395 protein-coding genes, 7 tRNA genes, 6 pseudogenes and 1 riboswitch (1 of these 409 running past the window's edge) are annotated in these 451,839 nt (G+C 66.1%); of the genes and pseudogenes, 209 read left to right on the forward strand and 199 right to left on the reverse strand.

Annotated elements, in window-relative coordinates:
- The 9 genes from V8Z74_RS00250 to cbiE form a co-directional block, all read right to left on the reverse strand.
- Nucleotides 1–719, reverse strand: the 5' portion of a protein-coding gene (locus V8Z74_RS00250) for a TRAP transporter substrate-binding protein (protein WP_349707343.1). The gene continues 268 nt to the left of window position 1, outside the view; 719 of the gene's 987 nt are visible here — the first part of the coding sequence; it begins with the start codon at nt 717–719; its stop codon lies beyond the left edge, outside the window.
- Nucleotides 720–905: 186 nt separating this feature from the next.
- Nucleotides 906–2,408: a sodium/proline symporter PutP gene (putP, locus tag V8Z74_RS00255; RefSeq protein WP_349707344.1), complete on the reverse strand. Its 1,503-nt coding sequence runs from the start codon at nt 2,406–2,408 to the stop codon at nt 906–908.
- A 203-nt stretch (nt 2,409–2,611) separates the two neighbouring features.
- Complete coding sequence (gene putA, locus V8Z74_RS00260) at nt 2,612–6,613, reverse strand: trifunctional transcriptional regulator/proline dehydrogenase/L-glutamate gamma-semialdehyde dehydrogenase (RefSeq protein ID WP_349707345.1); 4,002 nt, start codon at nt 6,611–6,613, stop codon at nt 2,612–2,614.
- Between the two features lie 257 nt (nt 6,614–6,870).
- A complete protein-coding gene (locus tag V8Z74_RS00265; RefSeq protein ID WP_066479672.1) occupies nt 6,871–7,674 on the reverse strand; it encodes an HAD-IIB family hydrolase in 804 nt (267 codons plus the stop codon).
- 161 nt (nt 7,675–7,835) lie between these two features.
- On the reverse strand, nt 7,836–9,464 hold the full coding sequence (locus V8Z74_RS00270; protein WP_066479663.1) for a peptide chain release factor 3: 1,629 nt from the start codon (nt 9,462–9,464) through the stop codon (nt 7,836–7,838).
- 230 nt (nt 9,465–9,694) lie between these two features.
- Nucleotides 9,695–10,516 (reverse strand): precorrin-6A synthase (deacetylating), encoded by an 822-nt coding sequence (gene cobF, locus V8Z74_RS00275; RefSeq protein ID WP_349707346.1) that lies wholly within the window; start codon nt 10,514–10,516, stop codon nt 9,695–9,697.
- The gene (cobM, locus tag V8Z74_RS00280; RefSeq protein WP_349707348.1) at nt 10,513–11,343 is read right to left on the reverse strand and encodes a precorrin-4 C(11)-methyltransferase; all 831 of its coding nucleotides are present in this window, start codon (nt 11,341–11,343) and stop codon (nt 10,513–10,515) included. The genes cobF and cobM overlap by 4 nt, the downstream gene beginning before the upstream one ends.
- Nucleotides 11,340–12,122 carry a cobalamin biosynthesis protein gene (locus tag V8Z74_RS00285; RefSeq protein WP_349707349.1) on the reverse strand — a complete coding sequence of 261 codons (783 nt, stop codon included), beginning with the start codon at nt 12,120–12,122 and terminating at the stop codon, nt 11,340–11,342. Before V8Z74_RS00285 ends, cobM begins: the two co-directional genes overlap by 4 nt.
- Nucleotides 12,119–13,342 carry a precorrin-6y C5,15-methyltransferase (decarboxylating) subunit CbiE gene (gene cbiE / locus V8Z74_RS00290; RefSeq protein ID WP_349707350.1) on the reverse strand — a complete coding sequence of 408 codons (1,224 nt, stop codon included), beginning with the start codon at nt 13,340–13,342 and terminating at the stop codon, nt 12,119–12,121. The genes V8Z74_RS00285 and cbiE overlap by 4 nt, the downstream gene beginning before the upstream one ends.
- Here cbiE and V8Z74_RS00295 point away from each other — a divergent pair.
- The gene (locus V8Z74_RS00295) at nt 13,341–14,117 is read left to right on the forward strand and encodes a cobalt-precorrin-6A reductase (protein ID WP_349707351.1); all 777 of its coding nucleotides are present in this window, start codon (nt 13,341–13,343) and stop codon (nt 14,115–14,117) included. The two genes, cbiE and V8Z74_RS00295, sit on opposite strands and share 2 nt — an antisense overlap.
- Here V8Z74_RS00295 and cobJ read toward each other — a convergent pair.
- Genes cobJ through V8Z74_RS00315 form a run of 4 tightly spaced genes read right to left on the reverse strand, consistent with a single transcriptional unit; the run spans nt 14,069 to nt 17,622 of the window.
- Complete coding sequence (gene cobJ / locus V8Z74_RS00300) at nt 14,069–14,902, reverse strand: precorrin-3B C(17)-methyltransferase (RefSeq protein ID WP_349707352.1); 834 nt, start codon at nt 14,900–14,902, stop codon at nt 14,069–14,071. The two genes, V8Z74_RS00295 and cobJ, sit on opposite strands and share 49 nt — an antisense overlap.
- Complete coding sequence (gene cobI, locus V8Z74_RS00305) at nt 14,896–15,660, reverse strand: precorrin-2 C(20)-methyltransferase (RefSeq protein WP_349707354.1); 765 nt, start codon at nt 15,658–15,660, stop codon at nt 14,896–14,898. The genes cobJ and cobI overlap by 7 nt, the downstream gene beginning before the upstream one ends.
- A complete protein-coding gene (locus V8Z74_RS00310; protein WP_066479608.1) occupies nt 15,650–16,279 on the reverse strand; it encodes a precorrin-8X methylmutase in 630 nt (209 codons plus the stop codon). Before V8Z74_RS00310 ends, cobI begins: the two co-directional genes overlap by 11 nt.
- A complete protein-coding gene (locus V8Z74_RS00315; protein WP_349707355.1) occupies nt 16,201–17,622 on the reverse strand; it encodes a ferredoxin-like domain-containing protein in 1,422 nt (473 codons plus the stop codon). The genes V8Z74_RS00310 and V8Z74_RS00315 overlap by 79 nt, the downstream gene beginning before the upstream one ends.
- Before the next feature lie 135 nt (nt 17,623–17,757).
- Between V8Z74_RS00315 and V8Z74_RS00320 the strand changes: the two genes are divergently transcribed.
- The 5 genes from V8Z74_RS00320 (at nt 17,758) to V8Z74_RS00340 (ending at nt 23,675) form a co-directional block, all read left to right on the forward strand.
- On the forward strand, nt 17,758–19,014 hold the full coding sequence (locus tag V8Z74_RS00320) for an MFS transporter (RefSeq protein WP_349707356.1): 1,257 nt from the start codon (nt 17,758–17,760) through the stop codon (nt 19,012–19,014).
- Between the two features lie 7 nt (nt 19,015–19,021).
- A riboswitch (S-adenosyl-L-homocysteine riboswitch) is annotated at nt 19,022–19,101 on the forward strand.
- Between the two features lie 81 nt (nt 19,102–19,182).
- Nucleotides 19,183–20,598 (forward strand): adenosylhomocysteinase, encoded by a 1,416-nt coding sequence (gene ahcY, locus V8Z74_RS00325; RefSeq protein ID WP_066479599.1) that lies wholly within the window; start codon nt 19,183–19,185, stop codon nt 20,596–20,598.
- Nucleotides 20,599–20,780: 182 nt separating this feature from the next.
- The gene (locus V8Z74_RS00330) at nt 20,781–21,965 is read left to right on the forward strand and encodes a TlyA family RNA methyltransferase (RefSeq protein WP_066479592.1); all 1,185 of its coding nucleotides are present in this window, start codon (nt 20,781–20,783) and stop codon (nt 21,963–21,965) included.
- Between the two features lie 69 nt (nt 21,966–22,034).
- Complete coding sequence (metF, locus tag V8Z74_RS00335) at nt 22,035–22,862, forward strand: methylenetetrahydrofolate reductase [NAD(P)H] (RefSeq protein WP_066479589.1); 828 nt, start codon at nt 22,035–22,037, stop codon at nt 22,860–22,862.
- 69 nt (nt 22,863–22,931) lie between these two features.
- On the forward strand, nt 22,932–23,675 hold the full coding sequence (locus tag V8Z74_RS00340; protein ID WP_245633395.1) for a septal ring lytic transglycosylase RlpA family protein: 744 nt from the start codon (nt 22,932–22,934) through the stop codon (nt 23,673–23,675).
- A gap of 122 nt (nt 23,676–23,797) precedes the next feature.
- On the opposite strand, the gene V8Z74_RS00345 is transcribed toward V8Z74_RS00340, so the two are convergent.
- Nucleotides 23,798–24,664 carry a 23S rRNA (adenine(2030)-N(6))-methyltransferase RlmJ gene (locus tag V8Z74_RS00345; protein WP_066479583.1) on the reverse strand — a complete coding sequence of 289 codons (867 nt, stop codon included), beginning with the start codon at nt 24,662–24,664 and terminating at the stop codon, nt 23,798–23,800.
- Nucleotides 24,665–24,995: 331 nt separating this feature from the next.
- Between V8Z74_RS00345 and rplM the strand changes: the two genes are divergently transcribed.
- Together rplM and rpsI are read left to right on the forward strand one after the other, a co-directional pair.
- On the forward strand, nt 24,996–25,424 hold the full coding sequence (gene rplM / locus V8Z74_RS00350) for a 50S ribosomal protein L13 (RefSeq protein WP_003059004.1): 429 nt from the start codon (nt 24,996–24,998) through the stop codon (nt 25,422–25,424).
- A gap of 10 nt (nt 25,425–25,434) precedes the next feature.
- Nucleotides 25,435–25,827 (forward strand): 30S ribosomal protein S9, encoded by a 393-nt coding sequence (rpsI, locus tag V8Z74_RS00355; protein WP_066479580.1) that lies wholly within the window; start codon nt 25,435–25,437, stop codon nt 25,825–25,827.
- Between the two features lie 80 nt (nt 25,828–25,907).
- Here the strand turns inward: rpsI and V8Z74_RS00360 are convergent, their stop codons facing one another.
- Both V8Z74_RS00360 and V8Z74_RS00365 read right to left on the reverse strand, forming a co-directional pair.
- Nucleotides 25,908–27,101: an amidohydrolase family protein gene (locus tag V8Z74_RS00360; protein ID WP_349707360.1), complete on the reverse strand. Its 1,194-nt coding sequence runs from the start codon at nt 27,099–27,101 to the stop codon at nt 25,908–25,910.
- A 42-nt stretch (nt 27,102–27,143) separates the two neighbouring features.
- Nucleotides 27,144–28,121, reverse strand: a complete 978-nt coding sequence (locus V8Z74_RS00365; RefSeq protein WP_349707362.1) for a Bug family tripartite tricarboxylate transporter substrate binding protein — start codon at nt 28,119–28,121, stop codon at nt 27,144–27,146.
- 259 nt (nt 28,122–28,380) lie between these two features.
- Here V8Z74_RS00365 and erpA point away from each other — a divergent pair, with 259 nt between their 5' ends.
- The 5 genes from erpA (at nt 28,381) to V8Z74_RS00390 (ending at nt 36,199) form a co-directional block, all read left to right on the forward strand.
- Complete coding sequence (gene erpA / locus V8Z74_RS00370) at nt 28,381–28,746, forward strand: iron-sulfur cluster insertion protein ErpA (protein WP_066479575.1); 366 nt, start codon at nt 28,381–28,383, stop codon at nt 28,744–28,746.
- Between the two features lie 124 nt (nt 28,747–28,870).
- Nucleotides 28,871–30,298, forward strand: a complete 1,428-nt coding sequence (gene mdtD, locus V8Z74_RS00375; RefSeq protein ID WP_349707363.1) for a multidrug transporter subunit MdtD — start codon at nt 28,871–28,873, stop codon at nt 30,296–30,298.
- 331 nt (nt 30,299–30,629) lie between these two features.
- The gene (gene xdhA / locus V8Z74_RS00380; protein WP_349707364.1) at nt 30,630–32,243 is read left to right on the forward strand and encodes a xanthine dehydrogenase small subunit; all 1,614 of its coding nucleotides are present in this window, start codon (nt 30,630–30,632) and stop codon (nt 32,241–32,243) included.
- 17 nt (nt 32,244–32,260) lie between these two features.
- A complete protein-coding gene (gene xdhB, locus V8Z74_RS00385) occupies nt 32,261–34,717 on the forward strand; it encodes a xanthine dehydrogenase molybdopterin binding subunit (RefSeq protein WP_349707365.1) in 2,457 nt (818 codons plus the stop codon).
- Nucleotides 34,718–34,897: 180 nt separating this feature from the next.
- The gene (locus V8Z74_RS00390) at nt 34,898–36,199 is read left to right on the forward strand and encodes an NCS2 family permease (RefSeq protein ID WP_066479559.1); all 1,302 of its coding nucleotides are present in this window, start codon (nt 34,898–34,900) and stop codon (nt 36,197–36,199) included.
- A 128-nt stretch (nt 36,200–36,327) separates the two neighbouring features.
- On the opposite strand, the gene V8Z74_RS00395 is transcribed toward V8Z74_RS00390, so the two are convergent.
- From V8Z74_RS00395 to V8Z74_RS00405, 3 genes are all read right to left on the reverse strand, one after another.
- On the reverse strand, nt 36,328–38,802 hold the full coding sequence (locus tag V8Z74_RS00395) for a putative bifunctional diguanylate cyclase/phosphodiesterase (RefSeq protein WP_349707366.1): 2,475 nt from the start codon (nt 38,800–38,802) through the stop codon (nt 36,328–36,330).
- Nucleotides 38,803–38,906: 104 nt separating this feature from the next.
- The gene (locus V8Z74_RS00400) at nt 38,907–40,043 is read right to left on the reverse strand and encodes an anhydro-N-acetylmuramic acid kinase (RefSeq protein ID WP_349707367.1); all 1,137 of its coding nucleotides are present in this window, start codon (nt 40,041–40,043) and stop codon (nt 38,907–38,909) included.
- A 137-nt stretch (nt 40,044–40,180) separates the two neighbouring features.
- Nucleotides 40,181–41,560: a peptidoglycan DD-metalloendopeptidase family protein gene (locus tag V8Z74_RS00405; RefSeq protein WP_349707368.1), complete on the reverse strand. Its 1,380-nt coding sequence runs from the start codon at nt 41,558–41,560 to the stop codon at nt 40,181–40,183.
- Between the two features lie 221 nt (nt 41,561–41,781).
- On the opposite strand from V8Z74_RS00405, the gene tyrS reads away from it, so the two are divergent.
- Nucleotides 41,782–43,014, forward strand: a complete 1,233-nt coding sequence (gene tyrS, locus V8Z74_RS00410) for a tyrosine--tRNA ligase (protein WP_349707369.1) — start codon at nt 41,782–41,784, stop codon at nt 43,012–43,014.
- Between the two features lie 66 nt (nt 43,015–43,080).
- Here the strand turns inward: tyrS and V8Z74_RS00415 are convergent, their stop codons facing one another.
- Nucleotides 43,081–44,061 (reverse strand): LysR substrate-binding domain-containing protein, encoded by a 981-nt coding sequence (locus V8Z74_RS00415; RefSeq protein ID WP_349707370.1) that lies wholly within the window; start codon nt 44,059–44,061, stop codon nt 43,081–43,083.
- A 113-nt stretch (nt 44,062–44,174) separates the two neighbouring features.
- Here V8Z74_RS00415 and glmU point away from each other — a divergent pair, with 113 nt between their 5' ends.
- Both glmU and V8Z74_RS00425 read left to right on the forward strand, forming a co-directional pair.
- Nucleotides 44,175–45,605: a bifunctional UDP-N-acetylglucosamine diphosphorylase/glucosamine-1-phosphate N-acetyltransferase GlmU gene (gene glmU / locus V8Z74_RS00420; protein WP_349707371.1), complete on the forward strand. Its 1,431-nt coding sequence runs from the start codon at nt 44,175–44,177 to the stop codon at nt 45,603–45,605.
- 11 nt (nt 45,606–45,616) lie between these two features.
- Nucleotides 45,617–46,450: a sensor histidine kinase gene (locus V8Z74_RS00425; protein ID WP_349707373.1), complete on the forward strand. Its 834-nt coding sequence runs from the start codon at nt 45,617–45,619 to the stop codon at nt 46,448–46,450.
- 6 nt (nt 46,451–46,456) lie between these two features.
- On the opposite strand, the gene V8Z74_RS00430 is transcribed toward V8Z74_RS00425, so the two are convergent.
- Nucleotides 46,457–47,581 (reverse strand): diguanylate cyclase, encoded by a 1,125-nt coding sequence (locus V8Z74_RS00430; RefSeq protein WP_349707374.1) that lies wholly within the window; start codon nt 47,579–47,581, stop codon nt 46,457–46,459.
- Between the two features lie 198 nt (nt 47,582–47,779).
- Nucleotides 47,780–48,280, reverse strand: a complete 501-nt coding sequence (locus tag V8Z74_RS00435; RefSeq protein WP_349707376.1) for an Lrp/AsnC family transcriptional regulator — start codon at nt 48,278–48,280, stop codon at nt 47,780–47,782.
- Between the two features lie 135 nt (nt 48,281–48,415).
- Between V8Z74_RS00435 and glmS the strand changes: the two genes are divergently transcribed.
- Nucleotides 48,416–50,332 carry a glutamine--fructose-6-phosphate transaminase (isomerizing) gene (gene glmS, locus V8Z74_RS00440; RefSeq protein WP_349707377.1) on the forward strand — a complete coding sequence of 639 codons (1,917 nt, stop codon included), beginning with the start codon at nt 48,416–48,418 and terminating at the stop codon, nt 50,330–50,332.
- A gap of 146 nt (nt 50,333–50,478) precedes the next feature.
- Here the strand turns inward: glmS and V8Z74_RS00445 are convergent, their stop codons facing one another.
- On the reverse strand, nt 50,479–50,850 hold the full coding sequence (locus V8Z74_RS00445; RefSeq protein WP_349707379.1) for a hypothetical protein: 372 nt from the start codon (nt 50,848–50,850) through the stop codon (nt 50,479–50,481).
- Nucleotides 50,850–51,527 carry a GntR family transcriptional regulator gene (locus tag V8Z74_RS00450; RefSeq protein ID WP_066479522.1) on the reverse strand — a complete coding sequence of 226 codons (678 nt, stop codon included), beginning with the start codon at nt 51,525–51,527 and terminating at the stop codon, nt 50,850–50,852. Before V8Z74_RS00450 ends, V8Z74_RS00445 begins: the two co-directional genes overlap by 1 nt.
- Before the next feature lie 306 nt (nt 51,528–51,833).
- Here V8Z74_RS00450 and V8Z74_RS00455 point away from each other — a divergent pair, with 306 nt between their 5' ends.
- From V8Z74_RS00455 to V8Z74_RS00480, 6 genes are all read left to right on the forward strand, one after another.
- Nucleotides 51,834–52,553 (forward strand): DUF969 domain-containing protein, encoded by a 720-nt coding sequence (locus V8Z74_RS00455; protein WP_349707380.1) that lies wholly within the window; start codon nt 51,834–51,836, stop codon nt 52,551–52,553.
- Complete coding sequence (locus V8Z74_RS00460) at nt 52,550–53,503, forward strand: DUF979 domain-containing protein (RefSeq protein ID WP_349707381.1); 954 nt, start codon at nt 52,550–52,552, stop codon at nt 53,501–53,503. The genes V8Z74_RS00455 and V8Z74_RS00460 overlap by 4 nt, the downstream gene beginning before the upstream one ends.
- An 11-nt stretch (nt 53,504–53,514) precedes the next feature.
- On the forward strand, nt 53,515–54,180 hold the full coding sequence (gene pcp / locus V8Z74_RS00465) for a pyroglutamyl-peptidase I (protein ID WP_349707382.1): 666 nt from the start codon (nt 53,515–53,517) through the stop codon (nt 54,178–54,180).
- Between the two features lie 191 nt (nt 54,181–54,371).
- Nucleotides 54,372–55,130 (forward strand): LamB/YcsF family protein, encoded by a 759-nt coding sequence (locus V8Z74_RS00470; protein WP_349707384.1) that lies wholly within the window; start codon nt 54,372–54,374, stop codon nt 55,128–55,130.
- Nucleotides 55,131–55,147: 17 nt separating this feature from the next.
- A complete protein-coding gene (locus V8Z74_RS00475; RefSeq protein ID WP_349707385.1) occupies nt 55,148–56,767 on the forward strand; it encodes a 5-oxoprolinase subunit B/C family protein in 1,620 nt (539 codons plus the stop codon).
- Nucleotides 56,767–58,497 (forward strand): acetyl/propionyl/methylcrotonyl-CoA carboxylase subunit alpha, encoded by a 1,731-nt coding sequence (locus V8Z74_RS00480; RefSeq protein WP_349707801.1) that lies wholly within the window; start codon nt 56,767–56,769, stop codon nt 58,495–58,497. The genes V8Z74_RS00475 and V8Z74_RS00480 overlap by 1 nt, the downstream gene beginning before the upstream one ends.
- Nucleotides 58,498–58,548: 51 nt before the next feature.
- Here V8Z74_RS00480 and V8Z74_RS00485 read toward each other — a convergent pair whose 3' ends face one another.
- Nucleotides 58,549–59,448 (reverse strand): LysR family transcriptional regulator, encoded by a 900-nt coding sequence (locus V8Z74_RS00485; protein WP_349707386.1) that lies wholly within the window; start codon nt 59,446–59,448, stop codon nt 58,549–58,551.
- A gap of 144 nt (nt 59,449–59,592) precedes the next feature.
- Between V8Z74_RS00485 and V8Z74_RS00490 the strand changes: the two genes are divergently transcribed.
- The 3 genes from V8Z74_RS00490 (at nt 59,593) to V8Z74_RS00500 (ending at nt 63,183) form a co-directional block, all read left to right on the forward strand.
- The gene (locus tag V8Z74_RS00490) at nt 59,593–59,970 is read left to right on the forward strand and encodes a cupin domain-containing protein (protein ID WP_349707388.1); all 378 of its coding nucleotides are present in this window, start codon (nt 59,593–59,595) and stop codon (nt 59,968–59,970) included.
- 16 nt (nt 59,971–59,986) lie between these two features.
- On the forward strand, nt 59,987–60,541 hold the full coding sequence (locus V8Z74_RS00495) for a c-type cytochrome (RefSeq protein WP_349707389.1): 555 nt from the start codon (nt 59,987–59,989) through the stop codon (nt 60,539–60,541).
- Between the two features lie 149 nt (nt 60,542–60,690).
- Entirely contained in the window at nt 60,691–63,183 is a 2,493-nt protein-coding gene (locus V8Z74_RS00500; protein ID WP_349707391.1) for a heavy metal translocating P-type ATPase, read from the forward strand.
- Between the two features lie 283 nt (nt 63,184–63,466).
- Here the strand turns inward: V8Z74_RS00500 and V8Z74_RS00505 are convergent, their stop codons facing one another.
- From V8Z74_RS00505 to hglS, 6 genes are all read right to left on the reverse strand, one after another.
- On the reverse strand, nt 63,467–64,171 hold the full coding sequence (locus V8Z74_RS00505; protein WP_349707392.1) for a riboflavin synthase subunit alpha: 705 nt from the start codon (nt 64,169–64,171) through the stop codon (nt 63,467–63,469).
- Nucleotides 64,172–64,265: 94 nt separating this feature from the next.
- On the reverse strand, nt 64,266–65,141 hold the full coding sequence (locus V8Z74_RS00510) for a hypothetical protein (protein WP_349707393.1): 876 nt from the start codon (nt 65,139–65,141) through the stop codon (nt 64,266–64,268).
- Nucleotides 65,142–65,272: 131 nt separating this feature from the next.
- Nucleotides 65,273–65,509, reverse strand: coding sequence for a hypothetical protein (locus V8Z74_RS00515; RefSeq protein WP_349707395.1), 237 nt, complete (start codon nt 65,507–65,509; stop codon nt 65,273–65,275).
- Between the two features lie 33 nt (nt 65,510–65,542).
- Nucleotides 65,543–66,778 carry an aminotransferase-like domain-containing protein gene (locus V8Z74_RS00520; protein WP_349707396.1) on the reverse strand — a complete coding sequence of 412 codons (1,236 nt, stop codon included), beginning with the start codon at nt 66,776–66,778 and terminating at the stop codon, nt 65,543–65,545.
- 41 nt (nt 66,779–66,819) lie between these two features.
- On the reverse strand, nt 66,820–68,262 hold the full coding sequence (locus tag V8Z74_RS00525) for an FAD-binding oxidoreductase (RefSeq protein ID WP_349707397.1): 1,443 nt from the start codon (nt 68,260–68,262) through the stop codon (nt 66,820–66,822).
- Nucleotides 68,259–69,665 (reverse strand): 2-oxoadipate dioxygenase/decarboxylase HglS, encoded by a 1,407-nt coding sequence (gene hglS, locus V8Z74_RS00530; protein WP_349707398.1) that lies wholly within the window; start codon nt 69,663–69,665, stop codon nt 68,259–68,261. Before hglS ends, V8Z74_RS00525 begins: the two co-directional genes overlap by 4 nt.
- A gap of 172 nt (nt 69,666–69,837) precedes the next feature.
- Here hglS and V8Z74_RS00535 point away from each other — a divergent pair, with 172 nt between their 5' ends.
- Nucleotides 69,838–70,755 carry a LysR family transcriptional regulator gene (locus V8Z74_RS00535; protein WP_349707399.1) on the forward strand — a complete coding sequence of 306 codons (918 nt, stop codon included), beginning with the start codon at nt 69,838–69,840 and terminating at the stop codon, nt 70,753–70,755.
- 124 nt (nt 70,756–70,879) lie between these two features.
- Here V8Z74_RS00535 and V8Z74_RS00540 read toward each other — a convergent pair whose 3' ends face one another.
- Nucleotides 70,880–71,791 (reverse strand): transporter substrate-binding domain-containing protein, encoded by a 912-nt coding sequence (locus V8Z74_RS00540; RefSeq protein WP_349707802.1) that lies wholly within the window; start codon nt 71,789–71,791, stop codon nt 70,880–70,882.
- 387 nt (nt 71,792–72,178) lie between these two features.
- On the opposite strand from V8Z74_RS00540, the gene V8Z74_RS00545 reads away from it, so the two are divergent.
- From V8Z74_RS00545 to V8Z74_RS00565, 5 genes are all read left to right on the forward strand, one after another.
- Nucleotides 72,179–72,844, forward strand: coding sequence for a DUF2760 domain-containing protein (locus V8Z74_RS00545; RefSeq protein WP_349707401.1), 666 nt, complete (start codon nt 72,179–72,181; stop codon nt 72,842–72,844).
- A 2-nt stretch (nt 72,845–72,846) separates the two neighbouring features.
- Nucleotides 72,847–74,721 carry an Hsp70 family protein gene (locus V8Z74_RS00550; protein WP_349707402.1) on the forward strand — a complete coding sequence of 625 codons (1,875 nt, stop codon included), beginning with the start codon at nt 72,847–72,849 and terminating at the stop codon, nt 74,719–74,721.
- A 20-nt stretch (nt 74,722–74,741) separates the two neighbouring features.
- On the forward strand, nt 74,742–77,621 hold the full coding sequence (locus tag V8Z74_RS00555) for an Hsp70 family protein (RefSeq protein WP_349707403.1): 2,880 nt from the start codon (nt 74,742–74,744) through the stop codon (nt 77,619–77,621).
- A 31-nt stretch (nt 77,622–77,652) separates the two neighbouring features.
- Nucleotides 77,653–78,618: a Bug family tripartite tricarboxylate transporter substrate binding protein gene (locus tag V8Z74_RS00560; RefSeq protein WP_349707404.1), complete on the forward strand. Its 966-nt coding sequence runs from the start codon at nt 77,653–77,655 to the stop codon at nt 78,616–78,618.
- Between the two features lie 285 nt (nt 78,619–78,903).
- Nucleotides 78,904–80,355, forward strand: coding sequence for an NAD-dependent succinate-semialdehyde dehydrogenase (locus V8Z74_RS00565; RefSeq protein ID WP_066479479.1), 1,452 nt, complete (start codon nt 78,904–78,906; stop codon nt 80,353–80,355).
- A gap of 127 nt (nt 80,356–80,482) precedes the next feature.
- On the opposite strand, the gene V8Z74_RS00570 is transcribed toward V8Z74_RS00565, so the two are convergent.
- The 3 genes from V8Z74_RS00570 to V8Z74_RS00580 form a co-directional block, all read right to left on the reverse strand.
- On the reverse strand, nt 80,483–82,477 hold the full coding sequence (locus tag V8Z74_RS00570; protein WP_349707405.1) for an FUSC family protein: 1,995 nt from the start codon (nt 82,475–82,477) through the stop codon (nt 80,483–80,485).
- Complete coding sequence (locus tag V8Z74_RS00575) at nt 82,474–82,959, reverse strand: MarR family winged helix-turn-helix transcriptional regulator (protein WP_349707407.1); 486 nt, start codon at nt 82,957–82,959, stop codon at nt 82,474–82,476. The genes V8Z74_RS00570 and V8Z74_RS00575 overlap by 4 nt, the downstream gene beginning before the upstream one ends.
- Before the next feature lie 193 nt (nt 82,960–83,152).
- Nucleotides 83,153–84,250, reverse strand: coding sequence for a YeiH family protein (locus V8Z74_RS00580; protein ID WP_349707408.1), 1,098 nt, complete (start codon nt 84,248–84,250; stop codon nt 83,153–83,155).
- A gap of 135 nt (nt 84,251–84,385) precedes the next feature.
- On the opposite strand from V8Z74_RS00580, the gene V8Z74_RS00585 reads away from it, so the two are divergent.
- On the forward strand, nt 84,386–85,300 hold the full coding sequence (locus V8Z74_RS00585; RefSeq protein WP_066479454.1) for a LysR family transcriptional regulator: 915 nt from the start codon (nt 84,386–84,388) through the stop codon (nt 85,298–85,300).
- Between the two features lie 7 nt (nt 85,301–85,307).
- Nucleotides 85,308–85,526 (forward strand): hypothetical protein, encoded by a 219-nt coding sequence (locus tag V8Z74_RS00590; protein ID WP_066479853.1) that lies wholly within the window; start codon nt 85,308–85,310, stop codon nt 85,524–85,526.
- A gap of 52 nt (nt 85,527–85,578) precedes the next feature.
- Here V8Z74_RS00590 and V8Z74_RS00595 read toward each other — a convergent pair whose 3' ends face one another.
- From V8Z74_RS00595 to V8Z74_RS00605, 3 genes are all read right to left on the reverse strand, one after another.
- Nucleotides 85,579–86,070 carry a CreA family protein gene (locus tag V8Z74_RS00595; protein WP_349707409.1) on the reverse strand — a complete coding sequence of 164 codons (492 nt, stop codon included), beginning with the start codon at nt 86,068–86,070 and terminating at the stop codon, nt 85,579–85,581.
- 5 nt (nt 86,071–86,075) lie between these two features.
- Nucleotides 86,076–88,664 carry a cyanophycin synthetase gene (gene cphA, locus V8Z74_RS00600; protein ID WP_349707410.1) on the reverse strand — a complete coding sequence of 863 codons (2,589 nt, stop codon included), beginning with the start codon at nt 88,662–88,664 and terminating at the stop codon, nt 86,076–86,078.
- Nucleotides 88,665–88,731: 67 nt separating this feature from the next.
- Nucleotides 88,732–90,915 carry a cyanophycin synthetase gene (locus tag V8Z74_RS00605; RefSeq protein ID WP_066479443.1) on the reverse strand — a complete coding sequence of 728 codons (2,184 nt, stop codon included), beginning with the start codon at nt 90,913–90,915 and terminating at the stop codon, nt 88,732–88,734.
- A gap of 232 nt (nt 90,916–91,147) precedes the next feature.
- On the opposite strand from V8Z74_RS00605, the gene V8Z74_RS00610 reads away from it, so the two are divergent.
- The 3 genes from V8Z74_RS00610 (at nt 91,148) to V8Z74_RS00620 (ending at nt 94,609) form a co-directional block, all read left to right on the forward strand.
- On the forward strand, nt 91,148–93,442 hold the full coding sequence (locus V8Z74_RS00610) for a cyanophycin metabolism-associated ABC transporter (RefSeq protein ID WP_066479438.1): 2,295 nt from the start codon (nt 91,148–91,150) through the stop codon (nt 93,440–93,442).
- Between the two features lie 3 nt (nt 93,443–93,445).
- Nucleotides 93,446–93,958 carry a cyanophycin metabolism-associated DUF1854 family protein gene (locus V8Z74_RS00615; protein ID WP_066479435.1) on the forward strand — a complete coding sequence of 171 codons (513 nt, stop codon included), beginning with the start codon at nt 93,446–93,448 and terminating at the stop codon, nt 93,956–93,958.
- Between the two features lie 207 nt (nt 93,959–94,165).
- The gene (locus V8Z74_RS00620; RefSeq protein ID WP_066479428.1) at nt 94,166–94,609 is read left to right on the forward strand and encodes a hypothetical protein; all 444 of its coding nucleotides are present in this window, start codon (nt 94,166–94,168) and stop codon (nt 94,607–94,609) included.
- 83 nt (nt 94,610–94,692) lie between these two features.
- On the opposite strand, the gene V8Z74_RS00625 is transcribed toward V8Z74_RS00620, so the two are convergent.
- Nucleotides 94,693–95,139, reverse strand: a complete 447-nt coding sequence (locus V8Z74_RS00625) for an EF-hand domain-containing protein (protein WP_245633303.1) — start codon at nt 95,137–95,139, stop codon at nt 94,693–94,695.
- A gap of 81 nt (nt 95,140–95,220) precedes the next feature.
- Nucleotides 95,221–96,165 (reverse strand): 5'-nucleotidase, encoded by a 945-nt coding sequence (locus V8Z74_RS00630; RefSeq protein ID WP_349707412.1) that lies wholly within the window; start codon nt 96,163–96,165, stop codon nt 95,221–95,223.
- A gap of 205 nt (nt 96,166–96,370) precedes the next feature.
- Here V8Z74_RS00630 and V8Z74_RS00635 point away from each other — a divergent pair, with 205 nt between their 5' ends.
- Nucleotides 96,371–96,673: a DUF4148 domain-containing protein gene (locus V8Z74_RS00635; protein WP_349707414.1), complete on the forward strand. Its 303-nt coding sequence runs from the start codon at nt 96,371–96,373 to the stop codon at nt 96,671–96,673.
- A 69-nt stretch (nt 96,674–96,742) separates the two neighbouring features.
- Here V8Z74_RS00635 and gspF read toward each other — a convergent pair whose 3' ends face one another.
- On the reverse strand, nt 96,743–97,972 hold the full coding sequence (gspF, locus tag V8Z74_RS00640) for a type II secretion system inner membrane protein GspF (RefSeq protein ID WP_349707415.1): 1,230 nt from the start codon (nt 97,970–97,972) through the stop codon (nt 96,743–96,745).
- A 147-nt stretch (nt 97,973–98,119) separates the two neighbouring features.
- Here gspF and V8Z74_RS00645 point away from each other — a divergent pair, with 147 nt between their 5' ends.
- The gene (locus tag V8Z74_RS00645) at nt 98,120–98,869 is read left to right on the forward strand and encodes an SDR family NAD(P)-dependent oxidoreductase (RefSeq protein WP_349707416.1); all 750 of its coding nucleotides are present in this window, start codon (nt 98,120–98,122) and stop codon (nt 98,867–98,869) included.
- Between the two features lie 12 nt (nt 98,870–98,881).
- Here V8Z74_RS00645 and V8Z74_RS00650 read toward each other — a convergent pair whose 3' ends face one another.
- The 13 genes from V8Z74_RS00650 to gspG form a co-directional block, all read right to left on the reverse strand.
- Nucleotides 98,882–99,520, reverse strand: coding sequence for a glutathione S-transferase family protein (locus V8Z74_RS00650; protein ID WP_349707417.1), 639 nt, complete (start codon nt 99,518–99,520; stop codon nt 98,882–98,884).
- A 98-nt stretch (nt 99,521–99,618) separates the two neighbouring features.
- The gene (locus V8Z74_RS00655; protein WP_349707419.1) at nt 99,619–100,314 is read right to left on the reverse strand and encodes a helix-turn-helix transcriptional regulator; all 696 of its coding nucleotides are present in this window, start codon (nt 100,312–100,314) and stop codon (nt 99,619–99,621) included.
- Between the two features lie 12 nt (nt 100,315–100,326).
- Nucleotides 100,327–101,328 carry an LLM class flavin-dependent oxidoreductase gene (locus V8Z74_RS00660; protein WP_349707420.1) on the reverse strand — a complete coding sequence of 334 codons (1,002 nt, stop codon included), beginning with the start codon at nt 101,326–101,328 and terminating at the stop codon, nt 100,327–100,329.
- A 189-nt stretch (nt 101,329–101,517) separates the two neighbouring features.
- Complete coding sequence (locus tag V8Z74_RS00665; RefSeq protein ID WP_349707421.1) at nt 101,518–102,891, reverse strand: GspE/PulE family protein; 1,374 nt, start codon at nt 102,889–102,891, stop codon at nt 101,518–101,520.
- Between the two features lie 13 nt (nt 102,892–102,904).
- Nucleotides 102,905–105,310, reverse strand: coding sequence for a type II secretion system secretin GspD (gene gspD / locus V8Z74_RS00670; RefSeq protein ID WP_349707423.1), 2,406 nt, complete (start codon nt 105,308–105,310; stop codon nt 102,905–102,907).
- A gap of 3 nt (nt 105,311–105,313) precedes the next feature.
- Nucleotides 105,314–106,138: a type II secretion system protein N gene (gene gspN, locus V8Z74_RS00675; RefSeq protein ID WP_066473792.1), complete on the reverse strand. Its 825-nt coding sequence runs from the start codon at nt 106,136–106,138 to the stop codon at nt 105,314–105,316.
- 12 nt (nt 106,139–106,150) lie between these two features.
- Entirely contained in the window at nt 106,151–106,726 is a 576-nt protein-coding gene (locus tag V8Z74_RS00680) for a type II secretion system protein M (protein WP_349707424.1), read from the reverse strand.
- Entirely contained in the window at nt 106,723–107,952 is a 1,230-nt protein-coding gene (gspL, locus tag V8Z74_RS00685) for a type II secretion system protein GspL (protein ID WP_349707425.1), read from the reverse strand. The genes V8Z74_RS00680 and gspL overlap by 4 nt, the downstream gene beginning before the upstream one ends.
- Nucleotides 107,953–107,997: 45 nt before the next feature.
- On the reverse strand, nt 107,998–108,933 hold the full coding sequence (gspK, locus tag V8Z74_RS00690; RefSeq protein WP_502879416.1) for a type II secretion system minor pseudopilin GspK: 936 nt from the start codon (nt 108,931–108,933) through the stop codon (nt 107,998–108,000).
- Nucleotides 108,934–109,017: 84 nt separating this feature from the next.
- Nucleotides 109,018–109,716, reverse strand: coding sequence for a prepilin-type N-terminal cleavage/methylation domain-containing protein (locus tag V8Z74_RS00695; RefSeq protein WP_349707426.1), 699 nt, complete (start codon nt 109,714–109,716; stop codon nt 109,018–109,020).
- Between the two features lie 134 nt (nt 109,717–109,850).
- Nucleotides 109,851–110,210: a type II secretion system minor pseudopilin GspI gene (gene gspI, locus V8Z74_RS00700; protein WP_066473774.1), complete on the reverse strand. Its 360-nt coding sequence runs from the start codon at nt 110,208–110,210 to the stop codon at nt 109,851–109,853.
- A gap of 94 nt (nt 110,211–110,304) precedes the next feature.
- Nucleotides 110,305–110,736, reverse strand: coding sequence for a prepilin-type N-terminal cleavage/methylation domain-containing protein (locus V8Z74_RS00705; RefSeq protein WP_349707427.1), 432 nt, complete (start codon nt 110,734–110,736; stop codon nt 110,305–110,307).
- A gap of 268 nt (nt 110,737–111,004) precedes the next feature.
- Nucleotides 111,005–111,457 (reverse strand): type II secretion system major pseudopilin GspG, encoded by a 453-nt coding sequence (gspG, locus tag V8Z74_RS00710; protein WP_349707428.1) that lies wholly within the window; start codon nt 111,455–111,457, stop codon nt 111,005–111,007.
- 46 nt (nt 111,458–111,503) lie between these two features.
- On the opposite strand from gspG, the gene V8Z74_RS00715 reads away from it, so the two are divergent.
- Nucleotides 111,504–111,974 (forward strand): type II secretion system protein N, encoded by a 471-nt coding sequence (locus V8Z74_RS00715; RefSeq protein WP_349707429.1) that lies wholly within the window; start codon nt 111,504–111,506, stop codon nt 111,972–111,974.
- A gap of 123 nt (nt 111,975–112,097) precedes the next feature.
- On the opposite strand, the gene V8Z74_RS00720 is transcribed toward V8Z74_RS00715, so the two are convergent.
- The 3 genes from V8Z74_RS00720 to ilvA form a co-directional block, all read right to left on the reverse strand.
- Complete coding sequence (locus V8Z74_RS00720; RefSeq protein ID WP_349707430.1) at nt 112,098–112,664, reverse strand: histidine phosphatase family protein; 567 nt, start codon at nt 112,662–112,664, stop codon at nt 112,098–112,100.
- Complete coding sequence (gene cobS, locus V8Z74_RS00725; RefSeq protein WP_349707431.1) at nt 112,661–113,476, reverse strand: adenosylcobinamide-GDP ribazoletransferase; 816 nt, start codon at nt 113,474–113,476, stop codon at nt 112,661–112,663. Before cobS ends, V8Z74_RS00720 begins: the two co-directional genes overlap by 4 nt.
- Nucleotides 113,477–113,553: 77 nt before the next feature.
- A complete protein-coding gene (gene ilvA, locus V8Z74_RS00730) occupies nt 113,554–115,107 on the reverse strand; it encodes a threonine ammonia-lyase, biosynthetic (protein ID WP_349707804.1) in 1,554 nt (517 codons plus the stop codon).
- A 388-nt stretch (nt 115,108–115,495) separates the two neighbouring features.
- Here ilvA and V8Z74_RS00735 point away from each other — a divergent pair, with 388 nt between their 5' ends.
- Nucleotides 115,496–115,948: an OsmC family protein gene (locus V8Z74_RS00735; protein ID WP_066473748.1), complete on the forward strand. Its 453-nt coding sequence runs from the start codon at nt 115,496–115,498 to the stop codon at nt 115,946–115,948.
- Between the two features lie 57 nt (nt 115,949–116,005).
- Here V8Z74_RS00735 and coq7 read toward each other — a convergent pair whose 3' ends face one another.
- Nucleotides 116,006–116,623, reverse strand: a complete 618-nt coding sequence (gene coq7, locus V8Z74_RS00740; protein WP_349707432.1) for a 2-polyprenyl-3-methyl-6-methoxy-1,4-benzoquinone monooxygenase — start codon at nt 116,621–116,623, stop codon at nt 116,006–116,008.
- A 319-nt stretch (nt 116,624–116,942) separates the two neighbouring features.
- On the opposite strand from coq7, the gene V8Z74_RS00745 reads away from it, so the two are divergent.
- Entirely contained in the window at nt 116,943–117,980 is a 1,038-nt protein-coding gene (locus V8Z74_RS00745) for a porin (RefSeq protein WP_349707433.1), read from the forward strand.
- Nucleotides 117,981–118,199: 219 nt separating this feature from the next.
- Nucleotides 118,200–119,366: a porin gene (locus V8Z74_RS00750; protein WP_349707434.1), complete on the forward strand. Its 1,167-nt coding sequence runs from the start codon at nt 118,200–118,202 to the stop codon at nt 119,364–119,366.
- A 44-nt stretch (nt 119,367–119,410) separates the two neighbouring features.
- Here the strand turns inward: V8Z74_RS00750 and V8Z74_RS00755 are convergent.
- Nucleotides 119,411–120,257: pseudogene (locus V8Z74_RS00755) on the reverse strand (MurR/RpiR family transcriptional regulator).
- A gap of 245 nt (nt 120,258–120,502) precedes the next feature.
- Between V8Z74_RS00755 and tal the strand changes: the two are divergent.
- Together tal and pgi are read left to right on the forward strand one after the other, a co-directional pair.
- Nucleotides 120,503–121,465 carry a transaldolase gene (gene tal / locus V8Z74_RS00760; protein WP_349707435.1) on the forward strand — a complete coding sequence of 321 codons (963 nt, stop codon included), beginning with the start codon at nt 120,503–120,505 and terminating at the stop codon, nt 121,463–121,465.
- 10 nt (nt 121,466–121,475) lie between these two features.
- Nucleotides 121,476–123,086: a glucose-6-phosphate isomerase gene (gene pgi, locus V8Z74_RS00765; RefSeq protein ID WP_349707436.1), complete on the forward strand. Its 1,611-nt coding sequence runs from the start codon at nt 121,476–121,478 to the stop codon at nt 123,084–123,086.
- A 176-nt stretch (nt 123,087–123,262) separates the two neighbouring features.
- Here pgi and groL read toward each other — a convergent pair whose 3' ends face one another.
- Nucleotides 123,263–124,906 carry a chaperonin GroEL gene (gene groL, locus V8Z74_RS00770; RefSeq protein ID WP_066473725.1) on the reverse strand — a complete coding sequence of 548 codons (1,644 nt, stop codon included), beginning with the start codon at nt 124,904–124,906 and terminating at the stop codon, nt 123,263–123,265.
- 175 nt (nt 124,907–125,081) lie between these two features.
- Nucleotides 125,082–125,372 (reverse strand): co-chaperone GroES, encoded by a 291-nt coding sequence (gene groES, locus V8Z74_RS00775; RefSeq protein ID WP_066473722.1) that lies wholly within the window; start codon nt 125,370–125,372, stop codon nt 125,082–125,084.
- 397 nt (nt 125,373–125,769) lie between these two features.
- Between groES and V8Z74_RS00780 the strand changes: the two genes are divergently transcribed.
- Complete coding sequence (locus V8Z74_RS00780; RefSeq protein WP_349707437.1) at nt 125,770–129,861, forward strand: Pls/PosA family non-ribosomal peptide synthetase; 4,092 nt, start codon at nt 125,770–125,772, stop codon at nt 129,859–129,861.
- Nucleotides 129,861–130,442 (forward strand): 4'-phosphopantetheinyl transferase family protein, encoded by a 582-nt coding sequence (locus V8Z74_RS00785; protein ID WP_349707439.1) that lies wholly within the window; start codon nt 129,861–129,863, stop codon nt 130,440–130,442. The genes V8Z74_RS00780 and V8Z74_RS00785 overlap by 1 nt, the downstream gene beginning before the upstream one ends.
- A 54-nt stretch (nt 130,443–130,496) precedes the next feature.
- Here V8Z74_RS00785 and V8Z74_RS00790 read toward each other — a convergent pair whose 3' ends face one another.
- The 6 genes from V8Z74_RS00790 to V8Z74_RS00815 form a co-directional block, all read right to left on the reverse strand.
- Complete coding sequence (locus V8Z74_RS00790; RefSeq protein WP_066474068.1) at nt 130,497–130,802, reverse strand: H-NS histone family protein; 306 nt, start codon at nt 130,800–130,802, stop codon at nt 130,497–130,499.
- Between the two features lie 159 nt (nt 130,803–130,961).
- A complete protein-coding gene (locus tag V8Z74_RS00795; RefSeq protein ID WP_349707440.1) occupies nt 130,962–131,462 on the reverse strand; it encodes a GNAT family N-acetyltransferase in 501 nt (166 codons plus the stop codon).
- 69 nt (nt 131,463–131,531) lie between these two features.
- Nucleotides 131,532–132,722: a bifunctional nicotinamide-nucleotide adenylyltransferase/Nudix hydroxylase gene (locus V8Z74_RS00800; RefSeq protein WP_066473695.1), complete on the reverse strand. Its 1,191-nt coding sequence runs from the start codon at nt 132,720–132,722 to the stop codon at nt 131,532–131,534.
- A gap of 58 nt (nt 132,723–132,780) precedes the next feature.
- The gene (locus V8Z74_RS00805) at nt 132,781–134,484 is read right to left on the reverse strand and encodes an NAD+ synthase (protein WP_349707441.1); all 1,704 of its coding nucleotides are present in this window, start codon (nt 134,482–134,484) and stop codon (nt 132,781–132,783) included.
- A 13-nt stretch (nt 134,485–134,497) separates the two neighbouring features.
- Entirely contained in the window at nt 134,498–135,721 is a 1,224-nt protein-coding gene (gene pncB / locus V8Z74_RS00810; protein WP_066473690.1) for a nicotinate phosphoribosyltransferase, read from the reverse strand.
- A gap of 65 nt (nt 135,722–135,786) precedes the next feature.
- Nucleotides 135,787–136,632 (reverse strand): cysteine hydrolase family protein, encoded by an 846-nt coding sequence (locus tag V8Z74_RS00815; protein ID WP_349707443.1) that lies wholly within the window; start codon nt 136,630–136,632, stop codon nt 135,787–135,789.
- Between the two features lie 144 nt (nt 136,633–136,776).
- Between V8Z74_RS00815 and V8Z74_RS00820 the strand changes: the two genes are divergently transcribed.
- Complete coding sequence (locus V8Z74_RS00820; protein WP_349707444.1) at nt 136,777–137,460, forward strand: NUDIX hydrolase; 684 nt, start codon at nt 136,777–136,779, stop codon at nt 137,458–137,460.
- A gap of 15 nt (nt 137,461–137,475) precedes the next feature.
- Here V8Z74_RS00820 and V8Z74_RS00825 read toward each other — a convergent pair whose 3' ends face one another.
- The 5 genes from V8Z74_RS00825 to metK all read right to left on the reverse strand — a co-directional run bounded on the left by V8Z74_RS00825 (nt 137,476) and on the right by metK (nt 145,492).
- The gene (locus V8Z74_RS00825; RefSeq protein WP_066473682.1) at nt 137,476–138,501 is read right to left on the reverse strand and encodes a response regulator; all 1,026 of its coding nucleotides are present in this window, start codon (nt 138,499–138,501) and stop codon (nt 137,476–137,478) included.
- A 9-nt stretch (nt 138,502–138,510) separates the two neighbouring features.
- A complete protein-coding gene (locus tag V8Z74_RS00830; protein WP_349707446.1) occupies nt 138,511–141,468 on the reverse strand; it encodes an MHYT domain-containing protein in 2,958 nt (985 codons plus the stop codon).
- 209 nt (nt 141,469–141,677) lie between these two features.
- Nucleotides 141,678–141,887 (reverse strand): YbdD/YjiX family protein, encoded by a 210-nt coding sequence (locus tag V8Z74_RS00835; protein WP_066474063.1) that lies wholly within the window; start codon nt 141,885–141,887, stop codon nt 141,678–141,680.
- 17 nt (nt 141,888–141,904) lie between these two features.
- Nucleotides 141,905–143,986, reverse strand: coding sequence for a carbon starvation CstA family protein (locus tag V8Z74_RS00840; protein ID WP_066473672.1), 2,082 nt, complete (start codon nt 143,984–143,986; stop codon nt 141,905–141,907).
- A 318-nt stretch (nt 143,987–144,304) separates the two neighbouring features.
- Nucleotides 144,305–145,492 carry a methionine adenosyltransferase gene (gene metK / locus V8Z74_RS00845; RefSeq protein WP_066473669.1) on the reverse strand — a complete coding sequence of 396 codons (1,188 nt, stop codon included), beginning with the start codon at nt 145,490–145,492 and terminating at the stop codon, nt 144,305–144,307.
- Between the two features lie 132 nt (nt 145,493–145,624).
- Here metK and V8Z74_RS00850 point away from each other — a divergent pair.
- Together V8Z74_RS00850 and V8Z74_RS00855 are read left to right on the forward strand one after the other, a co-directional pair.
- Nucleotides 145,625–146,487 (forward strand): annotated as a pseudogene (locus tag V8Z74_RS00850) (lysophospholipid acyltransferase family protein).
- Entirely contained in the window at nt 146,484–147,362 is an 879-nt protein-coding gene (locus V8Z74_RS00855; RefSeq protein WP_066473656.1) for a lysophospholipid acyltransferase family protein, read from the forward strand. The pseudogene V8Z74_RS00850 and the gene V8Z74_RS00855 overlap by 4 nt, the downstream one beginning before the upstream one ends.
- Nucleotides 147,363–147,413: 51 nt before the next feature.
- Here the strand turns inward: V8Z74_RS00855 and V8Z74_RS00860 are convergent, their stop codons facing one another.
- Together V8Z74_RS00860 and yihA are read right to left on the reverse strand one after the other, a co-directional pair.
- Nucleotides 147,414–148,331, reverse strand: coding sequence for an alpha/beta fold hydrolase (locus V8Z74_RS00860; RefSeq protein WP_349707447.1), 918 nt, complete (start codon nt 148,329–148,331; stop codon nt 147,414–147,416).
- 50 nt (nt 148,332–148,381) lie between these two features.
- Nucleotides 148,382–149,113, reverse strand: a complete 732-nt coding sequence (gene yihA, locus V8Z74_RS00865) for a ribosome biogenesis GTP-binding protein YihA/YsxC (RefSeq protein ID WP_349707448.1) — start codon at nt 149,111–149,113, stop codon at nt 148,382–148,384.
- Between the two features lie 77 nt (nt 149,114–149,190).
- Between yihA and V8Z74_RS00870 the strand changes: the two genes are divergently transcribed.
- The 5 genes from V8Z74_RS00870 (at nt 149,191) to msrQ (ending at nt 155,638) form a co-directional block, all read left to right on the forward strand.
- Nucleotides 149,191–149,835 carry a c-type cytochrome gene (locus V8Z74_RS00870; protein WP_349707450.1) on the forward strand — a complete coding sequence of 215 codons (645 nt, stop codon included), beginning with the start codon at nt 149,191–149,193 and terminating at the stop codon, nt 149,833–149,835.
- Between the two features lie 211 nt (nt 149,836–150,046).
- A complete protein-coding gene (locus V8Z74_RS00875) occupies nt 150,047–152,224 on the forward strand; it encodes a cytochrome c biogenesis protein ResB (RefSeq protein WP_349707451.1) in 2,178 nt (725 codons plus the stop codon).
- On the forward strand, nt 152,221–153,567 hold the full coding sequence (gene ccsB, locus V8Z74_RS00880) for a c-type cytochrome biogenesis protein CcsB (protein WP_349707452.1): 1,347 nt from the start codon (nt 152,221–152,223) through the stop codon (nt 153,565–153,567). Before V8Z74_RS00875 ends, ccsB begins: the two co-directional genes overlap by 4 nt.
- 234 nt (nt 153,568–153,801) lie before the next feature.
- The gene (gene msrP / locus V8Z74_RS00885; protein ID WP_349707453.1) at nt 153,802–154,797 is read left to right on the forward strand and encodes a protein-methionine-sulfoxide reductase catalytic subunit MsrP; all 996 of its coding nucleotides are present in this window, start codon (nt 153,802–153,804) and stop codon (nt 154,795–154,797) included.
- Nucleotides 154,798–155,023: 226 nt separating this feature from the next.
- Complete coding sequence (gene msrQ / locus V8Z74_RS00890; protein ID WP_502879421.1) at nt 155,024–155,638, forward strand: protein-methionine-sulfoxide reductase heme-binding subunit MsrQ; 615 nt, start codon at nt 155,024–155,026, stop codon at nt 155,636–155,638.
- A gap of 12 nt (nt 155,639–155,650) precedes the next feature.
- Here msrQ and V8Z74_RS00895 read toward each other — a convergent pair whose 3' ends face one another.
- Both V8Z74_RS00895 and lptM read right to left on the reverse strand, forming a co-directional pair.
- Entirely contained in the window at nt 155,651–156,481 is an 831-nt protein-coding gene (locus tag V8Z74_RS00895) for an oxygen-binding di-iron domain-containing protein (protein ID WP_066473633.1), read from the reverse strand.
- A 103-nt stretch (nt 156,482–156,584) separates the two neighbouring features.
- Complete coding sequence (gene lptM / locus V8Z74_RS00900; protein ID WP_349707455.1) at nt 156,585–156,836, reverse strand: LPS translocon maturation chaperone LptM; 252 nt, start codon at nt 156,834–156,836, stop codon at nt 156,585–156,587.
- Nucleotides 156,837–156,848: 12 nt separating this feature from the next.
- On the opposite strand from lptM, the gene cyaY reads away from it, so the two are divergent.
- Complete coding sequence (gene cyaY, locus V8Z74_RS00905) at nt 156,849–157,187, forward strand: iron donor protein CyaY (RefSeq protein WP_349707456.1); 339 nt, start codon at nt 156,849–156,851, stop codon at nt 157,185–157,187.
- Between the two features lie 95 nt (nt 157,188–157,282).
- Here the strand turns inward: cyaY and V8Z74_RS00910 are convergent, their stop codons facing one another.
- Entirely contained in the window at nt 157,283–159,607 is a 2,325-nt protein-coding gene (locus tag V8Z74_RS00910; RefSeq protein ID WP_066473627.1) for a penicillin-binding protein 1A, read from the reverse strand.
- 372 nt (nt 159,608–159,979) lie between these two features.
- Here V8Z74_RS00910 and V8Z74_RS00915 point away from each other — a divergent pair, with 372 nt between their 5' ends.
- The 10 genes and pseudogenes from V8Z74_RS00915 (at nt 159,980) to V8Z74_RS00960 (ending at nt 169,787) form a co-directional block, all read left to right on the forward strand.
- Nucleotides 159,980–161,056: a pilus assembly protein PilM gene (locus V8Z74_RS00915; protein WP_066473625.1), complete on the forward strand. Its 1,077-nt coding sequence runs from the start codon at nt 159,980–159,982 to the stop codon at nt 161,054–161,056.
- Nucleotides 161,053–161,664 (forward strand): PilN domain-containing protein, encoded by a 612-nt coding sequence (locus V8Z74_RS00920; protein ID WP_066473622.1) that lies wholly within the window; start codon nt 161,053–161,055, stop codon nt 161,662–161,664. Before V8Z74_RS00915 ends, V8Z74_RS00920 begins: the two co-directional genes overlap by 4 nt.
- A complete protein-coding gene (locus V8Z74_RS00925; RefSeq protein WP_349707805.1) occupies nt 161,664–162,341 on the forward strand; it encodes a type IV pilus inner membrane component PilO in 678 nt (225 codons plus the stop codon). The genes V8Z74_RS00920 and V8Z74_RS00925 overlap by 1 nt, the downstream gene beginning before the upstream one ends.
- Nucleotides 162,338–162,887: pseudogene (locus V8Z74_RS00930) on the forward strand (pilus assembly protein PilP). The gene V8Z74_RS00925 and the pseudogene V8Z74_RS00930 overlap by 4 nt, the downstream one beginning before the upstream one ends.
- A complete protein-coding gene (locus V8Z74_RS00935; RefSeq protein ID WP_502879422.1) occupies nt 162,887–165,013 on the forward strand; it encodes a type IV pilus secretin PilQ in 2,127 nt (708 codons plus the stop codon). Before V8Z74_RS00930 ends, V8Z74_RS00935 begins: the two are co-directional and overlap by 1 nt.
- Before the next feature lie 119 nt (nt 165,014–165,132).
- On the forward strand, nt 165,133–165,666 hold the full coding sequence (locus V8Z74_RS00940; protein ID WP_349707458.1) for a shikimate kinase: 534 nt from the start codon (nt 165,133–165,135) through the stop codon (nt 165,664–165,666).
- Between the two features lie 127 nt (nt 165,667–165,793).
- Entirely contained in the window at nt 165,794–166,885 is a 1,092-nt protein-coding gene (gene aroB / locus V8Z74_RS00945; protein ID WP_349707459.1) for a 3-dehydroquinate synthase, read from the forward strand.
- Nucleotides 166,886–166,935: 50 nt separating this feature from the next.
- Nucleotides 166,936–168,114 carry a deoxyguanosinetriphosphate triphosphohydrolase gene (locus V8Z74_RS00950; protein WP_349707460.1) on the forward strand — a complete coding sequence of 393 codons (1,179 nt, stop codon included), beginning with the start codon at nt 166,936–166,938 and terminating at the stop codon, nt 168,112–168,114.
- Nucleotides 168,115–168,273: 159 nt separating this feature from the next.
- On the forward strand, nt 168,274–168,891 hold the full coding sequence (locus V8Z74_RS00955) for a DUF1415 domain-containing protein (protein ID WP_066473607.1): 618 nt from the start codon (nt 168,274–168,276) through the stop codon (nt 168,889–168,891).
- Nucleotides 168,891–169,787: a class I SAM-dependent methyltransferase gene (locus tag V8Z74_RS00960; protein WP_349707461.1), complete on the forward strand. Its 897-nt coding sequence runs from the start codon at nt 168,891–168,893 to the stop codon at nt 169,785–169,787. The genes V8Z74_RS00955 and V8Z74_RS00960 overlap by 1 nt, the downstream gene beginning before the upstream one ends.
- Nucleotides 169,788–169,814: 27 nt before the next feature.
- On the opposite strand, the gene V8Z74_RS00965 is transcribed toward V8Z74_RS00960, so the two are convergent.
- Nucleotides 169,815–170,072: a hypothetical protein gene (locus V8Z74_RS00965; RefSeq protein WP_349707462.1), complete on the reverse strand. Its 258-nt coding sequence runs from the start codon at nt 170,070–170,072 to the stop codon at nt 169,815–169,817.
- Nucleotides 170,073–170,126: 54 nt separating this feature from the next.
- On the opposite strand from V8Z74_RS00965, the gene V8Z74_RS00970 reads away from it, so the two are divergent.
- From V8Z74_RS00970 to V8Z74_RS00980, 3 genes are all read left to right on the forward strand, one after another.
- Nucleotides 170,127–171,557: an alkaline phosphatase gene (locus tag V8Z74_RS00970; RefSeq protein WP_349707463.1), complete on the forward strand. Its 1,431-nt coding sequence runs from the start codon at nt 170,127–170,129 to the stop codon at nt 171,555–171,557.
- Nucleotides 171,558–171,595: 38 nt separating this feature from the next.
- On the forward strand, nt 171,596–173,083 hold the full coding sequence (locus V8Z74_RS00975) for an alkaline phosphatase (RefSeq protein ID WP_349707465.1): 1,488 nt from the start codon (nt 171,596–171,598) through the stop codon (nt 173,081–173,083).
- A gap of 173 nt (nt 173,084–173,256) precedes the next feature.
- On the forward strand, nt 173,257–174,000 hold the full coding sequence (locus V8Z74_RS00980; RefSeq protein ID WP_066473600.1) for a hypothetical protein: 744 nt from the start codon (nt 173,257–173,259) through the stop codon (nt 173,998–174,000).
- Nucleotides 174,001–174,173: 173 nt separating this feature from the next.
- On the opposite strand, the gene V8Z74_RS00985 is transcribed toward V8Z74_RS00980, so the two are convergent.
- The 4 genes from V8Z74_RS00985 to V8Z74_RS01000 all read right to left on the reverse strand — a co-directional run bounded on the left by V8Z74_RS00985 (nt 174,174) and on the right by V8Z74_RS01000 (nt 177,996).
- Nucleotides 174,174–175,178, reverse strand: coding sequence for a Bug family tripartite tricarboxylate transporter substrate binding protein (locus V8Z74_RS00985; RefSeq protein ID WP_349707466.1), 1,005 nt, complete (start codon nt 175,176–175,178; stop codon nt 174,174–174,176).
- A 63-nt stretch (nt 175,179–175,241) separates the two neighbouring features.
- Entirely contained in the window at nt 175,242–176,444 is a 1,203-nt protein-coding gene (pcaF, locus tag V8Z74_RS00990) for a 3-oxoadipyl-CoA thiolase (protein WP_349707467.1), read from the reverse strand.
- A gap of 75 nt (nt 176,445–176,519) precedes the next feature.
- The gene (locus V8Z74_RS00995; protein WP_066473590.1) at nt 176,520–177,176 is read right to left on the reverse strand and encodes a 3-oxoacid CoA-transferase subunit B; all 657 of its coding nucleotides are present in this window, start codon (nt 177,174–177,176) and stop codon (nt 176,520–176,522) included.
- 124 nt (nt 177,177–177,300) lie between these two features.
- On the reverse strand, nt 177,301–177,996 hold the full coding sequence (locus V8Z74_RS01000; protein WP_066473585.1) for a 3-oxoacid CoA-transferase subunit A: 696 nt from the start codon (nt 177,994–177,996) through the stop codon (nt 177,301–177,303).
- Nucleotides 177,997–178,082: 86 nt separating this feature from the next.
- On the opposite strand from V8Z74_RS01000, the gene V8Z74_RS01005 reads away from it, so the two are divergent.
- The 4 genes from V8Z74_RS01005 (at nt 178,083) to V8Z74_RS01020 (ending at nt 186,189) form a co-directional block, all read left to right on the forward strand.
- A complete protein-coding gene (locus V8Z74_RS01005; RefSeq protein WP_349707468.1) occupies nt 178,083–178,949 on the forward strand; it encodes an IclR family transcriptional regulator domain-containing protein in 867 nt (288 codons plus the stop codon).
- A gap of 86 nt (nt 178,950–179,035) precedes the next feature.
- A complete protein-coding gene (locus tag V8Z74_RS01010) occupies nt 179,036–179,740 on the forward strand; it encodes a transposase (RefSeq protein ID WP_349707469.1) in 705 nt (234 codons plus the stop codon).
- 178 nt (nt 179,741–179,918) lie between these two features.
- Nucleotides 179,919–184,664, forward strand: coding sequence for a glutamate synthase-related protein (locus V8Z74_RS01015; protein WP_349707470.1), 4,746 nt, complete (start codon nt 179,919–179,921; stop codon nt 184,662–184,664).
- Between the two features lie 49 nt (nt 184,665–184,713).
- Nucleotides 184,714–186,189: a glutamate synthase subunit beta gene (locus V8Z74_RS01020; RefSeq protein WP_349707471.1), complete on the forward strand. Its 1,476-nt coding sequence runs from the start codon at nt 184,714–184,716 to the stop codon at nt 186,187–186,189.
- Between the two features lie 283 nt (nt 186,190–186,472).
- Here the strand turns inward: V8Z74_RS01020 and V8Z74_RS01025 are convergent, their stop codons facing one another.
- Nucleotides 186,473–186,826, reverse strand: a complete 354-nt coding sequence (locus tag V8Z74_RS01025) for a DUF3293 domain-containing protein (protein WP_349707472.1) — start codon at nt 186,824–186,826, stop codon at nt 186,473–186,475.
- A gap of 397 nt (nt 186,827–187,223) precedes the next feature.
- Between V8Z74_RS01025 and V8Z74_RS01030 the strand changes: the two genes are divergently transcribed.
- From V8Z74_RS01030 to tatC, 39 genes and pseudogenes are all read left to right on the forward strand, one after another.
- Nucleotides 187,224–190,034, forward strand: a complete 2,811-nt coding sequence (locus tag V8Z74_RS01030) for a bifunctional glycoside hydrolase/polysaccharide deacetylase family protein (RefSeq protein WP_349707474.1) — start codon at nt 187,224–187,226, stop codon at nt 190,032–190,034.
- Nucleotides 190,000–193,854, forward strand: a complete 3,855-nt coding sequence (locus V8Z74_RS01035; protein ID WP_349707475.1) for a tetratricopeptide repeat protein — start codon at nt 190,000–190,002, stop codon at nt 193,852–193,854. The genes V8Z74_RS01030 and V8Z74_RS01035 overlap by 35 nt, the downstream gene beginning before the upstream one ends.
- A 20-nt stretch (nt 193,855–193,874) precedes the next feature.
- Complete coding sequence (locus tag V8Z74_RS01040) at nt 193,875–194,426, forward strand: penicillin-binding protein activator LpoB (RefSeq protein WP_066473568.1); 552 nt, start codon at nt 193,875–193,877, stop codon at nt 194,424–194,426.
- 22 nt (nt 194,427–194,448) lie between these two features.
- The gene (locus V8Z74_RS01045; protein WP_349707477.1) at nt 194,449–195,819 is read left to right on the forward strand and encodes a PelD GGDEF domain-containing protein; all 1,371 of its coding nucleotides are present in this window, start codon (nt 194,449–194,451) and stop codon (nt 195,817–195,819) included.
- Nucleotides 195,812–196,831 carry a tetratricopeptide repeat protein gene (locus V8Z74_RS01050; RefSeq protein WP_349707478.1) on the forward strand — a complete coding sequence of 340 codons (1,020 nt, stop codon included), beginning with the start codon at nt 195,812–195,814 and terminating at the stop codon, nt 196,829–196,831. Before V8Z74_RS01045 ends, V8Z74_RS01050 begins: the two co-directional genes overlap by 8 nt.
- Nucleotides 196,828–198,375 carry a GT4 family glycosyltransferase PelF gene (pelF, locus tag V8Z74_RS01055; protein ID WP_349707480.1) on the forward strand — a complete coding sequence of 516 codons (1,548 nt, stop codon included), beginning with the start codon at nt 196,828–196,830 and terminating at the stop codon, nt 198,373–198,375. The genes V8Z74_RS01050 and pelF overlap by 4 nt, the downstream gene beginning before the upstream one ends.
- A complete protein-coding gene (pelG, locus tag V8Z74_RS01060; protein WP_349707481.1) occupies nt 198,375–199,748 on the forward strand; it encodes an exopolysaccharide Pel transporter PelG in 1,374 nt (457 codons plus the stop codon). The genes pelF and pelG overlap by 1 nt, the downstream gene beginning before the upstream one ends.
- 182 nt (nt 199,749–199,930) lie before the next feature.
- A pseudogene (locus V8Z74_RS01065) lies at nt 199,931–200,738 on the forward strand (amino acid ABC transporter substrate-binding protein).
- A gap of 199 nt (nt 200,739–200,937) precedes the next feature.
- On the forward strand, nt 200,938–201,591 hold the full coding sequence (locus V8Z74_RS01070; protein WP_066473552.1) for an amino acid ABC transporter permease: 654 nt from the start codon (nt 200,938–200,940) through the stop codon (nt 201,589–201,591).
- Between the two features lie 19 nt (nt 201,592–201,610).
- On the forward strand, nt 201,611–202,363 hold the full coding sequence (locus V8Z74_RS01075) for an amino acid ABC transporter ATP-binding protein (protein ID WP_502879423.1): 753 nt from the start codon (nt 201,611–201,613) through the stop codon (nt 202,361–202,363).
- A gap of 220 nt (nt 202,364–202,583) precedes the next feature.
- Nucleotides 202,584–203,408 (forward strand): ABC transporter ATP-binding protein, encoded by an 825-nt coding sequence (locus V8Z74_RS01080; RefSeq protein ID WP_349707483.1) that lies wholly within the window; start codon nt 202,584–202,586, stop codon nt 203,406–203,408.
- Nucleotides 203,405–204,187 (forward strand): lipid asymmetry maintenance ABC transporter permease subunit MlaE, encoded by a 783-nt coding sequence (mlaE, locus tag V8Z74_RS01085; RefSeq protein ID WP_066473542.1) that lies wholly within the window; start codon nt 203,405–203,407, stop codon nt 204,185–204,187. The genes V8Z74_RS01080 and mlaE overlap by 4 nt, the downstream gene beginning before the upstream one ends.
- Nucleotides 204,188–204,217: 30 nt before the next feature.
- The gene (gene mlaD / locus V8Z74_RS01090) at nt 204,218–204,718 is read left to right on the forward strand and encodes an outer membrane lipid asymmetry maintenance protein MlaD (RefSeq protein WP_066473539.1); all 501 of its coding nucleotides are present in this window, start codon (nt 204,218–204,220) and stop codon (nt 204,716–204,718) included.
- The gene (locus tag V8Z74_RS01095; protein ID WP_066473529.1) at nt 204,715–205,497 is read left to right on the forward strand and encodes an MlaA family lipoprotein; all 783 of its coding nucleotides are present in this window, start codon (nt 204,715–204,717) and stop codon (nt 205,495–205,497) included. The genes mlaD and V8Z74_RS01095 overlap by 4 nt, the downstream gene beginning before the upstream one ends.
- Before the next feature lie 73 nt (nt 205,498–205,570).
- A complete protein-coding gene (locus V8Z74_RS01100; RefSeq protein ID WP_349707485.1) occupies nt 205,571–206,209 on the forward strand; it encodes an MlaC/ttg2D family ABC transporter substrate-binding protein in 639 nt (212 codons plus the stop codon).
- A 26-nt stretch (nt 206,210–206,235) separates the two neighbouring features.
- Nucleotides 206,236–206,529, forward strand: a complete 294-nt coding sequence (locus tag V8Z74_RS01105) for an STAS domain-containing protein (protein WP_066473525.1) — start codon at nt 206,236–206,238, stop codon at nt 206,527–206,529.
- 90 nt (nt 206,530–206,619) lie between these two features.
- Nucleotides 206,620–207,546, forward strand: coding sequence for an ABC transporter ATP-binding protein (locus V8Z74_RS01110; RefSeq protein ID WP_066474031.1), 927 nt, complete (start codon nt 206,620–206,622; stop codon nt 207,544–207,546).
- Complete coding sequence (locus V8Z74_RS01115) at nt 207,543–208,298, forward strand: ABC transporter permease (RefSeq protein ID WP_066473516.1); 756 nt, start codon at nt 207,543–207,545, stop codon at nt 208,296–208,298. Before V8Z74_RS01110 ends, V8Z74_RS01115 begins: the two co-directional genes overlap by 4 nt.
- A gap of 77 nt (nt 208,299–208,375) precedes the next feature.
- The gene (locus V8Z74_RS01120) at nt 208,376–208,615 is read left to right on the forward strand and encodes a BolA family protein (protein WP_066473513.1); all 240 of its coding nucleotides are present in this window, start codon (nt 208,376–208,378) and stop codon (nt 208,613–208,615) included.
- Between the two features lie 84 nt (nt 208,616–208,699).
- Nucleotides 208,700–209,971, forward strand: coding sequence for a UDP-N-acetylglucosamine 1-carboxyvinyltransferase (gene murA, locus V8Z74_RS01125; RefSeq protein WP_349707488.1), 1,272 nt, complete (start codon nt 208,700–208,702; stop codon nt 209,969–209,971).
- Complete coding sequence (hisG, locus tag V8Z74_RS01130; protein ID WP_066473507.1) at nt 209,968–210,630, forward strand: ATP phosphoribosyltransferase; 663 nt, start codon at nt 209,968–209,970, stop codon at nt 210,628–210,630. The genes murA and hisG overlap by 4 nt, the downstream gene beginning before the upstream one ends.
- Before the next feature lie 33 nt (nt 210,631–210,663).
- Nucleotides 210,664–211,980: a histidinol dehydrogenase gene (hisD, locus tag V8Z74_RS01135; RefSeq protein ID WP_349707490.1), complete on the forward strand. Its 1,317-nt coding sequence runs from the start codon at nt 210,664–210,666 to the stop codon at nt 211,978–211,980.
- Between the two features lie 194 nt (nt 211,981–212,174).
- Nucleotides 212,175–213,035, forward strand: coding sequence for a hypothetical protein (locus V8Z74_RS01140; RefSeq protein ID WP_349707492.1), 861 nt, complete (start codon nt 212,175–212,177; stop codon nt 213,033–213,035).
- A 125-nt stretch (nt 213,036–213,160) separates the two neighbouring features.
- Nucleotides 213,161–213,448, forward strand: a complete 288-nt coding sequence (locus V8Z74_RS01145) for a DUF6364 family protein (RefSeq protein WP_066474029.1) — start codon at nt 213,161–213,163, stop codon at nt 213,446–213,448.
- Entirely contained in the window at nt 213,445–213,894 is a 450-nt protein-coding gene (locus tag V8Z74_RS01150; RefSeq protein WP_245633299.1) for a PIN domain-containing protein, read from the forward strand. Before V8Z74_RS01145 ends, V8Z74_RS01150 begins: the two co-directional genes overlap by 4 nt.
- Nucleotides 213,895–213,944: 50 nt before the next feature.
- Nucleotides 213,945–215,063 (forward strand): histidinol-phosphate transaminase, encoded by a 1,119-nt coding sequence (gene hisC, locus V8Z74_RS01155; RefSeq protein ID WP_066473496.1) that lies wholly within the window; start codon nt 213,945–213,947, stop codon nt 215,061–215,063.
- On the forward strand, nt 215,060–215,683 hold the full coding sequence (gene hisB / locus V8Z74_RS01160; protein WP_066473491.1) for an imidazoleglycerol-phosphate dehydratase HisB: 624 nt from the start codon (nt 215,060–215,062) through the stop codon (nt 215,681–215,683). The genes hisC and hisB overlap by 4 nt, the downstream gene beginning before the upstream one ends.
- Nucleotides 215,684–215,764: 81 nt before the next feature.
- Complete coding sequence (hisH, locus tag V8Z74_RS01165) at nt 215,765–216,442, forward strand: imidazole glycerol phosphate synthase subunit HisH (RefSeq protein ID WP_349707494.1); 678 nt, start codon at nt 215,765–215,767, stop codon at nt 216,440–216,442.
- An 84-nt stretch (nt 216,443–216,526) separates the two neighbouring features.
- Nucleotides 216,527–217,270, forward strand: a complete 744-nt coding sequence (hisA, locus tag V8Z74_RS01170) for a 1-(5-phosphoribosyl)-5-[(5-phosphoribosylamino)methylideneamino]imidazole-4-carboxamide isomerase (protein WP_066473485.1) — start codon at nt 216,527–216,529, stop codon at nt 217,268–217,270.
- Entirely contained in the window at nt 217,263–218,138 is an 876-nt protein-coding gene (locus V8Z74_RS01175; protein WP_349707496.1) for a D-hexose-6-phosphate mutarotase, read from the forward strand. The genes hisA and V8Z74_RS01175 overlap by 8 nt, the downstream gene beginning before the upstream one ends.
- Before the next feature lie 40 nt (nt 218,139–218,178).
- On the forward strand, nt 218,179–218,979 hold the full coding sequence (gene hisF / locus V8Z74_RS01180; RefSeq protein WP_349707498.1) for an imidazole glycerol phosphate synthase subunit HisF: 801 nt from the start codon (nt 218,179–218,181) through the stop codon (nt 218,977–218,979).
- 102 nt (nt 218,980–219,081) lie between these two features.
- Nucleotides 219,082–219,471 (forward strand): phosphoribosyl-AMP cyclohydrolase, encoded by a 390-nt coding sequence (hisI, locus tag V8Z74_RS01185; RefSeq protein ID WP_066473477.1) that lies wholly within the window; start codon nt 219,082–219,084, stop codon nt 219,469–219,471.
- A 135-nt stretch (nt 219,472–219,606) separates the two neighbouring features.
- Nucleotides 219,607–220,002 carry a phosphoribosyl-ATP diphosphatase gene (locus V8Z74_RS01190; protein WP_066473465.1) on the forward strand — a complete coding sequence of 132 codons (396 nt, stop codon included), beginning with the start codon at nt 219,607–219,609 and terminating at the stop codon, nt 220,000–220,002.
- A complete protein-coding gene (locus V8Z74_RS01195) occupies nt 219,999–220,394 on the forward strand; it encodes a DUF4870 family protein (protein ID WP_066473460.1) in 396 nt (131 codons plus the stop codon). Before V8Z74_RS01190 ends, V8Z74_RS01195 begins: the two co-directional genes overlap by 4 nt.
- Before the next feature lie 173 nt (nt 220,395–220,567).
- Nucleotides 220,568–221,599, forward strand: a complete 1,032-nt coding sequence (locus V8Z74_RS01200) for a patatin-like phospholipase family protein (protein WP_349707500.1) — start codon at nt 220,568–220,570, stop codon at nt 221,597–221,599.
- 169 nt (nt 221,600–221,768) lie between these two features.
- A complete protein-coding gene (locus tag V8Z74_RS01205; RefSeq protein ID WP_349707502.1) occupies nt 221,769–222,143 on the forward strand; it encodes a histidine triad nucleotide-binding protein in 375 nt (124 codons plus the stop codon).
- Nucleotides 222,144–222,261: 118 nt separating this feature from the next.
- Nucleotides 222,262–222,498 (forward strand): Sec-independent protein translocase subunit TatA, encoded by a 237-nt coding sequence (tatA, locus tag V8Z74_RS01210; protein ID WP_066473449.1) that lies wholly within the window; start codon nt 222,262–222,264, stop codon nt 222,496–222,498.
- Nucleotides 222,499–222,515: 17 nt separating this feature from the next.
- Nucleotides 222,516–223,019 (forward strand): Sec-independent protein translocase protein TatB, encoded by a 504-nt coding sequence (gene tatB, locus V8Z74_RS01215; protein ID WP_066473446.1) that lies wholly within the window; start codon nt 222,516–222,518, stop codon nt 223,017–223,019.
- A 236-nt stretch (nt 223,020–223,255) separates the two neighbouring features.
- Nucleotides 223,256–224,068 (forward strand): twin-arginine translocase subunit TatC, encoded by an 813-nt coding sequence (tatC, locus tag V8Z74_RS01220; RefSeq protein WP_066473435.1) that lies wholly within the window; start codon nt 223,256–223,258, stop codon nt 224,066–224,068.
- A 235-nt stretch (nt 224,069–224,303) separates the two neighbouring features.
- On the opposite strand, the gene V8Z74_RS01225 is transcribed toward tatC, so the two are convergent.
- Nucleotides 224,304–225,461, reverse strand: coding sequence for a S1C family serine protease (locus V8Z74_RS01225; protein WP_066473432.1), 1,158 nt, complete (start codon nt 225,459–225,461; stop codon nt 224,304–224,306).
- A 363-nt stretch (nt 225,462–225,824) separates the two neighbouring features.
- Between V8Z74_RS01225 and V8Z74_RS01230 the strand changes: the two genes are divergently transcribed.
- From V8Z74_RS01230 to pdxA, 3 genes are all read left to right on the forward strand, one after another.
- On the forward strand, nt 225,825–227,150 hold the full coding sequence (locus V8Z74_RS01230; protein WP_066473429.1) for an MFS transporter: 1,326 nt from the start codon (nt 225,825–225,827) through the stop codon (nt 227,148–227,150).
- Nucleotides 227,151–227,240: 90 nt separating this feature from the next.
- Entirely contained in the window at nt 227,241–227,993 is a 753-nt protein-coding gene (locus tag V8Z74_RS01235) for a Nif3-like dinuclear metal center hexameric protein (RefSeq protein WP_349707505.1), read from the forward strand.
- A gap of 62 nt (nt 227,994–228,055) precedes the next feature.
- Complete coding sequence (pdxA, locus tag V8Z74_RS01240; RefSeq protein WP_349707507.1) at nt 228,056–229,126, forward strand: 4-hydroxythreonine-4-phosphate dehydrogenase PdxA; 1,071 nt, start codon at nt 228,056–228,058, stop codon at nt 229,124–229,126.
- Between the two features lie 136 nt (nt 229,127–229,262).
- Here the strand turns inward: pdxA and mscL are convergent, their stop codons facing one another.
- Nucleotides 229,263–229,706: a large conductance mechanosensitive channel protein MscL gene (gene mscL, locus V8Z74_RS01245; protein WP_066473424.1), complete on the reverse strand. Its 444-nt coding sequence runs from the start codon at nt 229,704–229,706 to the stop codon at nt 229,263–229,265.
- A gap of 147 nt (nt 229,707–229,853) precedes the next feature.
- On the opposite strand from mscL, the gene petA reads away from it, so the two are divergent.
- From petA to V8Z74_RS01275, 6 genes are all read left to right on the forward strand, one after another.
- Nucleotides 229,854–230,456, forward strand: coding sequence for a ubiquinol-cytochrome c reductase iron-sulfur subunit (gene petA / locus V8Z74_RS01250; RefSeq protein ID WP_349707509.1), 603 nt, complete (start codon nt 229,854–229,856; stop codon nt 230,454–230,456).
- A gap of 14 nt (nt 230,457–230,470) precedes the next feature.
- Entirely contained in the window at nt 230,471–231,886 is a 1,416-nt protein-coding gene (locus V8Z74_RS01255; protein ID WP_066473419.1) for a cytochrome b, read from the forward strand.
- Between the two features lie 17 nt (nt 231,887–231,903).
- Nucleotides 231,904–232,659 carry a cytochrome c1 gene (locus V8Z74_RS01260; protein ID WP_349707511.1) on the forward strand — a complete coding sequence of 252 codons (756 nt, stop codon included), beginning with the start codon at nt 231,904–231,906 and terminating at the stop codon, nt 232,657–232,659.
- Nucleotides 232,660–232,759: 100 nt separating this feature from the next.
- The gene (locus V8Z74_RS01265) at nt 232,760–233,371 is read left to right on the forward strand and encodes a glutathione S-transferase N-terminal domain-containing protein (protein ID WP_066473414.1); all 612 of its coding nucleotides are present in this window, start codon (nt 232,760–232,762) and stop codon (nt 233,369–233,371) included.
- An 87-nt stretch (nt 233,372–233,458) separates the two neighbouring features.
- Nucleotides 233,459–233,965 (forward strand): ClpXP protease specificity-enhancing factor, encoded by a 507-nt coding sequence (locus V8Z74_RS01270; RefSeq protein WP_349707513.1) that lies wholly within the window; start codon nt 233,459–233,461, stop codon nt 233,963–233,965.
- Between the two features lie 82 nt (nt 233,966–234,047).
- Nucleotides 234,048–234,123: transfer RNA gene (locus V8Z74_RS01275), tRNA-Thr, on the forward strand.
- An 81-nt stretch (nt 234,124–234,204) separates the two neighbouring features.
- On the opposite strand, the gene V8Z74_RS01280 is transcribed toward V8Z74_RS01275, so the two are convergent.
- Nucleotides 234,205–234,510, reverse strand: a complete 306-nt coding sequence (locus V8Z74_RS01280; protein ID WP_066473409.1) for a hypothetical protein — start codon at nt 234,508–234,510, stop codon at nt 234,205–234,207.
- 300 nt (nt 234,511–234,810) lie between these two features.
- On the opposite strand from V8Z74_RS01280, the gene secA reads away from it, so the two are divergent.
- The 4 genes from secA (at nt 234,811) to V8Z74_RS01300 (ending at nt 240,835) form a co-directional block, all read left to right on the forward strand.
- The gene (secA, locus tag V8Z74_RS01285) at nt 234,811–237,567 is read left to right on the forward strand and encodes a preprotein translocase subunit SecA (protein ID WP_349707515.1); all 2,757 of its coding nucleotides are present in this window, start codon (nt 234,811–234,813) and stop codon (nt 237,565–237,567) included.
- A 296-nt stretch (nt 237,568–237,863) separates the two neighbouring features.
- Nucleotides 237,864–239,093 (forward strand): bifunctional glutamate N-acetyltransferase/amino-acid acetyltransferase ArgJ, encoded by a 1,230-nt coding sequence (gene argJ / locus V8Z74_RS01290; RefSeq protein ID WP_349707517.1) that lies wholly within the window; start codon nt 237,864–237,866, stop codon nt 239,091–239,093.
- 269 nt (nt 239,094–239,362) lie between these two features.
- Nucleotides 239,363–240,310: an ATP-binding protein gene (locus tag V8Z74_RS01295; RefSeq protein ID WP_174522894.1), complete on the forward strand. Its 948-nt coding sequence runs from the start codon at nt 239,363–239,365 to the stop codon at nt 240,308–240,310.
- A 45-nt stretch (nt 240,311–240,355) separates the two neighbouring features.
- Entirely contained in the window at nt 240,356–240,835 is a 480-nt protein-coding gene (locus V8Z74_RS01300; RefSeq protein ID WP_349707519.1) for an NUDIX domain-containing protein, read from the forward strand.
- A 128-nt stretch (nt 240,836–240,963) separates the two neighbouring features.
- Here V8Z74_RS01300 and V8Z74_RS01305 read toward each other — a convergent pair whose 3' ends face one another.
- The 6 genes from V8Z74_RS01305 to pilB form a co-directional block, all read right to left on the reverse strand.
- Nucleotides 240,964–241,170 (reverse strand): DNA gyrase inhibitor YacG, encoded by a 207-nt coding sequence (locus V8Z74_RS01305; RefSeq protein ID WP_349707521.1) that lies wholly within the window; start codon nt 241,168–241,170, stop codon nt 240,964–240,966.
- Between the two features lie 119 nt (nt 241,171–241,289).
- Complete coding sequence (gene zapD, locus V8Z74_RS01310; RefSeq protein ID WP_066473387.1) at nt 241,290–242,045, reverse strand: cell division protein ZapD; 756 nt, start codon at nt 242,043–242,045, stop codon at nt 241,290–241,292.
- Nucleotides 242,046–242,132: 87 nt separating this feature from the next.
- Entirely contained in the window at nt 242,133–242,771 is a 639-nt protein-coding gene (coaE, locus tag V8Z74_RS01315; RefSeq protein ID WP_349707523.1) for a dephospho-CoA kinase, read from the reverse strand.
- Between the two features lie 57 nt (nt 242,772–242,828).
- Nucleotides 242,829–243,710, reverse strand: coding sequence for a prepilin peptidase (locus V8Z74_RS01320; protein ID WP_349707525.1), 882 nt, complete (start codon nt 243,708–243,710; stop codon nt 242,829–242,831).
- A complete protein-coding gene (locus tag V8Z74_RS01325; protein ID WP_349707526.1) occupies nt 243,710–244,927 on the reverse strand; it encodes a type II secretion system F family protein in 1,218 nt (405 codons plus the stop codon). Before V8Z74_RS01325 ends, V8Z74_RS01320 begins: the two co-directional genes overlap by 1 nt.
- A 35-nt stretch (nt 244,928–244,962) precedes the next feature.
- Complete coding sequence (gene pilB, locus V8Z74_RS01330; RefSeq protein WP_349707528.1) at nt 244,963–246,705, reverse strand: type IV-A pilus assembly ATPase PilB; 1,743 nt, start codon at nt 246,703–246,705, stop codon at nt 244,963–244,965.
- A gap of 423 nt (nt 246,706–247,128) precedes the next feature.
- On the opposite strand from pilB, the gene V8Z74_RS01335 reads away from it, so the two are divergent.
- On the forward strand, nt 247,129–247,458 hold the full coding sequence (locus V8Z74_RS01335) for a helix-turn-helix transcriptional regulator (protein ID WP_349707530.1): 330 nt from the start codon (nt 247,129–247,131) through the stop codon (nt 247,456–247,458).
- An 8-nt stretch (nt 247,459–247,466) separates the two neighbouring features.
- Here V8Z74_RS01335 and V8Z74_RS01340 read toward each other — a convergent pair whose 3' ends face one another.
- From V8Z74_RS01340 to V8Z74_RS01350, 3 genes are all read right to left on the reverse strand, one after another.
- A complete protein-coding gene (locus V8Z74_RS01340; RefSeq protein WP_349707532.1) occupies nt 247,467–247,640 on the reverse strand; it encodes a hypothetical protein in 174 nt (57 codons plus the stop codon).
- A gap of 59 nt (nt 247,641–247,699) precedes the next feature.
- Nucleotides 247,700–248,173, reverse strand: a complete 474-nt coding sequence (locus V8Z74_RS01345; RefSeq protein WP_349707806.1) for a DUF6573 family protein — start codon at nt 248,171–248,173, stop codon at nt 247,700–247,702.
- Nucleotides 248,174–248,447: 274 nt separating this feature from the next.
- A complete protein-coding gene (locus V8Z74_RS01350) occupies nt 248,448–248,687 on the reverse strand; it encodes a hypothetical protein (RefSeq protein WP_349707534.1) in 240 nt (79 codons plus the stop codon).
- Between the two features lie 822 nt (nt 248,688–249,509).
- Between V8Z74_RS01350 and V8Z74_RS01355 the strand changes: the two genes are divergently transcribed.
- Nucleotides 249,510–250,310, forward strand: a complete 801-nt coding sequence (locus V8Z74_RS01355) for a hypothetical protein (protein WP_349707536.1) — start codon at nt 249,510–249,512, stop codon at nt 250,308–250,310.
- A gap of 484 nt (nt 250,311–250,794) precedes the next feature.
- Here the strand turns inward: V8Z74_RS01355 and V8Z74_RS01360 are convergent, their stop codons facing one another.
- The 6 genes from V8Z74_RS01360 to V8Z74_RS01385 all read right to left on the reverse strand — a co-directional run bounded on the left by V8Z74_RS01360 (nt 250,795) and on the right by V8Z74_RS01385 (nt 257,125).
- Nucleotides 250,795–252,036, reverse strand: a complete 1,242-nt coding sequence (locus V8Z74_RS01360; protein WP_349707538.1) for a hypothetical protein — start codon at nt 252,034–252,036, stop codon at nt 250,795–250,797.
- A gap of 723 nt (nt 252,037–252,759) precedes the next feature.
- Nucleotides 252,760–254,016 carry a DNA primase family protein gene (locus V8Z74_RS01365; protein ID WP_349707539.1) on the reverse strand — a complete coding sequence of 419 codons (1,257 nt, stop codon included), beginning with the start codon at nt 254,014–254,016 and terminating at the stop codon, nt 252,760–252,762.
- On the reverse strand, nt 254,013–254,234 hold the full coding sequence (locus V8Z74_RS01370) for a helix-turn-helix transcriptional regulator (RefSeq protein WP_349707541.1): 222 nt from the start codon (nt 254,232–254,234) through the stop codon (nt 254,013–254,015). The genes V8Z74_RS01365 and V8Z74_RS01370 overlap by 4 nt, the downstream gene beginning before the upstream one ends.
- Before the next feature lie 91 nt (nt 254,235–254,325).
- Nucleotides 254,326–255,927, reverse strand: coding sequence for a tyrosine-type recombinase/integrase (locus V8Z74_RS01375; protein ID WP_349707543.1), 1,602 nt, complete (start codon nt 255,925–255,927; stop codon nt 254,326–254,328).
- 152 nt (nt 255,928–256,079) lie between these two features.
- Nucleotides 256,080–256,156, reverse strand: a tRNA-Pro gene (locus V8Z74_RS01380).
- A 39-nt stretch (nt 256,157–256,195) separates the two neighbouring features.
- Entirely contained in the window at nt 256,196–257,125 is a 930-nt protein-coding gene (locus V8Z74_RS01385; protein ID WP_066473376.1) for a polyprenyl synthetase family protein, read from the reverse strand.
- Between the two features lie 237 nt (nt 257,126–257,362).
- Here V8Z74_RS01385 and rplU point away from each other — a divergent pair, with 237 nt between their 5' ends.
- The 4 genes from rplU (at nt 257,363) to proB (ending at nt 260,485) form a co-directional block, all read left to right on the forward strand.
- A complete protein-coding gene (gene rplU / locus V8Z74_RS01390; RefSeq protein ID WP_003058536.1) occupies nt 257,363–257,674 on the forward strand; it encodes a 50S ribosomal protein L21 in 312 nt (103 codons plus the stop codon).
- Between the two features lie 16 nt (nt 257,675–257,690).
- The gene (gene rpmA / locus V8Z74_RS01395) at nt 257,691–257,948 is read left to right on the forward strand and encodes a 50S ribosomal protein L27 (protein ID WP_066473374.1); all 258 of its coding nucleotides are present in this window, start codon (nt 257,691–257,693) and stop codon (nt 257,946–257,948) included.
- A gap of 171 nt (nt 257,949–258,119) precedes the next feature.
- Nucleotides 258,120–259,235 carry an Obg family GTPase CgtA gene (gene cgtA / locus V8Z74_RS01400; protein WP_066473364.1) on the forward strand — a complete coding sequence of 372 codons (1,116 nt, stop codon included), beginning with the start codon at nt 258,120–258,122 and terminating at the stop codon, nt 259,233–259,235.
- A 110-nt stretch (nt 259,236–259,345) separates the two neighbouring features.
- On the forward strand, nt 259,346–260,485 hold the full coding sequence (proB, locus tag V8Z74_RS01405; RefSeq protein ID WP_066473362.1) for a glutamate 5-kinase: 1,140 nt from the start codon (nt 259,346–259,348) through the stop codon (nt 260,483–260,485).
- 82 nt (nt 260,486–260,567) lie between these two features.
- Here proB and V8Z74_RS01410 read toward each other — a convergent pair whose 3' ends face one another.
- Nucleotides 260,568–261,290: an RNA pyrophosphohydrolase gene (locus tag V8Z74_RS01410; RefSeq protein WP_066473360.1), complete on the reverse strand. Its 723-nt coding sequence runs from the start codon at nt 261,288–261,290 to the stop codon at nt 260,568–260,570.
- A 105-nt stretch (nt 261,291–261,395) separates the two neighbouring features.
- Between V8Z74_RS01410 and V8Z74_RS01415 the strand changes: the two genes are divergently transcribed.
- Together V8Z74_RS01415 and V8Z74_RS01420 are read left to right on the forward strand one after the other, a co-directional pair.
- Nucleotides 261,396–263,138, forward strand: coding sequence for a proline--tRNA ligase (locus V8Z74_RS01415; protein ID WP_349707546.1), 1,743 nt, complete (start codon nt 261,396–261,398; stop codon nt 263,136–263,138).
- A gap of 12 nt (nt 263,139–263,150) precedes the next feature.
- The gene (locus V8Z74_RS01420) at nt 263,151–263,804 is read left to right on the forward strand and encodes a lytic transglycosylase domain-containing protein (protein WP_349707548.1); all 654 of its coding nucleotides are present in this window, start codon (nt 263,151–263,153) and stop codon (nt 263,802–263,804) included.
- A gap of 112 nt (nt 263,805–263,916) precedes the next feature.
- Here V8Z74_RS01420 and paeA read toward each other — a convergent pair whose 3' ends face one another.
- From paeA to hemA, 8 genes are all read right to left on the reverse strand, one after another.
- Nucleotides 263,917–265,290 carry a polyamine export protein PaeA gene (paeA, locus tag V8Z74_RS01425; protein ID WP_066473346.1) on the reverse strand — a complete coding sequence of 458 codons (1,374 nt, stop codon included), beginning with the start codon at nt 265,288–265,290 and terminating at the stop codon, nt 263,917–263,919.
- Nucleotides 265,291–265,401: 111 nt separating this feature from the next.
- Nucleotides 265,402–265,857 (reverse strand): ribonuclease HI family protein, encoded by a 456-nt coding sequence (locus tag V8Z74_RS01430; RefSeq protein WP_349707550.1) that lies wholly within the window; start codon nt 265,855–265,857, stop codon nt 265,402–265,404.
- 61 nt (nt 265,858–265,918) lie between these two features.
- Entirely contained in the window at nt 265,919–266,242 is a 324-nt protein-coding gene (grxD, locus tag V8Z74_RS01435) for a Grx4 family monothiol glutaredoxin (protein ID WP_349707552.1), read from the reverse strand.
- Nucleotides 266,243–266,373: 131 nt separating this feature from the next.
- Entirely contained in the window at nt 266,374–267,228 is an 855-nt protein-coding gene (gene prmC / locus V8Z74_RS01440) for a peptide chain release factor N(5)-glutamine methyltransferase (RefSeq protein ID WP_349707554.1), read from the reverse strand.
- Between the two features lie 15 nt (nt 267,229–267,243).
- A complete protein-coding gene (locus V8Z74_RS01445; RefSeq protein WP_349707555.1) occupies nt 267,244–267,783 on the reverse strand; it encodes an SUKH-3 domain-containing protein in 540 nt (179 codons plus the stop codon).
- 14 nt (nt 267,784–267,797) lie between these two features.
- Nucleotides 267,798–269,783 carry a PEP/pyruvate-binding domain-containing protein gene (locus V8Z74_RS01450; protein WP_349707557.1) on the reverse strand — a complete coding sequence of 662 codons (1,986 nt, stop codon included), beginning with the start codon at nt 269,781–269,783 and terminating at the stop codon, nt 267,798–267,800.
- 67 nt (nt 269,784–269,850) lie between these two features.
- Nucleotides 269,851–270,933: a peptide chain release factor 1 gene (prfA, locus tag V8Z74_RS01455; RefSeq protein ID WP_349707559.1), complete on the reverse strand. Its 1,083-nt coding sequence runs from the start codon at nt 270,931–270,933 to the stop codon at nt 269,851–269,853.
- Between the two features lie 155 nt (nt 270,934–271,088).
- Complete coding sequence (gene hemA, locus V8Z74_RS01460) at nt 271,089–272,411, reverse strand: glutamyl-tRNA reductase (protein ID WP_066473325.1); 1,323 nt, start codon at nt 272,409–272,411, stop codon at nt 271,089–271,091.
- Nucleotides 272,412–272,485: 74 nt separating this feature from the next.
- On the opposite strand from hemA, the gene V8Z74_RS01465 reads away from it, so the two are divergent.
- Nucleotides 272,486–272,761, forward strand: a complete 276-nt coding sequence (locus tag V8Z74_RS01465) for a hypothetical protein (RefSeq protein WP_066473323.1) — start codon at nt 272,486–272,488, stop codon at nt 272,759–272,761.
- Here V8Z74_RS01465 and V8Z74_RS01470 read toward each other — a convergent pair.
- Nucleotides 272,744–273,700, reverse strand: coding sequence for a LysR substrate-binding domain-containing protein (locus V8Z74_RS01470; protein ID WP_066473320.1), 957 nt, complete (start codon nt 273,698–273,700; stop codon nt 272,744–272,746). The genes V8Z74_RS01465 and V8Z74_RS01470 overlap by 18 nt on opposite strands.
- Before the next feature lie 141 nt (nt 273,701–273,841).
- Here V8Z74_RS01470 and V8Z74_RS01475 point away from each other — a divergent pair, with 141 nt between their 5' ends.
- The 3 genes from V8Z74_RS01475 (at nt 273,842) to V8Z74_RS01485 (ending at nt 276,954) form a co-directional block, all read left to right on the forward strand.
- Complete coding sequence (locus V8Z74_RS01475) at nt 273,842–274,831, forward strand: tripartite tricarboxylate transporter substrate binding protein BugE (protein ID WP_349707561.1); 990 nt, start codon at nt 273,842–273,844, stop codon at nt 274,829–274,831.
- A 77-nt stretch (nt 274,832–274,908) separates the two neighbouring features.
- Entirely contained in the window at nt 274,909–275,805 is an 897-nt protein-coding gene (locus V8Z74_RS01480; protein WP_349707562.1) for an N-formylglutamate amidohydrolase, read from the forward strand.
- A 159-nt stretch (nt 275,806–275,964) separates the two neighbouring features.
- Nucleotides 275,965–276,954, forward strand: a complete 990-nt coding sequence (locus V8Z74_RS01485) for a Bug family tripartite tricarboxylate transporter substrate binding protein (RefSeq protein WP_349707564.1) — start codon at nt 275,965–275,967, stop codon at nt 276,952–276,954.
- Nucleotides 276,955–277,159: 205 nt separating this feature from the next.
- Here V8Z74_RS01485 and ugpQ read toward each other — a convergent pair whose 3' ends face one another.
- The 5 genes from ugpQ to ugpB form a co-directional block, all read right to left on the reverse strand.
- Nucleotides 277,160–277,936, reverse strand: a complete 777-nt coding sequence (gene ugpQ, locus V8Z74_RS01490) for a glycerophosphodiester phosphodiesterase (RefSeq protein ID WP_349707565.1) — start codon at nt 277,934–277,936, stop codon at nt 277,160–277,162.
- A gap of 115 nt (nt 277,937–278,051) precedes the next feature.
- Nucleotides 278,052–279,059: a sn-glycerol-3-phosphate import ATP-binding protein UgpC gene (locus tag V8Z74_RS01495; RefSeq protein WP_349707566.1), complete on the reverse strand. Its 1,008-nt coding sequence runs from the start codon at nt 279,057–279,059 to the stop codon at nt 278,052–278,054.
- 53 nt (nt 279,060–279,112) lie between these two features.
- A complete protein-coding gene (gene ugpE / locus V8Z74_RS01500; RefSeq protein WP_066473298.1) occupies nt 279,113–279,964 on the reverse strand; it encodes a sn-glycerol-3-phosphate ABC transporter permease UgpE in 852 nt (283 codons plus the stop codon).
- A gap of 2 nt (nt 279,965–279,966) precedes the next feature.
- Complete coding sequence (gene ugpA, locus V8Z74_RS01505) at nt 279,967–280,848, reverse strand: sn-glycerol-3-phosphate ABC transporter permease UgpA (RefSeq protein ID WP_066473295.1); 882 nt, start codon at nt 280,846–280,848, stop codon at nt 279,967–279,969.
- Nucleotides 280,849–280,964: 116 nt separating this feature from the next.
- Complete coding sequence (gene ugpB / locus V8Z74_RS01510) at nt 280,965–282,278, reverse strand: sn-glycerol-3-phosphate ABC transporter substrate-binding protein UgpB (RefSeq protein WP_066473293.1); 1,314 nt, start codon at nt 282,276–282,278, stop codon at nt 280,965–280,967.
- A 477-nt stretch (nt 282,279–282,755) separates the two neighbouring features.
- On the opposite strand from ugpB, the gene V8Z74_RS01515 reads away from it, so the two are divergent.
- From V8Z74_RS01515 to V8Z74_RS01605, 19 genes are all read left to right on the forward strand, one after another.
- Nucleotides 282,756–286,670: a DUF3683 domain-containing protein gene (locus V8Z74_RS01515; RefSeq protein ID WP_066473289.1), complete on the forward strand. Its 3,915-nt coding sequence runs from the start codon at nt 282,756–282,758 to the stop codon at nt 286,668–286,670.
- Nucleotides 286,671–286,677: 7 nt separating this feature from the next.
- The gene (locus V8Z74_RS01520) at nt 286,678–287,118 is read left to right on the forward strand and encodes an HIT family protein (protein WP_349707568.1); all 441 of its coding nucleotides are present in this window, start codon (nt 286,678–286,680) and stop codon (nt 287,116–287,118) included.
- 75 nt (nt 287,119–287,193) lie between these two features.
- Nucleotides 287,194–287,610, forward strand: coding sequence for a gamma-butyrobetaine hydroxylase family protein (locus V8Z74_RS01525; RefSeq protein ID WP_066473283.1), 417 nt, complete (start codon nt 287,194–287,196; stop codon nt 287,608–287,610).
- A 231-nt stretch (nt 287,611–287,841) separates the two neighbouring features.
- The gene (gene ubiE, locus V8Z74_RS01530) at nt 287,842–288,573 is read left to right on the forward strand and encodes a bifunctional demethylmenaquinone methyltransferase/2-methoxy-6-polyprenyl-1,4-benzoquinol methylase UbiE (protein WP_349707569.1); all 732 of its coding nucleotides are present in this window, start codon (nt 287,842–287,844) and stop codon (nt 288,571–288,573) included.
- Between the two features lie 54 nt (nt 288,574–288,627).
- Nucleotides 288,628–289,623 (forward strand): Tim44 domain-containing protein, encoded by a 996-nt coding sequence (locus V8Z74_RS01535; RefSeq protein WP_066473276.1) that lies wholly within the window; start codon nt 288,628–288,630, stop codon nt 289,621–289,623.
- A 140-nt stretch (nt 289,624–289,763) separates the two neighbouring features.
- Nucleotides 289,764–290,378 carry a ubiquinone biosynthesis accessory factor UbiJ gene (locus tag V8Z74_RS01540; RefSeq protein ID WP_066473273.1) on the forward strand — a complete coding sequence of 205 codons (615 nt, stop codon included), beginning with the start codon at nt 289,764–289,766 and terminating at the stop codon, nt 290,376–290,378.
- Nucleotides 290,375–291,940, forward strand: coding sequence for a ubiquinone biosynthesis regulatory protein kinase UbiB (gene ubiB, locus V8Z74_RS01545; protein WP_349707570.1), 1,566 nt, complete (start codon nt 290,375–290,377; stop codon nt 291,938–291,940). The genes V8Z74_RS01540 and ubiB overlap by 4 nt, the downstream gene beginning before the upstream one ends.
- A 33-nt stretch (nt 291,941–291,973) precedes the next feature.
- Entirely contained in the window at nt 291,974–293,425 is a 1,452-nt protein-coding gene (locus V8Z74_RS01550; protein ID WP_349707571.1) for a high affinity choline transporter 1, read from the forward strand.
- 98 nt (nt 293,426–293,523) lie between these two features.
- A complete protein-coding gene (locus tag V8Z74_RS01555; RefSeq protein ID WP_066473259.1) occupies nt 293,524–293,799 on the forward strand; it encodes an FmdB family zinc ribbon protein in 276 nt (91 codons plus the stop codon).
- A gap of 14 nt (nt 293,800–293,813) precedes the next feature.
- Nucleotides 293,814–294,437: a DUF502 domain-containing protein gene (locus V8Z74_RS01560; RefSeq protein ID WP_066473256.1), complete on the forward strand. Its 624-nt coding sequence runs from the start codon at nt 293,814–293,816 to the stop codon at nt 294,435–294,437.
- Nucleotides 294,438–294,477: 40 nt separating this feature from the next.
- A complete protein-coding gene (aspS, locus tag V8Z74_RS01565; RefSeq protein WP_066473253.1) occupies nt 294,478–296,283 on the forward strand; it encodes an aspartate--tRNA ligase in 1,806 nt (601 codons plus the stop codon).
- A 138-nt stretch (nt 296,284–296,421) separates the two neighbouring features.
- Nucleotides 296,422–297,261, forward strand: coding sequence for a CsgG/HfaB family protein (locus V8Z74_RS01570; protein ID WP_349707573.1), 840 nt, complete (start codon nt 296,422–296,424; stop codon nt 297,259–297,261).
- A gap of 79 nt (nt 297,262–297,340) precedes the next feature.
- Nucleotides 297,341–297,895 carry a dihydroneopterin triphosphate diphosphatase gene (gene nudB, locus V8Z74_RS01575; RefSeq protein WP_349707574.1) on the forward strand — a complete coding sequence of 185 codons (555 nt, stop codon included), beginning with the start codon at nt 297,341–297,343 and terminating at the stop codon, nt 297,893–297,895.
- A gap of 14 nt (nt 297,896–297,909) precedes the next feature.
- Nucleotides 297,910–298,674 (forward strand): endonuclease/exonuclease/phosphatase family protein, encoded by a 765-nt coding sequence (locus tag V8Z74_RS01580; RefSeq protein ID WP_066473245.1) that lies wholly within the window; start codon nt 297,910–297,912, stop codon nt 298,672–298,674.
- 113 nt (nt 298,675–298,787) lie between these two features.
- Nucleotides 298,788–299,510: a GTP cyclohydrolase I gene (gene folE, locus V8Z74_RS01585; protein ID WP_066474018.1), complete on the forward strand. Its 723-nt coding sequence runs from the start codon at nt 298,788–298,790 to the stop codon at nt 299,508–299,510.
- Nucleotides 299,511–299,654: 144 nt separating this feature from the next.
- Nucleotides 299,655–300,545 carry an EamA family transporter gene (locus V8Z74_RS01590; RefSeq protein WP_066473242.1) on the forward strand — a complete coding sequence of 297 codons (891 nt, stop codon included), beginning with the start codon at nt 299,655–299,657 and terminating at the stop codon, nt 300,543–300,545.
- 4 nt (nt 300,546–300,549) lie between these two features.
- Nucleotides 300,550–301,413 (forward strand): DUF429 domain-containing protein, encoded by an 864-nt coding sequence (locus tag V8Z74_RS01595; protein ID WP_349707575.1) that lies wholly within the window; start codon nt 300,550–300,552, stop codon nt 301,411–301,413.
- On the forward strand, nt 301,413–301,637 hold the full coding sequence (locus V8Z74_RS01600; protein ID WP_066473236.1) for a hypothetical protein: 225 nt from the start codon (nt 301,413–301,415) through the stop codon (nt 301,635–301,637). The genes V8Z74_RS01595 and V8Z74_RS01600 overlap by 1 nt, the downstream gene beginning before the upstream one ends.
- A gap of 112 nt (nt 301,638–301,749) precedes the next feature.
- Nucleotides 301,750–302,397 carry a LysE family translocator gene (locus V8Z74_RS01605; RefSeq protein ID WP_349707576.1) on the forward strand — a complete coding sequence of 216 codons (648 nt, stop codon included), beginning with the start codon at nt 301,750–301,752 and terminating at the stop codon, nt 302,395–302,397.
- A gap of 132 nt (nt 302,398–302,529) precedes the next feature.
- On the opposite strand, the gene V8Z74_RS01610 is transcribed toward V8Z74_RS01605, so the two are convergent.
- The 5 genes from V8Z74_RS01610 to V8Z74_RS01630 all read right to left on the reverse strand — a co-directional run bounded on the left by V8Z74_RS01610 (nt 302,530) and on the right by V8Z74_RS01630 (nt 307,856).
- Nucleotides 302,530–304,020: an ABC transporter substrate-binding protein gene (locus V8Z74_RS01610; protein WP_349707578.1), complete on the reverse strand. Its 1,491-nt coding sequence runs from the start codon at nt 304,018–304,020 to the stop codon at nt 302,530–302,532.
- 153 nt (nt 304,021–304,173) lie between these two features.
- Nucleotides 304,174–305,013, reverse strand: a complete 840-nt coding sequence (locus V8Z74_RS01615; RefSeq protein WP_349707579.1) for an ATP-binding cassette domain-containing protein — start codon at nt 305,011–305,013, stop codon at nt 304,174–304,176.
- Nucleotides 305,010–306,053, reverse strand: a complete 1,044-nt coding sequence (locus tag V8Z74_RS01620; RefSeq protein ID WP_066473227.1) for an ABC transporter ATP-binding protein — start codon at nt 306,051–306,053, stop codon at nt 305,010–305,012. Before V8Z74_RS01620 ends, V8Z74_RS01615 begins: the two co-directional genes overlap by 4 nt.
- Before the next feature lie 16 nt (nt 306,054–306,069).
- A complete protein-coding gene (locus tag V8Z74_RS01625) occupies nt 306,070–306,897 on the reverse strand; it encodes an ABC transporter permease (protein WP_349707580.1) in 828 nt (275 codons plus the stop codon).
- Nucleotides 306,894–307,856, reverse strand: a complete 963-nt coding sequence (locus V8Z74_RS01630; RefSeq protein ID WP_349707582.1) for an ABC transporter permease — start codon at nt 307,854–307,856, stop codon at nt 306,894–306,896. Before V8Z74_RS01630 ends, V8Z74_RS01625 begins: the two co-directional genes overlap by 4 nt.
- Nucleotides 307,857–308,070: 214 nt before the next feature.
- On the opposite strand from V8Z74_RS01630, the gene V8Z74_RS01635 reads away from it, so the two are divergent.
- Complete coding sequence (locus V8Z74_RS01635) at nt 308,071–308,325, forward strand: YfhL family 4Fe-4S dicluster ferredoxin (protein WP_349707584.1); 255 nt, start codon at nt 308,071–308,073, stop codon at nt 308,323–308,325.
- 63 nt (nt 308,326–308,388) lie between these two features.
- Here V8Z74_RS01635 and pth read toward each other — a convergent pair whose 3' ends face one another.
- From pth to V8Z74_RS01670, 7 genes are all read right to left on the reverse strand, one after another.
- Nucleotides 308,389–309,009, reverse strand: a complete 621-nt coding sequence (gene pth, locus V8Z74_RS01640; RefSeq protein WP_066473211.1) for an aminoacyl-tRNA hydrolase — start codon at nt 309,007–309,009, stop codon at nt 308,389–308,391.
- Between the two features lie 123 nt (nt 309,010–309,132).
- A complete protein-coding gene (locus V8Z74_RS01645; protein ID WP_066473210.1) occupies nt 309,133–309,759 on the reverse strand; it encodes a 50S ribosomal protein L25/general stress protein Ctc in 627 nt (208 codons plus the stop codon).
- Nucleotides 309,760–309,920: 161 nt separating this feature from the next.
- The gene (locus tag V8Z74_RS01650; protein ID WP_066473209.1) at nt 309,921–310,880 is read right to left on the reverse strand and encodes a ribose-phosphate pyrophosphokinase; all 960 of its coding nucleotides are present in this window, start codon (nt 310,878–310,880) and stop codon (nt 309,921–309,923) included.
- A gap of 44 nt (nt 310,881–310,924) precedes the next feature.
- A tRNA-Gln gene (locus tag V8Z74_RS01655) sits at nt 310,925–311,001 on the reverse strand.
- 30 nt (nt 311,002–311,031) lie between these two features.
- Entirely contained in the window at nt 311,032–311,895 is an 864-nt protein-coding gene (gene ispE, locus V8Z74_RS01660) for a 4-(cytidine 5'-diphospho)-2-C-methyl-D-erythritol kinase (RefSeq protein WP_349707586.1), read from the reverse strand.
- An 80-nt stretch (nt 311,896–311,975) separates the two neighbouring features.
- Nucleotides 311,976–312,473, reverse strand: coding sequence for a lipoprotein insertase outer membrane protein LolB (locus V8Z74_RS01665; protein WP_066474010.1), 498 nt, complete (start codon nt 312,471–312,473; stop codon nt 311,976–311,978).
- Nucleotides 312,474–312,520: 47 nt separating this feature from the next.
- Nucleotides 312,521–314,308, reverse strand: coding sequence for a tetratricopeptide repeat protein (locus V8Z74_RS01670; RefSeq protein ID WP_502879417.1), 1,788 nt, complete (start codon nt 314,306–314,308; stop codon nt 312,521–312,523).
- A 50-nt stretch (nt 314,309–314,358) separates the two neighbouring features.
- Here V8Z74_RS01670 and mutM point away from each other — a divergent pair, with 50 nt between their 5' ends.
- The 3 genes from mutM (at nt 314,359) to mutY (ending at nt 318,614) form a co-directional block, all read left to right on the forward strand.
- The gene (mutM, locus tag V8Z74_RS01675) at nt 314,359–315,186 is read left to right on the forward strand and encodes a bifunctional DNA-formamidopyrimidine glycosylase/DNA-(apurinic or apyrimidinic site) lyase (RefSeq protein WP_349707590.1); all 828 of its coding nucleotides are present in this window, start codon (nt 314,359–314,361) and stop codon (nt 315,184–315,186) included.
- Nucleotides 315,187–315,538: 352 nt separating this feature from the next.
- A complete protein-coding gene (locus V8Z74_RS01680) occupies nt 315,539–317,542 on the forward strand; it encodes a dynamin family protein (RefSeq protein ID WP_349707591.1) in 2,004 nt (667 codons plus the stop codon).
- A 4-nt stretch (nt 317,543–317,546) separates the two neighbouring features.
- Nucleotides 317,547–318,614, forward strand: coding sequence for an A/G-specific adenine glycosylase (mutY, locus tag V8Z74_RS01685; RefSeq protein ID WP_349707592.1), 1,068 nt, complete (start codon nt 317,547–317,549; stop codon nt 318,612–318,614).
- 7 nt (nt 318,615–318,621) lie between these two features.
- Here the strand turns inward: mutY and V8Z74_RS01690 are convergent, their stop codons facing one another.
- The 7 genes from V8Z74_RS01690 to V8Z74_RS01720 all read right to left on the reverse strand — a co-directional run bounded on the left by V8Z74_RS01690 (nt 318,622) and on the right by V8Z74_RS01720 (nt 326,165).
- Nucleotides 318,622–318,882 (reverse strand): hypothetical protein, encoded by a 261-nt coding sequence (locus V8Z74_RS01690; RefSeq protein ID WP_066473190.1) that lies wholly within the window; start codon nt 318,880–318,882, stop codon nt 318,622–318,624.
- The gene (gene creD / locus V8Z74_RS01695; RefSeq protein ID WP_349707593.1) at nt 318,879–320,291 is read right to left on the reverse strand and encodes a cell envelope integrity protein CreD; all 1,413 of its coding nucleotides are present in this window, start codon (nt 320,289–320,291) and stop codon (nt 318,879–318,881) included. The genes V8Z74_RS01690 and creD overlap by 4 nt, the downstream gene beginning before the upstream one ends.
- Before the next feature lie 90 nt (nt 320,292–320,381).
- A complete protein-coding gene (creC, locus tag V8Z74_RS01700; protein ID WP_349707595.1) occupies nt 320,382–321,842 on the reverse strand; it encodes a two-component system sensor histidine kinase CreC in 1,461 nt (486 codons plus the stop codon).
- A gap of 4 nt (nt 321,843–321,846) precedes the next feature.
- On the reverse strand, nt 321,847–322,536 hold the full coding sequence (gene creB / locus V8Z74_RS01705; RefSeq protein WP_349707596.1) for a two-component system response regulator CreB: 690 nt from the start codon (nt 322,534–322,536) through the stop codon (nt 321,847–321,849).
- Between the two features lie 26 nt (nt 322,537–322,562).
- On the reverse strand, nt 322,563–323,474 hold the full coding sequence (gene rapZ, locus V8Z74_RS01710) for an RNase adapter RapZ (protein WP_066473181.1): 912 nt from the start codon (nt 323,472–323,474) through the stop codon (nt 322,563–322,565).
- Nucleotides 323,475–323,478: 4 nt separating this feature from the next.
- Nucleotides 323,479–325,266, reverse strand: a complete 1,788-nt coding sequence (gene recN / locus V8Z74_RS01715; RefSeq protein WP_349707597.1) for a DNA repair protein RecN — start codon at nt 325,264–325,266, stop codon at nt 323,479–323,481.
- Between the two features lie 2 nt (nt 325,267–325,268).
- A complete protein-coding gene (locus V8Z74_RS01720; protein WP_066473178.1) occupies nt 325,269–326,165 on the reverse strand; it encodes an NAD kinase in 897 nt (298 codons plus the stop codon).
- Between the two features lie 29 nt (nt 326,166–326,194).
- Between V8Z74_RS01720 and hrcA the strand changes: the two genes are divergently transcribed.
- The 3 genes from hrcA to V8Z74_RS01735 all read left to right on the forward strand — a co-directional run bounded on the left by hrcA (nt 326,195) and on the right by V8Z74_RS01735 (nt 327,511).
- Entirely contained in the window at nt 326,195–327,202 is a 1,008-nt protein-coding gene (gene hrcA / locus V8Z74_RS01725; protein WP_066473175.1) for a heat-inducible transcriptional repressor HrcA, read from the forward strand.
- A gap of 41 nt (nt 327,203–327,243) precedes the next feature.
- Nucleotides 327,244–327,320, forward strand: a tRNA-Ile gene (locus V8Z74_RS01730).
- Nucleotides 327,321–327,434: 114 nt separating this feature from the next.
- A tRNA-Arg gene (locus V8Z74_RS01735) sits at nt 327,435–327,511 on the forward strand.
- Between the two features lie 70 nt (nt 327,512–327,581).
- On the opposite strand, the gene V8Z74_RS01740 is transcribed toward V8Z74_RS01735, so the two are convergent.
- From V8Z74_RS01740 to V8Z74_RS01760, 5 genes are all read right to left on the reverse strand, one after another.
- A complete protein-coding gene (locus tag V8Z74_RS01740; RefSeq protein WP_349707598.1) occupies nt 327,582–329,945 on the reverse strand; it encodes a CHASE2 domain-containing protein in 2,364 nt (787 codons plus the stop codon).
- Between the two features lie 135 nt (nt 329,946–330,080).
- On the reverse strand, nt 330,081–331,880 hold the full coding sequence (locus V8Z74_RS01745; protein ID WP_349707599.1) for a FecR family protein: 1,800 nt from the start codon (nt 331,878–331,880) through the stop codon (nt 330,081–330,083).
- A gap of 67 nt (nt 331,881–331,947) precedes the next feature.
- Complete coding sequence (locus tag V8Z74_RS01750; RefSeq protein ID WP_349707600.1) at nt 331,948–332,664, reverse strand: response regulator transcription factor; 717 nt, start codon at nt 332,662–332,664, stop codon at nt 331,948–331,950.
- Between the two features lie 85 nt (nt 332,665–332,749).
- Nucleotides 332,750–334,054, reverse strand: coding sequence for a tryptophan--tRNA ligase (locus tag V8Z74_RS01755; RefSeq protein ID WP_349707601.1), 1,305 nt, complete (start codon nt 334,052–334,054; stop codon nt 332,750–332,752).
- 42 nt (nt 334,055–334,096) lie between these two features.
- Nucleotides 334,097–334,765: a site-2 protease family protein gene (locus V8Z74_RS01760; protein WP_349707602.1), complete on the reverse strand. Its 669-nt coding sequence runs from the start codon at nt 334,763–334,765 to the stop codon at nt 334,097–334,099.
- A 289-nt stretch (nt 334,766–335,054) separates the two neighbouring features.
- Here V8Z74_RS01760 and V8Z74_RS01765 point away from each other — a divergent pair, with 289 nt between their 5' ends.
- A complete protein-coding gene (locus tag V8Z74_RS01765; RefSeq protein WP_349707808.1) occupies nt 335,055–336,323 on the forward strand; it encodes a methyl-accepting chemotaxis protein in 1,269 nt (422 codons plus the stop codon).
- A gap of 131 nt (nt 336,324–336,454) precedes the next feature.
- Here V8Z74_RS01765 and V8Z74_RS01770 read toward each other — a convergent pair whose 3' ends face one another.
- Both V8Z74_RS01770 and V8Z74_RS01775 read right to left on the reverse strand, forming a co-directional pair.
- The gene (locus V8Z74_RS01770; protein ID WP_066473158.1) at nt 336,455–337,099 is read right to left on the reverse strand and encodes an L-threonylcarbamoyladenylate synthase; all 645 of its coding nucleotides are present in this window, start codon (nt 337,097–337,099) and stop codon (nt 336,455–336,457) included.
- Nucleotides 337,100–337,156: 57 nt separating this feature from the next.
- Complete coding sequence (locus tag V8Z74_RS01775) at nt 337,157–338,020, reverse strand: 3',5'-nucleoside bisphosphate phosphatase (protein ID WP_349707603.1); 864 nt, start codon at nt 338,018–338,020, stop codon at nt 337,157–337,159.
- Nucleotides 338,021–338,279: 259 nt separating this feature from the next.
- Between V8Z74_RS01775 and V8Z74_RS01780 the strand changes: the two genes are divergently transcribed.
- The gene (locus V8Z74_RS01780) at nt 338,280–340,043 is read left to right on the forward strand and encodes a methyl-accepting chemotaxis protein (protein WP_349707604.1); all 1,764 of its coding nucleotides are present in this window, start codon (nt 338,280–338,282) and stop codon (nt 340,041–340,043) included.
- Between the two features lie 10 nt (nt 340,044–340,053).
- Here the strand turns inward: V8Z74_RS01780 and V8Z74_RS01785 are convergent, their stop codons facing one another.
- The 16 genes from V8Z74_RS01785 to V8Z74_RS01860 all read right to left on the reverse strand — a co-directional run bounded on the left by V8Z74_RS01785 (nt 340,054) and on the right by V8Z74_RS01860 (nt 356,396).
- A complete protein-coding gene (locus V8Z74_RS01785) occupies nt 340,054–340,965 on the reverse strand; it encodes a type II secretion system F family protein (protein ID WP_349707605.1) in 912 nt (303 codons plus the stop codon).
- Between the two features lie 27 nt (nt 340,966–340,992).
- Nucleotides 340,993–341,982 (reverse strand): type II secretion system F family protein, encoded by a 990-nt coding sequence (locus tag V8Z74_RS01790; protein ID WP_349707606.1) that lies wholly within the window; start codon nt 341,980–341,982, stop codon nt 340,993–340,995.
- A gap of 14 nt (nt 341,983–341,996) precedes the next feature.
- Nucleotides 341,997–343,430: a TadA family conjugal transfer-associated ATPase gene (locus tag V8Z74_RS01795; protein WP_502879418.1), complete on the reverse strand. Its 1,434-nt coding sequence runs from the start codon at nt 343,428–343,430 to the stop codon at nt 341,997–341,999.
- 26 nt (nt 343,431–343,456) lie between these two features.
- Nucleotides 343,457–344,617: a CpaE/TadZ family protein gene (locus V8Z74_RS01800; protein ID WP_349707607.1), complete on the reverse strand. Its 1,161-nt coding sequence runs from the start codon at nt 344,615–344,617 to the stop codon at nt 343,457–343,459.
- Between the two features lie 15 nt (nt 344,618–344,632).
- Entirely contained in the window at nt 344,633–345,079 is a 447-nt protein-coding gene (locus V8Z74_RS01805) for a TadE/TadG family type IV pilus assembly protein (RefSeq protein WP_349707609.1), read from the reverse strand.
- Nucleotides 345,076–345,519 carry a TadE/TadG family type IV pilus assembly protein gene (locus tag V8Z74_RS01810; protein ID WP_349707610.1) on the reverse strand — a complete coding sequence of 148 codons (444 nt, stop codon included), beginning with the start codon at nt 345,517–345,519 and terminating at the stop codon, nt 345,076–345,078. Before V8Z74_RS01810 ends, V8Z74_RS01805 begins: the two co-directional genes overlap by 4 nt.
- Nucleotides 345,520–345,523: 4 nt before the next feature.
- Complete coding sequence (locus V8Z74_RS01815; protein WP_349707611.1) at nt 345,524–346,786, reverse strand: pilus assembly protein TadG-related protein; 1,263 nt, start codon at nt 346,784–346,786, stop codon at nt 345,524–345,526.
- Nucleotides 346,787–346,877: 91 nt separating this feature from the next.
- A complete protein-coding gene (locus tag V8Z74_RS01820; protein ID WP_349707612.1) occupies nt 346,878–347,105 on the reverse strand; it encodes a Flp family type IVb pilin in 228 nt (75 codons plus the stop codon).
- 164 nt (nt 347,106–347,269) lie between these two features.
- Nucleotides 347,270–347,602, reverse strand: a complete 333-nt coding sequence (locus V8Z74_RS01825; RefSeq protein ID WP_349707614.1) for a hypothetical protein — start codon at nt 347,600–347,602, stop codon at nt 347,270–347,272.
- A gap of 14 nt (nt 347,603–347,616) precedes the next feature.
- Nucleotides 347,617–349,182, reverse strand: coding sequence for a type II and III secretion system protein family protein (locus V8Z74_RS01830; RefSeq protein ID WP_349707616.1), 1,566 nt, complete (start codon nt 349,180–349,182; stop codon nt 347,617–347,619).
- 152 nt (nt 349,183–349,334) lie between these two features.
- A complete protein-coding gene (gene cpaB, locus V8Z74_RS01835) occupies nt 349,335–350,186 on the reverse strand; it encodes a Flp pilus assembly protein CpaB (RefSeq protein WP_066473128.1) in 852 nt (283 codons plus the stop codon).
- 66 nt (nt 350,187–350,252) lie between these two features.
- Nucleotides 350,253–350,843 (reverse strand): A24 family peptidase, encoded by a 591-nt coding sequence (locus tag V8Z74_RS01840; RefSeq protein ID WP_349707617.1) that lies wholly within the window; start codon nt 350,841–350,843, stop codon nt 350,253–350,255.
- A gap of 300 nt (nt 350,844–351,143) precedes the next feature.
- Nucleotides 351,144–352,859: a single-stranded-DNA-specific exonuclease RecJ gene (gene recJ, locus V8Z74_RS01845; RefSeq protein ID WP_349707619.1), complete on the reverse strand. Its 1,716-nt coding sequence runs from the start codon at nt 352,857–352,859 to the stop codon at nt 351,144–351,146.
- Nucleotides 352,856–353,836, reverse strand: a complete 981-nt coding sequence (locus tag V8Z74_RS01850) for a phosphoglycerate mutase (protein WP_349707621.1) — start codon at nt 353,834–353,836, stop codon at nt 352,856–352,858. Before V8Z74_RS01850 ends, recJ begins: the two co-directional genes overlap by 4 nt.
- A gap of 182 nt (nt 353,837–354,018) precedes the next feature.
- Nucleotides 354,019–355,344 (reverse strand): sulfatase family protein, encoded by a 1,326-nt coding sequence (locus V8Z74_RS01855; protein ID WP_349707623.1) that lies wholly within the window; start codon nt 355,342–355,344, stop codon nt 354,019–354,021.
- Nucleotides 355,345–355,388: 44 nt separating this feature from the next.
- Entirely contained in the window at nt 355,389–356,396 is a 1,008-nt protein-coding gene (locus tag V8Z74_RS01860) for a tripartite tricarboxylate transporter substrate binding protein (RefSeq protein ID WP_349707625.1), read from the reverse strand.
- Between the two features lie 117 nt (nt 356,397–356,513).
- On the opposite strand from V8Z74_RS01860, the gene V8Z74_RS01865 reads away from it, so the two are divergent.
- The 13 genes and pseudogenes from V8Z74_RS01865 (at nt 356,514) to V8Z74_RS01925 (ending at nt 371,926) form a co-directional block, all read left to right on the forward strand.
- A complete protein-coding gene (locus V8Z74_RS01865; RefSeq protein WP_245633296.1) occupies nt 356,514–357,017 on the forward strand; it encodes a MarR family transcriptional regulator in 504 nt (167 codons plus the stop codon).
- 272 nt (nt 357,018–357,289) lie between these two features.
- On the forward strand, nt 357,290–358,543 hold the full coding sequence (locus tag V8Z74_RS01870; RefSeq protein ID WP_066473106.1) for a lipoprotein-releasing ABC transporter permease subunit: 1,254 nt from the start codon (nt 357,290–357,292) through the stop codon (nt 358,541–358,543).
- A complete protein-coding gene (gene lolD, locus V8Z74_RS01875; protein WP_349707626.1) occupies nt 358,536–359,279 on the forward strand; it encodes a lipoprotein-releasing ABC transporter ATP-binding protein LolD in 744 nt (247 codons plus the stop codon). Before V8Z74_RS01870 ends, lolD begins: the two co-directional genes overlap by 8 nt.
- Before the next feature lie 162 nt (nt 359,280–359,441).
- Nucleotides 359,442–360,275: a TatD family hydrolase gene (locus V8Z74_RS01880; RefSeq protein ID WP_349707627.1), complete on the forward strand. Its 834-nt coding sequence runs from the start codon at nt 359,442–359,444 to the stop codon at nt 360,273–360,275.
- 99 nt (nt 360,276–360,374) lie between these two features.
- Entirely contained in the window at nt 360,375–360,911 is a 537-nt protein-coding gene (locus tag V8Z74_RS01885; protein ID WP_349707628.1) for a DNA-deoxyinosine glycosylase, read from the forward strand.
- 4 nt (nt 360,912–360,915) lie between these two features.
- Entirely contained in the window at nt 360,916–361,713 is a 798-nt protein-coding gene (locus tag V8Z74_RS01890; RefSeq protein WP_349707629.1) for a class I SAM-dependent methyltransferase, read from the forward strand.
- Nucleotides 361,714–361,757: 44 nt separating this feature from the next.
- Nucleotides 361,758–363,548, forward strand: a complete 1,791-nt coding sequence (gene tfpB, locus V8Z74_RS01895; RefSeq protein WP_349707630.1) for a type IV pilus assembly ATPase TfpB — start codon at nt 361,758–361,760, stop codon at nt 363,546–363,548.
- Nucleotides 363,549–363,694: 146 nt separating this feature from the next.
- Nucleotides 363,695–364,183 carry a tripartite tricarboxylate transporter TctB family protein gene (locus V8Z74_RS01900; protein WP_066473090.1) on the forward strand — a complete coding sequence of 163 codons (489 nt, stop codon included), beginning with the start codon at nt 363,695–363,697 and terminating at the stop codon, nt 364,181–364,183.
- 15 nt (nt 364,184–364,198) lie between these two features.
- Nucleotides 364,199–365,709 (forward strand): annotated as a pseudogene (locus V8Z74_RS01905) (tripartite tricarboxylate transporter permease).
- Between the two features lie 197 nt (nt 365,710–365,906).
- Nucleotides 365,907–367,211 (forward strand): DUF3422 family protein, encoded by a 1,305-nt coding sequence (locus V8Z74_RS01910; protein ID WP_066473086.1) that lies wholly within the window; start codon nt 365,907–365,909, stop codon nt 367,209–367,211.
- A 198-nt stretch (nt 367,212–367,409) separates the two neighbouring features.
- Complete coding sequence (locus tag V8Z74_RS01915; RefSeq protein ID WP_349707632.1) at nt 367,410–368,207, forward strand: SDR family oxidoreductase; 798 nt, start codon at nt 367,410–367,412, stop codon at nt 368,205–368,207.
- A 137-nt stretch (nt 368,208–368,344) separates the two neighbouring features.
- A complete protein-coding gene (locus V8Z74_RS01920; RefSeq protein WP_349707633.1) occupies nt 368,345–370,987 on the forward strand; it encodes a putative bifunctional diguanylate cyclase/phosphodiesterase in 2,643 nt (880 codons plus the stop codon).
- Between the two features lie 132 nt (nt 370,988–371,119).
- Nucleotides 371,120–371,926 (forward strand): NUDIX hydrolase, encoded by an 807-nt coding sequence (locus V8Z74_RS01925; protein ID WP_502879419.1) that lies wholly within the window; start codon nt 371,120–371,122, stop codon nt 371,924–371,926.
- A 70-nt stretch (nt 371,927–371,996) separates the two neighbouring features.
- Here V8Z74_RS01925 and V8Z74_RS01930 read toward each other — a convergent pair whose 3' ends face one another.
- Nucleotides 371,997–373,664 carry a Na/Pi cotransporter family protein gene (locus V8Z74_RS01930; protein ID WP_066473082.1) on the reverse strand — a complete coding sequence of 556 codons (1,668 nt, stop codon included), beginning with the start codon at nt 373,662–373,664 and terminating at the stop codon, nt 371,997–371,999.
- A gap of 240 nt (nt 373,665–373,904) precedes the next feature.
- Here V8Z74_RS01930 and V8Z74_RS01935 point away from each other — a divergent pair, with 240 nt between their 5' ends.
- Nucleotides 373,905–374,636 (forward strand): hypothetical protein, encoded by a 732-nt coding sequence (locus V8Z74_RS01935; RefSeq protein ID WP_349707635.1) that lies wholly within the window; start codon nt 373,905–373,907, stop codon nt 374,634–374,636.
- Nucleotides 374,637–374,687: 51 nt separating this feature from the next.
- Here the strand turns inward: V8Z74_RS01935 and lspA are convergent, their stop codons facing one another.
- The 3 genes from lspA to V8Z74_RS01950 all read right to left on the reverse strand — a co-directional run bounded on the left by lspA (nt 374,688) and on the right by V8Z74_RS01950 (nt 379,394).
- The gene (lspA, locus tag V8Z74_RS01940) at nt 374,688–375,200 is read right to left on the reverse strand and encodes a signal peptidase II (protein ID WP_349707636.1); all 513 of its coding nucleotides are present in this window, start codon (nt 375,198–375,200) and stop codon (nt 374,688–374,690) included.
- A 150-nt stretch (nt 375,201–375,350) separates the two neighbouring features.
- Nucleotides 375,351–378,215 carry an isoleucine--tRNA ligase gene (ileS, locus tag V8Z74_RS01945; protein WP_349707638.1) on the reverse strand — a complete coding sequence of 955 codons (2,865 nt, stop codon included), beginning with the start codon at nt 378,213–378,215 and terminating at the stop codon, nt 375,351–375,353.
- Nucleotides 378,216–378,332: 117 nt separating this feature from the next.
- Complete coding sequence (locus V8Z74_RS01950) at nt 378,333–379,394, reverse strand: bifunctional riboflavin kinase/FAD synthetase (RefSeq protein WP_349707639.1); 1,062 nt, start codon at nt 379,392–379,394, stop codon at nt 378,333–378,335.
- Between the two features lie 170 nt (nt 379,395–379,564).
- Here V8Z74_RS01950 and V8Z74_RS01955 point away from each other — a divergent pair, with 170 nt between their 5' ends.
- The gene (locus tag V8Z74_RS01955) at nt 379,565–380,122 is read left to right on the forward strand and encodes an HNH endonuclease (RefSeq protein WP_066473055.1); all 558 of its coding nucleotides are present in this window, start codon (nt 379,565–379,567) and stop codon (nt 380,120–380,122) included.
- 92 nt (nt 380,123–380,214) lie between these two features.
- On the opposite strand, the gene V8Z74_RS01960 is transcribed toward V8Z74_RS01955, so the two are convergent.
- The 4 genes from V8Z74_RS01960 to V8Z74_RS01975 are packed head-to-tail and all read right to left on the reverse strand — an operon-like array spanning nt 380,215 to nt 383,019.
- Nucleotides 380,215–380,694 (reverse strand): nucleoside deaminase, encoded by a 480-nt coding sequence (locus tag V8Z74_RS01960; RefSeq protein ID WP_349707641.1) that lies wholly within the window; start codon nt 380,692–380,694, stop codon nt 380,215–380,217.
- A 23-nt stretch (nt 380,695–380,717) separates the two neighbouring features.
- The gene (gene uraH, locus V8Z74_RS01965) at nt 380,718–381,053 is read right to left on the reverse strand and encodes a hydroxyisourate hydrolase (RefSeq protein WP_066473051.1); all 336 of its coding nucleotides are present in this window, start codon (nt 381,051–381,053) and stop codon (nt 380,718–380,720) included.
- Between the two features lie 50 nt (nt 381,054–381,103).
- The gene (locus V8Z74_RS01970) at nt 381,104–381,652 is read right to left on the reverse strand and encodes a hydroxyisourate hydrolase (RefSeq protein WP_349707642.1); all 549 of its coding nucleotides are present in this window, start codon (nt 381,650–381,652) and stop codon (nt 381,104–381,106) included.
- 29 nt (nt 381,653–381,681) lie between these two features.
- On the reverse strand, nt 381,682–383,019 hold the full coding sequence (locus V8Z74_RS01975; RefSeq protein ID WP_349707643.1) for an MFS transporter: 1,338 nt from the start codon (nt 383,017–383,019) through the stop codon (nt 381,682–381,684).
- Nucleotides 383,020–383,150: 131 nt separating this feature from the next.
- Between V8Z74_RS01975 and V8Z74_RS01980 the strand changes: the two genes are divergently transcribed.
- Nucleotides 383,151–384,083 carry a LysR family transcriptional regulator gene (locus V8Z74_RS01980; RefSeq protein ID WP_349707645.1) on the forward strand — a complete coding sequence of 311 codons (933 nt, stop codon included), beginning with the start codon at nt 383,151–383,153 and terminating at the stop codon, nt 384,081–384,083.
- Nucleotides 384,084–384,151: 68 nt separating this feature from the next.
- Entirely contained in the window at nt 384,152–384,703 is a 552-nt protein-coding gene (gene uraD, locus V8Z74_RS01985) for a 2-oxo-4-hydroxy-4-carboxy-5-ureidoimidazoline decarboxylase (protein ID WP_066473039.1), read from the forward strand.
- An 80-nt stretch (nt 384,704–384,783) separates the two neighbouring features.
- Here uraD and V8Z74_RS01990 read toward each other — a convergent pair whose 3' ends face one another.
- The 3 genes from V8Z74_RS01990 to V8Z74_RS02000 all read right to left on the reverse strand — a co-directional run bounded on the left by V8Z74_RS01990 (nt 384,784) and on the right by V8Z74_RS02000 (nt 388,057).
- Nucleotides 384,784–385,899: an acyl-CoA dehydrogenase family protein gene (locus V8Z74_RS01990; RefSeq protein WP_349707646.1), complete on the reverse strand. Its 1,116-nt coding sequence runs from the start codon at nt 385,897–385,899 to the stop codon at nt 384,784–384,786.
- A gap of 146 nt (nt 385,900–386,045) precedes the next feature.
- The gene (locus tag V8Z74_RS01995; RefSeq protein ID WP_066473037.1) at nt 386,046–387,227 is read right to left on the reverse strand and encodes an acyl-CoA dehydrogenase family protein; all 1,182 of its coding nucleotides are present in this window, start codon (nt 387,225–387,227) and stop codon (nt 386,046–386,048) included.
- Nucleotides 387,228–387,343: 116 nt separating this feature from the next.
- The gene (locus V8Z74_RS02000; protein ID WP_349707647.1) at nt 387,344–388,057 is read right to left on the reverse strand and encodes a YceH family protein; all 714 of its coding nucleotides are present in this window, start codon (nt 388,055–388,057) and stop codon (nt 387,344–387,346) included.
- A gap of 79 nt (nt 388,058–388,136) precedes the next feature.
- Between V8Z74_RS02000 and purN the strand changes: the two genes are divergently transcribed.
- Nucleotides 388,137–388,718 (forward strand): phosphoribosylglycinamide formyltransferase, encoded by a 582-nt coding sequence (purN, locus tag V8Z74_RS02005; RefSeq protein ID WP_066473032.1) that lies wholly within the window; start codon nt 388,137–388,139, stop codon nt 388,716–388,718.
- 25 nt (nt 388,719–388,743) lie between these two features.
- Here purN and V8Z74_RS02010 read toward each other — a convergent pair whose 3' ends face one another.
- Nucleotides 388,744–389,007, reverse strand: coding sequence for a DUF1653 domain-containing protein (locus tag V8Z74_RS02010; RefSeq protein WP_349707649.1), 264 nt, complete (start codon nt 389,005–389,007; stop codon nt 388,744–388,746).
- Nucleotides 389,008–389,146: 139 nt separating this feature from the next.
- On the opposite strand from V8Z74_RS02010, the gene V8Z74_RS02015 reads away from it, so the two are divergent.
- Both V8Z74_RS02015 and V8Z74_RS02020 read left to right on the forward strand, forming a co-directional pair.
- Nucleotides 389,147–390,478 (forward strand): RsmB/NOP family class I SAM-dependent RNA methyltransferase, encoded by a 1,332-nt coding sequence (locus tag V8Z74_RS02015; RefSeq protein WP_349707651.1) that lies wholly within the window; start codon nt 389,147–389,149, stop codon nt 390,476–390,478.
- 123 nt (nt 390,479–390,601) lie between these two features.
- On the forward strand, nt 390,602–391,834 hold the full coding sequence (locus V8Z74_RS02020; RefSeq protein ID WP_349707652.1) for a DesA family fatty acid desaturase: 1,233 nt from the start codon (nt 390,602–390,604) through the stop codon (nt 391,832–391,834).
- Here V8Z74_RS02020 and V8Z74_RS02025 read toward each other — a convergent pair.
- Nucleotides 391,809–392,195, reverse strand: coding sequence for a hypothetical protein (locus tag V8Z74_RS02025; RefSeq protein ID WP_349707654.1), 387 nt, complete (start codon nt 392,193–392,195; stop codon nt 391,809–391,811). The genes V8Z74_RS02020 and V8Z74_RS02025 overlap by 26 nt on opposite strands.
- A gap of 200 nt (nt 392,196–392,395) precedes the next feature.
- Between V8Z74_RS02025 and V8Z74_RS02030 the strand changes: the two genes are divergently transcribed.
- Nucleotides 392,396–393,910 carry an aminotransferase-like domain-containing protein gene (locus tag V8Z74_RS02030; protein ID WP_349707655.1) on the forward strand — a complete coding sequence of 505 codons (1,515 nt, stop codon included), beginning with the start codon at nt 392,396–392,398 and terminating at the stop codon, nt 393,908–393,910.
- A 59-nt stretch (nt 393,911–393,969) separates the two neighbouring features.
- Here the strand turns inward: V8Z74_RS02030 and V8Z74_RS02035 are convergent, their stop codons facing one another.
- From V8Z74_RS02035 to trxB, 4 genes are all read right to left on the reverse strand, one after another.
- Nucleotides 393,970–394,608, reverse strand: coding sequence for a hypothetical protein (locus V8Z74_RS02035; protein WP_349707656.1), 639 nt, complete (start codon nt 394,606–394,608; stop codon nt 393,970–393,972).
- A gap of 243 nt (nt 394,609–394,851) precedes the next feature.
- Entirely contained in the window at nt 394,852–395,022 is a 171-nt protein-coding gene (gene rpmG / locus V8Z74_RS02040) for a 50S ribosomal protein L33 (protein WP_066472974.1), read from the reverse strand.
- Between the two features lie 20 nt (nt 395,023–395,042).
- Nucleotides 395,043–395,276 (reverse strand): 50S ribosomal protein L28, encoded by a 234-nt coding sequence (rpmB, locus tag V8Z74_RS02045; protein ID WP_003058229.1) that lies wholly within the window; start codon nt 395,274–395,276, stop codon nt 395,043–395,045.
- 283 nt (nt 395,277–395,559) lie between these two features.
- Nucleotides 395,560–396,513, reverse strand: a complete 954-nt coding sequence (gene trxB, locus V8Z74_RS02050) for a thioredoxin-disulfide reductase (protein WP_066472972.1) — start codon at nt 396,511–396,513, stop codon at nt 395,560–395,562.
- A gap of 261 nt (nt 396,514–396,774) precedes the next feature.
- Here trxB and V8Z74_RS02055 point away from each other — a divergent pair, with 261 nt between their 5' ends.
- Both V8Z74_RS02055 and lolA read left to right on the forward strand, forming a co-directional pair.
- The gene (locus V8Z74_RS02055) at nt 396,775–399,135 is read left to right on the forward strand and encodes a DNA translocase FtsK (protein ID WP_066472970.1); all 2,361 of its coding nucleotides are present in this window, start codon (nt 396,775–396,777) and stop codon (nt 399,133–399,135) included.
- 58 nt (nt 399,136–399,193) lie between these two features.
- Nucleotides 399,194–399,829, forward strand: coding sequence for an outer membrane lipoprotein periplasmic chaperone LolA (lolA, locus tag V8Z74_RS02060; RefSeq protein ID WP_066472969.1), 636 nt, complete (start codon nt 399,194–399,196; stop codon nt 399,827–399,829).
- Nucleotides 399,830–399,832: 3 nt separating this feature from the next.
- On the opposite strand, the gene brnQ is transcribed toward lolA, so the two are convergent.
- On the reverse strand, nt 399,833–401,188 hold the full coding sequence (gene brnQ, locus V8Z74_RS02065) for a branched-chain amino acid transport system II carrier protein (RefSeq protein WP_349707659.1): 1,356 nt from the start codon (nt 401,186–401,188) through the stop codon (nt 399,833–399,835).
- A pseudogene (locus V8Z74_RS02070) lies at nt 401,178–401,450 on the reverse strand (hypothetical protein); the annotation flags it as partial. The gene brnQ and the pseudogene V8Z74_RS02070, both read right to left, overlap by 11 nt.
- Before the next feature lie 78 nt (nt 401,451–401,528).
- Here V8Z74_RS02070 and V8Z74_RS02075 point away from each other — a divergent pair.
- The gene (locus V8Z74_RS02075; protein ID WP_349707661.1) at nt 401,529–402,905 is read left to right on the forward strand and encodes a replication-associated recombination protein A; all 1,377 of its coding nucleotides are present in this window, start codon (nt 401,529–401,531) and stop codon (nt 402,903–402,905) included.
- A gap of 1 nt (nt 402,906) precedes the next feature.
- Here the strand turns inward: V8Z74_RS02075 and V8Z74_RS02080 are convergent, their stop codons facing one another.
- A complete protein-coding gene (locus V8Z74_RS02080) occupies nt 402,907–403,530 on the reverse strand; it encodes a uracil-DNA glycosylase family protein (RefSeq protein ID WP_349707663.1) in 624 nt (207 codons plus the stop codon).
- Between the two features lie 406 nt (nt 403,531–403,936).
- Between V8Z74_RS02080 and V8Z74_RS02085 the strand changes: the two genes are divergently transcribed.
- From V8Z74_RS02085 to V8Z74_RS02110, 6 genes are all read left to right on the forward strand, one after another.
- The gene (locus V8Z74_RS02085; protein WP_349707665.1) at nt 403,937–404,866 is read left to right on the forward strand and encodes a branched-chain amino acid ABC transporter permease; all 930 of its coding nucleotides are present in this window, start codon (nt 403,937–403,939) and stop codon (nt 404,864–404,866) included.
- A gap of 10 nt (nt 404,867–404,876) precedes the next feature.
- Nucleotides 404,877–405,956, forward strand: a complete 1,080-nt coding sequence (locus tag V8Z74_RS02090; protein WP_066472957.1) for an ABC transporter permease subunit — start codon at nt 404,877–404,879, stop codon at nt 405,954–405,956.
- Between the two features lie 16 nt (nt 405,957–405,972).
- Entirely contained in the window at nt 405,973–406,755 is a 783-nt protein-coding gene (locus V8Z74_RS02095) for an ABC transporter ATP-binding protein (protein WP_349707667.1), read from the forward strand.
- 1 nt (nt 406,756) lies between these two features.
- Nucleotides 406,757–407,533, forward strand: coding sequence for an ABC transporter ATP-binding protein (locus tag V8Z74_RS02100; RefSeq protein WP_502879420.1), 777 nt, complete (start codon nt 406,757–406,759; stop codon nt 407,531–407,533).
- Between the two features lie 503 nt (nt 407,534–408,036).
- A complete protein-coding gene (locus tag V8Z74_RS02105; RefSeq protein ID WP_066472946.1) occupies nt 408,037–408,684 on the forward strand; it encodes a DUF47 domain-containing protein in 648 nt (215 codons plus the stop codon).
- Between the two features lie 19 nt (nt 408,685–408,703).
- Nucleotides 408,704–409,714 carry an inorganic phosphate transporter gene (locus V8Z74_RS02110; protein WP_066472942.1) on the forward strand — a complete coding sequence of 337 codons (1,011 nt, stop codon included), beginning with the start codon at nt 408,704–408,706 and terminating at the stop codon, nt 409,712–409,714.
- Nucleotides 409,715–409,854: 140 nt separating this feature from the next.
- On the opposite strand, the gene V8Z74_RS02115 is transcribed toward V8Z74_RS02110, so the two are convergent.
- On the reverse strand, nt 409,855–410,340 hold the full coding sequence (locus tag V8Z74_RS02115) for a TM2 domain-containing protein (protein ID WP_349707670.1): 486 nt from the start codon (nt 410,338–410,340) through the stop codon (nt 409,855–409,857).
- A 303-nt stretch (nt 410,341–410,643) separates the two neighbouring features.
- Between V8Z74_RS02115 and rpsP the strand changes: the two genes are divergently transcribed.
- From rpsP to V8Z74_RS02145, 6 genes are all read left to right on the forward strand, one after another.
- Nucleotides 410,644–410,898: a 30S ribosomal protein S16 gene (gene rpsP, locus V8Z74_RS02120; RefSeq protein ID WP_066472908.1), complete on the forward strand. Its 255-nt coding sequence runs from the start codon at nt 410,644–410,646 to the stop codon at nt 410,896–410,898.
- A 124-nt stretch (nt 410,899–411,022) separates the two neighbouring features.
- Nucleotides 411,023–411,592 carry a ribosome maturation factor RimM gene (rimM, locus tag V8Z74_RS02125; RefSeq protein WP_066472905.1) on the forward strand — a complete coding sequence of 190 codons (570 nt, stop codon included), beginning with the start codon at nt 411,023–411,025 and terminating at the stop codon, nt 411,590–411,592.
- 38 nt (nt 411,593–411,630) lie between these two features.
- On the forward strand, nt 411,631–412,410 hold the full coding sequence (trmD, locus tag V8Z74_RS02130) for a tRNA (guanosine(37)-N1)-methyltransferase TrmD (RefSeq protein WP_066472903.1): 780 nt from the start codon (nt 411,631–411,633) through the stop codon (nt 412,408–412,410).
- Between the two features lie 139 nt (nt 412,411–412,549).
- Nucleotides 412,550–412,942 carry a 50S ribosomal protein L19 gene (gene rplS / locus V8Z74_RS02135; RefSeq protein WP_349707673.1) on the forward strand — a complete coding sequence of 131 codons (393 nt, stop codon included), beginning with the start codon at nt 412,550–412,552 and terminating at the stop codon, nt 412,940–412,942.
- A 117-nt stretch (nt 412,943–413,059) separates the two neighbouring features.
- Nucleotides 413,060–413,776, forward strand: coding sequence for a CoA pyrophosphatase (locus tag V8Z74_RS02140; protein WP_066472897.1), 717 nt, complete (start codon nt 413,060–413,062; stop codon nt 413,774–413,776).
- Nucleotides 413,777–413,824: 48 nt separating this feature from the next.
- Nucleotides 413,825–414,811 (forward strand): CobD/CbiB family protein, encoded by a 987-nt coding sequence (locus V8Z74_RS02145; protein WP_349707675.1) that lies wholly within the window; start codon nt 413,825–413,827, stop codon nt 414,809–414,811.
- Between the two features lie 116 nt (nt 414,812–414,927).
- Here the strand turns inward: V8Z74_RS02145 and rsgA are convergent, their stop codons facing one another.
- The 3 genes from rsgA to V8Z74_RS02160 are packed head-to-tail and all read right to left on the reverse strand — an operon-like array spanning nt 414,928 to nt 417,559.
- The gene (rsgA, locus tag V8Z74_RS02150) at nt 414,928–415,884 is read right to left on the reverse strand and encodes a ribosome small subunit-dependent GTPase A (RefSeq protein WP_066472891.1); all 957 of its coding nucleotides are present in this window, start codon (nt 415,882–415,884) and stop codon (nt 414,928–414,930) included.
- Nucleotides 415,885–415,896: 12 nt separating this feature from the next.
- Nucleotides 415,897–416,232 carry a 4a-hydroxytetrahydrobiopterin dehydratase gene (locus tag V8Z74_RS02155; protein ID WP_349707677.1) on the reverse strand — a complete coding sequence of 112 codons (336 nt, stop codon included), beginning with the start codon at nt 416,230–416,232 and terminating at the stop codon, nt 415,897–415,899.
- 19 nt (nt 416,233–416,251) lie between these two features.
- Nucleotides 416,252–417,559: a M48 family metallopeptidase gene (locus V8Z74_RS02160; RefSeq protein WP_349707679.1), complete on the reverse strand. Its 1,308-nt coding sequence runs from the start codon at nt 417,557–417,559 to the stop codon at nt 416,252–416,254.
- 30 nt (nt 417,560–417,589) lie between these two features.
- Here V8Z74_RS02160 and orn point away from each other — a divergent pair, with 30 nt between their 5' ends.
- Nucleotides 417,590–418,225 carry an oligoribonuclease gene (gene orn / locus V8Z74_RS02165; protein WP_349707680.1) on the forward strand — a complete coding sequence of 212 codons (636 nt, stop codon included), beginning with the start codon at nt 417,590–417,592 and terminating at the stop codon, nt 418,223–418,225.
- A 168-nt stretch (nt 418,226–418,393) separates the two neighbouring features.
- On the opposite strand, the gene V8Z74_RS02170 is transcribed toward orn, so the two are convergent.
- The gene (locus V8Z74_RS02170) at nt 418,394–418,522 is read right to left on the reverse strand and encodes a hypothetical protein (protein ID WP_349707681.1); all 129 of its coding nucleotides are present in this window, start codon (nt 418,520–418,522) and stop codon (nt 418,394–418,396) included.
- Between V8Z74_RS02170 and V8Z74_RS02175 the strand changes: the two genes are divergently transcribed.
- Nucleotides 418,521–420,629 (forward strand): DEAD/DEAH box helicase, encoded by a 2,109-nt coding sequence (locus V8Z74_RS02175; protein WP_349707683.1) that lies wholly within the window; start codon nt 418,521–418,523, stop codon nt 420,627–420,629. The genes V8Z74_RS02170 and V8Z74_RS02175 overlap by 2 nt on opposite strands.
- Nucleotides 420,629–420,835, forward strand: coding sequence for a hypothetical protein (locus tag V8Z74_RS02180; protein ID WP_349707684.1), 207 nt, complete (start codon nt 420,629–420,631; stop codon nt 420,833–420,835). The genes V8Z74_RS02175 and V8Z74_RS02180 overlap by 1 nt, the downstream gene beginning before the upstream one ends.
- 37 nt (nt 420,836–420,872) lie before the next feature.
- On the opposite strand, the gene V8Z74_RS02185 is transcribed toward V8Z74_RS02180, so the two are convergent.
- The 12 genes from V8Z74_RS02185 to V8Z74_RS02240 form a co-directional block, all read right to left on the reverse strand.
- Nucleotides 420,873–422,093, reverse strand: a complete 1,221-nt coding sequence (locus V8Z74_RS02185; RefSeq protein ID WP_349707685.1) for a multidrug effflux MFS transporter — start codon at nt 422,091–422,093, stop codon at nt 420,873–420,875.
- Nucleotides 422,094–422,182: 89 nt separating this feature from the next.
- Nucleotides 422,183–423,769: a cellulose biosynthesis protein BcsG gene (bcsG, locus tag V8Z74_RS02190; protein WP_349707686.1), complete on the reverse strand. Its 1,587-nt coding sequence runs from the start codon at nt 423,767–423,769 to the stop codon at nt 422,183–422,185.
- On the reverse strand, nt 423,766–426,351 hold the full coding sequence (gene bcsA / locus V8Z74_RS02195) for a UDP-forming cellulose synthase catalytic subunit (protein ID WP_349707687.1): 2,586 nt from the start codon (nt 426,349–426,351) through the stop codon (nt 423,766–423,768). The genes bcsG and bcsA overlap by 4 nt, the downstream gene beginning before the upstream one ends.
- Nucleotides 426,348–427,115, reverse strand: coding sequence for a cellulose biosynthesis protein BcsQ (gene bcsQ / locus V8Z74_RS02200; RefSeq protein WP_349707689.1), 768 nt, complete (start codon nt 427,113–427,115; stop codon nt 426,348–426,350). Before bcsQ ends, bcsA begins: the two co-directional genes overlap by 4 nt.
- Before the next feature lie 5 nt (nt 427,116–427,120).
- A complete protein-coding gene (locus V8Z74_RS02205; RefSeq protein WP_157081840.1) occupies nt 427,121–427,294 on the reverse strand; it encodes a hypothetical protein in 174 nt (57 codons plus the stop codon).
- Between the two features lie 9 nt (nt 427,295–427,303).
- Nucleotides 427,304–429,001, reverse strand: coding sequence for a BcsE family c-di-GMP-binding protein (locus V8Z74_RS02210; RefSeq protein ID WP_083526505.1), 1,698 nt, complete (start codon nt 428,999–429,001; stop codon nt 427,304–427,306).
- Nucleotide 429,002: 1 nt separating this feature from the next.
- Nucleotides 429,003–433,757 carry a cellulose synthase complex periplasmic endoglucanase BcsZ gene (bcsZ, locus tag V8Z74_RS02215; RefSeq protein ID WP_349707690.1) on the reverse strand — a complete coding sequence of 1,585 codons (4,755 nt, stop codon included), beginning with the start codon at nt 433,755–433,757 and terminating at the stop codon, nt 429,003–429,005.
- On the reverse strand, nt 433,750–436,053 hold the full coding sequence (bcsB, locus tag V8Z74_RS02220; RefSeq protein WP_349707692.1) for a cellulose biosynthesis cyclic di-GMP-binding regulatory protein BcsB: 2,304 nt from the start codon (nt 436,051–436,053) through the stop codon (nt 433,750–433,752). Before bcsB ends, bcsZ begins: the two co-directional genes overlap by 8 nt.
- A gap of 199 nt (nt 436,054–436,252) precedes the next feature.
- A tRNA-Lys gene (locus V8Z74_RS02225) sits at nt 436,253–436,328 on the reverse strand.
- 51 nt (nt 436,329–436,379) lie between these two features.
- Nucleotides 436,380–436,455: transfer RNA gene (locus tag V8Z74_RS02230), tRNA-Lys, on the reverse strand.
- Nucleotides 436,456–436,630: 175 nt separating this feature from the next.
- Complete coding sequence (locus tag V8Z74_RS02235) at nt 436,631–437,512, reverse strand: NAD(P)-dependent oxidoreductase (RefSeq protein ID WP_349707693.1); 882 nt, start codon at nt 437,510–437,512, stop codon at nt 436,631–436,633.
- Nucleotides 437,513–437,703: 191 nt separating this feature from the next.
- Nucleotides 437,704–438,681 (reverse strand): GMP reductase, encoded by a 978-nt coding sequence (locus V8Z74_RS02240; RefSeq protein ID WP_066472855.1) that lies wholly within the window; start codon nt 438,679–438,681, stop codon nt 437,704–437,706.
- A 389-nt stretch (nt 438,682–439,070) separates the two neighbouring features.
- Between V8Z74_RS02240 and V8Z74_RS02245 the strand changes: the two genes are divergently transcribed.
- Nucleotides 439,071–441,548, forward strand: coding sequence for a UvrD-helicase domain-containing protein (locus V8Z74_RS02245; protein ID WP_066472852.1), 2,478 nt, complete (start codon nt 439,071–439,073; stop codon nt 441,546–441,548).
- A 75-nt stretch (nt 441,549–441,623) separates the two neighbouring features.
- Here the strand turns inward: V8Z74_RS02245 and V8Z74_RS02250 are convergent, their stop codons facing one another.
- From V8Z74_RS02250 to V8Z74_RS02265, 4 genes are all read right to left on the reverse strand, one after another.
- Nucleotides 441,624–443,696 carry a PhoX family protein gene (locus V8Z74_RS02250; protein ID WP_349707694.1) on the reverse strand — a complete coding sequence of 691 codons (2,073 nt, stop codon included), beginning with the start codon at nt 443,694–443,696 and terminating at the stop codon, nt 441,624–441,626.
- A 250-nt stretch (nt 443,697–443,946) separates the two neighbouring features.
- Nucleotides 443,947–444,744, reverse strand: coding sequence for a BPSS1780 family membrane protein (locus tag V8Z74_RS02255; protein ID WP_349707696.1), 798 nt, complete (start codon nt 444,742–444,744; stop codon nt 443,947–443,949).
- 153 nt (nt 444,745–444,897) lie between these two features.
- Entirely contained in the window at nt 444,898–445,854 is a 957-nt protein-coding gene (locus V8Z74_RS02260; protein WP_349707698.1) for a homoserine kinase, read from the reverse strand.
- Nucleotides 445,855–445,964: 110 nt separating this feature from the next.
- Nucleotides 445,965–446,357, reverse strand: coding sequence for a hypothetical protein (locus V8Z74_RS02265; protein WP_349707699.1), 393 nt, complete (start codon nt 446,355–446,357; stop codon nt 445,965–445,967).
- 129 nt (nt 446,358–446,486) lie between these two features.
- Here V8Z74_RS02265 and polA point away from each other — a divergent pair, with 129 nt between their 5' ends.
- From polA to V8Z74_RS02285, 4 genes are all read left to right on the forward strand, one after another.
- Complete coding sequence (gene polA, locus V8Z74_RS02270; RefSeq protein WP_349707701.1) at nt 446,487–449,327, forward strand: DNA polymerase I; 2,841 nt, start codon at nt 446,487–446,489, stop codon at nt 449,325–449,327.
- A 189-nt stretch (nt 449,328–449,516) separates the two neighbouring features.
- Entirely contained in the window at nt 449,517–450,623 is a 1,107-nt protein-coding gene (locus V8Z74_RS02275) for a type 2 periplasmic-binding domain-containing protein (RefSeq protein WP_349707702.1), read from the forward strand.
- A 104-nt stretch (nt 450,624–450,727) separates the two neighbouring features.
- Nucleotides 450,728–451,450 (forward strand): AzlC family ABC transporter permease, encoded by a 723-nt coding sequence (locus V8Z74_RS02280; RefSeq protein ID WP_349707703.1) that lies wholly within the window; start codon nt 450,728–450,730, stop codon nt 451,448–451,450.
- On the forward strand, nt 451,447–451,776 hold the full coding sequence (locus tag V8Z74_RS02285; RefSeq protein ID WP_349707705.1) for an AzlD domain-containing protein: 330 nt from the start codon (nt 451,447–451,449) through the stop codon (nt 451,774–451,776). The genes V8Z74_RS02280 and V8Z74_RS02285 overlap by 4 nt, the downstream gene beginning before the upstream one ends.
- Nucleotides 451,777–451,839: the final 63 nt, after the last annotated feature.

The raw sequence follows: 451,839 nt of genomic DNA on the forward strand, positions 1-451,839 counted from the left end.
GCCATGGGTGCATAGACGTGAGCAGTCAGCGTCAGGTGCTTCTGCACCTGCCACAGCTTGGCCGAGCTCAGCACGGAGATCGGGTTCTCCTGGCCGTCGATGGTGCCCTGCTGCAGCGCGCCGATCACCTCGGGCCAGGACATGGGCGTGGGCGAGGCGCCCAGCGTGCGGAAGGCGGTGATGTGCACGGGGTTCTCGGTCACGCGGATCTTCAGGCCCTTGAGGTCGGCCACGGTGTTGACGGCGTGCTTGTTGTTGGTCAGGTGGCGAAAGCCCTGCTCGCCCCAGGCCAGAGCCACCAGGCCGCGTTTCTGGAACTTGGCCAGCAGCTCCTGGCCGAAGGCGCCGTCCATCACCGCGCGTGCATGCTGGGTGTCGCGGAACAGGAAGGGAATGTCCACCACGCCCACGTCGGGCACGAAGTTGCTCAGCGCGCCGGTGGAGACGATGGCCGCTTCCACGGTACCCAGCTGCAGGCCTTCGATCAGTTCACGCTCGCCGCCCAGGGCCGAGGAGGGGAACTGCTTGAACTTGTAGGCGCCATTGGTGCCTTTTTCCACGCCTTCGGCCCAGGCATTGGCGGCGGCGCCGTAGTGCGAGTTCACGGCCAGCGCGTAGCCAATCTTCACTTCCTTGGCCTGGGCAAAAACAGCACCTGCTGCAAGAGTGGCGGTTGCAGCCACGGCGGTGGCGACAAAGGTACGGCGGATCATGCGCATGGCACGGACTCTCCCTTGATATGTTGTTGGAAATGAACATAAAAATTGTAGTGAGTGCCAACCCTGGGTTTGCCCTTGGAGTGCAATCGTCTTGCGCGCCGGGTCGCATCGCGGATGGCGATGATGGAATGAAGAACGCCCGATGCGCGCATGCGTCATCGGGCGTGCTGCCGCGGCGCCGGAAGCTCAGCGGGCGCCGATCTGCGTGAACTCGCGCTCCACGGCTTCATGGGCGGCCAGCATGGCCGGCGAGGGCGGCGGGCCCATGCGGCTCACGGCCACGGCAGCGATCCAGGCCAGGATGAAGCCGGGAATGATCTCGTACAGGCCGAGCCAGCCGAACTGCTTCCACACCAGCACGGTGACCGCGCCGACGACGATGCCGGCCAGCGCGCCGCCGCGCGTCATGCGGCCCCAGAACAGCGACAGGATGAGCACCGGGCCGAAGGCCGCGCCGAAGCCGGCCCAGGCGTAGCTGACCATGCCCAGCACCTTGGCCTCGGGGTTGCTCGCGATGGCGATGGCCACCAGCGCCACCAGCAGCACCATGGCGCGGCCGACCCACACCAGCTCGGTCTGGCTGGCGTTCTTGCGCAGGAATACGCGGTAGATGTCCTCGGTCAGCGCGCTGGAGCACACCAGCAGCTGGCACGACAGCGTACTCATCACGGCCGCGAGGATGGCGGCCAGCAGCGCGCCGGCGATCCAGGGGTTGAACAGCTGCTTGGTGATCTCCATGAACACGGTTTCGGCGTTGGCGTTCACGGCGCCGGCGCCGGCTGGGTGGGCCGCGAAATACGGAATGCCGATGAAGCCCACGGCCACGGCGCCGCCCAGGCACAGGATCATCCAGGTCATGCTGATGCGGCGCGCCGAGGGAATGGTCTGCACCGACGAGGCGGCCATGAAGCGCACCAGGATGTGGGGCTGGCCGAAGTAGCCCAGGCCCCAGGCCATCAGCGACACGATGCCGGTGAAGCTGGCGCCGCGCAGCAGGTCGAACTTCTCGGCGGCCACGATGGCATGCAGGTCCTGGCCGGGCTGCAGCTGGCCCTGCACGGCCAGCCAGGCGATGACCGGCGCGAGGATCAGCGCGGTGATCATCAGCGAGGCCTGGATGGTGTCGGTCCAGCTCACGGCCAGGAAGCCGCCGATCAGCACATAGGCAATGGTGCAGGCCGCGCCCACCCACAGCGCCGTGGCGTAGGGCATGCCGAACATGTTCTCGAACAGGCGCGCACCCGCGACCACGCCCGAGGCGCAGTACAGCGTGAAGAACACCAGGATCACCAGTGCCGTCACGATGCGCAGCAGGTTGGCGCGGTCCTCGAAGCGGTTGGCCAGGTAATCGGGCAGGGTCAACGCATTGCCGGCGCGCTCGGTATACAGGCGCAGCCGCGCGGCGACCAGGCGCCAGTTCAGGTAGGCGCCCGCGATCAGGCCGATGGCGATCCACGATTCGGACAGGCCCGAGGCGTAGATGGCTCCGGGCAGGCCCATGAGCAGCCAGCCGCTCATGTCCGAGGCGCCGGCCGACAGCGCCGTCACGAAGCTGCCCAGGCTGCGTCCGCCGAGGATGTAGTCCGACAGGTTCTTGGTACCCAGGTAGCCGAGCCAGCCAATGGCCAGCATGGCCACCAGGTAGATGGCGAACATGATCGCCGTGGGATCGTTCCAGGAAAATTGCATGGAGTGTCCTAGTGTTGAGTTCGTTTGAATAAATAAGCGCAGTGATCACACAGGCTTGTCAGCCATGGATGACAAGCTATGGCAACTGCGTGGCCCAACTCAGAGACACCGAGGAAGGGCCGCCCCGCACCGAAGGTGTCGTCCCCCTCCCGCGTAGCGAGAGAGGGGGAAGCGGCGTAGCCGCTCAGGGGATGCTTAACCTTTCAGGCCATGGTCATCAGCTGCGCATTGCCGCCGGCGGCGGCCGTGTTGGTGCTGATCGACTGCTCGTGGCACAGCGCGGCCAGGTCGTAGCCGCGGCCCGCGTGCAGCTCGTCGCTGCTGCGCGCCTCGATGCGCACGATGGCGCCGTCGCGGGCGGCCACGGTGGTGGCGACCTGCAGCAGCGCATCGCCATCGCCCTCGAACAGCAGGGCGGCCATGGGGGCTTTCGCGTCGGCCAGCGTCTCGGCGCCGGCGCGGTGCAGCCACTGCGCGGCGCCGCCACAGGCCGTCAGCGCCTGCCAGAGTGCCGCGCACTCCGCATCGCCGTCGGGCAGCACCACATGGCAGGGGTTGCCGCTGGCCAGGGCCGCGGCCACCTGGGCGGCGAGGCCCAGCGGCGTGCGCGGCAGCGCCCAGACGGGGCCGCGCGGCAGCAGGCGGTAGCGGTTGGATTCACCGGTGGGGCCGGGCAGCAGCTGGCTGGCGCCCAGGCGCGAGGCCTCGCGGGTGGCCGCCAGCACCTGCCGGGCGGCCTGCGCGTCGGGGGCGGGCAGCGGCAGCTGCTGCAGCGCTTCGAGCAGCTGCAGCGCGGGCTGGCCTGCCGCATCGGCGTGCTCGAAGGGCGCCAGCGCCGCATTCGCCGGACCGTGCGCCAGGCGGTGCAGGTACAGCGGGCCGCCGGCCTTGGGGCCGGTGCCCGACAGGCCCATGCCGCCAAAGGGCTGCACGCCGACCACGGCGCCGACCACGTTGCGGTTCACGTAGAGATTGCCCGCATGCACGCGCTGGCTCAGGTGGGCAATGGTTTCGTCGATGCGGCTGTGCATGCCGAAGGTCAGGCCATAGCCCGTGGCGTTGATGCCGTCCACCAGCGCGTCGAGCTGGTCGCGCTGGAAGCGGATCACATGCAGCACCGGGCCGAAGACTTCGCGGGTCAGGCGCTTGGTGCTGTCGATCTCGATGATGGCCGGGGCCACGTAATGCCCGTTGAGGGGGCCGTTGAGCGCGCCGTCCTTGCGCTCGACGCGGGTGACCTTTTGGCCCGCCGCCGCCATGCGCGCGATGTGCGCCTCGATCTGGGCGCGCGCCGCGTCGTCGATCACGGGCCCCACGTCGGTGGACAGGCGGTCGGGGTTGCCCAGCGTCCATTCCTGCAGTGCGGCGCGCAGCATGGTCAGCGTGCGTTCGGCCACGTCTTCCTGCAGGCACAGCAGGCGCAGCGCCGAGCAGCGCTGGCCGGCCGAGTCGAAGGCCGAGGTCAGCACGTCGCCCACGACCTGCTCGGTCAACGCGGAGGAGTCCACGACCATGGCGTTCTGGCCGCCGGTCTCGGCGATCAGCGGTATCGGCCGGCCCGAGGGCGACAGGCGCGTGCTGAGCTGGCGCGCGATGATGCGCGCCACTTCGGTGGAGCCGGTGAACATCACGCCCGCCACCTGCGGGTGCGCGACCAGGGCCGCGCCCACGGTCTCGCCGGTGCCCGGCACCAGCTGCAGCACGTCGCGCGGCACGCCGGCCTCGTGCAGGATCGCCACCATGGCGGCGGCCGTCAGCGGCGTCTGCTCGGCGGGCTTGGCCAGCAGGGTGTTGCCCGCGGCCAGCGCGGCCACGGCCTGGCCGCAGAAGATGGCCAGCGGGAAGTTCCAGGGGCTGATGGCCAGCACCACGCCCAGCGGGCGCTGCGTGGCGTTGTCGAACTGCGCGGCCACCTGGGCGGCGTAGTAGCGCAGGAAGTCCACGGCCTCGCGGATCTCGGCCACGGCATTGGGCAGGGTCTTGCCGGCCTCGCGCATGATCAGGCCCATCAGCGGCTGGCTGCGCTGCTCCAGCAGGTCGGCGGCGCGCTCCAGCACGTCGGCGCGGGCCGCGGGCGGCGTGCCGGCCCAGATGGGCGCGGCCTGGGAGGCGCGGGCGGCGGCGGCCTGCACCTCGTCGGGCGTGGCCTCGCGCACCCAGCCCACGGTGTCGGACAGCTCGGCCGGATTGCGCAGGGGCTGCCAGCCCTCGGCCCGGGCCGGGTCGGCGGGCAGCTCGGCATCGGGCGGCGCGGCAAGGTAGGCCTGGCGCGTGCTGTAGAGCAGGGCAGCGGCCAGCGAGGCCAGCTGCTGCTCGTGCGCGAGGTTCATGCCCTGCGAATTCGCGCGCGCGGCGGTGCCCTGCCGGGCGAACAGCTCCGAGGGCAGCGCGATGCGCGGGTGCGGCGCGCCCAGGCGGCCCTCCTGGCGCGCGATCTGCAGGGCTTCTTCCACCGGGTCGGCCACCAGGTCGCCGATGGGCACGCTGGCATCGCCGATGCGGTTCACGAACGAGGTGTTGGCGCCGTTTTCCAGCAGGCGGCGCACCAGATAGGCCAGCAGCGTCTCGTGGCTGCCCACGGGCGCGTAGATGCGGCAGGGGCGGGCCAGCTTGCCGTCGGCCGTGGCACCGGTCACCTGCGAATACAGCGGCTCGCCCATGCCGTGCAGGCACTGGAACTCGTACTGGCCGCTGTAGTAGCTGCCGCCCACGGCCTGGGCCATGTGGTAGATGCTGGCCAGCGTCTGCGCGTTGTGCGTGGCGAACTGCGGGTAGACCGCATCGGGCGCCGACAGCAGCTTGCGGGCGCAGGCCAGGTAGCTCACGTCGGTGTAGACCTTGCGGGTGTAGACCGGGTAGCCGGCCAGGCCGTCCACCTGGGCGCGCTTGATCTCGCTGTCCCAGTAGGCGCCCTTGACCAGGCGCACCATCAGGCGGCGGCGGCTGCGGCGCGCCAGGTCGATCAGGTAGTCGATGACGTGCGGGCAGCGCTTCTGGTAGGCCTGGACCACGAAGCCTATGCCGCTCCAGCCCTTGAGCGAGGGCGCGGCGCACAGGGCCTCGAGCAGGTCCAGCGACAGCTCCAGGCGGTCGGCCTCCTCGGCGTCGATGTTCATGCCGATGTCGTAGTGCTTGGCCAGCTCGGCCAGGTGCAGCACGCGCGGCAGCAGCTCGCCCATCACGCGTTCGTACTGGGCGCGGCTGTAGCGCGGGTGCAGGGCCGAGAGCTTGATCGAGATGCCCGGGCCCTCGAAGATGCCGCGCCCGTTGGATGCCGCGCCGATGGCGTGGATGGCCTGCTCGTAGGCCTGCAGGTAGCGCAGCGCGTCGGTATCGGTGGTGGCGGCCTCGCCCAGCATGTCGTAGCTGTAGCGGAAGCCCTGCTTCTCATAGGCGCGGCTGTTGGCCAGCGCCTCGGCGATGTCCTGGCCGGTGACGAACTGCTCGCCCATGAGCTTCATGGCGCGGTGCACGCCCTGGCGGATCAGCGGCTCGCCGCCCTTGCCGATCACGCGGGTGAGCGCCGACGACAGGCTTTTCTCGCTGCTGGTGGCGGTGAGCTTGCCCGTGAGCACCAGGCCCCAGGCCGCGGCGTTGACGAACAGCGAGGGCGAGCGGCCGACGTGCGACTTCCAGTCGCCCTTGCTGATCTTGTCGCGGATCAGCGCATCGCGCGTGGCGCGGTCGGGGATGCGCAGCAGCGCCTCGGCCAGGCACATCAGTGCCACGCCTTCCTGGCTGGACAACGAGAACTCCTGCACCAGCGCGGCCACGCCGCTGCCGGCGGGCGCATCGCGCAGGCCCTGCACCAGGCGCGTGGCCAGCTCGCGCACCTTGGCGGCTTGCTCGGTATCCTGGGCGCGGGCCAGCGGCAGCAGCACGGGCAGGCACTCGGGCTCGGGCCGGTGCCAGGCGGCGGTGATGGCCGCGCGCAGCGGCGTCTGCGGCAGGATGGACTGGGCGAAGGCGAGAAAAGGTTGCACCTCCTGCGAAGCTTCGGGTTGCACCTCCTCGTGCCCGGCCTCGTCGCCCGCATCCTGCATGCCGGCCAGGCGGATGGTGGAGGCGCCGCGCTCCAGCGCATCGACATATTGCACGACGGCCTGCTTGATCAGCCAGTGCGGGGTGCGGCCCATTTGCTGCGCAGACGCGCGGATACGCTCGCGCAAAGCGTCATCGACTTTGATGCCTATGGTGGTGGACATGGTTGGGAATGAATGGAAAAGCGGGCTCTCGGAAGCGACTGCAAAAGCGAGGTGCAACCTTTTGTGGCGTGAAATGTCGCAGAGGTTGCGCCTTCATGAAAATCGGGTAAACCCTTGAATTTCGTGCAGGTGCGGCCGAGAGCACGGCCGTTCCGGGCAGCCATGCTTCTTCAAATGGATAGCGGTTGGCGCTTGCGCCTGGCGGATTTCAGCAGAGATTCATACTGAAATGCAGCTGCATCAGCCGCAAGCTGCTCTTATTTCTGCTGCAGCAAATGTTCGGCCAGCTCGACGAAGCCGTCGCCGCGCTCGGCCTGGGTCACATAGCGCGGCAGGTGCTGGAGCTGGGGCACGAAGCGCGCGATGTTGGCCACGCCCACGCTGTGGGGCATGTGCTCGAACATCAGCTGGTCGTTGGTCGAGTCGCCGATGTAGACCCAGCGGTCCAGCGTGGCATCGAGGTCGAGGCCGAACAGCGCCTTGACGATCCAGCGCGCGCCTTCGAGCTTGTTGTGCTCGCCGAACCAGCCGTTGATGTGGATGGAGCTGACCGTGGCATTCATGCCCGCAGCCTTCATGATGGCCACGCAGGCGTCGATATCGGCCTGCGCCATCTGCGTGAACTCGCTGTGGTCCACGGCGATGTCGCATTCGCGGCCGGCCGAGTCGGTGGCGCGGCTGGCGCCGGGCACGCGCGCCTCCACCTCGGCCAGCACCTGCTGCATGCGCGCGAAGTTGGCCGCGCGCGTGGCGTCGTCCTGCTGATAGAGCTTTTCCAGCGCGCTGTCCTCACCGGCATGGCGGCGCAGCGCCACGGCGCCGTTCTCGGCCACGATCGCATCCACGGGCCAGGCCTGGGCAAACGGCACGCTCCAGCCCACCGGGCGGCCCGTGATCGGCACGACCTTGAGGCCCGCCTTCTTGAGGCGGGCAATGGCTGCCACCACGTGCTCGGGCACCACGCCCTCGGTGGTCAGCGTATCGTCGATATCGGTCAGCACGCCCAGCAGGTTCGCGGGGACAGGCAGTTCGGACAAGGGACGCAGGAATTCTTGGCTCACAACAAAACTCTCTCAAGGTGATCGTCGCTGGAAGCCGGCGCGGTCCCGCTCAGAGGCATCGCGCAAGATGCCCAAGCCGGCCGCGCCGCCTCGCAGCGAAGATGTCGACCCCTTCAGGGGGAGGCGGCGGTGCCGCCTGGGCAAAGCCGCTCGGGAGCAGGCTAGTTCGCGCTGCCCAGCGACAGCCCCGCATGCTCGCGCAGCGGATGGAAGTGGATCTTGGGGAAGCGCTCCTGCGCCAGCCGCACGTCGTAGGGGCTGGTGCACAGATAGGCCAGGGTGTCGGCCGCATCGTGCGCCAGGCGCATGGGGTAGGCGTTCTCGAATTCGCGCAGCTCGGCGGGCGAGTCGGCCGTGATCCAGCGTGCGCCCGTGTACTGGCAGCCTTCCAGGCGCACGTCGCAGTCGTACTCGGTCTTGAGGCGGTGCTGCACCACTTCGAACTGCAGCTGGCCCACGGCGCCCAGCAGCATGTTGCCGCCGACATCGGGCTTGAAGACCTGGATCGCGCCTTCCTCGCCCAGCTGCATCAGGCCCTGCTGCAGCTGCTTGGTGCGCAGCGGGTTCTTGAGCACCACGGTCATGAACATTTCGGGCGCGAAGAAGGGCAGGCCGGTGAACTGCAGATTGGGGCCGTCGGTGATGGAGTCGCCCAGCTGCACGCCGCCGTGGATGGTGAAGCCGATGATGTCGCCGGCATAGGCTTCGTCGACGGCCTCGCGGCGCTGGCTCATGAAGGTCACGACGGACGTGGGGCGCAGCTCCTTGCCAGTGCGCTGCACCTTCATCTTCATGCCCGGCGTGTACTTGCCGCTGGCCACGCGCACGAAGGCGATGCGGTCGCGGTGGTTGGCATCCATGTTGGCCTGCACCTTGAAGACCACGCCCGAAAAGCTTTCGTCCTCGGGGCGCACGATGCGCTCCTCGCGGTTGCGGTTGACCTCGGCGAAGGCCACGCGCGGGCCGGGTGGGGGCGACATGTCGACCACCGCGTCCAGCACTTCCATCACGCCGAAGTTGTTCACGCCGGAGCCGAAGAACACGGGCGTGAGCTTGCCGGCCAGGAAGGCTTCATGGTCCCACTCGGCCGAGGCGCCCACGGCCAGCTCCATGGATTCCAGCGCGTCGTCGAAGGCCTGGCCAAAGCGCGCGCGCAGCTTGTCGGCCTCGGCCAGCGGGATCACCTCGAAGTCCTGGGGGCGCTTTTCGCTGCCGGCTGTGAAGACCGTCATGCTCTGCGTGCGCAGATTGATGATGCCGCCGAAGCTCTTGCCCTGGCCCACGGGCCAGGTGATGGGGCAGCAGGGCATGCCCAGCTCGCGCTCCACTTCGTCCATGATGTCCAGCGGGTCGCGCACTTCGCGGTCCATCTTGTTGACGAAGGTGATGATGGGCGTGTCGCGCTGGCGGCAGACCTCGATCAGGCGGCGGGTCTGCGCTTCCACGCCGTTGGCCGCATCGATCACCATCAGCGCCGAGTCCACGGCCGTGAGCACGCGGTAGGTGTCTTCCGAGAAGTCCTTGTGGCCGGGGGTGTCGAGCAGGTTGATCACGTGGTCGCGGTAGCTCATCTGCATCACCGACGAGGCCACCGAGATGCCGCGCTGCTTTTCGATCTCCATCCAGTCGGAGGTCGCATGGCGGCTGGCCTTGCGGCCCTTGACGGCGCCGGCGATCTGGATCGCGCCCGAGAACAGCAGCAGCTTTTCGGTCAGCGTGGTCTTGCCCGCGTCCGGGTGGGAAATGATGGCGAAGGTGCGGCGGCGCCGGGTTTCTGAGGCGTATGACACGGTAATGGGTGCGCTTGGTGGCAGGGCGGAGCCGGCCAGTGGAAAAGACGGGGGCCGCGGCGCTGACGGCACGGCAGGCGCTGTGCCGGGGCGTGCCGGAAAGCGGCATGGGCCAGAGGCCGATATTCTAACTTTGGCGGCCCGTTGCTGCCCGGTGGCGCCCTGCGGACCCCATGCGGCCAGGGCCTAAGGCAGGGACTCGCTCCTGTCGGTACGTCTCGTGCCTGCCCTCAGGCCGCGGGGCCGCGGCGCAGCAAATAGATGTCCATGATCCAGCCATGCTGCGCCCGCGCGGCGGCACGCCGGCTGAGAATGCGCGGCGCGGCTTCGGGCAGGGGGCCGTGCTCCAGCAACTGCTGGGGCATGCCCAGGTAGGCGCCCCACCAGATCCGCACCTCGCGCGCCAGCTCGGGCGCCAGCGTGGTGAAGCTGCACTGGCCGTCCAGCATCACCACCAGCGTGTCCGCGCCCGCAGGCCAGCCGTGGTCGCGCAGCTGGCGGCCCGTGGTGACCATGAAGGGCTGGCCGATCTCGTTGACGGCCAGCGCATGGGCGGCCGTCAGGGCCTGCATGGCGGTGATGCCGGCGACCACGGTGACGCGCACGGGCGCGGGCTGCATGCGCGCAGCGATGCGCAGCGTGCTGTCGTAGAGGGAGGGGTCGCCCCAGACCAGCAGGGCCACGCGCAGCGGCGATGCAGGGCCGCCTTCCGGCGGCGGTCCGCTCTCCAGCGCCCGGGCGATGGCCTGCTGCCAGCAGCGGGCGATGGCCGCATGCCACTCGTCGACCTGCTCCAGGTAATCGTCTCCGTGGCTGCGGCGCACCGGCATGTCGAAGCCTGCGATGCGCGGGGCATGCGCGAGCACGGCATCGCACAGCTGGCGGCGCAGCGCGGCCAGCTCGGCCTTGTCCTCGCCCTTGTGCGGCAGCAGTATGAGGTCGGCCGCGTTCATGGCGGCCATGGCCTGGCGCGTGAGATGGTCGGGGTTGCCCGTGCCAATGCCGATCAGGCTCAGCTCCAGGGGCGGCAGGGGGCGGCCTGGCGGGCTCATGCGCGGTCCTCGGGCAGCGGCCTGTCGGTGGCCGTGTCCATTTCGGCGCCCGGCGCGGGAAAGCGCGGCTCCCTGCCCAGGGGGCGGTAGCGGCGGTCGTAGTCCGCGGCGTAGAGGCGGCTTTCGGCAAAGTCCTCGGCCTGCAGGCTGCGCCCCACGAGGATCAGGGCCGTGCGCTCCATGCTGGCGGCCACGGCCCGGGCCAGTTCGCCCACGGTGGTGCGCACCACGGTTTCATCGGGCCAGCTGGCGCGCCAGACGATGGCGGCCGGGCAGTCCGCGCCATAGTGGGGCAGCAGCTCGGACTGCACTTTCCCCGCCACGTGTATGGACAGGTGGATGGCCAGCACGGCGCCGGTGGCGGCAAAGGCGGCCAGGTTCTCGCCCTCGGGCATGGCCGTGGCGCGGCCCGAGGTGCGGGTCAGCACCACCGACTGGCACAGGCCGGGCAGGGTCAGCTCCGCGCCCAGCGTGGCGGCAGCGGCGGCGAAGGAAGGCACGCCGGGCGTGACCGTGTAGGCAATGCCCAGGGCGCGCAGGCGGCGCAGCTGCTCGCCCATGGCCGACCACACCGACAGGTCGCCCGAATGCAGGCGGGCCACGTCCTCGCCGCGGGCCTCGGCGGCGCCGATCTCTTCCATGATCTGCTCCAGGCTCAGCGGCGCGGTGTTGATGATGCGCGCGCCGGGCGGGCAGTGGGCCAGCAGCTCGCGCGGAATCAGGGAGCCTGCATACAGGCACACCGGGCAGCGCGCCATCAGGTCGCGGCCGCGCAGGGTGATGAGGTCGGCGGCGCCAGGTCCGGCGCCTATGAAGTGCACGGTCATTCCGTCGCTCCTTGGGATATGGGGTTGAAGAACGTGTTGACGCTCTCCTCGCGCCATGACAGCGACTTGGCGGGATGGGATGCTGGGGAGCGTCCCCCCGCGCGCCATACCGCAGCCATGGCTGTGCTGTTGCGAGGATTGGCAACGCCGCAGACCGCCCCTGACCCGGGCGGCCGCAAAGCCGCTGTCCCGAAGGGTTGGAGCGAAATCGGGCGATTTCTTCGCGCTGCCTCTTGCCTGCACTCCGGTGCAGGCAGCGAGCGCATCGCTTCGAACGCATTCCGATGGCACTCCAACGCGGCTGCGTAGAGATCGTCAACACGTTCCATGGAGTCGCCGGCGGCCAGCGCGGCCGCCAGCGTGGCGCAGCCGTCCTGGCTCACCAGGCGGGGCAGGATCAGCGTGGCGCCGGGGCCGGCGGCGGCCAGGGCCGCGGCCTCGGCCACGCTGCCCGTGCCGTAGCGCACCTGCAGGCGCGCAGAGTGCGTGGCCACGGCCTGGCCCGGCAGTTGCGCCGGCGCAATGGGTACCAGAAGGGCCTCGAAGGGCAGTTGCGCCAGCCAGTTGTGCAGCGCGGGGTGCGCGGCCTTGGCCTGCAGCACGGCGGCTGCGGCAAAAGCCGGACAGGCCAGCCGCTGCGAGGCCTGCAGCCACAGGCCCTGCAGGCTGTGGGAGGTGGCGCTGGCGCGCAGCCCCAGGCCCAGGACGATGCGGGCGGTCTGCCCATGCGGTATCTGCGGCTGCGGCCCGGCGCCGTGGGAGGGAGGCTGCAAACTCATCGCTGCCAGACCCATTGCACCAGCGGCCGCGCGGCCTTCCAGCTGTGCAGGCGGCCCAGGGGCTCCACGCTGGATAGCTCCAGACGCAGCAGCTGGCCGCCATGCCTGCCGTGCAGCTGCACCAGCAAGGCCTGGGTTTCCAGCGTCACGGCATTGACGACCAGGCGGCAGCCGGGCGGCATGCATGCCTGCAGCGCCTCGAAGAGAACGGCGTCGAAGCCGCCGCCCACGAAGACCGCCTGCGGGACGGCATGCGTTCCGGGCCAGGTCTGCACCAGCTGCAAGGCCTGCAGCGCCTGGCCGTGGACGATGTGCAGGGCCTGCTGCAGTCCGAAGCGCCCGGCGTTGCGGCGTATGTTGTCCACCCGCGCGGCGTGCTGCTCCACGGCCACGGCCTGGCCGCCCGCAAGGCACCATTCCACGGACACCGAGCCCGAGCCGGCGCCCAGGTCCCACAGGCACTGGCCGCGCCGCGGGGCCAGAGCGGCCAGCGTCATGGCGCGCACGGGCGCCTTGGTGATCTGGCCGTCGTGCGCATACCAGCTGTCGGGCCGCCCGGGCGTGGCGGGCAGGCCGGCCTGTCCGTCGCTGCCGCGCGCCAGCAGGGCCACGCAGACCGGTGCCTGTGCGGGCTGCAGGGCCAGTGCGTCGCCTGCCTGCCCGGCGGTGAACATGCGGCAGCGCTCCTGCGGGCCGCCCACGGATTCCATCACCCACAGCGTGCTCGCGCCCCAGCCTTCCTCCTGCAGCCAGCGCGCCAGGGCGGCGGCGGCGTCGCCATCGCGCAGCAGCACGATGAGCTGGCGCTCCCGGCCCAGGCGCGGCAGCACCTGCTCCATGGGGCTGGCATGCAGGCCCAGGCAGTCGGTGTTTTCCAGGCGCCAGCCCAGGCGTGCCGCGACCAGCGAGAATGTGGAGGCCTGGGCATGGCAGCGCCATTCGTGGGGCTCGAGCCGCCTGGCCAGGCTGCCGCCTGCGCCGAACCAGAACGGATCGCCGGAGGCCAGGACCGCGACCGGTTGTCCGCGCAGCGCCAGCACGGGCGCCGCATCGAAGGGCACGGGCCAGGGCCGGCCGCGTTCGCCGGCCTGGGCCAGCGCCAGGTGGCGGGGGGCGCCGAACACGGTGTGCGCGGCGTCCAGCGCGCGGCGTGCGGCCGCGTTCAGGCCTTGCAGCCCGTCTTCATTCATTCCGATCAAGGTCAGCCACGGATCAGCCATGACACATGTTCTCCTGCTGGGCGGCACCAGCGACGCCAGCCAGTTGGCCCGGGCCCTGCACGGCGCGGCCGTGCGGGCCGTGTTTTCCTATGCGGGCGCGACCCGCAACCCCGTGGCCCAGCCCCTGCCCACGCGCAGCGGCGGCTTTGGCGGTGCCGCGGGGCTGGCGCGGTTCATCCGGGAGCACGGCATCACCCATGTGGTCGATGCCACGCATCCGTTTGCCGCCCAGATGAGCCGCAATGCCTGCGAGGCCTGCGCCCTCACGGGCACGCCGCTGATCGCGCTGGAGCGCGCACCCTGGCAGGCCGGCGAGGGCGACCGCTGGATCTGCGTGCCCGACATGGAGGCCGCGGCGCTTGCCCTGCCGGTCCGGGCCGCGAAGGTCTTTCTGTCCGTGGGACGCAAGCAGCTCGCGGCGTTCGCGGCGCAGCGGCAGCACCGCTACCTGCTGCGCGTGGTGGATGCGCCCGGGCCGGGCGAGCTGCCGCTGGACGGTGCCACGGTCCTGGTGGAGCGCGGCCCGTTCAGCGCCGCGCATGACAGGGCCTTGCTCGAGGCGCACGGCATCGAGTGGCTGGTCACCAAGAATGCGGGCGGCGAGGCCACGCGCGGCAAGCTGGACGCGGCGCGGGACCTGGGCCTGACGGTCGTCATGGTGCAGCGGCCCGCGCTGCCGCAGCGCCTGCGCACGGGCAGCGCGGGCGAAGTCCTGCACTGGATTGCTCATGGCGCGCTGCCGGCGGCCGCCGGGGCAGGGGACTCCAGGGCATAGGAGCGCGGCGTATACACCCAGGGGCCGACGCGGCGCGTGGTGCTGCTGCCGACCAGCACCACGGTGCGCATGTCGGCCATGTCCGGGTGGGCGTCCTGCAGGCTGCAGACCTGCAGCGATTCCTGGGGCGTGGAGACGGCGCGCGCAAAGACCAGCAGGCGCTGGGGCTCGCAGTGGCTGCGCAGCAGCTGCAACAGGCGCACAAAGCCTTCGGGGCGGCTGCGCGAGCGCGGGTTGTAGAAGGCCATGGCGAAGTCGGCTTCGGCGGCCAGCTGCACGCGCCTGGCGATCACGGGCCAGGGCTTGAGGTTGTCCGAGAGATTGATGCAGCAGAAGTCATGGCCCAGCGGCGCACCGGCGCGCGCGGCGGCGGCCAGCATGGCCGTGATGCCGGGAAGCACCTGCACGTCCAGCGCGTGCCATGCGGCCGCCTGCTGCGGCGTGGCCCGCTCCATGGCTTCGAAGACGGCGCTGGCCATGGCGAAGACGCCCGGGTCGCCCGAGGACACGACGACCACCTGGCGTCCCTGGGCCGCAAGCTCCAGGGCCAGGCGCGCGCGCTCCAGCTCCACGCGGTTGTCCGAGGCATGAAAGCCGATGGACGGCGGCGCGCCGCCCTGCGCCTGCAGCAGGGCGCGGGCCCGCTCCACATAGGGCAGGTAGCCGATCACATCGCTGGCCTGGCGCAGGGCGCCGGCCGCCTCGGACGTGACCTGGGACAGCGCGCCCGGGCCCAGGCCGGCAATCGTCAGGCGGCCCTGCCGGATGGGGGAGGCCGTCACCATGCGGCCTCCGGACGGCGGCCCTGGCCGTGCACCAGCACGATGGCGAAGTAGGGACAGACCTCGTCCCCCACCTCGCTCAGCCTGGCCACCTGCTGGGCGGCCGTGGTGCCGTTCTGCACCAGCCAGGCGGCATCGGCGCGGCCGCAGCGCTGCAGCGCGCGGCGGATGCGCGGCAGGTTGCGGCCCACCTTCATCACCACCAGGGCTTCGGCGGCCTGCATGCGCCGCACCAGTTCGTCCTCGGGCAGCGTGCCGGTCATGACGCTGAGCACATCGTCGCCCCAGGTGATGGGCAGGCCCGTCGCGTGCCAGCAGCCCACCATGCCGGGGATGCCGGGAACGACCTCCAGCCGCACGTCGCCCCGCTCCCTGAGCCGCATGTACAGGTGCATGAAGGAGCCGTAGAGGAAGGGGTCGCCCTCGCACAGCACGATGACCTGCTCGTGCCGTGCCAGCTCGGCCAGCCGCAGGCACCAGTCGTCGTAGAACCGGGACAGCAGCTCGACGTAGGCCTCGCTTTCCACGGGCAGTTCGGTGGTCACCGGGTATTCCATCGCGTACTCGGCGGCCCCCTCGGCCAGCATGCCCTGCACGGCTTGGCGGGCCTTGCCGGGACGCCCCTTCTTGCGGAAGAAGGCCACATGGCGCGCTTGGCGCACGAGGCGGTCGGCCTTGACGCTCATGAGATCGGGGTCTCCAGGGCCCAGGCCCACGCAGACGATGCCGGCGGTCGCGGCGTGCTCGGGCTTACTCTGCATGGCTGGCGAGTGCGTTGACTGCGGCCACGGTCATGGCCGAGCCGCCCAGGCGGCCGCGCACGATCATGGCGGGCGCGGGCAGGTCCTGCATCAGCGCCTCCTTGGATTCCGCCGCGCCGATGAAGCCCACGGGGCAGCCGATGATGGCCGCGGGCCGCGGGCAGCCGGGCTGCTGCAGCATGTTGAGCAGATGGAACAAGGCCGTGGGCGCGTTGCCGATGGCCACCACCGCGCCCTCCAGGTGGGGGCGCCACAGCTCCAACGCCGCGGCGCTGCGCGTGGTCTGCAGGCGCTGGGCGAGTTCGGCCACGCCGGGCTCGTGCAGGGTGCAGATCACGGGATTGCCCGCAGGCAGGCGCGAGCGCGTGATGCCTTCGCTGACCATGCGCACATCGCACAGCACGGGCGCGCCGGCCTGCAGGGCGCGCTGGCCGGCCGCGGCCAGTTCCCCGGAAAACTGCACATGGGGCGCCAGCTCCACCATGCCGGCGGCATGGATCATGCGGACCACCACGCGTTCCTCGTCAGGGGTGAAGCGGGTCAGGTCGGCTTCGCGGCGTATGGTGGCAAAGGACTGGCGATAGATTTCGGCGCCATTGGTTTCGTAGACGTGAGCCATTCGATCTTTTCGGAGAACAGGCGGGGATTGTCGCGCAGGGCGCAGGCTTCCAGCTCCTGCTGCGCCACGTCGCGTGCCGTGCCGTTTTGCACCACGGCGAACGAGGCGGTAGGCGTTCCGTCGGCCGCCGTGCCGGCCTGGGCCCGCAGGGTGATGTCGGCGGGGCGTTGCCGGGCGCAGCCCTTGGCGCAGCCGGAGACATGCAGCAGGGCGCCGGGCGGCACCTGGGGCGCGAGCTGCAAGGCCAGGTCCAGGGTGGGCGCCAGCGCCTGGCTGCAGCCCGGTGCGCCCGTGCAGGCGCATACCCGCAGGCGCGCGTCGCCGGCATCGGTGATCCATTCCCGGGCATCGTCCAGTCCGGCCTGCCTGAGCGCAGCAGGGGACCAGGCGCGGCCTTCGATCAGCAGCATCCGCCACGGCGTGATGCGCAGATGGGGCGCCTGCCCGTCCCGCGCCCGGGTATCCCGCAGCACCCGCGCCAGCCGGGACAGGGCGTTGGCGGACAGCCGCCCCAGCGGCGCGCCGGCCAGCAGGCCCGGATAGGGGCCGTCCGGGCCTTGCCGACCCGGAGCCGGATCAGGTGCCGATGGCATGCAGAAGGCGGCGTCCTCCAAAGCCTGCAGGCTGGCGCCTGCCGGCAACTGCCAGTCGGGCAGCCGGTGATGGGCGGCCTGGTATTGCGCCAGCAGGCTGGCCATGCGGCCCGGGTGCAGGCCCTGCGCCTTGCGTGTGCGGGCCTGGTCCGCGCACCAGCGCGCCAGCTCCAGGGCCGCGGCAATGGCGGCCGGCAGCGTGCTTGCGGCCAGCAGCCGGGGCAGGCCCTGGACCAGAAGCTGCCAGCGGTGCCCCGTGCCGGCGGGCAGGCATAGCAGGCGGATGTCCGCGGGCACGCCGGCAAGCGCCCGGTGGCCGCGTCCTGCGACCAGCCAGCCGAATTTCGCGGGCAGCCCTTGCAGTGCGGCCTGTGCTTCAGGCTGAAAAAGTGCGGCCTCCAGGGCCTGGGCTGTCTCGCGCACGCCGTCGCCGGGCTGCCACAGGGGATCGAGCACGATGGTGCGCAGGCTTTCGCGGCGCGCATCGGCGTCCAGCAGTCCGCAGTCGGCCAGGATATCGAGCACTGCGGCATGGCGGGCGGGCGAAATGCCGCGCAGCTGCACATTGGCCCGGCTGGACAGCTCCAGCACGCCGCTGCCGTGCACACGGGCCAGCTCGGCCAGCTGCAGTGCCTGGCCGGCGCTCAGCCTTCCCTGGGGCGGGCGCACGCGCACCACCAGGCCGTCGCCGGAGGCCATGGGTTGCCAGGCGCCGGGGCACCAGCCTTTGATCTGGGGAGCAGGGGTCACGATGGGGTGTCAGGCATTGCGCACAGGACGAGACTGTAACGGCTGGCACTGCGCGGCCACGCGCCAAACAACCCGCAGCCAGCCAGGCAGGCCTGTGCGGCGCACAATCGCGCGGTCAGCTGATTGCCTCTTGCCATGAACCGCGCCACGCCGGATGTGACTCCTTCTTCCCAGCCCGCCACCGGGACCGCCAGTGCCTTGCCGGTCTGGATACGGCGCGGCACGCCCGAATACCGGCGCGTGAGCCTGGCCCTGTTCCTGGCCGGCTTTGCCACGTTCTCGCTGCTGTACTGCGTGCAGCCGCTGCTGCCCGAGCTGGCCGTCACCTTTGCCGTGAGCCCGGCGCAGAGCGCGCTGGCGCTGTCGGTCTCCACGGCCTGCCTGGCGGTCTCCATCGTGCTGGCCGGGGCGCTGTCCGAAGGGCTGGGGCGGCGCAAGCTGATGTTCATCTCCATGGCGCTGGCGGCCGTATGCAATCTGGCGGCCTCCTATCTGCCGCAGTGGCATGCGCTGCTGGCGGCGCGCGCGCTCGAAGGCATCCTGCTGGGCGGCGTGCCGGCCGTGGCCATGGCCTATCTGTCCGAGGAGATAGACCCCAAGGGGCTGGGCTTTGCCATGGGCCTTTATGTGGGCGGCACGGCCCTGGGCGGCATGCTGGGCCGCGTGGGCATGAGCGCCATGACGGAATTCTGGGGCTGGCGCCACGCGCTGGCCCTGCTATCGGCGATCGATCTGGCTGCGGCGCTGGGCTTTGCCTGGTTGCTGCCCCCTTCGCGCAACTTCGTGCGCCGCGCAGGCCTGGGCGCCCGCCATCACCTGCAGGCCTGGGGGCGGCATCTGCGCCATCCGGGGCTGCGCCTGTTGTTCCTGGTCGCCTTCGGCCTGATGGGCGTGTTCGTCAGCGTCTACAACTACGCGGGCTTTCTGCTGGGCGGCGCGCCATACCACATGAGCCAGCTGCAGATCAGCCATGTCTTCTATGCCTATCTGTTCGGCATCGTGGCCTCGCCCGTGGCCGGCGCGCTGGCCGACCGGCTGGGGCGCGGGCCGGTGCTGGTCGCAGGCACGCTGCTCATGGCCGCCGGCGTGGCATTGACCCTGCTGCCCGCCTTCGCGGCCATCGTGGCCGGCATCGTGCTGATGACGGCGGGCTTCTTCGTCGCCCACTCCGTGGCCAGCGGCTGGGTCGGGCGGCTGGCCGCCCAGGCCAAGGGCCATGCTTCCTCGCTCTATCTCTGGGGCTACTACATGGGCTCCAGCGTGCTGGGCGCCGGCGTCGGCTGGTTCTGGGGGCGCTGGGGATGGAACGGGGTCGGCCTGGTCTCGCTGGCGGTGCTGGCGCTGGTCGCGGCCCTGGCCGGGCGTGTGCAGGCCTCGGGCAAGCCCTTATAATCGGCGCTTATCCGAGGAGCGTTGCAGCGTCCCCATCAGGCGGGGCGTGAGGCTCGGACCCGACACTCGCAACGACGCTCACCCACGCTTTCTGTGCGGTGCGGCGCTTTTTCCCCTCCTGCTGCAGAGCGTGGACCGTTTCCAAGTTTGTTCCGAGCAGGAGTTTTCATGAGCAATACCCAAGACCGCGCGATCGCCGACATTTCCCTGGCCGACTGGGGCCGCAAGGAAATCCGCATCGCCGAAACCGAAATGCCCGGCCTGATGGCCGTGCGCGAGGAATTCGCCGCCGCCCAGCCGCTCAAGGGCGCGCGCATCACAGGCTCGCTGCACATGACCATCCAGACCGCCGTGCTGATCGAGACGCTGACGGCTCTGGGCGCGCAGGTGCGCTGGGCCTCGTGCAACATCTTCTCCACGCAGGACCATGCCGCGGCGGCGATTGCCGAGACCGGCGTGCCCGTGTTCGCCATCAAGGGCGAGTCGCTCAAGGACTACTGGGACTACACCCACCGCATCTTCGAGTTCGGCGCCAAGGGCACCGAAGGCGAAGGCCCGAACATGATCCTGGACGACGGCGGCGATGCCACCATGCTCATGCACCTGGGCATGCGCGCCGAGAAGGACCTGTCCGTGCTGGCCAGCCCGACCAGCGAGGAAGAGAAGATCGTCTTCGCCGCCATCAAGGCCAAGCTGGCCGAGGACCCGACCTGGTACAGCCGCAAGAGCGCCCAGATCATCGGCGTGACCGAGGAAACCACGACCGGCGTGCACCGCCTCAACGAGATGTCGGCCAAGGGCACGCTCAAGTTCCGCGCCATCAACGTCAACGACTCGGTGACCAAGAGCAAGTTCGACAACCTGTACGGCTGCCGCGAGTCGCTGGTGGACGGCATCAAGCGCGCCACCGACGTGATGATCGCCGGCAAGGTGGCCGTGGTGGCCGGCTACGGCGACGTGGGCAAGGGCTGCGCCCAGGCCCTGCGCGCGCTCAGCGCCCAGGTGTGGGTGACCGAGATCGACCCCATCAACGCCCTGCAGGCCGCGATGGAGGGCTACCGCGTGGTGACCATGGAGTATGCCGCCGACAAGTGCGACATCTTCGTGACCACCACCGGCAACCGCGACATCATCCGCCACGAGCACATGGTGGCCATGAAGAACGAGGCCATCGTCTGCAACATCGGCCACTTCGACAACGAGATCGACGTGGCGTCGATCGAGAAGTACGAGTGGGAAGAGATCAAGCCCCAGGTCGACCACATCACCTTCCCCGACGGCAAGAAGATCATCCTGCTGGCCAAGGGCCGCCTGGTGAACCTGGGCTGCGCCACCGGCCACCCCAGCTTCGTGATGAGCAACTCCTTCGCCAACCAGACGCTGGCGCAGATCGAGCTGTTCACGCGCCCCGACGCCTACCAGGTCGGCAAGGTCTACGTGCTGCCCAAGATCCTGGACGAGAAGGTCGCCCGCCTGCACCTGAAGAAGGTCGGTGCCCAGCTGACCGAGCTGACCCAGGCCCAGGCCGACTACATCGGCGTGAAGAAGGAAGGCCCTTACAAGCCCGACACCTACCGCTACTGATCCTTGATCGGTTCCGGTGCGCAAGCTTTGTAGCAGCTTGCGCACGGCCTGCCTTGTCTTGCGATGTATTTCCAGCGGAAATGCAGGGCAGGCAGGCGCAAGCTGCTGCAATAAACAAAGCATAAGCTGGGCGGCCGCCGCTGGCGGCCCCGGCCCTGGTTGATCTCTAAGGAAGCGACGCGATGCGCGCAGATGTGTTTTTGGTGGAAGCCGGCCATGCCTCCACCCGTTCCCAGGCCCAGCGCCTGATTGCCTCGGGCGTCGAATGGCGGCTCACGCCGCTGGCGCCCTGGAAGAAGGTGGCCAAGAACGGCGACGACATCCCGGCCGGCGCCGAGCTGCAGCTGCTCGATGCGGCCGAGGCCAAGTACATCTCGCGCGGCGGCCTGAAGCTCGAGGGCGCGCTGGCGGCCACGGGCCTCAAGGTCGCGGGCCTGCGCTGCCTGGACGTGGGCCAGAGCACCGGCGGCTTCACCGACTGCCTGCTGCAGCAGGGCGCGGCGCAGGTGATCGGCGTGGACGTGGGCCACGGCCAGCTGCACGAAAGGCTGCGCGCCGATGTGCGCGTGATCTGCGTGGAAGGCCTGAACGCCCGCGCCATGACCGCAGAGAGCCTGCAGGATGCCTGCGAGGAAGTGCTGTCCGAGCGCTGGGAGGAAGACCCCGAAGACAACGATACCCAGCCCGTCGCGCCCTATGCATGGATGCGCAACGGCGGCGTGGTCGACGAGGACTACGACGACAGCGACGACGCCAAGGAGCAGGACATCGAGAACTTCAAGCTCGAGCGTGCCAGCAAGGCCCGGGCGCGCGAAGAGGGCGCTGTGGCCACCGAGCGCCGCCGCAAGGCCGAGTTCGCCGACGTGGACGTGACGCCCGAGTTCGACTTCGTCACGGGCGACGTGTCCTTCATCTCGCTCACGCTGGTGCTGCCCGCGGTCACGCGGCTGCTCAAGCCGCACGGCCATCTGCTGATGCTGGTCAAGCCGCAGTTCGAGCTGCAGCCGGGCCAGGTGGGCAAGGGCGGCATCGTGCGCGATGCGGCGCTGTATGCCGAGGTGGAGCAGCGCATCCGCGCATGCCTGGCCGAACAGGGCCTGAAGGTGCTGCAGTGGCTGGATTCGCCCATTGAGGGCGGCGACGGCAACCATGAATTCTTCGTCCATGCCCAGCAGGGCGCCGAGGTGAAGCCGGCCCAGGCGCCGGCCGAGGAGGAGGCTCCCGCAAAGCCTGCAGCCAAGCGCGTGTCCCGCACCGTGCTGCGCGAGCAGCGCAACGAGCGTGTGATCAACGAGGACCCGGAAGGCGCCAGCTTCGGCCAGCCCGGACCTGCACGCCCCAAGCAGAAGAAACGCAACGAGCGCTGAGCGCCGCCGGCACGGCCTGTGCCCTCGGGCACCGTGCCGCCCCGTACCCGATCCAGAGACCAATCCGCCATGAGCTTCCCGATCAGCTTCGAGTTTTTCCCGACCAAGACGCCCGAAGGCGCGGCCAAGCATGTGAACGTGCGCCAGCAGCTGTATGCGCGCAAGCCCGAGTTCTGCTCGGTCACCTATGGCGCCGGCGGCTCCACCCAGGCCGGCACCTTCACCATGGTGCGCGACATCCAGAACGAAGGCGTGAGCGCGGCCTCGCACTTTTCCTGCATCGGCGCCACGCACGACAAGGTGCGCGAGGAACTGACGCAGCTCAAGGCCATGGGCGTCAAGCGCATCGTGGCCCTGCGCGGCGACCTGCCCAGCGGATACGGCCTGGGCGGCGAGTTCCAGTACGCCAGCGATCTGGTCGCCTTCGTGCGCCGGGAATTCGGCGACTGGTTCCACATCGAAGTGGCCGCCTATCCCGAAAGCCACCCCCAGGCCAAATCCCCACGCGCCGATCTGGAGGCATTTGTTGCTAAAGTACGCGCTGGCGCTGATTCCGCCATTACCCAATACTTCTACAATGCCGACGCGTATTACCGCTTTGTGGAAGATGTGCAGGGCCTGGGCCTTGAGGTTCCCGTCGTGCCGGGAATCATGCCCATCACCAGCTCTACACAGCTGATGCGCTTCTCGGACGCCTGCGGCGCCGAGATCCCGCGCTGGATTCGCCTGCGGCTGCAGGCGTTCGGAGATGACACGGCATCCATTCGTGCGTTCGGCCTGGATGTGGTGACCCATCTATGCGAGCAGTTGCGCAGCCAGGGCGCTCCCGGGCTGCACTTCTATACGATGAACCAGAGCGTCGCCACTCTGGAGATCTGCGACCGTCTGGGCCTGTAAGCATTCTTGCGCAGGCCCTCGGGGCAGTCTTGGGCGGCACTCACTTGAGCTATCAAGGAGATTCCGCCCATGCATTCGCAACCCCCGCATCGGCGCTGTTGCCAATGGCTGTTCCTGGCGTGCATGTCGGTCGTGCTGGTCGGTTGCGCACCCACCCCGGAAGCGGCCGATGGCGAGGGCCCGGCCCTGGTGAGCAACTCGGCCGAGCTCAAGTCCTCGACCACGTTGTCCAGGACCGCACGGCCCGACGCCTATGCGCGCAGCAACTACCGCGAAAAAGGCCTGGGCATCCGCGCCAACAAGCCCGCTCCCTCGGATGACAGCGACACCCCCGAGGACGCCAACAAATACGATCTCAACCCGCCGCGCGAGAGCGACCAGCAGGGCCTGGCCTCCTGGTATGGTGAGCAGTTCCATGGCCGCAAGACCGCCAGCGGCGAACGCTTCGACAGCTCGGATTTCACCGCCGCCCACCGCAGCCTGCCGTTCGGCAGCCGTGTCTGCGTGCGCAGCTCGGTCACCGGCAAGAGCGTGATCGTGCGCATCAACGACCGCGGCCCCTTCGCACCCGGCCGGGTCATCGACCTGAGCAAGGCCGCCGCTCAGGAGCTGGGCATGCTGGGCCTGGGCATCAAGCCCGTGGAGCTGTGGCAGCTCGACGAGGACGAGGACGAATGCCCGACCCGGCTCACGGCCTCGGGCAAGAAGCGCCATCCCAGCGCGGTGGCCGGCGCTGCGGCCGCCAAGGTGCGCTCGGCATCGGCTTCCAAGCCGGCGCGCAAGGTCTCGCAGACCGCCAGGCGCGGCCACTGAGCTTCTCCCGGAGACGGCCGGCAAGAGCCCCAGGCGGCCGCACTGCGCCGCAGCAGGGCGGCTCCAGCCAAGGCCGTCGTCCCCTTGCGGGAGGGTTCGAAGCACCCCAAGGGCAAGAATGTCTACCCGCCAGACTCCAGCGTATAGGCCGCATTGCTGTCCTGGCCCAGCAGCTTGACGAGCTGGGGCATGGCCGGCTTGAGCTGGTCCTTGAGGTTGTACGGGGGGTTGATCAGGAACATGCCGCTGGCGGGCAGGCCGCCGCGCTCGGAGGTCTTGTTGCTCTTGACCGTCAAGGTCGCATGCAGCCAGCTCTTGCCGGCCTTGGTGGCCATGGTCTTGAGGCGCTTGGGCAGGTCGTGGGCCTCGGGGCGCGGAATGATGGGATACCAGATGGCATAGGTGCCGGTGGGAAAGCGCTTGAGGCTGTCCGTCACCATGTCCAGCACGCGGCCGTAGTCGCTCTTGAGTTCATAGCTGGGATCGCACAGCAGCAGCGCGCGGCGCGACGGCGGGGGCAGGAACTTCTTCACGCCCTCGAAGCCGTCCTCATGCAGCACCGCGACCTGCCGGCCCACTTCCAGCTGCGCCAGGTTGCCGGTCAGCGAGCGCATGTCGGTGGGGTGCAGCTCGAAGGCCTTGAGCCGGTCGTGGCCGCGCAGCAGCGACTGGGTGATGAAAGGCGAGCCCGGATAGTTGCGCACGCTGCTGCCCTGGTTGAAGGAGCGCACCTTTTCCATATAGGCCTGCAGCACCGGCGCCAGTTCGGCCGGGGAGGCCTCGGCCAGGCGCAGCACGCCTTCGCTGGCTTCGCCGCTCTTGCTCGCGTAGTCGCCGTCCAGGCGGTACAGGCCGGCACCGCCATGGGTGTCCAGCACCATGAGGGCGGCCTCCTTCTGCGTGAGGTATTGCACGGTGGCAATCAGCACGGTGTGTTTGAGCACATCGGCATGGTTGCCGGCATGGAAGGCGTGGCGGTAGCTGAACATACAAGTGGGATGGTAACCAGCCGGGCAGGGCGCATGAAGGCCTCGATGCCCTTGGCGGCTGAAAGGTTGTCCGGCCCGCTCGCCCGGTGGCGAGAGGCCGCTAAACCCCTGTTTGCAACAAGGGGTGCAAGAAAAAAGCCAGAAAACGGATGCTTTTGTATAATGGCGGGCTTCGCAGCGATTTTATGGGTCCCGCGGCGAAGTCTTGGGCCGAGTGTAAGCCGGCCCGGGAAACCCCGCCTAAGAGGCTTCCTTTAAAAGATCCGTCTTTTTCAAGAAGAAGCACCGACCGCGGAAAAGGATCCGCCAAACCCTCTGAAAGAGAAAACTCATGTCTACATTCAGCGCAAAGCCCGCTGAGGTGCAACACGAGTGGTTTGTGATTGACGCCACCGACAAGGTGCTCGGACGTGTCGCCAGCGAAGTGGCACTCCGTCTGCGCGGCAAGCACAAGGCCATTTACACACCTCACGTTGACACCGGCGACTACATCGTCATCATCAACGCCTCCAAGCTCAAGGTCACTGGCACCAAGAACCTGGACAAGGTGTACTACCGTCACTCCGGTTTCCCCGGCGGCATCACTGCCACCAACTTCCGCGACCTGCAGGCTAAGTTCCCTGGCCGTGCTCTGGAAAAGGCCGTCAAGGGCATGCTGCCCAAGGGTCCCCTGGGCTACGCCATGATCAAGAAGCTGAAGGTGTACGGCGGTGCCGAGCACCCCCATACCGCACAGCAGCCCAAGGCTCTGGAAATCTAAGGAGAGCTAGATGATTGGTGATTGGAACAATGGCACCGGCCGTCGCAAGTCCAGCGTCGCCCGCGTGTTTCTGAAGAAGGGCTCCGGCAAGATCACTGTGAATGGCAAGGACATTCAGCAGTACTTCGGCCGCGAAACCTCCATCATGATCGCGAAGCAGCCCCTGGTGCTGACTGGCAACGTCGAGACCTTCGACATCCAGATCAACGTCCACGGTGGTGGTGAATCCGGCCAGGCTGGCGCTGCCCGCCACGGCATCACCCGCGCTCTGATCGACTACGACGCAGCGCTCAAGCCCGTCCTGAGCCAAGCCGGTTTCGTGACCCGCGACGCCCGCGAAGTCGAGCGTAAGAAGGTCGGTCTGCACTCCGCACGCCGCGCCAAGCAGTTCTCCAAGCGTTAATCGCTTGCCCTGCGAGAAAGGCCCTTTGGGGCCTTTCCCCAAAAGCCGCCTGGAACGCAAGTTCCGGCGGCTTTTTTGTTTCAGAGCATCCACTGTCCGTCGCGGGCTGCGACGTGGCCGTTGGCAATGACCAGCGAGCGGGGCGGCCTGGCGCAGACGGCGTGGGCAATGCCTTGCGCGGGCACCAGCACCAGGTCGGCGCGGCAGCCGGGTGCGAGGCCGTAGCTGGCAAAGCCGCAGACCTCGGCCCCGGCCCGGGTCACGCAGTGCAGGGCCTGCGCGATCTCGTCGTCGCGGCGCAGGTTGTAGCGCATGCCGATGAACATGGCGCGTTCCAGCATGTCGGGCCGCCCGTAGGGCGACCAGGTGTCGCGGATGCCGTCGTTGCCGCCGGCCACGCGCACGCCGGCCGCCAGGCAGGCAAGCAGCGGCGGCACGGAGCGCGACGGCGAGGCGCTGGTGATGAGCGTGACGCCCAGCCGGGCCATGCGGGCCAGCAGGGCATCGCGCGCCGGTGGCGCCAGATCGCCCAGGCAGAAGCCGTGGCTGATGGCCACGCGGCCCTGCAGGCCGTGGGCCTCGGTGCGGTCCAGGATCAGCTTCAGCGAGAACGCGCCCATGTCGCCGGCTTCGTGCAGGTGGATGTCCAGCGGCTTGTCGTGGCGCTCGGCGATGCCGAACAGCACGTCGAGCGAGCGCACCGGGTCTTCGTCGATGGCGCAGGGGTCCAGCCCGCCCAGCACGTCGGCGCCCAGTGCCAGGGCCTCGTCCAGCAACTGCGCCGTGCCCGGGCGCTTCAGCAGGCCCGACTGCGGGAAGGCCACGATCTGGATCTCCTGCCAGGGCGCCATGGTCTGGCGGGTCTGCAGCACGCCTTCCACATGCCTCAGGCCGATCTCGGTATCGACGTCGGCATGGCTGCGGATGCGCGTGGTGCCCTGGGCCAGGAATTCGCGGGCCAGGGCCAGCGACTGCGCGGCGCTGTCGTGCCCGGTCTGCGCCCGGTAGGCGCGCTCGTTCTCGATGCGGTCGATGAGCTGGTTGCCGACCTCGTTGCGGTACCAGTCCAGGTTCCACAGCGTCTTGTCCAGATGGGTATGGGACTCGACCAGGCCGGGCAGCAGCAGCTGGCCCTGGCCGTCGATGGGCTGCACGCCTGGCGGGGCCGCCAGTGCCCGCCCGATGCGGGTGATGCGGCCTTGTTCAATCAGTACATCGCAGATTGCTTCGCCCATGGGGCGGACGTTCTGCAGCAGCAGGTCGGGAGTGTTCATTTGCATTTCCTGTAATGGCCGTGCCGGGGACGGCCCCACTGTTCACCGCACCGCGCCGATTTCGGGCCTGGCGACCTGTCGCACCTTCTGCACGTCGGCCTGGATCAGGCGCTCGAATTCGGCCGGAGTGCCGCCCGCATGTTCGATGCAGGCCTGGTCGAGCTTGTCGGCCACCGGAGACTCATGGAGCACGGCATTGATCTCCTGGTTGAGGCGGGCGACCACGGCATCGGGCACGGCTTTCGGCGCGAAGATCCCGGTCCAGATGCCGAAGTCGTAGCCGGCCAGGGCCTTGGCGGAGGACAAGGCCGGCACGCCGGCCAGCACGGCGCACGAGGTCCTGGACGTGGTGCCTATGGGCTTGACCTTGCCTTCCTTCAGATAGCCGAGTATGGATGGCACCATGAAAAAGCCGTAGTCCACATTGCCGCCGACGATGTCCGTGAGCATGGGCACGGCGCCCTTGTACGGCACGTGCTGCAGCGAGACATGGGCCTGCTGGTTGATCAGCGCGCCGGCAATGTGCAAGGCGGTGCCGGTGCCCGAGGAGGCGTAGTTCTCCTGCCCCGGGTGGGACCTGGCGCGCGCGAGCATGGCGTCCACCGTGGTGGCTGGAGTCCGGGGGCCGGCTACCAGCACCATGGGCATGACGCCGACCAGCGTCACGGCGCGCAGATCCCTGGCGCCGTCGTAGGCAATGGCATTGTTGAAATGGCGCGACAGGATGACCTCGCTGCTGGAGCCCAGGAAGATGGTGTAGCCGTCGGGGCGTGCGCGCACCACCTTCTGCGCGGCGATGCTGCCGCCGGCGCCGGCCACGTTGTCCACGATCACCGGCACGCCCAGGCGCCGCGCCAGCGGTTCGGCGATCGTGCGCGCCAGGATGTCGGCTGATCCGCCCGCCGTGAAGCCGACCACCATGGTGACGGGCCGTTCCGGCCAGGCGGCATGCGCAAGCAGGCAGGCGCCGGCCAGCGGCAGGGACAGCAATGTCTTGGAAAGGTGGAAGGTCTGCGCCATGCGGGTCTCGCTGGATATGGGGGTCTGTGCAGTATCGGGGGCAAGGCGGCTGCGCACAGGCAACCGCAGCGGAAAACTCTATCGCCGGCGCCGGTGCAATGGCTGCGGCGGCTATCCCGCAGGAGACAGGCGCCGGCCCTCCGGGCAGCGCTGTTCAATGCCCTTACTGCAGTCGCCGTCTCGTCTGCGCGCCGCTGCATGCCTGGGGTGCATGCAGTAGCATGTGGGCAGTTTTGACCTATCCCCCGGAGTTATCGCCATGAGTGATGTTGCAGAAACCCCCGTGACGGAAATGCCTGCGCCCATCGTCTTCACCGACAGCGCTGCCGCCAAGGTGGCGGATCTGATTGCCGAAGAGGGCAATCCCGATCTGAAGCTGCGCGTGTTCGTGCAGGGCGGCGGCTGCTCGGGCTTCCAGTACGGCTTCACCTTCGACGAGATCACCAACGAGGACGACACGACCATGACCAAGAATGGCGTGTCCCTGCTGATCGACGCCATGAGCTACCAGTACCTGGTCGGCGCCGAGATCGACTACAAGGAAGACCTGCAGGGTGCCCAGTTCGTGATCAAGAACCCGAACGCCACCACCACCTGCGGCTGCGGTTCGAGCTTCTCGGTCTGAATTCCCCGAACCCCATGCTTGTTGCAGCGCCAGTCGTCCACGCCTGGTGCCCGCACTCCCCGCCAGCCGCTGCCCGTCAGCGGCTTTTTGTTTTTCCGACCCGGCCCACGAGAGGATGTAGTCCATGGCAGAGCTGACCGCAACAACCGCTGCGCCCGCACAGCGCAAGGAGCGGCTTTTGTGGCTGGTGGCGATCGGCTTTTTCATGCAGTCGCTCGATGCCACCATTCTGAACACGGCCCTGCCCTCCATGGCCGAGGCATTGGGCGAGAGCCCGCTGAAGATGCAGTCCGTCATCGTCGCCTATGCGCTGACGACCGCCATGCTGATCCCGGCCACGGGCTGGGTGGCGGATCGCTTCGGCACGCGGCGCGTGTACGGCACGGCCATCGCGCTGTTCGTGCTGGGCTCGGTGCTGTGCGCGCTCTCGCCCAACCTCAACTTCCTCGTGGCGGCGCGCGTGGTGCAGGGCGTGGGCGGCGCCATGATGCTGCCCGTGGGGCGGCTGGCCGTGCTGCGCACCTATCCGCGCGACGAATTCATCCGCGCCATGAGCTTCATCGCGATTCCCGGCCAGGTGGGGCCGCTGATCGGCCCCGCGCTGGGCGGCTGGATGGTGGAGTACGCCTCCTGGCACTGGATCTTCTGGATCAACGTGCCCGTGGGCCTGATCGGCCTGTGGGCCACCTGGCGCTGGTTCCCGCGCGGCGCGCTCGTGGCGGTGCGCAAGTTCGACACGGCCGGCTATGCCATGCTGGCCTTTGGCATGGTCAGCATCTCGATCGCGCTGGACGGCCTTTCGGGCATGGGCCTGGGCATGGCGCTGGTGGTGGTGCTCATGGTGTTCGGCCTGGCCAGCCTGGCCAGCTACTGGATGCATGCGCTGCGCGTGGCCGAGCCGCTGTTCGCGCCCGACCTGTTCAAGGTGCGCTCGCTGCGCGTGGGGCTGCTGGGCAATCTGTTCGCGCGCTTCGGCAGCGGCGCCGCGCCCTACCTGATTCCGCTGCTGCTGCAGGTGGGCCTGAAGATGTCGCCCATGAACGCCGGCCTGATGATGCTGGCCACGGTGGTGGGCAGCATGCTGGTCAAGCGCATCGCGGTGCGCACCGTGCACCGTTTCGGCTACAAGCGCGTGCTGCAGGTCAACTCCGTGATGCTGGCGCTGATGCTGGGCTCGTTCGGCCTGGTCTCGGCGGGCACGCCGCTGTGGCTGCTGCTCTTGCAGCTGTTCATCTTCGGCGGCTTCAACTCCATGCAGTTCTCGGCCATGAACTCGGTCACGCTCAAGGACATCGAGGGCGCCTTCGCCAGCAGCGGCAACAGCCTGCTGTCCATGGTGCAGATGCTGGCCATGAGCATGGGCGTGGCCCTGGCCGGCGCGCTGCTGACCGGCTATACCGACATGTGGCACAGCCACGAGGGCTTTCGCATGTCCGCCATCCGCGCCACCTTTGCCACCGTGGCCTTGATGACGCTGGCCGCGACCATGGTGTTCAGCCAGCTCGAAAAGGACGAGCCCGTGCGTCCCGCGCCTGACGGCGGCGATGCATGAATGAAAAAGCGATAGCTGCTTGCGCGCGTTATTTCTTGTCTTCAGATGGAAATGAATGTGAAAATGAGATGTAGCGAGCGCTGACAGCTATCAAAAAACCAAGCCGCCAAGGGCCATGGCAGGGTCGCACCAATCTAGGTATTTGTACCAGGTGCGGCCTTTTTTTACGGGTTCACCCTTGGATTTCGGCGCAGATATATGCGGTGACACATAGGCAATATGGATAGCGCAATATGAGCAAGCAGGCGCTCGGACTTAGGCTTGCACCATGGCCTGCGCAGGCGTCTGCATGCAGGCTCGTCAACCACGGCAGCGTGTCTGTCCCACGATCATGAGCACAACCCATAGTTCACAGCCCATACGCTTTTTCCACCGCGGTGAAATCGTCGAAGTCCAGGGTCCGCATCCCACGCGCTCGGTGCTGCAGTGGCTGCGCGAGGATGCCCATTGCACCGGCACCAAGGAAGGCTGCAACGAAGGCGACTGCGGCGCCTGCACCGTGGTCATCGGCGAACTGGCCGAACCCGGCGCGCCAGATGCGGTGAACGGCCTGCGCCTGCAGACCGTCAACGCCTGCATCCAGTTCCTGCCCAGCCTGCAGGGCAAGGCCCTGTTCACCGTCGAAGACCTCAAGGGCCAGTGCCCGGGCAAGGCCGGCCAGCCCGGCAAAAGTGCCTGCGGCCATGCGAGCGGCCAGGCCCAGGGCCATGCATTGCATCCCGTGCAGCAGGCTCTAGTGGAGTGCCACGGCTCGCAGTGCGGCTTCTGCACGCCGGGCTTCGTGATGTCGCTGTGGTCGGCCTACGAGCACCACCAGCAGCAGGGCACCGTGCCCACGCGCCAGCAACTGGCCGACGAGCTGTCGGGCAATCTGTGCCGCTGCACGGGCTACCGCCCCATCCTGGACGCCGGCCAGCGCATGTTCGACCTGCCCGCCGTGCGCCTGGACGCCGCGCCCGTGGTGGCGGCGCTGCAAGGGCTGCAGCAGCAACAGGGCGCCGCCTCGTTCGACTACGCCGCGACCCGGAGCGCGCGCACCGACCATTTCCACGCACCGCGCACGCTGGAGGCGCTGGCCGCCCTCTGCGAGGCCAAGCCCAAGGCGCGCATCGTCGCCGGCTCCACCGACGTGGGCCTGTGGGTCAACAAGCAGTTCCGCGACCTGGGCGACATGATCTATGTGGGCGACGTGGCCGAGATGAAGCGCATTGAGGAACGCCCCGATGCCGAAGGCGGCGAGCTCTATATCGGCGCCGGCGCCTCGCTGGAAGCGGCCTGGGGCGCGCTGGTGCAGCGCTTTCCCAGCCTGACCGACGTGTGGCTGCGCTTTGCCTCCGTGCCCATCCGCCATGCGGGCACCATGGGCGGCAACGTGGCCAACGGCTCGCCCATCGGCGACTCGCCTCCGGTGCTGATGTCGCTGGATGTGCAGATCGAGCTGCGCAAGGGCGCGCGCGTGCGCCGCATGCCGCTGCCCGAGTTCTACCTCGACTACATGAAGAACCAGCTGGAGCCCGGCGAATTCGTGCAGGGCCTGGCGATTCCGCTGCATGTGCTGAGCCGCCAGGTGCGTGCCTACAAGATCAGCAAGCGCTTCGACTGCGACATCTCGGCGCTTTGCGCGGGCTTCTCGATCGAGCTGGACGGCGAGATGGTCAAGACCGTGCGCCTGGCCTTCGGCGGCATGGCCGCCACCGTCAAGCGCGGCGCGGGGGCCGAGGCCGCCTTGCTCGGCAAGCCCTGGAACCTGGACAGCGTGAATGCCGCCAAGGCCGCGCTGGCCGAGGATTTCAAGCCCATGTCCGACATGCGTGCCAGCGCCGAATACCGGCTGCAGGTGGCGCAGAACCTGATCCAGCGCCTGTGGCTGGAGACCCGTGTCCAGCAGCCCGTCCCGAGCACCGGAACCAGCGTCTGGAGCGTCATGCCCCATGCCGTGGCCTGAGACTGTAGGAGCCTGAAATGAACAACCTCCGCGAACCCATTGCGCCCCTGGTCGCCACGCCCGCCGCCGGCTCGGCCGAGGCCTTTGCCCACTACCTGAAGAACACGGCGTCCCGCATCGATGTGAAGACCGAGGCCCATGCGCTGCAGGGCGGCGCCCGCGTGGGCATCAGCCGCCCCCATGAGTCGGCGCACCTGCATGTGGCCGGCGAGGCCGCCTATATCGACGACCTGCCCGAGCTCGAAGGCACGCTGCACTGCGCGCTGGGCCTGTCGCCGGTCGCCAATGGCCGCCTGACGGCGCTGGCGCTGGAATCCGTGCGCGCCATGCCCGAGGTGGTGGACGTGATCACGGCGGCCGACATCCCCGGCGCCAACGACTGCGGCTCCATCATCCATGACGACCCCATCCTGTGCGACGGCGAGATCCGCTACGTGGGCCAGCCCCTGTTCGCCGTCATCGCCAGAAGCCGCGATGCCGCACGCTGCGCGGCCGCCCTGGCCAAGAGCGTGGCCACGATCACCGAGGCGCCGCCCGTGCTGACGCCGCAGCAGGCGCATGCGCTGGGCCAGTACGTGATGCCTTCCATGCACCTGGAGCGCAGCACCAGCGAAGGCGGCGCGCGCGCCGCGATCGCCAGGGCGCCGCACCGCCTCAAGAGCACGCTGGACGTGGGCGGCCAGGAGCAGTTCTACCTGGAAGGCCAGATCAGCTACGCCATACCAAAGGAAGACGGCGCGGTGCACATCCACTGCTCCACCCAGCACCCGAGCGAAATGCAGCACCTGGTCGCCCATGCGCTGGGCGTGGCCTCGCATGCGGTGCATGTGGAGTGCCGCCGCATGGGCGGCGGCTTCGGCGGCAAGGAGTCGCAATCGGCGCTGTTCGCCTGCGTGGCCGCCGTGGCCGCGACGCGCCTGCGCCGCCCCGTGAAGCTGCGCCTGGACCGCGACGACGACTTCATGATCACCGGCCGCCGCCACTGCTTCTGGTACGAGTACGAGGTGGGCTACGACGACGAAGGCCGAATCCTGGGCGCGGAGATCACCATGGTCTCGCGCGCCGGCCACTCGGCCGACCTGTCGGCGCCGGTGATGACGCGCGCGCTGTGCCACTTCGACAATGCCTACTGGCTGCCCGACGTGTCCATGCACGGCCACATGGGCAAGACCAACACCCAGAGCAACACGGCCTTCCGCGGCTTCGGCGGCCCGCAGGGCGCGATCGCCATCGAGAACATCATGGAGACGATTGCGCGCAACCTGGGCCGCGATGCGCTGGACGTGCGCCGCGTGAACTTCTACGGCACGGACGGCAACAACGTCACGCCCTACGAACAGACCGTGGTGGACAACGTGATCCACGATCTCGTGGCCGAACTGGAGGCCAGCAGCGACTACCGCGCGCGCCGCGAGGCCGTGAACGCCTTCAATGCGCAAAGCCCGGTGCTCAAGCGCGGGCTGTCGCTGACGCCGCTGAAGTTCGGCATCTCTTTCAACGTGGCCCACTTCAACCAGGCCGGCGCGCTGGTGCACATCTACACCGACGGCTCCATCCTCGTGAATCATGGCGGCACCGAGATGGGCCAGGGCCTGAACACCAAGGTGGCCCAGGTGGTGGCGCACGAGCTGGGCGTGGCCTTCGAGCGCGTGCGCGTCACGGCCACCGACACGACCAAGGTGGCCAACACCTCGGCCACGGCGGCCTCCACGGGCGCCGACCTCAACGGCAAGGCGGCCCAGGATGCGGCGCGCCAGCTGCGCGAGCGCCTGGCGGCCTGTGCGGCCGAGATGCATGGCGGCGATGCCGGGGACGTGCGCTTTGCCAACGACCAGGTGCATGTGAACGGCAAGGCCGTGGACTTTCCCGAGCTGGTGCGCAACGCATATCTGCGCCGCGTTCAGCTGTGGTCGGACGGCTTCTATGCCACGCCCGGCCTGCACTGGGACGGCAAGACCATGAAGGGAAGGCCCTTCTTCTACTTTGCCTATGGCGCGGCCGTGAGCGAGGTGGTGGTCGATACGCTGACCGGTGAATTCAAGCTGCTGCGCGCCGACGTGCTGCACGACGTGGGCAAGTCGCTGAACCCGGCCGTGGACGTGGGCCAGGTCGAGGGTGCCTTCATCCAGGGCATGGGCTGGCTGACCACCGAGGAGCTGGTCTGGCATCCGCAAAGCGGCAAGCTCACCACCCACGCGCCCAGCACCTACAAGATCCCCACGGCCAACGATTGCCCGCCCGTGTTCAACGTGCGCCTGTTCGAGGGCCAGAACCACGAGGATTCCATCCACCGCAGCAAGGCGGTGGGCGAGCCCCCGCTGCTGCTGCCGTTTTCGGTATTCTTCGCCATTCGCGATGCGGTGGCGTCCGTGGCGCCTGCGGGCGGCGAGTGCAGCAATCCGCCGCTGCGCGCACCGGCCACCCCCGAGGCCATCCTGCGCGCCGTGCAGGCGCTGCAGGCCCAGGCGGCATAAACCGACCCTATTGGCATCCGCCTGCAGCGCTGGCCCGCGGCAGGAGGATGCAGACGTCCCGGGCTGCCCGCCGCTCCTGGCGGTGCGGTCCTCCTAGCGCCACGGCTTGCGTGGCGCCGGACCTTGGCGCGTTCACTGACCGTTGCGCCTCGCACGCGAAAACAACACGGAGACAATGCGATGAATCTGACAGAACGGGTTTTCAAACTCAGTGAGCACGGAACGAACGTGCGCACGGAACTGGTCGCGGGCCTGACCACGTTTCTCACCATGGCCTACATCATGTTCGTCAATCCCTCGATCCTCGGGGATGCGGGCATGCCCAAGGGCTCGGTCTTTGTGGCCACCTGCCTGATCGCGGCGCTGGGCACCACCATCATGGCGCTGTATGCCAACTACCCGATCGCGCTGGCGCCGGGCATGGGGCTCAACGCCTACTTCGCCTATGTGGTGGTGCTCAAGATGGGCTTCACCTGGGAGGCGGCGCTGGGCGCGGTCTTCGTCTCGGGCTGCCTGTTCCTGCTTGCCACGGTGTTCGGCCTGCGCGAGCTCATCATCAAGGGCATTCCGCACTCGATACGCGTGGCCATCACCGTGGGCATCGGCCTGTTCCTGGCGCTGATCGCGCTCAAGACGGCCGGCGTGGTGGCAGCCGACGGCGCCACCTATGTGACGCTGGGCGATCTGCACAAGCCCGAGGTCATCATGGCTTCGCTGGGCTTTCTGCTGATCGTGGTGCTGGACCGTCTGAAGGTGCCGGGCGCGCTGCTGATCGGCATCCTGGCCGTCACGGTGGCTTCGTTCTTCTTCGGCGGCAACGAGTTCAAGGGCGTGTTCTCCATGCCGCCTTCCATCGAGCCCACGCTGTTCAAGCTGGACATCAAGGCCGCGCTGACGGGCGGTATCCTCAACGTGGTGCTGGTGTTTTTCCTGGTGGAGCTGTTCGACGCCACGGGCACGCTGATGGGCGTGGCGCGCCGCGCGGGCCTGCTGGTGCCCGAGCGCATGGGCCGCTTCAACCGTTCGCTGCTGGCCGACTCCGGCGCCATCTTCGTTGGCTCCATGCTGGGCACTTCCAGCACCACGGCCTACGTGGAAAGCGCTGCCGGCGTGCAGGCCGGCGGGCGCACCGGCCTGACGGCCCTCACCGTGGCCGTGCTGTTCCTGGCCTGCCTGTTCATCGCGCCGCTGGCCGGCGTGGTGCCCGGCTATGCCACGGCGCCGGCGCTGCTGTTCGTGGCCTGCCTGATGCTCAAGGACCTGACCGAAGTGCAGTGGGACGAAACCACGGAAGCCGTGCCCGCCGTGGTCACGGCCCTGATGATGCCGTTCACCTACTCCATCGCCAACGGCCTGGCCTTCGGCTTCATCACCTATGCCGTGCTCAAGCTGTTCACCGGCAAGGCCCGCGAGGTGCACTGGATCGTGTGGCTGATCGCCGCCGTTTTCCTGTTCAAGTTCATTTACCTCGGCGGACATTGACGCCCGCATAAAAATACAGGGACTCCCGGGCGGTCACCCGGGAGGAGGAGAAGCGCGAAAAAGCGCAAAAGGGAACGTGTCGCCACGTTCCCTTTTCTTTTTCCTTGTGCCCGGGCTGCCGCGGCGGCTTATCCGGCGGCGGCCGGCAGCCGGGTCATGCCGGCCCACTGCGCGGCCGGCTGCGGGCGGCTGAACACATAGCCCTGCTGCAGCACGCAGCCCATGGAACGCAGCAGCGCCGACTGCTCTTGGGTTTCCACGCCTTCGGTGATCACGCTGAGGTCCAGGTCGGCGGCCATGGAGATGATGGCGCGCACGATCTTCTGGTCCTGGGGGCTGGTAGCGATGTTGCGCACGAAGCTGCGGTCGATCTTGATGATGTGGACCTGGTAGTGCGACAGATAGCCCATGGACGAATAACCGGTGCCGAAGTCGTCGATCGCGATGCGCACGCCCTGGGCGCGCAGCTGCGCCAGTGTCTCGGCCGCCAGCTGTTCGTCGCCCAGCAGCATGTCCTCGGTCACCTCGAGCACCAGGCGGTTCGCCGGCATGCCCAGGCTGGCCAGGGTCTTGGCCAGCTGTGCGGGAAATTCGCCGCCGTAGATGTCGCTGACCGACACGTTCACGGCCAGGTAGGGCTGGGCGGGGCTGGCCAGGTGCGGCAGGAAATCGAGGCAGGCCTTGCGCAGCACGCATTGCGTGAGCGCGCCGATGTGGCCCGACTCGGTGGCGGCGCGGATGAATTCGGGCGGCGGTATGGCGCCAAGCTCGGGATGCTGCCAGCGCGCCAGCGCCTCGAAGCCCGCGATGCAGCCGCGCGTGGTGTCGAGAATGGGCTGGAAATACACCTCGATCTCGCTGCGGGCGATGGCATCGGGCAGGCTGGCCTCGATCTGGAACTGGCGCGTGGTGCGCACATGGATGCGGCGGTCGAAGGTCACGACCTGCGTGCGGCGGTTGCGCTTGGCTTCGTACATGGCCGTGTCGGCCTCGCGCAGCAGGCGTTCGGGGTCCAGGGCGTTCGGCGGTGCCGAGCTCATGCCGAAGGCCGCGGTGACGGGAATGCGCTGGCCGTTGATGACGAAGGGCGTGCTGAACAGGGCTTCGCAGCGCGCGCGCAGGTGCTCCAGCGCCTGCTCGCCGCGGAAGGGCGAAACGATGACGAAGGAGTCGCCGCCGAAGCGCACCAGCGCCTCGCGCTGCGCGCGCCAGCGCCGCAGCCGCTCGGCCATGGCGGCGACGATGGCATCGCCGAACGCATGGCCGTAGGTGTCGTTGATGAGCTTGAAGCGGTTCAGGCCCAGCATCACCAGTGCCACATGCTCCTGCTCTCCGGCCGCATTGCGGGCGGCCTGCTGCAGCAGCTCGGGCAGGCCCTGGCGGTTGGGCAGGCCCGTGAGGTCGTCATGCGTGGCCTGGTAGTGCAGGGCCTGCTGGCGCTCGGCCAGCACGCGGCTGCGGATGACCAGGATGGCCACGCTGGCCAGCAGCAGGAGCACCACCAGCGAAAAGCCGATCAGCGGCTGACGGTATTCGGAATCGAAGATCGACGCGGGCTCGTTGAGCAGCGTGCTGCCTTCGGGCAGATGGCGGGTGTTCACGCCCAGCCGGTGCAGCTGCTGGTAGTCGAACAGCAGGGCCAGCGGCGTCTCGCGCACATAGGGGATCTGCGAGGGTGCCTGGCCCTCCAGTATCCGCCGGGCCATGGCGGCCTGCAGCCGGCCGGTTTCCAGCCCGCTGTTCAGGTAGCCGCCCACGGCGCCGCGGCCGACCGAGGTGTCCAGGTCGGAATACACGGGCAGCGCGGTGCGCTCGTGCACAAAGGCCGTCACCTCCTCGGGCTCCAGCGGCGGCTGGTCCGCCTGCGCGGGGATGGAGCCGAGCACGAAGACCAGCGTGTCCCGCGGCTGCTGCTGCAGGCGCTCGCCGATGCGCGACAGATCGGGCGCTATCCAGTGCTCCACCTGCGGGCCGGGCGGCAGCAGCGCCAGGGCGGTGTCGACACCGTTGCGCAGTTCGGCGCCGGTCTCGTCCTGCGGCGTGATGAACACCAGGTGCCGTGTCCCCGGATGCAGGGACAGGGCGGTGCGCAGCGTGCGCGTCAGGTCGAAGCGTTCCAGGATGCCCGTGACCTTGGGCCGGTCGCCGACGATCTGGGCCGGATCGCCGTTGATGCCGCTGAACACCACGGGCGTGCCGCCGAAGAGCGCATCTTGACGGGCCACGAATTCGAGGGCGTTGTCGTCGACCGTGGCGATCAGGTCGAAGCGCTGGTGCGCGTATTTGTCCCTCAGATAGCGGGCCAGGCGCTGGCGCTGCTCCATGCCCGGGTAGCGCTTGGTGTCCATCCACTCGGTATGAAACACCGGCTTGGCTGGCCCATTGCCGCCCCATTCGTTGAGGCCGGCCAGGATGCGGTCTTCCCAGCTGTGCCCCGGATGGTAGGACATCAGCACCAGCACCTGGGGGCGTGCAGCCTGTGCGCCCGGGCCCGCCTGGCTGGCAGGCGCGGCGGCGATCAGCATGCAGGCCGCGGCACAGGCCGTGGTGCGGATCAGGCCACGAAGCCGCCAGGCATGCAGATGGACGAAGGTGCGGGGCATGGAAGAGTGGTCGGGCCTCGTGAGCGTTGCGAGTTGTTACGGCATTCTGTCATACGGGCATGGCGCCCTCTGCAACAGCATGTTGGCGGCCGGCGGGTCCGCTCTCAGGCCGGGTAGATGGCGCCGAGAATGCGCGGGCCGCGCGCACCGGTCACGCTGGGCAGGTTGCCGGGCAGGCCCAGCAATGCCTGGCGCGCGAGCCAGGCAAAGGCCGCGGCCTCCACCTGCAGCGGCGGCAGCCCGCGCGCCGCCGTCGTCGCGACTTGCACGCCGGGCAGCAGCGCCGCCAGCCGCTGCATCAGATGGGTGTTGAGCGCGCCGCCGCCGCAGACCAGCAGCTCGACGCCGCCCTGGCCGAAGCGCCGTACGGCATCGGCACAGCTGGCGGCGGTGAATTCGGTCAGCGTGGCCTGGATGTCGGCCGCTGGCGCGCGCCCGGCCGCCGGGCAGCGCGCCAGATGCTGCTGCAGCCAGTGCGCATGGAACAGGTCGCGGCCGGTGCTCTTGGGCGGCTGCTGGGCCAGGAAGGGCTCGTCCATCAATTGCGCAAGCAGCTCTGGCAGCACCCGGCCCGAGGCAGCCCATTGACCGCCGTTGTCGAAAGCCTGGCCGGTGTGCTGCAGGCACCAGCCGTCCATCAGCGCATTGCCGGGGCCGCAGTCGAAGCCGAGCACCCCGTCATCGGCCAGCACGCTCAGGTTGGCGATGCCGCCGATGTTGAGCACCAGCGTGGTTTCGCCGGGCCGGCCGAACAGTCCCTGGTGGAAGGCCGGCACCAGGGGCGCGCCCTGGCCCCCGGCCGCCACGTCGCGGCTGCGCAGGTCGGCCACCACGGCGATGCCTGTCCATTCCGCGAGCAATGCCGGGCTGTTGAGCTGCAGCGTATAGCCGCAGCCGTCGAACAGCTGCGGCCGGTGGCGCACGGTCTGACCGTGGGCGCCGATGGCGGCCACCTGCGCGGCCGGCGTGCCGGCTTGCCGCAGCAGCTCGGCAACCACGCCGGCATAGCTGCGCGCCAGGGCATTGGCGGCCAGCGCCGCACGGTGCAGCTCGTCCTGTCCGCCGGGCGAGTTCAGGGCCAGCAGCTCGGCGCGCAGGGCCGGGTCGAAGCCGCAGCTCGCATGCTGCAGCACCCGGGTTCCGTGCGCGAAGTCCACCAGCACGCCATCGACGCCGTCGAGCGAGGTGCCCGACATCAGGCCGATATACAGAGAGGACGGGGCAGCAGCGGCTGAAGGCATGGCAGTGGCGAGGATAGTGGGGCTGGCTACTATCTTAGCTGTAGCGGAAAGCGCCCGCCAGATGGGCATGTCGGAAGTATTTGATGCAAAGAAAAAGGGCTGCATGCAGCAGCCCTTGGGGAGAGGCGCGGAGCCGGTCAGCGTGCGCTGGCCGTGGTGAAGAGCTGGTCGCCCGCGTTGAGCTCCACGCGCATCTGCGCAGCCAGCTTGTCGAAGGCCGGGCGGGCGGCCTTGGAGATGGGGCGGGCGGCATCGGTGGCCTGGGCAATGGTCAGCGGGTCCTGCTGCTGGCCGTTGACGCGGAACTCGAAGTGCAGGTGCGGTCCCGTGGCCCATCCGGTCTGGCCCACGGCGCCGATGGTGTCGCCCTGGTCCACATGCTGGCCCTTGCGCACGTCGATGCGGCTCAGGTGGGCGTACACCGTGGTGTGGTTGTTCGCATGGTCGACGAAGATCACGTTGCCGTAGCCGTTCTGCACGCCGGCGAACGAGACCACGCCGTCGCCCACGGTGCGCACCTTGGTGCCCGTGGGGGCCGCGAAGTCGGTGCCCAGGTGGGCGCGCCAGGTCTTCTGGATGGGGTGCAGGCGCATGGCAAAGCCGCTGCTGATGCGCGAGAACTCCACGGGGAAGTTCAGGTAGGCCTGGCGCTTGCTCTTGCCGTCCAGCGTGTAGTAGGCGCCCTTCTGGCCGTTTTCCTGGAACCACAGGGCCTGGCTGATCTTGCCGTCGTTGTGGAATTCGGCGCTGAGCACGCGGCCGGCGCGCAGCGGCTCGCCGTCGGCTTCCAGCGATTCGTAGACCACGGCGAAGCGGTCGCCCTTGCGCAGGCTGCGGCGGAAGTCCACTTCGCCCTGGAATATGTCGGCCATCTGCATTGCCACGCTGTCGGGGATGTCGGCCGCATCGGTGGCGGCGAAGAAGGTGGAGCGGATCACGCCGCCGGCCAGGCGCGGGCTGGCCGTGAGCTTGCCGGTCTCGATGCGCGTGGCGAGCCTGCCGTCCTTGCGCTCCACGACCAGGCGGCGGAAAGTTCCGTCCTCATCGGGCGCCCAGCGCACGGTCAGCTTCAGCAGCTGCTGGTCGGGCGTGGTCTCGGCGGACACCAGGCGGCCCGCGCGGCCGAGCACGTTCTGGCGCACCTGGTCGTCGGCGCGCAGATAGGCGGCGGCCTGGGGGTCGGCGATGCCCAGGCGCTGCAGCAGGGTTTCGGCCGTGTCGCTGGGGCGCGTGGTTTCGGAGCGGTACAGCGAGAACGATTGCAGGTCCGTCAGCTCGGACAGCTCATGGCCGTCGGCCAGCGAGGCCACGGATTCGGTCAGGGTGCGCACCGGCAGGTCGGCCGGGTCCGGGCCCAGGCTGGCCACGGCAAAGGCGGCGCTGCCGCCGGTCATCAGGACCGCGGCCACGGCGGCCGCGATGCGCCTGGGATGGGCATGCAGCTGCGTTTGCAGGCGCTCGCCAAACAGGGCTAGCCGGGCTACCAAAGCGCCGCCGGCATTCTTCAAGCCATTCATCAAAACATCAGATCCTTGGGGGTGGCGTGTCCAGGGGAAATGCCCATTCACGCTGCGTCACGTTGCGGTGTGGCACGCGTTCAGTCCGCTCGAAACCTGCCAGAGCTCTGCCGAGATGTCCGCCCAAAGAGGTCTATATAAGGGAGCAGTCTAGAATTCGCCGCAGCGACAAACCCTGAAGTATATCGACCGCGTCCTACCGCGCCTGCCGAAAAACCCTTATGAATCAATCTGCTGTTACAACCTTTCCCGTGACCGACAGAGTGAACCAAGCGCTGGAAGTCACTCTACGCGGTGTCGATGAACTGCTGCCCAAGGACGAATGGGTGCAGAAGCTGGCCAGGTCCGAAGCCACGGGCGTGCCGCTGCGCATCAAGCTGGGACTGGATCCGACGGCGCCCGACATCCACGTGGGCCACACCGTGGTGCTCAACAAGATGCGCCAGCTGCAGGACCTGGGTCACCAGGTGATCTTCCTGATCGGCGACTTCACCACGCTGATCGGCGACCCCTCGGGCCGCAACAGCACGCGTCCGCCGCTGACGGCCGAACAGATCAAGGTCAACGCCGAGACCTACCGCGATCAGGCCTACAAGATCCTCGATCCGGCCAAGACCGAGCTGCGCTACAACAGCGAGTGGTGCGACCAGCTGGGCGCGCGCGGCATGATCGAGCTGTCGGCCAAGTACACGGTGGCGCGCATGATGGAGCGCAACGATTTCCACACCCGCTTCACCGAAGGCAGCTCCATCAGCCTGCACGAATTCCTCTACCCGCTGCTGCAGGGCTATGACTCGGTGGCGCTCAAGGCCGACCTGGAGCTGGGCGGCACGGACCAGAAGTTCAACCTGATGATGGGTCGCCATCTGCAGCAGGAATGGGGTCAGGAGCCGCAGTGTGTGCTCACCATGCCGCTGCTGGTGGGCCTGGACGGCGTGAACAAGATGTCCAAGTCCAAGAACAACTACATCGGCATCACCGAGGACGCCAACACCATGTTCGCCAAGGTGCTGTCGATCTCCGACGAGCTGATGTGGGACTGGTACACGCTGCTGTCCTTCAAGAGTCTGGCCGACATCGCCGCGCTCAAGGCCGAGATCGCCGCCGGCGGCAACCCCAAGCATGCCAAGGTGGCGCTGGCCAAGGAAATCACGGCGCGCTTCCACAGCGCGGCGCTGGCCGATGCGGCCGAGCAGGATTTCATCAACCGCAGCAAGGGCGGCATTCCCGACGACATTCCCGAAGTGAGCCTGCCGGGCGCGCCCCTGGGCATCGGTGCGCTGCTCAAGCAGGCCAATCTCGCGCCCTCGACCAGCGAGGCCAACCGCCTGATCGACGGCGGCGGGGTGCGCATCGACGGCACGGTAATCAGCGACCGGGGCCTCAAGCTGGATGCCGGCACGTTTGTGCTGCAGGTGGGCAAGCGCAAGTTCGCGCGCGTCACGCTGTCCTGAAGCAGGAGCTGGTAGCGCCCACCTGACAAGGTTTTCAGATACTTTTACATCTGAAACCATTGCAGATCAGACGCTGCAAGCTCCTTCTATTGCAGCGCGCGTCAGCGCTGCCTGCTCCACCAGCCAGCGGCAAAAGGCCTGCACCTCGGGCCGTTGGCCGCTGCGCGGGCCCGGCAGCAGCCAGTAGGCCAGCGGCGAGGCCAGCCGGTGCCGGGGCAGGACTTCGACCAGCTGCCCGGCCGCCAGCGCATCGGCCACCAGCGGCAGGCGGGCGATGGCCAGGCCTTGCCCGGCCAGCGCGGCCTGCACGATCTGGTGGGCGTAGTTGAAGTACAGCCAGCGCGGCGGCTGCAGCTGGTCGCAGCCGTGGGCGGCAAACCAGCGCTGCCAGCTCAGCCATTCGAGCTGGGGCATGCGGTGCACGTCGCCGGTTTCGATCAGCGTGTAGCGCGCGGCATCGGCAGGCTCGCGCAGCTGCGGGCCGCCTTGCAGCAGCGCCGGGCTGGCGACCACGGCCAGCTCCTCGCCGAACAGCCGCCGGGCGCTGCCGGAGCCGGTTTCCTGGGCGCGGCTGTAGCGTATGGCCAGGTCCACATCGGTGGTCTCGAGGTCGACCACGGCGTCGCCCGTGTCGATGCGGATGTCGATGTCGGGCCAGGCCTGCTGGAAATCCTGCAGCCGCGGAATCAGCCACATGGCCGCAAAGCTGGCCCAGGTGGTGATGGCCACGCTTTTGCGCCCCACGGTCTGGCGGATCTGGCGCACCGTGGCATCCACCGCTTCCAGCGCGGGCAGCACGCTGTGCAGCAGCTGGGCGCCGGCACCCGTCAGCTCCACGGCGCGCGAGTGGCGCAGGAACAGCGGCACGCCCACCTCGTCCTCGAGCGACTGGATCTGGCGGCTGACGGCCGATTGGGTCAGCGCCATCTCGTCGGCGGCGGCGCGGAAATTCAGGTGCTTGGCCACCGCGATGAAGGCGCGCAGGTGGCCGGCTCCTATGGGCCGGGTGCGCAGCAGCGGCGTGGGATGGGTCGTGGCATGTGGCATGGCGGTGGCAAGCATACGGGGTTTACGGAGCGGAACAGCCGCTCGCCCTTGCTTGCAGTTGGTTGCATGGGTCTGGGCCGATAATGGGCCGGTTTCTGATCTTGCGAACAACTATGACTGCACCTCTGGATATCGTCATCATGGCTGCCGGCAAAGGCACCCGCATGAAAAGCCGCCACCCCAAGGTCCTGCAGAAGCTCGCCGGCCGGGCGCTGCTGCAGCATGTGCTGGATACGGCCGCGCAGCTCAAGGCGCGATCCGCCGTGGTGGTGACGGGCCATGGTGCAGAGCAGGTGGAAGCCGCCATCGCCGGTGCCCAGGGAGGGGAGGCCGGCTACGACCTCCGGTTCGTGCGCCAGGAGCCGCAGCTGGGCACGGGCCATGCGGTGCAGCAGGCCGTGCCGGCGCTGCGGGACGACGGCATGGTTGTGGTGCTCTCCGGCGACGTGCCGCTCACGCAGGCCGACACCCTGCAGGCGCTGGTGGATGCCGCGGGCAGCGACAGGCTGGCCCTGCTGACGGTGACCATGCCCGATCCCACGGGCTATGGCCGCATCGTGCGCAACGAGTCCGGCACCGTGCAGCGCATCGTGGAGCAAAAGGACGCCAGCGAGGCCGAACGCGCCATCACCGAGATCTACAGCGGCATCATGGCCGTGCCCGCGCGCCACCTGACGCGGTGGCTGGGCAAGCTGGACAACAACAACGCCCAGGGCGAGTACTACCTGACCGACATCGTCGCCATGGCCGTGGCCGACGGCGTGCCCGTGGTGGGCCACCGCATTGCCGATGCGTTGCAGGTGGCCGGCGTGAACAGCCCGCTGCAACTGGCCGAACTGGAGCGCGCGCACCAGCTGCGCCAGGCGCGCCGGCTGATGGAGCAGGGCGTGCGGCTGGCCGACCCCGCCCGCTTCGACCTGCGCGACGATGTGCGCGGCACCAAGGCCAGCCTGGAGTGCGGCCAGGATGTGGACATCGACGCCAACTGCATCTTCACCGGCCAGGTCCGCATCGGGGCCGGGGCCCGGATCGGCGCCAACTGCCATATCAGCAATGCCGTGATCGCCGAGGACGCGGTGATCCACCCGTTCACCCATATCGACGGCGAGAAGGCCGGGGTGGACGTGGGTGCCGGGGCCCTGATCGGCCCGTTTGCCCGCCTGCGCCCCGGCGCCCGGCTGGGCAGGCAAGTGCATATCGGCAACTTCGTGGAAGTGAAGAATTCCCAGCTGGCCGACGGCGCCAAGGCCAACCATCTGGCCTACCTGGGCGACGCCACGGTGGGCGAGCGCGTCAACTACGGCGCGGGCAGCATCACGGCCAACTACGACGGCGTGAACAAGCACCGCACGGTGATCGAGGCCGACGCGCACATCGGCAGCAACTGCGTGCTGGTGGCGCCCGTGACCATTGGCGCGGGCGGCACGGTGGGCGGCGGCTCGACCATCACCAAGAACACCGAGCCCGGCGTGCTGACCGTGGGACGCGGCAAGCAGGTCAGCATCACTTCCTGGAAACGTCCCCTCAAGCAGCCCAAGGCATAGCTTCTGGCGCCATGCACAAGGAACCACCGCATCCCGAAACCCCTTGCCGTGACGAAGCGGCACTGACACCCAGCGTGCCGCAGACGCTGGAGCAGGCACTGCAGCTGCTGGCGCAGCGAGAGCAGGAGCTGGCGGCGCTGCGCGCGGTCCAGCAGGAATGGGTGCACGCGGTCTCGCACGACCTGCGTGCGCCGCTGCGCCATGTGCTGTCGTTCGGTCCGCTGGTGACGGAGCTGCTGCAGGCCGAGCGGCCTGCGGCGGAAGATGTGCAGGAGGCGCGCAGCTTTCTGCAGACCATGGACCGCTCGGCCCGCCGCATGGCCGCGATGTTCGATGGCCTGCTGCTGCTCTCGCGCGCGGCCCGCCAGCCGCTGCAATGGCAGCCGGTGGATCTGGGCGGGCTGCTGCAGGAGCAGATTGCGCAGCTGCAGCAACCGGACACGGACCGTGTGCAATGGCAGCTGCCGCCGCAGTATCCGGCCGTGCGGGCCGATATACCGCTGCTGCGGCAGGCGCTGCAGGCCGTGCTGGCCAATGCCCTCAAGTTCACGCGCGCCGTGGCCCAGCCGCGGATTGAGGTCACGGCGGAGCGGCATGCCGAAGGGGGCGACATCACGCTGACGGTCCGCGACAACGGCGTGGGCTTCGATGCCGCGCGCGCGGCCGCGCTCTTCGGCATCTTTCAGCGCATGCACCGCGAGACCGAATACGAGGGCGTGGGCATCGGCCTGGCCCTGGCGCGCACCGCCTGCCGGCGTATGGGCGGCGATGCCTCCATCGCGGCGGCGCTGGGGCAGGGCTGCAGCGTGACCCTGCATTGGCCGGGCGGCTGGGACAGGCGCTAAGCGCTCTCAGTCGGCGACATGCGTCGGCCGCAGGGTCCGCTGATCGTCGCCGGCAGACTCCCGTGCGGCATGGGGCGTGGCGTGGGATGGCGGCAGGGCCGTGCTTTCGGCCGGCATGGGAATCGTGGCCGGGCTATTGCGCCGGGCCGGCTCGGTATGGATGCGGTCGCGCCCGGCGGCCTTGGCGTCGTACAGCGCACTGTCGGCCGCCTCTATCCACTGCTTGACCGAAGTGAATTCGGTGCTGGCCTCGGCCACGCCGATGCTCGCGCTGATGCGCAGCTGCGGATGCTCCCTGACGCGGATCATGGCCAGCTGGTCGCGCACCCTCAGGGCCACGGCGCAGGCATCGTCCGTGCGGGTATTGCGGCACAGCACGGCAAACTCGTCGCCGCCATAGCGGCCCGCAATATCGTTGCTGCGCAGGCAATGGCGTATGGTCAGGCCGATCGATTGCAGCACTTCGTCGCCGACGGTATGGCCGTAGGTATCGTTGACCTGTTTGAAATGGTCGATATCGATAATCAGCAGGCTGTTGATTTCCGCGCCGCTGTGGTGCTGGCGCAGGGCCGTGCGGGCCTTTTGCCACCAATATTCACGGCTGTATACCGTGGTCAGGGGATCGATGCGGCCCAATACCTGCAATTGCACATTCTGTTTGGCCAGGGCCCGCACCATGCGCCGCGACGACCAGGCCGCAAAAACGCTGTGGACCAGAATCATCGGCAGCAGGCTGAACTGCACCAGCAGGCTGGCATTCCATTGCGGCTGAACCGATGAATAGACCGACATGAAGGCAATGCCCATGAGCGTCATGCAGCCGGTCTTGATCCAGCGCTTGCGCAGGCCCGTGTAGAAGCGGTCGGCCACGCTGATGGCCACGACGCAGATGCTGGGCAGCAGGCTGAACTGCATCAGCGGAATCCAGCAGCCCACGATGAACCCGTCCATCAGGCCATTGGCCTGCTCCGCGCGATAGGAGTCCTTTTTCCTGCTGGCATGCAGATAGGCAATGTGCGGCCAGGCCAGCGCGCTGATCAAGGCAAATGCCCAGAGCGCCATATCCGGCACTTGCTCCGCCAGGCTGGCGGTGACCACCAAGCCTCCCGCGGCCATATTGGAGGCCCGCAAGGGATAAATCCGGCGGTGTATGCGCTTGCGCATGGGCATCGGTAGGACGGGCGGATGTCGAAAGGAGCTGAGGATAATTGAAATGCTTCAATTTGTATCCAAAATCGATGTGCAAGCACAACGATGTTTCTCCGCCCATATTGACAAGCGCATGCACCGGCCCGGTTTGCGTGCAATACCGGCACCCCATGGCCGGCGTTATCTGTCCGGCTGATGAATGGGGATCTCGGTGCCGAATTTGGCGCGCTTGATGCTGAAAAAGCTTTTGACGTTGCGCACGTTCATATCCTGGGTGAACAGGCGCTGGCTCAGCTCCAGATAGCCGGGCATGTCGGCCGCCGCCATGACGAGGATGAAATCCGGCCCCGGGGAGACGCGCCAGCATTGCTGCACCAGCGGCTCGGCCATCGCCTTTTTCTCGAACAGCATCAGCGAGGTGCTGTCCTGCCTGTCCAGCGAGACCTCCACGATGGCCTGCAGACCGTGGCCCTGCGATTCGGCCAGGCGTGCGGGGCTCAATATGGCCACCTGCCGCTCGATGAAGCCCTGGGCCTGCAGGCGCTTGATGCGGCGCAGGCAGGTGGGAGGCGAAAGATGCAGCAGCCGCGCCAGCTCCAGGTTGCTGCGGCCTGCATCCCGCTGCAGCTCGCGCAGCAGCTGCAGGTCGATGGCATCCAGGGTGGCGGAATTTTCTATCATGGTTATCTTGTATATGGAGAATTATTTCATTTCAATAAGTTATTGAAATCAGTATTCATTTTTCGTTTCATTTTATTTGGAAATTTCATTTTGCTCCGCGTAGCATGCCGGCTATTCCAACGAAGGACTTGGCTTATGTGTGGCATCGTTGCAGCAGTTTCCCATCGCGATATCGTTCCTGTTCTGGTCCAGGGCTTGCAGCGCCTGGAGTACCGGGGCTATGACTCCTGCGGCGTGGCCGTGCAGGCCGCCCGTGAAGGCGGCCTGGGCTTCGGCCTGCAGCGCGCCCGTTCCACGGCCCGCGTGGCCGAGCTGATGGAGCAGGTGAAGAACGAGCATGTCGACGGCCTGACGGGCATCGCGCATACGCGCTGGGCCACCCATGGCGAACCGGCCGTGCGCAATGCGCATCCCCACTTCAGCCATGGCCAGGGCGTTTCGCCCGTGGCCGATGCGGATGCTCCGGCCCGCGTGGCCCTGGTGCACAACGGCATCATCGAGAACTACGAAACGCTGCGTGCCGAACTGCAGGCCAAGGGCTATGTGTTCGCCAGCCAGACGGATACCGAAGTCATCGCCCACCTGGTCGACAGCCTGTATGACGGAGACCTGTTCGCCGCGGTGCAGGCCGCCACGGCCCGCCTGCATGGCGCGTTTGCGATTGCCGTCATGCACAAGGACGAGCCGCACCGCGTCGTGGGCGCGCGTGCCGGCTCGCCGCTGATCCTGGGCGTGGGGCGCAACGGCTCCGAGCACTTCCTCGCCAGCGATGCCATGGCGCTGGCCGGCGTGACGGACCAGATCGTCTATCTGGAAGAGGGCGATCTGGTGGACCTGCAGCCGGGCCGCTACTGGATCGTCGGCAAGGGCGGGACGCAGCTGAGCGCCGAACAGCGCCCCGTGCGGACCGTGCTCGCGCACAGCGGCGCTGCCGAGCTCGGCCCCTACCGCCACTACATGCAAAAGGAAATCTTCGAGCAGCCGCGCGCCATCGGCGACACGCTGGAAGGGGTGCAGAGCATTGTTCCCGAGCTGTTCGACGGCGTGACCTCGGAGGGCAAGAGCGGTGCCGCCGCATGGCGCGTGTTCAAGGAAATCGACCGTATCCTGATTCTGGCCTGCGGCACCAGCTACTACAGCGGCTGCACCGCCAAGTACTGGATCGAAGCCCTGGCCGGTCTTCCCTGCAGCGTGGAAGTGGCCAGCGAATACCGCTATCGCACCAGCGTGCCGGACCCCCGGACCCTGGTCGTCACCATCAGCCAGTCGGGCGAGACGGCCGACACCCTGGCCGCGCTGCGCCATGCGCAAAGCCTGGGCATGAAGCACACGCTGACCATCTGCAACGTGGCGACCAGCGCCATGGTGCGCGAATGCGAGCTGGCCTATATCACGCGCGCCGGCGTGGAAATCGGCGTGGCTTCCACCAAAGCCTTCACCACGCAGCTGGCCGGCCTGTTCCTCCTGACCCTGGCGCTGGCCCAGTCCAAGGGCCGGCTGACCGAGGAAAAGGAGCAGCAGTATCTGGCCGCCATGCGCCACCTGCCGGTCGCCCTGCAATCGGTGCTGGCGCTGGAGCCGCAGATCATCAGCTGGGCCGAAGACTTCGCCCGCAAGGAAAACGCCCTGTTCCTGGGGCGTGGCATCCACTATCCGATCGCGCTGGAAGGCGCGCTCAAGCTCAAGGAAATCAGCTATATCCATGCGGAGGCCTATCCGGCCGGTGAACTCAAGCATGGCCCGCTGGCCCTGGTCGACAGCGCCATGCCCGTGGTGACGGTGGCGCCGAACGACGAACTGCTGGAAAAGCTCAAGAGCAACATGCAGGAAGTGCGCGCGCGCGGTGGCGTGCTCTATGTGCTGGCCGATGCCAAGACCAATATCGAGAGCAGCGAAGGCATGCACGTCATCCGCATGCCCGAGAACTACGGCGCGCTGAGCCCCATCATCCACGTGGTGCCGCTGCAACTGCTGGCCTACCACACGGCCGTGGCCCGCGGCACCGACGTGGACAAGCCACGCAATCTGGCCAAGAGCGTGACGGTGGAATGAGCTGACCGTTATTCCCGTGAAAAGCGCTCCCAGGGGCGCTTTTTCTTTGCCGGGCCGCGATTCCTGCGACGGGGGCGGGACCGTTCTTGGCGGGCCGAGGGCTGCTCGCCGCCAATGGGGGCCGTGGCCTCGGTTCGTGAAAAGCCTCAGGGCGCCTGGCTGCCCGGCAGCACGAAGAGCACGGTGGAGGCATCCTCGGTCAGGCGCTCGAAGACGATGGCACCATTGCGGTGCAGGTTGATGCGGATGTCCGGCGCCTCGTCGGCCTGGCGGTAGCAGGGGTCGCCGTCCAGGTTGTGCCAGCCATGCTCGGCAATCAGCTTGCGGCGGCGCAGATGGCGCAGCACTTCCTCGGGGGGCTGGCGCTGCTCGTTGACGGCCAGCCATGTGGAGGTCAGCAGGTCATGAGCCTGCTCGGCACTGGAGCACAAAGGGCTGGCCTGCAGCCGCTGGAACAGGTCGGAGAGCAGTAGGTCGTAGGAGTGGCGCGTGAGGGGCGCAGGGCTGGAGTGCTGCATCACAGGCCCTTGTTGCCGGTTTCGGCCAGCCTGCGGGCATAGGCCGCGAGGATGATGCGCTCCGAATGCACGAGGTAGTCGTTGAGCGCCTGGGCGGCCTGCGCGGGCTGCCCTTCCTCGAACAGCTGGAGAATGCGCTGGTTCATGTTCACGTAGGGCGCGTGCAGGAAATGCGGGTCGCGCAGCAGGCCGAAGGCCAGACGCAGCTCTGCCAGCAGGTGGGAGAACATTTCGTTCAGGCGCTCGCTGTCGGCCAGCTCCACGATGGCCTTGTGGAAAGCCATGTTGGCCGTGCCCACGCCCGACCAGTCCTCCGCATCGCGGTGGCGCAGCGCCGCGTCCACGGCTTCGCGCATCAGTGCACGCGCCGGATGCATGGGATAGGCCTGGGCCAGCGCCTGGCATTCGATCATGCGGCGCACGCGGTAGATGTCGATGATGGACGCCATGCTGGGCACGGCGACCGAGACGCCCTTGTTGGGCTCGTGCACCAGCAGCCCTTCCTTGGTCAGGATGCGGAACACCTCGCGCAGGGTGTTGCGCGAAATCTCCAGCGCCTCGCTCAGGGAGGCCTCGGAAAGGCGCTGACCCGGGACGAACTCCCCATGGATCAGCTTGGCGCGGACTTGCTGCGCAACCCTGTCGGTCAGGTTCAGGGCATCGGTGGTGGCTTTCATAACGGCTCGGGTAACGAAGGCCTCAGTGTAGCCAGCTTGCACCTGCTTACGCGTGCCTGCCACGGGATGCAAAAGCTAAGGGTTTTCTCTATTTCAGAAGATTTATTGTTCTGTCAACAATAAATATTGTGCAGCTATCAATTTTGAATTGTTCAACAATCTTGCGAGATTGATTGATTCAAAACAGGATCGACGGACTTGTGCACGGTGCGGAGAAACGGGCTGGGCAAAGCGCGGGCCCGATCCGCCAAAGGGTGGTCCGGCTGCAGGGCGGCGCAGGATCTTGAGGAGCTTTCGGAGGTATCCATGCCTGCTGACATCAACTTGTGGCCGCTGATCGGCGTGCTCATCATCATTGCCGGCTTCGCGCTGCGCTTCAATCCCATGCTGGTGGTGGTCGTCACCGCCATCGGGACGGCGCTGGCGGCCGGTTTCCCCATCGACAAGGTGCTGGCCACCATAGGCACGGGCTTTGTGAAGACGCGCAATCTGCCGCTCATCATCCTGCTGCCGCTGGCCGTGATCGGCCTGCTGGAGCGCCACGGCCTGCGCCAGCATGCGCAGAACTGGATCAGCTCCATCAAGTCGGCCACCGCGGGTCGCCTGCTCATCGTCTACCTGGCCGCGCGCCAGCTCACCGCGGCCATCGGCCTGACCAGCCTGGGCGGCCATCCGCAGATGGTGCGCCCCCTGCTGGCGCCCATGGCCGAAGGCGCGACCGAGGCACGCTACGGCAAGCTCTCGCAGAAGGTGCGCGACAAGCTGCGCGCCTTCAGCGCGGCTACCGACAACGTGGGCCTGTTCTTCGGCGAGGACATCTTCGTGGCCTTCGGCGCCATCGTGCTGATGACCACCTTCCTCAAGGAGGCCGGCATCGAGGTCGAGCCCATCCACGTGGCGCTGTGGGGCATCCCCACGGCGGTCTGCGCCTTTGTGATCCATGCCGTGCGCCTGCGCCGCCTGGACAAGGTGCTGGCGCGCGAGATTGCCGAAGAAAAACACAATGCCAAGGGAGAGCAGGCATGATCATCCCCATCCAGTACCTGTACTACCTGGTCGGCATCGTGCTGGCCATCACGGCAGTGATGACGCTGCGCGATGCCAGCAACCCGCGCCGCTATTCGGCCGGCCTGTTCTGGGCCCTGTATGCCATCGTGTTCCTGGTCGGCGACCTGCTGCCGGCCGTGTGGGTGGGTGCGATAGCCGTGCTCATGGCCGTGATCGCCGGCTTTGGCGGTGTGCTGGGCGGCAGGCACCAGCCACGCACCGATGCGCAATACCTGGAAAGCGCCAAGCGCCTGGGCAACAAGCTCTTCGTGCCCGCGCTGGCCATTCCGCTCATCACCATGCTGGGGACGCTGTCGGCCAAGTACCTGGTGTTCGGCGGCACGCCGCTGCTCGATCCCAAGAACACCACGCTGGTGAGCCTGGGCGTGGGCTGCGTGATCGCGCTGGGCCTGGCCTGCCGGATGACGCGCGAAACGCCCATGCAGGGCCTGCGCGAATCGCACCGCCTGACCGATGCGCTGGGCTGGGCCCTGGTGCTGCCGCAGATGCTGGGCATGCTGGGCCTGGTGTTCTCCGACGCCGGCGTGGGCAAGGCCGTGGCCCATGTGACCACCACCTATATCAACATGGACGTCCGCTTCGTGGCGGTGGCCGTCTACGTGGTCGGCATGGCGCTGTTCACGGTCATCATGGGCAACGGCTTCGCGGCCTTTCCCGTGATGACCGGCGGCGTGGGCGTGCCCGTGCTGGTCGGCGTCTACCACGGCGATCCGGCCGTGATGGCGGCCGTGGGCATGCTCTCGGGCTACTGCGGCACCTTGTTGACACCGATGGCCGCCAACTTCAATCTGGTGCCTGCCGCCCTTCTGGAAATCGACAAGAACGCGGTGATCCGCGCCCAGGTGCCCACGGCCCTGGTGCTGCTCACCTGCAATGTCTTCCTGTTGAATTTCCTGATGTTCCGTTGAAGGATCGAACCATGACCGCGCCGACCATTCCCCGCATCCTGCTCACCGGCTTCGAGCCGTTCGACCGGGACCCGATCAACCCGTCATGGGAAGTGGCGCGTGCTCTGGACGGCGAAATCATTGCGCAGGCACGGGTCTGCGCCGTGCAGCTGCCCTGCGTGTTCGGCGATGCGATGCGTGCGCTGGACGAGGCCCTGGCCGAGCACCAGCCCGTGCTGGTCATCAGCCTGGGCCTGGCCGGCGGCCGCCCGGAGATCACGCCCGAGCGCGTGGCCATCAACATCGACGACGCGCGCATACCCGACAACGCGGGCAGGCAGCCCGTGGATGCGGCCGTGGTCGAGCATGCGCCCGCCGCCTACTTTTCCACGCTGCCCATCAAGGCCATGGTGCGCAATCTGCGCGAGCAGGGCATTCCGGCCGCGGTCTCCAACACCGCCGGCACCTTTGTCTGCAACCACCTGTTCTACGCGCTCATGCACCGCCTGGCGCGCCGCGCGGCCCCCGGCGTGCGCGGCGGCTTCATCCACGTGCCGGCGCTGCCGGAGCAGGCGGCCAGGCATCCCGGCATGCCCAGCATGGCGCTGGAAACCCAGGTCAGGGCGCTGCGCGAAGCCATCCGCACGGCCATGACCGTGCACGAGGATTTGCGCGAGAACGCCGGCCAGCTGCATTGAGGATAGGGCACCCCCTGAGCCGCTGCGCGGCTTCCCCCTCTCTCGCTTCGCGGCAGGGGGACGCTGCCCTCGCTGCGGGGCGGCCCTTGCTCGGCATTCGGCATCCCTGGCGTGGAGTGCGCCAGTCTTATGTGGCAAGACCGGAGCCCCAGCACCGGCTTGTGTTTGGCACTAGGTGCCAGGAGAGAATTATGAAAATGGATTTGAACAGCGACCTGGGCGAGAGCTTCGGCGCCTGGACCATGGGCGACGATGCCGCCATGCTCGACATCGTCAGCAGCGCCAACGTGGCCTGCGGCTTCCATGCCGGCGATGCGGCCGGCATTCTGGCCACGCTCAAGGCCGCCCAGGCGCGCGGCGTGGTCGTCGGCGCCCACGTGGCCTACCGCGATCTGGCGGGTTTCGGGCGCCGCAACATGGACGTGGCCAGCAGCGATCTGGTGGCCGACGTGATCTACCAGATCGGCGCGCTGCAGGGCCTGGCCCGCGCGGCCGGCACGGCGGTGAAATACGTCAAGCCGCATGGCGCGCTCTACAACACCATTGCCCAGGACAGGCGCCAGGCCACCGACGTGATCAACGCCATCCGGGCCATCGATCCCTCGCTGGTGCTGATGGCCCTGGCCGGCTCGCCGCTGATCGGCTGGGCGCGCGACGCGGGCCTGACCGTGGTGGCCGAGGCCTTTGCCGACCGCGGCTACACGCCGCAGGGCGCCCTGGTCTCGCGCCGCGAAAAAGGCGCCGTGCTGCACGATGAAAAGCGGATCGCCGAGCGCATGCTCACGCTGGTGCGCGACGGCGTCATCGAAGCCGTGGACGGCAGCCTGGTGCGCGTGGAGGCCGACTCCATCTGTGTGCATGGCGACAGCCCCGGCGCCGTGGCGATTGCGCGCCAGCTGCGCCTGCGCTTCGAGCAGGAAGGCGTGAAGATCGCCTCCTTTGCCGGATGAACGGCCGGGTGAACAGCATGCGTTTCCTGCCCGTCAATTCCCAGGCGCTGATGGTCGAGCTGGCCGACCTGGGCCAGACCCTGGCGCTGCTGGCATCGCTGCAGGCCAGACCCATCCCTGGCGTGCGCGAACTGGTGCCGGCCGCGCGCACCATCCTCGTGCAGTTCGCGCCGCACCTTGTCTCTGCTTCGGCGCTGGTGCGCGAGATCGCCGGCCGCGAGCTGGGCGGCAACGTGCAGCGCAGCGACGTGCTGGTGCAGATTCCCGTGCGCTACGACGGCGAGGACCTGGCCGAGGTGGCGCAGATCCTGGGCGTCAGCGCCGAGGAGGTGGTGCGCCGCCACACGGGCAGCGAATGGTCGGTGGCGTTCACCGGCTTCGCGCCGGGCTTTGCCTATCTGGCCGGAGGCGACCCCATCTTCAACGTGCCGCGCCGCGCCACGCCGCGCACCAGGGTGCCGGCCGGCGCCGTGGCCCTGGCCGGCAGCTTCAGCGCCGTCTATCCCCAGGCCAGCCCGGGCGGCTGGCAGATCATCGGCGTGACCGATACGGCCATGTGGGATCTGTCGCGCGAACTGCCCGCGCTCTTGCAGCCCGGCTACCGCGTGCGCTTTGTCGATGCGGATGCTCTGGAAAACGTAGCTGCTGGCGCTGGTGATTCAGGCGTATCGAAGGAGAATGCCTCTGAAAGCGTGAAAAGGCAGGCGCAAGCAGCTACTGAATCAGAAGCGAAAAACGGCTTGAAGGTCCGCGCCACCGGGCTGCTCACCGTGTTCCAGGACCTGGGCCGCCATGGCCAGGCCGGGCAGGGCGTATCGGCTTCGGGCGCCATGGACCAGGGCGCGCTCAAGGCCGCCAATCGCCTCGTCGGCAATGCCAGCGACCGGCCCGCGCTGGAAACCGTGGGCGGCGGCCTGGCCTTGCAGAGCCTGGGCGAGCAGGTGGTCGCCGTCACGGGCGCCGATGCGCCGCTCACGCTCGCCACGGCCGACGGCCGCGAGTGGGCCGTGCCCGGCCAAGCGCCGCTGGCGCTGGCCGATGGCGATACCTTGCGCATCGGCCAGCCCGTGGCCGGCGCGCGCTGCTATGTGGCCGTGCGCGGCGGCTATGCGGTGGACAACGTGCTGGGCAGCGCCAGCACCGACACCCTGGCCCATGTGGGGCCCGAGGCCTTGCGCGTGGGGCAGGTACTGGCCGTGAATACCGCAGCGTATGCCATCGTCGGCGAGGCAATGCAGCCGCCCGCCGGCCTGCCCGCGGCCGGGCAGGACGTGGTGCTGGACGTCACGCTGGGCCCGCGCACCGACTGGTTCACGCCCGAGGCCGTGGCCCTGCTGGCCGGCCAGCGCTGGCAGGTCACGCCCCAGTCCAACCGCGTGGGCCTGCGCCTGGCCGGCGACGTGGCCCTGGCCCGTGCCATCCCCCATGAACTGCCCAGCGAAGGCACGCCGCTGGGCGCCATCCAGGTGCCCGCCAGCGGCCAGCCCGTGCTGTTCCTGGCCGACCACCCCTTGACCGGCGGCTATCCCGTGATCGGCTGCGTGGCTCCGCACCACCTGGACCTGGCGGGGCAGATTCCCGTCGGCGCCTGGATCCGATTCAACCCCATTCGTTCCTTCGAAGAGCTCACGCCATGATTTCCAAAGTCCTGATTGCCAACAGAGGTGAGATCGCCGTCCGCATCATCCGCGCCTGCGCCGACTACGGCGTGAAATCCGTGGCCGTCTATGCCAATGCCGACATCGACGCGCTGCATGCGCGCATGGCCGACGAAGCCTACGGCCTCGATGGCGACAAGCCCGCGGACAGCTATCTCGACATCGCCAAGCTGATCGCGGTTGCGAAGAAGTCAGGCGCCGATGCCGTGCACCCCGGCTACGGCTTTCTGTCGGAAAGCGAGGCCTTTGCACGCGCCGTGATCGACGCGGGCCTGGCCTGGATCGGCCCGCGGCCCGAGACCATTGCCAAGCTCGGCGACAAGGTCGAGGCGCGCAAGATCGCCCTGAAGGTCGGGGCGCCTCTGGTGGCCGGCACGCCCGATCCCGTCAGGGACGCCGGCGAGGTGCTGGCCTTTGCCGAACAGCACGGTCTGCCCATCATCATCAAGGCCGCGTTCGGCGGCGGCGGGCGCGGCATGAAGATCGCCTGGCGCATGGATGAGGTGGAGGAGCTGTACCACTCTGCCGTGCGCGAGGCCGTCACGGCCTTCGGCCGCGGCGAATGCTTTGTCGAGCAGTTCCTGGACAAGCCGCGCCACATCGAGGCCCAGGTGCTGGCCGACACCCACGGCAACGTGGTGGTGCTGGGCACGCGCGACTGCTCGCTGCAGCGCCGCAACCAGAAACTGGTCGAGGAGGCGCCCGCGCCCTTCATCAGCGAGGAGCAGCGCGAGCGCATCCACGGCGCGGCGCGTGCCATCTGCGCCGAGGCCGGCTATGTGAGCGCGGGCACGGTGGAGTTCCTGCTGTCCACCAGCGGCGCGATCTCCTTCCTCGAAGTCAACACGCGCCTGCAGGTCGAGCATCCCGTGACCGAGCAGACCACAGGCGTGGACCTGGTGATCGAGCAGCTGCGCGTGGCCGACGGCCTGCCTTTGAGCATCACCGAAACGCCCAGGCCCATCGGCCATTCCATCGAGTTCCGCATCAACGCCGAGGATGCGGGCCGCGGCTTTCTGCCTGTGCCCGGTCCGGTGGCGCGCTTCGAGGCGCCCGGCGGACCCGGCGTGCGCGTGGATTCGGGCGTGCAGGGCGGTTCGGTGGTGCCGGGGACCTTCGATTCGCTCATGGCCAAGCTCATCGTCAGCGGCGCCACGCGCGAACAGGCGCTGGCCCGCGCACGCCGTGCGCTGCGCGAGTTCAGGATCGAAGGCGTGGCCTCGGTGCTGCCCTTCCACCGCGCCGTGATCGAACATGCGGACTTCGTGGGTGAGCATGGCTTCAAGGTGCATACACGCTGGATCGAGTCGGACTTTGCCGAGCCGCTGGCCGCCGCCCTGCGCGCCGAGCCCGGGCCCGACACCAGCCTGGTGCGCACCGCCATCGAGATCGACGGCCGCCGCGTGCAGCTGGGCCTGCCCGCCATGCTGCTGCAGGGGCTTGCCGGCGCCTCCGTTGCGGCCACGCCGGCCCCAGGCGCTGCGCAGGCCGTGGATCCCGATGCCGTGGTCTCGCCCATCGCAGGCAATCTGCACGCCTGGAAGGTGGAAGACGGTGCCCAGGTCCGGGAGGGCGACGTGATTGCCGTCATGGAAGCCATGAAGATGGAAATGCAGGTCACCGCCCACAGGAGCGGGCGCATTGCCCTGGTGGCGCAGGCCGGCTCGGCCCAGGCGCTGGGTGGCGTGCTGGCGCATATCAAGGCCTGAATCCCGCCCCTGGACCGCTGCGGGGGCTGGCCGGCTGCGGCCGTGCCGGTTTCAGGGCCCGCGGGTCGTGTTCAGGGTTTCCAGCAGCGCCAGCAGGGCCCGTACCCGGGGCGGCTGCAGCCGTGCCGAGGGCATGACCACGCTGATGGGCATGGGCGGCGGGCGGCATTGCGGCAACAGCTCGACGAGTGCGCCGCTTTGCAGTTCGTCCGCCACCATGTTATCCGGCACCTGCGTGAGCCCGCAGCCCGCCAGGGCCGCTGCCACCATGGCTTCGCCGTCATTCATCTGCACCCGGGCCTGCGGCTGCCATTCGACCAGGCCCTGCGGACCCGAGAACTGCCAGGTCCGGTCGCGGCCCGTGGAGGGCAGCCGAAAGACGATGGCCGCATGGGCCGAAAGCTCGGCGATGCAGGCCGGCTGGCCGTGGGCCGCGACATAGCCGGGGCTGGCCACCAGGACCAGCCGCTGCCAGTCGAAGCGCCGTGCCACCAGGCTGGAGTCGCGCAAGGCGCCCACGCGGATCGCGGCGTCCAGGCCCTCGCGCGCCAGGTCGGCATAGCTGTCGCGCAGCCGCAGGTCCAGCGTCAGCGCCGGATGTGCCTGCAGCAACCGGGCCAGCAGGGGCAGGACCACGCGCCGGCCATAGGTCTGGGGCGCATCCAGCCGCAGCGTGCCGCTCACGGTGCCGCGGCTGCCCGCCGCCTCGGTCTGCAGCTCGTCCAGCTCGGCCAGCACCCGCTCGCAGCGGCAGTACAGGTGCTCGCCGTCCGGCGTCAGGCTGACCTGCCGAGTGGTGCGGTGGAACAGCTTGACGCCCAGCGCGGATTCCAGGCGGGCCACGCTCTTGGCCAGCGTGGACGGCGCGCATCCCAGCTCGCGGGCCGCGGCCGCAAAGCTGCCCAGCCGCGCGGTGTGCGAGAACGCCATCAGTTGCTGCAGGCTGTTCATGGGCGGGATTGAGGAATTTGTTTCGGCAATGTTAAGGCGCCTGCGGTGGTTCCGGAAACCGTCCGCCGGTGCCAGACTGGCGCCGTCCGTGGCCGCGGCAAACGTCCTTGTTTATCCCACGCCTGAACAGCGAAAGGCAACGCCATGTCCGTGATCGCACAATCCCCGCCCGCTTCCACCGCCATCGACGGCATTGCCCATGCCACCTGGGCAGGCCAGGCCCAGGGCCTGTCGCAGCTGTCCGTGTGGCGCCAGTCGATGGCTCCGGGCACCGCCACGCCCCCGCACCGGCACGAGTGCGACGAGGTGGTGCTCTGCCTGGCCGGCGAAGGCGAACTGCACATCGGCGGGCAGCGCCAGCGCTTTGGCGCGCACAGCACCCTGGTCCTGCCGCGCGGCCAGGTGCACCAGCTTTTCAACGTCGGCAAGCAGCCGCTGGAAACGCTGGGCATCTTCGGCCGCTCGCCCGTGCCCACCTGCCAGCCCGACGGCGCGCCGCTGCCCTTGCCCTGGCTCAGCTGACTTGACGGAGACCGCCATGAAAGCCCTGCACATTCTTTCTGTTCCCCTGGCGCTGGCAGCCCTGGGCTCTCATGCCGGCGCACAGGCCGGCGATGCCGAGACGCCGGTGGCGCGCGGCGCCTACCTGGTGCGCAGCATGGGTTGCGCGGACTGCCACACGCCGCTCAAGCCCGGCCCGCGCGGCCCCGAACCGGATCTCTCGCGCGGGCTGTCGGGCCATCCCCAGGGGCAGGTGCTTCAGGCGCCGGCCGCCTCCGGCGGCCCCTGGATCTGGGGCGGCGCAGGCACGAACACGGCATTCTGGGGACCCTGGGGCGTGAGCTACTCGGCCAACCTCACGCCCGATGCCACGGGCCTGGGCGCCTGGACGGCGGAGCAGTTCGTGCAGTCCCTGCGCACGGGCAAGCATGCCGGCTCGGGCCGCCCCATCGCGCCGCCCATGCCCTGGCAGTCGTTCGGCCAGCTGACGGATGCGGACCTGCAGGCCATGTTCGCCTATCTCAAATCCCAGCCTCCGGTGCGCAATATGGTGCCGAGTTATCAGCCTCCGACAGCTGCCGCCGGCAAGTAGGCATGCTTTTCTAAGGGCCGGACTCGCTTTCTGTGTAAGGGGGCCGGTTCGGGGTGCAGCCCTGGGCCGTGGCAGGAAAATTTTCGCGTCATGCTTGACTTTGACATGATGTCAATCTCTACAGTGGCTTCAACCTGATGGAGAAAGCCATGAATGCATTGACGAAAAGCGCCGTGCCCGCTGCCCTGGTTGAGCTGCCGGTGCAGGGCATGACCTGCGCCTCCTGCGTGGGTCGCGTGGAGCGCGCGCTCCGGAAAGTGCCCGGCGTGCAGGATGCCGTGGTCAACCTGGCCACCGAAAAGGCCAGCCTGAGCCTGGACGACCCTGCGCAGGTCCAGGCCGTGGTGCCCGCCGCCATTGCGGCGGTGGAGAAGGCCGGCTATGCCGTGCCGCAGCGCCGGTTCGATCTGCAGGTCGGCGGCATGACCTGCGCCTCCTGCGTGGGCCGCGTGGAGCGGGCGCTGAAAAAGGTGCCCGGCGTGCAGTCCGCCATCGTCAACCTGGCCACCGAGCGCGCCAGCGTCGAAGCCAGCGAGGGCACGGACCTGCAGGCGCTGATCGCCGCCATTGCCAAGGCCGGCTACGAGGCCGCGCCCGTGGCGCAGCAGCAGCCGGGGGCGGGCGCCGAGGATTCGGCCGCGCAGTGCCAGGCCGCCGAGCGCGCCGCGCTCAGGCGCTCGCTGATCTTTGCGGCCGTGTTTGCCCTGCCCGTGTTCCTGCTGGAGATGGGCGGCCATATGCTGCCCGCCTTCCACCACTGGATCGCCGGCACCCTGGGCACGCAGAACAGCTGGTACCTGCAGTTCGCGCTCACGGCCATCGTGCTGTTCGGACCGGGGCGGCGCTTCTTCGAAAAAGGCGTGCCGGCCCTGCTGCGCGGCGCGCCCGACATGAATTCGCTGGTGGCCGTGGGCACCTCGGCGGCCTTTGCCTATTCGGTGGTGGCCACCTTCGCGCCGCACTGGCTGCCCGAGGGCACGGTCAACGTGTACTACGAGGCGGCCGCCGTCATCGTGGCGCTGATCCTGCTGGGCCGCTTCATGGAGGCGCGCGCCAAGGGCAATACCTCGGAAGCCATACGCCGCCTGGTGCAGCTGCAGGCCAGGACGGCGCGCGTGCGCCGCGACGGCACCGTGCAGGAACTGGACATCGCCCAGGTGCGCGCGGGCGACGTGATCGAGGTCCGTCCCGGCGAGCGCATCGCCGTGGACGGCGAGGTGCTCGAAGGCAGCAGCTTTGTCGACGAATCCATGATCAGCGGCGAGCCCGTGCCCGTGGAAAAGACCGCGGGCGCCGAAGTCGTGGGCGGCACCGTCAACCAGAACGGCGCGCTGGCCTTCAGGGCCACCAAGGTCGGCGCCGACACCCTGCTGGCGCAGATCATCCGCATGGTCGAGCAGGCCCAGGGATCCAAGCTGCCCATACAGGCGCTGGTGGACCGGATCACCATGTGGTTCGTGCCCGCCGTCATGGCCGCGGCCCTGCTGACCTTTGCGGCCTGGCTGATCTGGGGCCCGTCGCCGGCGCTGAGCTTTGCGCTGGTCAATGCGGTGGCCGTGCTCATCATCGCCTGCCCCTGCGCCATGGGCCTGGCCACGCCGACCTCCATCATGGTGGGCACGGGCCGCGCCGCGCAAATGGGCGTACTGCTGCGCAAGGGGGAGGCGCTGCAGCAGCTGCGCGACGCCAGGGTGGTGGCCGTGGACAAGACCGGCACGCTCACCAAGGGCCGGCCCGAGCTTACCGACCTGCTGCTGGCCGAAGGCTTCGAGCGCGGCGCCGTGCTGGCCCGGGTGGCGGCCGTGGAAGACCGCTCCGAGCACCCGATCGCCCGCGCCATCGTCGATGCGGCCAGGGCCCGGGGGCTGGACATTCCGGCCGTGCAGTCCTTCGAATCGGTGACCGGCTTCGGCGTGCGCGCCATGGTGGACGGCTCCAGGGTGGAGATAGGCGCCGACCGCTTCATGCGCGAACTGGGCCTGGGTGTGGACGGCTTTGCGCTCGATGCCGCGCGCCTGGGCGACGAAGGCAAGACCCCGCTGTACGCGGCCATCGACGGGCGCCTGGCGGCCATGATCGCCGTGGCCGACCCCATCAAGCCCACGACGCGCGCCGCCATCGACGCCCTGCACGCCCTGGGCCTGAAGGTGGCCATGGTCACCGGCGACAACCGCCGCACGGCCGAGGCGATTGCGCGCCAGCTGGGCATAGACGAAGTGGTGGCCGAGGTGCTGCCCGGCGGCAAGGTCGACGCCGTCAAGCGCCTGAAGGCCGAGCACGGCATCCTGGCCTATGGGGGCGACGGCATCAACGACGCGCCCGCGCTGGCCGAGGCCGATGTGGGCATGGCCATAGGCACGGGCACGGACATCGCCATCGAGGCGGCCGACGTGGTGCTGATGTCGGGCGACCTGGGCGGCGTGCCCAGGGCCATCGCCCTGTCCAAGGCCACGATGAAGAACATCCGGCAGAACCTGTTCTGGGCCTTTGCCTACAACGTGGCGCTGATTCCCGTGGCGGCAGGCCTGCTGTATCCGGTCAACGGCACGCTGCTGTCGCCGGTGTTCGCGGCCGGGGCCATGGCGCTGTCCAGCGTGTTCGTGCTCTCCAACGCCTTGCGGCTGAAGCGGTTCAGACCTTGATGGACTGGGTTGGAGGTTTGTAGAAAACAGGAGCTGTCATCGCTCTATCAGTAATGATTTCAATAGGTTTTGTATTTGGGATTGTTGTTTTTCGAGCGATGGCGGCTATCTTTTTTTGGGCGGATGGGAAGCCGTCGACAGATGGCGGGTCTCGGCCCGCCAGCCGACCTACTCTTCTTGCACGCGCAAAAAGGTAAGTCGGCAGCCGGGCCGAGACCCGGCCTCTGCCGCGTGCGGCATACACAATAGCGCGCACAAAAACATCCGGGATTTGAACGCCCGGCTACTGCTTCAGCCTGGGCACATCCACAAAATCATCCAGGCTCAGCCCCTTTTCCTGCAGCAGGGCCTCCAGCACCGGCTTGAGCCGTCCCAGGCTGGCCTCGACGGTCTCGCGCACGGTGTCCACCACCACCTGGGTGCTGCGCTCGATCTCGATGTTGACCAGGTCGCCCACCTTCTTGTGGCCGAATACCGTCATGCGCAGGGTCTCGGGAATCAGCCAGACCTCGAACCAGCCTTCCTTGCGGTTCACTTCCGATACCGTGAGGCTGGCGCCGTTGACGGCGATATAGCCCTTGGCGAACACATAGGGGCGGAAGGCCTCGGGAATGCCGAAACGGATCTTGTGGTTGGTCTCGGTCCGCATCACCTCCAGCACCGGGGCGGTGAAGTCCACGTGGCCCGACAGCGGGTGGCCCCCGATCTCGGCGCCATCCCTGGCGGCGCGCTCCACGTTGAGCGTGTCGCCGACCTGGTACTGGCCCAGCGTGGTGATGCTGAGGCTTTGCAGCATCACGTCGAAGCTGGCGCGGGTGGGCGAGAGGTTCTCGGTCACCGTCAGGCACACGCCGTCGTGCGAGACGCTGGCGCCTATGGCCAGGTCCTGGCAGAAGCCTTCGGGAAATTCCATGGTGAAGGTGCGCAGGCCGTCCTGGTCGCGCAGCGCGGCAATCTTTGCCACGGCCTGAATGATGCCGGTAAACACGGGAAAGTCTTTCCTATCAGCGGGCTGCGGGGGAAAGGGCAGCCCGGGGCCAAAAAGGCCATTTTGCCTGCATCCCCCGTAACCCGGCCGGCGTTCAGGCGAAGGAAGGCCGGTCCTCCCAGAAACCGCTCACCAGGCTGGAGGGCTTGCGCAGCGCGCGCACCCAGGCGCAGTCGGGCCAGGCGTCCATCTGCACGCTCATGCCGGCGAACACGCCGTAGCCGGGGCCGGCGGCGATCTCGCCCCCGGCCTGCAGGGTCTCGCCCGCGCGGATGCTGCAGGCCGCACGCATGTCGCCCAGGGCCTTGATGCCCCAGCCGGCCTGGATGTGGTTGCCGCAGGCGATATGGTCGCCCGCCGCGATGCCGTGGCCCACGTCGAGCAGTCCCTGCACCTGGATGCCGGCGCCCGCGCGCAGGCTCTTGCCGCAGCGCAGGCCGCCCTGCACGTCCACCTCCTGGCCGGCATGGATGTTGCCCTGGACATCCACATGGCCGCCGCAGCGCAGCTCCCACCCCGTGCGCAGCTCCTCGGCACGCAGGTCGCCCTGGGTCTCCACGCTCCAGGCAGCCTTGATGCCGCCGCCGGCCTGCAGCAGTTCCCCGCAGAAGATGGCGCCGCCGCTGTGGATGTCCTCGCCCGCCTCCAGCCTGCCTGCGCGGATGCCGGCGCCGGCCTGCAGGCTGCGGCCCACGAACAGCGTGCCGGAGACCCGCACGTCGCCATGCACGATCACGGTGCCCGCGAAGACCAGGTTGTCGGCCTCCAGGTGCTCGACCTCGAGCACCGCATTCGTGGGCCCGAAGTTCTGCAGCAGCCAGCGCGCATCCTCCACGCGGCCCGCGCGCACCTGGGTGTCCATGGCGGCCTGGTAGTCGCCGCCGGCAAGGTTGTTGCGCACAAACCAGCGATAGCCTGCGGCGCAGGGGTTTTTGCCGCGCAAGAAGTTCTGAGTGAGTTCCATGTCCATGGCCAAGCCTCCGGAATCCGTCGGGGAAATCGGGCGCGTGGCGAGGGCTTGATGGCGGATGTGGCCGTGCCTGTCCCACGCACCGGTGGTGAGCAGTGCTTGGGGCCGTGCGGAGGGCGAGGTGTTGTGCCTTATGCCATCCGCACGGCGGCGGAAAGCATGGCCGTGACACCGCTCAGGCTCACGAATGCGGTGGGAATGCCATGGCGGCGGGTGTGCAGCGCACGCAGCACGCAGGCACGCGCGCACGGCTCCCCCGCCAGTGCAAGGCGGCGCAGGCGAGCGGCGGTGGACAGGTGGGTGCAGGCCATGGGCAAAAGAAAATCCGAGGCCGCGATTATGCCGCGCACCATCGGCGTGCGCAGCACGGGCCGGCCAAGGCCCTGCCGCCGCTGCCGGTGTCAGCCCGCCTGTTGCACGGCCGCGCGCAGGCGCTGCACGGCCTGCTCGATCTGCGGCACCTCGGGCGCGGCAAACGACATGCGCAGCGTGTGCAGGTCGGGATCCTGCGGGTAGAAGGCCTTGCCGGGCACATAGATCACGCCCTGGGCCACGGCGGCGTCGAACAGCTTTTGCGGGTCGATGCGCGTATCCAGGCTGGCCCAGACGAACATGCCGCCCGCGGGGCGCGAGCAGCGTATGCCGCTGTCGCCCGAGGCCAGGCCCTGCACCAGCGCCTGCATGCGGCGCTGGTATTCCTGGCGCGCGCGCTGCACGGTGGCGGGATAGCGGCCGCTTTGCAGGTAGCAGGCCGCCACCGTCTGCGTCAGCGGCGAGGTGCACAGGTCGGCGGTCTGCTTGGCCACGGCGCAGCGGCGCAGCACGGCGGCGTCGGCCAGCATCCAGCCCACGCGCAGCGCGGGCGCCACGGTCTTGGACAGGCTGGAGAGATAGACCACTGGGTTGCCGCCCGCCGGGGCCAGCTGCTCGCCCACGGCGCGCACGGTGGGCGGCATGGGCGGGGGCGTGCCGGTCTCGCCGTCGAAGCGCAGTTCGCCATAGGGATCGTCCTCCACCACGCGAAAGCCGTGCTGCAGGGCCAGGCGCACCAGGGCCTGGCGCCGCTGGGCCGCCAGCAGCGTGCCGCGCGGGTTGGAGAAATTGGGCACGGTGTACAGCAGCTTGGGTTGCTGATCGGCGGGCAGGCCGGCCAGCAGCGCGGCCAGGGCATCGGTCTGCAGGCCGTGCTCGTCCATGGGCACGGGCAGGATGCGTGCCTGCGCCAGGCGCAGGGCCTGCAGCGTGGCCGGATAGGCGGGCACTTCCACCAGCACCGTGTCGCCGGGCTCGACCAGCACGCGCACCAGCAGGTCGAAGCCCTGCTGCGACCCGGTGGTCACCAGGATGTCGCCTGCGCCGGCCTGCATGCCGCGTTCGCGCGCCTGCAGTGCCAGGGCTTCGCGCAGCGCGGGCAGGCCTTCGGTGGCGCCGTACTGCAGCGCGCCCGCGCCCTGGAGCAGGGCCTGCCGGGCGGCCTGGGCCAGCCCTTCGGCGTCGAACAGGCTGGGCGAGGGATAGCCGCCGGCCAGCGAGATCATGCCGGGGCGCGACAGGTAGGGGAACAGCTCGCGTATGGGCGAGCCCGCAGGCTCGGCGAAGGCGGCGGCGAAAGGTGCGGGGGCAGTGGAAGCAGTCATGGGCGGAAAGCGGGGGAAGTCAGGCCGGTGCGGATGCGCGTTCACTGCGCCTCGTGGTCGCCGAAATCCACCGTGCCGCACAGCTGCTGCGGATCGGTGAGCCGGCGCAGGCCCTGGGCCAGGCGCCGGATGGCGGGCGCGGTGTAGCGGCGGTAATAGGCCAGGTTGTGCGGGCCCACGCCATGCTCGGCGCTGTAGCTGCCCGCATAGTCCTGCACCACCATGGCGTAGATGCGGTCGCGCAGGCGCTGCACCACGGCCGCGTCGTAGGGCTGGGCGGCGTCGCTGAGCCAGATCACGTTGAAATGCACGCCGCCGTCGGCGATATGGCCGAAGTCCACCACGTGCAGGAAGGGGAATTCACGCGCCACCACGGCGCGCGCCTCGCGGCAAAAGGCCATGATGCGCGAGCGCGGCACGGACACGTCGAAGGCAACGGGCTTGCCCAGCGCGCGCGCGCCTTCGCTGATGCTGTGCCGCAGGTGCCACAGCTCATGGCCGTTGCCGATGATGGCGTTCTCTATGGTCTGATCGAACTGGTCCTGTAGGAACTGGTTCAGCGCCTCCTGCAGGTCCAGGCCCGTGTAGGCCTTGCTGCTGGCCGCTTCCAGCTCGATGAGGATGGCGAAGTCCGGCGCCGGCTCGGGCGCGAAGGGATTGCGCAGGTCGGGCACATGGTCGATGGCCGCCTGCATGGCATGGCCCGACAGGCCTTCGAAGGCGCTCAGGTAGTCGCCCAGCTCGCGCTCCAGCGCCTGCAGCAGCTGCAGCACGGCCTCGTCGGAGGTCGGAACGACCAGGGCCGTGGCCGATTGCTGCGGCCGCACGTGCACTTCCAGCGTGGCGCGCGTGATCACCGCGCCCGCGCCCGAGGTGCCCACGAACAGCTGCTTGAGGTCCGGGCCGGTATTGTCCTTGCGCAGGGCGCGGCCCAGCTCCAGCACCTCGGCCTCGGGCGTGGGCAGCACGGCCTGCAGGGCCAGCAGGTTGTGGCGCACGTCGCCGTAGCGGATCAGCCGCGTGCCGCCGGTGTTGGCGGCGATCATGCCGCCCACCGTGGGATCGGCGCCCAGGTCGATGGGGAACCACAGGCCGTGCGGCTCCAGCTTCTCGTTGAGCTCCTGCAGCGTCACGCCCGCGTCCACGGTCACGCTGCGGTTGGCCGCATCGATGTCGCACAGCCCGCGCAGGCGGCTGGTGGACAGCACCACCTGGGCGCCGCTGGCGTCGGGTGTGCTCGCGCCCACCAGGCCGGTGTTGGCGCCCTGAGGCAGCAGGGGCACGCCGTGCGCCACGCAGCAGCGCACCACGGCCTGCACCTCTTCCACGCTGGCCGGGCGCACCACGCACAGGGCCTGGCCCTGGCCGTAGCGCGCGCCCTGCTCGTAGCCGGCCATGTCGGCGCCCAGCAGCAGGCCGCGCTCGCCCACGATGGCGTGCAGCGCCTGAACGACGGGCGGTGCGGCATGGAGCTCCCGGCTCATGCCAGGGCTCCGGCCAGCGTCTGGCGCACCTGAGCCAGGGACTGTTGCTGGGTGGCCTCGTACAGGGCGATCTCGTCGTGCACGCGCGCGCCCAGCGCGCTTTCGAAAGCCTGCTGTGCCGCATGGGCCTGGTATTGCTTCTGCTCCTCGCCGCCCAGGTTGGACTGGAAGATGCCGGCCGCGCTCACGGGCAGGAAGTCCTCGTAGGTGATGGGCTCGGCCTGCACCAGGCCCCGGGCGATAAGCGCTTCCATGTCTTCATCGTCCGCGGCCTGCACGCCGCCGGCCAGGCTCCGCTCCGTGAGGCGATAGCGGTAGAAGGCCAGGCCCTGCCGGCGCAGGGCTTCATGCGTGTCGGGAAATTGCGCGAAGACCTGCTGCAGGCGCTGCGCATAGTCGGGCGCCGCGCTGCCCGCGTTGTCCATGCTGCGCACCTGGGCCAGCAGCTCGTCGTACAGCGCGCGGCCCTTGCGCGTGAGCGCCACGCCGCGCTGCTCGATCTCGCCGAAGCGCGCCGTGTGGGCGCCGGCCGAACCCGCGGCATCGGCACCGGTGAAGTGGATGGCTTCCTTGAGCGCCTTGAAGCTGGTCTGGCGCAGCAGGATGGGACAGGCGCGGCGCGGCGGGCCTTCGACCACGTCCTTGGCATCCATGCCGCGCGCGGGCATGCCGGCCTGGGCCGCGTCGATGTCCAGCGTGCGCGGCGTCAGGTGGTTGATGTGCGGGCCCTTGAAGCAAACCACGTCGGCCACCAGGCGGTGGGCCTTTTGCAGCGCCTCGTAGGTGGCGGCGTCCACCGTGGCATCGCTGTGCCAGCGGAAGGTCTCCAGCGCCTGCTGCACGAAATCATCGGCGTCCTGGCTGTCCAGGCCGCCGTCGCGCTCGGCCTGGGCGATGAGCTCCAGCGCGCGCGGCGTGAAGATGCGGCGGCGCGCCAGGATGGCCGCGGCCTGCGCGCGCAGCGCCGCATCGGCGATCAGCTCCAGGCGCAGCAGCGAGGTGAAGACACGGAAGGGGTTGGCCAGCAGGGCGTCGTCGTGCACGGGGCGAAAGGCCGTGGAATGCACGGGCACGCCGGCCACCGAGAGGTCGTAGTAGCCCACGGGCTCCATGCCCATCACGGCAAACAGGCGGCGCAGCGTGGCCAGTTCCTCGGCCGTGCCCACGCGGATGGCGCCGTGGCGCTCCACATCCAGGCGCTCCAGCTCGCCGCTTCCGGCCATGCGCCGGCGCAGTTCCGGATCGTCCTGCAGCGCCAGTGCGTTGACGTCGGCCACCAGGTCGATGAGCGTGCCGTACTGCGGCACTTCCTTGCGGTACATCTCGGACATGGCGCGCGAGAAGCGCGTGCGGATGTCGTTGGCGGAAACAAAGCGGGGGCTGGTGGAATGCGTGGCGCTCATGACGGGACAGAAGGGCTGGGTTGTGAGTGCAGCGGCCGCGCCGCAGGCGGGCCGCAAGGACAGGCAGCATGTTCTGCGCTGTCCTGACTTCGGTCAAACGATAATCCGGCCTGCAGGTCATACCCAAACGGAATGAACCTGCTTGCGCAGCCCACACTCACCTGTTCCATCCATGCAGCTGTCCCGCCGCTTCCTGCCCCCCATGTCCCTGCTGTGCGCCTTCGAGGCCTCGGCGCGGCACCAGAGCTTTACCGCGGCCGCGGCCGAGCTGCACCTCACGCAAAGCGCAGTCAGCCGGCAGATACGTGCGCTGGAGGAGCGCCTGGGCACCGAGCTGTTCGTGCGCGAGCGCCAGACCGTGCGCCTGAGCCCCGCGGGCCAGGCCTATGCGCAGGAGATACGCGCGGCCCTGGTGCGCATCTCCAACGCCACGCTGGGCTTTCGCACCAATCCCCAGGGTGGCAGCCTGAACCTGGCCATATTGCCGACCTTCGGCACGCGCTGGCTGGCGCCGCGGCTGCCGCAGTTCTTCAGCGCGCACCCGGGCATCACCATCAACCTGACCACGCGGCTGTCGCAGTTCGACTTCCAGCTCGAGGCCGTGGATGCGGCGATCCATTTCGGCCTGCCCCACTGGCCGGGCGCCGAGCTGGAGTTCCTGATGAGCGAGACGGTGGTGCCGGCCTGCAGCGCGGAGCTGGCGGCCCAGCACCGGTTTGCCGAGCCCCGGAACCTGCTGCGCGCGCCGCTGCTGCACCTGGCCTCGCGTCCCGATGCCTGGCAGCGCTGGTTCGCCAGCCAGGGCTGCCAGGCCAGCGACATGCAGGGCATGCTGTTCGACCAGTTCGCCACCGCGGCGCAGGCCGCCATCGCCGGCGTGGGCGTGGCCCTGCTGCCCAAGTTCCTGATCGCGCGCGAGCTGCAGACCGGTGATCTGGTCCAGGCGCTGCCGCAACTGCCCGAAGTGGAAAGCGCCGAGCGCTATTACCTGGCCTGGCCGAGCAGCCGTTCGGCCTATCCGCCGCTGCAGGCCTTCCAACGCTGGCTCAAGCAGGCCGCGCAGGAATTCGCTCCGTCTTCGGCTGCATGATGCCTATGAAAAAAAGGAGCTGCCAGCGCAGCTCCTTGCAGGGTTTGAGGTCGAAAAGCGGCTTAAGTGCCCGTCCACAGGGCGCTGCCAGCTATCGAATCAAGGTCGACTCATGGACACGTTCTTAGCTGTTATAGGCTTCCAGCGGCTTGTCGTTGGGCTCCTGCAGCAGCTGCCTGAGCGTGTCGCTCATGGGCAGGTTCAGCGGCATGTCCTTGGGCGGGATGGGCTGCATGAACCACTTGTCGTAGATCCTGGCCACTTCGCCGGACTTCATCATGCGCACCAGCGCGTCGTCCACGGCCTTCTTGAACGCGGGGTCGTCCTTGCGCATCAGCAGCGCGATGGGCTCGGAGCCCAGCACCTCGCCCACGATCTTGTAGCCCTTGGGGTCCTTGGAGTTGGCGATCACGCCGGCCAGCAGATTGTCGTCCAGCACAAAGGCGTCGGCGCGGCCAGACTCCAGCATCAGGAAGCTCTCGAAGTGGTCCTTGCCCAGCTGGGTGGGCAGCTTCACATTGTTCTCGTGGCTGTATTTGCGCAGCAGCTGCACGGCGGTGGTGCCGGCCGAGGCCGCCACGGTCTTGCCGTCGAGCTGCTTGAACGAGGTGACGGGCGAATCCGCGCGCACGGCCATGCGCACCTGGCTCACATAGGTGGTGACCGCAAACGAGACCTGCTTCTGGCGGCTGAGGTTGTTGGTCGTGGGGCCGCAGCCCATGTCCACCGTGCCGTTCTGCACCAGGGGCATGGTGTTCTGGGCGGTGATGGCCATGTATTCGATCTTGGCGGCGGGCGCGATCTGGGCCAGCACCTTCTCGCACAGCTCCACGTGATAGCCCGTGAAGCGGTGGTTGGCACCGATGGCGTAGGCCATGGGGGCGGAGCTTTCGCGCACGCCGATGACGACCTTGCCGGTCTTCTGGATCTTGTCCAGCGTGCCGCCGGGCACGGTCTGGGCCTGGGCGCCGAAGGCGGCCAGGGCGGTTACAAGGGCGGTGCATGCCAGCGTCATGTTCGCGGTCATCAGGCGCATGGGGGAAGTCTCCTCGGAAATGATGGGAATGCCGGACGGCGCCGTGCGCCGGCCGTCAAGTGCCTGCGTCAACTATCCGGCAATTTGGGGGCGCCTTCATAACGATGAAACGGAAGAAGGTCATGCTCCCGGCGTATGACCTGTGGCCCACGCCGCAGGCGCCAAAGCCGTAGCAGGGCGGCAGTTTGCACTTTTTGGGTAACATCTGCGCCTACTGCACAGGCCCGCGCGCACATATGGTTCCGGCGCGTCCTGCCTCGTGCCGCCAGGGCCGGGGCCGTGCGGATGCTGCCGGCCCGGCCTTTTTTCCGGTTCGCGCAGTGCCGGCCCCGCAAGGGCGCCGCAGGATGATCCTGGCATGCGTGCGCCTGTTTTGAGACAGATTCCATGACTGCCAACACTCCCCCCTCATTCCTCAGCCGCATCGCCATCGCGATCGGCAGCTTCTTCGCCATCCTCGGCAACGGCCGCCTGGCCGGCGACGTCAGCCGCCTGCGCGGCGGCGAAGCCCTGGCCGCCGATGTCGAGCCACGCGAAGTGCGCGTCGAAGTCCCGGTCGAGAAGATCGTCGAAGTCCGCGTGGAAGTGCCCGTGGAGAAGGTCGTCGAGAAGACCGTGGAAAAGCGCGTTGAAGTCCCCGTCGAGAAACTGGTCGAGAAGACCATTGAAGTCCCCACGGACACCGCCGCCCTGCAGCTGCTGGGCCTGCTGCAGCGCGAGGCGCGCTTCGTCGACTTCATCCAGGAAGAGGTCGCGCCCTATACCGACGCCGAGATCGGCGCCGCCGCCCGCGTGGTGCATGAAGGCTGCCGCAAGGTGCTGCGCGAGCATTTCGCCATCCAGCCCGTGCGCAGCGAAGCCGAGGGCTCGCGCGTCACGCTGCAGGCCGGCTTCGACGCCGCCGCCGTGCGCCTGACCGGCAATGTGGTGGGCCAGGCGCCGTTCACCGGCACCCTGGGCCACCGCGGCTGGCAGGTCACCGACGTGAAGCTGCCGCAGCTCACCGACACCCAGGCCGCCAAGATCATCGCGCAAGCCGAGGTGGAGCTGTGAACATGGACCACCAAGCCAAATACAGCATAGGGATCGATCTGGGCACCACGCACTGCGCGCTGTCCTGGGTGGACAAGGCCGCCAGCGACGGCGAGAAGGTGGTGCAGGGCGTGCTGGACATTCCCCAGCTCACCGGCCCGGCCAGCGTGGAAGCCAAACCCCTGCTGCCGTCCTTCCTGTACCTGCCGCACGAGAGCGAACTCACGGCCGCCGACATGGCGCTGCCCTGGGGCGCACAGCAGGACTTCGTCGTCGGCGAGATGGCGCGCACGCGCGGCGCGGCCACGCCCATACGCCTGGTGTCCAGCGCCAAGAGCTGGCTGTGCCACCCCGGCGTGGACCGCCGCTCGCCGCTGCTGCCGGCCGACGTGCCGCCCGAGGTGCACCGCGTCTCGCCGCTGACGGCTTCCATCCGCTACCTCTCGCACTTGCGCTGGGCCTGGGAGCAGGCCCATCCCGAGGCGCCGTTCGACGCCCAGGACATCACCGTCACCATTCCCGCCTCGTTCGACCCCGCTGCGCGCGAGCTCACGGCCGAGGCCTGCAAGGCCGCGGGCTTCCAGAACCTCACGCTGCTGGAGGAACCCCAGGCCGCGCTGTACAGCTGGATCCAGGCCAGCGGCGGCGACTGGCGCAAGCAGGTCCAAAACGGCGACGTCATCCTCGTCGTGGACGTGGGCGGCGGCACCACCGACCTGTCGCTGATCGCCGTGCTCGAAAAGGACGGCAACCTCGAGCTGCAGCGCGTGGCCGTGGGCGAGCACATCCTGCTCGGCGGCGACAACATGGACCTGGCCCTGGCCTATGGCGTGGCGCGCAAGCTCGCGCAGGAAGGCCGGCAGCTCGACGCCTGGCAGACCCGCGCGCTGGCGCACGGCTGCCGCGCAGCGAAGGAACAGCTGCTGGCCGACGAGAACCTGCAGGCCGTGCCCGTGGTGGTGCCCAGCCGCGGCAGCAAGCTCATCGGCGGCAGCATCCGCACCGAAGTCACGCGCGCCGAAGTGCTGGCCATGCTGGTCGAAGGCTTCTTCCCCAAGGTCGCCGTCAGCGACAAGCCCCTGACCCGCGCGCGCGGCGCGCTCACGCAGCTGGGCCTGCCCTATGCGCAGGACGCGGCCGTCACGCGGCACCTGGCGGCCTTCCTGTCGCGCCAGGCCGGCGCCACCGAGCAGATCGAGGGCCTGCAGGGCACGCAGCCCGCGGACGCCTCTTTCCTGCACCCCACGGCCATTTTGTTCAATGGCGGCGTGCTCAAGGCCGCGCAGATCGAGCAGCGCATTCTTGAAGTCGTCAATGGCTGGCTGGCCGCCGAGGGCGCGCAGGCCGCGCGCCTGCTGGATGGCGCCAACCTCGACCTGGCCGTGGCGCGCGGCGCCGCCTACTACGGCCATGTGCGCCAGGGCCGCGGCGTGCGCATCCGCGGCGGCACGGCGCAAAGCTATTACGTGGGCGTGGAATCCAACATGCCCGCCATTCCCGGCATGGAGCCGCCGATCTCGGCCCTGTGCCTGGCGCCCTTCGGCATGGAAGAGGGCACGGAAGTGGCGCTGGACGCGCAGGAATTCGGCCTGGTCGTGGGCGAGCCCGTGCGCCTGCGCTTCTTCGGCTCCAGCGTGCGCCGCAGCGATGCCGTGGGCACCATGCTGGACTTCTGGGGCCCCGAGGAGCTGGTGGAGCTGCAGGAGATCGAGGCCCATCTGCCGGCCGAGGGCCGTGCCAGCGGCGAGGTCGTGCCCGTCACCCTGCATGCGCGCGTGACCGACATCGGCACGCTGGAACTCAATGCCGTGCCCGTGGGCGGCAGCGAGCGCTGGAAGGTGGAGTTCGATGTGCGCGCCGAAACCACGGCCGCCGACGCCCAGCCCGCCGCGTACTGATGGCCTGAACCGCCTGCCGCATGACTGCCGCGACTGAAAGCACTTCTTTTGGCCCCGCACGTTATGTGGTGGGCATAGACCTGGGCACCAGCCATACGGTCGTCGCCTACGCACCGCTGGCGGGCCAGGCGGGCGATATCGCGCTGCTCGACATCCCCCAGCGCAGCACGGCGGGCGAGGTGGTGGCCCAGCCGCTGCTGCCTTCGGTGCGCTACCAGGCCGCGCCCGGCGAGCTGGGCGATGCCTGGCGCCAGCCCTGGCCGGCGCAGGAAGCGGACGAGCAGGCGCCCGCCGTCATCGGCCGCTGGGCGCGCGAGCTGGGCACGGCCGTGCCGGGGCGGCTGGTGGCCAGCGCCAAGAGCTGGCTGTCGCACACCGGCGTGGACCGCACGGCGCCCATACTGCCCTGGGGGGCTGGCGAAGACGTGGCCAAGGTGTCGCCGCTGGCGGCGTCGGCCTCGTACCTTGCCCACGTGAGGGCCGCCTGGGGCCGGGCCCATCCCGAGGCCCCGCTGCATGCCCAGACCGTGGTGCTGACCGTGCCCGCCTCGTTCGACGAAGGCGCGCGCGCGCTGACCCTGGAGGCCGCCAGGCTGGCCGGCCTGCCGGGCGTGCATCTGCTCGAAGAGCCCAAGGCCGCCTTCCACGACTGGCTGGTGCTGCAGGGCGAGCAGCTCGCGCAGCAGCTGGCCGGCAGCCGCCTGGTGCTGGTCGTGGACGTGGGCGGCGGCACCACCGACCTGACGCTGATCCGCGTGCAAGCTCCGCCCGACGGCGGCCTGCCCGTGCTCACGCGCATGGCCGTGGGCGAGCACCTGATGCTGGGCGGCGACAACATGGACCTGGCGCTGGCGCACCAATTGGAGGCGCAGTTTGCAGGCCAGGGCCAACGCCTGCCGGCGCCCCGGTTCGCCCAGCTGGTGCAGCGCTGCCGCGTTGCCAAGGAGCAATTGCTGGCCGCGGACGCGCCCGACAGCGTGGCCGTCACCTTGCTGGGCGGAGGCAGCCGCCTGCTGGCCCAGACCCGCAGCGCCACGCTGACGCGCGAGCAGGTGCGGCAATGGGTGGTGGAAGGCTTTCTGCCGCCCGCGCGGATCGGCGATGTGCCGGCCCGGCGCCAGGGCGCGCTGCGCGGCTTTGGCCTGCCGTACCCGGCCGACGCGGCCATTTCGCGGCATCTGGCGCAGTTCCTGTCGCAGCATGCCGAGGGGGAACTGCCCGACAGCGTGCTGCTCAACGGCGGCGTGTTCCATGCGCATGCGGTGGTGCAGCGGCTGACCGAGCAGCTCTCGGCCTGGCGCGGCGGCCCGGTGCGCGTGTTGCACAACCCGCACCCCGACTGGGCCGTGGCGCGCGGCGCGGCGGCCTATGGGCTGGCGCGCTTTCAGCCGGTGGCCGAGGAAAAGGCGGCTCCAGGCCAGGCAGACCGCAAAACCGGCAAGCCCGTGGTTGCACCGCGCCTGCCGCAGATCGGCGGCGGCTCGGCGCGCAGCTACTGGCTGCTGCTGCCTGCCAAGGCCGGCGGCCGGCCGCAGGGCGTCTGCCTGCTGCCGCGCGGCACCGAAGAGGGCGTGCGCATCGTGCTCTCGGGCCGGCGCTTTGCGCTGCAGCTGGGCCAGGCCGTGCGCTTCAACCTGCTGGCCAGCAGCCGCGGCAACCAGCCCGCGCAGGCCGGACAGATCGCCCACGTTGGCGGCGAAGGCTGGGTGGAACTGCCGCCGCTGTCCGCCGTGCTGCCCGCGCCCGAAGGCCGTGACAAAGCCCAGGTCGAGGTGCAGCTGCAGGCCTGCATGACCGAGGTGGGCACGCTGGAGGTGCGCTGCGTGGCCGTGGAAGATGCCGCGCAATCCTGGCTGCTGCCGTTTGCCGTGCGTGGCGCGGTGGATGCTTCTGATTCGATAGCTGCTAGCGCTCAATCAGAAAAGGATTCAGATACAAAATCATCTGAAATCCAGGATAGTAAGGCAAAAGAAGCTATTGATTTGATAGACCGCATCTTTGGCCAGCAGGCGCAGGCGGTGGATGTGAAGGAAGTGCGCCAGCTGCGCCAGTCGCTGGAGAAAGTGCTGGGCCCGCGCGAGGCCTGGGGCGTCGGCCTGCTGCGTGTGCTGTTCGATGCCTTGCTGGCCCGCGCCAAGCGCCGCCGCCGCACGGTGGAGCACGAGCGCGTATGGCTCAATCTTGCGGGCTGGTGCCTGCGCCCCGGCGTGGGCGCCGAGCTCGATGCCTGGCGCATGGAACAGGTCTGGGCGCTGTACGCGCAGGGGCTGGGCCATGGCAAGGAGGCCGGCAACTGGACCGAATGGTGGGTCTTCTGGCGCCGCGTGGCGGCGGGTCTCAACGAGGCGCAGCAGATGGAGCTGCTCGAGGACGTGGCCGGCCATATGCAGAAGGCCGTGCAGCAAACCGCGCGCAGTGGTGGCAAGAGCAGCCACGGCAGTTATGACGACATGCTGCGCCTGTTTGCCGCCATGGAGGCCGTGCCCTGGCAGTACCGCCAGGAAATGGGGCAGTGGATGCTGCAGCGCCTCAAGCGCCCCGATGAAAGCGTGCAGACCTGGTGGGCCCTGGGCCGACTGGCAGCGCGCCAGCCGCTGGCTGCGAATGCGCACCTGGTGATGCCGCCCGAGGCGGCGCAGGAGTTTCTGGACGCCACGCTGGCCCAGGACTGGCGCAAGAACGAGACCGCCATGTTCGCCGCCGTGCAGATGGCCCGCATGACGGGCGATCGCGCGCGCGATCTTCCGGACGAGGTGCGCGCACGCGTGCTGGCGAAGATGCGCGCCGCGGGCGCGCCTGCGCGCTGGACGGCCATGGTGGAGCAGGCGGTGCAGATGCAGGCCGAGGACCACAGGCGCAGTTTTGGCGACAGCCTGCCGCCGGGGCTGGTGCTGCTGTAGACAAAAACGATTCGCAAGGAGACACAAGCGCATGATGCAAAGACGCAAACTCATGGCCGCGGCGGCTGCCGCCGTCTGCGCAGGCCCGGGCCTGGGCCTGGCGCAAGCGGGCTGGCCTGCCAGGCCCATCACCTTTGTCGTGCCCCAGGCGCCCGGTGGCGCCAACGACGTGATTGCCCGCGCCGTGGCGCAGGGCCTGGAGAACGCACTGGGCCAGCCCGTGATCGTGGAGAACCGGCCCGGCGCCAACGGCAACCTGGGCACGGGCCAGGTGGCGCGCGCGGCGGCCGACGGCCATACCTTTCTGGTGACGGCGCAAAGCGCCTACACCATCAACCCCGCGCTGTACTCCAGGGTGCCGTTCGATCCCGTCAAGGATTTCACGCCCGTGATGCAGCTGGCCGTGGCGCCCTACCTGCTGGTGGTCAACCCGAGCTTTCCGGCCAGGAACCTGGACGAGCTGGTGGCCTATGCCAAGGCGAATCCGGGCAAGGTGGAATATGCGTCGGCCGGCAACGGCACGCTCAACCACCTGCTGGGCGAGATGCTCAAGAAACAAAAGGGCGTGGAGCTGCTGCACGTGCCGTACAAGGGCGCCTCGGCCGCCGCCACCGACGTGGTGGCCGGCCAGCTGCCCATGACCTTCGGTAGCTTTCCGGGCGTGATGCCGTTTGTCGCCAGCGGCAAGCTGCGCGTGCTGGGCGTGGCTTCCGACAGGCCCACCACGCTGGCGCCCGAGATCCCCCCGCTGGGCAAGGAGCTGGCCGTGACCAGCTGGTACGGCCTGTTCGCGCCGGCCGGCACGCCCCAGCCCATCGTGGACCGGCTGTACCAGTCCGTTCGCGCCGTGCTGGCCAAGCCCGAGATGGGCGAGCGCCTCAAGGCCCTGGGCGCCGAGCGCGTGGAATCCAGCCCCCAAAGCTTCAAGGCCATGCTGCCGGGCGAGCTGGCGCACTGGAGGCAGGTGGTCAGAGACTCGGGCGCCCACATCGATTGATGCCGCCCGGCGGTTCGTTGCCACAGGGATGACCCTGGCCGGAGGCTTTGATTGCGATAGCAAGAACTCGCGAAACGGAAAGGGTTGCCCGGGCGCCTGGCGTCCCGCGCTTGTCATCGCGCGTTAGCATGGACGGCTAGAATTTTTCCGCGCCTGGTTTTCGGAGCGTGTTCATGGTCGCCGGCATCTGCAGGGATCGCGAACGCTCTCAGGCACCCTGTCATTCACCACGCCCGGCCTTGCACATCTGCAGGGGGATGGAGGCCGGCACAGATGAGAGCTGTGATGAGCACTGCATATCCCACATATCCCGATACCCAGCTTCTGATCGGCGGCCAGTGGCAGGACGCCGCCGGCGGCAAGAAGATCGATGTGCGCAATCCCGCCACGGGCGAGGTGATCGGCCGCGTGGCCCATGCCGATGTGTCCGACCTGGACCGTGCGCTGGCCGCGGCCGACCAGGGCTTCCAGGTCTGGCGCAAGGTGTCTGCCCATGAGCGCGGTGCCGTCATGCGCCGCGCGGCGGCCCTGCTTAGGGAGCGTGCCGACGAGATCGCCGCGCTGCTGACGCAGGAACAGGGCAAGCCCCTGGCCGAGGCCAAGGTGGAGATCGTGGCCGGCGCCGGCATTCTCGAGTGGTTTGCCGACGAGGCGCTGCGCATCTACGGCCGCATCGTGCCCTCGCGCAAGCCCGAGCAGCAGCAGCTGGTGATCAAGGAGCCCGTGGGCCCGGTGGCGGCCTTCACGCCCTGGAACTTCCCCGTCAACCAGATCGTGCGCAAGATCGGCGCGGCCCTGGCCTCGGGCTGCTCCTTCCTGGTCAAGGCGCCCGAGGAGACCCCGGCCTCGCCCGCGGCCCTGCTCAAGTGCTTTGTCGATGCCGGCATTCCCGCCGGCGTGGTGGGCCTGGTCTATGGCGATCCGGCGCAGATTTCCTCGTACCTGATCGCGCATCCGGTGATCCGCAAGGTGACCTTCACGGGTTCCACGGCCGTGGGCAAGCAGCTGGCCGCGCTGGCCGGCCAGCACATGAAGCGCTCCACCATGGAACTCGGCGGCCATGCGCCCGTGATCGTGGCCGAGGACGCCGATGTGCAGCTGGCCGTGAAGGCCGCGGGCGCGGCCAAGTTCCGCAACGCCGGCCAGGTCTGCATCTCGCCCACACGCTTTCTGGTGCACAACAGCGTGCGCGAGGAATTCACGCGCGCCATGGTCGCCCATGCCGAGGCGTTGAAGGTGGGCAACGGCCTGGAGCAGGGCACGCAGATGGGCCCGCTGGCCAATCCGCGCCGGGTCACGGCGCTGACCCAGTTCATTCAGGACGCCGAGAAAAAGGGCGCCAAGCTGCTTTCCGGCGGCGCATCCTTCGGTTCTTCGGGCAACTTCTTCGCGCCCACGGTGCTGTCCGAAGTGCCGCTGGAGGCCGACATCTTCAACCAGGAGCCTTTCGGCCCCGTGGCCGCGATCCGCGGCTTCGACAGGCTCGAGGACGCGATTCAGGAGGCCAACCGCCTGTCCTACGGCCTGGCCGCCTATGCATTCACGCGCTCGCTCAAGTCGGCCCACCAGCTGGCGCAGGACGTGGAAGCCGGCATGCTGTGGGTGAACCAGCCTGCGCTGCCCTCGGCCGAGCTGCCGTTCGGCGGCATCAAGGATTCGGGCTACGGCTCCGAGGGCGGCCCCGAGGCGCTGGAGGCCTATCTGGTGTCCAAGGCGGTGGCCATCACCTGCGTGTAACCTTCTGGGCCGCGGCGCGGCTCCCCCGCGAGGCGGCTCTTGCTCGGCGTCTCTGGCTCATGCCGCGTCGATTTTGAAGCTGTCCTCAGAGCAGGAAAGCCGCTGCGGAAACACAGCGGCTTTTTGTTTATGCCCTGGCCGCGAAGAACTCCGGGTGCCTGGCGATGTCCTGCGCGGCCTGTTGCAGCAGCAGGGCCTTCTCGGGCGCCTGCGGCGCAATGCGCCGGCCCACGGCTTCCAGCAGCGGCAAGGCCTTGGCCGGGGCGCTTTGCAGCCGCTGCAGGCGCAGCAGGGCGCTGTGCACGCAGCGCGCCGTGCTTTCGCCCAGCGAGCCATCCCGGGACAGGGTCTGCAGCAGGTAGACGGACTTGCCCACGCGCAGCGCGGCCAGGCCGCAGTCGGCGGCGGCCTGGGCCTGCTGGGCGCCGGCCTTTTCGGCGGTGCGCACCAGGCGCAGCAGCCGGTGGTACAGGCGTGCGCGCCAGACGCGCTGCGTGCGCTCGTCGGCGCTGGCGTCGCGCGTGGCCAGCGGACGTGCGGCCATGTCCTGGATCTCGTGCACCATCATGGCGCGCAGGGCCTGCAGGCGCCCCTGCAGCGTCACGGGCAGCAAAAAGCGGTAGGTGGCCCAGCCGGCCAGCGGGCCGGTGACCACGGCAAAGCCCAGGGCCAGTGAGTGCAGCAGGGTGCCGGTCTGCGGGTAATGGGGCGAGAGCAGGAGCAGCAGCACCATGTTGCAGTCGTAGCCGCTGAGCATGGTGCGGCGGTGGCTGAAGAGCAGCGCGCCCAGGACGATGAACGGCATCATCCACAGCACCATCTGCAGCTGGCTGTGGGCGAACGGCCAGGCCAGCCACTGGCAGGCCAGCGCCACGAACACGCCCAGGGCCTGGCCCGCCGTCACATAGCGCATGGTGAAGGCCGGGTTCTCGAACGAGGAGAAGACGGTGATCATGATGGACAGGCCCAGCAGCATGTAGATGCCGCCGCTCCAGCCCGTGAGCACCCAGACCATGCCGACGATGAAGACGGCCAGCGCGGCGCGCAGCGCGGCGCGGCGCGCGCCCACCCAGTCGCGGTGCAGCACCACGGGCAGCTGGCGCGCGCGGTGCTGGGGCGACAGGGGCTCGTCGGTGGAAGCGACCAGATGGGCATGCAGGGCCAGGCGCAGGTTCTCGATCAGCCCCTGCGCCGCGCCCCAGCCGGCAGCCGCCGCGCCGGCGCGGGCCAGCTGGTCCACGGAGGACTGCGGCAGGCTCTGGGTTTCCAGCGCCAGCGCGGCCTGCTCCAGTGCCTCGGCCAAGGTGGTGGCCTGCGCAGGGGTGAAGTGCGCGCCGCGCTGCTGGGACGCATCGTCGCGCAGCCACAGCAGGGCCGAAATCTGGGTGTTGATCAATCGGCGCAGGGCGCGCACGGCGCGGCGCGAGCGCTGCGAACCGGCCGCATGGGGATCCAGCCCTTCCTCGATCACGGCCATGGCCGACAGGCGTTCGGCCAGGGCCTGGCGCGAGAAGCCGGCCTGGCCACGGGCTGCGGCCGCGATGTCGCGCAGCAGCCGCGCGCACAGGCGCCGCACCTGGTCGTTGCCCGGAATCTCGCCGCCCACGGGCGTGAACAGCCAGCCCACGACGAGGGCGGCAGCCACGCCGGTCAGGCCGGTGAACAGGCGATCCCAGCCCAGCGCATAGACATGTTCGGGATGGCCGGCATCGAGCAGCGCCACCATGGCCGCCGAGTAGCCGGACAGCATGGTGCCGTAGGAGGCAAAGCCGCGCTGCAGATTGCCCAGCCCCGCGCACAGGCCCAGCCACAGCGCCAGGCCCGTGACCAGCCACAGCAGGTCGCCATGGGCCAGCAGCACCAGGCCTATGCCCGCGGCGGTGCCGACGACGGTGCCGGTGGTCCGGAAAAAGCTTTTCTCGAGCAGCTGGCCGCGCAGCGGCTGGGAGGCGGCCCAGACCGTCATGCCGGCCCATTGCGGATGTTCGAGGCCCAGGGCCCAGGCGGCCAGCACCGCCAGGCAGGCGGCAAAGGCCGTACGCAGGTGCTGGCGCAGCCGCGCGCTGTCGAAGCCCCAGTGCGCGGCGCGTTCGAGGAAGCGGTCGTAGACGGCGACGGTCACTGGCCTTCCCCTTCGCCTGCGGGCAGCTTGCGGGTGCCGTGGATCTGTTCCATGCGCGCGCGGATCTTGTGGATGCCGCCCAGCATGGCGCTGACCTCGGCGTCGCTGAGGTCCTGCAGCATGGCCAGTTCGGCATCCAGCATGGTGGCGCGGATGCCGCTGACTTCGGCATGGCCGCTATCGGTGAGGAAGATGCGCTTGCTGCGGCGGTCGGAGGCGTCCGCGCGGCGCTCCACCCAGCCGCGGCTTTCGAGGATGTCGAGCAGGCGCACCAGGCTGGAGCCGTCCAGGCCCACGCGTTCGGCCAGCTCCTTCTGCGTCACGCCGTCGCCCCAGGCGCGCAGGTGCAGCAACGGCGTCCAGGTGGCATCGGTCAGGCCGTTGGCCGCCAGTTGTTCCTCCACCAGCCGGCGCCATTGGCGTACCAGGGTGACCATGAGAAAGCCCAGGCGGGCGCGATCGGGAGCATCGGCAAAAGACATGGCCGAATTTTGCTGCTCATGTAATTAATTTGCAATTCAAATTAATTTATTTGCAATCGAAATCCAAGGGTATTTACTAGGTTCTGATAAAAAAAAGAGAGCGCATGGCGCTCTCTTTGGAGGGGTTTTGATGGATTTAGGCCTTGAAACTGCTATCCATCCAGCGTAGATAGCTTGCAAAACCATAGCGCATTCAGAACAGCGCAGGAATCCACAGATTCAAGGCCCAGCCCGCGACCAGCAGCCAGACGAAGAGCAGCGAGGCCAGCAGCAGCGGCCGGGTGCCCGCGGCGCGCACGGCGCCGATGTGGGTGGTCAGGCCCAGGGCTGCCATGGCCAGGGTGAGCAGCACGTTGTCCAGCTCCACGCCGGCGGCGACCAGGCCGTCGGGCAGCACGCCCAGCGAGTGGATGCCGGCCATCAGCACAAAGCCCAGCGCAAACCAGGGGATGGTGATCCGGCTGCCGCCGGCGCCGCCTTCGCCACCCTGGCCGCGCTCGCTGCGGGCCAGCCACATGGACAGGACCAGCAGAAAGGGGGCCAGCATCATCACGCGCACCATCTTGGAGATCACGGCCACGTCGGCGGCCTGGCTGCCGACGGCTTCGCCGGCGGCCACCACCTGGGCCACCTCGTGCACCGTGGAGCCCACGTACAGGCCGTATTGCTGCAGGCCGATGTCGAACCAGCCGTGCTCGGCATTCCAGTGGAACAGCGCGGGGTAGAGAAAGGTGCCGATGGTGCCGAACACCACCACGGTGGCCACGGCCACGGCCACATCCTCGGCGCGGCCCTTGGCCACGGGCTCGGTCGCCAGCACGGCCGCCGCGCCGCAGATGGAGCTGCCCGCGCCGATCAGCAAGGTGGTGCGCCGGTCCATGCCCAGCAGCTTCTGGCCTATCCACTGGGCCAGCAAAAAGGTGCTGGACAGCACCAGCGCATCGATGAGCACGCCGGCCATGCCGACCTGGCCGATGTCCTGGAAGGTCAGGCGCAGGCCGTAGAGGATGATGCCCGCGCGCAGCAGCCGGGCCTTGGCAAAGCCCACGCCGCTGCCGCAGCGGGCCGCCATGGCCGGGTAGACCGTATTGCCGATGACGAGGCCGATGACGATGGCCAGCGTCAGCGCGCTCAGGCCATGGGCGGCGACCGAGGGAAAGCGCGCGGCCCACAGGCCCAAGGCGGCAATGGCGCCTGCCAGCAGCAGGCCGGGCAGCATGCCCAGGGGCTTGTGCAGCCAGCCGGACTCTGCGGCTGGCTGGGCGGTGGCGGAAATCGACGAGGTGTTCATGGTGTCTTGCAGCGCAGCGGCCTGCGGAAGCCAGGCTTTCTGCCGCGGTGAAGAGCACTTTAGATTTGTTGGTTATATTTGTATAACGAATAGTTTTTCTAACATCAATCGATAAAACAGGTTGAAGGGTTTCCCATGCTGCACCTCACGCTGCGTCAGCTCGAGATTTTCTGTGCCGTGGCCCAGACCGGTTCCACGGTGGCTGCGGCCCAGGCCGTGGCGCTGTCGCAATCGGCCACCAGCGCGGCGCTGCAGCAGCTGGAGCAGGCCTTGGGCGTGCAGCTGTTCGAGCGCGTGGGCAAGCGCCTGGCGCTCAACGATGCGGGCCGCACGCTGCTGCCCCAGGCGCTGGGCACGCTGGAGCAGGCGCGCAGCATAGAGCAGGCGTTCTCCGCCAGCGCGGCCGACCTGCCCGTGCACCTGCGCGTGGCGGCCAGCACCACCATCGGCACCTATGCCTTGCCCCAGGTGCTGGCGCGGCTGGCGCGCACCCATCCCAAGGTGCGCGTGGACCTGCAGATCGCCAACACGCGGGAAGTCGGCGAAGCCGTGCAGGCACTGGAGGTGGACCTGGGCCTGATCGAGGGCAGCAGCCATTGGCCGGGCCTGGAGGTGGAACCCTGGCTGCGCGACGAGCTGGTGATGGTGGCTTCGCCCCGCCATGCGCTGGTGGCCCAGGCCGCGCACAAGCCGCTGGGCGTGGCGGCGCTGCGCAAGGCCGCCTGGCTGCTGCGCGAGCCGGGCTCGGGCACGCGCGAAATGGTCGAGCATGCGCTGCTGCCGCATCTGCACCAGATGCCGGCGTCGTCCACCATGGGCAGCTCCGAGGCCATTGCGCGCTGCGTGGCCCAGGGCTTGGGCATCAGCTGCCTGTCGCGGGTGCTGGTGCAGGCGCAACTGGCCTCCGGCGAGCTGGTGATCCTGCCGACCGCGCTGCCGCGCATGTGGCGGCATTTCTCGCTGGTGCAGCGCGAGGGCAAGCGGCGCTCGCCCGCACTGCAGGCTTTTGTGCAGGCCTGCCATCAGTCCGTGCCGGAAGACGGTGCATGATGGCGGCATGAAGACCATTGACGAGATGCTGCACCTGGACCTGCTCACCAGCGAGCAGCACTTTCAGATCAGCCGCTGGATTGCGGCCGCCGAATCGCCCGAAGCCATTTTGCGGATGCCTGCGCCGCTCTGGCAGGCCGTGGAGCGCGCCAGCCAGGCCATGGGTGTGAACGAGGACCTGCTGCGGCCGCCGGCGCTGGATGCGGGCGGGATGGTGCCCGGGTGAACGGCCTGTGGCCGCGGCAGCCCGCGCCGCCATGGCGCAGGCGGCCGGGCCTTTATTTCTTCAGCGGAATCGGCGTGCCGCGCGGCACGGCAACGGCCGTCACGCTGTTTTGCGGCGAGCCTTCGATGACACGGTCCGAATACGTCATGTAGACCAGTGTGTTGCGCTTTTCATCGACCATGCGGACCACGCGCAGGCGCTTGAACAGCAGCGAGGTGCGTTCGGTGAACACTTCCTCCTGCTGCGGCAGCGGCGCGGGGAACTGGATGTTGCCCGTGGCCTGGCAGGCGATCGACGCCTCGGAGCGGTCCTCGGCCAGGCCCAGCCCGCCCTTGATGCCACCGGTCTTGGCGCGCGAGACATAGCAGGTCACGCCGGGCACCCGGGGATCGTCGTAAGCGTCGACCACGATCTTGTGGTCGGGGCCGATGAGCTTGAACACGGTATCGACCGAGCCAATGGTCTCGGCCCGGCCGGTGCCCGGCAAAAGCAGGGCACCCACGGCAGTGGCCAGCGCGGCCAGGGCGATGGACAGGCGTTTCATGGACTTCAAGCCGTGGCCGTGCCCACGCTGCCGCTCACATGCTTGCGCAGGTGCTCGAGCGCTTCTTCCACCTGGTCGACCAGCACCAGGCACAGGTCGCCGGGTTGCAGGCGCGCCAGGGCATGGTCGATGGCGATGAATTCGCCATGGATCTCGGTGGAATAGCTGGTGCGCGGCGCGCCTTCCAGGCCCTTTCTCAGCAGGGCCAGCACCTCGCCGTCCTCGCGGCCGCGCTGGCAGGCGTCCTGGTAGAGGATCACATCGTCGAACACCTTGCCCAGGATCTGGGTCTGTTCGGTGATGTCCTGGTCGCGGCGGTCGCCGGCGCCGCTGATGACCACGCTGCGGCGCTTGGCCGGCATGGCCTCCACGGCCTGGGAGAGGGCGCGGATGGCGTCGGGATTGTGGCCGTAGTCGGCAATCACCGTGGCGCCGCGGTAGTCCATGACGTTGAAGCGCGCCGGAGCGTTGTCGCTGTCGTTCATGAAGCCCGCCAGGCCGCGGCGGATGGTCTGCCAGGGCAGGCCGGCCGCCCAGGCGGCACCGATGGAGGCCATGACGTTTTCCACCTGGAAGGTGATGGCGCCGCCGCGCGTGAGCGGAATCTCGCGCAGCGGGATGGACTCGCGCCAGGAGCCTTCGGCGGCCACGACGCTGTCGCCGTCCACATAAACCACGCGGTTACCCTGGGCGCGGTGCGTGGCCATCACGGGGTGGTGGCGGTCGGCGGCAAAGAAGATCACCTTGCCGGGGCAGGCCGTGGCCATGGCTGCCACCAGCGGGTCGGCCGCATTGAGCACGGCGTAGCCGTCGGTGGCCACGTTCTGCACGATGACGCGCTTGAGCACGCCCACGTCTTCCTTGGTGGTGATGAAGTTCAGGCCCAGGTGGTCGCCTTCGCCCACGTTGGTGACCACGGCCACCTGGCAGCGGTCGAAGCCCAGGCCTTCGCGCAGGATGCCGCCGCGCGCGCATTCGAGCACGGCTGCGTCGGTCTCGGGATGGGCCAGGGCGTTGCGCGCACTCTTGGGGCCCGAGCAGTCGCCGCTGTCGATCTGGCGGCCGTTGACGTAGACGCCGTCGGTATTGGTCATGGCCGTGCGCCAGCCGTGCGAGGTGAAGAGGTGGGCGATCACGCGCGTGGTCGTGGTCTTGCCGTTGGTGCCGGTCACGGCCACCAGCGGAATGCGGCCGTCGTTGCCGGGCGCGAACAGCTCGTCCACCATGGGCACGCCCACGTTGCGCGGCCGGCCGAACGAAGGCGCCAGGTGCATGCGCAGGCCCGGAGCGGCATTCACTTCGACGATGCCGCCGTTCTGCTCCTCGAGCGGGCGCAGCATGGTCTCGCAGACCACGTCCACGCCGCAGATGTGCAGGCCTATGGTCTGGGCCGCCTCGATGGCGCGGGCCGCGATTTCGGGGTGCACGTCGTCGGTCACGTCGGTGGCGCTGCCGCCGGTGGACAGGTTGGCGTTGTTGCGCAGCACCACGCGCTGGCCCTGGGCCGGCACGGAGTCGGGCGTCAGGCCCTCGGAGGCAATGCGTGCGATGGCGATGTCGTCCAGGCGGATCTTGGTCAGCGCCGTGCCGTGGCCCGAGCCGCGGCGCGGGTCCTGGTTGACGATGTCCACTAGTTCGCGGATGGTGTGCCTGCCGTCGCCCAGCACCTGGGGCGGCTCGCGGCGGGCCGCGGCCACGAGCTGGCCGCCGACCACCAGCAGGCGGAAGTCGTGGCCTGGCAGGAAGCGCTCGACCATGATTTCGTCGCCGAATTCGCTGGCGGTCTTGTAGGCGGCCTCCAGGCCTTCACGCGTGGTGATGTTGACCACCACGCCCTTGCCCTGGTTGCCGTCCTGGGGCTTGACCACCACGGGCAGGCCCACTTCCTGGGCCACGGCCCAGGCGTCTTCCACGTCGGTCACGGGGCGGCCCATGGGCACGGGCACGCCGGCCGCATGCAGCAGGCGCTTGGTCAGATCCTTGTCCTGCGCGATGGACTCGGCCACGGCGCTGGTGGAGTCCAGTTCGGCCGCCTGGATGCGCCGCGCCTTGGAGCCCCAGCCCAGCTGCACCAGCGAGCCGGACGTCAGGCGGCGGAACGGAATGCCACGGGCGACGGCCGCTTCGACGATGGCGCCGGTCGAGGGGCCGATGCGCTCGTCCTCGTCAAGTTCGCGCAGCTGGGCAATGACCTTGCCGCTGTCGAAGGGCGTGTCGTTCAGCGCGGCCTGGATCAAGGCCTCGGCCTGCTCCATGGCCAGGCGGCCCACGGCTTCCTCGGTGTACTCGACCACGACCTGGAAAGTGCCGTGCTCCACGGTCTCGTGCGTGCGGCTGAAGGTGACCGGGCAGCCGGCCTGCGCCTGCAGCGACAGGGCGGCCACGGCCATCACATGGGCCAGGGACAGCTTCTGGTCGGCGCCGTGGGGCTGCAGCGTGCCGATGGTCGGGAAGCGCGCGCGCAGCTTGTCCTCGAACCCGGCAATGGCGGTGTAGAGCTGTTCGCTTTCCTCGCATTGCACGACGGCTTCGATGGCGGTGCTGCGGGTCCAGAGGTTGGGGCCACGCAAGGCTCGGATGCGGGTGATCTGCATAGTGGTTCTTTCAGATGGCCGCCCGGCGTCGGGCACGGGCGGTTGGCATTTCGTCGTGGGCGGCGTATCAGGCGTTGTATTCGAAGGTCTTGATGCCTGCGGCAATCAGATCGGGCGTGATATCCAGGGCCCAGGCCGTGGCGATGGCGGCGAGCAGGGCCGGCGTGTCGGGGCGCTTGCCGCCGGGCAGCGAAAGCGCCGCCAGCGTGCCCAGCACGCGTTCCTGGCCGCCTGAAGCCAGCACCACGTTCTGGCCCTTGACCAGCACGGCGCGGCCGCCGTCGTGGTTCTTCTCGGTGCTCTGGCGGTGCGCGGCGACCACGGCGTTGCCGGCATCGGCGCTGTAGAAGATCACCTCGCCGTCGCACAGCTCGGCCAGGTCGGCCACCTCGGGCAGGTCGGCATTGAGCACGCCGGCGCCTTCGTCCAGCACCACGTCGATCTGGGTGCGCAGCACGCGGCGCATCTTGGAGGGCTCGAGCACATCGTGGTCGGCCAGCTCCTCGTAGCCGTCCATGTCGGTGACCACGCCGACCAGGCAGCGGTCGTAGGCCAGGCCTTCCTCGAGGATGGAGCGCGAAGTGGTCTGGATCACCGCGGCCTCGGCCAGGCGGTTGGTCAGCAGGCGGTGCGCACCCGCCCAGTTGGCAGTGTTGGTCTTCTGCGTCTGGCGGTTGGCCAGGAACATGCCCTCGCTGCTGGCCACGCCCGTGAGCTTGCCCGACAGCTGCAGCAGCCAGCCCACCAGGCGCGAGATGAAGGCGTTCTCGCGCGTGCCGGCAATGCCGACGATGGGAATGCGGCCCGCGCCCGTGCCTTCCTCGGTGCGCGGGAACAGGTGGTCCACGATGGCCATGCCCACGGGGCGCGGCGCGCCGCTGGTGGGCTTGAGGTGCATCAGCAGGCCGGGGCCGGCATTGACTTCGAGGATGGCGCCCTGGCCCTTCATGGGCTGGGACACATCCTTGAGGATCATGTCCATGCCCGCGATGTCCAGGCCCACGATCTTGGCGGCCAGCGTGGCGTAGTAGGCCACGTCGGGGTGCACGTCGTCGGTGCAGTCGATGGCCATGTTGCCGTTGCGCTGCAGCAGGATGCTCTGGCCCTGGGCGATGACGGAGTCGGGCGTCACGTGCTGGCGGTTCAGTTCCAGCTTGACGGCGCCCGAGTCGAGATTGATCCAGTCCAGCGGGTATTCCTGCTCGGGGCCGCGGCGCGGGTCCTGGTTGAGCACTTCCACCAGCTCGCGCAGCGTGGACTTGCCATTGCCGTGCACGCTCACGGTCTCGCCCTTGGTGGCCGCGACCACCTTGCCGCCGACGACCAGGATGCGGTGCTCCACGCCGTCGATGAACTTCTCGACGATGACGTCCGAGCCCTCGGGCTGGGCCAGCGCGAAGGCAGCCTTGATGTCTTCTTCCTCGGACAGCTCCAGCGTCACGCCGCGCGCGTGGTTGCCGTCCGAAGGCTTGACGGTGACGGGAAAGCCGATGTCCTGCGCCACTTCCCAGGCTTCCTCGGGCGAGTGCACGATCTGGCCCTCGGGCACGGGCACGCCGCAGGCGGCCAGCAGGCGCTTGGTGAAGTCCTTGTCCTGCGCAATGCCTTCGGCAATCGCGCTGGTCTGGTCGCTCTCGGCGGTCCAGATGCGGCGCTGCGCGGCACCGTAGCCCAGCTGCACGAGGTTGCCGTCGTTCAGGCGGATATGGGGAATGCGGCGCTCGCCGGCCGCATCGACGATGCAGCCCGTGCTGGGGCCCAGGTAGCGGTCGTTGATGGCCGTCTTGATGGCGTGGATGGCCTGCTTGAGATTGAAGGGCTCGTCGTTGATGGCAGCCATCAGCAGCTGGTGGCCCTGTTCCAGCGCCACGCGGGCCACGGCCTCCTCGGGGCAGCGGAACACCATGCGGTAGATGCCGCGCTTGGAGATCTCGCGCGTCTGGCCGAATTCGGCGGGCATGCCCGAGAGGTTGAGCAGCTCGATGATGACATGCTCGAGCACATGGCCCATCCAGGTGCCGCCCTCCAGCCGCTGGATGAAGCCGCCGCGCTCGCCGACGCCGCAGTGGTGCTCGATCAGGTCGGGCAGCCAGGTGGTCAGACGCTCGTTGAGGCCGGGAATCTTGTTGGACGGATAGTCTTCCAGCTCTCCCAGGTCCAGCCAGACTTCCAGCACGGGGCGGTAGGTCCAGACGCTGGGGCCACGCAGAAAAGTGGTGCGCAGGAGTTGGATGTCGTTGAATTTGGCCATGTCGTGGTCAGCGGGTAAGCGGATAGCGAAATGAGGGGCAGGCGTTTAGGCGCTGCGCAGGAGGGAAAGGCATTGTGCGCCCAGAATCATCATATTGTCGGGCTGTCAGCCTAAATGCAGGTTCGCGCGTTAACCAGGGTATATCGAGCGCACGGCCCTGCCGCGTTCGTCCTGCCTGGCGGCTGCCGCAAGGCCCAAGGAGCCGCCGGAGGCGGAAAGAAAATAACTCAACATGCAACATCACCATACTGTGGACGCTTCGGCCGTGTTTGCCGGTCCTTTGGGGGACGAACTGCGAGCCAGGCTCGCTCCCCAAGAAAACGTACTAGCTATCGTCCCGGTTGACCTGAGTGCGGATCTGCGCTTCGGAAACGGTCTGCTGGCACTGACGCAGGAGCGCCTGCTGGCCTGCGATCCGGTCGACCACCAATGGCGTGAGTGGCCGCTTGCCGTGGATCAGAGCCTGCGCCTGCAGGACCACGGCGGCGTGGGCAATCTGGAGCTGCACGACCACGACCGGCGCCTGGGCCTGTGGCATATCACGCTCACCCACCAGACCTCCATCGTGCTGCTGATGCAGCAGTTCGACCGCCAGCGCGAACGCATGGCGCGCGGCCAGGACTATGTGGACCAGGAGGACGAGGAAACCGCCCACTGCCCGGTCTGCCACACGGTGCTGCCGCCCGACACCGAGGAATGCCCGGCCTGCGCGCGCCAGCAGGGGCCGCAGACCTCGACCTGGGTGTTACTGCGGCTTTGGCGTTTTGCCAAACCTTACAAAAACCAGCTGCTGCTGGGCTTTCTGTTGACGCTGGCCACGACCGGCGCGCAGCTCGTGGCTCCGTACCTGACCATCCCACTGATGGACAAGATCCTGATTCCGTTCCAGAACGGCGAGAAGATCGACCCGGGCCTGGTGACCTTCTACCTGGGCGCGCTGCTGGGCTCGGCCCTGCTGGCCTGGGCGCTGGGCTGGGCGCGCACCTTCGTGCTGGCCAAGGTGTCCGAGCGCATCGGCGCCAACCTGCGCACCACCACCTACAACCACCTGCTGACGCTGTCGGTCGATTACTACGGCAGCAAGCGCACGGGCGATCTGATGGCGCGCATCGGCGCCGAAACCGACCGCATCAACCTCTTTCTGTCGCTCAATGCGCTGGATTTCGCCACCGACGTGCTGATGATCGTGATGACCTCGGTCATCCTGTTCTCGATCAACCCCTGGCTGGCGCTGGTGACGCTGGTGCCGCTGCCCTTCATCGCCTGGATGATCCATACCGTGCGCGACCGCCTGCGCACGGGCTTCGAGAAGATCGACCGCGTCTGGTCCGAGGTGACCAATGTGCTGGCCGACACCATTCCCGGCATCCGCGTGGTCAAGGCCTTCGCCCAGGAAAAGCGCGAATCCGACCGCTTTGCCGATGCCAACCAGGTCAACCTGCAGGCCAACGACAAGGTGAACAAGACCTGGTCGCTGTTCACCCCCACCGTCACGCTGCTGACCGAGATCGGCCTGCTCATCGTCTGGGGCTTCGGCATCTACCTGGTGGCCCACGAGAAGATCACCGTGGGTATCCTGACGGCCTTCATCGCCTACATCGGCCGCTTCTATACGCGGCTGGACTCCATGAGCCGCATCGTCTCGGTCACGCAGAAGGCCGCGGCCGGCGCCAAGCGCATCTTCGACATCCTCGACCACGTGAGCAACGTGCCCGAACCCGTCAATCCCGTGAAGCTGCCCCGGACCACGGGCGCCATCACCATGGAGGACGTGAGCTTCCGCTACGGCAGCCGCGCCGTCATCAAGCATCTGGACCTGCAGATCCGCCCCGGCGAGATGATCGGCCTCGTGGGCCACAGCGGCTCGGGCAAGAGCACGCTGGTCAATCTGATCTGCCGCTTCTACGACGTCTCCGAGGGCTCGATACAGCTGGACGGCGTGGACGTGCGCCGCATGTCCGTGTCCGACTACCGCAGCAACATCGGCCTGGTGCTGCAGGAGCCCTTTCTGTTCTTCGGTACGATCGCCGAGAACATCGCCTACGGCAAGCCGGATGCGACGCGCGAGGAGATCGTGGCCGCGGCGCGCGCCGCCCATGCCCATGAATTCATCCTGCGCCTGCCGCATGGCTACGACTCGCTGGTGGGCGAGCGCGGCCAGGGCCTGTCGGGCGGCGAGCGACAGCGCATCTCGATCGCGCGGGCGCTGCTGATCGATCCGCGCATCCTGATCCTGGACGAGGCGACCTCGGCCGTGGACACCGAGACCGAGAAGGAGATCCAGAAGGCGCTGGACAACCTGGTGCAGGGGCGCACCACGATCGCGATCGCCCACCGCCTGTCCACGCTTCGCAAGGCGGACCGCCTCGTGGTCATGGACCGCGGCGAGATCGTCGAAGTCGGCCCGCACGACGAGCTGATGGCTCTCAAGGGCCACTACTGGCGCCTGTACGAGGCGCAGGCGCGCCGCGCCGAGGAAGACGCCCAGGCCGCGGGCCTGACCCTGCAAATGACGACCGAGGAATAAGCCATGCTGCACGACCCCCACGCTCCGAACCCCGCACCGCATTCCGGCGCGGCCGGCATGCGCCTGGAGCGCAACGCCCATGGCCGCCTGGTGCTGACCCTGGGCGACGGCACGCGCTTCGAATCCGTGGTGCCGGTGCGCGCCTTTCCCCTGGGCGCGCCCGAGGACGGTCTGTCCCTGGTCGCGGCCGACGGCAAGGAAGCACTGTGGATACCCCATATGGCCGACCTGGACCCGCAGGCGCGCCAGCTGATCGAGCAGGACCTGGCGGTGCGCGAATTCGTACCGACCATCGAGCGCATCCTCAAGGTCTCGAGCTTTTCCACGCCCAGCACCTGGGACCTGCTGACCGACCGTGGGCCCACGCAGATGGTGCTCAAGGCCGAGGAGGACATCCGCAAGCTCTCGGGCCGCAGCAAGCTGCTGATCGCGGGCCAGGATGGCGTGCAGTTCAAGGTGCCGAATACAGCCGCCCTGGACAAGCACTCGCGCAAGCTGCTTGAACGCTTTCTCTGAGTTGCCGGAGATGCGCCGTTGAAAAACCTTGCTGCATTGCGGCAAGGTTTTTGTGTTTTCAGGCCCCGGAGCTTGCTGGGCAAGTGGCGGTTGCTATCAAATTATTTTGTGGGAAAGTGCTTCAGATTTCTCAAGGCCTGCCGATAACGAGGCGAGGGCGGGATTTCCACGCCCGTCTGCAGACAAACCACACAGAGGGGCCCAGCCATGCAAATTCCACCGGTCGACCGATCGCACGCCTCTTGGCGCACCCAGGGAGCAGACCTGTATTCCACGGGCGCGTCGGGAGCGGTCCCCGTGCGGCCCGTGCATGCCGCCAATGCCACCGAATCCGTCGACAAGATCGGTGAAGGGCGCAGCGTGCGCAGTCCCGAAAAGCCCTCGAATGCGGACCAGAAGAACCGTGACTGGACGCTGGCCGAGGAAGTCAAGCAAAAGGAAGAGGTGAAGGAGCCGCCCAAGGAGCCGATTTCCAAGATGCTGATCGAGCACCTTCAATCGCTGTGGCGTGCCAGCGCCCAGGCGGTGGAGCAGGCCCAGCAGGCCAGCCAGACCGAGGACCAGATGAACAACAAGCAGGGCGCGCGCAACGAGCCCTTGACCTATGCGGAACCCAGGGTCAAGCGCACGGGCGGCGACAGCGGCCGCTGAAGTTGCACGGCTGCTTCTGTATTGATAGCTTTCTGCGCCGGCCAGCCATCATTTCTGGCAATCAACAAGGCTGAAGAGAAGGCTCACTGGGCGCCAGCAGCTTCCGAATGAGGAGCGGGAGCCGCATGGTGCTCCGGCGCGCCCGCATCGGCCGGCGGGGTCTGGTGCGCGGCTTCGGCGGCCTTGGCCTTTTCGCGCGCGGCGCGGTACTTGACGGCAAAGGCCCGCACTTCCTCGTAGGTCACATAGCCGTCTTTGTTGGTGTCGGTCTCGTCGAAAGCGGCGGCCAGCTTGGGTATGAGCGACACTTCGCTGCGGCTGAGCTTGCCGTCGTGGTTGAAGTCCAGCATCTTGAACTGCTGCTGGGCCTTGATTTCCCCCTTGGAAAGCGGCGCGGCCGCCGCTTGTGCCTTGGCGCCTTCCTCGGCGCGCGCGGCGGGCAGCATGAAGGCGGCGCTGGTCAGCAGCACGGCCATGGCCGTCTTCATGACGGACGGCGTGCGGTGGCGGCGGGACAGGGATTTCGGCATTTTTCGCATGCTTTCACAGATGGGGGCAGCCGGGACGATCTCAACCGCCTGGCAGGGCCGGGGTCAGGTTTTTGCAATCCTTTACGGCTTCTTGCCGCTACTTTCATCCAGGGGCACGGGCGGCATGCCCTCGTGCGCGATGCCGCTGCGCACATGGCCTGCGGGCACGTGGCTGGCCGCATTGCGCACATGGCCGGTCTGGTCGTCGAAGAAGAAGTCGGGCTCGAATTCGCGCAAGAACGCGCCCTTGGGCAGCCCGCCCAGGAACATGGCCTCGTCCACGGCAATCTTCCAGTCCATCAGCGTGTTGAGCGCGCGCTCGTGCGCGGGCGCGCTGCGTGCGGTGACCAGGGCCGTGCGTATGCGCATGTCCGGCACCTCCATCTGCTGCAGCCGGTACAGCGTGGCCAGCAACGGCTTGAACGGGCCTTCCGGCAGGGGCTGGGCGGCTTTTTCCAGCTCGTGGCGCTGAAAGGCCTCCAGGCCCTGGCTCTGGAAGATGCGCTCGGCCTCGTCGGAAAACAGCACGGCATCGCCGTCGAAGGCGATGCGCACCTCCTGCGGGTGGTTGCTGCTGGCACGCATGGAGTCGGTGAACACATGGGCGGCCGGATAGCCCAGCTGCAGCGCCCGGGTCACGTCCTGAGCGTTGGCCGAGAGAAACAGCTGTGCGCCCAGCGGACGCAGATAGCCGAAGGGGTCGCGCCCCTGGGTGAACACGCCGCGCTGTATGGAATGCAAGCCATGGGCCTTGGCCGAGCGGAAGACGCGCATGCCGCTGACCGGGTCGTTGCGCGACAGCAGCACCACTTCCACCCGCTGCTGGCCGCCGGTGTTGAAGGCCAGCAGTTTCTGCACCAGCGAGAACGCCACGCCGGGCGCGGCCGCGACGTCGAGCCGGTCGCGCTGCAGCTGCAGATAGGTGGCCGGGTCGCTGTGCTCGAACAGCCGGTTTTCCTCTTCGAAATCGAACAGCGCGCGCGACGAGATGGCAACGACGAGCTGATCCTGCAGGGTGACGGGCATGGGGTGGTCCTTGGGTTCGGGTCCCAGCATAGCGCCCCGTGGGGGGGGCGCCGGATTGTTTCAGTTTCTGAAATAGGCTGTTGCCTAGCACAGGGTTTTTGCAAATTGGTGAAAACCCTATAGTTACCTCCATGGGCTCGCCGCAACGAAGCGATTTCCGCCAAGACCGACCGGCCCCTTGTTGATGAAGTTCAGGAGAAGATTCATGAAAAACACCATCCGCTTTGCCGCTGTTGCCGCTCTCGCCGTTTCCGCCATCGCCGCCCAGGCCGCCGGCCTCGATTTCACCGACGGCCAGTACCCTGCCGCCGCCCAGGCTGCCAGCACCGTGACCCGCGCCCAGGTGTCCGCCGAAGTGCAGCAGGCCATGGCCCTGAACGCCATGCCCGTGCACCAGGATGTGTACGAGGCCCCCAAGGCACAGGCTGCTTCCTCGCTGTCGCGCGAGCAGGTGCGCCAGGAAGCCGCTGCAGCCGAAGCCGCTGGCCAGCTGAACTTCGCCGGCTGATCGATACGGCCTGTGCAATAAAAAGCCCGGGAGCCTGGCTCCCGGGCTTTTTTGCATCTGCGCCGCCGTCTACTTCACGAACTGGTTGAGCTGGATGATGGGCATGAGCACGGCCAGCACGATGAGCATGACGACCAGGCCCATGGCCACGATCAGCAGGGGCTCCAGGATGGTGGCCAGGTGCATGGCGCGGCGCTGCACCTCGGTGGAGAGCTGGGTGGCGGCGCGCTGCAGCATCAGCGGCAGCTGGCCGGTCTGCTCGCCCAGGCGCGCGAACATGGCGACCAGGCCCGGAAAGCGTTTTTTCTGCGCCAGCGCCGAGGCCAGCGGCGCGCCTTCGCGCACCAGCACCAGCGCATCCATGGCATCGGCGCGCAGGGCGCGGTTGTTCAGGGTCTCGGCCGCGGCCTGCAAGGCCTTGAGAATGGGCACGCCGGCACCTGCCAGCATGGCCAGCGTGCCCGCAAAGCGCGCGGCGTTGTAGCTGCGTGCCAGGCGGCCGATCAGCGGCAGGTGCAGCCACTGGGCATCGAAGCGCTCGCGCAAGCCCGCGTTGCGCAGCGCGATGCGAAAGGCGAGGCCGCCTGCGACCAGCAGGGCCAGCAACGCCCAGCCGTAGTGGCGCACGAAATCGCTGATGGCCAGCATGGCCACGGTGAGAAACGGCAGCGAGCGCTTGGTGCCCGCAAACACGCTGGCCACCTGGGGCACCACATAGCTGACCAGGAACAGCACGATGACGATGGCCACCAGCGTCACGATGGCCGGATACAGCGCGGCGCCGATCAGCTTGGACTGCAGGGCCTGGCGCGACTCGAGGTCGTCGGCCAGCCGCTCCAGCACCAGGGCCAGGCTGCCGCCGGACTCCCCGGCGCCGATCACGGCGCAGTAGATCTCCGAGAACTCGCGCGGATGCTGGGCCAGCGCCCTGGCAAAGGTGGAGCCGCCGTTGACTTCGGCACGCAGCGCCGCCACGAGATGGTGCTGGCGCGGATCGTCCGCCTCCTCGGCCAGGGCCGCCAGCGCGCGCTCTATCGGCAGGCCGGAGCCGACCAGGCCCGAGAGCTGGCGCGTCCAGACCGCCAGCGCCGTGGAGTTGAGCACGGGCCGCGTCAGCCAGTTCTGCCAGCCGGAGGCCTGCGCGTGACGGTCGCCGCCCCCGGCCACGGGCTCCACCTGCAGGGGCACCAGGGACTGGCTGCGCAGCTGGTTGCGTGCGGCACGGGCGTTGTCGGCTTCCAGCGTGCCCTTGCGGGTCTGGCCCTGTGCATCCAGGGCTTCAAATGAAAAGGCGGGCATGCGCGCGGTAATCCGGTCGGTGAGTGGGTCCAGCCGCGATGTTAGCGTCTGTTGATGTCAGCCTGGCTTCAGATGCGCACCGTGTCTTGCCGCGGGCGCTGCGCCAGAATGAAGACTCCATCCGAAACCGGGCAGAAGGAGACTGGAATGCTGAGCAACAAAGTGGCACTGGTGACGGGAGCGGCATCGGGCATAGGGCGCGCCGTGGCTTTGGTGCTGGCGCGCGAGGGCGCCTGCGTGGTCGTGGCCGATATCGACGAGGGCGGCAGCCTGGAAACGGCGGCGCTGGTGCAGGAGTTCGGCGGCGAGGCGCTGTGCCTGCGCTGCGATGCCGGCAGCGCCCAGGACCATGAGGAGCTGGTGGCGCAGATCATGCGCCGGTTCGGGCGCCTGGACGTGGCCTGCAACAACGCGGGCATGGGCGGCGAGAGCGCGCCCACGGCCGACTATCCGCTGCAGGCCTGGGAACAGGTGCTGCGCCTGAACCTCTCGGGCGTCTTCTACGGCTGCAAATACCAGATCGCCGCCATGCTCAAGGGCGGGGGCGGCTCCATCATCAACATGGCTTCCATTCTCGGCACCGTGGGTTTTGCCGGATCCGCGGCCTATGTCGCGGCCAAGCATGGCGTGCTGGGCCTGACCAAGGCCGCGGCGCTCGAATACGCGCAGCAGTGCGTGCGCGTCAATGCCGTGGGGCCGGCCTTCATCCAGACGCCGCTGATCGGCCGGCTCGAGCAGGACCCGGCAGCCCATGCGCAGCTGGTGGCCAGCCACCCGATCGGCCGGCTGGGCCGTCCCGAGGAGGTGGCCGAGCTCGTGGCCTGGCTGGCCAGCGAGCGGGCTTCCTTTGTCACCGGCGCCTACTATCCGGTCGACGGCGGCTATATGGCGCGCTAGCCGCGCGGGCCGTCAGGCGGCCGCCAGGGCCTCGTCCAGGGCCAGGGCCCGCAGCGCGGCAGGGCGCTGCTGCAGCGGTTCGGCATAGGCCTTGAAGGCGGGCAGCGCCGGCAGGCTGCCCATCATCATGCCCCAGCGCAGGTAGCTGGCCATGAGCACGTCGGCAGCCGTGAAATGGTCGCCGCACAGGTATTGCCGCCCTTCGACGGCCTGGCGCAGGGTGGCCAGCACGTCGTCGTAGCGCCCATAGCCGGCGGACAGCGCCTGCTCGTCGCTCTGGTGCTCGAGAAAGCCCTGGGACTTGGCCGACATGCCGGCCTCGACGGGGCCGGCCAGGAAGAACAGCCAGCGGTAATAGCTGCCGCGTGCGGCCGTACCCGGCGCCGGGGCCAGGCGCTTCTCGGGGAACAGTTCGGCCAGATAGGCCAGGATGGCGCCGCTCTCCGTGATGACGGTGCTGCCGTGCGTGAGCGCCGGCACCTTGCCCATGGGGTTGATGGCCAGGTACTCGACAGACTTCATCGTGGTGCGGAACTCCAGCTGCACGGGTTCGTAGCGGGCTTCGCATTCCTCCAGCATCCAGCGCACGATGCGCGCGCGGGAACGGGGATGGAAGAAAAAGCGCAGGGGAGCATCGGAATCTTGGGTCATGGCATACATCCTTGAAGGTTTCAACGGGATGGCGGCGCCGCCATGCACGCAATGTACGCACGGGGGCTGACAGTTTCTGTCAGCAGCGATGCAGCGTTTCAGCGCCCGATGCGGTAGCCCATCTGCCGGGACCAGCGCTGGATCAGCCGGGCCCGCGTCTCGGGATAGCGTTCGGCCAGTTCCTGCACCTGCAGCACGCGGTCGGCCCGGAAATGGCGGAAATCCTGGCGCAGCTCGCACCAGGCGACCAGCACCCGCACATGCTCGAAAAAGCCCATGGCAAACGGCCAGACGCAGCGCTCGCTGGCCTGCTCCTTCTGATCGCGGTAGCGCAGCAGCACCTTGTGCTGGCTGCGTATGGCCAGGCGCAGCGGCCCCTGCCAGGGCTCGGCCGTGCGTTCCGCGGCCTGCATGTCGGGCACCAGCAGGCCGCTGGTATCGATCTCCGTGCGCAGTTCCATGGGCAGGCTGCTGCGTATGCGCTCCAGCGCCGAAGCCGCCGCCGCGGCCAGCTGTCCGTCGGCCTGCTTGCCCACCCAGCGGGCGCCGAGCATCAGCGCCTCGAGCTCGTCGGCCGTGAACATCAGCGGCGGCAGCAGAAAGCCGGGCCGCATCTCGAAGCCCAGGCCGGGGTCGCCCAGGATGTCCGCGCCTTGCTCGCGCAGGGTGGCGATGTCGCGGTACAGCGTGCGCAGGCTGATGCCCAGCTGCTGCGCCAGCACCGGGCCGGGCTGCGGCCGGCGCGCGCGCCGCAGCGCGTCCAGCAGCTGCAGCAGGCGGGCGGAACGGCTCATGCAGGGCTCGCGTCAGGCGCGCATGGCCTGGGCCGTGATTTCGAGTGAACGCAGGCGCAGGTCGGCATCGAACACATCGCTGACCATCATGAACTCGTCGGCCTCGGTGGCATCGGCCAGTGCCTGCAGGCCCTGGCGCACCGTGTCCGGGCCGCCGATCACGCCGATCGCGAGGAAGTCCGCGATGGCCGCACGCTCGCGCTCGGAGAGCTGCTCCATGAAGCCTTCGACGGGCGGCAGCAGCCGCGTGCGGTTGCCGGTCAGGATGCCGAGCACGCGCTGGTAGGTGCTGCTGGCCAGGAACCGGGCTTCGGCGTCGGTGGGCGCCGCGATCACGGGCACGCCGACGATGGCATAGGGCTTGGACAGCGTGGCAGAAGGCTTGAACATCTGGCGATAGATGGCCAGCGCCTGGTGCAGCATGCGCGGCGCGAAGTGCGAGGCAAACGCATAGGGCAGGCCCAGGTGCGCGGCCAGCTGGGCCGAGAACAGGCTGGAGCCCAGCAGCCAGATGGGCACATGGGTGCCCGCGCCCGGCATGGCCACGATGCGCTGGCCGGGCTGGGCCGGGCCCAGCAGGCGCTGCAGCTCCTGCACGTCGCGCGGGAAGTCTTCCTCGGTTTCCACGCGGTCGCGCCGCAGCGCGCGCATGGTGGGGCCGTCGGTGCCGGGCGCGCGGCCCAGGCCCAGGTCGATGCGGCCCGGATACAGCTCGGCCAGCGTGCCGAAGGCCTCGGCCACGACCAGCGGCGCATGGTTGGGCAGCATGATGCCGCCCGAGCCGACACGGATCTTCGAGGTGCTGCCCGCGATATGGCCGATCAGCACGGCCGTGGCCGAGCTGGCGATGCCCGGCATGTTGTGGTGCTCGGCCAGCCAGTAGCGGGCGAAGTCCAGGCGTTCGGCGCACTGGGCCGTGCGCACGGCGATCTGCAGCGCATCGGCCACGGTGCCGCCTTCGCGCACGGCGACCAGATCGAGCATGGACAGTTGAACCTTGTTGAGCGGTTTCATCGGGACCCCATATCAGATGAATAGCTGCCAGCGCTTGATGGCAAAGCGTTTCAGCCGGTTTTGACCATGAAAGCCGGGGTTTGCTCCGGCATGCAGCCCATTCTGGCAAAGCCTCAATTTCCGGGCGCGGGTAGGGACGCCCGGTTCAGGGACGCCCGGTTCCGTTGCGTCCTGCTCGGCTGCCCGGGGTCAGTCGCGCGTCACGCGCAGCACTTCCTCGGGCGTGGTGATGCCTTCGCGCACCAGGCGTTCGCCGTCCTCGCGCATCAGGTGCATGCCGGCGGCCAGCGCGGTGTCGCGGATCTCGGCCTCGCTGGCCTGGCGGTGGATCTGCGCGCGGATGGCGTCGTCCACCACCAGCAGCTCGAAGATGCCGGTGCGGCCCTTGTAGCCGCTGGGCTCGCTGTGGTCGATCTTGCGGACCAGGCGCTGCGCCAGCACGCCCAGCAGCGAGGACGACAGCAGAAAGGGCTCCACGCCCATGTCGATCAGGCGCGTGACGGCGCTGGCCGCGTCGTTGGTGTGCAGCGTGGCCAGCACCAGGTGACCGGTGAGCGAAGCCTGGATGGCGATCTGCGCGGTCTCGAAATCGCGGATTTCGCCGATCATGATCACATCCGGGTCCTGCCGCAGGATGGCGCGCAGGGCCTTGGCGAAGGTCAGATCGATGCGGGCGTTGACCTGGGTCTGGCCCACGCCGGCCAGCTCGTACTCGATCGGGTCCTCCACCGTCATGATGTTGTTGTGGCTGGCGTCCATGCGCTGCAGCGCCGCATACAGCGTGGTGGTCTTGCCCGAACCCGTGGGGCCGGTGACGAGCACGATGCCGTGGGGTTGGGACGTCAGGTGCGTGAAGCGCCTGAGCGTCTCGCCGCCCATGCCCACGGCTTCGAGGCTGAGCTTGCTTTCGCTCTTGTCCAGCAGGCGCAGCACGGCGCGCTCGCCATGGGCGCTGGGCAGGGTGGAGACGCGCACGTCGATGGCGCGCGTGCCCAGGCGCAGGCTGATGCGGCCGTCCTGGGGCAGGCGTTTTTCGGCAATGTCCAGGTCGGCCATGATCTTCAGGCGTGAGATCAGGGCCGCATGCAGCGCGCGGTTGGGCTGCACGACCTCGCGCAGGTCGCCGTCCACGCGGAAGCGCACGCTGGAATGGCGCTCGTAGGGCTCGATGTGGATGTCGCTGGCGCCGTCGCGCGCGGCTTGGGTGAGCAGGGCGTTGAGCATGCGGATGATGGGCGCGTCGTCGGCGGTCTCCAGCAGGTCCTCGACGGCGGGCAGCTCCTGCATCATGCGCGAGAGATCGGCATCCGACTCGACCTCGCTGACCACCAGGGCCGCGCTGGATTCGCTTTGCGAATAGGCGGCGCTGATGCGGTGCGCGAGCGCCGCGGCATCCAGCATCTGCCAGCGCTGCACGCCGCCGGTATCCGCGTATTTGCGCTGCACTTCGGATAGCGCCGACCAGTCGGGCTGTGGGCCGTGCCACAGCAGCAGCTCCTGGCCGTCATCTTCCACAAGCAGCTGGCTGCTGCGGGCAAAGGCATAGGGCAGAGGGTAGCGCATGCGTGGCCTTGGCTTAGAGGGCGCCGGGCGCCGCGGCATCCGCAGCGCCGGGCGTGGCGGGAGCCGCGGGTACCGCCGGCACCGGCTTGCCGTCCACGGTGGGGCGGCCGGGGCGCGTGAAGTCCACCAGCTCCGGCTTGGCGCCGGGGACGATGGCCAGATTGGGTTGGGCGACCGGCGCTGCGGCGCCGGCGGCGGGCAGCACGGCAGCCCCGCTGACGTTGCGCATCAGCAGGTTGGCATCGGGCTGCACCGTCTGCTGCGCGCCGCGGATGGCCTCGTAGCGGTCCTGCGAAAGCTGGCTGGAGGCATTGGCGTCGCGCAGCACCATGGGGCGCAGGAACACCATGAGGTTGGTCTTCTTGCGCGAGCGGGCCGTGTTGCGGAACAGGTTGCCGACCAGCGGGATGTCGCCCAGCAGCGGCACGCGCTCCTGGCTCTGCTGGTATTCGTCGGCGATCAGGCCGCCCAGCACCACGATGCCGCCGTCCTCGACCAGCACATTGGATTCGATGGAGCGCTTGGTCGTCGTCGCGCCGCTGGCGCTGACGGCAGTGCCCGGCTTGACGGCGGAGTTCTCCTGGTAGACGGCCATCTTGATGGTGCCGTTCTCGTTGATTTGCGGGCGGATGCGCAGCAGCGTGCCCACGTCCTTGCGCTCGTAGGTGGTGAAGGGGTTGACCGTGCCGCTGGTGCCGGTGTTGGTGTAGGAGCCCGTGGGGAAGGGCACGTTCTCGCCCACCATGATGCTGGCCTCCTCGTTGTCCAGCGTCATCAGGTTGGGCGTGGACAGAATGTTGGTGTCCGCATCCCCCTGCATCAGATTGACCAGTGCGCCCAGGCTGGTGTTGCCGTTGACGGTCTGGGTGAAGCCCAGGTTCATGCCCTTCATGCCGGCCAGCGCGGCGGCGCCGGAGTCGGAGGTGCTGCCGTTGTTGATCAGCCCGCTGACCGCGCCCGAGACGCCAAAGATGTTGGGAATGCCGCTGACCGAGGTGCCGTTGCCCAGCACGCCCACGATGCGGCCGTTGTTGCGGATGATGGAGCTCCACTGCACGCCGAACTGGGCCGCCTTGTCGGCGGAGACTTCCACGATCAGGGCCTCGATCAGCACCTGGGCACGGCGGCCGTCGAGCTTGTCGATGACGGCGCGCAGCTGGCGGTACAGGGGCGCCGGTGCGGTGATGATGAGGGAGTTGCTGGTCGGATCGGCCTGGATCATGCCGCCCGTCGACGGCTGCTGCGCCGTGCCGAAGCGCGAGCTCGGGCCGTTGGTGCCGCCGCCCAGGCCCACCGTGGCGCTGCCGTCGGTGCCGCGCGAAATGACGGGCTGCTGGGATGCGCCGTTGGTGGCTGTGCCGGCCGCGGCCGCTGCGGCGGCCCCGGGCTGGCCGCTGAGCGCGCTGGCGGCCGTGGTCTGGGCGCTGATGGCTGCGCGCAGCGTGGCGGCCAGGGCCACGGCATCGGCATTCTTCAGGTACACCACATGGATGTTGCCGGCCGCGTCGTTGCTGCCGTCCGCCATGGCAGGCTGGTCCAGGCGCGCGACCAGCGAGCGGATCTGCGCCAGCCGCGCGGGATTGGCCGCGCGGATCAGGATCGAATTGCTGCGCGGCTCGGCCAGGATGGAGGTGCGAAAGCTGTTGTCCGTCTGCCCCGTCGCGGTGCCTGCGGCGGCCGGCACTGCGCCGGCCGTGGCGGCGCCGCCTTCGAGCAGGCGGTTGACCAGGGCCACCATGTCGGCGGCCACGGCGTGGCGCAGCGGGATCACCTCCACATCGGTGGCATTGGAAACATCCATGCTGGCCACGATGCGCGAGATGCGCTGGATGTTGTCCGCATAGTCGGTGATGACCAGGGAGTTGTTGCCGGGGTTGACGTTGATGGTGTTGTTGGGGCTGATCAGCGGCCGCAGCACGGGCACCAGGTTGTTGGCGTTCTCGTAGTTGAGCTTGAAGATCTGGGTGACGATCTGCCCGCCGCCCGCGTGGCTGCCGCGGCCGCCCTGGCTGATGGCTACCTCGTTGGCCTGCAGCTTGGCATCGGCCTCGGGAATGACCTTGTACAGGCCGGCGGTCTCGACCACGGTAAAGCCCTGCATGCGCAGCGCGGCCAGGAACTGCTGGTAGGCCGTGGCGGGCTGCACCGCCTTGTCGGTCAGCAGCGTGATCTGGCCCTTGACGCGCGGGTCGACCACCACGTTGCGGTTGGTGATGGCGGCAATGGCGCGCGCCACGGCCTCGATGTCGGCATTGGTGAAGTTCAGCGTGACGGGCTCGCCGGGCCGCAGGCTGGGAGTGGCGTTCGCAGGCGCTGCCTGGGTTTGCGCATGAACAGGTGCTGTAACGCAGGCTACAAGCGCGGCAGCAGCTATGGAATGTAGAGCGTGGCGCCAGGCGGAAGTCGAGTGCGGATTCATGGGTCAACCAAAGGTGATGATGGAACGCGCGCCCTGGCGGCGTCCCAGAATATTGAGCAGATTGGACAGGGCGGCTTCGCGCTCGGGGCTGGCCGAGGCCTCGCCCCTGAAGTGCAGGCGCGATCCCACCCACTGGCCCTCGCCGCTGAGCTGCAGATCGCCGCCGAGCGTGGAGAGCGTGAGGCGGGTGTTGTCGCCGCCGTCCAGGTCCAGCCGGTAGCTGCCCAGCGGGCGCAGCAGCGACAGGCGCGAGGAAACGGCCAGGGCCTCCAGGCGCGTGCGTCCCTGGCTGTGCAGGCGTCCGGCGCGGTAGTGCAATTGCAGGCCCATGGTGTACAGGCGCAGCTGGCCCTGCAGGGCCACGGTGTTCCACGGCGTGCCCAGGCCCGCCAGCAGCTCGGCCGGCAGGCGCAGCTGGCCGTCGTCGACCAGGACGGACACGCCGCCCGGGCTCGCGCGCAGCTGCGCCGTCATGGGTGCGGCCGTGCAGCAGTCGCTTTGCATGCTGATCCGGGCACCCGTCCATTGCGGGTGCAGCTGCCATTGCAGCCGCGTCGGCAGCACGGCCTGGTCATGGCTGTCGGCGCCGCCGGTCAGCACCAGCCGGGCCGAGCCGTTCCATACCGTGCCGCGCGGCTCCTGCAGCTGCACCTGGCCCTGCGTGGCCGATTGCACCGCCTGTGCGACCCACGAGGCCGGTGCCCACAGCGTGGCGCTGGCCAGCAGGCCCAGCAGCGCGCCGGCGACGGCCCAGCCGCGCGGCGAGCGCGCCCGCTCATCCAGCCGGGGACGGCGGGAGCGCGGAAGGGGCAAGGGCGTTGCGCGCATGGTGCGGGTCTCTTACGGCGCGGCCGGCTCCGGCAGGTCCAGCACCAGGCTGCCGCTCCAGCGGGTGGCGGCATCGGCGGCGGGCTTGTCCGCGGCGGCGGCACGGCTGAGCTTCATTTCCGAGGCGGCGGCATGCGTGTTGTCACGCACCTGCGCCAGCCAGCGGGCCAGCGCGGGCGCGGGCGTGGCCGTCAGCGTGACCTGGGCGCGGTTGCCCAGCCATTGCATCTGGGCGCTGCCGCCGAGCTCGGCCTGCAGCGATTTCTGCAGCTGCGACTGCAGGTCGCCCATCGGCTGCGGCTGTGCGGGCGACGCGGCGTTCTGGCGCAGTTGCTGGGCCTGGGCCTGCATCTTGAGCATCTGCTGCAACTGCTGGTCTGCCTGGGCATGGCGGGCCGGCGCCGTGCGCAGGCTGCCCAGGGCCGGCGCGACGGCCAGCCACCACAGCAGGGCCAGTGCGAGCAAGGCGCCGGCGACCAGCACCAGAGTCTGTTCGCGGGCGGCCAGCTGCTGCCAGCGCGCGCGCAGCGGCTGCAGCGCCCTGGCCGCCGAGGCGGACGGAGAAATGGAAGACGCCGGATTTTTCATGGGGAGGCCTCCGCCTGCAGCACCCAGTCGCTACCGGCGCGCTCCAGCCGCAGGCCGCTGCCGGCCAGGCTTTGCTGTACATCGGTGAGAGCCTGGCCATCCAGCGCCAGTCCCTGGATGCGCAGCTGGCGCTCCTGGTATTGCAGGCCGGTGGCGGCCTGGATGCCGGGGATCTGGGCGCTGGCCGCAAGCAGGGGCTCTAGGTCGCCGGCCGAGAGCGCACCCGAGGCACTGCGCAGCAGATCCAGTTCGCGCCGCATCTGCACCGGGGCATCCACGATCACGGGAATATGGGGAAAAGTGTCTCTGAGCGTTTGCACGGCCTGCTGCTGGCGCTGGGCGATCGCATGGTTTTCCTTCCAGGCCCAGGCATTGAGGCCGACAAGCTGGGCCACGACAGCCAGGGCCGCGCCCCAGCGGGCGGCCCGCCATTGCGGCGCGCGGCTGAAGCTTTGCCAGGCCTCCTGCAGCCGGCGGCGCCAGCGGGTGTGGCTGCCGAGGTGAAAGTCGAACTGGGCCAGGTCCCAGGGGCTGCGCGCTGCGGCCAGCAGGCGTTGCGCGAACGGCTGGATTTCCACGGGCCGGTTCCAGGCCTCGGTCAGTCGCGTCAGTTGCGGTTCGGCCAGCACGGGGGCATCGGCGGGAAGGGCGGCCAGCAAAGCGGCAATGGCCGAGGCATCGGCTTTCAGCGGCATGGCGGCCAGGCTGGCGCGCCCGTCGATGCCGTTGGCCAGCAGCCAGGGCTGGGCGGCATCGCCCAGCGCCCAGAGCCGGGCCTCGGCCGTGGGCGCCAGCTCGGGCACCAGCCGGGTCACGGCATGGCCCGAGGCCTGCAGGTGCTGCAGATGGCTGCGCAGCCATTGCTTGTCGCAGGCGGCCACCCAGCAAACCTCGGAAGCCTGCGCCTGGGGCGCCAGCGCCAGGTGCAGCGACGCGGGGTCGTCCAGCAGCTTCTCTTCCAGCAGTCCTTCCAGCGCCGCCCTGACGCGGGGTTGCTGGCGGCGGCTGTTCGGGTTCAGGCCCGGCGGCAGCGTGATGGGGTGCCAGGAAAGCATCTGCCATGCCACGACGGCCACGACCGCATCTGCCCGCCCCGCAGCGGGCAGCATGGATGCCGCAGCCTGGCCGCTGTGCTGCACATGCTGGCCGTCGCTGCTCCGGGCGTAGGCGTATTCGCTGGCGGCGCCCGCAGCATGCGCGGGCAGCAGGAGAAACAGTGAACTCATGAGGGGAAATGGCGCATTCTATGGGGGCTATGTGACAGCTGGGTGTTATTGCACCGGGATTGGCGCCTGGACTGCGGGCATACCCCAATCCGCATGCTCCTGCCACAGCGTCGTGACCCGCATGTCGTTGCGCAGCAGCACGGAACGCTGGCTCAGCACATTCTCGCCCAGGCGCAGGCGCCCGCGCGCCTCGAAGTAGCGGGTGAAGACGGCATGCTGGTTGCTGTTGAAAAGGCCGGTCCTGCCCAGCGCCCTGGCCGCGGCATCCAGCGACTTGAAGGGCGCGGTGTTGCGCTGCTGCACCAGCTGGTTGGCGGCGGACCAGTCCAGATCCTCGCTGCTGGCCCAGAGCACTTCGGCGCTGGCGGTATTGAGGTTGACGGGCGTGCGCTCCGGCAGCAGGCTGACATAGGGCTCGATGCGGGCAATCAGCTGGGGGCTGATGCCCAGCCAGGCCAGTTGCGCCACGGTGCGCGGCATGAGTGGCGCATCGGGGCTCTTTCCCTGGGCCTGCTGCAGGCCGTTGGCGATCTGCAGCACCGCGCCGGAGGGCAGGCCCAGGCGGCCGAACAGGCGCACAAAAGGCCTGAGGGTTTCCTCCGTATAGGACTTGCCGGCGGTGTCGAGCAGATTGCGCAGGTTCAGGCGCGACTGCAGGTCGACGATTTCCCCGGACAGGAAGGCGTCGAGCATGTCGGCGCCGCTGTCGTCCGCCTGGCTGACGTTGTTGCGCGCGGCCAGAAAGGTCGAGAGCCGGGCCTCCTGCAAGGGGACGGCCCAGGGTTCGCCCAGGTGGTCGACCTGATTGGTGCGGTTGGCGCGCCCGTCCTCCTGCAGTACCACGCGCGACCAGTCCAGCGCTCCCAGCAGCAGCCAGCCGGCCTGCATGCGGTTGCGCTCCGCACTCTCGATCTCCACGTCGCGCCATTGCTGCCACAGCGCCGCAGCGGCCAGCGTGGCGACCAGCGTGACAGTGAGCATCGCAGCCAGCAGCGCCGCGCCGCGCTGGCGCAGCGAAGGCGTCGTTCCCTTGGGGGCAAGGGCGTGAAGCGGCTTGGGGGGGGCTCATGATCTCGAATTGATGCGCAGCGGGTTTACCCAGTCCACGGTCAGCTTGCCGCTGATGGAGCGGCCTGCGGGCAGGCTGAGCTCCACGCGCACACCGTCGGGCAGGCTGGGCAGGGTGCCGCTGCTGGGTGCGTTGGCGCCGTTGCTGGCGTCGCTGGATTGGGGATTGGTCCAGGCATTGCCCCGGTAGTAATAGATGCGCCACTGCGCCAGCGGCAGCAGCACGGTCTCGCGCGATTGCTGGCTTGTGGAGGGATTGCGCCCCCATTGGCCGGCCTGTATCCAGGCATCGTTCCATTGGCTGGCCGTACGCACGGGCGGCGACTGCCAGCGCACCCACTGGGGCTGGCCGCCGATATTGCGCTGGCTCCAGGCCACGACCACGGCGCCGTTGTCCACGGCGCCGCTGCTCTTGCGGGTCAGGCGCAGCACCAGGCCGTCCCAATCCAGTGCCTGCATGTGCTCCAGCGGCATCAGGGCATTGAGGTCGGCATTCCATTGGGCCAGCACGGTCTGCAGCACGGCCTGCTGCTCGCCCTGCTCGCGGGTGGACTGCTGGGTGCGGATCATGCCGTCCAGGCCGCGCCAGCTCATGAGGGCCAGCAGCGCCAGCGCGGCAATCGCGACCAGCAGCTCGACCAGGGTAAAGCCGCGATCCCGGCTTTTTTTCCGGGCTGAATCAGGCTGGTGGAACATACAGCGGGCACGGCCCAAGCCAGAAACGGTCTGCAAGGGCCTGAGCCGGCCGCGCCGTCCTGCCGCATGGGCTGCCCCGGCAAGGACCGTTGTCCCCCCTGGGGGGAAGGCGCGAAGGGGCTCAGGGAAGGTCATCAATACCGCCCCACAATGGTCGAAACGCGGAGCACCGGCAGGCTGTCGGCGAATACCTGGGCATCCACGCGCCGGAAGCTGGGGTTGGGCGTGGGGCGCACGCTCAGCTGTACCTGCAGGGTCCGGCCGGCCTGTTCGCAGGCCACGGTGCTGTCTCCCACGGTAGGCATCTGCTGCGTCAGGCGCAGTCGCACCAATTCGTTTTGGGCGCACAGCTGGCCCAGCGTCACGTCAGCCTGGCGCTGGGCGTTGCGCGTCAGTGCGCTGCTGGTCTGCAGGCCGGCCATGAGGGCCACGCCCACGATGCCCACGGCAACCAGCACCTCGATCAGGGTGAAGCCGCGCTGGTTTCGTTTCATCTCTGGGCGGCTCCAGGATGAAAAGCGGCGTGGCCGGCGCTTGGCAGAGGGGCTGAGGCTCCATGCAGCGAGCCAAGGGGAGGGCTTGTTGCTCTCATGGGCTGGTCGTCTGCACGGTAAAGGGCCTGAGGCCGTCGGTGGCGATGCGCAGCGGTGCCAGCGACGACTGGGGCAATGACAGCGTGATGCTTTGTGCAGGGATCAAAGGCTCGGGCCCCAGCACCAGCGGCGTGACGGGCTGTACCTGCACGACGGCCTGCAGCCATTGGGTCGGCATGGTGACATGCTTGGGCAGTCCATCGAAGCGAAAGCCATGGCCCACGGGGCGCCAGGTCACCAGGCTGCCGTTGGTGCGCGCCTGGGCCCGGGCCGATTCCAGCAGCGTGGCCAGGCGCTGGGCTTCGCGCTCGAGCTGCTGCTCGCCGCTGTCGCGCAGGCTCAGGCTGATGCCCGCCGTGGCCAGCGCCATCAGACTGATGACCACCAGCAACTCAAGCAGGGTGAAGCCTTTTTGAAAGGACGGCATGGAGCGCAAAGAAGTCACAAGCTGCAATTACCGCATGCAGCAAGAGAGCGTGATGCCACAGGCTCCGCCGCCGTGCTGTTTCCAAGGCGGGGTTCGGCGCAGCCGGTCAGGGCCCCCGTGGGCAGGCTGCGGCCACATGCAGTGATCAGGCGCGGAGGGCATATGCTCCGCCGCCGGGCCGCTCCCAAGGCGGGGCTCGGCGCAGCCGGTCAGGGCCCCTTTGGGGGGCAGCGACCACACGGAGTGAGGGAGCGTGGGGGCCATTTCCTTACTGCCAGCTGCCGATATCGGCATCCTTGCCCTCGCCGCCGGCCTTGCCGTCCGCACCGAAGGACATGATGTCGATGGCGCCCTTGACGCCGGGGTTCAGGTATTGGTACGGATGGCCCCAGGGGTCGTTGGGCAGCTTTTCCAGATAGGGCTTCCAGTTGTTTGGAATGGGGCCGGACGTGGGCTTGGTCACCAGGGCCTGCAGGCCCTGTTCCGAAGTCGGGTAGCGCTGGTTGTCCAGGCGGTAGAGCTTGAGCGCCTGGTTGATGTTGGCGATGTCCGTCTTGGCCGCGGTCACGCGCGCGTCGTCGGCGCGGTCCAGCACATTGGGTACGATGAGGGCCGCTAGCACGCCGATGATGACAAGCACCACCATCAGCTCGATCAGGGTGAAGCCTCGTGTGAATGTGTGGCGAATGGCAGACAGCGGGCGGCGGCGGGTGGTCGTCATGTGGCTCTGTGGGAATAAGGCGGAACCCCCCCATCATAATTGGGCAATGCGAATACTTTCTTTCAATGCCGGCCCCGGGGCGCGGGGCGGCTCCTGGTCCGTCAAGCTGCTTACCCTGCTGCTGTGGGCGCTGGCGGTCGGCGTGGTGGTTTTCTGGTGCCTGCGCTGGAGTTCGGCCGCCTCGGGCCCGCTGCCCGCACCGGCTCCGGAGCCGGCGTTGCAGGTGGATGCCTCGGCCCTGGCCAAGGCGCTGGGTGCGGTAGCCATGCCGGCCGCAGCGCCTGCGGCGGCTCCGGTGAGCAGCCGCTATGCGCTGCTGGGCGTGCTGGCGGGCCGGGATTCGGGCGCGGGCTCTGCCGTGATCGCGGTGGGCGGCCAGCCGGCCAAGTCCTTTCGCGTGGGCGATACGGTGGAGGATGGCGTGGTGCTCCAGTCCCTGGCGGCCCGCGAAGCGCGGCTGGGCAGCAGCATGCAGGGACCGGCGACCACCGTGCTGGAGCTGAAGAAACCCCTTTAGTGAAGAAACTCCTTTAGGTTTGGCACTGTCTCTTTTGCCAGAGACGCCGAGCAAGAGCCGCCTCGCGGTGGGGGCGCCTAGCCGAAGGCGTCGTCCCCCTCCGGGGGGAAGGCGCGCAGCGCCTCAGGGGGGCAGTCCAACTCTCATCCACTGCCCGTAACGCGGCGCCGGCAATGTCCATTGCGTGCTGTGAGGCAGCGCCGCTCCATGCTCGAGCAGCCATTGCACGCAGCGCGCCACGCCGGCATGAGCAATCCAGACGATGTGCTCCGCAGATTCGGCCCGGGCATCCTGCAGGGCGCTGTTCACCCGGGCCAGCATATGCGCCAGGGACTCGCCGCCGCCCGGTGCATGCAGGGCCAAATCGTCGGCCCAGGCGGCAATGGCTTCCTCGCCGATGGCATCCCAGTGCCTGCCTTCCCAGTGTCCGAAATCCATTTCCAGCAGACGCGCATCGGCCGTTGAGGTGAAGCTGGCATCCAGCCCTTGCAGGGCAAGCGCCAGCTGCTCGCAACGCCGTAGCGGGGAGTGGCGGATGACGCAGCCTTGCTGCAATGCGGCCAAGGCCTGGTGCAGCGACCGGGCGGCCTGCCGCGTGGCCTGGGGATCGACGGCCACGTCGAGCCGGCCGTAGCAGCTGTCGGCGGCGACCAGGGGGCGGGCATGGCGTATCAGCCAGAGCGTTTTCATGCCAGGCGCTCCATGGTGACAAGCGCGGCGAGCAGCATGGCCAGTTCGCTAAGCTGCTGGCAGGCGCCCAGGCAGTCGCCCGTCATGCCACCCAGGCGCCGGCGCAGCCAGCGTTGCACCCGCCAGGTGGTGACCGCCCCGGCAGTCAGCATGCCGGGCAAAAGATAGGGGGTGTGCAGCTGGCACAGCAGCCACAGGGCCGGCAGGCACCAGACCGAACCCGCGAACAGGCCCTTGCCGTCCAGCTGCCTGCCGGCGATATGCAGGGTCTTGCTGGTGGCTGCCAGGCCCACATGGGGCAGGGTGCGCATGAGCGCCAGCGGCGCAAGGCGCGAGAGCACATGCACGCAGCCGATCAGCACGGCGGCGGAGGCGGGCTGCAGCACGGCCACCAGGCCGGCCGTCAAGGCCACCTTGGCCAGCAAGGCCATGACCAGCGCCATGACGCCATAGGCGCCCACACGCGAGTCCTTCATGATCTCCAGCGCCCGCTCGGGCGGCACCATTCCGCCCAGGCCGTCGGCCACATCGGCCAGACCGTCTTCGTGAAAGCCTCCGGTCAGCCACAGAGTGCCCAGCGTGGCCAGGGCCGCGGCAATCAGCGGCATCCAGGGATTGGGCTGCAGCGCCCAGCCCGTGCCGGCCAGCACCAGTCCGGCCCACAGGCCGACCAGCCAGCCCACGCCCGGAAGGTGGGCAGCGCTCTGGCGCTGCAGCTCGGGACTCCATCCCACCCAGGCCGCCAGCCGCCCGGTGACCGGAATGCGGCTGAAGAACTGCACGGCCAGCAGGAGATGGCGCACGGTTTGCATGGGTTCTGGATCGATCCTGAAAAGTGAGCTATCAGCGCTTTTCCATCAAGCGTTTGAGGCCAAAAAGACTTGAATTTTTACTTCAGGAAGAGCTGGTAGGCCGGGTTGTTGGTCTCTTCCACCCACGGGTAGCCCAGGTTCTTCAGGAAGGCGTCGAACTTCTTGCTGTCCTTGGCAGGCACCTGCATGCCCACCAGGATGCGGCCATAGTCCGCACCCTGGTTGCGGTAGTGGAACAGCGAAATGTTCCAGGTCGGCGCCATCAGGCTCAGGAACTTGAACAGCGCGCCCGGGCGCTCGGGAAAGACGAAGCGCAGCAGGCGCTCGTCGTGGGCCAGCGGCGAATGGCCGCCCACCATGTGGCGCAGGTGTTCCTTGGCCATCTCGTCGAAGGTCAGGTCGATGGCGTCGAAGCCGTTCTTCTGGAAGTTGCGGGTGATCTTCTCGGACTCGCCCTTGGCCGCCGTGGTCAGACCCACGAAGACATGGGCCTTGTTCTCGTGGCTGATGCGGTAGTTGAACTCGGTCACGCTGCGCTGGCCGCCGGGCAGCTTGCCCACCACCTCGCAGAAATGCTTGAAGCTGCCGCGTTCCTCGGGAATGGTCACGGCAAACAGGGCCTCGCGCTCCTCGCCGACCTCGGCGCGCTCGGCCACGAAGCGCAGGCGGTCGAAGTTCATGTTGGCGCCGCACAGGATGGCGGCGTAGGTCTCGCCCTTGGTCTTGTGCCTGGCCACGTACTGCTTGATGGCGGCCACGGCCAACGCGCCCGAAGGCTCGACGATGGAGCGGGTGTCCACGAAGATGTCCTTGATGGCCGCGCAGACGGCGTCGGTGTCCACCACCACATAGTCGTCCACCAGGTCCTTGGCGATGCGGAAGGTTTCCTCGCCCACCAGCTTCACGGCCGTGCCGTCGGCAAACAGGCCCACATCGGGCAGTTCCACGCGCTGGCCGGCGGTGACGGACTGGAGCATGGCGTCCGAATCCTTGGTGTGCACCCCGATGACCTTGATGTCCGGACGCACGGCCTTGATGTAGTTGGCCACGCCGGAAATCAGGCCGCCGCCGCCGATGGCCACGAACACCGCATCCAGGCGCGGGCTGCCCAGTTTCTGAAGCTGGCTCAGCATTTCCATGGCAATCGTGCCCTGGCCGGCAATCACATCGGGATCGTCGAACGGGTGGACAAAGGTCAGGCCCTCGGTCTTTTGCAGCTTGACGGCATGCTTGTAGGCATCGGAATAGCTCTCACCCGCCAGCACCACCTCGCCGCCCAGTGCGGCCACGGCATCGATCTTGACCTGGGGGGTGGTCGTGGGCATCACGATCACGGCGCGGCAGCCCAGCTTCTTGGCGCCCAGCGCCACGCCCTGGGCATGGTTGCCGGCCGAGGCGCAGATCACGCCGCGCGCCAGCTGCTCGGCCGAGAGGTTGGCCATCTTGTTGTAGGCGCCACGCAGCTTGAAGCTGAACACGGGCTGCTGGTCCTCGCGCTTGAGCAGCACCTTGTTGTGCAGCCGGCGGCTGAGGTTTTTGGCGGGTTCCAGATCCGACTCCACGGCCACGTCATACACGCGGGCGTTGAGAATGCGGGTCAGATAGTCGGCGGGAGTCAGGGCGTTGGTCATCGTGCAAAGCAAAAGCAGGTCGTCCAGGCGGGGCTGGAGCTGGGAGCGCCGGCGGTGCGCCAGCAGGGAGATGGCACGGCGGCGCAGCCCGGCCATCATAGGCGCTTGCCTGTTGCGCTGCAGGGACGGCGCAGAAGTGCTGTTTTGCACAGGCAAAAAAAAGCCCCCAGACAGAAATCTAGGGGCTGAATCCACCATTAGAGGAGGTGGAGGAGACAATCGGTGCGATGCAGATCAGGGCTATCCATGACTCTGCAGTCTATCTGCGGGTTTCACCTCACAGGTAACGCTTGGGATGTATTGTATGGATTTTTATGCGGCGGTGCAAAAAAATTCGGGTTTTTCTGGATCTGATGCAAAATTGCAACAAATTTGAGAGGATGCAGCAATGGAATGCACGGTAAGTTGGACGGGCGCCACGACGGGAACGCGCTCTGGCATGGGTTTTGTGGCCGAAACCGGCAGCGGCCATATCGTCAACATGGATGGCGCACCCGATGAAAAGACCCCGGCCAATGGCGGCCGCAATCAGGCGCCACGCCCCATGGAGATGCTGCTGGCAGGCGCCGGCGGCTGCACGGCCTATGACGTGGTGCTCATCCTCAAGCGTGGCCGCCACGACGTGAGGGGCTGCAGCGTACAGCTGACTTCCGAGCGTGCGGAGACCGACCCCAAGGTCTTCACCAAGATTCACATGCAGTTCACGGTGACCGGCAGGAATCTGCCCTCCACAGCCGTCGAACGTGCGATTGCCATGAGCCATGACAAATACTGCTCGGCCACCATCATGCTGGGCAAGACGGCTGAAATCACCACAGGCTTTGATATCGTGGAAGCCTGATTGAGTGGACAGCCAACAGGAAGCGGATCTGTGCGGATCGCTTCCTGTTCAAGGCGATCAGAGGCGGTGTGCCGTGACGGTCATCACCTTGGCCGCAATGCGCATCAGGCCCTGGGCGATCGGAGGCAGCTGCATTGCCCCTTCATCGATGGCCGCGGCTGCATGGCGCTCTTCATCTTCCTTCATGCGCTCCACCACGGCGCGCGAAGCCGCGTCCTCATCGGGCAGGCGGCCCAGATGGCTTTCCAGGTGCTTTGACACCTGGTTTTCCGTTTCCACCACGAAGCCCAGGCTGGCCGCGTCGCTGAGCTTGGCCGCTATCGTGCCGATGGCAAAGGCGCCTGCAAACCACAGCGGATTCAGCAGCGAGGGGCGGTCGCCCAGAGCATGCAGCCGCTCGCGCGTCCAGGCCAGGTGGTCCATCTCCTCGCGCGCCGCCTGCAGCAGGTGCTCGCGCAAGGCCATGTCTTTGGTCACCATGGCCTGGGCGTTGTACAGCGCCTGCGCGCAGACCTCGCCGACATGATTGACGCGCATCAAGGCGCCGGAGAGCCTGCGCTGCTCCTCGGTCAGGGGTGCTTCGGCAATACCATGAGCAGGAGAACGCTCGGCGGCCACGGGGTCGGCAAACAGGGTGCGGAGTGCTGCATCGGCAGCGGTCAGGAATTGGTCCATGGCAGATTGGAAAACGATGCGGATCTGGGCGCCAACGGTACATCAACGGGGCCGGCGCAGGGTTTGAGCCTGGGCAATCAATGCGGCAAAGCGTCAGGGACTGTACTGATTGTGCAGCACCGGATGTTTGTTGCGGCAGTGCAACGAAAACGCGTCGTATCAGCCCTTTTTGGGTGAATTTCTTTGCGCTTGGGGCGGGGGTCTGGTGCAATAGGCAACAACTTCCCCACCAGGAGGTTGGCGCGGGAAACCGGTGGAGCAGGAGACAAGTCTCTCTCCCATAGAACCGGCGCCCTTCTAAACCTTGGAGTAACTCGTAATGAAAAAATCTCTGATTGCCCTGGCAGTGCTGGCCGCTTCCGGCGCCGCAATGGCTCAATCCTCCGTGACCCTGTTCGGTATCGTTGATACCGGCATCTCCTACGTGAACAAGGATGCAGCTGGCGACAGCCGTTACGGCGTCGGCACCAGCGGCAACGCAACCAGCCGTCTGGGCCTGCGTGGCACAGAAGACCTGGGTGGTGGTCTGAAGGCTGGCTTCTGGCTGGAAGGCGAAATCTTCGGTGACAGCGGCAACGCTTCGGGCTTCAACTTCCGCCGCGAATCCACCGTGCGCCTGTCGGGCAACTTCGGTGAAGTTCGCCTGGGTCGTGAAACCACCCCCACGTTCCGTACTTCCCTGAAGTATGACGTGTTCGGCGCCACCGGTATCGGCCAATTCATGGGCTACGCCGACTGGGCTGGCACTGGTATTGCTGACGGCAACACCATCCGTAAGGACAACATGCTGTCCTACTCCACCCCCAACTTCAATGGCTTCAACGCCAACATCAGCTACGCTTTCGACGAAAACGCTAGCGGTGCAGGCAAGACTGGCCGTTATTTCGGTGGTAACGTTGGCTACGACAACGGCCCCATCAGCGCTACCCTGGCCTACGGCAAGCTGAACCTGGTTGGCGGCGACCGCGACGAAATCGAAATCGGTGCTTCGTACAACTTCGGCGTGGCCAAGCTGACTGGCCTGGCACAGCAAGTGAAGTACAAGTGGGACGGCGCTCCCAACCAGAAGTTCAACAACTACCTGATCGGCGTGTCCGCTCCTGTGGGTGGCGTGGGCGAAGTCAAGGCTCAGTACGCCTACTACGACCAGAAGGGCAACGACACCAAGGCTCAACAGCTGTCGCTGGGCTATGTGCACAACCTGTCCAAGCGTACTGCTCTGTACGGCACCGTTGCTTACATGAAGAACAACAACGGTTCCACCCTGGGCCTGCAAGCCAAGCAAGTGTATGCCGGTGGCGTGCAGTCCGGCGTGAACCAGACTGGCGTGCAGCTGGGCATTCGCCACGCTTTCTAATCTGATGCTGGCTTAAGCCAGTATCTGCTTAGACAAAAAAAGGGCCTGTCGCAAGACAGGCCCTTTTTTCATGGTGCCAATCAAAGGGAAAACACGAAGAAGGGAAAGCCTGAGAGGGAAAGGCCTGTGTTGCGCTTGTGCAAATGGTTATGTGAGGAAACCAAGCGTTTCTAGAATGCAAGTTCCACCAACCATTATTAACAAGAGAGAGACAACGCAATGGCTTCTTCATTTGTGAAAACAACAATTGCAATGGCTGTTCTGGGAGGCGCGGCATCTCTGGCCTCGGCGCAAAGCAGTGTGCAGCTGTACGGCATTGTGGATGCGGCAATCCGGCATACCAATAACGAAGGTCCCAACAAAGGTGGCCTGACGAAAATGATCGGCGGCGGCATGTCGCAAAGCCGGTGGGGTATCAATGTCACCGAGGATCTGGGTGGCGGACTGTCGGCCATCGCGAATCTGGAAAACCGCTTCACCACCGACGATGGTGTGACTCCTGCACCAGGGCTCACCTATTTCGCGCAATCCTGGGTGGGCCTGCGCAGCAAGAGCTTTGGCCAGCTCACCATGGGTCGCCAGTACAACATCCTGTTCGACTTGGTGACGACGTCCTATGCCTCTTTCCCGTATTCCCCCTATATGGAGGCCTATAAGCCCGAGCTGGGTATGGCCATGGGCGCGCGTGCCAACAACATGCTCAAGTATGTTGCCGAGTTTGGTCCCGTGCGGGCCGGCCTGCAGTATTCCTTTGATGAAGGCGAGACCGTTGCCAAGAGGGGGGCATTTGCTCCGACCCCTGGCACTGCGCTGAAGACCGCGGGTGGCTATTTGCGCTATTCCAACCAGGGAATTTCTGCTGGCGCCGCGTATCTGAGCACCACGTTGCCCGGCGGCACCAAGGTGGATGCCTATACGCTGGGTGGCTCCTATCGCACGGGCCCCTGGTATCTGATGGCCGGTTATGCAGCGAATAAGCGTAAGGATTTGCAGGGTGGCCCAGCCAATAATGCGGTGGATATCGGCGTTCTCAATTCCTTCTGGACAGGTGCTTCGAACGGAGGCTTTGTCGCAGGCGCCAGTCCGCTGAATGCCGCCAACAAGCGGGAAATGTTCAAGATCGGCTTTGGTTATCAGATCACGCCTCAGCTGAACGCTGGACTGCATTACTACCATGCCAAGCAGAAAGGTTCCGCGACCGGTGACTTCAACGGCAAGGCCGATTTCATCGTGGCGGTTGCAGACTATGCATTCTCCAAGCGTACCGATGCCTACTTCGGCATCGACCACACCAAGGTCAGCGGGGGCGCTGGCGTGGCTCTGGATGGTACCAATGGCGCCACGAAACGGACCGGTATCACCGTGGGCTTGCGTCACCGTTTCTAAAAAGCGCAAGGCCGCAAAAAAGCTCCCTATGGGAGCTTTTTTGCTCAGGTGTAGCGCTTGGCGCGCAGGTTGTCCTTCATCTGTTCCAGCGCGGGCTGCAGTGCCGGGCCGATGCGCAAGGCGACGCAGGTGGCAAGCACGTCAATGATGAGCAGGTGCAGCAGGCGCGAAACCATGGGGCTGTAGCGGTCGTAGCCTTCGGGGTGGTCGGCGGCCAGGTGGATCTGGCAGGCAGACGCCAGGGGGGGAGCCGCTGGCCGTGATGGCGATGGTGGTGGCGCCGTTCTTGCGAGCAATGTCGGCCGCATCCATGAGGTCGCGCGTACGCCCGGAGTTGGAGATGATGACCACACAATCGCCGGGACCCAGCAGGGTGGCGCTCATGACCTGCATGTGGCCGTCGCTGGTGGCCAGGCTGGTCACGCCCAGACGAAAGAATTTGTGCTGGGCATCGAGGGCCACGATGCCCGAATTGCCGGCTCCATAGAACTCTATGCGCCTGCCCGTCTGCCAGGTCGCGGCAATCGCCTGGGCGGCTTGCTCGATGGCCGTGGTGCTGGCTGCGTTTCGGTATTGGAGAAAGGCGGCCACGGCGTTGTCCACCACCTTCACCATGACATCGGCCGTCTTGTCGTCGCTGTCCACGCTGCGGTGGATGAAGGGCACGCCTTCGCTGACGCTTCCGGCCAGTTTCAGCTTGAAGTCGGCCAGGCCGTCATAGCCCATGCTGCGGCAAAAGCGCACCACGGTGGGTTTGCTGACGTGGGCGCGTTCGGCAAGCTCCCTGACCGGCAGATGGGCAAATGCACGGGGATCGGCAAGCACCAGTCGGGCAACCCGCTGCTCGGCGGGTGCAAGTGAGGGAAGTGAGGCGGTGATGCGATCCAGCATGTTCGATGTTCGGGCAGCGGAAACTCTATCCAGAAAAATCTCCGAAAGCTTCAAGCATAAGGCGTGAGCATTGGTGGCGGCAGCAAAATAGCTGAATGAAAAAGGCGTATCGGCGCTTGTCGAGGGTTAACAAGTGGTTATCCAGGCCGCCGGCTTGCAAATATCGGGCCGGGCGGGCTCTAAACTTGATGGTCTATGGATGTGACGGCGTTGGCCGCACTTTATAACCAACCGTTGGAGTGTGTATGAACCAGTTGGAAGCTCTGCGACAGTTCACGACCGTGGTGGCCGACACGGGAGATTTTCATCAACTGGCTCAGTTCCGTCCCCAGGATGCGACAACCAATCCGTCGCTGATCCTGAAAGCGGTGCAAAAGCCCGAATATGCGCCTCTGATGCGGACGACGGTGGCGCAGTGGAAAGGACGCTCGCTTGACGAAATCATGGACCGCATGCTGGTGCGTTTCGGCTGCGAGATCCTGGACCTGATTCCGGGCCGTGTATCCACCGAGGTGGATGCACGCCTGTCTTTCGATACCGACGCCACGGTGGCGAGGGCCGAGCGCCTGATCGAGCTGTACCAGGCCAGCGGCGTGCATGTCGACAGGGTGCTGATCAAGATCGCCTCCACCTGGGAAGGCATTGAGGCCGCGCGCCTGTTGGAGCAAAAAGGCATCCATACCAATCTGACATTGCTGTTCTCGTTCTGCCAGGCGGTCGCCTGTGGTCAGGCCAGAGTGCAGCTGATTTCGCCGTTTGTCGGCCGGATCCATGACTGGTACAAAAAGCAGGCCGGCGCCCAGTGGGATGATGCCGCGATGGCGGGCCATAACGATCCCGGCGTGGCTTCCGTGCGCAGGATCTACGAGCACTACAAGCACTTCGGCATTGCGACCGAAGTGATGGGCGCGAGCTTTCGCAACACGGGGCAGATCCTGGCCCTGGCCGGATGCGATTTGCTGACCATTGCGCCCGAGCTGTTGGCGCAACTGGCCGCGGTGGATACGGCGGCAGCACCGGTGGCGTGTGCGCTTGATGGCGAGCAGGCTGCGAAGCTGGCTCTGGAGCCGGTGCATTACGATGAAAGCAGTTTCCGTTTTGCCCTGAACGAAGATGCGATGGCAACGGAGAAGCTGGCCGAAGGCATCCGGGCTTTCGCTGCCGACACCCGCAAGCTGGAAGCATTGATGCAGCAGGCTGCGGACTGAGGAGTTTTTCTTGACCTTGTTATGCCATGGTCTGCCGGCCTGGGAGGCTTTGCAGACCCACCACCGCGAACAGATGCTGTCCATGGATCTGCGTGCGGCTTTTGCGCAGGACGGCGCCCGTCTTGCCAATCTCAGCATGCAGGCGCCGCATGTGTTTGCCGATCTTTCCAAGAATCTCTGGAGCGCGGAGACGGAGCGGTTGCTGCGCGACCTTGCCAGGCAAAGCCGTGTGCAGGAAAAACGCGATGCCATGCTGGCCGGCGCAGCGGTGAACTGCACGGAAGAGCGGGCCGCCATGCACTGGATGCTGCGCATGCCCCGGGATGGAGGACTGCTGCAGCATAATGCCGTGCGGCAAGCGTGGGCTGTTGCCATGGAAGAAGCCCTGGCCGAAGTGCATGAAACCCGGGCAGCCATGCTCGCGCTTGCCGAGCAGGTGAGGGCGGACGACAGCATTACCGACATTGTCAATATCGGCATCGGCGGCTCGCATCTGGGGCCCGAAGTCGTGGTCAATGCGCTGGAGGACTGGGTCGACACAGGCAAGTGCTTCCACTTCGTCTCCAATGTCGACGGGCATGAGCTGGGCCATGTGCTGCGCAAGGTCCGGCCGCACAGCACGCTGTTCCTGGTCGCTTCCAAATCCTTCACCACGGCGGAGACCATGCTCAATGCGCGCTCGGCGCGGCAGTGGTTTCTGGATCAGGGCGGCAGCGAGGACCCGGCAGCTGCATGCTCCATCGACCGGCACTTTGTGGCACTGACCAGCAATGTGCAGGCCGCGGCAGAGTTCGGTATCCGGCGCACGCTGGGTTTCTGGGATTGGGTCGGCGGCCGCTTTTCCCTGTGGTCTTCCATCGGTCTGCCGATTGCGATCGCCGTGGGGGCCCGGCAATTCCAAGCCATGCTCGATGGCGCGCATGCCATGGATGCCCACTTCTTTACGGCGGCCATGGACCAGAACCTGCCCATGCGCCTGGGACTGCTGGATGTCTGGTACCGGGATTTCTGGAATTTTTCCAGCCGTTGTATCGCTCCCTACAGTCATGGCTTGCGGCGCCTGACGGCCTATCTGCAGCAGCTGGAGATGGAGAGCAACGGCAAGGGCGTGACGCGTGACGGCCAGCCCCTGGCCGTGAAAACGGCGCCCGTGATCTGGGGCGAACCGGGCACCAACGGCCAGCATGCCTTCTTCCAGATGCTGCACCAGGGCCAGGACGTGATTCCCGTGGAGTTCATTGCCTTGCGCGACGGCGGCAAATACCTGGGCGCGCACCACCAGAGCCTGGTGGTCAATGCGATTGCCCAGGCCCAGGCCCTGATGGTGGGGCGTGACGGCGAAGGCGCCGAGAAATACTGTCCGGGAAACCGCCCCAGCACCTTCTTGCTGCTGCAGCAGCTGGATCCGGCCGCATTGGGGGCATTGATCGCGCTGTACGAGCAGCGCATCTTTGTCTCCGGAGCGGTCTGGGACATCAACAGCTTTGACCAGTGGGGCGTGGAGCTGGGCAAGCAGCTGGCCAGGCAACTGAATGCGCGCCTGGAAAGCGGGGACTGGAATGGCGTGGATGCGTCCACGCTGGGCCTGATGCAGCGCCTGACGGCCACGCAAGCCTGCTGAAGCTGTCTTGTGTGGCAGTAGCGCTGTGATGCTCCTGATAAGGTAGCGGCTAGCGTCTACCTGGCCTGCGCCTGGAGCTGTTTTGATCCGCAAATAGAAAAGGCCGCAAGATGCGGCCTTTTCTATCGAGGGGGAAGCTGAATGGCATTGCAGCCATCCAGCAAGCCGGTGGGCAATTACATGCCCATGCCGCCCATGCCACCCATGCCGCCCATGTCGGGCATGGCAGGGGCTGCGTCAGCCTTGGGGGCCTCAGCAATCATGCACTCGGTGGTCAGCAGCAGCGAAGCCACGGAAGCGGCGTTCTGCAGGGCGGTGCGGGTCACCTTGGTGGGATCCAGGATACCCATTTCCAGCATGTCGCCGTAGGTGTCGTTGGCAGCATTGAAGCCGTAGTTGCCCTTGCCGTTCAGCACGGCGTTCACGACCACCGAAGGCTCGCCACCGGCGTTGGCCACGATCTCGCGCAGGGGCGCTTCCACGGCCTTGAGCACCAGCTTGATGCCGGCGTCCTGCTCGGCGTTGCCGGTGGACAGCTCGCCCACGGCTTGCTTGGCGCGCAGCAGGGCCACGCCGCCGCCGGCCACGATGCCTTCTTCCACGGCAGCGCGGGTGGCGTGCAGCGCGTCTTCCACGCGTGCCTTCTTTTCCTTCATTTCGACTTCGGTGGCAGCGCCCACCTTGATCACGGCCACGCCGCCGGCCAGCTTGGCCACGCGCTCTTGCAGCTTCTCGCGGTCGTAGTCGGAAGTGGCTTCCTCGATCTGGATGCGGATCTGCTTGACGCGGGCTTCGATTTCCTCGGCCTTGCCGGCACCGTCGATGATGGTGGTGTTTTCCTTGCCGATCTCGACGCGGGCAGCCTGGCCCAGGTCTTCCAGGGTCACCTTGTCCAGCGACAGGCCCACTTCTTCAGCGATCACCTTGCCGCCGGTCAGGATGGCGATGTCTTCCAGCATGGCCTTGCGGCGGTCGCCGAAGCCGGGAGCCTTGACGGCCACGACCTTCAGGATGCCGCGGATGGTGTTGACCACCAGGGTGGCCAGGGCTTCGCCTTCGACGTCTTCTGCAATGATCAGCAGGGGACGGCCGGCCTTGGCCACGGCTTCCAGCGTGGGCAGCAGGTCGCGGATGTTGCTGATCTTCTTGTCGAACAGCAGCACGAAGGGGTTGTCCAGCAGGGCAACCTGCTTTTCAGGGTTGTTGATGAAGTAGGGCGACAGGTAGCCACGGTCGAACTGCATGCCTTCCACGACGTCCAGTTCGTTGGCCAGGCTCTTGCCTTCTTCCACGGTGATCACGCCTTCCTTGCCGACCTTGTCCATGGCCTGGGCAATGATCTCGCCCACGTCGGAGTCGGAGTTGGCGGAGATCGTGCCCACCTGGGCGATTTCCTTGGAGGTGGTGGTGGCCTTGGATTGCTTCTTCAGCTCATCCACCAGGGCGGCGACGGCCTTGTCGATGCCGCGCTTGAGGTCCATGGGGTTCAGGCCGGCGGCCACGTACTTGGAGCCCTCGCGCACGATGGCCTGTGCCAGCACGGTTGCGGTGGTGGTGCCGTCGCCGGCGATGTCGTTGGTCTTGGAGGCCACTTCCTTCACGAGCTGGGCGCCCATGTTCTGCAGCTTGTCCTTCAGTTCCACTTCCTTGGCCACGGACACGCCGTCCTTGGTCACGGTAGGGGCGCCGAACGAGCGCTCCAGCACCACGTTGCGGCCCTTGGGACCCAGGGTGACCTTCACGGCGTTGGCCAGGATGTTCACGCCTTCGACCATGCGGGCACGTGCTTCACCACCGAAAACTACGTCTTTTGCTGCCATTTTTGGCTCCTAAGAATTTGATTCAATTTGGCTGCCAGTGCTTTCTCATGAAGCGCTGGAAGCTATGAAAATAAGAGTAACTGTATGCGGGTGCTTTTGTCTGCAGCCGGGCTTTCAGCCCTTGACTTCGCTATGCGAAGTCAGCCTTCGACGAAAGTGATTGCCCGCAGGGCCATCACTTTTCGACGACTGCGAACAGGTCGTCTTCCTTCATCACCAGCAGCTCGTCGCCGTTGACCTTGACGGTCTGGCCGCTGTACTTGCCGAACAGAACGCGGTCGCCGACCTTCACGTTCAGGGCGATGGTTTCACCCTTGTCATTCTTCTTGCCGGGGCCCACAGCCAGCACCTCGCCCTGATCGGGCTTTTCGGCGGCGTTGTCGGGGATCACGATGCCCGAAGCCGTCTTGGTTTCGTTTTCGAGGCGCTTGACGATCACGCGATCGTGCAGGGGACGCAGGTTCATACCAACTCCTAATTCATCAACAAAGTTGAAACAAGACTTGCCAGCCGCAAGGACCGGCTTCCGGAAGATATGGGATCAAGAGCCTGTTAGCACTCGACCCCGTTGAGTGCTAATAATAAGGCAAATTCTGGCAGTTTCAAGAGCCACATGACCGGCATTGCAGGGGATAGGGCCGCAGGCCGGCAGGCTTTGGTGGACAAGCGCCGCACTTGAGTCTTTCCCGGGGCGCCTGCGCGTCCGGTTTTACCCTGCAAGGTCGGCATTTATTGTGAAAAGCCCGGCCTGCCTGCCCTGTGCGATACGCGCAAGGGCCCTGACCGGCTCAATAATGGCGGGCAGAAAAGAGCGGTGCCGCCACGTTCGGGTGCACGGTTGCCCCGGGTAAGCCGCTGATGGTATGTCTGACACTGTTGTTTTGCGCGGGCCCGAGCGGCCGGATTTGCTGCGCCACGAGGTGCTGGCCGACATCTTCGAGGCCACCGCTTCTGCCCATCCCGAGCAGACGGCGCTGATCGAGGGGCAGGGCCGGCAAGCGCGCCAGCGCAGCTATGCCGAGCTGGACGCCGATGCCGGCCGCGCCGCGCACCGGCTGATCGAGGCCGGCATCCGCCCCGGCGACATGGTGGGCCTGTGGCTGCCGCGCGGCATCGAGCTGCTCACGCTGCAGCTGGCCATTGCCAAGACCGGCGCGGCTTGGCTGCCCTTCGACGCCGAGACCCCGCCCGAGCGCATCGCCACCTGCCTGGAAGACGCCGCTGCCCGCGCGCTATTGACGGCGGAGCGCCAGGCGCAGGTGGTGCAGGAGCAGGAGGGCATTTCGGCCCGGATATTGACCGAAACCGAATTGCTCGCGCCGCTGCCTGCCGGCACCGTGCCGCGCCGGCGCGAAGGCGCGCTGCCCGAGCACCCGGCCTATGTGATCTACACCAGCGGCTCCACCGGCAAGCCCAAGGGCATCGCCATCACCCAGGGCAGCATCTGCCACTTCCTGCGCAGCGAGAACGCGCGCCTGGGCGTGCGCCTGGGCGACAAGGTCTACCAGGGCTTCTCGGTGGCCTTCGACATGTCGTTCGAGGAGATCTGGATCAGCTACCTCGTCGGCGCCACGCTGTGGCTGGCGCCGCGCGAGATCGCCGGCGACCCCGAGGCGCTGCCGCGCGCGCTGATCGAGCAGCAGGTGACGGTGCTGCACGCCGTGCCCACGCTGCTGGCGCTGTTCGCGCAGGACGTGCCCAGCCTGCGCCTCATCAACCTCGGCGGCGAGATGTGCCCGGAATCGCTGGTGGCGCGCTGGGCCAACCGGGATGGGGGTGGCACGCGGCAGATGTTCAACACCTACGGACCCACCGAGGCCACGGTGTCGGCCAGCCTGGCCGAGCTGAAGGCCGGGGAGCCGGTGACCATCGGCACGCCGCTGCCCAACTATGGTCTGGTGGTGGTGCAGGTGATCGAGCCCGACAGCTTTCCGGCGGGCACGGCACCCGCGCTGGTCGGCCTGCCGCAGGGCGAGATGGGCGAGCTGTGCATCACCGGCCCCGGCGTGGCCGCTGGCTACCTGGGCCGCCCCGATCTGACGGCCGAGAAGTTCCTTGCCAACCCCTGGGCCAGCGGCCCGCACGACACGCGCCTGTACCGCACCGGCGACCTGGCGCGCATCGACGAGCACGGCCAGATCCACTGCCTGGGCCGCGCCGACGACCAGGTCAAAATCCGGGGCTTTCGCGTCGAGCTGGGCGAGATCGAGGCCGTGCTGGCGCAGCAGCCGGGCGTGGGTACCACGGCGGTGCTGCTGCGCAAGGACGATGGCATGGACCAACTGGTGGCCTTCTATGTGCCCGCCGAGGTTCCGGGCGCCGCTGCGCCGCCCACGCATACGGCATTGCGCAGCGCGTTGGCCGAGCGCCTGCCGCCCTACATGGTGCCCGCGCGTTTCGAGACGCTGGCCGAGATGCCGCGCCTGACCTCGGGCAAGATCGACCGCAAGGCGCTCAAGGCGATGGCGCTGTCCACCGCGGTGGACCTGTCTGGATCCGACACGCCCGAGACCCCGGCCGAGGAAGTGCTGTTCGCCGCGCTGGCCCAGCTCTTCCCTGGCCAGCCCATCCGCCGCGCGCTGGATTTCTTCAGCGACCTGGGCGGGCATTCGCTGTTCGCGGCGCGGCTGACCTCGCTGTTGCGCGCCGATGCGCGCTTTGCCGAGGCTTCGGTCAGCAACATCTATCAGCAGCGCCGCGTCGGCGCGATCGCCGAGGCGCTGCAGGCAGCCATGCCGCAGGGCGATGCGGTAGCAGCCGAGAGGCCGTTCCGCATCCACTCCGCATGGCGGCGCTGGCGCTGCGGCGCGGCGCAGGCGGTAGCGATCCCGCTGCTGGTGCTGATCAAGATGGCGCAGTGGCTGGCGCCGTTCTTCACCTACCACTTCTTCACCGGCGACGAATCGGATTCCGTCGCCTTCGCCGTCGCCATGTCGGTGCTGGCGTTCGCCATCGCCACGCTGGCCGAGTTCGCCATCGCCTGGGCCGGCAAATGGCTGGTGGCCGGGCGCCTGAAGCCCGGGCGCTACCCGCTGTGGGGGCTGACCTACTTCCGCTGGTGGTTCGCCGACCGGCTGGTGGAGGCGGTGCCGATCGCCATGATCACCGGGTCGTCGCTGCACCCGCTGTGGCTGCGTGCGCTGGGCGCGAAGGTGGGGCGCGAGGCCAACCTCGGCTCGATGACGGTGCGCGCCCATGACCTGCTGGCCATCGGCGACGGCGTGAGCGTCGGCAATGCGGTCAACCTGGAGAACGCCCGCGTCGAGGGCGGCGAGCTGGTGCTGGGCCGCATAGACATCGGCAACGAGGCCTGCATAGGCTCGTACGTGGTGGTCGAGGGCAACACCCGGCTGGAAGACTGGTCTCACCTCGAAGGCCAGTCGGCGCTGGCCGATGGCATGGTGCTGCCGCCGCGGGCCATCTGGGCGGGTTCTCCTGCACGCGCCGTGGGCGATTTCGACCCTGCCAGCCTGCCGCCGCGCCAGGTCGTGGGGCATGTGCGCAAGGCCTGGGAGAAGTTCGTCTTCCTGGTCGGCGGACTGCTGGTGGCCACGCTGTTCTTCATGCCGGTGTTCCCCACCTTCATGCTGATCGACGTGCTCGACGTGGATGCAATCTCGGTGCGGCCGCTGATCGAGCAGGGCGTGGTCGACGCGGTGGGCGCGTTCGTGCTGCGCTTTCTGAAATTCTTCGTGCTCGCGCTGCCGTCCAGCGCGGTGCTGGTGGCCTGCACGGTGCTGGTGGCCGCGCTGGTGCGCTACCTGTTCCTGCCGCGCACCCGGGCCGGCAGCTGGTCGGTCCACAGCGGCCGCTACCTGGGCAAGTGGCTGGTCAACCAGATCCAGGAGGCCAGCCTGGCCACGCTGCACGGCATCTACGCCACGGTGTACTCGTCCACCTGGTACCGGCTGCTGGGCGCCAAGGTGGGCCGGCAGACCGAGCTGTCCACCGCGCTGGGCGTGGTGCCCGACATGCTGACGCTGGGCGACGAATGCTTTGTGGCCGACGCGGTGATGCTGGGCGACGAGCACATCGACGGCGGCTGGATGACGGTCAAGCCTACGGTGGTGTCGCGCCGCAGCTTCATCGGCAACGGCGCCTACGTGCCCGACGGCTCGACCATCCCCGAGAGCGTGCTCATCGGCGTGATGACCGCCGTGCCGCGCAACGCCGACATGCAAAGCGGCGACACCTGGCTGGGCGCGCCCGCCATCAACCTGCCGGCACGCGAGGTGGTCCAGGGCTACCCCGAGCACCTGACCTTCGCGCCCTCGCCCTGGCGGCGCCTGGGCCGCGGCCTGGTCGAGGCCTTCCGCATCGCGGCGCCGCATGCGCTGGTCATCGCCGTGGGCTATGCCATCGTGCTCGACGCCATGCCGCTGGCTTCCGAGGGGCGGTGGGGCGATGTGGTGGTGGACCTGGCCGTGTCGGGCGTGGTCTTCGGCATGGCGGCCTTCTTCCTGGTGGCGCTGTTCAAGTGGCTCACCGTGCGGCGCTACGACAAGAAGGCCGTGCCCATGTGGACGCCCTTCGTCTGGCTCTCCGAGGCCGCCACCAACATGTACGAAGGCATGGCCGTGCCCAACTTCCTGCGCTACCTGCGCGGCACGCCCTGGCTGCCGCTGGCCATGAACCTGATGGGCAGCCGCATTGCCGCCAGCGCCTGGCTGGATACCACCGACATCACCGAGCACGACTGCGTGACCATCGGCGCGCACAGCGAGCTGAACGCGCTGTGCTGCCCGCAGACCCACCTGTTCGAGGACCGCGTGATGAAGATCGACCATGTGGTGATCGGCAGCCGCGTGACCATGGGCGCCCGTTGCACCGTGCTGTACAGCGCCCGCGTGGGCGACGGCGTGAAGCTCGGCCCGCTGACCCTGGTGATGAAGGGCGAGGCCCTGCCCGCGCGCACGCGCTGGGAGGGCGCGCCGGCAGCCCCGGCCCGGGCCTGATGGCGATCCAGCCCTGCACCTTTGATGGCTGGCAGCAGGCCGGCGCACCGCAGGTGTGGCTGGCGCAAGGACTGGCAGAGGACCGCGATCAGGCGCGCCAGCAGGCTCGCGCCGCGTTGCGCGCCTGCCTGGCGCCGGCGCTGGGCTGTGGGGCAGATGCACTGCAGGTCACCAATGTGCGGGGCCAGGCGCCGCGGCTGCTGATGCGCGGCAGGCCGTTGCCCCAGTCGCATTGCTCCATCAGCCATGCGCCGGGGCTGGCGCTGCTGGCATGGCGCCGGGAAGGTCCGGTCGGTGTGGATATCCAGGCGCTGGATGGCTTTGCACCCCGCAGGGAGCTGGAAGCGGTGGCGCATCTGTTTCTGGCACAGGAAACTGCCAGGATGCTGATGAATACTGCGCCAGATGCTCTCTTTTTCGAGAAATTCACCCAGGCCTGGACGCTGCACGAAGCGCGTCTCAAATGCGCGGGCCTGGATCTGGTGGAGTGGAGCGAAAGGCTGCCGGCGCGGCTGGCGCAGATGCGCAGCGCGGCGGTGCCGCTGGCCCGGGGCTATGCAGGCGCCGTGGCCTGGCGGTGAAGGCCGCCCGCCGCCGCCCGCAGGATGCCGTTTCCCGCGCGCGGCCGATGGCCGTTATTCGACGGGGAAGGGATTGTCGGTCTGCTTGATCGTATACAGATCGCGGTTCTTGCCTTCGATCCACTTGGGCGGCTTGCCGCGGCCGGTCCAGGTCGCGCCGCTCTCGGGATCGTAGTACTTGGCCTCGACTCTTTTCTTTTCCTCGGGCTTCCAGGGAAAGACCTGCTGGGCGGTGAAGCCGAAGGTGCTGATCAGCTGCTTGACCGTGGCCAGCGCTTCCTTGGCCTCGGCATGGCGCGCCTGCTCGATGCGCTTGTCGAGCTCGTTTTTCTGGGCAAGTAGTTCCTGGTAGCTGGGCATGCTGTGATTCCTGGGGCCGCTGGTCACTGCAGAGGCCATTTTTGTTTCAAAACGTGCGATTTTGGGGCAGGCAGGACCGGCCTGCATTGTTGATGGTGCGTATTTACTTTTTGCATCATCTGGCCCGGAGCCGCCGGCCGGCTGCGCGGGCCGGGCGCGTCAGGCGGCCGCCTTTTCCTTGCCCCGGGCCAGGGCCTGCAGGGCTTCGCCCGTCAGGCGATAGCGTATCCATTCGTTCTGCGGCAGCGCGCCCAGGCTGTCGTAGAACTCGATGGAGGGCGTGTTCCAGTCCAGCACGCTCCATTCGAAGCGCCCGCAGTCGCGCTCCACGGCAATCTGCGCCAGATGCTGCAACAAAGCCTTGCCTGCGCCATGGCCGCGCGCATCGGGCGTGACATACAGGTCTTCGAGGTACAGCCCGTGCTGTCCCAGCCAGGTGGAATAGTTGAAGAAGTAGACCGCAAAGCCGACGGGCCGGCCTTCGGCTTCGCAGATCAGGCCGAAGACCGACGGATTCGCGCAGAACAGCGTGCGCCGTACATGCTCGGGCGTGGCCAGCACTTCATGCTCGGCTTTTTCGTAGATGGCCAGCTCGCGGACAAAGTGCAGGATGAGGTCTGTGTCTTGCTCGGTGGCGGGGCGGATGATGGCTTTGCTCATGCACCAAAATATAGAAGAAAACGCCCGCAGGCGCTTTCTCCACCTGCGGTAGCAGCTATGTTTTTGGGGTCAAGCACTGCGGGCTGCCGCCGGTCGTTCCCGTGGCTGCTCGTTCGACAGCGCAATGGGCAGGAACTGGCACAGGATCTGGAAATGGTCCTCGAAGAATTCGCCTTCCATCTGCGGCAGGTCGGCCACCGGCACCCAGCGCGCCTGCGCCGCATCGTCGGCGCCCTGCACGGGCGGCAGGCCGGGCTGAACGCCCAGGTCCAGATAGTGCACATGGGTGATGGTGCGCCCGCGCAGGCTGCGGTCGGGATGGTCGAAGACCTGCACGGTCTGCAGCGCGGCCAGCAGGTCGGCCTCGCTGATGGCCGAGCAGGTCTCCTCGCGCAGCTCGCGCACGCAGGATTGCCAGAGGCTGTCGCGTTGCTCGAGAAAACCGCCGGGCAGTGCCCAAAGGCCCTTGCCGGGCGCATGGCCGCGCTGGATCAGCAGCACCTGGTCATGGCCGCGCGGATCCTTGCTCGGTATGCGGCAGCGCAGCAGCGCGTCCACGGTCACGAAGACCGGCGCATAGGGGGCTTGGGACCAGGCCTGTTTGTAGGCGCTGAGCATGCGCCATTCCTGCTGCATGCGGGCGTAAAGCGGCGTCTGCGCCCACCGGCGCAGGAATTGCAGCGTGCTGTCGGGCACCTGGGCGGACAGCCGGGCCAGTGCCGACTCCAGCGCCTGAGGCGAGGCGTCGCCATCGCCCAGGAAAATGTCGCGCAGCGGCGTGGCATCGAACTGGCCCAGGCGCGGCAGGCTGATCAGCTCCCAGCCCGGAAAGCGCGCCAGGTAGCTGCTGCTCGCATCCTTGAAATGGCCGACCAGCGCCACGCTGGCGCCTTCGGGCACATGGGCTCCGACGGCGTCGCGCACGGCCTGCACCCACAGCGGCTCGTTGTAGTAGTCGCGCACGGGCACGCAGTGCACGCGTCTGGCGTCGTCCGGCGAAAGCGCTTCGTGCAGCATCTGCGCGCGCTCCTGCCAGCTGAAGGGGTTCTTGGGATTGGGCGCCTGCCAGGCGCTGCCCAGCACCACCACCACCTGGCGGGCCCGCTCCAGCGCCGCATGCAGCAGCGCCATGTGGCCGTTGTGCAGCGGCTGGAAGCGCCCGATCAGCACGGCCGTATGCACCGGCGTGGACGTGGGCAGGGTTTCGGGCGAGGCGGTGACCAGGCGGGTGCTGGAGAGGGAGGCGCTGGCTTGTGGCATGGGATGGAAGCGAAATGGGGAGTCGGCTGGCGACCCCGGGAGTCTGGAGGCGTTGAAGTTACTCGTAGTGTGCAGCAATCGGCATCTGCCGGCCCGTTCCGAAGGCGCGCGGCCGCACGCGCAGCATGGGCGGTGCCTGGCGGCGCTTGTATTCGCTGCGGAAGACGAGCTTTTGCACGCGGGCAATCAGCTCGCTGCCGCCGGGCTGCTCCCGGAGCTGGGCCACGAACTGTGCGGCATGCTCGTATTCGGCGCCGGACAGGTGGTGGCCCTCGATCTGCCATTTGAGGATTTCGTCGAGCACCGGGTAGGGCGGCAGGCTGTCCTCGTCCTTCTGGCCTGGCGCCAGTTCTGCCGACGGCGGCTTGGCGATGATGGCCTGAGGGATCAGCTCGCGGCCCGCGCGCTCGTTGATGTGGCGCGACAGCGCGAACACCTCGGTCTTGTACAGGTCGCCCAGCAGGCCCAGGCCGCCGTTGGTGTCGCCGTACAGCGTGCAATAGCCCACGGAGACTTCGGACTTGTTGCCCGTGGTCAGCAGCAGGTGGCCGAAGGCGTTGGAAAACTCCATCAGCGTGGTGCCGCGCGCGCGGGCCTGCAGGTTCTCCAGAGCCAGTCCCTGGAGCGGTTCGCCGAAGCTGGCCTCGAACTGGCGCGCATAGGTGTCGACCAGCTCCTTGATCGGATGCTCGTAGAGCCGTATGCCCAGATTGCGGCACAGCTGCACCGAGTCGTCCACCGAGCCGCTGGACGAGTAGCGCGAGGGCATGGTGATGGCCACCACGTTGTCGGCGCCCAGCGCATCCACGGCCAGGGCCAGGGTCAGCGCCGAATCGATGCCGCCCGAGCTGCCCACCACCACCTGCCGGAAGCCGCAGCGACGCGCATAGTCGCGCAAGCCCAGCACGATCTGCTGGCGGTAGAACTCCATGGTGGGCAGGCCCTGGGCCGCGACCGGCGGCAGCGGCTCGCCGCCCAGTGCGAGAAAGCGCCCCTGCTCGTCCAGTTCCAGCGTGCAGACATCCTCCTCGAAGCGCCTGGCCTCGAACACCACGCCACGGTCGGGAACGACGGCGAACGAGGCGCCGTCGAACACGATCTGGTCCTGGCCGCCGATCTGGTTCACATAGAGGATGGACAGGCCGTGGCGCTGCGCGGCCTGGGCGAACACCTCGTGGCGCTGCTCGCGCTTGCCCAGATGGCTGGGGCTGGCATTGATGCTCACGACCAGGTCCGGCGCCGCATCGCCCATGCGCACAAAGGGGTTGGTGGCGTAATCCGCGCCCCGGTCGTTCCAGCCGTCTTCGCAGACCAGAAAACCGACCTGGCTGCTGCCGATGCGCAGCACCTTGGCGGTATCGGCGCCGGGCTCGAAGTGGCGGCGCTCGTCGAAGATGTTGTAGGTGGGCAGCAGCTGCTTGTCGTAGCGCAGGCGGATCTGGCCGTTGTGCAGCACCAGCAGGCTGTTGTGCAGCGGCTTGCCCGGGCCCTGGGCGCGCGTGGGCGCGCCGACCACCCAGTGCAGCTGCGGGAACTCCCGCGTGGCCTGCAGCAGGTCGTGCAGGCCCTGCTGCAGGCGCTGCAGGAAGTCGGACTCGTCCAGCATGTCGCCGGGGTAGTAGCCGCACAGCGACAGCTCGGAGAAGACCACCAGTTGGGCGCCGTCGCGGTGGGCCTGGCGTGCGGCCTCCGTCATGCGCCGGATGTTGCCGGCGATGTCTCCGACCATGTAGTTCAGTTGGGCGATGGTGACGCGCAGCATGGTTCTCTCCTGGTTAGCGGTGGATGGCTGTGCCGCAGGCCTGGGCGACGGGATCGGGAATGCCGAAGACCTGGCGCAGATAGGCCAGATAGGTCTCGTCGTTGCACAGCGTCTTGCCCGGCGAGTCGGATATCTTGGCCACGGGCTGGCCGTTGGCGCGGGTGAGCTTCATCACGATGTTGATGGTGGTCAGGCCCATGTCGTTGGTCAGTCGCGTGCCTATGCCGAAGCCGCACTGGATGCGGTCGGCGAAGCGGTGGTACAGGGCCAGCGCCATGTCCAGGTCCAGCCCGTCCGAGAACACCAGGCGCTTGTTCTGCGGATCGATGCGCAGCCGGGCGTAGTGGGCCAGGGCCTTTTCGCCCCATGCGAACGGATCGCCCGAGTCGTGGCGCAGGCCGTCGAACAGCTTGGCGAAATACATGTCGAAGTCGGCTAGGAAGGCATCCATGCCCACGGTGTCGGTCAGCGCGATGCCCAGGTCGCCGCGGTATTCCTGCACCCAGTCCTCCAGCGCGGCGGTCTGGAAGTCGCGCAGCCGCACGCCCAGGGCCTGGTAGCTTTGCAGGTATTCATGGGCCATGGTGCCGATGGGCACCAGGTTCAGGTCGCGCGCCAGCAGCACGTTCGAAGTGCCCTTGAACCACTGCGAGGTCTCCTGGGCGAATGCCTGCACCACCTCGCGCTGCCAGGCGCCCGAATAGCGGCGGCGCACGCCGAAGTCGAACAGCTCGAAGGGGTTGCGCAGCCTGGCTTCCACGGCCAGGTGCTTGAGCTGCCCGATCTTGCTGGCCAGGCGCCTGCGGCCTTCCGCCAGGGCGGCCTCGGCATCGAAGCGGCGGAAGTACAGCTCGTTGACGATGGCCAGCACATAGATCTCGAAGCCCATCACATGCACCTGCGGGCCGCGCGCCACGATGTGCAGGGTGTCGCCCTCGGCCCAGGCGCGGATGAAGGCGCGCTGGAACTGGAAGATGCGCAGGAAGTCGATGAAGTCGCTCTTCATGAAGCGCAGGCTGCCGATATAGGCCAGCTCGTCGGGCGCGAAGCGCAGAGCGCACAGCGCGTCGAGTTCGCGCTCCACCTCGGGCAGCAGCTCGGCCAGCGGAAAGGCCGTGGGCGTGCGGCAGACGAATTCGTATTCGGCCTCGGTCTGCGGGTGGCGGTGCAGCATGGCCTGCCACATGGTGAATTTGTAGAGGTCCGTGTCCAGCAGGCTGGTGATGATGGGTGTCATGCCGGTTTTTCTTGAAAATGTGAGCTGCGAGCGCTTGACGGACAAGCGTTCGAGGCCTTTTGGGCTTAGAGGGAAAAGCTGGCGCTGGTCTCGCAGCGTACACCGAGCGCGCGCATCTGCTGCAGGAAGCCGGCATGGGCCTGCTCGAAGCCGCCCACGGGGCTCATGCAATCCGTCAGCAGCACGATGCGCCCGTGGTCCTGGCTGCCCCATTGGTCCACGATGTGCTGCGTGGTGGCGCGCACGCAGTGGCTGCTGGCCTCGCCGGCGATCACCAGCGTGCCGCTTTCGCGCAAGCGCTGCAGCAGCGCGGTGTTGAGGCCGGTTTCGGCGTCCTGCGGGTCGGGCACTTCGGCGCGGATGGCGCTGTAGTGCTCGGTCCAGGGATTCATGCCCTTGAACACATGGTGCACGGCGCGCTGCCGGGTCTGCTGCCACCGGCGGCAGGCCGCCAGGATGTCGGCGTGCACGCCATGGCCCCAGCTGCCGATCTCGCAGTGCAGGGGCCACACCATGAGGGTGTAGCTGCCCTGGGCCTCGAGCGCATCCAGATACGCCAGTGTGCGCGGCAGGACGGCGGCATCCCGGGGGAGAAAGTCGTCGGCGCGCACCTGGGCGGCGGTGATGGCTGTGAAGGGCGCTACCGGCTCGCCGCCGCGCTGCTGCCAGAAAGCCGGATGGGCGATGTCGTAGGCCTGGTGGGAGTCCAGCGTCACCGTGATCTGGCCGAGCGCACTGCCTTGCCGGTCAATCCAGTGCGCGAGGCGTTGCATGTCGGCATGGGCGCCGGCCACAGGCAAGCTGGGGGCAACCGCCTCTCCCGTCAGCGGCGAGACAGGCCACCAGCTGCGGGGCAGGTCGCAGAAGTCGTTCTGGGGGTCGATGATGAGTAACTGGGTGCTGTGGCTCATGCTGCGCTCCTTGGATGCCTTGCAGTCTACGCTTGTTAAATTAATTCTGCAACTAACTAATTTTGAAATTGTCTGCAGAGCGGGAAAGCAATTGTTAATTTGCTGATGGCATACTGCAGTCCAATGATTGGTCTTGGTAAAAAAATGATCCAAACTGAAGACAAGCATGCCCATGTGCTGGTCAGCGTGGATGTGGTCGTGCTGACCCTGGTGGAGCGCGAGCTGAACGTGGTGCTGGTGCAGCGCGCCCGCGCGCCGTTTGCCGGCGTCTGGGCGCTGCCCGGCGGCTACATCCATGCCGACGAGGATGCCGATGCCAAGGCCAGCGCCGCACGCGTGCTCAGGACCAAGGCCGGCATGGAGGGCGCCTATCTGGAGCAGCTGGCCACGTTCACAGGGCCGGCACGCGACCCGCGCGGCTGGTCGGTGGCCATTGCCTATTGCGCGCTGATCCCGCTGGAGAGCCTGCCCACGCAGCGCGCGGACCTCAAGGTCGTGCCCGTGCATGCCGTGGGCCAGCTGCCTTTCGACCATGCCCAGATCCTGCAGGCGGCGCTGGCGCGCGTGCGCAGCAAGAGCCAGTATTCCTCGCTGCCGGTGCACTTCTGCGGCGACGCATTCACCTTGCCGCAGCTGCAGCAGGTGTACGAGAGCATTCTGGGCGAGCCGCTCAACAAGGTGAGCTTCCGGCGCAAGATGGACGAGATGCAGCTGCTGGAGCCCGTGCCCGGAGCCCTGCAGGGCGGCGGGGCCCACCGGCCGGCCCAGCTCTATCGCGTGCGCCCGGCGTTCCGCCAGGAGCTGGCGCTGAGCACGCGCGGGCTGTAGCGCCGCAGCACGGACCTACGCCGCAGCGAACAGCTCCTGGGGCTGCGCCGCATCGGCCCATCTTTCCCGGATCTGCCGGATCTCGGGCATGCAATCGAGAAACAGCGCTGCCAGTTCCGGGTCGAAATGCCCCCCGCTTTCACTGCGGATCAGCTCCAGTGCCTGTTCCACGGACCAAGCCGGCTTGTAGGGGCGCACGCTGGTCAGCGCGTCGAAGACATCGGCCAGCGCCACGATGCGGGCCGCATGGGGAATGGCCTCGCCGGCCAGGCCGTGGGGGTAGCCGCTGCCGTCCCATTTTTCATGGTGGTGGAGCGCGATGGTGGCCGCCAGGCGCAGCAGGCCCGACGGATGGTGGCCGATGATGCGCGCACCGATGACCGTGTGCTGGCGCATGACGTCCCACTCCTGCGCAGTGAGCTTGCCCGGCTTGCGCAGGATGGCATCGGGAATGCCGATCTTGCCCACATCGTGCATGGGCGCGGCATGCAGCAGCTCGTTGGCGGCGCGCTCGCTGTAGCCGGCGGCCAGTGCCAGCGTTCTGGCGAAATGGCTCATGCGGATCACATGCAGGCCGGTTTCGTTGTCCTTGTATTCGGCGGCCGTGCCCAGGCATTGCACGATCTGCAGGCGTGTCTCCTGCAATTCCTGCGCATGCACCAGCGACAGATGGGTGCGCACGCGCGCCTGGACGATGTGGGGATTGAAGGGCTTGGTGATGTAGTCGACCGCGCCCAGCTCCAGTCCCTGCTGCTCGTTGGCCGCCTCGGTCAGGGCGGTCACGAAGATCACCGGTATGGCGCTGGTCTGCGGGCTCTGCTTCAGGGCCTTGCAGACTTCGTAGCCGGACAGGCCGGGCATCATGATGTCCAGCAGGATCAGGTCGGGGCGCTCGGTATGCGCCAGCTCCAGCGCGGACTGGCCGCTCTTGGCAAACAGCAGGCGGTAGTGCTGTTGCAGGGTATGGCGCAGAACCTGCAGATTGGTGGGCTCGTCATCGACCAGCAGCAGTGTGGGCCGGGGTTCGGACAGGTGGGGCATGGCGGGCTTTCAGGGGGCAACGCTGAGGCTGCGTTCACCGAGCAGCTGCTGCAGCAGGGCATGGGCCTGGCGGAATTCGAAGGCCTCCACGGCCGCGCGCAGGCTTTGGGCCTGGCTGCGCCGTTGCTGCATCTCCAGTCCGGTGCAGACCTGGTCGAGCAGCGTGTCGTCGAGTTCGCTGCGGGCCAGCATGGACAGCAGCGATTGCATGGCGGGCAGCAGGTCCTCGGCCCGTGGCAAGGCCTGTGCAGCTTCGGCGGTGGTGGCTGCGTTGCCGTGGCGCTGGGATACTGCCTGGCGTGCCAGCTGCAGCTTGGCAAGCAGCTGCGGCATCTGCGCCAGCACGGCTGTGCGCTGCTTTTCGCGCGCCAGTGTTTCCAGCTGGCCGGCCAGCTGTGCAATGTCGGCAAGCGCGAGATTGCCTGTGGCGCCCTTGAGCCCATGCAGGCTGAAGACGGTTTGCTCCCAGTCGATCTCGGCGACGGCGGCTGCCGGCAGCGGATATTTTTCCAGCGCGGTATCGAGGAACTGTTCGATGGCCCGCGCCAGCCGGGCCTCGCTGCCCCAGAGCAGGGCGCCGCGGCCCCAGTCGATGACCGATGCCGGCGCCAGGGCCGGGCCGATGGCCGCCTGCGGCGTATGCAGCGCTGCGTTCTGCGGGATATCCAGCACCTGGGCCATCTCCGCGAACAGGCGCGGCACGTCCAGCGGCTTGATCGCAAAACCGTCCATGCCGGCCTGCAGCGCAGCGCGGCGGTCGTCGGCCATGACGCTGGCGGTCAAGGCAATCACGGGTGTGCGCGTGCGCCCCGTGGCCCGCTCGTGCTGGCGCAGCAGGCGGGTAGCCTGCAGGCCGTCGGTGCCCGGCATGTGCACGTCCATGAGCACGATGTCGAAAGGCCCGGACTTGAATTTCTCCACGGCTTCGGCGCCGTCGCGGGCCATGGCCACCCGGTGGCCGGCATTTTCCAGCATCAGCGACAGCAGCTCCAGATTCTGCGGAATGTCGTCGGCAATGAGCACGTGCAAGGCCGGCAACTGTACCTGCGCAGCTTCGGGGGGCGCAGCAGCAGGTCCCTGGGCCACCGGCAGAGGCAGCCAGACATGAAAGGTGCTGCCCTGGCCGAACAGGCTCTCGACCTCGATGCGGCCGCCCATGAGTTCGGCCAGCTGGCGCGCGATCGATGTTCCCAGGCCGGTGCCGCCAAAGCGCCGGCTGATGGATGCATCGGCCTGGGTGAAGGGGGTGAAGATGGCTTCGATCTGCTGGGGCGTCATGCCGATGCCGCTGTCGCGCACCTGGACGTGGACCATGTCCTGCTCCCGCGAGAAGATCACGTCCACGGTGCCGCTTTCGGTGAACTTGATGGCATTGCCCACGAGGTTGGTCAGTATCTGCAGCAGCCGCAGCGGATCGCCCAGGTAATGCTCGGGCATGCCGGCCGGGTAGTGCGTTGCCAGCACCAGATGCTTGGCCTGGGCGCCCAGCCGCAGCGAGGACTCGATCTGCATGGCCAGGCCCTTGAGCGAGAACGTGGTCTGCTCCAGTTCGAGGCGCCCTTTCTCCATCTTGGTGGTGTCGAGGATGTCGTTGATCAGCCGCAGCAGTGAGCGCGAGGACTGGCGGATGGTGTTGAGATGGCTGCGCTGGGCGGGCGTCAGGTCGTCCCTGAGCAGCAGCTCCGTGAAGCCGATGATGGAATTCATCGGCGTGCGGATTTCATGGCTCATGTTTGCCAGGAAGCTGCTCTTGGTCGCGGTGGCCTGTTCGGCGCGTTCGGCTGCCTCGCGCAGCGAGGCTTCCAGGGCATGGCGGTCGCTGATGTCCGTCACGAAGCCCACGAACAGCAGCTCGCCCGGCAGCTCGACGCGGCCCACGGCCAGGCGCATGGGCAGCAGGCTGCCGTTCTTGCGCAGCCCCATGACTTCGCGGCCGGTGCCGATGATCTTGGGGTCGCCCGTGGTGCGGTAGTTGCGCAGATAGCTGTCGTGCTTCGATTGATCGGGCTCGGGCATCAGCATCTTGATGTTCTTGCCCGTCACCTCGGCTGCGCTCCAGCCGAAAAGCCGCTCCGCCGAATGGTTGAAGCTCTTGATCAGGCCGCGGCTGTCGATGGTGATGATGCCGTCGACGGCCGTGTCGAGAATGGCGCGCAGGCGCGAGCGGCTGTCGTCCACCTGGCGGTAGAGCTCGCGCGTGCGGATCAGCCCGTTGAGCGCAGCCACCATCACGGCCACCGTGATGGTGAAGGACGAAAGCCCCAGCGATGCATAAGTGGTATTGAGCAGCAGCCCCGGCTCGGCGGGGCCGGGAAAGCCGGAAAAACGCACGGCCGCCATGCCTGTGTAGTGCATGCCGGCAATGGCCAGCCCCATCGTGCTTCCTGCGGCATAGAAGCGCTGGTGGGCGCTGAGGCGGGTCTGCCGCAGGCCGTAGCGCACCCAGAGGGCCAGCGTGGCCAGGACCACGGCAACCACGATGGAAAGCGCGAAGGTGAATGGTTCGTAGCGCATTTGCAGCGAGGTCTGCATGGCCGCCATGCCGCTGTAGTGCATGGTGCCGATGCCGGCGCCCACCAGCGTGCCGCTGGCCAGCAGCTGGGGTCTGCTGACATGGCGCTGGGCCAGTATGCGCAATGCGCACCAGGAGGCGATGCAGGCCGGCAGCAGAGACAGCAGCGTCAGCCCCGTCGCGTAATGCACGCCCGTGGGCAGCTCGTAGGCCAGCATGCCGATGAAGTGCATGGTCCAGATGCCGCCGCCCAGGGCCAGGGCTCCGGTGCCGAGGGCGATATGCCGGTAGAGCGCGCTTTCGGTCCGGCGAGCCGTCTGTGCGGTCTGCAGGGCCATCGTGGCGGAGAACATGGATACGAAGACGGACAGCAGCACCAGGCCGGGGTCATGCGACCCATGCAGATACGAGGCATGGGTCGTCGTATCGATGAAGAAATCCCTCAACGCCTCCATTGCTTCTGGCTCCCGGGTTCAAGGTTGGTCGGCTGGGCGCACCTTTGCTCGAAATGGTGGCTTCAGTTCTATCGGCAGGCGGGCTGAAAAATGAAGCATCCTGGATGGCGGAGGATGAAATGGCAGGCGTCATTTGGAGCGCAGGGAGGACGCAGGCAATAAAAAAAAAGCATGCGCGAGGCATGCTTTTTCAGTGGAGACCCGGGGGATCAACAGCAGCGCACCGGGCGGCCGGAGCCGCCGCCGTAACGTGCATTGATGCGCTCCTTGAAGAACTCCTCATAGCTCATGTAGGGCTGGCCCGGATGGGTCTGCTCCATATGACGCACATAAGTGCCGTAGTCGGGCATGCCCACCATCATGCGGGCGGCCTGGCCCAGATAGCTTCCGGCTTGCTTCAGCTGTTGCAGATTGAACATGCTCATCTCCTGGCGTTTCAGGCGCTGCCCGCCGATGCCGGCATGGGCTGGAATGGCGTTTCCCTGTCGGTGCGGCCGCTGTGCTTGCGCGCCTGCAGGCAGACCCTGACAGAGTAGACCAGGACGCTTAGCACCACCAGCAAAAAGATGGCTGTGAGCGTGGCATTGGTATAGGCGTTGAAGGCGATGGCCTTCATCTGCTCCATGCTCTTGGCGGGTGCCAGCAGCTGGCCCGAGGCGACGGCCTCGCTGTACTTCCTGCCCAGGCTGGTGAAGCCCACGGCGGGATTGGCGTCGAACAGCTTGATCAGGCTGGCGGCCGAGGTGCACAGCACCAGCCAGGCCGCGGGCAGGGCCGTGACCCAGGCGTACCGGCCGCGCTTCATCTTGACCAGCACCACGGTACCCAGCATCAGTGCCAGCGCGGCCAGCATCTGGTTGGAGATGCCGAACAGCGGCCACAGCGTGTTCACGCCGCCCAGCGGGTCGACCACGCCCTGGTACAACAGCCAGCCCCACATGGCCACGCAGCCGCCGGTGCCGACGATGTTGGCGCCCCAGGAGTCGGTCTTCTTGAGCGCGGGCACGAAGTTGCCCAGCAGGTCCTGCAGCATGAAGCGGCCTGCGCGCGTGCCGGCATCCACGGCCGTCAGGATGAACAGCGCCTCGAACAGGATGGCGAAGTGGTACCAGAAGGCCATGGTGTCCTCGCCCGGCAGCACCTGATGCAGGATGAAGGCAATGCCCACGGCCAGCGTGGGCGCGCCGCCGGCGCGCGCGAGGATGGTGTGCTCACCCACGTCCTTGGCGACCTGGTTGAGCTGCTCGGGCGTGATGTGGAAGCCCCACTGGCTCACGGCCGCGGCCACGCTTTGCGCATCGCTGCCCACCAGGGCCGCGGGGCTGTTCATCGCGAAATAGACGCCGGGCTCGATCACGCAGGCCGCGACCATGGCCATGATGGCCACGAAGGATTCCATCAGCATGCCGCCGTAGCCGATGTAGCGGGCGTTGACCTCGTTGTCCAGCAGCTTGGGCGTGGTGCCCGAGGAGATCAGCGCATGGAAGCCCGATACCGCGCCGCAGGCGATGGTGATGAACAGGAAGGGGAACATGCTGCCCTTCCAGACCGGACCCGTGCCGTCGACGAACTGCGTGAGCGCAGGCATCTTGAACTGCGGCGCCACGAACAGAATGCCCAGGGCCAGGCCGACGATGGTGCCGATCTTGAGAAAGGTTGATAGATAGTCGCGCGGCGCCAGCAGCAGCCATACGGGCAGCAGCGAGGCAACGGCGCCGTAGCCGATCAGCATCCACGTGATTTGGATGCCGGTGAAGGTGAAGACCGGGGCCCATTCGGGGCTGGCCGCCACCTTGCCGCCGGCCCAGATGGACAGCAGCAGCAGGACCAGGCTGACGATGGAGATTTCGCCGATGCGGCCCGGGCGGATGTAGCGCATGTACACGCCCATGAACAGCGCGATCGGAATCGTCGCCATCACGGTGAACATGCCCCAGGGGCTCTCGGCCAGGGCCTTGACCACGATCAGCGCCAGCACGGCCAGGATGATGATCATGATCATGTAGGCGCCGAAGAGGGCGATGGTGCCGGGCACCTGGCCCATTTCCTCGCGCACCAGCTCGCCCAGCGAGCGGCCGTTGCGGCGCGTGGAGATGAACAGCACCATGAAGTCCTGCACCGCGCCGGCCAGCACCACGCCGGCGATCAGCCACAGCGTGCCGGGCAGGTAGCCCATTTGCGCGGCCAGCACAGGCCCTACCAGCGGGCCGGCGCCGGCAATGGCGGCAAAGTGGTGGCCGAACAGGATGTGCTTGTTGGTGGGCACATAGTCCAGGCCGTCGTTGTGGAGCACCGCGGGCGTGGCGCGGTGGGGGTCCAGGCCCATCACCTTGGTGGCGATGAACAGGCTGTAGTAGCGGTAGGCCACGAGATAGATGCTGACGGCCGCGGCCACCAGCCAGATGGCGTTGATGGCTTCGCCCCGCCGCAGGGCGACCACGCCCAGGCAGCCGGCGCCCGCGATGGCCAGCGCAATCCAGCCTGCGTGACTCGACCAGCTTTTCTCTTGTTGCTGCATGTGAGTTCCTTGGTTTGACGACTTCACTTGGAATGGGCGTCAACGGCAAGCGGCGTGCACAGGTGCGGGCCGGAGCCAAGGCGATTGCGGCTTCGCCCGGACCTGTGCAGGCTGCTTTCCGGGCCTGCCTCGGGCATGCCCTGCCCATTCGCGCAGTGTATGAAGGTAAGCCTGCAAGGAATTGACAAGCTATGGGATTTTGCTTAAGGGATAACCCTTGCTTGCCGCACGTTCCATAGGCCTGTGCCCAACAGGCAGGGCATGAAAAAAGCCGCCCGGCGGTGGCCGGGCGGCTTTGCTGATGGAGGCGCTTGTGCGTCAGGCCCGCAGGCCGGCAGCTGCACGCAGCGCTGCTGCCTTGTCCGTGCGTTCCCAGGTGAACTCGGGCTCTTCGCGGCCGAAATGGCCGTAGGCGGCGGTCTTGCTGTAGATCGGGCGGCGCAGGTCCAGCATCTCGATGATGCCGCGCGGACGCAGGTCGAAGTGCGCAGCCACCAGCTTGGCGATCTCGTGGTCGGGGATCACGCCCGTGCCTTCGGTGTAGACCGTGATGTTCATGGGGCGGGCCACGCCGATGGCGTAGCTGACCTGGATCTGGCACTGGCGGGCCAGGCCGGCGGCCACGATGTTCTTGGCCACGTAGCGCGCGGCGTAGGCGGCCGAACGGTCCACCTTGGTCGGATCCTTGCCCGAGAAGGCGCCACCGCCGTGGGGGCAGGCACCGCCGTAGGTGTCCACGATGATCTTGCGGCCGGTCAGGCCGCAATCGCCCTGGGGGCCGCCGACCACGAAGCGGCCGGTGGGGTTGATCAGGTACTTGGTTTCCTGCAGCCACTCCTTGGGCAGCACGGGCTTGATGATTTCCTCGATGATGGCTTCGGTGAACGAGGCCTTCATCTTGGTGGCCGATTCCGACTGGTCGGGGCTGTGCTGGGTGGACAGCACCACGGTGTCGATGCTGTGGGGCTTGCCGTCCACATAGCGCATGGTCACCTGGCTCTTGGCGTCCGGGCGCAGGAAGGGCAGGCGGCCGTCCTTGCGCAGCTGGGCCTGGCGCTCCACCAGGCGGTGGGCGTAGTAGATGGGCGCGGGCATCAGCTCGGGCGTCTCGTCGCAGGCATAGCCGAACATCAGGCCCTGGTCGCCGGCGCCGATGTTCAGTTCGTCGTCGCTGGCCTTGTCCACGCCTTGGGCGATGTCCTGGCTCTGCTTGTCGTAGGCCACGAGCACGGCGCAGCCCTTGTAGTCGATGCCGTATTCGGTGTTGTCGTAGCCGATGCGCTTGATGGTGTCGCGCGCGACCTGGATGTAGTCGACGTTGGCACCGGTGGTGATCTCGCCCGCCAATACCACCAGACCGGTGTTGGTCAGTGTCTCTGCAGCCACGCGGCTATGCGGGTCTTGGGTGAAAATAGCGTCCAGAATCGCATCGGAGATCTGGTCCGCCACCTTGTCGGGATGGCCTTCGGATACCGATTCCGAGGTGAACAGAAAATCGCTCGCCATTGAATAAACTCCTTGTTCCAGCTTTTTAGTGGGCGCTGCCCAAGCTCAAGAAGCTCTGGCGAACGCTTTAGCAGAACTTATTTAACGTCGCTCTGCAAGTTGCTCATTTAACTCAGCGACTCCCCAATTCTAATGCCTTCCCTGTTTCGACTCTTTGCTGCGCTGCCTTTGTGGCTATTGCACTCGCTGGGCGCAGTCATGGGATGGCTGGTTTTTGCCCTGTCTCCGACGTACCGGCGCCGCTTTGCCGCCAATGCCGCCCAGGCCGGCTATCGCTTTGGCCAGGTGCGCGCGGCCGTCGGGCATGCGGGCCGCATGGTGTTCGAGATGCCCCGCATCTGGCTGGGGCAGCTGCCGCCGTGCACCATGGTCAACGAGGAATGCGCCAAGGCGCTTTTGCGCGCGGCAAGGGCATCGTGTTTCTCACGCCGCACCTCGGCTGCTTCGAGATGTCGGTGCAGGATGCGGCGCGGCGCTGGGCCGCCGAGCATGGCGATATCACGGTGCTGTACCGCCCGGCCCGCCAGGGCTGGCTGGCCCAGATCCTGGAAACCGCACGCAACCGGCCCGGCGTGCAGGCCGTGCCGACCACGCTGTCGGGCGTGCGGCAGATGATCAAGGCCCTGCGCCAGGGATCGGCCGTGGGGCTGCTGCCCGACCAGGTGCCGCCGCAGGGCCTGGGCATCTGGTCCCCGTTCTTCGGGCGCGAAGCCTATACGATGACGCTCGCGGCGCGCCTGGTGCTGCAGACCGGGGCCGCCGTCATCGTGGCCCGGTGTGAGCGTTTGCCCTGGGGGCGGGGCTATACGCTGTATTTGGAGGAATTGCCTGTGCCCACTTCTCAAACGCTGGAGTCTGCCGTGCAGCAGATCAACGCGGCCATGGAGGCCACCATCCGCCAATGCCCGCAGCAATACCTGTGGGGGTATGGCCGTTACAAGCAGCCGCGTGCGGAAAGCCTGCAGACACCGCAGGCCCAGGGGGAGAGCGTATGAGCGCCAGCCGGATTGCCATCGGCTGCATGCATGTGCTGGCCAGGCTGCCGCTGCCCGTGCTGCGCGGTCTGGGCAAGTGGGTGGGCCGCGTGCTCTATGTGCTGGCGGGCCAGCGGCGCAGGATTGCGCTGCGCAATCTGGAGCTGTGCTTTCCGGAGGTGCCCGAAACCCAGCGCAGGGCCTGGGCGAAAGAGACCTTCGAGGTGTTCTGCCAGACCTTTCTGGACCGCAGCTGGCTGTGGTTCGGCTCCGAGGAACTGGTCAGAAGCCGCGTGAAGCTGACCGGCGCCGTCCATGAGCTCGATGGCGGCGAGGCCACGATCGTGTTCGCACCGCACTTCTACAGCATGGATGCGGGCGGACTGGCGCTGCCGCTCAATACCAGCCGCGAGTTCACCTCCATCTATGCGACCAACCCCGATCCGGCGCTGGATGCCTGGTTCATGGCCGGCCGCCAGCGCTTCGGCAATGTGCGCATGCTCAACCGTGCCGACGGCGTCAAGCCCATCATTTCCTGCCTGCGCAAGGGCGGCCTGCTGTACCTGCTGCCCGACATGGACTATGGCAAGAACGATTCGGTGTTCGTGCCCTTCTTCGCCGTGCAGAACACCGCGACCATCCCGTCGCTGTCGCGCTTTGCCCGGCTGGGCAAGGCCAAGGTGGTGGCGCTTTACAACCGCATGACGCCCGATGGCTATGTGGCCGAGCTGACGCCCGCATGGGAGAACTTCCCTACCGACGACCATGTGGCCGACACGGCGCGCATGAACCGCGAGCTGGAGGCCGCCATCCTGACCATGCCGGCCCAGTACTACTGGGTGCACAAACGCTTCAAGACGCGGCCCGACGGCGAGCCTTCGCTGTATGCCCCATAAAGGATTTGAGTGAAAACTGGCTGAAGCGCTTGTGCATCAGGCGCTGCCAGCTCACTTTTTTGCAGGCTCTGCCAGAAATTCCTGCAAGGTCCGGACGACGGTTTCGGGCTGCTCGTGCACAAGCCAATGGCTGGCATTGCCGACATGCTCCACCTGCAGTTGGGGCACCCATTGCTCCAGACCGTCCAGCAGCGCGGGCTGCAGTGCCAGATCCTGGTCGCCCCAGAGAATGCGCGTGGGCACGGGAATGTGCAGCATTTCGGGCGGCAGCGTGAGTCCGCGGATGTCGTGCAATGCATCCTCGCTGTCGCCAGGGCGGGGCGGAGCCAGCGGGCTGGCCGCGTAGTACATGCAGGCGCCGTGCACGCCCAGACTCCAGTGCTGTTTGTATTGCGCCTGAAGCTGCGGCGTCATCCAGGAGGGCATGCCGCCCTGGCGGGTCTGGAAAAAGCCCAGCATGCGTTGCCAGTCGTTTTCGGCCAGCAGCCGTGGCGCATCGGGACGGCGCAGGAAGTGCATGTACTGGCTGGCTGCCTGCTGCCGGGGATTGCTCTGCAGTTCGCGCAAGAAGGTGCCGGGATGCGGCGAATTGAGGATGAACAGCCGCTGCAGCAGTTCCGGGTGGCGGTTGGCCAGCCCCCAGGCCACGGCGCCGCCCCAGTCGTGGGCGATCACGCAGGCAGCCGGCTGCCCGGGGCTTTCCAGCTGTATGAGCGCCTTCAGGTCGTCGACCAGCAGCTTGGCGCGGTAGTCGCCCACATCTTCGGGCTGGCTGGAGCGCCCGTAGCCGCGCATGTTCGGTGCCACGCAGCGGTAGCGGCCGCCGAAATGCTCCAGCAGCTCGTCCCAGATGAAGGCGCCCTCGGGGAAACCGTGCAGGAACAGCAGCAGCGGCTGGCCTGTCTGGCCGCTGCTGCGGCACTCCAGTTCTATGCCGTTGGACAGGGAATGCGTGCAAACGCTGATCATGAAGCTCTCCTATTCATAGCTTCCAGCGCTTGCACATCAAGCGCTGGAAGCTATTTTTGCTGAGGTTCTTCAGCAGCCGGCGTCGCATCGGCGACGGCGGCGGGCGGGAGGCCTTCGGGATGGCACCAGTGCCACAGCAGCTGGGCGACGTCATCCACGCCCTGCTTCTTGAGCGCCGAGAACATGCGCACCTCGCCGCCGCCCGCATTGAGCCTGGTGATGGACAGCACCTTGGCCTGTTCGGCGCGCGTGAGCTTGTCGGCCTTGGTCAGCAGGATCAGGAATTTCAGTCCTTGCTCCACGCGCGGGCGGATGGCTTCGAGCAGGGCTTCGTCCAGCTCGGTCAGGCCCAGGCGGGGGTCGCACAGCAGCACCACGGCGGTCAGGCTTTCGCGGCTGATCAGGTAGTTGAGCATCACGCGCTGCCAGCGTTCCTTGTCCGAGCGCGAAACGGCCGCGTAGCCGTAGCCGGGCAGGTCGGCCAGCACGGCATCGGTCACGCCCTGCTTGCCCAGGGCAAACAGGTTGATGTGCTGGGTGCGGCCAGGCTTTTTGGAAGCGAAGGCCAGCTGCTTTTGCTGGGTCAGCGTATTGATGCAGGTGGACTTGCCCGCGTTGGAGCGGCCCACGAAGGCGATTTCGGGAACCTCGACGGTCGGGAGCTGGTGGAGCTGGGCCGCGGTGGTGAAAAACCGCGCGGTGTGCATCCAGCCCATGGCAAGCTTGCTGTCGATCAAGGATTGTGTTTTTCCGGCAGCTGTATCCGGGGAAGCATGGGTCATGACGGTATCTATTTCAGGGAGGCCCATTGTAGAATCGGCCGGATTCGCGCTCTCAACAATAGACCTAGCCCCTTGATATGAAGTTGCTTGCCTCGTTGCTGACGGCTGCTATTTTCGCAGCACCTGCCTTCCCCGCTTTTTCGGCCGGGGAAACGCCCGCCACCGCCGGGGCCACAGCCACCAAGGTCGATCTCGCCAAGGGCGAAGCCAGCTACGGCGCTGTCTGCGCGGCCTGCCATGCAGCCGACGGCAATTCCACGGTACCGCTGCAGCCCAGGCTGGCGGGCCAGCATCCCGAATACCTGGTCAAGCAGCTGCGCGAGTTCAAGGACGGCAAGCGCAACGATCCGGTCATGAAGGGCATGGCCGCCACGCTCAGCGATGCCGACATGCAGAATGTCTCGGCCTGGCTGCATGCCCAGAAGCCCAAGAATGGCTTTTCCAAAGACAAAGATCTTGTGACCCTGGGTGAACGTATCTACCGCGGCGGCATCCAGGACCGCAATATCGCGGCCTGCGCGGGCTGCCACAGCCCCAACGGCGCAGGCATACCCGCCCAGTATCCGCGCCTGGCGGGCCAGCATGCGGACTACACCGTCAAGACCCTGGCGGCATTCCGCGACGGCACGCGCGCCAATAGCATTCCCATGGCCCAGGTTGCTGCCAAGCTCAACGACCGTGAAATCAAGGCCGTGGCAGACTATATTGCTGGCTTGCGTTAAAGCTTTCGTTCATTGGAGAAGTGTCCTGGGGTAAACCCCGGGGAACTTTCACGGCTTCAACATCCCAAAGTCAGGCGGGCCCATCGCGCAAGCAGAGGGCCCGCCTTTTTTTGCCGCCGGGCCGCCCAAGGCCAAGGCGGCCTCTCGGGCGGCGGCCACACGCCAGGGGGAACGCGGGGCATTTTTTCATTCGGGCATTTTTCGGTCGTTCATGTCAGACATCCCTTTCCGCGAACGCGACTCCTCCCGCTCACCGTCCGTGCGCGCGACCATGGAGCTGCTGGCGTCCATGCGTTTTGCGATTTCGCTGCTCACGGTGATCTGCATTGCATCGGTGATCGGCACCGTGCTCAAGCAGCACGAGCCGCTGGCCAATTATGTGAACCAGTTCGGTCCCTTCTGGGCCCAACTGTTCCTCGCGCTCAAGCTCAACGCGGTCTACAGCGCCTGGTGGTTTCTGCTGATCCTGGCCTTCCTGGTGGTCAGCACGTCGCTGTGCGTGGCGCGCCACGCGCCCAAATACCTGGCTGACATCCGCACCTACAAGGAAAACATCCGCGAGCAAAGCCTCAAGGCCTTCCACCACCGCGCCGAAGGCGATGTGCCGGGCAGCACGGAAGAGGCGGCCCGGCGCCTGGGCCAGCAACTGGCCTCGGGCGGCTGGAAGGTGAAGCTGCAGCAGCGCGACACGGCCGCCGGTCCGGGCACGGGCTGGATGCTGGCTGCCAAGGCCGGTGCGGTCAACAAGCTCGGCTATATCGCGGCGCACTGCGCCATCATCCTGATCTGCCTGGGCGGTCTGTTCGACGGCGACCTGATCGTGCGCGCCCAGATGCTGCTGGGCGGCAAGACGCCGTATACCGGCGGCGGCATGATCTCGGACGTGGCGCCCGAGCACCGCCTGTCGCCGCGCAACCCCACCTTCCGGGGCAACCTCATGGTGTCCGAAGGCACGCAGTCGGGCACGGCCATCCTGAGCCAGTCCGACGGCATCCTGCTGCAGGAACTGCCGTTTTCGGTGGAGCTCAAGAAATTCATCGTGGAGTACTACTCCACGGGCATGCCCAAGCTGTTTGCCAGCGACATCGTGATCCACGACCGCGAGACCGGCGAGAAGCTGGAAAAGCGCGTGGAGGTCAACCATCCGGCCAGCTACAAGGGCGTGGAGATCTACCAGTCCAGCTTCGACGACGGCGGCTCCACCGTCAAGCTGCATGCCGTGCCGCTGGACAGCGCGGAAAAGGCCTTCGATGTCGAAGGCATGATCGGCAGCTCCACGGTCTTCACCAAGCAAGGCGCCGATGGCCGCCAGGACAAGGTCACCCTGGAATTCACGGGCCTGCGCACCATCAACGTGGAGAACTTCGGCGACAACAACAGCCAGGGCGCCGATGTGCGCAAGGTCAACCTCAAGCAGTCCATCGAGGACCGGCTGGGGGCGGCCCACAAGACCAATGGCAAAAAGGATTTGCGCAACATCGGCCCCAGCGTGAGCTACAAGCTGCGCGACGCGGCCGGCCAGGCGCGCGAATTCCAGAATTACATGCTGCCCGTGGACATGGGCGACGGCCAGCCGGTCTTCCTGCTGGGCCTGCGCGAGAACCAGGCCGACCCGATGCGCTATCTGCGCATCCCCGCCGATCCCGAAGGCACGCTGGACACCTTCATGCGCCTGCGCACCGCCATGCAGGATCCCGCCATGGGCGAGAAGGCCGCGCGCGCCTATGTGAAGAAGGCCGTGGATGCTTCCCGGCCCGAGCTGGCCGAACCGCTGACGCAGTCGGCGCTCAAGGCGCTGGAGCTGTTCGCGGGCAAGGGCGAGGGCCAGCGCAAGGGCCCGAACGGCAAGCTGCTGGGCGGGTTGCAGGCGCTGTCGGATTTCATGGAGTCCAACGTGCCCGAGGCCGAGCGCGAGCGTGCCGGCGAAGTGCTGGTGCGCATCCTCAACGGCGTGCTGTTCGAGCTGGCGCAGCAGGTGCGCGAGCAGGCGGGCCACAAGCCCCTGGACGCCAGCGAAAAGACGCAGGCCTTCATGACCCAGGCGGTGTTCTCGCTCAGCGATGCCCAGTTCTATCCCGTGCCGCTGGTGTTCATGCTGCAGGACTTCAAGCAGGTGCAGGCCAGCGTGTTCCAGGTGGCGCGAGCCCCTGGCAAGAACGTGGTGTATCTGGGCTGCGCCTTGCTGATCATCGGCGTGTTCGCCATGCTGTACGTGCGTGACCGGCGCCTGTGGATCTGGCTGACGCCGCGCGATGGCGGCTGCCACGCCAGCATGGCCCTGTCCACCAACCGCAAGACCCTGGACGGCGACCGCGAGTTCGGCATGCTGGCCGACAAGCTGATCGGGGCCAAGCCCATGGAAAAGAAGACATCCGGAGGTTCGGTATGAACACCGTCACGACAAGAACGAACACGACCCTGACTCTGAACGAAGGCTATTTCGCGCGCCGCAACTGGTTGGACTGGCTGTTCGCGGTCGTGGTGGCCGTGGGCCTGGGCTATGCGCTGCAGCGCTACGCGGCCTATATGGACGTGTACGAGAAAGGCATTTTGCTGGCCTCCATCCCCTGCATGATCTGGCTGGGCTGGTTCTGGCGCCCCTTGCGCGCGCTGATGCTGGGGGTGGCCGTGATGGCGCTGCTGGCCATCGGCCTGTACCAGGGGCCGGAGGGAGCCGATCTGGCGCGCTCGGAAACCGTGTTCGGCCTCAAGTACTTTCTGTCCAGCCAGTCCGCCATCCTGTGGATGAGCGTGGTGTTCTTCATCAGCACCGTGTTCTACTGGATCGGCATGTTCGCCAAGGGCGAAAGCTCCACCATGTCGCTGCTGGGATCGCGCCTGGTCTGGCTGGCCGTCACCATGGCCCTGATCGGCACCATGGTGCGCTGGTACGAGAGCTACGTGATGGGGCCGGACATCGGCCACATTCCCGTCAGCAACCTCTATGAGGTGTTCGTGCTGTTTTGCTGGATGACGGCCATCTTCTACCTGTACTTCGAGGAGCACTACGGGACGCGTGCGCTCGGCGGCTTCGTGATGCTGGTGGTCAGCGCGGCCGTGGGCTTTCTGCTGTGGTACACGGTGGAGCGCCAGGCCTACGAGATCCAGCCGCTGGTGCCGGCGCTCAAGAGCTGGTGGATGAAGCTGCACGTGCCGGCCAACTTCATCGGCTACGGCACTTTCGCCCTGTCGGCCATGGTGGCCTTTGCCTACCTGATCAAGCAGCAGGCCGGCGAAACCCGCTGGTACAAGCTCGCGCCGCTGTGGCTGCTGGGCGTGGTGCTGTGCTTCGAGCCCATCGTGTTCCGCCAGGGGGCCGCCGACAAGGGCAGCAGCTACTGGATGGTGTATTTCGGCATCTCGGCGCTGATCGTGGCCGGCATTCTGCTGGGCCGCAAGCGCATCGCCACCCGCCTGCCGTCCTTCGAGGTGCTGGACGACCTGATGTACAAGGCCATTGCCGTGGGCTTTGCCTTCTTCACCATCGCCACGGTGCTGGGCGCGCTGTGGGCTGCCGAGGCCTGGGGCGGCTACTGGAGCTGGGACCCCAAGGAAACCTGGGCGCTCATCGTCTGGCTCAACTACGCGGCCTGGCTGCACATGCGCCTCATGAAGGGGCTGCGCGGCACGGTGTCGGCCTGGTGGGCGCTGGCCGGCCTGGTGGTGACGACCTTTGCCTTCCTGGGCGTGAACATGTTCCTCTCGGGCCTGCACAGCTACGGCGAACTGTAAGACGCAGGTTGCTTCCAAAAAAGGAGCTGCTGGCGCCTCCACTTCATGGATATCGAGGTGAAATCCCTTCGATATCATGAATTGGAAAGCGCAGGCAGCTCCTTTTTTCATATTGCCGGGCGTTGCCAAGGAACTTTGCCGGCCCGGCCGCTGTCTGAAGCTGCAGCGGCTTCGTCGTTTCATGCCATGCCGGCATGATGGCGGGCTTCCCCACCTCATCCACGGAGTTGCGCAATGCTGATACGTGACCACAGCCAGGGCTTTCAACATCGTCTGAGCAGCGAGATCACGCCGCAATCCGTATACCAGCAGCGCCGCGCGCTGCTGCAGGCCATGGCGGGCGGCGCGGCCGGTGCCGTGCTGGCCGGCTGGGCCGCCCGCGATGCCATGGCGGCCACCGAGCGGCCCGGCAAGCTGGCGGCCCTGGTCGGCGCACCGAGCAAGGTGGCGGGCGCCGTGAGCATGGAGCGAACGACCAGCTACGCCGATGCCACGAGCTACAACAACTACTACGAGTTCGGCCTGGACAAGAGCGACCCGGCCCGCCATGCGCACACGCTCAAGCCCCGGCCCTGGACCGTCAAGGTCGAAGGGCTGGTGCAGCACCCCCAGACCCTCGATATCGATGCGCTGCTCAAGCTGGCGCCGCAGGAGGAGCGCATCTACCGGCTGCGCTGCGTGGAGGGCTGGTCCATGGTGATTCCGTGGATAGGCTATTCGCTCTCCGAACTGCTCAGGAAGGTGCAGCCGTTGGGCAGCGCCAAGTACGTGGAGTTCGTCACCCTGGCCGACAAGGCGCAGATGCCCGGCCTGGACAGCCGCGTGCTGGACTGGCCGTATACCGAAGGCCTGCGCCTGGACGAAGCCATGCATCCGCTCACGCTGCTGGCCTTCGGCATGTACGGCGAGGTGCTGCCCAACCAGAACGGCGCGCCGCTGCGGCTGGTGGTGCCGTGGAAATACGGCTTCAAGAGCGCCAAGAGCCTCGTGGCCATACGCCTGACCGACAAGGAGCCTGGAACGGCCTGGAACAAGGCTGCTCGCAACGAGTACGGCTTCTATTCCAACGTGAATCCCGATGTGCCGCATCCGCGCTGGAGCCAGGCCACGGAACGGCGCATCGGCGAGGACGGCCTGTTCGCCAAAAAGCGCAAGACGCTGCTGTTCAATGGCTATGGCGACCAGGTGGCGCAGCTCTACGCGGGCATGGATCTGAAGAAGTTCTACTGATGCGGGCCTTAGAACTGCTCATGATCTCTACGCAGCCGCGTTGGCAACGCTCCAGCCCTTCGGGACAGTGGCTTCGCGGCCGCCCGGGTGACGGGCAGTCTGCGGCGTTGCAAGTCCTCGCAATAGCGCTGCGGCTATTGCTGCGGTGTTGCGAGCGGGGGGCCTTTCCCTTGCATCCCATCCCGCAAAGCCGCTGTCGCGGCGCGAGGAGATCATGAGCGCGTTCTTGCAAAAGCAGCTGCTGCGGCCCTGGGTCAAGCCGCTGCTGTTCGTGCTGTGCCTGCTGCCTTTTGCCTGGCTGCTCAATGGCGCCGTGGCCAATACGCTGGGCGCGAACCCTGCGGAAGCGCTGCTGCGCAAAACCGGGGACTGGACCTTACGCTTTCTGTGCATCGTCCTGGCCGTCACGCCGCTGCGCCAGTTCTTCGGCCTGCCGGTGCTGGCGCGTTTTAGGCGCATGCTCGGTCTGTACGTGTTCTTCTATGCCTGCCTGCACCTGCTGTGCTATGCCTGGTTCGACATGGGGCTGGAGTGGGACGATATCGTGGCCGACATTCCCAAGCGGCCCTTCATCCTCGTGGGCTTTCTGACCTGGCTGCTGCTCACGGTGCTGGCCGCGACCTCTCCCAAGTTCGTGCTCAAGGCCCTGGGCGGCAGGCGCTGGCAGTGGCTGCACCGCGCCGTCTATGGGGTCGTGCCGCTGGCGTTGCTGCACTTTTTCTGGATGCGTGCGGGCAAGAACAATTTTGCCGAGGTGGCGCTCTATGCGGCCATCCTCGGCCTGCTGATGCTGTGGCGTGTCTGGCAGGCGATGCGCCCGGCCCGGGCAAGGCCGGCCTGACCGGCCGCACGCTTAGGCGCCGGCCACGGCCCGCAGCGGCGGCCGCACCTGGCGCGTGGCAGGATCGATCTGGGCGGTGGGCAACTGGTAGGCGCGCTGGTCGAACAGGTCGATGCCGCACTGCAGGCCTTCGAGCCAGTTGAACAGGTCGGCTATGGCCTGCTGGCCCATGATGGGCGCCCCGTGCTGGGGGACGATCATGTCGATCGGCAGCTGGCGCGCCATCTGTACCCACAGCCGCAGGATCTTGTTGGAGACCATGTAGCGCCGGTGAAAGCCTTCCATGCGCGCGATATGCGGCATCAGGTCGGTGACCGGGCGCTGCGCTTGGGCTCCGGTGGTGAGCGACACGCCCAGGTCGCCCGTGAAAAGGATGCGGCTGACGGGGTCGTAGAAGTGGAAATTGCCCTCGGCATGCAGGAAATGGGCCGGCAGCAGCAGCAGTTCGCTGTTGCCCAGCGGCAGCCGGCCGCCGGCATCGGGCACGCCGATGACGCGGTTCTCCGTCTTGCCCACTTTGGTGAAGTGCGGTGCGAAGCGCTCCCAGATGCGCGAGATGACGAGCTGGGCCTGGGTGGAAGTCATCCAGCGGTCCAGCGAGGCGATGATGTCCGGGTCCGCGTGCGAGGCGATCAGGTAGGCGAGCTTTTGCGGCGGAAAGTGGCGCGACATGCCCATGAACAGCTCGTTGAACGCGAGGTTGCCGCCCGGGTCGATGATGGCGCCCATGCCATGGTCCACGATCAGGAACTGGTTGGCCTGGATGGCCTGACCGTCTTCCTCGATCAGGTCGGTGAACATCAGGCAGATGTGGTGCTTATCGCGGTAGAGCTCTATGGGCATGGCGGGTTTGCCAAAGGACAAGATGCCCGCACTCTAGGGGGCAAACCCGCAGACGGCATTGACCTGCATCAACCGGCGCACACCGCGCCGGCGGCAGCCGCGATCAGGGCTTGGCCGGGGCGTCGGCATCGGCCGGCATATCTGCCGGTGTATCGTCCTGGGGCATCTGCTGGGTCGCGGGGGCAGGCTTGCGGGAGATGCCGAGCGACTCGGGCAGCGTTGCACGGTCGCGGGCCGCCGGATCGGTGGGCAGGAACAGCGGGCCCTTCTGCCCGCAGCCGGCCAGCAGGGCCAGGGACGCCGCACAGGCCGCAAGGGCAATGCTCCTGACTAGAATTTGAGGGGCTTTCAACATGTGCGAATTGTAATGACTGACCTTGAATACCTGGACCGCGCGGAGCAGCTGCTTTTGGCTGTGGAGCAATGCTGCGACCGCATCAACGACGAAACCGATGCCGACATCGATGCCCAGCGCGTGGGCGGCATGGTGACCCTGGTGTTTGGCAACCGCAGCCAGATTGTGATCAATCAGCAAAAGCCTTTGCACGAGATCTGGCTGGCGGCCCGGGCCGGCGGCTTCCATTACCGTTTCGATGTCGCGCAGAATGCCTGGGTGGACACCAAGGGCGCCGGCGAGTTCTTTGCCAACCTGAGCAGCTATGCCACGGAGCAATCCGGCCTGAAGCTCGAATTCAAGGCGCTCTGACTCCGCTGCCAGCCGTGGGCGGCGTGGGAGTCTGGCCGGAAAATGAAAAAGCCTGCTCGCAGGGAGCAGGCTTTCTTGCATCTGGCTGTCCGTGATCAGTTGCGGAACAGGTCCAGGATGCGGCTGCGTTCCTCGGCCGGCGGCGGCGGAGTGGCTCCGGCGGCCGCATTGGTGTCGCTGCCTTCCATGCCCAGGCTGGTGACGCCGCCGTTGCGGGCATTTTCCTCGTAGTACCAATCGCCGCCCATGCTGACCACGCCGGGCGGAACGGGCATCTCGGCCACCGGCACGCCCTTGAGCGCATGCTGCATGAAGCTGATCCAGATCGGCAGGCTCAGGCCGCCGCCGGTTTCGCGCGAGCCCAGGTTGCGCGGCGTGTCGTAGCCGATCCAGGATACGGCCGCCAGCGTGGGCTGGAAGCCGGCAAACCAGGCATCCACGGAGTCATTGGTCGTGCCCGTCTTGCCGTAGAGGTCGGGACGCTTGAGCGTGGCCTGGGCGCGCGCCGCGGTGCCCACGCGGGCCACGTCGTTGAGCAGCGTGTCCATGACGAAGGCGTTGCGCGCCGGGATGGCCTGGGGCAGGTCATTGACCGGCGGGGGCGTGAACTCGGAAAGAATGCGCCCCTTGTGGTCCACGACCTTGGCGATCAGCCAGGGGTTGACGCGGTGGCCGCCATTGGCGAATACCGAGTAGCCGGCAGCCATCTGCAAGGGCGTCACGGAGCCGGCGCCCAGGGCCATGGTCAGATAGGCCGGCTGCTTGGAGGCCTCGAAGCCGAAGCGCGTGGCCCATTCCTGTCCCTGCTTGGGCCCGACGGCCTGCAGCAGGCGGATGGAGATCATGTTCTTGGACTTGTTCAGGCCCGTGCGCATGGTCATGGGGCCGTCATAGCGGCCGTCGTAGTTCTTGGGCTCCCAGGGCTGGCCCCCGGTGACCGACGAGCCGAAGAAGATCGGCGCGTCGTTGATCATGGTGGCCGGCGAGAAGCCCTTTTCCAGCGCTGCCGAGTAGATGAACGGCTTGAAGCTGGAGCCCGGCTGGCGCCAGGCCTGGGTGACGTGGTTGAACTTGTTCTTTTCGAAGTCGAAGCCGCCGACCAGCGCACGGATGGCGCCGGTCTGCGGCACCATGGCGACGAAGGCGCCTTCCACCTCGGGCAGCTGGGTGATCTCCCATGTGCCCTTGGGCGTCTTGACCGCACGGATGATGGCGCCGGGGCGGATCTTGATGTTGGGCGGGGCCTTGGGGCTCAGGCCCGACTCGGCCGGCTTGAGGCCTTCGCCCGTGATCTCGAAATGTTCGCCGTCGGCGCGCGCGGCGATGATCCTGCGGGGCGAGGCATCGAGCACCACGGCTGCGATCACGTCGCCGTTGTCGGGATGGTTGGCCAGCGCATCGTCGATGGCGTCTTCGAGTTCCTGCGGGTTGGTGGGCAGGGCGATGAACTTTTCCGGGCCGCGGTACTTCTGGCGGCGCTCGTAATTCATGATGCCGCTGCGCAGCGCGTTGTAGGCGGCTTCCTGTTCGCCGGCATTGAGCGTGGTGTAGACGTTCAGGCCGCGCGTATAGGCTTCGTTGCCGTACTGGGCAAAGATCAGCTGGCGCGCCATTTCGGCCACGTATTCGGCATGCACGCGGGTGCTGTTGCTGGCGGTGCGGATCTTGAGCGGCTCTTCACGCGCCTGCCTGGCCTGCTCGGCCGTGATGAAGCCGTTTTCCTCCATGCGGTCGATGATGTAGAGCTGGCGCACGCGCGCGCGCTTGGGATTGCTGATCGGGTTGTAGGCCGAAGGGGCCTTGGGCAGGCCGGCCAGCATGGCGGCCTCGGCCACCGTGATGTCCTTGAGCGGGTGGCCGAAGTAGGCTTCGCAGGCCGCGGCAAAGCCATAGGCGCGGTTGCCCAGGTAGATCTGGTTCATGTAGATCTCGAGGATCTGGTTCTTGGTCAGCAGGTGCTCGAGCTTGAACGTCAGCAGAATCTCGTAGATCTTGCGCGTGAAGGTCTTTTCGGAAGACAGGTACACATTGCGCGCCACCTGCATGGTGATGGTCGAGGCGCCCTGGCTCTTGACCCGGCCCAGGTTGGCAATGGCCGCACGCAGCATGCCCTTGTAGTCCACGCCGCCATGCTCGAAGAAGCGGGTGTCCTCGATGGCCAGCACCGCGTTGGTCATGACCTTGGGAATGTCCTGGATCGGTGTCAGCGTGCGGCGCTCTTCCCCGAATTCGCCCAGCAGCGCGCCTTCGCTCGAGTAGATGCGCAGCGGCAGCTTGGGCCGGTAGTCCGCGAGTTCGGACACATCGGGCAGATTGGGATAGGCCATGGCCAGGGCGACAGCCACCGTGAGCACCAGGGCCAGGGCTGCGGCAACGGCAATGCCGGCCAGCCAGAGGATGGCGCGGGGAAACCAGTGCATACGCTTCTTGGAGGTGGGCTGAGGCCTGGAGGCTTGGGGAGCGGAGTTGTCTGATGGCGGCATTTCGCAGTCTGTACAAGGGGTGTCGCATTATAGAAATGCGCCCTTTTCGATGCGTGCGCTGGGTTGACTGGCAGCTCCGGCATCTACGGGAAAGCTGGCCATCCTAGGCCGAACCCTATGCAATGCATGCAAAAGTGACATTTCAGTTGTTGCATTTGACAGGGCGCAAGACTGTCTTTTTTTTGACCACGGTACCGAGAAAACGCCCTTTATTCAATGCATTGACGCCTATGGCTTGCTGATAGCATGCTGCCCTAGTGTGAGGTTTTGTTTCTATATTTACAAGTAAAAAGAGGGGGGAGCATCTCTATGGATGTGAGCTCTTTGTTCAGTCGCCAGCCGGCTCCGCTGCTTGGCATCGACATCAGTTCCTCCAGCGTGAAGCTGGTGGAGCTGGCCAAGAACAAATCCGGTGAGGTGCAGCTGGAGCGCTGCGCCATCGAGCCTTTGGAAAAAGGCTGGATCACCGATGGCAATATCGAGAAATTCGACGAAGTGGCCGAAGCCGTGCGCCGGGTGGTCAAGAAAAGCGGCACGCGCACCAAGAATGTGGCCATGGCGCTGCCTGCGTCGGCCGTGATCACCAAGAAGATCGCGCTTCCCTCTGGAATGACCGAGCAGGAGCTGGAAGTCCAGGTGGAATCGGAGGCCAACCAGTACATTCCGTTCTCGCTGGACGAGGTCAGCCTGGATTTCTGTGTCATCGGCCCTTCCACCAGTTCGCCCGGCGATGTGGATGTGCTGATCGCGGCTTCGCGCCGGGAAAAGGTGCAGGATCGCCAGGGCTTGGCGGAAGCCGCGGGGCTCAAGCCCGTGGTGATCGATATCGAGCCCCATGCATCGCGCATGGCCGCGTCGCGCCTGATCCGGCGCCTGCCCGGGGAAGGCCGGGATGCGGTGGTGGCGCTGTTCGAAGTCGGCGCCATGACCACCAGCATGCAGGTGATGCGCAATGACGAGGTGCTGTATGACCGCGACCAGGCGTTCGGCGGCGCCCAGCTGACGCAGCTGATTGCCCGGCAATACGGCTTTTCCTCCGAGGAGGCAGAAGCCAAGAAACGCAGCGGCGACCTGCCGGACGACTACCCTTCCGCCGTACTCAAGCCTTTCGTGCAGAGCCTGACGCAGGAAGTGGCGCGCGCATTGCAGTTCTTCTTCACGAGCACGCCATACAACCGTGTCGATCACATTCTGATGGCGGGAGGCTCGGCCTCCCTGCCGGGACTTGTCGAAGCGGTGAGCCAGCAGTCGGGATTTGCGTGCAGCCTGGTCAATCCTTTTGACGGCATGGAGATCGGCAGCGGCGTGCGCCTGAAGAAGATGGCGCGCGAGGCGCCGTCCTATCTCACCTCCTGCGGCCTGGCGATGCGGAGGTTCGTAGCGTGATCCTGATCAATCTGTTGCCTCACCGGGAGGCTGCGAAAAAGCGCCGCAAGGAAGCTTTTCACATCAACCTGTTCCTTTCCGCGCTGGCCGGCCTGCTGATTGCAGCGCTGGTCTACTGGTATTTCCAGACCATGATTGAAAACCAGCAGGCCCGGAACGAGGTGCTGCGCTCCGAGATCAAGGTGCTGGAAGCGCAGATCAAGGAGATTGCCGGCCTGGAAGGGGAAATTGCTGCGCTGCGGGCCAGGCAGAAGGCCGTGGAAGACCTGCAGTCGGACCGCAATCTGCCGGTCCACATGCTCAACGAACTGGTCAAGCAGCTGCCCGACGGCGTCTACATCACCAGCATCAAGCAGGAGGGGCTGGTGGTCACCATGCAGGGCACGGCCCAGTCCAACGAGCGCATTTCGGAAGTGCTGCGCAATCTGTCCGAAGGAACGCCCTGGTTCTCCAAGCCGGAGCTTCAGGAAATCGTGGCCAAGACCGTGGACGTGACGGCCAAGGAAAAGCGCAGGGCGGCGGCATTCACCTTGCGCGTCAATCTGACGCGCGCCAGCGATGCAGAGAAAAACCTGGCAGCGGCCAACTCTTCCGTGAAGGCGAAATGATGGCCAAGAAGAAGTCATTGAACCTTGATTTCTCTGCGCTGCAGGAAAAGATGCAGCGCCAGTTCAGGAACCTCGATCCGAATGATCCGTCGGTCTGGCCTGCGCTGCCCAAATCGCTGCTCTATATCGCTGTGGCGGTCGCCGTGGCGGCGCTGCTGTGGTTTGCGATGCTCAAGGACTATCAGGAAGAGCTGGAGCAGGAGCAGAACACCGAGGTGAGCCTGCGCCAGGATTTCCAGACCAAGCTGACCAAGGCGGTGAGCCTGGACGCCCTGAAAAAGCAGCGCGAGCAGGTGGAGCAGTATGTGACCCAGCTGGAAAAGCAGTTGCCCAGCAAGGCCGAGATGGCCGCGCTGCTGTCCGATATCAACCAGGCCGGCCTGGGCCGCAGCCTGCAGTTCGAGGTATTCCGCCCGGGCTCGATGGTGACCAAGGAGTATTACGCCGAGCTGCCGATCGCCTTGAAGGTGACGGGCCGCTACCACGATATCGGCGCCTTCGCGTCCGATGTGGCGTTCCTCTCCCGGATCGTGACCTTGAACAATGTATCCATCGTGCCCAGTGCCAAGGACGGCGACATCCTGACCATGGATGCCACTGCCCGCACGTTCCGCTACCTGGATGCGGATGAAATACAGGCGCAGCGTGCGGCGGCAGCCGGAAAGGGCAAGAAATGAAGCGATTGCCTTTTGCGTGGGTGACGGCAATGGCGGGCTGCCTGCTGCTGGCAGGCTGCCTTTCCTCGGAAGAGGATGAGCTGCGCTCCTGGATGGCGCAGGAACGGGCCAATGCCAAGCCCCGGGTCACGCCGCTGGAGGAGCCCAAGCCCTTCAAGCCCCAGGCCTATACCGAAGGCGCAGGCATGGATCCGTTCAATCCGTTCAAGCTGCTGCAGGTGCTCAGGCGCGAATCGGCGCAGTCCAACGCCAACACCAGCCTGATCGCGCCGGAGCTCAGCCGCCGCAAGGAGCCCCTGGAGGCGGAGCCGCTGGATGCGATGACGATGGTGGGTAGCCTGGACAAGAAAGGCGTCCCCACGGCCCTGATCAAGGTGGGAAATCTGCTGTACCAGGTCCGCACGGGCAATTACCTGGGGCAGAACTACGGAAAAATCGTCCGGATCTCCGAAAACTCCGTCCAGCTGAGGGAAATCGTGCAGGACGGCGGGGGGGGACTGGATTGAAAGAACAAGTACTTTGGAGTTGCAGGAGGGAAAGAAATGATGGGTGCAAACCATGGCATTCTTGCCAGGGCCCGCTGGGGCCTGGCCCTCGGCGGCTTGTTGCTGAGTTCGCTGGCCTGGGCTCAGGCCCGCATTGAATCGGTGTCGGGCTCCCTGCAATCGGGAACCGAGGTCATCCGTGTCGATTTTTCCGAACCTCTGGCTGCAGACCCCACGGGATTTGTCGTCCAGTCGCCGGCCCGCATCGCACTGGATTTTCCCGGTGTCACGAACGGCACCGGCAAATCCGTGGTCGACTTCAACCACGGCAATCTGCGCTCCGCGAATATCGTGGAAGCCTCGGGGCGCTCGCGCATTGTCCTGAACCTCAAAACTGCAGCCACCTACCGGACCGAGCGGCAGGGCAAGGCCCTGCTGATACTGCTGGATCCAGCCGCTGCGGCGGCTCCGTCCGGCAATACGGCGGCATCCAAGATCTTTGAAAGCAAATCCGCATCCAGCGATGTGGCTCCGATCCGTGACGTGGACTTCCGCCGCGGCAGCGACGGTTCGGGCCGAGTCGTCATCGGACTGAGCAACAGCCAGGTGGGCGTCGATCTGCGCCAGGAGGGCAAGGGACTGGTCGTGGACTTCCTGCGCAGCTCCCTCCCGGAGAACCTGCGCCGAAAGCTGGATGTGGCCGATTTCGGCACGCCGGTACAGGCCATTTCGACCACCCAGCAGGGCGACCGTGTGCGCATGCGAGTGGATGCCGTCGGGGACTGGGAACACAGCGCCTACCAGAGCGACAACCAGTTCGTGCTCGAGATCCGCCAGAAGAAGGTGGACACCAGCAAGCTGACCCAGGGGCCCGGATACAGCGGCGAAAAGCTTTCGCTGAATTTCCAGAATATCGAGGTCCGCGCCCTGCTGCAGGTGATTGCGGATTTCACCAACTTCAATATCGTCACTTCCGACACGGTCACGGGGGCGTTGACGCTGCGGCTCAAGGATGTGCCCTGGGACCAGGCGCTGCAGATCATCATGGATGCCAAGGGCCTGGGAATGCGCAAGTCGGGCTCCGTGCTGTGGATTGCGCCCAAGGATGAAATCGATGCCCGCACCAAGCGCGACTATGAAGCGGCGATGGAAATCCAGAAGCTGGAGCCCTTGCGCACCCAGGGTTTCCAGCTGAACTATGCCAAGGCCGCCGATATCCTGCAGCAGCTCACCACTTCGAGCGGCGGGGGCGGTACGGCAGGGCAGAGTGCTCGCTTTCTCTCCCAGCGCGGGTCGGCCATTGCCGAACCCCGCACGAACCAGCTGTTCGTCACCGATACGGGTACCAAGCTGGAGGAACTGAAAGCCTTGCTGGCGACGCTGGATGTGCCGGTGCGCCAGGTGATGATCGAGGCACGCATCGTGGAAGCCCGTGACAGTTTTGGTAAATCGTTGGGGGTGCGGCTTGGCGGTGGAGCCCTTAACTCCAGGAATCAGATTTCCACCGGCATCGTCAACCGAAAGGAATTCAAGGTTGACCAAACAACAGGCATGGTCACCAATACATTTGAGACGGATTTCAGCAAGAATTTTGTCAATCTGCCGGCCAGTGTGCCTGGCGTGGCTTCGGTTGGACAGCTTGCGTTCAGTGTATTCAACAGCACGGCAACACGCTTTCTTTCGCTGGAGCTTTCCGCCATGGAGGCGGATGGCGAAGGTAAGGTCGTTTCCAACCCGCGCCTGGTCACGGCCGACCAGAACAAGGCTCTGATCGAACAGGGTACGGAGTACCCCTATTCGGTGACGGCTCCCAACGGCGCCACCACGATCTCCTTCAAGAAGGCCGTGCTCAAGCTTGAAGTGACGCCGCAGATCACGCCCGAGGGCGACATCATTCTCGATCTGGACGTGAACAAGGACAGCCGGGGCGAGACCACGACCCAGGGCGTGGCCATCGATACCAAGCACATCAAGACCCAGGTGCTGGTCGAGAACGGCGGCACCGTGGTGATCGGCGGCATCTTCGAGATGGAAGAAACCAACCAGGTCAACAAGGTGCCCATGCTGGGCGACATTCCCGTGCTGGGCCATCTGTTCAAGAACAACACCAAGGCGTCCACCAAGCGCGAAATGCTGGTGTTCATCACGCCGAAAATGCTCAACCAGCTGCGTACGGCCAACAACTGACACCGTTTCTTTCATGGCGGTAGGGTCTGCATGAACTTCATGCAGACCCTTTTTGCATCTGCAACGTGAGAAGATTGGCGTTCTTTGGCGAGACGGGCGGCAGCTGCAAGGTTTGGGCGATGACACAGGTGTTTGAGAAACATATTTCCCTGGTGGGGCTTCCGGGTTCGGGCAAGACCACGATCGGGCGTTATCTGGCAAGGCGCTGGTCGATGGGCTATGTCGACGTGGACGTCGCCATCGAGGAGCAGATCGGCTGCGCCATTCGCGATTTCTTTGCCACCGAGGGCGAGGAACGCTTTCGCGAAGTGGAAGCGGAAGTGCTGGCCCGCCTGCTGGCGCGGCCCGAGAAGACGGTGGTGGCGACAGGCGGCGGCGCGGTGCTCAAGCCTGCCAACCGGGAGCAGTTGCGCGCCCATTCCACGGTGGTCTACCTGAGCGCCTCTCCGCACGAGATCGCGCGGCGGCTGCAGCGCGACACGCAACGGCCCTTGCTGCAGGTGGGCAATCCGCTGCAGCGCCTGCTGGACCTGCATGTCCAGCGCGACCCCTTGTACCGGGAGGTGGCCGACTTCGTGGTGGCAGGCAACGGCCTGTCTGCCACCCAGGTGGCGCAGCGGGTCGCCATGCAGGTGGAACTCACTCCCCCCTGAGCCGCTGCGCGGCTTCTCTGAGGGGCGACGTATAACGGGACGACGTCCTCGCCGCGAGGTGTCCCTGGTTTGGGCGGTGCCCGTCGGTGCGCAGCGCCTTGAATGAACGCTAGATAAGGATGACGTGATGGAAACGGTACGGATTGACCTGGGTGAGCGCAGCTACCCCATCTTGATAGCGCAGGACCTGCTGGAACAGGGCGCGACCTGGCAGCACCTGCCCAAGGCCGCGGCGGCCCTGATCGTGACCAATGACGTGGTGGCTCCCCTGTACCTGGAAAAGCTGCGCAGGACGCTGAGCTTGCGGTATGCGCAGGTCCATGCGGTCGTCCTGCCCGACGGCGAGGCGCACAAGGACTGGCAGACGCTGAACCTGATCTTCGACGCCCTGCTGGCCCATGGCTGCGACCGCAAGACCGTGCTGTTCGCGCTGGGCGGCGGCGTGGTCGGCGACATGACGGGCTTTGCCGCGGCCAGCTACATGCGCGGCGTGCCCTTTGTCCAGGTGCCGACCACCTTGCTGTCCCAGGTGGATTCTTCGGTGGGCGGCAAGACAGCCATCAACCACCCGCTGGGCAAGAACATGATCGGTGCCTTCTACCAGCCCCAGCTGGTGGTGTGCGACCTGGCGACGCTGGATACGCTGCCCGCGCGCGAGCTCAGCGCGGGCCTGGCCGAGGTCATCAAGTACGGACCGATTGCCGACATGGAATTCTTTTCCTGGCTGGAGCAGAACGTCGATGCGCTGCGCCGGCGCGACCGGGCAGCGCTGGCCCATGCCGTCAAGCGCAGCGTGGAAATCAAGGCATGGGTGGTGGGCCAGGACGAAAAGGAGGCGGGTCTGCGCGCCGTGCTCAATTTCGGCCATACCTTCGGCCATGCCATGGAGGCCGGCATGGGCTACGGCCACTGGCTGCACGGCGAGGGCGTGGCCGCGGGCATGGTGATGGCGGCGGAGCTGTCCAGGCGCCTGGGCCTGGTCGATGAAGCCTTTGCCGCCCGCCTGCGCATGCTGATCGAACGTGCCGGCCTGCCCGTGCGCGGCGCCGTGATCGATGCAAATGACAATGCCGGCCGCTATCTGGAGCTGATGCGAGTGGACAAGAAGTCCGAGGCCGGTGAGATCCGCTTCGTGCTGATCGACGGCCCCGGCAAGGCCGTGGTGCGAGCGGCCCCCGATGCGCTGGTGCGCGAAGTCATCGACGCCTGCTGCGCCTGATGCCGGATTGAGCTGTTAGAGTCGTTCCATCGATTTGTCGAGGGGAGTGAATGCAGACTCTGGCCTCCTACGCCTGCGATCCGGCACAGAGCCGGGGGCGCAGGTTTCCCGAAGCGGCGGCGCCCACGCGCAGCGATTTCCAGAGGGACCGCGACCGCATCGTGCATTCCTCGGCGTTCCGGCGCCTGGTCTACAAGACCCAGGTGTTCGTGAACCATGAGGGCGACCTGTTCCGCACGCGGCTCACGCACTCGCTGGAAGTGGCGCAACTGGGGCGCTCCATCGCGCGCTCGCTCGGGCTGGAAGAGGATCTGGTGGAGGCCATCTGCCTGGCCCATGACCTGGGCCACACGCCCTTCGGCCATGCGGGCCAGGATGCGCTCAACGAATGCATGAAGCCGCACGGCGGCTTCGAGCACAACCTGCAGAGCCTGCGCGTGGTCGACAGGCTGGAGGAGCGCTATCCGCAGTTCGACGGGCTGAACCTCACGTTCGAGACCCGCGAGGGCATTCTCAAGCATTGCTCCCCGGCCAATGCGCGTCTGATCGAGGCGCGCGAGCCCGAGGGCGTGGCCCGGCGCTTTCTCGACGGTACCCAGCCCTCGCTGGAAGCCCAGCTGTGCAACCTGGCCGATGCGATTGCCTACAACGCCCATGACGTGGACGACGGCGTGCGCTCGGGCCTGATCACCATGGGCCAGCTCTGCGAGGCCGTGCCCCTGTTTGCACGCTACCACGATGCCACTCTGGCGGATTATCCCGGACTGATGCAGCCGCACGCCGACCGGCGCCTGCTCTATGAAAGCATACGCCGCATGCTCAGCGACCAGGTCTACGACGTGATCGACACCTCGCGCGCGCAACTGGCTGCCGCGGCCGTGCGGAGCGTGGCCGATGTGCGCGGCTGCGGGCGGGTGCTCATCGGCTTCAGCGAGGAGATGAGGGCCGGCTCCCAGCAGCTCAAGCAGTTCCTGTTCCGCCATCTCTACCGCCACCCCCAGGTCATGCAGACCATGGACCTGGCGCAGCAGGTGGTGAGCGAGCTGTTCGCGGCCTACATGGTCGAGCCGGAGTGCATGAAGCCGCGCTTTGTGCAGCGCGCGCTGCAGGCCGACGGCCTGAGCGCCCGGGCGCGCGTGGTGGCCGACTTCATCGCCGGCATGACGGACCGCTATGCGGCGCGCGAGCACGAGCGCATCACGGGTCTGCGCCTGCTGGGCAATGCCTGAACGGACCGTCCGTGGATATGGCGCGAGGCGAGCGCCGGGCGGCCTGCATCGCTAGAATAGGCGCCCTGTGTACCCGAGCCGGACTTTTCCCGCCCAGTGCGCAACCTCTGGGGGATAAGACCTGGTCTTAGCCCCCGTTTGTATTTTGGAGGCCATGCCATGACTGAACCCACTACCGCCGCTGCCGACCAGGATTTCCCGCCCGATGTCGTGATCGCAGATACGGTGCGCTGGCTGGAAAAAGCCGTGATCGGCCTGAACCTGTGCCCGTTTGCCAAGGGCGTGCACACCAAGGGCCAGATCCACTATGTGGTCAGCGAGGCCACCGACGCCGAAGGCGTGGCCGAGGACCTGCACCGCGAGCTGGAGGCCCTGGCCGAGGCCAACCCCGAAAAGCGCGACACCACGCTGCTGATCCTGCCGCAGGCGCTGCTGGACTTCCTGGACTTCAACGATTTCCTCGAAATCGCCGATGCCATGGTCGAGGAGCTGGACCTGGGCGGCATTCTGCAGGTGGCGTCCTTTCATCCGCAGTTCCAGTTCGAAGGCACGGAAGTGGACGACGTGACCAACTGCACCAACCGTTCGCCCTATCCCACGCTGCACCTGCTGCGCGAGGACAGCATCGACAAGGCCGTGGAAGCCTTCCCCGAGGCCGAGACCATCTACGAGCGCAACATGGAGGTGCTCGAGAAGATCGGCATCGAAGGCTGGCTGGACCTGGACGTGGGCCCGCGCTGCCCCGTCACCGGCCACGGCGCAGCGAAGGGCGTCTGATGGCCAAGGTGGAAAAGAGGCCGGCCGGCAAGCCGGCGGCCCAGGACGTTGCCGCGCAGCTGGAGCTCAAGCCCGGCCAGAGCATCGAGCTGCTCAAGGCGCTGCACATCCTCACGCGCGACGGCAAGCTCAACCAGGATTCGCGCCGCAAGCTCAAGCAGGTCTACCACCTCTACCAGTTCATCGCGCCCATTCTGCAGGAGCTGTCGGAGGGCGGGCATGCCGTCACGCTGGCCGACCATGGCGCGGGCAAATCCTATCTGGGCTTCATCCTCTACGACCTGTTCTTCAAGGACCTGGGGCGCGGCCGCATCTACGGCATAGAAACGCGTGCGCCGCTGGTGGAAAGCTCGCAGCAGCTGGCGGCCGGCCTGGGGTTCGACCGCATGGAGTTCCTCAACATGTCGGTGGCCGAATCCGCGCGCGCCGACTTCATGCCCGCGCAGTTCGACGTGGTCACGGCATTGCATGCCTGCGACACGGCGACCGACGACGCCATTGCCTTCGGGCTCGAGAAAAAGGCGAAGGCCATGGTGCTGGTGCCTTGCTGCCAGGCCGAGGTGGCGGCCTGCCTGCGCCAGACCAAGGCGCTGAGCCTGTCGCGCACGCCGCTGGCAGAGCTGTGGCGCCATCCCATCCACACGCGCGAGATGGGCAGCCAGATCACCAACGTGCTGCGCTGCCTGTACCTGGAGGCCTGCGGCTACCAGGTCACGGTGACGGAGCTGGTGGGCTGGGAGCACAGCATGAAGAACGAGCTCATCGTGGCCCGCTATACCGGCCACAGAAAGCGCAGCGCGGCCGAGCGGCTGCACCAGCTGCTGGCGGAGTTCGGCATCGAATCGCTGCAGGCCAGCCGCTTTGCCATGCTGCCTGCCGAAGCTGCAAAAACATGAGCGGCTGGCGCAGGGTAATCAATGGGTTCATGATTTTTTGGTATTGAAATTCGCTTTTAGCCTGCGCCAAATGCTCTGCAATGCATAGCAAAGCCCTGCTGCAAACGATGGCGGCAGGGCTTTTTTCATCGCCGCCCCAAGATGAAAACGCCCTCCCGGAGGGGCAGCGACCCCGCGAAGCGGGGAGCGCGGGGCGCCTTTTTTCATGGCGTTGCCGCCGCGATCTGTCATCGGATCGTCATCGCGCTGACACGTTGCTTTCCTACAGTGCGCCCATTCATTCACGGAGGCGCACTGCATATGGGATGCGGCTGGCCTTCGATTGACGAGGGAGTCCGCATGAAGCAGAAATTGTTGTGCAGTGCACTGGCCGGCGCGTCGCTGTTGCTCAGCGCCTGCGGTGGCAGCGACGGTCCGGCACCGGGCCCGACGCCGCAGCCGGTGGCCAGCAAGAACGTGTTGTTCTTCCTGGGCGACGGCATGGGCATCACCACGATGACTGCGGCACGCATCTACAGCGTGGGCGAAAGCGGCGAGCTGACCATGGACCAGCTGCCCGAGACGGCCTTTGTGCATACCTTCTCCAACGATGCCCAGGTGACCGACAGCGCGCCTTCGATGGCCGCCTACATGACCGGCGTGAAGATGAACAACGAAGTCATCTCCATGACGGCCGCCACCAAGGCCACGGATGCCGACGGCAGGCCCTACCAGGTCAACTACGACAGCACCTGCCCGTCTTCCAACGGCGAAGCCGTGCCCACGCTGCTGGAGCAGATGAAGGCGGCCGGCTACGGCACGGGCGTGGTTTCCACCGCGCGCATCACGCATGCCACGCCGGCCGCGACCTATGCACACGTCTGCCACCGCGACGCCGAGAACACCATTGCCGCAGCCCTCGTGCCCGGTGGCACCGGCTACAACGCCAGGCTAGGCGACGGCGTGGACGTGGTCTTCGGCGGCGGCGCCAGCTATTTCACGCCCAAGGAAGACGGCGGCCGCCGCAACGACAAGCGCAACCTGATCGCCGAATTCAAGGCGCAGAAATACGGCTTTGCCGCGAACAAGGCCGAATTCGACAAGCTGCCCGTGGACGGCAGCACCAAGATCGCCGGCCTGTTCACCAAGGACCACATGTCCTATGACCTGGACCGCGACGCGTCCAAGGAACCCAGCCTGGCCGAGATGACCGGCAAGGCCATCGATGCGCTGGCCGCGAGGAAAAAGGGCTTTTTCCTGATGGTGGAGGGCGGGCGCATCGACCATGCGCTGCACGCCACCAATGCCCGCCGCGCGCTGCAGGACACCGTGGCCTTCGACAATGCCATCCGCACGGCGCTGGACAAGATGCAGAAGGTCGATCCGGGCCTGAAGAACACGCTGATCGTCGTCACCGCCGACCACGACCATACGCTGAACCTCAACGGCTACGCCAAGATCACCGGCAAGACCGAGCCCGGCAAGCCCGGCATCCTGGGCTTGGTCAACGACTATGTGACGGGCCAGCCTTCCAAGGATGTGGACGGCAACCCCTACACCATCATCGGCTTCGGCAACGGCCCCGGCCGCAAGGATGTGCGCGGACCCATCGACAGCGCTTCGCTGGAGAGCCCCGATTACCTGCAGGAGGCCGTGGTGCCCCTGGCTTCCGAGACCCATGGCGGTGCCGACGTGTTCCTGGGGGCCCAGGGCCTGGGGGCCGAGAACTTCTCCGGCGTGATCGACAACACCGACGTGTTCCGCCTCATCAAGAAGAGCATCGGCCTGTGATGCCGCGCCTTGTCAAGACCGCATCCAAGGAATTCCAAATGCACCCGATTTTCCGCAAGACAACTTTCGCACTGGCGGTCTTTGCATCGCTGGCCGTGCTGGCGCCGGCCGCCCATGCGGCCGGCGAGGCCAAGAACGTGATCTTCTTCCTGGGCGACGGCATGGGCCCCGTCACCGTCACGGCAGCGCGCATCTACAAGGGCGAAAAGCAGCTGGCGGCCCAGCCCGGCTCGCTCAAGAGCAGCGAATACGCCAAGCTGCAGATGCAGTCCCTGGCCTATGCCGCGCGCATCAAGACCTTCTCGCACGACGGCCAGACCACGGACAGCGCGCCTTCCATGTCGGCCTACATGACCGGCGTGAAGATGAACAACGAAGTCATCTCCATGTCGTCCGATACCTCGGCGGTCGACGGCAGCGGCAAGCAGTACATCAATGGCGAGGACACGACCTGCCCGGCCGGCAACGGCCAGCCTGCGCAGACGCTGCTGGAGCTGGCCAAGGGCCAGGGCCGTTCGGTCGGCGCCGTCTCCACGACGCGCGTCGGCCATGCCACGCCTGCCGCCACCTATGCCCATATCTGCAACCGCAACGGCTACAACACCATTGCCGAGCAGTCCGTGACCGCGGGCGTCGACGTGCTGATGGGCGGTGGCCAGCGCAACTACCTGCCCAAGGCCGTCAATCCGTCCAGCAAGCGCAGCGATACGCGCAATCTGGTGGCGGAAATGCAGGCCAAGGGCTATGCCTATGTGGATACCGGCAGCAAGCTGGCCGCATTGGACGCGACCAAGGTCGACAAGCTGCTGGGCCTGTTCACGCAGAGCGAAATGTCCTATGAGCTGGACCGCGTCAAGCAGGGCAAGGACGAGCCCAGCCTGGCCGACATGACGACCAAGGCGCTGGATGTGGTGAGCCGCAACAGCAAGGGCTTTTTCCTGATGGTCGAGGGCGGCCGCATCGACCACGCCCTGCACGGCACCAATGCCAAGCGCGCGCTCGAAGACACGCTGGCCTTCGACAAGGCCATCGAGACCGCCATGGCCTATATGGAGAAAAAGGACCCGGGCCTGAAGAACACGCTGATCGTGGTCACGGCCGACCACGACCACAACATGGTGTTCAACGGCTACTCCAAGCTGGGCAATCCCATCCTGGGCAAGGTGGCCGACTACCAGAGCGGCCGGATGGCCAAGGCCGGCGACGGCAAGCCCTATACCACGCTGGTCTTCGGCAACGGCGGGCGTCCCAACGCCTCGGCATCCAGCCAGGTCAATGCCGAGGACGGCAACAAGCCCTGGATCGCACCGGCCCGTGGCGCCTCGCGCGACGACCTGACGGCTGTGGACACCACCGATGACAACTTCCTGCAGGAAGTGGGCATCAACCTGGGCACGCCCGGCTCCGAAACCCATGGCGGCGGCGACGTGATGCTGTTCGCCGGCGGCGCGGGCGCCAGGATCTTCAAGGGCACCATGGACAACACCAAGGTGTTCAGCAAGGTCAGGGAAGCCGCGGGCCTGTGATTTTCTTCTTCCTTCGCAACCGGAGCCGTGGCGCTTGCGCCCGGCACCGGTTTTTTCGCATCTGCCAGGCCTTTGATTGGCCACCCGTGACTTGCCCTCCATGACTTCTTCGGTATTCCCCCCCCCGTCCCCTGTCCGCTGGCTGGATCGCCGTAGCCTGGCTCGCCAGCGCCATGGCAGGCTTGCCTGCCGCAGCGCAGCCCGCGGGCTCGGCGGCTGCCTCGGCTGTCCCGGCCGCCACCTCCTCCAAGGCCGCGGACGCTGCGGCGCGCACCACGGCCGCAGTGCAGGCCACGCCGGACGCCGACCTGCGCATCACCTACGAGGCCATGAGCGTGGGCAGCGACGGCGTGCAGCGCAGCAGCGTCTATAGCAATAGGGTCTACCGCCGCAAGGGCCAGCTGTGGATAGAGCGCGAACTGCCGGCCGCGCTGCGCCAGAGCCAGGCCCACGGCCACGAGCATGCGCACGGTCCGCATGCCGGCCATGCGCATGACGAGGCGCGTGCCGCGCCGCTGTCGCTGCGCCGCGCCGAGGACGGCAAGGTCTCGGTGGAGGTGGTGCTGGCCAAGCTGCGCCGCGTGATCTCGGTGGACGAGGCGCATCACGGCAACGTGGGCTATGGCGGCTCGTTCGAGAACGCATACTGGATCGTGCCGCCCGCGGCGCTGCAGGGCATGGAGCGCGTGGGCAAGCCCCAGGGCGGCGTGCAGCGCTACAAGAGCGTGGCCGGCGAGCAGACCACGGTGGTTGACTGGGACCTCGCCAACCAGTTCGCGCGCCGCGTGGAGCGTGGCGATGCCCATGGCATCGAACGCATCGTGGTCACGGCCACGCGCCTGCCGGGCCCGCTGGCCCAGCCCTGGAAGTCCATCGAGGGCTACGACAGGGGCGACTATTCCGATCTGCTGGACTGAGATGACCACCCCCTGAGTGGCTTCGCGCCTTCCCCCTCTCTCGCTTTGCGGGAGGGAGACGACACCCTCGGTGCGCTGCGGCCCTTCCTCGGTGTCTCTGGGCTGGGCTGTGTCGACTCCTGCGAAAAGGAACTGGTGCTGCCCCAGTCGCCGACGCGCAGCAGTTCAGAGCGTCAAATCTGCGCCCCGGAGTCCTTGACCACCTTGCCCCATTTGGCCGATTCGGCCTTGATGTAGGCCGCAAAGCCGGCCTGGGTGTCGATGACGACATCGCCGCCCTGTTCGGTGATCTTCTTGACCACGGCAGGGTCCTTGAGCACCTTGACGATGGCCGCATACAGCCTGGCCTGCACGTCGGCCGGCGTCTTGGCCGGTGCCCACAGGCCGAACCAGGAGGTGGCCTCGTAGCCGGGAACGCCGGCCTCGGCAATCGTTGGCACCTCGGGCAGCTCGGGCGAACGCTTGGCCGTGGTGATGGCGATGGGGCGCAGCTTGCCCGAGCGCACATGCTGGATGGCCGAGGGCAGGTTGTCGAACATGATGGCGATCTGGTTGCCCAGCAGGTCGGTCATGGCGGGCGCGCTGCCCTTGTAGGGCACATGCAGCAGGTCGGTGCCGGTCATGCTGCGAAACAGCTCCCCCGAGACGTGGGGCGATGCGCCGGCGCCGGGCGAGCCATAGGTCACCTTGCCGGGATGGGCCTTGGCATAGGCGATCAGCTCCTTGACGGTCTTGAACGGCTGGCTGGGATGGGCGACCAGCAGATTGGGCACGGTGGCAACGCGCGTGAGCGGCACGAAGTCCTGCACCGGGTCATAGGGCAGCTTCTTGTACAGCGCCTGGTTGATGGCATGTGTGCCGACGGTACCCATGAACAGGGTGTAGCCATCGGCCTGGGATTTGGCCGCCAGCGCGGCGCCGATGTTGCCGCCCGCGCCGGGCTTGTTGTCCACCACCACGGGCTGGCCCAGCTCGGCCGTCAGGCCCTGGCTCATGATGCGCGCCAGGATGTCGGTCGTGCCGCCGGCCGAGAACGGCACGATGATGGTGATGGGCTTGTTCGGAAAGCTGCCCTGGGCCTGGGCGGCGGGGCTGGCCAGGGCGCCCAGCGCGGCCATGGAGGCGGCTGCGATGGCCTGCAGGCTGCGGCGGCGGGTGAAGGTGGGGGATGCGGGCATGGAAGTCTCCGGAGCGGCAGGCACCGCCAAGCGCAATGCCTGCCTTTTTGTTCTATGGATGGATCAGATTTTTTCGAGAACCACGGCGATGCCCTGGCCCACGCCGATGCACATGGTGCACAGCGCATAGCGGCCGCCCAGCGTGTGCAGCTGGTTCACGGCCGTGGTGGCCAGGCGCGCGCCCGAGGCGCCCAGCGGATGGCCCAGCGCGATTGCGCCGCCCCACTGGTTGACGCGGCGGTCGTCGTCGGCGATGCCGAGGTCGCGCAGCACGGCCAGGCCCTGGGCGGCGAAGGCTTCGTTCAGTTCGATCACGTCCATCTGGTCCAGGGTCAGGCCGGTCAGCTGCAGCACCTTGCGCACGGCCGGTGCGGGCCCGAAGCCCATGATGCGCGGCGCCACGCCGGCCGTGGCCATGCCGACTACGCGGGCACGCGGCGTGAGGCCGTACTGCCTGGCGGCTTCCTCGTTGGCCAGCAGCAGCGCGCAGGCGCCGTCGTTCACGCCGCTGGCGTTGCCGGCCGTGACCGTGCCGTCAGGCCGCACCACGCCCTTGAGCTTGGCCAGCGCCTCGATGGTGGTGGCGCGCGGATGCTCGTCCTGGCTCACGACGATGGGGTCACCCTTCTTCTGGGCGATGGACACGGGCACGATCTCCTTGGCCAGGTAGCCGGCGGCAATGGCGGCGGCGGCCTTCTGCTGCGAGGCCAGGGCCATGCGGTCCTGGGCTTCGCGCTCGATCCTGAAGTCGTCGGCCACGTTCTCGGCGGTTTCGGGCATGGAGTCCACGCCGAACTGGGCCTTCATCAGCTTGTTGACGAAGCGCCAGCCGATGGTGGTGTCGTACACCGCGTTGCTGCGGCTGAAGGCGCTCTCGGCCTTGGGCATGACGAAGGGCGCACGGCTCATGCTCTCCACGCCGCCGGCGATCATCAGGCGGGCTTCGCCGGCCTTGATGGCGCGCGCGGCCGAGCCCACGGCATCCAGGCCCGAGCCGCACAGGCGGTTGATGGTGGCGCCGGGCACATCGATGGGCAGGCCGGCGAGAAGCGACGACATGCGCGCCACGTTGCGGTTGTCCTCGCCGGCCTGGTTGGCACAGCCGTAGAGCACGTCGGTCACGGCGGTCCAGTCCACGTTGGGATTGCGTTCCATCAGTGCCTTGATGGGCACGGCGCCGAGGTCGTCGGTGCGCACGCCGGCCAGAGAACCGCCGTAGCGGCCGAAGGGAGTGCGCACGGCGTCGCAGATGAAGGCTTGGGTCATGGTGTCTCCTGGAGGGTATTCAAAAAAGAGAGCGGTCAGCGCTTGATGGGTAAGCGATGGAGCGCGATCTGGTGCTTATTGCGGGGTGGCGGGCTGAATCGGCAGGCCGATCATCCGCTCCAACTCGGCGTGCGAGAGGCCGGCCACGGTGTCGATCAGGCGCAGGCCGCCCGGCGTGCATTCCAGCGAGCACAGGTCGGTGTAGATGCGCTTGACGCAGGCCAGCCCGGTGAGCGGGTAGCTGCAGGCCTGGACCACCTTGCATTCGCCGGACTTGGTCATCAGGTCCATCATCACCCAGGTCTGCTTGGCGCCCACGGCCAGGTCCATCGCGCCGCCCACGGCGGGGATGGCGCCGGGCTCGCCGGTGCTCCAGTTCGCCAGGTCGCCGGTGGCTGACACCTGGAAGGCGCCGAGCACCGAGATGTCGAGGTGGCCGCCGCGCATCATCGCGAAGCTATCGGCATGGTGAAAGTAGCAGCCGCCGGGCAACAGGGTCACGGGCTGCTTGCCGGCATTGGTCAGGTCGTAGTCCTCCTGGCCTTCGGCGGGCGCAGGGCCCATGCCCAGGATGCCGTTTTCGCTGTGCAGAATGACTTCGCGCCCTGCGGGAATGTAGTTGGCCACCTGCGTGGGCATGCCGATGCCCAGGTTCACATAGGCGCCGTCGAAGATGTCCTGGGCCACGCGCCGGGCCAGTTCCTGCTTGCTGCGTTTCTGATAGCTGTTCACACTAGTCTTTCCTTGATTTCGACCGCCAATGAGGGCTGGTGCATGCAACTGGCGAAGCCCAAGCCGAGAGGGCCGGCAAGGGCCGCCGTCCCCCGGAGGGATGCGGCGAGCTGCTCAGGGGTGCTCATTTCTTGAAACCGCCGGCTTGGGTGGCCACGCGGGGCACCTTGACCACCTTGCTCACGTAGATGCCGGGGGTGACCACGGCTTCGGGGTCGAGCTGGCCCAGCTCCACGATCTCATGCACCGTGGCCACGGTGAATTGGGCGGCCGCGGCCATGACGGGGCCGAAGTTGCGCGCAGCCATGCGGTAGGTGAGGTTGCCCCAGCGGTCGCCTTTTTCGGCCTTGACCAGCGCCACGTCGCCATGGATCGGGTATTCCAGCACGTACTGGCGGCCGTCGATCTCCCGCGTTTCCTTGCCCTTGGCCAGTTCGGTGCCGTAGGCCGTGGGGCAGAAGAAGGCGCCGATGCCGGCGCCGGCGGCGCGCATGCGCTCGGCCAGGTTGCCCTGGGGCACGAGTTCCAGCTCGATCTTGCCGCTGCGGTACAGCTCGTCGAACACCCAGCTGTCCACCTGGCGCGGAAAGCTGCAGATGATTTTGCGCACCTGGCCGCTCTTGAGCAGGGCGGCCAGGCCGGTATCGCCGTTGCCGGCATTGTTGTTGACCACCGTGAGCTCGCGCGCGCCGTGGGCGATCAGGCCGTCGATCAGTTCCGTGGGGTTGCCGGAAGTGCCGAAGCCGCCAATCAGCACGGTGGCGCCATCCTTAATGCCCGACAGCGCCTCGGCGACCGTGTCGGCAATTTTGTCGATCATGGAATATTCCCGATAAACCGTTGTCCCGAGGGACGTCTGTTGCTAATATGTTCGTAATAAGAACATTTGTTCGCTGAAAGAATTATATGAATCCCCCCTCTGCGAAATCGACGGTAGTAACCACATCGGTGGAAACCCTTGGTGGCCGTGCCGACACCGGGCAGGCCCCGGCGCAAAAGCCCGGAGACGGCTATGTCCAGTCCTTTGCGCGGGGGCTGGCGGTCATACGCTCCTTCAGCGCCCAGGCGCCTGAACAGACGCTGAGCGCGGTGGCTGCCGCCACCGGGCTGACGCGTGCGGGTGCGCGCCGCATCTTGCTGACGCTGCAGACGCTGGGCTATGTGAAGAGCGATGGCAAGTACTACCAGCTCACGCCGCGCATCATGGAGCTGGGCTTTGCCTATCTGAGCTCCACGCCGCTGTGGAACCTGGCCGAGCCCGTCATGGAGCGGCTGTCCGACGAGATCCGCGAATCCTGCTCGGCCGCCGTGCTCGACGGCGACGAAATCGTCTACGTGCTGCGCGTGCACACGCACAAGATCATGAGCACCAACCTGAGCGTGGGCTCGCGCCTGCCGGCCTGCTGGACTTCCATGGGGCGCGTGCTGCTGGCCAGCGAGAGCGACGAATCGCTGCGCGCGCTGCTGGCCGCACGCGACCGCCGCCAGTTCACGGCGCTGACGGAGCAGAACGACGAGAAGCTGCTGCAGCGCATCCTCGAAGTGCGCGCCCAGGGCTGGGCGCTGGTGGACCAGGAACTGGAGGAGGGCTTGATCTCGATTGCCGCGCCCGTGAAGAACGGCGCCGGCCGCACGGTGGCCGCGCTCAACATCAGCGGCCAGGCCAACCGCAACAGCGTGCAGATGATGCGCGAGCAGCTGCTGCCCCAGCTGCTCGCTGCCACGCAGCACATCAGCCAGCTGCTGCGCGCATCGGGGCGCATGCAACTGTGAGGCCCGATGGCCGAGGAGCGCAGGTGCGAGCGGGCGCTCCATAATTGCCGCACCGCTTTTCCACCTGCACAGCGCTTTTTTGCCCCATGGCCCGTCTGCCCCGCCTCACCCTCGCCAACCAGGCGCATCACGTCATCCAGCGCGGCAACAACGGCGCGGAGATCTTTATCGATGTGCAGGACCGGCAAACCATGCTGGACCTGTTGCGCGAGATGGCGCGGCGTTTCGATGTGGATGTGCATGCCTACGTGCTCATGCCCGACCATTTCCACCTGCTGCTCACGCCGCGCACGGCCGAGGCGCTCCCGCAGCTCATGCAGGCCGTGGGGCGCAGCTATGTGCGCTATTTCAACAACCGCCATGGCCGCAGCGGTACCCTGTGGGAAGGGCGCTACCGCTGCACGGTGCTGCAGGCCGAGGAATGGCTGATTCCCACCATGGTGTCCATGGACCTCAACCCCGTGCGTGCGGGCCTGGTGCAAAAGGCTGCGGACTGGCCCTGGTCCAGCTACGGGGCCAATGCCGGCCTGCGCAACGATGCGCTGGTCAGTCCACACCGGATGTTCTGGACGCTGGGCAACACGCCGTTCGCGCGCGATGCCGCCTATGCCCAGGCAGTGGAAGCGGGTCTGGCCAGCAGCGACCAGGAGCGCATCAGCCACGCGGCGATGCGCGGCTGGGCCCTTGGGGACGAGGCATTCATTGAAAAATTGCAACAGCAAACCGAGCGGCGCGTGAAGCGCCAGCGGGCCGGGCGCCCTCCCAAGAGCGTACAAACCTCCGAAGAGTAATTTCCTAAGTTGTTGATTCAATGGGGTTCTTTCCTTCGATTTTAAGGTGTCCCTAATTAATTTCTTATGAAACTTATTGGATATTAATTAGTATCTGACCCCAATTAAAAAATATTGCATAAGGTCATGTGCTGTCGTAATCTTGCGGTCCCTGCGATAGAAAACTGAGGATTCCCCCATGACGACGGCTTCCGAGATCCAGCATCTCCAAGACCACGGTCTGTACTCCAAGAGCAACGAACACGACGCCTGCGGCCTGGGCTTCGTGGCCCACATCAAGGGCGAGAAGCGCCATGACATCGTGCTGGGCGCGCTCAAGATCCTGGAGAACATCGACCACCGTGGTGCCGTGGGCGCCGACAAGCTCATGGGCGACGGCGCGGGCATCCTGATCCAGATTCCCGACCAGCTCTACCGCGAAGAGATGGCCAAGCAAGGCGTGGAACTGCCGCCCGCCGGCGAATACGGCGTGGGCATGATCTTCCTGCCCAAGGAGCATGCTTCGCGCCTGGCCTGCGAGCAGGAGATGGAGCGCGCGATCAAGGCCGAGGGCCAGGTGCTGCTGGGCTGGCGCGACGTGCCCGTGAACCGCGACATGCCCATGTCGCCCACCGTGCAGGAAAAGGAGCCCATCCTGCGCCAGGTGTTCATCGGCCGCGGCACGGACGTGATCGTGCAGGACGCGCTGGAACGCAAGCTCTACGTGATCCGCAAGACGGCCAGCGCCGCCATCCAGAACCTCAAGCTCAAGCACAGCAAGGAATACTACGTTCCCAGCATGAGCAGCCGCACCGTGGTCTACAAGGGCCTGCTGCTGGCCGACCAGGTGGGCGTGTACTACAAGGACCTGTCCGACGAGCGCTGCGTCTCGGCCATCGGCCTGGTGCACCAGCGCTTTTCCACCAACACCTTCCCCGAGTGGCCGCTGGCCCACCCCTATCGCTATGTGGCCCACAACGGTGAAATCAACACCGTGCGCGGCAACTACAACTGGATGCTGGCGCGCGAAGGCGTGATGGCCTCGCCCGTGCTCGGAGAAGACCTCAAGAAGCTGTATCCGATCAGCTTCGCCGGCCAGTCCGACACGGCCACCTTCGACAACTGCCTGGAACTGCTGACCATGGCCGGCTACCCGATCAGCCAGGCCGTGATGATGATGATCCCCGAACCCTGGGAGCAGCACGAGGCCATGGACGAGCGCCGCCGCGCCTTCTATGAATACCACGCCGCCATGATCGAGCCCTGGGACGGCCCGGCCTCCATCGTGTTCACCGATGGCCGCCAGATCGGCGCCACGCTGGACCGCAACGGCCTGCGCCCCTCGCGCTACTGCATCACCGACGACAACCTGGTCATCCTGGCCTCCGAAGCCGGCGTGCTGCCCGTGCCCGATAGCAAGATCGTGCGCAAGTGGCGCCTGCAGCCCGGCAAGATGCTGCTCATCGACCTGGAGCAGGGCCGCATGATCGAGGACGAGGAGCTCAAGGCCAACATCGTCAACACCAAGCCCTACAAGCAGTGGATCGAGAACCTGCGCATCAAGCTCGACAGCCTGGAAACCGGCGAACCCGCGCAGAGCGCCGAGCAGCAGGTGCCGTTTGCCGCGCTGCCGCTGCTGGACCGCCAGCAGGCCTTCGGCTTCACGCAGGAAGACATCAAGTTCCTGCTCGCGCCCATGGCCGAGAAGGGCGAGGAGGGCATCGGCTCCATGGGCAACGACAGCCCGCTGGCCGTGCTGTCCGACAAGAACAAGCCGCTGTACAACTACTTTCGCCAGATGTTCGCCCAGGTGACGAACCCGCCGATCGACCCGATCCGCGAGGCCATCGTCATGTCCCTGGTGTCCTTCGTGGGCCCCAAGCCCAATCTGCTGGACATCAACCAGGTCAACCCGCCCATGCGCCTGGAGCTGCAGCAGCCCGTGCTGGACTTCGAGGCCATGGCCAAGCTGCGCGACATCGAAAAGTACACGCACGGCAAGTTCAAGAGCGCCACCATCGACATCACCTATCCGCTGGCCTGGGGCAAGCAGGGCGTGGAAGCCAAGCTGGCCTCGCTGTGCGCGCAGGCCGTGGACGAAATCAAGGGCGGCGCCAACATCCTCATCATCAGCGACCGCGGCATGAACGCCACGCAGGTGGCCATTCCCGCACTGCTGGCGCTGTCGGCCATCCACCAGCACCTGGTGCGTGAAGGCCTGCGCACCACGGCCGGCCTGGTGGTGGAAACCGGCACGGCCCGCGAAGTGCACCACTTCGCCGTGCTGGCCGGCTACGGCGCCGAAGCCGTGCATCCCTACCTGGCCATGGAAACGCTGGTGGACATCTTCCGCCGCGAAGGCAGCCCCGTCACGCCCGAGAAAGCCGTCTACAACTATGTCAAGGGCATCGGCAAGGGCCTGTCCAAGATCATGTCCAAGATGGGCGTGTCCACCTACATGTCCTACTGCGGCGCCCAGCTCTTCGAATGCGTGGGCCTGAACAGCGACACCGTGGAGAAGTACTTCACGGGCACGGCCAGCCGCGTCGAGGGCATCGGCGTGTTCGAGATCGCCGAGGAAACCATCCGCAACCACGAGGCTGCCTTCAGCGACGATCCGGTGCTGGCCGACATGCTGGACGCGGGCGGCGAATACGCCTGGCGTGCCCGCGGCGAGGAGCACATGTGGACGCCCGACGCCATTGCCAAGCTGCAGCACTCCACGCGTGCCAACAACTGGAGCACCTACAAGGAATACGCCCAGATCATCAATGACCAGAGCAAGCGCCACATGACGCTGCGCGGCCTGTTCGAGTTCAAGTTCGATCCGGCCAAGGCCATTCCCGTGGACCAGGTCGAGCCGGCCAAGGAAATCGTCAAGCGCTTCGCCACCGGCGCCATGTCGCTGGGCTCCATCTCCACCGAGGCGCATGCCACGCTGGCCGTGGCCATGAACCGCATCGGCGGCAAGAGCAACACCGGCGAAGGCGGCGAGGACCCCAGGCGCTACCGCAACGAGCTCAAGGGCATTCCGATCACCAAGGGCGAGACCCTGGCCTCCATCATCGGCAAGGACAAGGTCGAATCCGACATCGTGCTGGAAGCCGGCGACTCGCTGCGCTCCAGGATCAAGCAGGTGGCGTCGGGCCGCTTCGGCGTCACGGCCGAATACTTGGCTTCCTCGGACCAGATCCAGATCAAGATGGCCCAGGGCGCCAAGCCCGGCGAAGGCGGCCAACTGCCCGGCGGCAAGGTCTCCGACTACATCGGTGCGCTGCGCCACAGCGTGCCCGGCGTGGGCCTGATCTCGCCCCCGCCCCACCACGACATCTATTCGATCGAGGACCTGGCCCAGCTGATCCACGACCTGAAGAACGTGGCCCCGCATGCCGACGTCTCGGTCAAGCTGGTGTCCGAAGTCGGCGTGGGCACGATTGCCGCAGGCGTGGCCAAGTGCAAGAGCGACCATGTGGTGATCGCCGGCCATGACGGCGGCACGGGCGCCTCGCCCTGGTCCTCGATCAAGCATGCCGGCTCGCCCTGGGAAATCGGCCTGGCCGAAACCCAGCAGACCCTGGTGCTCAACCGCCTGCGCGGCCGCATCCGCGTGCAGGCCGACGGCCAGATGAAGACCGGCCGCGACGTGGTCATCGGTGCGCTGCTGGGGGCCGACGAGTTCGGCTTCGCCACGGCGCCGCTGGTGGTCGAGGGCTGCATCATGATGCGCAAGTGCCACCTCAACACCTGCCCCGTGGGCGTGGCCACGCAGGACCCGGTGCTGCGCGCCAAGTTCTCGGGCAAGCCCGAGCATGTGGTGAACTACTTCTTCTTCATTGCCGAGGAAGTGCGCCAGATCATGGCCCAGCTGGGCATTGCCAGGTTCGACGACCTGATCGGCCGCTCCGACCTGCTCGACACCCGCAAGGGCATCGAGCACTGGAAGGCCCAGGGCCTGGACTTCAGCCGCCTGTTTGCCCAGCCGCAAGTGGCTGCCGACGTGGCCCGCTACCATGTGGAAAAGCAGGAACACGGCCTGGAGAAGGCGCTGGACACCAAGCTCATCGAGCGCTGCCAGCCTGCCATCAGCAAGGGCGAGCCCGTGCGCATCATGGAAGTGGCGCGCAATGTGAACCGCTCCGTGGGCGCCATGCTCTCGGGCGCCGTGACCAAGGTGCACCCCGAAGGCCTGCCCGACGACACCATCCGCATCCACTTCGAGGGCACGGGCGGCCAGTCCTTCGGCGCCTTCCTGTGCAACGGCATCACGCTGAACCTGACCGGCGAAGCCAACGACTACACGGGCAAGGGCCTGTCGGGCGGCCGCGTGATCGTGCGTCCCAGCCATGAATTCCGCGGCAATGCCACGGCCAACACCATCGTGGGCAACACCGTGATGTTCGGCGCCACCAGCGGCGAGGCCTTCTTCTCCGGCGTGGCCGGCGAGCGCTTCGCGGTGCGCCTGTCGGGCGCCACGGCGGTGGTCGAAGGCGTGGGCGACCACGGCTGCGAATACATGACCGGCGGCACCGTGGTGGTGCTGGGCAGGACGGGCCGCAATTTCGCGGCCGGCATGAGCGGCGGCGTGGCCTATGTCTACGACGAGGACGGCCAGTTCGCCCAGCGCTGCAACACCGCCTCGGTCAAGCTCGAGAAGGTGCTGCCGCACGACGAGTTCGTCTCGCGCATCGACCCCGCCATCTGGCACCGCGGCCAGAGCGACGACGAGCAGCTGCGTGCACTGCTGGAGGCGCACAGCCGCTGGACGGGCTCCACCCGCGCCCGCGAGCTGCTGGACAACTGGGCCGCCGCGCGCGCCCGGTTCGTCAAGGTGTTCCCGACCGAGTACCAGCGTGCCCTCGGCGAGATCTATGAACGCAAGCAAAAGGAAAAGCAAGCCGCATCCGCGCAAGCCACTCCCCGAAAGGAAGCAGCCCTGGCCAAGTGATGGCCGCCGCTGAACTTCTCGCGAACACAGATTTCAAGGATTGAACACCATGGGCAAGACCACCGGATTTCTCGAATACGAACGCATCGAAGAGGGCTATGCGCCCGTCGCCGAACGCCTCAAGCACTACAAGGAGTTCGTGATCGGCCTCGATGAAGGCCAGGCACGCCAGCAGGCGGCACGCTGCATGGACTGCGGCACGCCGTTCTGCAACAACGGCTGTCCCGTCAACAACATCATCCCGGACTTCAACGACCTCGTGTACCGCGGCGACTGGAAGAACGCCATCGCCACGCTGCACAGCACCAACAACTTCCCCGAGTTCACGGGCCGCATCTGCCCCGCGCCCTGCGAGGCGGCCTGCGTGGCCAATATCAACATCGCGCCCATCGGCATCAAGTCCATCGAGCACGCCATCATCGACCGCGCCTGGGAGGAAGGCTGGGTCCAGCCCCTGCCGCCCAAGCACCAGACGGGCAAGAAGGTGGCCGTGGTCGGCGCCGGCCCGGCCGGCCTGGCCGCCGCCCAGCAATTGGTGCGCGCGGGCCACGACGTGACCCTGTTCGAGAAGAACGACCGCGTGGGCGGCCTGCTGCGCTACGGCATTCCCGACTTCAAGCTGGACAAGGCGCTGATCGACCGCCGCGTCGAGCAGCTCGTGGCCGAGGGCCTGAAGATCCGCACCGGCGTGCTCATCGCCGGCAAGGACGGCCTGGGCCAGGACTCCAAGGTCACCAACTGGGCGAAGGAAACCATCAGCCCCGAGCAGCTCAAGGCCGAGTTCGACGCCGTGCTGCTGACCGGCGGTTCCGAGCAGTCGCGCGACCTGCCCGTGCCGGGCCGCGACCTGGACGGCATCCATTTCGCGATGGAGTTCCTGCCGCAGCAGAACAAGGTCAACGCCGGCGACAAGCTCAAGGGCCAGATCCGCGCGGACGGCAAGCACGTCATCGTGATCGGCGGCGGCGATACGGGCTCGGACTGCGTGGGCACCAGCAACCGCCACGGCGCCAAGAGCGTGACCCAGTTCGAGGTCATGCCCATGCCGCCCGAGCAGGAGAACAAGCCCCTGGTCTGGCCCTACTGGCCGATCAAGCTGCGCACTTCGTCCAGCCACGACGAAGGCTGCGAGCGCGAATTTGCCATCTCCACCAAGGAATTCATCGGTGAGAAGGGCAAGGTCAAGAGCCTGCGCACCGTGCAGGTCGAGTTCAAGGACGGCAAGCTGGCCGAAGTGGCAGGCACCGAAAAGGTCTGGCCCGCCGACCTGGTGCTGCTGGCCATGGGCTTTGTGCATCCGGTGGCCACCGTGCTCGATGCCTTCGGCGTGGACAAGGACGCACGGGGCAACGCCAAGGCCACGACCGACTTCATCGGCGGCTACGCGACCAGCGTGCCCAAGGTGTTCGCCGCCGGCGACATCCGCCGCGGCCAGTCCCTGGTCGTGTGGGCCATCCGCGAAGGCCGCCAGGCCGCGCGTGCGGTGGACGAGTTCCTGATGGGCTGCAGCGAGCTGCCTCGCTAAGGCCATGGGCCCGTCCTTCGCGGACGGCCCTGAAGGACTGGAAGCCGCAACCTGACCGGGGTTGCGGCACGTGAGAGCCGCCAGACCATGGGCACCGGTGAGAGCTCCGATGGGGCAGCGAACTGCCCCATGGAAACCCATGGCTGCAGCCTTGGTCGAAAAAGCGCCCTTCGGGGCGTTTTTTATTTCGATAGCAGCTTGCGCGCTCCTACCTTCAGTTCAGCTCAACAATGCTCTGGATCTAAAGGCTGGACAGCGCAGGCAGCTATCAAATCGATAGAGATCAGCGCAGCCACAGCAGCGCCGGTGTTGCATCGGCATCGCAGAACAGCACGGCATTCTGTTGCCATTGCTCGCCCCAGGTGCGTGCAGCAGGCACATCCATGCCCCAGACCAGCACACTGGCTTCGCCGGGCCACTGGTCTTGCGGATCCTGGCCGACTCCGGTCTCGAACTTCCAGCCGCCGGCCTTCAGCGCTTCACGCAGCTGGTGCATGCGCCGGGCATTGTCCTCGGCGCCAAGCAACTGTCCATGCGGATTGCAGGCCGTCAGATAGGTGGCGCAGCGGACCTGATGCCGCGCATAGCCGGCCAGCAGCATGGGCTGGTGCACGCCGACCTGCAGCAGCCAGTCCATTCCGGGAGCGCTTCCCCCATGCACGCGGTACAGGGCGTGTCGATACGCATGTTGCAAATGAAGAGGAAGTTTTGTGTGTTGGCCGGACATGGCGCACGGATCGGATTCTGAATGGCTGCAATGGTATTGGCTTGCCTCATGCATCCTTTACTGCGGGCGAGCGTGGTGCTCTGCATTTATTCGTCGGTGCTTTTACCTACGCTATTGCCATGCCTTCCATAGCAGCTACCCTTGGATACACGCGGAAGCAGAAATTTTTAGAAGACACGCCAAGTAACATATTTACGCGTAATCTAGTGTTTCCCCTGTTTCACGAAAGTTTTTAACAAACGAAAGTTGGTTGTCGATACAAAATAACTATATAGATTCTTAAAACTACCTTTCCAAGGGAGAAGCCGTGAACGCTTTCCTGCGAAGCTGCGTGTTCTGCTGGGCGCTGTTGTGCAGCTGGTGCATCCCGGCTGCAGAGCCGGCGGTGGCCGTCTATTACGGCAGCAAGGCTTCGCTGAGCGAGCTCGGCCTGTATGACATCGCCGTCGTCGAACCCGACCATGGCTATGATCCGGTGCGCTTTCGCCAGCAGTCGCCGGGTAGCGAGCTCTATGCCTATGCCTCGGTGGCAGAGGTGCTGCCGGACAGGGCTTATTTCCGGAAAATTCCTGCCGAATGGAAATTGGCGCGCAATGGAGCCTGGCGCTCGATCGTGATCGACCAGACCCCTGCGCAATGGCCGGCATTCTTCGCGGATGAGGTGATTGCTCCGCTGTGGGACAAGGGGTTCCGGGGCTTCTTTCTGGATACGCTGGATTCCTACCGCCTGGCCGCGAACTTCGATGAAGCTGCGCAGCAGGAGGGGTTGGTCCGCGTCATCGACACCCTGCATCAGCGCTTCCCGGGCATCCGGCTGATTCTCAACCGCGGCTTCGAGATCGTGCCGCGCGTGCGCGACAAGATCCAGATGGTGGCCGCGGAGTCGCTGTATCGCGGCTGGGATGCAAACCTCAAGCGCTATGTGGACATACCGGCCAAGGACCGCGAATGGCTGCTGCAGCAGCTGCAGGCCATTCGCGAGCGCGACAAGCTGCCGGTGCTGGCCATCGACTATGTGGCGCCTCACGATCGCGATGCCACGCGCGACACGGCACGGCGCATTGCGCTGTTGGGCATCATTCCCTGGGTGAGCGATGCCGACCTGCAGACGCTGGGCATAGGTAGCGTCGAAACCGTGGCACGCCGGGTGCTGGTGCTCTACAACGGTGCGGACGATCCGGCACTGAACTATTCGTCGGCCCATCGCTTTCTGGAGATGCCCATCAACTACATGGGCTATATCGTGGACTATGCCGATGTCCGCTCTCCATTGCCGGCCGATGTGGTGCGCGATCGCTATGCCGGTGTGGTGAGCTGGTTCGGCGGCGCCATTCCCGATGCGCGTTTCAAGGATGTGCGTGCATGGCTCATGCGCCAGATGCAGCAAGGCATGCCGGTGCTGATGATGGACGCGCCGGGCATTCCGCTGGATCGCACGCTGATGACGACGCTGGGGGTGCGCAGCATGGAGGCCGCGCCGGCCTTTCCGCTGAAGAAGGCCGAGCAGTCGCCGCTGATGGGCTTCGAGGCCGAGCCTGCCGATCCGGCGCATGACTACTCCGGCTGGCTGCTGACGCCGCAGATGCTGCAGCAGAGCAGGCAGTTGCTGTCTTTCGATGATGCGAAGGGGCAGCGCTTTGTCTCGGCGGCCATTACGCCATGGGGAGGTTTTGCGATGAGTCCCTACGTGGTGGCCGACATACCAGGCACTGAGCAGTCGAGATGGGTGGTTGATCCGTTCAAGCTGCTGAAGCAGGCGCTGAGGCTCCCTGATTTCCCGGTGCCGGACGTGACAACCGAGAACGGCCGCCGGTTGCTCATGGCCCATGTGGACGGTGACGGCTTTCCTTCCAGGGCCGAGGCGCCCGGAGCTCCTTTTGCCGGAGAAATGCTGCGCCGCGAAATCCTGGAGCGTTATCGCATCCCGCATACGATATCCGTCATCGAAGCCGAAGTGTCGCCCCAGGGCCTGTATCCCCGATGGGCGGATCAGCTCGAAGGCATTGCCAGGCGCATCTTCGCGATGCCGAATGTCGAGATCGCGAGCCACTCCTATTCGCACCCCTATCTGTGGGACCGGACCGTGAGCCACGGCCTGTTTGCGGAGAGCAAGGAAGTGGATCTAAACCTCAACATTCCAGGCTATCAGATGGATCTGCGCCGCGAAATCGAGGGCTCGGTCGACTACATCCGCAGACGCCTGGCGCCCGAGGGCAAGCCAGTCAAGGTGTTCCTGTGGACGGGCGATACGGCTCCCAGCGCGGAGGCCCTGGCCATTTCGGATGCGGCGGGCCTGCTCAACATGAACGGCGGGGATACCTCGATCACGCGCAGCAATCCATCGCTGACCGAAGTCAAGAGCTGGGGCATCCGGAAAGGCGGCCATCTGCAGATCTACGCGCCTGTCACCAATGAGAATATCTACACCAATCTGTGGCACGGCCCCTTCTACGGTTTCGAGCGCGTCATCGAGACGTTCGAGATGACGGATGCGCCAAGGCGGCTCAAGGCCGTGGATATCTACTACCACTCCTATTCGGCCAGCAAGCAGGCGAGCCTCAAGGCCTTGCACAAGGCCTACGGCTGGGCAATGAGCCAACGCCTGCATCCGGTCTATGCCTCCGAGTACATCCGCAAGGTCGCGGATTTCTACGAATTTGCGATCGGCAGGGAAGGGGATGCCTGGCGGCTGCGCGGTCCGGGGCAGCTGCGCACGCTGCGTCTGCCTCCCGGCATGGGCGTTCCCGTGGTCGACGCCGGCTCGGGCATCGCGGGTTATGTGAAAGGGGTAGATGGCTATTACCTGCATCTGGTCAATGGCGCTGCCCGGGTAAAGATGCGTGAGGAAGCGGCTGCCGCTGCGGCGCTCCCCTATCTGGTGGATGCCAATGCCCGTCTGGGAGAGTGGCAGCCCCAGCCGGATGGCGGCCTGCGTTTGACACTGGAAGGCCATGTACCGCTGGAGCTGCGCATGTATCTGCCTCCGGGCTGCTCGCTGAGTTCGGCGAGTACTGCAAACCCCATCAGCGCGGTGCCTGCGTCGGACCGCTCTGCCATTCGTTCCTTTAGAAGTGCCCACAATCGTGCCCAATTACAAGCGCAATGCCGGGCGCTCTGAGCGCCCGATCACGGTTCCTTCCTGGCTGATTGCACTGCTGGCAGTGCTGATCGGCGGGGCCTTGTGGATGCTTTTCCCGAAGCAGGCCCTGGAGCGCCGGCTCTCCGATACTGCGGATGACTCGGAACTTTCTCTCAACTATCTGACCAACCTGCTCAAGAGCGATCCGGGCAACGAGCGCCTGCAGGCACTGTTCAAGGCCAAGCAGCAGCGGCTTGAGGCAATCAAGCAGGCGGCCGAGGATGCGCGCAAGCAGGCATTGCCCGACGCCGCCGCCAAGGCCTGGGACCATTGGCAGACGTTGTACCAGCGCTATCTGGAGGCGCAGAAGCAAGGACATCGGGCCGCAGGGCAGGCCAAGCTGCTGGCTCCGGAAGTGATTGCGGCCCTCAAGGCCGTGCCACGGGATCAACTGAGCAAGGAGCAGGTGCTCTATCTGGCATCTTGCGCTTTGGTGCTCGATGACATGCCGCTGGCCTCGTCGGTCTACGAGGAGCTTGCCCAGAAACAGCCGGACGTTGCAGAGAAGGCCCGGGTCCAGGAAGCGGCAGCACGCCAGATGCTGGGATTGTCGATGTACGAGGATTCCGCCCGCTGGCTGCGCAAGGCCAGCGCCACGATCCATGATGAACAGCAGTCGCGTGAATATCTGTGGCAGGCCCTGCAGGTGCTGCAGTCCGGAAACAGAACCCGGGAGGCGCTGGCCTGGGCGCGCGAGCAGCAAGACCTGCTGGGCCGCGACCCCGAGACACTGCGCAAGCTGATTGCGCTGGCACGCGCCGCCGGGGATACGGCAGAGGCGGAGCGCTACGCCAAACTTTTGCTCAAGCTGTCGCTGCTGCAGCAGTGGCAAAGCATGCACGGTACGGATGTGGCCGTGGCCGGTGCCGCCGACGATGGAGCCTGGGCATTGAGGCATATGGCGTGGAATGCGTCAGGATGGGCCATGGTGCGTACGGCCGCAGCGGGCAAGCGGGCTTCACCCGGCCTGCCGTTTGACGACAAGACCTATCAGTTGGGCTATGAGGTTTTTCTGGAAAACCGCAACCTGGAAGACGCCTGGCGCGTAGCCGATGCCGCGGTGCGGCAGGCGCCTCAGAACATGGTGTGGCGAGAACGCCTGGCCCAGGTTTCGGAATGGTCGGGGCGCCCACAGGTAGCGCTGGACAACTGGCTGGCCATTGCCCAGGCCACACAGCGCGAAGATGCGTGGAAATCCGTGATGCGCCTTGCTCCCGGCCTGTTCGACGACCGCGCGCTGGTGGCCGGACTGCGGCATCAGCTGAGCCAGCGTCCCGGGGACCTCGCCATGCAGCGGGCCCTGGTTCAGGCATATGAACGCCAGGCCGAACCTCAGCCTGCAATCGACTACCTGCAGGCCCATGGTTCGACGCCGGAGTCCCAGATTCTGCTGGCCCAGCTGGCCGAGCGTGCGGGACAGCACAAGGTGGCGCTCGATGCCTGGAAGCGCGTGCTGCGCGACCCGGAGCAGCGTACCCCCGCCAATACGATGCCGGCTGCCGTGCTGGCTTTTCTCCAGGGCGAAAGAGAGTTGGGCCTGGAATGGTTGAAGGATGCCCAGTCCCGTGTGCCAGCCCATATGAGCGAGGAGGCCGATTACTGGCGGCTGCTGGGCGAAGTGGCGCAAAAGCAGCGCCAGGAGGATTTGTCGCTCAAGGCGTTCCGGCGCCTGCTGGAGATGCCGGATGCGACGGCACGGGATTTCGACGAGGTCATCAATCTGCTGATGCGCACAAACCGGCGCGAAGCCGCGCAGGTCTCGCTGCGGGCCTGGGAACAGTTCCACGATCCGCGCCACCTGACCCAGGCCTTGTACATGCTCGAGGACCAAGGCGACTGGAATCGGGTCGGCCAGCAGCTCGCGCTGGTCATGGCCGACCCGAAATTGGCGGGCATGTTGCTGGAGCAGCCAGCCTTTCTTCATGCCGCAGCACTCTACTACCAGCGAGCAGGTCAGGCCCACAAGGCGCTTGCATTGCTGCAGCGCGGCCTGAAGCTGGACCCAGGCTCGACCCTGATGCGCCAGTCACTGCTTTGGTTGCTTGTCGACACGCAGGATGCCGCGGTGCTCAAGCCGTTGCTGGCGCAGGTGGAGGCGGCCTGGGCCCAGGATCCGGAAATGCACGATGCGCTGGCTGCGGCATACATGGCGCTGTCGCGTCCTACGGTGGCCCTGCAGCGCTACCTGCGCCCCCACCTGGCAGAGAACAGGGATGACTTCCTGTGGATGATGAACTATGCCGATGCGCTGGAGCAGGACCAGCAGATCGATCTGGCATGGCGGTTGCGCCGGGATCTGTGGGCCCGGCAGGCGCGCGGAACATTCGCTGGCGCTGAAGGCGCAGCCACCGCGGATGCCGAGAAGGACAGGGCGTTGCGCCGCTGGCTGACGCCGCAGGGACTGGATGAAGTGCAACGCCAGGCCCGCAACCGGCTGATGCTCTCGCAGCTGCACGGTGACGACGAACTGGCGCTGCTGCGCGAGCTGATGCGCATGGACGGCACCGATGGCCGACGAGATTTCTCGCCCGCGGCCGTGGAGCTGGCCATCGCCTGGCTGCAGGATCGCGGCGAGTATTCCACCGAGCGCGGCTACTTGTGGCAGCAATATGCGCTGAGCCGCGGCAAACGTGCCAACCGGCCGCTGTGGGCGGAGATCACCGTGGCGCTGGCCGAGAAGGATCATGCCCAGGCAGGGCAGTTGCTGGAGCGGCACGACGAAGGCCTGGCGCGCTACGACCGCATCAATGCCGCGTCGATGTCGGGCGATGGCCGCCTGGCGCAGACAGCTGCCTTCGAGACCCAGCTGGACCAGCCCGATGACGATACCCTGCATCTGGCGTTGACCGAGCAACTGCTGGCTTTCAGCGACTACGCGGGCGTGCAGCTGCACAGCCGGCGGCTGGATGGCATAGACGAACAGCTCAAGCAGCTGCGCTGGCATTGGGCATTAAGTTCGCGTTGGGCCCTGGATCTCGATGCGGATCACAACCGCCGTACCGTGAATGATCGCGGCACCGTGCAAGCGCCTTCATCCGAGCGTGGCATAGGCCTGCGCCTGACGCGCAAGACACAGGAGTCCCGCAGCGAGTTCATGCTCGGTCGGCGTGAAAGCCTGGAAAGCTATACACCCATGCAGGTCTCGCATATGCAGAGCGTGGGCAACCGCTGGAGCGTACAGGCTTCATTGGGGCGCAATCTGCAGGCCCAGGAGACACTGCCGATGCGTATGGGCGGCATGAAGGACCGTGTGGCTGTGGGCGCCAGCTATCAGCTGTCGCGGCTCGACCAGCTCAGCCTGGAGTTCGCTGCAGACCGCTATCGCCTGCAGACGGGGACGCGCATAGGCTCGGGAAACCACACCACGCTGCAATACACCCATACCTACCGCAATGAGGCGCCGATGATCCAGTTCGGGGCCTTCACGTCATGGCATCGGTTCAGCCGCAGCGATCCCGCGCTGCTCGGAGGACGTGATGTCGCTGTCCTGCGGTATCTGCCCGCGGGCGAAGTGCCCGGCATGGACTATCTGTTGCCCGGCAACTTCCGGTTCTCGGGAATCCAGGTCTCGACCAACATGCACTATGCGCAGGAATACTCGCGCGCATTGCGGCCCTTTGCCAGCCTCGCCCTGACCCATCACAGCATCAACGGCGCGGGCTATGACCTGAGTTTCGGCCTGGCCACCAGCGTGTTCGGTGCGGACCATCTGATGGTGGGCCTGAATTTCTCCAAGTCGGGTGTGAATACCACCGGCACCACCCGCGAACTGCAGCTCGCCTACCGCCTTCACTTCTGAAGCTTTCAAGGAGTTCTCCCATGACACACCGTACCTTTCTTGCAGCCCGTATCCGCGTGCTCACGGGTGCTGCCCTGATCGGGCTGCTTTCCGCATGCTCCACCCTGGACCAGGGCACGGCTCCTGCCCTGGAAAAGAATGCCAGCTGGGCGGTATTGCCGTTCGAGAACCATACCGAAACACCCATGGCCGGCAGCCGCGCCGAAAGCATCGCCACGACCCTGCTGCACACCCGCGGGATCCATTCCGTCAAGCGCTATACCGGCGATGCGCAGCAGGAAACCCTGTTCGATGGACGCGATACCAAGCGCCGGGAGGATGCGCTGGCCTGGGCACGCAGCGAAGGTGTCCGCTATGCGCTGCTCGGCTCCGTGGACGAGTGGCGCTACAAGGTCGGTGTGGACGGTGAGCCTGCTGTCGGCGTAGCCCTGGAGATCGTCGACGTGGAAAAGGGCTCCACCGTCTGGAGCGGTGCCGGTGGCCAGAGTGGTTGGAGCCGCGAGGCCCTGTCGGCCGTGGGGCAGAAACTCATCCGCAAACTCCTGGGCACCGGCCTGGCGAGCGCGCAGTAAGCACCGAACAGGAATTCCAGCCATGCAAGCTCACGCCACGACCCCCTCAGCCATTTCGTCGGATTCCGTGCGCCGGGCAGGCATTGCCGCGGAATTCAGAAGCTCGCCTCTCGGCCTGCTCGCGCAAACCAGCGAAAGGCCCGGGATCGTCGTGGCCGAGACCTTGCTGCTGCCCTTGCTGGCCTTGTTGATCGGCTATGTGTTCAGCCGCAGCGATCCCTTGTGGGTGCATGACGAGTTTCCCTGGTCCTGGCTGGCGCCGATGGTGGTGGCTCTGCGCTATGGACCGATCGCCGGGTTGTCTGCGGCAGGTGTGCTGCTGATGGGCTGGCTGGGCTTCAACTGGGATGATCTGAGCCGCTTTCCCCAGAAATACTTCCTGGGTGGCTTGATCATCATCATGGTGGTGGGTGAGATTTCCAGCCTCTGGCGTGCGCGCATCCGGCGCGCGCGCACTGCGCAGTTCTACACGGACCAGCGCACCGAGCAGCTCATCCGCCAGCATTATCTGCTGCGTCTGTCGCACGACCGCCTGGAGCAGGAACTCATTGGCCGCCCCGTATCGATGCGCGATGCCATCAATGTGCTCAGCGGCCTGCAGGGCGGGCCAGGCGATGCGCAAAGCCTGCTCAATCTTCTGGCTCAGTTTTGCCAGATCAGCGTGGCCAGCCTGATTCCTGTGCACAACGGCGTGCCCGAATCCCGGGCCATCGCCCAGCTTGGCGGTGCCAGCGAAGTCCAGCCTCACGATCCGCTGGTCCGCCAGACCCTGGATACCCAAGTTCTGTCGCATATCTCCCAGGGCTTGGCAAACACTCAGCAAACCCGCTATCTGGTGGTTGCTCCGATGCTGGACCTGAGCGGCGAGCTCTATGGCCTGTTGCTGGTCGAGGAAATGCCTTTCTTCGCATTGCAGGAGGAGACTCTTCAAACCATCAATCTGCTGCTGGGCTATTACACGGACAGCATCGCGGCCAACCAGCTTGCACGCCCGCTGTTGCAGGCATTCCCCAAATGCCCTCCGTCTTTCGCATTCGAGCTGCAGCGAATGGAGCATGTCAATCGCAGCGCGCGCCTGAGCAGCGTGATCGTGGTGCTGGAACTTTCTCCGCAAGCAGTGCAAAGCCAGATGGCGCAGCAATTGATGCGTCTGGAGCGCATGCTGGACCGTTCCTGGCTGATCGAGGCAGCGGGAAAGCAATGGCTGGCCATTCTCATGCCGCTGGGAACCGAGGCGACGGCCGAGGGATATCTGGATCGCATCGAAAACTGGCTGAGCCAGCGCGGCACGGATTCCTTGGGGGCCGCTGGAATTTTTCCGCACACCATCTTGCTGGACCGGCGTTCGGCCTCCAGCATTTTGGAGCAGCTTGACAGGATGACCCATGATTAACTTCAAGCTGGCACTGTCTGCGCTGGTGGCGGAGACCGCCTCCTGGAGCAGCCTGTGGCTGCTGCGCAGCCATTCGGATGCTGCGCTGCTGGGTTATCTGGCCGCCCACGCTCTGGCCAGCGGCCTGCTGGCGCTATGCCTTGCGCCGTTCCTGGGAGCCTCGGCTGGATCGAGGCGCCAGCGGCTGGCTCTGGTCGCGTTGATGGCCTTGATCTCCTATGCCGTGCCCGTGGCCGGATTCATCGGCTCGGTCATTGCCACCATTGCGCTGAGCCGCCAGAGAGGGGCGCATGCCGGCAAGAAATTTTCCATGCTGTCCTTGCCCGATTTCGATCCCCACCAGCAATCGGGCAGCGGCCGCCGGCAGGCCGGCCTGCAATCCTTTCTGATGAACCAGGCCGTTCCCGTTGCATCGCGTATGCGCGCGCTGGCGGCATTGAGTCATGTGTCGGGCCGCACGGCGTCGCCGATGCTGCGTGCAGCGCTTGGTGACTCCAGCGATGATGTACGGCTGCTTGCCTACAGCTTGCTGGATGGCAAGGAGCGTCAGCTCAGCCAAGCCATTCATGAGGAGCGGCAGAAGCTCGAGCGCGCGCAAGCGCTTGAGGGCGACCAATTGGGGCCCCAGGGAGTGCAGGCCGCCTGGGCGCTGTCCGATCTCTACTGGGAGCTGATCTACCAGGAAGCGGCGCAGGGCGATGTGCGGGACCATGCAACGGCCCAGTCGCTGCATTTTTGCCGCCTTGTGCTGGCCCGGCGTCCGGACAGCGTGCTCCTGGTACTGCGGCAGGGGCGGTTGCTGCATATGCAGGGGCAGGATGACGAGGCATTGACCTGCTATGAGCGTGCCCTGGCTCTGGGCCTGCCGCCCGCACGTGTCGTTCCTTATCAGGCCGAGCTGCTGTTCGGGCAGCGCCGGTTTGGCGAGGTGCAGGAACGCATGCGTTCACTCGATATGCAGCAGGCCTTGCCGCGACTGCGCCCCAGCATCCAATACTGGAGTGCCTCATGAATGCCTACCCTACTGCTGCGAAAGCCGATATTGCGCTGCTCCTCGAAGGAACCTTTCCTTATGTCAGCGGCGGCGTTTCGAGCTGGGTCCATCAAATCCTGCTGGCCTATCCGCAATACCGGTTCGCCATCGTCTTCATCGGCAGCCGTCGCGAAGACTATGGGGAGTTCCGTTACGAGCTGCCTGCCAATGTGGTGCATTTCGAGGAGCATTTTCTCTACGATTCGCCAGGCCACAAGGGACAGCCCGAGCCGCGGCATGGCAGGCCCGAGGCACTGGACAAAGTCAGCGCGCTGTTGCGGGCGCTGGAAGCCCGGGATGACAGCCCGCAAGGCCGGCAAGAGGTGCTCGCGGCCATGCGTGCCGTGGCGCAGGAATTGCTTCCCGGGGGACAACTGCCTCTCGAGGATTTCCTGTACAGCCAGCAGGCCTGGGACCTCATCCGGGACAGCTATCGCCGCCATTGCACCGATCCGTCTTTCGTCGATTTCTTCTGGACGGTGCGCATCATGCTGCAGCCTCTGTGGGTGCTGGCGCGTATTGCCCATGGGCTGATACCGGTGCGTGTGCTGCATACGGTCTCTACGGGCTATGCAGGCTTCCTGGGAGGGATGCTGCACCATCTGCGCGGTTTGCCCCTGGTGTTGTCCGAGCACGGCATCTACACCAAGGAGAGGCAGATCGATCTGCTCAAGAGCCAGTGGATCCGCGACAACCGCAATATCTTTCAGCGGGATCCCATGGAAGTGTCTTTCTTCCGGCAGATGTGGATCAAGTTCTTCGAGTGGCTGGGACGCTTTTGCTACGACGCAGCGGATCCCATCATTGCACTGTTCGAGGCCAATCGCCTGCGCCAGGTGGCCGATGGCGCACCGGCCGCGCGCACGCTCAACATTCCCAACGGCATCCGGCTCGAGCGCTTTGCGCCTTTGCGTGCACAGCGTCCGGCGTTGACGCCGCCGGTGCTGTGCCTGATCGGCCGCGTGGTACCGATCAAGGACGTCAAGACCTTCATCCGCGCCATGCGTCGCGTGGCCAATCATCTGCCTCAGGCCCAGGCCTGGATTGCCGGCCCGATGACCGAGGATCCGGCCTATGCCCAGGAGTGCCGCAATCTGGTCGACAGCCTGGGCCTGCAGTCGCAAGTGCGCTTCATGGGCATGCAGAAGGTGGATGACCTGCTGCCGCGCGTCGGCGTGGTCGTGCTTTCCTCCATCAGCGAGGCCTTGCCCCTGGTCGTACTCGAAGCGCAGGCCGCGGGCGTGCCCGTGGTGAGCACCGATGTAGGGTCCTGCCGCCAGCTCATCGAGGGCCTGAAGCCTGAGGACAGGGCGCTGGGAGCCTGTGGCCGTGTGGTCGGCATAGCGGACCCGGAGGCGCTGGCCGATGCCGCCCTGGAACTGCTGCAGTCGCAGCAGGCCTGGCAGAGAGCCAGCGCCGCGGGAATTGCACGCGTGGAGCGCTATTACACCGACCACCTGCTGTTCAACCACTACCGGCAGGTCTATGACAAGGCCCTGCAACGTTCTGAGGAATACCACTGATGGCCGGCATTGGATTTGAACTGCGCCACCTGCTGCGCAAGAACACGCTGACCAGCGTGCTCCAGGCCTATGCCTATGCAGGCGTGATTGGCTCGGGCCCCTGGGTGTTTTCCATCATCGGCATCCTGCTGGTCGGGGTGTTCAGCATCAGCGTCGTGGCGCCGCCGTTGCTGGTGACGCAGTTCCAGACCTCGGTGACTTATCTCGTGGCCTGCAGCCTGATCCTGACCGGCGCGGCGCAACTGGCCTTCACACGTTTTGTGTCGGACCGCCTGTTCCTCAAGCAGGATGAAACCATCCTGCCCAATCTGCATGGACTGCTGTTTCTCGTGGTGGCCTGCGCTTGCGCCGCCGGCACGCTGGCGCTCTTTGTGGCGCTGCCGGGGCAGAGCCTGCTGTATCGGGTGTTGATGCTGGCGGGCTTCACGTTGATGTGCATGGTCTGGATATTGACCGTGCTGCTGTCCGGTCTCAAGCACTACAAGTCCATTGCGGCATTGTTCGGCGTCACCTATGTGCTGATCGTGGTCCTGTCCCTGCCGCTGCGCCGCTGGGGCCTGGAAGGGCTGCTGGGCAGCTTCGTGCTCGGTCACATTCTGTTGGCTGCGGGCATGTGGTTCATCGTGCTGCGCAGTTTTCCGCTGAAGCAGCACTGGATCGCTTTCGACTTCATGCAGCGTTCACAGATCTTTCCGGTGCTGATTGCCGTTGGAGTGCTCTACAACGTCGGCATCTGGATCGACAAGTTCATGTTCTGGTATTTCCCGCCGACTTCGCAGCAAATCATCGGTGGATTGCGGGCTTCGCTGATCTATGACCTGCCCGTGTTCCTTTCCTACCTGTCCATCATTCCCGGCATGGCGGTCTTTCTGGTGCGTATCGAGACCGACTTCGTCGAGTACTACGACAAGTTCTTCGACGCGGTCCGCGGGGGCGGATCGCTCGAGTACATCGAATCCATGCGCAATGAAATGGTCTATGCGATTCAGGCGGGATTGGGTGAAATCGCCAAGGTGCAGACGCTGGCCGTGCTGGTGACTTTCGTGGCCGGGCCTGCCATGCTGCAATTGCTGGGCATATCGCAGCTTTACCTGCCGCTGCTCCAGGTCCAGGTGGTCGGCGCGGGCCTGCAGGTGGGCGTGATGGCCGTGCTCAACGTGTTCTTCTATCTCGACGAACGGCGCACGGTGCTCATGCTGTGCGTGCTGATGGTGGCCTTGAACATCGTGTTCACCGGCGTCTCGCTGGCCCTGGGGGCGGCTTTCTACGGCTACGGTTTCTGCCTGGCCATGCTGGCCACGCTGTGCGTGGGGCTGTCCATGCTGTCGCGCGACCTGAACCGGCTGGAGTACAAGACCTTCATGCTGCAATAGCCGCGCAAGAGGTCGAGGGGCAAGGTTTTGCCACGCAAGGTGACAGCATTCGCCCGTCTGCGCGACAATAGCGGATTTGGCGCCGACAGCAAGCCCGATTCAGGCCGGCTTTTTTGCCACCCGTACCGGGGCTGCGTTCCTTGTCTGGCGCCCTCGCTTTTCCCACTTCAAGCTTTGACGCCATGAAAAAACGTACCCTCTTGGCCACGGTGGCCCTGACTGCATTGCTGGCTGCCTGCGGCAAGAACGAGCCTGCATCGAACACCGCTGCAGCCCCGGCTCCCGCTCCGGCCGCAGCCGCCAAGCTGGTGGTGGGCCTGGACGATAACTTCCCCCCCCATGGGCTTCCGTGACGACAAGAACGAAATCGTCGGCTTCGACATCGACATGGCCAAGGAAGCCGCCAAGCGCGCCGGCCTGGAAGTGGAATTCAAGCCCATCGACTGGAATGCCAAGGAAGCCGAACTGCTGGGCAAGCGCGTGGATGCGCTGTGGAACGGCCTGACCATTCTGGAAGCCCGCAAGGAAAAGATCCTGTTCTCCGATCCCTACATGGTCAACAAGCAGATCATCATCGTGAAGGCCGGCTCGCCCATCAAGACCAAGGCCGACATGGCCGGCAAGATCGTGGGCGCCCAGGAAGGCTCCAGCGCCGTGACCGCCCTGGAAAAGGACAAGGAACTGTCCTCGCAGTTCAAGGAAACCAAGCTCTACGGCGACAACATCGCCGCGCTGATGGACCTGGATGCCGGCCGCCTGGACACCGTGGTGGTGGACGAGGTGGTGGGGCGCTACTACGTGAACAAGAAGCCCGAGAACTATGCCGTGCTGGCCGAGGACTTCGGCACCGAGGACTACGGCGTGGGCTTCCGCAAGGACGACGAAGCCACCCGCAACAAGATCAACGATGCTCTGAGCGCCATGAAGAAGGACGGCAAGGCCGCCGAGATCGCCAACAAGTGGTTTGGCGCCGACGTGATCAAGCACTGAGCCTGAGCGCTGGTGAAGCACCGGCAATGCCCTGCATTGCCGGTTTTTTTGTCGCCGGGCTGCCCCGGGGCAAAAGGCGTTTCCTCTGGGGCAGCAGCCGCACGGAATGGGCAAGCGTGCGGCCGGTTTCTGCTTTGCAATGACAATGCGTGCCTGTGGCGGCTCTGGATGGTCGGGGCGCCACACCGAAGGCCATTCGATGGAATATGTAATCTCGCTCTTGGGGCCCATGACAGCCGGGGCTCTGGTCACCCTCAAGCTGTTCTTCATCACGCTGGTGCTCTCCATTCCCATGGGGCTGGCGCTGGCGCTGATGCGCATCTCCCGCATCAAGCCGCTAAGCTCCCTGGTGGGCGCCTATATCTGGCTGATGCGCGGCACGCCGCTGATGCTGCAGCTGCTGTTCGTCTATTTCGCGCTGCCGTTCGTGCCGGTGATCGGCGTGCGCCTGCCCGACTTTCCCGCCGCCGTGGTGGCGTTCGCGCTCAATTACGCGGCATATTTCGCCGAGATCTTCCGCGCCGGCATCAAGTCCATCGACCGCGGCCAGTATGAGGGTGCCAAGGTGCTGGGCATGACCTATGCGCAGACCATGCGCCGCATCGTGCTGCCCCAGATGTGGGCCCGCATCCTGCCGCCCGTGAGCAACGAGACCATCACGCTGGTCAAGGACACCTCGCTGATCTACGTGCTGGCGCTCAACGACCTGCTGCGCGTGGCGCGCGGCGTGGTGCAGCGCGACTTCACGTTCACGCCGTTCATCGTGGCCGGCGGCTTCTATCTGGGCATGACGCTGGTGCTGACCTGGGTCTTCCAACATCTCGAGAACCGCCATGCCAAATACGATGCGTGATACCGCCAAGTCCGAAGTCATGATCTCCGCGCAGGGCATTCACAAGAGCTTCGGCCATGTCTCGGTGCTGCGCGGCGTGTCGCTCACGCTCACGCGCGGCGAGGTGGTGGCCATCATCGGGCCCTCGGGCTCGGGCAAGAGCACTTTCCTGCGCTGCCTCAACCACCTGGAGACCATCGACCGCGGCACCATCGTCATCGAGGGCGAGGTGCTGGCCCGCAGCGAAGGCGAGGGCAAGGCCCAATACGTGAGCGAAGCCGAGATCCGCAAGATCGGCCGCAAGATGGGCATGGTGTTCCAGTCCTTCAACCTGTTCCCGCACATGACGGTGCTGGAGAACATCATCGAGGCGCCGCTCGTCGTCAAGGGCATGAAGCGCGAGGAAATCATTCCCAAGGCCGAAAAGCTGCTGGCCAAGGTAGGTCTGTCGGCCAAGCGCGACGCCTACCCCAACCATCTCTCGGGCGGCCAGAAGCAGCGCGTGGCGATTGCGCGCGCGCTGGCCATGGAGCCGGACATCCTGCTGTTTGACGAGCCCACCTCGGCGCTGGACCCGGAACTGACGGGCGAGGTGCTGCGCACCATGCGCGAGCTGGCTGACGAGCACATGACCATGCTGGTGGTGACGCACGAGATGGGCTTTGCGCGCGAGGTGGCCAACCGCGTCATCTTCATGGACGGCGGCGACATCGTGGAGCAGGGCCCGTCGGAAGCTTTTTTTGCAGCGCCGCAACACGAACGCACCAAGGCATTTCTGCACAACATGCTCTGAGGTGGGCCTGTAATACCGGCTTGTTTCCGTAAAAAATCGGGCGTAAACCCATGCAAGGCAAGCGTTTGCAGCTACTGAAAGCGTAGTTGCCATGCCTTGCGTACAATGGCGCTCTTTAAAGAAACATGCATGAATGTATGTTCCTTTGGCGACCGGACTGCCTGCGCCTGCAGCGCTCCCGGCACAATACGCGTCTCACTCCATCGACCACGCCCGCTGCATGTCACTCAATGCCTCTCTTGTGCAACTGCGCAACGTCACCTTCGGCTATGGCGAACGTGTCATCCTGCGCGACCTGTCCCTGCAGGTGCCGCGCGGCAAGGTCACGGCGCTGATGGGAGCCTCGGGCGGCGGCAAAACCACGGTGCTGCGCCTGATCGGCGGCCAGAACCGCGCCCAGCAGGGCGAGGTGCTGTTCGACGGCCAGGATGTCACGCAGATGGATGCGCAGCAGTTGTACACGGCGCGCCGGCGCATGGGCATGCTATTCCAGTTCGGTGCACTGTTCACCGACATGAGCGTGTTCGACAACGTGGCCTTTCCGCTGCGCGAGCATACCGACCTGCCTGAAGAGCTGATCCGCGACATCGTGCTCATGAAGCTGCATGCCGTGGGCCTGCGCGGCGCGCGCGACCTGATGCCCAGCGAGGTCTCGGGCGGCATGGCCCGCCGCGTGGCGCTGGCACGCGCGATTGCGCTGGATCCCGAACTCATCATGTACGACGAGCCCTTTGCAGGGCTGGACCCCATCTCCCTGGGCACGGCCGCCCAGCTGATCCGCCAGCTCAACGATGCCATGGGCCTGACTTCCATCCTGGTCTCCCACGATGTGGAGGAAACCTTCCATGTGGCCGACCACGTGGTGATTCTGGGCAACGGCGGCGTGGCGGCGCAAGGCACGCCCGACGAAGTGCGCGCCAGCTCCGATCCTCTGGTGCAGCAGTTCATCCATGCCCGGCCCACGGGGCCGGTGCCGTTCCACTATCCCGGTGCCAGTGCCGAAGAAGACTTCGGCCTGCCCGCCAACCGCCGGAGGCGCGCATGAATCCCCTGCATCCCGCGCGCATCGGTGCGGCCGTGCGCCAGCAGCTGACCAATGTCGGCTCGGGCACCCGACTGTTCATGCGCCTGCTGGCGCTCATGGGGCCGGCGCTCAGGCGCCCGCGCCTGATTGGCGACCAGATCCACTTCCTCGGCAATTATTCGCTGGCCATCATCGGCGTCTCGGGCCTGTTCGTGGGCTTTGTGCTGGGCCTGCAGGGCTATTACACATTGCAGCGCTACGGTTCGGCCGAGGCGCTGGGCCTGCTGGTGGCCCTGTCGCTGGTGCGCGAACTCGGCCCCGTGGTCACGGCCCTGCTGTTCGCCGGCCGTGCCGGCACGGCGCTGACGGCCGAGATCGGCCTGATGAAGGCCGGTGAGCAACTGTCGGCCATGGAAATGATGGCCGTCGATCCGGTCCGGCGCATCCTGGCGCCGCGCTTCTGGGCGGGACTGGTCACGCTGCCGCTGCTGGCTGCCGTCTTCAGCGCCGTGGGCGTAATCGGCGGCTGGCTGGTCGGCGTGGTGCTGATCGGCGTCGACGGCGGCGCGTTCTGGGGCCAGATGCAGCAGGGCGTGGATTGGTGGTACGACCTGGGCAACGGCGTGCTCAAGAGCTTTGTGTTCGGCATTGCCGTCACCTTCATCGCCCTGCTTGAAGGCTATGCCGCCAAGCCGACACCCGAAGGTGTGTCGCGTGCCACCACGCGCACCGTGGTCGTGGCTTCGCTCACGGTGCTGGGGCTGGACTTCCTGCTCACGGCCACCATGTTCAGCGTCTGAGCGGGCGCATCGGACAAGAGGTAAAAAATCATGCAGCAAAACAAAAGTGATGTCTGGGTTGGCCTGTTCGTGCTCATCGGCGCGGCGGCCCTGGTGTTCCTGGCCCTGCAGTCGGCCAATCTGCTGAGCCTGAACTTCCAGAAGACCTATACGGTGACGGCGCGCTTCGACAATATCGGCGGCCTCAAGCCCAAGGCCGCGGTCAAGAGCGCCGGCGTGGTCGTGGGGCGCGTGGAGTCCATCACCTTCGACGACCAGACCTTCCAGGCCAACGTGGCCATGAACATGGAATCGCGCTACCTGTTCCCCAAGGACAGCTCGCTCAAGATACTGACCAGCGGCCTGCTCGGCGACCAGTACATCGGCATCGAGGCCGGCGCCAGCGAGGAAAATTTGAAGGCCGGCGACCGCGTGACCGCGACACAGTCGGCCGTTGTGCTGGAAAATCTGATTGGCCAGTTCCTGTACGGCAAGGCCGAGCAGGGCAGCGGCGGCAATGCCGCCGGCGCTGGCGCAGGAGGTAAGGAATGATGACCACAACACGCCCACGAACACCGGCGCTGCGCAGCGGCGCGCTGGCTGCAGGCCTGGCTGCCGCTGCTCTGCTGTCCGGCTGCGCCACGACCACGAGCGGCCCCGCCAACCCGGCCGATCCCTACGAGTCCTTCAACCGCAGCATCTATTCCTTCAACGAAGGCGTGGACAAGGCGGTGTTCAAGCCCGTGGCCACGGCCTACAAGACCGTGACCCCCCGCCTGGCACGCGAAGGCGTGACCAATTTCTTCGACAACCTGGGCGATGCCTGGTCGTTCGTGAACAACCTGCTGCAGGGCCAGGGCGAGGGCGCCTACAACTCCGTGGTGCGCTTCACGGTCAACACGGTGTTCGGCATCGGCGGCCTGTTCGACGTGGCCAGCGAGGCCGGCATCGAGCGCCGCAAGCAGGACTTCGGCCAGACGCTGGGCCGCTGGGGCGTGCCGACCGGCCCGTACCTGGTGCTGCCGTTCTGGGGGCCGTCCACGGTGCGCGATACCGCCGGCCTGGCGGTGGACGCTTATGGCTATCCGGTCACCCATGTCGAGGATGTTCCAGTGCGCAACAGCCTGTACGGCCTGCGCTTCGTCAACACCCGGGCCAACTACCTGCAGGCCGGCGACACGCTGGACGCCGTGGCGCTGGACAAGTACAGCCTGACCCGCGATGTCTATCTGCGCTCACGCATCGGCGGCGCCGCGTCCGGCGGCGATGGCCGCCTCGAGAACTACGATGACGACGACAATGCGGGCAAGCTGCCGCCCGAAGGCCAGTGAGCACAGCCAGTTACAAAATATGGAAAAAAGGCGCGCCGGTTGCGATGACACTGGCGGGCCTATGGAGAAAGCAATGAAGATCACCCGTCGCATGTGGGGCATGGCCGCTGGCGCCTTGCTGGCCTTGAACCTCGGTCTGCCGGCCGCGGCATCCGCGCAGGAGGCGCCGGACGCCCTGGTCAAGCGCGTGTCCACCGACGTGCTCGACACCATCAAGAAGGACCCGGCGCTGCGCGGCGGCGATACCGCCAAGGTCAACGCGCTGGTCAACGAGAAGGTCATGCCCTATGTGGACTTTCGCCGCATGACCTCGGCCGCCGTGGGCCCGGCCTGGCGCCAGGCCACGCCCGAGCAGCGCCAGCGCCTGCAGGACGAATTCAAGGCCCTGCTGGTGCGCACCTATTCGGGCGCGCTGTCGCAGGTGGTGGACCAGACGATTACCGTCAAGCCCCTGCGCATGGCCGCCGGTGATACCGACGTGCTGGTGCGCACCCAGGTCAACGGCCGCGGCGACCCCGTGCAGCTGGACTTCCGCCTGGAAAAGCAGGCCGACGGCTGGAAACTCTACAACTTCAACGTGCTGGGCGTGTGGCTGGTGGAAACCTACCGCAACCAGTTCGCCCAGGAAATCAATGCCAACGGCATCGACGGCCTGATCAAGACGCTGGCTTCCCGCAGCTCCATGCCGGTCACGCCGGCAGCGGCCAAGTAAGCTCCAGCAACGCAGGTCCAGCCGCCATGCCCCAAGCATCCGCCTCCCCGCTGCAGCTGCCGCAGGAGCTGACCTACCGGCAGGCCCGAGACTGCCTGCTGCGCCTGCGCCCGCAGGTGGCCGAATTCCCCGGCCAGCAGGTGCCCGTGGATGCCAGCGCGGTCCAGACCTTCGATTCCTCCGCGCTGGCCGTGCTGCTGGCCTGCCGGCGCGCGGCGCTGGAGGCCGGCAAGCAGCTGGCCGTGATCGGCCTGCCCCAGGGCCTGCAATCCATGGCGGCGCTGTACGGGGTGGACGGCCTGCTGCCCCGGCACGGCTGAGGCGGCGCATCCGGCATCCGGGCCGGTTTCTGCGGCCCGATTTCCATGCGTCTGCAGCCGGGATGGGCAAGCCCTAGAATGGCGGCTCCCATGTCCGCAGTCTCATTCCAATCCGTCTCCAAGACCTACCGTACCCCCAAGGGGGATTTCCAGGCGCTCAAGCAGGTGAGCCTGGATATCGAGGAAGGTGAATTCTTCGGCCTGCTCGGCCCCAACGGCGCGGGCAAGACCACGCTCATCAGCATTCTCGCGGGGCTGTCCCAGGCTTCCGGCGGGCGCGTGCTGGTGCAGGGCAGCGACGTGCAGGCCAATTTCGCCGAGGCGCGGCGCAAGCTCGGCATCGTGCCCCAGGAGCTGGTGTTCGACCCCTTCTTCAGCGTGCGCGAGGCGCTGCGCTTCCAGTCCGGCTACTTCGGCGTCCGGCACAACGATGCCTGGATCGACGAACTGCTCGACAGCCTGGGGCTGGCCGACAAGGCCAATGCCAACATGCGCCAGCTCTCTGGCGGCATGAAGCGCCGCGTGCTCGTGGCCCAGGCCCTGGTGCACAAGCCGCCCATCATCGTGCTCGACGAACCCACGGCCGGCGTGGACGTGGAGCTGCGCCAGACACTGTGGCATTTCATCGCCAAGCTCAACAAGCAGGGGCACACGGTGCTGCTGACCACCCATTACCTCGAAGAGGCCGAAGCCCTGTGCAGCCGCGTGGCCATGCTCAAGCAAGGCCGGATCGTCAAGCTCTCGCCCATGAGCGAGCTGCTCAAGTCGGCGTCCAGCAACGTGCTGCAGTTCAAGACCGACAGCGCCCTGCCGGCCGGCGTGGCCCAGCGGGCGCGCGTGACGGGCCGCATCGTGCAGGTGCCCGCGGCCGATGCCGCCGATGTGGAAAAGCTGCTGGCCGCGCTGCGCGAAGGCGGCGTGACGCCCGAGGATGTGGAAATCCGCCGCGCCGACCTGGAGGATGTGTTCATCCACATCATGAACGAGGCGGCAGTGAAGCAGGGAGGTGCGGCATGAACGGCTGGCAGACCCTGCTCAAGAAGGAAGTGCTGCGCTTCTGGAAGGTCAGCTTCCAGACCGTGGCCGCGCCCGTGCTCACGGCCGTGCTGTACCTGCTGGTTTTCGGCCATGTGCTCGAAGGCCGCGTCATGGTCTACGACCGCATCAGCTACACGGCCTTTCTGATTCCCGGCCTGGTGATGATGAGCATGCTGCAGAACGCGTTCGCCAACAGCTCGTCCAGCCTGGTGCAGAGCAAGATCATGGGCTCGCTGGTGTTCGTGCTGCTCACGCCGCTGTCGCACTGGGCCTGGTTCACGGCCTATGTGGGCGCCTCGGTGCTGCGCGGCCTGCTCGTGGGCCTGGGCGTGTTCGTGGTCACGCTGTTCTTTGCCGTGCCGGACTTCGCGGCGCCGCTGTGGATCCTGGTGTTCGGCTTCCTGGGCTGTGCGCTCATGGGCACGCTGGGCCTGATCGCCGGCCTGTGGGCCGAGAAGTTCGACCAGATGGCGGCTTTCCAGAACTTCCTGATCATGCCGCTGACCTTTCTGTCCGGCGTGTTCTATTCCGTGCATTCGCTGCCCGCTTTTTGGCAAGCTGTCAGCCATATCAATCCGTTCTTCTACATGATTGACGGTTTCCGCTACGGATTCTTCGGCCAGAGCGATGTCTCGCCCTGGATCAGCGTGGGCATCGTGGGCGCGGCATGGCTGGCCGTGAGCGCGCTGGCCGTGCATTTGCTGCGCATTGGCTACAAGATCCGCAACTGATTTCATCCCGGATGCACGGCGGCCTGCGGGACAATGACCGGTTCCGCCAGCTGTGCGCCCCAAGGCTTTCCCCACCCATGACCGCAGACCAACTCAAAGAAATCATCAGCGCAGGCCTGCCTTGCGAGCATCTTGCGCTGGAGGGCGACGGCCGGCACTGGTTTGCCACCATCGTCTCGGCCAGCTTCGAAGGCCAGCGCCTGGTGCAGCGCCAGCGCCTGGTCTATGCCACCCTGGGCAACCGCATGGCCACCGACGAGGTCCATGCCCTGTCCATGAAGACCTTCACGCCCGCCGAGTGGGCGAATCAGGCCTGATCTCCATTTTTGATAGCTGCCTGCGCTGGATATATCTGCGTTTGCGGCTGATTTGTCTCTTTTTCCGAATCAAGGCCACAAGCCATGGACAAACTTCTGATTCGCGGTGAGCGCCGCCTGCAGGGCGAGGTCATCATTTCCGGCGCCAAGAACGCCGCCCTGCCCGAGATGTGCGCAGCGCTGCTCACTTCCGAGCCCGTGCACCTGCACAACGTGCCCCGCCTGCACGACGTGGCCACCATGCGCCGCCTGCTTGACAACATGGGCGTGCACACCGAAACCCATGGCGAGCGCGGCGGCATGTCCTTCCAGGCTCCCGACAGCCTGAATCCCGAGGCGCCCTACGAGCTGGTCAAGACCATGCGCGCCTCCGTGCTGGCCCTGGGGCCGCTGCTGGCACGCTTCGGCCGTGCCAAGGTCTCGTTGCCCGGCGGCTGCGCCATCGGCTCGCGCCCGGTGGACCAGCACATCAAGGGCCTGCAGGCCATGGGTGCCATCATCACCGTCGAGCATGGCTACATGCACGCCAGCCTGCCCGAAGGCGCCCGGCGCCTCAAGGGTGCGCGCATCACCACCGACATGGTCACGGTGACCGGCACCGAGAACTTCCTGATGGCGGCCTGCCTGGCCGAGGGCGAGACCGTGCTCGAGAACGCCGCCATGGAGCCCGAGATCACCGATCTGGCCGAAATGCTGATCAAGATGGGCGCCCGGATCACGGGCCACGGCACCAGCCGCATCGTCATCCAGGGCGTGGACAGGCTGAGCGGCTGCGAGCATGAAGTCGTGGCCGACCGCATCGAAGCCGGCACCTTTTTGTGCGCCGTGGCGGCCACGGGCGGCGAGGCCCTGCTGCGCCATGCGCGCGCCGACCATCTGGGCGCCGTGATCGACAAGCTCAAGGAAGCCGGCGTGGACGTGGCATGCGAAGGCAACGGCCTGCGCGTGCGCTCCAGCGGCAAGCTCAAGGCCCAGAGCTTCCGCACCACCGAATACCCGGGCTTTCCCACCGACATGCAGGCCCAGTTCATGGCGCTGAATCTGGTGGCCGAAGGCACCAGCGTGGTGACCGAGACGATTTTTGAAAACCGCTTCATGCACGTCAACGAGATGCTGCGCCTGGGCGCGCACATCACCACCGACGGGCGCGTGGCCACCATCGAAGGCGGCAGGCGCCTGACCGGCGCCACCGTGATGGCCACCGACCTGCGCGCCTCGGCCAGCCTGGTGATTGCCGGCCTGGTGGCCAGCGGCGAGACCCTGGTGGACCGCATCTACCACCTGGACCGCGGCTACGACCGCATGGAAGACAAGCTGCGCAGCCTGGGCGCCGACATCGAGAGGGTTTCCGCATGAGCACCGCAACGCCTGTGACCATTGCCCTGTCCAAGGGACGCATCTTCGAGGAAACCGTGCCCCTGCTGGCCGCCGCCGGCATCGTGGTGACCGAGGATGTGGAAAAGTCGCGCAAGCTGATCTTCGACACCAGCCAGAGCGACGTGCGCGTGGTGCTGGTGCGTGCCTCCGACGTGCCCGTGTACGTGCAGTACGGCGGCGCGGACCTGGGCGTGTCGGGCCTGGACTCGCTGATCGAGCATGGCGGCCAGGGCCTGTACCAGCCGCTGGACCTGCAGATCGCCAAGTGCCGCGTCAGCGTGGCCGTGCGCAAGGGCTTCGACTACGAGCGTGCCGTCAAGCAGGGCGCGCGCCTGCGCATCGCCACCAAGTACCCCGAGATCGCGCGCAACTTCTTTGCCGCCAAGGGCGTGCACGTGGACATGGTCAAGCTCTACGGCTCCATGGAGCTGGCGCCGCTGACCGGCATGGCCGACGCCATCGTCGACCTGGTCTCCACGGGCAACACGCTCAAGGCCAACGACCTGGTCGAGGTCGAGCCCATCATGGACATCAGCTCGCGCCTGGTGGTCAACCAGGCTTCGCTCAAGCTCAAGCAGGCGCCGCTGCGCCACATCATCGATGCGTTCGCCGCCGCCGTGGCCGCAAAAAATAGCTGATCCGACAACCGATCTTTCTTCCTGGTGAATCCTATGGAATTCGTAGCTGCTCCCGCCCGCCTGTCAACCGCCGACGCCACATTCGAGCATGATTTTGCGCAGCGTCTGCACTGGTCGGCCGACACGGATGCGGCCATCGAGCAGCGCGTGGCCGACATCCTGGCCGACGTGCAGCAGCGCGGCGATGCGGCGGTGCTCGAATACACGGCCCGCTTCGACGGCCTGCAGGCCGGCGCCATGGCCGGGCTGGAGCTCAGGCAGGACGAGCTCAAGGCCGCTTTCGACAGCCTGCCCGCCGAGCAGCGCGAAGCCCTCGAATCCGCCGCGCGCCGCGTCAGGAGCTACCACGAGGCGCAGAAGAAGGCCAATGGCGAAAGCTGGAGCTACCGCGACGAGGACGGCACGCTGCTGGGCCAGAAGGTCACGCCGCTGGACCGCGTGGGCATCTACGTGCCCGGCGGCAAGGCCGCCTATCCGTCCAGCGTGCTCATGAATGCCATTCCCGCCCATGTGGCCGGGGTGCAGGACATCATCATGGTCGTGCCCACGCCCAGGGGCGAGAAGAACGCACTGGTGCTGGCCGCCGCCTACGTGGCCGGCGTGCACCGGGCCTTCACCATCGGCGGTGCCCAGGCCGTGGCGGCCCTGGCCTACGGCACGGCCACCATTCCCAAGGTGGACAAGATCACGGGGCCCGGCAACGCCTACGTGGCCAGCGCCAAGAAGCGCGTGTTCGGCATCGTGGGCATCGACATGATTGCCGGCCCCAGCGAAATCCTGGTGCTGGCCGACGGCACCACGCCGCCCGAGTGGGTGGCCATGGACCTGTTCAGCCAGGCCGAGCACGACGAGCTGGCCCAGTCCATCCTGCTGTGCCCCGACGCCGCCTATATCGAAGCCGTGCAGCGCGAGATCGACCGCCTGCTGCCCGAGATGCCGCGCCAGGCCATCATCGCCAAGAGCCTCACGGACCGCGGCGCGCTGATCCTGACCCGCGACATGGAAGAGGCCTGTGCCATTTCCAACCGCATCGCCCCCGAACACCTCGAGGTCTCCAGCCGTGATCCGCACCGCTGGGAGCCGCTGCTGCGCCACGCGGGCGCCATCTTCCTGGGGGCCTATACCTCCGAGAGCCTGGGCGACTACTGCGCCGGCCCCAACCACGTGCTGCCCACCAGCGGCACGGCGCGCTTTTCCTCGCCGCTGGGCGTGTACGACTTCCAGAAGCGCTCCAGCCTCATCGAAGTCAGCGAGGCCGGCGCCCAGACCCTGGGCCGCACGGCCGCGGTGCTGGCCTATGGCGAAGGCCTGCAGGGCCACGCCCGCGCCGCCGAAATGCGCCTGAAGTAGGGCGCGCACCGGCGCCCGTATTTGGCAAACCAGCCGTGGCCTGCCCACGGCTTTTTTCATGGCGATGCGCCGGCCGGCGGGAGAGGCGGGCAGGTGGGCGATGCGGCGTCCTTCATCTGCCGATGTTTTCTGACGGCGGCCGTGCCGGATTTGCCCCGACACTCTGGCGGCTGAAACAGACAAGGAGCATCCAGATGAACCAAGCCGAGACATCCCGGCGACTGCGCTGGTGGCAGATGCTGGGCGGGCTGCTGCTGGCCGCCGGCCTGGCTGCCTGCGGCACGCCGCTGCCCTCCCAGGGCGTGGCGGCAGCCCCGGAGACGGCGCCTGCGCCGGCCCCTGCCAGAATGGCGGCGCCGCGCGCGGCCCGGGCAGAATCCACGCTGGGCACGCAATGGGGCGAAGGGCGGGAGTCCAATATCCGGACGGTGGATGCCACGCGCCTGAGCCCCGACCGCCCGCAGGCGGTCTCGCAGCTGCGCTACTCCGATGAGACCAGCATCCGCCGTGCGCTGGGCAGCCGTGTCGACCGCCAGCTCAATGTGCTGCTGGCCGATGGCGAAGTGGAATGGTCGGTGCAGGACGGGCAGGGCAGGCCGCTGCCCATCTTCAGCACGCGCGGCGGCCAGGATTTCCAGGTGGCGGGCCGCAGCGGCGAGCGCTACGAACTGGTCTACACCAACCGCAGCAACCGCTACTACGAGGTCGTGGCCACGGTGGACGGCCTGGATGTACTTTCAGGCCAGCCCGGCAGCGTGCGCAACGATGGCTACCTGCTGCGCCCCGGCGAAACGCTGCGCATCGATGGCTTTCGCAAGAGCCGCAGCGAGGTGGCGGCCTTCCGCTTTGCCGCCAAGGGCCGCGCCTATGCGAACAATACGCCGGCAGGCGATGCGCGCAATGTGGGCGTGATCGGTTCGGCCCTGTTCGAGGTGCGTGTGAACGAGCGCGACGGTGGCGCCCGGCGTCCGCCCGAGGGCGCGGCCGGCCGCCCCCAGGCCTTTCCCGGCGACCCTGCGCGGCCCTATGCGCCGCCGCCGCAATACCGCCGCTGATATCCGATGCTGCAAGGCCCGCATATGCGGGCCTTTTTGCTGCGCAGCCCGAGGGGTACCTGATGGAAGTACTGCCCTGGTTACACGAATTTCGTGTTGCACGAAATTCGTGTACCATGGGTGCCATGAAGAATCTCACCATTACCGTGGAGGACAGCGTGCTCGAGTGGGCGCGCGTGGAAGCTGCGCGGCGCGGCACCAGCGTCTCGCGCATGGTGGGCGATTTCATGGCCGAGATGCAGCGCCGCGAGGACGCCTACGAGCGCGCCTACCTGGCCTGGCGCACCGACGAGCGCAGCTGGCAGGCTCCGCAGGCGCCGGCCGGTGCCGGAGCGGAAAAAACCGTGACGCGCCGTGCTTGCGCCGGTCGTGCCGCCGGCGCAAGCACAGCCCGCACCGGAGCCGCAGCATGAGCGAGATGGCGCCGGTCTTTGTCGACACCTCGGTGCTGATCGCGGCAGAGAACGTGGCCGGCGGCGCGCTGTATGACGCCACGCTGGCCTGGCTGGACGTGCTGTGGCGCACGCGCACCGGCCGCACCGGCAACCAGGCCCTGGTGGAGTTCTACGACCAGGTGACCACGGCGGCCGTGCCCATGCCCCAGGGCGATGCGCGCGCCGCCATCCGCCGCTACCAGACCTGGACGCCCTGGAAGACCGATGCCGCCACGCTGGAGACGGCCTGGGCCGTGCAGGCGCGCCACCAGCTCGCCTTCGGGGACTGCCTGGCCGTGGCCTGCGCCCAGCACAGCGGCTGCAGCCATATGCTGAGCCTGCACCTGCCGCATGGCGCGGAATTCGGCGGCGTGACCGTGGTGCATCCGCTGCACCAGGACGCACCTGCCTTGGACGAGGCCTGAAGCGCGCCCATCCGGCGCCCCCCGCAATTCTGATCGGAAAGCGTGAATCCATGACTGCTCAAGACATCCAAGCCAAAGCCCTGCAACGCATCCGTGCCGACGTGCGCGCCATGCAGGCCTACCATGTGCAGCCCGCGCAGGGCCTGCTCAAGATGGACACGATGGAAAATCCCTACCGCCTGCCGGCCGAGCTGCAGCGCAAGCTGGGCGAGCACCTGGGGGCGCTGGAGATCAACCGCTATCCGGGCGAGCGCCTGGAAGTGCTCAAGCAGATGCTGGCCGAGTATGCCGGGGCGCCCGCGGGCTCGGCCGTGCTGCTGGGCAACGGTTCGGACGAGATCATCACGCTGCTGGCGCTGGCCACGGCCCAGCCCTGCGAAGGCGACCGAGCCAAGATGCTGGCGCCCATGCCCGGCTTTGTGATGTACCCGCTCAGCGCCAAGCTGCAAGGCCTGGATTTTGTTTCGGTCGACCTGACGACGGACTTCGACCTCGACGTGGGGGCCATGCAGGCGGCCATCGCCAGGCACAAGCCCGCCATCACCTACATCGCCTATCCCAACAACCCCACGGCCACGCTGTGGGACGAGGACAAGGTGCAGGCCATCGTCGATGCCGTGGCCCGCACAGGCGGCCTGGTGGTCATGGACGAGGCCTACCAGCCCTTTGCCAGCCGCAGCTGGATCACGCGCATGCGCGACGAACCCGCGCGCAATGCCCATGTGCTGCTGATGCGCACCCTCTCCAAGTTCGGCCTGGCGGGCGCGCGCCTGGGCTATTTGATCGGGCCGGCCGCCATCGTCAACGAGATCGACAAGGTGCGCCCGCCCTACAACATCAGCGTGCTCAACTGCGAAACGGCGATCTTCGCGCTGGAGCACGAAAGCCTGTACGCCGGCCAGGCCGCGGCCATCCGCGCCGAACGCCAGCCGCTGATCAACGCCCTGCGCGCCCTGGACGGCGTGGAGAAGGTCTGGCCCTCGGAGGCCAACATGGTGCTGCTGCGCGTGCGCGACGCAGGCCGCGCCCAGGCCGAGATGAAGGCGCGCGGCGTGCTGGTGAAGAACGTATCGGCCATGCACCCGCTGCTGGTCAACTGCCTGCGCCTGACCGTGGGCACCCGCGAAGAAAACGCCCAGATGCTGGCGGCCTTGAAGGAATCCCTGTGAGCAATATCGTCCCCTCCGTAGCCCAAGACCTGCCGCGCACCGCCGAGGTGCAGCGCAACACGGCCGAGACCCGCGTGCAGGTGCGGGTCAACCTCGACGGCACGGGCAAGGCCCAGCTGCATTCGGGCATCGGCTTTCTCGACCACATGCTGGACCAGATCGCGCGCCACGGCCTGATCGACCTGGACATCCACTGCGAAGGCGATCTGCACATCGACGGCCATCACACGGTGGAGGACATCGGCATCACGCTGGGCCAGGCCTTTGCCAAGGCCATCGGCGACAAGAAGGGCATACGCCGCTACGGCCACGCCTACGTGCCGCTGGACGAAGCCCTGAGCCGCGTGGTCGTCGACTTCTCGGGCCGCCCCGGCCTGCACATGGACGTGAAGTTCACGGCCGGCAGCATCGGCCAGCTGGACACGCAGCTGGTGTTCGAGTTCTTCCAGGGCTTCGTCAACCATGCGGGCGTGACGCTGCACATCGACAACCTCAAGGGCTTCAACGCCCACCACCAGTGCGAGACCATCTTCAAGGCCTTTGCCCGGGCCCTGCGCTTTGCGCTGGAGCATGATCCGCGCATGGCCGGCGTGATTCCCTCGACCAAGGGTGCTCTGTAATCAGGAGCGAACAGCGCCTGGTCATGCTGCATTTCAAAGCGTTTTGAATATCAAACCCGATCTCTACAAGCGGTAGCTGCTATGAGTTTGAAGAACAACACCGTGGCCGTGGTCGACTACGGCATGGGCAATCTGCGCTCGGTCTCGCAGGCCGTGCGCACGGCTGCCGCGGACACCGGCTGGAACGTGGTCGTCACGGCCGATCCCGAGGTCGTGCTGGCCGCCGACCGCGTGGTGCTGCCCGGCCAGGGCGCCATGCCCGACTGCATGCGCGAGCTGCGCGAGGCCCATGGCGGCGGCCTGCAGCAGGCCGTGCTGCACGCGGCGGCCCGCAAGCCGCTGTTCGGCGTCTGCGTGGGCATGCAGATGCTGCTGGACCACAGCGACGAGGGCGATGTCCCCGGCCTGGGCCTGATCCCCGGCCACGTGCGCAAGTTCGACCTCGCGGGCCGCACCCAGGCCGACGGCAGCCGCTTCAAGGTGCCGCAGATGGGCTGGAACCAGGTGTACCAGTCGCAACACTACGGCAGGCCGCATGCGCTGTGGAGCGGCATTCCCGACGGCAGCTTCTACTACTTCGTGCACAGCTTTTATGCGCAGGTGCAACAGGGCGCGCATTGCGCCGCCGAGGCCGACTACGGCGGGCGCTTTGCTTGCGCGGTTGCACGCGATAATATTTTTGCGACCCAGTTCCACCCCGAGAAAAGCGCGGACCAGGGCCTGGCGCTCTTTCGCAACTTCCTGGGCTGGAAGCCCTAGGAGCTGCGCCGCACATCGGCGCCGCCCCGAGTTATTCCTCAACTGGCCATTTCTAGCGGCCTCACTTGATAGCCAACCACCATCATGTTGCTCATCCCCGCCATCGACCTCAAGGACGGCCACTGCGTACGCCTCATCCAGGGTGATATGGACCAATCCACCACGTTCGGCGAAGACCCCGCAGCCATTGCCGCGAAGTGGCTGGATGCCGGCGCGCGCCGCCTGCATCTGGTGGATCTCAACGGAGCGTTCGCGGGCCAGCCCAAGAACCTGGCGGCGATCAAGAGCATCCTCAAGGAAGTGGACGGCGAGATCCCCGTGCAGCTGGGCGGGGGCATCCGCGATCTGGACACCATCGAACGCTACATCGATCTGGGCATCGAATACGTGATCATCGGCACGGCCGCCGTGAAGAACCCCGGTTTCCTGCAGGATGCCTGCAGCGCGTTCGCGGGCCACATCATCGTCGGCCTGGACGCCAAGGACGGCAAGGTGGCCATCGACGGCTGGAGCAAGCTCACGGGCCAGGACGTGATCTCCACCGCCAAGCGCTTCGAGGACTGGGGCGTGGAATCCATCATCTACACCGACATCGGCCGCGACGGCATGCTCAGCGGCATCAACATCGATGCCACGGTCAAGCTGGCGCAGTCGCTCAAGATTCCCGTCATCGCCTCGGGCGGCCTGGCCGGCATGGCCGACATCGAAGCCCTGTGCAAGGTGCAGGACGAAGGCATCGAAGGCGTGATCTGCGGCCGTGCCATCTATACCGGCGACCTCGACCTGGCGGCCGGCCAGGCGCGCGCCGACGAGCTGACCGGTGAGTGATTCCGAAGCCCGCCTGCAGGAATGGCGGGGCCTGCCCGCCATCGGCCTGCGCTTGCCCGGCGGGGACAGCGCGCTGATCGCCCTGCAGGGTGCGCAGGTGCTGTCCTGGATCAGCCGGGGGCAGGAGCGCCTGTTCGTCAGCCCGCGGGCCGCGCACGACGGACACACGCCGATCCGCGGCGGCATTCCGGTCTGCTTTCCGCAGTTCAACCAGCGCGGCCCGCTGGTCAAGCACGGCTTTGCGCGCACCCTGGCCTGGTCCGGCCAGCCCGGGGATGCCAGGCCTGCCGAAGGCGGTGGCCTGCAGATCACGCTGCGCCTGGAAGACAGCGTGGCCACGCGCGCCGTCTGGCCCCATGCTTTCGAGGCGCTGCTGACGGTGGAGCTGCATCCCGGCGCCTTGACCGTGCGCCTGGCCGTGCACAACCGCGGCGCGCAGGACCTGCCGTTCACCGCCGCGCTGCACAGCTATCTGCTGGTGCCCGGCGCCGAGCAGATCGAGCTGCAGGGGCTGGATGGTCTCGTCTATTGGAATGCTGCGGCGGCCGGTGCCGGTGCCGACACGCATCCCGTGCAGACCGGAGCCGTGCGCTTTGGCGTGGAGACCGATCGCGTCTATCCGCGCGCCGCCCAGGCGCTGCGGCTGCAAACTCTGTCATCGCAGCCCTTGCTGCAGATTGCCCAGGATGAAGCCTGGAGCGAGACCGTGGTCTGGAATCCGGGCCCCGAGCTGTGCGCGCGCCTGCCCGACATGGCGCCGGACAGCTGGCAGCACATGCTGTGCGTGGAGGCTGCGGCCATCGACGCGCCCGTGGTCCTGGCGCCCGGCGGACGCTGGCAGGCCGCGCAGCATCTGCGCGCGCTGTGATTTTTCGCCCGTTTTCTGTTGTTGTTCTAGAAGGCTTTCCATGCTGGCCAAACGCATCATCCCCTGCCTCGACGTGACCGGTGGCCGCGTCGTCAAGGGCGTCAACTTCGTGGAGCTGCGCGATGCCGGCGATCCGGTGGAAATCGCGGCCCGCTACAACGCCCAGGGCGCCGACGAACTGACTTTTCTCGACATCACGGCCACCAGCGACGGGCGCGACTTGATCCTGCCCATCATCGAGGCCGTGGCCAGCCAGGTCTTCATTCCGCTCACGGTGGGCGGCGGCGTGCGCACCGTGGAAGACGTGCGCCGCCTGCTCAACGCAGGGGCCGACAAGACCAGCTTCAACTCGGCGGCCATCGCCAACCCCGACGTGATCAACGCGGCCAGCGACAAGTACGGCGCGCAGTGCATCGTGGTGGCGATCGACGCCAAGCGCCGCTCGGCCGAGGATACGCAGCGCATCGGCGCCGATGGCAAGCCCGTGGGCGAGGGCTGGGACGTCTACAGCCACGGCGGGCGCAAGAACACCGGGCTCGATGCCGTGCAATGGGCGATGGAGATGGCGCGCCGCGGCGCGGGCGAGATCCTGCTGACCAGCATGGACCGCGACGGCACCAAGAGCGGGTTCGACCTGCGGCTCACGCGCGCTGTCAGCGACGCCGTGCAGGTACCCGTGATCGCCTCGGGCGGCGTGGGCAATCTGGAGGACCTGGCCGACGGCGTGACCCAGGGCGGCGCCGATGCCGTGCTGGCAGCCAGCATCTTCCACTACGGCGAATACACCGTGCAGCAGGCCAAGGAATGCATGCGCGCACGCGGCATTCCCGTGCGTCTTTAAAAAACATAGCGGCTTGCGCATGAATTGAAGGGATTTCAGATCATCTTGATATGGAATCCATTGGATGAATGGCGCAGGCTGCTCCGGATTCAGGAGTGAACCATGGATTGGCTCGATCAGGTCAAATGGGATGACAAGGGGCTGGTGCCCGTCATCGCGCAGGAGAAGGACACGGGCGACGTGCTGATGTTCGCCTGGATGAACCGCGAGGCATTGCAGAAGACGGCCGAACTGGGCCGCGCCGTCTACTTCAGCCGCTCGCGCGGCAAGCTGTGGTTCAAGGGCGAGGAGTCGGGCCATGTGCAGACCGTGCACGAGCTGCGCATCGACTGCGACAACGACGTCATCCTGCTCAAGGTCACCCAGACCGGCCACGAGCCCGGCATCGCCTGCCACACCGGCCGCCACAGCTGCTTCTACAGCGTGCTCAGGAGTGGCCGATGGACGCCCGTGGAGCCAGTCTTGAAAGATCCGGAAACGATCTATAAGTAACCCCTGAGCGGCCGCGCCGCTTCCCCTTGAAAGGGGACGGCGACTTCGCTGCGGGGCGGCCCTTGCTTGCCGCCTCTGGCATAGGCCGCTTCGATTTGGAATATCGCCACCAGTGCGATGCGTGAAGAGAGATTTATGACCACTTCCGATGCTGTGTCTCAAGATTCCCTGGCCCGGCTGGCTGCCGTGATCGAGAGCCGCAAGCCTGCCAACGGCGGCGATCCCGAGAAAAGCTATGTGGCCCGCCTGCTGCACAAGGGGCCGGACGCCTTTCTCAAGAAGGTGGGAGAGGAAGCCACCGAGGTCGTGATGGCCGCCAAGGATGCGGAGCATGGCGGCGATCCCGGCAAAATCCTTTATGAAGTTGCGGACTTGTGGTTTCACTCCATGATCGCACTGGCCCACTTCGGCCTGACGCCCGCCCAGGTGATCGCCGAGCTGGAGCGCCGCGAAGGCCTGAGCGGCCTCGAGGAAAAGGCCTTGCGCAAGGCCGACGAACGTGCAGCCCAGGAGAAAGGACATGCCTCATGAGCGATAGAGACATCATCGACGTACCCGGCCGGGATGCTGCCCAGATGGAAGGCCTGAAGGCCTGGGGCTGGGTCAGCTACCTGCTGCACCTGGTCGTGGCCGTGGCCGCCGTGGTGCCCAGCGCCCAGCCCAGCATCGTGCTGCTGCTGATCGCGCTGGTCATCGATCTGGTCAAGCGCGACGAAGCACGCGGCACCTGGCAGGAAAGCCACTTTTCCTGGCGCATCCGCAGCGTGGCCTGGGCCGGCATCCTGTACGTGGTCACGCTGCCGCTGTGGCTGCTGTTCTTCGTGCCGGGCTGGATTGCCTGGAGCCTGATCTCCATATGGTTCCTGTACCGCATCGTGCGCGGCATGGTGGCGATGAATGCCCACCGTGCCGTCATGGACTGAGGAGCCGTGCCGCTCCACACCCCAAGCCCCTGCCGTTGCCGGCAGGGGCTTTTTCATGGGCGCCGCTTGCCGCCATTTTGCTGACAGCAGGACGGGCGGACAGGCTCGCCCCTCTTGACGCACCGCGGCTAAGCTGGTGTCCTGTTACAACCTTGACACCACAGGATCCATATATGGCCCAGGCAACGCAAACCGTGCTCAATCTGGCCCTGCAGGGCGGTGGCTCCCACGGGGCGCTGACCTGGGGCGTGCTCGATGCGTTGCTGGAGGACGAGACGCTGGTGCTGGAAGGCATCAGCGGCACCAGCGCCGGCGCCATGAATGCGGTGGTGCTGGCCCACGGCTTCGCGCAGGCCGCGGCCGAGGAAAAAACGGTGGATGCCGCGCGCCAGCGGGGCCGCGAACTGGCCCGCAAGTCGCTGCGCGATCTCTGGGAAGGCGTGGGCGCCATGGGCAGCCTGACCTGGGGCGTGCCGCTGGCCAACGGGCCGCTGATGGGCATGCTCAACCACTTCTGGTCGCCCTACCAGACCAATCCGCTCAATTTCAACCCGCTGCGCAAGCTGCTGGAAGGGATTGTTGATTTCGAGCAGCTCGTGCATCCCGCCCATCCCTCGGCGGTGCCCAAGCTCTTCGTCTGCGCCACCAATGTGCGCACCGGGCGCGGCCAGATCTTCTCGGGCGAGAAGGTCACGGCCGACGCCATCATGGCCTCTGCCTGCCTGCCGCAGCTGTTCAAGGCCGTGGAGATCGACGGCGAATACTACTGGGACGGCGGCTTTTCGGGCAATCCCGCGCTATATCCGCTGATCTACGGCACGCGCAGCCGCGACATCCTGCTGGTGCAGATCAACCCCAAGGAGTCGATCGAGCTGCCGAGCACGGCCGGCGACATCATGGACCGCATGAACGAGGTGACCTTCAACGCCAGCCTGCTGGCCGAACTGCGCGCCATCGAATTCGTTACCCGGCTGCTGGAGCAAAAGCGCCTGGATTCCGAGCGCTACAAGCATGTGCTCATGCACCGCATCGACGGCGGCGCGGTCCTGAAGGGATACGGCGCCTCCAGCAAGACGCGGGCCGACATCAACATGGTGCACGATCTGTTCGACCTCGGGCGTGAGCAGGGCCAGCGCTGGCTGCACGAGCACCGGCAGGACATCGGCGTGCGCCAGACCCTGCGTTTCAACGACAATGCTGTGTGATGACCTCCTGAGCGGCTGCGCCGCGTTCCCCGGGAAGGGGCGGCGTGCAACGGGACGACGGCCTTTGCTGCGGGGCGGCGCGGCCGGCTTGGGCCCTCTGGCCGTTTCTCGCCTGGAACGCGCCCGTCTCAAGAGGTGAGTGGCGCAACCATTGAATTGATAAGTACGCATGCACGACCACGATTCCCACTACGATTCCAGCTGCATTTTCTGCCGCATTGCCAAGGGCGAGATTCCGTCGCGCAAGGTATACGAGGACGAGGAAGTCTTTGCCTTCCACGACATCAACCCTTCGGCGCCCGTGCACTTCCTGATGATTCCCAGGAAGCACATCCCGTCCATGGCCCAGGTCTCGGCCGGCGATGCCGCGCTGCTGGGCCGCATGCTGGCGCTGGCCCCGCGGCTGGCCGCGGAGCAGGGCTGCAATCCCTATCCCGACGGCGGCTTTCGCCTGATGGTCAATACGGGGACCGAAGGCGGCCAGGAGGTGCACCACCTGCACATCCACGTGCTGGGCGGCCCCCGCCCCTGGAAGAAAGGGTGACCCCCCGAGGCGCGGCGCTGGTTGCCGGCGCCCAAGCCCGTGCTGCTTTTGTGGGGCATTGGGCGGCGGCCTGCGCGGTGGCCGTCTAAAATGGATTGCAATTCGTTAGGAGATAGTCATGGGTTCGTTTTCCATCTGGCACTGGCTGATCGTGCTGCTCATCGTGGTTCTGGTGTTCGGCACCAAGAAGCTCAAGAACATCGGCACCGACCTGGGCGGCGCGGTCAAGGGCTTCAAGGACGGCATGAAGGACGGTGCCAGCGACGGCAGCAGCGATGCTGTGGCCGGCCAGGTCGCCAACCAGAATGCCGCCGACAAGGCCACGATCGACGTGGAAGCCAAGCAAAAGAGCTGATCCGGCGGCACTGACACATGTTTGATATTGGCCTGTCCAAAATGGCGCTCATCGGAGCCGTGGCCCTGGTGGTCATCGGTCCCGAGAAGCTGCCGCGCGTGGCCCGCATGGCGGGCACCATGCTTGGAAGGGCGCAGCGCTATGTGGCCGACGTCAAGGCCGAGGTGAACCGCTCCATGGAGCTCGACGAGCTGCGCAAGATGAAGGAGAGCGTGGAGACCGCGGCGCGCGATGTGGAGCAGAGCATCCACGCGCAGACTTCCCAGCTGGAAAAGGGCTGGGAAGACGCCACCCGGGACCTGCGCGACGATGCCCCGATGACTTCGGCCTCGGCCTTCGAATCCGGCGTCGATTCCGGCTCGCACAGCGCCGTGGTGCCCACCTACCGGCATCCGCGCAAGAACTGGCGGGTCAAGCGCGCGGCCGTGCCCCAGTGGTACAAGGCCCGCGCCGGCGTGCGCACCAAGGCCCAGTCGGGTGCGGCGCGCGTGGCGCGCTTTCGTCCGCAGAAGTTCCGCTAGCATGCTGGCACGCGGCCAGCGGGCCGTCGCTTTCCCGGCACCCCGCCCTGGCGGCCGCATTCGCAGACCCGAGGGCCCGCATTGGCGGGCCTGCGGATTTTCAGGAGCCGCATCCTCCAAAAAGGCGCCTGGCGCTGCGGCCACCCGGCCCGCACGCTGCCTGGGCCTGCGGAATGCGGGCCGTGTTTCTGTTTCCAGCGCACAGGGCGGCACCGGCCCTGATCCCGTTTTGCACCATGTCCGATTTTTCTCCTAAAGAAGACGAGCTGGCCGGCACCGAGCAGCCGTTCGTGCAGCACCTGATGGAGCTGCGCGACCGCCTGCTGTACTGCATTTACGGCATTGCAGTGGCCGTCATCGCCCTGAGCCTGTGGCCCGGCCCCGACAGGCTGATGGACTTCATCGCCCATCCGATCAAGGCCCATATGCCGCCCGACGCCAAGCTGATTGCCGTGGGCGTGTTTTCGCCGTTCTTCATACCGCTCAAGGTCTTGCTGATGGTGGCCGTGCTGGCCGTGCTGCCCTGGCTGATGTACCAGATCTGGGCCTTTGTGGCGCCCGGCCTGTACAGCCACGAGAAGAAGTTCGCGCTGCCGCTGATCGTCTTCGGCAGCCTGCTGGCCTACATGGGCATCGGCTTCGTGCAGTTCTTCGTGCTGGACAAGATGTTCAACTTCATCCAGCACTTCACGCCTTCCAGCGTGGCGGCCACGCCCGACATCGCCTCGTACGTGGAAGCCATTTTGTCGCTGTACCTGGCGTTTGCCGCGGCCTTCCAGGTGCCCATCGTGGTGATGCTGCTGGTGCGCTTCGACCTGGTGGACATTGCCAAGCTCAAGTCCTTCCGCGGCTACTTCGTGGTGCTGGCCTTCATCGTGGCCGCCGTGCTCACGCCGCCCGACGTGATTTCGCAGCTGGCGCTGGCCGTGCCCATGTGCCTGCTCTACGAAGTGGGGATTCTGGGCGCGGGCTGGTTCAGCCGCGTCTCGCGCGCGCCCGACGAGGAAGGGACGCAGACCGCGGTCGACAAGCCGGCCGACGGCCAGTGACCGTTGCGCCAGGAGCGCGTACCCTGCAGCAGGGCCCCGGGAGCAATTCCGGGGCCTTTTTTTGATAGCTGCCTGCGCCCAATGAATAAGAGGTTAGGGCTGGTTTTGTATTGAACCGATGATCGGGATGGCGCCTGCAGCTATGGTTATTGAAGTGCGGTGCCGGTGACTCCGATGGTTCCAGCATGAAAAAAGCCGGTGCGAAGCGCCGGCTTTTGCGTTGTGCCGCGGTGGCTCAGCGGCGGCGTGGCTGCTGCTGGGCCGCATTGGCCGAGGGCCGCAGGCCGGGCGTGATGTTGAGCTCCACGCTGCTGTCGCCGCGGCGCACGTCGAAGGTCGTGGCCTGGCCGGGCTTGAGGGCGGCCACGGCGGTCAGCAGTTCCGAGACGTTGCGCGTGGGCGTGTCGCCCACCTTCACGATCACGTCACCCGGGCGCATGCCGGCCTGGGCGGCAGGACCGGCCTGCAGCACGCCGGTGATGATGACGCCGGAATCGGCCTTGACGCCGAAGGTTTCGGCCAGCTCGGGAGAGAGCTCGTTGGGCTCGACGCCGATCCAGCCGCGCGTGACCTTGCCGTCCTTGACGATGCCGTCCAGCACCATCTTGGCCGTGGAGACGGGGATCGCAAAGCCTATGCCCATGCTGCCGCCCGAGCGCGAGTAGATGGCCGTGTTGATGCCCAGCAGGTTGCCGCTGATGTCCACCAGCGCGCCGCCGGAGTTGCCGGGGTTGATGGCGGCATCGGTCTGGATGAAGTTCTCGAAGGTGTTGATGCCCAGCTGGCTGCGGCCCAGCGCGCTGATGATGCCGCTGGTCACGGTCTGGCCCACGCCGAAGGGATTGCCGATGGCCAGCACGCGGTCGCCCACGGCCACCTGGTCGGAGTTGCCCAGCACGATGACGGGCAGCTTGTCCAGGTTGATCTTGAGCACGGCGAGATCGGTCTCGGGATCGGTGCCGATGACGGTGGCCTTGGCTTGGCGGCTGTCGGTCAGCGTGACCTCGATGTCGTCGGCGCCCTCGACCACATGGTTGTTGGTGAGGATGTAGCCATCTGGACTGATGATGACACCACTTCCCAAACCAGATTGCTCCTGCGGGCCCTGGTCGCCGAAGAAGAACTGGAACCAGGGATCGTTGGCGCGTGGATGGCGCACGGCCTTGCTGGTGTTGATGCTGACCACGGCCGGAGCCGCCTTGCGCGCGGCCGGCGCAAAGCTGCCGGGCGCCGTCTCGCCGGCGGGCAGGGCGGGTGCCTGCAGCAGCGAAATACCGGCGTTGCTGCGCGTAGCCTGGCTGCGGAGCCAGTCTGGCTGCAGGGTTGCTACTACAAAATACATAGCCACCAGAACGGTGACGGCTTGGGAAAACAGCAGCCAGGTGCGTTTCATGTAATCCGTATGAATAAAGGGCGGGACAAGGCCCCATTGTGAAGCATGGCCGCCGCAATGGGCGTGGCAAGAAAAACGGCCGCCGCGATGCCTAGCGCAAACCCGGCAGGAATGCAGCGCCCGCAAGGCATAGGAATGCTGTCGCATATAGTTTTTTCAGTGCGGCAGCCATGAGTGCTAACCCTAGAATGAATTTTCGACTGCGCCTGCATCGCCGTTTGCCGAAGTGGCCGCCCACCAAGCGGCCGTGTTCGGATGGACTGGGCCTGGCACACCAGGCCTGCCGTGACCGGTTTGCCGCTGCACGCTGACCCGTTGCCGCGGCGACTTCCGCGCTGTCTTGCTGTTCGCTCTAGGAAACACATGACTACGCTTGACCATGCATTGCCTGCCGCCCCGGCGGCCGGCGTGCCCCACCGTTCTCTGAATCGCGAGGACTACAAGACCCTGGGCCTGTCTGCCCTGGGCGGAACGCTGGAGTTCTACGACTTCGTGGTGTTCGTCTTTTTCGCCAATGTGATCGGCTCGCTGTTTTTCCCGGCCGCGATGCCGGACTGGCTGCGCCAGCTGCAGACGCTGGGCATTTTCGCGGCCGGCTATCTGGCGCGCCCCATCGGCGGCATTCTGATCGCCCACTTCGGCGACATCCTGGGCCGCAAGAAGATGTTCACGCTGTCCGTCTTCCTGATGGCGCTGCCCACGCTGATCATCGGCCTGCTTCCCACATACGAGAGCTGGGGCATTGCCGCGCCCATCCTGCTGCTGCTGATGCGCGTGATGCAGGGCGCGGCCATCGGCGGCGAGATGCCCGGTGCCTGGGTCTTCGTGGCCGAGCATGCGCCGGCCAAGCGCTACGGCTTTGCCATCGGCTCGCTGACTTCGGGCATTACCGGCGGCATCTTCCTGGGCTCCATCATCGGCGTCTGGCTCAACAGCACCTACAGCTCGGCCGAAATCCACGACTGGGCCTGGCGCATCCCGTTCCTGCTGGGCGGCGTGTTCGGGCTGGTATCGGTGTATCTGCGCAAGTTCCTGCATGAGACACCCATCTTCCAGGAGCTGCAGGCACGCAAGCAGGCCGACCGCGAGCTGCCCATCAAGACCATCTTGCGCGAGCATCGCCAGGCCTGCGTGGTGGTGGCGCTGATGACCTGGGTGCTGTCCACGGCCATCGTGGTGGTGATTCTGTTCACTCCCTCGTATCTGCAGAAGGTGTTCCACATCGTGCCGGCCATGGCGCTCAAGGCCAATGCCGTGGCCACGGTGACGCTGACGATCGGCTGCGTGTTCTGGGGCTGGCTGTCCGACAGGATCGGCACGCGCGGCGCCATGGTGCTGGGCTGGGGCGGCATGACGCTCACCACCTATCTGTTCTATCTGAACCTGCCGGGCACCGAGGCCTCGCTGGTCTGCACCTATGCGACCGTGGGCTTCTTCGTGGGCAGCATCTCGCTGCTGCCGGTGGTGGGCGTGAGGGCCTTCCCGCCGGAGGTGCGCTTCACCGGCCTGTCCTTCTCCTACAACATGGCCTATGCCGTGTTCGGCGGCCTGACGCCCATGCTGGTGTCGGTGTGGCAGCAGGTGGATGTGCTGGCCCCTGCCCACTATGTCGCCGCCATGGGCGTGCTGGGCGTGGCCATGGGCTTCTGGCCGCTGGCATGCAAGGGATGGCAGGCGAAGAAGGCCTGATGGCGGCTTGATTCCGCATGACGGATCCGGGGCGGCCTGCGGGCTGCCCTTTTTCATGTCCGGCCCGCGCCTGCTTGGCACAATAGCCGCATGAGCATTGAGCGAAACCAACTCCTGTCCTGCTTCGACGGCCTGCTGCAGCCCGAGCGCTTCAAGGACTATGGCCCCAACGGCCTGCAGGTCGAGGGCAGGCGCGAGATCAAACGCCTGGTCAGCGGCGTGACGGCCAGCCGGGCACTGATCGAGGCTGCGATTGCCGACAAGGCCGACGCCATCTTTGTGCACCACGGCCTGTTCTGGCGCGGCATGGACGGGCGCATCACCGGCTGGCTCAAGGAACGCATCCGCCTGCTGCTGGCGCACGACATCAATCTGTTTGCCTACCATCTGCCGCTGGATGCCCATCCCGCGCTGGGCAACAATGCGCAGCTGGGGGCGCGGCTGGGCCTGCAGGGCGAGGCAGCTTTTGGCGAGCAAAACCTGGGCTGGCTGGCCAAGGCGGACTTTGCCTCGGCGGAGCAACTGGCCGCCCATGTCCGTGCTGCGCTGGGGCGCGAGGTCACCGTGGCTGACGGCCCGGCCCCAAAGCCGCTGCGCAGGATTGCCTGGTGCACCGGCGGCGCCCAGGGCTTTTTCGAAGCCGCGATTGCCGCAGGCGCCGATGCCTATATCACGGGCGAGATCTCCGAACCGCAAGCCCATCTGGCGCGCGAAACCGGCACTGTCTTCATTGCGGCCGGCCACCATGCGACCGAGCGCTACGGCGCTCCCGCGCTGGCGGCCCATGTGGCGGCGGAGCTGGGGCTGGAGCACCGTTTCATCGACATCGACAATCCGGCCTGATACTTTCAATCTGATCGCTTGAAACGCTTGGCTGCAAAGCGCTGGATGCTGATTTCACTGCCATGTCCCCTACCTCTTCCATACCAGACGCCACCGCCCCCATCGCCATCACCCAGGGCGACAGCGCCGGCATCGGCCCGGAAATCATTGCCAAGGCCTTTGCCGGCTCTGCGCAGCACCTGCAAGGCTGCTTTGTGGTTGGCGAGCTGCAGACGCTGCGCCGTGCCACGGCGCTGGTTGCCCATGTGTGCGGCGGCGAGCAGGGCATTGCGCAGCCGATTGCCGTGATCGACAAGCCCCGGGACGCATGGAGCGTGCCGCCCGGCACCATCCCCCTGCTGGCGCTGCCGGATCTGCCAGGTCCCCAGCCCTACGGAGAGGTCAGTGCCCTGGCCGGGGAGGCTGCCGCACGCTGCGTGACCTGGTCCGCGCAAGCAGCCTTGCGTGGCGAGATTGCGGCGCTGGTGACCGCGCCGCTGCACAAGGAGGCGCTGTCGCTGGCCGGTGTGAAGTTTCCCGGCCATACCGAGCTGCTGCAGGCCGAGGCCGCAGCCCATGCGGGCGTGCCGCTGGCCGAGATGCCGGTGCGCATGATGCTGGCCAACGACGAGCTGCGCACCGTGCTCGTCAGCATCCATGTCTCCCTGCGCGAGGCGATTGCCGCGGTGACGCAGCCCCAGGTCCTGCAGACGCTTCGCATCACCCATGCGGCACTGTCGCGCCACCTGGGCCGCGCGCCACGCATCGGCGTGGCAGGGCTCAATCCGCATGCAGGCGAGGGCGGGCTTTTCGGCGAGGAAGAGATCGCCATCATCGCCCCGGCCATCGCCCAGGCTGGCGCCGAGGGAATGGATGTCCATGGGCCGTTTGCGCCGGACACGATCTTCATGCGGGCGCGCAACGCGCCCGGCCACCCCGGTGAATTCGATGTGGTGTTGGCTATGTACCACGACCAAGGGTTGATCCCAGTCAAATATCTGGGCGTGGAAAAAGGCGTCAATGTCACGCTGGGGCTGCCGCTGGTGCGCACCAGCCCCGACCATGGCACGGCCTTCGACATTGCGGGCCGGGGTGTGGCCGATGCGGACAGCCTGGTCGAGGCCGTGCGCATGGCCCGCAGCCTGGCGCTGTGACTCTCTGGGGTCGCTGTGACACGGCCACGGGTGCGGCTGCTGCGCGAAGCAAGGCCTGACTTCCTGGGATCGGGTCGCACCAAAAAAGCCCGCCAGGCGCATTGCCTTGGCGGGCTTTGGATTGCGTGGAGATGGCTTAGCGGGGGCGGTTGAGGCTGTCGCGGATCTCGCGCAGCAGCACGATGTCCTCGGGGGTGGGCGCAGGGGCGGCAGGTGCCTCCGGCTCGGCCGGCGCCTGGCGCTTGAGGCGGTTGATCTGCTTGATCATCATGAAGATGATGAAGGCGAGAATCAGGAAGTTAACGGCAACAGTGATGAAGTTGCCGTAGGCAAACACGGGAACGCCGGCTTTCCGGAGCGCATCCAGTGTCATGGGCGTGCCATCCGGCACATGGCCCAGCGTGATGAACAGATTGGAGAAATCCAGCTTGCCGAACACCAGGCCGACAACCGGCATGATGAGGTCGTTGACGACAGAATCGACGATCTTGCCGAATGCTCCGCCGATGATCACGCCGACTGCCAGATCTACCACGTTTCCCTTGATTGCGAACTCGCGGAATTCTTGCATCATCCCCATAGCAATTCCAGTCACTGAGAGTTTGAGATAGCGCAGTATTGCGCGACTTTGGTATCTGTCAACGTCAGACGGCGGCTGGAATAACCATGACCCCACCGCTACAATTTATCGCTGACCCCAATCAAGCGATGTACTTCGAGGAAATCCATGAGTGACTCTCCAGTGGACTCCAGCAAACGCACGTGGATCATCACGTCGGCATGCGCTGGTGCCGTGGGCGGCGTGGCGACAGCCGTCCCTTTCGTGAGCTCCTTCCAGCCCTCCGAGAAGGCGAAGGCAGCCGGTGCAGCGGTAGAGGTGGACATTTCCACCCTCAAGGAAGGCGAGAAGCTCACCGTAGAGTGGCGCGGCAAGCCGGTATGGATCATCAAGCGCACATCCGAACAGCTCAAGGATCTGCCATCGCTCGACGGTGAGCTGGCCGACCCCAAGTCCGAACGGCATCCCGACGAATTCACTCCTCCCTACGCGCGCAACGAGAATCGCTCCATCAAGCCCGAAGTCCTCGTGGTGGTCGGCATCTGCACGCATCTGGGCTGTTCTCCCACGGACAAGTTCCAGGCCGGCCCCCAGCCCTCGCTGCCCAGCGACTGGAAGGGCGGCTTTCTGTGTCCCTGCCATGGCTCGACCTTCGACATGGCCGGCCGCGTGTTCAAGAACAAGCCCGCGCCGGACAACCTTCAGGTGCCCCCGCACATGTATCTGTCTGACACCAAGATCCTGATTGGTGAAGACAAGAAGACCGCCTGAGGGAGACAAGAGCAATGGCCCACGAATTCAAGCAAATTGACCCGAACGCCACCTCCGGCGCCAAGGCCATGAACTGGCTGGAGAACCGCTTTCCGACGGCATTCGACGCCTATCGCGTCCACATGTCGGAATACTACGCGCCCAAGAACTTCAACTTCTGGTACATCTTCGGCTCGCTGGCGCTGCTGGTGCTGGTGATCCAGATCGTCACCGGCATCTTCCTGGTGATGCACTACAAGCCGGATGCCGACAAGGCATTTGCCTCGGTCGAGTACATCATGCGCGACGTGCCCTGGGGCTGGCTGATCCGCTACATGCACTCCACGGGTGCGTCTGCTTTCTTCATCGTCGTCTATCTGCACATGTTCCGTGGGCTTCTGTACGGTTCCTACCGCAAGCCGCGCGAACTGGTATGGATCTTCGGTTGCGCCATCTTCCTCGTGCTGATGGCCGAGGCCTTCATGGGCTATCTGCTGCCCTGGGGCCAGATGTCGTACTGGGGCGCCCAGGTGATCGTGAACCTGTTCTCCGCGATACCCTTCATCGGCCCCGACCTGGCGCTGCTGATCCGTGGCGACTATGTGGTGGGCGACGCGACGCTGAACCGGTTCTTCAGCTTCCATGTGATAGCGGTGCCGCTGGTGCTGCTGGGTCTGGTCGTGGCCCATTTGCTGGCGCTGCATGACGTGGGCTCGAACAATCCCGATGGCATCGAGATCAAGGGCCCGAATGCGCCCAAGGATGAAAAGGGCCGTCCGCTCGATGGCGTGCCGTTCCATCCCTACTACACGGTGCATGACATCTTCGGCGTGACGGTGTTCCTGTTCCTGTTCTCGGCCGTGGTTTTCTTTGCCCCCGAGTTCGGCGGCTATTTCCTGGAATACAACAACTTCATTCCGGCCGATCCGCTCAAGACACCCAACCACATCGCGCCCGTCTGGTACTTCACGCCGTTCTATTCGATGCTGCGTGCCATCACCAGCGAGATGATGTATGTGCTGATCGCCTGCGTGGTGCTGGGCGCCGGTTATGGCATCCTCAAATCGCGCCTGCCCTCTTTTGTCAAGGGCGCAGTGGGTGTGATTGCCCTGGGTGTGATCGCCATGATGCTATCCATCGACGCCAAGTTCTGGGGCGTGGTGGTCATGGGCGGTGCCGTCATCATCCTGTTCGCGCTGCCCTGGCTCGACTGCAGCCCGGTCAAGTCGATCCGCTATCGTCCCAGCTGGCACAAATATGTGTATGCCGTGTTTGTGCTGAACTTCGTCATCCTGGCCTATCTGGGGGTCCAGCCTCCGTCGCCGGTGGGCGAGAAGGTGTCGCAAGTCGGTACGCTGTTCTATTTCGGCTTCTTCCTGCTCATGCCGTGGTGGAGCCGCAAGGGCGAGATGAAGGCCGTGCCCGAGCGCGTGACATTCAAGCCACACTGAAGCTGGAGAAAACAACAATGAAGAAGTTCATCCTCACCTTGGTGGCGGCTGTGGGTTTTGCTGCCGGAGCCCAGGCCTCCGAAAGCGGCATCCATTGGGACAAGGCGCCGGTCAACACCACCGATACCGCTTCCTTGCAGAACGGCGCCAAGCTGTTCGTCAATTACTGCCTGAGCTGCCACTCCGCCGCCTTCATGCGCTTCAACCGCCTGAAGGACATCGGCCTGACCGATCAGGAGATCAAGGACAACCTGTTGTTCACCACTGACAAGGTGGGCGAGACCATGAAGGCCGCCATCAATCCCAAGGAAGCCAAGGAGTGGTTCGGCGCCAATCCGCCGGACCTGACGGTGATTGCGCGCTCGCGTGCCGGGGCGGGCGGCACGGGTGCCGATTACCTCTATACCTTCTTGCGTACTTTCTACAGGGATGACACCAAGGCCACAGGCTGGAATAATCTCGCCTTTCCTAGCGTAGGCATGCCGCATGTGCTGTGGCAGCTGCAGGGTGAGCGCCGTGCCGTCTTCGAGGAGGTCGAGGAGCACGGCTCTAAAACCCAGGTCTTCAAGGGTTGGGAACAGCTGTCTCCCGGCACGATGACCTCAGTGCAGTACGATCAGGCCGTTGGCGATCTGGTGAATTACCTGCAATGGATGGGGGAGCCGGCCCAGAACACGCGCACCCGGGTAGGGGTTGGCGTGCTGGTCTTCCTGGCCTTCTTCATCTTTGTGGCATGGCGCCTGAACGCCGCGTTCTGGAAAGACGTCAAGTAAAACTTTGCTGCCGCGCAGATGCTGTCTGCAGCCAAACCGTGTTAGTGCAGAGTGGGCGCCGTGGGTGTCCCACTCTTTTTGATTTTTAGGAGCCTCCACCATGATGGTGCTTTATTCGGGAACGACCTGCCCCTTTTCACACCGCTGCCGCTTTGTGCTGTTTGAAAAAGGCATGGATTTCGAAATCCGCGATGTGGACTTGTTCAGCAAGCCCGAAGAAATCAGCGTGATGAATCCCTATGGCCAGGTGCCGATCCTGGTGGAGCGCGACCTGATCCTGTACGAATCGAACATCATCAACGAGTACATCGACGAGCGCTTCCCCCATCCCCAGCTCATGCCTGGCGACCCGGTGGACCGCGCCCGCGTGCGCCTGTTCCTGCTGAACTTCGAGAAGGAACTGTTCGTGCATGTGAGCGCTCTGGAAGAGCGCAATGCCAAGGGCAACGAAAAGGCCCTGGAAAAGGCGCGCGCCCATATCCGCGACCGCCTGACGCAGCTGGCTCCCGTGTTCCTCAAGAACAAGTACATGCTGGGCGAGAACTTCTCCATGCTGGACGTGGCCATCGCTCCGCTGCTGTGGCGCCTGGACTATTACGGCATTGAGCTGTCCAAGAACGCCGCCCCCCTGCTCAAGTACGCCGAGCGCATCTTCTCGCGCCCGGCCTACATCGAGGCATTGACGCCGTCCGAAAAGGTGATGCGCAAGTAAGCTGCGCAGCAACCGGAGCGGACAGGGCGGGGCAATCCTCCGCCTGTCCGCTTTTCTGTCTTTGGAATCCCTGGGTCTGGAACTGACATGAACACCCCTGAAGCAACCTCCACCCGCCCGTACCTGCTGCGGGCCTTGTTCGAGTGGTGTACGGACAACGGCTTCACTCCCCATATCGCCGTGCGCGTGGACCGTACGGTGCAAGTGCCGATGGAGTTCGTGCGTAACGGCGAGATCGTGCTCAACATCAGCTACGACGCCACCAGCGGCCTGCTGATCGGCAACGAATATGTCGAATTCAAGGCGCGTTTTGGCGGCAAGCCGCGCGAGATCATGGTGCCGGTGGCCAATGTCATGGCCATCTATGCGCGCGAGACCGGCCAGGGCATGGCTTTCCCGCCCGAGGAGGGTGCGGAGGCTGCCCAGGAGCCCCTGGAGGAAATGGTCGAGGACGATGCGGCTGAGGGCGGCGAGGTCGAAGCCGATGAGCGCGTGGTGCAGCTGGTTACGGCCAAAAGCGACGACGATGAACCGCGTACACCGCCGCCAGCCGCTCCCGCAGGCGGCCGCCCGGCCCTCAAGCGCGTGAAGTAAGCCGCAGCCGGACCGGAGCATGCGGACAAAAAATTCGGCAGTCGGCCGAGGGGCTGGATTTCTGGGCTAGAATGCGGGCTGCGCCGGTTTAGCTCAGTTGGTAGAGCACCCGCCTTGTAAGCGGTAGGTCGTCAGTTCGAATCCGACAACCGGCACCAAACAGGTCTCTTCGGAGGCCTTTTTTCGTTTCTGCGGAAGATTCCTGTTTACAGGCAGCAGGAGCGGCACGACCATGGCGGCTAGCTCTGCACCTTGAGACGGATCTGTGCCACGTTCCAGCCCTTGGTGCGCAGATGGGCGGCCATGGCGGGCAGCAGCTGGCGCACCTTGGCGGCCGCCGCATTGTTCTTGACCAGCAGGCACCAGCTGTCGCCTTCGATGGGGCCGGCCTGCAGGCTGCCCCGCAGCATGGGAGGGACCAGCGGCAGGATGGCTGCCAGACGGTTGCTGGAATCGCGCGTGAGTTCGGCCAGGCGTGCCAGCGTGGGCGAGGTTTGCACCGCTGCAATGGCGGTGATGGCATGGTGGCGTCGGGTCGCGGTCATCGGTACGTGGCAAATGCAAGGGCAGGGCGCAGCTTACCCCGCCGACGCTGCAAGTTTGCGCCAGAGTGGCCGGCGATGTACGGCAAGGGCGGCAAAAGCAGCGCAAAACCAAGGGTAGTTGTCGCGGTTAGAATCATTTTTTGGTCCGTGTTTCAGTTCCAGGCATTCCAAGAGGTTTTGACGGCATTCGAGTGCCGCTCTTGAGTGCTGCTGAGACGGCCCCATCTGAAGACCAACAATCAAGGGATTCCGGGCATATTGCTTCGCGCCATGGGCTGCAGGCAATATGTCTTTGCACGCATGGCCACCAATTTCCTCACCAAACTGTTCGGCAGCCGCAACGACCGGCTGCTCAAGCAATACCGCAAGACAGTCGCTCGCATCAACGCGATGGAGCCTGAGTACGAAAAGCTCAGCGATGAGGCATTGCGCGCCAAGACCCAGGACTTCAAGGACCGCATCGCGCGGGGCGAATCGCTGGACGACCTCCTGCCCGAAGCGTTTGCCGTGGTCCGCGAAGGCTCCAAGCGCGTCATGAAGATGCGCCATTTCGACGTGCAGCTGCTTGGCGCCATGGCCTTGCACTACGGCAAGATCGCCGAAATGCGCACGGGTGAAGGCAAGACGCTGACGGCCACGCTGCCGGTCTATCTGAATGCACTGGCCGGCAACGGCGTGCATGTGGTGACCGTCAACGACTATCTGGCCAAGCGCGATGCGACCACCATGGCGCGCCTGTACAACTTCCTGGGCCTGACGGTCGGCGTGAACCTGCCCAACCTCTCGCGCGAGGAAAAGCAGGCGGCCTACAACTCCGACATCACCTACGGCACGAACAACGAATACGGCTTCGACTACCTGCGCGACAACATGGTGTACGAGCCCGGCGACCGCGTGCAGCGCGCGCTCAACTATGCCATCGTCGACGAGGTGGACTCCATCCTGATCGACGAGGCGCGCACGCCGCTGATCATTTCCGGCCCGGCCGAAGACCACACGGCCATGTACGTGGCCATGAACCAGATCGTGCCCAACCTGATCCGCCAGGAAGGCGAGGCCGATCCGCGCACCGGCGAAGGCGTGACCAAGCCGGGCGATTTCACGGTCGACGAGAAGTCCCATCAGGTCTATCTGACCGATCAGGGCTACGAGGCCGCCGAGCGCCTGCTGGCCAACGCAGGCATGATCCCCGAGGGCTCGTCGCTGTACGACCCGGCCAACATCTCGCTGGTGCACCACCTGTACGCCGCGCTGCGTGCCAACCAGCTCTACCACCGCGATCAGCACTATGTGGTGCAGAACGGCGAGATCGTGATCGTGGACGAGTTCACGGGCCGCCTGATGGCGGGCCGCCGCTGGAGCGATGGCCTGCACCAGGCCGTGGAGGCCAAGGAAGGCGTGTCCATCCAGGCCGAGAACCAGACCATGGCCTCGATCACCTTCCAGAACTACTTCCGCCTCTACAAGAAGCTGGCAGGCATGACGGGCACGGCCGATACCGAGGCCTACGAATTCCAGGAAATCTATGCGCTGGAAACCGTGGTCATTCCCCCCAACAAGCCCAGCCGCCGCGACGACCAGCTGGACCGGGTCTACAAGACCACCAAGGAAAAGTACGAAGCGGCCATCAAGGACATCCGCGAATGCCATGAGCGCGGCCAGCCCGTGCTGGTGGGCACGACCTCGATCGAGAACTCGGAAATCATCGACCAGCTGCTCAACCGCGAAAAGCTCCCGCACCAGGTGCTCAATGCCAAGCAGCACGAGCGCGAGGCCGACATCGTGGCCCAGGCCGGCAGTATCGGCATGATCACCATTGCCACCAACATGGCAGGCCGCGGCACCGACATCGTGCTGGGCGGCAACATCGACAAGCAGGTGGCGCTGATCGAGGCCGACGAATCGCTGTCGCCCGCCGAGCGCCAGCAGCAGATCGACAAGCTGCGTGCCGACTGGCAGGTCGCGCACGACAAGGTGGTGGCCCTGGGCGGCCTGCGCATCATCGCCACCGAGCGCCATGAATCGCGCCGCATCGACAACCAGCTGCGCGGCCGTTCGGGCCGCCAGGGCGATCCCGGTTCCTCGCGCTTTTACCTGAGCCTGGACGACCAGCTGATGCGCATCTTTGCCGGCGACCGCGTCAAGGCCATCATGGACCGCCTCAAGATGCCCGAAGGTGAGGCCATCGAGGCCGGCATCGTCACGCGCTCGATCGAATCGGCGCAGCGCAAGGTCGAAGCCCGCAACTTCGACATTCGCAAGCAGCTGCTCGAATACGACGACGTGTCCAACGACCAGCGCAAGGTCATCTACCAGCAGCGCAACGAGATCCTGGATACCGAGGACCTGGAGGGCATGATTGCCGTCATGCGCGAGGACGTCATCACCGACGTGGTGCGCCAGTACGTGCCCGCCGAATCCATGGAGGAGCAGTGGGACATTCCCGGCCTGGAGCGCGTGCTGTCCAGCGAATGGCATATCGAGCTGCCGCTGCAGGTGGAGGTGGCGTCCTCGGACGCCATCACCGATGAAGACATCCTTGAGAAGGTGCTCAAGGCCGCGAACGACATGTTCGAAGCCAAGGTGGCGCTGATCGGCAAGGAGAACTTCACGCAGTTCCAGCGCGCCGTGCTGCTGCAGAGTTTCGACAGCAACTGGCGCGACCACCTGGCCGCGCTCGACTATCTGCGCCAGGGCATCCATCTGCGCGGCTACGCTCAGAAGCAGCCCAAGCAGGAGTACAAGCGCGAAGCCTTCGAGCTGTTCCGCCAGCTCATCGACCAGGTCAAGACCGAAGTCACGCGCGTGCTGATGACGGTGCAGGTGCGCTCGCGCGAAGAAGCCGACGAAGCTGCCGTGGCGATGAACCAGCGCGGTGCAGAGAGCCTGGAGCACATGAACTACAGCGGCCCGTCGGATGCCGATATCGGATCCGCCACGCCCGAGGACGGCGAGCAGGCGCTGGCCATTCCCCAGGGCGTGCATGTGGGGCGCAACGATCCCTGCCCCTGCGGCAGCGGCAAGAAGTACAAGCAGTGCCACGGGAAGCTGTCCTGAGCACCGGCGCTCGAGTACCCACAAAAACACGGGCTGCGGCCCGTTTTTTGTTGGCGGGGCGGCATTTTCCTGGCGGCAAAGCCACCAAGCGCAGAACAGGTCCCGGTTTGTTCCGATAATGGAGAGCGTTTTAACTCTCCGCCCCACGCCGCTGCGGTGGGCGCGCCTTCTTGCCGCGGACATCGGGCAGAAGCCGCCTTGCAGCATGCACTGCCCGCCAGGATGCGGTTCCGTTCCTGGCGGCAGCCACGCGGCGTTGCGGGCGGCATTTCTTTTCAATCTTGAGGATTGTTGCAATGTCCGTGAATCTTTCCGCCCCTGTTGCCGCCGAACTGCTGGCAGTCAATGGCGTTCGCATCGGCGTCACCGAGGCCGGTGTGCGCAAGGCCAACCGCAAGGACCTGACGGTGTTCCTGCTGGACGAGGGCGCAGCGGTGGCGGGGGTGTTCACGCAGAACCGCTTCTGCGCCGCGCCCGTGCAGGTCAGCCGCGAGCACCTGGCCGCCGGCAAGGGCATCCGTGCCATGGTCGTCAACACCGGCAACGCCAATGCCGGCACCGGTGCTGACGGCCTGGCCCGCGCGCGCGCCACCTGCGCCGCGCTGGCGCGGGAACTGAATCTTGCGCCCGAGCAGATTCTGCCGTTCTCCACCGGCGTCATCATGGAAGAGTTGCCCGTGGACCGCATCGTGGCCGGCCTGCCGGCAGCGATTGCCGCCGCCAGGGCGGACAACTGGGCCACGGCCGCCGAAGGCATCATGACCACCGACACGCTGCCCAAGGCCTTCAGCCGCAGCGTGGAGGTCGCCGGCAAGACCGTGTGCATCACCGGCATCAGCAAGGGCGCTGGCATGATCCGTCCCAACATGGCGACCATGCTGGGCTTTCTGGCCACCGATGCGGCCATCGCGCCCGCACTGCTGCAGCCCCTGGTCAAGGAACTGGCCGACGGCTCGTTCAACCGCGTGACCATCGACGGCGATACGTCCACCAACGACTCTTTCGTGCTGATCGCCACCGGCAAGGCCGGCAATGCGCCCATCGATTCGCTGACCAGCGCCGAAGGCCAGGCGCTCAAGGCTGCGCTGCTGGAGGTAGCGCAGAAGCTGGCCCAGGCCATCGTGCGCGACGGCGAAGGCGCGACCAAGTTCATCACCGTGAAGGTGGAAGGCGGCAGGACCGAGGAGGAATGCCGCCTGGTGGCCTATGCGATCGCGCATTCGCCGCTGGTCAAGACCGCCTTCTATGCTTCCGACCCGAACCTGGGCCGCATCCTGGCGGCCGTGGGCTATGCCGGCATTGACGACCTGGACCAGACCCGGATCGACCTGTACCTGGACGACGTGCATGTGGCCGTCAACGGCGGCCGCAATCCGTCCTACCAGGAAGAGGACGGCCAGCGCGTGATGAAGCAGCAGGAAATCACCGTGCGCGTGCTGCTGGGCCGCGGCAATGCGGCGCAGACCGTGTGGACCTGCGACTTCAGCCACGAGTACGTGACCATCAACGCCGATTACAGGTCGTGATGGACACCTTCTGAGCGGCTGCACCGCGTCCTCCTCTCTCCGCGCTATGCGCTAGGAGAGGGAGGGGACGATGCCCTCGCTGCGGGGCGGCGGGGCCGCTGGGGCCCTTGCCTGGCATCCCTCGTCCGGGCTGCGCCGGTTCCTACGTGATGGGTGCTACAAATTAGGAAGCTGCTATCGCTTCTCTGCATTGGGTTTCAATTGCTTGTCCATTGGAGTCCCAGCAATATCAAGCGATGGCAGCTATAACAACAGATGGAGATTCGGTCATGCAAGATGTAATGAACCCTTTGGAGCGCCTGGTCGAGCGTGCCGAGCAGCTGATGCAGCGCATCGAGGCCATCCTGCCCCAGCCGCTGCAGTCGCCTGCCGACTGGAATGCCGCGATTGCCTGGCGCTACCGCAAGCGCGCCAACGGCTGCGGTGTCCTGGAGCCCGTGCGCCATGTGGGTGCGATGCAGCTGTCCGACCTGCAGAACATCGATGTGCAAAAGGAAAAGATCGCGCGCAACACCGAGCAGTTCGTGCAGGGGCGCACGGCCAACAACGTGCTGCTCACGGGCGCGCGCGGCACCGGCAAGTCCTCGCTGATCCGTGCCTGCCTGCACAGCTATGCGCCGCAGGGCCTGCGCCTGATCGAGGTGGACAAGGCCGATCTGACCGACCTGCCCGACATCGTCGAGGTGGTCGCCAGCCGGCCCGAGAAATTCATCATCTATTGCGACGACCTGAGTTTCGAGGAGGGCGAGCCCGGCTACAAGGCGATGAAGTCCATCCTGGACGGCTCGGTCTCGGCCGCCACGCCCAATGTGCTGGTCTATGCGACCAGCAACCGCCGCCACCTGCTGCCCGAGTACATGACGGACAACCTGGCCCAGCAGAAAGGCGAGAACGGCGAAATCCACCCGGGCGAAGTGGTGGAGGAGAAGATCTCGCTGTCCGAGCGTTTCGGCCTGTGGGTGAGCTTCTATCCGTTCAGCCAGGACGAATACCTGCGCGTGGTGGCCCAGTGGCTGTCGGCGCTGGGGCTGGATGCGGCGGCCATCGAGGCCGCCAGGCCCGAGGCCCTGGTCTGGGCGCTGGAGCGCGGCTCGCGCAGCGGTCGTGTGGCCCACCAGTTCGCGCGCGACTATGCGGGCCGGGCCGAGCGTCCCGCGTCGCGCGGCGCGCGCATCGGCGATGTGCAAGGCCTGGCCGAGGAGGCCGACCTGGATTGAGCGCCGGGACCCGGGCCGCAGGCCCGCCGGCATTTTGAACAAGTGATGGAAACAGTGACTGCTGAAACCTCTCCCCAGCCCGCCCGCAAGCACACCGAAGTGGCCGTGGGCGTGCTGCTGCGCGAATCCGATGGCGCCCTGCTGATCTCCAGCCGCCCCGAAGGCAAGCCCTATGCGGGCTACTGGGAATTTCCGGGCGGCAAGCTCGAGGCCGGCGAAACCGTGGAGCAGGCCCTGCGCCGCGAGCTGATCGAGGAGCTGGGCGTGACCATAGGCACGGCCCATGTCTGGAAAGTCACGGAGCACGACTATCCGCATGCGCTGGTGCGCCTGCACTGGTGCAAGGTCACCGAATGGAGCGGCGACTTCGAGATGCGCGAAGGCCAGCAGATGGCCTGGCAGCAGCTGCCGCTGACGGTTGCGCCCGTGCTGCCGGGCGCCTACCCGGTGCTGCAATGGCTCAGCGAAGAGCGGGGCCTGCCTTTCGATGCCGGCTACTACGAGGCGCAGCAGCCCCGCAACTGAGGTTCGGCGTTTTTCTTGCTGGCGAAAAAGTGAGCACCTTGCGCCGGACTCTCCTGGACTTTCTTTGCAAATGCGTTGAAACTCACTATGGGGCCAGCGCAAGGTGCTCCTGTTTTTGAAGCCGGCGTTCAGTCTTCGGTGCGGGGATCGCCAAACGGCGCGTCTTCGGGCGGTGTCGGCGCGGGCACGCGGAACTCTTCGTTGGCCCAGGCGCCCAGGTCGATCTGGCGGCAGCGTTCGCTGCAGAACGGGCGGAACTTGTTGCCGGGCGCAAAAAGGCTGGGGCCGCCGCAGGTCGGGCAGCGCACGGTGGTCGGGATGCTGTCGTTGCTCATGTGCCGAGTGTGCGCCAAATGCGGTGGACAGATGCGGGGTGGGGCGAAAAAGCCGTGCCGTTGAAAGTGATCGAGCCGCTGCAAGCGGTCCGGCGATGTGCCAAAAGAACGGGGCGGGGTCAGGCGCAGAGCGTCAGCTCGAAGGCCGCATCCTCGGGGCACAGCTGGGGCTTGGAGCCATTTTCCGAACGCAGCAGCCGCACGGAGACCAGCAGGCGGTTGCCGCTGATTTCGGGAATCAGGTTCAGGTGCTCGTCGATGCGCAGGCGCAGCAGCTGGAAGGTGCGCCCTGCGGGCATGGCCTGCTGGAAGATGCCTTGCTCGGCCGCCACGCGCTGGGGGACGCCGGTCTCGCGCAGCAGCTGCAGCAGCAGCTCCAGCGCCTGGCCCAGCGGCGCCAGTTCGGCCGCCCAGTCTTCCAGGTCGCGCTGGCGGTAGCGGGGGTCCAGGCTCTGCCATGCATGGTAGGCGGGCAGATCGAAACTGCAGGTGCCACCGGGGATGCCGATGCGGCTGCGCACGGACATCAGCCATTCATGCTCGGTCAGTGCCTGGCCGGTCTTGCCGGCCTGCTCGTTGATGGCCTTGAAACACTGGTCCACTTGGCGCGCGACCTGGTGCAGCATGTGCTGCGAGATGTCGGGGTTGTCGCGCAACACGTCGAGCAGGGCTTTCTGGCGCTCGAGGTCTTTCAGAACGTCGGTCTTGAGATCCGAACGGGCCGCCACGTCCATGATCTCGAAAATCGTGACCAGCGCGAAATGGTGATCGACCGGGTGCGCGCGCGTCAGCAGCTCGCCCAGGCGGCGATACAGCTGCTCCAGACGCAGGTAGGTTCTCAGACGCTCGTTGAAAGGATATTCGTACAGGATCACGCTTGCTGGGCTCCTTGGGGCGCGCAGGAATCAGCGGTTAACGTGCACATGCGGCGATCACACGCACAGGCCAAGCCATGTCGCGCATCATAGCCCGAACCAGGCAGCGATTTGATCGGTATGTGCGTTGAGTGCATCGATGCCCATGCCCTCGTCGTTGTAGAGCACCCAGTCGGCGGCAGCCGTGCGCTGCGCACGGCCGGCCTGGGCTGCGATGATGGATTGCACGGCTTCGCGCGTGAGACCGCTGCGTGCCATGACACGCTCGATCTGCGTGGATTCGCGGCAGTCGATCACCAAAATGCCATGCAGCTGTGCCCGCCAGTGCCTGGATTCCACCAGCAGCGGAATATCGTGCACGACCAGCCTGTGGCCTTCCTGCACGGCCTGCCGGTACTGCTGCTCGGTGTGCTCGGCAATCAGCGGGTGAACAATGGCTTCGAGCCGCTGGCGCGCATCGCTTTGCGCAAACACCAGCTCGCGCATGCGGGTGCGGTTGAGCGCACCGTCGCCGGCGATCAGATCGTCACCGAAGGCCCGGGCGATGGCCGGCAGCGCGGCGCCGCCGGCGGCAGTCAGGCTGCGTGAAATCCGGTCGGCATCGATGACGGCCGCGCCGCGTTGCTGCAGCCGTGCGGCGACCGTGCTTTTACCGCTGCCGATGCCGCCCGTCAGGCCAAGGCGATAGGGCGGCTGCTGCGCGGGAATGAGCGAACGGGTGGGCATGGCGGAGTGCATGCCGCAGTATGTACCAGCGGTCTGCATGCAAACGCAAGAAGTTGTTTACAACCCGATGGCGTGCAGAATGGACTGCGGTCCCCAGATCAGGCTGATGAAACCGCCGCCGGCCAGGAACGGGCCAAAAGGCACATAGCCGCCTTCCCGCAGCTGGCTGTTGATCTTGAGCGCCATGCCGATGACGGCGCCCACGACCGAGGCCATGAGGATGATGGGTATCAGCGCCTGCCAGCCGAACCATGCGCCCAGGGCGGCAAACAGCTTGAAGTCGCCGTAGCCCATGCCTTCCTTGCCGGTGGCCAGCTTGAAGGCCCAGTAGATCAGCCACAGCGACAGATAGCCGGCAATGGCCCCCCAGACGGACTGCGCCAGCGGCACGCCGGTCCACTGGAGCGCGGATGCCGCCAAGCCGGCCCACAGCAGGGGCAGGGTGATGGAGTCGGGCAGCAGCGTGGTGTCCCAGTCAATCAGGGCGAGGGCCAGCAGGGCGGCACTGAAGCCGCACCAGGCAAAGCCCGCGGCTGTCAGGCCGCTGCGCGCCAGGCAGAAGGCAAACAGGGCCGCGCAGGCCACTTCCACCAGCGGATAGCGGGGGCTGATGGTTTTTTTGCATTCGGCGCAGCGTCCGCGCAGAAACAGATAACTGAGCACGGGAATGTTCTCATGCCAGGCGATCGCATGGCCGCAGTGCGGGCAGCGCGAGCGCGGCTTGCTCAGGCTGAGGGCTTCCTGCGGCGCAGGCAATGCTGCTGCCATGCCTTGGATGGGCTCCTTCTCGGCCAATTCTTGCAGGTACTGCGCGCATTCGGCGCGCCACTGCTGCTCCATCATGCGCGGCAGGCGGTGGATGACCACATTCAGAAAACTGCCGATGAGCAGGCCCAGCACGGCGCCGGCTGCGCCATTCAAAACGGTTTCCGAAAGCATCAGACCACTTGTCCCAGTTTGAAGATGGGCAGGTACATGGAGACCACAATGCCGCCGATCAGTGTGCCGAGGAAGACGATGATGATGGGCTCCATCAGGCTGGACAGGCCGGCGACCATGTCATCCACTTCTTCCTCGTAGAAGTCGGCGGCCTTGCCCAGCATATGGTCGATGGAGCCTGACTCCTCGCCGATCGCACACATCTGCAGCACCATCGAAGGAAAGACGTTTGCGTTGGTCATGGCCACGGTCAGGCTGGTGCCGGTGGAGACTTCCTGCTGGATCTTGTCCGTGGCGCTCCGGTAAATATAGTTGCCCGAGGCGCCGCCCACGGAGTCCAGCGCTTCGACCAGCGGCACGCCGGCCGCAAACATGGTGGACAGGGTCCGCGTCCAGCGCGCGACGCAGGATTTCTCGATCAGCACGCCGAAGATGGGCAGCTTGAGCATGGTGCGGTCCATGAACTGCTGCACACGCTCGTTGCGCTTCCAGGCCTGCATGAAGAAGTAGATGCCGCCGCCGAGCACGCCGAAAATCAGCCACCAGTACTGCACGAAGTAGTCGCTGATGCCCATCACCAGCAGCGTGGGCGCCGGAAGATCCGCGCCGAAGGAGGTGAAGACTTCCTTGAAGGCCGGGATCACGAAGATCATGATGATGGTCACCACGACAAAGGCCACCACGATCACGGAGGTGGGGTACATCAGCGCCGACTTGATCTTGGACTTGATGGCCTCGGTCTTTTCCATGTAGGTGGCCAGGCGGTCCAGCAGGGCTTCCAGAATGCCGGCCGCTTCGCCGGCCTCGACCAGGTTGCAATAAAGACTGTCGAAATACAGCGGATGCTTGCGGAAGGCAGAGCTCAGCGAGGTACCGGTTTCCACGTCGGCCCGGATGTCGTTGAGCAATCGGGTGACGCTGGCATTGGTGTTGCCGCGCCCCACGATGTCGAAAGCCTGCAGCAGCGGCACGCCGGCCTTCATCATGGTGGCCAGCTGGCGCGTGAAGAGCGCGATGTCCTTGGGCTTGATCTTCTTGCCGCCCTTGGTCTTGCGCTTCTTGATCTTGGTGGGCATGACGCCCTGGCGGCGCAGCATGGCCTGGACCTGGTTGTCGCCACCTGCCCGCGTCTCGCCGCGCACGATCTTGCCGTTGCGGTCCTTGCCTTCCCATTCGAAGACGAATTCCTTGATTCCACTGGACGCTGCTGTCGCCATGGTGCTCCCTCCTTGGTTGCCGGTGCGGCAATCTCTTATTCGTTGGTGACCGCCAGCACTTCTTCGAGCGAGGTCAGTCCTAGTTTGACTTTGTGCAATCCCGATTCGCGCAACGAGCGCACTCCTTCGGCCTTAGCCTGGGCCGCGATTTCCAGCGCGCTGCCGTCGCGCAGGATGATGCGCTGGATTTCTTCGCTGACCGGCATGACCTGGTAGATGCCGACACGGCCCTTGTAGCCGTTGTTGCATGCCGGGCAGCCGACAGGGCGATAGCTGACCCAGCTGCCGTCGGCATCCTCCTCGGAGTAGCCGGCTTCAAGCAAGGCCTCGCGAGGCACCTCGGCGGGCTCCTTGCACTGCGGACACAGGCGCCGGGCCAGGCGCTGGGCCGTGATCAGGATCACGCTGGAGGCAATGTTGAACGGCGCAATCCCCATGTTGCGCATGCGCGTGAGCGTGGTGGGCGCGTCGTTGGTGTGCAGGGTCGACAGCACCAGGTGGCCGGTCTGGGCGGCCTTGATGGAGATGTCGGCGGTTTCCAGATCACGGATTTCGCCCACCATGATGATGTCCGGATCCTGGCGCAGAAAGGCCTTGAGCGCTGCGGCAAAGGTCAGGCCGGCTTTTTCGTTGACATTGACCTGGTTGACGCCGGGCAGGTTGATTTCCGAGGGATCCTCGGCCGTGGCAATGTTCACCCCCGGCTGGTTCAGCAGGTTCAGGCAGGTGTAGAGCGACACGGTCTTGCCCGAACCCGTGGGGCCGGTGACCAGAATCATGCCGTAGGGGCGGCGGATGGCATGGAGCAGCCGTTCCTTTTCCTCGGGCTCGTAGCCCAGGGCATCGATACCCATCTTGGCCGAACTGGGATCCAGGATACGGATCACGATTTTTTCGCCGAACAGGGTGGGCAGCGTGCTGACGCGAAAGTCGATGACGCGGTCCGGACCGACCTTGAGCTTCATGCGGCCGTCCTGCGGCACGCGCTTTTCGGAAATGTCCAGGCGCGAGATCACCTTGATGCGCGAGGCCAGCTTGTCCTTGATGGCGATGGGCGGGGTTGCAATCTCACGCAGCTCCCCGTCGATGCGAAAGCGTACCCGGTAGTGGTGTTCGTAAGGCTCGAAATGCAGGTCGGACGCGCGCATGTTGAACGCGTCCAGCAGCATCTTGTGCAGAAACTTGACGATGGGCGCATCTTCGACGTCCGCTCCTGCGGTGCTGTCCTTTTCTTCCGGCGCATCCTCGATCTTGACGTCGTCGAAATCGAAGTCGCCGGGCGCGCTATAGGTGTCCAGGGATTCGCCAACGCTCTTGTTTGCCTGCTCGATCAGCCGCTGCAGCTTGTCGGCTTCGACCACCACCCAGTCAACCACCAGTTGCGTGGTGAACTTGATCTGCTCGGCCGCCTCCTGCTGGGTAGGATCGGCCGTGGCAACGGTCAGCCGGTTGCCGCGCTTGCCCAGCGCCAGCACCCTGTAAGTGGTGCTGATCTTGCTGTCCAGCAAACCCTGTGGCAGCTGTTGGGGGTCGACAGCGCCGAGATCCAGAAGCGGCGTGCTGAACATGCTGGAAATCGTTTCGGCAATTTCCCGCGCACTGATCTCGCCCGACTGGCTCAGCTCCGAGATGAAAGGCGTGCGGTTGGCGGCTGCCTTCTTGACCGTGGCCTCTGCCACTTGCTGCGAAATCTTGCCTGCGGAAATCAGCGCTCTGCCGAGGCCGGGCAACGGCACTGCGACAGGTGCATTCTTGATCGATGGATCGGCAGCAGCCATGTAACCAGTTTGTATCGGAGGAAAGGAGAGTTATCCTAACATCCCAGTTTGTCTGCAATGCATACAGAGACACACCGTGTGTGAAGAACACACGGTTGTTGCAATGGCGCAAGAAATGGTGAGGGAAAGATGACCAAATGGTCGGGGTGAGAGGATTCGAACCTCCGGCCTCTACGTCCCGAACGGGGTATCTCTGCCTAAAACGCTGTTCTGTGGATGGGGTTGGGTATTATAAATCAATAGCTTACGCTTGCCTTCGCGTAGCTGCGCGAAGCTAAACGCAGTGGCAAACCAACTCAATTGCCACTGATTTGCCACTGGAAATCGGTCGCCGGATACGGGGGCGTGCGGCGTCTTGCGGCTCGTTGCGCGTCATCTCCCCCTGTCCTTGCCTATACATAAGACCTCAACTACATAGGTCTCATGATGACCGCTTCCGCTTCCTTCACTCCGCTGACCAAGCAAGACGTTGCCGACTCGCTGGGTATCTCTATTCGGTCGGTCGAAAATTGGATCAACGACGGCATTTTGCCTGCGCCGGTCAAGCTGGGTAACCGCGTCTACTGGCACCCAGACGTGTACTACGGTTGGTTGTCGCAGCGGCTCAAAACGGGGTCCTCCACCGAGTCGCAGTCGGAGCCCTCCGATGTCCCCGAGCCTGTCCGCCGCGCCCCGGTTAGTGCCGACAAGACTGTTTCGCATCTGCGTGCAAGCACTGAACGTAAACTCGCTCGACTGCAAGGCCGGAACTGACTGACTCTCTACCATGGTTCCCCGCCGCCAACGGGCGGCCAGGCTGGCTGCGGTGTGTAGTGCGGCTGGTAGACATCCAGCCCGAATGGGCTGCCGCCGACGTCGAGCCAGGTGTCATCCACCATAGGCAGGCCGGTTGCCGGATTGATGTCCGGCGCTTGCGTGCTGTGTTCGTTGTTCATGGCATTCTCTCCTTTGCTGGGATGCATTAGCCAGCCCTGGTTGGGACTGGCTGGGTGCTTTAGTCTTCGTCAGGGTTCATGATGGTGATGACTGCCTCGCCTTCATCGCCGGGGCCGATGTGCATGTGCAGCGTCATCAGTCGCGGGCGCTTCGCCGTGCCGCCTCGGTGCACTGCATAGAGCTGGAAGGGCACGCGGCAACTGCCGCTGGCCCGACGGGCAGCGATGTAGGCCATCCACACCACGTCCCATGCGCGGCCTGCCTCGTCTTGTGGCGTCTGGCGAGCCGAGTCCGCGTCAGACCAAGCCACTGCCTTATCCCATGCCGCCGCTGTCATGGCAATGGGCACTCGAAAGCCAGCCTCTCGCGCCGTCTGTGTCACGTCCACTAGCAAGCCATCGGCAATTGCTTGCGCTCGCGTGTACCTGTGTATTGCCTCGCCAAAAAATGGCATCCAGGCCCAAGGATTCTTCTTGCATTGAGTTCTCCAACTGCTGCCGGGCTTCAAGATTCCGAGCCTGAATCCATGCATTTCCCGGGGTGTCGCATGGGACCCGCTGGCATTGCTGCCGCCGTTCTTCTGAGTTCGTCGCCTGCGTTGAAGAACCGCAAGACAAACGGGCGGAACAAGCGCAGTCAAAGCCGCAGCCCCGAAAGGGGACCGGGTGCAGAGGCGCACGAAGTGACTGCAGGGCTTGTGCAGTCGGGGGGGATTGAGGTTGCATCGCAGGAAGAGCGACGAACCTCAGAACGGTGGCAGCAATGCCGAAGGGGTTGGCGACAACCCGAAGGCGGCACCAGCCGCCTTATTTGCGCTTCCATGGTGCAAGCGCAGACAAGTCAATGACGGTCGAGCTGACTGGCACCATTTCGTCTCGCAGATCGGCGAGGCGGGCTTTCTTGCATGCGCGATAGCGCCGGGCGCGCTCGGCATCGCTGAGTGCGTCGGGCTTCGTCGGGCGGCCAAGCTTGGTCGTGCACGGTGAAAGTGGTGCTGCTTCGTCAAAAAACAGGTCGAAAGTGATGTGGTCGTGTGCGTCTTGCATGCTTTGTATAGCACGCGTGACGGTGCATGACCAGGCGAGTTGCCGTGATTTGTCACGAAAAGCGGCTGTGGCTGCACTTGAGAGACTGCGACGGGTTCGCACAAGGTTTGCGGTTCTGCGCCTCTATCGAATCGCGGGCTCAGGAGAGCGTCGTGAGGGCAGGCAGTTTTCGTGACGCCGTCACGATAATCACGGGCCTTTCTGTGATGGCATCACGGAAAGTGGCTGGCACAGTCTGCCGAAGGCTGTCTGTGCGAGCGGTGGTGTCGGCAAGCCGCAGGTGCGCAGCCACTGTGCCGCGCAGGCTCGGTGGCGAAGTCGGGGGCCGCTTGGCGGCGGAGCAGCACAGCGGGGCGAGGCGTTCAGCCGATGCCCGGCACGAAGCACCGCCACCTATGGCGGTCGAAGTGACGCGGGGGGAGCCGCGCTGCAATTGCCAGCAGGACATTGTCCGTCGCGCCAGCAATAGTAGCCCCCAAGGGCTACGGTGCAGAGTGGGGGGTGAAACCCCGCGCCCCCTCGCTGAAGGCGCGGGCAAGTGGGTCAGCACAAACGCGTCCAGCGTGCCGAGCGGAGACACTTGCCCGCGCGTTAAGCGCCACGCTGAAAGCGTGGTCCGGAGGACGGGGGCGCCTGCATTTCAAAGCGCATGGCCGGGCGTCCAGCCCGGACAAACGCCCGGCCCGGCGTCCAGCCGTGGGGAAGGGGGTGGTGAGCTTCAGCCGCCTTGCGGCTGTTCGTTTCCCCTGTTCGTCCCCTGTCGTACAGGGGCATGAAGGGGGGGCCGCGCTATACGAATCATGACAACAACAGGGGAGAGTCATGATGAGTCAAAAGGATGGGCGGCAAATTGCTCGCGAAAACGAGGCGCGAGTGCTGCGGGCATTGCACCGCTTCGGCTGGCTGCGCACGCGCGACCTTGCCGCCCTGTGCTGGCGGCGCTGGGCACCCAGGCCCAGCGGCCCGCCAAGCGTAGGGCCTACGCAGCCGACCGAATCGGCAGTGAGGATGGCGCAGCGCACCATGCGCCGCCTTCGTGATGCCCGCTCGGTCATCACTGGCCAAGGGCCGGACGGCAGCGTCATTTACGCGCTGTCCGAAGGCGGTGCACGGGCGCTGAAAGATGCAGGGGTGACTGCCATCAGCGGCAAAGACCTCGTGCGCGGCTTCAGTGCTGCTTACTACCGTCATCGAAGCATCGCTAATCAAATAGCGATTTCGGGCATGGTGCAGGGTTTTCGTGCATCCACGGAGCGCGAAATCGCCCAAGGATTGTGGCTCGGCGGCGAAGCTGGCATCGCAGGCAAGCGGCCGGATGTGCTGCTGCGCAGCGGCAACCAGGTGTGGTGGGTTGAGGTCGAGAAGAGTCGCAAAAATGCCAAGGACTACAAGACACTTTTGGCCTGGCTGGGCAAAGTGCTGCAAGACAGCACCCGGCGCGACGGCTCTCGGCTGCTGGCACCAGGACAGGTGTGGGGACGCTTGATCTTTATCTGCACCCCGGCTTTTGAAAACAAGCTTTTGCGCGATCTGGAAAGCATGGGGTGGACTCGACAGCAGGCGGATATGCTGTCATGCTTCGAATCTGCGCTATACATATTTGAGGACACATTGTTCCCATAAATTGCAGGTCAGTGAGCGCTGTCTGGGCTGGTACGGCGCTTAACGACAACTTACTCGCTATCGCTACAAATTTTGGCGGTAGACCTGCGAACGCGTCACCGGCCGCCGCTTGTATCAAAAGTTGGGCTGTCCCCGGCAGAGTCAGATCTGACGGGGACAGCTTTTTTGCGTCGTGCCATCCTGGACAATGGCACGTGCCAAGATAAAGAGGAAACATCGCCCGGATGCCAACAGAATATGAAAATTTACCCCGTGAAGCGCTCATCAAGCTGCCTAAGCGGCGTGACAGTCAGACGCCCTATGGGCTGTTTGAGAGCGGCAATGGATTGCACCCGACAAGGCCCTGAGCCGTGACTTCGTGGGTCTGGAGCAGGCCCACTTTATCGGCAATCTCCTGTTTGATGTCCCCTTGCAACTTGTTGGCGTGTGCCTTGCCAGTATTATTGGTTGAGGCGCCTCTGATAAAGGTCTCCGTTCTTGGATCTCAGTAGGGTGTAAGGCGGCCGTTTGTATTGCGACAGCCGTACTCCGGTGGGAATACTTCGCCGAACTTCAGCCACATCTCACTGGCAAAGCCTTGCAACTGCACCCGCACGGCAATCTTCACCATGGGCGCCCGCATTTCAATGACCGGGCCGCAGAAGGTGTCCGCCCCAAGTTGCAGTGATTTGCGCCACTCCGCTATGCGCTTGGTTTCGGCCTGACGGTTGCGTTCAGCAGTCTCGGCTTGTTTGCGGGTTTTTTCATTTGCTTCAGCCTGCTCTTGCGCCAAGAGTTTATCCAACCGCTGCCGCATCTGCGGAACCAGATTGTCGAAGTCCACCCTTCCCCAATTGTTCGGGTCCGGGGTTTCGTACTTCTGAATGAAGGTCTGTAGTGCCTTTTTGTCAATGATTTTCTGAACTTGTGCTGCGTATTTGCGCCGCCATTCCTGCTCATTCTTGTTAGATAAAATTTCCACAGTTCCCGCTGCCAAGTGTGACGTCATCCAGTTTGGAACCTGACGCTGTCCAGTAATGGCAAGATAGTTGAATGCGGCCGTTTCCAAATCAGCAGCGGAAGTCGCTCTGGAAAAATGGAAAAATAAAAATTTGATGGCATCAAGCTCATCGGAGCAGTTTCCACAGTCGGAAGAGTAGCTTTGTAAAGCTCGTGCGAGAAGCTTGCTATATCGGGACTGGGCAATGGATGCGGCCGCAGCCTTGATGGAATCCGATTCCAAAGCGGAAATAAGTGCTTCTGTTTTTATAGGTGCATCGAAATCGAATCCGCCGAGCATCCTGCGGCCGGCAAAGTTTGAGTTACATGAGAAATAGCCTTTAGAGCGTGGACTGGACTGCTTGTAGAAGTCTTTCATGAATATCTGGTGGCAGCCAGTGGCCAGCTTATTGTTGCTATTGACCTCACAGCGACGTTCAGTTTCACAAATATCCTTTGTAGCTACCGAAAAAATTACCGCGTTTATCGTGGTATTGGGTTCTCGACCCAAGAAGCCGATGCAGCCGCGCAGCTTTTCATAGCTATCATCCTTAAGACTCTCATCTGATGCATTAGCGACGTTCCAAAGGCCACCAGTCTTCTGGATGTAAATGTCTTCGCAGTAATCATTTCCATTGAATACAGAATTGCCAGCAACTCCATAAGCGATAGGTTTTACTGCAAGCTCTGCGTGTGCAGTATTGGCGAAAAATGATAGCGTAGAGAGCGCTATGGTGAGAAATTTCATGCGAGAACAGTGCAATTAAAATCAATATCAATAACTTGGCGCGGGTGGTTTTGACGTCAATATGTAGGATGTCGATTTTTGCATTTTGACATAATTATTGTTTCAATGTGTTACTATTCTGTCAAGCAATTGTGTACTAATGCGCATATTTCCGGCCGATCTGTCGCCAGAAGAGTTGCGCTTTCCCAAGATGCTTGACATCTGGGCGGACATTGAGTAGTGACACTGCAACCCCGTGCAGCTCCGAGTCTGTGGGGCTGTGCACATGCACTATGGGCGGGCGTTCATGGTTGAAGTGGGGGTCAAGGACAAGAAGGAGCAGTGCTTGTACTGCCTCGCGGATGGCTGCCTTGTGGATGATGGACTGTTCGAGGCTGGATGGCCGCGTTATGAGTAGGACCCCGAATATGGCGCGGTGACGATGCCTTGGCATCGTCCCTGGTTGCGTTGAATCCGTACGGTTGCGCAGACCAGTATTCCCACGTTGGCTTGGTCACAAAATATGCCGCGTTTGTGCGGAATTTTTCGAGTGACCAGGCTGACCGGGCGTCCTGGTAAAACTCTTTTTTGAATCCATCTTCTTGTCCCCGGACGAGAAGGGGGAGAAGGCAAGAGGAGGTGGCGTCAGTGGAAACTTTTGAGTAGAAGCCGGTCAATCTGGTCAGGAAGAAAAGCAGCCGGTTTCAACGGCTGCTTTTCTTCCCGGAATGGCTGTTTGACTGGTCAGGACAGCAGAACATTGCAGGTGCGAATGCGGCCGGCTTTCGTAACCGCTCGACCTTCCACAACCGGCCCCAGGGAGTCAGGCAAGCGCTTCCAGAACTTCGGCGAGGCAACGGGTGCCATGCCGTTTTCTCTGCACCATGCGGCATAGGCCGTGTACACCTCGGACTTGGACGTGTCCGTGGTCGTTGTGCGCTCGATGGCCGCGTCATGCACCCAGGCATGAACCGAGTTGGTCTCGGTCCGGGCGGCCTGCGTTGCAGCCTTCATCGCAGGAGGCGGGGTGGCATCGAACCGACCACGGGCCAGCAGGCGTTGCAGCCCCTCCAGAGCCCAGTTCAGTACGCCGGTCAACTCATGCTTGATGATGTGGTCGGCCAGCAGCGGGTCGCGCTCGCTGGCCGGAATCTCTACGCTGAAGGGAACGATGTCGAACCGTCGCCAGAAGCCGTGGGATTGGTCCTTCACGACGGGGATGTGGTTGGCGAGAATGAGCCACTTCCCACTGACGCGAGTCGTAATGGGCGGCAAGTATTTTCGGTCAATGGGAACTGACTCACCGGCAATCATTGACTTCATGACTTGTTCACACCAGTCTTGCGGGGGAGCTTCGTCGCAGTAGATGAGAGATGCCCCCAATACGATGGCGGCATGGAACCCATCCAGCTTGCTTGGCGAGGCGGCGGCTTTCCGTTCGTGGAGGGCCTGAACGATGTTCGCCAGCGTGCCCTTGCCATTTGCGCCGGTGCCGAGCCAGAGTTGTGCGAGCTGGAAGCGTGCGTCCGGCAGCAGTGTGTAACCGATGTACTCTTGTACTCGGTTTCGCACTGCGGGGTCAGGAAGAACGCGGCGCAACAGTTTCTCAAACGCTTCCGGTGCCGGTGCGCAGGGATCGTAGTCGCAACGAAGGACGTGACGGAGCCCCAGCTTTTTGTCATGGGGATGCAAGGTCGGGCAGCCATCAAGGTGCAAGTAGCCGTTCTGCACGGGAATCACGGCAGCGCGGGCTGGTTCTTGCAGAGCGGGGAGCCAGAGCAACGCTGTTTGATGGGTCGCCTTGGCGTTGGCCGCATTGACGATGCCATGTTCGCCGTCAGCAATCCACCGCAGTGCCATTCGCATGCCTGCCTCGTCATCAATCATGCTCCAGTGAGTGCCAGTCCAGTAATGGAGGAGCTGGTCTGCTGCTGCGTAGTCGCCGGACTTCTCCAGCTTTTTTGCGTAGCCGATAGGCTCGAAGGGAGGGCGGCGGCTCATGCCTGGTCTCCTTCGGGTGTTTTCGTGCCTGGGTTTTTGTCGCGGCTCTCTTGGTGGTGCGCTATCCATTGCTGGACATCTGATGCCTTGAACCGCACGTGTCGGCCAAGGAGGATGGCAGGTGGCAGGTCGCCACCGGTCGCGCGTCGGTTGTAGATGGTTCGTTGAGCGAGCGCGATGAGGGCGCTCAGTTCGCGGGGCGTCAGAAGACGGTCCATGTGCAGTTCCTAATGGCAAGCAGTCACATGACTGCCTACCGTATAGCGCGAACATCACTGCATGAACCGCCTTTTACCGCTTTTTCTTGATTTATTTGTTCGCCCCCCAGGTGAGGCAAACCGATGGCAACTTGAAGGTGAACGATTGGTTCAAGGGCGACGGTGCGGGCTGGGGTGGCAGCGGCGTCGATCCGCACAGGTCGCCAATCGTGACCGCCGCTCCCTTTTTCAACCGGCGAACGCCATGGTGCGCCGTTATTTGATTTGAGTCCGCGAACGCGGCGTCCAACCGCTTCGCCAAGCTCTGGGTGCACAGGTGTGCATACCGCAGCAGCATGCGTGTGTCACGGTGGCCGCTGAAGGCTTGTAGGTCAACCAGCGTGAACCCTCCAGGGGTGTTGCTGCCCGCCTCAGCAACACGGGAAATGGCTTCATGACGTAGGTCGTGAATCCGAAGTTCGTTGTCACCTGTCAATCCGGCCAGCGAGCAAATGCGCGCCCACGCTTTGCGAAGGCCGTCAACGCTGATGGGGAACACAAGGTGGTCCGTGCGCGGGAGTGCACGGAGCAAGTGGACAAGGTCCGTGCGGATGGAGAGCTTCCGCGCCCGGCCGTTTTTGGACTCAGGGAGCAGGGCAGTCTGAGTCTCCAAGTCCAGTCGTGACCAAGTCAGATTCAGTGCCTCGCTGCGGCGAGCGCCGGTCATCAACAGGAACTGGATGAGGGTCTCCAAAAGCGCAACGTGGGTGTAGCTCTGCTGTGCTTCGTCCTGGTACTGTTCCCGCGCCGCTTTGACAATCTTCTTGCGCTTGTAGACGGTGCGAGCCTCGTTGGCATCCTCGCGTTCGTCCTGCATCAGTTTTTCGAGCCGCAGCGCGATAGACCTGGCCCGGTCTTCTTGATGAGCAGCCTCCAGCAATCGCGTCTCCTCGTCCCCCTTCAACCGGCGGTCGCGCTCATTGAAGTAGCTCGGGCGACGGACTCCGTCCATAGGGCTCTTGGCGCATGGAATGCGCCACATGTCGATAGCGGTGTTGCATACGGCGGCGAAAATGTCGATTTCCCGGTCCACAGTTGAGGCTTCGACCATTTGGCACCGCTCGTCGATGTAGTCCATGAAGTCGTCCGGGACGACATCGGCGAATGACTTGCGCACGAATCGGCTGGCCTCAGAGGGCTCCCGCATCTGCGCGCCTGTCGGCTTGCGCATCTGCTTGCCTTTCCACTTCGGGTGGGGGTTAGGGTGCGCGGCCAAGATGGCTGCCATGTCCTCACGTGGCAGGCCGGCGTCTTCCAACACGGCATTGATCTTGTAGCCCTCGACCTCGAAGCTCTTGTGCCTGGGAGCTTCTTCGTGGAGATAGCGAATCAACAGGTCGGCGAACGTGGTTCGCCGTGCAAGGCCGTAGTCGATGACGATGCCGCGACGGCGCTCGCTTTCGATGCGTTGCTTGAGTTCCAGTGCCTCTACTTCGCTTGATGCGTAGAGGCACTGGTCTGGGTAACCTACTTGGCGGGCGCGGATGGCGTAATGGTTGTTGAGACTGGCCAGCTTGGGCTTGTAGCCCTGTGCTTTCAGATGCTCGACGTAGGCTTTGATGGCTTTGTCCGCGCTGTACTCGAATGTCTTGGTGAGGTCGTCTCTGTTCTTGATAGAGACTTGAACCTTGGAGCGGTTCTCAATGGATGCCATGACGCTGTGTTCCGTGGTTAAGGAACATGCGTATAGGCAAGGAGAAGGGGGATGATTGCGCGAGTGGTGTGCGAAGTGGCGAAAGTTGCCACTGCTGCTATCTGGTTGTCAAATCAAAAACTGCGTAAATCCTTGATTTACAACATAATTTCTGGTCGGGGTGAGAGGATTCGAACCTCCGGCCTCTACGTCCCGAACGTAGCGCTCTACCAGGCTAAGCTACACCCCGTGTGCTTTGTTGAACGAGCACCTCAATGCACTTGGCGATTCAAGTGCGGCGCTCCAAAAGCTGAGAGGCCAATTGTAGCAAATTTGTGGTGTGCTCGTTGCTTGGCAACACATTTAATGCATCGATGGCTCGTTGGGCCTCGCTATGTGCTGCGGCGCGGGCAATGTCCAGGGCGCCCGTGGAGTGCACGATGCTGACGACGGCTTCCAGCTGCTCTGTCGAACCCTGCTCGATGGCGTTGCGCACGATGGCCGCCTGCTGCGGCGTGCCGCGCTGCATGGCGGCAATCAGCGGCAAGGTGCATTTGCCCTCCCGCAGGTCATCGCCGAGGTTCTTGCCCATTTCCTGGGTGTTGCCGGTGTAGTCCAGTACATCGTCGATGATCTGGAAGGCCGTGCCCAGGGCCTGTCCGTAGGTGGCGCAGGCCTGCTCCACTTCGCGCGAAGCGTTGGCAAGAACGGCAGCCAGTTGGGCGCTGGCTTCGAAGAGCTGGGCAGTCTTGGAACGGATGACGTGCAGATAGCCGGCTTCATCCAGGGATGCGTCGTGGGTGTTGATGAGCTGCTGCACCTCGCCTTCGGCGATCACGTTGGTGGCATCCGAGAGGATTTGCAGCACGCGCATGCTGCCCACCTCCACCATCATCTGGAAGGAGCGGGTATGCAGAAAGTCGCCCACCAGAACGCTGGCGGGGTTGCCGAAGGTTTCGTTGGCGGTGGGGCGGCCGCGGCGCAGCGTGGATTCGTCCACCACGTCGTCATGCAGCAGGGTGGCGGTATGGATGAGTTCCACCACGGCGGCCAGCATGTACTTGTCGCGGCCCCGGTATCCGAGGGCACTGCAGACCATGAGCAGCAGCGCGGGGCGCAGACGCTTGCCGCCCGCCGCAATGATGTACTGGGAGATCTGGGCAATCAGGGGGACGCTGGTGGTCAGGCGCTGGGCGATGACACGATCCACTTCGCGCATGTCGTCTGCGATCAGGGCAAGCGGATTGGATATAGAAGTTTCTGTAGTCAAGGTGATGAACCGCCAAGTGGATCGTCGATTATAGAAATACGAGGTTGCGCTTTTTGCGGCATGTGCTCCCCCAGCCGTTCATGCCGGGCAGGTGCGATATCTTGCGAGCAGAAATTTTGCTTGCGTGCTAGAATTGCAGGCTCTGTGGAAATTCGTCCGCAGAACTCTTCAATTCATGAGGTTTTCATGTACGCAGTCATAAAAACCGGCGGCAAGCAGTATCGCGTTGCAGCTGGCGAAAAGATCAAGGTAGAACAGATTGCTGCGGACGTAGGCCAGGAAATCGTGATCGACCAAGTTTTGGCCGTCGGCAACGGCGCTGAAATCAAGGTTGGTGCACCCCTGGTGTCCGGCGCATCTGTCAAGGCAACTGTGGTTGCTCACGGCAAGCACGACAAGGTGCACATCTTCAAGATGCGCCGTCGCAAGCACTATCAAAAGCGCCAAGGCCATCGCCAGCAGTTCACCGAACTGCAGATCGTGGCCATCGCTGCTTAAACTTAGGAGCTAAGTCATGGCACAGAAAAAAGGCGGCGGCTCTACGCGAAACGGGCGCGATTCCAAGCCCAAGATGCTCGGTGTGAAGGCCTTCGGTGGCGAGCTGGTGACTGCCGGCTCCATCATCGTGCGCCAGCGCGGAACCAAGTTCCATCCCGGTGAAAACGTGGGCGTGGGCAAGGACCACACCCTGTTCGCACTGGTGGACGGCCATGTGTCGTTCGGTGTGAAGGGCGCGCTGTCCAAGCACACTGTCAATGTGACGGCTGCCTAAGTCGGCTCTTGACCTGAACAAAGCCCCGACTTGTCGGGGCTTTGTCGTTTGAGAAAGCTCTTCCCCTGAGTGGAAGGTGCGCTTTTTCCATGGCAGCGGCACGCGATTGACTGCTGCGGAGTGTGGCCTGGGGCTGTCTGGTGCACACTGATTTTGTAAACTGGATGCCTCATGAAGTTCGTTGACGAAGCTTATATCGACATTGCGGCCGGGGACGGCGGCAATGGCTGCGTGTCCTTCCGGCACGAGAAATACAAGGAATTCGGTGGCCCCGACGGCGGCGACGGAGGCCGTGGAGGTCACGTGTTCGCCGTGGCCGATGTGAACCTGAACACCCTGGTCGACTACCGCTATGCGCGCCGCTATGAGGCCAAGCGTGGCGAGCATGGCAAGGGCTCGGACATGTTCGGCGCAGCAGGCGACGACATCACGCTGCACATGCCCGTGGGCACCATCATCAGCGATGCCGAGACGGGCGAAGTGCTGTTCGAGCTGCTGACGCCCGGCGAGGTGGTCACGATCGCCAAGGGCGGCGATGGCGGCTACGGCAATCTGCGCTTCAAGAGCGCCATCAACCGTGCGCCGCGCCAGAAGACACCGGGCTGGCCCGGCGAACGCCGCAGCCTGAAGCTGGAACTCAAGGTGCTGGCCGATGTGGGCCTGCTGGGCATGCCCAACGCCGGCAAGTCCACTTTCATCTCGGCAGTGTCCAATGCACGCCCCAAGATTGCCGACTATCCGTTCACGACACTGCATCCGAACCTGGGTGTGGTGCGTGTGGGTCCTGAGCAAAGCTTTGTCGTGGCCGACATTCCGGGCCTGATCGAGGGCGCCTCCGAAGGCGCGGGCCTGGGCCACCAGTTCCTGCGCCACCTGCAGCGCACCCGCCTGCTGCTGCACGTGGTGGATCTGGCGCCGTTCGACGACAGCGTGGATCCGGTCGCGCAGGCCAAGGCCATTGTGGGCGAGCTCAAGAAGTACGATGCCGAGCTCTACGGCAAGCCGCGCTGGCTGGTGCTCAACAAGCTGGACATGGTGCCGGTGGAAGAGCGTGCCGCCAGGGTCAAGGACTTCGTCAAGCGCTTCAAATGGAAGGGGCCGGTATTCGAGATTTCCGCCCTGACGCGCGAAGGCTGCGAGCCTTTGATCCGCCAGATCTACCAGCATGTGCAGGCCCAGCAGAAACTGGAGCAGGGCGTCAAGGAAGTCGATCCGCGCTTTGCCGATGTCGAGGATGCCGGTGTGGATCTGTCCGATCCGCGTTTCGCACCTCGGGATCCGGAATAAGCGGGCGGCTTGGACTGGCGGCACGCAAAGCGTGCTGTCCTGCTTTGAATTCAATAGCTTCCAGCGCTTGATGCATAAGTGCTGGAGACATAAAACACTGTCAAATCCTCATGTCTTCCAACGTGTTGCGTGATGCCCATCGCATCGTGGTCAAGGTGGGCTCCAGCCTCGTCACCAATGAAGGCCGCGGCCTGGACGAGGGCGCCATCCAGGAGTGGAGCCGCCAGCTGGCTGCCCTGGTGCGCGGGGAGGACGGCGTGCGCCGAGAGGTCATCATGGTCTCCAGCGGTGCCATCGCCGAGGGCATGAAGCGCCTGGGCTGGACCACGCGCCCTACCGAGGTGCACGAGCTGCAGGCTGCCGCCGCCGTGGGCCAGATGGGGCTGGCCCAGATGTACGAGACCAAGCTGCGCGAGGAAGGCGTGGCCAGTGCCCAGGTTCTGCTCACCCATGGCGACCTGGCCGACCGCGAGCGCTACCTGAACGCACGCACCACGCTGCTGACGCTGCTGGACCTGGGGGTCGTGCCCGTCATCAATGAGAACGACACGGTGGTCATCGACGAGATCAAGTTCGGCGACAACGACACCCTGGGCGCCCTGGTGGCCAATCTGGTGGAAGCGGATGCACTGGTCATCCTGACCGATCAGCGCGGCCTGTACAGCGCCGATCCGCGCAAGAATCCCGATGCCCGCTTCATCGACGTGGCCCAGGCCGGTGATCCCGAGCTGGAAGCCATGGCCGGCGGTGCCGGCTCTTCGATCGGCAAGGGCGGCATGATCACCAAGATCCTCGCGGCCAAGCGGGCTGCTGGTTCGGGGGCCTCCACCGTGATTGCCTGGGGGCGCGAGAAGGATGTGCTGCTGCGGCTCACCCAGGGAGAATCCATCGGCACGCTGCTCGTGGCCCGTACGCACAAGACGCAGGCGCGCAAGCAGTGGATTGCCGACCATCTGCAGTTGCGCGGCTCGGTAACCGTGGATGCCGGCGCCGTGGCCAAGCTGCGCGATGAGGGCAAAAGCCTCCTGCCCATCGGCATGATGGCCGTGGAAGGCGATTTTTCCCGCGGCGAGGTGATTGCCGTGCGTGATGAGAGCGGTCGGGAGGTGGCGCGGGGGCTGGCCAGCTATGCAAGTGCCGAGGCCAGGTTGCTGTGCCGCAGGAGTTCGGCCGAGATCGAAGGCCTGCTTGGCTATTCGGCCGGACCCGAGATGGTGCACCGCGACAACATGGTGGTTGCCGGCCACTGAGGCGATGCCTGTGGCGCTGCAGGAATCCCGGGCGCCCCAAATAAAAAAGCCGCTCAGAGGTTCTGTGCGGCTTTTTTTACCTTTACTGCAGATGCTTGCTGCTTCTGCCTGCGTGCGGATCCGTATCCGGCTCGCCTTGTCCGGACTGGGGGTCCGGGTCGAAGCTGGCACCCGGAGGCAGTTCCATGCCCGGGTTCATGCGAAAACTCCCGGTCCTGGCAGGATGCATGGCCGGGGCATGATGGGGCTGCGGTGTGGCAAAGGCATTGCCGCCCGCCTCCAGCTCGCGCGGGCGCATGCCGCTGCGCAGATAGCGATTGCGCTGCTGCTCGCCGCGGGGTACGAAGCGCGCGAGTTCTGTCAGCGCCATCTCGTAGACGCCGCGTTTGAATTCGACAACCACGTCGAGCGGCACCCAGTAGTCGTTCCAACGCCAGGCGTCGAACTCGGGATGGTCGGTGGCACGCAGGTTCAAATCCCAGTCGTGGCCGACCAATTGAAGCAGAAACCATATCTGCTTCTGGCCTTTGTAATGCCCGCGCGCGTCGCGGCGGATATACCGGTCCGGCACCTCGTAGCGCAACCAGTCCCGGGTGCGGGCAACCACGCGAACGTGGTTGGGCTTCAGCCCCACTTCCTCATGCAGTTCTCTGAACATGGCCTGCTCGGGTGTCTCCCCCCGGTCAATGCCACCTTGCGGAAACTGCCAGCTGTGGGTGCGGATGCGTTTTCCCCAGAACACCTGGTTTCTTTGGTTGAGCAGGATGATGCCGACGTTCGGGCGGAATCCGTCCCGGTCAAGCATAATCGAACCCCAATTTTTTGAATTGTGTTCATTATGCATGGCCCCTTGTGATCGGCAAGCGGGCCATGGTCATTTCCGCTTCGTTACCGCTTTATTGCCAGTTCCATGAAAGCCTCCCAATTTCTCATCTCCACCCTCAAGGAAGCTCCGGCGGACGCCGAAGTGGTCAGCCACAAGCTCATGACGCGGGCCGGCATGATCAAGAAGCTGGGTGCCGGCATCTACAACTACATGCCCATGGGCCTGCGCGTGATCCGCAAGGTCGAGGCCATCGTGCGCGAGGAAATGAACCGCGCCGGCGCCATCGAGGTGACCATGCCCGTGGTGCAGCCGGCCGAGCTGTGGCAGGAGACCGGCCGCTTCGACAAGATGGGCCCCGAGCTGCTGCGCATCCAGGACCGCCATGAGCGCGACTTCGTGATCCAGCCCACCAGCGAGGAAGTGGTGACGGACATCGCGCGCCAGGAGTTCAAGAGCTACAAGCAGCTGCCCAAGAACCTCTACCAGATCCAGACCAAGTTCCGCGACGAGCGCCGTCCCCGCTTCGGCCTGATGCGCGGGCGCGAGTTCATCATGAAGGATGCCTATTCCTTCGACAAGGACCGCGATGCCGCCCAGATCAGCTACCAAGCCATGCGCGAGGCCTACAAGCGCATCTTCGACCGCTTCGGCCTGCAGTACCGTGCCGTGCGCGCCGACAGCGGCGCCATCGGCGGCGATCTGAGCGAGGAGTTCCAGGTGATCGCCTCCACGGGCGAGGACGCCATCGTCTATTGCCCGAACAGCGACTACGCCGCCAATATCGAGAAGGCCGAAAGCCTGCCGCCGGCCGGTCCCCGTCCCGCCCCCGCCCAGGCCATGGCCAAGGTGGCCACGCCCGGCAACAGCACCTGCGAGTCCGTGGCGCAGCAGCTGGGCCTGCCCCTGGCGCAGACCGTGAAGTCCCTGGTGCTGGCTACCGACGAGACCGACGAGGCCGGACAGGTCGCCAAGACCCAGGTCTGGCTGCTGCTGCTGCGCGGCGACCACGAGATGAACGAGATCAAGGTGGGCAAGGTCGAGGGCCTGGCCAACTTCCGCTTTGCCACCGTGGCCGAGATCGAGGAGCACTTCGGCTGCCAGCCCGGCTACTTGGGTCCTATCCACCTGAAAAAGCCCGTGAAGCTGGTCGTGGACCGCGAGGTGGCCGTGATGGCCGACTGGGTCTGCGGTGCCAACGAGGTGGATTTCCACATCACCGGCGTGAACTTCGGCCGCGACCTGCCCGAGCCAGAAATCGTGGCCGATCTGCGCAATGTGGTGGCCGGCGACAAGTCGCCTGACGGCAAGGGCGAACTGCTCATCGAGCGCGGCATCGAGATCGGCCACGTGTTCTACCTGGGCACCAAGTACTCCAAGGCCATGAAGGCCACCTTCCTGGCCGAGAACGGCAAGCCCACCGAGTTCGAGATGGGCTGCTACGGCATCGGCGTGACGCGCCTGCCGGCCGCCGCCATCGAGCAAAGCCATGACGAGCGCGGCATCATCTGGCCCGACGCGATCGCGCCGTTCACCGTGGTGGTCTGCCCCATCGGCATGGACCGCAGCGAACTGGTCAAGGCCGAAGCCGAAAAGCTTTATACCGAGCTGCTGGCGCTGGGCGTGGACGTGATCCTGGACGACCGCGGCGAGCGCCCCGGCGCCATGTTCGCCGACTGGGAGCTGATCGGCGTGCCGCACCGCGTGGTGCTCGGCGACCGCGGCCTCAAGGAAGGCATCGTGGAATACCAGCACCGCCGCGACACCGAGGCCACCAAGCTGGCCGTCGGCGAGGTGCTGGCATACCTGAAGAGCCGTCTGGGCCTGTAACAGCGCGTGATCATGCTCAGCCGCCGCTCCAGTCTGGCCGCTGCCGCTTCGCTGCTGGCATCGCCTGTGGGAGTGTTGCTGCCGCAGGCGGCCTGGGCGGGCGGGCAGCTCGAAGAGCCGCTGGCCGATTCCGTGCGCACGGCGCTGAGCGCGGCCGTCGTGGGCCAGGCGCCGCCGGAGCTGGAGTTTCCCTCGACCGAAGCGCGCCTGCGCTATCTGCGCTGGCTGGTGGCCTGCAGCGAGCGGCTGGCCAAGCGCAAGCCCGATGCGCAGGTGCGGCGTGAATTCCTGCAGACGGTCTGGTACGAATCCAGACGGGCAGGCCTGGAGGTATCCATGGTCCTGGGCCTGATCCAGGTGGAGAGCGGTTTCCGCAAATATGCGATCTCCAGCGTGGGTGCGCGCGGCTACATGCAGATCATGCCGTTCTGGATGCGCTTGCTGGGCGACGGCGATGCGGGCAAGCTGTTCCACATGCAGACCAATCTGCGCTTTGGCTGCGTGATCCTGCGCCACTACCTGGACCGCGAGAAGGGCGATGCCTACATGGCGCTGGGACGCTACAACGGCAGCCGTGGCCAGCCCCAATATCCGAATGCAGTCTTTGGCGCCCAGCGCAATTGGATGGTGGAAGAACGCGGAGCAGTGCAGGTCGCGCAAGGCTAGGACGGTTGGCAGTAATGCTATGAAAAGGCAAGCGCATTGCGCTTGCCTTTGCTGTATTTGAAAGGCAAAGGCTTCTGAAGTCTTTGCAGAAAAGGCGCAAGCTGCTCTGGTTTCAGGAGTGCGCTTCGCTGCCGGCCGTTGCACCGGCCTGGGCGGTGCTGCCTGCAGCCTTGGCAGCCGCATGGGCGTCGGCAGGATCGGGCAGGCGCGTGACCATGACCTGGTCGATGCGGTAGCTGTCCACGTCCAGCACCTCGAACTTGTAGCCGCCCCAGTTCACGGCATCCGTGCGGCGCGGCACGCGGCGCAGCATGACCATGAGAAAGCCGGCCAGGGTCTCGTACTCGTCGTCGTGCGGCATGTCGTCAAGCTGCAGCACGCGCATCACGTCTTCCACGGGCGTGACGCCGTCGATCAGCCAGGAATTCTCGTCGCGGCGCACGATCTGCTCCTCGTCATCCGAGCCGGTCACCAGATCGCCCATGACGGTGCTCATCACGTCGTTGAGCGTCACGACGCCGACGACCAGGCTGTATTCGTTGACGATGACGGCAAAGTCCTCGTGCACCAGGCGGAACTGCTCCAGCACCTCGGCCAGCGTGAGCCGGTCGGGCACGATCAGCACCTTGCGGATCAGCGAGTCGTCGGTCAGCGACAGCGGCTGGTTGTTGAGCGAGCGCTGGAACAGGTCCTTGGCATCGACGTAGCCGACCACATGGTCGATGTCGCCGTCGCAGACCGGATAGGTGGAGAACGGTTCCTCGGCAATGCGCGCACGGATCACCTCGTCGGGATCGTCGCGGTAGAAGAAGGCGATGCGGTCGCGCTGCGTCATGGCCGAGGCCACGGTGCGCGAGTCCAGCTCGAACAGGTTGGCGATGACCTGCTGCTCCTGCGCGGCCAGCACGCCGGCCTTGGTGCCGGCCTCGGTCATGGCCAGGATGTCCTCGTGCGTGATGCGCTCGTCGCGCACCGTGGGCAGGCCCAGCAGCCGGGCCGTGCCATCGGCCAGCTTGTTGAAGCACCACACCAGCGGCTTGAGCACGGCCATGCACCAGAGCATGGGGCGCAGCACGCGCACGGCCAGGCGTTCGGGCTCGGCCATGGACAGGCGCTTGGGCAGCAGGTCGGCAAACAGAATGAAGAACGACGTGATGGTGATGAAGGACAGCAGAAAGCCCACCGTCTGCGAGCGGCTCTCGCTCAGCCACAGGCTCAGCAGCTGGGTCAGGAAAGGGGTGAGGGCTCCTTCGCCCACGACGCCGCCGAGGATGGCAACGGCGTTGAGGCCGATCTGCGTGACCGTGAAATATTCGCCGGGCTGGGCCTGCATCTTCATGACCTGCTCGGCGCGCGGCTCTCCATCTTCGACCATCTGCCGCAGGCGCAGGCGGCGCGAGGCGGCCAGGGAGATTTCAGCCACGGAAAAGAAGGCACTGGCAAGAATCAGTGCCGCGATCATCAGCAGGCTCTGGAGCAAACTCATAGGCAGGGCCGCAGTGGCGCGCGGGCACCGACTGCGTCAAAAACAACATGCCTTATTCAATCACATAAAGCCTGGCCCCGCCTCCAGGCTGGCATGGGCGGCGGCCGCCGTTCAGCCGGTGCGGGCCGGGTTTCCCGGCAGGGCGTGCGCGGTACGGGCGAGTGCGTCGGCTTCCTGGTTGCGGTGGCGCGGTATCCACTGCAGCCGGATTTCCGCGAATTCGCGCATCAGGCTGCGTGCCTGCGCAAACAGGGGGTCCAGGCGCGGGATGGGGCGCACGGGCCTGGGGCCGGGTGGGCCCAGCTGCTCCACGAGCACGCTGCTGTCGGTGCGCAGCGTGATGTGATGAATACCCAGGGACCGGGCCTTGCGCAGGGCAGCCAGCAGGGCCAGCAGTTCGGCCTCGTTGTTGCAGCCGCTGCGGCGCAGGTTGAGCGACAGCGTGTGCCTGCGGCCGTCGGGCATGCGCAGCACGGCGCCCAGGCTCATGGGGCCGGGGTTGGGCAGGGCGCTGCCGTCGATATGGATGCAGCAGTGGTGGCCGGGTGGCTCTGGAAGGGCTGGCATGGCATATCCCAATGAAAAAAGCCACGGCAAGGCGTGGCTTCGCGCGAGGGAGCGGCCGGGCTCAGGCCTTGGCGGCCAGCAGCTGCTGCAGCTCGCCCGATTCGTACATTTCCATCATGATGTCCGAGCCGCCGATGAATTCGCCGTGCAGGTACAGCTGGGGAATCGTGGGCCAGTTGCTGAATTCCTTGATGCCCTGGCGGATTTCCTGGTCTTCCAGCACGTTCACGGTGGCGATGGCCTTGGGGTCCACGCCGCAGGCCTTGAGGATCTGGATCGCACGGCCGGAGAAGCCGCACATGGGGAAGCTCGCATTGCCCTTCATGAACAGCAGGATGTCATTGTTCTTGACGAGGTCGGCGATGCGTTGTTGGGTGTTGCTCATGGTGGGCTCCAAAATCGGTGGATTGCTGCGACGGCAGCGCAGCAGGGATTATTTCACTGTCGGCCCTTGGCTGGGCGCCGTGCGGGAATCGGGTGCCGGTTCGTCCCCAAATCGGGGCGCGGGCGGGAAAATCAAGCCGGCGGCCACTGTCCGCCGGTGCAGCGCGCGATGCCGGCCAGGTCCTCGCGGTGCTGCACGGCGGCAAAGCCGGCCTGCTGCATGAGCGCGGCCACGTCCGGCGCCTGGTCCCAGCCGTGCTCGAACAGCAGCCAGCCGCCATGCTTCAGGTGCGCGGGCGCCTGGGCGATGATGCAGCGTATGTCCGCCAGGCCGTCGCCGCCGCTGGCAAGGGCCGACAGCGGCTCGTGGGTGAGGCTGGCCAGGTGCGGATCGTCCGCACGGATATAGGGCGGATTGCTCACGATCAGGTCGCAGGCGGGCTGGCCGGCCAGGGGCTCTAGCCAGCTGCCGTGGGCGAACTGCACGGGCAGCTGCAGGCGCTGGGCGTTGGCCTGGGCCACGGCCAGGGCGTCGGCGCTGGCATCCACGGCCAGCACCTGGGCCACGGGGCGGCGGCTTTGCAGGGCCAGGGCGATGGCGCCGCTGCCTGTGCCCAGGTCTACCACGCGGCAGGGCTGCTGCGGCGGCATCAGCTCCAGCGCCCAGTCCACCAGCGTCTCGGTATCGGGGCGCGGGTCCAGCACGCGTGCATCCACGGCCAGGTCCAGGCCGTAGAACTCCTTGCGGCCCGTGAGGTAGGCCACGGGCACGCCCTGCAGGCGCCGGGCGCACAGCGCCTGCCAGCTGGCCTGCTGGGCGGGGCTCAGCGTGTCGGTGTCGTGCGTGATGAGCCAGGCTCGCGCATGGGGCGACTGTCCCGCCGCATGCAGCAGCAGCATCTGGGCGTCCATGCGGGGCAGGCCCTGGCGGGCCGCTTCGGCCAGGGCCTGGGCAATGGTCGGGGTGGAGGGGCGGGTCTGTGTCATGTCGTGGTGGCCGGGTCAGCCTGCATAGGTCTCGGGGCTGTGCCGGGTGTAGCGTTTGCCGTAGAGGTGGACCTCTTGCTGGCCGGGGCGCAGCATGGGGCGCGAATGCACGCCGCCCAGAAGATGCGCCATGGCCTGCTCCAGATTCTCTCCCTCGAAGCAGAACGCATCGTGGACCAGGCTCATGCCGAAGCAGCGGCCGTCGGCCGCCATGAGCAGCAGGCCGTGGCCGTGGTGGACTTCGGCGACCTGGACCAGGCATGTCTTGAGCACATCCTGCCAGAGGAGCAGCTCCGCATCGGTGTGCGCATCCGCCAGGCCGTTGGAGCTCCAGTGGAAGGCGATATCGCTGCTGGCGCATTCCTGGCCGGCACCGACTTTGCCCAGGGTCAGCCCCGCCAGCTGGCGCAGCGCGGCCACGGCCGGGTGGCGGGCCATTGCGGGCCGGGCATGCAGCAGAGCCTGGATCTCGGGCGCGGGCGCCGCCTCGCGCCCGGGCGTCCAGCCCGCGGCGTGCAAGTGCCTCAGGACGATGGCAGAGGTGATCGAGGTCATGGCATCTCGCCGGTTCAGCGGGCGGGCGCGGTGATGAAGGGGCGGGCCTGCAGGATGATGATGCGGTCGCCGTGCACGGCCCATTCGATGTCCTGCTCCCGGCCGCCGAAGCGCTGCTTGATGGCGGCGCCCGTGCGGGCCAGGCGCTGCACCAGCGCATCGCTGAGCACGGCGCGCCCGGCCTGGGTGGGAATTTCCTTGACGCCGCCATCGGCGCTCAGCTGCAGGGCCACATCGTCGGCCGAGCGGTTGAGTACCTGCACGGCCTGGCTGCGGCTCGAATACATGATCTGCTCGGCCACGCGCCGGCCTTCGACCACGCGTATGCCTATGCCGCGCTTGGCGGCGATATAGGTGGCATGGCGATGCCGGGCGTCGAACGGGTCGCGCGTGATCATCACGCCCGAGGCCGTGGAGTCCACGGCGGTCTGCACGAATACCGACATTGCCACCTGTCCGTCGTCGATGCCTGCAGCCTCGCGTGCCTCCCAGGCCTCGAAGTTGTAGACCGAGGCCCAGACCTTGCGCACGGCCTGGAGCAGGGCATCGCCCGTCTTCACATTGGGTACCGTGGTGTACAGGCCCGCGCCGCTGAAGTGGGGCAGGTCTTCCGAGCTGGACGAGCTGCGCACGAACACGCCCTGGCCGCCGAGCTGGCTGCTCCAGCGCTGCTGCCAGGCCTGGGCCATGGCGGTGGGCAGCGGCCATTGCTCGATGTCGGCCTGCAGCGCGGCCAGGGCGCGGGCCCTGACGCCTGCGTCCGTGGCAAAGCCAGGCTGCTGGCGCATGCGGGCCACGCGCTCGGCCAGGCCGTTGCCGCGCATGAAGTCGGCATAGGCGGCAAACGGGATGCAGAAACCATCGGGTACCAGCACGTCGGCGATGTGGGCAGAGCGGATCTCGCCCAGATTGGCGGCCTTGGCGCCGCAGCGCCGGCGGTCCGTACCGCGCAGCGCGGAAAGCGGCACCAGCTCGCTGCGGCCCAGATCGGGCTGGATCAGCACGCGGTTGCCGTTGGCCGGCTTGCGGCCGGCCCGGGCTTCGGCAGCCCGCTGCTCGGCCGCGTCTGCCGCGCGCAGCCGGTATTCGCCGGGCCCCACTTCCAGGTGCACCCACCGGCCGTTCCATTGCGCAAGCTCGCTGGCGGCATCGCGCACATAGGCATTGGGCACACCCCAGCCGCGCGCCAGCAGGTTGACGTGGGAGAGCACGGTGGAAGGCCGCTCGGTGATCACGCCGGCCACGGGCGGCAGGCTGATGGGCACTTCGCGCAGCAGGGCAATGTCCTGCGCGGCCAGGCTTTTCACGGCATCGGCGGCGTCCACGATGCGCAGCCGCCCCACGGCCGTGCCGGTGTTGAGCGGCAGATAGGTCTGGGCGCCGATCAGCGCTGCCTGGGTCACGGCATCGATGCCCGCGGCCTGGGCCACAGCTTCCTGCGCGGTGGCATTGGCCTTGAAGCGCACGGGCGCGAAAAAGCCTGTCCTGAGCGCATCGGCCGTGGCCTGCAGCAGCTGTGGCGTGAGCCGGTCGCCTTCCCAGAATTCGTAGCTATAGCCCTGGAGGGCCGGCTGCCAGCTCAGCGTGCCGAGGATGAAGCGGCGCCCCGGCTCCCGGTAGTTGCGGTTGAGTTCGGCCCGGTCGCCGCGCAGCAGGCCCCTGGCGCGCAGAAAGTTCTCGTGCAGCGCATAGCGCGGCGTGTTGATGAAGTACAGCCTGGCGGGCCTGGCCTGGCGGTCGACCACGAACAGCACATGGGGCATGGCCGCAGCGCCGGCCGGATCGTAGACGCGCGCCAGCCGGTCGACGTCGGCGCGGCCGGCAAGTGCGGGCAGCTCTCCGGGCGCGCTGCGGTTGGCTGCGGCATCCGCGGGGCTGCCGGCGCCGGACTCGTAGGCCGAGGGCTTGCGCGCCACCAGCGCCTGGCTGGTGCCGGCCGCGGCCAGCAGGCTGCTGCAAAGCAGAAGGCGGCCCAGGACGGGCAGAAAACGCATGTACATCTCGGGATTGCCTGCAGTCTGTTTCTGATGGGGGCTACGGCCCATGGGGCCTTGCGGGCGAAGCGGTTCAGGAGGCGATGGCCAGCTCTTCGAGCAGCTCGGCCTCGCGGGCATGAGCCAGGGCCTGCAGCACCTCGCCCAGGTCGCCTTCCATGACCTGCAGCAGCTTGTACAGCGTGAGATTGATGCGGTGGTCGGTCAGGCGTCCCTGGGGGAAGTTGTAGGTGCGGATGCGGTCGCTGCGGTCGCCCGAGCCGATCAGGCCCTTGCGCAGGGCGGCTTCCTTGGCGGCGCGCTCGCTGCGTTCCTTTTCCTGGATGCGCGCCTGCAGCACCTGCAGCGCCTTGGCCTTGTTGCTGTGCTGGCTGCGCCCGTCCTGGCATTCGGCCACGATGCCCGTGGGCAGATGGACCACGCGCACGGCGGAGTCGGTCTTGTTGATGTGCTGGCCGCCGGCGCCGCTGGCGCGGAAGGTGTCGATGCGCAGGTCGGCCGGGTTGAGCGTGATGGCCTCGGCCTCGTCGGGCTCGGGCATGACGGCCACGGTGCAGGCGCTGGTGTGGATGCGGCCCTGGGTTTCGGTGGCGGGCACGCGCTGCACGCGATGGCCGCCCGATTCGAAGCGCAGCGCGCCGTAGACGTTGTCGCCGTCGATGCGCAGCACGACTTCCTTGTAGCCGCCCAGCTCGCTTTCGTTGGCGCTCATGACTTCCACCTTCCAGCCCACATTGGCCGCATAGCGCGTGTACATGCGGGCCAGATCGCCGGCGAACAGGGCCGACTCGTCGCCACCCGTGCCAGCGCGGATTTCCACGAAGGCCGGGCGCGCATCGTCGGGGTCCTTGGGCAGCAGCATGCGCTGCAGCTCGTCCTCCAGCCGGACCAGTTCGGCCTCGCCGTTGCTGATTTCTTCGCGGGCCATTTCGGCCATGTCGGGGTCTTCGAGCATGTCGCGCGCCGCCGCGATGTCGGCCTCCGTCTGCTGGTAGCGCGCATAGCGGCTGGCGATGGCCGTGACGTCGGCATGCTCGCGCGAGATGGTGCGGTACTGCTTCATATCGCCCATGATGTCTTCGCGCGAGAGCAGGAAGTCCAGCTCCTGCAGGCGTTGGGCATAGCGTTCGAGCTGGTTGCGCAGAAAGTCTTGCATAAGGCTTCACCAAAGGCTGGGATGCGGGCGCCTGGGCCGGCGCCGGCATCGGAAAACGGGAAAGAAGGCACGGTGCCGGAGAGGCCGGCGAAAGGATGGGCTGCAGCGGAAGGACTGAAGGGCAGGCGGCGCTGCAGCGCTGGCGGCGAGCGCCGCTAAAGCGGGGTTTTCTGCGCGGACTTGCCGGCGTCGCGGCCGGAGCGAAGGAACAGGCGCGAGACGGTCTCTGCGGTGCGGGCGCGCTGCTCGGCGTCGCCCTTGTGCAGCTCGGCCATGGTGCCGTGCAGCATCTTCTGCGTCAGGCCGCGCGAGAGGGCTTCGAGCACGGTATCCACGTCCTCGCCCCTGGCCAGCAGCTTCTTGGCACGGGCAATCTCCAGCGCCCGCCATTCGTCGGCCTGGGTGTTGATCTGCTGGATCAGAGGCACCATGCCGCCTTCGGGCTTGCGCTGGTCCAGCCAGTGCATGAAGCTTTGCACGCCGGTGTCGATGATGACCTCGGCCTGCTCCACGGCCGCCTGGCGCTGGGCCTGGCCGGTGCGCACCACGGTGGCCAGATCGTCCACGGTGTAGAGATAGACGTCGTTGAGGTTCTTGACCTCGGATTCGATGTCGCGCGGCACGGCCAGGTCCACCATGAAGATGGGGCGGCGCTTGCGCTTCTTGAGCGCGCTTTCCACGGCGCCCAGGCCGATGATGGGCAGGCTCGAGGCGGTGCAGCTGATGACGGCGTCGTACTCGTGCAGATGCTCGGGCAGATCGGCCAGGCGCATGGTGCCGGCGCCGAACTGGGCGGCCAGCTTCTCGCCGCGTTCCAGGGTGCGGTTGGCGATGGTGATCTGCCTGGGATTCCTGGCGGCAAAGTGGGTGGAGACCAGCTCGATCATCTCGCCGGCGCCCACGAACAGCACGCGGATCTGGCTCAGGTCCTCGAACAGCTGGCCGGCCAGGCGCACGGCGGCTGCGGCCATGGAGATCGAATGCGCGCCGATCTCGGTGGAGCTGCGCACTTCCTTGGCCACGGCGAAGCTGCGCTGAAACAGCTGGTTGAGCGTGGTGCCCAGCGCTCCGGCGGACTCGGCGGCGCGCACGGCATTCTTCATCTGGCCCAGGATCTGGGCCTCGCCCAGCACCATGGAATCCAGGCCGCTGGCCACGCGGAAGGCATGGCGGGCCACGGAGCCGTCCTGCAGCAGGTAGGAGTGCTGGCGCAGCAGTTCGGGCGCGATGCCGCCGCTGCTGGCCAGCCAGTGCAGCGTATGGTCCATGGCCGGCGTGTCGGCGGCGCAGTAGATTTCGGTGCGGTTGCAGGTGGAGAGAATGGCGGTTTCCACCGCGCTATGGGCCCGGCCGGCGCCGGTCAGGGAGGCGCGCAGGCCTTGCAGCGTGGGCGCGATCTGATCGAGCGCGAACGCGAAACGGCCCCGCATATCGAGCGGAGCCGTGTGGTGATTGATACCGAGAGCCCAGACTGCCATAACCCTAGATTATAAAATTTCGGCTTCTTTCGGGTATCACCCGAGTTCAAAGTCTTGGAATCGGAGCCGCGGCAATGGGCGCAGTTGCGAGCGTGAATCATTTACTCAACTTCGCGGCCCCTGCATTCTTTCTCGCCGCAGGCATGGCGCTGTATGCCCGGTTATTCAAGGTAAATCAGGCTGCAGCCCTTTCCTGGAAAGCGCAGGTAGCTATCAATTCCATTGTGGGTTGCGCGGTTCTGGCGGTGGGCATGTGGTGGTTCGGCCGCGATGGGAAGATGGCCAGCTACGCGGCGCTGGTGTTGTCAAGTGCCTTGTGCCAGTGGGTGCTTTCACGCGGCTGGCGCTGAAGGCGCAGAGGCGGAGGCACCTGTTTCCGGCGGGATGGCCCGCGGCGCGGCCTGCTCCAGAATCCAGTGCCTGAACTGCTCCAGCGCCGCCGTCGGCGTGCGCGCCGCAGGCCGGCACAGAAAGTAGCCGCGCCCGATGTTGACGGGGGCATCCAGCGCCTGCGCGACGCGGCCGGCGGCCAGATCCTCCTCCACCAGGCAGCGCTGCACCACGGCCACGCCCATGCCTGCGGCCACGGCCTGCACCAGCAGGGCCACGGTCTCGAAGTCCGCCTTGGGCTGCGGGCAGTCCTGCGCAACGCCTTGCGCCGCGGCCCAGCAGGCCCAGTTGCCCGGGTAGTTGGTGTGGGCCAGCAGCGGCCGACCGAGGACATCGGCAGCGTCGCGTATGGCCTGCGGTCCCTGCAGGTCGCGCGGATGGCAGATGGGGATCAGGTCGCGGCCGATCACATAGTCGGCGGCGATGTCGGGTGCCCAGTGGCTGCCCACGCGGATCCAGGCATCGATCTCGGGCGCGTTCAGCGTGTCGTCCCTCCGGTAGGGGGCAAAGGACAGCATCACTTCCGGATGGCGGGCGCTGAAATCAGGCAGGCGCGGAATCAGCCAGTGGCTGAACAGCGTGGGTACGACGGACAGGCGCAGCTGTGGTGCGCCGCTGCGCTGGCTGGAGTTGCGGCGGGCGGCGGCCGACGCGGCCTCGATGGCCATGAGGGCGGGCTCGACGGCCTGCAGGTATTCCTGCCCCGCGCGCGTGAGCGCGTTGCGTCGGCCCTGGCGCTCGAACAGCGCAAAGCCCAGATGTTCTTCGAGACGGGCGATGGCCCGGCTGATGCCGCCCTGGGTGACATACAGCTCCTGGGCGGCCAGTGAGTAGCTTCCCAGGCGCGCGGCCGCCGAGAAAGCGTGCAGCTCGGACAGGGAGGGGGAGTGCATGCGCATGGCCGAACCATTATGACGGGCAGTCATATGACTGTGCTTTCTTGTCGCTTTTCCCCGGGAGCGCCTGCCACCAGAATGCAGCCCGTTGCCAACCAGCCGGTTCGCGCCATATCAACCATATTTCTGGAGAGGAAAGTCCACATGGCCATTCGCCGCACCGTTTTGTCCAGCCTGCTTGCGGGCGCTGCCGCTATTTCGCTCAGCCCCGCATTCGCGGCGAATGCCGCGGCCGACTATCCGAGCCGTCCCATCCGCCTGGTGGTGCCGTTCGGCGCCGGCGGTTCGACCGACATGGTGGCCCGCCTGCTGGCCGAGAAAATGAGCCAGATCCTCGGCAAGTCCGTGGTGGTGGACAACAAGGGCGGCGCCGGCGGCTCGATCGGCGCTTCCGAGATCGCCAAGGCCGCGCCCGACGGCTACACCATCGGCATGGCCACCGTGTCCACCCACGGCTCCAATCCGGCCATCTTTCGCAAGCTGCCCTACGACGCCATCAAGGACTTCGCGCCCATCACCAACGTGATGAGCGTGCCCAGCGTGTTCGTGGTCAATTCCAGCGTGCCGGCCAAGACCATGAAGGAATTCATCGCCCTGGCCAAGGCCCATCCGGACAAGTACACCTTCGCCTCGCCGGGCACGGGCTCGCTGGGCCATGCCAACATCGAGAACTTCATGAATCTGGCCGGCATCCAGCTGCTGCACATCCCTTACAAGGGCGCGGGCCAGGCCATTACCGATGCGCTGGGCGGCCAGGTCAATGCCATGACCGACAACCTGCCTTCCACGCTGCCCCACATCAAGGACGGCAAGCTGCGCCCGCTGGCCGTGCTGGCCCTGAAGCGCGCCGAAGTGCTGCCCGACGTGCCGACCTATGCCGAGCTGGGCTATCCCCAGATGGGCGACGGCGGCTGGTTCGGCCTGGTGGCGCCCGCCGGCACGCCGCGCCCCATCATCGACAAGCTCAATGCCGCGGCCCACAAGGCCATGGCCATGCCCGACTACCTGGAAAAGCAGAAGTCCATCTCGGGCGAATCCATGGGCAACACGCCTGAAGAATTTGCCAAGCAGATCAAGGTCGCCATCGAGCGCTACACGGCCGTGGCCAAGCGCGCCAACATCAAGCTGGACTAATGGCTGACGGAGGCCTTGCGCGGCTGCCGCAGGCGGCGGCCGCAGCCTCCGCTGCCGCCACGACAAGGAAGGCCCGCATGCCGGCACCCGATTTCTTGCAAGCCCGGCCGGACGAGCCGGTCATCATCCATCTGCCGCAGGGCGAAGCGCTGCCCATCGTCTGCGACTCGCCGCACAGCGGTACGGCCTATCCCGAGGACTTCGGCCATGCCGTGCCCATGCGCCTGCTGCGCCGCGGCGAGGACACGCATGTGGCCGCGCTGTGGGACCGCTGGCCCGCATTCGGCGCCACGCTGATCGAAGCCACGTTTCCGCGCACCTATATCGACGCCAACCGCAGCGAGGCCGACCTGGACCCCGCGCAGATCGAAGGCCAATGGCCCGTGCCGCTGTCGCCCAGCATCAAGACCCAGCAGGGCCTGGGCCTGATCTGGCAGCGCATCAGCAAGGACGGCGTGGCCACGCCGCTGTACGAGCGCAAGCGCACGGTGGCCGAGATCGAGCACCGCATCGCGCGCTACTGGCGCCCCTACCATGCGGCGCTGGCGCAGGCCATCGATGCCAGCGTGCAGCGCTTCGGCGGTGTCTGGCACCTGAACCTGCATTCCATGCCCAATGACGTGTACAAGCGCCTGGGCCGCACGGATGCGCCGCCGCTGGCCGACTTCGTGCTCGGCGACCGCGACGGCACGACCTGCGCACCCGAGTTCATCCACCTGATCGGCGACACTCTCAAGGGCTTTGGCTACAGCGTGGCCTACAACGAGCCCTACAAGGGGGTGGAGCTGATAGGCCGCATCGGCCAGCCGCAGCTGGGGCGCCATTCCATGCAGATCGAGATCCGCCGACCGGTCTACATGGACGAGGACACGCGCGAGCCCAATGCCGGCTTCGAGCCGCTGCGCGCGCACTTTGCCACGCTGATGCAGGTGGTGGCCGACTACGTGCGGGAAAACCTGCCCGCGGCGCGCTGAAACCGCCGCGTCTTCAGGCGTTTGAAGCGCAAGCCAGCTCTAAGATCGTGAACACGCTCTTAGAATCCCGATCTGCGGCCCCGCTGGGGCCGCGTCTGTTTGCGGGTGGCCCGTGCACGGGCCCCGACCTCAAGAACATCCACATATCGGGAGACAACCATGAAAAAATTCTGGCCAAGATTTGGGCGCCTGGGCCTGGCAGCGGCCCTGGGCCTCACGGCTTTCACCTTGGCCCATGCCCAGGGCGGCAGCTTCCCCGTCAAGCCCATCCGCGTGGTGGTGGGCTTTCCGGCCGGCGGCCCGCTGGACCAGCATGCGCGCCTGCTGACCGATAAGCTGCAGGGTGTGCTGGGCCAGCCCATCATCGTGGACTACAAGCCCGGCGCCGGCGGCGCCGTGGGCGCGCAGGACGTGATGAAGTCGCCCGCCGACGGCTACACGCTGATGCTGGCCAACACCGGCGTGATGGTGATCAATCCGGCGCTCTATCCCAAGCTGCCCTACAACACCCTGAAGGACTTCACGCCCGTGGCGCGCACCGCCATGCAGCCGCTGGCGCTGCTGGTCAACAACAAGGTGCCGGCCAAGAATCTGCAGGAATTCATGGCCTATGCCAGAGCCAACCCCGGCAAGATCAACTTCGGCTCGGCCGGCAACGGCGGCATCAGCCACCTGGTGCCCGAGATGTTCAAGAACGCCACCAACCTGGATCTGGTCCACATCCCCTACAAGGGCAGCGCGCCAGCCTTCACCGACCTGATCGGCGGCCAGGTGCAGTTCATGGCCGAGAGCATTCCGCAGGCCGCGGCCTACCACAAGCAGGGCAAGGTGCGCGCCCTGGCCGTGACGAGCAGGGAGCGCAATCCCGCGCTGCCCGATGTGCCGACCGCCATCGAGTCTGGCATCAAGGGATTCGAGGTCGTGGGCTTCTACGGATTCCTGGCGCCGGCCGGCACGCCCAAGGAGGTGGTGGCCAAGCTCAGCGGTGCCTTCCAGCAGGTGATGAGCCTGCCCGATGTGAAGAGCCGCATGGTGGAGCAGGGCGCCGATCCGGCCTTCCTGGGCGCCGACGAGTTCGCCAAATTCCTGGCCGGCGAAATGCCGCGCTGGGCCGCTGCGGTCAAGGCCTCGGGCACCAAGATGGATTGACCCCCTGAGGCGCTTTGCGCCTTCCCCCAAGGGGGACGCAGCCTTCGCTGCGGGGCGGCCCTTGCTTGACCGCTCTGGTTTTGGGGCGTGCCAGTTTCAGGTGGTGTTTGCTATGAATGCAGAAGCTGCTTGCGTCTGCTCATATTGGGTTTCAATCAATGAATGATCTGAAGCTCAATCAGAGTCAGTGCAAGCAGCTCTCAAATCAGAGTTGCGAACCTATCTGCGCGGGGCTGAACAGGTCCACGCGGTCGGTGATGATGCCGTCCGTGCCCAGGTCGATCAGGCGCTGGGCGGCCCATGGGTCGTTGACGGTGTAGCTGCTGCAGCGCAGGCCCGCGCCATGCACCTTGGCCACCAGCGCCGCATCCCACAGCGCATGGTTGAGCACCAGGGCCGAGCAGTCCAGGCCGAGCGCGATCTTCAGGTCGGCATCGCCGGTGCCGTCGGAGAACCTGTCCACCAGCAGGCCGCGCGGAATGTGCGGCGCAACGTCGCGCGCGCCCTTGAGCGCCTCGGGCTTGAAAGAGGTGAACAGCGGCTGCACGGCGGCCTGGGGCCAGATGCGGTTCATGAGTTCGCCGCAGGCACGGCCGGTTTCCTCGTCCTGGCCCGGCGTGGGCTTGATCTCCACGTTCAGGTGCAGGTGGTTGGCCAGGCACCAGCGCGCCAGCGCCTCCAGCGTGGGCAGTTGCTCGCCCGCATAGGCGCGCGAATGCCAGCTGCCGGCATCGAGCTGGGCAATCTCGCCCATGGTCAGCGCGCCGCCGATGCCGCGGCCGTTGGTGGTGCGCTCCAGCGTGGCGTCGTGCATGAGGAACAGCACGCCGTCGCTGCTGAGCTTGGCATCGCATTCGAAGAAGCGGTAGCCGTGCTGCGCGCCCAGGCGGAAGGCGCTCATGGTGTTCTCGGGGGCCAGCTTGCCGGCGCCCCGGTGGGCGACCCAGCGGGGGTAGGGCCAGGGTTTCAGTGCAGTAGTCATGGTGGGTTTGCAGCTCGTGCCGATGTGACAAGAGCGCCGCAAGTGCTGGACCTGGGGCGCTCTTCCGATTAATCAGTCGCGTTCGACGCTGCTGGCGGGACGTGCATGCGTGCCGTCAGATGCGTTTGCCGGTTTCGGCATGGAACCAGTGCAGGCGGTCTTCGCGGGCCGAGATGCGGGCCGTTTCGCCGGGCTTGGGATAGGGCTGGCCTTCCTCCACGCGCACGGTCACGTCCTCGCCGCCGACCTTGCCGTACAGCAGGCGCTCGGCGCCCAGCAACTCCACGGTCTCGACCATGAACTCCCAGCCGCCGGCCGCGACCAGGTCGATGTGCTCGGGGCGGATGCCCAGGATCTGGCCCTGCCTGCCGTTGGGTGCGTTCTTGAGCAGGTTCATCGGGGGCGAGCCGATGAAGCCGGCCACGAAGGTGGAGGCGGGCGTGTGGTAGACCTCCTCGGGCGTGCCGAACTGCTCGACATTGCCGCCGTTCATCACGATCATGCGCTGGGCCAGCGTCATGGCCTCGACCTGGTCGTGGGTCACGAACAGGCTGGTGATGCCCAGCTCGGCATGCAGCTTCTGGATCTCGATGCGGGTCTGGCCGCGCAGCTTGGCGTCCAGGTTGGACAGCGGCTCGTCGAACAGGAAGACCTGGGGCTGGCGCACGATGGCGCGGCCCATGGCCACGCGCTGGCGCTGGCCGCCCGACAGCTGGCGCGGCTTGCGGTCCAGCAGGTGGGACAGCTCCAGGATCTTGGCGGCCTTGTCCACGCGGCGCTTGATCTCGTCCTCAGGCACCTTGGCGAGCTTCAGGCCGTAGGCCATGTTCTCGTAGTTGCTCATGTGCGGATACAGCGCGTAGTTCTGGAACACCATGGCGATGTTGCGCTTGGCGGGCTCCAGGTTGTTGACGACCTTGTCGCCGATCCACAGTTCGCCGCCGGTGATTTCCTCCAGGCCGGCGATCATGCGCAGCAGCGTGGACTTGCCGCAGCCCGAGGGGCCGACCAGCACGATGAATTCGCCGTCCTTGATCTCGGCGTTCACGCCGTGGATGACGGGCACGGCAGCCTTGCCGGTGCCGTAGCGCTTGACGATGTTCTTGAGGGAGATGGATGCCATAACAGGGTTGTATTCAATCGGTCAAAAGATGGTGGCGGGCAATGTGGCGGGGATCACTTTTCGGTATCCACCAGGCCTTTGACAAACCACTTTTGCATCAGCATGACCACCAGCGTCGGTGGCAGCATGGCGAGGATGGCCGTGGCCATCACGATGTTCCAGTCGATGGCGGCTTCGCCGCCGCCGGCCACCATGCGCTTGATGCCCACGACCACGGGATACATGTCTTCCGAGGTGGTCATCAGCAGGGGCCACAGGTACTGGTTCCAGCCGTAGATGAACTGGATCACGAACAGCGCCGCGATCGAGGTCTTGGACAGGGGCACCAGCACGTCCTTGAAGAAGCGCATGGGACCGGCGCCATCGATGCGGGCCGCTTCCACCAGCTCGTCGGGCACGGTCAGGAAGAACTGGCGGAACAGGAAGGTGGCCGTGGCCGAGGCGATCAGCGGCAGCGACAGGCCCGCGTAGCTGTTGAGCAGGCCCAGTTCGGCCACCACCTTGTAGGTGGGCAGGATACGCACTTCCACGGGCAGCATCAGGGTCAGGAAAATGGCCCAGAAGCAGATCATCTTGAACGGGAAGCGGAAGTAGACGATGGCGAAGGCCGACAGCAGCGAGATCGCGATCTTGCCCACGGTGATGATCATGGCCACCACGAAGCTCACCCACATCATGTGCACGACGTTGGTGTTGGAGCCGAGCTTGCCCGAGCCCAGCAGGGCTTCCTTGTAGTTCTCCCACAGGTGGGAGCCGGGCAGCAGCGGCATGGGCGCCTGGACGATCTCGCTGGCCGTGTGCGTGGAGGCGATCAGTGCCAGGTACAGCGGAAAGGCGACGATGGCCACGCCGAAGATCAGCACGGCGTGGGAGAAGATGTTGAGCCAGGGATTGCGATCAACCATGATCAGTACTGCACTTTCTTTTCAACATAGCGGAACTGGATCACGGTCAGAACCACCACGATCAGCATCAGGATCACGGACTGCGCTGCGGAGCCGCCCAGGTCCAGGGCCTTGAAGCCGTCCAGATACACCTTGTAGACCAGGATGGAGGTCGACTGGCCGGGACCGCCGTGGGTGGCCGCGTCGATGATGCCGAAGGTGTCGAAGAAGGCGTAGACGATGTTGATCACCAGCAGGAAGAAGGTCGTGGGCGACAGCAGCGGCAGCTGGATGTTCCAGAAGCGGCGCCAGGGGCCGGCACCGTCGATGGAAGCGGCCTCGATCAGCGCCTTAGGGATGGACTGCAGGCCGGCCAGGAAGAACAGGAAGTTGTAGGAGATCTGCTTCCACACCGCGGCCAGCACGATCAGCGCCATGGCCTGGTTTTCGTTCATCAGGTGGTTCCAGGAATAGCCGAGCTTGTCCAGGAAATAGGCCACCACGCCGATGGACGGCGAGAACATGAAGATCCACAGCACGCCGGCGATCACGGGCGCCACGGCGTAGGGAATGATCAGCAGGGTCTTGTAGACCATGGCGAAGCGCACGATGCGGTCCGCGAAGATGGCCAGCGCCAGCGAGGTGGCAATGCCGATGCCGGCCACCAGCACCGAGAACACGGCGGTGCGGTAGAACGAGTCCAGATAGGACGGGTCGGCGAAGAGGGTGCGGAAGTTATCGAACCCGACCCACTCGGTGCTCATGCCGAAGGCGTCTTCCATCTGGAACGACTGCAGCACGGCCTGTGCGGCGGGCCAGAAAAAGAAGATGCTGATGATCAGCAGCTGGGGGGCAATCAGCACCCACGGCAGCCATCCGGAGCGGAAAAGTACGCGTTTTTCCATGAGGGGTCACAAATAAAAAAAACCGCCGAAGGCTGGAGCCAACCTCCGGGGCATGGGGTGCAGCGCCCCTTGGGGAGGCGCTGCAGGCTTGACCAGCTCGGAATCGAGGCTGGCGATTACTGCTTGTAGGAGCGCTCGAAACGGGCCAGCAGCTCGTTGCCGCGGGACACGATGGCGTCCAGCGCCTGCTGGCCGGTCTTCTTGCCGGCCCACACCTGTTCGAGTTCCTCGTCCTCGATGGTGCGGATCTGCACATAGTTGCCCAGGCGGATGCCGCGCGAATTGTTGGTCACCTTGCGGATCATCTGCGTCACGGCGGTGTCGGTGCCGGGATGCTTGGCATAGAAGCCGGACTTCTCGGTCAGGTCATAGGCGGCCATGGTCACGGGCAGGTAGCCGGTGCGCTGGTGGCTGGCGGCCTGGACCTTGGTCTGCGACAGGAATTCGAAGAACTTGGCCACGCCCTTGTAGTGCTCGGCATTCTTGCCGGCCATGACCCACAGCGAAGCGCCGCCGATCACGGTGTTCTGGGGCGCGCCCTTCACATCGGGGTAGTAGGGCAGGGGAGCCAGGCCGTAGGCGAACTTGGCGTTCTTGGCCACGTCGCCGTAGTAGCCCGACGATGTCTGGATCATGGCGCACTCGCCGGCCGTGAACGAAGCCTGGGGAATGGAGCCGCGGCCCTTGTAGACGAATTCACCGTTCTTGGCGGCTTCGGCCAGGTTCTGGATGTGCTTGACGTGCAGGGGCGAGTTGATCTTCAGGCGCGCCTTGTAGCCGTTGGCGCTCAGGCCGTTCTGCTCGGTGGCGAATTCCACGTTGTGCCAGGTGGAGAACGATTCCAGCTGGGTCCAGCCCTGCCAGGCCAGCGTCATGGGGCAGCTGTGGCCGCTTTCCTTGAGCTTCTTGGCGGCGGCGAAGACTTCGGGCCAGGTGGCGGGCGCCTTGTCGGGGTTCAGGCCGGCCTTCTTGAAGGCATCCTTGTTGTAATAGAAGATGGTGGTCGAGCTGTTGAACGGGAAGCTCAGCATCTGGCCGTTGGGGGCGGTGTAGTAGCCGGCCACGGCGGGGATGTAGGACTTGGGATCGAAGGACACGCCGGCATCGGCCATGACCTTGCCCACGGGCACGGTCGCGCCCTTGGAGGCCATCATGGTGGCGGTGCCCACTTCGAAGACCTGCAGGATGTCGGGTGCATTGCCCGAACGGAACGCGGCGATGGCGGCTGTCATCGACTCGTCATACGCGCCCTTGTAGGTCGGAACGATCTTGTAATCCTTCTGGCTTTCATTGAACTGCTTGGCCAGATCGTTGACCCACTCGTTGTTCACGGCGGTCATGGAGTGCCACCATTGGATCTCGGTGGTGGCTTGCGCCGAAAAAGCGGTAGCGGCGACGGCGGCGGCCATGGCCAGTTGCTTGAATTGCATGAAAGCTCCTCTAACGTTTTGGTGACGAAATATGCGACGCTGCACATTAGGTCTTGCGTATGACATATGCATGTCATTGTTTGCACCAGCTTCGTGTTCCACCACGGGCCGAACCCGCACATTTCCTTGTCACATGACAAAGGGGTGACAAAAGGTGACGCGCGAAGCTGCGCCATTCTAGGTCAATACCATTTCGTTTCGAAATGACGGTCTTTCGGTTTTTGTTGCTTTTGATTCGCAAATGGTTGTTTGTACCGATGCAGGCATGCGAGCCTCTTTGGTGGACAGCCGGATGACAGGATTGCGGGGCAAAAAGCATGCGCGAAGCCCGCGGGCCCGGCGCGAAAGGCCGGCAGGCGCAGGGACGCAGGCTTCTGAGGCTATGGGCGTACTGCCCGGCGGGATCAGGCCGCCTCGCTTAAAATCGTCGTCCCACTGGCTTCGGGGCGCCACCGGGCGCCCGATACGGTCTACCCCATGAATGTACCGATTGCGTTGGCCGCCTTGCAGGCGCAGGCAGCCGAACCCGCACGACTGCGCGAGATTCCCTATAACTACACCTCGTTTTCCGACCGCGAGATTGTGATACGCCTGCTGGGCTCATCCATGTGGGATGTGCTCAACCAGCTGCGCCAGGAGCGTCGCACGGGGCGGTCCGCGCGCATGCTGTACGAGGTGCTCGGGGACATCTGGGTCGTGCAGCGCAATCCCTATCTGCAGGACGACCTGCTGCACAACCCCGGCCGCCGCAAGTCGCTGGTGGAGGCGCTGGAGCACCGTCTGTCGGAGATCGACAAGCGCCGCGAGCCCGATGCCGATGCGCTGCGCGATACGCTGGTGGGCCAGCTCGTCGAGGCCGCGCGCCGCGCCGTGCACGAGTTCAACGCCACCTTCGTCGAGGCCGAGCAGCTGCGTCGCCGCGTGCAGAAAACCCTGGGTCGCTTCACGGCCAAGGACAACATCAAGTTCGACGGTCTCTCGCGCGTGGCCCATGTGACCGACGCGACCGACTGGCGTGTCGAATACCCGTTCGTGGTGCTCACGCCCGATACGGAAGCCGAGATGGCGGGCCTGGTCAAGGGCTGCATCGAACTGGGTCTGACCATCATCCCGCGCGGAGGCGGCACGGGCTATACCGGCGGCGCCATTCCGCTGACCTGGCGCAGCGTGGTCATCAACACCGAGAAGCTGGAAAAGCTGACCGAGGTCGAGATGCGCCGCATCCCCGGCGTCGACCACGAGGTGCCGACCATCTATTCCGAAGCGGGCGTGGTGACCCAGCGCGTGGCCGATGCGGCCGAGCGCGCCGGCTATGTGTTCGCCGTGGACCCGACCTCGATCGAGGCCTCGTGCATCGGCGGCAACATCGCCATGAACGCGGGCGGCAAGAAAGCCGTGCTGTGGGGCACGGCGCTGGACAACCTGGTGTCCTGGCGCATGGTAACGCCCGATGCGCAGTGGCTGGAAGTCACGCGCCTGGACCACAACCTGGGCAAGATCCACGATGCCGAGATGGCCAGCTTCGAGCTGCAGTACTTCGAGGCCGACGGCAAGACGCCGATCCGCACCGAACGCCTGGACATTCCCGGCCACAAGTTCCGCAAGGAAGGCCTGGGCAAGGACGTGACGGACAAGTTCCTCTCGGGCCTGCCCGGCGTGCAGAAGGAAGGCACGGATGGCCTGATCACCAGCGCGCGCTGGGTGGTGCACCGCATGCCCGAGCACACGCGCACGGTCTGCATGGAGTTCTTCGGCAATGCCAAGGATGCCGTGCCCTCCATCGTCGAGATCAAGGACTACATGTTCGCCGAGCAAAAGCGCTCGGGCGTGCTGCTGGCCGGCCTCGAACACCTGGACGACCGCTACCTCAAGGCCGTGGGCTACGCGACCAAGAGCAAGAAGGGCAACGGCCATCTGCCCAAGATGGTGCTGCTGGGCGACATCGCCGGCGACAACGCCGACGAGGTGGCGCGCGTGGCCGCCGAGGTGGTGCGCATCGCCAACTCGCGCAACGGCGAGGGCTTCACGGCCGTGAGCGCCGAGGCGCGCAAGAAGTTCTGGCTGGACCGCAAGCGCACGGCCGCCATCAGCCGCCACACCAACGCCTTCAAGATCAACGAGGACGTGGTGATCCCTCTGCCGCGCATGGCCGAGTACACCGACGGCATCGAGCGCATCAACATCGAGCTCTCCCTGCGCAACAAGCTCAGGCTCTGCGACGAGCTGGCGCGTTTCTTCCGGCATGGCGATCTGCCGCTGGGCAAGCAGGACGACGCGGGCGACATCCCCTCGGCCGAATTGCTCGAGGACCGCGTGCAGCAGGCGCTGGCCCTGGTGGGCGACGTGCGCGCGCTGTGGCAGGGCTGGCTGGACGGCGTGGCCACGTTGTTCCCGCAGCTGCAGGACCATACGCTGCGCGCAAGCTGGAAGACCCAGCTCAAGGAGCCGCTGTCCAAGATCTTCGCCGGCGCGGCCTTCCAGCCGCTGCGCGAAGCCCTCAACGGCATCCACCAGAAGGTGCTCAAGGGCCGCGTCTGGGTGGCGCTGCACATGCACGCCGGCGACGGCAACGTGCACACCAACATCCCCGTCAACAGCGACGACTACGAGATGCTGCAGACCGCGCACGAAGCCGTGGCGCGCATCATGGAGCTGGCACGCAGCCTGGACGGCGTGATCTCGGGCGAGCACGGCATCGGCATCACCAAGCTGGAATTCCTGTCGGATGCCGAACTGGCACCGTTTGCCGAATACAAGAAGCGCGTGGACCCCGAAGGCCGCTTCAACAAGGGCAAGCTGATCCGCAACGAGGAATGGGACGCCTCGGCCCATCAGAGCCATGACGGCCGCTCGCCGCGCGAGTCGCTGATGTATGCCGACCTGACCAATGCGTACACGCCCAGCTTCGGGCTGATGGGCTACGAGTCCATCATCATGCAGCAGTCGGACATCGGCGCGATTGCCAATAGCGTCAAGGACTGCCTGCGCTGCGGCAAGTGCAAGCCCGTGTGCGCCACCCATGTGCCGCGCGCCAACCTGCTGTACAGCCCGCGCAACAAGATCCTGGCCACCTCGCTGCTGGTGGAGGCCTTTCTCTACGAAGAACAGACGCGTCGCGGCGTCTCGCTCAAGCACTGGCAGGAGTTCGAGGACGTGGCCGATCACTGCACGGTCTGCCACAAGTGCTTCAACCCCTGCCCGGTCAAGATCGACTTCGGCGACGTGACCATGAACATGCGCAACCTGCTGCGCAAGATGGACAAGAAGAGCTTTCGGCCCGGCAACAAGCTGGCCATGGCCATGCTCAACGCGACGAACCCGGACACCATCAAGCTCATGCGCTCGGCCATGGTCGGCGTGGGCTTCAAGGCCCAGCGCCTGGCCGCCGACGTGCTGGGCGCCGTGGCCAGGAAGCAGACGGCCCATCCGCCCGCCTCTGTAGGAACGGCGCCGATCAAGGAGCAGGTGATCCACTTCGTCAACAAGAAGCTGCCCGGCGGACTGCCGACCAAGACGGCGCGCGCCCTGCTGGACATCGAGGACAAGGATTACGTGCCCATCATCCGCAATCCGCAGAGCACCAGCGCCGATACCGAGGCCGTGTTCTATTTCCCCGGTTGCGGCTCGGAGCGCCTGTTCAGCCAGGTGGGCCTGGCCACGCAGGCCATGCTCTGGCATGCGGGCGTGCAGACCGTGCTGCCGCCCGGCTACCTGTGCTGCGGTTATCCGCAGCGCGGCAGCGGCCAGTTCGACAAGGCCGAGAAGATGATCACGGACAACCGCGTGCTGTTCCACCGCGTGGCCAATACGCTCAACTACCTGGACATCAAGACGGTGGTGGTGAGCTGCGGCACCTGCTACGACCAGCTGCAGGGCTACGAGTTCGACAAGATCTTCCCGGGCTGTCGCATCATCGACATCCACGAGTACCTGCTCGAAAAGGGCATCACGTTGCAGAACAAGGGTGCCTACCTGTACCACGACCCCTGCCACACGCCCATGAAGACGCAGGACCCCATGAAGACCGTCAAGGCGCTCATGGGCGACGACGTGCTCAAGAGCGAACGCTGCTGCGGCGAATCGGGCACGCTGGGCGTGACGCGCCCCGACATTTCCACGCAGATCCGTTTCCGCAAGACCGAGGAGATCCGCAAGAGCGAAGCGGTGCTGCGCGAATCCGGCAAGGTGGGCGAGAAGGACAACGTCAAGATCCTGACCAGCTGCCCCAGCTGCCTGCAAGGCCTCTCGCGCTACGGCAACGACCTGCAGAACGGCCTGCTCGAAGCCGACTACATCGTGGTCGAGATGGCGCGCGACATCCTCGGCGAGAACTGGATGGCCGAGTATGTGCAGCGCGCCAACCAGGGCGGCATCGAGCGCGTGCTGGTCTGAGGTCGCCATGCGCCGGCAAGACAACTGCCCCCTGTGCGCCGCCGATGGCGGCACGCTGATCTGGCGCGGCGACAGGCTGCGCGTCATCCGCGCTGCCGAGGCCGGCTTCCCGGGCTTTTACCGCGTGGTCTGGAACGACCATGTGGCCGAGTTTTCGGACCTGTCCGCCGCCGACCGCGCGCTGTGCATGGACGCCGTGGCGCTGGTGGAGCGCGTGCTGCGCGAGCAGCTGGCGCCCGCCAAGATCAATCTGGCGGCCCTTGGCAACATGGTGGCCCACCTGCACTGGCATGTGATTGCGCGCTACGACTGGGACAGCCATTTCCCGGGTGCCGTCTGGGCGCCAGCCCAGCGCGAGCGCGATGGGGCCCGCGAGGCGCAGGTCGCCCAGCTGCTGCCCCGGGTGGACGCTGCGCTGGAACGGGCGCTGGACGCCTGGGCTGCCTGAGCGGCCGGCGCGGCAAACAAAGACGGCGGACCCTGCGGATACGGGCCGCCGTCCGATCTATTGAAGGAGATACCCATGGCGGGACTGCAAGCCGATACCCCCACGCCCGAGGCATTGACCGTGCACGGCGCCTCGCGCGTGCTGGAGGTGTCCTATTCGGACGGCAAGACCTTCCGCATTCCTTTCGAGCTGCTGCGCGTCTATTCGCCCTCGGCCGAAGTGCAGGGGCATGGCCCGGGCCAGGAAGTGCTGCAGACGGGCAAGCGCGACGTGGGCATCACCACCATCGAGCCCGTGGGCAACTACGCGATCAAGCCGTTCTTCAGCGACGGCCATGAAAGCGGCCTCTATACCTGGGAATACCTGTACCAGCTGGGCAGCCAGCAGGATGCGCTGTGGCAGCAATACCTGCAGCGGCTCGCGGAGGCAGGCCTGGACCGGGATGCACCCATGCCCCAGAAGGGGGGCGGCCACGGCTGCAGCGTGCATTGATCCGAACGCCGCCAAAAGCCCGGGCCCCGGCTTTTGCGTGCGCCACGCGCCACACCGGTGCTGCGCAGCACGCAGGGTTATTGAGGCTGATGCTATATTAAAAGTAGCTTTCGGCGCTTTCTCTTCAAGCGTCGCAGGACGATTTCATCTAAACCCCTAGTGCTGCAAAGCCCGTAGCCATACGGGGTTGTCGCTGTACGCAACAGCACTGCCTGCTTAGCATTCATTGTTATGAGCACCACACATTTCGGTTTCCAGTCGGTCGATGAAAGCGAAAAGGCCGGCCGCGTGCGCGGCGTGTTCGACTCCGTCGCCTCCAAGTACGACATCATGAACGACGTGATGTCGGGCGGCCTGCACCGCGCCTGGAAGGCCTACACCGTGATGGTGGCCAATCTCAAGGAAGGCGACAAGGCCCTGGACATCGCGGGCGGCACCGGCGATCTGGCGCTGGCATTTTCCAGGAAGGTGGGCGCTTCGGGCCAGGTGGTGCATACCGACATCAACGAAGCCATGCTGCGCGTGGGGCGCGACCGCCTGACCGACAAGGGCGTGATCCTGCCCACGCTGGTGTGCGATGCGGAGAAGCTGCCGTTCGAGGACAACTATTTCGATCTGGTCAGCGTGGCCTTCGGCCTGCGCAACATGACGCACAAGGATGTGGCGCTCAAGGAGATGAACCGCGTGCTGCGCCCTGGCGGCAAGCTGCTGGTGCTCGAGTTCTCCAAGGTGGCCAAGCCTCTGGAAAAGGCCTACGACTGGTATTCGTTCAAGATTCTGCCGGCCATGGGCAAGCTCATCGCCGGCGACTCGGAAAGCTATCGCTATCTGGCCGAGTCCATCCGCATGCACCCGGGCCAGCAGGAGCTCAAGGTCCTGATGCAGCAATGCGGCTTCGGCCATGTGGACTATCACAACATGACGGGAGGCGTCTGTGCCTTGCATGTGGGAATCAAATGCTGAGCGCGCGGTCTGCGCGGATTTGTAGCTACGTTTTTTGATAAGAAGGGAGATGGCATGAGAAAACTGTGGTCAATCGTCTTGGTGGCCATGCTGGTCGTGGCGCATGGGCAGGCGGATGCCAAGCGCATGGGCGGCGGCTCGTCGTTTGGCAAGCAGTCGAGCAATGTGACGCAGCGTGAAGCTTCTCGTGCCCCCACCCAGAGTCCTCAGGCTCCGCAGCAGAATGCCGCGCAGCCCAACCGCGCTGCCACGCCGGCTCCGGCACCCGCGGCCCAGCCCAAGAAGCCCTGGGGCGCCATGCTCGGCGGCCTGGCCGCCGGCCTGGGCCTGGCCTGGCTGGCCCATTCGCTGGGCCTGGGCGCGGCCTTCGGCAACATCCTGCTGATCGCCCTGCTGGCCATGGTCATCATGGCCGTGATCGGCATGGTCATGCGCTCGCGCCGCGGTGCGGCGGCCCAGCCCGGCCCGTTCGCATTCCAGGGGGCTGGCAATCTGGGCGGTGCGCCCCATGAGGCGCAGGCGCCGGTCCGCCAGTACAACCCCGAGAAGGTCGGCAACGATGCCTCGGCCCGGCCCTGGGAGCAGAACCACCTGCCCGGCGCTGCCGCGGCTGCCGGCGGCTCCATGATTGGCTCGGCGCTTGCAGGATCGCAGAGCTGGGGCATACCTGAGGGCTTCGACACCGACGGCTTCCTGACCGCGGCCAAGCGCAATTTCGTCACGCTGCAGTCGGCCTGGGACCGTTCGGACATCGCAACGCTGCGCTCCATGATGACCGACGAGATGCTGGCCGAGATCCGTGGCCAGCTGTCCGAGCGCGAAACCCAGCGCGGCGGCCAGCCCAACCAGACCGACGTGGTCATGATCGATGCCCAGCTGCTGGGCATCGAGGACCTGGGCCAGGACTACATGGCCAGCGTGGAGTTCTCCGGCATGATCCGCGAGGAGGCCTCGGTCGGTCCCAGCCCCTTCCGCGAGGTCTGGAACATGACCAAGCCTAAGAACGGCTCCAGCGGCTGGCTGGTGGCCGGCGTCCAGGCACTGCAATGAAGCAGCGCATCCTTGCGCAGGCATGCTCCACATCGGGGGGGGCAGCGCAAGGGCCGCCCTGCGGTGAAGGCGCCATCCCCGCGCAGGGAAGGTGCACAGCGCCGCAGGGGGGGGATTAATTTCATGAATAATCGGGGACTATGGCAACACAGTCCCCTTTTTCTTTTCTCAACGGTCTCGTGGAGCGCGTGATGGCAGGTCCTCAGGCTCCCGCATGGCTGGTGAGCGAGATGCACCAGCGCCTGGTGCTGTTTCTCAACCATGTGCTGATGCAGGAGAAAGAGGCGATGGAGCGCCTCGTGCGCCAGAAGGGCCGCATTGCCCGCGTGCAGTGGCGCCAGTATTCGATGGCCCTGCTGGTCACGCCTGCCGGCCTGTTCGACGTGGCGCCCGAGGGCGCCGAACCCGACCTGCTGCTGGAGGTCACCGAGACTTCCCCGCTTTCCCTGGCCCAGACCGCGCTGCGCGGCGACAAGCCGGCGATCCGCATCCAGGGCGACGTGCAGTTCGCGGCCGAGATCAACTGGCTGGTCGACAACGTGCAGTGGGATGTGGAAGAGGACCTGGCCCGCGTGATCGGCGATGTGCCCGCGCACACGATTGCCAAGGTGGCGCGCACCGCGTCGCAGGCCTTGCGCCAGTTCGTGGGCGCGCGCATGGGCGGCAGGAAGGCCGAAGCCGAGGAGGCGGGTGCGCGCGCCGCCACGACGCCCGTGACCGCCATGCCCGGCGGCCCTGACGCCACGCAGCCATGACGCGCTTTCTGCGGGGATGGGCCATCCTCTGGGTGGTGTTCCGTTATGGACTGGACGAGCTGGTGCTCTCCAGCTTCGAGCACCCATGGCTGCGCACCGTGCGCGGCATCGTCACGCTGGGGCGCAAGCTCGACAAGCCGCGCGGCGTGCGCCTGCGCGAAGCCCTGGAGGAGCTGGGGCCGATCTTCGTGAAGTTCGGCCAGGTGCTGTCCACGCGCAGCGATCTCATGCCGCCCGACGTGGCCGAGGAACTGGCCAAGCTGCAGGACCGCGTGCCGCCCTTCGATCCGCAGATCGCGGTGGACACCATAGAGCGCTCGTTCAAGCGCCCGCTCGAGCAGATCTTCGTGCGCTTCGAGCGCGAGCCCGTGGCCAGCGCCTCGATCGCCCAGGTGCACTTTGCCGTGGTGCGCAACAAGGACGGCAGCGAAAGCGACGTGGCCGTCAAGGTGCTGCGTCCCGGCATGAAGGGCGTCATCGACAAGGACCTGGCCCTCATGCACATGATGGCCGGCTGGGTGGAGAAGCTCTCGCACGACGGCAAGCGTCTCAAGCCCCGGCAGGTGGTGGCCGAGTTCGACAACTACCTGCACGACGAGCTGGACCTGATCCGCGAAGCCTCGAATGCCGCGCAGCTGCGCCGCAACATGGAAGGCCTGGACCTGGTGCTGATCCCCGAGATCTTCTGGGACTACTGCCATACCGACGTGATGGTGATGCAGCGCATGAACGGCGTGCCCATCAGCCAGGTCGAGCGGTTGCGCGAAGCCGGCGTGGACATCCCGAAACTGGCGCGCGACGGCGTGACCATCTTCTTCACCCAGGTGTTCCGCGACGGCTTCTTCCATGCCGACATGCATCCGGGCAATATCCAGGTCAGCCTGGAGCCCGAGACCTTCGGCCGCTATATCTCGCTGGACTTCGGCATCGTCGGCACGCTGACCGAGTTCGACAAGGAATACCTGGCGCAGAACTTCCTGGCGTTCTTCCGCCGCGACTACAAGCGCGTGGCCGAGCTGCATGTGGAAAGCGGCTGGGTGCCGGCCATCACGCGCGTGGAGGAGCTCGAGGCGGCCATCCGCGCCGTGTGCGAACCCTATTTCGACCGTCCGCTGGCCGAGATCTCGCTGGGCATGGTGCTGATGCGCCTGTTCCAGACCTCGCGCCGCTTCCAGGTCGAGATCCAGCCCCAGCTGGTGCTGCTGCAGAAGACGCTGCTCAACATCGAGGGCCTGGGCCGCCAGCTCGACCCCAACCTCGACCTGTGGAGCACGGCCAAGCCCTTTCTGGAGCAGTGGATGCTGGAGCAGATGGGGCCGCAGCGCCTGTGGCGCGAGCTCAAGGCCCAGGCGCCGCGCTACGCGAAAATCCTGCCCGACATGCCGCGCGTGCTCCACCAGTACCTGGCCCACCGGGGAGCGGGCCAGCATGAGGCCCTGCTCATGGAGCTGCTACGGCAGCAAAAGACCACCAACCGCCTGCTGCTGGCCATTCTGAGCGCCGGCATCGGCTTCGTGATTGGCCTGGTGGTGCTGCAGTTGCTGCTGCACTTCCGTTTTTAATCCCATTTTCCGCATAGAGACAGGAGTGCCAGCGTGCTGCTCTCGATGGTGATCGCATACCTGTTGGTGACCATAGGCATAGGCCTGTGGGCGGCCAAGCGGGTGAACAACACGGCCGACTTTGCCATTGCCGGGCGCCATCTGCCCCTGTACATGATCATCACCACCACATTCGCGACCTGGTTCGGGTCGGAACTGGTGCTGGGCGTGCCCGCCAAGTTCATCGAAGGGGGGCTGCATGCGCTGGTGGAGGACCCGTTCGGCGCGGGCATGTGCCTGATCCTCGTGGGAGCGTTCTTTGCGGCCCGGCTGTACCGCATGAACCTGCTGACCATCAGCGACTACTACCGCGCGCGCTACGGCCGGGCGATCGAGGTGATCTGCTCGCTCATCATCATGCTCAGCTATCTGGGCTGGGTCTCGGCCCAGGTCACGGCGCTGGGCCTGGTGTTCAACCTGCTCTCGGGGGGCGCGGTCAGCATTCCCATGGGCATGACGATCGGCGTGCTCTCGGTGCTGGTCTACACGCTGTTCGGCGGCATGTGGTCTGTGGCCGTGACGGACTTCGTGCAGATGATCATCCTGGTGCTGGGCCTGCTGGTGCTGGCCTTCTTCGCGGGCGACATGGCCGGCGGCGCCGGCAAGGTGGTGGACCTGGCCACCAGCCGCGACCTGTTCAAGTTCCTGCCCGAGCCTTCGCTGCATGAAATCGTGTTCTTCATCGGCGCGGCCGTGACCATGATGCTGGGCTCCATTCCGCAGCAGGACATCTTTCAGCGCGTGATGTCGGCCGATACCGAGAAGTCGGCCGTGCGCGGTACCGTGATCGGCGGAGCCTGCTATGTGATCTTCGCCTTCGTGCCCATGTTCCTCGTGGCCAGTGCGCTCATCATCATGCCGGCCGAAGCCACGGCCCTGCTGGCCGACGATCCGCAGAAGGTGCTGCCTACGCTGGTGATGGACAAGATGCCGTTCGCCATGCAGGTGCTGTTCTTCGGCGCGCTGCTGTCGGCCATCAAGTCCTGCGCCTCGGCCACCCTGCTGGCGCCCAGCGTGACCTTCACCGAGAACATCTGGCGCCAGTTCCGGCCCTATACCGACGACAAGGAAAACCTGCTGACCATGCGCATCAGCGTGCTGGTGTTCGCGGCCTGCGTGCTCGGCTATTCGATCCTGATGCAGGGCACGCCCATCTACGAGCTGGTGGCCAGCGCCTACCAGGTGCCGCTGGTGGGGGCCTTCGTGCCGCTGGTCTTCGGCCTGTACTGGAAGCGCGCCACGACTCAGGGTGCCATCAGCGCCGTGGTGCTGGGTATCGGCGTGTGGCTGGTTTTCATGGCCACCCCCGCGCTCAACCAGGCATTCCCCCAGCAACTGGCGGGACTTCTGTCGGCCGTGTTCGGCATGGTGGCCGGCTCGCTGCTGCCGCAGCGGATCGCGAACCAGACGCGGGAAATCCAGGCGTTCGAGCCCCTGGCTCCCTGACGGGGCGCGGCCCGCAAGGGCTTGGTGCCGCAGTGCAGCAAACAAAGGGCTGGCGCCTATAATCAAGGGTTTTGCACTTCCCCTCGTTTTCAAGCGCTATGCCTATCTATGCATACAAGTGTGGCTCCTGCGGCCACGCCAAGGATGTGCTGCAGAAAATCTCGGACGCCGCGCTGACCGTGTGCCCGGCCTGCGGCGCCGAGGCCTTTTCCAAGCAGCTCACCGCTGCGGGTTTCCAGCTCAAGGGCTCGGGCTGGTACGCCACGGACTTCAAGAACAGCGGCGGCAGCAAGCCCGCCGCCGGCAGCCCGGCTGCCTCCGGCGACAGCACGCCTGCCGCACCGGCGCCCGCAGCGGCTGCAGCCAACTCCTGAGGCGAACACAGATCATGGGTGCATTGCGCAAGTGGCTGATTGCCGGTCTTCTGGTCATCGTTCCCCTGGTGATCACGCTGGGCGTGCTCAACTGGATCATCGGCACGCTGGACCAGACACTGGCCATCCTGCCTGAAGCCTGGCAGCCGGACCGGCTGCTGGGCATGCATATTCCCGGCTTCGGCGTGGTGCTGACGCTGCTCATCCTGCTGCTCGTGGGCGCGGTGGCCAGCAACTTCATCGGCCGCAAGTTCGTGAGCTGGGGCGACGCCCTGGTGCGCCGGATTCCCGTGGTGCGCTCCATCTACTCCAGCGTCAAGCAGGTGTCGGACACGGTATTCTCGGACAGCGGCAATGCCTTCCGCACGGCCGTGCTGGTGCAGTGGCCGCGCGAGGGCGTGTGGACCGTGGCCTTCGTGACCGGAGCCCCGAGCGGCGAGGTGGCGGCCTACCTGCGCGACGAATACGTGAGCGTGTTCGTGCCCACGACCCCCAATCCGACCGGGGGCTATTTCGTGCTGGTGCGCCGCAGCGAGTGCATAGAGCTGGAAATGAGCGTGGATGCCGCGCTCAAATACATCGTGTCGATGGGTGTGGTGGCGCCTCCGGACCTCACCGCCATCGAGGAACCCAAATAAAACAACCTTGTCGCACCCCAGGGGTGCAGGAAGAATTTTCATGGCAATGCGTTCCCAATACTGCGGTCTGGTGACCGAAGCCCAGATGGGCGAAACCGTGACGCTGTGCGGCTGGGTGAACCGCCGCCGCGACCACGGCGGGGTGATCTTCATCGACCTGCGCGACCGCGAAGGCTATGTGCAGGTGGTGTGCGACCCCGACCGCGCCGAGATGTTCAAGACCGCTGAAGGCATCCGCAACGAGTATTGCGTGCAGGTCAAGGGCGTGGTGCGTGCGCGCCCCGCCGGCACGACCAACGACAAGCTCAAGAGCGGCCAGATCGAGGTGCTGTGCCATGAGCTCAACGTGCTCAACGCTTCCGTGACGCCTCCGTTCCAGCTGGACGAGGAAAACCTGTCGGAAACCGTGCGCCTGACGAACCGCGTGCTGGACCTGCGCCGTCCCGTCATGCAGCGCAACATGATGCTGCGCTACAAGACCGCCATCCAGGTGCGCAACTTCCTCGACAAGGAAGGCTTCATCGACATCGAGACGCCCATGCTGGGCAAGAGCACGCCCGAAGGCGCGCGCGACTACCTCGTGCCCTCGCGCGTGCACGACGGCGAGTTCTTCGCGCTGCCCCAGTCGCCCCAGCTGTACAAGCAGATGCTGATGGTGGCCGGCTACGACCGCTACTACCAGATCACCAAGTGTTTCCGCGACGAGGACCTGCGCGCCGACCGCCAGCCCGAGTTCACGCAGATCGACTGCGAAACCTCCTTCCTGAACGAGGAAGAGATCCGCGCCATCTTCCAGCGCATGATCTGCGAGGTCTTCAAGACCCAGCTGGGCGTGGACCTGGGCGAGTTCCCCATCATGACCTACCAGGACGCGGCCTTCCGCTTCGGCTCGGACAAGCCCGACCTGCGCGTCAAGCTCGAGTTCACCGAGCTGACCGAGGTCATGAAGGATGTGGACTTCAAGGTCTTCTCGACCCCTGCCACCACCAAGGGCGGCCGCGTGGTGGCCCTGCGCGTGCCCGGCGGCGCGGCCATCAGCCGCGGCGAGATCGACCAGTACACCGAATTCGTCAAGATCTACGGTGCCAAGGGCCTGGCCTGGATCAAGGTCAACGAAGTGGCCAAGGGCCGTGACGGCCTGCAGTCGCCCATCGTCAAGAACCTGCACGACGCGGCCATCGCCGAGATCCTCAAGCGCACCGGCGCGCAGGACGGCGACCTGCTGTTCTTCGGCGCCGACAAGGAAAAGATCGTCAACGACTCCATTGGCGCGCTGCGCCTGAAGGTGGGCCACAGCGAATTCGGCAAGGCCAATGGCCTGTTCGAGGACCGCTGGGCGCCGCTGTGGGTGGTGGACTTCCCCATGTTCGAGCATGACGAGGAAGAAGACCGCTGGGTGGCCGTGCACCACCCCTTCACCTCGCCCAAGGACGGCCATGAGGAACTGATGGCCACCGATCCCGGCAAGTGCATCGCCAAGGCCTACGACATGGTGCTCAACGGCTGGGAACTGGGCGGCGGCTCGGTGCGTATCCACCGCGCCGACGTGCAGGCCAAGGTCTTCGAGGCCCTGAACATCACGCCCGAGCAGCAGCGCGCCAAGTTCGGCTACCTGCTGGACGCGCTGCAGTACGGCGCGCCCCCGCACGGCGGCCTGGCCTTCGGCCTGGACCGCCTGATCACGCTGATGACGGGCTCCGAGTCCATCCGCGACGTGATCGCCTTCCCCAAGACCCAGCGCGCCCAGGACCTGCTGACCCAGGCCCCCTCGCCGGTCGACGAAAAGCAGCTGCGCGAGCTGCACATCAAGCTGCGCAACCCCGTGGTGACCACCACCGAGGCCTGATGCATCTCTGCCGGCACGGCGCTTTGCTGCGGCAGGGCTTTGTGCGATAGTGCGGCGCCAGACAGCGACTTCGCTGCTGGCGCCTTTTTTGTTGCTATGCTTTTGATGGCTGGCATCGCTTGTCTCTATTGATATTCCATGTATTCGATCTCTGAAATCCATGATGGACGTGCGCAGCCAGCTATCAAGATTGCTGCATTGGCACTGCTGGCGGCGTTGGCCCTGGCCGGCTGCAACAAGCAGCAGACCGAGCTGGGCCAGGGCGGCTCCGAGATCTCGGGTTCCGCCGGCCCCCAGGGCGCCAGCCATGCGGCCCGGTCGCTCGAGCAATGCGATGCGCCCATCGCCACCGTGGCCCTGGTGGAGAATCCGCGCGGCTATGTCATGCCCTACGGCAACGGCCAGCTGCCGCCCACGCCCGTGCCGCTGATCAAGCTGCTGGCCCAGCAAAGCGGTTGCTTCCGCGTGGTGGACCGCAACGCCGGCCTGCAGGGCACGATCCACGAGGGCGAGCTGCGCGATGCGGGCGTGCTGCGCAAGAACGGCACCGTGCACAGGGGCAAGGGCTACGAAGCCCAGTACCAGCTGGTGCCCAGCCTGACCTTCAGCGAGCAGAGCGCGGGAGGCGGCTTGTCCGGCATCATCGCCATGATTCCCGTGCTGCGCGACATCGCGGGGCTGGCCGGCCTGGCCGAGAACGTCAAGCTCAAGGAGGCGCAAACCGCGCTGTTCCTCACCGATACCGAAACCACCGAGCAGGTGGCGGCCTCCACCGGCTCGGCGCGCGCCACCGACCTGGGCGTGGGCGGCCTGGTGCTGGGCAAGCTGGGTGCAGGCGGCGGCGCCGGCTGGAGCAATACCAACGAGGGCAAGGTGATTGCCGCGGCTTTTCTTGACGCCCACAACCAGCTCGTGCACCAGCTGCGCGCGCTGCAGGCCAAGGAGCTGCCGCCGGCCGTGGCCACCAGGGCGCGCTAGGGCTCGCTAGGGCCTGCGCATCACATTTGTTACCGCCGGCGCTCAGCCTGCTGTCATGCTCCGGGCGTAGGATGGCGGCATGACAGCATCGTCCGAAGAAGAATCCCGGCCGCCGTCCAGGCCCTACAAGATTCCGGAGTCCGTGCTCGTGGTGATCTACCGCGAGGACGGCCAGGTCCTGCTGCTGCGCCGCACCCTGCCGGCGCCGCAGGGCGAGGCCTTCTGGCAGTCGGTGACCGGCAGCAAGGACAGTGCGCAGGAAAACTGGCACGAGACCGCCGTGCGCGAGGTGCGCGAGGAAACCGGCATCGACGCGCTGGCGCCCGACTGCGTGCTCAGCGACTGGAACCTGGAAAACGTCTACACCATCTACCCGGAATGGCAGCACCGCTATGCGCCCGGCGTATGGCACAACCGCGAGCGCGTCTTCGGCCTTCGTGTGCCGTCCTACACGGCCGTGCACTTGAATCCGAGGGAGCACACCGCACATGCTTGGCATGATTGGCAGGCTGCGGCCCTGCAGTGCTTCTCGTCCTCCAATGCCGAAGCGATTCTGATGCTGCCGCGTTTCGATCCCTGTATTGCGCAGAAAGCGACCCAGGCCTGCGAGACAGGCCTTGCGCCGCGGCCTTGAGCGAGTTTTTGCCTATGTCCGAAATTCAGCCAGCCACCGACGGGTCCTCGCAGATCCTGCGCGTGGCCACCTACAACATCCACAAGGGCGTGCAAGGCCTGGGCCCGGCGCGGCGCCTGGAAATCCACAACCTCGGCCTGGCCGTGGAGCAGCTCGACGCCGACATCGTCTGCCTGCAGGAAGTGCGCAAGATGAACCACCGGGAGGCGGCATATTTCGACCGCTGGCCCAGCGTGCCCCAGGCCGAATACCTGGCGCCCGAGGGCTACGAATCCGTCTACCTGACCAATGCCTACACCCGCGACGGCGAGCACGGCAATGCGCTGCTGAGCCGCTGGCCCGTGATCGGCTACCAGCGCGAGGACATCTCCGACCACCGCTTCGAGCAGCGCGGCCTGCTGCATGTGGAGCTGGACATCATGGGCCGGCGCGTGCACTCCATCGTCGTGCACCTGGGGCTGATACCGGGCAGCCGCATCCGCCAGGCCGCGCGGCTGCAGCATTTCATCGAGCGAGAGGTGCCGCCCGACGCGCCGCTGGTGGTGGCCGGCGACTTCAACGACTGGGGCAACCAGCTCAAGCGCATGCTGGCCGGCTTCGGCCTGTTCGAATACGACGAGCGGCCCAGCGTGCCGACCTATCCCTCGCGCCTGCCGATCGCCCAGCTGGACCACATCTATGTGCGCGGCCTCACGCCGCTGGCCCTGCAGGTGCCCAAGGGGCGCATCTGGTGGCGCATGTCGGACCATCTGCCGCTGATCGCCGAATTCCGGCTCTAGCCCGCTGCGCCCAATTGCTCTGAAAAAGATAGCTTGCAGCGCCAAGCAAGCCTGCATTTCGTGCTAAATCCTTTGCGAGTACCGGTGGACGATTCGCTGGTACCATGCCAGCCATGTTCAGAGATCTCGCCGACATGAAAACAGACAACTCAGCCGAAGGCACCCCCGTCTCGGTCAAGATCCGCGAGCGGCTGCAGGCAGCAAAAAAGCGCTTTCATGCCAATGACAACATCTCCGAGTTCATCGAGCCCGGCGAGCTCGAGAAGCTGCTGGACGAAGTGCAGGAGAAGATGCAGGGCGTGCTCGACTCCATGGTGATCGACACCACGCACGACCACAACACCCGCGCCACCGCGCGCCGCGTGGCCAAGATGTACGTCAACGAGGTGTTCCGCGGCCGCTATGTGCCCCAGCCCGCGATCACCGAGTTCCCCAATGCCGAGCATCTGAACGAGCTGATGATCGTGGGCCCGATCACCGTGCGCAGCGCCTGCAGCCATCACCTGTGCCCCGTGATCGGCAAGATCTGGATCGGCGTGCTGCCCAACAAGAACACCAATGTGATCGGCCTGTCCAAGTACGCGCGCCTGGTGGACTGGATCATGGGCCGCCCCCAGATCCAGGAGGAAGCCATCATCCAGTTGGCCGACCTGATCATGGACAAGACCCGCCCCGACGGCCTGGCCGTGGTCATGGAGGCCTCGCATTTCTGCATGTCCTGGCGCGGCGTGCGCGAGATGGACAGCAAGATGCTCAACTCCGTCATGCGCGGCGCCTTCCTGACCAACGCCGAGCTGCGCCGCGAATTCCTGGCACTGATCGCGGCCCGCAAGTGATGCTGCCCAGGGCGGCGCACCGTCGGACATCCTCCGCCTGGCATCCGGGGCGCGGGGCATGCCGGCACCGGGCCTGCGCCCTCCATTGAAAACCCCTGTCCCGGAAGGCTGCGCGGCGCGCGGCCTTTTTGCTTTCCCGGCGCCATGTCACTGCAAGCCTTTGTTCTCATCATCCTCGCCGGCCTGATCCATTCGGGCTGGAACATCGTGGCCAAGAAAGCCGGTGGGGATGCGCGCTTTTCGCTGTTCACCTCGGTGCTCAACGCCGTCATCTGGCTGCCGCTGGGCTGGTGGCTGGGCCGCGATGCGGTGCCGCTGTGGGGCTGGACGGAATGGGGCTTCGTGGCCGCCAGCGCCTTGCTGCACGTGTTCTATTTCGTGGTGCTGCTGCGCGGCTACCGCGTGGCCGACCTGACCGTGGTCTATCCGCTGGCGCGCGGCAGCGGGCCGCTGATCTCTTCGCTGGTGGCCGTGGCTTTCCTGGGCGAGCAGCTCACTGCCCTGGGCGCGGCCGGCATCGCGGGCGTGGTGCTGGGCGTGTTCCTGATCGCCGGCGGCCCGCGCATGATCGCGGCCATCCGCAGCGGCGAATCGGCCCAGGCGCGCCACCGCGTGCTGGCCGGCCTGTACTACGGGCTGCTCACGGGCCTGTTCATCGCCGGCTACACGGTGGTGGACAGCTATGCGGTCAAGGTGCTGCTGATGTCGCCCATCCTCGTGGACTACATGGGCAATCTGCTGCGCATCGTGATGCTGCTGCCGCTGGGCATGCGCAACTGGCCCGAGACCTGCAGCCTGTGGCGCGTGCAGTGGCGCCATGCGGCCCTGGTGGCCTTCTTCAGCCCCATTGCCTATGTGCTGGTGCTGTATGCGGTGCAGAGCGCGCCGATATCGCATGTGGCGCCGGCGCGCGAAGTCTCCATGCTGTTCGCGGCCCTGATCGGCGGCAGATTGCTGGGCGAGGGCGACCGCGCGCTGCGCATCGCGGGTGCCGTGCTGATCGCCCTGGGCGTGACGGCCCTGGGCCTGGGCTGAAGGCATGCAGATCCTGGGCTGCGATTTCAGCAGCAGTCCCGGCCGGCGCAAGCCCATCGTGATCGCGCGCGGGCGGCTCGGCCCGGAAATGCGCAGCGTGCGGCTGGCCGAATTGCTGGGCTTTGCCACCCTGGACAGCTGGGGCCGGTGGCTGGCCGACGAGCGGCATACGCCATGGATCGGCGGCTTCGACATGCCTTTCGGCCTGCCGCGCGAGCTGGTGGAGACCCTGGGCTGGCCTACGGACTGGCAGGCCTGCATGGATCACTACGCGAGGCTGAGCCGCGCGCAGATTCGCGAACAGTTCAAGGCCTTCTGCGCCGCCCGGCCCGCGGGCCGCAAGTTTGCGCACCGCGCCACCGACGGGCCCGCGGGCTCGAGCCCGTCGATGAAATGGGTCAATCCGCCCGTGGCCTACATGCTGCATGCGGGCGTGCCGCTGCTGCGGGCGGCCGGCGTGCATCTGCCGGGCCTGCAGCCCGCGCCGCAGCAGACGCCGGCGCGCGTGGGGCTCGAAGCCTATCCGGGCCAGCTGGCGCGCGCCGTACTGGGGCGGCGCAGCTACAAGAGCGACGATGCCGCGCGCCAGACGCCCGAGCGCCGGCAGGCCAGGCAGGAGCTGATCGATGCACTGAAGCAGGACCGAGCCGGCCTGGGCCTGCGTCTGGAACTCACCCAGGCCCAGCGCCGGGCGCTGGAGGACGACGCCAAGGCCGATGCGCTCGATGCCGTGCTGTGCCTGCTGCAGGCAGGCTGGGCGGCTTGCCGGCGTCAGGAAGGCGATATGCTGTACGGCCTGCCGCCCGGCCGCGATACGCTGGAGGGCTGGATCGTCACCGCAGGCGCACTGGGGGGAGCAAGCCATTGATGAAGCCGAAATTCCGTCCGGGGCGGGCACTGTGCCTGTGCGCTGCCCTGGTCACCGTGATGCCGCTGCCTTCGCAGGCGGCCCCCGCGCCCTGGTATTTGTGGCGCAGCCAGCTCGACGGCGCGCTCAGCTGCCAGCAGTTCTCGCCGGGCCAGGCCTGGAGCCTGGACGACGGACCGTTTGCCGATCCGGCCTGCCGGAAACGCATGGCTTCAAGAAAGTGAAAAAGTGAGCTGGCTGCGCCTTTCAGTCAATGGTTTTGCATTGAAAACCATTTGAATTTATTGATGGACCAGCGCAAGCAGCTATTGAATTGATTGCAGCAAAGAGAACCACATGCCCACCTTGCAGACCCTGATCGCGTTTTTCGGCGTGGCCGTCGTGCTCGGCCTGAGCCCGGGGCCGGACAATCTTTTCGTGCTCATGCAGTCGGCCCAGCGCGGCTGGCGCGTGGGCCTGTGCGTGGTGCTGGGGCTGTGCCTGGGCATCGTGGGCCACACGGCCGCGGTGGCCCTGGGGCTGGCCGCCATGGTGGCGGCATCGCCGCTGCTGTTCACGGCCATCAAGCTGTGCGGCGCGGCCTATCTGCTGTACCTGGCCTGGGGCGCATGGCACGCGCCGGTCAGCGCCGGTGGCCCGGTGCAGGTGCAGTCCGAACGCGACCGGCTCACCTGGGGCTCGGCCCTGCGCTGGGTGGGCCGCGGCACGGTGATGAACCTCACCAATCCCAAGGTGCTGATTTTCTTCCTGGCCTTTCTGCCGCAGTTCGCCGATCCGGCGCGCGGCAGCCTGGCGCTGCAGGTCGTCGTGCTGGGCTGCGTGTTCATGCTGGCTGCGCTGCTGGTGTTCGGCTCCATTGCCTGCGCCTCGGGCCTGTTCGGCGAGCTGCTGCTGCGCTCGGCCCGCGCCCAGCGCTGGCTCAACCGCATCGCCGCCACGGTGTTCGGCGCGCTGGCGCTAAAGCTGGCTTTAACCCAGCGCTGAACCAAACGCCTTCAAAAACTGGCGTGGCCCCAGCCAGGGATGCCGAGCAAGAGCCGTCTCGCGGCGGCGCTGCCCAGGTGGGGGCATCGCCCCCCTCCCATAGCGCGTAGGGAGAGGGGGAGGGGGACAGTTTCATCCCCAGGACAGGGAGGACAGATCGTTGACGAAGATGGGCATGTCCTTCCACAGCCCGCGCAGCTTCTTGTCGGCCACGGTGACCCACTGCGGCGTGTAGAGAAAGCCGTGCACCGAATCCCGGGCCAGCAGGCGCTGGGCATCGCCGAGCAGGCGCGCGCGGTCGGCCGGGCGCGGGGTGTTCTGGATCTTCTCGAACAGCTCGTTGAACTCCTGGGAGTGGTAGCCCCAGTAGTAGTCGGGCTTGGCAAAGTTGCCCAGATCGAAGGGCTCCACGTGGGAGATGATGGTCAGGTCGTAGTTCTTGTTGCCATAGGTGCCCGACAGCCACTGAGCCCATTCCACGTTCTGCAGCCTGGCCTGGATGCCGATCTTGGCCAGCTGGGCGGCGATCAGCTCGCCGCCCTGGCGCGCATAGGGCGTGGGCGGCAGCGTCATGGTCAGCGTGAGCGGCGTCTTGATGCCGGCCTCGGACAGCAGGGCCTTGGCCTTTTCCACGTCGAAGGGGTTGATGCCCGTGGTGTCCACATAGCCGAAGGCCGTGGGCACGTAATAGCTGCCGATGGGCACGCCGTAGCCGTCGGCGGCGCCGGCGATCACGGCCTTGCGGTCGATGGCGGCCGCGATGGCGCGGCGCACGCGCACGTCGTTCAGAGGCTTTCTCGCGTTGTTGATGGCCAGAATGGTCTTGGCGCGCGAGTTGCTCACCACCACCTGGAAGCGCGGGTTGCTCCTGAACTGCGGCACGCTGCGCGGAGTCACGCGCGGGAAGGCGTCCACGTCGCCGGCCAGCAGCGCGGCCACCTGGGCCGCCGCGTCGGGAATGAAGCGGAACACCGCGCGCCTGATGCGCAGGCTCTGCGGCGCGCGAAAGCCCGGCCAGGCCGCGAGCGTGACCGAGGCTCCGCGGGACCAGCCGGCCAGCTGGTAGGGGCCCGTGCCCACGGGCCGGGTGGCATTGGTGTCGGCGCTCCTGGGCTCGACGATGATGGACGTGGCCTGGCCCAGCACGAACAGGAAGTCGGGATCGATGTCCTTGTTGGTGATGACGACGGTGTGCTCGTCCGAAACCTGCGTGCTCAGGTTGGCGAAGGTGCGCTTGTCCTTGTTGGTGCTCTTGTCGCCGGCCGCGCGGTCGAACGAGAACTTGACGGCCGCCGCGTTGAACGGCTCGCCGTTCTGGAACTTCACGCCCTTGCGCAGCCGGAAGGTGTAGGTCTTGAGGTCGGGCGAGACTTCCCAGCTCTCGGCCAGCAGCGGCGAGACGCTGCCGTCGGCGTTGATCTTGGTCAGCGTCTCGAAGACGTTGTAGTGGACGATCTCGGCGATGGACGAGGCGGCGCCGGCCGTAGGGTCCAGGCCCGGCGGCTCCAGGACCAGGGCCAGCGTGACGCTGTCCTTTTTGCCCTGGGCCAGCGCGGGCCAGGACGACAGCAGGGGCAGGCTGGCGGCAGCGGTGCCGGCCAGCAGGGTGCGGCGATTGAACATCGGCAGAAATCTCCGTATGGGGCGAGGCGCAGCGCATGGCCTCTGGATGCGGCAGGCTCCGGCAAGAAAGCCGCCGGGCCTGTATTCATATGCGTTTTTACACCAGCCGGAGCGCTGCGCCCGCACCGACAGGGAATAAGGCGTCGCCGGGGTTCAAAAAATGTGGCCGGGCAGGCGTGGCACGGCCCTGACCAGGGCCTGGGTGTACGGATGCCCGGGCGCGTGGAACAGCTTTTGCGGAGCGCCGCGCTCCACGATCTCGCCCTGGTGGAGCACGATGACCTCGTCGCACAGGTGCTGGACCACGGCCAGGTCATGGCTGATGAACAGGTACGACAGGCCCAGTTCGCGCTGCAGGTCCTGCATGAGGTTGAGCACCTGGGCCTGGACCGAGACGTCGAGCGCGCTGACCGGCTCGTCGGCCACGATCAGGCGGGGCCGGGTGACGAGAGCGCGGGCAATCGCGATGCGCTGGCGCTGGCCGCCCGAGAATTCATGCGGATACTTGTCCAGGTCCCGGGCGCGCAGCCCCACCTGTTCCAGCGTGGCCTGCACCAGGGCGCGCACGGCCTCGCGGCCGGCAGGCGCATCGGGCGGGCCGAGATGGGCCAGTGGCTCGGCAACGATGCGCTCCACGCGCATGCGCGGGTCCAGCGAGGCATAGGGGTCCTGGAACACCATCTGGAAATGGCGGCGCGCGGCGCGCAGCTGCTGGCTGCCCAGGCGGTGCAGGTCCTGGCCCATCAGTTCCACCGAGCCCGCGGTGGGCCTGTCCAGCGCCATGACCAGGCGCGCCAGCGTGGACTTGCCCGAGCCGGACTCGCCCACCACGCCCAGGCTGCGGCCGGCCTGCAGCGCAAAGCTCACGCCGCGCAGGGCGTGCAGCTGCGCGGCCGGGCGCCACAGCGAGGCGCGCGGCAGCTGGTAAGTGCGCTGGAGCGCCGTCACCTTGAGCAGGGCCGCGCCGGTAGCGATGTTTTGCGTGGCGCTCATGGCGTAGTCTCCGGCGCGCCGGCATGGATGGCCTCGTCGCGCAGGCAGCGCACGACATGCGGCTGGCGCCAGAAGGCCAGCGAGGCGGGCGCGGGTCCGGCCGGCGCCTGCAGCAGGCGCGGCGCGGGCGCCTGCGCAAAGCAGGCCTGGGCGGTGAAGGCGCAGCGCCCGGCAAACGGGCAGCCTGCGGGCAGGTCGGCCAGCTCGGGCACGGTGCCGGCGATGGTCGGCAGGTGTCCGGGCGGCCGCGCCGCCGCCGGCAGCATCTGCGGGCGTGCGGCAAACAGGCCGCGCGTATAGGGATGGGCGCGCTGCCTGAAAACGGCTTCCGTCATGCCGGACTCCACCACGCTGCCGCCGTACATGACGAGCAGCTGCTCGGCGTTCTGCGCGATCACGCCCAGGTCGTGCGAGATCAGCACCAGGGCCATGGAATGCTCGGCCACCAGCTCCTGCAGCAGGGCGAGGATCTGCTGCTGCACGGTCACGTCCAGCGCCGTGGTCGGCTCGTCGGCAATCAGCAGGTCGGGCCCGCAGGCCAGGGCCATGGCGATGGTGATGCGCTGACGCTGGCCGCCCGAGAACTGGTGGGGATATTCGCCAAAGCGCTGGGCCGCCTGGGCAATGCCCACGCGCTCCAGCAACTCCACGGCGCGCGCCTGCGCGGCGCGGCGCCCCAGTCCCAGGTGCAGGCGCAGCGGCTCGGCCACCTGGCGGCCTATGCCGTGCAAAGGATTCAGCGCCGTCATGGGTTCCTGGAAGACCATGGCCATGCGGTTGCCGCGCAGCGCGCACAGGCGCCTCTCGCTCAGGCCCAGCAGCTCCTGGCCGTCCAGGCGGATGCTGCCGCTCACCCGGGCCTGTTCGGGCAGCAGTCCCATCAGGGCCAGCGCGGTCAGCGATTTGCCGCAGCCCGATTCGCCGATCAGGCCCAGCGTGGCGCCGCGCTCCAGCGCAAAGCCCACATGGCGCACGGCCTGCACCAGGCCGCGGCGCGTGGGCAGTTGGATGGTGAGGTCGGAGACTTCCAGCAAGGGCATGGGCGTTTCCCGGGGGTCAGCGCGTGCGCGCCAGGCGCGGGTCGAGCAGGTCGCGCAGGCCGTCGCCCAGCAGGTTCAGCCCCAGCACCGACAGCGCGATCGCCAGGCCGGGCCAGATCGCCAGCAGCGGCGCCTGGAACATCAGGGTCTGGGCCTCGCTGAGCATGCGGCCCCAGGACGGCTGGGGCGGCTGCGTGCCCAGGCCCAGGTAGGACAGCGCGGCTTCGGCCAGGATGGCCAGCGCGAACTGTATGGTGGCCTGCACGATGAGCACCGAGGCGATATTGGGCAGCACATGCTGCAGCGTGATGGCCGTGCGGCTCTTGCCGCAGGCGCGCGCGGCCGTCACATAGTCGCGCGCCCAGATGGCATTGGCCGAGGCGCGCGTGATGCGTGCGAAGGTGGGGATGTTGAAGATGCCGATGGCGATGATGGCATTGACCATGCCGGCGCCGAACACGGCCGTGAGCATGATGGCCGAGAGCAGGGCGGGGAAGGCGAAGGTGAAGTCCGCCAGCCGCATGATGATCTCCTCCGTCCAGCCGCGGCGCGCCGAGGCCAGCAGGCCCAGCGCCAGGCCGGCGGTCAGGCCTATGCCCACGGCGATCAGGCCCACGGCGATGGAGGCGCGCGCGCCGACCAGGATCTGCGAGGCCACGTCGCGGCCGAAGGCATCCGTGCCCAGCCAGTGCCGGCTGCCGGGCGGCTGCAGCGCGGCGTCCATGTTCATCTCGTAGGCGGAGCCGGGCGTCCAGGCGAAGGACAGCAGGGCACAGGCGATCAGCAGTGCGGTGAGCACCGCGCCCAGCCAGAAGCTGCGATGGGACGAGAGGCGAACGCTCATATATCGCTGGCCTGGATGCGCGGGTCGATGGCGGCGTAGAGCAGGTCGACCACGAAATTGACGATGACCACCATGGCCGCGAGCAGCAGCACGCAGTTGCGCACCACGATGAGGTCGCGGTTGGCGATGGACTGGAAGATCAGCCGGCCCAGGCCCGGCAGGTAGAACACGTTCTCCACCACGATGGTGCCGGCCAGCAGGTTGGCGAACTGTAGGCCCATGACGGTGAGCACGGGAATCATGGCGTTGCGCAGCACGTGGCACCACAGCGCGGCGCCGCGCGACAGGCCCTTGGCGCGCGCGGTGCGCACGAAGTCCTCGCGCAGCACGTCCAGCACGGCCGAGCGCGTGATGCGCGCCAGGATGGCGGCCTGCACCACCGCCAGCGCGATGGCGGGCAGCAGCAGGGCCTGCAGCGCGGGCCAGAAGCCGCCGCCGTCCGCCTCGCTCCAGCCCGGGAAGCCTCCGGCCGAGAACCATTGCAGCTTCACCGAAAACAGCAGGATCAGCAGGATGGCGAACCAGAAATTCGGAATGGCGATGCCGATCTGGGCCAGGCCCATGACGCCCACATCGCCCCAGCGCCTGTGGCGCGAGGCCGCGAACACGCCAGCGGCCAGCGCCAGCGCCGTGGTGATGGCCATGGCCAGCACGGCCAGCGGCACGGTCACCGCGAGGCGCTCCCACACCAGCCCGGATACGGGCGAGCCGTAGGCATAGCTCGTGCCCATGTCGCCCTGCAGCAGCCCGGCCAGCCACTGCCCGTAGCGCGTCCAGGCCGGCTGGTTCAGGCCCAACTGCTCGGCCATGGCCTGCACGGCCTCGGGCGCCGCGTCGGGGCCCATCAGCATCTGCGCGGCATTGCCGGGCAGGATCTCGAGCACGGCGAACACCACGGCGGAGGCGCCAAGCAGCGTGGCGATCAGCGTGAGCAGGCGTTTGAGCAGGAAGATGCTCATGGATTCGGAAAGCGTTTCATCGGGAACACGGCTTGCAGGCGGATCGGCGGGTGCAAACCCGCAGGCGCATGCGCGGACGGCCTGCGCAGCATAGCGGCAATTGCGCCGCGGCGGCGCCGTCCGCCGCTTTGCCCATGGCTGTGCCATGTCTTGGGCGGCTTGGGATAATACGCAGCAGCGCTGTCACCCCGGGATAGGACATAGGAGTTTTCGCATGGCACTGATGATCACCGACGAATGCATCAACTGCGATGTATGCGAGCCCGAATGCCCCAACGACGCCATTTCCATGGGCGAGGCGTTCTACGAGATCGACCCGCACAAATGCACCGAATGCGTGGGTCATTTCGACGAGCCCCAGTGCGTGCAGATCTGCCCCGTGGCCTGCATTCCGGTCAACCCCGAGTTCATTGAAAGCCGCGAGATCCTGCTCAGAAAATATGAGCAGCTGACGCAAGCTAAAACCTGAATTCAGCTCATTTTCGGTCTGAAATTCATGTCAAGAAGGCGCAAGCTGCTATTGCTTCAATAGTTACTGAGCTGCTTCAGGTTCGGGTTTGCGCGGCGGCTTGGGGCGCTGCGGCTTGGTGGTGTGGATGGCCAGCGTGGCCTTGTCCATCTGGCCTGCGACCAGCTCGGGCCAGGCCTTGAGCGAATGGGCAATGCCGTCCTCGATCAGCTTGAGCTGGTCCGGCGCCGGTTTCTTGAGCACCCAGTTCGCCACTTCTCCCTTGTGCCCCGGATGGCCTATGCCCACGCGCAGGCGCCAGTAATCGGCCGAACCCAGCTGGGCATGGATGTCGCGCAGGCCGTTGTGCCCGCCATGGCTGCCGCCGCGCTTGAGCTTGACCTGGCCGGGCTCGAAATCCAGCTCGTCGTGCACCACCAGGATCTCGTCGGGCTGGATCTTGAAAAAGCGCGCCAGCGCGCCGACCGACTTGCCCGAGAGGTTCATGAAGGTCTGGGGCTGCAGCAGCCAGACGTTCTGCCCGTTGACCGTGGTGCGGGCCATCAGTCCCCAGTAGCTGCGCTCGGGCACCAGCGTGACCTTGAGTTCGCGCGCCAGCGCATCGATCCACCAGAAGCCGGCGTTGTGGCGCGTGTCTTCGTATTCCGGGCCGGGATTGCCCAGGCCGACAAACAGTTTGATCATGGCGTGATTATCTGCTGCTGCGGCCGACCGCAGGAGGGTCGCCGTACGCCATGCAAAAAGCCCACCGAGGTGGGCTTTTTGCATGGCGTACGGCGACGGGCGCCGTACTGAAGTCCGCAAGAATTACTTCTTGCCCTTCTTGGCGGGAGCGGCTGCGGGAGCGGCAGCTGCTGCGCCTTCTTCGGGAGCCACTTCGGGCAGCTTGATGGACACCAGGGCGGGGTTCTTGTTGGAACCGCGCACCACGGCCTTCACGCCGTTGGGCAGCTTCAGGGCTTGCAGGCCCAGGGCGGACTTGGAGGTCAGGCCGCTCAGGTCCACCTTGATGAACTCGGGCAGCTGGGCGGGCATGCACACCACGTCCAGTTCGTGGATCAGAGGCGTGACGGTGCACTTCTCGGCCTTCACGGCGGGGGACTCTTCCACGCCTTCGAAGTGCAGCGGCACCTTCAGGTGCACCTTGGTGTTGGCGTCCACGCGCTGGAAGTCAACGTGCTGCACCAGCTTCTTGAAGGGGTGGAACTGCACGTCGCGCAGCACCACCTTGGTCACTTGACCGTTCAGTTCCATGTCCAGCACGCTGGAGTGGAAGGCTTCCTTGTGCAGGGCGTGCCACAGGGCGTTGTGATCGAGCTCGATCAGCTGGGCTTCGCCGGCGCCGTAAACGATGCCGGGGGTCTTGCCCGAATTACGCAGACGGCGGCTCGCACCCGTACCTTGCTTTGCGCGCTCAAAAGCGACGAATTGCATAACTAACTCCTAGTGGGGTGGACCGCGACCAGCCTCACCCATTGATAAAAGAACCTGTCCGGCGCAGGGACGGACGTCGGCTCTTGCGAAAGCCTGAAACAGTCAAACCTCCCGGTATGCCAGGGAGGTTTGCTGGTGTTCAGGCCGAAAAACCCGAGATTTTATGCCGTAAACAGGCTGCTCACCGAATCGCCGGTGGAAATCCGGTGAATTGTCTCGGCAATCAGCGGCGCCACGGACAGCTGGCGGATCTTGCCGCACTGCTGGGCAGCGGGGCTCAGCGGAATGGTGTTGGTCACGACCACTTCGTCCAGGGCCGAGCCGTTGCCGATGCGCTCCAGGGCCGGGCCCGAGAAGATGGGGTGCGAGCAGTAGGCGTAGACATTCTTGGCGCCGCGCTGCTTGAGCACCTCGGCAGCCTTCACCAGCGTGCCGGCGGTGTCGATCATGTCGTCCATGATCACGCAGTTGCGGCCGTCGATGTCGCCGATCACATGCATGACTTCGGACACGTTCGCCTTGGGACGGCGCTTGTCAATGATGGCCAGATCGCAGCCCAGCTCCTTGGCCAGCGCACGGGCGCGCACCACGCCGCCCACGTCGGGCGACACCACGATCAGGTCCTCGTAGTTCTTTTGGCGCAGATCGCCGAGTAGCACGGGCGTTGCGTAGATGTTGTCCACGGGGATGTCGAAGAAGCCCTGGATCTGGTCGGCATGCAGGTCCATGGTCAGCACGCGTTCCACGCCCACGGCCTGCAGCATGTTGGCCACGACCTTGGCGGTGATGGGCACGCGGCTGGAGCGGGGTCGGCGATCCTGGCGGGCGTAGCCGAAATAGGGGATCACGGCGCAGATGCGCTCGGCCGATGCGCGCTTGAGGGCATCGACCATGACCAGCAACTCCATCAGGTTGTCGTTGGTCGGTGCGCAGGTGGACTGGACCACGAAGACGTCGCGGGCGCGAACATTCTGTTTGATCTCGACCGCGACTTCTCCATCGGAGAAACGGCCAACGTCAGCAGCACCCAGAGTGGTGCCCAGGTGCTTAACAATCTCCTCTGCCATGCCGGGATTGGCATTGCCAGTGAAGACCATGAAATCAGAGTGATGTGAGTGCATTGAGCGTCCCAGTGCTACGGGTTGCCTTGACGCAAGAAGATGTTTGGCAGGGGAGGAAGGACTCGAACCCTCGCATGCCGGAATCAAAATCCGGTGCCTTGACCAACTTGGCGACTCCCCTACACAGGCCACTTGCCGAAAACAAGAAGCCTTATAACTTTTTATCTGAAACCCAATCCTTGAGGGGATGGCTTTCCAGATTTTTGCAGATCCTGACTTGCCACGAGCTTGGATGCCCTGCAAAATCAATGATTTGCTTCATTGGTGCAAACACTGCACTTCCTGAGCCCGTCATTGTAGCACGCAATTTGAAGGATTCGAGCCAGTTTCTGACTTTCTTCACTTCGGGCTGCAAGCCTTCAGCAACTGGCTGCAAGTCGTTTCGGCCAAAGCCGTAGTGATCTGCAGCAAAGACCGAGATTGTAGCAGGCTCCGAATCGCGTTTGAGCAAGTCGCTGGAAAAAATCTTGCCGGTCTCCAGACCCGCCTCGGGCTTGACCACCACGAACTGCCCGGGCGGCAGCCGGCTTGCGCCCTCCAGCGGCGTGATGGCTTCACCGATGCCGCTGACCCAGGCGGAGCTGCCGTGCAGGAAAAACGGCACGTCGGCGCCCAGGCCCAGGCCGATCTGCTGCAGCTGCTGGCGCGAAAGGTTCAGGTTCCACAGGCGGTTGAGTGCCATCAGCGTGGTGGCGGCGTCGGAGGAGCCGCCGCCCATGCCGGCCTGGGCCGGAATGCGCTTGTGCACGCCGACATGCACGCCCTGGGTGCAGCCCGTGGCCTGCTGCAGCGCCCGGGCGGCGCGCACGATCAGGTCGTCGGGCGGCAAAGCCAGGTCTGACAGGTCTTCGCGGCTCACCTGGCCGTCATGGCGGCGTTCGAAGTGCAGGGTGTCATGCCAGTCGATGAGCATGAACACCGATTCGAGCAGGTGGTAGCCGTCGGGGCGGCGCCCCGTGATGTGCAGAAAGAGGTTGAGCTTGGCCGGAGCCGGCACGTCATGAAGCGAGTGCATGGCGCAAAACAAAAAAGAGTGGAAATGCAGGGGCGACGATAGCAGGCGTGCCGCGCGGCTTGCCGCTCCCTGGGCGGGACTTATTGCCCGGAGTCCAGCACGATGCGCAGCGAGGCCGGCGGCGGCGGGCTGATGCGGTCGGCGCGCAGCCGCCCCTCGCCGATGCGCGACAGGTCCACCTGCCAGCCCGCTGCGGCCGTGTTCCTGCCCTGCAGCCAGTCGAACAGCGCGGCAACCGGCAGTTCGCTGCCTGTCAGCTGCGCTATCAGCGCGGGCAGCGATTCCGAGGTGGTGATGCGCTCGCCCTGCTGCAGCACGGCCTGCGTGGCCGTCCATTGCAGGCTCGCGATGGTGGAGCCCAAGGGGTTGAAGACCAGCAGCCGGCCCTGCTGGGGGCGGCCCTCAAGCTCGAAAGCTGCGCTGAAGGACTGGTTCTGCGCCTGGCTCTGGCCTTCGACCTGCAGCGCCATGCGCCCCGACCAGTGGGCCGATGCGGCATCTTCGCTGCGGCCCAGCTGGCGTGCGGGCTGGGCGCAGCCGGCCAGCAGGGCGGCTGTCAGCGCAGCGCAGGCCAGCATGGCGGCGCGGGACTGCGCCACGCGCAGAGGGTGGTTCGTGAAATCCATCAAGGCGCCACTCCCAGGCGCTTCATCGTGTCCTTCAGGGCGCTGTTGTCGGGATCGGCCTGCAGGGCCTGGCGCCAGATCTGCTGCGCGCGGTCGCGCTTGCCCTGCACCCACAGCACTTCGCCCAGGTGGGCGGCGATTTCCGCGTCCTGGCGTGTGGCATACGCTTTCTCGAGCAGGGCCTGGGCGCCGGCCAGGTCGCCGCGGCGGAACTTGACCCAGCCCAGGCTGTCGGTGATGAAGGGATCGCCGGGCTCCATGTCCAGCGCCTTCTGGATCAGCGTCTCGGCCTCGTCCAGACGGATGCCGCGCTCGGCAAACGAATAGCCCAGCGCGTTGTATGCGTGCTGGAAGTCGGGCTTGCGCGCAATGATGTCGCGCAGCAGCTTCTCCATCGCGTCGTACTTGCCGGCGCGTTCGGCAAGCATGGCGGTGTCGTAGGCCAGCTCCACATCGTCGGGGGCCTCCTTCTGCATGGCCGCCTGCAGGGTGTAGGCCTCGCCGGTCAGGCCGGCATCGCGCAGCAGCTGCACTTCGGCCAGTTGCTTGAGGCGCTGCTGGTTGGGGCCCGTGGCCGGCACGGCGCGGATCAGGGCCTGCGCCTGCCGGATCTTTCCCTGGCGGGCCAGCAGCCCGGCGCGGCGCGCCTGCACGCTCAGCAGGTTGGGCGCATCGTTGATCTGGCTCAGGTAGGCATCGGCTTCCTCGTAGCGCTGCTGCCTTTCGGCCAGGTCGGCCTGCAGCAGGTAGTACTGGGACTGGCCGGCATTGCGGCCCACGCCGCTGTGCAGCTTGGGCAGCAGCGCGCCGAAGTGCTCGATGGAGTTCTGTGCCGCGGGCAGGTCGTTGGCCTGCAGCTGCAGGCCGGCCAGGACGGCCCAGGCCTCCGGATATTCGGGCGTATCGGTGGTGATGGCCTTGAGCTGGACCTGGGCATCGGCCACGCGCTTTTGTCCCAGCAGCACGCGCGCGTAGGCCATGCGCATCTGGGCCGAAGGATTCTTGGCCAGGTAGCGCTGGACCAGGGGCTCGACCTCGGTGGAGCCGGATTCGAGCAGCTCCATGGCCAGCAGGACGATGGCGCCGGTGTCGGGGTTCAGTTCCTGGGCGTTCTGCACGGCCTGCAGCGCCGCGGGCTTCTGGTCGGCGATCAGGCGCATGTGGCCGATGGCGGCCCAGGCCATGGGGCCGCTGGTCGGGTCCTTGAGCTCGCCTTCGAGCGCCTGCTCGACGACGTCGGCGGCCAGCGGCTTGTCGCTGGCGTTGTTGTAGAGCTGGGTGATGCTCAGAAAGGTGGCAGGCTTGGCGGCCGCGGGCGTGCTCTGCACTTCCTTGCGCAGGTAGCTGGCCGAATCGGAGATGCGGTTGAGCGCCACGAGGATCTGCAGCACGGCGCGGTTGGCATTGCGCGAATCCGGGTAGGCATCCAGCCATGCGCGGGCATTGCGCAGCGCGCGCTCGCCCGAGCGCGACTGCAGCGCAAGCTCGGTCGCGCGGCGGTAGAGTTTTTCATCGCCGCTGGTGCGCGCGGCTTCCATCATCATGGCCTGGGCGTCGGTGAGCGCGCCGTCGCTGGCGGCCATTTCGCCGACCAGGATCTCGTAGAACAGCTCGGCATTCAGCGCGGCCTGTTCCTCTTCGCGGTCGGTGGCCTGGGTATTGGTTTCCGGTGTGGCCGGCGTGGGCACGGTGGTCGGCGGATCGGCGGGCTGAGCCGAGGCAATAGCTGTTCCCAAGGCCATGGCGGCAGCCACGGCGAGTCCCTGAAGGCGAAGAGGATGAACCATCGACCCATAATAATCGAAGCTCATACAACACTTGACGAACATGAGATTGCATGCCTGAGTTGCCAGAAGTCGAGGTGACGCGCCGCTCGTTTGCCGACCGGATTGCCGGCGCGAACATTGTTTCCGCCTCATTGGGAAAGCCCTTGCGCTGGCCGCTGGGCATTGACTGCGCGGCCCTGGCCGGGCGGCAGGTGCTGGGCGTGCGCCGCCGCGGCAAGTACCTGCTGCTGGACCTGAGCGAAGGCCTTTTGCTGCTGCACCTGGGCATGTCGGGCAGCCTGCGCTTTGCCGGCCCCGGCGAGGCGCCGCTGGGCGCCGCGGGCACGCACGACCATTTCGACCTGCAGACCACGCAGGGCCTGCTGCGCCTGCACGACCCGCGCCGCTTTGGCGCCGTGGTCTATGTGCCCGGCGAGGACGACGCGCTGGCGCGCAAGCTGCTCGACCATCTGGGCATGGAGCCGCTGGAGGACAGCTTCAGCCTCGAGGCCTTCCGCCGCGGCCTGGCGGCCAGCCGCGCGCCGATCAAGCAGCTGCTGCTCTCGGGCAGCGTGGTGGTCGGGGTGGGCAATATCTATGCCTCCGAAGTGCTGTTCCTGTCGCGCATCCATCCGGCGCGGCCCGCGCGGGACATAGGCCCGCGCAAGGTGCGCGCGCTGCACGAGGCGATCCGCGCGGTGCTGGCGCTGGCCGTGGAGCAGGGCGGCACCACGCTGCGCGACTTTTCGGCGGCGAACGGCATGGAGGGGCATTTCCAGCTGCAGGCCAGGGTCTACGGCCGCGACGGCCAGCCCTGCACGCATTGCAGCCGGCCGATCCGGCTGATGCGCCAGGGGCAGCGCAGCACCTATTACTGCGTGCATTGCCAAGCGGCCTGAGTCTTGCACCAAGCTATTGAAAAAGTAGCTGTTCGCGCTGTTTTTGTATGGATTCCACTGTGGAAACCATCTATAAATGAAAGATGGCAGGCGCAAGGTGCTCTTGATTCAATAGCATCATGCTCCAAGCGCAGCAGCGCTGTCCTGCAGAGACTGGTGCCTTGCGGGCCGTGGCGGAATGCCTGGAAAAGCCGGACCTTTCCCCCGCAGTGCAGGGCTTGGAATGCAAGGGCACCCGGGACGGCGATGCTATATTTTGCGCAGGCGGGCGCAAAGCCCGCTGGCGGGATGTGTGCACCGTCCCAGAGATCGTCAACACGGTCTGAGTACAACCCAGTCGCAGGGGATTCCGGTGGGACCATCATTTAACGAGCAATTCGACCAATTCGGTGCCTGGCGCAGAGGCTTTGCCCAGCAGCTGAATGCGCTGCGCGAATGGCTGGCCGGCCAGGACCTGCTGGATGCCGCCGTCCAGGAACGCCTGCAGCGCCTGGAGGCCCAGGTGCGCAGCGACAAGGTGATGGTGGCCTTCGTGGCCGAATTCTCGCGCGGCAAGTCCGAGCTCATCAACGCCATCTTCTTTGCCCAGTACGGGCGCCGGCTCATGCCGGCCAGCGCGGGCCGCACCACCATGTGTCCGGCCGAGCTGGGCTGGGATGCCGAGCACCCGCCGGGCCTGCGGCTGCTGCCCATCGATACGCGCGAATCGCCCGAAAGCCTGGGCCAGTGGCGCATGCGCGGCGAAGCCTGGATGCACCATCCGCTGGATGTCTCGAATGCCCAGCAGATCGCCGACACGCTGACCAAGGTGGCCGAAGTGCGCAAGGTGACGGTGGAGCAGGCGCGCGCCTGGGGCTTCTGGCACGACGAGGACGGCGCCGACAATCCGCAGCGCGACGCGCACGGCCTGGTGGAAGTGCCGCGCTGGCGCCATGCGCTGATCAACATGCCCCATCCGCTGCTCAAGCAGGGCCTGGTGATTCTCGACACACCGGGCCTGAACGCCGTGGGTGCCGAGCCCGAGCTGACCGTCAACCTCATTCCGCAGGCCCATGCGGTGGTCTTCGTGCTGGCAGCCGACACGGGCGTGACCAAGTCGGACCTGTCCATATGGCGCGACCATGTGCTGGCCCAGGACCCTGTGCCTGTCGATGCGGGGCAAGGCGCGGGTGCGCAGGCTGCTTCGCGGCTGGTGGTGCTCAACAAGATCGATACGCTGTGGGATTCGCTGAGTTCGGGCCCGCAGGTGCAGGCCCAGCTCAGGCGCCAGCGCGAGGATTCGGCGCAGATGCTCGGCGTGGCCGTCGAGCGCGTGCTGCCGGTGTCGGCCCAGAAGGGCCTGGTGGCCAAGGTGAGCGGCAACCAGCCGCTGCTGCAGGCCAGCGGGCTGCCGGCTTTCGAGAACATGCTGGCCCACGGCATCATGGGTCAGCGCCAGAGGGTGCTGCAGGCGGCGGTGGCCGCCAACGTGCAGCAGCTGCGCCAGGAGGTGGAGCGCGTGCTCAACATCCGCCGCCGCGACCTCGACGACCAGATGGCCGAGCTGCAGAGCCTGCGCGGCAAGAATGCCACGGTCATCGCCAGCATGCGCAGCCGCATCGAGACCGAGCAGCGCGAATTCGAGCGGAGCACGGCCAAGATACAGGCGCTGCGTACCGTGCACATGCGCATGCTCAAGGCCCTGTTCCATCAGCTCAGCTCCGGCAGCCTCAAGCGCGAGCTGGGCGAGCTCAAGGATGCGCTGGAGCAGCGCGGCCTCAAGCTCGGCGCCCGCAAGGTGTATGCCGAGACTTTCGAGCGGCTGCACATCGTGGCCGAGCGTGCGCACTCCCAGGCTGCCGACATCCAGGCCATGATGAGCGCGACCTACAAGGAGCTCAATGCGGAATCCGGTTTTTCGCTGCAGATGCCGCCCCCGCTGCTGCTGCCCGACTTCACCGACGACCTGCGCCGCATCGAGGCCAGCTACACCCAATACCTGGGCCTGGGCCAGGTGCTCAAGCTCAGCAATGCCGCCTTTTCCCAGCGGCTGATCAAGGCGCTGGCCATGCGGCTGCGCACGGTGTTCGAGTCGGCCGCCAACGATGTGGATTTGTGGAGCAAATCGGTCACCGCGCCGCTCGATGCACAATTGAAGGAACGCAAGCGCAGCTTCTCGCGCCGCCTGGAGGCGGTGGACCGCATACAGCATGCGGCCACGGGGCTGGAAGAACGCATTGCCGAAATCGAGACGTCAGACACGCAGCTCACTGCCATGCAGACACAGCTGGCATGCGCTGCGGCGCAGCTGCTGTCGCCGCTCAAAGAATATGCGCCGGCGTCCTCCGTGCCGCTGGACATTACCCTGGTAGCTTGAAATCTTGAATCTTCCGTCGATTGCCACCGCCGTCGTGCAGTGGCAGGCCACTCATGGGCGCAACCATCTGCCCTGGCAGCAAACCCGCGATCCCTACCGCGTCTGGCTGTCCGAAATCATGCTGCAGCAGACCCAGGTCGGCACGGTGCTGGGCTACTACCAGCGCTTTCTCGATGCCTTTCCCGATGTGGCCAGCCTTGCCGCGGCTTCGCAGGACGAGGTGCTGGCGCTATGGAGCGGGCTGGGCTACTACAGCCGGGCCCGCAATCTGCACCGCTGCGCGCAAGCCGTGATGCAGGAATGGGGCGGTGCCTTTCCGCGCACGGCCGAGGAACTGGCCACCTTGCCGGGCATAGGCCGGTCCACGGCCGGTGCCATTGCCGCGTTCTGCTTTTCCGAGCGCGTGCCCATCCTGGATGCCAACGTGCGGCGCGTGCTCACGCGCGTGCTGGCCTTCGATGCCGACCTGGCCCAGGCCAGGAACGAGCGCGTGCTGTGGGACCATGCGCAGCAGCTGTGCCCCACCGAGGATCTGGCGCAAGCCATGCCCCGCTACACGCAGGGCATGATGGACCTGGGTGCCAGCATCTGCATGCCGCGCAAGCCCAGCTGCCTGGTCTGCCCGCTGCTGTCCGAATGCCGGGCTGGGCGTGCCGGCAACCCCGAGAGCTATCCGGTCAAGACGCGCAAGCTCAAGAGAAGCGCCGAATCCTGGTGGCTGCTGCTGGCCGTGGACGCCGAAGGCCGGGTCTGGCTGCACAAGCGCCCGGGAGCCGGCATCTGGGCCGGGCTCTACAGCCCGCCCGCCTTCAAGAGCCATGAGGATCTGCGGCGCTTTGCGCATGCGCATTGGCATGTGGCCGAAGCCGCCTGGCAGGAGCTGCCGGCCTTTGTGCATGTGCTGACGCACAAGGATCTGCACCTGCATCCGGTGCGGGTATCCGTGGGGCAGGCGCCAGCGGCCATGGCTTCGGAGGCCGATCATGCGTGCTGGGCCAGTCCGTCCGTCTGGGATGGCCTGGGTCTGCCCGCACCCGTGCGCAAGCTGCTGGATTCCGAACTCCGGCCTTGACCAAAGGCTAGAACCGGCTGCGCGGGATGACCAGCGCGCAGCGCAACTGCAGCCAGGCCAGCCATTGCTCGCGCATGCCGGGCAGGGCCAGATGGCGTTCGGCCTGGCGGCCCTCGGCAATCAGCCGGGTACGCAGCGCTTTCAGCTGCGCGCGGTCATGCGCCTGCAGCGCTGCATGCCATTGCCGACGGCATTGCTCCATTTGGAGCGCCATGGCATCCGGCTGCGGGCCCCGGGGCTCCGCAGGGGCAAAGGCGATGGCCGTCATGCAGCCTCCCTGGCAGGGACCTGCGCTGAAGTGGCGCCAAAGGCATACCAGTCCACGCGGCGCGTGCAGACCATGACCAGGGCCAGCACGGCAAACAGGGCGATGGATCCCACGACCAGGGCGGTCTGCTCCAGCTGTAGCAGCACGTACAGCAGGCCGTACAGCATGGCAATGCCGGCGGCCAGCGGCAGGCCGCGCCTTACGCTGCCCAGCATGTGGCTGGCGTAATAGGCCAGCAGCGCGACGCAGGCGCTGGCGGCCACCGCATAGGCTGTGGCAAAGCCCAGGTGCTCGGACAGGCCAATCAGCAGCAGGAAAAAGCTGCTCAGCGCCGAGCCGACCAGCAGGTATTGCACGGGGTGGACGCGCAGTTTCTGCAGCACTTCGAACAGGCCGACGGCGACAAAGGTCAGCACCACGAACAGCAGGCCGTATTTGCTGGCGCGGTCGCTCAGCGAATAGGGGTTGACGGGACTGATGAAGCCGGTATCCATGGTTTCCAGGCAAGGGGCATCGGCGGCGCCTGCGGCAGCGGCGGTCTCTGCGGCGTAGTCGTCCGGTGGCTCGGCGCGATCCGCGCGGCACAGCGCCTGCTGGCGTGTGAAGGCTTGCTGGGCCGAGGAAGCCAGGGCGGAAAGATTCCAGCTGGCGGTGAATCCGTGGCCGCCGATCTCCCGGCGTGTGGGCAGAAAGCTGCCGCCGAACGAAGGGTGGGGCCAGTCCGCCGTCAACGTGACCTGGTTGTCGGTGCCCAGAGGGGTGAAAGCCAGGCTTTCCGTGCCCACCAGCTCCAGCTTCATGTCAATTTCCAATGCCTGCCCCCTGGCCAGCAGCTTGGGATCGATGGGCGCCTGCAGGCCCTTGCCGAAGCGTTCCAGCGGCGTGCCGGGCTCCACGTCGAGGGCGTGGCCGTTGGCCGTGATGGCGGCGCTGCGCATGCCGCGCGGATCGGTAAGGGCAAAGGCGATATGCAGGTTCTTGCAGCGCACTTCGGCACCGGGCGAGCTGGAAGCCGGCAGATCCAGGTAGCTTCCGGCATTGGCAAAGCTGGCGCGCAGCTTGTCGTGCAGCACGTAAGCGTTGATGCGGTGCAGTCCGCGCGAGCGCTCTTCCATATTGGCATCGGCATCGTGCCGCAGCGTATCGGGCAGCAAGATGCGCTGGAACTCGCGGGTCGTGTACTCCGTTTTGCGGCCGTTGGGCACGCTGGTGGTTTCGGTGCAGCTCTGCACCAGGGCGGGACCGATCAGGGTCTGCGGCCCAGCAAGACTGGCAACCACGCTTTGCACCGCATGGTTCCTGTTGCGGATGCGGTCCCGGACCACATCCTGGATCATGGACAGGCCGGCCATCAGCAGGGCCAGCACCATCAGCAGCGCGGCTGTCTTGAACAGCAATCGGTTTTTCATCAAGGCTCCCGGTATTGGTTGACGGGGGGCAGTCTCGATGCCTTGCGTGCGCTGGAGATGAAGTTTGTGAAGCGAACGTGAAGTCCGGGCTCAGTGCCTCTCGCCGTCCATGCGGGAGAAGTCCAGTGTCACACTCAACCCGGGGCAGGTGTTGCGGACATGCATGCTGCCGCCATGCAGATGCATGATGCGCAGCACGATGGACAGGCCCAGGCCTGTGCCGCTGCGCCGGCCGTCGGGCCTTGGCGTGGTGAAGAAGCGCTCGCCCAGCCGGGGCACCAGGCTGTCCGAGACGCCGGGGCCCTGGTCTGCAACGGTGATGGTCTGCGGGCCCAGGAGAACGTGGATGGCGCTCTGAGGCGGCGCGAAATCCATGGCGTTCTGCAGCAGGTTGCTGATGGCCAGCACCACCAGGCCCTGTTCCCATGGGCCTGTACTGTCCGGACCTTCGAGTTCGAGTCCGATGCCGCGCTGCTGCGCGGTGCTCGCGATCTGGTCCATGGCCTGCCGGGCGCATTGCTGCAGGCTGCAGCGTGCGGCATGCAGCTGCTGGCGCTGCTCCAAGCGGCTGAGCTGCAGCAGCTGATCGACGAGGTTCTGCAGGCGCTCGCACTGGTCCAGCACCTGCTGCGCGAAAAGCTCCCTATCCTGCGCTGGCAGATCCTCCTGCAGCAGCTCGCCTGCGCCGCGGATCGCCGCGACCGGACTCTTGAGCTCGTGGGTGAGTGCGCGCACATAGCCTTCGATGTAGTCGCGGCCTTCCAGGCGCTTGCGCATGTTGTCCATGGCCTGCGCCAGTTCGCCCAGTTCGCCGGGCATCTGGGGCACGGCAACGGGCGCAGTGGCCGCGGTGGAGGCGGCTTCGTTGAGCGTGGGCCCCTGCACCTGCTGGGCATAGCTGCGCAGGCGGCGCACATGCAAGACGAACCACCAGGTGACGGCGCAGCCGACGCCGGCGGACAGCAGCACGAACAGCAGGCCGCCGCGCGCAATCTTGCGCTCGGCGCTGTCGACGATTCTCTGGACCGAGCGCGAGGGCTTGGAGACGGTCAGCACGCCGGCAATCTGCCCATCGACCAGAATGGGGGCGGAGACGTACATCACGCTGCTGGCTTCATCCTCGGGTACATCGCGCGTGGTGCGCGCGCCATACTCGCCCCGCAGCGTGCGGTACACGTCGCGCCAGCGCGAATAGTCCGCCCCCAGGTCCTTGCCGGTCGAATCGAACAGCACCATGCCCTGCCGGTCCGTGACCGTGATGCGCATGTCCAGTCGGCTCTTGCGCGTGTCCCAGATCCAGGCCTGCACCGGCTTTTGGGTGTAGCCGGCCAACTGCTGCGCAAAAAGGCTGTCGCTGCCGCGCTGCAGCGCGCCGCTGGCCATGTCGGTGCTGGCCAGCGCAGCCAGTGCATAGGCCGCTTCGACCAAGGTGTCTTCGGTCACCTTGCGCACGCTGGGCTTGATTTCGACCATGAATACGCGCAGCACAAAAAAGGCCGCCAGGCCGTTGATCAGAAAAAATGCGAAGAACAGCCTCAGGCCCAGGCGCATGGCGTTATGCCTCGGGGCTGAAGCTGTAGCCCAGGCCCCGGTGGGTGACGATGACATCCTGCTGGGGCAGGTGCTCGCGCAGCTTGGCCCGCAGCGTCTTGACATGGGTGTCCACGGTGCGGTCGGTGCTTTCGCTGTCCAGGCCCCAGACCTGTTCCAGCAGGAATTCGCGGCTCAGAATGCGCCCACGTCCCTGCATCAGGCATTGCAGCAGCTGGTATTCGCGGCGCGTCAGGTCCAACGGCAGGCCGCAGACCAGGACACGCTGGCCTGGGGTATCGACTTCGATGGAGGCCCCGGTGGCGGCAGGTAGGGCGGGCTGGCGGTATTGCTGCAGGCGCCGCAGCATGGCCCTGCAGCGGGCCAGCAGCTCGCGGGGGCTGAAAGGCTTGCTCAGATAGTCATCGGCCCCGAGTTCCAGGCCTAGCACCTTGTCCATCTCCTCGCCGCGTGCGCTGAGGACCAGCATCGGCACCGTGGCGCCGGCGGCGCGCAGATCGCGGCACCAGTCCAGGCCGTTGCCGTCGGGCAGGCCCACGTCAAGCAGCAAAAGATCGAAGGCATGCTGCCTCCATTGCTGCCTGGCATCGGCCATCAGCAGACAGTGGGTGACGGCAATGCCGTCGCGCTCCAGCGTGTAGCAGATGGTGCGTGCAATCGCAGGATCGTCTTCGAGAAGCAGAACACGGGGCATGGTCGGCCGCTCCAGCGTATGGCCGGTCAGCTGGAAGCCGCAGCGGCATCGCCGCCCATGGGCAGGGCGAGCTTGTCGTGGAAGTCCAGCGAGCGGTGCCTGCGCAGCGTGGGCCAGTGGGGGCCGAAATGCTTGGCCAGCGCTTCGACCAGATACACGGAGCGATGCTGGCCGCCGGTGCAGCCGATGGCGACCGTGACATAGCTGCGGTGGTTCTGTGCCAGCACATTGAGCCAGCGCTCCAGGAAAGTCTGGATGTCCTGCTGCATCTGCAGCACCTGGGGCTGCTGGGTCAGATACTGGATGACAGGCCAGTCCAGTCCTGTCAGCGGCCGCAGCGCCGTCTCGTAGTGGGGGTTGGGCAGCATGCGCACATCGAAGACGTAGTCCGAGTCCATGGGCAGGCCGTGCTTGAAGCCGAAGGACTGGAAGACCAGCGTCATCTGGCTGGTGGGCGCGGCGATGAGCTGCTTGATATAGGTCTGCAGCTGGGAGGATTTGAGGTCACTGGTATCCAGCACCAGCGACTTGTCACGCAGGCTGCCCAGCAGCTCGCGCTCTGTCTCGATGTCCTGCTCCAGCGCCTGCCGTTCGGTGGCCAGCTTGTCCTGGGACAGCGGGTGGCGCCGGCGCGTTTCCGAGAAGCGCTTGACCAGCGTGTTGGTCGAAGCATCGAGAAAGATGAAGTAGGGCATCAGCCCCAGGTTCTGCAGCCGCTCCAGCTGCGCCGGCAACTGCGGCAGGGCGGCCGCGCTGCGCGCATCCATGGCGATGGCCACCTTGCTGCCGTGCAGCTTGTGCTGCAGCTCCACGAACGACAGCAGCAGTTCGGGCGGAAGGTTGTCCACGCAGTAGTAACCGGCGTCCTCCAGCGCATGCAAAGCCACGGATTTTCCCGACCCGGACATGCCTGTGATCAGAATAATCTCCAATGACATGGCTTCACTCTCCTCTGGATTTTCTGGGCGCCTGGTGTGATGCAGGAGCCGGCTTGGCCGATCTGGACGGTGCCGCGCCAGCATGGCCTGCGCGGGTGCCCTGGCGCGGGCGTGCGGATGCCGGCTGGCCCGTACGAGGTGCCAATCTTGCCATGGTCAGCATTTCTCGGGCATGGGCCATGGTTGCCTGCGACAGATGCTCGCCGCCCAGCATGCGCGCCAGCTCGGTTTCGCGGTCCTGGCCCGTCAGCGGCCGGACATGGCTGACCGTGGCATGGGTCTCGGCCTTCTTGGCCACCTGGTAATGGTGGTCGGCATGGGCCGCCACCTGCGGCAGATGGGTGACGGCCAGCACCTGGCGCGATGCGCCCAGCGAATGCATCAGCCGGCCCACGGTCTCGGCCACGGCTCCGCCCACGCCCGAATCGACCTCGTCGAAGATCAGCGTCGGGGCCTCGCCAAGTTCGCTGGTGGTGACTGCGATGGCCAGCGAGATGCGCGACAGCTCGCCGCCTGAAGCGACCTTGGCGATCGGCTTGGGCGTCGAGCCGGGATGGCCTGCGACCAGAAAACCGACGCTGTCGACTCCGGTCGGCCCCGGGGCTTCCGTATTGCTCAGCTGCACCTCGAACCTCCCGCCCTTCATGCCCAGTCCCTGCATGGCCTGGGTGATGGCATGGGAAAGCCGCGGCGCGGCGAGCGCACGCTGCTGCGAAACATGGCGGGCACTGGCCATGAGGCGCTGGTGCGCGGTCTGCTCCGCCAGGCGCAGGCCGTCGATGTCGACGGCCGCATCCAGCTGGCGCAGCTCCTGCCGCCAGCCCTCCAGCAAGGCAGGCAGCTCCTGCGGGGTGCGCTTGTAGCGGCGGGCCAGCTGCATCCACTGCGACAGGCGGGCGTCCAGATCGGCCAGCAGCTCGGGGTCCAGGTCGGCGCGGCGCAGATAGGCCTGCAGCGAGTGGCGGGCATCCTGCAGCAGTGCCACGCAGGAGCCCAGCACGTCGGAGATGCCCTGGAAATCGGGCTCCAGATGCTCCTGGTCCTGCAGCAGGTGATGGGCGCGTGCCAGCGGACTGGAGGCGCCCGATTCGTCGTCCTCCAGCAACTGCAGGCAGTGCTGGGCCGTGTCCATCAGCGTCTGGGCGTGGGACAGGCGCGTGTGCTGGGCGTTGAGCTCATCCCATTCGTCGGCTTGCGGGGAGAGCTTGTCGAGCTCGGAAATCTGCCACTGCAGGCGCTCGCGCTCGCGCTGCAGATTGTCCTGCGCGGCAATCGCATGCTCGAGCGCCTGGTGCGCCTGGTGCCAGTCGCTCCACAGCTGACGGATTTCGCCGGTGTCGATGGCGCCATAGGTGTCGAGCATGGACCGGGCCGCATCGGGCCGCGTCAGGCTGTGCCAGGCATGCTGTCCGTGAATGTCCAGCAGCTGGTCGCCGAGGTGGCGCAACTGCGTGGCCGTGGCCGGCGTGCCATTGATCCAGGCGCGGCTGCGGCCCTGGCTGTCGATGGTGCGCCTGAGCAGCAATTGTTCTTCGTTGGCAAAGCCCGCTTCCTGCAGCCAGGGCACAAGACGTGGGGGGCAATCGAATTCGGCGCAGATGTCCGCCTGGCTGCAGCCTTCGCGCACCACATCGGCGTCGGCCCGGCTGCCCAGCACCAGCTGCAAGGCATCGATCAGAATGGATTTGCCGGCGCCGGTCTCACCGGTCAGTACCGTAAAGCCGCTGTGCCAGTCCAGATCCAGGGACTGCACGATCACGAAGTCACGCAGAACAATGCGCTTGAGCGCCATGGTCAGGTGCCTCCTTCGTTCCAGCCCAGTTTCTTGCGCAAGGTGGCATAGTAATTCCAGCCCTTGGGGTGCAGAAAGTGCACGCTGTGGTCTGCGCGGCGCACCAGGATGCGGTCGCCGTGCTGCAGCGAGGCCAGGGACTGCATGTCGAAATTGGCGCTGACATCCCGGCCGCCAACGACCTCGATCATCACTTCCTCGGCATCGGAAAGCACGATGGGGCGGTTGGAGAGGTTGTGCGGCGCGATCGGCACCATGACCCAGGCCGGAATCGAGGGGTGCAGCATGGGGCCGCCTGCAGAGAGCGCATAGGCCGTGGAACCCGTGGGCGTGGCCACGATCAGTCCGTCCGCGCGCTGGTTGGAGACAAAGCGGCCACCGACTTCCACGCGCAGTTCCACCATGCCCGAGGTCGAGCCGCGGTTGACCACCACGTCGTTCATGGCCAGGGCCTCGAACACGCATTGCCCGTCGCGCATCACGCGGGCCTGCATCAGGGGGCGCTCGTCCTCTTCGTATTCGCCGTCCAGCATGGGCGTGATCGTGGCTTCGAAATCATCCAGCGCAATGTCGGTCACAAAGCCCAGCCGGCCCTGGTTGATGCCGATCAGCGGCGTGCCATACCGTGCGAGATGGCGGCTCACCCCCAGCATGGTGCCGTCGCCGCCCACGACCAGGCCGAGGTCGCAGTGGCGCCCCAGGCCGTCGACATCCATGCTCGGATAATCGGACAGGCCCGAGTAGATGGCCGATTGCGTATCCAGCACTACCTCGCGGCCGAGACCGCGCAGATGGGCGGCGATCCTTTGCAGCGCGTTGCTGGCGCTTTCCGACGGCGCACCCGCGCTGGGTGCGTGGTACTTGCCTATCAAGGCGACGTGGCGGAACGTGGATGTCATTTGGGAAATTACATCATTAAAATCATTACATGCTCGACGAACGTGCCAAGTTACTGCTCAAAGCGCTGATCGAGCGTTATATCGCCGACGGCCAACCGGTGGGCTCGCGCACCCTTTCCCGCGCGTCCGGCCTCGAATTGTCGCCTGCCACGATACGCAATGTGATGGCAGACCTGGAAGAGCTGGGGCTGATCGCCAGTCCGCACACGTCTGCGGGTCGCATCCCCACGGCCCGGGGCTACCGGCTATTCGTGGACACCATGCTCACCGTGGACCGTGCCGGCTTTGTGGCGCCCGAACTCATGCCAGAGCAGCCGCAGAAGGTCATTGCCAATGCGGCCAACCTGCTGTCCAACCTCTCGCAATTCGTGGGCGTGGTCATGGTGCCGCGCCGCAGCTCGGTGTTCAAGCACATTGAGTTCGTGCGTCTTTCCGAGCGCCGCTATCTGGTCATCATTGTCTCGCCCGAAGGCGATGTGCAGAACCGCGTGATCTTCACCGATGTGGACTACACGGCGTCCCAGCTCATCGAGGCCGCGAATTTCCTCAACCACAACTATGCAGGCCTGGCCATGGAAGAGGTGCGCACGCGCATCAAGGGCGAGGTGGAGCGGTTGCGCGGTGAAGTGGCCCAGCTCATGCAGGCGGCCGTGAATGTCGGCGCAGAAGTGATGAGCGGCAACGAGAAGGAGGATGTGGTGATCGCCGGCGAACGCAACCTGCTGTCGGTCAGCGATTTCTCCAGCGACATGGGCAATCTGCGGCGCGCCTTCGACCTGTTCGAGCAGAAGACCCAGATCCTACGTCTGCTCGACTTCTCCAGCCAGGCCGAGGGCGTGCGCATCTACATCGGCGGCGAAAGCCAGACCGTGCCGTTCGAGGAACTGTCCGTGGTCAGCGCGCCTTATGAACTCGATGGCCAGGTCGTCGGGACGCTGGGCGTGATCGGTCCCACGCGCATGCACTACGACAAGATGATCCAGATTGTGGACATCACGTCCAAACTGGTGAGCAATGCCTTGAGCCACAAGCGTTAGGCCCTACAATAGCGGAGTTTTTTTCGGCAGCTGCCGGTGTTGGGGCGTTAGCTCAGTTGGTTAGAGCAGGGGACTCATAATCCCTTGGTCGTCGGTTCAAGTCCGCCACGCCCTACCAGACAATGCTCAAGCCTGCTGGCGCCATGTCAGCAGGCTTTTTCTTTGTTCTTTTGCGAAAAAGTTTGCAGTTTGGTCTGGAGGCCTCGGGACTGCTGCTAGAATACATCGTATTGCGGCTGTAGCTCAGCTGGATAGAGTACTTGGCTACGAACCAAGGGGTCGTGGGTTCGATTCCTGCCAGCCGCACCAAAACGCAAAGCCTTGAAGTCGAAAGACTTCAAGGCTTTTTCGTTTCTGTCGCTGTCAAAAAAGACCTGCTTCAGGCCTGCGGGATCAGCAGCGTGAAGCAGCTGCCTTGCCCGGGCTGGCTGGTGATCTGGAGCCGGCCGCCATGGCGCTCGGCCACGGTGCGGACAAAGGCCAGGCCCAGGCCCACGCCGTCCGTGCGGCGGTGCTGCTGCAGGCGCTCGAAAGGCTGGCTCAGGCGGGCCAGTGCCTGCTTGTCCATGCCAGTGCCGTGATCGCGCACGGCCACGCCCCAGAAGCCGGGGGAGTGCACGATGGAGCATTCCACGGTGGCGCCGGCATCTGCCTGCGGCGGCTTGCCGTACTTGATGGCATTGCTCAGGAGATTGACGACGGCGCGGTGCAGCAGGCCGGGATCGCCCTGTACCAGGGCCTCATGCTCGGGCAGTGCCATCTGCAGCGCCATGCCCTGCTTCTGCGCCAAGGCCCAGCAGTCGGCCACGGCCTGGTCGGCGAGCAGGCCCAGATCCAGGGCTTCGCTGCGCAGGCTCTGTTCCTGCGCCCGGGCAAGGTGCACGAAATCGTCGGCCAGTTGCAGCGAGGCATGGGCATAGCTTTCGATGCGCTGCAGCAGCGCAGCGCTGTCGCCGGTATCTGCCGTGGGATCGGAAGGAGAGCGCTGCATTTCGAGCAGGGTGATGATGGCGCCTATGGGCGTGCGGATGTCGTGCGAGATGAACTGCATGGCCTGGTCGCGCTGGGCCTGGGCGCTGCGCAGGTCGCTGATGTCGACCAGGGTGAGCAGCCAGCCCGAGGTGGGCGGCGCCTGGAAAGGCTGCGACAGCAGCATGAGCGCGCGGCCCTGGGCGTCGCGCCCTTCGCTTTGCGGCGGCAGCAGTCCTTGCTGCAGCGCTTCGCGGGTCAGCAGCGGCTGCATGGGGGTGTTGTGATGTGCGTTGTCCCTGCTCTGGCCGGACAGGCCGCCCAGCACGCGCGGCAGATCATCGCCTGCCTGCAGCGCATGGCCCAGGCTCTGGGCGTAGGCATGGGCTGCGGCATTGGCCAGCAGCAGACGGCCCTGCCGGTCGCTGACAAAGGTGGCCGACGGCAGCTGGCGCAGGCTTTCGCTGACGAAGTGGTGCAAGGCGCGCAACTGGTGCGAGGCCTGTTCCACGGCGGCAATGCGCTGGTCCAGCGCGTCCACGGTCAGTGCGCCTGCGGGCAGCACGGGCAGGCCCTGGCTTTGCAGGTCGCGCAGTTCCATGGCCAGAAAGCGGGCGGCAGCGCGCAGGCGCAGCCAGCTCCAGAGCGGATAGGCCAGGGCCAGTCCCATGAGTGCCGCGGCCGGCGCCGTCTGAATCTGGGTCCAGCGCGGCAACAGGCCCGCAGCCAGCAGGCAGGTAAAAGCCAGCGCGGTGCAGGCGATCAGTCCGCCTGAGGGGCCGAGCCAGGCCAGAGCCAGCAGGCCCAGCGCCACGGGAACGAGATTGAGCGCCCGGTTGAGCGTGGGCGAGGCCAGCTCCAGGTGCGTGTCCTGCAGCACGCCGTTGAGGATGTGGGCCAGCATCTCCACGTTGGAGATGGGCCGTGTGCTGGTGCGCAGCGGCGCGGTGAACTTCTCGCCCAGGCCTGCGGCGGTGGCCCCGATGAGCACGTATTTGCCACGAAAGGCCGCAGCCGGGATGTCGCCGCGCAGAACGTCGATATAGGAGTAGGTGGCAAAGGGCGACAGGTGTTGCCGCTGCCGGTCCTGCGCGGCATGCGCAAAGGCGATGATCCGTGCCTGGCGGCGCTGCCAGGCGGCGGTGGGAGCCGCACCGGCTGGCGCATCGGCGCCTGTGCAGGCGTGTCCGCTCTGTCCCACGCAGTGCAGGCTCATGGCCATGTGCCACCAGGGCTTTTCGCCCTCCTGGGCGTAGAAGCGGCGCACCACGCCGTCGGCATCGACGGGCAGCTGCGTATGGCCCAGCGCCGCGGCCGATTGCGCCAGGCTTTGCAGCGGCGGCATGGACAGGCCTGGCGCATTGCGCGTGATGGGCAGCACCACCTTGCCACTGTGCTGCAGCGCGCGCTGCAGCAGCAGGTCGTCGCCGGGGTAGTCCAGGTCTTCTTCGCTGAAGACCACGTCCATGCCGATGGCGCGCGGCGCACCCTTGGCCACATGCTCCAGCACGGCCGCATGCAGGGCGCGGCGCCAGGGCCAGCGGCCTATCGCGGCGATGCTGGCATCGTCGATGGCGACGATGACGATGTCGCTGGAGGCCTGGCGCTGGTGCAGCCAGTTGGAGGTGTCCTGGATCAGCCCGTTCACGCGGGCTAGCTGGCCCGGTCCGCTGAGCCAGTAGACCAGTGCCAGCAGAAAGGCGCTAAGCCATAGCCAATCCTTGCGCAAGCTCTGGCGACGGCTGAGTGGTTCGTCGGCGGTGGGCTCGGACATGGTGTTTGCTCTGGCTGTTTGAAAAAAAGGAGCTGCTGGCGCCTGTATTCATTGGACTTCAATGTAATGGATCACCGAAGTCATGTGGCGGCAAGCGGTAGCAGCTCCTTTTTTATGAGCGAGCGCGCAGGAGGTTCAAGGTTGCTGGCGCTGCAGCCGTGCTCCATCGCCGGAAGTCAGCATCTGGCCGCCGCCGTCGGTGACCCAGCTGCCGGTCTGGAACTGGCGCGCGGCCGAGAAATTGCTGCGCAGCCCGTTGCTGTCCTGTACCTGCAGGCGCAGGTAGTAGGACCCGCCGGGCAGCTCATGCGTGCTCCACTGCGGCTCATCCACCCAGGTGTCCACCAGCGGCGCGGCAAAGCCGGGATCGTTGGCGACAACGATGTGGTAGCGCTGGCCCGGCTCGCCGCTCCAGCGGATGGTGCGGCTGCCTTCACCAGGACCTCCGCCCATCTGCAGGGCATCGCCGGACGGCTGGGGGGGCGGCGGGGCCAGCTTCACGGCCTGCGCGGCGGCAAACGGGCCCTGGTCGATGCGGCCGTCCGCCAGGGTACGCAGGCTGGCGGCGCGCCAGCGGTAGGCGCCCGGGGCTAGCCCGGCCAGTGCCTCGGCCGGCAATGCGCAGTCCTGGAGCGCGGAGGCATCGACCAGGGGCTGCGCGAAGTCGCCGTCGGCGGCCGCGACCTGGATGCGGTAGGCCGAGGCTTCCGCCACCTTGGTGCAGCTCAGGCCGGTCTGTCCCAGGCCGATGGTGGCATCGGCCGCAGGCGACTCGTACAGCGGCGGCACCGGGTGGGCCTTGACGCGCAAAGAATGTAGGCTGCGTGCGCCGGGGATGCCGTTGGCATCCAGCGCGCGGATGGCGACCACATAGTTGCCATCGTCCACGCCGGTCAGGCGCGCCGGCGACTGGCTGAAGAGTCCGCTGCGTATCACCTGGTCCATGGACGCATCCTGCGCCAGCTGGACCTGATAGCGTACGGCGCCAGGCAGGGTTGGCAGGGGCAGGCTGACCCAGCTTGCATCCTCGGCCAGCTGCGGCCACGCAGAAACGTCGGGGGCCGGCAGCATCTTGCGGGGGGCGCTCACCCGGCCGTCGGCCGTGACGGAGACACCCTGGCCCGGATGCAGCAATGCCGAGGGCTGGCCCGCGCGCACGGCCACCGAGCCTTCGTCCACCGCGGCAGCCGTGCGGCCATCGGCATCGTTGAACACCAGAAAACGGGTGCCGCGCACGCTGGTGGAGGCCGCCGGCGTACGCACCTCGAAGCGGCGCTCGCCATTGGCCTGCTTGGGGACCGAAGCCTCCAGGGCGCCTTCGCGCAGATCCAGCACCGATTGCAGCGTGCCGGCGCGGCCCTTGCGGCGCATCTGGCGCAGCTGCACTTCGGATTCGGCCTGCACGCGCACCAGCGAGCCGTCGGCCAGCTTGACGGCGACAAAGGAGTCCGGCGCCAGCTTGAGCGAGTCGCCTTCCTGCAGCAACTGGCCTTTCTGTACGAGGGGCTGCACGGGCTGGCCCGCGCCGGCGTCGCCCGGATGGCTGAGCGAGCGCGAGCGCACGTCGCCATGCACGAATTCCACCGAGGCGGTTGCCGCACGCAGCAGGTTCAGCGGGATCTCCAGCACCGAGCCGGGGCGCAGGCGGTAAGGATCGGGAACCTTGTTGTGGCTTTGCAGCGCCGACCACTGGCGGTAGTCGCCCAGATAGCGGGCCGCGAGCTGCTCCAGCGTGTCTCCAGCCACCACCCGGTGCGCAATCACGTCGCCGCCGCGCGGCAGGGGCGTGATCTGCGCCAGCGCTGCGGTGCTGGCCAGCAGGCTGCCCAGGCCGGTCAGCCCTGCGGCCAGCTCAACTGCCAGCCAGGGCCGGCCGCGCAGCGGGCGCTGCAGCGTTGGGCGTGGAAAGCTCGGAGGGAAGGCGGTTGGTGGCATGAGGCGGTAGGGGTGGGGATGAGGGAAACGACCGGGCAACGGATCCGCCGCCAGGCCGCTGCTGCGCTTAGGCGCTGGCTGCAGCCGGGGCAGAATCGCCGGCATCGGGAACGTCCAGCCGGTACCCATAGCCGTAGACGGCCGAGATCGCATAGGGCTGGCCGGCCCGCAAGTTCAGCAGCGTGCGCAGGCGCGAGACATGGGTATCCAGCGAGCGCGACTGCACTTCGGAGTTGTGGCCCCAGACCACCTCGCGCAGATGGTCGCGCGACAGCAGGCGGCCCTGGTTCTGGAACAGCGTCAGCGCCAGCGTGTATTCGCGGTGCGTGACGTCCACGGGCTGGCCGTTGATCTCGATGCTGTTGGTCGCGGTGAGAAAACGGTAGGGGCCGAACTCCAGCACGCTTTGCGCCGGAACGGGATAGGCGCGGCGCAGCAGCGCCGCAATGCGCGCGCGCAGCTCGCCGGCGCGCACGGGCTTGATCATGAAATCGTCGGCGCCGCAGGCCAGGCCTTCGATGATGTCCGATTCTTCGCTGCGGAAGGTGATGAAGAGGATGGGCAGCTCCTTGCTGACCTGGCTGCGCACCCAGCGCACCAGATCCGTGCCCTGCATGTCGGGCAGCTGCCAGTCCACGATCAGCAGATCGAAGCTTTCGCGGCGCAGGTCCTGCTGCAATGCGGCCCCCTTGAGGTAGGTGTGGCAGCTATGACCGCTTTCCGTCGCCACCTGGACCAGCATGTCCAGTTGCAAAGGATCGTCGTCCAAGGCAGCAATACGCATTGATATTCCCTTCCGCAAAAAAGCGAGGTTTCCGATAGGGCCCGCCATGCTTGCGGCGGGCTGTCCTCCGTTGTGCAGTCTAACTTTACTGCTCGGCCGCCTCGCGCAGCTGTTGCAGCGCCGACAGCACCTGTGCTTCGGCCACGCCGTCCACCGGCTGCAGCCGGTCCTGCAGGTCCGAGAGGGCTGCCGCGCCTTCGCGCTGCAGCCTGGCGATGCTCTGTCCGGCGTCCTTGGGGGCCGTGAAGCCCTGGCTCTGCAGTAGCAGCCGGCCGTCGCCGGCCACGAGTTTGAAGTAGAAGAGCCCGTCCGTCTCGCGGTACTGCTTGAACTGCGGCAGGGCAGACTTGGCGGCCTTGGCACTCTTTTGGGCCGCCGTGCTGGCCAGGTTGCGCAGGCCCACGGCGCTGCGCAGCTCGCGCAGCAGCGGCGTGGCGAGCTTGCGGGCCTTGGCGGCGCCGGCCTGCAGAATGTCTTCCAGCTCCTGCGGGTGGGAGATCAGGTATTCATAGCGTTCGCGCATGGGCGCGATCTCGCGGTCGATGCGCTCGAACAGCACCTGCTTGGCATCGCCCCAGGCAATGCCTTCGGCATATTGCTGGCGCAGCGCGGCGGTTTCCTCTTCGCTGGCAAAGGCCTGGTAGATCTGGAACAGGGCCGAGCCTTCGACTTCCTTGGGCTCGCCGGGCGCGCGCGAGTCGGTGGTGATGCTGTTGATGAGCTTGCGGAGCTGCTCGCGCGGCGCGAACAGCGGGATGGTGTTGTTGTAGCTCTTGCTCATCTTGCGGCCGTCCAGGCCGGGCAGCGTGGCCACGCTTTCCTCGACCACGGCCTCGGGCAGGGTGAAATAGTCGCCGCCGTAGATGTGGTTGAAGCTGGAGGCCATGTCGCGCGCCATCTCCAGGTGCTGCACCTGATCGCGGCCCACGGGCACCTTCTGGGCATTGAACACCAGAATGTCGGCGCCCATCAGCACGGGATACATGAACAGGCCGGCGGTCACGCCGTCGTCAGGATCCACGCCGGCGGCATGGTTCTTGTCCACAGAAGCCTTGTAGGCATGAGCGCGGTTGAGCAGGCCCTTGCCGGTCACGCAAGTGAGAAACCAGGTCAGCTCCGGGATCTCCGGGATATCGGACTGGCGGTAGAAGGTCACATGCTCGGGGTCCAGGCCGGCGGCCAGCCAGCTGGCCGCGATCTCGATGGTCGAGCGCTGGACGCGGTCGGGATCCTGGCACTTGATCAGTGCGTGGTAGTCGGCCAGAAAGTAGAAGTTCTCCACATTCGGGGCACGGCTGGCGAGGATGGCGGGGCGCATCATGCCTGCGTAATTGCCCAGATGGGGCGTGCCGCTGGGGGTGATGCCGGTCAGGAAACGGGTGGTGCTCATAACAGAAGGTCTGCGAAATACGGTCGGTCTACTGCCTGACGCTCAGCGCAGCAAGGCAATCAGGGGGGAAAGAACCAGATCGATGGCGCCGTAGCCCAGGTTCATCAGCGGGCGCAGCCAGTAGCTGCCCACCACGCCGGCGATCACCAGGGCCATGACGATGAAAAAGCCGTAGGGCTCGATGCGGGCCACGGCATGGGCCTGCTTCCAGGGCAGCAGGCCGACCAGGATGCGGCCGCCGTCCAGCGGCGGCAGCGGAAACAGGTTGAACGCCCACATCACCAGATTGACCAGAATGCCGGCGCGGCACATCTCCAGGAAGAAGCGCTCGTTCAGGCCTGCGCCCACGAGCACGACCAGCGCAACGCCCCACAGCAGCGCCTGCATGAAATTGGAGGCCGGGCCGGCCAGCGCCACCCAGATCATGTCGCGCTTGGGATGGCGCAGCTGGTCGAAGCGCACGGGCACGGGCTTGGCATAGCCGAACAGAAAGGCTCCCGAGGTGGCGAAGTACAGCAGCAGCGGCATCAGGATGGTGCCGACGGGATCGATGTGCTTGATGGGGTTGAGCGTGATGCGCCCCATCATGGCCGCCGTGTTGTCGCCGAAATGGCGTGCCGCATAGCCGTGCGCTGCCTCATGGATGGTGATGGCGAACAGCACCGGCAGGGCGTAGATGAGTACGGTTTGTATAAGTTCAGACAGTTCCACACACTGATTGTCTCAGACCCGGCCCCTGTGCGTTGCGATATGCCCGTGTGGCGCTCCATGTCGCTGGAGAGACAGGGAGATGAGCGGAAGTGGAGCGCGCTGTTGCGGCGGGGGCGGTGCGCTTTAGGGAAAGTTTCTGTTGCAAAATGCAACAGATGCTGTAGTGTCGGGCGTTTGTGTCCGCATGTCAGTGAATGCACGCTGCGGCAGGTAGGGCGGCCCCAAGGGCGCACAGTGGGTTCAAGGCAAGGAAGGTATCGTGGGAATATTTGCAAGATTGCCGATCGGTATGCGGCTCGTGATCGCTTTTGGTTCCATCGGCTTGCTGGTTCTGGGCCTGGCGGGTACGAGCCTGCTGGCGCTGGACCATGTGGCCCAGGGACTGCAGGCGGGCCAGTCGGGCCAGTTGCAGGGAGCGCAGTGGCAGGGGTTGCTGGATGAGGTGGCGCAGACCCGCTGGTGGGCATTGGGCCTGGGGGCCGTGGCCCTGCTGGTCTGCGTGTTTGCCTGGTTCAGCCTGAGCCGCGGCATCGTCCAGCCTCTCAGGCAGGCCATTCTGATTGCCGAGACCGTGGCCTCCGGTGATCTGAGCCAGGAGTTCTCTTCCGACACCCAGGGCGACTTCGGCCGCCTGCTGACGGCGCTTGGCACCATGGAAGACACGCTGACCGAGCTGGTGGGGCGCATCAAGCAGTCCACCGACGCCATCGGCGTCTCGGCCGGGGAGATCGATGCCGGCAATGCCAATCTTTCCAGCCGTACCGAAGCCCAGGTCAGCGCCCTGGCCGAAACGGCCGCCAGCATGGAGCAGTTCACGGCCACGGTGCGCCAGAACGCGGACCGGGCGCGCTCGGCCAGCGGACTGGCGGTAGCGGCTTCGGCCACGGCCGAGCGCGGCGGCGCGGTGGTCGGCCAGGTGGTGAGCACCATGGAAGCCATCAGTGGCAGTTCGCGCAAGATCGTGGACATCATCCAGGTGATCGAGGGCATTGCCTTCCAGACGAATATCCTGGCGCTCAATGCCGCGGTGGAAGCTGCCCGCGCGGGCGAGCAGGGGCGTGGCTTTGCGGTGGTGGCCAGCGAGGTGCGTTCGCTGGCGCAGCGCAGTGCCGAGGCGGCCAAGCAGATCAAGGAGCTGATCACCGTCAGCGTGGCGCAGGTGGAAAGCGGTGCCGGTCTCGTGGGCCAGGCTGGCGTGACCATGAAGGACATCGTGCAGTCCGTGGGCCAGGTCACGGGCCTGCTCGGCGAAATCTCCCATGCCCTGCAGGAACAGAGCGAAGGCATCGACCATGTGAACACGGCCGTGGCGCACATGGACAGCACCAACCAGGAAAACGCCGTGCTGGTGCAGCAAGCCACGCAGGCGGCTGCGGCGCTCAATGCCCGTACCCGGGACCTGCAGGAGGCCGTGGGGGCGTTCAAGCTGGACGAGGAAGACGCGCCGGCAATGCCTGCCCTTGCGGTTCCTGCGCTGGCGCCTGCCGCGCTGCGGCGCGATGGCGGCAAGCCCGCAGCCAGGCCCGTGGCCAAGCAACTGGCGCATGAATCGGCCTGATGGCAAATCGAAGCTAAAACCGACTCTAACGCTTGCTGCATGAGCGCAGCAAGCTATCAAAAAAAAGGGACAAAAGCCCCTTTTTTTGATTGACGGCCAGCCAGGCTCGCCGCCGGCCTGGCAGATCGATCTCAATCGGCCTGCAGGCCTATGCTGTCCAGGCTGCCGCGGCCCTGGCGCACGACGGTAGGTGGATTGTTGAGTGCCATGGGCACCAGATCGAGCACGGTCGTCGGCTCCTGCGGGCAGGCGCCGGCATCGACCACGGCATCGAGTTCATGGGGAAAGCGCTCCAGGATGGCATCGGCATCGTTGAGCGGCTCGGTCTCTCCGGGCGCAATCAATGTGGTGGCCAGCAGCGGTTCGCCCAGTTCCTCCAGCAGCAGCTGCAGGCCCTTGCGGTCCGGCACGCGCAGGCCTATGGTCTTGCGCGAAGGGTGGCTCAGGCGCTTGGGAACCTCCTTGGAGGCTTCCAGGATGAAGGTGTAGGGCCCGGGCGTGGCCAGCTTGAGCAGGCGGTACTGCCGGTTGTCCACGCGCGCATAGTTGGCAAGCTCGGACAGGTCGCGGCACAGCAGCGTCAGATGGTGCTTGTCGTTGATCTGGCGGATGCGGCGGATGCGGTCCACGGCATTCTTGTCGTCCAGGTGGCAGACCAGTGCGTAGCTGGAGTCCGTGGGCACCGCCATGATGGCACCCTTGCGCAGCATCTCGGCCGCCTGCTTGATGATGCGGGGCTGCGGGTTCTCTGGATAGACTTCAAAGCGGATGGTCATGGAGCGGGATCCTGTAGGCCGGTACCAATATGAAAAGAATAGCGGATGGCGGGCCGGTCAGGCCCTCTGGATGCGCTCCTGAAGCAGCTCCCATACCGGCGTGAGCCTGGCGGGCAATGGCGGCAGGTCGCCGAGATCGGTATGCGATTCCTCGGGGCTGTGGAAATCGCTGCCGCGCGATGCGGCCAGGCCGAATTCCTGCGCCATGTCGGCGTAGATGGCGTATTCATGCGGATGGTGGCTGCCCGTGACGACTTCCACGCCCTGGCCGCCATGCTGCTTGAATTCCGAAAACAGCGCGTATTCCTCGTTGGCCGTCAGGCCATAGCGGGCCGGGTGGGCAATCACGGCCATGCCGCCGGCATCCGTGATCCAGTGCACGGCGTCGCGCAGGCTGGCCCAGACATGGGGCACGTAGCCGGGATGGCCTTCGGTCAGGAAGCGACGGAACACCTCATAGGTATCGTTGCAAATACCGCTTTCCACCAGGTAGCGCGCAAAGTGGGTGCGCGAGATCAGCTCCGGGTTTCCCGCATGGCGCAGCGCGCCCTCGTAGCTGCCCGCGATCCCGGCGAGTTCCAGCTGGCGCGCCATTTCCTTGGCGCGCGGGCCGCGGCCGTTGCGCGTCTCATACAGACCCTGGCTCAGCTGGGCATCGTCGGCATCGAAGCCCAGGCCCACGATATGCACGGTGTAACCGGCAAAGCTCACCGAGATTTCTGTGCCGGTCAGATAGTCCAGGCCGCAGGCATGGGCGGCTTGCGCAGCGCGGTGCTGCCCGCCGACCTCGTCATGGTCGGTCAGGGCCCACAGCTGCACGCCCCGTTCCGCGGCGCGCCGGGCCAGCTGCTCGGGCGTGAGGGTGCCGTCGGATACCACGGAGTGGCAGTGCAGGTCGGCATTCAGATAGGTATTTGGCACCAGCCCATTGTAGGTTCCCCCTCCGCGAGGCTGGGTGAGCGGCCATCATGGATTTCCTGCTCCTGGCAGGCAGCTGGCGATGCAGGCAGCGCATCAGTGTTTTGCCGGGCGGCAGAGCTTCATCATTTTGTAACAATATTTAATATTCAGATGCTTATGACGAAGAGTGGCTAGGCGTGCTGCAGGGCGGACGCAGCCTTCCGGGTCCGGGTCTCTGGCCGTTGTCTGTTGGTCGTGTTTTTTGTGGATTGGTTGTTTCATGAAGTCACTTCATCTCACTGTTGCACGCAAGCTCTGGCTGCTAGTGACCGGTCTTTTGTTGAGCATGGCGGCCGTCGTCGCCGGCAGTCTTTTCTACCTGCATGAAGTCAACAGCCGCATCCTGGAAGACATAGAGCGCGCCCAGACCAGTTCCGCGCTGGCACGCGAATGGCGCGATCTCACGGACACCAGCGTGGACCGCTCCATCGTCGCCGCCATGTCCAGCGAGGAGCATCTGGTGGAGCGCCAGCGCGATCTCATGAACAAGGGCATTGCACGCATCACCGCGCTGCAGAAAAAAGTCACCGAGCTGGCGGTGTCGCCAGAATCCAAGGCAGAGCTGGCCAAGGTGTCCGAAAACCGCCGCAAGACCCTGGAGGTCAACAGTGCCGTGCAGGAGGCACGCAAGTCCGGCGATTTCGCTGCCGCACGCGACCTGGTGGACAAGATGGCGCCCATCGCCAAGGCCTACAGCGATTCCCAGCAGGCCTATGTCGAGTTGCAGGAACGCCTCAAGCAGCAGGCCGAGCAGGCCGGCGAGAGCCTGCGCGGCCGGGCCTACTGGATCATCGGCGTGGTCTGCGGCCTCATCGTGCTGCTGGGGCTGACGGCGGGCGTGCTGATGATGCGTTCCATCACCCATCCGCTCAACGAAGCCGTGGCGCTGGCCGACAAGATTGCCGAAGGTGACCTGACGGCCACGGTGCGCAATGATCGCCATGATGAACTCGGCCTGCTGCTGCGTGCACTCAATGCCATGACCGAGCGCCTGCGCACCGTGGTGGGCGAGGTGCGCCAGGGCGTGGAGTCGGTCTCCACTGCTTCGGGCGAGATCGCCACGGGCAACCAGGACCTGTCGGCCCGTACCGAGCAGACTGCGGCCAACCTGGAGGAAACTGCGGCCAGCATGGAACAGCTGACCGCCACGGTCACCCAATCGGCCGACACGGCCCGCCAGGCCAACCAGCTGGCCGCCACCGCGGCCCAGGCGGCGGAGCAGGGCGGCCATGTGGTGCAGCAGGTGGTGCACAGCATGCAGCAGATCACGGACAGCAGCCGCAAGATCGCCGACATCATCGGCGTGATCGACGGCATTGCCTTCCAGACCAATATCCTGGCATTGAATGCAGCCGTCGAAGCGGCCCGCGCCGGCGAGCAGGGCCGCGGCTTTGCCGTGGTGGCCGGCGAAGTGCGGGCCCTGGCCGGACGCAGCGCCGAAGCGGCCAAGGAAATCAAGCTGCTGATCACCACCAGCGTGGACAACGTGCAATCGGGCTCGCAGCAGGTCGAGCAGGCGGGCCGCAGCATGGACGAAATCGTCTCCAGCGTGCGCCGCGTCAGCGACCTGATCGGCGAAATCACGGCTTCGTCCTCCGAACAGCGCGACGGCATCAATCAGGTCAACCAGGCCGTGAGCAATCTGGACCAGATGACGCAGCAGAACGCCGCCCTGGTCGAAGAGTCGAGTGCAGCGGCCATGGCGCTGCAGGAGCAGGCCAGCCGCCTGTCGCAAGTGGTGTCGGTGTTCAGGACCGGCCAGCAGGTGCAGAGCGTGGCGAAGCAGGCTGCACCCCGTGCAGCTGCTGCATCAGTCCCCAAGCCCTCTGCGGCAGTGCAGCGTCCTCAGACCAAGGCGCCTGCCAAGCTCAAGTCTGCAACTGCCGGCCAGGCTCCGGCGAGCGTGCCGGCCACCATTGCCAGCAAGGGCAAGCCTGTCGGCATGACTGCAGGGGCTGCAGACGACGAGTGGGAGACCTTCTGAAGGCTCGCTCTCAAAAACCGTTCGCAATCATGGGCATGACGGTACGCACGATCCGGATGATGGCCGGTCCCAGCACGACCATCACGATGGCCGGGAAGATGCAGGTCACCAGCGGCAGCAGCATCTTGGTGGGAATCTTGGCGGCTAGTTCTTCGGCGCGCATCTGCCGCTTGTGGCGCAGGTCTTCGGAGAACACACGCAGCGAATCGCCGATGCTGGTGCCGAAGCGGTCCGCCTGCGTGAGCATGGCCGTAAAGGTGTGAATCTCGTCCACGCCGGTGCGTGCGGCCAGGTTGCGCAGGGCTTTCTCTCGCGTGCTGCCGGCGCGCATTTCCAGATTGGTCCAGTGCAGCTCTTCGGCCAGGGCTTCGCTCTTGATGCGGATTTCCTCGGTCACCTTGCCCAGGGCCGCATCCAGGCCCAGGCCGGCCTCCACGCAGACCAGCATGAGGTCTGCCGCATCGGGAAAGTTCTCGAAGATCTCGCGCTTGCGGTGCCTGGCCAGCCAGCGCAGTACCAGATTAGGTAGATAGCAGGCGATCAGAGATGCCACCACGGTAAATAGCAGAAGCTGGGATGTCTCTGTCGTACCGGAAGCGAGGAGGACCGAATACACAGTCAATGCCACAGCCAGCGGCAGCAGCGTCTTGATACCAAAGTAAATCATTGGAGCATGCTCATTGCGTATGCCCGCATTCAAAAAGCGCAGGCGCAGCGGCGAGGCATCGATGCCTTCGGTGGGCGACGACAGCTGGGCAAACGGGCCCACCAGCTTGACGGCGGTCTCCGTCCAATGGCTTTCCCTGGCTGCCGGCGCCAAGGCCTGCAGGCGCTGTTCCGTGGCTGTCGGCACCCACCAGAAGAAGAGCGCGCCAGCGGCCAGCATGAGGGCGGTAAAGGTCAGCACGGCAATGATCAGCATGGCGCACTCCTTGTGTTCAATTCGGTTTCATACCCGGATGCGGGCAATGCGGCGCAGCAGCAGCAGCCCCACCACCATCATCGCCGCCAGCCATTTGAGGATGGTGATGCCCATGGGGTCGGTCCACAGCGGGGACATGAAATCCGGGTTCAGCAGATTGAGCAAGGCGCCCAGGCCAAACGGCATGAGACCCAGAATCCAGGCCGACATGCGGCCGTCGGCCGAGAGCATGCGCACCTTGGCGTGGAGCTTGAGGCGCTCGCGGATCAGGTGGCTCAGATTGCCCAGCATTTCCGTGAGGTTGCCGCCCGATTCGCGCTGTATGAGCACGGCCACGATGAAATAGCGCAGATCGGTGATGGGCACGCGCTCGCCCAGATTGCCCAGGGCCTGCTGAAGCGAGGTGCCATAGTTGATTTCGTCATGCACCAGGCGGAACTCGCCGGCAATGGGCTCGGCCAGCTCGTCGCCTGCCATCTGCAGGCCCGCGGAAAACGCATGGCCGGCGCGCAGCGCCCTGGCCAGCAGATCCAGCGCCTCGGGAAGCTGGCGCTCCATCAGGCTAAGGCGCTGGTGGCGCTTGCGCTGCACGTAGAGCAGCGGCAGGGCACCGAGCACCGCGCCGGCCAGCAGCCCCAGGGCCAGGGACTGGCGCAGCATGGTGGCGGCCAGCAAGCCAGCGGCACACAGCAGCAGACAGCCCAGCAGCATCCCCGAGACCGTCCACTCCAGGCCCGACTGCAGGATGAAACGATCCAGCTGGTGGGCACGCGGCATGCGCTGCAGCGTGCGCTGCAGCCCGGGCATGTCGCTCAGCACGCGGTCCTTGACCAGCTTGGTAGCGGCACTGTCATCATGTGCGGCGGACAGCGCACGCAGCCGGCGCTCCAGCCGTTTGGCTTCAGGGCCTTTGTACTGCTTCCACAGCGCATGGGCGGCTTGCAGCAGCAGCAGAACTGCCGCAAACACCAGTGCGACGATCACAAGCACCGGGTAGGAGGAAAAAAAGGACGGCATGGCGGCCTCCGTTTTCACTGGTAGCGTTTTCCGGGGTCGAATACCGTATCCGGCAATGCCAGGCCAAAGCCCTTGAGCCGGTCGGCAAACTTGGGCCGCACGCCCGTGGCATGGAAGTAGCCCTGCACTTCGCCATTCGCGCCCACGCCGGTCTGGGTGAAGGCAAAGATTTCCTGCATGGTGATGACCTCGCCCTCCATGCCCGTGATTTCCTGGATGCTGGTGATCTTGCGCTTGCCGTCCGTCATGCGCAGCACCTGGATGACGACCGTGATGGCCGAGGCGATCTGCTGGCGCGCGGCCTGGTGGGGCAGGTTCATGCCGGCCATGCCCACCATGTTCTCCAGCCGCGCCAGCGAATCGCGCGGCGTGTTGGCGTGGATGGTGGTCAGCGAGCCCTCGTGGCCGGTGTTCATGGCCTGCAGCATGTCCACGGCCTCGGCGCCGCGCACCTCGCCGATGATGATGCGGTCCGGCCGCATGCGCAGGGCATTGCGCACCAGCGCGCGCTGCGTGATCTCGCCGCGCCCCTCGATATTGGGCGGGCGTGTTTCCATGCGCACCACATGGGGCTGCTGCAGCTGCAGCTCGGCGGCATCCTCGATGGTGACCAGGCGCTCGGCCTCGGGGATATAGCCCGAGAGAATGTTGAGCAGCGTGGTCTTGCCGGCGCCCGTGCCGCCCGAGATGATCATGTTCACCTTGGCCTTGGCCAGCGCTTCCAGCACGCTGGCCATGGCGGGCGTCAGGCTCTTGAGGTCGTTGACCAGGTTTTCCATGCGCAGCGGCGTGCGGGCAAAGCGCCGGATCGACATCATGGGGCCGTCCAGCGCCACGGGCGGAATCACGGCATTCACGCGCGAGCCATCGGGCAGGCGGGCATCGACCATGGGGCTGGACTCATCGATGCGCCGGCCTATGCGGGAGACAATCTTGTCGATGATGCGCAGCAGATGCTTTTCGTCGGTGAAGACCACCTGCGTCGGTTCCAGCCGACCGTGGCGCTCTACATAGATGCTGTCATAGCGGTTGACCAGGATGTCGGAGACCGCAGGGTCGGCCATCAGCAGCTCCAGCGGGCCGAAGCCCAGCATCTCATGCTGGATATCGCGGATCAGCATGCGCTTTTCCAGGTCGTTGACCGCGGCCGAGTCCTCGGCCAGCAACCGCTCGGTCATGGCGGCGATTTCCTGCTGCAGCGCCTGGGCGGATGCAGAATCCAGGGCCGCCAGGTCAAAGCGCTCCAGCAGCTTGGTGTGGATGCGGCTCTTGAGCGCCAGATAGGAGGCAGCGCGGCCGGCCAGCGATGCCGACAAGGATGGCGGTGCGGCGGCCGGCGTGGATTCCGCCGCAGCAGCCACAGGCATATCGCCTGGCTCGGGCACCGCATGCAATGCAGGCGGGGGTACGCGGCTGGCCGGTGTAGTGAGCAGGTCTCGCAATGACATGATCGAATCCTCCTCTATGGGCTGGCTCAGGCCCGGCGAAAGAGCCGGTGCAGAAAGCCGCCGCTGTCTTCCTGGGCTGCAGGGGCCAGTGCTTCGGCCCAGGCCGCCAGCTCGCGCACCACGGCGCTGTTGCGTGAAGATTCGGCCAGGGGCACGCCGGCATTGATGGCGGCCTGCACTTCCTGCGGCGCATCGGGCACGGTGCGCCATTGCTGCTGGTCCAGGCCCAGCGTCTTGCGCACTTCGGCCAGGCCGATTTCATGGCGCCGGTCCACGCGGTTGAGTACCGGCTGCAGCTTGCTTTCGGGGTAGCCCAGGTCATGGAACATGCGCAGCAGCTTTTGCGCATTGCGCACGGCCGGCACATTGGGCAGCAGCACCGGCACGATGCTCTGGGCCCTGTCCAGCATGCGCAGGGCCAGCGGGTCGAGCACGCGGCCCAGGTCCAGCAGCACAAAGTCGTAATGCGCTGCAGCCAGCTGCACGATGGCGTTCACATGCTCGGGCTCCACTTCCATGGCATGGATCACATCTTCCGGGGCCGCCAGCATGTGCAGCCGGGGCGTGACCTTGACCGTGCTGGCGACCAGAAACGAAGCGTCCAGGCGATGGATGTCGCGCGCCACATCGGCCAGGGTCGAAGCCGGATTGCCTTCCTGCAGATAGGCCAGTGCATCGCCAAACTGCAGGTTCAGGTCCACCAGCAGCACCGAATGGTGGCGCGCCAGCATCCACGCCAGATTGGTGGCCAGAAAAGTGGCGCCGCTACCGCCCTTGCAGGGCAGAAAGGCCATGATCCGTCCCTGCATGCGCTCCTGCATCCTGTCCGGCAACTTGGCGGCAATGCGGTGCACGGCATCCATGAGGGCCTGTGTCGACGGCGGCGAAGGCAACACTTCCCGCACGCCGGCCCGCATGGACTGCAGCAGGAACTCGGGCGTCTGCAGCGCGCACAGCAGCAGCACCGCCATATGCGGATAGCGGTTGGTCACGGATTCCACGGGTGCCAGGTCGGACGGATCGCAGCACATGCCGTCCACGATCATCAAATCGGGCCGCTCCTGCTCGGCAATGGCGGGCATGCGTGTCTTGCCGCCCTCGAAGGTCTGCACCTGGTGCGAGCGCTGCAGCACCTGGACCATCTCGTGCAGGTGCGCGGTGTTGGGGGAGATGATGGCGATTTTCATAATGGCTCTCGCTGGTCAGGAGGCGCAGGCTGTTTCGCTGTTGGGATCCTTGCGCATGGCCTCGCGTGGCAGATAGGTGGATAGCTTCGGCACATCGATGGCGGCCAGCAGGCCGGAGCCCATGATGGGCGCAATCCACTGGAACTTCAAACCGCCCGAGGGGATGCTCACTGTCACGCCCTGGCAACTGGCAGTGGTGCAGCCGCCGGGCGTCCATGCAATGTCCACATCGGTGATCTGGGGCAGCAGGGCCTGCATGCGGGCCAGTACCTCGGGTTTCTGGGCCTTGTCGTCGCAGACCACCGCATAGCGCGCGCCGGCGCGCGTGGCTTCATTGGCGGCAGCCCAGGTATAGAGCATGCGGCTGAAGTCCACCACGCCCAGCAGGAACATCAGAAAGATCAGCAACCCCAGGGCAAATTCGATGATCACGGCGCCGCGCTGATGAGCAAGGTGTTTCATGTCTGCGTCCTCATCGTGGCGGCGATATTGCCGAAGGTGATGCCACCGTTGGCGTCGGACAGTTGCAGGCCGAACACATTGGCCACCATGGACGTAAAGCGGTAGCCGGTGACAGTGACCGTCACGGTATTGATCAACGGGAGCGTGCCGGCTGTCTGCCAGCTGCAGCTTACGGCATCGGTCTTGAGCCCGGGTGCCAGCGGCGTGCTGCCGGCGCTGGTGGTACCGTACACCACCAGATTTTTCGCGTTGTCGCACAGCGTGTTCGGCGTTTGTACCGACAGATAGCGCACGGCGTCGCGCACCGATTTAGTCACCGTGTTGTACTCGTACAGCGCGCGGCCGAACTCGATGACGATCATGCTCAGCATGATCATGAAGGGAATGGCCAGCGCCAGCTCGATTAGCGCTGCTCCATGTTGTGGGCGATGGGTGTGCATGGTTTCACCTCACCAGTACTGGCACCAAGGGACCGTTGCTGCCGCCTGCGAGGCCTGTGGTGGTACATGGGCTGTCGACAGCATTGGCTTTGCCCCGATATTCCAGCTCTACGGTTCCTACCGGAATCGTCATGGGCTGAAGCATCAGCATGCAGGCAAAATCGACCACCGCGCTACTGGTGTCGGTCACTGGTACCAGTACGACGCGGCGATCTGCACCATAGTCCTTGTGCTGTTGTGAGGTGGCTACATAAGAGAAGCCGCCACCGTTTGACATGCCGCAATCCGTAGGTGTTGTGCCACAGGGTGTGAAGGCTTGGCGCTTGGCCACGAAGTCGGAATAGGCGTCGCGTCCCTTTGGCCACGTGGATGTGTTGTATACATAGCCCGTAAAGTCGGGGCGATGGATGCTAGGGGACGATACTGTTTCCTTTGTTTCTTTGTCTTTATCGGTGGCGTCCTTGTATATGCCAAACCGATAGTTCCAGATTTCGACAACAGTAGCTTGCACGCCATTGGTACCTATTTTCGTGCCAATGACATCACCGGGTTTGGTACCGCAATAACCATCCACTTGATCCTTTGTGCTGTTGGCGTCCTTTGATCCGTCCAGATTGGCCCATCCAAAATCGCTGCCCGACTTGGTTTTATCCAGTAGGGGAACCCAGTCACCGACGTTGAGGGTGCTGAATTTTGCCAGCGGCAGCGCCACAGGAATCGGGCAAGCGCTTTGCGCACTGGCCCGCGTAGCAACTGCTCTTGCCCCCACAGTGCCTGTGCCAGGCCAAGTAGCACTATCCCCACTAAACGCCCCCATGGCCTGCAGCAGCCAGAGCTGGATGTTGCTCATGGTGTATCGGCATTCGGCATACCGTGCAGCCGCCGGCACAGTGGTGGCTGCATAGTCCTTGTCGAGGAAAGTAATGTCGCCGGATACGATCTTGCCTACTCCATTCCAGTTGCTTGATTGCAGATTGGCCTTGTTGCCGTTGCCGGACGCCATGCCAGCGCTCTGGGCGCGAGCAATGGCATCAGTCTGGCCGTTGAGTTCGCGCGCTGCCGCGAGCGCGCAGCTATCCATGGCCGTTTGCAGCTCGGTCTTGACGACAAACAGCCGGCTGAAATCCAGCGCGATGCCCATGAAGCCCAGCAGGAACAGCATGAACAGCGCAAATGTGATGAGAAAGGCACCATGCTGCCGCCGCGGCGCTGCAACAGAACTGCGCATGGGCCAAGCTGTGGGTTTGGAGTGCGGACGGATTTGCATGGTGCATTTTGGCGGAAGTCAAGTTGATGCCTATCTCAACGAAAAGCTCTTCTTTTCTAAGCAGTAGAGCTTTCGTTGATGCAGGAACTCTTCACTTTGATGCCGTGCAAGTAGCGGTTCCGGTCAAGCAATTCGAAACACGCGTAATAAAGTCCGAAAAAGGATTACCCGAGCCAGACGCGGCAAGTCCTTTGAGTGCGAGTACCAAGGCAATGGAAACGACGGCAATGATCAATGCGTACTCGACGACTTGAGCACCTTCCTCATCTTTGACAAAGGTACGCAGCGAATGACCAAATTGTTGAGTGATCTTGTTCATGGTGACACCTCGAAAGTGAACAAAAAGGCTGGAAACATGTACATGTGATACGTGCCGGTTTGCAGGGCCGGCAATCCGTTGCTTGTAAGGCTGGTATGTGGTCTGGACTCCTTTCAAGTTCAATGGGTTGGAATAGGCGAATCTGGGACTGCAGAATCTGCGGACTATTGCGAGCCTCCACCGGCACCGCCGCCTGAATTACCGGTCAGAGAGCCTCCGATATTGATGACATTGACTGCAGCCGGAGGGGTCTTGAAGCTGCGCTCATAGCGCTCCATGGATGCTTCGGTGGCACGGCCGTCCATGCCGGTGGCGGCATCCACGCCCGTGCCCACGGTCCGGCCGGCATCGGGGTTGATGGTCATCTGCAGGCGGGCGGTGCGCATGGCTTCGCCGAAATGGGTGTCGTAGTGGGGTGTGGTGCTGCCGCAGCCGGCCAGCAGCAAGGAGCAGGCGGCGCTGCCGGCAAGGGCGAGCAAGGGGATGCACGTGGTCATGGCGGGTCTCCGGTTCATGCGGGCGAATACAGTTTCTGGTCCAGCCGTACCGGTGGCTGAGGCGCGGCGGCTGGCGGCAGGGGCATGGGCTCGGTGGCCGGTGCAGCCGAGACCGGTGCGGGCATCGCGGCTGGCGGGGGTGGTGCCACCATGGGTGCCGGTGCAGGGGATGCCGCAGGCTCGGGCTGCATGGGAGCGGCCTGCGGGGCCGGCTGTGCGGCTGGCGCCTGGGCCGGTGCGCCGCTTTCGAGCGCGCCGTTCAGGTAGCGCTCGGCGCGCGAGGGCGGCACATGGTTGTCGGTCGGTACGCGCGGGGCCTCGGCCAGGGCCTGGACCAGGCGCGGGGTGATGACGAACATCAGCTCGGTCTGGTCGGTCTGGAACTCGGTGCTGCGTGCCAGCGCGCCGAGCACGGGGATCTCGCCCAGCCCCGGGAAGCGCTTGACGGCTTCGGTGATGTTGTTCTTGATCAGGCCGGCAATCACGAGGCTTTGCCCGTCATTGAGCTGCACCGTGGTGTCGGCCCGCCGCACGGTGAGCGACGGGATGACGGCAGTGACGCCGTTGATCGATGTGAAGGGCGAGCCGGTCTGCGACAGGTCCGACACCTCGGAGACCAGCTTGAGATTGACGCGCGAGTTGCCCAGCACGGTCGGCGTGAACTTGACGCCGATGCCGAACTCCTTTTCCTCCAGCGTCATCACCGGTATGCCGTTGGTATTGGTCTGCGCCACGGGGATGAAGATCTTGCCCCCCGAGAGAAAGCTGGCCTGCTGGCCGCTGATGGCCATGATGTTGGGCTCGGCCAGGATACGCACCAGGCCGTCGTCCTTCTGGCCGTCGATGCTCAACGACGCCTTGCCTATGCGCAGGGCGCTGAGCACCCCGCCGCCCCCGCTCAGGAAGTTGGAAATGATGGAGTAGGTGTTCGAGCCGTTGACGGCTTGCTTGGCGAAGCTGGAGCCGAGCTTGTCCAGCAGGGTCTTGCTCACTTCGGCGATCTTGACTTCCAGCATCACCTGGTGGGGCGATGTGGTGCGCATCAGGTTGACGATCTTCTTGCTGTCGCTGTAGGCCGAGGCCAGCGTCATCACGTCGTCGAGCCGCAGCGGGTTGCTGATCTCGCCGCTGAGGACCAGGGCGTTGTCGGCGCCCTGCACGCGGATGCCGCGCTCCTCGGGCATGAGTTCGGAGAGCTTGGCCTGCAGCGGACCGGGGTCCATGGTGACGACCACGTCCTTGATGAAGCAGGTGCCCTGGGCGTTCTGCAGGATGACGTTCATGGCGCCGGCCTTGCGGCCGCGAAAGAACAGGTCCCGGGGGCTGAGCAGCTGCACTTCGATATCGGCGATGCCGTTCTGTGCCTGCATCTGCATCTGGCCGCCCGGTGCGGGCATGGCGGCCGGCGTGTTGCCGGGCGTCTGTCCGCTGACCAGGATGCGCGCCATCGGAGAGGCGAGCGGAATGACGACGGACTTGCCCAGCGTGACCGTGGCAGGCTCTTCCGTGCGGATGGCGGTGCAGTTGCGGGCCGGCATGGTGGTGCGGGCTGCGGGAGCTGCGGCAACGGGAGCCGCCATGGCCATGGCCTGGACGGGGCGCCCGCGGGCTGGGCGTCGGCGGCCAGCACCGGGGTGGCACTGGCGAGCAGCATGCTAGCTGCCGTGTACAGATGGTGGTATTGCACGGCCGGCCTCTCTAGGTTGTGAATGAGTGGTTGCCTGTCCGGGAATCAGAAGCAGTTGAGCGTGCGGCTGCCGCCCTGTATCACTTCGACGCAGGTGGATGACGGCGCCTGCTGTGCAACGGGCCGTGCGCGCTGCACCGGCCTGGCGGGTGCGGCGACCTTGGCCGGTGCAGGTGCGGGAGCCGGCTCGGCCGTGCCGAACAGCTGGTTCTTGGTGATGCCGGCCGTGGTAATGGGTTCCTTGTCGATCTGGTTGCGCAGCACCAGCGAAAGGTTGCCCACGCTGCGCGCCAGGTCCAGCTTCTCGGCATCCTCGGGACTGAGCTCCAGCGTGACGGCGCTGACCACCTTGGGCTTGGTTTCGTCGCGGCTGGCCTCCTGCGCCACGGCCAGCACCAGCACGTTCTCGAGCACGGTCTTGCTGATCTGGCGCGACTCTTCCGTCTTGCCGTTCTGCTCCTGCTGGGCATTGACGACCACGTCCACATAGTTGCCAGGCAGGGCAAAGCCCGCGACACCGACCACATCGTTGACGCGCACCGTCATGGCACGCTTGCCGGGCGCAATCACGGCGGCCAGCCCGCCCTTGGTGCCCTCGGGCGCCAGCTTGCCTTCGAGCACGGCTTCGCCGCGCAGCACGCCGACCTTGACGACGCGGTCCTGCAGCTGCTGCATGTCGTTGAAGGCGCCTGCAGGAATCGAGCCGCGGGGCCAGTCCACCGTGCTCAGCATGGTGGGGACGATCTTGCTGCCCAGCGGGATGTCGGTGGCTGCGACGACGACCTTGCCGGCGTCTATGCTGCCGCGCTGGGCAACCCAGTTCGCCGCGTAGACCGCAGCCGCCAGGCTGGCGAGTGCCGCCAGGACGAACAGACCCAGAGCCTTGAGGTTTTTCATGGGACCTCCCGCTATGACGTGGTGTTTGCCGTTGTGTTGGCCGCGTGGTGTGGGCCGTGGTTCGGCCTATACCCAGGTGAACTGGCGGGCCACCAGGAACGCTGTGGTTCCCAGGGCGATGCTGACGCCGTAGGGCAGGCTGCCCACCGATTGCGCCGAGCTTGCGCGGGCATCGGGCCGGATGCCTGCAGCAACGGTGACGAACAGAAGCTCCGTGGTCTGCAGCGTGTTGCGCAGCAGCTTGCCGGCCACGCGGTGCCACAGCGCATAAGCCATGGCCGCCATGCCGCCCGTGATGAAGACGAAGATCACGGCCTGCCAGGTGCCGTCGGGGCCGAGAAAGGCGCCGGCCATGGCCATCAGCTTGACATCGCCGGCGCCCATGGCGCGCAGCAGATACAGGGGCAGCATGAGGCCCAGGCCCAGGCCCAGCCCGCCCAGGGCCCACAGCGGGCCGCTGCCGTGGTGTTGGGGCGCGGCCAGGCTGTACAGCAGCGCGAGGGCCGTGCCGCCTAAGGTCAGGAGATTGGGGATGCGGCGCGTGCGCAGATCGCAGATGGCGGCTGCCAGCAGGAGCAGCAGCAAGGTGAGCGAACGCAAATCCGTCAAAAGCATGCCCACCAGCTCGGCTGCGGCTCGGAATTCGGTGAAGTCCACGGCACACCCCTCTTTCGGTAGAGTCCTGGGAACCGTGTTCCGCGTCACCTGCTGGCGCTTTGCCTCAGATGGAGTGCCGGCCTCTAGGCCCTGCTGCTCTCATCTGTGCTGATTCACGATTCGGAGAACATGCAACAAATTAAGAATTTCTATCGAAATCTGTAATTCGTTTGATCGAATATTAGGAGTGTTAAAAATTCTTATCAAGCTTTTTTTGTCGTTAGTTAAAAATTATTTTGAGTGCCCGAAAAATGCACCGCAACGGCGCAAAAAAGGCACCGAAGAGGTGCCTTGCGGGGCTTATTCCGAGCGGCTGGCGGCTTCCACCAGGAATTGCACCTTGCGCTCTCCACGCCATTCATTAATGTCTAGGCGATAGGCCAGCATCATGCGGCTGGGCAGCGGATCGGTGTGGTTGAACCAGATGCCGTCCACCTTGGCCCCGTGGTGCAGCAGTTCCAGCTTGAGGTGCTTTTCGCCGACCAGGCGCTGCGACATGACTTCCATCTCCTCGCTGAAAGTCGGGGCTGCAAAGCCCTGCCCCCAGACGGCCAGCTGCAGCTGGTCCACGAGTTCCGTATCCAGCCATTGGGGCGACAGCGGCCCGTCGGTCTCGATGCGGCGCGTCAGCGTGGCGGCGTCCAGCCATTCCTGGGCCACCTGGGCCAGCGCCTGCTCGAATTCGTCAAAGCGCGCCTCCTCGATGGTGCAGCCGGCGGCCATGGCATGGCCGCCAAAGCGCAGCAGCAGGCCGGGATGGCGCTTGGAAACCAGGTCCAGCGCGTCGCGCAGATGAAAGCCGGGAATCGAGCGGCCCGAGCCCTTGAGCTCATGCTCGTGGCCCGGGGCACCGCTGGCCGCGAACACGAAGGTGGGCCGGTGCAGCTTGTCCTTGATGCGCGATGCCACGATGCCGACCACGCCTTCGTGGAAGTCGGGATCGAACACGCTGATGGCCGGCGGGGGCGTCATGCCGTCCTCGCACAGGCCTTCGGCCATGAGCAGCGCATGCTCGCGCATGCCGACCTCGATTTCGCGGCGCTCGCGGTTGATGGAGTCCAGCATGCGGGCCAGGTTGTCGGCGCGGACCGGGTCTTCGGTGACCAGGCATTCGATGCCGATGGTCATGTCGGCCAGGCGGCCGGCCGCATTGATGCGCGGGCCCAGCGCAAAGCCGAAGTCGAAGGTGGTGGCCGCATCGAAGCGGCGGCCCGCCGCATCGAACAAGGCGCGGATGCCGGGCTGCATCTGGCCCTTGCGGATCTGCTTGAGGCCCAGGGCCACGAGGCGGCGGTTGTTGGCATCGAGCTTGACCACGTCGGCCACGGTGCCCAGGGCCACCAGCGGCAGCAGGGTCTCCAGCCGCGGCTGGGTGTTGCGGTCGAAGCGGCCGCGCGCGCGCAGCTCGGTGCGCAGGGCTAGCAGCACGTAGAACATCACGCCCACGCCGGCCATGGACTTGCTCTCGAAGGTGCAGCCGGGCTGGTTGGGGTTGACGATGGCATCGGCCAGCGGCAGGTGCGAGCCGGGCAAGTGGTGGTCCGTCACCACCACGGACAGGCCCAGTTCCTTGGCCACGGCCACGCCTTCGACGCTGGCAATGCCGTTGTCCACGGTGATCAGCATGTCGGCGCCGGTTTCCTTGACGCGGCGCGAGATCGGGGCCGTGAGGCCGTAGCCGTCCACCACGCGGTCGGGCACCAGGTAGTCGACATGGGCCGCGCCCAGCAGGCGCAGGCCGCGCACGCCCACGGCACAGGCCGTGGCGCCGTCGCAGTCGTAGTCGGCCACGATGCACAGGCGCTTTTGCCGGGCGATGGCATCGGCCAGCAACTGCACGGCGGTATCGATGCCGCGCAGGCCCGACGGAGCGAGCAGCCGGGCCGGGGCTTCGTCGAGCTCGTCGGGCGAGCACACGCCGCGCGCGGCATAGAGCTGGGCCAGCAGCGGATGGATGCCGGCCTGTTGCAGGGCCGAGACGCTGTCGCTGGGAATTTGGCGGGGGATTATTTTCATAGCATGTCCCGCAGATTGGGTAAGCGCTTGGTTGCAAACATGCCTTTGATTTTGTCCATGAAGCCGCGCGGCGCGTTGACCCATTGCACGGCATGGCGCTCGCCGCTGAGCGTGAGCTTGACGGCTTCGCCGCGCTCGGCGCGTTGCTGCAACTGGGCGATCAGGCTGCCGTCGAGCTGCTGCCAGGCCTGACGCCAGGCCTGCACATTGCCTTGCAGCGCTGGCGTGCGCAAGTCATCGATGCAGGCGACTTGGCCGGCGGCCGTTGAAACGGGCGCGGGCAGGCGGCCCGAGCCGTGTACCCAGAAGGCGTTGATGGGCTGCTGGCCCAGCGCGGCGCGGCGGTCGTTGAACACATGGGTGTAGAGCAGCATCTGCACCTCGCTTTGCAGGCGCTGGATGACGGCACCCTGAGCGGCATCGGGAAACCAGGGGCGCACGTCGCGGTTGAGCACGCGGTCCATCGAGGCCGTGGCCAGGTTCTCGAAGGCGTCGCCGCGCGCCAGCCAGAGGTCGGGCTGCAGGTATTGCAGCGCAATGCCGTCGTCGGCAAACCAGGGCGAGATCAGCGCCAGCAGCTGCTGCGATTCCTCTTCGCTCAGCGGCGTGGCTGCGGGGTCGCTCTGGTGCACATGGTCGGCGCCGATGTGCCAGTGGCTGGGCGTGATGAAGGCGCAGGCCTGGGCCGCGTCCTGCCCCAGGTTGCTGGCGGCAAGGGCGGCCCAGGGAATCAGTCCCGGCGTATCGGGCAGGCCCATGGTGCGGGCCAGCACGCGTTCATGCGGCGGGGAGAAGTCGTATTCGCTGCCTTGCACCACCGTGCGGGGCGAAAGCGCCGTCAGCAGGGCTTGCAGATGGGGCAGTTGCAGATCGGCCCAGGCGTTGTCGGCGGGGCCGTCGGCGTAGGGAACAATCCATTCGGAGGCGCCTGCGGCCAGGGCTTGGGCGGCAGGAAGCAAAGGCGCGGTCAAAGACATGGCCGCTATTGTCGAGCATGCGCGTTTGGCAGGTGCAGCGCGGGGTGTCTCCTCAGATCTTTGGCCACACCATGCTATGGAATGAGGAGCTTTTGCGCCTGGAATGCCTGGGTTTCCTAATGAAACACCTATGAATCCAGCCAAGGGTAGGCGTAGGAGGCTCCTGTTTTGAAAGCGCCCGGTCAGCGCTGCGGCATGTTTTGGGCCGTGTAGACCAGGCTGAAGCTGGCGTCGGGCGCAATGGCGGGCATCCCGGCATTCCAGCGTTCCCATTCGGCGCGCATGCGCTGCAGGCGTTCTGGTTCGCTGGCCGCGAGGTTGGCGCGCTCGCGCTCGTCGCGGGCGATGTTGAACAGATAGTCGTGCTCGTCCACGCGCAGGTATTTCCAGTCGCCGTCGCGCAGCGCGCGCTGGCCGCGGTACAGCATGCGCCAGTACAGTGGGCGCGCGAACTCGGCGCCTTCGCGCTGCAGCACGGGCAGCAGCGAGACGCCGTCCAGCGGGTACCGAGGGTCGGCGGCCACGCCGGCAGCATCCAGCACCGTGGCCGACCAGTCCATGGTCATGCACTGCTGGATGCTGGTGCGGCCGGCGCCGATCACGGCCGGCCAGTGGGCGATCCAGGGCACACGGATGCCGCCTTCGGTCAGGTCCATCTTGCCGCCCACCAGCGGCCAGTTGTCGGAGAAGCGCTCGCCGCCGTTGTCGCTGGTGAAGACGATCAGCGTGTTGTCCAGCTGGCCGTTGGCGCGCAGCGCCTCGACGATCCAGCCTATGCCTTCGTCCATGTGGTGGATCATGCGGCGGTACTGGTGGATGTTGCCACCGGCCAGGTGGGCGATGCCCGCGCCCAGCTGCTCGGCCGTGGCGCGGTCGTCGCGCGTTTCCCAGGGCCAGTGCGGGGCCGTGTAGTGCAGGCTCAGGAAGAAGGGCGCATCGCCTTCGCGCATGCGGTTGACGTAGTCCACGCTGCGCTGGGACAGCAGATCGGTCAGGTAGCCCTCGTCGTGATGCTCTTCCTCGCCGATCCACAGGTCATGCTGGCCCGAACTGCTCAGATGGGTGAAGTAGTCCACGCCGCCCGACATGGGGCCGAAGTATTCCTCGTAGCCCGAGCGCAGCGGGCCGAAGTGGGGCGGGTAGCCCAGATGCCATTTGCCGATCAGCGCCGTGCGGTAGCCCGCATTCTTGAGCAGCGAGGCCACGGTGGGCACTTCGGGCGGCAGGCCCAGCTTGTCGCCCAGCGGCGTGCCGCGGGTCTTGCTGTTGATGGGCTCCTCGGCCGCGCCGCGCAGCCGGTACTGGTAGCGTGCCGTGGCCAGCGCAAAGCGCGTGGGCGAGCACACGGGCGAATTGGCATAGCCCTGGGTGAGCTTGAGGCCGCCGGCGGCCAGGCGGTCGAGCACGGGCGAGACCGCGCCGAACTCGGCGTCGCGGCCGCCGTAGCAGCCCAGGTCGGCATAGCCGAGATCGTCGGCCACGATGAAGAGGATGTTGGGACGGGACATGGAAAGGCTTGTGTTTGCAATGAAGGCGCGAGCGGGATGGCGGCTTATTCCATCTTCAGGCCCGTGGCCTGGGCCAGGCTGCGATAGCGGTCGGCCAGGGCCTGGATGCGTTGGGCGGCCGCGTCGCCGGTCAGGCCTTCGTAGGCCATGTCGTTGACGCGCATGCGCTCGCGCAGGGCGCCATCCTTCATGGCTTTTTCGAAGCCGGCCTGGATTTTCTGCACCAGCGGCTCGGGCATGCTGGCGGGCACCCGGGCGGCGAACAGCACTTCCTGCTGCAGCTCCTTGCGGCCCAGCTCGTCGACCGACGGCACATTGGGTAGCAAGGGGTTGCGTTTGGCTGTGGTCACGGCCAGCGGCGTGATCTTGCCGGCCGCCACATGGGACAGCATGGCCGTGGAGCTGATGACGCCGCCGTCCACCTCGCCCGAGAGCATGGCCAATGCCGCTGGTGCATTGCCCTTGTAGGGCACGTGGTTGACCTTGGCGCTCGTGGCATGCGTGAGGATGCTGGCCGCCAGGTGGCCCGGCGTGCCGTAGCCGGCCGAACCCAGCGTCAGGCCTTTGTCCTTGCCGCGGGCGATGAACTGCTCCAGCGTCCTGATGCCGGTCTGCGGGTTCACGGACACCAGCATGCCTTGCGAGGCGAACACCATCACCGGGCGCAGATCGCTGTTCCTGAACGGCATGCTCTTGTAGATGAGCGGATTGACGGTGAAGGTGGTGTCCAGGCCGAACAGGATCGAGTAGCCGTCGGCGGGTGACTTGGCAACGTTGTCGGCGCCGATGTTGCCGCCGGCGCCCGTGCGGTTTTCGACGACGAAGGGCTGCCGGGTTTTGCGCTGCAGCACTTCGCCGACGCCGCGCGCCAGAATGTCCACGGCGCCGCCCGGCGGAAACGCGGCCACCAGGCGTACCGGCTTGCTGGGCCAGCTGGCGGCCGCGGCGGCCGGGGCATCGGGCTGGGCATGCGCGGCAAGCGCGCTGCAGCCCAGCAGCAGGGCCAGGCTGGTGTGAAGAAGGCTGCGGCGATGTGCGGTCAGGCAGGTCATGGAAAATCTCTCTTGTGCGCAGCGCGGCAGGGAAAATTCCGCTGTCGCGCTTGTCTCCTGGAATGGAGCGCCCACTGTAGAAGTCAGCCTTTCAATTGACCAAATCAACTCTTGCCCGTGAATACCCGACCGGTTCCGCAAACCATCCACCAGATGCTGCTGTTTCGCATCAACCGCTTCTTCGGTGCGGCCGGCGGCGTGGCCATGCGCATGTGCGAGGCGCGCTTCGGGCTGACGCGCCGCGAATGGGGCGTGATGGCCACGGTGGCCATGAATGAGGGGCTGCTGTCGTCGGAACTTGCGGAGAAGGCGCAGCTGGACCGGGCGCGCACCTCGCGCGCGCTCAGCGGCCTGGAGGAAAAAGGCTGGGTGCGGCGCCAGCCGCTGCCGGGCGACCGTCGGCGCGTGGCCATCCATCTGACGGAGGAGGGCCGGCGCATGTACGGGCGCATCCTGCCGGCCATGGCCCAGATCCACATGGACCTGGTGTCGGTGCTCAGCGACGAGGAAGTGGCCCAGTTCGACGCCATGCTGGCAAGGCTGCAGGCCCATGCGCTGACGCTGGAGCAGTTGCCGCGATACGCGGACCTGCCGCGGGTGGAGCGCAGCAGAAAAAGGTGACTTCCCCTGAGCCGCGAAGGCGTAGGCCCTTGCTTGGCATCTCTGGCAGGGGGCGCCCGTTCCAGGGATCGGGGGATGGAGCCCTCGCCTGCCAGGCCGAAGGCTTTCCTGGAAGGGCTGCATGGTGGCGGGTCCGACCAGGCTCGCGCTCGGTGTCTTTGACGTGGATGGCGGATGGGCCGGAGCGGTGAAATGGACGGTTTCACAAGAAAAACCGGATTGGGGCAGGGCTGCCGGCAGGGCATTGCGGGCAATGCCACAATGCGGGCAACATGCAATTTCCCTACGAACTGGCCGTAGGCTGGCGCTACACCCGTGCAGGGCGCGCCACGCGCCGCAACGGCTTTATTTCCTTTATCTCGGGTGTCTCCATGCTGGGCATTGCGCTGGGCGTGGCGGCTTTGATCATCGTGCTGAGCGTGATGAACGGCTTCCAGAAAGAAGTGCGCGACCGCATGCTCAGCGTGGTGTCGCACGTCGAAATCTTTGCGCCGCAGGGCGCGCCGCTGCCCGACCTGGAGCGCACCATGCGCGAAGCGCGCGGCAATCCCGAAGTGGTGGGCGCCGCGCCCTTTGTCTCGGCACAGGCCCTGCTGGGGCGGGGCGAGGACATCAAGGGCGCGCTGGTGCGCGGCATCGACCCGGCGCGCGAAGGCGAGGTGACCGATCTGGCCGCCACCAATTCCGAAGTGCTCCAGCGCCTGGTGCCGGGCCAGTTCAACGTGGTGCTGGGCCTGGAGCTGGCGCGCGCCCTGGGCGTGCGCGCGGGCGACCAGGTCACGCTGATCGCGCCCAGCGGCCAGGTCACGCCGGCCGGCGTGGTGCCGCGCCTCAAGCAGATGACGGTGGCCGGCACCTTCGATTCGGGCCACTACGAGTACGACTCCACGCTGGTGATGATGCATTACCAGGATGCCGAGCGGCTATTCCGCCTCGAAGGGCCGACCGGCATCCGCCTGAAGCTCAAGGATCTCAACGAGGCGCCGCGCGTGGCCCAGGAGCTGGCCTTCACGCTCAGCGACCGGCTGCTGATCCGCGACTGGACGCAGCAGAACAAGACCTGGTATGCGGCCGTGCAGGTGGAAAAACGCATGATGTTCATCATCCTCACGCTGATCGTGGCCGTGGCCGCGTTCAACCTGGTATCCACGCTGGTGATGAGCGTGCAGGACAAGCGCGCCGACATCGCCATCCTGCGCACGCTGGGCGCCTCGCCCTCGTCCGTGATGAGCATCTTCGTGGTGCAGGGCGCCATGGTGGGCGTGATCGGCACGCTGGCCGGCCTGGCGCTGGGCCTGGTGGTGGCCTTCAACATCGACGTCATCGTGCCGGCCATCGAACACCTGCTGCACGCCAACTTCCTGCCCAAGGACATCTACATCATCAGCAAGATGCCCAGCGATCCGCAAAGCCGCGACATCGTGCCGATCGCCGTGATCTCGCTGATCCTGTCCTTTGTGGCCACGATCTACCCCAGCTGGCGCGCCAGCCGCGTGAACCCTGCGGAGGCACTGCGCTATGAATGATGTTTCTTCCGCCGCGATGGCGACGATGGATGCCGCCCAGGGCCAGCAGGTGCTGCAGGCCCGGGGCCTGACCAAGCGCTTCACCGAAGGGCGGCTGGACGTGGCCGTGCTGCAGGGCGTGGACCTTTCGGTGCATGCGGGCGAGACGCTGGCCATCGTGGGTGCCTCGGGCTCGGGCAAGAGCACGCTGCTGCACCTGCTGGGCGGCCTGGATGCACCGAGCTCGGGCTCGGTGGAGCTGATGGGGCAGCCGCTGCACCGCCTGAGCCCGCAAAAGCAGGGCATGCTGCGCAACCGCCATCTGGGCTTCATCTACCAGTTCCACCACCTGCTGCCCGAATTCAGCGCCCAGGAAAACGTGGCCATGCCGCTGCGCATACGGCGCGACGACAAGCTGGACTGCATGGACCGCGCCGCAGCCATGCTGCGCGCCGTGGGGCTGGGCGAACGCATGCTGCACCGGCCGGCCGAGCTGTCGGGCGGCGAGCGCCAGCGCGTGGCCATTGCGCGCGCGCTGGTCACCCAGCCGGCCTGCGTGCTGGCCGACGAGCCCACGGGCAACCTGGACCGCGGCACGGCCGATACCGTGTTCAAGCTGATGCTGGAGCTGGCGCGCAGCCATGGCACGGCCTTCGTCATGGTCACGCACGACGAGAGCCTGGCTGCGCGCTGCGACCGCGTGGTGCGGCTGGTGCGCGGCCAGCTAGACAGCTCCGGACAAGGGCATCGCACCTAAAAACTGAATAGGGCTTTTCGCGGGCATTTGCAGGCCGGGAGGAGTTCCTGGCATCTGCCTGCAGCGCCAGCCAAATCCGGGCTTGGAAAGGGAAAATCTTCCAGCTCCAGAGGTGGCCGGCGCTGACAGCACATGCATCAATGGCGGTGGCATGATCACCCCATGCCTTGCTGGATCGATACCCACTGCCATCTCGATGCTTCCGAATTCGGCGCCGACCGCGATGCGGTGCGTGCCGCGGCGCGTGCGGCCGGCGTGGCGCACCTGGTCATTCCCGCCGTGGAGCAGGCCAGCTGGCACGAGGTGATCGAGCTGGCGCACCGCCATGGCGACAGCTATGCGCTGGGCATCCACCCGCTTTACACGCCCCAGGCCAAGGAGGAGGACATCGAGGCGCTGCGGGCACTGCTCGGGCAGCGCTGCGAGGATCCGCACCTGGTGGCGGTGGGCGAGATAGGCCTTGACTTCTTTGTGCCGGGGCTCGACCGGCAGCGCCAGATCTGGTTCTACGAGCAGCAGATCCGCCTGGCGCGCGAATTCGAGCTGCCCGTCATCCTGCATGTGCGCAAGAGCAGCGACCGGCTGCTCAAGACGCTGCGCGCGCTGAAGGTGAGCGGCGGCATCGCGCACGCCTTCAACGGCAGTGCCCAGCAGGCGCAGATCTTCATCGACCTGGGCTTCAAGCTGGGCTTTGGCGGCGCCATGACCTACGACCGTGCGCACAAGCTGCGCGAGCTGGCCGCCAGCCTGCCGCTGCAGGCGCTGGTCATGGAAACCGATGCCCCCGATATTCCGCCGCACTGGCTCTACACCACGGCCGAGCAGCGCGCCAGCGGCCTGTCCCAGGGACGCAACAGCCCGGCCGAGCTGCCGCGCATTGCGCACGAGGTGGCAGACCTGCGCGGCATGGAGGCTGCGCAGCTGGCCGCGGCTACCAGTGCCAACGCGCGCCAGGCACTGCGCGGCCTGCCGGCATGGAAGAATGAGAACGCCTGAAACGCTTGCCGGCATTGCGCAACGTGCTCCTTTTTTCGTGAATGCGGGCTTTGCCTGCACGGCCGGCAGCCGCAGCGCCGCTGGGCGACAATCGGAGCCATGGTGACTTCCGCTTTTCCGTCGGCTGCGGCGGCCGGGGTGCGCTGGCAGGGCTTGGTGCCGGTGGCCGATGTGCGCACGCGCGCGCTGGTGCTGGGCAGCTTTCCCGGCGTGCGCTCCCTGCAGTTGCAGCAGTACTATGCCCATCCGCAAAACCATTTCTGGCGGTTGATGCAGGCCCTGTGGCCGCAGCACCCTCAGCCCTCGCGCGAAGACTATGCGGGCCGCTGCGAATGGCTGTTGGCGCGCGGCCTGGGCCTGTGGGACGTATATGCGAGCTGCGAGCGCGAAGGCAGCCTGGACAGCGCCATCCGCGCCGCGCAGCCCAACGACATCGCCGGCCTGCGGCGCCTGTGCCCCCATCTGACGCTGGCGCTGCACAACGGCAGCGAAAGCTTCAAGCATGCGAAGCAGACCCGGGCCATGGGCCTGGAAGCGCTGCGCCTGCCCTCCACCAGCCCTGCCAACGCGAGCTGGTCCTTCGAGAAAAAACTGCAGGCCTGGCACGATGCCCTGGCCGCCCATTCCCTGGTGTAAGAACGTGCTGCGCAAAACCCGCGGCGGCAAGACGGCCGCCCCACAGAAAAACAGTCCGGACGTCGTGAGCGAGCTGCCCGAAGTCAGCGTTTCCGATGACGGCGAGGTGCGCCATCTGCACCTGGGCACGCCCTGGGTGCAGGGCTCCATGCGCATCCGGGATCCCTTCGAGATCGAGCTCGAATACGTGCAGCGCATGATGGGCTGGCTGCTGTTCATGGACCCGGCCACCGTGGCCGGGCGCCATGCGATGCAGCTGGGCCTGGGCGCGGCCGCCATCACCAAGTTCTGCCACAAGAAGCTGCGCATGCGCACCACGGCCATCGAGCTCAATCCCCAGGTGCTGGCCGTGTGCCGCAGCTGGTTCAAGCTGCCGCCCGACAATGCCACGCTGAGCGTCATCCTGGCCGACGCGGCCCAGGAGATCAAAAAGCCCGAGTGGCAGGGCACGGTGGATGCGCTGGCCGTGGACCTGTACGACCACGAAGCCGCCGCGCCGGTGCTGGACAGCGCAGAGTTCTATGCCGACTGCCGAAACCTGCTGACCGAGGACGGCATCATGACCGTCAACCTGTTCGGCCGCACCTCCAGCTACGAGCGCAGCGTGGAGAAAATGGCCCAGGCCTTCGGCAGCGATGCCATGTGGTATTTCCGGCCCACACGCGAAGGCAATACCGTGGTGCTGGCCCAGCGCACGCCGCGCGCGCTGGACGCCGCGGCGCTGCAGGCCGCCAGCCAGACGGTGCAGGCGCGCTGGGACCTGCCCACGGGCCGCTGGCCCAAGATCTTCGGCCCCGCGTAGCGCACCGGGAAAACGGGCGCGGTCTGCGGCTAGACTTGCGCTCCATGACCGCCCGCACGCCGCTCCCGCCCGCCACCCCGCCGCGCCATAACGGGCCGCTGGATTGGCGTCTGCTGGTGCAGTGGCTGCTGGAGGACGGCGTGATTGCCGCGGCCGAGGCCGAGCGCACGGTGCTGCGTTGTTCCTCCGCGGAAAGCGCCCAGCATCCGCTGGTGCGCCTGGCCAATGTGGGCGTGGTGCAGGCCGCGACCGGCAAGCCGCTGGACATCGAGGAGCTGACGCAGTACCTGGCCCGGCGCAGCGGCCTGGCCTATCTGCGCATCGATCCGCTGCGCGTGGATGTGGGCCGGGTCGGCGACGTGATGAGCGCCAGCTACGCCGAGCGGCACAAGGTGCTGCCGGTGCAGGTCACCGCCAAGGAAGTGGTGATCGCCACGGCCGAGCCCTTCATCGATGACTGGGTCGGCGAGGTGGAGCGCCAGGCCCGCTGCAGCGTGCGCCGCGTGGTGGCGAGCCCGCTGGACATCAAGCGCTATACGGCCGAGTTCTTTGCGCTGGCCAAATCGGTGCGCGCCGCGGAAAAGGCCGGAGGCGCATCGGGTGCCGCAAGCTTCGAGCAGCTGGTGGAGCTGGGCCGCAGCAACAAGCAGCTCGATGCCAACGACCAAGGCGTGGTGCGCGTGGTGGACTGGCTGTGGCAGTACGCCTTCGACCAGCGCGCCAGCGACATTCACCTGGAGCCGCGGCGCGAGCAGGGCGTGATCCGCTTTCGCATCGACGGCGTGCTGCATCCGGTCTACCAGATGCCCATGGGCGTGCTCAATGCCATGGTGGCGCGCATCAAGCTGCTGGGCCGCATGGACGTGGTGGAAAAGCGCCGGCCGCAGGACGGCCGCATCAAGACGCGCAACCCCGGCGGCGACGAAGTGGAAATGCGCCTGTCCACGCTGCCCACGGCCTTTGGCGAGAAGATGGTGATGCGCATCTTCGACCCCGAGAACACGGTCAAGGACCTGGACGGCCTGGGCTTCACGCCGCACGATGCGGCGCGCTGGCAAACGCTGGTGCAGCGCCCGCACGGCATCATCCTCGTGACCGGGCCCACGGGCTCGGGCAAGACCACCACGCTGTATTCCACGCTCAAGCGCGTGGCGACCGAAGAGGTCAACGTCAGCACGGTGGAGGACCCCATCGAGATGATCGAGCCCAGCTTCAACCAGACCCAGGTGCAGCCTCAGCTGGATTTCGGCTTCACCGAGGGGCTGCGCGCGCTGATGCGCCAGGACCCGGACATCATCATGGTGGGCGAAATCCGCGACCTGGCCACGGCCGAGATGGCGGTGCAGGCCGCGCTGACCGGGCATCTGGTGTTCTCCACGCTGCACACCAACGATGCGCCCAGCGCCGTGAGCCGGCTGATGGAGCTGGGCGTGCCGCCGTACCTGATCAACGCCACCCTGCTGGGGGTGCTGGCCCAGCGCCTGGTGCGCACGCTGTGCACGGCCTGCAAGCAGCGCGACGAGGCGTCTTCGGCCGAGGCGCTGGCCGAGACCGTCAGGCCCTGGAAGCTGTCCGGCAGCTACCAGCCCTACCGGCCCGTGGGCTGCGAGGAGTGCCGCATGACCGGCTTCAAGGGCCGCATGGGGCTGTATGAGCTGCTGACGGTCTCGGAAGCGCTCAAGCAGCAGATCCATGCCGCGCCGTCCATGGATGCCCTGCGGCGGCAGGCCGTGCAGGACGGTATGCGCCCCTTGCGCCTGGCCGGCGTGCTGCGCGTGGCAGAAGGCCTCACCACCTTGCCCGAAGTGCTGGCCTGCACGCCGCTGATGTCCTGAAAGCGACAGAGCGCCGGGCTGCAAGCCGCACCAATGCTGGATGTCGGCGCGCCTAGGGTATGCCCTTGGTAGGTGGAATCCACATCAAAACGCCTTTGTAATGAAACGAAAATCGCCCAGTCGTGATTTCCGTATGGAGACGTTTTGTGAAAATCAAGAGCCAGAAAGACTTTTTCTCCGGTCTGATGTTCTTGGTTGTGGGCATCGCTTTCGCGGTGGGCGCAACCAACTACACCGTTGGCACCGGTGCGCGCATGGGTCCCGGTTACTTCCCGCTGATCCTGGGCGTGCTGATGTCCATCCTCGGTGCAGCCATCTGCATCTCGGGCCTGGCCAAGGGCCCCGAGGGCGGTGACAAGATCGGCAAGTGGGCCTGGAGACAGGTGTTCTTCATTCTTGCCGCCAACTTCGCGTTCGGCATTCTGCTGGTCGGCGTTCCGGGCCTGGGCATTCCCCAGTTCGGCCTGATGATCGCGATCTACGCACTGGTCTTCATCGCCAGCCTGGCCGGCGATAAGTTCAACTTCAAGGAAACGGCGATTCTGTCCACCATCCTCGCGGTGGGCAGCTATGTCGCCTTCGTGTGGGCGCTGAATCTGCAGTTCCCCGTGTGGCCCAGCTTCATTGCGGGCTAATCAGGAGCATCGTCCATGGATCTGATTCAGAACTTGTCGACGGGTTTTGGCGTGGCCTTCACGTTCCAGAACCTGATTTACTGCTTTGTCGGCTGCCTGCTGGGCACGCTGATCGGCGTGCTGCCCGGCATCGGCCCGGTGGCCACCATCGCCATGCTGCTGCCCGCCACCTATGCACTGCCTCCCGTGGCGGCGCTGATCATGCTGGCCGGCATCTACTACGGTGCCCAGTACGGTGGCTCCACCACCGCCATCCTGGTGAACCTGCCCGGTGAATCGTCCTCCGTGGTGACCGTGATCGACGGCTACCAGATGGCGCGCAAGGGGCGGGCCGGCCCGGCGCTGGCATCGGCCGGTATCGGTTCGTTCTTCGCCGGCTGCGTGGGTACGGTGATTCTGGCCGCCTTCGCGCCGCCGCTGACCGAAGTGGCCTTCAAGTTCGGCCCTGCCGAATACTTCTCGCTGATGACCCTGGGCCTGATCGGCGCCGTGGTGCTGGCTTCGGGCTCGCTGCTCAAGGCCATTGCCATGATCGTGCTGGGCCTGCTGCTGGGCATGGTGGGCACGGACGTGAACTCCGGCGTGGCCCGCTACAGCTTCGACATTCCCGAGCTGACCGACGGCATCGACTTCGTCGTGATCGCCATGGGCGTGTTCGGCTACGGCGAAATCATCGCCAACCTGGCCCAGCCCGAAGACGAGCGCGAAGTGTTCGCTGCCAAGGTGACCGGCCTGATGCCCACCAAGGAAGACTTCAAGCGCATGCTGCCTGCCATGCTGCGCGGCACGGCCCTGGGCTCGGCCCTGGGCATCCTGCCCGGTGGCGGTGCCATGCTGTCGGCCTTTGCTGCCTACACCATCGAGAAGAAGACCAAGCTCAAGCCGGGCGAAGTCCCCTTCGGCCAGGGCAACATCCGTGGCGTGTGCGCTCCCGAGTCGGCCAACAACGCCGGTTCGCAGACCTCGTTCATCCCCCTGCTGACGCTGGGCATCCCTCCCAACGCCGTGATGGCGCTGATGGTGGGTGCCATGACCATCCACAACATCCAGCCTGGTCCCCAGGTGATGACCAGCAACCCCGAGCTGTTCTGGGGCCTGATCGCCTCGATGTGGATCGGCAACCTGATGCTGATCATCCTGAACCTGCCGCTGATCGGCGTCTGGATCAAGCTGCTGACCGTGCCCTACCGCTGGCTGTTCCCGTCCATCGTGCTGTTCTGCGCGATCGGCGTGTACGGTACCAACAACAACACCTGGGACGTGTGGATGGTGGGTATCTTCGGCTTCATCGGCTACGTGTTCCACAAGCTGGGTACCGAACCCGCACCGCTGCTGCTGGGCTTCATCCTGGGCCCGATGATGGAAGAGAACCTGCGCCGTGCGCTGCTGCTGTCGCGTGGCGACTGGAGCGTTTTCGTGACGCGTCCCATCTCGCCGGCCTGCTGATCGCTGCGGTGATCCTGCTGATCGTGGTGCTGCTGCCCTCCGTGAAGAACAAGCGCGAAGAAGCCTTCGTGGAAGACTGATTCTTCAGCCTGCCACGTCTTTCGAAGCGGCCCGTCTGGGCCGCTTTTTTTTATGGAAACCTGCGCCCTGGCATGGCGGCGGCACAATATCGGCAGTTTTTTTGAGCACCACTTGCGCAAGGCGGGTTCGGGCAAGGCATCCGCATTGGCAGGCGGCGGCCGTGCGCCGTGGCCTGCGCAGGTCCTGTTGAGGATCCATGCCCTTGTCACTTCTTCCTGTCCAGCATCCGCAGCGGGTGCTTTTGCACAACGAGATCCACGCCCGGCCTGCGGAAATCATGCAGGCGCCGCTGGCTATCACCCATATCGTGATGCTCACGGATGCGGCCCAGCGCGAGGCCAGCCGCGAGCATGTGGCGGCGCTGCTGCGCAACCACCACCGCCCTCTGCCGGATGCGGCCACCACCCATGTGCTGATCGACCTGGGCGCCTTCCGGCTGCGCTGGGAGCAGCACACCGAGTTCGTGGCCTGGACGTTTTCCACGCCCATGGCCCAGGCCTCGGTGGCCGATGTGCGCGAGCCCGAGACCGCCATCGATGCCGTGCCCCATGAATGGCTGGCGGCGCTGCCCGGCCAGTGCCTGAGCAGCCTGCATCTGTGGGTGCTCAACGAAGACAGCGTGGATGCCGCACACCTGGTGCGCCACATGCTGCAGGCCGAGACGCTGGTGGGCTCCTGCGTGGCCGGAGACGCGGGCAAGATCTATACCGATTTCGCCATCCATGCCGACGGCTTTTCGCGCATGCTGCTGCTGGCGGGCGAGGCCCTGTCGCCGCGCCGGCTGGGCCGCCTGGTGCAGCGCCTGCTGGAAATCGAAACCTATCGCATGGCGGCCCTGCTGGGGCTGCCGGCCGCACGCAAGGCGGCATCCGTGCTGGCCACGGCCGAGCGGGAACTGGCCGAGCTCGCGCATTCCATCCGCGCCGCGGACCGCGACAACGAGCCTGCGCTGCTGGACCGGCTCACGCGCCTGGCCGGCCAGGTGGAGAGCGAATACGCGGCCACGCATTCGCGCTTTTCGGCGAGTTCGGCCTATTTCGAGCTGGTGGACAAGCGCATCCAGGAGATCCAGGAGACCCGGCTGGACGGCATACAGACCATACGCGAGTTCATGGACCGGCGCCTGACGCCCGCGCGCTCCACCTGCGAGTGGGCCACGCGCCGCCAGAATGCGCTGTCCGAGCGCGTTTCGCGCGTTAGCAGCCTGCTGCGCACGCGCGTGGAAATCGAGCAGCAGCAAAGCAGCCAGCAACTGCTGGGCACCATGAACCACCGCCAGGGCATGCAGCTGAAGCTGCAGTCCACGGTGGAGGGCCTGTCGGTGGCCGCCATCACCTACTACATCACAGGCCTGATCAGCTATCTGGCCAAGGGGGCGCAGAAGCTGGGCTGGCCGTGGTCGCCGGAGTCCACGGCGGCGGTCGCCATACCGGTCGTGGCGTTTTCGGTCTGGTGGTCGCTGCGCCGCCTGCACCACAAGCTGTTCCACGGCCGGCACTGAAAATTGCAGGAATATGGACCGGAAATGCCCTGAAGGCTTGCATGGAAAGCGGTGGCTGCTATCGAATTGGATAGCGTCTGCACATCGCAAGAGGTGCGGCTGCCGCCATTAGCCACTGTGGCCGCATCGGGGGCCCGTCCTGCCGCTTGATCAGGCAAGATAGGGCGCTGGAATTTCAATGACCAAGAAGGAGTCGAGATGGATCTGGGAATCGCGGGCAAATGGGCCCTGGTATGCGGCGCAAGCAAGGGGCTGGGCTTCGGCTGCGCCAAGGCGCTGGTACAGGAAGGCGTGAATGTGGTCATCAATGCCCGCAATGCCGATGCGCTGCAGGCGGCGGTGGCCAAACTGCAGGCTCTGGCGCCCCAGGTCAAGGTGCTGGGCGCGGCCGCCGACATCACCACGCCGGCCGGGCGTGAGGCCGTCTTTTCCGTGGCGCAAGGCCCGGGCAAGGATTTCGACATCGTGGTCACCAATGCCGGTGGCCCGCCGCCCGGCGATTTCCGCGAATGGGACCGCGAGGCATGGCTCAAGGCCGTGGAGGCCAATATGCTCACGCCCATCGAGCTGATCAAGGCCACGGTGGACGGCATGGCGGCGCGCGGTTTCGGCCGCATCGTCAACATCACCTCCAGCGCGGTGAAGGCGCCCATCGACATCCTGGGCCTGTCCAACGGCGCGCGCAGCGGCCTGACCGGCTTTGTCGCCGGCCTGGCACGCAGTCCCATTGCGGCCAAGGGCGTGACCATCAACAATCTGCTGCCGGGCAAGTTCGAGACGGACCGGCTGGCCGGCACCTTCCAGGCCGCCTCCAACAAGAGCGGCAAGACACTGCAGGAAGTGCGCGAGATGCAGCAGGCCCAGGTGCCCGCCAAGCGCTTCGGCACGGCCGACGAGTTCGGCGCCATCTGCGCCTTTCTGTGCAGCCGGCATGCAGGCTACATGACGGGACAGAACATCCTGCCCGACGGCGGGCTCTACCCGGGCACTTACTGAGCGCCTGTATGACCTCCAGCCGCCGTTCCAATGCGGATCGCAAGGCCAGTCCGGACCGGCTGGGGGGGGACGTGCGCAGGGCCGAATCTGGACGTGTGCCGCGGCGCCATGCACGGGCCTGTGGCCGGAGGCCGTACATGCTGCTGATGGCCCACGCGCGCTCGGCCATCCACGCCAAGAGCGTGCGCTACAAGGTCTGGGCGCTGCTGGCACTTTTGCTGCTGACTGCGGCCACGGCCATCGCGTGGCTGCTGGTCAACATGCGCGCCAGCGACCAGGTGGAAGCGCAGCAGCGCCTGAACCGCATCGTGCAGGGGACCGGCGCCACGCTCAGCCACCAGCTCGATTCGCTGGACATTTTTGCCCATGGCGTGGACGAGCTGCTGGCCCTGGGCGGCAACGTGCAGCCTGTCATGACCCTCATGGTGCGCCAGAGCAATCTGCTGGGCGATGCGCTGATCCTGGATGGCCAGGGCAAGGTGCTGGTGGCCGCGCGCCAGCACTGGCGCAACGGCCAGGTGCCGCGTCCGCTGTGGGTGCGGCTCCGGCAGTCGCTCACCGATCCCATGGCTTCTGGCGCGCCGCTGCGTGCGCCCCTGGATGTGGAGCCCCAGCCCATGCTGTACTGGCTCAGGCCGCTGTCCAAGGCGGGGGCCGAGCGCTACCTGCTGATGCGTTTGCCGCGTGCGCAATGGGCGGCGGCGCTCACGAGGGGGCTGGAGCTCGAAGAGGTGGAATTCACGCTGGAAAACCAGGACGGAGAAATTCTGCTGGCCCTGCCCGTCCCGGAGCCGGAGCCGCACACCCAGCCCTTGCCGGCACTGAGCCGGGCGCCCGTGGGCCATGTGGCACGGCTGAGCCGCAAGCCGGCGCTGGTGGCGGTGCAGAGCCTGCCCAAGCAGGGGTTGTGGATATCGGCCAGCCTGCCCATGGACAAGGTGCCCAACCCATGGCGCATGGTGGTGCTGGGGCTGTGCATGGCCATTGCCGTGTTCGCGCTGCTGGCGGCCGCCCTGTGGGCCACCGTGCGCGGCTATCTGCTGCGCCTGCGCGGCATGCAGTTGCTGGCCACGCAGTCGCAGCAGCGCCTGGACCAGGCACTGGACAGCATGGGCAGCGGCTTTCTGCTGCTGGATGCGCAGCGGCAGGTGCTGCAGTGGAACCGCTGCTATGAGGAAATGTTTCCCTGGCAGAAGCGTGAACTCGTCAGCGGCCGCCCCCTGATGGATGTGCTGGGGGCATTTTCCATGCAGCTAGGCCTGGGCCATCTGCAGCTGCAGGCCATCAAGAAATTGCATGAGCAGCTGCTCGCAGATCCCGACAGGCCGGTGGAGCAGCAACTGCCCACGGGGCAATTCGTGCAGATGAAGGCCAGCCCCGTGGCGGACGGCGGCATGGTGATCACCTACAACGATGTGACCGACATCCGCCTGGCGGCCGCCGAAATCGAAAGCCTGGCCTTCTACGATGCGTTGACCGGCCTGCCCAACCGCCGCCTGCTGCTCGATCGCCTCGCGCAGGCCACGGAGCAGGCCTACCGGGAAGGCTGGTATGGCGCGTTGCTGTTCCTGGACCTGGACCAGTTCAAGATGCTCAACGACACCCTGGGGCACGAGGTGGGCGACCAGCTGCTGCAGCAGGTGGCCAAGCGCCTGCGCGGCGCCGTGCGCTCCTCGGACACGGTGGCACGCCTGGGCGGCGACGAATTCGTGGTCATGCTCTGCGAGCTGGCCTATGCCGAGGCCGCCGCCGCCACTGCGGCACAGCGCATCGGCGACAAGATCCTGGCGCGCCTGAACCAGCCTTACACGCTGGGTGGCCATACCCACCGCAGCGCCTGCAGCATCGGTGCCACGCTGTTCGGCCAGCAGCCGCAGTCCGCGGCCGAGCTGCTCAAGCAGGCCGACATCGCCATGTACCAGATCAAGACCCGCAAGAGCAGCGGCCTGTGCTTTTTCGATCCGCAGATGCAGGTCGAGATCCACCAGCGCGTACGCATGGAGGAGGACTTGCGCGTGGCCATGGCGCAGTCGCAGTTCGAGCTGCACTACCAGCCGCAGTTCACGTTGGCCGGCGAAGTCATCGGCGCCGAGGCGCTGCTGCGCTGGCGCCATCCGGAACGCGGCCTGGTGCCGCCCGGCATGTTCATCGCGGTGGCCGAGGAAAGCGAGATCATCGTGCCGCTGGGCATGTGGGTGCTGCGCACGGCCTGCGAGCAGCTGGCGCGCTGGCAAAAGGATGCGCGTCTGTCCCAGCTGCAGGTGTCGGTCAATGTGAGCGCCCGCCAGTTCCGCCACAAGGACTTCGCCACCCGCGTGGTGGAAGTGCTGCGGGAGACGGGCATTTCGCCGCAGCGGCTCAAGCTGGAGCTGACCGAATCGGTGGTGATCGAGAACGTGGAGCAGGCCATTGCCACCATGAAGCAGCTGCGCGCGCTGGGGCTGTGCTTTTCCATGGACGACTTCGGCACCGGACAGTCCTCGCTGACCTATCTGACGCGGCTGCCGCTGAGCCAGCTCAAGATCGACCAATCCTTCATCCGCAACATGGGCCACCGGCATACGGACGATGTGATCGTGCAGACCATCATCGGCATGGCGCGCAACCTGAACCTCGAGGTCATTGCCGAAGGCGTGGAGACCCAGGAGCAGCGCGCCATGCTGGCCAGCTACGGCTGTGCGTATTTCCAAGGCTATCTGTTCAGCCCGCCCGTTCCGTTGCATGCGTTCGAGCAGCTGCTGGCGCGCGTGCCGGTGCGCATGGAGCCGCCCGGAGTCTGAGGCCGGGGCGGGCGCAGGACGGGCCGGCCGGCGCGGGGATCCGAGGCATTTACATGTTCTTGCAGGGCGATGCCGCGCTGCAACGCCACAATGGCCTGAGTGTTTTTTGAGGCGAAAGGTTGTATGGAACACATGGAGCAATCTGTGGACCGGTGGCTGCGCAACGCGCTGGCGCAGGCGCAGCAGCCACCGCTGCGGCCGCGCCAGTGCCTGGGTATTGGCGGCCACGTGGTCGGCACGGTGGAGCAGGAATTCATCCAGTGCCTGGGCGCGGATGTGCTGCAGGCCAACGGGCTGGCACTGAACTGGAGCCATGGGCTGTGGCAGGTGCAGGGCGAGGGCGATGCCACCGGCTGCCTGAACCGGCTGGCCCAGGCCATGCGTGCGGCCGGCCATTGCGGGGCCTGGCGCAACGAACAGCTGGCGGTATGCAACGCCCAGGGCCGCAGGATCGCCACCATCGAGCGCGGGGCCGTGCGTCCGCTGGGCATTGCCACGCAGGCCGTACACCTGGTCGGAGCCGTGGCCGACGGCCGCATCTGGGTGCAGCAGCGTGCCGACGACAAGCCCACCAACCCTGGCAAATGGGATACCTTGATGGGCGGCATGGTCTCGGCCGAGGACACGCTGGCCCAGGCCGTGGAGCGCGAGACCTGGGAGGAAGCCGGCCTGCGCGTGGGCGACCTGCAGGACATGCGCCATGGCGGCCATGTGGACTTCGCCCGGCCCAGCCAGGAAGCCGAAGGCCAGGGCTATATGCGCGAACGCATCGACTGGTACGCGGTCACCGTGCCCCAGGGGCTGCGCCCCGACAACCAGGACGGCGAGGTGCAGGGCTTCGAGCTGCTGGAGCGCCGGGAGGTCGTGCAGTGGCTGCTTGAGGACCGCTTCACGCCCGAGGCCTCGCTGGTGCTGGCCGCGTATTTCGGCTGGCAGTAAAGAAAAGCCGCGCCATGAAAAAGGCCCTGCCGTGGCATGCGGCAGGGCCTTTTTTGCCGAGGGTGCAGGCTCAGAGCTTGGGGCCCAGCGGGGTCTCGCGCAGGCGGCTGGGGGCCAGTGCGCCGGCCTGCTCCAGGATCGGATAGGCGACCGAGCACAGCAGCGAGTTGATGCGCTTGAGGTCGCTGATCAGGTCGATGTGCAGCGAGCTGGTCTCGATGCTGGGCACGGTGTTGTCCGACAGGCGCGCCAGGTGGGTGGCCGAATAGGCCAGCTCCAGGTCGCGAAAGCGCGCCTTTTCCTCCAGCAGCTTCTGCGCTTCGCGCGCGTTGCCGTTGAGGAACACGCTCATGGCCAGGCGCAGGTTGTCGAGCAGATGCTGGTTGAGCTCGCTGATTTCCTGCATGCCGGCATCCGAGAACTGGCGGCCTTTCTTGATCTTCTTGTCTTCCAGGTCCAGCAGCACGCGCTCGATGATGTCGCCGATCTGCTCCATGTTGATCGTGAAGCTGATGATTTCCGTCCAGCGCTGACCCTCGCGTTCGTCGAGCTCGGCGCGCGAAATCTTGGTCATGTAGTACTTGATGGCCGAGTACAGGTCGTCCACCGTGCTCTCCAGATGGCGCACCTCTTCGGAAAGCTTGGCATCGTCGGTTTCCACGACCTTCTGCAGGCCGATGAGCATGGACTCCACCACGTCGGCCTGGTGCAGGGCCTCGCGCACCGCGCAGGAAATCGCCAGCGACGGCGTGGACAGGGCGGAGGGGTCCAGATGGCGCGGGCGCAGCAGATTGCCCTTGCCGCCGCCGTCCTCGGGCTTGGGCAGCAAAGCCGCCACCCAGCGCGCCACGGTCTGCGTCAGGCCGATGAAGCACAGGCTGTTGAAGATATTGAAGACCAGGTGGAACAGCACCGCGTCCTGGCCGGCATTCGGGATGTGGGGGTGCACATAGCGCATCCACAGGCCCAGGAACGGCGCCACGATGGCCACGCCCATGATCTTGAACAGCAGATTGCCCACGGTGACCTGGCGCACCTCCGTGGCAGACTTGGCCGTGGTCAGCACCGCGACCAGGCCGCTGCCCAGGTTGGCGCCCAGCACCAGGCCCAGCGCCACTTCCATGGGAATCGCGCCCGAGCCCGCCATGGCGGCGATCAGCAGCACCACCGCCAGGCTGGAGTAGGCGATCACGGCCAGCACCGCGCCCAGCAGCAGCTCCATGAACAGATCGCTGCTGACCGAGGCCAGCAGGGTGCGCACGGCCTCGGCCTGCAGCAGCGGCTCGGTGGCATCGACCACCAGGCGCAGTGCCAGCAGCATCAGCCCCAGGCCGATCAGCACGCGGCCTATGCGGCCCGGCGTGGAATCCTGGCGCGTGATGAACAGCACCACGCCCACGAAGATGAACAGCGGCGAAAGCCAGGACAGGTCGGTGGAGAACAGCACCGCCATCAGCGCCGTGCCCACGTCGGCCCCGCGCATCACCGCCAGCGCCGAGGGCAGGGTGATCAGGCCCTGGCCCACAAAGGCCGAGGTCATCAGCGACGTGGCCGTGCTCGACTGCACCAGCGCAGTCACCCCCAGCCCCGACATGGCGGCCGAGAAACGGTTGCTCATGCTGCGGGCCAGGATGTTGCGCAGATTGGCCCCGAAGACGCGCAGGACGCCGGTGCGCACCATGTGCGAGCCCCAGACCAGCAGCGCGATGGCGGCTAAAAGATTCAGTAAGTGCTTCATGTACTGCAAACCAGGAAGCGATCAAATATACCCTTGGCAGCCGGTTCAGCGCTGTGGGACTTGCTCCAATACGCACATTTAGGTGCGAATTTGGTAAATATAGTTTTCGTTTCTGATCTTTTTGGGCTCGACCCCGGGTTTTATGCAAAATCCAGGGGAAACCCTGTGAAAAATCCCGGGGCAAAACCCGCGCCAGGTCGCTGCGGCCCCGGGTTGCGCCCGTATCCGTCAAAACCAACCATGATTCCTGCTGTTCCGGGTGCCGCCGTTGTCGGGTGGCTGCTGCTTGTGCTGAGCCTTGCGGTGGGCGCCAGCCTGCTTGTGTGGTGGGGCTGGCGCGCATGGCGCGCGCAAAGCGGCAGGCCGAGGCCGCCGCTGCGCCGCTGGCAATGGGCGGGTGCCATGCTGCTGTCCGTGCTGCCCGTTTCCACGGCCGTGGGCCTGGCGCAGATCGCCTGGCAGGACCACCGGCAGGAGCAGCACCGGGCGGCGCAGGAGCGGCTGATGTTTTTCACCCTGGAGCGGCCCGTGGCCTGGGGCGATGTCACGCTGCCCGCGGGCAGCCATGTGCAGCGCGACCTGCCGCAAGACGAGGCTGGGGATGCGGATGGCCCGCCCGATCTGCGCGGCCTCAGGGAGGTGCGCTTTCCCCATCCGGTGCGGATCGGCGCCATGTGGGTGGGCGCCATGAGCGTCTACGGCCAGGTCGCCCTGGAGCTGGCAAGGCCGCACCGCTTTGCCGCACACGACGGCAAGCCGGCCCAGGAGTGCGAGGCCGGCCTGGCGGCGCTGTTCAATGCCCGCAGGCCGCCGTCGCCGGACGAGCCGTTTCCGCCGCAGCACGATGGGCTGGCCATGGGCGACTGGGTGTTCGAGACCTGTTTTGACGCCGGCACCGGCATGAGCGTGCGCTACTGGAAGGGCGGCCAGCTGGTCTGGGCCGATGCGCCCGTCTACGGCCGCAAGGAATAAACCCCGCCGGCTGGGGGCACGGCGGGGTTTGCGAAGGGGGGCAGTCGCGGTTCACGTGCCGGCCTTGGCGCGCCTGGCCCTCAGGATCTCATCGAGGATCAGCAGGATGGCGCCCAGCGTGATGCCCATGTCGGCCACGTTGAAGGCCGGGAAGTGGCTGGCGCCCCAGTAGAAGTCCAGGAAGTCCACCACGTAGCCGTGCTGCAGGCGGTCCACCACATTGCCGATGGCGCCGCCCAGGATGCTGGACAGCGCCAGGCAGAACATCTTCTGGCCCGGATGCTTTTTGAGCTGCCAGACGATCAGCACCGTGGCGGCCGCGCCGATGCCCACGAACAGCCAGCGCTGCCAGCCGCTGCCGTCGGCGAGGAAGGAGAAGGCCGCGCCCGTGTTGTGCGCGCGCACGATGTTGAAAAAGCCCGTGATGGCCGTCCAGTTGCCGTACTGGTAGTTGTCCAGGATCCACTGCTTGGTGAGCTGGTCCACGCCGATGATGACCAGCGCCCACACCAGCCAGGGCCAGAGGGAGCCTTTGCCAGGCTGTGCAGGGGTTGGAGAGGTCATGGCGGCTTGGGTCGGATGATTCATGAAAAATAGGATAGCTGCCTGCGCTTGCTGTTCAATGATTTCAAAATTAAAAGCATCTGAAATCATGGCCAGACAAGCGCTGGCAGCTCACTTTCTGACGCTGTTTCGCGTCCAGGCTCTGCAGGCTCAGGCCTTGCTGCGCACTTCGCCTTCGCCGTACAGATTGCTCACGCAGCGGCCGCACAGCGTGGGGTGGGCCGCGTCGGCGCCCACGTCCTCGCGGTAATGCCAGCAGCGCTCGCACTTGTCCTTCACGGAAGGCGTGACGGTCACGGCCAGGCCCTCGTCGGCCTGGGCGGCCACGGCCCGGGCGGCCGAGGTGATGAAGACGAACTTCAGGTCATCCGCCAGCGTCTCCAGCAGGGCCAGGTCCTCGGGCTGGGCCGCCACGGTCACTTCGGCCTGCAGCGAGGCGCCGACCTTGCCTTCGGCACGCACGGCCTCGATGTCCTTATTGACCACGTCGCGGATCTCGCGGATGCGCGTCCACTTGGCCAGCAGCGCCTCGTCGCCCTCGGGCAGGTCGGTGAACTTCTCGAGGAAGATGGTCTCGCTGTTGCCGAAGATCTTCCAGGCCTCCTCGGCCGTGAACGACAGGAAGGGCGCCATCCAGCGCAGCAGCGCGTGGGTGATCTGGTGCAGCGCGGTCTGGGCCGAGCGGCGGGCCAGGCTCTTCTCGCCCGTGGTGTAGAGGCGGTCCTTGAGCACGTCCAGGTAGAAGCCGCCCAGGTCCTCGGAACAGAACAGCTGCAGCTTGGCCACCACGGGGTGGAATTCGTAGACCTGGTAGTGGCCCAGGATCTCCTTTTGCAGCTGGGCCGCGCGCGCCAGGGCGTAGCGGTCGATTTCCAGCAGGTCCTCGTAGGCCACGGAATCCCTGGCCGCGTCGAAGTCGCTGGTGTTGGCCAGCAAAAAGCGCAGCGTGTTGCGGATGCGGCGGTAGCTGTCCACCACGCGGGCCAGGATCTTGTCGTCGATGCCCAGGTCGCCCGAGTAGTCGGTCGATGCCACCCACAGGCGGATGATCTCGGCGCCCATCTTGCCGCTCACGTCCTGCGGCGCCACGGTGTTGCCCAGCGACTTGGACATCTTCTTGCCCTGGCCGTCGACCGTGAAGCCGTGCGTGAGCAGGCCGCGGTAGGGCGCGCGGCCGAAGATGGCGGCAGCCAGCAGCAGCGAGCTGTGGAACCAGCCGCGGTGCTGGTCGTGGCCTTCCAAGTACAGGTCGGCCTCGGGGCCCTGGTCGTGGTGCATGGCGTTGTGCGTGCCGCGCATCACATGCCAGAAGGTGGAACCGGAGTCGAACCACACCTCCAGGATGTCGGTGCTCTTGGTGTAGCTGGCGGCATCCTCGGCGCCGAGGATGTCCTCGGCCGTCACGCGGCTCCAGGCCTCGATGCCGCCCTGCTCGATCATGTCGGCCGCCTGGTCGATGATCTCCATGGTGCGCGGATGCAGCGCGCCCGTGTCCACATGCAGGAAGAAGGGGATGGGCACGCCCCAGCTGCGCTGGCGCGAGATGCACCAGTCGGGCCGGCCGGCGATCATGTCGCGCAGGCGGGTCTTGCCGTTCTCGGGGTAGAAGCTCGTGTGCTCGATGGCGTCCAGTGCGATCTGGCGCAGCGTCTTTTCCGGCTTCTGGGCCGGATCGGTGAACACGCCTTCGCCTTCGTCCATGCGGATGAACCACTGCGCCGCGGCGCGGTAGATCACCGGCGTCTTGTGGCGCCAGCAGTGCGGGTAGCTGTGGGTGATGGTCGTGGTGTCCATCAGGCGGCCGGCCACCTTGAGCGCGTCGAGGATGACGGGCACGGCCTTCCAGATGTGCTGGCCACCGAACAGGGGCAGATCGGACGCGTACACGCCGTTGCCCTGCACGGGGTTCAGGATGTCCTTGTACTCCATGCCGTTGGCCTTGCAGGAGTTGAAGTCGTCCAGGCCGTAGGCGGGCGCCGAGTGCACGATACCCGTGCCGTCGTCGGCCGTGGCGTAGTCGGCCAGGTACACGGGCGAGATGCGGTCGTAGCCCTTGTCCACGTGCGCCAGCGGGTGCTTGAAGGGCATGTGGTCCAGCTTCTCGCCCTTGGCGGTGGCGACCACCGTGCCCTCGAGCTTCCAGCGCGCCAGGCACTTCTCGACCAGGGCCGAGGCCACGATCAGCAGGCCCCGCTCGGTGTCCACCAGGCTGTATTCCAGCTCGGGGTTGACGTTGAGCGCCTGGTTGGCGGGGATGGTCCATGCCGTCGTCGTCCAGATGACGATGAAGGCTTGCTTGTCAAGCTGCGGCAGGCCGAAGGCGGCGGCCAGTCTGGCGGGTTCGGCCGCGGGGAACATCACGTCCAGCGTCTGGCTCTGCTTGTCGGCGTACTCGATCTCGAACTCGGCCAGCGAGGACGCGCAGTCGAAGCACCAGTACACGGGCTTGAGGCCGCGGTATACGAAGCCGCGCTCCATGACCTTCTTCAGAGCGCGCAGCTCCTGCGCCTCGTTGGCGTAGTTCATGGTCTTGTAGGGATGGTCCCAGTCGCCCAGCACGCCCAGGCGCTTGAAGTCCACCATCTGCTGCGCGATCTGCTCGGTGGCGAAGGCGCGGCTCCTGGCCTGCATCTCGTCGCGCGGCAGGTTGCGGCCGTGCAGCTTCTCGATGGCGTTCTCGATCGGCAGGCCGTGGCAGTCCCAGCCCGGCACGTACAGCGCGTCGAAGCCCTCGAGCTGGCGGCTCTTGACGATCATGTCCTTGAGGATCTTGTTGACGGCATGGCCGATGTGGATCTTGCCGTTGGCGTACGGCGGGCCGTCGTGCAGGATGAACATGGGCGCGCCGTGGCGCGCATCGCGCAGCTTCTTGTACAGGCCCTTGTCTTCCCATTCCTTGACCCAGCCCGGCTCGCGCTTGGGCAGGTCGCCGCGCATGGGGAAGGGGGTGTCGGGCATGTTCAGCGTGGCGCGGTAGCCAGAGGCTTCGTTCTTGTTGACTTTGGAATCGGACATGGGAACCTTGAGAGCAATGCAGTGCCCAGGCATGGCTGCCGGAGCGTGAATGGGGAATGTGGGCCTGGCGCGCCGTCTGTCATAGCGTGCGCTTCAGTGCAGGGCGGACGGCGAGCGTCAAATTCGGTCGCGCGTGGTCTGGCGACGGGTCTCGGTATAGCTGCTCGTGTGGGACGGCGTGTGGATGGCGGCGAAAAACGCGCGCGCGTCATCGCAGTCCTTGGCGATGCCTGCCGTCAGGGCATCGAGACTGTCGTACTTCAGCTCGTCGTGCAGTTTGTGCAGAAGTTCCACGCGGATGATTTTACCGTAGGCCTCTTCACCACCGAGTGCGGCGGGCCAATCGAAGCAGTGGGTCTCCAGCAGCACCCGGCCGCCATTGACGTCATGGGGGTCCAGCGAGGGGCGCACGCCCAGGTTGGCCACGCCGCGCAGCGGCTCGCCCGAGAGGCCGTGCACCAGCACCGCGAAAATGCCGCTGGCCGCCGGCTTCCAGTGGTCGAAGCGCAGGTTCAGCGTGCGAAAGCCGTCGTCCGCGCCCTCGCGCGACTCGGCCAGCTTGCGGCCCAGCTTGCGGCCGTGGACCACATGGCCCGAAATCGTGTAGGGATGGCCGAGCAGGCGGGCGGCATCGGCCATCTCCCCGGCCGCCAGCGCCTCGCGCACGGCGGTGCTGGAGACCCGCAGGCCGTGCACCTCGTAGCTGTTCATGCGCGCCACATCGAAGCCCAGGGCCTGGCCGGCCGCGTCCAGCATGGCGTAGTCGCCGGCGCGCTTGGCGCCGAAGCGGAAGTCGTCGCCCACCAGCACGTACTTGGCGCCCAGGCCCGAAACCAGCACGTCCTGGATGAAGCTCTCGGGGCTCTGGCCGGCCAGCGCCGCGTTGAACGGCAGGATCACCACCTGGTCCACGCCGCAGACCTCGAGCTGGCTGAGCTTGTCGCGCAGCGTTCCCACGCGGGCCGGCGCCAGCTCGGGCTTGCCCAGCTTCTGGGCGAAGTAGTCGCGCGGATGCGGCTCGAAGGTCATGGCGCAGCTGGGAATGCCGCGCTGTGCCGCTTCGGCGCGCAGCAGGCCCAGCATGGCCTGGTGGCCGCGGTGCACGCCGTCAAAGTTGCCAATGGTCACAGCGCAGGCCGGCGCCAGGCCAGGGTGCTTGAATCCTCGGAAAATCTTCATGGCGTGCTTTGTTTTTCGTAGCGGCTCGCCCCGATGCGGGCAGCGGTGGCCGTCAATTTGACATAATTTCGGAGTATATTGCCTTGATTCGGGCGGCTTGGCGGCCGCCTGTGAGTGCGCATCACTCTTGCGACTGATTGTTCTTGTTGTTTACCGGCAGGAGGCATGTTGTGAAAGTCTTGAAGCTGACAGCCCAGGGACTGCCCCAGTCCTGGATCACGCTGGAGCAGGCGGCGCTGCACTATGCAGCGGATGAAGTACGCTGGGAATCCGGCGGGGAGATCGCCTGTTTCCGCGGCGGCCACAATGCTGTGACCGGTCGGCAGTCAGTGATTCACATCAACAGCATCATCGGCACCAAGGGCGTGCCCGCGATCAACCCGCACGAGCTGCTGCCCGGCCTGACCAACGGCAAGCTGTTTGCGCGCGACCGCTGCGTCTGCGCCTATTGCGGCCGCCAGTTCCATGAAAGCGAGCTCACGCGCGAGCACATCATTCCCGTCAGCCGGGGCGGCCAGCATACCTGGATGAACCTGGTCACGGCCTGCCGCGCCTGCAACCACCGCAAGGGCCCGCGCACGCCGGAGCAGGCCCGTATGCCGCTGCTCTACACGCCTTACGTGCCCAGCCTGTGGGAAGACTTCATCCTGCGCAACCGCCGCATCCTGGCCGATCAGATGGAATTCCTCGTGGCCCATGTGCCGCGCCATTCGCGCTGGCGCAGCTAGGGTGGCTCCTCTGTGATCGCGGCCGCCTGGCGCCGGGCATAAAAAAGCCCCGGGCCGGAGCGCGGGGCAGGAGAGAGGAAAGGAGTATGCGGTCAGGCCGTGGCGGAAACCGCCTTCTGCCATGCTTCGTAGAGGTCCTCGCCCTCGTCGCGCACGCGATGGCTGATGAGTGCCATTTCACGCTGGTCCTCGGGCTTGGCCAGTTCCACATAGCCGCGGGCGGCCGACAGGTCGTAGGGCTCGCCGTCCTCGTTGGAGTAGGCGAAATACACCTTCTTCACGCCGGCCAGCAGCATGGCCGTGTAGCACATGGAACAGGGATAGCCGCTGGCGTACATGACGGCGCCCGACAGGTCCGTGCTGCCCTGGGCCTTGGCGCCAATGCGCAGGGCCTGCATCTCGGCGTGGGCCGACGGGTCGCACAGGTCCTCCACCTGGTTGACGGCGCGGGCCAGCACCTGGCCATCCCTGACCAGCACGGCGCCGAATGGCCAGGTGGCCTGCTTGCGGTCCTTGACGTTGCCCATGGCCAGGCGGATGGATTCGATCAGGTACTTGTCTTCGTTGTTCATGGAATTGTTCTCCTTGTAAAAAATCAGCTGCCGCGGTAGGTGGTGAAAAACCAGGGCGAGCACAGCATGGGGACGTGATAGTGCTGGGCTGCGTCGAAGATGGAAAAGCGCACCAGCACTTCTTCCGACAGTGCCGTGGGCTCCTTGAAATGTTCGCCTACGTAGAAGCGCAGTTCGAAGTCTCCGGTGCGGGCCGACTGGGCCGGCAGCATGGGGCTGTCGGTGCGGCCGTCGGCATTGGTGCGCGTGCTGTTCAGGCGCTGCGCGGGAGACTGCGCCACATCATAGAGCTCGACCCGCATGCCTGCGATGGGTCGGCCGGTGGTGACATTGAGTACGTGGGTGCTGATGCCTGCCATGATTTGCCTTTCGCGAGATAGTGGTATCCGGGATGGAAAAAGGCGGCGGATCAGCTGCCGCGCGAGTAGGTATAGCTCCAGGGTCCGAACTGGATCGGCAGGTGGATGCGCTCGGCCGTGTTCACGACCTGGAAGCGCACCGGCACCTTGGACAGAAAGGCCGGGCGCGGCAGCTTGGCACCCTTGGCCGCAAAGTATTCGTCCACGTGCAGCAGCATTTCGTAGCGGCCGGCGCGGTAGCTGTCATCGATCAGCAGCGGATCGTCGGCGCGGCCGTTGGCATTCACGATGAAGCTGCGCAGCAGCACATAGTTCTGGCCGTCGAAGCGCGAGAAATCCACGCGCAGCCCCGTGGCCGCGGAGCCGTGGAAGGTGTCCACGGCATGCATGGTCAGCCGGGGGCTGGCGCCGTGCAGCACGATGGGCCCGGAGGACTGGGCGGGAGCGGCTGGCGTTGCCGGTGCATCGGCGGCCAGCGCGCCGCGTGCGGCGGCCAGGGCGGTGGCGCCGAGCGCCAGGCCCGAGAGAGTGAACTGGCGGCGGGCCGGAGCCTGCGGCTGGGCCTGGTGCCCGGCGCTGGATGGGAAAGTCTTGGACATGGATCTGTCTCCTCGGGGCGGATGCGGCTTCAGAGGCTCTTGCGGCGCTGGATGCGGGCAATGAACGCGATGGCCAGGATGGCGGACAGCACTTCCACGATGGCGACCAGGTACAGGCCCGGAGCGACCTTGCCGGTGGAAGCCTTGATCACGCCCATCAGGTAGGGGGCGCCGAAGCCGGCCAGGTTGGCGACCGAGTTGATCAGGGCCACGCCCACGGCGGCGGCTCCGCCGCTGAGCAGCATGTTGGGCATCTGCCAGAACACGGGAATGGCGCTCATGGTGCCTACCAGGGCCAGCACCATGGCCGTCAGTGCCACGATCACGGGGATGCTGGACATGCCCATGGTGATGGCCAGGGCCAGCATGCCGCCGGCGCCCAGCAGGGCCGAGCCCGCGAAGTGCCAGCGCACTTCGCCGCGTTGGTCGGAATGGCGGCCGTTGATGACCATGCCAGCCGCGCCCAGCAGGTAGGCGGCGCCGGCAATCCAGCCCACTTCCATGGGCGATGTGAAGCCGGCCTCGCGGATCACAGTGGGGATCCAGAAGGTCAGCGTGGAGTTGGCGCACAGCAGGCAGAAGAACACGGCGATCAGCAGCCACACCATGGGGTTGCCGAACAGGGTGCGCCAGTCGCTGTGGCGCTCGCCCTGGGCCTTGTGGTCGATTTCGAGCTGCTGGCGCACCACGGTGCGGTCGGCATCGGTGAGCCACTTGGCCTGCTCGGGCCGGTCCGTCATGTAGAAATAGGCGAAGACGCCGGCCAGCACCGAGGGAATGCCCTCAATGATGAACAGCCATTGCCAGCCGTGCATGCCATGCCAGCCGGCGGCCCAGGTCATGATGCCGCCGGCCAGGGGGCCGCCGAGCACGCCCGCGATGGCGGAGGCCGACATGAAGGTGCCGAAGGCCTTGGCGCGGCGCTTGGACGGGTACCAGTAGGTCAGGTACAGGATGATGCCGGGGTAGAAGCCGGCCTCGAACACGCCCATCAAAAAGCGCAGGATGTAGAAGTGGGTCGGTGTCGTGACCCAGGCCTGCATGACGCAGATGATGCCCCAGCCGATGGTGATGCGCATCACCGTCTTCTTGGCGCCGATCCGTTGCAGCAGCATGTTGGACGGCACTTCGAACAGGAAATAGCCGATGAAGAAGATGCCGGCACCCAGGCCGTAGACTGCTTCGCTGAACTTCAGGTCGTCGAGCATCTGCAGCTTGGCGAAACCGATGTTCACGCGGTCCAGCCATGCCAGCACCCACAGCACGCCCAGGAAGGGCAGCAGGCGCCAGGAGATCTTGGAATAGGTGGCGTCGACCTGGTCGACGCCGGCAGTCGTGCCGCTGATCGGCACATGTTGAGCACTCATGGCAAGTCCTTGTCTCGGAAGTTTGTTGTTTGGGTTTGGGGACGCTTGCATCGTCGCGGGTTGGGGCAATATGCGAAACTAGGCAGCTGCTATGAGCCGCATAGCAAAATGCATATTCATAGGGAAAACACGTGTCTCGCAGCGAAGATCCGTTCGACACTTACCTGCTGCGTGTGCTGTGCACATTGATCAGCGAAAAAAGCGTGTCGCGCGCGGCCATACGCCTGAACCAGTCGCAGCCGGCCATCAGCGCGGCGCTGCGGCGGTTGCGGGCCATCTTCAACGACCCGCTGCTGGTGCGGGACAAGAACCGCATGGTGCCCACGGCGCGCGCGCTGCAGGCCGTGGAGCAGGCGCGCGCGGCCCTGGGACTGATCGACGGGCTGCTGACGTCCGGCAAGGACTTCTCTGCCGGGACCACGCAGCAGCGCTTCACCCTTGCCACCCCCGACTACCTGGCGCCGCCCTTCATGGCGCGCGTGGTCCAGCTCATGCGCACGCAGGCGCCGGGTGCCCGGCTGGTCATGCTGCCCCTGGGCCAGAACTTCGACTACGAACAGGCGCTGCAAAGCGGCGAGGTGGACATCGTCATCGGCAACTGGCCGAGCCCGCCCGAGCATCTGCACATGTCCACGCTGATCGAGGACCAGGTGGTCTGCCTGCTCGACGAAAAGCACCCGCTGGCCGCACCAGGCCAGCTCACGGCCGAGCACTATCTGCAGTCGGCCCATATCGTGTTCACGCCGTATTCGCCGGACCAGCGCGGCGTGGTGGAGACCAGCCTGGGCACCATGCGCGTGAGCCGCGACGGCCGCGTGCAGTGCTCGCATTTCTCGCTGGCGCCGGACCTGCTCGTGGGGACCGATCTGCTGCTGACCACCAGCCGCCACTTCGCGGCCTACCATGCCAGGCGCCTGCCGCTGGCCATGGTGCCCCTGCCCATGGGCAACCGCACCATGCGCTTTTACCAGCTGTGGCATTCGTCGCGGCACCGCGATGCATCGCACATCTGGCTGCGCGGGCTGCTGAGCCAGGCCTCGCAGGTGCTGACAGAGCTGGCGTAGCCGGCTGCTATACGGGCTATAACAAGCCAGGACTGTGAGGCGGCAAACGCGCTTCCTACACTGGCTCCATGACTACCACCACTGCCTCCTCCCTTCCCACGCTCGACGAGCTCAACACCATGGCGCACGGCGCCTTCGTGGCCGCGCTCGGCGAGGTCTTCGAATACGCCCCCTGGGTTGCCGAAGCGGCTGCCAGCCAGCGGCCCTTCGACAGCATCGATGCGCTGCATGGCGCCATGCTGGCCGCCGTGCATGCCAGCCCCCGCGAGCAGGCCGTGCGCTTTCTCTGCGGCCACCCCGAGCTGTCGGCCAGCGCCGTGCGCTCCGGCACGCTGACCAGCGATTCCCAGCAGGAGCAGCAAAGCGCCGGCCTGGGCGATCTGGAGCAGGAGCAGGGCGAGCGCCTGGCCGCTCTGAACCAGGCCTACCGCTCGCGCCACGGTTTTCCCTTCATCGCCTGCGTGCGCCACTACACGCGCGCCGGCCTGTTTGCCGAGCTGGCATCGCGCACCGAGCGCGGCACCGAGCAGGAGTTTGCCGAGGCCCTGCGCCAGATCGGCTTCATCAGCCGCCTGCGCCTGTCGCAGCGCGTGCGCGCCGGCAGCCTGCAAGCGGCCTGATCCCCTTTTCCTGACAAAAAAGCCCCGCGATGCGGGGCTTTTTAAGTGCCGGTCATCCCGCCGCGGCGGGACGATCGGTCTCAGGCGAAGACGCCGGCGCTGTCCTGCATCCCCGCGGACAGCACGCCCAGGTGGTGCAGGGTGTCGCCGCCGGTCATTTCCATCTGCGTCAGGCGCTTGAAGTAGTGGCTGCCCACGTATTCGTCGGTCACGCCGATGCCGCCGTGCAGCTGCACCGACTGCTGGCCGACGAAGCGCATGGACTGGCCCAGCTGCACCTTGGCGCGGGCCAGGGCCAGGTGGCGCTCGGCCTCGGGTTCGCCGAGCTTGAGGCTGGCGTAGTAGCTCATGGAGCGGGCCAGTTCAAGCTGCATCTTCATGTCGGCCACGCGATGGCGCAGGGCCTGGAAACTGGCGATCACGACGCCGAACTGCTTGCGCTGGTTCATGTATTCGGTGGTGAGCTTGAGGGTCTGCTCCATCACGCCCACGCCTTCGGCGCACAGGGCGGCGTTGGCCACATCCTGGGCCAGCGTCAGCGCGGCCAGGCCGTCCGCGGTGATCAGCGTGGCGGGCGTGGCCTTGCAGAGCAGGTCGGCCGCGCGGCCTTCGTCCTGGGTGCTGTAGCCGTGCGTGGATACGCCGGCCGCGCCCTTTTCCACGAGGAACAGGGCGATCTTGCCGTCCAGCTGCGCGGGCACGATGAAGGCATCCGCCTGGTCGCCTGCCGGAACTATGTTTTTCGTAGCGTCCAGCGTGTAGGCATCACCGTTTCTGCTGGCCTTTGCATCGCAGACATCAAGGCGGTAGCGTGCCTTGCGCTCCTGCGATGCGAGCACGACCAGCGCTTCGCCACTGGCGATGGCGGGCAGCCACTGCTGCCTGACGGCTTCGCTGCCATACCGGGCGATCACGGCCGAAGCCACGAAGGCCTGGGCCAGCGGCTCCATCACCAGGCCGCGCCCCAGCTCTTCCATCACCACCATGGCGTCGACGGCGCCCTGGCCCAGTCCGCCGTACTGCTCGGGCACGGTGAGGGCGGTCAGGCCCAGCTCGGCCAGCTCGCCCCACACTTCGCGGGAAAAGCCGCCCTGGGCCACGATGGACTGGCGACGCTCGAAGGTATAGCCCTTGTCCACCCAGCGCGCGACGGCGTCGCGCAGTTGTTGCTGGTCATCGGAAAAATTGAAATCCATGAAAGTCTCCTGATGCTGGCTGCATGCGGCACCTTGGCGCCCTTCACATCCAGCGAAGCTCTTGCTAGAACCCCCTCCCGGAGGGGGCACGGGGGAGTCGTACGTTTTCGCGCAAGCGAAATATCGTCGCCGTCACCAGTTCCGGGTCAGCCCAGCACCGTCTGCGCGACGATGTTTCGCTGTACTTCGTTGCTGCCGCCGTAGATCGTGGTCTTGCGCATGTTGAAATAGGTCGAGGCCAGCGGCGCGTTGGCCACCACGCCGCCCGGGAAGTCGCCCTGCCAGCCGGCTTCCATGGCTTCCTCGATGAAGGGCAGGCTGTAGGGGCCGGCGGCCAGCATCATCAGCTCGGCATAGCGCTGCTGGATTTCGCTGCCCTTGATCTTGAGCAGGCCGGCGATGTCCAGCGGATTCTTGCCCGACTTCTCGGCCGAGAGCACGCGCAGCACCAGCATTTCCAGGGCCACGATGTCCACTTCGAGCAGCGCGATCTGGTCGCGAAAGCGCTGGTCGTCCCAGACGCCTTCGGTCTTGGCGATGCGCTTGAGGCGCTCGAGCTCGCGCTTGGCGCGGTTCACGCCGGCGATGTTGGTGCGCTCGTGCGAAAGCAGGTGCTTGGCATAGGTCCAGCCCTTGTTCTCTTCGCCGATCAGCTGGTCGGCGGGCACTTCCACGTTGTCGAAGAAGACCTCGTTGACTTCGCACTCGCCGTCGAGCAGCTTGATGGGGCGCACGGTCACGCCGGGCGACTTCATGTCGATCAGCAGGAAGCTGATGCCGGTCTGGGGCTTGCCTTCGCTGCTGGTGCGCACCAGGCAGAAGATCCACTCGCCGTACTGGCCCAGCGTGGTCCAGGTCTTCTGGCCGTTGACAATGTATTTGTCGCCCACGCGCTCGGCGCGGGTCTTGAGGCTGGCCAGGTCCGAGCCCGAGCCGGGCTCCGAATAGCCCTGGCTCCACCAGACTTCGCCGCTGGCGATGCCGGGCAGGAAGCGCTTTTGCTGCTCCGGGCTTCCGTAGGCCATGATGACGGGGGCCACCATCACCGGTCCGAAGGGCACGACGCCGGGCGCGCAGGCCGCGGCGCATTCTTCCTCGAACAGATGCTTTTGCACGGCGGTCCAGCCGGGTCCGCCGAACTGGGCGGGCCAGCCCGAGGCCAGCCAGCCCTTCTTGCCGAGAATCTTGGCCCAGCGCTGCAGGTCGTCGCGCGTCAGGCGCAAATCGTTGCGCACCTTGTGCGCGATCTCCTCCGGCAGATGGGCCCGCACCCAGGTGCGGACTTCTTCGCGAAAGGCTTGTTCTTCGGGGGTAAATGCCAGATCCATGCGCTTGTCTCCTGAGAATGTCCAGGTTGTAGCACGCGCGTTCTTTTTCCAGCTGTCGAGGCTGCGACAGATCGGCCCGGCTTTGGTGAAAACCCCAGGAGGAAGCGCGGCGGCCTTCAGCCGGCCGGGCCGCCTGCGGTGCCGGGTGCCGCATCCTGCAGCGGGCTTTCCATGCCCAGGGCCTCGCACAGCTGCAGCACGGTGGCGCGCAGGCGGGCCACTTCGGCCTCCAGCGCATCCACGCGCTGCTGCAGGGCCGGTGCATTGCCGGCCGGTGCCGCGCTGGCCGCGCCTTGCAGGGCCGCGATATCGACCGGGCCGCACAGCAGGTGCGCCCAGCGCTGTTCGCGGGCGCCGGGCGCGCGCGGCAGCTGCACCACCAGCGGGCCGCCTTTTTCCTCGCTGCGCTCGCGCAGCTCGTCCAGGAATGCCTCGACCGAGGAAATATCGGCAAAGCGGTGCCAGCGCTCGGAGTTGATGCGCAGCTCGCCGGCCGTCTGCGGGCCGCGCAGCGCCAGCAGCGCCAGCAGCACGGCCGACTGGTCGGGCACGCCCATGCCGCGCGGGAAGTTGTGCTCCCAGCGCGTGGCGCGGCTGCCGCTGATCTGTACCGCCAGCGTCCTGAGGCGCAGGCTGTCCAGCGCTTCCTGGGCCTGGGATTCGCTCACTTCCATCACCGGATCGCGGCTGGATTTCTGGTTGCAGCCGGTGACCAGGGCGTTGAGCGTCAGCGGATAGCTGTCGGGCACAGTGCGTGCCTTTTCCATCAGTGTGGCCAGCACGCGGGCCTCCACGGCGGTCAGCGGGGCGGTTCTGGGGTCGAAGGGCATGGAGTCTCCTCAAAAGGCACAGGGCGGCACACAAGAACTCGGGCTAAGGGAAAGCCCGGTAGTGCGACAATCGCCGCCCATGAAAAACATCGTGATCCTGATTTCGGGCGGCGGCTCGAACATGGCCGCCATTGTGCGTGCATCCCAGCAGCAGAACTGGGCAAAGCAGTACAACGCCAGGGTTGCTGCGGTGGTGAGCAACAAGGCCGAGGCCCAGGGGCTGGCCTTTGCGCGCGACAACGGCATCGCCACCGAGGTGCTGGATCACAGGCAGTTTGACAGCCGCGAGGCCTTCGACGCCCAGCTGATGCAGGTGATAGACCGCCATGCGCCCGATCTGGTGGTGCTGGCCGGCTTCATGCGCATTCTCACGCCGGGCTTTGTGGCGCACTACGAGGGGCGCATGGTCAACATCCATCCCTCGCTTCTGCCGGCCTTCACGGGCCTGCATACGCACCAGCGCGCCATAGCCGCGGGCTGCAAGTTTGCCGGCGCCACGGTGCATCGCGTCACGGCGGAGCTCGACGTGGGCCCGATTCTCGAGCAGGCCGTCGTGCCCATCCTGCCGGGCGACACGGCCGAGGCACTGGCCGCGCGCGTGCTGGTGCAGGAGCATGTGATCTACCCGCGCGCCGTCCTCAATCTGCTCAAGAATCGATAGCGAGTGGCGCTTGATGCGCCTGTGCTCAAGGCTGTTCCGGTTCTTTTTCCGTGTCCGCCAGCCGGCGAAAGCGCGGCCTTTCCACGCCGTCTATGACCACGGTTTCGTTGAACATGGCCGCGGGCCGTACCCACAGGCCGTGTTCGCCATACAGGGCGCGGTACAGCGTCATGGATTCCAGTGTCTCGCTGTGGCGCACGGTGCCTATCACTTCATAGCGCATGCCTTTGTAGTGCGCGTAGAGGCCGGGTTCGGTGACGATGAGGGGCGGAAGGTCTTGTTGGCTCATTATGCAATTCGATAGCGGGATGCGCAGGATAGGTAAGGGCTGTACGCCATTTTGATGCTTGAGAAAACATCTGCGCCGGCATGCCGGCGAGAACCGGGAGAGAGGCCAGGGCTTGGGCGACAGTGGGACAATCGCTCCCATGCATCCCAAACAGCTTCTCGACGCTTGCACCGAACTCGTCAAGCGCACCCTGACATTTGAACATCCGGCCGATGCCGTGGTGTCCCGCTTTTTCCGTGAAAACCGCAACCTGGGCCCGCGCGAGCGCGCCACCCTGGCTGAAACCGCCTACACCGTGCTGCGCAAGAAGCTGTTGTTCGAAGCGCTGGCGCATTCGGGCAGCGGCCCGCGCGAGCGCCGGCTGGCCATCCTGGGCTTTGCCGAATGCCTCAAGGAACAGAGCGGCAAGGAACCCAAAACCAGGGCCCGGGACGGCTTCGACAGCGACAGCTTCGTGAAGGCGGCCCTGCTGCCGCAGGAGTTCAAATGGCTCAAGGACTGCGAAAGCATCCAGCCCGAGGACCTGATGGAGGCCCATCGCCACAATCTGCCCGAGTGGCTGGTGGCGCCGCTCAAGGCGCAGCTGGGCGATGAATTCTGGGCCTTGGCCGCGAGCATGGAGCGCAGCGCGCCGCTGGATCTGCGTGTGAACATCCTGAATGCCAAGCGCTCCGATGTGCGCAAGGAACTGGAAAAGGCCGGCATCCAGGCCCAGCCCACGCCGTATTCGCCCTGGGGCCTGCGCGTGGATGGCAAGCCGGCGCTGGCCCGGCTGGATGCCTTCACGCGCGGCGCCATTGAGGTGCAGGACGAGGGCTCGCAGCTGCTGGCCCTGCTGCTCGACGCCAAGCGCGGCGAAATGGTGGTGGACTTCTGCGCCGGCGCGGGCGGCAAGACGCTGGCCATCGGCGCGGCCATGCGCAATACCGGCCGCCTCTATGCCTTCGACGTGTCGGGCCATCGCCTCGAAGCCCTGAAGCCGCGCCTGGCGCGCTCGGGCCTGTCCAATGTGCACCCGGCGGCCATTGCCCATGAGCGCGACGAGCGCATCAAACGCCTGGCCGGCAAGATCGACCGCGTGCTGGTCGATGCGCCCTGCTCGGGCCTGGGCACGCTGCGCCGCAATCCCGACCTCAAGTGGCGCCAGAGCCCCAAGGCCGTGGAAGAGCTGACGCAAAAGCAGGCAGCCATCCTCGAAAGCAGCGCACGCCTGGTGAAGGCCGGCGGCCGCCTGGTCTATGCCACCTGCTCCATCCTGCCGCAGGAGAACGAAGCCATTGCCGAGGCCTTTTCGGCTGCGCACCCGGACTTCGTGCCGCTGAGCGCCGGCGAGCTGCTGGAACAGCTCAAGGTCGAGGACGGCGATGCGCTGTGCAGCGGCGGCGAGAACGGCCGGCGTTATGTGCGCCTGTGGCCCCACCGCCATGAAACCGATGGATTTTTTGCGGCAGTTTGGGTGAAAAAAGCGTAAATTCCCGGCAAATCCAGTATCCCGCGTCAGACAAAGGGCTGTGTGGATGTAGGGCGTCCACCTAAAATGGCAGTTCTTGTGCTTCGCGGAAGCGAGCACGCTTTTTGCCTGGGCCTTTGGCGCATGGCGCTGGATATCGGCTTGAACGGGAGTGCGGTTGTGGACGGATTGGTGAACTGGCTGGCCAATGGCCTGTGGGAGCTGTCGTGGTGGCAGCTGCTGCTCTATACCCTGGCCACCACGCACATCACCATCGCCGCGGTCACCATCTACCTGCACCGTTGCCAGGCCCACCGGGCATTGGACTTGGGGCCTGTGCCCTCGCATTTCTTCCGCTTCTGGCTGTGGCTGGGCACGGGCATGGTCACCAAGCAATGGGTGGCCATCCACCGCAAGCACCATGCCAAGTGCGAGACCGCCGAAGATCCGCACAGCCCGCAGACACGCGGCCTGGGCACCGTGATGCGCCGTGGCGCCGAGCTGTACCGCGAGGAAGCGAAAAACGAGGACACGCTGCGCAAGTTCGGCCACGGCACGCCCGACGACTGGATGGAGCGCAATGTGTACCGCCATTCGGTGCTGGGCCCCTCGCTGATGCTGATCATCGATGTGGCGCTGTTCGGCGCCATCGGCCTGTCCATCTGGGCCGTGCAGATGGTCTGGATTCCGTTCTGGGCGGCCGGCGTGGTCAATGGCGTGGGCCACTACTGGGGTTACCGCAACTACGAGGCGCCCGATGCCTCCACCAATCTCGTGCCCTGGGGGTTGATCATCGGCGGCGAGGAGCTGCACAACAACCACCATACCTATCCGACCTCGGCCAAGTTCTCTGTCAAGCGCTACGAGTTCGACATCGGCTGGCTCTATATCAGCGCCATGCAGAAGATGGGCTGGGCCAAGGTCAAGAAGACGCCGCCGCGCTTGCGCATGGGCGCCGTCAAGCCCGTGGCCGATGAGCTGACGCTCGAGGCCGTGATTGCCAATCGCTACGAAGTCATGGCCCGCTATGCGCGCGGCGTGCGTGCCGCCGTGCGGCAGGAGCTGGACGTGCTCAGGCAGCGCAAGGCCCAGAAGGCCGATGTCTCGCTGCTGCTGGCGGCCCAGCGCTGGCTGCACCGCGACAACGACAAGGTGCCCGAGCGCGCCCAGGCCCAGCTGGCCCAGGCGCGCGCGGCCCATCCCGTGATCGACCAGATGCTGGTCATGCGCGAGGAGCTGCGCCAGCTGTGGCTCAACACCACGCTGAGCCGCGAACAGCTGACCAGCCAGCTGCAGGCCTGGTGCCAGCGTGCCGAAGCCAGCGGCATCGCCATGCTCAAGGAGTTCTCCGTCAAGCTGCGCGCTGCCCACGCTTGATGCCGGCAGCGGCTTCGCGGCCGCCCGGCCGGTAGCGAGCAATCCACCGCCTCAGGCCCTCAAGGCCGAGGCGGTTTTTGCTGGCTGCGGGCATGCCCGGCTGCACCTGCACGCTGCTGCGCTCGCCCACGCAGACCAGCTGGACCCAGAGCCTGCCGGGCGCGCGCCAGCTTTGCCCGTTGCGCAGGCACATGCTGTAGCCCGAGCAGGCATCCAAGGCCGCCAGCGGCGTGGTGCTCAACTGGATGGGAGCACCCAGGCAGGTCAGGGTGCTGCCTTCGGTCAGTGCCAGTGTCAGCATCTGGCCGGGGGACAGTGGGTGGCGCTGCGAGGCGCTGTTTTGGCGGGTTTCGGTATGCACGGGATGGCCCTGTTTGGAGGTAATTCAGGGTTTCCAGCTTAGGTTGGGGCCCGGTTTGACGACAGGCACAGCATCCGGCTGGGGCAGGCGCATCAATGCAGATTTTCCAGCGGCTGTTCCGGTCGGTTCGCGGCTTATCTGTATCTGTTGCAGAACAGGATCGGCTGGCATGATGGGGACGGAAAAGCGCTTTCACTATCATGCTGACACCTGCCGTTCTTGAGTCCTCGCCAACTGCAAATCCGGCCTTGCCGCTGTACCAGCGGCTGGCCGCCACCTATGGCACGGCCATTGCGCTGGGCACGCTCAAGGCGGGCGAGCGCATGCCTTCGGTGCGCGAGCTGATGGCGCGGCACGACATCAGCCTGTCCACGGCCCTGCAGGTGCTGCGCTATCTGGAAGAGCACGGCTGCCTAGAAGCCAGGCCCCGCGTCGGCTATTTTGTGCGCGCCGCGGCGGTGGCCCTGCCGCTGGCCAGCGAACCGGACCTGAGCCAGCCCGTGCAGCCCAACCCCCATGCGCATTTCGTGGGCATCAACGAGCACATCTCGCTGCTGCTGGAGCGGGGCCGGCAGGCGGATGTGTATATGGATCTCGGCGGCTGCACGCCGCCGGCGGCGCTGTTCGACCATCACTACCTGAACAAGACCGTCACCCGCCTGCTGCGCGCGCACCCGACGCTGCTGTCGCAGGGACGCTCGCTGCTGGCCAACCAGGGCAACCATCCCGAGTTCCAGCAGGCCATGGCGCGACGGGCGCTGGCGTCGGGCATCCGCGTGGCGCCGGCAGATGTGCTGGCCACCACCGGCAACTCCGAAGGCGTCAGCCTGGCGCTGGCCGCCGTGGCTTCGCCAGGGGATATGGTGGCCGTGGAGTCGCCCACCTATTACGGGCTGTTGCAGGTCGTCGAGTCGCTGCAGCTGAAGGCGCTGGAGATCCCCTGCAGCCCGCGCACGGGCATGTCGATCGAGGCGCTGGAGCTGGCCTTCCAGACGCAGCCGCGCCTGAAGGCGGTGGTGGTCGTGCCCGAGCTGCAGATGCCGCTGGGTGCGCGCATGCCCGACGAGCACAAGGCCCGGCTGGTCGCGCTGTGCGCCACCCATGGCGCGGCGCTGATCGAAGACGATTCCTACGGCCTGTTCGTGGAGGGGCCGCAGGCTGTCCGTCCGCTCAAGGCCTGGGACAGCGTTTCAGGCCATGTGATCTATTGCCAAGCCTTCAACAAAAGCCTGGCGCCCGGGTTGCGCCAGGGCTGGATGAATGCGGGCCAGTGGCATGGCCGGGTGCAGATGCTCAAGTTCGCGCAAAGCCGCAACACCCAGACGCTGGGCCAGCTCGTGGTGGCCGAAGTACTGGGCTCGCCCACGCACCAGCGCAGCCTGGAAAAGCTCAGGCAATTGCTGCGCAAGCAGCGCGAAGCCATGGCCAGGCTGGTGGCGCAGCACTTTCCTGTGGGTACGCGCCTGAGCCTGCCCGCCGGGGGACTGTGCCTGTGGCTGGAGTTCCCTGCGGAGATGTCCACGTCCGAGCTGTTCGCGGCAGCACTGGACAAGGGTATACGCATTGCGCCCGGAAGCATGTTTTCCAATTCGGGCCGCTATGAGCACTGCATGCGCCTGGCCTGTACCCATCCCGTCGATGGCTTGATGGAGCAGGCCATGGCCACGCTGGGCGCAATGGCCTGCAGGCAGCTGGGCCAGAATCCGCGCAGCTAGGAGCGGGAGCCCGGCCGCTTGGAGGTACGGCGGGATGTCTCTCCGCAAGAGCGGCGTTCCTATTTCGCCAGCTGGCCCGCAAGGCATTGGCGCATGTATTCGCGGGCCTTGGAACCTTCTTTGTAGAAGGTGGTGATGACGTTCCTGCCGTCAACGGACACCCTGAAGTCCGCCTGTTCCTCCAGCTCCTTGATCAGCGCTTCGGGTCCGGCAAGCGCAAAGGCGAGAGCACCCCATTTCCCCTCGGCAATGGCGTAGTTGATCGCGCCTACTTCCTGGGGCTGCTCCTTGTTCTGGACCAGGGTGGTTCTGACTTTCCGGGGGCTGGCGGGTTTGGGAATGTCCATGCCCAGAAAGGTCAGGAGTGCGCCCTTGTGCGAGGCAGTCGGCCCGGAAAGCTGGACGGCGCCGGACAGGCTGCCGAAAGTCGCGGCGCATTGCAGACCCGAGCGCGGATTCCGCTCGTCATGCGAGAAAGTCCAGTAGCCCTTGCGCAGCTTCTGGAACTCGGGGTCCCGGGCAATCCTCTGACCTTCCTCCACGAGCTCCTGCCCTTCGCGCAACAGGTCCATGTGGATGCCTGCCATGCCGGCCAGTGCGTCGGCGGGCGAGCTCTCTGCAGGTTGGCTTGCCGCGGGAGCGGCACCGTTCTGTACGCAGACGGGCACGGATGCCAGGCCGGGCGATCCTCCGGTCATGCCGACCTGCCGCTGGCCGGGCCCGGGACCGGTGGGGCATACGAATGTCTGGCCAAGGACGGCTGACGACATGGCAAGCGAAATGAGCAGTGCTGCACCCGGCATTCCTCGATTCATGGGATCCCTCCGTCCTCGTTGAAAAGCGCCAAGTATAGGGAGGGTTCCTGCGCGGGCCTTCGGCCACTGCGTGCATAAAAAAACCGCCTGCACTTGCGTGAGGCGGTTTTTTGGAGCAATGCCGAATTACTTCAGCTTCACTTCCTTGTACTCGACGTGCTTGCGAGCCTTGGGGTCGAACTTCGTGATCGACATCTTTTCAGGCATCGTCTTCTTGTTCTTGGTCGTGGTGTAGAAGTGGCCGGTACCTGCAGTGGATTCCAGCTTGATCTTTTCGCGTCCGCCTTTAGCAGCCATGATTTTTCTCCTTCGGGGAATTAAGCCTGGCCACGAGCGCGCATGTCTGCGAGCACGGAGTCAATACCGTTCTTGTCGATCAGACGCAGAGCAGCGCTGGAAACGCGCAGGCGCACCCAACGGTTTTCGCTCTCCACCCAGAAACGGCGGTATTGCAGGTTGGGCAGGAAACGACGCTTGGTCTTGTTGTTGGCGTGGGAAACATTGTTGCCCACCATGGGCTTCTTGCCCGTTACTTCACATACGCGTGCCATGAGGACACTCCGATAGTTTTAAACGGTCGTCAACACCGGAGAGCCTGCGCAAGCAGGCTGGGTTGCCGACCTCACCTCGCCAGTTTTCATTGGGTGGCGGTAGCCCGGATTTGCAGGAGTGTCCGGCGCGGCGCAAAGCTTGGCTTCACTCGCTTCAGACGGTTTCAGATCCAGCAAAGCCTGCGATTATAGCGTTTTCGGCAAAAAGCCCCCGGACCCGCACATATCTGGCGAAGTCCAGGGGCTTTTTGCTCTGCCTGGCCGTCGGCCGGGCAGCAAGGGGTCACTCCTGCTCGAGGAAGCGCTGGGCGTCGAGCGCCGCCATGCAGCCCGTGCCGGCGCTGGTGATGGCCTGGCGGTACACATGGTCCTGGCAGTCGCCGGCGGCAAACACGCCGGGCACGCTGGTCTGGGTGGCAAAGCCCTTGAGGCCGCCCTGGGTCACGATGTACCCGTTTTCCATCTCCAGCTGGCCCTGGAAGATATCGGTGTTGGGATGGTGGCCGATGGCGATGAAGGCGCCTTGCAGGGCGATTTCCTCGGTATGGCCGTCCTGGGTGTGCTTGATGCGGATGCCGGTCACGCCGCTCTGGTCGCCCAGCACCTCGTCGAGCGTGAAGTGGGTCTTGAGCTCGATCTTGCCTTCCTTGACCTTTTCCATCAGCTTGTCCACCAGGATGGGCTCGGCCTTGAACTTGTCGCGGCGGTGCACGAGGGTGACCTTGCTCGCGATATTGGACAGGTACAGCGCTTCTTCCACGGCGGTGTTGCCGCCGCCGATCACGCACACGGGTTGCTCGCGGTAGAAGAAGCCGTCGCAGGTGGCGCAGGCCGACACGCCGCGGCCCATGAAGGCCTCCTCGGAAGGCAGGCCCAGGTACTTGGCCGAGGCGCCGGTGGCGATGATCAGCGAGTCGCAGGTGTAGGTGCCGCTGTCGCCGGTCAGCGTGAACGGACGCTTGGAAAAGTCGACCTTGTGGATGTGATCAAAGACAATCTGGGTCTTGAAGCGCTCGGCATGCTCGAGAAAGCGCTGCATCAGCTCCGGGCCCTGCACGCCCATCACGTCGGCGGGCCAGTTGTCCACTTCGGTGGTCGTCATCAGCTGGCCGCCCTGGGCCATGCCGGTGATGAGCAGGGGTTTGAGGTTGGCGCGGGCCGCATACACGGCTGCCGTGTAGCCGGCGGGGCCGGAGCCGAGAATGAGGACTTGTGCGTGTTGTGTTGTAGAAGACATGAAACGGGGCTCTGTTAAAAAAGCATGCCGACAACCGGCGCGAACAGGTTGGGGTTTGACAGGATAGGTATGGGAGTATCGCTCGTGATCAAGAGTTGCGTTCTGTGCCGCTTTAATCGCCGCAATTGTTAAAAATGATGCTGATGGATCGGTTGCGCTGTCCGGCATTGTGTTTTGTTGCAAGTGCTTGCATTACGCTAGCTGGCTGCTTCGGCCGTTTCCATGGCCAGGCCAAGGGCCTGGGGTAAGCTCCCGCTGTTTATGACTTATTCATTGAACGCTCTGAAAGCGTCTTCTTCTGGCAAGGCCAAATCCCGCACGCCGCCTGTGCGCTATGGGGTGATCCGCTTCAGCCAGGAGGTCTTGCTCATGATGGGACTGCTGGCCCTGGTGTTCTGGCTCATGGCCATGTTCACCTATTCGCCGCAGGACCCGGCCTGGTCCACTTCGGGCAACGGGCACCTGACCTTCGTCCACAACTGGATGGGGCGGGTCGGTGCCTGGCTGGCTGATGCCTGCTATTTCGGCTTCGGCATGTCGATCTGGTGGCTGGTGCTGGCCGCCGTCCAGACTTGGTGCTTTGCTCTGATGCGCTGGATCCGCGGCGGCACGGACAAGGAGGGCGCGCAGCTGTCCCTGATGCCGCTGTGGCGCCGCCGCTTCCTGTTCTGGGGCGGATTGTTCCTGCTCATGTCCTCCAGCTGCGCGCTCGAATGGACGCGCCTGTACCGCTTCGAAAGCATGCTCCCCGGCCCCGCCGGCGGCGTGTTCGGCTACATGGTGGGCCTGCACAGCCTGCAGTGGCTGGGCTTTACCGGCTCGGGGCTGATCGGCATCTGCCTGTTCATACTCGGCACGGCCATGGTGTTCGGCTTTTCCTGGGGCAGCCTGGCCGAGGGCCTGGGCGCGCGCCTGGACGGGCTGGTCCAGTTCGGCCGCGAGCGCCGCGAGATCGCAAGGGACGCAGCGGCCGGCCGCAAGGCCGCGCGCGAGCGCGAGGAGGTGATCCAGGAGCGCAGCGAAGGCGCGGAAACCGGCGTGCACCAGCCCGTGCAGATCATCGAGCCGGTGCTGCAGGAAGCGGCCCAGCCCAGCGTGCGCGTGGTCAAGGAGCGCCAGCAGCCGCTGTTCACCGACCATCCGGACAGCAGGCTGCCGCAGGTGGATCTGCTCGACGCGGCGCAGCAGCGCCAGGAAAGCGTCTCGCCCGAGACGCTGGAAATGACCAGCCGCCTCATCGAAAAGCGCCTCAAGGACTTCGGCGTCGAAGTGCGCGTGGTCGCCGCCATGCCCGGCCCCGTGATCACCCGCTACGAGATCGAGCCGGCCACGGGCGTCAAGGGCTCGCAGATCGTGAACCTTGCCAAGGACCTGGCGCGCTCGCTGTCGCTGGTGTCCATCCGCGTGATCGAGACCATTCCGGGCAAGAACTACATGGCCCTCGAATTGCCCAATGCCAAGCGCCAGTCCATCCGCCTGTCGGAAGTGCTGGGCTCGCAGGTCTACCACGATGCCAAGAGCCTGCTGACCATGGGCCTGGGCAAGGACATCGTGGGCAACCCGGTGGTGGCCGACCTGGCCAAGATGCCGCACGTGCTGGTGGCCGGCACCACGGGTTCGGGCAAGTCGGTGGGCATCAACGCCATGATCCTGTCGCTGCTGTACAAGGCGGAGGCGCGCGACGTGCGCCTGATGATGATCGACCCCAAGATGCTGGAAATGTCGGTCTACGAGGGCATTCCGCATCTGCTGTGTCCCGTGGTCACCGACATGAAGCAGGCCGCCAACGGCCTGAACTGGTGCGTGGCCGAGATGGAGCGCCGCTACAAGCTCATGAGCAAGCTGGGCGTGCGCAACCTGGCCGGCTACAACGCCAAGATCGACGAGGCCAGGGCGCGCGAGGAATCGATCCCGAACCCGTTCAGCCTCACGCCCGAGGATCCCGAGCCGCTGCAGCGCCTGCCGCACATCGTCATCGTCATCGACGAGCTGGCCGACCTGATGATGGTCGTCGGCAAGAAGATCGAGGAGCTGATCGCCCGCCTGGCCCAGAAGGCGCGCGCGGCCGGCATCCACCTGATCCTGGCCACCCAGCGCCCCAGCGTGGACGTGATCACGGGCCTGATCAAGGCCAACATCCCGACACGCATCGCCTTCCAGGTGTCGAGCAAGATCGACAGCCGCACGGTGCTGGACCAGATGGGTGCCGAGTCGCTGCTGGGCATGGGCGACATGCTCTACATGGCCAGCGGCACGGGCCTGCCGATCCGCGTGCATGGCGCCTTCGTCTCGGACGACGAGGTGCACCGCGTCGTCAGCTATCTCAAGGAGCAGGGCGAAGCCGACTACATCGAAGGCGTGCTGGAAGGCGGCACCACTGATGGCGACGGCGATGACGATGGAGAAGGCGGCGGCAGCGGCGAAAAGGACGAGCTCTACGACCAGGCCGTGGAGATCGTGCTCAAGGATCGCAAGGCCAGCATCTCCTACGTGCAGCGCAAGCTGCGCATAGGCTACAACCGCTCGGCAAACCTGCTCGAGCAGATGGAGCGGGCCGGCCTGGTCAGCTCGCTCACGTCCAGCGGCCAGCGCGAAGTGCTGGTGCCGGCCCGGGAATCCTGATGCCCCGAGCCGCGAGACGGCTCGGCGCACCCCGCCAGGGACTTATCGGAGAGCTTCTATGAAGAAAATGATCACTGCGATTTTGATGGCCGGCAGCGCAGGCCTGGCACTGGCCGACGGGCTGCAGAGCCTGGAAGCGTTCATGAAGAACGCCCAGGCCGGCAAGGCCGAGTTCACCCAGGCCGTGACGGCGCCGGCCAAGGACGGCCAGGAAGCGCGCACCAAGAATTCCAGCGGCAGCTTCGAATTCCAGCGCCCCGGCAAGTTCAAGTTCGTCTACACCAAGCCCTTCGAGCAGACCATCGTGGCCGACGGCAAGACGCTGTGGCTGTACGACGCGGACCTGAACCAGGTCACGCAGCGCGCACAGGCCCAGGTGCTGGGCAGCACGCCGGCGGCCATCCTGACAGCGGCCACCGACCTGAAGGCGCTGAAGGCGGACTTCGACCTGCAGCCGGCGCCGGACGAGGGCGGGCTGGAGTGGGTTCTGGCCACGCCAAGGGACAAGGCCGGCCAGCTCAAGAGCGTGCGCGTGGGCTTCACGCCGCAGGGCCAGCTGGCCGCGCTCGACATCCTGGACAGCTTCGGCCAGCGCTCGCTGATGCAGTTCAGGCAGCTGCAGACCCTGGGCTCGCTGCCGGCCGCCACCTTCCATTTCACGCCGCCCAAGGGCGCCGATGTGCTCAAGCAATAAGCGCTAAAGAGATTCGGGGAAACAAAAAAGGTCTGCATGCAGACCTTTTTTTGGAACTTGCTTCAAGCGTTGCCGGCTCATGTATTGCCAGCAGAAGGCAAGGGCGCAGGCGTGGCCAGCATCCGGTCGGCAATCGCGGCCAGCACGGCGACGGCCAGCACGGGCAGCGTCCAGCCCAGGCTGACCGAGGCGCCGGGCAACTGGCCCAGCCATGGCGGAATCGCATCGGGGCCCATCACGGCCTTGACGGCGTCGCAGATGCCCAGCCCCAGGGCCGCGGCATGGTGGGGATATAGACCCGGCCGGCGACTTCCACAGCGAGGACAGCAGGCTCAAGACAACCAGGGCGATGGCTGGCGGGTAGATAGCGACCAGCACCGGCTCGGCCAGCGCAATCAGCTGTTCCAGCCCCTGGTTGGACACCGCCAGGCTGAACAGACTGATGGCAACCACGGTGCGGCGGTAGCCCCAGCCCGTGAGCTGGCCGAAATAGGTGGCGCAGGCGCTGACCAGGCCCACGCCCGTGGTCAGGCAGGCCAGCAGGATGACCACGGCCAGCAGCACCATGCCCCAGCGGCCGAAGGTGTGCTGCACATAAGAGGTCAGGAGCTGCACGCCCGTGGCGGCGTCCGGCGCCAGGGCGCCACTGGTGGCGCCCAGGTAGACCAGGGAAACATAGACCAGGCCCAGGCCCGTGGCGGCCATGATGCCGGCGATGATGGCGTAGCGGGTGTGCAGGCGCGCGTCGCAGATGCCGCAGTCCCTGATGGCATTGATGATCACGATGCCGAAGACCAGGGCCGCGAGTGCATCCATGGTCTGGTAGCCTTGCAGAAAGCCCTGGCCCAGGGCCATGCCGGCGCTCTGGTAGCCGGCCGCGGCCGTGCCGGGACCGCCGGCCGGCAGCATGAAGGCCGCGCTGCCCAGCACGGCCAGGGCCACGATGAGCACCGGCGTGATGAGCTTGCCGATGTTGTCCACCAGCTTGCCGGGGTACAGCGACAGCAGCATGGTCAGGCCGAAATAGGCCACCGAGTAGGCGAAAAGTGCCGTGGGCGAGGAGCCGGTCAGCGGGGCGATGCCCAGCTCGAACGACACCGTGGCCGTGCGCGGCGTGGCGAAGAACGGGCCTATGCACAGGTACACCGCAATGCCGAGCACGGTGCCCGCGACGGTGCCGATAGGCGCGGTAATGGTCTTGATGCCGCCGCCCACGCGGGCCATGGCCACCACGGTCAGCAGCGGCAGGCCCACGCCGGTGAGCAGAAAACCGGCGGCCGCGCCCCACAGGTGCCCGCCCGCGGCCTTGCCGACGACGGGGGGGGAAAATGATGTTGCCTGCGCCCAGGAACAGCGCAAAGGTCATGAAGCCGAGGGCGATCAGGTCCCGCGTCTTGAGTTGTGTCATACGAAAAAGCCCGGGCCTGCCGCAAGGCACGCAGCAATGGCCATGGAAGTTGGAATCAAGTGCGATGGCGGATTCCGAGTTCCGGCTGAGGGCGGGTGGCCGCATCAGGCGCCGGGATTGCCAGGCCCTGTGGATGGCGGCAGGCGGCTGAGGAATCAGAGGGGCTGGGCCGTTTAAGCTTGTGGCTGGCAGACCAGAAAAGCCGATATCCATAACGAAGAGGGGATTCTTCGCCGATGGAGAGCAATAATCCGCTGAAACCCTATTCTGCCTGATAAGAAGTTCTGATATATGGCAACACCTGCAACAAACCCTTCGGCAGCCTCTGATTTGTTCGGCGGCAAGGCCGGCGCTTCGGCCCCGCACCAGCCGCTGGCCGAGCGTTTGCGCCCCCGCACGCTGGCCGAGGTGATAGGCCAGCAGCATGTGCTGGGGCCGGGCATGCCGCTGCGCCTGGCCTTCGAATCGGGCCGGCCGCACAGCTGCATCCTCTGGGGCCCGCCCGGCGTGGGCAAGACCACGATCGCGCGGCTCATGGCCGATGCCTTCGATGCGCAGTTCATCTCCATCAGCGCCGTGCTGGGCGGCGTCAAGGACATCCGCGAGGCCGTGGAGCGCGCCCAGTCCTCGCGCGACGGGTTGATGCAGCAGCGCACCATCGTCTTCGTGGACGAGGTGCACCGCTTCAACAAAAGCCAGCAGGACGCCTTTCTGCCGCATGTGGAAAGCGGGCTGTTCACCTTCATCGGCGCGACCACCGAGAACCCGTCGTTCGAGGTCAATTCGGCGCTGCTGTCGCGCGCGGCGGTCTATGTGCTGCAGTCGCTGGGCGAGGACGATCTCAAGCAGATCGTGGCCAAGGCCCAGGCCATACAAGCGGTTCCTGCTATCGAAGACGACGCGCTGCAGCGCCTGATCGCCTATGCCGACGGCGATGCGCGCCGATTGCTGAACACACTGGAGACGCTGGCCATCACGGCCGAGCAGGCCCAGGTGGAGCGCATCACCGATGCCTGGCTGCTGCAGGTGCTGGGCGAGCGCATGCGCCGCTACGACAAGGGCGGCGAGCAGTTCTACGACACCATCAGCGCGCTGCACAAATCGGTGCGCGGCTCCGATCCCGATGCGGCTCTGTACTGGTTCTGCCGCATGCTGGACGGCGGCGCCGACCCGCGCTACCTGGCGCGGCGCATCGTGCGCATGGCCTGGGAGGACATCGGCCTGGCCGACCCGCGCGCCATGCAGATGTGCAACGACGCGGCCGCCACCTACGAGCGCCTGGGCAGTCCCGAGGGCGAGCTGGCGCTGGCGCAGGCCGTGATCTACCTGGCCGTGGCGCCCAAAAGCAATGCCGGCTACATGGCCTACAACAAGGCCAAGGCCTTCGTGAAGGGCGACGCCACGCGGCCCGTGCCGTTGCACCTGCGCAATGCGCCGACCCAGCTCATGAAGCAGCTGGACTACGGCAGGAACTACCGCTACGCGCACAGCGAGGAAGGCGGCTTTGCGGCGGGCGAGACCTATCTGCCCGACGGCATGGAGGAGCCCGGCTTCTACCAGCCCGTGCCGCGCGGGCTGGAGATCAAGATCGGCCAGAAGCTGGAGGAGTTGCGCGCGCTCAATGCGGCCGCGCGGGCGCAGGCCGGAGGCGAGTCCACGGAAGAGTGAATCAGGCGGCGCCTGGCGTGCCCAGGGCGAGCTGTATGCGTTCGCGCAGCAGCGGCAGCACCTCGGCCTCGAACCAGGGGTGGCGCTTGATCCAGGCCATGTTGCGCGGGCTGGGGTGGGGCAGGGGGATCACCGGCCCCGGCGCCTGGAGCCAGGCGGCCACCGCATCGGCCAGCGTGGCGCGTGCCTGCCCGGGGCAATGCCAGGCCAGCGCATAGCGGCCCAGCACCACGGTCAGCTCGATCTGCGGCAACGCCGCCAGCAGGGGCGTGCGCCAGGCCGGTGCGCATTCGGGCCGCGGCGGCAGGTCGCCGCTCCTGCCGGTGCCGGGAAAGCACAGGCCCATGGGTACGATGGCCACGCGGCTGGCGTCGTAGAACTGCGCGCGCGTCAGGCCCAGCCAGGCGCGCAGGCGCTCGCCGCTCACGTCGTCGAACGGGATGCCGCTCAGATGGGCGCGCCGCCCCGGCGCCTGGCCCGCAATCAGGATGCGCGCGCCGCTGCCGGCCTGCAGCAGGGGCCTGGGGCCCAGCGGCAGGCCCTGGCACAGCGTGCAGGCGCGCACGCGCTCAAGCAGCGCATCGAGCGGCGGCGCTTCGGAAGGGGCAGGGCGGTGCGTATTCATGCGGAGCGTATGGTTCTCAAGGGCCTGGGCGTTGCCGGCAGGCTGCATGCCAGCATGCTTTCATCTACTGAAATGCTAGCGGCAGACGCCTGCTTTTCGTATGTTTGAGCATTCAAGCAAAGGTTAAGTGCTTGTTTTGAAAGCGGTAGCTGCTACTTTTTTTTCATGTTGCACTGCCGTATAAAAGCCTTGCCTCCTCTTGTAAAGCCACGGGAAACCCCGCCCTTACGCAGGGGCGGGCGCTGCCTAGAATCGCGCCAGCTTCCTGCTGCGTGCGGCCCACAAAGCCGTCAGACCGCCCGAGCGGACCAACAAGGCAGGGGCGGACATGGCATCGCTGGCTCCGTCGTTCGGGATGAGAGGCTTGCAGTGTCTCCATCTTTGACGGGAGAAGGAGTGCGCGCGTATGGATATCCTGCTGCAGCAGATCATCAACGGTCTGGTCCTGGGCAGCATGTATGCCTTGATAGCCCTGGGCTACACCATGGTGTACGGCATCATTCAGCTGATCAACTTCGCCCACGGCGAGGTGCTGATGGTCGGCGCGCTGACCAGCTGGAGCTGCATAGGCCTGATGCAGGAGGCCATGCCCTATCTGCCCGGCTGGCTCATGCTCTTGGTCGCCACCGTCATTGCCTGCGTGGTGGCCGCGACGCTGAATTTCGCCATCGAGAAAATCGCCTACCGGCCGCTGCGCAACAGCCCGCGCCTGGCGCCGCTGATCACCGCCATCGGCGTGTCCATCCTGCTGCAGACGCTGGCCATGATCATCTGGAAGCCCAACTACAAGGCCTATCCCACGCTGCTGCCTTCCATTCCCTATGAGATCGGCACGGCGGTGATCACGCCCACGCAGATCCTGGTGCTGGCGGTGACGGTGGTGGCGCTGGTCACGCTGATGTACCTGGTCAACTACACGAAGCTGGGCCGCGCCATGCGCGCCACGGCCGAGAATCCGCGCGTGGCCGCGCTGATGGGCGTCAAGCCCGACATGGTGATCTCGGCCACCTTCATCATCGGTGCCGTGCTGGCGGCCATCGCGGGCATCATGTATGCCTCGAACTACGGCACGGCCCACCACACCATGGGCTTTCTGCCCGGCCTCAAGGCCTTCACGGCGGCCGTGTTCGGCGGCATCGGCAACCTTGCGGGCGCCGTCGTCGGCGGTCTGCTGCTGGGGCTGATCGAATCCATCGGCTCGGGCTACATCGGCGACCTGACGGGCGGCGTGCTGGGCAGCCAGTACACCGACATCTTTGCCTTCATCGTGCTCATCATCATCCTCACGCTGCGCCCCTCGGGCCTGCTGGGCGAGCGCGTGGCCGACCGCGCCTGAAAGGACTGCCATGAAAGACAACAAGGCACTCAAATGGCTGTGCGGCGGCCTGGCGCTGCTGGTGCTGCCGCTGATCCTGCAATATTTCGGCAACGCCTGGGTGCGCATCGCCGACCTGGCCCTGCTGTACGTGATGCTGGCGCTGGGCTTGAACATCGTGGTGGGCTACGCGGGCCTGCTGGACCTGGGCTATGTGGCCTTCTATGCGGTGGGGGCCTACATGTTCGCGCTCATGGCATCGCCCCATCTGGGCGAGACCTTCGAGTGGTTCAGCGCCATGTTCCCCGACGGCATGCACACCTCCATCTGGCTGGTGATTCCGCTGGGCGTCTTCCTCGCGGCCTGCACGGGCGTGCTGCTGGGGCTGCCGGTGCTGCGCCTGCGCGGCGACTACCTGGCCATCGTGACACTGGGCTTCGGCGAGATCATCCGCATCTTCATGAACAACCTGGACCAGCCGGTCAACATCACCAACGGTCCCAAGGGCATCGGCCAGATCGACTCGGTCAAGATCTTCGGCCTGGACCTGGCGCGGCGCCAGGAGATCCTGGGCTTCGATATCGCGTCGGTCACGCTGTACTACTACCTGTTCCTCGCCCTGGTGCTGATCACCATCCTGATCTGCTATCGGCTGCAGGACTCGCGCATCGGCCGCGCCTGGATGGCCATCCGCGAGGACGAGATCGCGGCCAAGGCCATGGGCATCAACACGCGCAACATGAAGCTGCTGGCCTTCGGCATGGGGGCTTCGTTCGGCGGCGTGGCCGGCTCCATGTTCGGTGCCTTCCAGGGCTTTGTCTCGCCCGAATCGTTCAGCCTCATGGAGTCCATCATGATCGTGGCCATGGTCGTGCTGGGCGGCCTGGGCCATATTCCGGGCGTGATCCTGGGCGCCGTGCTGCTCTCGGCCCTGCCCGAGGTGCTGCGCTATGTGGCCGGCCCGCTGCAGCAGATGACCGACGGGCGGCTGGACGCCTCCATCCTGCGCCAACTGCTGATCGCGCTGGCCATGATCGTCATCATGCTGATGCGCCCGCGCGGCCTGTGGCCTACGCCCGAGCACGGCAAGAACCTGCCGCAGCGGTCCTGAGCACGGAGGAGACGCAATGTCGAATAGCACGGTTTCCACCGTTCTCGAGGTTTCAGGGATCTCCAAGCGCTTCGGCGGCCTGCAGGCCCTGTCGGACGTGAACATGAAGATTGCGCAGGGCCAGGTCTATGGCCTGATCGGGCCCAACGGCGCAGGCAAGACCACGTTCTTCAATGTGATCACGGGCCTGTACACGCCCGATACCGGCCATTTCGAGCTGGCGGGCAAGCCCTACCAGCCCTCGGCCGTCCACAAGGTGGCCCGGGCCGGGATTGCGCGCACCTTCCAGAACATCCGGCTGTTTGCCGAGATGACGGCGCTGGAGAACGTCATGGTCGGGCGCCATGTGCGCACCCACTCCGGCCTGATCGGCGCGGTCTTTCGCACGCGGCGCTTCAAGGCAGAGGAAGCGGCGATCCGCGAGCGCGCCCATGAGCTGCTCAACTATGTAGGCATCGCCAAATATGCGGATTTCAAGGCCCGCACGCTGAGTTATGGCGACCAGCGGCGCCTGGAGATCGCTCGCGCGCTGGCCACCGACCCGCAGCTGATCGCGCTGGACGAGCCGGCGGCCGGCATGAATGCCACCGAAAAGGTGCAGCTGCGCGAACTGATCGACCGTATCCGCAACGACGGGCGCACCATCTTGCTGATCGAGCACGATGTGAAGCTGGTCATGGGCCTGTGCGACCGCGTGACGGTGCTGGACTACGGCAAGCCGATTGCCGAAGGCACGCCGGCCGAGGTGCAGAAAAATGCAAAAGTGATCGAGGCCTACCTGGGCACCGGAGGGCACTGAAATGCAGCAAGCAACGCAAGACCGGCCGGCGGACGCCGCATCGGCCGCCGGCGGCAGGGCAGCAGGCGAAGTGCTGCTGCAGGTCCGGGATCTGAAGGTGGCCTACGGCGGCATCCAGGCCGTCAAGGGCGTGGATTTCGAGGTGCGCCGGGGCGAGCTGGTGTCGCTGATCGGCTCCAACGGTGCGGGCAAGACCACGACCATGAAGGCCGTGACGCGGGGCCTGCCCATGGCGGACGGCGAAATCCTCTATCTGGGCCAGAGCATCCGGAACAAGGGTGCCTGGGACTTGGTGGCGCAGGGCTTGGTCATGGTGCCCGAAGGGCGCGGCGTGTTCGCGCGCATGACGATCACCGAGAACCTGCTCATGGGCGCCTATACGCGCAGCGACAAGGCCGGCATCCAGGCCGACATCGAGCGCATGTTCGGCATCTTCCCGCGCCTCAAGGAGCGCAAGGACCAGCTGGCGGGCACCATGTCCGGCGGCGAGCAGCAGATGCTGGCCATGGCGCGCGCACTGATGAGCCAGCCCAAGGTGCTGCTGCTGGACGAGCCCTCCATGGGCCTGTCGCCCATCATGGTGGACAAGATCTTCGAGGTGGTGCGCGACGTCTATGCGCTGGGCGTGACCCTGGTGCTGGTCGAGCAGAACGCCAGCCGCGCGCTGGCCATCGCCGACCGCGGCTATGTGATGGAGTCGGGCATCATCACCATGACCGGCGCGGGCCAGGAACTGCTCGATGACCCCCGGGTGCGCGCCGCCTACCTAGGAGAATAAGTAGGTTCCAGCGCCAGGAAAATTCCCCTAAAAATGCTTGGCGTGTCAAAAAAATGACGATTTCGTGACAGCGAGGGCTTGTTGTAGCCGGCGTGTATGCGTTCCTTGATTTTCTAGACTTCAAGAAATCTGTATTTATATATTTCAAAAAGAAATATAAAGAAAAAAAAACGCGCATGCCTTTGTCGCCCGTACCACCCTCCTTGAACAGTGCTTTCCGCCGCTTGCTGAAAGGGTACGAAGGGTTGGCAAGCCACGCCCGCAGGGCTGCTGGCGGAGCCCCCGCTGCCCGAACGGAGCTTCCTGCGGGCCGCCTGGTGCACGGGGCGCCCGGTGTATTTTATTTTTCGTGGCGCTTGATAGGGTTGTCCATGATGCGCGCCAAAACGCAAAAGGCCTCGAGAGTACACTTCGCCCCGTTCAAACCGGGAAGCCATGCCCAGCATGCCTTATGTGGAGCACTGAGTCGCCTGGTTCTATTCTGTCCCCGGTAAGGAGCATTCATGCTGTTTGGCAAGTTATTGCCGCGCGAAGGCAATTTTTTCGAGATGTTCAATCAACATGCGGACCGCATTGTTGATGCGGCACACGCCTTCTCGCAGCTTGTCGCCAATTACAACGACCCGCATCTGCGTGAGAAATACAACGACGATGTGGACAACGCCGAGCGCGCCGCAGACCGCGTGACGCACGACGTCACCACCCTGCTGCACAAGACCTTCATCACGCCGCTGGATCGCGAACACATCCATTCGCTGATCAACACCATGGACGACGTGGCCGACCTGATCCAGGATTCGGCCGAGACCATGGCGCTGTACGACATTCGCCAGATGACGGACGAGATCACGCGCCTGACGGAGCTGTGCGTGCGCTGCTGCGAACGCGTGCGCGACGTGGTCAAGATGCTGGGCCGCATCGCCGATGCGTCGGTGGTCGAGGCGGCGCGCAAGACCTGCGAGGAAATCGACCGTCTCGAAGGCGATGCCGACCGCGTGCTGCGCGCGGCCATGAGCAAGCTGTTCCGCGAAGAGCCCGATGTGCGCGAGGTCATCAAGCTCAAGGCCATCTACGAGCTGCTCGAAACGATTACCGACCGCTGCGAGGACGTAGCCAATCTGGTCGAGGGCATCGTCCTCGAGAACTCCTGACCGCAGCCGGGAGCCGGATATGGAAACCGCACAAGCAGCCCTCTGGGTTGTGATTCTGCTGGTCGCGCTGGCCTTGCTGTTCGATTTCATGAACGGCTTCCACGACGCCGCCAACTCCATTGCCACCGTGGTTTCCACGGGGGTGCTCAAGCCCACGCAGGCCGTGGTGTTTGCGGCCTTCTTCAACGTGATTGCCGTCTTCGTCTTTCACCTGAGCGTTGCCGCCACGGTGGGCAAGGGCATCGTGCAGCCGGGAGTGGTGGACACGCATGTGATCTTCGGCGCCCTGGTGGGCGCCATCGCCTGGAACGTCATTACCTGGATCTACGGCATTCCGAGCAGCTCCTCGCATGCGCTGATTGGCGGCATCGTGGGCTCGGTCATCGCCAAGGCCGGCGCGGGCGCACTGATTGCCGGCGGCATCTGGAAGACCGTGGCCTTCATCTTCGTTTCGCCGGTGCTGGGCTATCTGCTGGGCTCGCTGATGATGGTGCTGGTGGCCTGGATCTGCCGGCGCACCAGTCCGCTGAAGGTGGACCGGTGGTTCCGCAGGCTGCAACTGCTATCGGCCAGCGCATACAGCCTGGGCCACGGCGGCAACGATGCCCAAAAGACCATCGGCATCATCTGGCTGCTGCTGATCGCCACCGGCTATGCCAATGCGGGTGACGCGGCGCCTCCCACCTGGACGATTGTGTGCTGCTACATGGCCATCGGCCTGGGCACCATGTTCGGCGGCTGGCGCATCGTGAAGACCATGGGCCAGAAGATCACCAAGCTCAAACCCGTGGGCGGCTTCTGCGCCGAAAGCGGCGGCGCGCTGACGCTGTTCATCGCCACCTTTCTGGGGGTGCCGGTCTCGACCACGCACACCATCACGGGCGCCATCGTGGGCGTGGGCTCCACCCAGCGGGCCAGCGCCGTGCGCTGGGGCGTGGCAGGCAACATCGTCTGGGCCTGGATTCTGACGATTCCGGCCAGCGCTTTCGTTGCGGCAATTGCCTATTGGGTGAGCCTGCAGCTGTACTGAGGATGCTCTTGTAAAGATAGCGTCTGGCGCTTGACCAGCCAGCGTTGTGGGGTGGTAGGATGCAAAAAGGCTTCGCGGCATGCGAAGCCTTTTTTTTTTGGCGGGATGCACCCCGATGGTGCCTGGAGCGCCGCAGAGGCCTACTGGGAAATCTTGCGCGCTTCTTCCACCTGGTACTCGAAGTAATGCTGAAAGCTGTAGGCAATGCTGGCCATGAGCACGGTGGCGCCGACCATGAGTGCGAGCGCGATGCCGAAAATCGTGGCCCAGCGCGTCTGCCCCGGCGCCGCATCCTCCGCCAGCGCCGGGTTGTGCTGCCGATTCCAGGCTTTGCTGTCGGTCAGCCCGTAGAGAATGCTGCGTAGCGCGCAGGCCGCCATCGTGAAGCCCAGCAGCGGAATCAGCACCCAGCTGAGCTGGTCGTCCTGGCCGAGCTGCTGCACCCGCTCCATGCCGTATATGCCCAGTGCCGTGGGCACGGGCAACAGCCATCCCAGCCAGTCGCCCAGCCCGTGAAGATAGAAGCGATGCAGCCCCAGCGGTCCGCCCAGAAAGGCCAGCCAGGCGGCCACGGTCTTGCTTTTGCTGCGCGAGGAGGAAGGGGCTGCAGTGGTGGGCTGGGTCATGGGCAATGCAGGGGAGGCACTCCGGGTGCCGAGGGTGGATAAGGGAAATGGGTGGAGCCTGCAATGAGGTTTTGGGGCGCCGGGCCCATTATTCATGTGTCGCGCCTGCGGGCAAGCCTCGATGGAGCCACCGGGGCAAGAGGTGTGGCAATCTCCGGCTTGCGGCAGGCCGAGTTGGTAGAAAACACAAAAAACGATATACTCTAGCGTTTTACGGCGTGTCGCTGGCCGGGTGGCCATGTCGCGTGTCTCAAACGCCGTGAGAAATGCAGCAGATTGCTGTGACCACCCGAAGGATTAATCATGGTCGTCATTCGACTCTCCCGCGGCGGCTCCAAGGCCCGTCCGTTCTACAACATCGTTGCTGCTGACAAGCGCGTGCGTCGCGACGGCGCCTTCATCGAGCGTCTGGGCTTCTACAACCCCAACGCCCGCGGTGCCGAAGAAGGCCTGCGCGTTGCCCTGGACCGCGTGAACTACTGGAAGAGCGTCGGTGCGCAAGCTTCCGACACGGTCGAGCGCCTGGTCAAGGAAGCTGCCAAGAAGGTTGCCGCCTGATTTCAGGTTGCTGCCGCTAGGCATCGTTCCCAAAGCGGGTTCCGTTGGCTTGTCTGACGGAACCCGTTTTTTATTCTTGGCGTCCCGCCAGACTTTTGATTTTTAGTTGTCCAGAGAAACTGCCATGAGCCATATGCCTGCACTTGAAGCTGCCACCTTGCCTGCGGATGCGGTCGAGGTCGGGCGCATAGCCGATGCCTGGGGTATCAAGGGCTGGTTCAAGGTCCAGGCGTTCAGCAGCGACCCCGAGGCGCTGTTCACGGCCAAGCAGTGGTTTCTGCAACCCCCCGAAAAAGGCGCCAAGCAGTTCAGCGGCACGGTGGTGTTGTCCGTCAAGCAGGCGCGCACGCATTCGGACTCCATTGTGGCCACCTCGGCACAAGTCGTGGACCGCAACGCGGCCGAGGCGCTGCGCGGTGCGCGCATCTTCGTTGCGCGCGAGCATTTCCCCAAGGCCGGGGACGGCGAGTACTACTGGGTGGACCTGATGGGTCTGTCCGTGGTCAACCGCGAGGGCGTGGCCCTGGGCGTGGTCAAGGACCTGATGGCCACGGGCCCGCAGACGGTGCTGGTGCTGGGCTACGAAGCACAAGGCAAGGAGCAGGAACGTCTCATACCCTTCGTGGACGCCTATGTGGACAAGGTGGACCTGGCGGGCAAGACCATCGTGGCCGACTGGCAGCCCGACTATTGAGCCGCCGTCGACCCGGCAGCTGCTTGCGGATTCCCATCATGCGCTTTGACATCATCACACTGTTTCCCGAGCTGTTCGCTCCGTTCCTGGAAAGCGGGGTGACGCGGCGCGCCTACAGCTCGGGCCAGGTGGCCGTGCATCTGTGGAATCCGCGCGACCATGCCCAGGGCAATTACCGCCGCGTGGACGACCGCCCGTTCGGCGGTGGCCCGGGCATGGTCATGATGGCCGAGCCGCTACAGCAGTGCCTGGCCGGTATCCGCGCGGCGCGTGAGGCAGCCGATGCGTCCGAGGCGGCCGAGCCTGCGCCCCTGGTCCTGTTCTCGCCCATAGGCACCACGCTCAAGCATGACGTGGTGGCCCGGTGGGCGCAAAGCCGTGGCGCCGTGCTGCTGTGCGGCCGCTACGAAGGGATAGACCAGCGCTTTATCGATACCTATGTCACTCACCAACTGAGCCTGGGCGACTTCGTGCTCTCGGGCGGCGAGCTGGCGGCCATGGTCATGCTCGATGCGCTGGCCCGCCTGCAGCCTGGCGTGCTCAACGACGAGGGCAGTTTCCAGCAGGACAGCTTCAATCCCGCGCTGGACGGCCTGCTGGATTGCCCGCACTACACGCGCCCCGAGGTCTGGAACGGCCAGGAAGTGCCGGCCGAGCTGCTCAGCGGCCACCATGCCCATATCGAGCGCTGGCGTCGCGACCAGCGCCTGCGCATCACCGCAGCGCACAGGCCGGAGCTGATCGCGCAGGCCCGCGAAAACGGGCTGCTCGATGCCCGGGACGAAGGGTTTTTGGCAAAAAACGCAGGCAAGCTATAATCGCAGGTTCTTTGATCCTCTATCCGGCCGCTGCAGATATCCTTGGCTGGCGCTTGTGCGTCCAGCCTTCAATGCAGCCATGGCACCAATCCCGGTGCTTGCCAATTGTGGCGCGGACAAGATCAAGGTGGACTAAACCATGAACCTGATCCAGACCCTCGAGCAAGAAGAAATCGCTCGCCTGAACAAGACCATCCCCGAGTTCGCCCCTGGTGACACCGTCATCGTGAGCGTGAACGTGGTGGAAGGCAACCGTAAGCGCGTGCAGGCTTACGAAGGCGTGGTGATTGCCAAGCGTAATCGCGGCCTGAACAGCGGTTTTACCGTGCGCAAGATTTCCAGCGGTGAAGGCGTGGAACGTACGTTCCAGACCTATTCGCCCCTGATCGCCAAGATCGAAGTCAAGCGCCGCGGTGATGTGCGCCGTGCCAAGCTGTACTACCTGCGTGAGCGCAGCGGCAAGTCGGCTCGCATCAAGGAAAAGCTGCCCCAGCGCGTTAACAAGACTGCAGTTGCTGCTGCAGCCGAGTAATCCGCGCGACCGGAACCTTTCCGGAAAAGCCGCTACAGTTTGCTGTGGCGGCTTTTTTTATGCCTGCTTCGTAACAGTATCTTGCAGGCCGGTGGCCTGCAGCTTCGTGGTTGCTGCATGCTCACACCTCATCACCCTTCCCCTGCGGCTGCCGAACCGGCGCGGCCCGTGGGCATTGCCGATCCGCGCCTGGCGCCGCTGATCGGCGTGGACGGCCATCTGCCTGCCGTCCCCCTGCAGGCCCAGACGCCCCGGGCCCTGCGCGAGCGCTTTGCCAAGCCGCCGCAATGGCAACCGGAGGCCATGCTGGAAAAGCGCTGGATCCACAGGCCGCCGTCGGATGCGGCCGTGCTGGTGCCCATTGTGCTGCGCGAGCAGCCCACGGTGCTGCTGACCGTGCGAGCGTCCCATCTGTCCTCGCATTCGGGACAGGTGGCCTTTCCCGGCGGCAAGCGCGATCCGCAGGACGTATCGGCAGAGGCCACGGCGCTGCGCGAGGCGCAGGAGGAGATCGGCCTGGAGCCGCGCAATGTGGAGGTGCTGGGCCGCCTGCCCGTCTATGTGACGGGGTCGTCCTTCGTCGTCACGCCGGTCGTGGGGCTGGTCCATCCGCAGTCCAGCTACTTTCCCAACCCCGGCGAGGTGGAGGATCTGTTCGAGGTACCGCTGTCCTTCCTGCTCGATCCCGCCCACCATGAGCGCCACGCCATGCTGTGGCAGGGCGTGGAGCGTGAATGGTTTGCCATGCCGTACCAGGATGGCGGGCAGCAGCGCTACATCTGGGGGGCCACGGCGGGTATGCTGCGCAATCTCTACCGTTTTTTGGCGGCTTGAAACGCAAAGCTGTAACAGGCATTCACATGCGGCCGCTATGATGAAGCAATGAGCTTTTTTGCCATCCTGATCGCCTTGCTGATCGAGCAGGCGCGCCCGCTGGCCCGGACCAATCTGGTGCATGCCGGCTACAAGGCCTGGACCGTGACCGTGCGCCGCAATTTCGATGCCGGCAAGCCCCTGCATGGCTGGCTTGCCTGGTCCATGGCCATTTTGCTGCCCTGCGTGCTGGTCGTCTGCGTGTACTGGGCACTGCTGCGCCTTGCGGGCTGGCCGCTGGCCATGGTCTGGAACGTGGCCGTGCTCTATGTCACGCTGGGCTTTCGCCAGTTCAGCCACCACTTCACCCGGATCCGCGATGCCCTGGACGCCGGCGACGAATACGCCGCACGCCAGACGCTGGCCGAATGGCAGCAGGTCGATGCCAGCGAAGTGCCGCGCAGCGAGGTGGTGCGCCATGTGATCGAATACTCGGTGCTGGCCGCCCACCGCCATGTGTTCGGCGTGCTGTTCTGGTTCTCCGTGCTCTCGGCCGCCGGCCTGGGTCCCCTGGGAGCCGTGCTGTACCGCATGGGCGAATACCTGTCGCGTGCCTGGTCCCGCAAAGGCGTCGAAGGCAGCCGGCCTCCGGTGAGCGAGCGCCTGCAGGAGGCCGCGCGCAAGGCCTGGTACGTGATCGACTGGCTGCCGGCGCGGCTGACGGCCCTGTCGTTCGCCATGGTCGGCAGCTTCGAGGAGGCCATCGACAACTGGCGCCTGTATGCCCAGCGGTTTCCCAACGACAACGACGGCGTGATCCTGGCTGCCACGGCCGGCGCCATCAATGTGCGCCTGGGCGGCGAAGCCCTGCGCCGCCGCGATGCGGGCTACACCGAGGAGGGCGAGGACGTCCATTGGGATGCCGGCAGCGATGTCACCCCGGGCCGCGAACCCGAGCTTGCGCATCTGCGCAGCGTCGTGGGCCTGGTCTGGCGCTCGGTGGTGGTATGGCTGCTGCTGCTGGCCCTGCTGACGATGGCACGGCTGCTCGGTTGATCTTCGGATGCTTCTTATTTGATAGCTATAAGCGCTTGTTGTGCCAGCGTTTGAGCTTGAAAAGATTGTAAAAAAGCCCTGCATGCAGGGCTTTTTTCATGGTCCCATGCCGGGACTCAGTAGCGGGTTTCCTGGCTCAGTTCCTCGAACAGGTCGCCATAGATGCGATAGCGGCTGGCGCTGATGGCATGGGGGCTGCCTTCTGCCTCGACCTGTGCCATCACGGCGCAGCCGGGTTCGTGCAGATGGGTGCAGTTGTAGAACTTGCACTGGTCGGCCAGGGCGCCGATATCGGGCATGCAGCGGGCCAGGTCGGTGGGCTGCAGGTGGCGCAGGCCGAATTCCTGAAAGCCCGGCGAGTCGATCAGTGCCGTTTCGTGCGCTGCATCCATCCAGTACCAGGTAGTGGTCGTAGTGGTGTGCTTGCCCGAGTTCAGCGCCTGCGAGATCTCTCCGGTTGCGGCATTGGTGCCGGGAATCAGCAGATTGATCAGCGTGCTCTTGCCCGAGCCCGAGGGACCCAGCACCAGCGTGCTTTTGCCGCGCAGATGCTGCATGAGCAGGGCCTTGTCGGACTCGCCTTCCGTGGTCAGCGACAGCTGCAGTACCTCGTAGTGCGGCTCGTCCTGGCCATGGCGCATCTGGCGGTAGGGCGCCAGGCGCTGCCAGGCAGCGGCAAAGGCATCCGTCAGGTCGCGCTTGTTCAGGGCGATGATGGGGCGGATATGCGCGGCCTCGGCAGCGATCAGCGCGCGTGCCAGCTGGCTTTCGGAGAACACGGGCTCGGCCGCGATCAGGATCAGCACCTGGTCGATATTGGCGGCAAAGCTCTTGGTGCGTATCTCGTCCTGGCGGTAGAACAGGTTCTTGCGCGGCAGGACCTTCTCGATGCTGCCTTCCTCGCCCTGGCCGGCCGGCGGCAGCAGCCATTGCACCCGGTCGCCGACCACGGCCTGGCCTTTCTTGCCGCGCGGGTGGCACATGTGGCGCGCGCCGCTGGCGGCTTCCACCACATAGTGGCGGCCATGGCTGGAGACGACCAGCCCTTCCTGCAGTTGCGCGCGTTCAGCCATGCTTCACCATTCTCATGCGGCCAGCAGGGCGTTGATGCGGCGCGCGCAGTCGATGTCGGTCTCGGAAATGCCGCCGACATCATGGGTGTTCAGGCGCACGGTGCAGCGGCCATAACTCACTTCCAGGTCGGGGTGGTGGTCCTGCTGGTGGGCGACCAGGGCCAGGGCGTTCACGAAAGCCATGGTTTCGTAGAAGTTGGCAAAGCCGAAGGTCTTGGCAATGGCCCCCTGGCCTCCTTCGCCGGCCAGCTCCCAGCCGGGAAGCGCGGCCAGTTGCTCGCGTACCTGTGGGGCGCTCAGCGCGCTGCGCTTTTGCCGGGACCAGTCTTTCTGTTGCAGGGTGCTCATGATGGAATCGTCGGTAGGTTTACAGGCTGCCGGCGGGCGCGGGCATGCGCGCCAGCCGGTCCACGGCCGGGGGGTGGGAATAGTAAAAGCTCACGTACAAGGGGTCGGGCGTGAGCGTGGACGCATTGTCCTCGTAAAGCTTGAGCAGGGCGGAAGCCAGGTGGGCGCCATCGGCCTGCTGCATGGCATAGGCATCGGCCTGGAATTCGTCGCGGCGCGACAGGGCCGACATCAGCGGCGTGACGAAGAAGCTGAAGACCGGCACGGCCAGCATGAACAGCAGCAGGGCCGCGGCGTTGTTGTCAGCCGACACGCGCAGGGCTTCGTTCAGCATGGGCGCCACGCCAAGTCCGGCGTAGAACCACAGCTGCTGCGAAAGCCAGCCCAGCAGCGCAAAGCCCAGCAGCGAGATGCCGAACATCAGCGCCATGCGCCGCGCGATGTGCCTGTGCTTGAAGTGGCCGAGCTCGTGGGCCAGCACGGCCTCGACCTCCTCGGGGCTGAGCTGCCTGAGCAGGGTGTCGAAGAAAACCACCCGCTTGGAGTGGCCGAAACCCGTGAAATAGGCATTGGCATGGGCCGAGCGGCGGCTGCCGTCCATCACGAACAGGCCCTTGGCGGCGAAGCCGCAGCGCTGCATCAAGCCGGAAACCCGGGACTTGAGGCTCTCGTCGGCCAGCGGCTCGAACTTGTTGAACATCGGCGCGATGAAGCTCGGGAAGATCCACATCAGCAATAGGTTGAAAACCGTCCAGCTGGCCCAGGCCCACAGCCACCAGAGGCCGCCCGTGCTGCCCATGAGCCACAGGATCAGCGCGGCAATCGGCAAGCCGATGGCCGCGCCCAGCAGCGTGGACTTGAGCAGGTCGCCCAGCCAGAGCCGGAGCGTCATCTGGTTGAAGCCGTAGCGCTGCTCCAGCACAAAGGTCTGGTACAGCGACAGCGGCAGCTCGATCAGGCCCGAGATCAGCGCAAAGCCGCCCAGCAGGGCCAGCTGCTGCACCATGCCGGCACCCAGCCGCTCGTACAGCCAGAGATTGAGGGCGTCCAGGCCGCCCAGCAGCGTCCAGCACAGCAAAACGGCCGTGGACAGCGTCATGTCGATCAGCGAGACCCTGGCCTTGGCCAGCGTGTAGTCGGCCGCCTTCTGGTGGGCCGCCAGGCTGATGCGGCGGGCGAATACGGCAGGCACGCTGGCGCGGTGCCCGGCCACATGCCGCACCTGGCGCGAAACCAGCCAGACACGCAGCAGCCATTGCAGCAGCACGGCGGCGGCAAACACCAGCGACAGCGCCAGCGAGGGGGGAAAAGCAGGGGTGGAAGCCATGTGGCTGCAGTGTAGGCGACAATTTGCACCATGTCTGAAGCCCCTAGCAACCGCCTCCAAACCGTGTCCGAAACCGTGGCGGCAGCCACACCCGCCGCACCGGCCGCTGCCGCAGCCACCCTCGTCAAATCCGACCTCAACCTGGTCTGGCTGGACTGCGAGATGACGGGCCTGCAGCCCGACCACGACCGGATCATCGAAATCGCGGTGGTGGTGAGCAGCCCCGATCTGCTGATCCGCATCGAAGGACCGGTCTTCGCCATCCATCAGCCGGACGAACTGCTCAACGGCATGGATGCCTGGAACAAGGGCACGCACGGCAGGAGCGGGCTGATCGAGCGCGTCAAGGCCTCCACCGTCACCGAGGCCCAGGCCGAGGCCGAGCTCATCGCCTTTCTTTCCAGGTACGTGCCCAAGGGCAAGGCGCCGCTGTGCGGCAACAGCATTGCGCAGGACCGGCGCTTCATGGAGCGCTACATGCCCAGGCTCAACAGCTTCTTCCATTACCGCAATATCGACGTGAGCACGCTCAAGGAACTGGCCAAGCGCTGGAAGCCCGCGGCCTACAGCTCGTTCAAGAAGGCCCAGCGCCATACGGCCCTGGCCGATGTGCATGAGTCGATCGACGAGCTGCAGCACTACCGCAAGGAATTGCTGAACGTCTGAATGGAACGGGGCAGGGGCGGGCAGCTGCCCGATAGCCGCAGGACTTGCGGGAAAACCCGGAGCATGCGACAATGCACTGCTTACCCGATCCATGGGTAATTTTGCGCATCTCCATCACACACCGGGCTCTTCCTTCTTGCGTGCAACGGCTCAACACCGGCCGACACGTCAAGCCATACGCCCATCTGCCCCTTTTGCGAACGGGCAGTCAAAGTCTGACGGTGGATGTTGATAACCAACCGTCAAAAAAAGTGGGCAGATCGCTGGCTGCGCCGCTTTTTTCGTGAGCTTTTTCATGACAGAAAAATCCCTGGAGCAGGGCCTCGTGGCCGCTGCCGATATGTCCTTGTCCTCCCCCGAAGTGGAATCCCGCCTGGACGCCATGCTGGCAGCCGCCGACGCCGAAGGAACCGGTGCCGAGCCGACCGCTGAACAAGAGCAGGCCGCCGAGCCGAACGCCTTCGCCGAACTGGGCTTGGCGCCCGAGCTGGTGCAGGCCGTGGCCGACCTGGGCTACACCAAGCCTACCGGCGTGCAGGAGCAGGCCATTCCCCTGGCCATGAACAGCGGCGGCGAGCAGCCGTTCGTGGACCTGATGGTGTCCAGCCAGACCGGCTCGGGCAAGACCGCCGCCTTCCTGCTGCCCGTGCTGCACACGCTGATCGGCCAGAAGGCCGAGGAAGACGCCAAGGCCCGCGCCGAATACGAGCGCCAGTGCGCCGAAGCCGCCGCCAGCGGCCAGCCGCAGCCCAAGCGCAACAAGCGCAAGGACCCGACCAACCCGCGCAACTTCAAGGCCGCCGTGCCCGGCGCCCTGATCCTGTGCCCCACGCGCGAGCTGGCACAGCAGGTGGCCCATGACGCCATCGAGCTGGTCAAGCACTGCCGCGGCATCCGCATCGCCAACATCGTGGGCGGCATGCCCTACCAGCTGCAGATCGCCAAGCTGCAGAACGCCAACCTCGTGGTGGCCACGCCCGGCCGCCTGCTGGACCTGCAGCGCTCGCTGCAGATCAAGCTCGACCAGGTGCAGTTCCTGGTGGTCGACGAAGCCGACCGCATGCTGGACCTGGGCTTTGCCGACGACCTGGCCGAAGTCAACCAGCTGACCAGCCAGCGCAAGCAGACCATGATGTTCAGCGCCACGTTCGCGCCGCGCATCCAGCAGCTGGCCATGCGCGTGATGCATGACAACGGCGCCAACGTGCAGAAGATCACGATCGCGACCGCCCAGCAAAAACACGAGAACATCAAGCAGGTGCTGTTCTGGGCCGACAACTCCCAGCACAAGCGCAAGATGCTGGACCACTGGCTGCGCGACACCAACATCAACCAGGCCATCGTGTTCGCTTCCACCCAGGTGGAGTGCGACGGCCTGGCCAACGACCTGCAGCAGGACGGCTTCTCGGCCGTGGCGCTGCACGGCGCGCTGAGCCAGGGCCTGCGCAACCGCCGCCTGATGGCGCTGCGCAACGGCCAGGTGCAGGTGCTGGTGGCCACCGACGTGGCGGCACGCGGCATCGACGTGCCCACCATCACCCACGTCTTCAACTACGGCCTGCCCATGAAGGCCGAGGACTATACCCACCGCATCGGCCGCACCGGCCGTGCCGGCCGCGAAGGCATTGCCGTGACGTTCGCCGAGTTCCGCGACCGCCGCCGCGTGTTCGACATCGAAGGCTATACGCGCCAGCAGTTCAAGGCCGAAGTGATTCCGGGCCTGGAACCCACCCAGCGCTTCCCCAGCTCGCGCGACGGCGAGCGTGGCGGCCGCGGCCGTGGTGAAGGCCGGGGCGGCTTCGGCGCCCGCCGCGACAGCGAAGGCTATGGCCGCAAGTCCGGCTTCGGCAGCTTTGGCGGTGGCCGGGGCAACGTCCGCGGTGGCGATCGCGGCGGTTTCGGCGGCGGCGACCGTTTCAACAATGACCGCGGCGGCTTCGGCGCTCCGCGTGGCGGTTTCGGCGGCGATCGGGGTGCCGAGCGCGGCAGCTTCGGCGGCCGCCCCAGCTTCGGCGGCGAGCGCCAGGAGCGCAGCTTCGAGCAGCGCGGGGATCGCGGTTTCGACCGTGGCTTCGAGCGCTCCGGCGAGCCGCGTGGCGATCGCGGCGGCTTTGGCGGCGACCGTGGTGGTTTCGGCGGCCAGCGCCGCAGCGAGGGCCATCGCGAAGGCGGCGACTTCGGTCGCAAGAGCTTCGGCGGCCGCGACGGCGGCGCTGCGCACGGTGCCCCTCGCGAAGGCGGTTTCCGTGGTGGCGAAGCACGCGGCTTCGGCGGCGGCGAACGTCGCCCGGCATTCGGCAAGACGGCCGCCAAGCCTTACCAGCCCCACGGCGAACGTGGCGAGCGCGGCGGCGACCGTGGCTTCGAGCGCCGTCCCCGCGCCCCGCGCCGCGACGAGCGTTGATGGACGCTGGCGCCAGCCTGTGCTGGCGCACGCTGCATGAAAAAAGCCGGTCTGAAGACCGGCTTTTTTCATGGCGCTTATATGCCTGCATGGCCCGGCCTGCGCGGGCCCAGGCAATGAAAGCCCTGGGTGATGCTATGGAAAAAGAAGCTTCTGTCGCCTTCTGCACCATGGTTTCCAAGTCAATTCGCCTTGAAATCCAGTGAGGGCAGGCGCTATCAGCTTCCTTTTTTGATACGCGGCTCAGCTGGCGGATGTATGGCGGCCGATCTCGGGCCAGCGGTGATGCAGGTAGATCCAGGCCACCAGGCCGATCAGCATCATGCTGATGGAGCCGGCGGCCAGCAGCACGGCGGAGTGCATGACCAGCGGTGCGATCACGCCGGCCACAAAGCCGTTGGCCACGGAGCCGACCACGGCCTGCAGCGACGAGGCCATGCCGCGGCGCTCGGGGTGGATGTCCAGCACCAGCAGCGTGACCACGGGCACCATCAGCGCCCATCCATAGGAGAACAGGCTGATGGGGATCAGCGCCCAGCCCACATGGGCCGGCCAGACCAGGTTGGCGGCCAGGTTGACGATGGACGTCAGGCACATGATGAGAAAACCGTGGCGGATCTGGCGCTTGGGCGCAATGCGGCCTGCCAGGCGCCCGCTGGTCCAGCTGCCGGACATGATGCCGCCGATCGAGGCGATGAAGAACCAGAAGAACTGGCCGGGCTCCAGATGCAGGATGTCGCCGAGGAAGGCCGGCGCCGAGAGCAGGTACAGGAACATGCCGTTGAACGGCACGCCGCTGGCCAGGGCCAGCAGCAGAAAGCGCGGGTCGGTGCACAGCACCCAGTAGCCGCTCATCAGCGGCTTGAGGTGGAAGGGCTGGCGCTTTTCCAGGGGCAGGGATTCAGGCAGGAAGCGCACGTTGATGAGCCACAGCGCCACGCCGACGGCCGTGAGGAACCAGAACACCGATTGCCAGCTCAGGTGGATGAACAGCCAGCCGCCGATGACCGGGGCCAGCGCCGGCGCCACGCCAAAGAAGATGGTGATCTGCGCCATCACGCTCTGGGCCTGCGACGGCGGAAAGATGTCGCGCACGATGGCGCGCGAGACCACGATGCCGGCGCCGGTGGACAGGCCCTGGATGGCGCGGAACAGCACCAGCTGCGTGATGTTCTGCGACAGCGCGCAGCCCGCCGAGGCCAGCGTGAACGCCACCAGGCCCCACAGGATCACCGGACGGCGGCCGAAACTGTCGGCCAGCGCGCCGTGGAACAGGTTCATGAAGGCAAAGCCGAACAGATAGGCCGACAGCGTCTGCTGCATCTCCAGCGGCGTGGCATTCAGTGCCCTGGCGATGCCCGAGAAGGCGGGAATGTAGGTGTCGACCGAGAAGGGGCCCAGCATGCCGAGAATGGCCAGCAGGACTGCCAGCGTCCAGCGCGGGCCTTGCCATAGATGGTGCATAGGAAGCAAATCGAATACCGGCACCATGCCGGAGGCACCCGAGCATGCCATAGTCCGGCGCTTTCTGCTGCGGGTGCCGGCGTGGCCTGTCAGTTGGCGTACGGGATCCAGGCATCGCTGCCGGACTTGAGCAGATATTGCCCCTGTTCGTCGCGCATGACGACCACGTCGGCGTTCTCGGCGACAAAGCGTGTTCCCTGAAGCTGGGTGACGCGTTCGGCCAGCGGCTGGGCTCCGGGCCGATAGGGGCTGTCCTGCATCAGGCTGTTGACCAGGGTGAAGAGGTCGAAATAGCTCGTGGGCTTGCTGACGATGAGCGGGCTGGCCGGAGAGGAAGGCCCTGCTTCGCCGCCATTGGATGCGGCACGGGGCATGCCGATCAGCTTGATGGCCGTGGGAACCAGCGTCACCCGGGGACCGGGAATCTCGCGCATGCCCGAAATCTGCATCTTGTCGCCGCGCAGGGAGGCTCCATGCTCGGGTACCAGCATCAGCAGCACCGGACGTCCGCTCGCCTCCAGGAGGCTGATGAAGCGGTCAAAATCGGACAGCAGCTGTGTCAGACGGGGCTTGTAGGTCTGCAGGCTGTTGCGCGAGGCGATGCCCGGAACACGGTTGCCGTCGTGCAGCGTGATGGTGTTGTAGTACAGGGCCACGGGCTCGGTGCCGCGGCTTTGGCGGTCCTTCCACCACTGCGACAGCAGGGCGAGGTCGCTGTAGACGGGAGATCCGTCGAAGCTTTGCATGGCTTCGGGCGCACCCTGGTTCTTCTCCATCTTGCCCGCGAAGCCGCCGCGCTCCTGCAGCGACTGCGCAAAGCCGTCGAATACGCCGTTGTGGTTGAGCAGGGCGCTGGTATGGTAGCCGGCCTGCTCCAGGCTGGGAAACACGTTGCAGGCAGCATCGGTGCCTTCGTAGAGCGCCTTGTGCGGCATCTGGCCGCAGCTGCCGTGCAGCACGCGCAGCTGGGCCGGCCCGCTGTAGCTGGCCGCGCTGTTGAACTGGGTGAATACGGCGTCGAAGCGCTGCAGCAGCGGCGTGTCGCGCAGACCTTCGAATTCCATGTCGTCCCATGCCAGCGAGCACACATGCAGCAGGACGATGTCGAAGGGAGGCGTATTTCCTGCCGCGGCGAAGTTCAGCCGCCGCTGGTGTTCGCTGGCGTAGAAGTTGCTGAGCAGGGCGTCTGGCGTGGCAGGCGCTGCAGCCATGTCGCCGGGTTGGGCATTGTCCCGGGCCTGGGCCAGCACGGGCTTGGCCGGGCCTTGCTGCAGTCGGGCGGCAAGCGGTACGCTGAGGATGGCCAGCAGGGCAAAGGTGGCAAACCGGATACGCCGCGCCAGCACGCTGTAGAGCACCAGCAGCACAAGAGCGACCAGCAAGGCCTGCAGCGGCACGACGCGCTGGACAAGCTCCAGCATGTAGCTGGCACTGAAGCCGGAGAGGGCGGAGATCTGCGACAGCACCCGCGAGATAGGCGGGAAATGGCTGTCGTAGTACAGCAGGGCGATGCCGGCGGCCACGGCTGCAGCCAGGCGCAGGTTCTTCCACAGCCGGGTCTGCACCGGCCAGAACACCACGGCAGCCAGCAGCAGATTGGGGAGCCAGTGCAGGTCCAGATACCCGGCGTAATGCAGGCCGACTTTGGCCAGAAAGTAGAAACTCCAGTAGCTCATGGCATGCTCTTCAATGACGTAAAAAGGGACTGCCGGGCATTGCGCAGCTCTGCATTCAAGGAATGCCAGAATTTCCGGTAGCCGTGCAGGCCCAGTGCGCCCAGCTCGTACAGACCCTGCATGGGCTTGTCGGTATCGTGCTCGTCGCTCCACTCGCGCCATGCCGCAGGACGGGCAAACGTGCATTGCACCAGCTGTATCTGCTGGGGCTTGGACAGCGTGCCGAATTCCAGGCCCACGGCGCCGCTGGCATGGCAGGCAATGACACGCGCGGGAAAGACGCATTCGCGCTCTTCGAACCACAGGCCCACATCCAGGCTGCTGCCCGCCTCCAGGGCCAGCCCCGAGGGGGCCTGAAGGCCCAGGCCCGACATCGAGAAATCGGTACAGCTGGCGCTCAGCACGTGGCCCGTGGGCAGGTACAGTGTGGCCGGCAGGTCGGAGGCCACGCGGTGCATGCGGCGCACCTGCTTGGACTCGGTGGCCACGCCCAGCGCCGTGCCGAGCATGAAGATGCTGTAGGCCGTCCAGACCATGTTGAGCAGCACGGTCAGCGGCTCGTCGGAGTTGGCATATGCCAGGCGCCAGACACCGGCAAAGAAGGCCGCGATGTTGAGCAGCACCAGCACCATGTAGGGCCGGGAGATGGCCCAGTCGAAATAGGTGTGCGTGACCAGCCCGCCCTTGGCGGTGACGTTGAACTTGCCGTGGCGCGGCGAGAGCAGGGCCACCGTGGTGGGCAGGGCGATGTACCAGGCCAGCACGGTCTCGTAGACCTCGGCCCAGAACGTATGGCGGAATTTCCCCTGCACATGGGCATTGGCGATATTGGTCTGCAGTATGTACGGCAGCACGTAGAGCATCAGCAGCAGGGCATTGGTGTTGATGATGTGCAGCTCGAAGAACAGATAGGCCATGGGGGCCGTGAGGAACACCAGCCGCGGCAGCCCGAAGAAGAAGTGCAGCATGGCATTGGCGTAGCAGATGCGCTGCCACAGGCTCAGCCCGGCCTTGAGGAAGGGGTTGTCGAGGCGGAAGATCTGCGCCATGCCGCGCGCCCAGCGGATGCGCTGGCCGATATGGGCGGACAGGCTCTCGGTGGCCAGTCCCGCGGCCTGGGTTTCGTTGATATAGGCGGTGTTGTAGCCCTTGGCGTGCAGCTTGAGCGCGGTATGGGCGTCTTCGGTCACGGTTTCCACGGCGATGCCGCCCACTTCCATCAGCGGGCCTCGGCGCAGAACCGCGCAGGAGCCGCAGAAGAAGGTGGCATTCCAGAAGTCGTTGCCGTCTTGGATCAGCCCGTAGAACAGCGCGCCTTCGTTGGGTATGCGCCGGAAAGTGCCCAGGTTGCGTTCGAAAGGGTCGGGCGAGAAGAAGTGGTGCGGGGTCTGCAGCATGGCGCACAGCGGATCGCGCTGGAACCAGCCACCGGCGGTCTTGAGGAAGCTGCGCGTGGGAATGTGGTCGCAGTCGAAGATGGCGACGAGTTCTCCGTCGGTTTGCGCGAGGGCATGGTTGAGATTGCCCGCCTTGGCATGCCGGTTGTCCGTGCGGCAGATGTAGCCCACGCCCAGTTGGTTGGCGAAGTCGCGGAATTCATCGCGGCGACCGTCGTCCAGGATGTAGACCTTGAGCTTGTCCTCGGGCCAGTCCAGCGCCATGGCGGCCAGCACCGTGGGCCGGACCACGCTCAGGGGTTCGTTGTAGGTGGGAATGAAGACGTCCACCGTGGGCCAGGACGACGGCGGCCCGGACAGCGGGGCGGGCTTGCGCTGCAGCGGCCAGGCCGTCTGTATGAAGCCCAGGATGACGATCAGCCAGGTGTAGGCTTCGGCGGCCAGCAGGCCATAGCCGAGAGCCGCTTCCAGCGCGCTGTCGAACTGCAGCGTATTGTTCATGCGCCACCAGGCATAGCGTCCCATGGCCATCAGGCTCAGCGTGGACAGGGCCAGCGACGGAAAGCGCCCGGGCAGCTTGCGCAGGACCAGGGACAGCAGCCAGATGACGGTCAGGAACAGCAGCTGCCCGGCCCAGCTCAGCGGCGTGGTCATGACCACCGCCGTGACGGCGGCGCCTGCCCCCAGCACGGCCCAGCGCATGCCCGGAATGGCGAACAGCGGATGCAGCAGGGTGTCGGCCTGGCGGCCGAAGGCGTCCGAATCGATGCGCGCTGCCACGCGCTCGGCGCCGCGCATGGCCATGCGTATGGGCCAGGACAGGAGCAGCAGCAGCGGGCGCAGCAGCAGCCACACGCCGCCCCACATCCAGGCCAGGGCCTGGAGCATGGGCTGCAGCACCGCGGCCAGCAGGCTTTCCAGGCGCATGCCGTCCTGGCGGCTCGAGGGATCGGGGCGCAGGAACAGGGCCAGCAGCCACTGCTGCGGCGAAGCACCGGGGGCCAGCTGCAGCTGGCGTGCCAGCCATCGCAGCGGATCGGGCACCTGCGCGGCCGTCAGGGGCAGCCAGGCCTGTGTGCGGCGGGGCAGCACGAACAGCCGCCTGGCCCACGAGGACCACCGCGCAGGCTGCTCCACGTGCAGCTGATTGGCCAGCCAGAGGGCGCTGAAGTGCAGAGGATTCATGGCGGATCCTGGGGCAGCAAGCCAAGGTCTGACAGCAACCGGAAAGCCAGCCCCTGGAAGTCGTGGGCGGACTGTGCCTGGGGCATGCTCTGGTGCACGCACAGGCCTTGCGACAGGGCTTCGCAGATGGCCTCGTCGTCGTGAATGAGATCCAGCAGCAGGGCATTGCCCCATTGCTGGCGCAGGCGCTCCAGCGCGGCCTGCTGGGACGGGCGGCGCGGCGCATAGCGGTTCACGACCAGCCGCAGCCGCGCCCCAGGCGCCAGGCATTGCTGCAGGGCCTGCACGGCCGGCTGCGCCTGCAGGGCGCGCTCGGAGGCGTCGAGCACCACAACCGCCAGATCGGCTGCCTGCAAGGCCTGCCGGCCCAGGGGTGTGCAGGGCGAAGGCGCATCCATGACCGCCAGGGCAGAGGAGGGCAGGTCCAGGGCCTGGAGGTTTTCAGCCAGCCAGCCGGGGTGCCGCAGCCAGTGCGCCTGCAGGCGGCTGCAAGCCTCATCATCGAGGCGGCCGTGCGGCAGGTATTGCAGCCCGGCGGAATTGGCCATGGCGGCCTGGCCCCACCATTGGTTGTGCAGCAGCGCATGGCTCCAGCCTTGCGCTGCGCAGGAAGGCAAGCCCAGATGGCGGCCCAGCATGTTGCCCGGGCTCAGGTCCAGCGCCAGGCAGACGCTGCCGCGCTGCGCAGTCAGAGCCGCCACGTGGGCTGCCAGCGTGGTGCAGCCAGCTCCTCCGAGGGGGGAAAGAAAGACGAGACGTTGCATGGGGCTTAGCCTTTGCCGGTATGGCGCGCCGACGGCGCCGGCGGATAGGGCTGAAGGTAGCGGGGGCGATACCATCGGCGCAGCAGCTTGCTGGCGGATTCGGCGCGCCCGAGCAGCCACAGCGCTGCGGCGATGGCAATGCCTGCGGCGATACCTGTGAAGAAAAGATAGGACGACATGGCGTGTTCTTAGGCGTCGTGGGGCTGTGCCGGCCGCCTGGCAATGGGACGGCTGCTCATGGCGGGGGCGTGTGGAACGGTGGCAGCCGGCTGCGCGATGCGGGGCAGGGCCGCCGGCTGCCGGGCGGCCTCGTGCGGCTGCAGGGACGTTTGCCCCTTGCCTGCGGAAACCGGTGCCGCCACAGCCGTGTAGTCGGGCAGCCCGGCTTCGGCGGCGGATTGAAGCCGATCCAGCAACTGCAGCATTCCTTCATGGCTGCTTTCCGAGATCTGGGAACTGAACAGCTGTGCCAGCGGTTGGCGGAAAAGGCGCGGCAGGGCGGTGTCGACGTCCGATTCCCCGCAGGCGAACAGGAAGACGTAGATGGAATCCTGGTCCGCGGTGATCAGGTCGCCATCGCGCGAAGGTCGATACGCCGCGATTGCCTGGACATGCGAGGCATGGCTGAGCAGCCGCAGCCGGATCAGGCTGTGGCTCAGGCCGATGGCCTGGGTCTTGCGCAGCATGCCCCGCGTCAGCGCACAGAAAAGCTCGGGCCGCTGGTAGCCGAGCTCCGGTACCGGCATGAAGGCATGAAGGGCCTGCTCGTAGTTTTCTGGCACCTGGCGCGAGAAACGCTGGGACTGCAGTTCCTTGAGACGCTGCAGCAGCCGGGAAAAATTGAGTTCGCGGTAGATGACGTCGTTGGCGCCCAGGCGCAGCAGCGCCTGCTCGCTGTTCAGGCGCAGCTTGCCTTGGGTTTCCCTGACGACGATCTTGAGCGTCTGCGGATGGGTGCACCGCAGCCGGTGCACCAGCCGTGCCAGGGCCTCGAATTCGACGCTGCTGCCGGCGTCCAGCAGCACCGTGGCACCGATGGCATGTTGCACGGCTTCGGGGATGAGCTCCCTGGTTTCAATCACGTGCCAGGCCGCGGGCGGCTGGCGCTGATCTGCCACAGCAGCCTGCGTGGCGTAGATTTCCAGCTCGTCGGGCGTATGGACGAGCTGCGCTGCGGCGCCCTGCATGACCACGCCGTTGGCGCGCATGCGCTGGGCGGGTTCCTTTCCCGCCAGCCACTGCAGGCCCAGCCGGGTGTCGAAGATTGCGCCATGCGCGCTGTTCCAGCGCTCCAGATACAGCGAAAGGCCATTGGCATCCTGCTCGAGAAAGGCGCAATACGCAAAGGCATGGGCAAAGCTGCTCAGCATGCCCCGCACTTCGTCGTCAGGAGCCTCGAAGCACAGTATCACCGGTGCCTTGCGCAGGGCGGCCCACTGGTGGAGCTGGCCGGCAAAGCGGTGAATGCGCTCCAGGGAAGCGCCGGTGAACAGCGGGGAGGCATCGAGCACGCACAGCGCCTGCCGTGCACCCAGGCCCGCGCGTTTGAGATCCTTGCGCAAGGCAGCAAAGCCGGTTTCCTGCAATTGCCTCTGGGCGGCCTCGGGCAATATCCAGGCCTCGATCCGGTCGGCTGTGGCGGCCTGCGTGCCCAGCAGGCGGTCGAGCAGGGGCGCATCAGGAGCGACCAGCATGGTGGGAAAGGCCTGACACAGGTCCTGGACCAGGTGCCGGCGCCAGTTCTCGAAAGCCGGGCCGGGTGGGCCCGCCAGTGCAATCACGCCATGGTGCGGCAGCTGTCCCATGCCGTCCGGCAGGCCGTCGATACCCAGGCCCATGGGTGGTAGGGCTGCACGATTGCTGGAAAGATCCGTAATCTGTTGCATGTCAGAAGCTCGAATAGGGCTGTACGGGGCGGGGCCGGTTCGCGAGCGGTGCCGTCACGGGATCGAACAGGAAGCGCGCGTAGAGCATCAGGCTGGTGGGCGCGTAGTATGCCGAGCGGTCCATTTCGAACTGCGCCCCCAGGGCCAGGTTGGAAGTGAGCTGGTGCTCGAGGACCGCGCGCAGCGACCTGCCGAAGCCCGTGCTGCTGCCCCCTGCATAGACGGCCGACCGGCCCAGCGCATATGCCTGGGCTTGCAGCTGCGGGTCGGTGGGGAAATAGTCCGTAGGATTGCTGGAGCTGCGGGAATAGGACACCGAGGCGCGCAGCAGCCAGGTCCAACGGCCTTCGCGGCCGCTCCATTGCAGCGGCAGGGCGATGGAGGCATAGCGCTGGGGGCTGTAGTAGCCGCCATGGCCCCAGCTGTACTCGGACAGGTCGCGCGCATAGCCCCAGAAGGATAGTGCGGCACCCAAATTGACGACCTGGCTGGGCGTGCGCCAGATGTCGCGATCCAGTGCGGCGCGCAGCTGCCAGCGGGTGTTGCTGCGCACGTTCTTGCCGGTCAGGGCCGCGTAGTTGCCGCTGAGCGAAGCAGCAAAGCCGCCCACATCGGTGGAGGCGCGTGCGGACACGCCCGTGGCGACCACGCCGCCCCAGGTCTGGCCGGTGATGGGATCGTGTGCTCCGCCATAGGAAAGAAGGCTGCCGGTCAGCGGGCGGCGCGACACCTCTACCCGGTAGCCGATATCGCGCCAGTCGCCGGTATGGGCAATGCCGCCGACCACATTGGTGACGGGCATGCCTGCGCCGGTCGTGCCTATGTCCCATTGCCAGCGGTCGGCCTGATAGCCGAAGCCGACGTTGTATCCGTCTGCCTTGGAATGCGCGCCCGTGGTCGGATACCGGGCCGAGGGCCAGGCTGCCACCTGGCCGTAGCTCAGCGCGTCGTCGGCGTTTCCGGGCAGGGCGCCGGCATCGAGATGGACCTGGTCCACGTGCAGGAAATAGAGGCCGTCGTAGCCGCGCGGGAACCATGCCACGGCGGGGCGCTCCCAACCATGAAGGGAGGAGATGCCGTCGGTGGAGGACTTGCGCAGTCCCGTCTGGCCGACTTCGACCCAGCTCTGGCGGCGTCCCTCTATGGATGCGATGTCCGACTCGATCTTGGCCACGGAATCGGGCAGGGCGATGCTGTCCGCAGGCAGGCTGCGGCGTTCCAGGGCCAGTGCGTCGCGGTAGGAAGACAGGGCCTGGGCATACCGGCTTTCCGAGCGTTCCAGGCGCGCGCTGTGCAGCAGCACTTCGGTGTCGTCCGGGTTGACGGCCTGCAACGATGCCAGCAAGGCCCTGGCCTGCTCCGGCTGGCCGGCCCGCTGCCACAGTCGAACCAGTGCGAGCTGACGGTAGGGCTCCTGGCCGGCTGCGCGCTGCTGCGCCCATTGCGCTTCCGATCGGGCGGCCTCGAGCTGGTGCATGCGTGCAAGCGCATTGCCGCGCCCTATGTGCAGGTCGTAGCTGTCAGGCGTGTCCTTGAGGGCGATGTCGAACTGCTCGAGCGCCGCGGCGTTTTCGTTGGCCGCAAGCATCAGGCGGGCGCGGGCGGCGCTGCGCTGGGCCTGCGTGGTCCGGCCCTGGTGCAAGGGGGAGCCTGCAAGCCGCCGGGCCTGCGCCGGGCGGGCCTGTGCCATGGCCAGATCCACCTGCCGTTCCAGGTAATCGGCCTGTATGCCCAGCAGGTCAGCATCTTGCTCGGCCGTCCAGTCCTTTCGTGCCAGGAGCTGCGGCAGAAGGGACTGCAGCCGGCTGTCCTCGGCTGCGCGGCCGAGCAACTGCGCCTGGCGCAACCGATCGGCAGGCCCGGGAGCCGGCAGCCTGGCCATGCGGCGGTCAAAGACGGCCACGGCTTCCTGCGGCCGGTTCATGCGGAACCAGGCACTGGAGACCGCATACAGCAGGTCGCTGTCGTTGCCTGCCGCTCGTTCGGCCGCATCCAGCCGGGCCCGGGCCAGGGCGGGATCGCGCGCGGTCTGGGCGATGTAGGCATGGATCTGTGCACTGTTGCGCAGATTGCGCATGGATTCGCTGTACGCGGCCTCGGGGATCTGCCGCATGTCGAACAGCGCGCCTTCGTCGTCATTGACAGCACTGCGAATCAGGGCCCGTGCATAGCGCATGTCCGGTTCTGCAGGGGCGAGGGCGATGCCCGCATCCATGACCTGCAGCGCCGATGCGGGCTGCTGCATGCGCAGATAGGTGCGTGCGAGCCGGTGCCTGAGCCAGGGATCGGCAGGCGTGAGCTTCAGGGCCTGCTCCTGAAGGCCCAGCGCCTTGCTGAGCTGGCCGGCCTCAAGCGCCGTATTGGCTTCGCGGTCGAGCACACTGGCCTGCACGGGCTGCAGGTCCCGGGCCAGACCGGGCTGCTGCTGCGCGGTCTGTTCGAGCAGCTGGCGTGCGCGCTCGGGGTGACCCTGGGTGGCATAGAGATCGGCCAGAGCGGTCAGGGCCGGAACATTGCCGGGACTGCTCCGCAGGGCCTGCCGGTAATAGGCTTCGGCGCCGGCAGCATCCTGCTGGCGGGCCTTGATTTCTCCGGCCAGCATCAATGCCTGCAGATTGTCGGGCTGCTGCTGCAGGGCTTGCTGCGACAGCTGCTGCGCTGCCGCCAGATCATCGGCCTGCAGCGCGGCTTCGGCGGCGCGCAGATGGGCCCAGAACTGAGCCGTGGCGCGCAGGTCCTGCCATTTGCCCTGGCGGTCTATGGCGTAGGCTTGGTCCAGCAGGGGCAGCGCTTCGGCATGGCGGCCCTGGCGCATGCGCAGCAGGCCCTTGCTGCCCAGTGCCTGCGCATCGCGCGGCCTGCGCTGGAGCACTTCGTCGAAGCTGCGTTCGGCCTGCTCCAGCTCACCCTTGTCCAGCGCGGCCAATCCAGCCCTGAGCGCGACGCTGGCGGGATCGCGCGCGGCCTGCGCTTGCTGATCCCGGGGAGGGCCGGACTGGGGCGACACTCTGTCCGTGGCCGGGTCGGTGCGTGCAGCGTTGGGAGCAGCAGGCTGTGCCCCGTTCTGGGCGTTCGCCGGCTGCGCCGAGGACTCGGGGTCGCCACCGATGATCTGATAGTACTCGCGCATCAGGCTGCCGGTCTGCGGCGGGCCTGCCGGAAAGAGCTGCCGGGCAATGGCCGCGGCTTCGGCCTTGCGCCCGGCGCGGGCCATGAGCCGCATCTGCGCCAATTGCTGCTTGCCCGGGCCGTATGCGTTGATCAGCGCGGCAAGGTCGCGGGCCGACTGGCTTGACGGATGGATGCTCTGCAGGCGGGCGAGAATGCTTTGCGCTTCCTGGGTCTTGCCCTCCTGCAAGGCAATGTCCCCCAGCGCGGCCAAACCCTGGGGCGAACGTGGATTGATGCTCAGCAGCTTTTCTATCGACTGGCGGGCCAGGTCGGCGCGCTGGCGGCCGCTCCACATCTGGGCCGTGCGCAGCAGCTCGGCCTCCACGGCCTCGCTGGCGCCGGACTGCGCCATGGAAGAGGTACAGCACAGCAGCGCGGCGATTGCGATGGCGCCCAGCGGCTGGTATGTGCAAGCGAAAGGATTCATGGTCGGGAGGTCCACTTGGGCTGGAGTTCGCCAAGCCTGCCAAAACGGTATTGCTGCTGCATCCAGCCGAGCCCGAACAGGGCCAGGCATTGTTCGTAATACGCCGTGGGCCGCAGGGGCTGCTCTTGCAGACGGGTCTGCTGGGCACGCACGGCCTCCTCGTCGCCCTGCGCACTCAGAAATGGCAGCATGGCGGCACTGAAGCCGCTGGGCGCGGTGCCCGTGCTCTCGCCGCTCATGGGGTCTATGCGCTCGGGGGGGGCGGCCGGTGTCATGCACCAGCCTGGCCATGGGGCGCAGCGCCGCAAGGACCTGCGCGCGCGATGCGGCCTCGGGGTGCAGCATGCCGGCCCAGAGATAAACACGGATGGCGTTGTAGGCACCCTGTGCCTTGTCCTTGTCCGGGTCCTTCAGAAAACCTTGCTTGGCGTCGTAGATCACCCAGTCGGGCGCGATGCCCTTGGGCGCCGAGTCCACGATGAGCCTGAGGGAGCTGGCCTGCAGTGCCTTCCAGCGGGGCTGCTGGGGCAGGGCCTGGGCCAGCCGGTCCAGCACCTGCAGCGGCACATAGCTGGGGTTGAGGCGCCATCGGCCCTCGCCCAGCTTGAAGCCCTGGGGGCCGGGCAGCAGCGTGGGGCCCAGGCCCGGCAGGTCTTCGGTTTCCTTGTCCAGCAGCAGCGCGCCCATGACCGAAGCCATGGCGCGATAGCGCCGGTCGTTCCACAGCCGTCCCGCCTCCGCCAGAAGGTAGACGATCCACAGGTCGGCATCGGAGGCTGCATTGGTATCCAGCGGCCCCCAGCTGCCATCCGGCTTCTGTCCCCAGAGCCAGGCAGGCAGTGCGGTGCTCAGGTCGCCGGCGCACAGGTTGTTTTCCGTCCATTGCAGCAGCAGCTCGAAGGCCGGCCGGTCATTGGCCGCCAGCGCAAAGAACAGGGCATAGGCCTGACCCTCGGAGTAGGTCTGGCCGCCTTTTTCATCGTCGGAGACGATGCGCCCGTCCCGGGTCATGAAGCTGCGCTTGAACTGCTCCCACATCGGCCAGGGTGTCGTGGCCGCCCGGGCCGGGCGCGCCGCCAGACCGGTCAGCGGCCCGGCCACAGTCAGGCTGGCCGCCGACAGCAGCCAGTTGCGGCGCTTGAGCCGCCGCTCAAACATTGTTCCTGCCGGCAAGCCGGCGGGCAGCCAGGGAGCGCAGCGCCCCGTAAACCAGGAAAGTGAGCAGCAGGCCCGTGGCGATACCGGCCAATGCCAGGGCCAGGGGGTGGTTGTGCAGATGGAACCACATGCGCTGCCACCAGGGCAGGTCGCCCACGTAATAGACAGGATTCACACGGAAGCTCTCCACCTGCTCGGCACGCAGAAAGCTCAGGTCGCCGCGCATGGCGCTGATCTTGGTTGAATCGCTGAGGCCTCTGGAGATATGGCCCATGGCGGCATCGTCGCTGGCTGTGAGGCCCACGATGCTGCGGCCCTTGTGCAGCGGGGATTCGAAACCCACGATGGCCGCCAGCGGGCCTTCACCCTCCAGCGTGGCCAGTCCGGTGGTGGCGGGCGTGGGGGCGTCTGCAGCGTGCTGGAACAATTCGCTCAGCGAGCCGATGGCGCGTTCGAGCAAATGGGTGGTGCGCTTGCCGGCTGAAATCAGGGTCGGGATATCCTGAGACCACTTCTGCAGCAGGCCGTCCTTGTCGCCGGCGGAGACCAGCAGAATGTCCGTATCGCGCGCCTTTTCGATCTGGTCCGCATTCAGCAGGCTGAAGCGTACGCCTGCAAGACCGGTCGCGGCACTCATGCGTGCCATGGCCGTCAGGTAGGCCTCGGCGTCGGCTGCAGTGGGATGGTTGGGCAGGACAACGGATGTCTGGCTCAGATCGGCGTATTTGGTGAACGGATAGCCGCTATTGGCATAGGCCGCAAGATTGGGCATGGGCAGGTAGTGCCTGAAGCCTCTGAGGTCAATGCTGGATTCCGGGTCGATGGCGGCACGCAGCTCCGTTGGCTGGGTGGAGCGGCAACGGCCCAGATCGGCCGCCGGCAGCTGGAAGCCCAGCTGGAGCTGGTTGTCTCCACCGACGAGGAAGGACGGAATGCGGAAGTCCGAGCTGGTCTGGGTGCTGCCGTCCTCGAACAGAGGCAGCATGATGGTGCTTCTGCCACTCTTGTCGTCATCCGCAGCTTGCAAGGGATAGGCTTTGATGAACTGATCGTTGATGGAAAGGCTGAGCGAGCCATGCTGCGAGACCGAGTTCGGCGTGTAGCGATAGTTGAGCTGCAGGGGGACGCCCCTGCCTTTCCAGGAGAACAGATCCGGCGCCATGCGCGCGGGAATGTTGATGGTGTTGTTGAGCGCGTAGCCCCGCAGCTGGAGATCCGAAGGGTTGTCCACCAGTTCGGACAGGAGAACCGGCCGCTTGGTGGTCAGCCAGCGCGGCGCGTCATAAGCCTTGCGCTTTTCGGGGTACTCCAGCTTGGTCACCTGCATGCTGCTGCCGGTCAATGCAGCCTTGCCTAGGGCCAGTGCATCGGCGGCCTGCTGCAGCTGTGCATCGTCCTTGCCCTGCACGACCAGCAGCTTGACGGTCGGATGCTCAGGGTGCGACATCATGGTCAGCGTGGGCTGCGTGACGGCGGGCTGCTCCTTGAGGAAGTCGGGGCGGTGTTCGTTGGTCGCGAACACGATCGCATGGCGTTGCGGCAACTGATTCTCGAAAATCGGGAAGCGGTTGCCGCGATAGCCTGCAAGCATGCCCAGCCAGCTGGCTACAGAGCCGGCCGCCCTGAGCTGGCCCATGTCGCCGGCATTGGCCACAACGATTGGAACGTTGACGGTCTGGTTGTCCCGGGCATCGAAAAACGGGGCTGGCAAGAGCGCCAGATCATTGCTGAGGGGAAGCTGGCGCAACTTGAGGCTAAGCTGGCTCTCGTTGCTGATGGCGGCCCACAGGCTGGTGTGGTTGGGCATCTCGCAGTCCATCGTGTAATGACCGATGAACTGGAAGCGCAGCCTGTTGTAGTCAGTGAAAAGGCGGGCATCAATGGGCAGCTCCACATGCTGTGGTGTTCCCAGTTGTTCCTTGGTCAACGAGACCGTTTGCAGCAGTTCCTCGTTGAGAAGAATCTTGATATGCGACAGAGAAGGAATCAGTGCAGGAGACAGCGTAAAGGTCAGTCGCAGGAGCGCGGACTCCACCAGCTCGTCGCGGCGAATGCTGATATTGACATTGCCCTCGCTCTCCACGCCGCGCAGCATCATGGAGCTGCCCTGTCCCAGCTGCCGGAAGGTGGGCTCCAGCTCCCTGAGAGGAAGATTGGCTAAAGGACTTGCGGCCGATGACGGTGCGGCAGGCGGCAACTCTTGTGCAACGCTGACTGGCGAAGGCGCCAGCAGCGTCAGGCTCGCTGTAACCAGGGCCCACTGAGGAAGAATAGATTTCTTTTTTGTCTTGGACACGCCATCTCCTCTGCGTAATTCGTTGGAAGGGAGTGCGTTATGTATGCTTCCCCTATTGCGAAGGGTGTCATTTTGATGGATTTTCGATAGTCTTACATTAACGGTTAATCTTTAACATTAATTTTCACAATCGCTGTTGTTGTTCAACGAGGAAAAAGCAAAAGCCCGCTGTCCAAAGGAACAGCGGGCTTGACGTTTTTGGTGGGCCCTGAAGGATTCGAACCTTCGACCAACGGATTAAGAGTCCGCTGCTCTACCAACTGAGCTAAGAGCCCGCCGGTGTGAAACCGGGGAGTGGATCCGGCGTGTGCCGGATCGGTGAATTCTGGTGGGCCCTGAAGGATTCGAACCTTCGACCAACGGATTAAGAGTCCGCTGCTCTACCAACTGAGCTAAGAGCCCCACAAGATGCCTGCTGTGCAAGCGAGACCGCAATTATGCGCTAATTTTTACCCGCTTGCAGGCAAACCCTGATTTTTTCCTGAATTTTTTTGCCGCCGTATCGCCAAAAGCCTGCGGCTCCTGGGCTCTGCAGTGGTGCATCGGCGAGTCCGTGTTGCGGGCAGGTAAGGTTGATTTACTGCATGCCGTTGCGCTGTGCGAGCTCGACGAAGAGGCCGGCCTGGTCCAGGTCGGCCAGGCCGTGCTCCACGCCGTCGGCATACAGGCGCTCGAACAGCGCCGTGATGGGCGCCTGGAAGTCCAGTTCCCGGACCGTGGCCATGGCGTTGCGCATGTCCTTGAGCTGCACCGTCATGCGGCCGCGCGGCGCGAAGTCGCGCTGCACCATGCGCTCGCCATGCACCTGCAGAATGCGGCTGTCGGCAAAGCCGCCCGAGATGGCCTCGCGCACCTTGGCCGGGTCGGCGCCGCCACGCTCGGCCAGCAGCAGGGCTTCGGCCACGGCGCCGACGGTGATGCCCACGATCATCTGGTTGGCCAGCTTGGCCAGCTGGCCCGCGCCGTGCGGCCCCACGCGCGTGGCGCGGCCGAGGGCGGCGAACACGGGCAGGGCGCGCGCGAAGTCGGTCTCGTCGCCGCCAGCCATGATGGCCAGCGTGCCGGCCTCGGCGCCCAGCGTGCCGCCGGAGACGGGGGCATCCAGGTGCTGCACGCCCAGCGCCTGCAGCCTGGCGGCATGCTCGCGCGCCTCGCGCGGCTGGATGGAGGCCATGTCGATGAACAGCGAGCCTCTGGGCATGGCTTCGGCCACGCCCAGATTGAACAGCACGTCGCCCACGATGGCGCCGTTTTCGAGCAGGCTCACGGCAAAGTCCACGCCGCGCACGGCGTCGGCGGCGCTGTCGTGGACGGTGGCGCCGTCGGCGGCCAGCGGCTCGGCCTTGGCGCGCGTGCGGTTCCAGGCGTGGACTTCGTGGCCGGCCCGGGCCAGGCGGCGCGCCATGGGCAGGCCCATCATGCCGGTGCCCAGGACGGCGATCTTCAGACGTGTGCTCATTTCTTTTTGCTCCTTGGAGTCGTTCTTGAATGCTAAGGCCTGGCGGCATGGGCAATCGCCGGCTGGCGAACAGATCAGTTGTGCATGCGGTGGCTCCAATCGCGGCGCTGCACAAACAGCAAGGGCAGCCGAAGCTGCCCTTGATGCTTTTTTTGGGAGGTTCACCTTCGCGCCGGTGAGTGCGCTGCGGTTTACATCAGCAGATGCTCGCCCTGGTTGTCGCCGCCCAGGATCACGTAGTTGACCTTGCGGATGTCCATGAGCTTCTTGCCGCCCGAGTAGCTGATGGAGGACTGCACGTCCTGCTGCATCTCGGTCAGCGTGTCGGCCAGCTTGCCCTTGACGGGTTCCAGAATGCGCTTGCCTTCCACGTGCTTGTACTCGCCCTTGTTGAAGTCCGAGGCCGAGCCGTAGTACTCCTTGAACAGCTCGCCATCGACCTCCACGGTCTTGCCGGGCGACTCCTCGTGGCCGGCGAACAGGGAGCCGACCATGACCATGGTGGCGCCGAAGCGCACGCTCTTGGCGATGTCGCCGTGGCTGCGGATGCCGCCGTCGGCGATGATGGGCTTGGTGGCCACGCGGGCGCACCACTTGAGGGCCGACAGCTGCCAGCCGCCCGTGCCGAAGCCGGTCTTGAGCTTGGTGATGCAGACCTTGCCGGGGCCGATGCCGACCTTGGTCGCGTCCGCGCCCCAGTTTTCCAGGTCGATCACGGCCTCGGGCGTTCCCACGTTGCCGGCGATCACGAAGGCCGCGGGAATCTTGGCCTTCAGGTACTGGATCATGTTCTTCACGCTGTCGGCATGGCCGTGGGCGATGTCGATGGTGATGTATTCGGGGCAGATGCCTTCGGCCACGAAGCGGTCCACCGTGTCGTAGTCGGGCTGCTTCACGCCCAGGGAGATTGAGGCGAACAGGCCACGGCTCTGCATGTCCTTAGTGAAAGCCACGTTGTCGATGTCGAAACGGTGCATCACGTAGAAGAAACCGTTTTGTGCCAAGAAGGCGCAGATCTTCTCGTCCACCACCGTCTTCATGTTGGCGGGCACGACGGGCAGCTTGAAGGTCCGGTTGCCCAGCTCCACGCTGGTGTCACATTCCGAGCGGCTTTCCACGCGGCACTTGCGGGGCAGCAGAAGAATGTTGTCGTAGTCGAAGATTTCCATTTGATTCCAAGCTCCATAAGAGGTTGCAGCGAACTATTTCGCGGCAATGGGGCGCTTGGCTTGGAGACCGGTCTTCCGGCCCGGCAGGAAGTTGCGGGCAAAAAAAACCGGACCGCAAGAAACTTGGGCCCGGTGATTGATTGTATACGCCCTCGGCGGCCGGCGCGTAGTGCCCAGGGCTTATGGGGTTATACCGAAAACCGCAGCCATCGGGCAGGAAGGGGTGCTTCCATAGTCATAGCTTTTGCCGCTTGGGAGACATGGGTTTCAATGTGAATCAGCCGAGAAAATTCCGTGTGACATGCGCCAAGTGCTATTGTTTTTGAATCGAGACCCGCATTGCCATGCCCGGCCCGAAGTGCATGCGGGCATTTCTACAATGCTGTCCTATGTTCCCGATCGATCTGCTTGACGCCGCGCCCGAGGGCTCGCCGCACCCCTCTTCCTCGCCCCTGCTGGCCCACCTCAATCCGGAGCAGCTGGCGGCGGTGACCCTGCCGGCCGGCCATGCGCTGATCCTGGCCGGTGCCGGCTCGGGCAAGACCCGCGTGCTGACCACGCGCATCGCCTGGCTGCTGCAGACCGGGCAGGCCACGCCGGGCTCCATCCTGGCCGTGACCTTCACCAACAAGGCGGCCAAGGAAATGCTGGCGCGCCTGTCGGCCATGCTGCCCTACAACGTGCGCGGCATGTGGATAGGCACTTTTCACGGCCTGTGCAACCGCCTGCTGCGCGCGCACCACCAGGCCGCCAGGCTGCCGCAGGCCTTCCAGATCCTGGACACGCAGGACCAGCTGTCGGCCATCAAGCGCCTGTGCAAGCAGTTCAACGTGGACGACGAGCGCTTTCCGCCCAAGCAGCTGATGTATTTCATCGCCGGCTGCAAGGAAGAGGGCATGCGTCCCGGCGACGTGGTGGCCAGCGACCCGGACACGCGCAAGAAGGTGGAGATCTACCAGCTCTACGAGGAGCAGTGCCAGCGCGAGGGCGTGGTGGACTTTGGCGAGCTGATGCTGCGCTCCTTCGAGCTGCTGCGCGACGACGAGCACCTGCGCCACCACTACCAGCGGCGTTTCCAGCACATTCTGGTGGACGAATTCCAGGACACGAACAAGCTGCAGTACCAGTGGCTCAAGCAGCTGGCCGGCAACGAGGTCGGCGGCCGCTATGTGTCCGGCTCCAGCGTGATCGCCGTCGGCGACGACGACCAGAGCATCTACGCGTTCCGCGGTGCGCGCGTGGGCAACATGGCCGACTTCATCCGCGAGTTCGATGTGCGCCAGCAGATCAAGCTGGAGCAGAACTACCGCAGCTACAGCAACATCCTGGACTGCGCCAACGCGCTGATCAGCCACAACAGCAACCGCCTGGGCAAGAACCTGCGCACCGCGCAGGGGCCGGGCGAGCCGGTGCGCATCTACGAGGCGCCCTCGGACCTGGCCGAGGCCTCGTGGATGGTGGACGAGATCAAGCAGCTCGTGAAGAACGACGGCTATGCGCGCCAGGAAATCGCCGTGCTCTACCGCAGCAATGCGCAAAGCCGGGCCATCGAATCGGCGCTGTTCAATGCCGCCATCCCCTACCGCGTGTACGGCGGCCTGCGCTTTTTCGAGCGGGCCGAAATCAAGCATGCGCTGGCTTATCTGCGCCTGCTGGAGAACCCGCATGACGACACCAGCTTTCTGCGCGTGGTGAACTTTCCGCCGCGCGGCATCGGCGCTCGCACCATCGAAGTCCTGCAGGACACGGCGCGCAGCAGCGGCACGTCGCTGAGCGATGCCGTCACGGCCGTGGGCGGCGCCGCCGGCACCAAGCTGCAGGGCTTTGTGGCCAAAATCGACGTGCTGCGCGAGCAGACGCAGGGCAAGACGCTGCGCGAGATCATCGAGACCGTGGAAGAGGAAAGCGGCCTGCTCGAGCACTACCGCAACGAAAAGGAAGGCGCGGACCGCATCGAGAACCTGCAGGAGCTGGTGACCGCAGCCGAGAGCTTCGTGACGCAGGAAGGATTTGGCCGTGACGCGATCGCGCTGCCCCTGGACGAGCAGCAGAATGCGCGGCCTGGGCAGGACCTGACCCAGAGCCCGGCCAGCCAGGGCCTGGACCCGGACGCACCGCTGCTCGATGAGCCGCTCAGGCCGCCGGCAGGCACGGCCGCGGCCATGGTCAATGCGGATACGGGCGAGACCCTGTCGCCGCTGGCGGCCTTTCTGACCCATGCCGCGCTGGAAGCCGGCGACAACCAGGCCCAGGCCGGACAGGATGCGGTGCAGCTGATGACCGTGCATGCCTCCAAGGGACTGGAGTTCGACGCCGTCTTCATCGGCGGCATGGAGGAGGGCCTGTTTCCGCACGAGAACGCCATGATGGACCGCGGCGGCCTGGAGGAAGAGCGGCGCCTGGCCTATGTGGCCATCACGCGGGCGCGCAAGCGCCTGTATCTGAGCCATTCGCAGACGCGCATGCTGCATGGCCAGACGCGCTACAACGTCAAGAGCCGCTTCTTCGACGAGCTGCCCGAGGAGGCGCTCAAGTGGATCACGCCGAGACAGGGAGGCTTTGGCACGTTTGCTCCCCATTCAGGTGCATATGGCGCTTATGGATCAAGGGCTTCCGGCCAGTTGGGCTCGAATTCCGGCTGGGCCGGCAAGCCGGACGTGTTTGCCAGCCCGCCCGTGCCGCCGCGCAAGGCCGAGCCTTCGCACGGCCTGAAGGCCGGCATGAACGTGTTCCACAACAAGTTCGGCGAAGGCAAGGTGCTGGCGCTGGAGGGCACGGGCGACGATGCGCGCGCCCAGGTCAGCTTCGGCCGCCACGGCACGAAGTGGCTGGCGCTGTCCATCGCCAAGCTCACCATCGTGGAGTGAGTCCCGCAGCCCTGAGCGCCGCCCATTGAAAAAGCCGCCTCTCGGAGGCGGCTTTTTTAGGAGGCGCAGGCCGGCTTACTTGGCGGCCAGCTTGATCTGCGTCGGGGTGGCCGTGATGTAGCCGACGGTGGCAGCCACCTTGTTCTTGTAGTTGCTGTTGATCTGGGCATCGACCGCGTCCCTGACGGCCTGCACGGTGGCGTCGGTGTATTCGCCCGCGTGCTGGAAGCTGCTGAGGATGTAGGTCCAGCCGTTCAGGTCCTCCACGCCGTGCAGGCCGGTGGATTCGGCGCCGGCCGGGCAGGAGAGCACGCGCTCGAGCTTGCCGCTGTCCACGTTGTAGCCCCACATGAAGTTGTTGACGTGCTGGCCGCTGTCCTCGCCGATGAACAGCGTGCGCAGCTTTTCGGAGAACTTGAGGTTGTCGGGCTGCGAGATCTTGCCCGGGGCGTCGGTGTTGCCCAGGCTGTCGGGTGCGGCCAGAGGCTCGCCGGCCAGCAGCAGGCTGGTCTGGGTCGGCACCCATTCGCTGTCGATGGCGGCCCCCGTGTCGTCCTTCTGGCCACCGCCCAGCTTGTGCTGCAGCACGTAACCGGCCGTGCTCTTCGCAAAGCCCGCGAGGCTGGCCACCGGCACGGAGCCGGCAGGTGCGTTGAGCGGCAGTTCCTTGTTGTGGGTGCTGCCGGCCACAAAGGTGCTGGTGCTGCCGGACACGGCCGAGTAGGCGATCTTGTCCTTGGCGTTGACCGTCGTGCCTTCGAGCTTGTTGAACACCAGGCTGCCGCCTTTCAGCGCAGCGTAGCGGTGGGTCTCGAGGAAGGCCGCCGCCTTTTCCTGGCCGGGCTTGAGCCTGACCCAGGCGCTCTTGCCGCTGAGCTTGATCTCGGTGAAGCTGGCGTCGTTCGGGTTGGTCGTGGTCGAGGCGAAGATGCCGTTCTCCTTGAAGCCGGCCGCATTGGTCGTCACCGTGGTCAGGGCGGCGTCGTTGGCCAGCGCCTTGATTTCGTCGCTGGTGGCATGGCCGAGCCTGATCCACTGGATCTTGCCCGCACTGGTTTCATTGAGCGCCGTGACGTACTTGGCGACATAGAGCGTGCCCGACGAGAGGTCGCCGGCCTTGTCGGCCACGAACATGAACAGGCCGCCGTTGTTGGAGTCGTCGCCGCCCAGCACGGTGCGCTGGTCGGGGAACACCTGCACCAGCTCGCGCGAGTAGCGGCCCAGGTTGTAGTACTTCCTGAAGTCGGCCGTGCCGTCGGCCTTGACGGTGACTTCGGGCAGGTGGCCGTACCAGTAGGGATTGGCATTGGCGTTGCCGAAGGCATTCTGGCTGAAGGCCTTGAGCACCGACAGTTTCTGGTTGTCGCCCTGGTCGAAGGCGTCGGGATGGTATTCCTCGCTGGACAGGTGGGTACCCCAGGGCGAGAGGCTGCCGCCGCAGGGAATCCACAGGCCGTGCGCGTCGTTGGCGAAGGTGTTCACATTGTGGTAGCTCTTGAGCGTGAGCTTGCCGGTGGCGGCATCCTGGTTGAGCGTCAGCACGGCAATGGGCGAGGGCAGCATGCCGTAGGCGTTGGAGTTGTACTCGTACTGCACCACGGCATGGACCGTGTTGGCCGGCGCGCCGGCGACTTTCAGCAGGGAGGAGCCGTCCACGCAGTCGGAGAAGACCTGGCCGGCCTTGGTCCATTCGGCGGGAGCGCTGGCCTTGCTGTAGCCGTCCAGCGTGGCTGCCGTGCCGTCGGCGGCCTTGATGGTGGTGATGGGGTTGCCGCTGGCATCGAAGTAGCCGCCTGCGACGATCTTGCCGCCGCCGGTCTTGTCGACGCTGTCGCCCGTGTTGAAGAAGCCCTGGTAGCCCAGCACATATTCCTGCTGGCTCTGGTCGTCGAAATTCACTGTCAGCCTGGAGCCCACGCTCATCGTGGCCATGGCCTGGGGATTGCCGAGGGCGGGTGCGGCCATGCCCGTGAAGGTGGCCGAGACATAGTTGGGCTTGGCCGCAGGCGGCTGCACGGACGTGCTGTTGTCATCGCCGCCGCAGGCCGCAAGCAGCGTGGAGGCGGATACTGCGGAGCCGAGGGGCAGCAGGGGCGCGCCGGACAGGAATTGCAGGGCTTTGCGGCGGCTGAGCAGGGTATGGGACATGGATGGGCGTCGTGGCGTTGTAGATGTGATCGGCACGCTTCGAAGGTGCCGCGAGACTGCATGCACGCAAGGCACTCCTGGCGGAGTCCTCGGGCGGGCGCCATGAATGCTAGGAATCGCGCATGTCACGCCGGTTACCGTTGCATGACGGATTGGTGACATGGCGGGCTGCGCTTTGCGGCGGCGCCCGGAATGAAAAAGCCCCCGCATCCTTCGATCGGGGGCTGGGGGGGGCGGGCTGGGGCGCGGCCTACGGGATCTGCAGGTCGGCCACTTCGTCGGGCGGGCTGAAGCAGTCCCGGAAGGTGAAGACGATGGAGGTGAAGAACATGGCCGCCAGCATCATGGCCGTGGCGACCATGATGCCGCCGGCCACGCTGCCGATCAGCGCGGCCAGGATGCCGGTCACGATGGCCAGCGCCATGCCGAAGGCCACGAACACGGCCGCCCAGCCCAGGCCGAACACGACGAAGGCGCCGATATTGCGCACGCAGGCGACCCAGCTGAAGAACAGGGCCTTGGCAGGCGCAATGCCATGCCAGTGCACCAGGCCGGGCGCATGCCAGAACAGCATGGACAGCGGCAGGTACAGGCCCATGCTCAGCCACATGGCCGACTGGAACTCGGGAAGCTCGGCGATCTCGCGCGTCATGGGCGCGGCACCCATGTAGACGCTGGCGAACGTGCCGCCGTCGACGAGGCTGGAGACGCCGATGATGAGCAGAAAGCCGGCGGCATACAGGCCGCCGAGGACCAGCATGGAATGCAGGTGCTGCTGGCCCGAGCGGAAGGCCACCAGCAGCAGCGCCGGCGTGGGCTTGCGGCCGTGGGCGGCTTCGGAGGCCGCGACCATCATGGCCAGCGTGGCCGAGGGCAGCATGGCCAGCGCGATGACCGGGCCGATCAGCGGCAGGATGGTGACCAGGGACATGCTGGCCATGGCAAGAAAGAACAGGGCGGCAAGGGCCAGCGGCTGGCTCCTGAAGGTGCGCAGGCCCAGCTGAACCCACTGCAAGCCAGTGCGGGCAGGAACGATTTGGAGTTTCATGGAGACGGCAGAGGCGCCATTCGGCGGCGCATTCGACAGTTGGCAAAAGCCATGTGGATCACTGTACCTGAGAACCGCGCCACGGGGCCAAGAAAAGCCCCGTGCAGTGGCAGCAGGCCGGGCAGCGGGCGCGGCGCGGCCTTGGCAGCACCTTCAGGCCGGCGCGACCGGATGGGCGATGCGCTGGCCGAGCACGCGCTCGAAATGGGTCGGGTCGTGCGGCGTCAGCAGGGCAGCTTCGCGCGGCAGGTAGAAGTCCCACAGGCGCGAGATCCAGAAACGCAGGGCACCGGCCCGCAACTGGGCATTGAACAGCTCGCGCTCGGCGGCCGTGAGCGGGCGCACGGCCTGGTAGGCGTCGAGCATGGCCGTGGCGCGCGGTGCATCGTGCGCACCTGTTGCGTGATCGATACACCAATCGTTGAGGCAGACGGCCAGATCGAACAGCCAGGTGTCCACGCCGGCGAAGTAGAAGTCGAAAAAGCCGGTCAGGTGTTCGCCGTCGAACATGACGTTGTCGCGGAACAGATCGGCGTGCACGGGGCCGCGCGGCAGCGCCGCGTAGGTGGAAGAGGCGGCCACATGGTTCTGGTAGGCCAGCTCCGCGCGCAGCATGGCGGCGGCCTGCTCGTCCAAGTGGGGCAGCACCACGGGCACGGTCTCGTTCCACCAGGGCAGGGCGCGCAGATTGGGCTGCTGGCGCTCGTAGCTCTGCCCGGCCAAGTGCATGCGCGCCAGCATGTCGCCCACGGCTGCGCAGTGCACGGGCTGGGGTGCGAGCTGGCTCTTGCCTTCGAGCTTGTTGACGATGGCGGCCGGTTTGCCGCAGACCTTGAGCAGGATGTCGCCGCTGCGCGTCTCTGCCTGCGGATCCGGCACCGGGATGCCGGCCTGCGCCAGATGCTTCATCAGGTACAGGTAGAACGGCAGCTGCTCGGCGCCCAGGCGCTCGAACAGCGTCAGTACGTACTCGCCCTGGTCCGTGGTCAGGAAGTAGTTGGTGTTCTCAATCCCGCCCTGTATGCCGCGCAGTTCCTTGAGCGAACCAAGGGAGAGGCGGCGCAGCAGGTCGCGTGCATCCTTTTCAGAGACTTCGGTGAAAACGGCCATGATGGGAAAGCCGCCGGCCATGCAGGCCGGCAGGAGGAAACAGGTTCAATATGCAACAGGGCAGTGCCTGGAGCACTGCCCTGTCATGCGGGAAAACGGTATGCGCGGCTTCAGAACTTGATGACGTTCCAGACCCGTGTGCCGGTCGTGTCATTGGTGTCGCTGCGGCTGCGGCTGGAGCGGGCGCCATCGTTGGATTGCACCTCGTAGGAGGGCATTTCGCCCACCTTGGGCTGCACCGTGATGCTCTGGGTCTGCCCGCCCACGCGGGTTTCGTCGACACGGCTGCCGGCATCCTCCACGTGGATGCGCTCGATCCGCTGGTTGCGCTTGCCGGGCGCCGCCGAATTGTCCTGAGTGTCCTGGACGGCTCCCTGGCCGGCGCCCGCGGGCGGGCGGGCCTGTCCAGCCGCAGGGCTGGCCGGGGAGGCGGGGGCTGGGTCCTGGGCCAGTGCGAAGCCGCAGGCCAGACTCAGGGCAATGAAAAGGGATGGTGCGCGCATGGCCCGATTGTAGGGCGTGTTCGGGCCGGTCCGGCGTCAGCGCCCGGCGCCTCGTGGGCGGTGGGCGGGCCTACGTGCGAGCCCGGCTGTTTTTGGCGCCGGGCGCGGCAGGGCGTGCACAATCCGGGGATGAGCAATTCCAAGACTTTGGTGCTGATCGACGGCTCCAGCTACCTGTACCGCGCCTATCACGCCATGCCGGACCTGCGGGCAGAGCCCGGGAACCCGGCCAGCCCGGCCACCGGGGCGATACGCGGCATGATCAACATGCTGCAGGCGCTGAAGAAGGACGTGGCGGCCGACTATGCGGCCTGCGTGTTCGACACCAGCGGCCCGACCTTCCGCGATGCGCTGTATGCCGACTACAAGGCCCACCGCGCGCCCATGCCCGACGATCTGCGCGCCCAGATCGAGCCCATCCACGAAGTGGTGCGCCTGCTGGGCTGGCCGGTGCTGGCCATACAGGGCGTGGAGGCCGATGACGTGATCGGCACGCTGGCCAAGACGGCGGCTTGCCAGGGCGTGAACGTGGTCATCTCCAGCGGCGACAAGGACCTGTCCCAGCTGGTGGACGAGCGCATCATGGTCATGGACACCATGAGCGGCAAGCGCCGCGACGTGGCGGGCGTCACGGCGGAGTTCGGCGTACCGCCCCATCTCATGATCGATTACCAGTCCCTGGTGGGCGACGCGGTGGACAACGTGCCCGGCGTGGCCAAGGTCGGGCCCAAGACCGCGGCCAAATGGCTGCTGGAGTACGGCTCGCTGGATGCGCTCATCGCCCATGCGACCGACATCAAGGGCGTGGCGGGGCAGAACCTGCGCGATGCGATCGCCTCGGGCCAGCTGGCGCTGAGCCGCCAGCTGGTGACCATGAAGACCGACTGCGACCTGAAGGCCGAGCTGCCCGGCCTGCCCGACCTGGCGGTGCTGGAGCCGGCCGTGCCCGACACCGTGCAGCTGCGCGACTTCTACGAGCGCTACGGCTTCAAGGCACTGGCGCGCGCCATCGGCGGCGGTGCCGCGCAGCCCGATGCGCTGGAGGCCGTGCAGTCCGGCCGCAAGAGCGCCAGGCCGCGTGCCGACACGGCCACGGACGACATGTTTGCCGAGCAGGCCGAGGAATCCGGCAGCGCCACGGCCGAGGCCGAGCAGGCCCAGCAGCGCGAGCTGCACTATGACGTGGTGCTGACCTGGGAACTGTTCGACCAGTGGCTGGGGCGGATCGATGCAGCGCCGCTCACGGCCATCGATACCGAGACCAATTCGCTGGACGAGATGAAGGCCGAGATCGTCGGCATCTCGCTGAGCGTCAATCCCGGAGAGGCGGCCTACATCCCGCTGCGCCATGCGGGCCCGGACGCGCCCGAGCAGCTGCCTTTCGACGAGGTGCTGGCGCGGCTCAGGCCCTGGCTGGAGGATGCGGCCAAGCCCAAGCTGGGCCAGCACATCAAGTACGACCGCCATGTGTTCGCCAATGCGGGCATTGAGGTGCGCGGCTATGTGCACGACACCATGCTGCAAAGCTATGTGCTGGAGGTGCATCGCCCCCATGGCCTGGCCAGCCTGGCGCTGCGCCACACCAACCGCACGGGCATCAGCTACGAGGACCTGTGCGGCAAGGGCGCGCACCAGATTCCGTTTGCCCAGGTGCCCGTGGACAAGGCGGCCGCCTATGCCTGCGAGGATGCCGACCAGACGCTGGACGTGCACGGCGTGCTGTGGCCACAGCTGCAGGCCAGCGAAGCCCTGCGCGGCATCTACGAGCTGGAGATCGCGACCAGCGAGGCGCTGTTCCGCATCGAGCGCAACGGCGTGCTCATCGACGCGGCCACGCTGGCCAGGCAGAGCAACGACCTGGGCCAGCGCATCGTGCAGCTGGAGCAGGAGGCCTATGACATCGCGGGCCAGCCCTTCAACCTGGCCAGCCCCAAGCAGCTCGGCGAGATCTTCTTCGACAAGCTGGGCATGCCCGTGGTGAAGAAGACCGCCACGGGCGCGCGCAGCACCGACGAGGAGGTGCTGGAAAAGCTGGCCGAGGACTACCCCCTGCCGGCCAAGCTGCTGGAGCACCGCAGCCTGTCCAAGCTCAAGGGCACCTATACCGACAAGCTGGCCCAGCTGGCGCTGCCGCGCACGGGCCGCGTGCACACCCACTATGCCCAGGCCGTGGCCGTGACGGGGCGCCTGTCCAGCAACGACCCCAATCTGCAGAACATCCCGATCCGCACGCCCGAGGGCCGGCGCGTGCGCGAGGCCTTTGTCGCGCCCGAGGGCAGGCTGATCGCCAGCGCCGACTATTCGCAGATCGAACTGCGCATCATGGCCCATCTGTCGGGCGACGAGTCCCTGCTCAGGGCTTTCCACGAAGGCCGCGACGTGCACCGCGCCACGGCGGCCGAGGTCTTCGGCGTGGAGCTGGAGCAGGTCAGCAGCGAGCAGCGCCGCTACGCCAAGGTCATCAACTTCGGCCTGATCTACGGCATGAGCAGCTTCGGCCTGGCCAAGAACCTGGGCATAGAGACCAAGGCCGCGGCGGCCTATATCGACAAGTATTTCCAGCGCTACCCGGGCGTGAAGCGCTACATGGACGAGACCGTGGAATTCGCCCATGCCCACGGCTATGTGCAGACAGTGTTCGGCCGGCGCCTGTACCTGCCCGACATCAACGGCGGCAGCGGCCCGCGCAAGAAAGCCGCCGAGCGCCAGGCCATCAACGCGCCCATGCAGGGCACGGCGGCCGATCTGATCAAGAAGGCCATGGTGGCCGTGCAGGCCGAGCTGGACGCCGCCAGGCCCGAGGTCAAGGTCATCATGCAGGTGCACGACGAACTGGTGTTCGAGTTGCCCGCCGCCGAGCAGGACTGGGTCAGGACCGAAATCCCGCGCCTGATGGCCCAGGTGGCCGAGCTCAAGGTGCCGCTGCTGGCCGAGGTCGGCTTCGGGCCCAACTGGGACCAGGCGCACTGAACCGCCGACCGGCCCATCCGTCCGCTATGCAGTGTCGGAATAGCGCGACACGGCAGGCGGGCGCCTCCCAAGCGCCATGAAGCTGTATACGATCTAGCCAGGGCCGTGCCCGGGCGCCACAAGCGCTTCGCACGCCGCCGGCGAGATCCGTGCGGCCCTGCAACTGCGGTTTTTCTGCGAGGACATGTTTTGACTTCCATCTTGTATCAGGTCCTGATCACTTTGGACTCCGTGGCGCTCATCGGCTTTCACAGAAAGCCGCGCTGTACCCTGGTGCGCAGGCGCATGCGGCGCGACCTGCTGGCCGGTGCTCTGGGCGTCGGCAGCCTGCTGGGCGTGGCCGGCATGGCCCAGGCCCAGGAAAAGGGCAGCTGGGTGCTGGTGCAGCCGCTGGAGCGGGCCCAGGTGGCCGATGCGGTGGCGCGCCACTATGCCAGGCTGCTGCCCCAGTACCTGGAGGGCAAGGCTGCCGTGCACGAGGCCAGCCGGGCTCAGGGCGTGCGGGCCGTGCGCTGGGCGGTGGACGAAGCGCCGCCGCAGCGTACGCTGATGCTGATGTCCTCGGTGCTGGCCGTGCAGATCCAGGATGAAGACGGCGCGAGGCGCCGCGGATTGAGCATGCTGCCGGTGCAGCTGGTGCTGCAGCGTTCCTGGTGCCTGGCGGCGGCCAGCGGCCAGCCGCTGAAGAACAGCGGCGAGCTGGTTGCCAGGCTGCGCAAGCTGGGGCGGCCGGTGCGCCTGGGCGTGCCGGTCAACGGCGGCATGCCCGGTATCTGGATCAAGGCCATGGAGCGCCGCACCGGCGTGGCCTGGCAGGCGCAGACCTATGCCCGCGAAGTCTATCCGGCCGTGAAGGATCTGCTGGCGGGCCGCCAGGACCTGCTGCTGGACCATTGCGCCGAGATCCGGCGCGTGGCGGACGCCGCCGGCGATGCCGTGCGCTCCAGGCTGCAGATCCTGGCCTTTGCGGGGGAACAGCCGGTCTCGGATGTGCCCAATTTCTGCCAATGGCGGCTGCCGCCCATCTCCTCGGGCTGGATGGCCTGGTTCGTGCCGGCGCGCATGAAGCCCGATGAACGCGAACGCCTGGGCCGGGCGCTGCATGCCATCGCACTGCGGGCCGACACGCAGCGCCTGATCCAGGACCTGCAGCTGGAGCCGTCCACATTCTCGATCGAGGCCAGCCAGGCCTTCGTGGAAAATTCCCTGGGGGACTGGCGCAGCGTGGCGACCTGGCTCGACAACATTTCCTCGGAGGCTTTGCCGCAGGCCCCCGCGCAGGAGGCGCAGCCCTGACGGCCTGCATGAAAATGCATAGCGGTCAGCGCTGGATGTGCCATGATTCCAATGATGAATAGCAGTAGAACAAAGAAGGCAGGAGCGCTGCAAGCTCCCGTTTTATGAGCGCAGGCAGCGGCTCCAGCCGCCCCGCCCAAGGCGGCGCGCGCATGACGCCGGCGATGCGCATGGGCCTGTCCATCGCGGTGGCCACCGGGCTGTACGGCATTTCGTTCGGCGCACTGTCGGTGGCGGCCGGCCTCGACCTCTGGCAGACCCAGGCGCTGAGCTTTCTGATGTTCACGGGCGGTTCGCAATTCGCCTTCGTCGGCGTGATTGCCGGCGGCGGCAGCGGGGCCGCCGCCGTGGGCGCGGCCAGCCTGCTGGGCGTGCGCAATGCCATCTACGGCATGCAGCTGAGCCGCATGGTCGGCCCGCATGGCCTGTGGCGCTGGCTGGCCGCGCACTGGACCATTGACGAATCGGCGGCCACGGCCGCGGGCCAGGATGATGCGGCCGAGCAGCGCCGCGGCTTCTGGATGGCCGGGGGCGGCGTCTTCCTGTTCTGGAACCTGTTCACCCTGCTGGGCGCGCTGCTGGGCGACGCCCTGGGCGACACGCGCCGCTTCGGCCTGGATGGCGCAGCGGTGGCGGCCTTTCTGGGCCTGCTTTGGCCGCGGCTGAACGCGCGCGAGCCGGTTGCGCTGGCGCTGGTGTGCGGCCTGGTCACGGCCGTGGCCATCCCGCTGGTGCCGCCGGGCCTGCCGATCCTGCTGGCTGCGGCCGTCGGCGCCCTGTGGGGCTGGATGCGGCCTTCCGAGGCGAAAAGGGGAGGTCCCGCATGAGCGGCGCAGCGATGACAGGGGCCGGCCTGTGGGGCTGGATCGCGCTGGCTTGCGCACTGGCCTTCGTGACCAAATTCCTGGGCTACAGCCTGCCGCAGCGCTGGCTGCACAGCCCGCGCATGACCCAGGTGGCGGCCTGCCTCACGGTGGCCTTGCTGGCTTCGCTGACGGTCATGAACACGCTGGCCGGTGGCACCCTGCTGGTGTTCGATGCGCGCCTGGCGGCGCTGGCCGTGGCGGCCGCGGCCCTGTGGCTGCGCCTGCCGTTCCTGCTGGTGGTGATCCTGGGCGCGCTGGCGGCGGCCCTGGTGCGCTGGTGGTTCTGAGCCGCGCGCCACGCAAGGGGCTGCAGCTGTGCCGGGCTCACCGATTAGACTGCTGCGAGCCGT

The sequence above is a fragment of the Comamonas sp. w2-DMI genome (genome assembly GCF_040187735.1).
GTDB lineage: Bacteria > Pseudomonadota > Gammaproteobacteria > Burkholderiales > Burkholderiaceae_C > Comamonas > Comamonas terrae.

What these genes read in the sequence shown, in the direction of transcription:
- gspK (WP_502879416.1), bottom strand. Translation starts at nt 108,933, where the DNA reads ATGCTCACTGTCACGCTGGTCGCCACGCTGGCCGCTGCGGCGCTGTGG.
- mdtD (WP_349707363.1), top strand. Translation starts at nt 28,871, where the DNA reads ATGGCAGAGCTGACCGCAACAACCGCTGCGCCCGCACAGCGCAAGGAG.
- V8Z74_RS00510 (WP_349707393.1), bottom strand. Translation starts at nt 65,141, where the DNA reads ATGGACATGGAACTCACTCAGAACTTCTTGCGCGGCAAAAACCCCTGC.
- V8Z74_RS01115 (WP_066473516.1), top strand. Translation starts at nt 207,543, where the DNA reads ATGAACGGCTGGCAGACCCTGCTCAAGAAGGAAGTGCTGCGCTTCTGG.
- V8Z74_RS01750 (WP_349707600.1), bottom strand. Translation starts at nt 332,664, where the DNA reads ATGCGTATTGCTGCCTTGGACGACGATCCTTTGCAACTGGACATGCTG.
- V8Z74_RS02210 (WP_083526505.1), bottom strand. Translation starts at nt 429,001, where the DNA reads ATGCAACAGATTACGGATCTTTCCAGCAATCGTGCAGCCCTACCACCC.
- V8Z74_RS00520 (WP_349707396.1), bottom strand. Translation starts at nt 66,778, where the DNA reads ATGACTGCTTCCACTGCCCCCGCACCTTTCGCCGCCGCCTTCGCCGAG.
- ilvA (WP_349707804.1), bottom strand. Translation starts at nt 115,107, where the DNA reads ATGACCAACGCCCTGACTCCCGCCGACTATCTGACCCGCATTCTCAAC.
- V8Z74_RS00405 (WP_349707368.1), bottom strand. Translation starts at nt 41,560, where the DNA reads ATGAATGGCTTGAAGAATGCCGGCGGCGCTTTGGTAGCCCGGCTAGCC.
- V8Z74_RS00630 (WP_349707412.1), bottom strand. Translation starts at nt 96,165, where the DNA reads ATGCCCGTCACCCTGCAGGATCAGCTCGTCGTTGCCATCTCGTCGCGC.
- V8Z74_RS00320 (WP_349707356.1), top strand. Translation starts at nt 17,758, where the DNA reads ATGAACCGCGCCACGCCGGATGTGACTCCTTCTTCCCAGCCCGCCACC.
- V8Z74_RS00625 (WP_245633303.1), bottom strand. Translation starts at nt 95,139, where the DNA reads ATGCCGAAATCCCTGTCCCGCCGCCACCGCACGCCGTCCGTCATGAAG.
- V8Z74_RS00660 (WP_349707420.1), bottom strand. Translation starts at nt 101,328, where the DNA reads ATGAAACCGCTCAACAAGGTTCAACTGTCCATGCTCGATCTGGTCGCC.
- prfA (WP_349707559.1), bottom strand. Translation starts at nt 270,933, where the DNA reads ATGCAAGACTTTCTGCGCAACCAGCTCGAACGCTATGCCCAACGCCTG.
- V8Z74_RS01525 (WP_066473283.1), top strand. Translation starts at nt 287,194, where the DNA reads ATGGCGGGACTGCAAGCCGATACCCCCACGCCCGAGGCATTGACCGTG.
- V8Z74_RS00340 (WP_245633395.1), top strand. Translation starts at nt 22,932, where the DNA reads ATGCATTCGCAACCCCCGCATCGGCGCTGTTGCCAATGGCTGTTCCTG.
- V8Z74_RS00550 (WP_349707402.1), top strand. Translation starts at nt 72,847, where the DNA reads ATGGACCACCAAGCCAAATACAGCATAGGGATCGATCTGGGCACCACG.
- V8Z74_RS01825 (WP_349707614.1), bottom strand. Translation starts at nt 347,602, where the DNA reads ATGACCACGTGCATCCCCTTGCTCGCCCTTGCCGGCAGCGCCGCCTGC.
- V8Z74_RS01990 (WP_349707646.1), bottom strand. Translation starts at nt 385,899, where the DNA reads ATGGATTTCAATTTTTCCGATGACCAGCAACAACTGCGCGACGCCGTC.
- V8Z74_RS01765 (WP_349707808.1), top strand. Translation starts at nt 335,055, where the DNA reads ATGCGGCTCGTGATCGCTTTTGGTTCCATCGGCTTGCTGGTTCTGGGC.
- V8Z74_RS00940 (WP_349707458.1), top strand. Translation starts at nt 165,133, where the DNA reads ATGACACAGGTGTTTGAGAAACATATTTCCCTGGTGGGGCTTCCGGGT.
- V8Z74_RS02085 (WP_349707665.1), top strand. Translation starts at nt 403,937, where the DNA reads ATGGATATCCTGCTGCAGCAGATCATCAACGGTCTGGTCCTGGGCAGC.
- V8Z74_RS02000 (WP_349707647.1), bottom strand. Translation starts at nt 388,057, where the DNA reads ATGCCCTTCGACCCCAGAACCGCCCCGCTGACCGCCGTGGAGGCCCGC.
- V8Z74_RS01810 (WP_349707610.1), bottom strand. Translation starts at nt 345,519, where the DNA reads ATGCACACCCATCGCCCACAACATGGAGCAGCGCTAATCGAGCTGGCG.
- V8Z74_RS01605 (WP_349707576.1), top strand. Translation starts at nt 301,750, where the DNA reads ATGCCCACCTTGCAGACCCTGATCGCGTTTTTCGGCGTGGCCGTCGTG.
- V8Z74_RS01420 (WP_349707548.1), top strand. Translation starts at nt 263,151, where the DNA reads ATGCTCAGCCGCCGCTCCAGTCTGGCCGCTGCCGCTTCGCTGCTGGCA.
- V8Z74_RS00560 (WP_349707404.1), top strand. Translation starts at nt 77,653, where the DNA reads ATGATGCAAAGACGCAAACTCATGGCCGCGGCGGCTGCCGCCGTCTGC.
- V8Z74_RS01720 (WP_066473178.1), bottom strand. Translation starts at nt 326,165, where the DNA reads ATGACATCCACGTTCCGCCACGTCGCCTTGATAGGCAAGTACCACGCA.
- V8Z74_RS00980 (WP_066473600.1), top strand. Translation starts at nt 173,257, where the DNA reads ATGGCAGGCTTGCCTGCCGCAGCGCAGCCCGCGGGCTCGGCGGCTGCC.
- V8Z74_RS00345 (WP_066479583.1), bottom strand. Translation starts at nt 24,664, where the DNA reads ATGTTCAGCTACCGCCACGCCTTCCATGCCGGCAACCATGCCGATGTG.
- V8Z74_RS01475 (WP_349707561.1), top strand. Translation starts at nt 273,842, where the DNA reads ATGGCCATTCGCCGCACCGTTTTGTCCAGCCTGCTTGCGGGCGCTGCC.
- bcsZ (WP_349707690.1), bottom strand. Translation starts at nt 433,757, where the DNA reads ATGTTTGAGCGGCGGCTCAAGCGCCGCAACTGGCTGCTGTCGGCGGCC.
- V8Z74_RS00310 (WP_066479608.1), bottom strand. Translation starts at nt 16,279, where the DNA reads ATGGCTCACGTCTACGAAACCAATGGCGCCGAAATCTATCGCCAGTCC.
- V8Z74_RS00575 (WP_349707407.1), bottom strand. Translation starts at nt 82,959, where the DNA reads ATGTCTTTTGCCGATGCTCCCGATCGCGCCCGCCTGGGCTTTCTCATG.
- V8Z74_RS01880 (WP_349707627.1), top strand. Translation starts at nt 359,442, where the DNA reads ATGCCTTGCTGGATCGATACCCACTGCCATCTCGATGCTTCCGAATTC.
- V8Z74_RS00475 (WP_349707385.1), top strand. Translation starts at nt 55,148, where the DNA reads ATGCGTTTCCTGCCCGTCAATTCCCAGGCGCTGATGGTCGAGCTGGCC.
- pelF (WP_349707480.1), top strand. Translation starts at nt 196,828, where the DNA reads ATGAATGCCTACCCTACTGCTGCGAAAGCCGATATTGCGCTGCTCCTC.
- V8Z74_RS00695 (WP_349707426.1), bottom strand. Translation starts at nt 109,716, where the DNA reads ATGTTCCACCAGCCTGATTCAGCCCGGAAAAAAAGCCGGGATCGCGGC.
- V8Z74_RS00785 (WP_349707439.1), top strand. Translation starts at nt 129,861, where the DNA reads ATGGCGATCCAGCCCTGCACCTTTGATGGCTGGCAGCAGGCCGGCGCA.
- V8Z74_RS00610 (WP_066479438.1), top strand. Translation starts at nt 91,148, where the DNA reads ATGCAACATCACCATACTGTGGACGCTTCGGCCGTGTTTGCCGGTCCT.
- cobI (WP_349707354.1), bottom strand. Translation starts at nt 15,660, where the DNA reads ATGCAGAGTAAGCCCGAGCACGCCGCGACCGCCGGCATCGTCTGCGTG.
- V8Z74_RS01935 (WP_349707635.1), top strand. Translation starts at nt 373,905, where the DNA reads ATGATTCCTGCTGTTCCGGGTGCCGCCGTTGTCGGGTGGCTGCTGCTT.
- V8Z74_RS01615 (WP_349707579.1), bottom strand. Translation starts at nt 305,013, where the DNA reads ATGAGCGCCACGCAAAACATCGCTACCGGCGCGGCCCTGCTCAAGGTG.
- V8Z74_RS01365 (WP_349707539.1), bottom strand. Translation starts at nt 254,016, where the DNA reads ATGAGCCGCCGCCCTCCCTTCGAGCCTATCGGCTACGCAAAAAAGCTG.
- V8Z74_RS02180 (WP_349707684.1), top strand. Translation starts at nt 420,629, where the DNA reads ATGGACGCTGGCGCCAGCCTGTGCTGGCGCACGCTGCATGAAAAAAGC.
- glmS (WP_349707377.1), top strand. Translation starts at nt 48,416, where the DNA reads ATGTGTGGCATCGTTGCAGCAGTTTCCCATCGCGATATCGTTCCTGTT.
- erpA (WP_066479575.1), top strand. Translation starts at nt 28,381, where the DNA reads ATGAGTGATGTTGCAGAAACCCCCGTGACGGAAATGCCTGCGCCCATC.
- V8Z74_RS00485 (WP_349707386.1), bottom strand. Translation starts at nt 59,448, where the DNA reads ATGAACAGCCTGCAGCAACTGATGGCGTTCTCGCACACCGCGCGGCTG.
- cyaY (WP_349707456.1), top strand. Translation starts at nt 156,849, where the DNA reads ATGACTGACCTTGAATACCTGGACCGCGCGGAGCAGCTGCTTTTGGCT.
- V8Z74_RS01635 (WP_349707584.1), top strand. Translation starts at nt 308,071, where the DNA reads ATGGCACTGATGATCACCGACGAATGCATCAACTGCGATGTATGCGAG.
- groES (WP_066473722.1), bottom strand. Translation starts at nt 125,372, where the DNA reads ATGAACCTGCGTCCCCTGCACGATCGCGTGATCGTCAAGCGCCTCGAA.
- V8Z74_RS00790 (WP_066474068.1), bottom strand. Translation starts at nt 130,802, where the DNA reads ATGCCCAGCTACCAGGAACTACTTGCCCAGAAAAACGAGCTCGACAAG.
- V8Z74_RS00985 (WP_349707466.1), bottom strand. Translation starts at nt 175,178, where the DNA reads ATGCCCGCATCCCCCACCTTCACCCGCCGCCGCAGCCTGCAGGCCATC.
- metF (WP_066479589.1), top strand. Translation starts at nt 22,035, where the DNA reads ATGAGCTTCCCGATCAGCTTCGAGTTTTTCCCGACCAAGACGCCCGAA.
- V8Z74_RS01740 (WP_349707598.1), bottom strand. Translation starts at nt 329,945, where the DNA reads ATGTCCGAGCCCACCGCCGACGAACCACTCAGCCGTCGCCAGAGCTTG.
- V8Z74_RS02015 (WP_349707651.1), top strand. Translation starts at nt 389,147, where the DNA reads ATGCATCCCAAACAGCTTCTCGACGCTTGCACCGAACTCGTCAAGCGC.
- V8Z74_RS01570 (WP_349707573.1), top strand. Translation starts at nt 296,422, where the DNA reads ATGTATTCGATCTCTGAAATCCATGATGGACGTGCGCAGCCAGCTATC.
- rplM (WP_003059004.1), top strand. Translation starts at nt 24,996, where the DNA reads ATGTCTACATTCAGCGCAAAGCCCGCTGAGGTGCAACACGAGTGGTTT.
- V8Z74_RS01385 (WP_066473376.1), bottom strand. Translation starts at nt 257,125, where the DNA reads ATGCGCGAAGTGGATCGTGTCATCGCCCAGCGCCTGACCACCAGCGTC.
- V8Z74_RS00835 (WP_066474063.1), bottom strand. Translation starts at nt 141,887, where the DNA reads ATGTTCAATCTGCAACAGCTGAAGCAAGCCGGAAGCTATCTGGGCCAG.
- V8Z74_RS01235 (WP_349707505.1), top strand. Translation starts at nt 227,241, where the DNA reads ATGAGCATTGAGCGAAACCAACTCCTGTCCTGCTTCGACGGCCTGCTG.
- V8Z74_RS02080 (WP_349707663.1), bottom strand. Translation starts at nt 403,530, where the DNA reads ATGAATACGCACCGCCCTGCCCCTTCCGAAGCGCCGCCGCTCGATGCG.
- grxD (WP_349707552.1), bottom strand. Translation starts at nt 266,242, where the DNA reads ATGAGCAACACCCAACAACGCATCGCCGACCTCGTCAAGAACAATGAC.
- rapZ (WP_066473181.1), bottom strand. Translation starts at nt 323,474, where the DNA reads ATGTCATTGGAGATTATTCTGATCACAGGCATGTCCGGGTCGGGAAAA.
- V8Z74_RS02170 (WP_349707681.1), bottom strand. Translation starts at nt 418,522, where the DNA reads ATGAAAAAGCTCACGAAAAAAGCGGCGCAGCCAGCGATCTGCCCACTT.
- xdhB (WP_349707365.1), top strand. Translation starts at nt 32,261, where the DNA reads ATGAACAACCTCCGCGAACCCATTGCGCCCCTGGTCGCCACGCCCGCC.
- pcaF (WP_349707467.1), bottom strand. Translation starts at nt 176,444, where the DNA reads ATGACCCAAGCCTTCATCTGCGACGCCGTGCGCACTCCCTTCGGCCGC.
- V8Z74_RS01780 (WP_349707604.1), top strand. Translation starts at nt 338,280, where the DNA reads ATGAAGTCACTTCATCTCACTGTTGCACGCAAGCTCTGGCTGCTAGTG.
- murA (WP_349707488.1), top strand. Translation starts at nt 208,700, where the DNA reads ATGGACAAACTTCTGATTCGCGGTGAGCGCCGCCTGCAGGGCGAGGTC.
- V8Z74_RS01070 (WP_066473552.1), top strand. Translation starts at nt 200,938, where the DNA reads ATGGAATATGTAATCTCGCTCTTGGGGCCCATGACAGCCGGGGCTCTG.
- V8Z74_RS01230 (WP_066473429.1), top strand. Translation starts at nt 225,825, where the DNA reads ATGACTACGCTTGACCATGCATTGCCTGCCGCCCCGGCGGCCGGCGTG.
- V8Z74_RS01140 (WP_349707492.1), top strand. Translation starts at nt 212,175, where the DNA reads ATGAACCAAGCCGAGACATCCCGGCGACTGCGCTGGTGGCAGATGCTG.
- V8Z74_RS01345 (WP_349707806.1), bottom strand. Translation starts at nt 248,173, where the DNA reads ATGCATGGATTCAGGCTCGGAATCTTGAAGCCCGGCAGCAGTTGGAGA.
- V8Z74_RS01145 (WP_066474029.1), top strand. Translation starts at nt 213,161, where the DNA reads ATGAAGAATCTCACCATTACCGTGGAGGACAGCGTGCTCGAGTGGGCG.
- metK (WP_066473669.1), bottom strand. Translation starts at nt 145,492, where the DNA reads ATGGCGAGCGATTTTCTGTTCACCTCGGAATCGGTATCCGAAGGCCAT.
- V8Z74_RS02030 (WP_349707655.1), top strand. Translation starts at nt 392,396, where the DNA reads ATGCTGACACCTGCCGTTCTTGAGTCCTCGCCAACTGCAAATCCGGCC.
- V8Z74_RS01195 (WP_066473460.1), top strand. Translation starts at nt 219,999, where the DNA reads ATGAGCGATAGAGACATCATCGACGTACCCGGCCGGGATGCTGCCCAG.
- ubiB (WP_349707570.1), top strand. Translation starts at nt 290,375, where the DNA reads ATGACGCGCTTTCTGCGGGGATGGGCCATCCTCTGGGTGGTGTTCCGT.
- V8Z74_RS01205 (WP_349707502.1), top strand. Translation starts at nt 221,769, where the DNA reads ATGCACGACCACGATTCCCACTACGATTCCAGCTGCATTTTCTGCCGC.
- V8Z74_RS02255 (WP_349707696.1), bottom strand. Translation starts at nt 444,744, where the DNA reads ATGAAACTCCAAATCGTTCCTGCCCGCACTGGCTTGCAGTGGGTTCAG.
- V8Z74_RS01805 (WP_349707609.1), bottom strand. Translation starts at nt 345,079, where the DNA reads ATGAAACACCTTGCTCATCAGCGCGGCGCCGTGATCATCGAATTTGCC.
- V8Z74_RS01625 (WP_349707580.1), bottom strand. Translation starts at nt 306,897, where the DNA reads ATGAGCGTTCGCCTCTCGTCCCATCGCAGCTTCTGGCTGGGCGCGGTG.
- secA (WP_349707515.1), top strand. Translation starts at nt 234,811, where the DNA reads ATGGCCACCAATTTCCTCACCAAACTGTTCGGCAGCCGCAACGACCGG.
- V8Z74_RS02240 (WP_066472855.1), bottom strand. Translation starts at nt 438,681, where the DNA reads ATGGAAATCTTCGACTACGACAACATTCTTCTGCTGCCCCGCAAGTGC.
- cphA (WP_349707410.1), bottom strand. Translation starts at nt 88,664, where the DNA reads ATGCAGATCACCCGCATCCGAGCCTTGCGTGGCCCCAACCTCTGGACC.
- V8Z74_RS00970 (WP_349707463.1), top strand. Translation starts at nt 170,127, where the DNA reads ATGAAGCAGAAATTGTTGTGCAGTGCACTGGCCGGCGCGTCGCTGTTG.
- gspL (WP_349707425.1), bottom strand. Translation starts at nt 107,952, where the DNA reads ATGAGTTCACTGTTTCTCCTGCTGCCCGCGCATGCTGCGGGCGCCGCC.
- ileS (WP_349707638.1), bottom strand. Translation starts at nt 378,215, where the DNA reads ATGTCCGATTCCAAAGTCAACAAGAACGAAGCCTCTGGCTACCGCGCC.
- ccsB (WP_349707452.1), top strand. Translation starts at nt 152,221, where the DNA reads ATGAACACCGTCACGACAAGAACGAACACGACCCTGACTCTGAACGAA.
- V8Z74_RS00680 (WP_349707424.1), bottom strand. Translation starts at nt 106,726, where the DNA reads ATGAAAAATCCGGCGTCTTCCATTTCTCCGTCCGCCTCGGCGGCCAGG.
- V8Z74_RS00875 (WP_349707451.1), top strand. Translation starts at nt 150,047, where the DNA reads ATGTCAGACATCCCTTTCCGCGAACGCGACTCCTCCCGCTCACCGTCC.
- creC (WP_349707595.1), bottom strand. Translation starts at nt 321,842, where the DNA reads ATGCGCCTGGGCCTGAGGCTGTTCTTCGCATTTTTTCTGATCAACGGC.
- V8Z74_RS01975 (WP_349707643.1), bottom strand. Translation starts at nt 383,019, where the DNA reads ATGAGTGCTCAACATGTGCCGATCAGCGGCACGACTGCCGGCGTCGAC.
- V8Z74_RS00750 (WP_349707434.1), top strand. Translation starts at nt 118,200, where the DNA reads ATGGCTTCTTCATTTGTGAAAACAACAATTGCAATGGCTGTTCTGGGA.
- V8Z74_RS02205 (WP_157081840.1), bottom strand. Translation starts at nt 427,294, where the DNA reads ATGTCGTCCTATCTTTTCTTCACAGGTATCGCCGCAGGCATTGCCATC.
- V8Z74_RS01600 (WP_066473236.1), top strand. Translation starts at nt 301,413, where the DNA reads ATGAAGCCGAAATTCCGTCCGGGGCGGGCACTGTGCCTGTGCGCTGCC.
- V8Z74_RS00915 (WP_066473625.1), top strand. Translation starts at nt 159,980, where the DNA reads ATGGATGTGAGCTCTTTGTTCAGTCGCCAGCCGGCTCCGCTGCTTGGC.
- V8Z74_RS01495 (WP_349707566.1), bottom strand. Translation starts at nt 279,059, where the DNA reads ATGGCATCCATCTCCCTCAAGAACATCGTCAAGCGCTACGGCACCGGC.
- V8Z74_RS01050 (WP_349707478.1), top strand. Translation starts at nt 195,812, where the DNA reads ATGATTAACTTCAAGCTGGCACTGTCTGCGCTGGTGGCGGAGACCGCC.
- cbiE (WP_349707350.1), bottom strand. Translation starts at nt 13,342, where the DNA reads ATGGCTGATCCGTGGCTGACCTTGATCGGAATGAATGAAGACGGGCTG.
- V8Z74_RS01305 (WP_349707521.1), bottom strand. Translation starts at nt 241,170, where the DNA reads ATGAGCAACGACAGCATCCCGACCACCGTGCGCTGCCCGACCTGCGGC.
- V8Z74_RS00450 (WP_066479522.1), bottom strand. Translation starts at nt 51,527, where the DNA reads ATGAAAGCCACCACCGATGCCCTGAACCTGACCGACAGGGTTGCGCAG.
- pncB (WP_066473690.1), bottom strand. Translation starts at nt 135,721, where the DNA reads ATGACACCCATCATCACCAGCCTGCTGGACACGGACCTCTACAAATTC.
- V8Z74_RS00360 (WP_349707360.1), bottom strand. Translation starts at nt 27,101, where the DNA reads ATGAACACTCCCGACCTGCTGCTGCAGAACGTCCGCCCCATGGGCGAA.
- hisD (WP_349707490.1), top strand. Translation starts at nt 210,664, where the DNA reads ATGGAATTCGTAGCTGCTCCCGCCCGCCTGTCAACCGCCGACGCCACA.
- trxB (WP_066472972.1), bottom strand. Translation starts at nt 396,513, where the DNA reads ATGTCTTCTACAACACAACACGCACAAGTCCTCATTCTCGGCTCCGGC.
- V8Z74_RS01885 (WP_349707628.1), top strand. Translation starts at nt 360,375, where the DNA reads ATGGTGACTTCCGCTTTTCCGTCGGCTGCGGCGGCCGGGGTGCGCTGG.
- V8Z74_RS01270 (WP_349707513.1), top strand. Translation starts at nt 233,459, where the DNA reads ATGAACACCCCTGAAGCAACCTCCACCCGCCCGTACCTGCTGCGGGCC.
- V8Z74_RS00595 (WP_349707409.1), bottom strand. Translation starts at nt 86,070, where the DNA reads ATGAAACGCCTGTCCATCGCCCTGGCCGCGCTGGCCACTGCCGTGGGT.
- V8Z74_RS02160 (WP_349707679.1), bottom strand. Translation starts at nt 417,559, where the DNA reads ATGGCTTCCACCCCTGCTTTTCCCCCCTCGCTGGCGCTGTCGCTGGTG.
- V8Z74_RS01950 (WP_349707639.1), bottom strand. Translation starts at nt 379,394, where the DNA reads ATGAAGATTTTCCGAGGATTCAAGCACCCTGGCCTGGCGCCGGCCTGC.
- V8Z74_RS00400 (WP_349707367.1), bottom strand. Translation starts at nt 40,043, where the DNA reads ATGCCTTCAGCCGCTGCTGCCCCGTCCTCTCTGTATATCGGCCTGATG.
- V8Z74_RS00605 (WP_066479443.1), bottom strand. Translation starts at nt 90,915, where the DNA reads ATGGCCAAATTCAACGACATCCAACTCCTGCGCACCACTTTTCTGCGT.
- V8Z74_RS01045 (WP_349707477.1), top strand. Translation starts at nt 194,449, where the DNA reads ATGCAAGCTCACGCCACGACCCCCTCAGCCATTTCGTCGGATTCCGTG.
- V8Z74_RS01445 (WP_349707555.1), bottom strand. Translation starts at nt 267,783, where the DNA reads ATGACCTCGATCACCTCTGCCATCGTCCTGAGGCACTTGCACGCCGCG.
- groL (WP_066473725.1), bottom strand. Translation starts at nt 124,906, where the DNA reads ATGGCAGCAAAAGACGTAGTTTTCGGTGGTGAAGCACGTGCCCGCATG.
- gspF (WP_349707415.1), bottom strand. Translation starts at nt 97,972, where the DNA reads ATGCCCGCCTTTTCATTTGAAGCCCTGGATGCACAGGGCCAGACCCGC.
- V8Z74_RS01785 (WP_349707605.1), bottom strand. Translation starts at nt 340,965, where the DNA reads ATGCTGATCATTGCCGTGCTGACCTTTACCGCCCTCATGCTGGCCGCT.
- aspS (WP_066473253.1), top strand. Translation starts at nt 294,478, where the DNA reads ATGGCAATGCGTTCCCAATACTGCGGTCTGGTGACCGAAGCCCAGATG.
- V8Z74_RS00330 (WP_066479592.1), top strand. Translation starts at nt 20,781, where the DNA reads ATGCGCGCAGATGTGTTTTTGGTGGAAGCCGGCCATGCCTCCACCCGT.
- V8Z74_RS02035 (WP_349707656.1), bottom strand. Translation starts at nt 394,608, where the DNA reads ATGACCGGAGGATCGCCCGGCCTGGCATCCGTGCCCGTCTGCGTACAG.
- hisC (WP_066473496.1), top strand. Translation starts at nt 213,945, where the DNA reads ATGACTGCTCAAGACATCCAAGCCAAAGCCCTGCAACGCATCCGTGCC.
- ugpE (WP_066473298.1), bottom strand. Translation starts at nt 279,964, where the DNA reads ATGGTTGATCGCAATCCCTGGCTCAACATCTTCTCCCACGCCGTGCTG.
- V8Z74_RS00935 (WP_502879422.1), top strand. Translation starts at nt 162,887, where the DNA reads ATGGGTGCAAACCATGGCATTCTTGCCAGGGCCCGCTGGGGCCTGGCC.
- V8Z74_RS00455 (WP_349707380.1), top strand. Translation starts at nt 51,834, where the DNA reads ATGCCTGCTGACATCAACTTGTGGCCGCTGATCGGCGTGCTCATCATC.
- V8Z74_RS01560 (WP_066473256.1), top strand. Translation starts at nt 293,814, where the DNA reads ATGGGTGCATTGCGCAAGTGGCTGATTGCCGGTCTTCTGGTCATCGTT.
- V8Z74_RS02260 (WP_349707698.1), bottom strand. Translation starts at nt 445,854, where the DNA reads ATGGCCGTTTTCACCGAAGTCTCTGAAAAGGATGCACGCGACCTGCTG.
- V8Z74_RS01075 (WP_502879423.1), top strand. Translation starts at nt 201,611, where the DNA reads ATGATCTCCGCGCAGGGCATTCACAAGAGCTTCGGCCATGTCTCGGTG.
- V8Z74_RS00445 (WP_349707379.1), bottom strand. Translation starts at nt 50,850, where the DNA reads ATGCAGCACTCCAGCCCTGCGCCCCTCACGCGCCACTCCTACGACCTA.
- V8Z74_RS01325 (WP_349707526.1), bottom strand. Translation starts at nt 244,927, where the DNA reads ATGGCGACAGCAGCGTCCAGTGGAATCAAGGAATTCGTCTTCGAATGG.
- V8Z74_RS01645 (WP_066473210.1), bottom strand. Translation starts at nt 309,759, where the DNA reads ATGCAATTCGTCGCTTTTGAGCGCGCAAAGCAAGGTACGGGTGCGAGC.
- rplU (WP_003058536.1), top strand. Translation starts at nt 257,363, where the DNA reads ATGTACGCAGTCATAAAAACCGGCGGCAAGCAGTATCGCGTTGCAGCT.
- rplS (WP_349707673.1), top strand. Translation starts at nt 412,550, where the DNA reads ATGAACCTGATCCAGACCCTCGAGCAAGAAGAAATCGCTCGCCTGAAC.
- V8Z74_RS02020 (WP_349707652.1), top strand. Translation starts at nt 390,602, where the DNA reads ATGGCGCTGGATATCGGCTTGAACGGGAGTGCGGTTGTGGACGGATTG.
- V8Z74_RS01020 (WP_349707471.1), top strand. Translation starts at nt 184,714, where the DNA reads ATGGGCAAGACCACCGGATTTCTCGAATACGAACGCATCGAAGAGGGC.
- V8Z74_RS01415 (WP_349707546.1), top strand. Translation starts at nt 261,396, where the DNA reads ATGAAAGCCTCCCAATTTCTCATCTCCACCCTCAAGGAAGCTCCGGCG.
- V8Z74_RS01100 (WP_349707485.1), top strand. Translation starts at nt 205,571, where the DNA reads ATGAAGATCACCCGTCGCATGTGGGGCATGGCCGCTGGCGCCTTGCTG.
- V8Z74_RS00555 (WP_349707403.1), top strand. Translation starts at nt 74,742, where the DNA reads ATGACTGCCGCGACTGAAAGCACTTCTTTTGGCCCCGCACGTTATGTG.
- mscL (WP_066473424.1), bottom strand. Translation starts at nt 229,706, where the DNA reads ATGGGGATGATGCAAGAATTCCGCGAGTTCGCAATCAAGGGAAACGTG.
- rsgA (WP_066472891.1), bottom strand. Translation starts at nt 415,884, where the DNA reads ATGGCTGAACGCGCGCAACTGCAGGAAGGGCTGGTCGTCTCCAGCCAT.
- V8Z74_RS01360 (WP_349707538.1), bottom strand. Translation starts at nt 252,036, where the DNA reads ATGAAATTTCTCACCATAGCGCTCTCTACGCTATCATTTTTCGCCAAT.
- recN (WP_349707597.1), bottom strand. Translation starts at nt 325,266, where the DNA reads ATGGCGCTCAAGCGCATTGTTCTGCGTGACTTCGTGATCGTGCAGTCC.
- V8Z74_RS00860 (WP_349707447.1), bottom strand. Translation starts at nt 148,331, where the DNA reads ATGATCAGCGTTTGCACGCATTCCCTGTCCAACGGCATAGAACTGGAG.
- cobM (WP_349707348.1), bottom strand. Translation starts at nt 11,343, where the DNA reads ATGACCGTGCACTTCATAGGCGCCGGACCTGGCGCCGCCGACCTCATC.
- coq7 (WP_349707432.1), bottom strand. Translation starts at nt 116,623, where the DNA reads ATGGACCAATTCCTGACCGCTGCCGATGCAGCACTCCGCACCCTGTTT.
- V8Z74_RS01430 (WP_349707550.1), bottom strand. Translation starts at nt 265,857, where the DNA reads ATGCCAGCCCTTCCAGAGCCACCCGGCCACCACTGCTGCATCCATATC.
- V8Z74_RS00635 (WP_349707414.1), top strand. Translation starts at nt 96,371, where the DNA reads ATGAAAAACACCATCCGCTTTGCCGCTGTTGCCGCTCTCGCCGTTTCC.
- prmC (WP_349707554.1), bottom strand. Translation starts at nt 267,228, where the DNA reads ATGACACAGACCCGCCCCTCCACCCCGACCATTGCCCAGGCCCTGGCC.
- V8Z74_RS01665 (WP_066474010.1), bottom strand. Translation starts at nt 312,473, where the DNA reads ATGCTGGCCTGCGCTGCGCTGACAGCCGCCCTGCTGGCCGGCTGCGCC.
- V8Z74_RS00580 (WP_349707408.1), bottom strand. Translation starts at nt 84,250, where the DNA reads ATGAACACCTCGTCGATTTCCGCCACCGCCCAGCCAGCCGCAGAGTCC.
- V8Z74_RS00975 (WP_349707465.1), top strand. Translation starts at nt 171,596, where the DNA reads ATGCACCCGATTTTCCGCAAGACAACTTTCGCACTGGCGGTCTTTGCA.
- V8Z74_RS01340 (WP_349707532.1), bottom strand. Translation starts at nt 247,640, where the DNA reads ATGAACAACGAACACAGCACGCAAGCGCCGGACATCAATCCGGCAACC.
- msrP (WP_349707453.1), top strand. Translation starts at nt 153,802, where the DNA reads ATGCTGATACGTGACCACAGCCAGGGCTTTCAACATCGTCTGAGCAGC.
- putP (WP_349707344.1), bottom strand. Translation starts at nt 2,408, where the DNA reads ATGCAATTTTCCTGGAACGATCCCACGGCGATCATGTTCGCCATCTAC.
- V8Z74_RS01485 (WP_349707564.1), top strand. Translation starts at nt 275,965, where the DNA reads ATGAAAAAATTCTGGCCAAGATTTGGGCGCCTGGGCCTGGCAGCGGCC.
- V8Z74_RS01860 (WP_349707625.1), bottom strand. Translation starts at nt 356,396, where the DNA reads ATGACCTGCCTGACCGCACATCGCCGCAGCCTTCTTCACACCAGCCTG.
- V8Z74_RS01745 (WP_349707599.1), bottom strand. Translation starts at nt 331,880, where the DNA reads ATGCCACCAACCGCCTTCCCTCCGAGCTTTCCACGCCCAACGCTGCAG.
- V8Z74_RS01915 (WP_349707632.1), top strand. Translation starts at nt 367,410, where the DNA reads ATGGATCTGGGAATCGCGGGCAAATGGGCCCTGGTATGCGGCGCAAGC.
- V8Z74_RS01795 (WP_502879418.1), bottom strand. Translation starts at nt 343,430, where the DNA reads ATGTCATTGCGAGACCTGCTCACTACACCGGCCAGCCGCGTACCCCCG.
- trmD (WP_066472903.1), top strand. Translation starts at nt 411,631, where the DNA reads ATGCGCTTTGACATCATCACACTGTTTCCCGAGCTGTTCGCTCCGTTC.
- V8Z74_RS02280 (WP_349707703.1), top strand. Translation starts at nt 450,728, where the DNA reads ATGAGCGCAGGCAGCGGCTCCAGCCGCCCCGCCCAAGGCGGCGCGCGC.
- V8Z74_RS02145 (WP_349707675.1), top strand. Translation starts at nt 413,825, where the DNA reads ATGAGCTTTTTTGCCATCCTGATCGCCTTGCTGATCGAGCAGGCGCGC.
- V8Z74_RS01355 (WP_349707536.1), top strand. Translation starts at nt 249,510, where the DNA reads ATGATGAGTCAAAAGGATGGGCGGCAAATTGCTCGCGAAAACGAGGCG.
- V8Z74_RS00910 (WP_066473627.1), bottom strand. Translation starts at nt 159,607, where the DNA reads ATGCACTGGTTTCCCCGCGCCATCCTCTGGCTGGCCGGCATTGCCGTT.
- V8Z74_RS01025 (WP_349707472.1), bottom strand. Translation starts at nt 186,826, where the DNA reads ATGGACTGGCTGCTGCAGGTCGGCGTGCACCAGCCCATGCTGCTGGCC.
- V8Z74_RS01970 (WP_349707642.1), bottom strand. Translation starts at nt 381,652, where the DNA reads ATGTCCAAGACTTTCCCATCCAGCGCCGGGCACCAGGCCCAGCCGCAG.
- V8Z74_RS01930 (WP_066473082.1), bottom strand. Translation starts at nt 373,664, where the DNA reads ATGAAGCACTTACTGAATCTTTTAGCCGCCATCGCGCTGCTGGTCTGG.
- V8Z74_RS01105 (WP_066473525.1), top strand. Translation starts at nt 206,236, where the DNA reads ATGCCCCAAGCATCCGCCTCCCCGCTGCAGCTGCCGCAGGAGCTGACC.
- V8Z74_RS00840 (WP_066473672.1), bottom strand. Translation starts at nt 143,986, where the DNA reads ATGCAGCAACAAGAGAAAAGCTGGTCGAGTCACGCAGGCTGGATTGCG.
- V8Z74_RS00895 (WP_066473633.1), bottom strand. Translation starts at nt 156,481, where the DNA reads ATGCCCATAGAGCTCTACCGCGATAAGCACCACATCTGCCTGATGTTC.
- hrcA (WP_066473175.1), top strand. Translation starts at nt 326,195, where the DNA reads ATGCTCGACGAACGTGCCAAGTTACTGCTCAAAGCGCTGATCGAGCGT.
- hisF (WP_349707498.1), top strand. Translation starts at nt 218,179, where the DNA reads ATGCTGGCCAAACGCATCATCCCCTGCCTCGACGTGACCGGTGGCCGC.
- V8Z74_RS02235 (WP_349707693.1), bottom strand. Translation starts at nt 437,512, where the DNA reads ATGAGCACACGTCTGAAGATCGCCGTCCTGGGCACCGGCATGATGGGC.
- tyrS (WP_349707369.1), top strand. Translation starts at nt 41,782, where the DNA reads ATGAATCAATCTGCTGTTACAACCTTTCCCGTGACCGACAGAGTGAAC.
- V8Z74_RS01830 (WP_349707616.1), bottom strand. Translation starts at nt 349,182, where the DNA reads ATGGCGGCTCCCGTTGCCGCAGCTCCCGCAGCCCGCACCACCATGCCG.
- recJ (WP_349707619.1), bottom strand. Translation starts at nt 352,859, where the DNA reads ATGAAAATAATCCCCCGCCAAATTCCCAGCGACAGCGTCTCGGCCCTG.
- V8Z74_RS00585 (WP_066479454.1), top strand. Translation starts at nt 84,386, where the DNA reads ATGCTGCACCTCACGCTGCGTCAGCTCGAGATTTTCTGTGCCGTGGCC.
- V8Z74_RS00715 (WP_349707429.1), top strand. Translation starts at nt 111,504, where the DNA reads ATGCGAATACTTTCTTTCAATGCCGGCCCCGGGGCGCGGGGCGGCTCC.
- V8Z74_RS01855 (WP_349707623.1), bottom strand. Translation starts at nt 355,344, where the DNA reads ATGTCCCGTCCCAACATCCTCTTCATCGTGGCCGACGATCTCGGCTAT.
- V8Z74_RS01480 (WP_349707562.1), top strand. Translation starts at nt 274,909, where the DNA reads ATGCCGGCACCCGATTTCTTGCAAGCCCGGCCGGACGAGCCGGTCATC.
- argJ (WP_349707517.1), top strand. Translation starts at nt 237,864, where the DNA reads ATGTCCGTGAATCTTTCCGCCCCTGTTGCCGCCGAACTGCTGGCAGTC.
- V8Z74_RS00955 (WP_066473607.1), top strand. Translation starts at nt 168,274, where the DNA reads ATGACTGAACCCACTACCGCCGCTGCCGACCAGGATTTCCCGCCCGAT.
- V8Z74_RS01280 (WP_066473409.1), bottom strand. Translation starts at nt 234,510, where the DNA reads ATGACCGCGACCCGACGCCACCATGCCATCACCGCCATTGCAGCGGTG.
- V8Z74_RS00745 (WP_349707433.1), top strand. Translation starts at nt 116,943, where the DNA reads ATGAAAAAATCTCTGATTGCCCTGGCAGTGCTGGCCGCTTCCGGCGCC.
- V8Z74_RS02105 (WP_066472946.1), top strand. Translation starts at nt 408,037, where the DNA reads ATGCTGTTTGGCAAGTTATTGCCGCGCGAAGGCAATTTTTTCGAGATG.
- V8Z74_RS01920 (WP_349707633.1), top strand. Translation starts at nt 368,345, where the DNA reads ATGCTGCTGATGGCCCACGCGCGCTCGGCCATCCACGCCAAGAGCGTG.
- cobS (WP_349707431.1), bottom strand. Translation starts at nt 113,476, where the DNA reads ATGCAAACCGTGCGCCATCTCCTGCTGGCCGTGCAGTTCTTCAGCCGC.
- V8Z74_RS01470 (WP_066473320.1), bottom strand. Translation starts at nt 273,700, where the DNA reads ATGCGCATGCACTCCCCCTCCCTGTCCGAGCTGCACGCTTTCTCGGCG.
- V8Z74_RS01815 (WP_349707611.1), bottom strand. Translation starts at nt 346,786, where the DNA reads ATGCAAATCCGTCCGCACTCCAAACCCACAGCTTGGCCCATGCGCAGT.
- V8Z74_RS00870 (WP_349707450.1), top strand. Translation starts at nt 149,191, where the DNA reads ATGAAGTTGCTTGCCTCGTTGCTGACGGCTGCTATTTTCGCAGCACCT.
- V8Z74_RS02140 (WP_066472897.1), top strand. Translation starts at nt 413,060, where the DNA reads ATGCTCACACCTCATCACCCTTCCCCTGCGGCTGCCGAACCGGCGCGG.
- lptM (WP_349707455.1), bottom strand. Translation starts at nt 156,836, where the DNA reads ATGTTGAAAGCCCCTCAAATTCTAGTCAGGAGCATTGCCCTTGCGGCC.
- V8Z74_RS01770 (WP_066473158.1), bottom strand. Translation starts at nt 337,099, where the DNA reads ATGACCATCCGCTTTGAAGTCTATCCAGAGAACCCGCAGCCCCGCATC.
- pelG (WP_349707481.1), top strand. Translation starts at nt 198,375, where the DNA reads ATGGCCGGCATTGGATTTGAACTGCGCCACCTGCTGCGCAAGAACACG.
- glmU (WP_349707371.1), top strand. Translation starts at nt 44,175, where the DNA reads ATGACTGCACCTCTGGATATCGTCATCATGGCTGCCGGCAAAGGCACC.
- V8Z74_RS01960 (WP_349707641.1), bottom strand. Translation starts at nt 380,694, where the DNA reads ATGAACAACGAAGACAAGTACCTGATCGAATCCATCCGCCTGGCCATG.
- V8Z74_RS01295 (WP_174522894.1), top strand. Translation starts at nt 239,363, where the DNA reads ATGCAAGATGTAATGAACCCTTTGGAGCGCCTGGTCGAGCGTGCCGAG.
- V8Z74_RS02250 (WP_349707694.1), bottom strand. Translation starts at nt 443,696, where the DNA reads ATGTCCCATACCCTGCTCAGCCGCCGCAAAGCCCTGCAATTCCTGTCC.
- V8Z74_RS01555 (WP_066473259.1), top strand. Translation starts at nt 293,524, where the DNA reads ATGCCTATCTATGCATACAAGTGTGGCTCCTGCGGCCACGCCAAGGAT.
- V8Z74_RS00590 (WP_066479853.1), top strand. Translation starts at nt 85,308, where the DNA reads ATGAAGACCATTGACGAGATGCTGCACCTGGACCTGCTCACCAGCGAG.
- V8Z74_RS00735 (WP_066473748.1), top strand. Translation starts at nt 115,496, where the DNA reads ATGGAATGCACGGTAAGTTGGACGGGCGCCACGACGGGAACGCGCTCT.
- putA (WP_349707345.1), bottom strand. Translation starts at nt 6,613, where the DNA reads ATGTCCACCACCATAGGCATCAAAGTCGATGACGCTTTGCGCGAGCGT.
- V8Z74_RS01120 (WP_066473513.1), top strand. Translation starts at nt 208,376, where the DNA reads ATGACCGCAGACCAACTCAAAGAAATCATCAGCGCAGGCCTGCCTTGC.
- V8Z74_RS01300 (WP_349707519.1), top strand. Translation starts at nt 240,356, where the DNA reads ATGGAAACAGTGACTGCTGAAACCTCTCCCCAGCCCGCCCGCAAGCAC.
- V8Z74_RS00650 (WP_349707417.1), bottom strand. Translation starts at nt 99,520, where the DNA reads ATGACCCAAGATTCCGATGCTCCCCTGCGCTTTTTCTTCCATCCCCGT.
- lspA (WP_349707636.1), bottom strand. Translation starts at nt 375,200, where the DNA reads ATGACCTCTCCAACCCCTGCACAGCCTGGCAAAGGCTCCCTCTGGCCC.
- V8Z74_RS01790 (WP_349707606.1), bottom strand. Translation starts at nt 341,982, where the DNA reads ATGCCGTCCTTTTTTTCCTCCTACCCGGTGCTTGTGATCGTCGCACTG.
- V8Z74_RS00390 (WP_066479559.1), top strand. Translation starts at nt 34,898, where the DNA reads ATGAATCTGACAGAACGGGTTTTCAAACTCAGTGAGCACGGAACGAAC.
- ahcY (WP_066479599.1), top strand. Translation starts at nt 19,183, where the DNA reads ATGAGCAATACCCAAGACCGCGCGATCGCCGACATTTCCCTGGCCGAC.
- V8Z74_RS01910 (WP_066473086.1), top strand. Translation starts at nt 365,907, where the DNA reads ATGCCCTTGTCACTTCTTCCTGTCCAGCATCCGCAGCGGGTGCTTTTG.
- V8Z74_RS00925 (WP_349707805.1), top strand. Translation starts at nt 161,664, where the DNA reads ATGGCCAAGAAGAAGTCATTGAACCTTGATTTCTCTGCGCTGCAGGAA.
- V8Z74_RS00495 (WP_349707389.1), top strand. Translation starts at nt 59,987, where the DNA reads ATGAAAGCCCTGCACATTCTTTCTGTTCCCCTGGCGCTGGCAGCCCTG.
- rpmA (WP_066473374.1), top strand. Translation starts at nt 257,691, where the DNA reads ATGGCACAGAAAAAAGGCGGCGGCTCTACGCGAAACGGGCGCGATTCC.
- V8Z74_RS01080 (WP_349707483.1), top strand. Translation starts at nt 202,584, where the DNA reads ATGTCACTCAATGCCTCTCTTGTGCAACTGCGCAACGTCACCTTCGGC.
- V8Z74_RS00285 (WP_349707349.1), bottom strand. Translation starts at nt 12,122, where the DNA reads ATGAGTTTGCAGCCTCCCTCCCACGGCGCCGGGCCGCAGCCGCAGATA.
- V8Z74_RS00620 (WP_066479428.1), top strand. Translation starts at nt 94,166, where the DNA reads ATGCAAATTCCACCGGTCGACCGATCGCACGCCTCTTGGCGCACCCAG.
- gspN (WP_066473792.1), bottom strand. Translation starts at nt 106,138, where the DNA reads ATGCGCGCAACGCCCTTGCCCCTTCCGCGCTCCCGCCGTCCCCGGCTG.
- rpsP (WP_066472908.1), top strand. Translation starts at nt 410,644, where the DNA reads ATGGTCGTCATTCGACTCTCCCGCGGCGGCTCCAAGGCCCGTCCGTTC.
- V8Z74_RS01925 (WP_502879419.1), top strand. Translation starts at nt 371,120, where the DNA reads ATGGAGCAATCTGTGGACCGGTGGCTGCGCAACGCGCTGGCGCAGGCG.
- hisI (WP_066473477.1), top strand. Translation starts at nt 219,082, where the DNA reads ATGGATTGGCTCGATCAGGTCAAATGGGATGACAAGGGGCTGGTGCCC.
- V8Z74_RS00460 (WP_349707381.1), top strand. Translation starts at nt 52,550, where the DNA reads ATGATCATCCCCATCCAGTACCTGTACTACCTGGTCGGCATCGTGCTG.
- ugpA (WP_066473295.1), bottom strand. Translation starts at nt 280,848, where the DNA reads ATGGAAAAACGCGTACTTTTCCGCTCCGGATGGCTGCCGTGGGTGCTG.
- V8Z74_RS01590 (WP_066473242.1), top strand. Translation starts at nt 299,655, where the DNA reads ATGTCACTGCAAGCCTTTGTTCTCATCATCCTCGCCGGCCTGATCCAT.
- V8Z74_RS01040 (WP_066473568.1), top strand. Translation starts at nt 193,875, where the DNA reads ATGACACACCGTACCTTTCTTGCAGCCCGTATCCGCGTGCTCACGGGT.
- coaE (WP_349707523.1), bottom strand. Translation starts at nt 242,771, where the DNA reads ATGCCCACCCGTTCGCTCATTCCCGCGCAGCAGCCGCCCTATCGCCTT.
- V8Z74_RS01620 (WP_066473227.1), bottom strand. Translation starts at nt 306,053, where the DNA reads ATGCCCTTGCTGGAAGTCTCCGACCTCACCATCCAACTGCCCACGCGC.
- gspG (WP_349707428.1), bottom strand. Translation starts at nt 111,457, where the DNA reads ATGACGACCACCCGCCGCCGCCCGCTGTCTGCCATTCGCCACACATTC.
- mlaE (WP_066473542.1), top strand. Translation starts at nt 203,405, where the DNA reads ATGAATCCCCTGCATCCCGCGCGCATCGGTGCGGCCGTGCGCCAGCAG.
- V8Z74_RS01690 (WP_066473190.1), bottom strand. Translation starts at nt 318,882, where the DNA reads ATGACGGCCATCGCCTTTGCCCCTGCGGAGCCCCGGGGCCCGCAGCCG.
- cobF (WP_349707346.1), bottom strand. Translation starts at nt 10,516, where the DNA reads ATGAGCCCGCCAGGCCGCCCCCTGCCGCCCCTGGAGCTGAGCCTGATC.
- V8Z74_RS01595 (WP_349707575.1), top strand. Translation starts at nt 300,550, where the DNA reads ATGCAGATCCTGGGCTGCGATTTCAGCAGCAGTCCCGGCCGGCGCAAG.
- V8Z74_RS02095 (WP_349707667.1), top strand. Translation starts at nt 405,973, where the DNA reads ATGTCGAATAGCACGGTTTCCACCGTTCTCGAGGTTTCAGGGATCTCC.
- polA (WP_349707701.1), top strand. Translation starts at nt 446,487, where the DNA reads ATGAGCAATTCCAAGACTTTGGTGCTGATCGACGGCTCCAGCTACCTG.
- yihA (WP_349707448.1), bottom strand. Translation starts at nt 149,113, where the DNA reads ATGACCCATGCTTCCCCGGATACAGCTGCCGGAAAAACACAATCCTTG.
- ugpB (WP_066473293.1), bottom strand. Translation starts at nt 282,278, where the DNA reads ATGCAATTCAAGCAACTGGCCATGGCCGCCGCCGTCGCCGCTACCGCT.
- V8Z74_RS01580 (WP_066473245.1), top strand. Translation starts at nt 297,910, where the DNA reads ATGTCCGAAATTCAGCCAGCCACCGACGGGTCCTCGCAGATCCTGCGC.
- gspD (WP_349707423.1), bottom strand. Translation starts at nt 105,310, where the DNA reads ATGAATCCGCACTCGACTTCCGCCTGGCGCCACGCTCTACATTCCATA.
- hemA (WP_066473325.1), bottom strand. Translation starts at nt 272,411, where the DNA reads ATGGCAGTCTGGGCTCTCGGTATCAATCACCACACGGCTCCGCTCGAT.
- rpmG (WP_066472974.1), bottom strand. Translation starts at nt 395,022, where the DNA reads ATGGCTGCTAAAGGCGGACGCGAAAAGATCAAGCTGGAATCCACTGCA.
- V8Z74_RS00795 (WP_349707440.1), bottom strand. Translation starts at nt 131,462, where the DNA reads ATGAGCAAAGCCATCATCCGCCCCGCCACCGAGCAAGACACAGACCTC.
- V8Z74_RS00490 (WP_349707388.1), top strand. Translation starts at nt 59,593, where the DNA reads ATGTCCGTGATCGCACAATCCCCGCCCGCTTCCACCGCCATCGACGGC.
- bcsA (WP_349707687.1), bottom strand. Translation starts at nt 426,351, where the DNA reads ATGAATCCTCTGCACTTCAGCGCCCTCTGGCTGGCCAATCAGCTGCAC.
- V8Z74_RS01095 (WP_066473529.1), top strand. Translation starts at nt 204,715, where the DNA reads ATGATGACCACAACACGCCCACGAACACCGGCGCTGCGCAGCGGCGCG.
- V8Z74_RS02265 (WP_349707699.1), bottom strand. Translation starts at nt 446,357, where the DNA reads ATGCGCGCACCATCCCTTTTCATTGCCCTGAGTCTGGCCTGCGGCTTC.
- V8Z74_RS01410 (WP_066473360.1), bottom strand. Translation starts at nt 261,290, where the DNA reads ATGCTTGACCGGGACGGATTCCGCCCGAACGTCGGCATCATCCTGCTC.
- V8Z74_RS02185 (WP_349707685.1), bottom strand. Translation starts at nt 422,093, where the DNA reads ATGCACCATCTATGGCAAGGCCCGCGCTGGACGCTGGCAGTCCTGCTG.
- V8Z74_RS01225 (WP_066473432.1), bottom strand. Translation starts at nt 225,461, where the DNA reads ATGAAACGCACCTGGCTGCTGTTTTCCCAAGCCGTCACCGTTCTGGTG.
- V8Z74_RS00960 (WP_349707461.1), top strand. Translation starts at nt 168,891, where the DNA reads ATGGCCAAGGTGGAAAAGAGGCCGGCCGGCAAGCCGGCGGCCCAGGAC.
- V8Z74_RS00830 (WP_349707446.1), bottom strand. Translation starts at nt 141,468, where the DNA reads ATGGAGGCGTTGAGGGATTTCTTCATCGATACGACGACCCATGCCTCG.
- V8Z74_RS00820 (WP_349707444.1), top strand. Translation starts at nt 136,777, where the DNA reads ATGATCCAAACTGAAGACAAGCATGCCCATGTGCTGGTCAGCGTGGAT.
- hglS (WP_349707398.1), bottom strand. Translation starts at nt 69,665, where the DNA reads ATGAGCGCCACGCATTCCACCAGCCCCCGCTTTGTTTCCGCCAACGAC.
- pilB (WP_349707528.1), bottom strand. Translation starts at nt 246,705, where the DNA reads ATGGCTGCTGCCGATCCATCGATCAAGAATGCACCTGTCGCAGTGCCG.
- V8Z74_RS01515 (WP_066473289.1), top strand. Translation starts at nt 282,756, where the DNA reads ATGAATGTACCGATTGCGTTGGCCGCCTTGCAGGCGCAGGCAGCCGAA.
- tatB (WP_066473446.1), top strand. Translation starts at nt 222,516, where the DNA reads ATGTTTGATATTGGCCTGTCCAAAATGGCGCTCATCGGAGCCGTGGCC.
- tatA (WP_066473449.1), top strand. Translation starts at nt 222,262, where the DNA reads ATGGGTTCGTTTTCCATCTGGCACTGGCTGATCGTGCTGCTCATCGTG.
- mlaD (WP_066473539.1), top strand. Translation starts at nt 204,218, where the DNA reads ATGCAGCAAAACAAAAGTGATGTCTGGGTTGGCCTGTTCGTGCTCATC.
- ubiE (WP_349707569.1), top strand. Translation starts at nt 287,842, where the DNA reads ATGAGCACCACACATTTCGGTTTCCAGTCGGTCGATGAAAGCGAAAAG.
- V8Z74_RS00435 (WP_349707376.1), bottom strand. Translation starts at nt 48,280, where the DNA reads ATGATAGAAAATTCCGCCACCCTGGATGCCATCGACCTGCAGCTGCTG.
- lolD (WP_349707626.1), top strand. Translation starts at nt 358,536, where the DNA reads ATGAATGATGTTTCTTCCGCCGCGATGGCGACGATGGATGCCGCCCAG.
- nudB (WP_349707574.1), top strand. Translation starts at nt 297,341, where the DNA reads ATGACAGCATCGTCCGAAGAAGAATCCCGGCCGCCGTCCAGGCCCTAC.
- V8Z74_RS01630 (WP_349707582.1), bottom strand. Translation starts at nt 307,856, where the DNA reads ATGAGCATCTTCCTGCTCAAACGCCTGCTCACGCTGATCGCCACGCTG.
- V8Z74_RS01800 (WP_349707607.1), bottom strand. Translation starts at nt 344,617, where the DNA reads ATGAAAATCGCCATCATCTCCCCCAACACCGCGCACCTGCACGAGATG.
- mutM (WP_349707590.1), top strand. Translation starts at nt 314,359, where the DNA reads ATGCCTGAGTTGCCAGAAGTCGAGGTGACGCGCCGCTCGTTTGCCGAC.
- V8Z74_RS01650 (WP_066473209.1), bottom strand. Translation starts at nt 310,880, where the DNA reads ATGCACTCACATCACTCTGATTTCATGGTCTTCACTGGCAATGCCAAT.
- V8Z74_RS00470 (WP_349707384.1), top strand. Translation starts at nt 54,372, where the DNA reads ATGAAAATGGATTTGAACAGCGACCTGGGCGAGAGCTTCGGCGCCTGG.
- xdhA (WP_349707364.1), top strand. Translation starts at nt 30,630, where the DNA reads ATGAGCACAACCCATAGTTCACAGCCCATACGCTTTTTCCACCGCGGT.
- V8Z74_RS00535 (WP_349707399.1), top strand. Translation starts at nt 69,838, where the DNA reads ATGCAGCTGTCCCGCCGCTTCCTGCCCCCCATGTCCCTGCTGTGCGCC.
- creB (WP_349707596.1), bottom strand. Translation starts at nt 322,536, where the DNA reads ATGCCCCGTGTTCTGCTTCTCGAAGACGATCCTGCGATTGCACGCACC.
- V8Z74_RS01850 (WP_349707621.1), bottom strand. Translation starts at nt 353,836, where the DNA reads ATGTCTTTGACCGCGCCTTTGCTTCCTGCCGCCCAAGCCCTGGCCGCA.
- V8Z74_RS00705 (WP_349707427.1), bottom strand. Translation starts at nt 110,736, where the DNA reads ATGCCGTCCTTTCAAAAAGGCTTCACCCTGCTTGAGTTGCTGGTGGTC.
- V8Z74_RS00780 (WP_349707437.1), top strand. Translation starts at nt 125,770, where the DNA reads ATGTCTGACACTGTTGTTTTGCGCGGGCCCGAGCGGCCGGATTTGCTG.
- V8Z74_RS00950 (WP_349707460.1), top strand. Translation starts at nt 166,936, where the DNA reads ATGCAGACTCTGGCCTCCTACGCCTGCGATCCGGCACAGAGCCGGGGG.
- V8Z74_RS02245 (WP_066472852.1), top strand. Translation starts at nt 439,071, where the DNA reads ATGTTCCCGATCGATCTGCTTGACGCCGCGCCCGAGGGCTCGCCGCAC.
- V8Z74_RS01870 (WP_066473106.1), top strand. Translation starts at nt 357,290, where the DNA reads ATGCAATTTCCCTACGAACTGGCCGTAGGCTGGCGCTACACCCGTGCA.
- petA (WP_349707509.1), top strand. Translation starts at nt 229,854, where the DNA reads ATGAGTGACTCTCCAGTGGACTCCAGCAAACGCACGTGGATCATCACG.
- V8Z74_RS00525 (WP_349707397.1), bottom strand. Translation starts at nt 68,262, where the DNA reads ATGAGCCGGGAGCTCCATGCCGCACCGCCCGTCGTTCAGGCGCTGCAC.
- V8Z74_RS00805 (WP_349707441.1), bottom strand. Translation starts at nt 134,484, where the DNA reads ATGCTGCGCGTCACCATCGCCCAACTGAACTACATGGTCGGAGACATC.
- V8Z74_RS00395 (WP_349707366.1), bottom strand. Translation starts at nt 38,802, where the DNA reads ATGCCCCGCACCTTCGTCCATCTGCATGCCTGGCGGCTTCGTGGCCTG.
- V8Z74_RS01465 (WP_066473323.1), top strand. Translation starts at nt 272,486, where the DNA reads ATGGGCGCAGTTGCGAGCGTGAATCATTTACTCAACTTCGCGGCCCCT.
- ugpQ (WP_349707565.1), bottom strand. Translation starts at nt 277,936, where the DNA reads ATGACTACTGCACTGAAACCCTGGCCCTACCCCCGCTGGGTCGCCCAC.
- V8Z74_RS01110 (WP_066474031.1), top strand. Translation starts at nt 206,620, where the DNA reads ATGTCCGCAGTCTCATTCCAATCCGTCTCCAAGACCTACCGTACCCCC.
- V8Z74_RS01200 (WP_349707500.1), top strand. Translation starts at nt 220,568, where the DNA reads ATGGCCCAGGCAACGCAAACCGTGCTCAATCTGGCCCTGCAGGGCGGT.
- V8Z74_RS01015 (WP_349707470.1), top strand. Translation starts at nt 179,919, where the DNA reads ATGACGACGGCTTCCGAGATCCAGCATCTCCAAGACCACGGTCTGTAC.
- rpmB (WP_003058229.1), bottom strand. Translation starts at nt 395,276, where the DNA reads ATGGCACGCGTATGTGAAGTAACGGGCAAGAAGCCCATGGTGGGCAAC.
- V8Z74_RS01320 (WP_349707525.1), bottom strand. Translation starts at nt 243,710, where the DNA reads ATGCTTTCGGAAACCGTTTTGAATGGCGCAGCCGGCGCCGTGCTGGGC.
- V8Z74_RS00665 (WP_349707421.1), bottom strand. Translation starts at nt 102,891, where the DNA reads ATGCGCTACCCTCTGCCCTATGCCTTTGCCCGCAGCAGCCAGCTGCTT.
- creD (WP_349707593.1), bottom strand. Translation starts at nt 320,291, where the DNA reads ATGAAAAACCGATTGCTGTTCAAGACAGCCGCGCTGCTGATGGTGCTG.
- V8Z74_RS01350 (WP_349707534.1), bottom strand. Translation starts at nt 248,687, where the DNA reads ATGCAAGACGCACACGACCACATCACTTTCGACCTGTTTTTTGACGAA.
- V8Z74_RS00655 (WP_349707419.1), bottom strand. Translation starts at nt 100,314, where the DNA reads ATGAGCCGTTCCGCCCGCCTGCTGCAGCTGCTGGACGCGCTGCGGCGC.
- hisA (WP_066473485.1), top strand. Translation starts at nt 216,527, where the DNA reads ATGTTGCTCATCCCCGCCATCGACCTCAAGGACGGCCACTGCGTACGC.
- V8Z74_RS01610 (WP_349707578.1), bottom strand. Translation starts at nt 304,020, where the DNA reads ATGTTCAATCGCCGCACCCTGCTGGCCGGCACCGCTGCCGCCAGCCTG.
- pcp (WP_349707382.1), top strand. Translation starts at nt 53,515, where the DNA reads ATGACCGCGCCGACCATTCCCCGCATCCTGCTCACCGGCTTCGAGCCG.
- lolA (WP_066472969.1), top strand. Translation starts at nt 399,194, where the DNA reads ATGAAGAAAATGATCACTGCGATTTTGATGGCCGGCAGCGCAGGCCTG.
- V8Z74_RS00500 (WP_349707391.1), top strand. Translation starts at nt 60,691, where the DNA reads ATGAATGCATTGACGAAAAGCGCCGTGCCCGCTGCCCTGGTTGAGCTG.
- purN (WP_066473032.1), top strand. Translation starts at nt 388,137, where the DNA reads ATGAAAAACATCGTGATCCTGATTTCGGGCGGCGGCTCGAACATGGCC.
- V8Z74_RS01450 (WP_349707557.1), bottom strand. Translation starts at nt 269,783, where the DNA reads ATGTACATGCGTTTTCTGCCCGTCCTGGGCCGCCTTCTGCTTTGCAGC.
- V8Z74_RS02010 (WP_349707649.1), bottom strand. Translation starts at nt 389,007, where the DNA reads ATGAGCCAACAAGACCTTCCGCCCCTCATCGTCACCGAACCCGGCCTC.
- V8Z74_RS01000 (WP_066473585.1), bottom strand. Translation starts at nt 177,996, where the DNA reads ATGATCGACAAAATTGCCGACACGGTCGCCGAGGCGCTGTCGGGCATT.
- hisH (WP_349707494.1), top strand. Translation starts at nt 215,765, where the DNA reads ATGAGTTTGAAGAACAACACCGTGGCCGTGGTCGACTACGGCATGGGC.
- V8Z74_RS01190 (WP_066473465.1), top strand. Translation starts at nt 219,607, where the DNA reads ATGACCACTTCCGATGCTGTGTCTCAAGATTCCCTGGCCCGGCTGGCT.
- gspI (WP_066473774.1), bottom strand. Translation starts at nt 110,210, where the DNA reads ATGAAACGAAACCAGCGCGGCTTCACCCTGATCGAGGTGCTGGTTGCC.
- V8Z74_RS01005 (WP_349707468.1), top strand. Translation starts at nt 178,083, where the DNA reads ATGAATCCCCCCTCTGCGAAATCGACGGTAGTAACCACATCGGTGGAA.
- V8Z74_RS02110 (WP_066472942.1), top strand. Translation starts at nt 408,704, where the DNA reads ATGGAAACCGCACAAGCAGCCCTCTGGGTTGTGATTCTGCTGGTCGCG.
- V8Z74_RS02115 (WP_349707670.1), bottom strand. Translation starts at nt 410,340, where the DNA reads ATGACCCAGCCCACCACTGCAGCCCCTTCCTCCTCGCGCAGCAAAAGC.
- V8Z74_RS00645 (WP_349707416.1), top strand. Translation starts at nt 98,120, where the DNA reads ATGCTGAGCAACAAAGTGGCACTGGTGACGGGAGCGGCATCGGGCATA.
- orn (WP_349707680.1), top strand. Translation starts at nt 417,590, where the DNA reads ATGTCTGAAGCCCCTAGCAACCGCCTCCAAACCGTGTCCGAAACCGTG.
- V8Z74_RS00565 (WP_066479479.1), top strand. Translation starts at nt 78,904, where the DNA reads ATGAGCACTGCATATCCCACATATCCCGATACCCAGCTTCTGATCGGC.
- bcsG (WP_349707686.1), bottom strand. Translation starts at nt 423,769, where the DNA reads ATGAGCTACTGGAGTTTCTACTTTCTGGCCAAAGTCGGCCTGCATTAC.
- V8Z74_RS01255 (WP_066473419.1), top strand. Translation starts at nt 230,471, where the DNA reads ATGGCCCACGAATTCAAGCAAATTGACCCGAACGCCACCTCCGGCGCC.
- V8Z74_RS00800 (WP_066473695.1), bottom strand. Translation starts at nt 132,722, where the DNA reads ATGCCACAAGCCAGCGCCTCCCTCTCCAGCACCCGCCTGGTCACCGCC.
- V8Z74_RS00295 (WP_349707351.1), top strand. Translation starts at nt 13,341, where the DNA reads ATGACACATGTTCTCCTGCTGGGCGGCACCAGCGACGCCAGCCAGTTG.
- V8Z74_RS01540 (WP_066473273.1), top strand. Translation starts at nt 289,764, where the DNA reads ATGGCAACACAGTCCCCTTTTTCTTTTCTCAACGGTCTCGTGGAGCGC.
- V8Z74_RS01995 (WP_066473037.1), bottom strand. Translation starts at nt 387,227, where the DNA reads ATGGATCTGGCATTTACCCCCGAAGAACAAGCCTTTCGCGAAGAAGTC.
- rimM (WP_066472905.1), top strand. Translation starts at nt 411,023, where the DNA reads ATGAGCCATATGCCTGCACTTGAAGCTGCCACCTTGCCTGCGGATGCG.
- rpsI (WP_066479580.1), top strand. Translation starts at nt 25,435, where the DNA reads ATGATTGGTGATTGGAACAATGGCACCGGCCGTCGCAAGTCCAGCGTC.
- V8Z74_RS01820 (WP_349707612.1), bottom strand. Translation starts at nt 347,105, where the DNA reads ATGAACAAGATCACTCAACAATTTGGTCATTCGCTGCGTACCTTTGTC.
- proB (WP_066473362.1), top strand. Translation starts at nt 259,346, where the DNA reads ATGTCTTCCAACGTGTTGCGTGATGCCCATCGCATCGTGGTCAAGGTG.
- V8Z74_RS01335 (WP_349707530.1), top strand. Translation starts at nt 247,129, where the DNA reads ATGATGACCGCTTCCGCTTCCTTCACTCCGCTGACCAAGCAAGACGTT.
- V8Z74_RS00615 (WP_066479435.1), top strand. Translation starts at nt 93,446, where the DNA reads ATGCTGCACGACCCCCACGCTCCGAACCCCGCACCGCATTCCGGCGCG.
- cobJ (WP_349707352.1), bottom strand. Translation starts at nt 14,902, where the DNA reads ATGGTGACGGCCTCCCCCATCCGGCAGGGCCGCCTGACGATTGCCGGC.
- cpaB (WP_066473128.1), bottom strand. Translation starts at nt 350,186, where the DNA reads ATGAAAAACCTCAAGGCTCTGGGTCTGTTCGTCCTGGCGGCACTCGCC.
- V8Z74_RS00825 (WP_066473682.1), bottom strand. Translation starts at nt 138,501, where the DNA reads ATGCCCCACCTGTCCGAACCCCGGCCCACACTGCTGCTGGTCGATGAC.
- pth (WP_066473211.1), bottom strand. Translation starts at nt 309,009, where the DNA reads ATGATCAAACTGTTTGTCGGCCTGGGCAATCCCGGCCCGGAATACGAA.
- folE (WP_066474018.1), top strand. Translation starts at nt 298,788, where the DNA reads ATGTTCAGAGATCTCGCCGACATGAAAACAGACAACTCAGCCGAAGGC.
- tal (WP_349707435.1), top strand. Translation starts at nt 120,503, where the DNA reads ATGAACCAGTTGGAAGCTCTGCGACAGTTCACGACCGTGGTGGCCGAC.
- V8Z74_RS02075 (WP_349707661.1), top strand. Translation starts at nt 401,529, where the DNA reads ATGGCAACACCTGCAACAAACCCTTCGGCAGCCTCTGATTTGTTCGGC.
- bcsQ (WP_349707689.1), bottom strand. Translation starts at nt 427,115, where the DNA reads ATGCAACGTCTCGTCTTTCTTTCCCCCCTCGGAGGAGCTGGCTGCACC.
- V8Z74_RS01670 (WP_502879417.1), bottom strand. Translation starts at nt 314,308, where the DNA reads ATGGTTCATCCTCTTCGCCTTCAGGGACTCGCCGTGGCTGCCGCCATG.
- V8Z74_RS00815 (WP_349707443.1), bottom strand. Translation starts at nt 136,632, where the DNA reads ATGAGCCACAGCACCCAGTTACTCATCATCGACCCCCAGAACGACTTC.
- ispE (WP_349707586.1), bottom strand. Translation starts at nt 311,895, where the DNA reads ATGCACTCGCTTCATGACGTGCCGGCTCCGGCCAAGCTCAACCTCTTT.
- V8Z74_RS02175 (WP_349707683.1), top strand. Translation starts at nt 418,521, where the DNA reads ATGACAGAAAAATCCCTGGAGCAGGGCCTCGTGGCCGCTGCCGATATG.
- pdxA (WP_349707507.1), top strand. Translation starts at nt 228,056, where the DNA reads ATGTCCCCTACCTCTTCCATACCAGACGCCACCGCCCCCATCGCCATC.
- V8Z74_RS00415 (WP_349707370.1), bottom strand. Translation starts at nt 44,061, where the DNA reads ATGCCACATGCCACGACCCATCCCACGCCGCTGCTGCGCACCCGGCCC.
- V8Z74_RS02055 (WP_066472970.1), top strand. Translation starts at nt 396,775, where the DNA reads ATGACTTATTCATTGAACGCTCTGAAAGCGTCTTCTTCTGGCAAGGCC.
- V8Z74_RS01535 (WP_066473276.1), top strand. Translation starts at nt 288,628, where the DNA reads ATGAGAAAACTGTGGTCAATCGTCTTGGTGGCCATGCTGGTCGTGGCG.
- V8Z74_RS00545 (WP_349707401.1), top strand. Translation starts at nt 72,179, where the DNA reads ATGACTGCCAACACTCCCCCCTCATTCCTCAGCCGCATCGCCATCGCG.
- V8Z74_RS00855 (WP_066473656.1), top strand. Translation starts at nt 146,484, where the DNA reads ATGAGCGCCAGCCGGATTGCCATCGGCTGCATGCATGTGCTGGCCAGG.
- V8Z74_RS00540 (WP_349707802.1), bottom strand. Translation starts at nt 71,791, where the DNA reads ATGCGCCTGATGACCGCGAACATGACGCTGGCATGCACCGCCCTTGTA.
- V8Z74_RS02090 (WP_066472957.1), top strand. Translation starts at nt 404,877, where the DNA reads ATGAAAGACAACAAGGCACTCAAATGGCTGTGCGGCGGCCTGGCGCTG.
- cgtA (WP_066473364.1), top strand. Translation starts at nt 258,120, where the DNA reads ATGAAGTTCGTTGACGAAGCTTATATCGACATTGCGGCCGGGGACGGC.
- aroB (WP_349707459.1), top strand. Translation starts at nt 165,794, where the DNA reads ATGGAAACGGTACGGATTGACCTGGGTGAGCGCAGCTACCCCATCTTG.
- V8Z74_RS01150 (WP_245633299.1), top strand. Translation starts at nt 213,445, where the DNA reads ATGAGCGAGATGGCGCCGGTCTTTGTCGACACCTCGGTGCTGATCGCG.
- V8Z74_RS01010 (WP_349707469.1), top strand. Translation starts at nt 179,036, where the DNA reads ATGGCCCGTCTGCCCCGCCTCACCCTCGCCAACCAGGCGCATCACGTC.
- uraH (WP_066473051.1), bottom strand. Translation starts at nt 381,053, where the DNA reads ATGGCAGGCATCAGCACCCACGTACTCAATGTCACCACCGGCCGACCC.
- V8Z74_RS02285 (WP_349707705.1), top strand. Translation starts at nt 451,447, where the DNA reads ATGAGCGGCGCAGCGATGACAGGGGCCGGCCTGTGGGGCTGGATCGCG.
- tatC (WP_066473435.1), top strand. Translation starts at nt 223,256, where the DNA reads ATGTCCGATTTTTCTCCTAAAGAAGACGAGCTGGCCGGCACCGAGCAG.
- V8Z74_RS02155 (WP_349707677.1), bottom strand. Translation starts at nt 416,232, where the DNA reads ATGAGCACCCTGCAACAGAAAGACTGGTCCCGGCAAAAGCGCAGCGCG.
- V8Z74_RS00365 (WP_349707362.1), bottom strand. Translation starts at nt 28,121, where the DNA reads ATGGCGCAGACCTTCCACCTTTCCAAGACATTGCTGTCCCTGCCGCTG.
- V8Z74_RS01520 (WP_349707568.1), top strand. Translation starts at nt 286,678, where the DNA reads ATGCGCCGGCAAGACAACTGCCCCCTGTGCGCCGCCGATGGCGGCACG.
- paeA (WP_066473346.1), bottom strand. Translation starts at nt 265,290, where the DNA reads ATGAGTTTGCTCCAGAGCCTGCTGATGATCGCGGCACTGATTCTTGCC.
- V8Z74_RS01755 (WP_349707601.1), bottom strand. Translation starts at nt 334,054, where the DNA reads ATGAGCACCACCCGTTTCCTGACCGGCATCACCCCCAGCGGCACGCCC.
- V8Z74_RS01260 (WP_349707511.1), top strand. Translation starts at nt 231,904, where the DNA reads ATGAAGAAGTTCATCCTCACCTTGGTGGCGGCTGTGGGTTTTGCTGCC.
- V8Z74_RS02100 (WP_502879420.1), top strand. Translation starts at nt 406,757, where the DNA reads ATGCAGCAAGCAACGCAAGACCGGCCGGCGGACGCCGCATCGGCCGCC.
- V8Z74_RS01265 (WP_066473414.1), top strand. Translation starts at nt 232,760, where the DNA reads ATGATGGTGCTTTATTCGGGAACGACCTGCCCCTTTTCACACCGCTGC.
- V8Z74_RS01370 (WP_349707541.1), bottom strand. Translation starts at nt 254,234, where the DNA reads ATGGACCGTCTTCTGACGCCCCGCGAACTGAGCGCCCTCATCGCGCTC.
- V8Z74_RS00425 (WP_349707373.1), top strand. Translation starts at nt 45,617, where the DNA reads ATGCACAAGGAACCACCGCATCCCGAAACCCCTTGCCGTGACGAAGCG.
- hisG (WP_066473507.1), top strand. Translation starts at nt 209,968, where the DNA reads ATGAGCACCGCAACGCCTGTGACCATTGCCCTGTCCAAGGGACGCATC.
- V8Z74_RS01375 (WP_349707543.1), bottom strand. Translation starts at nt 255,927, where the DNA reads ATGGCATCCATTGAGAACCGCTCCAAGGTTCAAGTCTCTATCAAGAAC.
- V8Z74_RS00720 (WP_349707430.1), bottom strand. Translation starts at nt 112,664, where the DNA reads ATGAAAACGCTCTGGCTGATACGCCATGCCCGCCCCCTGGTCGCCGCC.
- uraD (WP_066473039.1), top strand. Translation starts at nt 384,152, where the DNA reads ATGACTACCACCACTGCCTCCTCCCTTCCCACGCTCGACGAGCTCAAC.
- tfpB (WP_349707630.1), top strand. Translation starts at nt 361,758, where the DNA reads ATGACCGCCCGCACGCCGCTCCCGCCCGCCACCCCGCCGCGCCATAAC.